406 protein-coding genes, 1 tRNA gene, 3 pseudogenes and 4 riboswitches (1 of these 414 cut by a window edge) are annotated in these 461,373 nt (G+C 70.7%); of the genes and pseudogenes, 208 read left to right on the top strand and 202 right to left on the bottom strand.

Features of this window, described 5'->3' with window-relative positions; genetic code table 11:
- Positions 1-215: 215 nt before the first annotated feature.
- The 3 genes from moaA to G4Z16_RS27440 form a co-directional block, all read right to left on the bottom strand.
- Positions 216-1,205: a GTP 3',8-cyclase MoaA gene (gene moaA, locus G4Z16_RS27450; protein WP_197353302.1), complete on the bottom strand. Its 990-nt coding sequence runs from the start codon at positions 1,203-1,205 to the stop codon at positions 216-218.
- 104 nt (positions 1,206-1,309) lie between these two features.
- A complete protein-coding gene (locus G4Z16_RS27445) occupies positions 1,310-2,959 on the bottom strand; it encodes a solute symporter family protein (RefSeq protein WP_197353301.1) in 1,650 nt (549 codons plus the stop codon).
- A complete protein-coding gene (locus G4Z16_RS27440; protein WP_246531382.1) occupies positions 2,956-3,249 on the bottom strand; it encodes a DUF485 domain-containing protein in 294 nt (97 codons plus the stop codon). Before G4Z16_RS27440 ends, G4Z16_RS27445 begins: the two co-directional genes overlap by 4 nt.
- A 296-nt stretch (positions 3,250-3,545) precedes the next feature.
- Here G4Z16_RS27440 and G4Z16_RS27435 point away from each other — a divergent pair, with 296 nt between their 5' ends.
- Positions 3,546-5,084, top strand: a complete 1,539-nt coding sequence (locus G4Z16_RS27435) for a S8 family peptidase (protein ID WP_425508127.1) — start codon at positions 3,546-3,548, stop codon at positions 5,082-5,084.
- A gap of 57 nt (positions 5,085-5,141) precedes the next feature.
- On the opposite strand, the gene G4Z16_RS27430 is transcribed toward G4Z16_RS27435, so the two are convergent.
- Entirely contained in the window at positions 5,142-6,125 is a 984-nt protein-coding gene (locus tag G4Z16_RS27430; RefSeq protein ID WP_197353299.1) for a sterol desaturase family protein, read from the bottom strand.
- Between the two features lie 329 nt (positions 6,126-6,454).
- On the opposite strand from G4Z16_RS27430, the gene G4Z16_RS27425 reads away from it, so the two are divergent.
- The 3 genes from G4Z16_RS27425 to G4Z16_RS27415 are packed head-to-tail and all read left to right on the top strand — an operon-like array spanning position 6,455 to position 9,262.
- Positions 6,455-7,525 carry a DEDDh family exonuclease gene (locus G4Z16_RS27425; protein WP_197353298.1) on the top strand — a complete coding sequence of 357 codons (1,071 nt, stop codon included), beginning with the start codon at positions 6,455-6,457 and terminating at the stop codon, positions 7,523-7,525.
- Between the two features lie 25 nt (positions 7,526-7,550).
- The gene (locus G4Z16_RS27420; RefSeq protein ID WP_197353297.1) at positions 7,551-8,456 is read left to right on the top strand and encodes an SURF1 family cytochrome oxidase biogenesis protein; all 906 of its coding nucleotides are present in this window, start codon (positions 7,551-7,553) and stop codon (positions 8,454-8,456) included.
- A gap of 44 nt (positions 8,457-8,500) precedes the next feature.
- Positions 8,501-9,262: an SDR family oxidoreductase gene (locus G4Z16_RS27415; protein WP_197353296.1), complete on the top strand. Its 762-nt coding sequence runs from the start codon at positions 8,501-8,503 to the stop codon at positions 9,260-9,262.
- A 70-nt stretch (positions 9,263-9,332) separates the two neighbouring features.
- On the opposite strand, the gene amaP is transcribed toward G4Z16_RS27415, so the two are convergent.
- The 5 genes from amaP to G4Z16_RS27390 are packed head-to-tail and all read right to left on the bottom strand — an operon-like array spanning position 9,333 to position 11,747.
- On the bottom strand, positions 9,333-9,938 hold the full coding sequence (gene amaP, locus G4Z16_RS27410; protein ID WP_197353295.1) for an alkaline shock response membrane anchor protein AmaP: 606 nt from the start codon (positions 9,936-9,938) through the stop codon (positions 9,333-9,335).
- 5 nt (positions 9,939-9,943) lie between these two features.
- Entirely contained in the window at positions 9,944-10,621 is a 678-nt protein-coding gene (locus G4Z16_RS27405; RefSeq protein WP_425508126.1) for a DUF6286 domain-containing protein, read from the bottom strand.
- Positions 10,618-10,989, bottom strand: coding sequence for an Asp23/Gls24 family envelope stress response protein (locus tag G4Z16_RS27400; protein WP_197353294.1), 372 nt, complete (start codon positions 10,987-10,989; stop codon positions 10,618-10,620). Before G4Z16_RS27400 ends, G4Z16_RS27405 begins: the two co-directional genes overlap by 4 nt.
- A gap of 13 nt (positions 10,990-11,002) precedes the next feature.
- Complete coding sequence (locus tag G4Z16_RS27395; RefSeq protein WP_028435533.1) at positions 11,003-11,191, bottom strand: hypothetical protein; 189 nt, start codon at positions 11,189-11,191, stop codon at positions 11,003-11,005.
- A gap of 55 nt (positions 11,192-11,246) precedes the next feature.
- Positions 11,247-11,747 (bottom strand): Asp23/Gls24 family envelope stress response protein, encoded by a 501-nt coding sequence (locus G4Z16_RS27390; RefSeq protein WP_197353293.1) that lies wholly within the window; start codon positions 11,745-11,747, stop codon positions 11,247-11,249.
- 188 nt (positions 11,748-11,935) lie between these two features.
- Between G4Z16_RS27390 and G4Z16_RS27385 the strand changes: the two genes are divergently transcribed.
- The gene (locus G4Z16_RS27385) at positions 11,936-12,799 is read left to right on the top strand and encodes a nucleopolyhedrovirus P10 family protein (RefSeq protein WP_197353292.1); all 864 of its coding nucleotides are present in this window, start codon (positions 11,936-11,938) and stop codon (positions 12,797-12,799) included.
- An 83-nt stretch (positions 12,800-12,882) separates the two neighbouring features.
- On the opposite strand, the gene G4Z16_RS27380 is transcribed toward G4Z16_RS27385, so the two are convergent.
- The 3 genes from G4Z16_RS27380 to G4Z16_RS27370 all read right to left on the bottom strand — a co-directional run bounded on the left by G4Z16_RS27380 (position 12,883) and on the right by G4Z16_RS27370 (position 15,911).
- Positions 12,883-13,662, bottom strand: coding sequence for an enoyl-CoA hydratase/isomerase family protein (locus G4Z16_RS27380; protein WP_197354950.1), 780 nt, complete (start codon positions 13,660-13,662; stop codon positions 12,883-12,885).
- Positions 13,663-13,736: 74 nt separating this feature from the next.
- Positions 13,737-13,958 (bottom strand): helix-turn-helix domain-containing protein, encoded by a 222-nt coding sequence (locus G4Z16_RS27375; RefSeq protein ID WP_028435537.1) that lies wholly within the window; start codon positions 13,956-13,958, stop codon positions 13,737-13,739.
- A 354-nt stretch (positions 13,959-14,312) separates the two neighbouring features.
- Entirely contained in the window at positions 14,313-15,911 is a 1,599-nt protein-coding gene (locus G4Z16_RS27370) for an ABC-F family ATP-binding cassette domain-containing protein (protein ID WP_197353291.1), read from the bottom strand.
- A gap of 218 nt (positions 15,912-16,129) precedes the next feature.
- Here G4Z16_RS27370 and G4Z16_RS27365 point away from each other — a divergent pair, with 218 nt between their 5' ends.
- Positions 16,130-16,531 (top strand): VOC family protein, encoded by a 402-nt coding sequence (locus G4Z16_RS27365; RefSeq protein WP_197353290.1) that lies wholly within the window; start codon positions 16,130-16,132, stop codon positions 16,529-16,531.
- A 33-nt stretch (positions 16,532-16,564) separates the two neighbouring features.
- Here the strand turns inward: G4Z16_RS27365 and G4Z16_RS27360 are convergent, their stop codons facing one another.
- From G4Z16_RS27360 to G4Z16_RS27350, 3 genes are all read right to left on the bottom strand, one after another.
- Positions 16,565-18,010 (bottom strand): hypothetical protein, encoded by a 1,446-nt coding sequence (locus G4Z16_RS27360; RefSeq protein WP_246531096.1) that lies wholly within the window; start codon positions 18,008-18,010, stop codon positions 16,565-16,567.
- Between the two features lie 250 nt (positions 18,011-18,260).
- Positions 18,261-19,517 (bottom strand): alpha/beta hydrolase, encoded by a 1,257-nt coding sequence (locus G4Z16_RS27355; protein ID WP_197353289.1) that lies wholly within the window; start codon positions 19,515-19,517, stop codon positions 18,261-18,263.
- Positions 19,518-19,657: 140 nt separating this feature from the next.
- Positions 19,658-20,317, bottom strand: coding sequence for a class II aldolase/adducin family protein (locus tag G4Z16_RS27350; RefSeq protein WP_425508125.1), 660 nt, complete (start codon positions 20,315-20,317; stop codon positions 19,658-19,660).
- A gap of 220 nt (positions 20,318-20,537) precedes the next feature.
- Here G4Z16_RS27350 and G4Z16_RS27345 point away from each other — a divergent pair, with 220 nt between their 5' ends.
- The 12 genes from G4Z16_RS27345 to cobC all read left to right on the top strand — a co-directional run bounded on the left by G4Z16_RS27345 (position 20,538) and on the right by cobC (position 32,508).
- Positions 20,538-21,842, top strand: a complete 1,305-nt coding sequence (locus G4Z16_RS27345) for an inorganic phosphate transporter (RefSeq protein WP_197353288.1) — start codon at positions 20,538-20,540, stop codon at positions 21,840-21,842.
- Between the two features lie 129 nt (positions 21,843-21,971).
- A complete protein-coding gene (locus G4Z16_RS27340) occupies positions 21,972-22,199 on the top strand; it encodes a hypothetical protein (RefSeq protein WP_197353287.1) in 228 nt (75 codons plus the stop codon).
- Positions 22,200-22,394: 195 nt separating this feature from the next.
- A riboswitch (cobalamin riboswitch) is annotated at positions 22,395-22,525 on the top strand.
- 52 nt (positions 22,526-22,577) lie between these two features.
- Positions 22,578-22,811: a hypothetical protein gene (locus G4Z16_RS27335; RefSeq protein ID WP_197353286.1), complete on the top strand. Its 234-nt coding sequence runs from the start codon at positions 22,578-22,580 to the stop codon at positions 22,809-22,811.
- Between the two features lie 2 nt (positions 22,812-22,813).
- A complete protein-coding gene (locus G4Z16_RS27330) occupies positions 22,814-23,776 on the top strand; it encodes a cobalamin biosynthesis protein (RefSeq protein ID WP_197353285.1) in 963 nt (320 codons plus the stop codon).
- Positions 23,773-25,410 (top strand): cobyric acid synthase, encoded by a 1,638-nt coding sequence (locus tag G4Z16_RS27325; RefSeq protein WP_197353284.1) that lies wholly within the window; start codon positions 23,773-23,775, stop codon positions 25,408-25,410. The genes G4Z16_RS27330 and G4Z16_RS27325 overlap by 4 nt, the downstream gene beginning before the upstream one ends.
- The gene (locus G4Z16_RS27320) at positions 25,407-25,691 is read left to right on the top strand and encodes a hypothetical protein (protein WP_197353283.1); all 285 of its coding nucleotides are present in this window, start codon (positions 25,407-25,409) and stop codon (positions 25,689-25,691) included. The genes G4Z16_RS27325 and G4Z16_RS27320 overlap by 4 nt, the downstream gene beginning before the upstream one ends.
- A complete protein-coding gene (locus G4Z16_RS27315) occupies positions 25,688-27,865 on the top strand; it encodes a putative cobaltochelatase (protein ID WP_197353282.1) in 2,178 nt (725 codons plus the stop codon). The genes G4Z16_RS27320 and G4Z16_RS27315 overlap by 4 nt, the downstream gene beginning before the upstream one ends.
- Positions 27,865-28,464, top strand: coding sequence for a cob(I)yrinic acid a,c-diamide adenosyltransferase (gene cobO / locus G4Z16_RS27310; protein ID WP_197353281.1), 600 nt, complete (start codon positions 27,865-27,867; stop codon positions 28,462-28,464). Before G4Z16_RS27315 ends, cobO begins: the two co-directional genes overlap by 1 nt.
- 4 nt (positions 28,465-28,468) lie before the next feature.
- Positions 28,469-29,860: a cobyrinic acid a,c-diamide synthase CobB gene (locus tag G4Z16_RS27305; RefSeq protein WP_197353280.1), complete on the top strand. Its 1,392-nt coding sequence runs from the start codon at positions 28,469-28,471 to the stop codon at positions 29,858-29,860.
- Positions 29,857-30,486, top strand: a complete 630-nt coding sequence (locus G4Z16_RS33360; protein ID WP_425508124.1) for a cobalamin biosynthesis protein — start codon at positions 29,857-29,859, stop codon at positions 30,484-30,486. Before G4Z16_RS27305 ends, G4Z16_RS33360 begins: the two co-directional genes overlap by 4 nt.
- Positions 30,483-31,385 carry a sirohydrochlorin chelatase gene (locus tag G4Z16_RS27295; protein ID WP_197353279.1) on the top strand — a complete coding sequence of 301 codons (903 nt, stop codon included), beginning with the start codon at positions 30,483-30,485 and terminating at the stop codon, positions 31,383-31,385. Before G4Z16_RS33360 ends, G4Z16_RS27295 begins: the two co-directional genes overlap by 4 nt.
- Positions 31,369-32,508: an Rv2231c family histidinol phosphate aminotransferase CobC gene (gene cobC / locus G4Z16_RS27290; protein ID WP_197353278.1), complete on the top strand. Its 1,140-nt coding sequence runs from the start codon at positions 31,369-31,371 to the stop codon at positions 32,506-32,508. Before G4Z16_RS27295 ends, cobC begins: the two co-directional genes overlap by 17 nt.
- 106 nt (positions 32,509-32,614) lie before the next feature.
- Here the strand turns inward: cobC and G4Z16_RS27285 are convergent, their stop codons facing one another.
- The 3 genes from G4Z16_RS27285 to G4Z16_RS27275 all read right to left on the bottom strand — a co-directional run bounded on the left by G4Z16_RS27285 (position 32,615) and on the right by G4Z16_RS27275 (position 37,124).
- Positions 32,615-34,153: a carboxyl transferase domain-containing protein gene (locus tag G4Z16_RS27285; protein WP_197353277.1), complete on the bottom strand. Its 1,539-nt coding sequence runs from the start codon at positions 34,151-34,153 to the stop codon at positions 32,615-32,617.
- The gene (locus G4Z16_RS27280) at positions 34,146-35,582 is read right to left on the bottom strand and encodes an acyl-CoA synthetase (RefSeq protein ID WP_197353276.1); all 1,437 of its coding nucleotides are present in this window, start codon (positions 35,580-35,582) and stop codon (positions 34,146-34,148) included. The genes G4Z16_RS27285 and G4Z16_RS27280 overlap by 8 nt, the downstream gene beginning before the upstream one ends.
- Before the next feature lie 126 nt (positions 35,583-35,708).
- Positions 35,709-37,124, bottom strand: a complete 1,416-nt coding sequence (locus G4Z16_RS27275; RefSeq protein ID WP_197353275.1) for an SLC13 family permease — start codon at positions 37,122-37,124, stop codon at positions 35,709-35,711.
- A 222-nt stretch (positions 37,125-37,346) separates the two neighbouring features.
- Between G4Z16_RS27275 and G4Z16_RS27270 the strand changes: the two genes are divergently transcribed.
- Positions 37,347-38,078: a FadR/GntR family transcriptional regulator gene (locus tag G4Z16_RS27270; RefSeq protein ID WP_197353274.1), complete on the top strand. Its 732-nt coding sequence runs from the start codon at positions 37,347-37,349 to the stop codon at positions 38,076-38,078.
- Between the two features lie 113 nt (positions 38,079-38,191).
- On the opposite strand, the gene G4Z16_RS27265 is transcribed toward G4Z16_RS27270, so the two are convergent.
- Complete coding sequence (locus tag G4Z16_RS27265; protein WP_197353273.1) at positions 38,192-39,616, bottom strand: amidase; 1,425 nt, start codon at positions 39,614-39,616, stop codon at positions 38,192-38,194.
- 94 nt (positions 39,617-39,710) lie between these two features.
- Positions 39,711-40,802, bottom strand: a complete 1,092-nt coding sequence (locus G4Z16_RS27260) for an amidohydrolase family protein (protein ID WP_197353272.1) — start codon at positions 40,800-40,802, stop codon at positions 39,711-39,713.
- A gap of 436 nt (positions 40,803-41,238) precedes the next feature.
- Here G4Z16_RS27260 and ectA point away from each other — a divergent pair, with 436 nt between their 5' ends.
- The 5 genes from ectA (at position 41,239) to G4Z16_RS27235 (ending at position 45,683) form a co-directional block, all read left to right on the top strand.
- Positions 41,239-41,817, top strand: a complete 579-nt coding sequence (gene ectA, locus G4Z16_RS27255) for a diaminobutyrate acetyltransferase (RefSeq protein ID WP_197353271.1) — start codon at positions 41,239-41,241, stop codon at positions 41,815-41,817.
- Positions 41,818-41,943: 126 nt separating this feature from the next.
- A complete protein-coding gene (gene ectB / locus G4Z16_RS27250) occupies positions 41,944-43,212 on the top strand; it encodes a diaminobutyrate--2-oxoglutarate transaminase (RefSeq protein ID WP_197353270.1) in 1,269 nt (422 codons plus the stop codon).
- Between the two features lie 78 nt (positions 43,213-43,290).
- On the top strand, positions 43,291-43,692 hold the full coding sequence (locus tag G4Z16_RS27245; protein ID WP_197353269.1) for an ectoine synthase: 402 nt from the start codon (positions 43,291-43,293) through the stop codon (positions 43,690-43,692).
- A gap of 106 nt (positions 43,693-43,798) precedes the next feature.
- Positions 43,799-44,698 (top strand): ectoine hydroxylase, encoded by a 900-nt coding sequence (gene thpD, locus G4Z16_RS27240; RefSeq protein ID WP_197353268.1) that lies wholly within the window; start codon positions 43,799-43,801, stop codon positions 44,696-44,698.
- 136 nt (positions 44,699-44,834) lie between these two features.
- On the top strand, positions 44,835-45,683 hold the full coding sequence (locus tag G4Z16_RS27235) for an urea carboxylase-associated family protein (RefSeq protein ID WP_197353267.1): 849 nt from the start codon (positions 44,835-44,837) through the stop codon (positions 45,681-45,683).
- Positions 45,684-45,785: 102 nt separating this feature from the next.
- Here G4Z16_RS27235 and G4Z16_RS27230 read toward each other — a convergent pair whose 3' ends face one another.
- On the bottom strand, positions 45,786-47,318 hold the full coding sequence (locus tag G4Z16_RS27230) for an aldehyde dehydrogenase (NADP(+)) (RefSeq protein WP_197353266.1): 1,533 nt from the start codon (positions 47,316-47,318) through the stop codon (positions 45,786-45,788).
- Between the two features lie 120 nt (positions 47,319-47,438).
- Between G4Z16_RS27230 and G4Z16_RS27225 the strand changes: the two genes are divergently transcribed.
- The 3 genes from G4Z16_RS27225 to G4Z16_RS27215 all read left to right on the top strand — a co-directional run bounded on the left by G4Z16_RS27225 (position 47,439) and on the right by G4Z16_RS27215 (position 49,398).
- The gene (locus tag G4Z16_RS27225; protein WP_028435560.1) at positions 47,439-48,209 is read left to right on the top strand and encodes an IclR family transcriptional regulator; all 771 of its coding nucleotides are present in this window, start codon (positions 47,439-47,441) and stop codon (positions 48,207-48,209) included.
- A gap of 320 nt (positions 48,210-48,529) precedes the next feature.
- A complete protein-coding gene (locus G4Z16_RS27220) occupies positions 48,530-48,889 on the top strand; it encodes a DUF952 domain-containing protein (protein WP_197353265.1) in 360 nt (119 codons plus the stop codon).
- Positions 48,890-48,954: 65 nt separating this feature from the next.
- Positions 48,955-49,398, top strand: coding sequence for an HIT family protein (locus G4Z16_RS27215; protein ID WP_197353264.1), 444 nt, complete (start codon positions 48,955-48,957; stop codon positions 49,396-49,398).
- 183 nt (positions 49,399-49,581) lie between these two features.
- On the opposite strand, the gene G4Z16_RS27210 is transcribed toward G4Z16_RS27215, so the two are convergent.
- The 3 genes from G4Z16_RS27210 to G4Z16_RS27200 all read right to left on the bottom strand — a co-directional run bounded on the left by G4Z16_RS27210 (position 49,582) and on the right by G4Z16_RS27200 (position 52,643).
- Entirely contained in the window at positions 49,582-50,160 is a 579-nt protein-coding gene (locus G4Z16_RS27210) for a carboxymuconolactone decarboxylase family protein (protein WP_197353263.1), read from the bottom strand.
- A gap of 114 nt (positions 50,161-50,274) precedes the next feature.
- Positions 50,275-51,594: a hypothetical protein gene (locus G4Z16_RS27205; RefSeq protein ID WP_197353262.1), complete on the bottom strand. Its 1,320-nt coding sequence runs from the start codon at positions 51,592-51,594 to the stop codon at positions 50,275-50,277.
- The gene (locus G4Z16_RS27200) at positions 51,594-52,643 is read right to left on the bottom strand and encodes a 5-dehydro-4-deoxyglucarate dehydratase (RefSeq protein WP_197353261.1); all 1,050 of its coding nucleotides are present in this window, start codon (positions 52,641-52,643) and stop codon (positions 51,594-51,596) included. The genes G4Z16_RS27205 and G4Z16_RS27200 overlap by 1 nt, the downstream gene beginning before the upstream one ends.
- Before the next feature lie 276 nt (positions 52,644-52,919).
- On the opposite strand from G4Z16_RS27200, the gene G4Z16_RS27195 reads away from it, so the two are divergent.
- The gene (locus G4Z16_RS27195) at positions 52,920-53,729 is read left to right on the top strand and encodes an NAD-dependent epimerase/dehydratase family protein (RefSeq protein WP_197353260.1); all 810 of its coding nucleotides are present in this window, start codon (positions 52,920-52,922) and stop codon (positions 53,727-53,729) included.
- Positions 53,730-53,795: 66 nt separating this feature from the next.
- Complete coding sequence (locus G4Z16_RS27190) at positions 53,796-54,125, top strand: GlsB/YeaQ/YmgE family stress response membrane protein (protein WP_197353259.1); 330 nt, start codon at positions 53,796-53,798, stop codon at positions 54,123-54,125.
- A 66-nt stretch (positions 54,126-54,191) separates the two neighbouring features.
- On the opposite strand, the gene G4Z16_RS27185 is transcribed toward G4Z16_RS27190, so the two are convergent.
- Together G4Z16_RS27185 and G4Z16_RS27180 are read right to left on the bottom strand one after the other, a co-directional pair.
- Entirely contained in the window at positions 54,192-55,073 is an 882-nt protein-coding gene (locus G4Z16_RS27185; RefSeq protein ID WP_197353258.1) for a polysaccharide deacetylase family protein, read from the bottom strand.
- A gap of 100 nt (positions 55,074-55,173) precedes the next feature.
- On the bottom strand, positions 55,174-55,785 hold the full coding sequence (locus G4Z16_RS27180) for a TetR/AcrR family transcriptional regulator (protein WP_197353257.1): 612 nt from the start codon (positions 55,783-55,785) through the stop codon (positions 55,174-55,176).
- Positions 55,786-55,913: 128 nt separating this feature from the next.
- On the opposite strand from G4Z16_RS27180, the gene G4Z16_RS27175 reads away from it, so the two are divergent.
- The 6 genes from G4Z16_RS27175 (at position 55,914) to G4Z16_RS27150 (ending at position 63,215) form a co-directional block, all read left to right on the top strand.
- Positions 55,914-57,179 carry a DMT family transporter gene (locus G4Z16_RS27175; RefSeq protein ID WP_246531095.1) on the top strand — a complete coding sequence of 422 codons (1,266 nt, stop codon included), beginning with the start codon at positions 55,914-55,916 and terminating at the stop codon, positions 57,177-57,179.
- Positions 57,064-58,197, top strand: a complete 1,134-nt coding sequence (locus G4Z16_RS27170; protein ID WP_246531381.1) for a TerD family protein — start codon at positions 57,064-57,066, stop codon at positions 58,195-58,197. Before G4Z16_RS27175 ends, G4Z16_RS27170 begins: the two co-directional genes overlap by 116 nt.
- 194 nt (positions 58,198-58,391) lie before the next feature.
- Positions 58,392-59,789 carry an NADP-dependent succinic semialdehyde dehydrogenase gene (locus G4Z16_RS27165; RefSeq protein WP_197353255.1) on the top strand — a complete coding sequence of 466 codons (1,398 nt, stop codon included), beginning with the start codon at positions 58,392-58,394 and terminating at the stop codon, positions 59,787-59,789.
- Between the two features lie 248 nt (positions 59,790-60,037).
- Positions 60,038-60,802, top strand: coding sequence for a crotonase/enoyl-CoA hydratase family protein (locus G4Z16_RS27160; protein WP_197353254.1), 765 nt, complete (start codon positions 60,038-60,040; stop codon positions 60,800-60,802).
- Positions 60,803-60,948: 146 nt separating this feature from the next.
- Positions 60,949-61,353, top strand: a complete 405-nt coding sequence (locus tag G4Z16_RS27155; RefSeq protein WP_197353253.1) for an effector-associated constant component EACC1 — start codon at positions 60,949-60,951, stop codon at positions 61,351-61,353.
- Entirely contained in the window at positions 61,350-63,215 is a 1,866-nt protein-coding gene (locus G4Z16_RS27150) for a caspase, EACC1-associated type (RefSeq protein WP_197353252.1), read from the top strand. The genes G4Z16_RS27155 and G4Z16_RS27150 overlap by 4 nt, the downstream gene beginning before the upstream one ends.
- 60 nt (positions 63,216-63,275) lie before the next feature.
- On the opposite strand, the gene G4Z16_RS27145 is transcribed toward G4Z16_RS27150, so the two are convergent.
- Positions 63,276-64,847, bottom strand: a complete 1,572-nt coding sequence (locus tag G4Z16_RS27145; RefSeq protein ID WP_197353251.1) for a hypothetical protein — start codon at positions 64,845-64,847, stop codon at positions 63,276-63,278.
- Positions 64,848-65,160: 313 nt separating this feature from the next.
- Between G4Z16_RS27145 and G4Z16_RS27140 the strand changes: the two genes are divergently transcribed.
- Entirely contained in the window at positions 65,161-66,999 is a 1,839-nt protein-coding gene (locus G4Z16_RS27140) for an endonuclease/exonuclease/phosphatase family protein (protein WP_197353250.1), read from the top strand.
- A 99-nt stretch (positions 67,000-67,098) separates the two neighbouring features.
- Here G4Z16_RS27140 and G4Z16_RS27135 read toward each other — a convergent pair whose 3' ends face one another.
- Positions 67,099-67,977 (bottom strand): EI24 domain-containing protein, encoded by an 879-nt coding sequence (locus tag G4Z16_RS27135; protein ID WP_197353249.1) that lies wholly within the window; start codon positions 67,975-67,977, stop codon positions 67,099-67,101.
- 390 nt (positions 67,978-68,367) lie between these two features.
- Here G4Z16_RS27135 and G4Z16_RS27130 point away from each other — a divergent pair, with 390 nt between their 5' ends.
- Entirely contained in the window at positions 68,368-68,952 is a 585-nt protein-coding gene (locus G4Z16_RS27130) for a hypothetical protein (RefSeq protein WP_246531094.1), read from the top strand.
- A 279-nt stretch (positions 68,953-69,231) separates the two neighbouring features.
- The gene (locus G4Z16_RS27125) at positions 69,232-70,413 is read left to right on the top strand and encodes a PP2C family protein-serine/threonine phosphatase (protein ID WP_246531093.1); all 1,182 of its coding nucleotides are present in this window, start codon (positions 69,232-69,234) and stop codon (positions 70,411-70,413) included.
- Between the two features lie 27 nt (positions 70,414-70,440).
- Here the strand turns inward: G4Z16_RS27125 and G4Z16_RS32775 are convergent.
- From G4Z16_RS32775 to G4Z16_RS27065, 13 genes and pseudogenes are all read right to left on the bottom strand, one after another.
- Positions 70,441-70,575 (bottom strand): annotated as a pseudogene (locus tag G4Z16_RS32775) (aminoglycoside phosphotransferase family protein); the annotation flags it as partial.
- 206 nt (positions 70,576-70,781) lie between these two features.
- The gene (gene dapD / locus G4Z16_RS27120) at positions 70,782-71,789 is read right to left on the bottom strand and encodes a 2,3,4,5-tetrahydropyridine-2,6-dicarboxylate N-succinyltransferase (protein WP_197353247.1); all 1,008 of its coding nucleotides are present in this window, start codon (positions 71,787-71,789) and stop codon (positions 70,782-70,784) included.
- Positions 71,790-71,865: 76 nt separating this feature from the next.
- Complete coding sequence (locus G4Z16_RS27115; protein ID WP_197353246.1) at positions 71,866-72,465, bottom strand: TetR/AcrR family transcriptional regulator; 600 nt, start codon at positions 72,463-72,465, stop codon at positions 71,866-71,868.
- Entirely contained in the window at positions 72,465-72,785 is a 321-nt protein-coding gene (locus G4Z16_RS27110) for a DMT family transporter (RefSeq protein ID WP_197353245.1), read from the bottom strand. Before G4Z16_RS27110 ends, G4Z16_RS27115 begins: the two co-directional genes overlap by 1 nt.
- Before the next feature lie 58 nt (positions 72,786-72,843).
- A complete protein-coding gene (locus G4Z16_RS27105) occupies positions 72,844-73,218 on the bottom strand; it encodes a VOC family protein (protein ID WP_197353244.1) in 375 nt (124 codons plus the stop codon).
- 75 nt (positions 73,219-73,293) lie between these two features.
- On the bottom strand, positions 73,294-73,623 hold the full coding sequence (locus G4Z16_RS27100; RefSeq protein WP_028435578.1) for a metal-sulfur cluster assembly factor: 330 nt from the start codon (positions 73,621-73,623) through the stop codon (positions 73,294-73,296).
- Positions 73,620-74,087 (bottom strand): Fe-S cluster assembly sulfur transfer protein SufU, encoded by a 468-nt coding sequence (sufU, locus tag G4Z16_RS27095; RefSeq protein ID WP_028435579.1) that lies wholly within the window; start codon positions 74,085-74,087, stop codon positions 73,620-73,622. Before sufU ends, G4Z16_RS27100 begins: the two co-directional genes overlap by 4 nt.
- 43 nt (positions 74,088-74,130) lie before the next feature.
- The gene (locus G4Z16_RS27090) at positions 74,131-75,384 is read right to left on the bottom strand and encodes a cysteine desulfurase (RefSeq protein ID WP_425508184.1); all 1,254 of its coding nucleotides are present in this window, start codon (positions 75,382-75,384) and stop codon (positions 74,131-74,133) included.
- 5 nt (positions 75,385-75,389) lie between these two features.
- Positions 75,390-76,154 carry a Fe-S cluster assembly ATPase SufC gene (sufC, locus tag G4Z16_RS27085; RefSeq protein WP_197353242.1) on the bottom strand — a complete coding sequence of 255 codons (765 nt, stop codon included), beginning with the start codon at positions 76,152-76,154 and terminating at the stop codon, positions 75,390-75,392.
- Positions 76,155-76,161: 7 nt separating this feature from the next.
- Entirely contained in the window at positions 76,162-76,500 is a 339-nt protein-coding gene (locus G4Z16_RS27080; protein ID WP_028435582.1) for a non-heme iron oxygenase ferredoxin subunit, read from the bottom strand.
- Positions 76,497-77,705: a Fe-S cluster assembly protein SufD gene (gene sufD / locus G4Z16_RS27075; protein ID WP_197353241.1), complete on the bottom strand. Its 1,209-nt coding sequence runs from the start codon at positions 77,703-77,705 to the stop codon at positions 76,497-76,499. Before sufD ends, G4Z16_RS27080 begins: the two co-directional genes overlap by 4 nt.
- 109 nt (positions 77,706-77,814) lie before the next feature.
- Entirely contained in the window at positions 77,815-79,236 is a 1,422-nt protein-coding gene (gene sufB, locus G4Z16_RS27070; RefSeq protein WP_197353240.1) for a Fe-S cluster assembly protein SufB, read from the bottom strand.
- Positions 79,233-80,237, bottom strand: a complete 1,005-nt coding sequence (locus tag G4Z16_RS27065; protein WP_425508123.1) for a helix-turn-helix transcriptional regulator — start codon at positions 80,235-80,237, stop codon at positions 79,233-79,235. The genes sufB and G4Z16_RS27065 overlap by 4 nt, the downstream gene beginning before the upstream one ends.
- Before the next feature lie 188 nt (positions 80,238-80,425).
- On the opposite strand from G4Z16_RS27065, the gene G4Z16_RS27060 reads away from it, so the two are divergent.
- The 3 genes from G4Z16_RS27060 (at position 80,426) to G4Z16_RS27050 (ending at position 83,304) form a co-directional block, all read left to right on the top strand.
- The gene (locus tag G4Z16_RS27060; RefSeq protein ID WP_197353238.1) at positions 80,426-81,352 is read left to right on the top strand and encodes an ABC transporter ATP-binding protein; all 927 of its coding nucleotides are present in this window, start codon (positions 80,426-80,428) and stop codon (positions 81,350-81,352) included.
- A complete protein-coding gene (locus G4Z16_RS27055; protein WP_197353237.1) occupies positions 81,349-82,116 on the top strand; it encodes an ABC transporter permease in 768 nt (255 codons plus the stop codon). The genes G4Z16_RS27060 and G4Z16_RS27055 overlap by 4 nt, the downstream gene beginning before the upstream one ends.
- A gap of 87 nt (positions 82,117-82,203) precedes the next feature.
- Positions 82,204-83,304 carry a COX15/CtaA family protein gene (locus tag G4Z16_RS27050; protein WP_197353236.1) on the top strand — a complete coding sequence of 367 codons (1,101 nt, stop codon included), beginning with the start codon at positions 82,204-82,206 and terminating at the stop codon, positions 83,302-83,304.
- A 131-nt stretch (positions 83,305-83,435) separates the two neighbouring features.
- Here G4Z16_RS27050 and G4Z16_RS27045 read toward each other — a convergent pair whose 3' ends face one another.
- Positions 83,436-83,786: a VOC family protein gene (locus G4Z16_RS27045; protein WP_197353235.1), complete on the bottom strand. Its 351-nt coding sequence runs from the start codon at positions 83,784-83,786 to the stop codon at positions 83,436-83,438.
- 135 nt (positions 83,787-83,921) lie between these two features.
- Here G4Z16_RS27045 and G4Z16_RS27040 point away from each other — a divergent pair, with 135 nt between their 5' ends.
- Positions 83,922-84,248: a hypothetical protein gene (locus G4Z16_RS27040; protein ID WP_197353234.1), complete on the top strand. Its 327-nt coding sequence runs from the start codon at positions 83,922-83,924 to the stop codon at positions 84,246-84,248.
- Between the two features lie 179 nt (positions 84,249-84,427).
- On the opposite strand, the gene G4Z16_RS27035 is transcribed toward G4Z16_RS27040, so the two are convergent.
- Positions 84,428-85,369 (bottom strand): heme o synthase, encoded by a 942-nt coding sequence (locus G4Z16_RS27035; RefSeq protein WP_197353233.1) that lies wholly within the window; start codon positions 85,367-85,369, stop codon positions 84,428-84,430.
- 354 nt (positions 85,370-85,723) lie between these two features.
- On the opposite strand from G4Z16_RS27035, the gene tkt reads away from it, so the two are divergent.
- The 5 genes from tkt to pgl are packed head-to-tail and all read left to right on the top strand — an operon-like array spanning position 85,724 to position 92,396.
- Entirely contained in the window at positions 85,724-87,799 is a 2,076-nt protein-coding gene (gene tkt, locus G4Z16_RS27030) for a transketolase (protein ID WP_197353232.1), read from the top strand.
- 49 nt (positions 87,800-87,848) lie between these two features.
- A complete protein-coding gene (tal, locus tag G4Z16_RS27025; protein WP_197353231.1) occupies positions 87,849-88,991 on the top strand; it encodes a transaldolase in 1,143 nt (380 codons plus the stop codon).
- 5 nt (positions 88,992-88,996) lie between these two features.
- Entirely contained in the window at positions 88,997-90,523 is a 1,527-nt protein-coding gene (zwf, locus tag G4Z16_RS27020; RefSeq protein WP_197353230.1) for a glucose-6-phosphate dehydrogenase, read from the top strand.
- The gene (gene opcA / locus G4Z16_RS27015) at positions 90,520-91,611 is read left to right on the top strand and encodes a glucose-6-phosphate dehydrogenase assembly protein OpcA (protein ID WP_197353229.1); all 1,092 of its coding nucleotides are present in this window, start codon (positions 90,520-90,522) and stop codon (positions 91,609-91,611) included. The genes zwf and opcA overlap by 4 nt, the downstream gene beginning before the upstream one ends.
- Complete coding sequence (pgl, locus tag G4Z16_RS27010; RefSeq protein ID WP_197353228.1) at positions 91,608-92,396, top strand: 6-phosphogluconolactonase; 789 nt, start codon at positions 91,608-91,610, stop codon at positions 92,394-92,396. Before opcA ends, pgl begins: the two co-directional genes overlap by 4 nt.
- A 140-nt stretch (positions 92,397-92,536) precedes the next feature.
- Here the strand turns inward: pgl and G4Z16_RS27005 are convergent, their stop codons facing one another.
- The 13 genes from G4Z16_RS27005 to G4Z16_RS26945 form a co-directional block, all read right to left on the bottom strand.
- Positions 92,537-93,988 carry a Glu/Leu/Phe/Val family dehydrogenase gene (locus G4Z16_RS27005; protein WP_197353227.1) on the bottom strand — a complete coding sequence of 484 codons (1,452 nt, stop codon included), beginning with the start codon at positions 93,986-93,988 and terminating at the stop codon, positions 92,537-92,539.
- A gap of 520 nt (positions 93,989-94,508) precedes the next feature.
- Positions 94,509-96,158 carry a glucose-6-phosphate isomerase gene (gene pgi / locus G4Z16_RS27000; RefSeq protein ID WP_197353226.1) on the bottom strand — a complete coding sequence of 550 codons (1,650 nt, stop codon included), beginning with the start codon at positions 96,156-96,158 and terminating at the stop codon, positions 94,509-94,511.
- A gap of 273 nt (positions 96,159-96,431) precedes the next feature.
- A complete protein-coding gene (locus tag G4Z16_RS26995; RefSeq protein ID WP_246531379.1) occupies positions 96,432-96,719 on the bottom strand; it encodes an RNA polymerase-binding protein RbpA in 288 nt (95 codons plus the stop codon).
- A 317-nt stretch (positions 96,720-97,036) separates the two neighbouring features.
- On the bottom strand, positions 97,037-97,267 hold the full coding sequence (gene secG, locus G4Z16_RS26990) for a preprotein translocase subunit SecG (RefSeq protein ID WP_037975933.1): 231 nt from the start codon (positions 97,265-97,267) through the stop codon (positions 97,037-97,039).
- 158 nt (positions 97,268-97,425) lie between these two features.
- On the bottom strand, positions 97,426-98,202 hold the full coding sequence (gene tpiA / locus G4Z16_RS26985; RefSeq protein WP_197353224.1) for a triose-phosphate isomerase: 777 nt from the start codon (positions 98,200-98,202) through the stop codon (positions 97,426-97,428).
- Between the two features lie 118 nt (positions 98,203-98,320).
- Positions 98,321-99,535 carry a phosphoglycerate kinase gene (locus G4Z16_RS26980; RefSeq protein ID WP_197353223.1) on the bottom strand — a complete coding sequence of 405 codons (1,215 nt, stop codon included), beginning with the start codon at positions 99,533-99,535 and terminating at the stop codon, positions 98,321-98,323.
- Positions 99,536-99,685: 150 nt separating this feature from the next.
- Positions 99,686-100,690 carry a type I glyceraldehyde-3-phosphate dehydrogenase gene (gene gap, locus G4Z16_RS26975; protein WP_197353222.1) on the bottom strand — a complete coding sequence of 335 codons (1,005 nt, stop codon included), beginning with the start codon at positions 100,688-100,690 and terminating at the stop codon, positions 99,686-99,688.
- A 248-nt stretch (positions 100,691-100,938) separates the two neighbouring features.
- On the bottom strand, positions 100,939-101,916 hold the full coding sequence (whiA, locus tag G4Z16_RS26970; RefSeq protein ID WP_045864271.1) for a DNA-binding protein WhiA: 978 nt from the start codon (positions 101,914-101,916) through the stop codon (positions 100,939-100,941).
- Complete coding sequence (locus G4Z16_RS26965; RefSeq protein WP_197353221.1) at positions 101,907-102,959, bottom strand: gluconeogenesis factor YvcK family protein; 1,053 nt, start codon at positions 102,957-102,959, stop codon at positions 101,907-101,909. The genes whiA and G4Z16_RS26965 overlap by 10 nt, the downstream gene beginning before the upstream one ends.
- A 17-nt stretch (positions 102,960-102,976) precedes the next feature.
- A complete protein-coding gene (gene rapZ / locus G4Z16_RS26960; protein WP_197354945.1) occupies positions 102,977-103,870 on the bottom strand; it encodes an RNase adapter RapZ in 894 nt (297 codons plus the stop codon).
- Between the two features lie 160 nt (positions 103,871-104,030).
- Positions 104,031-106,040 carry an excinuclease ABC subunit UvrC gene (gene uvrC, locus G4Z16_RS26955; RefSeq protein ID WP_197353220.1) on the bottom strand — a complete coding sequence of 670 codons (2,010 nt, stop codon included), beginning with the start codon at positions 106,038-106,040 and terminating at the stop codon, positions 104,031-104,033.
- 165 nt (positions 106,041-106,205) lie between these two features.
- Positions 106,206-106,862 carry an MBL fold metallo-hydrolase gene (locus G4Z16_RS26950; protein ID WP_028435609.1) on the bottom strand — a complete coding sequence of 219 codons (657 nt, stop codon included), beginning with the start codon at positions 106,860-106,862 and terminating at the stop codon, positions 106,206-106,208.
- Positions 106,863-107,037: 175 nt separating this feature from the next.
- Positions 107,038-107,766 (bottom strand): maleylpyruvate isomerase family mycothiol-dependent enzyme, encoded by a 729-nt coding sequence (locus tag G4Z16_RS26945; protein ID WP_197353219.1) that lies wholly within the window; start codon positions 107,764-107,766, stop codon positions 107,038-107,040.
- Positions 107,767-107,985: 219 nt separating this feature from the next.
- Between G4Z16_RS26945 and uvrA the strand changes: the two genes are divergently transcribed.
- Entirely contained in the window at positions 107,986-110,913 is a 2,928-nt protein-coding gene (gene uvrA, locus G4Z16_RS26940; RefSeq protein ID WP_246531092.1) for an excinuclease ABC subunit UvrA, read from the top strand.
- Positions 110,914-111,483: 570 nt separating this feature from the next.
- Positions 111,484-114,756: a phosphodiester glycosidase family protein gene (locus tag G4Z16_RS26935; RefSeq protein WP_197354944.1), complete on the top strand. Its 3,273-nt coding sequence runs from the start codon at positions 111,484-111,486 to the stop codon at positions 114,754-114,756.
- 94 nt (positions 114,757-114,850) lie between these two features.
- On the opposite strand, the gene G4Z16_RS26930 is transcribed toward G4Z16_RS26935, so the two are convergent.
- The 4 genes from G4Z16_RS26930 to uvrB form a co-directional block, all read right to left on the bottom strand.
- Positions 114,851-115,807, bottom strand: coding sequence for a TerC family protein (locus tag G4Z16_RS26930; protein WP_197353217.1), 957 nt, complete (start codon positions 115,805-115,807; stop codon positions 114,851-114,853).
- 232 nt (positions 115,808-116,039) lie between these two features.
- The gene (locus G4Z16_RS26925) at positions 116,040-118,001 is read right to left on the bottom strand and encodes a TerD family protein (protein ID WP_197353216.1); all 1,962 of its coding nucleotides are present in this window, start codon (positions 117,999-118,001) and stop codon (positions 116,040-116,042) included.
- Positions 118,002-118,085: 84 nt separating this feature from the next.
- Entirely contained in the window at positions 118,086-118,664 is a 579-nt protein-coding gene (locus tag G4Z16_RS26920) for a TerD family protein (RefSeq protein WP_197353215.1), read from the bottom strand.
- Between the two features lie 184 nt (positions 118,665-118,848).
- Positions 118,849-120,969, bottom strand: a complete 2,121-nt coding sequence (gene uvrB, locus G4Z16_RS26915; RefSeq protein WP_197353214.1) for an excinuclease ABC subunit UvrB — start codon at positions 120,967-120,969, stop codon at positions 118,849-118,851.
- Positions 120,970-121,155: 186 nt separating this feature from the next.
- On the opposite strand from uvrB, the gene G4Z16_RS26910 reads away from it, so the two are divergent.
- From G4Z16_RS26910 to G4Z16_RS26900, 3 genes are all read left to right on the top strand, one after another.
- Positions 121,156-122,046: a glycerophosphodiester phosphodiesterase gene (locus tag G4Z16_RS26910; protein WP_197353213.1), complete on the top strand. Its 891-nt coding sequence runs from the start codon at positions 121,156-121,158 to the stop codon at positions 122,044-122,046.
- A 270-nt stretch (positions 122,047-122,316) separates the two neighbouring features.
- Positions 122,317-122,913: a methylated-DNA--[protein]-cysteine S-methyltransferase gene (locus G4Z16_RS26905; protein WP_197353212.1), complete on the top strand. Its 597-nt coding sequence runs from the start codon at positions 122,317-122,319 to the stop codon at positions 122,911-122,913.
- Positions 122,914-123,142: 229 nt separating this feature from the next.
- The gene (locus tag G4Z16_RS26900; RefSeq protein WP_197354943.1) at positions 123,143-124,462 is read left to right on the top strand and encodes an MFS transporter; all 1,320 of its coding nucleotides are present in this window, start codon (positions 123,143-123,145) and stop codon (positions 124,460-124,462) included.
- On the opposite strand, the gene G4Z16_RS26895 is transcribed toward G4Z16_RS26900, so the two are convergent.
- The 3 genes from G4Z16_RS26895 to G4Z16_RS26885 form a co-directional block, all read right to left on the bottom strand.
- Positions 124,437-125,153: a PIG-L deacetylase family protein gene (locus G4Z16_RS26895; RefSeq protein WP_197354942.1), complete on the bottom strand. Its 717-nt coding sequence runs from the start codon at positions 125,151-125,153 to the stop codon at positions 124,437-124,439. The two genes, G4Z16_RS26900 and G4Z16_RS26895, sit on opposite strands and share 26 nt — an antisense overlap.
- Positions 125,154-125,235: 82 nt before the next feature.
- Entirely contained in the window at positions 125,236-126,051 is an 816-nt protein-coding gene (locus G4Z16_RS26890; protein WP_197353211.1) for an MHYT domain-containing protein, read from the bottom strand.
- A 215-nt stretch (positions 126,052-126,266) separates the two neighbouring features.
- Complete coding sequence (locus G4Z16_RS26885) at positions 126,267-126,740, bottom strand: type II toxin-antitoxin system PemK/MazF family toxin (protein ID WP_197353210.1); 474 nt, start codon at positions 126,738-126,740, stop codon at positions 126,267-126,269.
- 54 nt (positions 126,741-126,794) lie between these two features.
- Between G4Z16_RS26885 and G4Z16_RS26880 the strand changes: the two genes are divergently transcribed.
- Positions 126,795-127,499, top strand: coding sequence for a type 1 glutamine amidotransferase (locus tag G4Z16_RS26880; RefSeq protein WP_197353209.1), 705 nt, complete (start codon positions 126,795-126,797; stop codon positions 127,497-127,499).
- Positions 127,500-127,517: 18 nt separating this feature from the next.
- On the opposite strand, the gene G4Z16_RS26875 is transcribed toward G4Z16_RS26880, so the two are convergent.
- Complete coding sequence (locus G4Z16_RS26875) at positions 127,518-128,186, bottom strand: nucleoside/nucleotide kinase family protein (protein WP_197353208.1); 669 nt, start codon at positions 128,184-128,186, stop codon at positions 127,518-127,520.
- Between the two features lie 201 nt (positions 128,187-128,387).
- On the opposite strand from G4Z16_RS26875, the gene G4Z16_RS26870 reads away from it, so the two are divergent.
- The 6 genes from G4Z16_RS26870 to G4Z16_RS26845 all read left to right on the top strand — a co-directional run bounded on the left by G4Z16_RS26870 (position 128,388) and on the right by G4Z16_RS26845 (position 135,820).
- Positions 128,388-128,867: an excalibur calcium-binding domain-containing protein gene (locus tag G4Z16_RS26870; RefSeq protein WP_197353207.1), complete on the top strand. Its 480-nt coding sequence runs from the start codon at positions 128,388-128,390 to the stop codon at positions 128,865-128,867.
- A gap of 113 nt (positions 128,868-128,980) precedes the next feature.
- Positions 128,981-129,298 carry an acylphosphatase gene (locus tag G4Z16_RS26865; protein ID WP_197353206.1) on the top strand — a complete coding sequence of 106 codons (318 nt, stop codon included), beginning with the start codon at positions 128,981-128,983 and terminating at the stop codon, positions 129,296-129,298.
- On the top strand, positions 129,295-130,134 hold the full coding sequence (locus G4Z16_RS26860) for a Mut7-C ubiquitin/RNAse domain-containing protein (protein ID WP_246531091.1): 840 nt from the start codon (positions 129,295-129,297) through the stop codon (positions 130,132-130,134). Before G4Z16_RS26865 ends, G4Z16_RS26860 begins: the two co-directional genes overlap by 4 nt.
- Positions 130,135-130,362: 228 nt before the next feature.
- Positions 130,363-131,994, top strand: coding sequence for an alpha/beta hydrolase (locus G4Z16_RS26855; RefSeq protein WP_197353205.1), 1,632 nt, complete (start codon positions 130,363-130,365; stop codon positions 131,992-131,994).
- A gap of 156 nt (positions 131,995-132,150) precedes the next feature.
- A complete protein-coding gene (locus G4Z16_RS26850) occupies positions 132,151-135,204 on the top strand; it encodes a DEAD/DEAH box helicase family protein (protein ID WP_197353204.1) in 3,054 nt (1,017 codons plus the stop codon).
- Between the two features lie 88 nt (positions 135,205-135,292).
- Positions 135,293-135,820 (top strand): NUDIX hydrolase, encoded by a 528-nt coding sequence (locus G4Z16_RS26845; protein ID WP_197353203.1) that lies wholly within the window; start codon positions 135,293-135,295, stop codon positions 135,818-135,820.
- Positions 135,821-135,871: 51 nt separating this feature from the next.
- Here the strand turns inward: G4Z16_RS26845 and G4Z16_RS26840 are convergent, their stop codons facing one another.
- The 3 genes from G4Z16_RS26840 to G4Z16_RS26830 all read right to left on the bottom strand — a co-directional run bounded on the left by G4Z16_RS26840 (position 135,872) and on the right by G4Z16_RS26830 (position 140,632).
- Positions 135,872-136,255: a hypothetical protein gene (locus G4Z16_RS26840; protein ID WP_197353202.1), complete on the bottom strand. Its 384-nt coding sequence runs from the start codon at positions 136,253-136,255 to the stop codon at positions 135,872-135,874.
- Positions 136,256-136,340: 85 nt separating this feature from the next.
- Positions 136,341-137,723: an SWIM zinc finger family protein gene (locus G4Z16_RS26835; protein WP_197353201.1), complete on the bottom strand. Its 1,383-nt coding sequence runs from the start codon at positions 137,721-137,723 to the stop codon at positions 136,341-136,343.
- Positions 137,720-140,632: a DEAD/DEAH box helicase gene (locus G4Z16_RS26830; protein ID WP_197353200.1), complete on the bottom strand. Its 2,913-nt coding sequence runs from the start codon at positions 140,630-140,632 to the stop codon at positions 137,720-137,722. Before G4Z16_RS26830 ends, G4Z16_RS26835 begins: the two co-directional genes overlap by 4 nt.
- Before the next feature lie 184 nt (positions 140,633-140,816).
- Here G4Z16_RS26830 and G4Z16_RS26825 point away from each other — a divergent pair, with 184 nt between their 5' ends.
- Together G4Z16_RS26825 and G4Z16_RS26820 are read left to right on the top strand one after the other, a co-directional pair.
- Positions 140,817-141,497 (top strand): maleylpyruvate isomerase N-terminal domain-containing protein, encoded by a 681-nt coding sequence (locus G4Z16_RS26825; protein WP_197353199.1) that lies wholly within the window; start codon positions 140,817-140,819, stop codon positions 141,495-141,497.
- Between the two features lie 41 nt (positions 141,498-141,538).
- On the top strand, positions 141,539-142,090 hold the full coding sequence (locus tag G4Z16_RS26820) for an HAD domain-containing protein (protein WP_197353198.1): 552 nt from the start codon (positions 141,539-141,541) through the stop codon (positions 142,088-142,090).
- A gap of 175 nt (positions 142,091-142,265) precedes the next feature.
- Here the strand turns inward: G4Z16_RS26820 and G4Z16_RS26815 are convergent, their stop codons facing one another.
- The 4 genes from G4Z16_RS26815 to rpsA form a co-directional block, all read right to left on the bottom strand.
- Positions 142,266-142,640 carry a tetratricopeptide repeat protein gene (locus tag G4Z16_RS26815; RefSeq protein ID WP_028435629.1) on the bottom strand — a complete coding sequence of 125 codons (375 nt, stop codon included), beginning with the start codon at positions 142,638-142,640 and terminating at the stop codon, positions 142,266-142,268.
- A gap of 138 nt (positions 142,641-142,778) precedes the next feature.
- A complete protein-coding gene (gene coaE, locus G4Z16_RS26810; RefSeq protein WP_197353196.1) occupies positions 142,779-143,435 on the bottom strand; it encodes a dephospho-CoA kinase in 657 nt (218 codons plus the stop codon).
- Between the two features lie 57 nt (positions 143,436-143,492).
- Entirely contained in the window at positions 143,493-144,482 is a 990-nt protein-coding gene (locus G4Z16_RS26805; RefSeq protein ID WP_197353195.1) for a proteasome assembly chaperone family protein, read from the bottom strand.
- Between the two features lie 200 nt (positions 144,483-144,682).
- Positions 144,683-146,218 carry a 30S ribosomal protein S1 gene (gene rpsA, locus G4Z16_RS26800; protein ID WP_197353194.1) on the bottom strand — a complete coding sequence of 512 codons (1,536 nt, stop codon included), beginning with the start codon at positions 146,216-146,218 and terminating at the stop codon, positions 144,683-144,685.
- A 353-nt stretch (positions 146,219-146,571) separates the two neighbouring features.
- Here rpsA and G4Z16_RS26795 point away from each other — a divergent pair, with 353 nt between their 5' ends.
- The gene (locus tag G4Z16_RS26795; RefSeq protein WP_197353193.1) at positions 146,572-147,432 is read left to right on the top strand and encodes a class I SAM-dependent methyltransferase; all 861 of its coding nucleotides are present in this window, start codon (positions 146,572-146,574) and stop codon (positions 147,430-147,432) included.
- Between the two features lie 57 nt (positions 147,433-147,489).
- Here G4Z16_RS26795 and G4Z16_RS26790 read toward each other — a convergent pair whose 3' ends face one another.
- The 3 genes from G4Z16_RS26790 to polA all read right to left on the bottom strand — a co-directional run bounded on the left by G4Z16_RS26790 (position 147,490) and on the right by polA (position 152,515).
- Positions 147,490-147,882 (bottom strand): TIGR03618 family F420-dependent PPOX class oxidoreductase, encoded by a 393-nt coding sequence (locus tag G4Z16_RS26790; protein WP_197353192.1) that lies wholly within the window; start codon positions 147,880-147,882, stop codon positions 147,490-147,492.
- Positions 147,883-148,137: 255 nt separating this feature from the next.
- Positions 148,138-149,748, bottom strand: a complete 1,611-nt coding sequence (locus tag G4Z16_RS26785; protein ID WP_246531089.1) for a lytic transglycosylase domain-containing protein — start codon at positions 149,746-149,748, stop codon at positions 148,138-148,140.
- Between the two features lie 109 nt (positions 149,749-149,857).
- Positions 149,858-152,515, bottom strand: a complete 2,658-nt coding sequence (gene polA, locus G4Z16_RS26780; RefSeq protein WP_197354939.1) for a DNA polymerase I — start codon at positions 152,513-152,515, stop codon at positions 149,858-149,860.
- A 417-nt stretch (positions 152,516-152,932) separates the two neighbouring features.
- Here polA and G4Z16_RS26775 point away from each other — a divergent pair, with 417 nt between their 5' ends.
- From G4Z16_RS26775 to G4Z16_RS26745, 7 genes are all read left to right on the top strand, one after another.
- The gene (locus G4Z16_RS26775; protein ID WP_197353191.1) at positions 152,933-153,427 is read left to right on the top strand and encodes a PaaI family thioesterase; all 495 of its coding nucleotides are present in this window, start codon (positions 152,933-152,935) and stop codon (positions 153,425-153,427) included.
- A gap of 151 nt (positions 153,428-153,578) precedes the next feature.
- On the top strand, positions 153,579-154,208 hold the full coding sequence (locus G4Z16_RS26770; RefSeq protein ID WP_197353190.1) for a hypothetical protein: 630 nt from the start codon (positions 153,579-153,581) through the stop codon (positions 154,206-154,208).
- Positions 154,209-154,496: 288 nt separating this feature from the next.
- Positions 154,497-155,738 carry a branched-chain amino acid ABC transporter substrate-binding protein gene (locus G4Z16_RS26765; RefSeq protein WP_197353189.1) on the top strand — a complete coding sequence of 414 codons (1,242 nt, stop codon included), beginning with the start codon at positions 154,497-154,499 and terminating at the stop codon, positions 155,736-155,738.
- Between the two features lie 99 nt (positions 155,739-155,837).
- Positions 155,838-156,767, top strand: a complete 930-nt coding sequence (locus G4Z16_RS26760) for a branched-chain amino acid ABC transporter permease (protein WP_197353188.1) — start codon at positions 155,838-155,840, stop codon at positions 156,765-156,767.
- A 5-nt stretch (positions 156,768-156,772) separates the two neighbouring features.
- Complete coding sequence (locus G4Z16_RS26755) at positions 156,773-158,608, top strand: branched-chain amino acid ABC transporter permease (RefSeq protein WP_197353187.1); 1,836 nt, start codon at positions 156,773-156,775, stop codon at positions 158,606-158,608.
- A gap of 2 nt (positions 158,609-158,610) precedes the next feature.
- Positions 158,611-159,546, top strand: coding sequence for an ABC transporter ATP-binding protein (locus tag G4Z16_RS26750; protein WP_197353186.1), 936 nt, complete (start codon positions 158,611-158,613; stop codon positions 159,544-159,546).
- Positions 159,543-160,259 (top strand): ABC transporter ATP-binding protein, encoded by a 717-nt coding sequence (locus tag G4Z16_RS26745; protein WP_197354938.1) that lies wholly within the window; start codon positions 159,543-159,545, stop codon positions 160,257-160,259. Before G4Z16_RS26750 ends, G4Z16_RS26745 begins: the two co-directional genes overlap by 4 nt.
- Positions 160,260-160,403: 144 nt before the next feature.
- Here G4Z16_RS26745 and G4Z16_RS26740 read toward each other — a convergent pair whose 3' ends face one another.
- Positions 160,404-161,078: an ANTAR domain-containing response regulator gene (locus tag G4Z16_RS26740; protein WP_197353185.1), complete on the bottom strand. Its 675-nt coding sequence runs from the start codon at positions 161,076-161,078 to the stop codon at positions 160,404-160,406.
- 87 nt (positions 161,079-161,165) lie between these two features.
- Between G4Z16_RS26740 and G4Z16_RS26735 the strand changes: the two genes are divergently transcribed.
- From G4Z16_RS26735 to pyk, 9 genes are all read left to right on the top strand, one after another.
- A tRNA-Leu gene (locus G4Z16_RS26735) sits at positions 161,166-161,254 on the top strand.
- Positions 161,255-161,325: 71 nt separating this feature from the next.
- On the top strand, positions 161,326-162,105 hold the full coding sequence (locus G4Z16_RS26730) for a helix-turn-helix domain-containing protein (RefSeq protein ID WP_197353184.1): 780 nt from the start codon (positions 161,326-161,328) through the stop codon (positions 162,103-162,105).
- Between the two features lie 59 nt (positions 162,106-162,164).
- Complete coding sequence (gene pepN, locus G4Z16_RS26725) at positions 162,165-164,699, top strand: aminopeptidase N (protein ID WP_197353183.1); 2,535 nt, start codon at positions 162,165-162,167, stop codon at positions 164,697-164,699.
- A 370-nt stretch (positions 164,700-165,069) separates the two neighbouring features.
- The gene (locus G4Z16_RS26720) at positions 165,070-166,917 is read left to right on the top strand and encodes a coagulation factor 5/8 type domain-containing protein (protein WP_246531088.1); all 1,848 of its coding nucleotides are present in this window, start codon (positions 165,070-165,072) and stop codon (positions 166,915-166,917) included.
- A gap of 273 nt (positions 166,918-167,190) precedes the next feature.
- Entirely contained in the window at positions 167,191-168,810 is a 1,620-nt protein-coding gene (locus G4Z16_RS26715; RefSeq protein ID WP_197353182.1) for a pyridoxal phosphate-dependent decarboxylase family protein, read from the top strand.
- Positions 168,807-170,330, top strand: a complete 1,524-nt coding sequence (locus G4Z16_RS26710; RefSeq protein ID WP_197353181.1) for a lysine N(6)-hydroxylase/L-ornithine N(5)-oxygenase family protein — start codon at positions 168,807-168,809, stop codon at positions 170,328-170,330. The genes G4Z16_RS26715 and G4Z16_RS26710 overlap by 4 nt, the downstream gene beginning before the upstream one ends.
- A 109-nt stretch (positions 170,331-170,439) precedes the next feature.
- Positions 170,440-170,814, top strand: a complete 375-nt coding sequence (locus tag G4Z16_RS26705; protein WP_197353180.1) for a VOC family protein — start codon at positions 170,440-170,442, stop codon at positions 170,812-170,814.
- Between the two features lie 47 nt (positions 170,815-170,861).
- Positions 170,862-171,581, top strand: coding sequence for an SIMPL domain-containing protein (locus G4Z16_RS26700; protein ID WP_197353179.1), 720 nt, complete (start codon positions 170,862-170,864; stop codon positions 171,579-171,581).
- A gap of 165 nt (positions 171,582-171,746) precedes the next feature.
- Positions 171,747-173,183, top strand: coding sequence for a pyruvate kinase (gene pyk / locus G4Z16_RS26695; protein ID WP_197353178.1), 1,437 nt, complete (start codon positions 171,747-171,749; stop codon positions 173,181-173,183).
- 72 nt (positions 173,184-173,255) lie between these two features.
- On the opposite strand, the gene G4Z16_RS26690 is transcribed toward pyk, so the two are convergent.
- A complete protein-coding gene (locus G4Z16_RS26690) occupies positions 173,256-173,648 on the bottom strand; it encodes a chorismate mutase (protein WP_246531087.1) in 393 nt (130 codons plus the stop codon).
- 114 nt (positions 173,649-173,762) lie between these two features.
- On the opposite strand from G4Z16_RS26690, the gene G4Z16_RS26685 reads away from it, so the two are divergent.
- The 3 genes from G4Z16_RS26685 (at position 173,763) to G4Z16_RS26675 (ending at position 175,744) form a co-directional block, all read left to right on the top strand.
- Complete coding sequence (locus tag G4Z16_RS26685; protein WP_197353177.1) at positions 173,763-174,689, top strand: hypothetical protein; 927 nt, start codon at positions 173,763-173,765, stop codon at positions 174,687-174,689.
- A 177-nt stretch (positions 174,690-174,866) separates the two neighbouring features.
- Positions 174,867-175,331, top strand: coding sequence for a PPOX class F420-dependent oxidoreductase (locus tag G4Z16_RS26680; protein WP_197353176.1), 465 nt, complete (start codon positions 174,867-174,869; stop codon positions 175,329-175,331).
- A gap of 224 nt (positions 175,332-175,555) precedes the next feature.
- On the top strand, positions 175,556-175,744 hold the full coding sequence (locus G4Z16_RS26675) for a hypothetical protein (protein WP_197353175.1): 189 nt from the start codon (positions 175,556-175,558) through the stop codon (positions 175,742-175,744).
- 276 nt (positions 175,745-176,020) lie between these two features.
- Here G4Z16_RS26675 and G4Z16_RS26670 read toward each other — a convergent pair whose 3' ends face one another.
- Both G4Z16_RS26670 and G4Z16_RS26665 read right to left on the bottom strand, forming a co-directional pair.
- Positions 176,021-176,902 carry a helix-turn-helix domain-containing protein gene (locus tag G4Z16_RS26670; RefSeq protein ID WP_197353174.1) on the bottom strand — a complete coding sequence of 294 codons (882 nt, stop codon included), beginning with the start codon at positions 176,900-176,902 and terminating at the stop codon, positions 176,021-176,023.
- Between the two features lie 247 nt (positions 176,903-177,149).
- Positions 177,150-177,641 (bottom strand): hypothetical protein, encoded by a 492-nt coding sequence (locus tag G4Z16_RS26665; protein ID WP_197353173.1) that lies wholly within the window; start codon positions 177,639-177,641, stop codon positions 177,150-177,152.
- A gap of 366 nt (positions 177,642-178,007) precedes the next feature.
- On the opposite strand from G4Z16_RS26665, the gene G4Z16_RS26660 reads away from it, so the two are divergent.
- On the top strand, positions 178,008-180,020 hold the full coding sequence (locus G4Z16_RS26660) for a tetratricopeptide repeat protein (RefSeq protein ID WP_197353172.1): 2,013 nt from the start codon (positions 178,008-178,010) through the stop codon (positions 180,018-180,020).
- Between the two features lie 144 nt (positions 180,021-180,164).
- Here G4Z16_RS26660 and G4Z16_RS26655 read toward each other — a convergent pair whose 3' ends face one another.
- The 3 genes from G4Z16_RS26655 to G4Z16_RS26645 form a co-directional block, all read right to left on the bottom strand.
- Positions 180,165-181,625 (bottom strand): glutamate synthase subunit beta, encoded by a 1,461-nt coding sequence (locus G4Z16_RS26655; RefSeq protein ID WP_197353171.1) that lies wholly within the window; start codon positions 181,623-181,625, stop codon positions 180,165-180,167.
- The gene (gltB, locus tag G4Z16_RS26650; protein WP_246531086.1) at positions 181,618-186,234 is read right to left on the bottom strand and encodes a glutamate synthase large subunit; all 4,617 of its coding nucleotides are present in this window, start codon (positions 186,232-186,234) and stop codon (positions 181,618-181,620) included. The genes G4Z16_RS26655 and gltB overlap by 8 nt, the downstream gene beginning before the upstream one ends.
- Positions 186,235-186,625: 391 nt before the next feature.
- Positions 186,626-187,351, bottom strand: coding sequence for a VIT1/CCC1 transporter family protein (locus tag G4Z16_RS26645; protein ID WP_197353170.1), 726 nt, complete (start codon positions 187,349-187,351; stop codon positions 186,626-186,628).
- A gap of 308 nt (positions 187,352-187,659) precedes the next feature.
- Between G4Z16_RS26645 and G4Z16_RS26640 the strand changes: the two genes are divergently transcribed.
- The 11 genes from G4Z16_RS26640 (at position 187,660) to G4Z16_RS26590 (ending at position 200,021) form a co-directional block, all read left to right on the top strand.
- Positions 187,660-188,733 carry a LacI family DNA-binding transcriptional regulator gene (locus tag G4Z16_RS26640; protein WP_246531085.1) on the top strand — a complete coding sequence of 358 codons (1,074 nt, stop codon included), beginning with the start codon at positions 187,660-187,662 and terminating at the stop codon, positions 188,731-188,733.
- A complete protein-coding gene (locus G4Z16_RS26635; RefSeq protein ID WP_197353169.1) occupies positions 188,730-189,689 on the top strand; it encodes a carbohydrate ABC transporter permease in 960 nt (319 codons plus the stop codon). The genes G4Z16_RS26640 and G4Z16_RS26635 overlap by 4 nt, the downstream gene beginning before the upstream one ends.
- Positions 189,689-190,525, top strand: a complete 837-nt coding sequence (locus G4Z16_RS26630; RefSeq protein WP_197354935.1) for a carbohydrate ABC transporter permease — start codon at positions 189,689-189,691, stop codon at positions 190,523-190,525. The genes G4Z16_RS26635 and G4Z16_RS26630 overlap by 1 nt, the downstream gene beginning before the upstream one ends.
- Positions 190,525-191,829 (top strand): ABC transporter substrate-binding protein, encoded by a 1,305-nt coding sequence (locus G4Z16_RS26625; protein WP_197353168.1) that lies wholly within the window; start codon positions 190,525-190,527, stop codon positions 191,827-191,829. Before G4Z16_RS26630 ends, G4Z16_RS26625 begins: the two co-directional genes overlap by 1 nt.
- A 176-nt stretch (positions 191,830-192,005) precedes the next feature.
- Positions 192,006-193,004 carry an ADP-ribosylglycohydrolase family protein gene (locus G4Z16_RS26620; protein ID WP_246531377.1) on the top strand — a complete coding sequence of 333 codons (999 nt, stop codon included), beginning with the start codon at positions 192,006-192,008 and terminating at the stop codon, positions 193,002-193,004.
- Positions 193,001-194,266, top strand: coding sequence for an ADP-ribosylglycohydrolase family protein (locus G4Z16_RS26615; protein WP_197353166.1), 1,266 nt, complete (start codon positions 193,001-193,003; stop codon positions 194,264-194,266). The genes G4Z16_RS26620 and G4Z16_RS26615 overlap by 4 nt, the downstream gene beginning before the upstream one ends.
- Entirely contained in the window at positions 194,263-195,489 is a 1,227-nt protein-coding gene (locus G4Z16_RS26610) for an ADP-ribosylglycohydrolase family protein (protein WP_197353165.1), read from the top strand. The genes G4Z16_RS26615 and G4Z16_RS26610 overlap by 4 nt, the downstream gene beginning before the upstream one ends.
- Positions 195,489-196,919: an ADP-ribosylglycohydrolase family protein gene (locus G4Z16_RS26605; protein WP_197353164.1), complete on the top strand. Its 1,431-nt coding sequence runs from the start codon at positions 195,489-195,491 to the stop codon at positions 196,917-196,919. The genes G4Z16_RS26610 and G4Z16_RS26605 overlap by 1 nt, the downstream gene beginning before the upstream one ends.
- Positions 196,920-196,984: 65 nt before the next feature.
- Positions 196,985-197,869 (top strand): ribokinase, encoded by an 885-nt coding sequence (locus G4Z16_RS26600; RefSeq protein WP_197354933.1) that lies wholly within the window; start codon positions 196,985-196,987, stop codon positions 197,867-197,869.
- On the top strand, positions 197,866-199,107 hold the full coding sequence (locus G4Z16_RS26595; RefSeq protein ID WP_197353163.1) for a CaiB/BaiF CoA transferase family protein: 1,242 nt from the start codon (positions 197,866-197,868) through the stop codon (positions 199,105-199,107). Before G4Z16_RS26600 ends, G4Z16_RS26595 begins: the two co-directional genes overlap by 4 nt.
- Positions 199,108-199,118: 11 nt before the next feature.
- The gene (locus tag G4Z16_RS26590; protein ID WP_197354932.1) at positions 199,119-200,021 is read left to right on the top strand and encodes an HpcH/HpaI aldolase/citrate lyase family protein; all 903 of its coding nucleotides are present in this window, start codon (positions 199,119-199,121) and stop codon (positions 200,019-200,021) included.
- Between the two features lie 75 nt (positions 200,022-200,096).
- Here G4Z16_RS26590 and lgt read toward each other — a convergent pair whose 3' ends face one another.
- The 11 genes from lgt to hisI all read right to left on the bottom strand — a co-directional run bounded on the left by lgt (position 200,097) and on the right by hisI (position 209,211).
- Positions 200,097-201,080 (bottom strand): prolipoprotein diacylglyceryl transferase, encoded by a 984-nt coding sequence (gene lgt, locus G4Z16_RS26585; protein WP_197353162.1) that lies wholly within the window; start codon positions 201,078-201,080, stop codon positions 200,097-200,099.
- Positions 201,081-201,282: 202 nt separating this feature from the next.
- Entirely contained in the window at positions 201,283-202,008 is a 726-nt protein-coding gene (locus tag G4Z16_RS26580; RefSeq protein WP_246531084.1) for a DsbA family protein, read from the bottom strand.
- A 126-nt stretch (positions 202,009-202,134) separates the two neighbouring features.
- Positions 202,135-203,004, bottom strand: coding sequence for a tryptophan synthase subunit alpha (gene trpA / locus G4Z16_RS26575; RefSeq protein ID WP_197353161.1), 870 nt, complete (start codon positions 203,002-203,004; stop codon positions 202,135-202,137).
- Complete coding sequence (gene trpB, locus G4Z16_RS26570; RefSeq protein ID WP_197353160.1) at positions 203,001-204,236, bottom strand: tryptophan synthase subunit beta; 1,236 nt, start codon at positions 204,234-204,236, stop codon at positions 203,001-203,003. The genes trpA and trpB overlap by 4 nt, the downstream gene beginning before the upstream one ends.
- Positions 204,237-204,283: 47 nt before the next feature.
- The gene (trpM, locus tag G4Z16_RS32770; protein WP_246531083.1) at positions 204,284-204,523 is read right to left on the bottom strand and encodes a tryptophan biosynthesis modulator TrpM; all 240 of its coding nucleotides are present in this window, start codon (positions 204,521-204,523) and stop codon (positions 204,284-204,286) included.
- 7 nt (positions 204,524-204,530) lie between these two features.
- A complete protein-coding gene (gene trpC, locus G4Z16_RS26565) occupies positions 204,531-205,346 on the bottom strand; it encodes an indole-3-glycerol phosphate synthase TrpC (RefSeq protein WP_028435667.1) in 816 nt (271 codons plus the stop codon).
- A gap of 181 nt (positions 205,347-205,527) precedes the next feature.
- On the bottom strand, positions 205,528-205,965 hold the full coding sequence (locus G4Z16_RS32765; protein ID WP_246531376.1) for a DUF2752 domain-containing protein: 438 nt from the start codon (positions 205,963-205,965) through the stop codon (positions 205,528-205,530).
- Entirely contained in the window at positions 205,962-206,204 is a 243-nt protein-coding gene (locus tag G4Z16_RS32760; RefSeq protein ID WP_246531082.1) for an HGxxPAAW family protein, read from the bottom strand. The genes G4Z16_RS32765 and G4Z16_RS32760 overlap by 4 nt, the downstream gene beginning before the upstream one ends.
- 167 nt (positions 206,205-206,371) lie before the next feature.
- Complete coding sequence (locus tag G4Z16_RS26555; RefSeq protein WP_425508122.1) at positions 206,372-207,220, bottom strand: TIGR02234 family membrane protein; 849 nt, start codon at positions 207,218-207,220, stop codon at positions 206,372-206,374.
- Positions 207,217-208,788, bottom strand: coding sequence for an anthranilate synthase component I (locus G4Z16_RS26550; protein ID WP_197353158.1), 1,572 nt, complete (start codon positions 208,786-208,788; stop codon positions 207,217-207,219). Before G4Z16_RS26550 ends, G4Z16_RS26555 begins: the two co-directional genes overlap by 4 nt.
- A 21-nt stretch (positions 208,789-208,809) precedes the next feature.
- Positions 208,810-209,211 (bottom strand): phosphoribosyl-AMP cyclohydrolase, encoded by a 402-nt coding sequence (gene hisI, locus G4Z16_RS26545; RefSeq protein WP_197353157.1) that lies wholly within the window; start codon positions 209,209-209,211, stop codon positions 208,810-208,812.
- A 222-nt stretch (positions 209,212-209,433) separates the two neighbouring features.
- Here hisI and G4Z16_RS26540 point away from each other — a divergent pair, with 222 nt between their 5' ends.
- From G4Z16_RS26540 to G4Z16_RS26520, 5 genes are all read left to right on the top strand, one after another.
- On the top strand, positions 209,434-210,435 hold the full coding sequence (locus G4Z16_RS26540) for a fatty acid desaturase (RefSeq protein ID WP_197353156.1): 1,002 nt from the start codon (positions 209,434-209,436) through the stop codon (positions 210,433-210,435).
- 264 nt (positions 210,436-210,699) lie between these two features.
- Positions 210,700-212,289 carry a xylulokinase gene (locus G4Z16_RS26535; RefSeq protein WP_197353155.1) on the top strand — a complete coding sequence of 530 codons (1,590 nt, stop codon included), beginning with the start codon at positions 210,700-210,702 and terminating at the stop codon, positions 212,287-212,289.
- 78 nt (positions 212,290-212,367) lie between these two features.
- Positions 212,368-212,694, top strand: coding sequence for a non-heme iron oxygenase ferredoxin subunit (locus G4Z16_RS26530; RefSeq protein WP_197353154.1), 327 nt, complete (start codon positions 212,368-212,370; stop codon positions 212,692-212,694).
- A 14-nt stretch (positions 212,695-212,708) separates the two neighbouring features.
- Positions 212,709-213,740, top strand: a complete 1,032-nt coding sequence (locus G4Z16_RS26525) for a LysR substrate-binding domain-containing protein (protein ID WP_197353153.1) — start codon at positions 212,709-212,711, stop codon at positions 213,738-213,740.
- Positions 213,741-213,804: 64 nt separating this feature from the next.
- On the top strand, positions 213,805-214,437 hold the full coding sequence (locus G4Z16_RS26520) for a TIGR03085 family metal-binding protein (RefSeq protein WP_197353152.1): 633 nt from the start codon (positions 213,805-213,807) through the stop codon (positions 214,435-214,437).
- Positions 214,438-214,513: 76 nt separating this feature from the next.
- Here the strand turns inward: G4Z16_RS26520 and G4Z16_RS26515 are convergent, their stop codons facing one another.
- Genes G4Z16_RS26515 through G4Z16_RS33125 form a run of 3 tightly spaced genes read right to left on the bottom strand, consistent with a single transcriptional unit; the run spans position 214,514 to position 215,656 of the window.
- Positions 214,514-215,104 (bottom strand): nitrile hydratase subunit alpha, encoded by a 591-nt coding sequence (locus G4Z16_RS26515; RefSeq protein ID WP_197353151.1) that lies wholly within the window; start codon positions 215,102-215,104, stop codon positions 214,514-214,516.
- Complete coding sequence (locus G4Z16_RS33130; RefSeq protein ID WP_343070914.1) at positions 215,101-215,400, bottom strand: SH3-like domain-containing protein; 300 nt, start codon at positions 215,398-215,400, stop codon at positions 215,101-215,103. The genes G4Z16_RS26515 and G4Z16_RS33130 overlap by 4 nt, the downstream gene beginning before the upstream one ends.
- Complete coding sequence (locus G4Z16_RS33125; RefSeq protein WP_197353149.1) at positions 215,393-215,656, bottom strand: SH3-like domain-containing protein; 264 nt, start codon at positions 215,654-215,656, stop codon at positions 215,393-215,395. The genes G4Z16_RS33130 and G4Z16_RS33125 overlap by 8 nt, the downstream gene beginning before the upstream one ends.
- A gap of 964 nt (positions 215,657-216,620) precedes the next feature.
- Here G4Z16_RS33125 and G4Z16_RS26500 point away from each other — a divergent pair.
- The 5 genes from G4Z16_RS26500 to G4Z16_RS26480 are packed head-to-tail and all read left to right on the top strand — an operon-like array spanning position 216,621 to position 220,755.
- Positions 216,621-217,970 (top strand): ATP-binding protein, encoded by a 1,350-nt coding sequence (locus tag G4Z16_RS26500; protein ID WP_197353148.1) that lies wholly within the window; start codon positions 216,621-216,623, stop codon positions 217,968-217,970.
- On the top strand, positions 217,967-218,371 hold the full coding sequence (locus G4Z16_RS26495) for a roadblock/LC7 domain-containing protein (RefSeq protein WP_028435678.1): 405 nt from the start codon (positions 217,967-217,969) through the stop codon (positions 218,369-218,371). Before G4Z16_RS26500 ends, G4Z16_RS26495 begins: the two co-directional genes overlap by 4 nt.
- Before the next feature lie 23 nt (positions 218,372-218,394).
- Positions 218,395-218,742, top strand: coding sequence for a DUF742 domain-containing protein (locus tag G4Z16_RS26490; protein ID WP_197353147.1), 348 nt, complete (start codon positions 218,395-218,397; stop codon positions 218,740-218,742).
- Positions 218,723-219,316 carry a GTP-binding protein gene (locus G4Z16_RS26485; protein ID WP_197353146.1) on the top strand — a complete coding sequence of 198 codons (594 nt, stop codon included), beginning with the start codon at positions 218,723-218,725 and terminating at the stop codon, positions 219,314-219,316. Before G4Z16_RS26490 ends, G4Z16_RS26485 begins: the two co-directional genes overlap by 20 nt.
- Positions 219,313-220,755 (top strand): cytochrome P450, encoded by a 1,443-nt coding sequence (locus G4Z16_RS26480; protein WP_197353145.1) that lies wholly within the window; start codon positions 219,313-219,315, stop codon positions 220,753-220,755. Before G4Z16_RS26485 ends, G4Z16_RS26480 begins: the two co-directional genes overlap by 4 nt.
- Before the next feature lie 54 nt (positions 220,756-220,809).
- On the opposite strand, the gene hisF is transcribed toward G4Z16_RS26480, so the two are convergent.
- From hisF to hisD, 8 genes are all read right to left on the bottom strand, one after another.
- A complete protein-coding gene (gene hisF / locus G4Z16_RS26475; protein ID WP_197353144.1) occupies positions 220,810-221,610 on the bottom strand; it encodes an imidazole glycerol phosphate synthase subunit HisF in 801 nt (266 codons plus the stop codon).
- Between the two features lie 75 nt (positions 221,611-221,685).
- Positions 221,686-222,102, bottom strand: a complete 417-nt coding sequence (locus G4Z16_RS26470; protein WP_197353143.1) for a RidA family protein — start codon at positions 222,100-222,102, stop codon at positions 221,686-221,688.
- Positions 222,102-222,842: a bifunctional 1-(5-phosphoribosyl)-5-((5-phosphoribosylamino)methylideneamino)imidazole-4-carboxamide isomerase/phosphoribosylanthranilate isomerase PriA gene (priA, locus tag G4Z16_RS26465; RefSeq protein ID WP_197354929.1), complete on the bottom strand. Its 741-nt coding sequence runs from the start codon at positions 222,840-222,842 to the stop codon at positions 222,102-222,104. Before priA ends, G4Z16_RS26470 begins: the two co-directional genes overlap by 1 nt.
- Before the next feature lie 107 nt (positions 222,843-222,949).
- Positions 222,950-223,657: an imidazole glycerol phosphate synthase subunit HisH gene (hisH, locus tag G4Z16_RS26460; protein WP_197353142.1), complete on the bottom strand. Its 708-nt coding sequence runs from the start codon at positions 223,655-223,657 to the stop codon at positions 222,950-222,952.
- Complete coding sequence (locus G4Z16_RS26455; protein WP_197353141.1) at positions 223,654-223,818, bottom strand: hypothetical protein; 165 nt, start codon at positions 223,816-223,818, stop codon at positions 223,654-223,656. Before G4Z16_RS26455 ends, hisH begins: the two co-directional genes overlap by 4 nt.
- Positions 223,815-224,405 carry an imidazoleglycerol-phosphate dehydratase HisB gene (gene hisB, locus G4Z16_RS26450; protein WP_197354928.1) on the bottom strand — a complete coding sequence of 197 codons (591 nt, stop codon included), beginning with the start codon at positions 224,403-224,405 and terminating at the stop codon, positions 223,815-223,817. Before hisB ends, G4Z16_RS26455 begins: the two co-directional genes overlap by 4 nt.
- 2 nt (positions 224,406-224,407) lie before the next feature.
- Positions 224,408-225,514 (bottom strand): histidinol-phosphate transaminase, encoded by a 1,107-nt coding sequence (locus tag G4Z16_RS26445; RefSeq protein WP_197353140.1) that lies wholly within the window; start codon positions 225,512-225,514, stop codon positions 224,408-224,410.
- Entirely contained in the window at positions 225,511-226,971 is a 1,461-nt protein-coding gene (hisD, locus tag G4Z16_RS26440) for a histidinol dehydrogenase (protein ID WP_197353139.1), read from the bottom strand. The genes G4Z16_RS26445 and hisD overlap by 4 nt, the downstream gene beginning before the upstream one ends.
- A 316-nt stretch (positions 226,972-227,287) precedes the next feature.
- Here hisD and G4Z16_RS26435 point away from each other — a divergent pair, with 316 nt between their 5' ends.
- From G4Z16_RS26435 to ybaK, 3 genes are all read left to right on the top strand, one after another.
- Complete coding sequence (locus tag G4Z16_RS26435; RefSeq protein ID WP_246531374.1) at positions 227,288-228,844, top strand: oxidoreductase; 1,557 nt, start codon at positions 227,288-227,290, stop codon at positions 228,842-228,844.
- A 127-nt stretch (positions 228,845-228,971) separates the two neighbouring features.
- Positions 228,972-229,808: an LON peptidase substrate-binding domain-containing protein gene (locus tag G4Z16_RS26430; RefSeq protein WP_197353137.1), complete on the top strand. Its 837-nt coding sequence runs from the start codon at positions 228,972-228,974 to the stop codon at positions 229,806-229,808.
- Positions 229,809-229,891: 83 nt separating this feature from the next.
- Entirely contained in the window at positions 229,892-230,410 is a 519-nt protein-coding gene (ybaK, locus tag G4Z16_RS26425; RefSeq protein WP_197353136.1) for a Cys-tRNA(Pro) deacylase, read from the top strand.
- Between the two features lie 44 nt (positions 230,411-230,454).
- On the opposite strand, the gene G4Z16_RS26420 is transcribed toward ybaK, so the two are convergent.
- From G4Z16_RS26420 to G4Z16_RS26405, 4 genes are all read right to left on the bottom strand, one after another.
- Positions 230,455-231,021 (bottom strand): hypothetical protein, encoded by a 567-nt coding sequence (locus G4Z16_RS26420; protein ID WP_197354927.1) that lies wholly within the window; start codon positions 231,019-231,021, stop codon positions 230,455-230,457.
- 461 nt (positions 231,022-231,482) lie between these two features.
- Positions 231,483-232,331, bottom strand: coding sequence for an ABC transporter permease (locus tag G4Z16_RS26415; RefSeq protein WP_197354926.1), 849 nt, complete (start codon positions 232,329-232,331; stop codon positions 231,483-231,485).
- A 68-nt stretch (positions 232,332-232,399) separates the two neighbouring features.
- Positions 232,400-233,464: an ABC transporter ATP-binding protein gene (locus tag G4Z16_RS26410; protein ID WP_425508121.1), complete on the bottom strand. Its 1,065-nt coding sequence runs from the start codon at positions 233,462-233,464 to the stop codon at positions 232,400-232,402.
- A 66-nt stretch (positions 233,465-233,530) separates the two neighbouring features.
- The gene (locus tag G4Z16_RS26405; protein WP_197354924.1) at positions 233,531-234,844 is read right to left on the bottom strand and encodes an NYN domain-containing protein; all 1,314 of its coding nucleotides are present in this window, start codon (positions 234,842-234,844) and stop codon (positions 233,531-233,533) included.
- Between the two features lie 245 nt (positions 234,845-235,089).
- Between G4Z16_RS26405 and G4Z16_RS26400 the strand changes: the two genes are divergently transcribed.
- On the top strand, positions 235,090-235,266 hold the full coding sequence (locus tag G4Z16_RS26400) for a hypothetical protein (protein ID WP_197353135.1): 177 nt from the start codon (positions 235,090-235,092) through the stop codon (positions 235,264-235,266).
- 224 nt (positions 235,267-235,490) lie between these two features.
- Here G4Z16_RS26400 and dnaE read toward each other — a convergent pair whose 3' ends face one another.
- Positions 235,491-239,033 carry a DNA polymerase III subunit alpha gene (gene dnaE / locus G4Z16_RS26395; RefSeq protein WP_197353134.1) on the bottom strand — a complete coding sequence of 1,181 codons (3,543 nt, stop codon included), beginning with the start codon at positions 239,031-239,033 and terminating at the stop codon, positions 235,491-235,493.
- Between the two features lie 278 nt (positions 239,034-239,311).
- On the opposite strand from dnaE, the gene G4Z16_RS26390 reads away from it, so the two are divergent.
- From G4Z16_RS26390 to G4Z16_RS26330, 13 genes are all read left to right on the top strand, one after another.
- Positions 239,312-240,658 carry a DUF2252 domain-containing protein gene (locus G4Z16_RS26390; protein WP_197353133.1) on the top strand — a complete coding sequence of 449 codons (1,347 nt, stop codon included), beginning with the start codon at positions 239,312-239,314 and terminating at the stop codon, positions 240,656-240,658.
- A gap of 135 nt (positions 240,659-240,793) precedes the next feature.
- Complete coding sequence (locus tag G4Z16_RS26385; protein ID WP_197353132.1) at positions 240,794-241,519, top strand: hypothetical protein; 726 nt, start codon at positions 240,794-240,796, stop codon at positions 241,517-241,519.
- A 104-nt stretch (positions 241,520-241,623) separates the two neighbouring features.
- Positions 241,624-242,418: a thioredoxin domain-containing protein gene (locus tag G4Z16_RS26380; protein ID WP_197353131.1), complete on the top strand. Its 795-nt coding sequence runs from the start codon at positions 241,624-241,626 to the stop codon at positions 242,416-242,418.
- 195 nt (positions 242,419-242,613) lie between these two features.
- Positions 242,614-244,299, top strand: coding sequence for an alkaline phosphatase D family protein (locus tag G4Z16_RS26375; RefSeq protein ID WP_197353130.1), 1,686 nt, complete (start codon positions 242,614-242,616; stop codon positions 244,297-244,299).
- 283 nt (positions 244,300-244,582) lie between these two features.
- Entirely contained in the window at positions 244,583-245,926 is a 1,344-nt protein-coding gene (locus G4Z16_RS26370) for an MFS transporter (protein ID WP_197353129.1), read from the top strand.
- Positions 245,923-246,813, top strand: coding sequence for an N-acyl homoserine lactonase family protein (locus G4Z16_RS26365; protein ID WP_197353128.1), 891 nt, complete (start codon positions 245,923-245,925; stop codon positions 246,811-246,813). The genes G4Z16_RS26370 and G4Z16_RS26365 overlap by 4 nt, the downstream gene beginning before the upstream one ends.
- Complete coding sequence (locus tag G4Z16_RS26360; protein WP_197353127.1) at positions 246,810-247,640, top strand: SDR family NAD(P)-dependent oxidoreductase; 831 nt, start codon at positions 246,810-246,812, stop codon at positions 247,638-247,640. The genes G4Z16_RS26365 and G4Z16_RS26360 overlap by 4 nt, the downstream gene beginning before the upstream one ends.
- A gap of 106 nt (positions 247,641-247,746) precedes the next feature.
- Positions 247,747-248,667, top strand: coding sequence for an NAD(P)-dependent oxidoreductase (locus G4Z16_RS33355; RefSeq protein ID WP_197353126.1), 921 nt, complete (start codon positions 247,747-247,749; stop codon positions 248,665-248,667).
- 31 nt (positions 248,668-248,698) lie between these two features.
- The gene (locus G4Z16_RS26350) at positions 248,699-249,085 is read left to right on the top strand and encodes a cupin domain-containing protein (RefSeq protein ID WP_197353125.1); all 387 of its coding nucleotides are present in this window, start codon (positions 248,699-248,701) and stop codon (positions 249,083-249,085) included.
- Between the two features lie 69 nt (positions 249,086-249,154).
- Positions 249,155-249,550, top strand: coding sequence for a 4-carboxymuconolactone decarboxylase (gene pcaC / locus G4Z16_RS26345; protein WP_197353124.1), 396 nt, complete (start codon positions 249,155-249,157; stop codon positions 249,548-249,550).
- On the top strand, positions 249,543-250,496 hold the full coding sequence (locus G4Z16_RS26340; protein ID WP_197353123.1) for an NAD(P)-dependent oxidoreductase: 954 nt from the start codon (positions 249,543-249,545) through the stop codon (positions 250,494-250,496). The genes pcaC and G4Z16_RS26340 overlap by 8 nt, the downstream gene beginning before the upstream one ends.
- A gap of 55 nt (positions 250,497-250,551) precedes the next feature.
- Complete coding sequence (locus tag G4Z16_RS26335; protein ID WP_197353122.1) at positions 250,552-251,250, top strand: GntR family transcriptional regulator; 699 nt, start codon at positions 250,552-250,554, stop codon at positions 251,248-251,250.
- A 173-nt stretch (positions 251,251-251,423) separates the two neighbouring features.
- The gene (locus G4Z16_RS26330; RefSeq protein ID WP_197353121.1) at positions 251,424-252,191 is read left to right on the top strand and encodes a carboxymuconolactone decarboxylase family protein; all 768 of its coding nucleotides are present in this window, start codon (positions 251,424-251,426) and stop codon (positions 252,189-252,191) included.
- 18 nt (positions 252,192-252,209) lie between these two features.
- On the opposite strand, the gene G4Z16_RS26325 is transcribed toward G4Z16_RS26330, so the two are convergent.
- The gene (locus G4Z16_RS26325; protein ID WP_246531081.1) at positions 252,210-252,782 is read right to left on the bottom strand and encodes a dienelactone hydrolase family protein; all 573 of its coding nucleotides are present in this window, start codon (positions 252,780-252,782) and stop codon (positions 252,210-252,212) included.
- A 111-nt stretch (positions 252,783-252,893) separates the two neighbouring features.
- Here G4Z16_RS26325 and G4Z16_RS26320 point away from each other — a divergent pair, with 111 nt between their 5' ends.
- Positions 252,894-253,988, top strand: coding sequence for a mechanosensitive ion channel family protein (locus G4Z16_RS26320; RefSeq protein WP_197353119.1), 1,095 nt, complete (start codon positions 252,894-252,896; stop codon positions 253,986-253,988).
- A gap of 52 nt (positions 253,989-254,040) precedes the next feature.
- On the opposite strand, the gene G4Z16_RS26315 is transcribed toward G4Z16_RS26320, so the two are convergent.
- The 4 genes from G4Z16_RS26315 to G4Z16_RS26300 form a co-directional block, all read right to left on the bottom strand.
- Positions 254,041-255,633 carry a Na+/H+ antiporter gene (locus G4Z16_RS26315; RefSeq protein WP_197353118.1) on the bottom strand — a complete coding sequence of 531 codons (1,593 nt, stop codon included), beginning with the start codon at positions 255,631-255,633 and terminating at the stop codon, positions 254,041-254,043.
- A gap of 2 nt (positions 255,634-255,635) precedes the next feature.
- Positions 255,636-256,577 carry an RluA family pseudouridine synthase gene (locus G4Z16_RS26310; protein ID WP_197353117.1) on the bottom strand — a complete coding sequence of 314 codons (942 nt, stop codon included), beginning with the start codon at positions 256,575-256,577 and terminating at the stop codon, positions 255,636-255,638.
- Between the two features lie 94 nt (positions 256,578-256,671).
- Positions 256,672-257,253 (bottom strand): signal peptidase II, encoded by a 582-nt coding sequence (gene lspA, locus G4Z16_RS26305; protein ID WP_246531080.1) that lies wholly within the window; start codon positions 257,251-257,253, stop codon positions 256,672-256,674.
- A 66-nt stretch (positions 257,254-257,319) separates the two neighbouring features.
- On the bottom strand, positions 257,320-258,135 hold the full coding sequence (locus G4Z16_RS26300) for a TraR/DksA family transcriptional regulator (protein ID WP_197353115.1): 816 nt from the start codon (positions 258,133-258,135) through the stop codon (positions 257,320-257,322).
- Positions 258,136-258,584: 449 nt separating this feature from the next.
- Between G4Z16_RS26300 and ileS the strand changes: the two genes are divergently transcribed.
- Positions 258,585-261,737: an isoleucine--tRNA ligase gene (gene ileS, locus G4Z16_RS26295; RefSeq protein ID WP_197353114.1), complete on the top strand. Its 3,153-nt coding sequence runs from the start codon at positions 258,585-258,587 to the stop codon at positions 261,735-261,737.
- Between the two features lie 345 nt (positions 261,738-262,082).
- On the opposite strand, the gene G4Z16_RS26290 is transcribed toward ileS, so the two are convergent.
- The 16 genes from G4Z16_RS26290 to rsmH form a co-directional block, all read right to left on the bottom strand.
- A complete protein-coding gene (locus tag G4Z16_RS26290; RefSeq protein WP_197353113.1) occupies positions 262,083-263,249 on the bottom strand; it encodes a DivIVA domain-containing protein in 1,167 nt (388 codons plus the stop codon).
- 52 nt (positions 263,250-263,301) lie between these two features.
- The gene (locus G4Z16_RS26285) at positions 263,302-263,586 is read right to left on the bottom strand and encodes a YggT family protein (RefSeq protein WP_028435711.1); all 285 of its coding nucleotides are present in this window, start codon (positions 263,584-263,586) and stop codon (positions 263,302-263,304) included.
- A gap of 75 nt (positions 263,587-263,661) precedes the next feature.
- Positions 263,662-264,297, bottom strand: a complete 636-nt coding sequence (locus tag G4Z16_RS26280) for a cell division protein SepF (RefSeq protein WP_197353112.1) — start codon at positions 264,295-264,297, stop codon at positions 263,662-263,664.
- A 154-nt stretch (positions 264,298-264,451) separates the two neighbouring features.
- Entirely contained in the window at positions 264,452-265,180 is a 729-nt protein-coding gene (locus G4Z16_RS26275) for a YggS family pyridoxal phosphate-dependent enzyme (RefSeq protein WP_197353111.1), read from the bottom strand.
- A 3-nt stretch (positions 265,181-265,183) separates the two neighbouring features.
- Positions 265,184-265,915 carry a peptidoglycan editing factor PgeF gene (pgeF, locus tag G4Z16_RS26270; RefSeq protein ID WP_246531079.1) on the bottom strand — a complete coding sequence of 244 codons (732 nt, stop codon included), beginning with the start codon at positions 265,913-265,915 and terminating at the stop codon, positions 265,184-265,186.
- Positions 265,912-267,123, bottom strand: coding sequence for a cell division protein FtsZ (gene ftsZ / locus G4Z16_RS26265; RefSeq protein WP_197353110.1), 1,212 nt, complete (start codon positions 267,121-267,123; stop codon positions 265,912-265,914). Before ftsZ ends, pgeF begins: the two co-directional genes overlap by 4 nt.
- A 237-nt stretch (positions 267,124-267,360) precedes the next feature.
- Positions 267,361-268,203, bottom strand: a complete 843-nt coding sequence (locus G4Z16_RS26260) for a cell division protein FtsQ/DivIB (RefSeq protein WP_197353109.1) — start codon at positions 268,201-268,203, stop codon at positions 267,361-267,363.
- 16 nt (positions 268,204-268,219) lie between these two features.
- On the bottom strand, positions 268,220-269,314 hold the full coding sequence (gene murG / locus G4Z16_RS26255) for an undecaprenyldiphospho-muramoylpentapeptide beta-N-acetylglucosaminyltransferase (RefSeq protein WP_197354922.1): 1,095 nt from the start codon (positions 269,312-269,314) through the stop codon (positions 268,220-268,222).
- A gap of 6 nt (positions 269,315-269,320) precedes the next feature.
- Positions 269,321-270,925 (bottom strand): putative lipid II flippase FtsW, encoded by a 1,605-nt coding sequence (gene ftsW / locus G4Z16_RS26250; protein ID WP_343070913.1) that lies wholly within the window; start codon positions 270,923-270,925, stop codon positions 269,321-269,323.
- A gap of 52 nt (positions 270,926-270,977) precedes the next feature.
- Positions 270,978-272,423 (bottom strand): UDP-N-acetylmuramoyl-L-alanine--D-glutamate ligase, encoded by a 1,446-nt coding sequence (gene murD / locus G4Z16_RS26245; RefSeq protein ID WP_197354920.1) that lies wholly within the window; start codon positions 272,421-272,423, stop codon positions 270,978-270,980.
- A 68-nt stretch (positions 272,424-272,491) separates the two neighbouring features.
- On the bottom strand, positions 272,492-273,556 hold the full coding sequence (gene mraY / locus G4Z16_RS26240) for a phospho-N-acetylmuramoyl-pentapeptide-transferase (RefSeq protein WP_028435720.1): 1,065 nt from the start codon (positions 273,554-273,556) through the stop codon (positions 272,492-272,494).
- On the bottom strand, positions 273,553-275,007 hold the full coding sequence (locus G4Z16_RS26235; protein ID WP_197353108.1) for a UDP-N-acetylmuramoyl-tripeptide--D-alanyl-D-alanine ligase: 1,455 nt from the start codon (positions 275,005-275,007) through the stop codon (positions 273,553-273,555). The genes mraY and G4Z16_RS26235 overlap by 4 nt, the downstream gene beginning before the upstream one ends.
- The gene (locus tag G4Z16_RS26230) at positions 275,004-276,722 is read right to left on the bottom strand and encodes a UDP-N-acetylmuramoyl-L-alanyl-D-glutamate--2,6-diaminopimelate ligase (protein ID WP_197353107.1); all 1,719 of its coding nucleotides are present in this window, start codon (positions 276,720-276,722) and stop codon (positions 275,004-275,006) included. The genes G4Z16_RS26235 and G4Z16_RS26230 overlap by 4 nt, the downstream gene beginning before the upstream one ends.
- Positions 276,723-276,860: 138 nt before the next feature.
- Positions 276,861-279,011 carry a peptidoglycan D,D-transpeptidase FtsI family protein gene (locus G4Z16_RS26225; protein ID WP_246531078.1) on the bottom strand — a complete coding sequence of 717 codons (2,151 nt, stop codon included), beginning with the start codon at positions 279,009-279,011 and terminating at the stop codon, positions 276,861-276,863.
- On the bottom strand, positions 279,008-279,385 hold the full coding sequence (gene ftsL / locus G4Z16_RS26220) for a cell division protein FtsL (RefSeq protein WP_197353106.1): 378 nt from the start codon (positions 279,383-279,385) through the stop codon (positions 279,008-279,010). Before ftsL ends, G4Z16_RS26225 begins: the two co-directional genes overlap by 4 nt.
- Complete coding sequence (gene rsmH / locus G4Z16_RS26215; protein ID WP_197353105.1) at positions 279,382-280,446, bottom strand: 16S rRNA (cytosine(1402)-N(4))-methyltransferase RsmH; 1,065 nt, start codon at positions 280,444-280,446, stop codon at positions 279,382-279,384. Before rsmH ends, ftsL begins: the two co-directional genes overlap by 4 nt.
- 333 nt (positions 280,447-280,779) lie before the next feature.
- Here rsmH and G4Z16_RS26210 point away from each other — a divergent pair, with 333 nt between their 5' ends.
- The 4 genes from G4Z16_RS26210 to G4Z16_RS26195 all read left to right on the top strand — a co-directional run bounded on the left by G4Z16_RS26210 (position 280,780) and on the right by G4Z16_RS26195 (position 286,398).
- A complete protein-coding gene (locus G4Z16_RS26210) occupies positions 280,780-281,355 on the top strand; it encodes a beta-class carbonic anhydrase (protein WP_197353104.1) in 576 nt (191 codons plus the stop codon).
- Positions 281,356-281,441: 86 nt separating this feature from the next.
- Entirely contained in the window at positions 281,442-282,473 is a 1,032-nt protein-coding gene (locus G4Z16_RS26205) for an AAA family ATPase (protein WP_197353103.1), read from the top strand.
- Entirely contained in the window at positions 282,473-283,996 is a 1,524-nt protein-coding gene (locus G4Z16_RS26200; protein WP_197353102.1) for a DUF58 domain-containing protein, read from the top strand. Before G4Z16_RS26205 ends, G4Z16_RS26200 begins: the two co-directional genes overlap by 1 nt.
- The gene (locus tag G4Z16_RS26195) at positions 283,993-286,398 is read left to right on the top strand and encodes a transglutaminase TgpA family protein (protein WP_197353101.1); all 2,406 of its coding nucleotides are present in this window, start codon (positions 283,993-283,995) and stop codon (positions 286,396-286,398) included. The genes G4Z16_RS26200 and G4Z16_RS26195 overlap by 4 nt, the downstream gene beginning before the upstream one ends.
- A gap of 240 nt (positions 286,399-286,638) precedes the next feature.
- Here G4Z16_RS26195 and G4Z16_RS26190 read toward each other — a convergent pair whose 3' ends face one another.
- The 3 genes from G4Z16_RS26190 to G4Z16_RS26180 all read right to left on the bottom strand — a co-directional run bounded on the left by G4Z16_RS26190 (position 286,639) and on the right by G4Z16_RS26180 (position 288,818).
- Positions 286,639-287,070: a DUF3040 domain-containing protein gene (locus tag G4Z16_RS26190; RefSeq protein WP_197353100.1), complete on the bottom strand. Its 432-nt coding sequence runs from the start codon at positions 287,068-287,070 to the stop codon at positions 286,639-286,641.
- Between the two features lie 299 nt (positions 287,071-287,369).
- Positions 287,370-288,131: a methyltransferase gene (locus tag G4Z16_RS26185; protein WP_197353099.1), complete on the bottom strand. Its 762-nt coding sequence runs from the start codon at positions 288,129-288,131 to the stop codon at positions 287,370-287,372.
- A gap of 117 nt (positions 288,132-288,248) precedes the next feature.
- Complete coding sequence (locus tag G4Z16_RS26180; RefSeq protein ID WP_246531077.1) at positions 288,249-288,818, bottom strand: SAV_6107 family HEPN domain-containing protein; 570 nt, start codon at positions 288,816-288,818, stop codon at positions 288,249-288,251.
- Positions 288,819-289,021: 203 nt separating this feature from the next.
- On the opposite strand from G4Z16_RS26180, the gene G4Z16_RS26175 reads away from it, so the two are divergent.
- The 4 genes from G4Z16_RS26175 (at position 289,022) to G4Z16_RS26160 (ending at position 294,452) form a co-directional block, all read left to right on the top strand.
- Positions 289,022-289,966, top strand: a complete 945-nt coding sequence (locus tag G4Z16_RS26175; protein ID WP_197353097.1) for an ATP-binding cassette domain-containing protein — start codon at positions 289,022-289,024, stop codon at positions 289,964-289,966.
- Positions 289,938-292,019 (top strand): YhgE/Pip domain-containing protein, encoded by a 2,082-nt coding sequence (locus G4Z16_RS26170; protein WP_197353096.1) that lies wholly within the window; start codon positions 289,938-289,940, stop codon positions 292,017-292,019. The genes G4Z16_RS26175 and G4Z16_RS26170 overlap by 29 nt, the downstream gene beginning before the upstream one ends.
- Entirely contained in the window at positions 292,016-292,621 is a 606-nt protein-coding gene (locus G4Z16_RS26165; protein ID WP_246531076.1) for a TetR/AcrR family transcriptional regulator, read from the top strand. The genes G4Z16_RS26170 and G4Z16_RS26165 overlap by 4 nt, the downstream gene beginning before the upstream one ends.
- Positions 292,622-292,979: 358 nt before the next feature.
- Positions 292,980-294,452: a phytoene desaturase family protein gene (locus G4Z16_RS26160; RefSeq protein WP_197353094.1), complete on the top strand. Its 1,473-nt coding sequence runs from the start codon at positions 292,980-292,982 to the stop codon at positions 294,450-294,452.
- A 1,136-nt stretch (positions 294,453-295,588) separates the two neighbouring features.
- Here G4Z16_RS26160 and G4Z16_RS33120 read toward each other — a convergent pair.
- The 5 genes and pseudogenes from G4Z16_RS33120 to G4Z16_RS26135 form a co-directional block, all read right to left on the bottom strand.
- A pseudogene (locus tag G4Z16_RS33120) lies at positions 295,589-295,856 on the bottom strand (hypothetical protein); the annotation flags it as partial.
- A gap of 39 nt (positions 295,857-295,895) precedes the next feature.
- Positions 295,896-296,813 (bottom strand): methylenetetrahydrofolate reductase [NAD(P)H], encoded by a 918-nt coding sequence (metF, locus tag G4Z16_RS26150; protein ID WP_197353093.1) that lies wholly within the window; start codon positions 296,811-296,813, stop codon positions 295,896-295,898.
- Positions 296,814-297,021: 208 nt separating this feature from the next.
- A complete protein-coding gene (thiE, locus tag G4Z16_RS26145) occupies positions 297,022-297,702 on the bottom strand; it encodes a thiamine phosphate synthase (RefSeq protein ID WP_197353092.1) in 681 nt (226 codons plus the stop codon).
- Between the two features lie 149 nt (positions 297,703-297,851).
- Positions 297,852-298,217, bottom strand: a complete 366-nt coding sequence (locus G4Z16_RS26140) for an Rv2175c family DNA-binding protein (RefSeq protein ID WP_197353091.1) — start codon at positions 298,215-298,217, stop codon at positions 297,852-297,854.
- 109 nt (positions 298,218-298,326) lie between these two features.
- Positions 298,327-299,511, bottom strand: coding sequence for an NAD(P)/FAD-dependent oxidoreductase (locus G4Z16_RS26135; RefSeq protein ID WP_246531370.1), 1,185 nt, complete (start codon positions 299,509-299,511; stop codon positions 298,327-298,329).
- Between the two features lie 216 nt (positions 299,512-299,727).
- Positions 299,728-299,838, top strand: a riboswitch (TPP riboswitch).
- Between G4Z16_RS26135 and thiO the strand changes: the two genes are divergently transcribed.
- The 7 genes and pseudogenes from thiO (at position 299,835) to G4Z16_RS26100 (ending at position 306,860) form a co-directional block, all read left to right on the top strand.
- The gene (gene thiO, locus G4Z16_RS26130; protein WP_197353089.1) at positions 299,835-301,088 is read left to right on the top strand and encodes a glycine oxidase ThiO; all 1,254 of its coding nucleotides are present in this window, start codon (positions 299,835-299,837) and stop codon (positions 301,086-301,088) included. Its footprint overlaps the riboswitch before it by 4 nt.
- Positions 301,085-301,315: a sulfur carrier protein ThiS gene (gene thiS, locus G4Z16_RS26125; protein WP_197353088.1), complete on the top strand. Its 231-nt coding sequence runs from the start codon at positions 301,085-301,087 to the stop codon at positions 301,313-301,315. Before thiO ends, thiS begins: the two co-directional genes overlap by 4 nt.
- A gap of 50 nt (positions 301,316-301,365) precedes the next feature.
- Positions 301,366-302,190, top strand: coding sequence for a thiazole synthase (locus G4Z16_RS26120; RefSeq protein WP_197354918.1), 825 nt, complete (start codon positions 301,366-301,368; stop codon positions 302,188-302,190).
- A gap of 306 nt (positions 302,191-302,496) precedes the next feature.
- Positions 302,497-304,533 carry a Stk1 family PASTA domain-containing Ser/Thr kinase gene (gene pknB / locus G4Z16_RS26115; RefSeq protein ID WP_197353087.1) on the top strand — a complete coding sequence of 679 codons (2,037 nt, stop codon included), beginning with the start codon at positions 302,497-302,499 and terminating at the stop codon, positions 304,531-304,533.
- A 432-nt stretch (positions 304,534-304,965) separates the two neighbouring features.
- Positions 304,966-305,748 (top strand): lytic transglycosylase domain-containing protein, encoded by a 783-nt coding sequence (locus G4Z16_RS26110; RefSeq protein ID WP_197353086.1) that lies wholly within the window; start codon positions 304,966-304,968, stop codon positions 305,746-305,748.
- Positions 305,749-305,752: 4 nt separating this feature from the next.
- The gene (locus tag G4Z16_RS26105) at positions 305,753-306,628 is read left to right on the top strand and encodes a deoxyribonuclease IV (RefSeq protein ID WP_197353085.1); all 876 of its coding nucleotides are present in this window, start codon (positions 305,753-305,755) and stop codon (positions 306,626-306,628) included.
- Positions 306,625-306,860, top strand: a pseudogene (locus G4Z16_RS26100) (DUF4396 domain-containing protein). The gene G4Z16_RS26105 and the pseudogene G4Z16_RS26100 overlap by 4 nt, the downstream one beginning before the upstream one ends.
- A 15-nt stretch (positions 306,861-306,875) precedes the next feature.
- Here G4Z16_RS26100 and G4Z16_RS26095 read toward each other — a convergent pair.
- A complete protein-coding gene (locus tag G4Z16_RS26095; protein WP_197353084.1) occupies positions 306,876-307,499 on the bottom strand; it encodes a sulfite oxidase-like oxidoreductase in 624 nt (207 codons plus the stop codon).
- A gap of 197 nt (positions 307,500-307,696) precedes the next feature.
- Between G4Z16_RS26095 and bfr the strand changes: the two genes are divergently transcribed.
- The gene (gene bfr / locus G4Z16_RS26090; RefSeq protein ID WP_070011978.1) at positions 307,697-308,185 is read left to right on the top strand and encodes a bacterioferritin; all 489 of its coding nucleotides are present in this window, start codon (positions 307,697-307,699) and stop codon (positions 308,183-308,185) included.
- A 2-nt stretch (positions 308,186-308,187) separates the two neighbouring features.
- Here bfr and G4Z16_RS26085 read toward each other — a convergent pair whose 3' ends face one another.
- Positions 308,188-308,439 (bottom strand): (2Fe-2S)-binding protein, encoded by a 252-nt coding sequence (locus G4Z16_RS26085; protein WP_197353083.1) that lies wholly within the window; start codon positions 308,437-308,439, stop codon positions 308,188-308,190.
- Positions 308,440-308,698: 259 nt separating this feature from the next.
- Positions 308,699-310,048 carry a class II 3-deoxy-7-phosphoheptulonate synthase gene (locus G4Z16_RS26080; protein ID WP_197353082.1) on the bottom strand — a complete coding sequence of 450 codons (1,350 nt, stop codon included), beginning with the start codon at positions 310,046-310,048 and terminating at the stop codon, positions 308,699-308,701.
- Between the two features lie 297 nt (positions 310,049-310,345).
- Between G4Z16_RS26080 and G4Z16_RS26075 the strand changes: the two genes are divergently transcribed.
- Positions 310,346-312,358: an anthranilate synthase family protein gene (locus G4Z16_RS26075; RefSeq protein ID WP_197353081.1), complete on the top strand. Its 2,013-nt coding sequence runs from the start codon at positions 310,346-310,348 to the stop codon at positions 312,356-312,358.
- A 90-nt stretch (positions 312,359-312,448) separates the two neighbouring features.
- On the opposite strand, the gene G4Z16_RS26070 is transcribed toward G4Z16_RS26075, so the two are convergent.
- The 4 genes from G4Z16_RS26070 to G4Z16_RS26055 all read right to left on the bottom strand — a co-directional run bounded on the left by G4Z16_RS26070 (position 312,449) and on the right by G4Z16_RS26055 (position 316,495).
- On the bottom strand, positions 312,449-313,477 hold the full coding sequence (locus tag G4Z16_RS26070) for a 6-phosphofructokinase (protein WP_197353080.1): 1,029 nt from the start codon (positions 313,475-313,477) through the stop codon (positions 312,449-312,451).
- A gap of 144 nt (positions 313,478-313,621) precedes the next feature.
- Positions 313,622-314,269, bottom strand: a complete 648-nt coding sequence (locus G4Z16_RS26065) for a response regulator (RefSeq protein WP_246531369.1) — start codon at positions 314,267-314,269, stop codon at positions 313,622-313,624.
- A gap of 119 nt (positions 314,270-314,388) precedes the next feature.
- On the bottom strand, positions 314,389-315,600 hold the full coding sequence (gene macS, locus G4Z16_RS26060; protein WP_197353078.1) for a MacS family sensor histidine kinase: 1,212 nt from the start codon (positions 315,598-315,600) through the stop codon (positions 314,389-314,391).
- A 49-nt stretch (positions 315,601-315,649) separates the two neighbouring features.
- On the bottom strand, positions 315,650-316,495 hold the full coding sequence (locus G4Z16_RS26055; RefSeq protein WP_197353077.1) for a lysophospholipid acyltransferase family protein: 846 nt from the start codon (positions 316,493-316,495) through the stop codon (positions 315,650-315,652).
- Between the two features lie 216 nt (positions 316,496-316,711).
- Here G4Z16_RS26055 and G4Z16_RS26050 point away from each other — a divergent pair, with 216 nt between their 5' ends.
- Together G4Z16_RS26050 and G4Z16_RS26045 are read left to right on the top strand one after the other, a co-directional pair.
- Positions 316,712-317,488 (top strand): alpha/beta hydrolase, encoded by a 777-nt coding sequence (locus G4Z16_RS26050; protein ID WP_197353076.1) that lies wholly within the window; start codon positions 316,712-316,714, stop codon positions 317,486-317,488.
- Positions 317,478-318,149 (top strand): hypothetical protein, encoded by a 672-nt coding sequence (locus G4Z16_RS26045; RefSeq protein ID WP_246531074.1) that lies wholly within the window; start codon positions 317,478-317,480, stop codon positions 318,147-318,149. Before G4Z16_RS26050 ends, G4Z16_RS26045 begins: the two co-directional genes overlap by 11 nt.
- Before the next feature lie 46 nt (positions 318,150-318,195).
- Here the strand turns inward: G4Z16_RS26045 and G4Z16_RS26040 are convergent, their stop codons facing one another.
- The 6 genes from G4Z16_RS26040 to G4Z16_RS26015 all read right to left on the bottom strand — a co-directional run bounded on the left by G4Z16_RS26040 (position 318,196) and on the right by G4Z16_RS26015 (position 323,612).
- A complete protein-coding gene (locus G4Z16_RS26040; RefSeq protein ID WP_197353075.1) occupies positions 318,196-318,960 on the bottom strand; it encodes an endonuclease/exonuclease/phosphatase family protein in 765 nt (254 codons plus the stop codon).
- A 67-nt stretch (positions 318,961-319,027) separates the two neighbouring features.
- Positions 319,028-319,969 carry an ROK family glucokinase gene (locus G4Z16_RS26035; protein WP_197353074.1) on the bottom strand — a complete coding sequence of 314 codons (942 nt, stop codon included), beginning with the start codon at positions 319,967-319,969 and terminating at the stop codon, positions 319,028-319,030.
- A gap of 95 nt (positions 319,970-320,064) precedes the next feature.
- Positions 320,065-320,664: a DUF5304 family protein gene (locus G4Z16_RS26030; RefSeq protein WP_197353073.1), complete on the bottom strand. Its 600-nt coding sequence runs from the start codon at positions 320,662-320,664 to the stop codon at positions 320,065-320,067.
- Between the two features lie 206 nt (positions 320,665-320,870).
- Positions 320,871-322,136 carry an ArsA family ATPase gene (locus G4Z16_RS26025; RefSeq protein ID WP_281393726.1) on the bottom strand — a complete coding sequence of 422 codons (1,266 nt, stop codon included), beginning with the start codon at positions 322,134-322,136 and terminating at the stop codon, positions 320,871-320,873.
- Positions 322,137-322,257: 121 nt separating this feature from the next.
- Positions 322,258-322,734 (bottom strand): SRPBCC family protein, encoded by a 477-nt coding sequence (locus tag G4Z16_RS26020; protein WP_197353072.1) that lies wholly within the window; start codon positions 322,732-322,734, stop codon positions 322,258-322,260.
- Positions 322,735-322,850: 116 nt separating this feature from the next.
- Positions 322,851-323,612: a metallophosphoesterase family protein gene (locus tag G4Z16_RS26015; RefSeq protein WP_197353071.1), complete on the bottom strand. Its 762-nt coding sequence runs from the start codon at positions 323,610-323,612 to the stop codon at positions 322,851-322,853.
- Positions 323,613-323,897: 285 nt separating this feature from the next.
- On the opposite strand from G4Z16_RS26015, the gene G4Z16_RS26010 reads away from it, so the two are divergent.
- Positions 323,898-325,709: an AMP-dependent synthetase/ligase gene (locus G4Z16_RS26010; RefSeq protein ID WP_197353070.1), complete on the top strand. Its 1,812-nt coding sequence runs from the start codon at positions 323,898-323,900 to the stop codon at positions 325,707-325,709.
- An 83-nt stretch (positions 325,710-325,792) separates the two neighbouring features.
- On the opposite strand, the gene G4Z16_RS26005 is transcribed toward G4Z16_RS26010, so the two are convergent.
- Positions 325,793-326,962 carry a glycosyltransferase family 4 protein gene (locus G4Z16_RS26005; protein WP_197353069.1) on the bottom strand — a complete coding sequence of 390 codons (1,170 nt, stop codon included), beginning with the start codon at positions 326,960-326,962 and terminating at the stop codon, positions 325,793-325,795.
- Between the two features lie 164 nt (positions 326,963-327,126).
- Between G4Z16_RS26005 and G4Z16_RS26000 the strand changes: the two genes are divergently transcribed.
- Positions 327,127-328,482, top strand: a complete 1,356-nt coding sequence (locus G4Z16_RS26000) for a glycosyltransferase family 87 protein (protein WP_197353068.1) — start codon at positions 327,127-327,129, stop codon at positions 328,480-328,482.
- Here G4Z16_RS26000 and G4Z16_RS25995 read toward each other — a convergent pair.
- From G4Z16_RS25995 to G4Z16_RS25975, 5 genes are all read right to left on the bottom strand, one after another.
- Positions 328,439-329,701, bottom strand: coding sequence for a hypothetical protein (locus G4Z16_RS25995; protein WP_246531073.1), 1,263 nt, complete (start codon positions 329,699-329,701; stop codon positions 328,439-328,441). The genes G4Z16_RS26000 and G4Z16_RS25995 overlap by 44 nt on opposite strands.
- 34 nt (positions 329,702-329,735) lie before the next feature.
- Positions 329,736-330,725 (bottom strand): C40 family peptidase, encoded by a 990-nt coding sequence (locus G4Z16_RS25990; RefSeq protein WP_197353067.1) that lies wholly within the window; start codon positions 330,723-330,725, stop codon positions 329,736-329,738.
- Positions 330,726-331,064: 339 nt separating this feature from the next.
- Positions 331,065-332,096, bottom strand: a complete 1,032-nt coding sequence (locus G4Z16_RS25985) for a C40 family peptidase (protein ID WP_197353066.1) — start codon at positions 332,094-332,096, stop codon at positions 331,065-331,067.
- A 610-nt stretch (positions 332,097-332,706) separates the two neighbouring features.
- Positions 332,707-333,996 (bottom strand): NYN domain-containing protein, encoded by a 1,290-nt coding sequence (locus G4Z16_RS25980; protein ID WP_246531367.1) that lies wholly within the window; start codon positions 333,994-333,996, stop codon positions 332,707-332,709.
- A 181-nt stretch (positions 333,997-334,177) separates the two neighbouring features.
- A complete protein-coding gene (locus G4Z16_RS25975) occupies positions 334,178-334,417 on the bottom strand; it encodes a hypothetical protein (protein WP_197353065.1) in 240 nt (79 codons plus the stop codon).
- Between the two features lie 158 nt (positions 334,418-334,575).
- Here G4Z16_RS25975 and G4Z16_RS25970 point away from each other — a divergent pair, with 158 nt between their 5' ends.
- Together G4Z16_RS25970 and G4Z16_RS25965 are read left to right on the top strand one after the other, a co-directional pair.
- A complete protein-coding gene (locus G4Z16_RS25970; RefSeq protein ID WP_197353064.1) occupies positions 334,576-335,286 on the top strand; it encodes a rhomboid family intramembrane serine protease in 711 nt (236 codons plus the stop codon).
- Positions 335,283-335,564 carry an Lrp/AsnC family transcriptional regulator gene (locus G4Z16_RS25965; RefSeq protein WP_028435764.1) on the top strand — a complete coding sequence of 94 codons (282 nt, stop codon included), beginning with the start codon at positions 335,283-335,285 and terminating at the stop codon, positions 335,562-335,564. The genes G4Z16_RS25970 and G4Z16_RS25965 overlap by 4 nt, the downstream gene beginning before the upstream one ends.
- A gap of 59 nt (positions 335,565-335,623) precedes the next feature.
- Here G4Z16_RS25965 and G4Z16_RS25960 read toward each other — a convergent pair whose 3' ends face one another.
- From G4Z16_RS25960 to ctaE, 6 genes are all read right to left on the bottom strand, one after another.
- Complete coding sequence (locus G4Z16_RS25960; RefSeq protein WP_197353063.1) at positions 335,624-337,135, bottom strand: aminotransferase class V-fold PLP-dependent enzyme; 1,512 nt, start codon at positions 337,133-337,135, stop codon at positions 335,624-335,626.
- A gap of 67 nt (positions 337,136-337,202) precedes the next feature.
- Positions 337,203-337,322: riboswitch (SAM riboswitch) on the bottom strand.
- Between the two features lie 119 nt (positions 337,323-337,441).
- Positions 337,442-338,536 (bottom strand): anthranilate phosphoribosyltransferase, encoded by a 1,095-nt coding sequence (trpD, locus tag G4Z16_RS25955; RefSeq protein WP_197353062.1) that lies wholly within the window; start codon positions 338,534-338,536, stop codon positions 337,442-337,444.
- 315 nt (positions 338,537-338,851) lie between these two features.
- A complete protein-coding gene (qcrB, locus tag G4Z16_RS25950) occupies positions 338,852-340,486 on the bottom strand; it encodes a cytochrome bc1 complex cytochrome b subunit (RefSeq protein ID WP_197353061.1) in 1,635 nt (544 codons plus the stop codon).
- Positions 340,483-341,550 carry a cytochrome bc1 complex Rieske iron-sulfur subunit gene (gene qcrA / locus G4Z16_RS25945; protein ID WP_197353060.1) on the bottom strand — a complete coding sequence of 356 codons (1,068 nt, stop codon included), beginning with the start codon at positions 341,548-341,550 and terminating at the stop codon, positions 340,483-340,485. The genes qcrB and qcrA overlap by 4 nt, the downstream gene beginning before the upstream one ends.
- Positions 341,547-342,359 (bottom strand): cytochrome bc1 complex diheme cytochrome c subunit, encoded by an 813-nt coding sequence (gene qcrC / locus G4Z16_RS25940; protein ID WP_197353059.1) that lies wholly within the window; start codon positions 342,357-342,359, stop codon positions 341,547-341,549. Before qcrC ends, qcrA begins: the two co-directional genes overlap by 4 nt.
- 93 nt (positions 342,360-342,452) lie before the next feature.
- Positions 342,453-343,073, bottom strand: a complete 621-nt coding sequence (ctaE, locus tag G4Z16_RS25935) for an aa3-type cytochrome oxidase subunit III (RefSeq protein ID WP_197353058.1) — start codon at positions 343,071-343,073, stop codon at positions 342,453-342,455.
- Positions 343,074-343,264: 191 nt separating this feature from the next.
- Between ctaE and G4Z16_RS25930 the strand changes: the two genes are divergently transcribed.
- A complete protein-coding gene (locus G4Z16_RS25930) occupies positions 343,265-343,681 on the top strand; it encodes a hypothetical protein (RefSeq protein WP_028435770.1) in 417 nt (138 codons plus the stop codon).
- 60 nt (positions 343,682-343,741) lie between these two features.
- Here the strand turns inward: G4Z16_RS25930 and G4Z16_RS25925 are convergent, their stop codons facing one another.
- The 4 genes from G4Z16_RS25925 to ctaC form a co-directional block, all read right to left on the bottom strand.
- Complete coding sequence (locus G4Z16_RS25925) at positions 343,742-344,944, bottom strand: L,D-transpeptidase (protein ID WP_425508120.1); 1,203 nt, start codon at positions 344,942-344,944, stop codon at positions 343,742-343,744.
- Between the two features lie 208 nt (positions 344,945-345,152).
- A complete protein-coding gene (locus G4Z16_RS25920) occupies positions 345,153-345,551 on the bottom strand; it encodes a cytochrome c oxidase subunit 4 (RefSeq protein ID WP_197353056.1) in 399 nt (132 codons plus the stop codon).
- Positions 345,548-347,275 carry an aa3-type cytochrome oxidase subunit I gene (gene ctaD, locus G4Z16_RS25915; protein ID WP_197353055.1) on the bottom strand — a complete coding sequence of 576 codons (1,728 nt, stop codon included), beginning with the start codon at positions 347,273-347,275 and terminating at the stop codon, positions 345,548-345,550. The genes G4Z16_RS25920 and ctaD overlap by 4 nt, the downstream gene beginning before the upstream one ends.
- Entirely contained in the window at positions 347,272-348,264 is a 993-nt protein-coding gene (gene ctaC / locus G4Z16_RS25910; protein WP_425508119.1) for an aa3-type cytochrome oxidase subunit II, read from the bottom strand. Before ctaC ends, ctaD begins: the two co-directional genes overlap by 4 nt.
- Before the next feature lie 233 nt (positions 348,265-348,497).
- Here ctaC and G4Z16_RS25905 point away from each other — a divergent pair, with 233 nt between their 5' ends.
- Positions 348,498-349,976, top strand: coding sequence for a cysteine desulfurase/sulfurtransferase TusA family protein (locus tag G4Z16_RS25905; protein WP_197353054.1), 1,479 nt, complete (start codon positions 348,498-348,500; stop codon positions 349,974-349,976).
- 80 nt (positions 349,977-350,056) lie between these two features.
- Here the strand turns inward: G4Z16_RS25905 and G4Z16_RS25900 are convergent, their stop codons facing one another.
- Positions 350,057-351,031 (bottom strand): carbohydrate kinase family protein, encoded by a 975-nt coding sequence (locus G4Z16_RS25900; RefSeq protein ID WP_028435776.1) that lies wholly within the window; start codon positions 351,029-351,031, stop codon positions 350,057-350,059.
- A 139-nt stretch (positions 351,032-351,170) separates the two neighbouring features.
- Between G4Z16_RS25900 and G4Z16_RS25895 the strand changes: the two genes are divergently transcribed.
- Both G4Z16_RS25895 and G4Z16_RS25890 read left to right on the top strand, forming a co-directional pair.
- Positions 351,171-351,404: a hypothetical protein gene (locus G4Z16_RS25895; protein ID WP_197353053.1), complete on the top strand. Its 234-nt coding sequence runs from the start codon at positions 351,171-351,173 to the stop codon at positions 351,402-351,404.
- Positions 351,405-351,666: 262 nt separating this feature from the next.
- On the top strand, positions 351,667-353,304 hold the full coding sequence (locus tag G4Z16_RS25890) for a hypothetical protein (RefSeq protein ID WP_197353052.1): 1,638 nt from the start codon (positions 351,667-351,669) through the stop codon (positions 353,302-353,304).
- Between the two features lie 148 nt (positions 353,305-353,452).
- On the opposite strand, the gene G4Z16_RS25885 is transcribed toward G4Z16_RS25890, so the two are convergent.
- Positions 353,453-353,806, bottom strand: a complete 354-nt coding sequence (locus G4Z16_RS25885) for a HesB/IscA family protein (protein WP_197353051.1) — start codon at positions 353,804-353,806, stop codon at positions 353,453-353,455.
- Positions 353,807-354,065: 259 nt separating this feature from the next.
- Here G4Z16_RS25885 and nadA point away from each other — a divergent pair, with 259 nt between their 5' ends.
- Both nadA and G4Z16_RS25875 read left to right on the top strand, forming a co-directional pair.
- The gene (nadA, locus tag G4Z16_RS25880; protein WP_197353050.1) at positions 354,066-355,253 is read left to right on the top strand and encodes a quinolinate synthase NadA; all 1,188 of its coding nucleotides are present in this window, start codon (positions 354,066-354,068) and stop codon (positions 355,251-355,253) included.
- Between the two features lie 9 nt (positions 355,254-355,262).
- Positions 355,263-356,210, top strand: coding sequence for a GNAT family N-acetyltransferase (locus G4Z16_RS25875; protein ID WP_197353049.1), 948 nt, complete (start codon positions 355,263-355,265; stop codon positions 356,208-356,210).
- Positions 356,211-356,248: 38 nt separating this feature from the next.
- On the opposite strand, the gene G4Z16_RS25870 is transcribed toward G4Z16_RS25875, so the two are convergent.
- The 4 genes from G4Z16_RS25870 to G4Z16_RS25855 form a co-directional block, all read right to left on the bottom strand.
- Positions 356,249-356,962 (bottom strand): response regulator transcription factor, encoded by a 714-nt coding sequence (locus G4Z16_RS25870; RefSeq protein ID WP_197353048.1) that lies wholly within the window; start codon positions 356,960-356,962, stop codon positions 356,249-356,251.
- On the bottom strand, positions 356,959-358,479 hold the full coding sequence (locus tag G4Z16_RS25865; protein ID WP_197353047.1) for a sensor histidine kinase: 1,521 nt from the start codon (positions 358,477-358,479) through the stop codon (positions 356,959-356,961). Before G4Z16_RS25865 ends, G4Z16_RS25870 begins: the two co-directional genes overlap by 4 nt.
- Before the next feature lie 169 nt (positions 358,480-358,648).
- Positions 358,649-358,927, bottom strand: a complete 279-nt coding sequence (gene pspAA / locus G4Z16_RS25860) for a PspA-associated protein PspAA (protein WP_197353046.1) — start codon at positions 358,925-358,927, stop codon at positions 358,649-358,651.
- A 105-nt stretch (positions 358,928-359,032) separates the two neighbouring features.
- The gene (locus G4Z16_RS25855) at positions 359,033-359,836 is read right to left on the bottom strand and encodes a PspA/IM30 family protein (RefSeq protein WP_197353045.1); all 804 of its coding nucleotides are present in this window, start codon (positions 359,834-359,836) and stop codon (positions 359,033-359,035) included.
- 345 nt (positions 359,837-360,181) lie between these two features.
- Here G4Z16_RS25855 and G4Z16_RS25850 point away from each other — a divergent pair, with 345 nt between their 5' ends.
- Positions 360,182-360,781, top strand: coding sequence for a DUF3043 domain-containing protein (locus tag G4Z16_RS25850; RefSeq protein WP_425508118.1), 600 nt, complete (start codon positions 360,182-360,184; stop codon positions 360,779-360,781).
- A gap of 82 nt (positions 360,782-360,863) precedes the next feature.
- Entirely contained in the window at positions 360,864-361,580 is a 717-nt protein-coding gene (locus tag G4Z16_RS25845) for a class I SAM-dependent methyltransferase (protein ID WP_246531072.1), read from the top strand.
- A gap of 224 nt (positions 361,581-361,804) precedes the next feature.
- Here G4Z16_RS25845 and G4Z16_RS25840 read toward each other — a convergent pair whose 3' ends face one another.
- A complete protein-coding gene (locus G4Z16_RS25840) occupies positions 361,805-362,032 on the bottom strand; it encodes a hypothetical protein (RefSeq protein WP_197353043.1) in 228 nt (75 codons plus the stop codon).
- 83 nt (positions 362,033-362,115) lie between these two features.
- Here G4Z16_RS25840 and G4Z16_RS25835 point away from each other — a divergent pair, with 83 nt between their 5' ends.
- The 9 genes from G4Z16_RS25835 to G4Z16_RS25795 all read left to right on the top strand — a co-directional run bounded on the left by G4Z16_RS25835 (position 362,116) and on the right by G4Z16_RS25795 (position 374,291).
- Positions 362,116-363,333, top strand: coding sequence for a bifunctional adenosylcobinamide kinase/adenosylcobinamide-phosphate guanylyltransferase (locus G4Z16_RS25835; RefSeq protein WP_197353042.1), 1,218 nt, complete (start codon positions 362,116-362,118; stop codon positions 363,331-363,333).
- A 106-nt stretch (positions 363,334-363,439) separates the two neighbouring features.
- A complete protein-coding gene (locus G4Z16_RS25830) occupies positions 363,440-364,558 on the top strand; it encodes a nicotinate-nucleotide--dimethylbenzimidazole phosphoribosyltransferase (protein WP_197353041.1) in 1,119 nt (372 codons plus the stop codon).
- 707 nt (positions 364,559-365,265) lie between these two features.
- Positions 365,266-366,039, top strand: a complete 774-nt coding sequence (locus G4Z16_RS25825; RefSeq protein WP_246531366.1) for an adenosylcobinamide-GDP ribazoletransferase — start codon at positions 365,266-365,268, stop codon at positions 366,037-366,039.
- Between the two features lie 213 nt (positions 366,040-366,252).
- On the top strand, positions 366,253-367,821 hold the full coding sequence (locus G4Z16_RS25820; protein WP_197353040.1) for a leucyl aminopeptidase: 1,569 nt from the start codon (positions 366,253-366,255) through the stop codon (positions 367,819-367,821).
- A 334-nt stretch (positions 367,822-368,155) separates the two neighbouring features.
- The gene (gene lpdA, locus G4Z16_RS25815; protein WP_197353039.1) at positions 368,156-369,544 is read left to right on the top strand and encodes a dihydrolipoyl dehydrogenase; all 1,389 of its coding nucleotides are present in this window, start codon (positions 368,156-368,158) and stop codon (positions 369,542-369,544) included.
- Positions 369,545-369,598: 54 nt separating this feature from the next.
- Complete coding sequence (gene sucB, locus G4Z16_RS25810; protein ID WP_197353038.1) at positions 369,599-371,344, top strand: 2-oxoglutarate dehydrogenase, E2 component, dihydrolipoamide succinyltransferase; 1,746 nt, start codon at positions 369,599-369,601, stop codon at positions 371,342-371,344.
- A gap of 191 nt (positions 371,345-371,535) precedes the next feature.
- Positions 371,536-372,567, top strand: a complete 1,032-nt coding sequence (locus G4Z16_RS25805) for an ArsR/SmtB family transcription factor (protein ID WP_197353037.1) — start codon at positions 371,536-371,538, stop codon at positions 372,565-372,567.
- Positions 372,568-372,967: 400 nt separating this feature from the next.
- The gene (locus G4Z16_RS25800; RefSeq protein ID WP_197353036.1) at positions 372,968-373,501 is read left to right on the top strand and encodes a hypothetical protein; all 534 of its coding nucleotides are present in this window, start codon (positions 372,968-372,970) and stop codon (positions 373,499-373,501) included.
- A 133-nt stretch (positions 373,502-373,634) separates the two neighbouring features.
- Entirely contained in the window at positions 373,635-374,291 is a 657-nt protein-coding gene (locus G4Z16_RS25795) for a GntR family transcriptional regulator (RefSeq protein WP_197353035.1), read from the top strand.
- A gap of 62 nt (positions 374,292-374,353) precedes the next feature.
- On the opposite strand, the gene G4Z16_RS25790 is transcribed toward G4Z16_RS25795, so the two are convergent.
- Positions 374,354-375,211 carry a PaaX family transcriptional regulator gene (locus G4Z16_RS25790; protein WP_246531071.1) on the bottom strand — a complete coding sequence of 286 codons (858 nt, stop codon included), beginning with the start codon at positions 375,209-375,211 and terminating at the stop codon, positions 374,354-374,356.
- A gap of 122 nt (positions 375,212-375,333) precedes the next feature.
- On the opposite strand from G4Z16_RS25790, the gene G4Z16_RS25785 reads away from it, so the two are divergent.
- The 9 genes from G4Z16_RS25785 (at position 375,334) to G4Z16_RS25745 (ending at position 386,381) form a co-directional block, all read left to right on the top strand.
- On the top strand, positions 375,334-376,251 hold the full coding sequence (locus G4Z16_RS25785; RefSeq protein WP_197353034.1) for an SDR family NAD(P)-dependent oxidoreductase: 918 nt from the start codon (positions 375,334-375,336) through the stop codon (positions 376,249-376,251).
- Between the two features lie 32 nt (positions 376,252-376,283).
- Positions 376,284-377,186 (top strand): amidohydrolase family protein, encoded by a 903-nt coding sequence (locus tag G4Z16_RS25780; protein ID WP_281393815.1) that lies wholly within the window; start codon positions 376,284-376,286, stop codon positions 377,184-377,186.
- The gene (locus G4Z16_RS25775; protein WP_197353032.1) at positions 377,183-377,641 is read left to right on the top strand and encodes a MaoC family dehydratase; all 459 of its coding nucleotides are present in this window, start codon (positions 377,183-377,185) and stop codon (positions 377,639-377,641) included. The genes G4Z16_RS25780 and G4Z16_RS25775 overlap by 4 nt, the downstream gene beginning before the upstream one ends.
- Positions 377,642-377,690: 49 nt before the next feature.
- Entirely contained in the window at positions 377,691-379,040 is a 1,350-nt protein-coding gene (locus G4Z16_RS25770) for an MFS transporter (RefSeq protein ID WP_197353031.1), read from the top strand.
- Position 379,041: 1 nt separating this feature from the next.
- Positions 379,042-380,571, top strand: a complete 1,530-nt coding sequence (locus G4Z16_RS25765; protein WP_197353030.1) for an acyl-CoA synthetase — start codon at positions 379,042-379,044, stop codon at positions 380,569-380,571.
- A 9-nt stretch (positions 380,572-380,580) separates the two neighbouring features.
- The gene (locus G4Z16_RS25760; protein WP_197353029.1) at positions 380,581-381,447 is read left to right on the top strand and encodes an amidohydrolase family protein; all 867 of its coding nucleotides are present in this window, start codon (positions 380,581-380,583) and stop codon (positions 381,445-381,447) included.
- A 139-nt stretch (positions 381,448-381,586) separates the two neighbouring features.
- A complete protein-coding gene (locus G4Z16_RS25755) occupies positions 381,587-382,069 on the top strand; it encodes an SRPBCC domain-containing protein (protein ID WP_197353028.1) in 483 nt (160 codons plus the stop codon).
- 405 nt (positions 382,070-382,474) lie between these two features.
- Entirely contained in the window at positions 382,475-385,207 is a 2,733-nt protein-coding gene (gene aceE / locus G4Z16_RS25750) for a pyruvate dehydrogenase (acetyl-transferring), homodimeric type (protein ID WP_197353027.1), read from the top strand.
- Between the two features lie 127 nt (positions 385,208-385,334).
- On the top strand, positions 385,335-386,381 hold the full coding sequence (locus tag G4Z16_RS25745; protein WP_197353026.1) for a helix-turn-helix transcriptional regulator: 1,047 nt from the start codon (positions 385,335-385,337) through the stop codon (positions 386,379-386,381).
- On the opposite strand, the gene G4Z16_RS25740 is transcribed toward G4Z16_RS25745, so the two are convergent.
- Positions 386,372-387,295 (bottom strand): SDR family oxidoreductase, encoded by a 924-nt coding sequence (locus G4Z16_RS25740; RefSeq protein ID WP_197353025.1) that lies wholly within the window; start codon positions 387,293-387,295, stop codon positions 386,372-386,374. The two genes, G4Z16_RS25745 and G4Z16_RS25740, sit on opposite strands and share 10 nt — an antisense overlap.
- Before the next feature lie 230 nt (positions 387,296-387,525).
- Between G4Z16_RS25740 and G4Z16_RS25735 the strand changes: the two genes are divergently transcribed.
- Positions 387,526-388,044: a DUF4240 domain-containing protein gene (locus tag G4Z16_RS25735; protein WP_197354909.1), complete on the top strand. Its 519-nt coding sequence runs from the start codon at positions 387,526-387,528 to the stop codon at positions 388,042-388,044.
- A 36-nt stretch (positions 388,045-388,080) separates the two neighbouring features.
- On the opposite strand, the gene G4Z16_RS25730 is transcribed toward G4Z16_RS25735, so the two are convergent.
- The gene (locus G4Z16_RS25730; RefSeq protein WP_197353024.1) at positions 388,081-388,593 is read right to left on the bottom strand and encodes a GNAT family N-acetyltransferase; all 513 of its coding nucleotides are present in this window, start codon (positions 388,591-388,593) and stop codon (positions 388,081-388,083) included.
- A gap of 123 nt (positions 388,594-388,716) precedes the next feature.
- Here G4Z16_RS25730 and G4Z16_RS25725 point away from each other — a divergent pair, with 123 nt between their 5' ends.
- The 3 genes from G4Z16_RS25725 to G4Z16_RS25715 all read left to right on the top strand — a co-directional run bounded on the left by G4Z16_RS25725 (position 388,717) and on the right by G4Z16_RS25715 (position 392,276).
- Entirely contained in the window at positions 388,717-389,658 is a 942-nt protein-coding gene (locus tag G4Z16_RS25725; RefSeq protein ID WP_197353023.1) for a TIGR01777 family oxidoreductase, read from the top strand.
- A gap of 231 nt (positions 389,659-389,889) precedes the next feature.
- On the top strand, positions 389,890-391,416 hold the full coding sequence (locus G4Z16_RS25720; RefSeq protein ID WP_246531070.1) for an FAD-dependent oxidoreductase: 1,527 nt from the start codon (positions 389,890-389,892) through the stop codon (positions 391,414-391,416).
- A gap of 569 nt (positions 391,417-391,985) precedes the next feature.
- On the top strand, positions 391,986-392,276 hold the full coding sequence (locus G4Z16_RS25715) for a hypothetical protein (protein ID WP_246531069.1): 291 nt from the start codon (positions 391,986-391,988) through the stop codon (positions 392,274-392,276).
- 12 nt (positions 392,277-392,288) lie between these two features.
- Here G4Z16_RS25715 and G4Z16_RS25710 read toward each other — a convergent pair whose 3' ends face one another.
- On the bottom strand, positions 392,289-392,711 hold the full coding sequence (locus tag G4Z16_RS25710) for a DnaJ family domain-containing protein (protein WP_197353022.1): 423 nt from the start codon (positions 392,709-392,711) through the stop codon (positions 392,289-392,291).
- A gap of 286 nt (positions 392,712-392,997) precedes the next feature.
- Here G4Z16_RS25710 and G4Z16_RS25705 point away from each other — a divergent pair, with 286 nt between their 5' ends.
- From G4Z16_RS25705 to G4Z16_RS25685, 5 genes are all read left to right on the top strand, one after another.
- Positions 392,998-393,981 carry an Lrp/AsnC family transcriptional regulator gene (locus G4Z16_RS25705; RefSeq protein WP_197354906.1) on the top strand — a complete coding sequence of 328 codons (984 nt, stop codon included), beginning with the start codon at positions 392,998-393,000 and terminating at the stop codon, positions 393,979-393,981.
- 120 nt (positions 393,982-394,101) lie between these two features.
- On the top strand, positions 394,102-395,097 hold the full coding sequence (locus G4Z16_RS25700; RefSeq protein ID WP_197353021.1) for a polysaccharide deacetylase family protein: 996 nt from the start codon (positions 394,102-394,104) through the stop codon (positions 395,095-395,097).
- Positions 395,097-396,419: an MFS transporter gene (locus tag G4Z16_RS25695; protein ID WP_197353020.1), complete on the top strand. Its 1,323-nt coding sequence runs from the start codon at positions 395,097-395,099 to the stop codon at positions 396,417-396,419. Before G4Z16_RS25700 ends, G4Z16_RS25695 begins: the two co-directional genes overlap by 1 nt.
- Complete coding sequence (locus G4Z16_RS25690; RefSeq protein ID WP_197353019.1) at positions 396,419-397,342, top strand: SDR family NAD(P)-dependent oxidoreductase; 924 nt, start codon at positions 396,419-396,421, stop codon at positions 397,340-397,342. The genes G4Z16_RS25695 and G4Z16_RS25690 overlap by 1 nt, the downstream gene beginning before the upstream one ends.
- Positions 397,339-399,792: a M20/M25/M40 family metallo-hydrolase gene (locus tag G4Z16_RS25685; protein WP_197353018.1), complete on the top strand. Its 2,454-nt coding sequence runs from the start codon at positions 397,339-397,341 to the stop codon at positions 399,790-399,792. Before G4Z16_RS25690 ends, G4Z16_RS25685 begins: the two co-directional genes overlap by 4 nt.
- 34 nt (positions 399,793-399,826) lie before the next feature.
- On the opposite strand, the gene G4Z16_RS33000 is transcribed toward G4Z16_RS25685, so the two are convergent.
- Both G4Z16_RS33000 and G4Z16_RS25680 read right to left on the bottom strand, forming a co-directional pair.
- On the bottom strand, positions 399,827-399,958 hold the full coding sequence (locus tag G4Z16_RS33000) for a hypothetical protein (RefSeq protein WP_281393724.1): 132 nt from the start codon (positions 399,956-399,958) through the stop codon (positions 399,827-399,829).
- A gap of 127 nt (positions 399,959-400,085) precedes the next feature.
- Positions 400,086-400,298, bottom strand: a complete 213-nt coding sequence (locus tag G4Z16_RS25680; RefSeq protein WP_197353017.1) for a hypothetical protein — start codon at positions 400,296-400,298, stop codon at positions 400,086-400,088.
- A 317-nt stretch (positions 400,299-400,615) separates the two neighbouring features.
- Here G4Z16_RS25680 and G4Z16_RS25675 point away from each other — a divergent pair, with 317 nt between their 5' ends.
- From G4Z16_RS25675 to G4Z16_RS25665, 3 genes are all read left to right on the top strand, one after another.
- On the top strand, positions 400,616-401,146 hold the full coding sequence (locus tag G4Z16_RS25675) for a TerD family protein (protein WP_197353016.1): 531 nt from the start codon (positions 400,616-400,618) through the stop codon (positions 401,144-401,146).
- Between the two features lie 92 nt (positions 401,147-401,238).
- Positions 401,239-403,128 (top strand): Na+/H+ antiporter NhaA, encoded by a 1,890-nt coding sequence (gene nhaA, locus G4Z16_RS25670; protein WP_197353015.1) that lies wholly within the window; start codon positions 401,239-401,241, stop codon positions 403,126-403,128.
- Between the two features lie 88 nt (positions 403,129-403,216).
- The gene (locus G4Z16_RS25665; protein WP_197353014.1) at positions 403,217-403,669 is read left to right on the top strand and encodes a VOC family protein; all 453 of its coding nucleotides are present in this window, start codon (positions 403,217-403,219) and stop codon (positions 403,667-403,669) included.
- Here the strand turns inward: G4Z16_RS25665 and G4Z16_RS25660 are convergent.
- The gene (locus G4Z16_RS25660; protein ID WP_197353013.1) at positions 403,666-404,265 is read right to left on the bottom strand and encodes a histidine phosphatase family protein; all 600 of its coding nucleotides are present in this window, start codon (positions 404,263-404,265) and stop codon (positions 403,666-403,668) included. The genes G4Z16_RS25665 and G4Z16_RS25660 overlap by 4 nt on opposite strands.
- Positions 404,266-404,556: 291 nt before the next feature.
- Here G4Z16_RS25660 and G4Z16_RS25655 point away from each other — a divergent pair, with 291 nt between their 5' ends.
- Positions 404,557-404,790, top strand: a complete 234-nt coding sequence (locus tag G4Z16_RS25655; RefSeq protein WP_197353012.1) for a CbtB domain-containing protein — start codon at positions 404,557-404,559, stop codon at positions 404,788-404,790.
- A 13-nt stretch (positions 404,791-404,803) separates the two neighbouring features.
- Positions 404,804-405,568 (top strand): CbtA family protein, encoded by a 765-nt coding sequence (locus tag G4Z16_RS25650; RefSeq protein ID WP_197353011.1) that lies wholly within the window; start codon positions 404,804-404,806, stop codon positions 405,566-405,568.
- Between the two features lie 213 nt (positions 405,569-405,781).
- On the opposite strand, the gene metE is transcribed toward G4Z16_RS25650, so the two are convergent.
- On the bottom strand, positions 405,782-408,121 hold the full coding sequence (gene metE, locus G4Z16_RS25645; protein WP_197353010.1) for a 5-methyltetrahydropteroyltriglutamate--homocysteine S-methyltransferase: 2,340 nt from the start codon (positions 408,119-408,121) through the stop codon (positions 405,782-405,784).
- A 193-nt stretch (positions 408,122-408,314) separates the two neighbouring features.
- A riboswitch (cobalamin riboswitch) is annotated at positions 408,315-408,505 on the bottom strand.
- Positions 408,506-408,917: 412 nt separating this feature from the next.
- Between metE and G4Z16_RS25640 the strand changes: the two genes are divergently transcribed.
- The 3 genes from G4Z16_RS25640 to G4Z16_RS25630 all read left to right on the top strand — a co-directional run bounded on the left by G4Z16_RS25640 (position 408,918) and on the right by G4Z16_RS25630 (position 412,954).
- Positions 408,918-410,345, top strand: a complete 1,428-nt coding sequence (locus G4Z16_RS25640; protein WP_246531068.1) for a cytochrome P450 — start codon at positions 408,918-408,920, stop codon at positions 410,343-410,345.
- Positions 410,346-410,432: 87 nt separating this feature from the next.
- Positions 410,433-411,926 (top strand): APC family permease, encoded by a 1,494-nt coding sequence (locus G4Z16_RS25635; RefSeq protein ID WP_246531067.1) that lies wholly within the window; start codon positions 410,433-410,435, stop codon positions 411,924-411,926.
- Positions 411,923-412,954, top strand: coding sequence for an acetamidase/formamidase family protein (locus G4Z16_RS25630; protein ID WP_197353008.1), 1,032 nt, complete (start codon positions 411,923-411,925; stop codon positions 412,952-412,954). The genes G4Z16_RS25635 and G4Z16_RS25630 overlap by 4 nt, the downstream gene beginning before the upstream one ends.
- A gap of 276 nt (positions 412,955-413,230) precedes the next feature.
- On the opposite strand, the gene G4Z16_RS25625 is transcribed toward G4Z16_RS25630, so the two are convergent.
- Positions 413,231-419,323, bottom strand: a complete 6,093-nt coding sequence (locus G4Z16_RS25625; protein WP_197353007.1) for an Ig-like domain repeat protein — start codon at positions 419,321-419,323, stop codon at positions 413,231-413,233.
- Positions 419,324-420,175: 852 nt separating this feature from the next.
- Between G4Z16_RS25625 and G4Z16_RS25620 the strand changes: the two genes are divergently transcribed.
- The 4 genes from G4Z16_RS25620 (at position 420,176) to G4Z16_RS25605 (ending at position 425,805) form a co-directional block, all read left to right on the top strand.
- A complete protein-coding gene (locus G4Z16_RS25620) occupies positions 420,176-421,537 on the top strand; it encodes an ABC transporter substrate-binding protein (protein ID WP_197353006.1) in 1,362 nt (453 codons plus the stop codon).
- A gap of 493 nt (positions 421,538-422,030) precedes the next feature.
- Positions 422,031-422,900, top strand: coding sequence for a HalD/BesD family halogenase (locus tag G4Z16_RS25615; protein ID WP_197353005.1), 870 nt, complete (start codon positions 422,031-422,033; stop codon positions 422,898-422,900).
- Between the two features lie 119 nt (positions 422,901-423,019).
- A complete protein-coding gene (locus G4Z16_RS25610) occupies positions 423,020-423,964 on the top strand; it encodes a class I SAM-dependent methyltransferase (RefSeq protein WP_246531066.1) in 945 nt (314 codons plus the stop codon).
- A gap of 8 nt (positions 423,965-423,972) precedes the next feature.
- Positions 423,973-425,805, top strand: a complete 1,833-nt coding sequence (locus G4Z16_RS25605; RefSeq protein WP_246531065.1) for a choline/carnitine O-acyltransferase — start codon at positions 423,973-423,975, stop codon at positions 425,803-425,805.
- 74 nt (positions 425,806-425,879) lie between these two features.
- On the opposite strand, the gene G4Z16_RS25600 is transcribed toward G4Z16_RS25605, so the two are convergent.
- Positions 425,880-426,524, bottom strand: a complete 645-nt coding sequence (locus G4Z16_RS25600) for a TetR/AcrR family transcriptional regulator (RefSeq protein ID WP_197353003.1) — start codon at positions 426,522-426,524, stop codon at positions 425,880-425,882.
- 68 nt (positions 426,525-426,592) lie between these two features.
- Between G4Z16_RS25600 and G4Z16_RS25595 the strand changes: the two genes are divergently transcribed.
- The gene (locus G4Z16_RS25595; RefSeq protein WP_197353002.1) at positions 426,593-427,798 is read left to right on the top strand and encodes an acyl-CoA dehydrogenase family protein; all 1,206 of its coding nucleotides are present in this window, start codon (positions 426,593-426,595) and stop codon (positions 427,796-427,798) included.
- A gap of 27 nt (positions 427,799-427,825) precedes the next feature.
- On the opposite strand, the gene G4Z16_RS25590 is transcribed toward G4Z16_RS25595, so the two are convergent.
- From G4Z16_RS25590 to G4Z16_RS25580, 3 genes are all read right to left on the bottom strand, one after another.
- On the bottom strand, positions 427,826-428,542 hold the full coding sequence (locus G4Z16_RS25590) for a class I SAM-dependent methyltransferase (protein WP_197353001.1): 717 nt from the start codon (positions 428,540-428,542) through the stop codon (positions 427,826-427,828).
- A gap of 326 nt (positions 428,543-428,868) precedes the next feature.
- Positions 428,869-431,088, bottom strand: coding sequence for an NADP-dependent isocitrate dehydrogenase (locus G4Z16_RS25585; protein WP_197353000.1), 2,220 nt, complete (start codon positions 431,086-431,088; stop codon positions 428,869-428,871).
- A 133-nt stretch (positions 431,089-431,221) separates the two neighbouring features.
- Positions 431,222-431,788 (bottom strand): peroxiredoxin, encoded by a 567-nt coding sequence (locus G4Z16_RS25580; RefSeq protein ID WP_246531064.1) that lies wholly within the window; start codon positions 431,786-431,788, stop codon positions 431,222-431,224.
- Positions 431,789-432,002: 214 nt separating this feature from the next.
- On the opposite strand from G4Z16_RS25580, the gene G4Z16_RS25575 reads away from it, so the two are divergent.
- The 4 genes from G4Z16_RS25575 to G4Z16_RS25560 all read left to right on the top strand — a co-directional run bounded on the left by G4Z16_RS25575 (position 432,003) and on the right by G4Z16_RS25560 (position 435,103).
- The gene (locus tag G4Z16_RS25575; protein ID WP_197352999.1) at positions 432,003-432,263 is read left to right on the top strand and encodes a type II toxin-antitoxin system Phd/YefM family antitoxin; all 261 of its coding nucleotides are present in this window, start codon (positions 432,003-432,005) and stop codon (positions 432,261-432,263) included.
- Positions 432,260-432,514, top strand: coding sequence for a Txe/YoeB family addiction module toxin (locus tag G4Z16_RS25570; RefSeq protein WP_197352998.1), 255 nt, complete (start codon positions 432,260-432,262; stop codon positions 432,512-432,514). The genes G4Z16_RS25575 and G4Z16_RS25570 overlap by 4 nt, the downstream gene beginning before the upstream one ends.
- Positions 432,515-432,658: 144 nt before the next feature.
- Positions 432,659-433,864 carry a cysteine desulfurase-like protein gene (locus G4Z16_RS25565; protein WP_197352997.1) on the top strand — a complete coding sequence of 402 codons (1,206 nt, stop codon included), beginning with the start codon at positions 432,659-432,661 and terminating at the stop codon, positions 433,862-433,864.
- Between the two features lie 573 nt (positions 433,865-434,437).
- A complete protein-coding gene (locus G4Z16_RS25560; protein ID WP_197352996.1) occupies positions 434,438-435,103 on the top strand; it encodes a hypothetical protein in 666 nt (221 codons plus the stop codon).
- On the opposite strand, the gene G4Z16_RS25555 is transcribed toward G4Z16_RS25560, so the two are convergent.
- Entirely contained in the window at positions 435,100-435,306 is a 207-nt protein-coding gene (locus G4Z16_RS25555; RefSeq protein WP_197352995.1) for a hypothetical protein, read from the bottom strand. The genes G4Z16_RS25560 and G4Z16_RS25555 overlap by 4 nt on opposite strands.
- 75 nt (positions 435,307-435,381) lie before the next feature.
- On the opposite strand from G4Z16_RS25555, the gene G4Z16_RS32995 reads away from it, so the two are divergent.
- A complete protein-coding gene (locus G4Z16_RS32995) occupies positions 435,382-435,486 on the top strand; it encodes an LPFR motif small protein (protein WP_425508183.1) in 105 nt (34 codons plus the stop codon).
- 171 nt (positions 435,487-435,657) lie between these two features.
- A complete protein-coding gene (locus G4Z16_RS33350) occupies positions 435,658-435,768 on the top strand; it encodes a DUF2188 domain-containing protein (RefSeq protein ID WP_425508182.1) in 111 nt (36 codons plus the stop codon).
- 322 nt (positions 435,769-436,090) lie between these two features.
- Here the strand turns inward: G4Z16_RS33350 and G4Z16_RS25545 are convergent, their stop codons facing one another.
- A complete protein-coding gene (locus tag G4Z16_RS25545) occupies positions 436,091-436,459 on the bottom strand; it encodes a VOC family protein (protein WP_197352994.1) in 369 nt (122 codons plus the stop codon).
- 137 nt (positions 436,460-436,596) lie between these two features.
- Between G4Z16_RS25545 and dacB the strand changes: the two genes are divergently transcribed.
- From dacB to G4Z16_RS25530, 3 genes are all read left to right on the top strand, one after another.
- Complete coding sequence (dacB, locus tag G4Z16_RS25540) at positions 436,597-438,270, top strand: D-alanyl-D-alanine carboxypeptidase/D-alanyl-D-alanine endopeptidase (protein WP_197352993.1); 1,674 nt, start codon at positions 436,597-436,599, stop codon at positions 438,268-438,270.
- 218 nt (positions 438,271-438,488) lie between these two features.
- Positions 438,489-438,866, top strand: coding sequence for a DUF2255 family protein (locus tag G4Z16_RS25535; RefSeq protein ID WP_197352992.1), 378 nt, complete (start codon positions 438,489-438,491; stop codon positions 438,864-438,866).
- A 197-nt stretch (positions 438,867-439,063) separates the two neighbouring features.
- A complete protein-coding gene (locus G4Z16_RS25530) occupies positions 439,064-439,729 on the top strand; it encodes an SDR family NAD(P)-dependent oxidoreductase (RefSeq protein WP_197352991.1) in 666 nt (221 codons plus the stop codon).
- Positions 439,730-439,779: 50 nt separating this feature from the next.
- Here G4Z16_RS25530 and G4Z16_RS25525 read toward each other — a convergent pair whose 3' ends face one another.
- Entirely contained in the window at positions 439,780-440,853 is a 1,074-nt protein-coding gene (locus tag G4Z16_RS25525; RefSeq protein WP_197352990.1) for a chitinase, read from the bottom strand.
- Positions 440,854-441,295: 442 nt separating this feature from the next.
- On the opposite strand from G4Z16_RS25525, the gene G4Z16_RS25520 reads away from it, so the two are divergent.
- Complete coding sequence (locus G4Z16_RS25520) at positions 441,296-442,354, top strand: DUF4349 domain-containing protein (protein WP_197352989.1); 1,059 nt, start codon at positions 441,296-441,298, stop codon at positions 442,352-442,354.
- 236 nt (positions 442,355-442,590) lie between these two features.
- Here the strand turns inward: G4Z16_RS25520 and G4Z16_RS25515 are convergent, their stop codons facing one another.
- The 3 genes from G4Z16_RS25515 to G4Z16_RS25505 form a co-directional block, all read right to left on the bottom strand.
- A complete protein-coding gene (locus G4Z16_RS25515; RefSeq protein ID WP_197352988.1) occupies positions 442,591-443,319 on the bottom strand; it encodes a GAF domain-containing protein in 729 nt (242 codons plus the stop codon).
- A 60-nt stretch (positions 443,320-443,379) separates the two neighbouring features.
- Positions 443,380-444,153, bottom strand: coding sequence for an ANTAR domain-containing protein (locus G4Z16_RS25510; protein WP_197352987.1), 774 nt, complete (start codon positions 444,151-444,153; stop codon positions 443,380-443,382).
- A gap of 740 nt (positions 444,154-444,893) precedes the next feature.
- Positions 444,894-445,214, bottom strand: a complete 321-nt coding sequence (locus tag G4Z16_RS25505) for a hypothetical protein (RefSeq protein ID WP_246531063.1) — start codon at positions 445,212-445,214, stop codon at positions 444,894-444,896.
- A 926-nt stretch (positions 445,215-446,140) separates the two neighbouring features.
- On the opposite strand from G4Z16_RS25505, the gene G4Z16_RS25500 reads away from it, so the two are divergent.
- The gene (locus G4Z16_RS25500; RefSeq protein ID WP_197352986.1) at positions 446,141-447,085 is read left to right on the top strand and encodes an NADP-dependent oxidoreductase; all 945 of its coding nucleotides are present in this window, start codon (positions 446,141-446,143) and stop codon (positions 447,083-447,085) included.
- Between the two features lie 5 nt (positions 447,086-447,090).
- The gene (locus G4Z16_RS25495; protein ID WP_197352985.1) at positions 447,091-447,693 is read left to right on the top strand and encodes an HD domain-containing protein; all 603 of its coding nucleotides are present in this window, start codon (positions 447,091-447,093) and stop codon (positions 447,691-447,693) included.
- A 355-nt stretch (positions 447,694-448,048) separates the two neighbouring features.
- Here the strand turns inward: G4Z16_RS25495 and G4Z16_RS25490 are convergent, their stop codons facing one another.
- The 4 genes from G4Z16_RS25490 to G4Z16_RS25475 all read right to left on the bottom strand — a co-directional run bounded on the left by G4Z16_RS25490 (position 448,049) and on the right by G4Z16_RS25475 (position 450,942).
- Positions 448,049-448,504: a GNAT family N-acetyltransferase gene (locus G4Z16_RS25490; protein ID WP_197352984.1), complete on the bottom strand. Its 456-nt coding sequence runs from the start codon at positions 448,502-448,504 to the stop codon at positions 448,049-448,051.
- Positions 448,505-448,577: 73 nt separating this feature from the next.
- Positions 448,578-448,988 carry an ANTAR domain-containing protein gene (locus G4Z16_RS25485; RefSeq protein ID WP_197352983.1) on the bottom strand — a complete coding sequence of 137 codons (411 nt, stop codon included), beginning with the start codon at positions 448,986-448,988 and terminating at the stop codon, positions 448,578-448,580.
- A gap of 327 nt (positions 448,989-449,315) precedes the next feature.
- Complete coding sequence (locus G4Z16_RS33345) at positions 449,316-449,432, bottom strand: chromate resistance protein ChrB domain-containing protein (RefSeq protein WP_197352982.1); 117 nt, start codon at positions 449,430-449,432, stop codon at positions 449,316-449,318.
- Between the two features lie 337 nt (positions 449,433-449,769).
- Complete coding sequence (locus tag G4Z16_RS25475; RefSeq protein ID WP_197352981.1) at positions 449,770-450,942, bottom strand: FAD-dependent monooxygenase; 1,173 nt, start codon at positions 450,940-450,942, stop codon at positions 449,770-449,772.
- 111 nt (positions 450,943-451,053) lie between these two features.
- Between G4Z16_RS25475 and G4Z16_RS25470 the strand changes: the two genes are divergently transcribed.
- Positions 451,054-451,743 (top strand): TetR/AcrR family transcriptional regulator, encoded by a 690-nt coding sequence (locus G4Z16_RS25470; protein ID WP_197352980.1) that lies wholly within the window; start codon positions 451,054-451,056, stop codon positions 451,741-451,743.
- Between the two features lie 361 nt (positions 451,744-452,104).
- Here the strand turns inward: G4Z16_RS25470 and G4Z16_RS25465 are convergent, their stop codons facing one another.
- The 6 genes from G4Z16_RS25465 to G4Z16_RS25440 form a co-directional block, all read right to left on the bottom strand.
- Complete coding sequence (locus G4Z16_RS25465) at positions 452,105-453,199, bottom strand: CaiB/BaiF CoA transferase family protein (protein WP_197352979.1); 1,095 nt, start codon at positions 453,197-453,199, stop codon at positions 452,105-452,107.
- A 37-nt stretch (positions 453,200-453,236) separates the two neighbouring features.
- The gene (locus tag G4Z16_RS25460; protein ID WP_197352978.1) at positions 453,237-453,998 is read right to left on the bottom strand and encodes an SDR family NAD(P)-dependent oxidoreductase; all 762 of its coding nucleotides are present in this window, start codon (positions 453,996-453,998) and stop codon (positions 453,237-453,239) included.
- A 118-nt stretch (positions 453,999-454,116) separates the two neighbouring features.
- Positions 454,117-455,292 carry a thiolase family protein gene (locus G4Z16_RS25455; RefSeq protein ID WP_197352977.1) on the bottom strand — a complete coding sequence of 392 codons (1,176 nt, stop codon included), beginning with the start codon at positions 455,290-455,292 and terminating at the stop codon, positions 454,117-454,119.
- 31 nt (positions 455,293-455,323) lie between these two features.
- Positions 455,324-456,340 carry a TRAP transporter substrate-binding protein gene (locus tag G4Z16_RS25450; protein WP_197352976.1) on the bottom strand — a complete coding sequence of 339 codons (1,017 nt, stop codon included), beginning with the start codon at positions 456,338-456,340 and terminating at the stop codon, positions 455,324-455,326.
- A complete protein-coding gene (locus tag G4Z16_RS25445; RefSeq protein ID WP_197352975.1) occupies positions 456,327-457,961 on the bottom strand; it encodes an AMP-binding protein in 1,635 nt (544 codons plus the stop codon). The genes G4Z16_RS25450 and G4Z16_RS25445 overlap by 14 nt, the downstream gene beginning before the upstream one ends.
- A 40-nt stretch (positions 457,962-458,001) precedes the next feature.
- Complete coding sequence (locus G4Z16_RS25440; RefSeq protein ID WP_197352974.1) at positions 458,002-459,303, bottom strand: MFS transporter; 1,302 nt, start codon at positions 459,301-459,303, stop codon at positions 458,002-458,004.
- Positions 459,304-459,599: 296 nt separating this feature from the next.
- On the opposite strand from G4Z16_RS25440, the gene G4Z16_RS25435 reads away from it, so the two are divergent.
- Complete coding sequence (locus G4Z16_RS25435; RefSeq protein WP_197352973.1) at positions 459,600-460,367, top strand: SDR family NAD(P)-dependent oxidoreductase; 768 nt, start codon at positions 459,600-459,602, stop codon at positions 460,365-460,367.
- A 41-nt stretch (positions 460,368-460,408) separates the two neighbouring features.
- Positions 460,409-461,373 carry the 5' portion of an acyl-CoA dehydrogenase family protein gene (locus G4Z16_RS25430; RefSeq protein WP_197352972.1) on the top strand. It continues 241 nt past the right edge of the window, so the window shows 965 of its 1,206 coding nt (coding positions 1-965); its start codon is at positions 460,409-460,411; its stop codon lies off the right edge, out of view.

The following is a 461,373-nucleotide window of genomic DNA, read 5'->3' as shown; positions in this document are numbered from 1 at the left end:
CTCCCGGGTCGGGCCCTTCAGTGTCGCTCGGGGGTTGGATGCAGACACACTCCCGTCCGACACAAAGAACTGTACTGGCGCGGCGGCCACAGTGGAGCTGGTTCTACGCTCGGGGATCCATCCGTCCCCCTGAACGTGCTGCTCAGGCAGGAGTGACTCCCCGCGCGACGGGACCGCCGCACCGGTTCTCAACAGCGGCCGCCGCCCCCCGGCGCTCAGCCGCCGATGGCTGACATCGGACGGTCGGGCTGCACGAAGGACGGGTCGTCGATGCCGGCGCCCGCCTTCTTGCCCCACATTGCCTGCCGCCAGCGCGCGGCGACCTCCCCGTCCTCCGCGCCGGAGCGCAGCGCGCCGCGCAGATCGGACTCCTCCGTGGCGAACAGGCAGGTGCGCACCTGGCCGTCGGCCGTCAGGCGCGTACGGTCGCAGGCGCGGCAGAAGGGCCGGGTGACCGAGGCGATGACACCGACGCGGTGCGGGCCGCCGTCGACGATCCACCGCTCGGCGGGAGCGGATCCCCGCTCGTCCTGACCTTCGGGGGTGAGGCTGAAGCGGGAGTTGAGCGACTCCAGGATGTCCCCGGCGGTGATCATGCCGTCGCGCTGCCAGCCGTGCTGGGCGTCGAGCGGCATCTGCTCGATGAAGCGGAGCTCGTAGCCGTGTTCCATGGCCCAGGCGAGAAGTTCGGGCGCCTCACCGTCGTTGAGACCAGGCATCAGAACGGAGTTGACCTTCACCGGAGTCAGGCCCGCGTCTCGCGCCGCGGCAAGACCGCGCAGCACATCCGCGTGCCGCTTGCGGCGGGTCATCCGCTGGAAGACCTCCGGATCGAGGGTGTCCAGCGAGACGTTGACCCGGTCGAGGCCGGCGTCGCGCAGCGCGACCGCCGTACGTTCGAGACCGATCCCGTTCGTGGTGAGTGAGAGCTTCGGACGGCGCGGCAGGGCCGCGCAGCGCTCGACGATGCCGGTGAGACCCGGCCGGAGCAGCGGCTCGCCTCCGGTGAACCGGACTTCCTCGACGCCGAGTTCGTCGACGGCGATGCGCACGAGGCGGACGATCTCGTCGTCCGTGAGCAACTCCGGTTTGGCCAGCCACTGCAGGCCTTCCTCGGGCATGCAGTACGTGCAGCGCAGATTGCAACGGTCAGTCAGCGAAACGCGCAAGTCGGTGGCGACCCGGCCGTATGTGTCGAGCAGCATTGCTGGCGGCCCTCCCACGGATTGTGCCGATGCTTCGCAGCGTACGGGACGCCACCGACATTCAACAGATCGTTGAAGTCAGCGGCGTCCCGCATGCGTGGCGCTCAGAGTGCGCCGTGGCCCGTCAGGGAGCGCACCTCCAGTTCCGCGTGCTTCTCCACCGCGCTGTCCTCCTTGGAGATGACCGAGCCGAGCCAGCCCAGCAGGAAGCCGAGCGGGATCGAGATCAACCCCGGGTTGGACAGCGGGAAGTAGGCGAAGTCTGCTTCGGGGAACATCGAGGTCGGCATGCTGGTGACAACGGGCGAGAAGAACACCAGCACGACCGAGGAGATGAGCCCGCCGTAGATCGACCACAGCGCGCCCTGGGTGGTGAACCGCTTCCAGAAGAGGCTGTAGAGGATCGTCGGAAGGTTGGCGGACGCCGCAACCGCGAAGGCGAGGGCGACGAGTCCGGCCACGTTCAGACCGCCGGCGAAGATGCCGAGGCCGATGGCCACGCCTCCGATGATCACCGACGAGATGCGGGCCGCGCTGACCTCCTCCTTCTCGGTCGCCTGCCCCTTCCGGATCACGTTCGCGTACAGGTCGTGCGCGAAGGACGAGGACGACGCGAGCGTGAGTCCCGCGACCACCGCGAGGATCGTCGCGAAGGCGACAGCCGAGATCATCGCGAGAAGGATCGCCCCTCCGGTCGAGTCGGCGCCGCCGCCGATCTCCTGGGCGAGCAGCGGTGCAGCGGTGTTGCCCGCCGGGTCCGATCCGGTGATCGTCTTCTGGGAGAGCAGCGCGGCAGCACCGAAGCCGAGCGCGATGGTCATCAGGTAAAAGACCCCGATGATGCCGATCGCCCAGTTCACGGACTTACGGGCCGCATTGGCCGTCGGGACGGTGTAGAAGCGGATCAGGATGTGCGGCAGCCCGGCGGTGCCCAGGACAAGCGCGAGCCCCAGCGAGATGAAGTCGATCTTCGAGGTGGCGCTCACCCCGTACTTCAGGCCCGGCTCCAGGAACGCGGCGCCCTTGCCGCTGTTCTCGGCGGCGGCGCCCAGCAGGCTGGAGAGGTTGTAGTTGAACTTGTGGAACACCAGCACGGTGACGATGAGCGTGCCCGCGATGAGCAGCACGGCCTTGATCATCTGCACCCAGGTGGTGCCCTTCATGCCTCCGATCGTCACGTAAAGGATCATGACGACACCGACGAGGACCACGATCAGGTTCTTGCCCGCATCACCGGAGATGCCCAGCAGCAGGGCGACGAGCGCGCCAGCGCCGACCATCTGCGCCAGCAGGTAGAAGATCGAGACGATGATCGTGGAGATGCCCGCCGCCGTACGGACGGGGCGCTGCCGCATCCGGAAGGCCAGGACGTCGCCCATCGTGTACCGGCCGGAGTTGCGCAGGGGCTCGGCGACGAGCACCAGAGCGACCAGCCACGCGACCAGGAAGCCGATGGAGTAGAGGAAGCCGTCGTATCCGGACAGCGCGATCGCGCCGGCGATACCGAGGAACGAGGCGGCCGACATGTAGTCGCCGGAGATCGCCAGACCGTTCTGGAAACCGCTGAACTCGCGGCCGCCGGCGTAGAAGTCCGTGGCGTCCTTCGTCTTGCGGCCGGCCCAGACCGTCACACCCAGCGTGAGCAGGACAAAGACGGTGAACAGTGTGACGATCAGAGTGCGGTGCTGGCTTGCGCCCTCGGCCGCGAGCTGCAGCTGCCCCGGTGACGAGGCCAGCGAGTGCGTGAGGCTCATGCTTCACCGTCCAGACGGTTCTTGATGGCCTTGCCCTTCGGGTCGAGCTTGGCCGCGGCGTGACGGGAGTACCACCAGGCGATGAGGAAGGTGGTCAGGAACTGGGCGAGCCCCAGGACGAAGGCGACGTTGATCGTGCCGACGACCTTGGTCGCCATGAACCCGCCGGCGTAGTTCGACAGCAGCACGTACAGCAGGTACCAGGCGACGAAGCCCAGAGTGAGGGGAAACGCGAATGACCGGAAAGCGCTGCGCAGCTCTCCGAACTCCGCGCTCTGCTGCACCTGCATGTAGTCCGTGCCGTCCGGTGGCGCAGACCTCTCGTTCTCTTGTGCTGAGTCCACGGGAACTCCAGTCGATGTGGGTGCTGGGTGAGGAAAATGAGCAGGTCGGGGTGTAGATACCAGCAGTGCAGTGCGGCGCATCGTAGATCTTCACAAGGGCCTGGCAACAGGGGGATGTCGTTGAGACACGGAAGAGTTATCGAAGACAAACCCGGGCCATCTTCGGGATTCCATTGCTGAGCAGCACCGAACGACGCTAAGTTCCCATCTCTGTGGTCAACTTCGGACAACATGGAGATCCCATGGATTCGCAACATTCCAGGCGGTGGCGAAGACTCGCGATGCCGCTGGGACTGGTTCTGACTGCTTCGCTGGGGCTGGCGGGAGCCGCCGTGGCAAGCGGACAGGACGCGCCCGCATCCACGAAGAAGGACGGCGAGAAACTGAGCTACGTCGTCAACACGGAGGCGGACGCCGGCACGGTGAAGCGTGTCAAGAAGGAGATATCGAAGGCGGACGGCAAGGTCGTCACCGCGTACGGGAAGATAGGCGTCATCGTCGCGCACTCGTCGAACGCGAAGTTCGCGGAGACCATGCGCTCGGTGAAGGGCGTGGAGACGGCAGGCGCGACCCGCACTGCTCCTCTCGAGAGCGCCTCCACCACAGACGTGGGGAAGCCGCAGTTTCTGAAGGTGCCGAAGTCGGCGACCGGGTCCGAGGCGAAGGCAAAGGCCCTGGCCGAGGACAAGGAGCCCCTTGAGTCCCTGCAGTGGGACAAGCGGGCCATCAGGGCGGACAAAGCCAGCAAGATCGACCAGGGCAGCAAGAACGTCACCGTCGGTGTGATCGACACCGGTGTGGACGACACGCACCCCGACCTCTCGGCCAACTTCTCGGCCAAGCAGTCGGCCAACTGCGTGGGCGGGAAGGCCGACACCACGAAGGGTGCCTGGCGTCCCTACGACCCGGCGAACGACTACCACGGCACGCACGTGGCGGGCATCGTCGCCGCCCCGCGCAACGGGGTCGGCGTCGCCGGCGCCGCGCCGGGTGTGAAGGTCGCCTCGCTGAAGGTCTCCGAGCCCGAGACCTCGCTCTTCTTCAGCGAAGCAGTGGTCTGCGCGATGGTCTTCGCCGCCGACCACGGCATCGAGATCACCAACAACAGCTATTACACGGACCCCTGGCTCTACAACTGCTCCGACGACCCGGACCAGAAGGCGATCACCGACGCCGTGAGCAGGGCCGTGAAGTACGCGACGAACAAGGGCGTCACCCACGTCTCGTCCGCGGGCAACTCCTCGCACGACCTGGCCGCGACCGAGATCAAGGACGACACCAGCCCTGACGACTCCAAGCCCGTGGAGCGCACGGTCAACCCGGCGGAGTGCCCGGACATCCCGAGCATGCTGCCCGGAGTGACCTCGGTCTCCTCCACCGGTGCCGAGGACGGGAAGTCCTACTTCTCCAACTACGGCCTCAACCAGGTCGATCTCTCAGCGCCCGGTGGCGACCGCCGCTACCAGACGCCTGAGGAGCCGGCCAAGGACGGTGGCGTGCTCTCGACGATGCCCGAGGGCGACTACGCCTACCTGCAGGGCACTTCGATGGCCGGACCGCAGGTCGCCGGTGTCGCTGCGCTCATCAAGAGCAACCACCCCGACGCCAGCCCGAAGGATGTCGCCTGGATGCTGAAGGCGCAGGCCAAGAGCGTGACCTGCCCCGAGTCCTACGACCCCGACGGCAAGGGCACGTACGAGGCCAAGTGCACCGGCCTCAAGGGCAACAACAGCTTCTACGGCCACGGAATCGTGGACGCACTCGCGGCCGTCAAGAAGTAGGAACGACCCATGGCGGGGTGAACGCCGGTGCCCGCGCCGCCTCTTGACCCAACTCGGTCAGGAAGTGACGCGCGGCGCCGGCGAATCCGCCGCCGGCGAGGGGCCGGGCTGCTCGTGCGGCCCGGCCTCTTGCTTGCCGCCGCCTGTACCACCCGTGCCGTTCTCCGTGACGACGGCAGCGGCGCTCGTCGCACCGTCCGCGATTCGCCCCTCGGGGGCCCAGCCGGGCCCGCGGAAGACCCTTCCGGCACGCTCGCTCCAGGTGCGCGCCGAGCGCAGATCACGCCCGATGGAGACGTACTCGTGCGTGGCCACGCGCAACGGGTTGTACGTCGAGATGTTCTTGGTCAGCCCGAAGACGCAGGGCTCGGTCTCCGGCGTGAAGGAACCGAAGAGCCTGTCCCACACGATCAGGATCCCGCCGAAGTTCCGGTCCAGATAGCCGCCTTGGGAGGCGTGGTGGACGCGGTGGTGCGAGGGCGTGTTGAAGACGAACTCGACCGGACGGGGCAGCTTGTCGATCCGCTCCGTGTGGATCCAGAACTGGTAGACGAGGTTCACCGAGGAGCAGAAGGCGAGCGCGGCCGGATGCACGCCGAGCGCGATCATCGGCACGTAGAAGGGCCAGACGGTCCACGTGGTCCAGGGCTGGCGCAGCGCGGTGCTCAGGTTGAACTTCCGGCTGGAGTGGTGCACGACGTGGCAGGCCCACAGGATGCGGATGACGTGGTGGCCGCGGTGGGACCAGTAGTAGAAGAAGTCCTGCGCGAGCAGCATCAGCGGCAGCGTCCACCACAAGATGGGCACGCGCAGCGGCGTCAGCTCGTAGATGCCCACGTAGATGGCCACGATCGGGATCTTCCACAGGGCGTCGAAGACGAGGCTGCCGAGCCCCATGCCGATGCTCGTGGCAGCGTCCTTTGCCTCGTATCCGGCGGCGTCATCGTCCGGATGAAGGCGATAACTCACGATTTCCAGCACCGTGAGCAGAATGAAGGCAGGTATCGACCACAGTACGACGTCAGGCAGCTGAGACGGCATGTCAGCAAGGTAGACGCGGACGGCGCCCCTCGCTAGGGGTTGTTACCGACAAGTATAAAATGAGTGGGCGTCAGCTGTGCCGCGAACGGCACCTCTCCGTTCCCCTCCTCGGGCGCTCTCCGGGCGACTCTCCCGGCCTGCCGTTCGGGCCGCACTCCCCCGCTCACCTGCGGGCGCGCCTCCGCAGGACGTGGACGCCCGTCGTCAATCCCCCGTGCACACAGGGACGTTGACACAGCGTCGGAACCACTCGCGCCGGCCCGGTCCGGGGCCGCGCGCGCGGCAGGCCCCGCGGGAAGTGTCAGTGCCGCCCCGTATTCTCTGTGACCATGCTCGAAGATCAGACGGCATTCCCGGGCGAGCCCGAGGACAGGACGGCGGCAGCCGGCCGGATCCCCGCTCAGTCACCAGCCGTCGGCTCCGCAGCAGGGCCCGCGTGGCCCGACGGATATCCGCGGGGCTACGCGGTGGTGGACGTGGAGACCACCGGGCTCGCCCGTGACGACCGCATCGTCTCCGCCGCCGTCTACAGGCTGGACGCGCGGGGCGAGGTCGAGGACCACTGGTATTCGACCGTCAATCCGCAGCGCGATCCGGGCCCCACCTGGATCCACGGCCTGACCACCGAGGACCTCGCGGACGCCCCGCTGTTCACGGAGATCGCCGACGATCTGGCGACCCGCCTCGACGGCCGCGTCCTGGTCGCACACAACGCCGTCTTCGACTGGTCGATGATCGCGCGGGAGTACGCACGCGCGCAGCGCACACCGCCCGTCCGCCAGCGGCTGTGCACCATCGCCCTCGCCAAGCAGCTGTCACTTCCGCTGCCCAACCACAAGCTGGAGTCGCTGGCGGCGCACTACGGCGTCTCCCAGCAGCGTGCGCACCACGCCCTCGACGATGCGCGTGTGCTGGCCGAGGCGTTCCGGCCGAGCCTCCATCTCGCCGTCCAGCAGGCGGTGCGGCTGCCGCTGCACGCCTGCCGGCCCCTCTCCGAGTGGCCCGAGGGGCCGGGTGCGGAGAGCGGCGGCTTCTTCTCCGGCCGCCGCGGCTGGGGGTCACGCCCGTACGGTCAGGGCTGGCGCCGCTCACGCAGACGGCCCGCGTGCCCGTACCCGAACCCGGGCCGGTACGAGCCGGACGGGCGGCTCGTGCAGGGGATGCGGGTCGCCATTTCCGGCGACACCTCGGTGGACCGCGAGCTGCTGGAGGACAGGGCGATCGAGGCCGGGCTGCACATCTCCTCGCACGTCTCGCGCCTCACGAGCCTGCTGGTCACCAACGACCCCGATTCCCTCACCTCGAAGGTGGTCAAGGCCCAGGCGTACGGCACTCCCGTGCTCGACGAGGCCGCCTTCAGCCATCTCTTGCGTGACGTGGCCCCAGCACCGGCGCGGTGAGCACCGGGGAGTAACGTCGTCAGACGTGTACCGCTTCCTGTTGTCCAGGCAGTGGGTGATCCTCACCCTCCTCGGCCTCGCCCTCATCCCCGCGATGATCGAGCTGGGTTTCTGGCAGCTGCACAGGCACGAGTCGCGGGTGGCGCACAACGAGCTGATCTCCTCCAGCCTCCGCGCCCGGCCCGTCCCCTTCGACCGGCTCAGCAGCCCCGGCCACGGCCCCGCGGAGGACGAGCAGTTCCGTACGGCGAAGGCGACGGGGCGCTACGACACCGGACACGAGGTCGTGGTGAGGCAGCGCACGGGTGCCGACGAGAAGTCCATCGGCTACTTCGTCCTCACACCTCTGATCCAGGACGACGGCAGTGCCGTCCTGGTCAACCGCGGCTGGATCGAGGCGGGCGGCGACCTCACCCGCTTCCCGGACGTGCCTGCACCGCCGCGTGGCAAGGTCACGGTCACCGGACGCGTCATGGCCGACGAGACGAGCGAGGCCAGCGGCATCAAGGACAAGCGGGGGTTGCCGCCCCGTCAGGTGATGCTCATCAACAGCCGCCAGCAGGCCGCGACGCTCGACAGGCCCGTCCTGCGCGGATATCTCCAGCTGACCTCCACTTCCCCGAAACCGGCAGGCGGTCAGCCCGAGCGGATCCCCGAGCCCGACCACAGCAGCATCGGCGCGCACATGGCCTACGCCGTCCAGTGGTGGCTCTTCGCCGCAGGGGTGCCGGTCGGCTGGGTGATCCTCGTGCGCCGTGAACGCCGGGACCGTGCGGAGGCGTCCGGCACGGGCTCTGCCGCAGCGGCGGCGACGGCCAAGGGCGGAGAGACCGGCGTCACCGGCGGCTCGGACGAGGCCGGAAGCGGTGACGACCCGGAGAACGCGGCACCCTCCACGCCCCCCGCCGGAATCCCTTCTTCCGCAGACTGACCCTGCCTCCGCACGCCGGTGAGGGGTGGAGCACACTGTGAGCCATGGATCTCGGGCTGAAGGACCGCGTCTACGTCATCACAGGTGCCACCCGCGGACTCGGGTTCGCGACGGCCGAAGCGCTCGTCGCCGACGGAGCCAAGGTGGTCGTCTCCGGCCGTACGGATGAGGCCGCCACCGAGGCCGCCGCACAGCTCGGTGCGGGGTCGGCCGTCGGGATCGGCGCCGACAACGCCGACCCGGAGACCGCCGAGCGCCTCATCGAGATGGCCAAGACCCGTTTCGGGCGCTTCGACGGCGTGCTGATCAGCGTCGGCGGCCCGCCCGCGGGCGTACCGGCCGACTCGCTCTCCGACGAGCAGTGGCGGTCGGCGTTCGAGACGGTCTTCCTCGGAGCGGTGCGCCTCGCGCGCACGGCGGCCGGTGAGCTGGGTGAGGGCGGCGTCATCGCCTTCGTCCTCTCCGGTTCCGTGCACGAGCCCATTCCGGCGCTCACCCTCTCCAACGGACTGCGCCCCGGACTGGCCGGCTTCGCCAAGACGCTGGCGAACGAGGCGGGACCGCTGGGGATCCGCGTGCTCGGCCTGCTGCCGGGCCGGATCGCCACGGAGCGGCTCCACTACCTCGACTCGCTGTCCGGCGACGGCAACGCGGCGCGCGAACGCAACGAGGCCGCGATTCCGCTGCGCCGCTACGGGACGCCGGAGGAGTTCGGGCGTACGGCGGCCTTCGTGCTCTCACCGGCGGCGTCGTATCTCACGGGCGTCATGCTGCCGATCGACGGCGGTTCCCGCCGCGGCTTCTGAGGCTTACGCGCCCGCGACGAATCGGGGCTCGCTCGGGACCGCACTCCGTGGCCGCGGAGGCGGCGGAGTGTCAGACCACCCTTTCGGGGCGGTGCTTGACGGTGCGCAACCGGACCTCCGCGGGAAGACCGTCCAGCGAAGCCGATGTACGCGCGTGTTCGAGGGCCTCTCCGGTGACGCGGGCCAGCACCGGCCCCGGTTCGGCGTGTGCCGCGAGCAGCAGTTCGACCGAGGCGCGCGGTGCGGTGCGCCGTCCGCTCAGCCGTACCGTCGCCTTGTCGACGCCCGGCAGCGAGGCGGCCTCCGCCTCCAGCACGTTGGACAGCGCCCTTCCGCGCAGCAACGCCCCCTCGCCCTCGCCGCTTTCGACCAGGACCTCGCCGAGCCTGCGCCTGCGCAGCTGCGCGAGCAGCCACCACAGCAGCAGGATGACCAGCACGGCCAGGCCGCCGAGGACCGCCGGCCACCACCAGCTCTCCGCGCGCCATCGGGTGCGGTCGGCGTCGGACAGCAGCACGTCGTCCGGCTCGGTCCACGGCCAACCGGAGGGCAGGCTGAAGTGCCAGTGCCTCGGCAGGTCGAACCCTCCGACGAGCACGGCGAGTCCGAGGGCGAGCAGCAGCACTCCGGCCACTGCCAGCACCACCCGGTTGACGCTCCGCAGGACTCCGTCCATTCAGCTCACCGCTTCTTCGCGCGCTCTACGTGTACGGAAAGCCCGGGCTGACGTGCGATGTGGAGCTGCCTGATGCCGTCCCCGAGGGCGGAGTCGAGGTCGCCGCGTACCTCGTCCAGGTCCCTGAAGTGCGCCTGCGCACGCGCCCGTACCTTGCGCCGCCCCACGGCGACGCGCACCGACTGCACACCGGACACCTTCATGGCGCGGTCCCGCAGCACCAGCGCCGCCGCCGTACGCTCCAACCCGCCACGCACGCCCGCTACTTCGCGGCGCATCGGAAGCAGGCCGCGGCGGCCGGGTGTGACGGCGAGCGTGATCAGCCATACGCCGAGCAGCGTGACGACGCAGGCGGACGCGAGGACCTTGGGGTCGTCGACAGGGGTGACCGCCATCTCGTCGGCGAGGGTGTGCCGCCATGCCATCGCGGAACGTCCCGCCCGTACGGACACGAGGTCGTAGAGCATCAGGCCCGCGGCGCCGAGTGCCAGCAGCGAGACGATGCCCGCGGGGAGCCGGCGGACCGACCAGAACCGCCTTGCGCGGCCTGCCTGTCCGGGGCTGCTGCCGGGGTCGTAGCCGGCTGCGGACGTCGACTGTTCCAGGTCTCCCCCACCGGCCCCCGGGGCTGCCTGTGACTCCTTCTCCAGCGTGGGCAGCCGCTGGGTGCGCTCGTCGCTCACCGGACCCTCCCGGACCTCTCGCCGTCCAACTGCTGGGAGTGCAGCCGTTCCACGCCCACGGCCACGTCCGGCACGTCCATGCCGACCAATTCCTTGACCCGCGAAACGACTTGACGGCGCACCGCAGCACACTGCGCGCCGATGTCGGAAGGGTAGCCCAGCTCGACCAGGATGCGGACCCGGGCGGTCCGGTCCCGCACCCTGGCGGAGGCGCGGGGCCAGTGACCGGGCCCGGGCGGCACCTGGAGGGCGGCCGGGGTGGCGCGGAGTGCTTCCCGCGCGGCCTGCACGGCGACCTTGGCGACGACCCGTTCGACGACGGTGGTCGCGCCCCGTTCCGCTCCGTCCGTCTCCTCAGTTGCGGTCACCGCCCCGGTCCCGTCACCTGCGCCGGCTCTCGCCACGGATCCGGAAGAAATCCTCCGCCCGCAGGTCGCCGTCGAGGAAGCGGCCCACGACGAAGCCGAAACCGCCCAGCGCCGCCACGAGCAGGAAGGCACCGAACCCGCCGAAATATCCGGCGAAGCCCAGCGCCATCCCTGCGATCAAGCCGATCACGGCCATGCTCATCGTGCGCCCCTTCGCTCAGTACCCATCCGCGCCACCCGGGCCGTCCGCAGTGCCGCTACTGCAGCCTGGTACGCCCCGGCTCCTCTCCTTCTTCGTCCTCTTCGTCCGGCAACTTGACGTCGCTCACGGCGATGTTGACCTCGACGACCTCGAGGCCCGTCATCCGCTCGACCGCCGAGATGACGTTCTCCCGTACGGAACGGGCCAGATCGGCGATGGCCACCCCGTACTCGACGACGATCTCCAGATCGAGCGCCGTCTGCACGTCACCCACCTCGGCGCTGACACCTCGCGCGGGCGACCTGCTGCCGCCGCCGGGGACGCGGTCGCGCATGGCGCCGAACGTGCGGGCCATGCCGCTGCCCAGCGCGTGGACACCGGGCACGTCGCGCGCCGCGAGGCCCGCGATCTTCTCGACGACACCGTCGGAGATGGTGGTACGCCCGCGCTCGCCGACCTCGGCCCTGGGACGGCGGGTCTCCCCCGCTCCGTCACGTGAGGCCGTGCGCGATCCCTGTCCAGATTCGAACCGGTTGCCGGTCTTGGCGTCGGCCATGGCCTTCACCCCTTTCCGAAAGGGAACGGTCGAAATTACCGCTCATGTGCCAGATTAGGTGCGCCTGCACCATTTCGCCTCGTACGCCCGCACCTGGGCGGGTGAACGCCTCTCATGGACCGCTCCCGGGCGGACCGCGGGAACAGTGCGTCACACAATGGATTCACACAGGAACGGAGCGTAGCCGCATGGATGCCGAAGGGCTGTCCCATGCCGTACGGCAGCAGCTCGGCCTCGGCCGGCTACTGCCTCTCGGGGACGCCGCGGACGGGGCGTGGCTCGCGGAGAGCACGGCCGAGGCCGCTCTTCGCAGGACCGCCGGGCAGGCCCTGCCGGACGCACGTCTGGGCGGCCTGCGGATCCGTCTGGCGGACCCGCGCGACACGTCCGAGCCGGCCGTACCGGCGCCTCCATCGGCGCTGCCGCCGGGGCCGCTGCACATCGACGCCGACTTCGCGTCGCCTCCGCATGCGCCGCTGACGACGATGGCGGAGCTGCTGCGCGCGGCCCTGCTGACGGCCGCCGACCGGGAGCTCGGGCTGCGCGTCGTCACCGTGGATCTTCGGGTCACCGATCTGCTGGTGAGCGGGAACGGGCACAACGGTGAGGGCACCTTCGACCGTTCCGGCGAAACGCCGGGCGGCGCGGGCGGAGCCGGAGCACAGCGGCAGGGCAAGGACACCGGGGAGCGACGGTCGCACGGCTCGCGCCGACATCCGCCCGCCCCGGCCGACGACCCGCGCGGAGCGGCGACGGCGCAGGCGGTCATCTCCGTGCCGGGTGTCACGCGTCTCGCCCCTGTGCTGGGGTCGACACCCGGCGGTCCGCCCGCCGACGCGGTGAACGTCATGAACGTGACGGACCGGGACGGGCGTGCGGCGGGGAGGCATCTGCGGATCCAGTTCGCGGTCGCCGAGGGCTCCAGGGCGCTGGACGTGGCGAGGGCCGTGAGGCATACCGCGGCGAAGGCTGCCGCCTGGGACGCGGAGGAGCCGGACCTTCCGGTGACCGTGGCCGTCCTGGTGAGCGCTATCGACCCGGCAGGGACGTGACCGGTGAGCCATGGGTACGGCCCGGGACGACGGCGGTTGCCTGCCGCGCGGGTGCCGCACCCGGGCTCACCGGGCCGGTGTGTCTACTCGCCGAGGCCCGCGAGGTCCCGGAGCCGGCGCGTCTGAGCCGCGCGCTCGGCCGCGCACTGCTCCTCGTAGGTGCGCCGGCCGGCGCCCTGGAGCAGGGCCTTGGTCTCGACGACGGCGTCGCGTGGCCCTCCCAGCAGGGCCGCGGACAGATCGGCGACGGCACCGTCGAGTTCGGCGGCGGGCACGACGAGATTGGCCAGCCCGATGCGCTCCGCCTCGGGAGCGTGCACGAAGCGGCCCGTCACGCAGATCTCCAGAGCACGGGAGTACCCGAGCAGGGCGACCAGGGGATGCGTGCCCGTGAGGTCGGGAACCAGACCGAGGCTGGTCTCCTTCATGGCGAACTGCACGTCGTCGGCGCACACCCGCACATCCGCGGCCAGCGCCAGCTGGAAGCCCGCTCCGATGGCGTGCCCCTGCACGGCGGCGACGCTGATCAGATCGGGACGGCGCCACCAGGTGAACGCTTCCTGGAAGGTGGCGATCGTCTCGTCGATCTTGTCCTCGGCAGCGGCCGCGAGATCGAGGAACGACAGCTCGCCGTCGATCCCTTCCGGGGTGAACGCCTGCTTGTCCAGGCCCGCGGAGAAGGACTTGCCTTCGGCGCGCAGTACCACGACCCGGACGTCGCCCGGCAGGGTTCGTCCGGCGTCGGTCAGGGCCCGCCACAGGGCAGGCGACTGGGCGTTGCGCTTGGCCGGATTGGAGAGCGTGACCGTGGCCACGGCGCCGTCCACGGCGAGACGCACGCCGTCCTTGTCCAGCAGGGTCATCGACATCCTCCGGTGGTTACTCAGCGGTCAAGTAACCGAAGAGTAACCACCGGAAGGGATGCCCGGAAGCCCTGTCAGGCCGAGGCGGACTTCTTGCCTCGTGTCGCTCCGCCGCGACCCCGCAGGGCCACGCCGGACTCACTGAGCATTCGATGCACGAAACCGTATGAACGGCCCGTCTCTTCGGCAAGCGCCCGGATGCTCGCACCGCCGTCGTACTTCTTCTTGAGGTCTGCCGCGAGCTTCTCGCGCGCGGTGCCGGTCACCCGGCTGCCCTTCTTCAGAGTCTCGGCCACCCGTGCCTCCTCATGGGAAGTGCGCTTTGTGACTCTCATGATCACCCCTCCCCCTGCTTCTGGCCACCCATTCGGCAAGGTCCGTGGAACAGCCGTGACCGGCGGACTACGGCCTGTTTCCGATGGAACGAGGGATTCCGGTGGCTGGATCTGCCTGGTCCACGGGCGGGCCCCGGTGAAGCTCCAGGTCAGCGAGGGAGATCTTCGTCACGGGGCGGGAGCCCGGGATGCCTGCCACATGTGCGTGAGCCGGCCGGGCGAGCACGCCGGGATACGAGCCGCTCTCACTCATATGAAGGATCAAGCGTCGGCCGAATGATCCAGCGGAGATTGATCAAGGAGCGTCGGGGACGGTCAGGCCAGGGCGACAAGATCGGCGTACTCGTCGTTCCACAGGTCCTCGACGCCGTCCGGGAGCATGATGATCCGCTCCGGCTCCAGCGCCTCGACCGCTCCCTCGTCGTGAGTGACCAGGACGACGGCACCGGTGAAGGTGTGCAGGGCGCCCAGGATCTCCTCGCGGCTGGCCGGGTCGAGGTTGTTGGTGGGCTCGTCCAGAAGCAGCACGTTGGCCGACGAGACGACGAGCGTCGCCAGCGCCAGACGCGTCTTCTCACCGCCGGAGAGCACCGCGGCGGGCTTGTCCACGTCGTCGCCGGAGAAGAGGAACGAGCCGAGCGTCTTGCGGATGTCGACGAGGTCCATGTCCGGGGCCGCGGAGCGCATGTTCTCCAGGACGGTCCGCGCGGGGTCGAGGGTCTCGTGCTCCTGCGCGTAGTAGCCCAGCTTGAGGCCGTGCCCGGCCACGACCTTGCCCGTGTCCGGTTCCTCGATCCCGGAGAGGAGGCGCAGCAGCGTGGTCTTGCCCGCGCCGTTGAGGCCGAGGATCACGACGCGTGAGCCCTTGTCGACCGCGAGGTCGACGCCGGTGAAGATCTCCAGCGAGCCGTAGGACTTGGAGAGGTCCTCCGCCATCAGTGGTGTCCTGCCGCAGGGCGCCGGATCGGGGAAGCGCAGCTTGGCGACCTTGTCGGACTGCCGCTCGTCCTCCAGCCCGGACAGCAGCTTCTCGGCGCGGCGGGCCATGTTCTTGGCGGCGACGGCCTTGGTGGCCTTGGCGCGCATCTTGTCGGCCTGGGAGTTGAGCGCGGCGGCCTTCTTCTCGGCGTTGGCGCGCTCGCGCTTGCGGCGCCTCTCGTCGTCCTCACGCTGGACGACGTACTGCTTCCAGCCCATGTTGTAGATGTCGATCGCCGCGCGGTTGGCGTCCAGATAGAAGACCTTGTTGACGACGGTCTCGATGAGCGCCAGGTCGTGGGAGATGACCACGAGGCCGCCGCGGTAGGTCTTGAGGAAGTCCCGCAGCCACACGACGGAGTCGGCGTCGAGGTGGTTGGTGGGCTCGTCGAGGAGGAGGGTGTCGGCGTCCGAGAAGAGGATGCGGGCCAGCTCGACGCGGCGGCGCTGTCCGCCGGAGAGGGTGTGCAGCGGCTGGTTCATCACCCGGTCGGGCAGGCCGAGGCTCGCGGCGATGGTGGCGGCTTCCGCCTCGGCGGCGTAGCCGCCCTTGGTGAGGAATTCCGTCTCGAGCCTTTCGTACTTCTTCAGCGCACGCTCGCGGGTGGCTCCCTGGCCGTGTGCGATGCGGTCCTCGTTCTCGCGCATCTTGCGCATCACGACGTCGAGGCCGCGCGCGGAGAGGATGCGGTCACGGGCGACGACATCGAGGTCGCCGGTGCGCGGGTCCTGCGGCAGGTAGCCGACCTCGCCGCCCCGGCTGATGGTGCCCGACGCGGGAGAACCCTCGCCCGCGAGGCACTTGGTGAGCGTCGTCTTGCCGGCGCCGTTGCGGCCGACGAGGCCGATGCGGTCACCCCTGGCGATGCGGAAAGTGGCGGACTCGATCAGGATGCGGGCGCCGGCGCGCAGCTCGAGGCCGGTGGCGGTGATCACGGACTACTCCAGGCAGGGTCAGGGCGTACGTACGGACGGGGACGGCGGCGTACGTACGGCGCTAATGCATCGGGTGAGTAGCCATGTCGCCAGTCTAGCGGCGCGGCGCAACTGCTTTCCCCGCGTGGCTTCCCCGCGCCGGTGTCCGTGACCGGTGCCACACTTCGGCTCAGCCGGAGGTGTTCCGGCCTCTGTCCGCCCGAAGGAAGGCGAGTGGCATGTCCGACGCACCCACGCTGTACCCGACGCTGCTCTACAAGGACGCCAAGGCCGCCATCGCGCAGCTGGAGGAGGCGTTCGGCTTCAGACGCGTTGCGGTGTACGAGGCGGACGACGGGAGCGTGATGCACGCCGAGATGTCCTACGGCAACGGTGCCGTGATGGTCGGCACCAAGGGCAGGGAGGGCGTCTTCTCCGAGGCGATGCGCGGAGCGGGCACGGTGGGGATCTACGTCGTGGTCCAGGACGTGGACGCGCACTGCACGCGTGCGCGCGAGGCGGGTGCGGAGATCCTCATGGAGCCCGTCGACCAGGACTACGGCTCGCGGGACTATCTGGCGCGTGACCTCGAGGGCAACGTGTGGAGCTTCGGCACCTACGCGCCCGCGCTGGGCGGTTGAGCATCTGACGGGCCAGCCACACGGCCCGTTCCGTCAGACTCCGCCGGTGTGCACCTGGAAGGCCGCGCGGCGCACCGCCTTGGCGAGAGCGGGGTCGGGGTGTGCCGCCGCGAGGGCGACCAGCACCTGCACGGTGCGCGGATGCCCGACCGCGCGTACCTCCTCCAGCAGCTTCGGCACCGTGCCCTGCACGGCCGTCTCCAAGTGGTCCACGAGCAGCCGCTGTTCGCCGTGGTCGGTGACCGCTGCCGCGGTGTCGACCCACAGCCACGTCGCCTCCTGACGGCTGAGCACGCCCGGGGCGCCTCCGGCGAGGTCCTCGGGGTCGGCCCCGTCGAGCTCGGCGAGCCAGAGCAGTGCGTAGGGGCGCAGGGTCGGCTCCTGCAGTCCTTCCCGTACGGCCTCCTCGGCGGGGGCACCGATGACGCGCAGGGCCTCGAAGGCCAGGCCGCGGATGAGGGCGTCGTCGCCGCGGGCAGCCGCCAGGAGTTCGGTGACGGCTGCGCCGTTGGAGCGGGCGGCGATCCAGGCGCGGTACTCGTCGCGCGCCGGGCCGGGCGTGAGCCGTGCGCAGCCGCGCAGCATGTCCTGGGCGGACTGCTCGATGTTCCCGGCGGGGCTCTGGGCGGCGACACAGATCTGTTCGAGCTTGGTCCACACGGCCCAGTTGCCGAGGGGTGTGAGCACCGCCGAGCCCTGACGTACGCCCGTCTCCCCTTCCGTTCCCTGCGGTTCGGAGGACACCTTGGCATCGGTGCACCGGGTCAGTGCTCCCACGGCGGCGAAACCGTCGAGCGCCCAGTCGAGCAGGGCGGGCAGGAGCACCTGTTCGGCCTGGTCCGTGACGGCGGCGCCACCGGCCTCCGGGGAGGAGGCCTCATCGACGGCGTCACGTTCGGCGCGCAGTTCGGCCACGCGCTGGGCCAGCAGGTCGTGCAGGGCGGGGAAGGTGACGGGCCCGGCGGTCAGATGCATGACCGATAGCAACTGGGGCGCGGCCTCCACCACTTCGGCGACGAGCGCGGGGTCCGCGGGCGTCGGCGCGGGATAGGCCAGTGACCATGCGTCGAAGAGCGCCATCCAGCCACGCAGCACCGCGCTGTCGTCACGCTCCCAGGCGCGCAGCCGCCACCCGGGCCGCGCGGTGCCGCCGTGCAGCTCGATGAGCCCGGCGAGGCGTGCGCGGTCCCAGTGGGTGCGTACGTCCTCGGCGGACATGCGCAGTGCGGCGGCGGCCCGTTCGCGTTCCGGGCCGCTGCCGGGGAGCGCCTCGTTCCGCTCGGCCCAGCGGGCGAGCACGACGGCGTCGGCGAGCGCGGCTCTTGCCTGCCGGGCCAGCTGCTCGCGGGGCGGCAGCCCTTCGGGCGGCGGCGGGGACGGGCGCCGGCGGCGGGCTGTCACGGTGCGCCTGGCGGCGGCGATCGGCCGCGTGGGGACGAGGCGGAGCGGGTTGTCTCGCGGGGTACGGGACGGCGTCACAGGAGCAGTCTTCACGGTCTGCGGCGCAAACCCCAAACGGGGCCCCGGAATGGCCGAATCCGCTTGCCGTCACGGGGCGGATTTCCGTGCAGCGATGCCCATTTGAGGGGCGAAAGCGGGCGGCTCCGCTCCGCTCGTCGCGGCGGTGCGGGTGCGACTGAGCGCCTGCCTCTCCGGCGTCTCCTCCACGGGGGTTCCGCCGGCTCCCGCGCCTCGTCGTCGCGCGGGTCCCGCGCCGCCCTCGGCCGGACTACATCAGCGGCGTCAGGAACTGGCGCAGCCGCTCCTCGTACGCCTCCGGGTCGGCGTTCCACATGGCCGCGTGCGGCGCGTTGGGAACCGTCTGGAGGCGGACCAACTCCCCGCGGGTGTCGGCGAGTTCCTTCGAGCGCTGCCAGGAGGCGACGGTGTCGTCGGGTCCGTGCAGCACCAGCGCAGGGACCTCCAGTGCGGCCGGGTCCACGATCTGCCGCAGGCGTTCCGACTCGACACGTGCTCGTCCTTGAGCGGCCCGCTGGGCCAGCGGCAGCAGCGCCCGCGGGGTGTGCCGGGACGCCGCGAGCGCGCGCACGGTCGCCCACCAGTCCAGTACGGGCGAGTCGAGCACGAGGCCGGCGACCCTGCCGACGGCGTCGGGGTCCACGCCGCCGTCATCCGCGGCACCGCCGCCGTGGCCCGCGTCAGCGGCCGGACCGGAGCGGTGGCCGCTCAACTCGTCCGCCGCGCGCATCGCCATGGAGGCCCCGGCGGACCAGCCGTGCAGGACGACCCGGGTGGCTCCGCTGCGTACCGCGTAGGCGATCGCCGCCTCGGCGTCCCGCCATTCGGTGCCGCCGAGATGGCGTACGCCGTCGGGCGGCGGAGGTGCCCCCTCGTCGCCGCGGTAGGCCAGGCCGAGCACGGGGAGCTTGAGGCCGGCGTAGAAGGGGAGCAGGGGCAGCGCCTGGGCCGGGGTCGCGCCGAGCCCGTGCAGCGTGATGATCCAGGTGTCGCGCTCACCGGGCATGAACCAGGCCGGCAGCGGGCCGAGTTCACCGGGCACCTGGACCGCGGTGCGGGAGAGGGCGCCGTCGATGCCGGAAGCGTCGTCCGGGCCCGCGTCGGAATCGTCCGTGTACAGCTGCGGGGTGAACCACACCTTGGTACCGGGCTTGAGCTCACCGCGGCCGACCCGCTCCAGACGGCGCACGACGGTGTCGGCGGGGGCCTTGGAGGGCTCCCCGTCCATTACGGATCCGACGACCGCGTGACAGTCCCGCCCGACCAGCCCGTAGACGCCCGGAAGCTGCGCGGTCAGGGAGCGGGTGAGGGAGACGCGACCGTCGCCGACCTCGTGCACGGTCAGCGGAGGTCCGCCGAACCCCGCGGGAAGCTGCCCGCCCGCCGCCGCCTTACCGGGACGCGCGGGCCGCAGCGCCGCGTCGGCGGCGTACCGTCCGGCGGCCAGTGCCGCGACACCGGCGACCGTCACTGAGGTGGCGGCAAGGGCCGCGTTGCGCAGACGCATTGCGCCAGTGTCGGTGACGGAGCGGCCACGAGACCAGTCCTGCGGTTGCCGCCCGGGTGAACTCCCCGCCGGGGCCCTCCCCGCGGGCTCCGTCCGCGGGTACCTCCCAGCACGCCGTCCGGGTGCCGCGGACATGCTGTTCACTGCGCGGCGGGCCGCTGCCCGTATCCCCTGAACTTCTCCTCCACACGGGCGAGTTCGTCGTCCGGAATCAGGGAGGGCGTGCGTCCGGGCACCGAGGAGGCAGCCAGCCAGACGCGGCACATCCACTCCAGCTGGGCGGTGCGGTCGTACGCCTGGACGAGGTTCTCGCCGTACGCGACGGTGCCGTGGTTCTGCAGCAGACAGGCGTTGCGGCCGTCGAGCGCGGTGAGCATGTGTGCGGCGAGTTCGTCGCTGCCGAACGTGGCGTACGGCGCGACGCGTACGGGGCCGCCCAGTTCGGCCGTGATGTAGTGAACGGCTGGTACTTCGCGCACGAGGGTGGAGACGGCGGTGGCGTGCACGGCGTGCGTGTGCACCACCGCGCGGGCACCGGTGTGCCGGTAGACGGCCAGGTGCATGGGGAGTTCGCTCGTCGGTGACAGGCTCCCGGCGGTGCGCCGCCCTTCGAGGTCAACGGCGCACCACTCGGCGTCGCCGAGACGTTCATAGGAGAGACCGCTCGGGGTCACGAGTACCGTGTCCCCCACTCGCACGGAGAGGTTGCCGGAGGTTCCCACGACGAGTCCTTCGGCGGTCGTGCGCCGGGCGGTGTGCACCAACTCCCGCCAGGCGCCGAGCAGTTCAGCCGATTCCACGGCTCGTTCCTCCTCTGATGCGGTTCTTCGCGTGCGCCGCCGCCGGGCCGTGCCGCAGCCGTTGAAGAGAGCGAAGGTACCGGCGGGACGGATGTGTGACGCCGCTCACAACAGACCCCGCGGAGTGACACCCTGAAGCCCGCCGCAGTTCACCTTCTGTTCACCCGTTCTCCCTACGTTCATCTGGACATCAACCATCGAGCTGATTGTGCCTGGGTGAATGGAACACATCACGCTTCTCATCGGGATCGTGATCGTCACGGCCTTGGTGTTCGACTTTACGAACGGCTTCCACGACACGGCCAACGCCATGGCCACCACCATCTCCACCGGGGCGCTCAAGCCCAAGACAGCGGTGGCGATGTCGGCGGTCCTCAACCTCGTTGGAGCGTTCCTCTCCATCGAGGTGGCCAAGACCATCTCATCGGGAATCATCGACGAAGGCTCCGGTATCCAGCCTGAAGTGATCTTCGCCGGGCTGGTCGGAGCGATCATCTGGAATCTGCTGACCTGGCTCGCCGGGCTTCCGTCCAGTTCCTCCCACGCGCTGATGGGCGGCCTCCTCGGTGCCACGGTGGCCTCCGTCGGCATCGGTGCCGTCAACGGCGGCACCGTGGTGATGAAGGTGCTCATCCCGGCCATCGCCGCTCCGCTCGTCGCGGGCCTCGCCGCGCTCTTCGCGACGCGGCTGACCTACCGGGCGGCGCGCAAGGCCGACGAGCAGCAGACCGCAAAGGGCTACCGCGCGGGGCAGATCACCTCCGCCGCGCTGGTCTCCCTCGCGCACGGCACCAACGACGCGCAGAAGACCATGGGTGTCATCACCCTCGCGCTGATCACCGGCGGCGTGATCGCCCCGCAGGCGGACCCGCCGACCTGGGTGATCGTCTCGGCCGGGCTGGCCATCGCCCTCGGTACGTATCTGGGCGGCTGGCGGATCATCCGCACCATGGGCAAGGGCATCACCGACATCAAGCCTCCGCAGGGATTCGCGGCGCAGACCTCGGCCGCGGTCACGATCCTCGCCTCCTCCCACATCGGCTTCTCGCTCTCCACGACGCACGTGTGCTCCGGCGCCGTCATGGGCTCGGGAGTCGGCCGCAAGGGCGGCGTCGTGCGCTGGTCGACAGCGGCCCGCATGGTGGCGGGTTGGGGCCTGACGCTTCCGGCGGCGGCACTCGTCGCCGCGGGCGCCGCGGTGCTGGCGCAGCAGGGCGACTGGGGCGTCGGCACGGTCGCGGCGCTCGCGCTCACCATCAGCGGCGGCATCTGGCTGCTCTCGCGCCGCCAGCCCGTCGACCACACGAACGTCAACGACGCGGCCCTGCCCGGGACTTCCGGGCCGGAACCCGCCGGAGTCGTCACGGCGGCGCTGCGTACCGTCGCGCCGCCGCCCGTGGCGTCGGCCCGCAGCAACGCGGACGGCAACGGGGGTCCGGCAAGGACCCCGGAGGGCGTCGGCACGGCGAGTTCGTCTTCGCAGACCGAGACGGAGCGCGGGCGAGCGGCCTCCACTCTCGGCTAGGTTGCCGGGCCGGTGCGGTCACGGTCTCCGCACCGCACCGGCCCGGCAACCGACAAGCAGTCACAACCGGACCACTCACCGGACTCCCGGGATCGCGATCCCGGCCCGGAGGACAGACAGGGAAACGCTATGGACATCGACTGGGCAGCGCTCGGCGAGGTATTCGGCGTGAGCCTCGTGGCCACGGTCGCCCTGGTGGGCGTGTTCACGCTCGGCATCGTGGGTGCGTCCGCCGGCAAGGCCGGCGGCTCGCAGGGCGGTGGCGCGTCCGTGCTCGCGCGCACCGGGTCGTACGCGTGCTTCGCGCTGTGCGCGGCCGCCGTCGCCTACGGCATCTACATCATCACCGCGCCCTGAACGACTGGGCGCCGGCGAGCCGTTGACAGCGGCCGCCGATACCGGAGGGGGTACGGAGCAGCGCTCCGTACCCCTTTTTCCTGTGCCGCGGCGGGGTCCCCGTGTGCCTGCTCACACTCTCCCGTCGCAGGTCAAGGGCGAGTTGACGCCCCTCCTGGTACGTGGTGGACTGCCGATGCCCAACGGCGGCAGGAGAGGAAGCCGGTGCGAATCCGGCGCGGTCCCGCCACTGTCACCGGGGAGCGCACCCCCAACCGAAGGCCACGGCCCATCAGTTCGACGGGCTGGAAGGCCGGGGGACGCAGCGATCCGGGAGCCAGGAGACTCTCGTCGCCGGCACGTCGAACCAGGGCGAGGACCCTGAGTGAGGACTCCGTCATGCGTGGCTACTCTGCCTCTCCCGCACCCGTTTCCGTTCCCGAGTCCGCGACGGCTGCCGCTGCGGCGGACGTCCCCGCCCGCGTCCACGGCGGCTGCGGCGACAGCCTCCAGGACGGCTTCCGCGACGGTTTCCGCGACGGCGTGAACGTCCGCGTCCGCCGCGGTCACGTCCCGCACCGTGGCCGCCCGCGGCCCGGCATGCTCCTCCGAGGCACGACGACGGCACGCTGACGGTGCGGGCTCATCGCGCCTACATACGCGGCGCGGCCCTCGGACAGCTGGGCGACGCGCTGCTGGGCGACCCCCGCCGTGGGCACCCCGTGGCCGCTTTCGGCCGGGCCGCAGCCGCTGCCGAGCGCGCCCTGTGGCGAGACCACCGGGGTGCGGGCGCCCTGCACACGGCGCTGACCGTCGCCGGAGCCGTCACCGCCGTCGCCACGCTCTCGCGCACCGCACGCGCCCTTGCGGGCACCGGCGGCGCCACCCTCGTCGACGCCGCAGTGACCTGGACGGTGCTGGGCGGCACCGGCCTCCGCCGGGAGGCCCTCGCCGTGGCCGCCGCGCTGGAGGCGGGTGATGTCGAGGGCGCGCGGCGGCTGTTGCCGCATCTGTGCGGCCGCGACCCCCAGGCGCTGGACGCGGACGCCATCGCGCGGGCCGTCGTGGAGTCGGTGGCGGAGAACACCTCGGACGCGGTCGTGGGCGCCCTGGTCTGGGGCGCGGCAGCCGGCGCCCCGGGCATGGCGGCATTTCGTGCGGTCAACACCCTGGACGCGATGTTCGGTCACCGCTCGCCGCGTCACCTGCGCTTCGGCTGGGCGGCCGCCCGTCTGGACGACGCGGCGGGATGGCCGGGCGCACGCCTGACGGCCGCGCTCGCCGCGCTCGCCGGGCCGTCTCCGCGCGGGGCCCTGCGTGCCTGGCGCACTGACGCCCGCTCGCATCCCAGCCCCAACGCGGGCCCGGTGGAAGCCTCGTTCGCAGGGGCGCTGGGCGTGCGTCTGGGCGGAACCCTCAGCTACGGCGGACGCACCGAGCACCGGCCGGTCCTCAACTCCCCCGGCCGTGCAGTGCGTACGGACGACATAGCGGCAGCCGTCCAACTCTCGCGCCGCGTCAGCGCGCTGGCGCTGCTGGTGACCTCGGTGGCGGGCGCGTTCGGCAGGAAGCGCCGGGCGGAAAGGGGCGACGGATGACGACGGCCGGTGAGAACGGCGGGCATGCGCGAAGGCCGGGTTCCGGCGGGCAGGGCGGCGGACTTCTCGTCGCGGGCACGACCTCCGACGCCGGAAAGAGCGTCGTCACGGCGGGCATCTGCCGCTGGCTGGCGCGCAAGGGCCTGAAGGTCGCGCCCTTCAAGGCGCAGAACATGTCGCTCAACTCGTACGTGACGCTGGAGGGCGCCGAGATAGGCCGTGCGCAGGCGATGCAGGCTGCCGCTGCCAACACCGAGCCGACGGCGCTGATGAATCCGGTCCTGCTCAAGCCCGGCAGCGACAGCAGCAGCCAGGTCGTGCTGCTCGGCAAGCCGGTCGGCGAGATGAGCGCGGGGGGCTACCACTCAGGCAAGCAGGAGCGGCTGCTGGGCACGGTCGCCGACTGCCTCGCCGAGCTGCGTCGCACGCACGACGCGGTGATCTGCGAGGGCGCCGGCAGCCCCGCGGAGATCAACCTGCGCCGCACCGACATCGTCAACATGGGCCTGGCCAGGGCCGCCGGGCTGCCCGTCGTGGTCGTCGGGGACATCGACCGCGGGGGCGTCTTCGCCTCCTTCTTCGGCACGACGGCGCTGCTGGCGGACCGGGACCAGGAACTGCTCGCGGGGTACGTGGTCAACAAGTTCCGCGGCGACGTGGCGCTGCTGGAGCCGGGCCTGGAGATGCTCCACGGGCTGACGGGGCGGCCCGTGCTGGGCGTGCTGCCCTTCCGCCACGGACTCGGCATCGACGAGGAGGACGGGCTGGGGGTGCCCCCGGACGGAGTCTGGGGGAGGGTCCGCCGCAGCACCGTCCGCGAGTCGGCGTCGGCGTCCCCGCACGGCAGCGACGTGCTGCGGATCGCCGTCGTGCCGGTACCTCTGATGTCGAACTTCACCGACGTCGACGCCCTCGCCGCAGAACCCGGAGTCGTCGTGCGGTTCACGGACCGTCCCGAGGAACTCGCCGACGCCGACCTGGTCGTACTGCCCGGCACCCGCGGCACGGTGCGGGCGCTGGCGTGGCTGCGCCAGCGCGGCCTCGCGGACGCGGTACGGCGCCGCGCGGCCGAAGGGCTGCCGGTCCTCGGCATCTGCGGCGGCTTCCAGATGCTGGGCGAGCGCATCGAGGACGAGGTCGAGTCGCGGGCAGGGACCATCGAAGGGCTGGGGCTGCTGCCGGTCCAGGTGAGGTTCGCGCACGAGAAGACGCTCGCCCGTCCGTCGGGCCGGGCCCTCGGTGAGCACGCCGAGGGCTACGAGATCCACCACGGCGTCGCCGAAGTGCTCGGCGGCGAGGCCGTGTTCAGCGATGCGGACGGGGCGGCCCTGGACGGCTGCCGGTCCGGCGCCGTGTGGGGCACGCACTGGCACGGGTCGCTGGAGAGCGACGGCTTCCGGCGGGCCCTTCTGCGCCGGGTGGCCGCCGACGCGGGACGCACCGGATTCGTACCCGCACCGGACACGAGCTTCGCGGCGCTGCGCGAGGAGCAACTGGAGCGCCTGGGCGATCTCATCGAGGAACACGCCGACACGGACGCGCTGCTGCGCCTGATCGAGGAAGGCCCGCCGCCGGGCCTGCCCTTCGTCGCCCCGGGGGCGCCCGAGGCACAACTCGCGGGAGGGTCCTCATGAACAGGGTTCTGCTTCTGTCCACCACGGGCACCGGCCTGTCCGCGAAGAACCTGGCGGGCAGGCCGCGGGACGCGGGCATCGCGAAGGCCCACCCCGTACGGGAAGACCGTGCGCAGCGGCTCGGCACGCGCGGGCGGCTCGGCACGCGCGGGCGGCCCGGCACGCGGCGACCCCGTGGACGGCGAGTGACCGGCCCGGCGGCGAGTGCCGGCTCCCGCCGCCCGCACGGCGGTTGGCACCGCTCGCACGAAGACCGGCCCCGAGGAGAGAAGAGGGCATGAGCATCCCCTACCCGTTCACCGCGCTCGTCGGAATGCGGGACATGCAGCTCGGACTGCTGCTGAACTCCGTCAATCCCGCGATCGGCGGCGTCCTCATACGGGGTGAGAAGGGCACCGCGAAGAGCACCGCCGTACGGGCGCTGGCCACGCTGCTGCCCCCGCAGCAAGTCGTGCCCGGCTGCCGCTTCTCCTGCGACCCCGCGGCGCCCGACCCCGGCTGCCCCGACGGGCCGCACGAGTTCGGAGGCGAGGGCCTGACGCGCGCGGCGCACCTGGTGGAGCTGCCCGTCGGCGCCTCCGAGGACCGCCTCGTGGGGGCGCTCGACATCGAACGGGCCCTGTCGGAAGGCGTGAAGGCCTTCGAACCGGGCCTGCTGGCCGACGCGCACCGCGGCGTGCTCTACGTCGACGAGGTCAATCTGCTGCACGACCATCTGGTCGACCTGCTGCTGGACGCGGCGGCCATGGGCTCCTCGTACGTCGAACGCGAGGGCGTGTCCGTACGGCACGCGGCGCGCTTCCTGCTCGTCGGCACGATGAACCCCGAAGAGGGCGAACTGCGGCCGCAGTTGCTCGACCGGTTCGGTCTGACCGTGGAGGTGACCGCCTCGCGGGAGACCGACGAGCGCGTCGACGTGGTGCGCCGGCGCCTCGCCTACGACGCCGATCCTGCCGCGTTCGCGGCCCGGTGGTCGGCGGAGGAGGACGCGCTGCGCGAACGCATCGCCGCGGCACGGGAGTTGCTGCCGCAGGTGCAGCTCGGCGACGCGCCGCTGCGTCAGATCGCGGCGACCTGCGCCGCGTTCGAGGTGGACGGCATGCGCGCGGACCTTGTGATGGCGCGCACCGCCACGGCCCTGGCCGCCTGGGCGGGCCGCACCGAGGTGACAGCGGACGACGTACGGCAGGCGGCACTGCTGGCGCTTCCCCACCGGCGCAGGCGGAATCCCTTCGACGCACCGGGACTCGACGAGGACAAGCTCGACGAGACCCTTCAGCAGCACGCCGCGCCCGACGACGGCGACGACGACCCGGAGGGCCCCGACGGACCGGACGGCGGCCCGGACGGCGGAGGCGACCCGCCGCAGCAGCCCGACGGCGGCCCTGGTGACGAGTCCGCCCGGCCCGATCAGCAGGAACCCGCGCCGAACGAACCGCAGGAGCAGCCGGCGCCGCCGGCCCCGTCCGCCCAGGACGGCCCCCGAGCGCAGGACGACGGGGACGACCAGGCGTCCGCTGCTGACGGCAACACCGGCAGCGCGGCGCCGCAGCAGCCCGCCGCACCCGCATCCGAGCCCTTCCGCGCCCGCACCCTGTACGTCCCGGGCCTCGGCGAGGGCGTGGCCGGCAACCGCTCCCGTGCCCGCACCGCGCACGGCCGCACCACGGGCGCGCGGAAACCACGGGGCGCGCTGGGACACCTGCACTTGGCGGCCACGGTGCAGGCGGCGGCGCCGCACCAGCGCGCTCGCGGACGTGACGGCCGGGGGCTGCTGCTGCGCCGGGACGATCTGCGCGAGGTCGTGCGGGAGGGGCGCGAGGGCAATCTCGTCCTGTTCGTCGTGGACGCGTCCGGTTCGATGACGGCGCGGCAGCGGATGAGCGCCGTCAAGGGTGCCGTGCTGTCACTGCTGCTGGACGCCTACCAGCGGCGGGACAAGGTCGGCATGGTCACCTTCCGCCGGTCCGAGGCGGAGGTCGCCCTGCCGCCGACCTCGTCCGTCGAGGCTGCCGCCGCGCGGCTGGAATCGCTGCCCACCGGGGGCCGTACGCCCCTGGCGGAGGGACTGCTGAGGGCTCGCGAGGTGCTCCGTGTGGAGCGCATGCGCGATCCGTCCCGCCGTCCCCTCGTGGTCACCGTCACCGACGGGCGGGCCACCGGCGGTGCCGAGCCGGTGGAGCGCGCGCGGCGCGCGGCGCGCCTGCTGGCGGCCGACGGCACGGCGTCGGTAGTCCTCGACTGCGAAGCCGGGCACGTACGGCTCGGGCTCGCCGGCGCGCTGGCGGCCGATCTCGGCGGCAGCGCCGTGACGTTGGAGGAGCTGCGTGCGGACGCCGTCACCGACCTCGTGCGGCACGCCACGGGCACCCGGGCCGGATCCACGGCGCCGGCCGCGACCACAGCAGCCCCGCATTCCCCGAACACCCAGCCGAAGACTCGGAGGGCCGCATAGTGCCGAAGGGACAGCCGAGCTCCGTACCCGACGACGGACTCACCACACGCCAGCGCCGCAACCGGCCGCTCCTCGCGGTGCACACCGGCCCCGGGAAGGGCAAGTCGACAGCCGCGTTCGGGATGGCGCTGCGCGCCTGGAACCAGGGATGGCCGATCGGGGTGTTCCAGTTCGTGAAGTCGGCCAAGTGGAAGGTCGGCGAGGAGCGGGCCCTGCGGGTACTCGGTGCCAGCGGCGAGGGCGGCACCGTCGACTGGCACAAGATGGGCGAGGGCTGGTCCTGGATCCAGCGGGACGGCGAGATGAGCAACGAGGAGGCGGCGCGCGAGGGTTGGGAGCAGGTCAAGCGCGACCTGGCCGCCGAGACCTACCGCCTGTACGTGCTCGACGAGTTCGCGTACCCGATGCACTGGGGTTGGATCGACACGGACGAGGTGGTGTCCGTGCTGAGCGAGCGTCCGGGCGCCCAGCACGTGGTCATCACGGGGCGCAACGCGCCCGGGAAGCTGATCGACGCGGCCGATCTGGTCACCGAGATGTCCAAGGTGAAACACCCGATGGACGCAGGCCAGAAGGGCCAGCGGGGCATCGAGTGGTGAGTGCATGAGCGAACGCTGCGTGAACCCACCGCGTCTCGTCGTCGCCGCGCCGTCCTCCGGCAGCGGCAAGACGACGGTGGCGACCGGGATGATGGCCGCCTTCACCGAGGCGGGCATGACCGTCTCGCCGCACAAGACCGGGCCGGATTACATCGATCCGGGCTACCACGCCCTGGCCACCGGCCGTCCCGGGCGGAATCTCGACGCGTATCTGTGCGGCCCGGAACGGATCGCGCCGCTGTTCGCGCACGCCGCCGCCGGGACCCAACTCGCCGTCGTCGAGGGCGTGATGGGCCTGTACGACGGTGCGGCGGGATCGGGCGAGCTGGCGTCGACCGCGCAGGTGGCGAAGCTGCTCAAGGCACCCGTGGTGCTGGTGGTGGACGCCTCGTCGCAGTCGCGCTCCGTCGCGGCGCTGGTGCACGGATTCGCCTCGTGGGACCCGGAGTTGCGGGTGGCGGGCGTCGTCCTGAACAAGGTCGCGTCCAGCCGGCACGAGGCCCTGCTGCGGGAGGCGCTGGAGGGATCCGGCGTGCCGGTGATGGGTGCGCTGCGGCGCGACGCCGGCGCGGACACGCCGTCCAGACATCTCGGGCTGGTGCCGGCGGCCGAACGGCAAGCCGAGGCAGTGGAGTCGGTGGCGACGCTCGCCGCCCGCGTGCGTGAGGGCTGCGACATGCAGGCGCTGCTCGCGCTGGCGCGCAGCGCTCCCCCGCTTCCCGTCACACCTTGGGAGGCGGCGGTCGAAGTGAGCGGCCGCAGCGCTCCCGTGGCGGCTCACGGCGAGCGGCCGCGCATAGCCGTCGCCGGGGGCGCCGCCTTCACCTTCTCCTACGCCGAACATGCCGAACTGCTGGAGGCGGCCGGTGCGGAGACCGTCGTCTTCGACCCGTTGCGCGACGAGAGCCTGCCCGAGGGCACGCGCGGGCTCGTCGTCGGGGGCGGCTTCCCCGAGGTGTACGGGCCGCAGCTGTCGGCCAACAAGCCGCTGCGCCAGGCCGTACGCGAATTCGTCGCAGCCGGCGGCCCCGTGGCCGCCGAGTGCGCGGGCATGCTGTACCTGTCCCGTGAATTGGACGGCGAGGAGATGTGCGGAGTGCTGGACGGCGTTGCCCGCATGACGGGGCGACTCACGCTCGGCTACCGCGATGCCGTCGCCGTCGACGACAGCGTCCTGGCACCTGCCGGACTGCGCGTGCGGGGGCACGAGTTCCACCGCACCACGCTCTCTCCCCAGGCCGGCGACGCGCCCGCGTGGGGCCTGGTGCGCCCGGAGCGGCGCAAGGAGGGCTTCGTGGGCGGCCCCACGCGCAACGTCCACGCGTCGTATCTGCATGTGCACTGGGCCTCCGCACCCATGATGGCCCGCCGGTTCGTGGAGAGGTGCGTCGCGTGACGCGGCCGGCCGGAGCGGCCGCGGACCCGGACGAGGCCGAATCGCGCACGCCCTCCCTGGTTGTCGGAGTGGGCACCGGCCGGGGCGTCAGCAGCGACGAAGTGATCGGCCTGATCGAGCGGACGCTGCGAGAGGCGGGGCTGTCCCTGCGCTGTGTAGCCGAGTTGGCGACGGTCGAGGCGAAGGCCGGCGAACCGGGCCTGCTCGCGGCCGCGGACCGGCTCCGCCTGCCGCTGCGCACCTTCACCGCCGCCGTCCTCGCCGCCGTCGAGGTGCCGAATCCCACCGACGCAACGCGGGCCGCCATGGGTACGCCGTCCGTCTCGGAGGCCGCCGCCCTCGCTGCCGCCGGCGAATACGGCATGCTGATCGTGCCCAAGACCAAGTCCGCGTCCCCGGACGGTTCTCCGGCCATGGCGACCGCCGCCGTGGCACGCCGGCGCCGGGCGGGCGCTCTGCCGGCCGCCGGTGGCGTCCCGGAGAAGGACGGTTCGGCGGTGGCCGCTGCCGTGCCCGACGCCACGCCCGGCGCGGGGAGTTCGTCCGGCGCCGTGGCGGACGGGGGCGGCGGTCCGGGCGCCGCGAGCGCGGCCACGCAGAACCAGCACAGCAAGGAGAACCAGTGACGCAGCCTCCCGCCCTGCTCCTCGTCGGCCACGGCACCCGTGACGACGAGGACGCCGAGGACTTCCGGTCGTTCGTCGGCGAGATCGCGTCCCGCAGCCCGGAAATACCCGTCGCCGGCGGCTCGCTGGAGCTGTCGCCGCCGCTGACCGACTCCGTCGCCGAGCTTGTCGGGCGCGGCGTGACGGACTTCGTGGCCGTGCCGCTGATGCTGGTCTCCGACGGACGCGCGCAGGGCGACATCCCCGCGGCCCTGGCCCGGGAGGAGGAACGGCACCCCGGCACCTCATTGCGTTGTGCGCGCCCGCTCGGCCCGCATCCGCAGCTGCTGTCGCTGCTGGAACGCCGTGTCGAGGAAGCGCTGGACGGAGGCACCGGCACCGAAGGCCCCGCTCCCCGCTCCCCCGGCGACCGCGCCGGCACGACCGTGCTGCTCGTCGGACGCGGCTCGACGGACCCCCACGCCAACGCCGAGGTGCACAGGACCGCCCGGCTGCTGTGGGAGGGCCGCGGATACGCGGGCGTGGAGGTCGCGTTCGTCTCGCTCGCCGCGCCCGACGTGGCGTCGGGCCTGGACCGCTGCCGCAAGCTGGGCGCGAAGAAGGTCGTGATCCTGCCCTACGTCCTCTTCGCGGGTGTACTGACGGAGCGCGCAGCCATGCACGCGGAAGGCTGGTCCGCCGCGAACCCCGAGGTCGAAGTCGTGGACGCCAAGGCCATGGGCGCGACCGACGAGCTGGCGGACGTCGTCATGGAGCACTACCGGGAGGCAGCCGGCGTCACGCCGCCGGGGCCCGGGGACGCCACCGGGCATCCGCGGCCGTCGCGCCCCCGGCAGGACGAGGACGGCCACGGGCACGGCCGTTCGCACGACGCCGACAGCGATGCGCACTCCCACTGAGAGCGAGCAGGCATTGGAAGCGGGCCTCCTCCGGCATCACGGCGACGCCGAAGTACGGGACGGCGGGCGGGAGTTGACCGACCTCGCGGTCAACGTACGTGCGGGCACCCCGCCGCGCTGGCTCAAGGACCGCATCGCCGCCTCGCTCGACGATCTGGCCGCCTACCCCGACGGCCGTCCCGCCCGCCGGACAGTGGCCGCCCGGCACGGTCTCGCGGAGGAGCAGGTGCTGCTCACCGCCGGGGCGGCCGAGGCGTTCGTCCTGCTGGCACGCGCGTTCCGCGCGCGTCGGCCGGCCGTGGTCCATCCGCAGTTCACCGAGCCCGAGGCGGCGCTGCGGGATGCCGGGCACGACGTGGAACGCGTGGTGCTGGATCCCGGCAACGGGTTCCGGCTCGACCCCGCGGCGGTGCCCGCAGGCGCGGACCTCGTCGTCGTGGGCAATCCGACCAACCCCACCTCCGTGCTGCATCCCGCCGAGGCACTCGCCGGACTCGCGCGCGAGGGACGGACGTTGGTCGTCGACGAGGCGTTCATCGACGCGGTGCCCGGCGAACGGGAGTCCCTGGCACCGCTGTTGGGCGCCGGGCCGGAGCAAGCACCGCTTCCCGGCCGCGTCGTGGTGCTCCGCAGCCTCACGAAGACGTGGGGCCTGGCGGGTCTGCGCATCGGGTACGTCCTCTCCGATCCCGCCACGGTGTCCGAACTCGCGCGGCACCAGCCTCTGTGGCCGGTGTCGGCTCCGGCGCTGACCGCGGCGGAGGCATGCTGCGAACCGCGGGCGCTCAGCGAGGCCGAGGAGGCGGCACGGCAGGTCGCCCGTGACCGGAACCATCTGCTCGCGCGGCTGGGCGAGTTCGCACCGGAGGGCCTGTCCGTGCACGGGTCACCGCAGGCCCCGTTCGTACTGGTGCGGCACCCGCGTGCCGCTGCTCTCCGCGAGGACCTGCGGTCGCTGGGGCTGGCGGTGCGGCGCGGCGACACCTTCCCGGGGCTGGGCCCGCAGTGGTTCCGTATCGCCGTCCGGGACGAGGAGTGCACGGATCGGCTGGCCTCGGCGCTGCGCGAGCTTCTCGGCGGGGAGACACGAGCGGCAGCCCACCCGGACGCCCGGGACGGCTGAGGAGCAGACACCGGGCGGGGAGGGCACCGGACTCCACGGAGGCGGGCACGGTCTCCCCGCGCCGAGCCCGGCGGAGGCCGTCGAGCTCAGACGCGCCGCGCCCCGTTCAGGCAGCGTCGCTCCGCGAAGCTCCGACCCGTGGGACGACGACCGCCCGGGCGATTCCCAGCCGTACGACGTCCTGCGGGCGCAGCATGAGCTCGTCCGCGGTCGCGGCGGTCTCGTGCTCCGGGCGCTTGAGGATCGCTGCCGCGAGTTCGGGGGCGATCACGGAGAAGTAGCTGTCGGGCGTGACCCAGAGCCTGTCCGGTGCGGCCAGGGCCAGTGCTCCGCCCGAGCCGCCCTCGCCGATCAGCAGTGAGGTCACCGGCACCGCGGCCTCCGCGACGGCGGCGAACACCTCGGCGATCGCCGGTCCGGCCCCGGCGCCTTCCGCCTCGGCGTCGTTGGCGGCCCCCGGGGTGTCGATGAGGGTCAGTACGGGGATCCCCAGCCGGTCGGCGGTACGGATGAGCCGGGCAGCGGTGCGGAAACCGGCGGGGCGTGTGGCTGTGCCGGTCTGGGCCGCGTACGCGACCGTTCGGCCGCCGTGGCGTCCGAAGCCGCACAGCATTCCCTCGTCGACGCCGCCGCAGCGGTCTCCCCGTACCTCTTCGCGCCAGTCGAAGTAGTCGTCCAAGTAGGCGGCGGCACGCGGCCGTTGAGCGGACCGGGCGCGCGCCACCGCCTCCTGCCCGCTCAGGGGGACGGCCTGGGCGTCCCCGCCGACGGAGTCAGGGGGAGAGGCTCCGGCGGGCAGGGCCTGCGGGGACCCCGAGGACCTGTTGTGCGACGGCGGTGCCGAGGACGCGTCCCGGGGCGGCAGTGCCTGCGGTGGAGGTGCGGGGCTGCCGGAGCCGCCGGTCAGCAGCGTGAGCCAGCGCCCCAGCGCCGCACCCAGCAGCTCCTGCTCCACGATCTGGTCGATGTGCCCAGCGGCATGCTGGCCCTCCGCCGTGTAAGCCGCCGGGTCGGCGTCACGGGGCCGTACCCGGGAGCCGGCGAAGGCGACCTGCGCGCCCGGCAGGGCCAGCACCACGTCCGCGCCCGCGCCGAGCGTCGCCCAGCCGCCGCCCGTGGCGGGGTCGCGGAGCACGGCGAGCTGCGGCACGCCGGCGCGGCGCGTGAGCACCGACTCCCGTGCCACACGCTGCAGTTGGCTGAGCGCGACCATCCCCTCCTGCATGCGGCTGCCGCCGGTGGCGATCAGCGACACCAGCGGCAGACGGTGCGCCCGGGCATGCTCGTAGGCGGCGGCGATGCGGTCGCCCGTCTGTGCGCCGAGCGAGCCTCCGAGATATCCGAACTCGAAGGAGATCAGCACCGCTTCGGCTCCGGCGGTGTCGTCGCCACGAGTTCCCGTGCCGCCGCCGATCCGGCCGGTGCCGCACACCACGGACTCGCTCTCGCCCGTCCGCTCACGCGCCCGGTCGCGTGAGGCCCCGTAGCCGCGCCAGCCGAGCGGCCCGTCCGGCCCTCCGCGACCGGCGGGCGCGGCCGGGTCGGCTGACGGGTGCTCGAATTCCGTGAAGCCGCTCGCGACGGCCCGGATGGCGGCGCGCGCCGAGGAACCGGGGTCGCGGACGTCGCGGGGCGTGTCACTCATGGAGCGCACGCTTCATGAGCTTGCCCATGTCGTTGCGCGGCAGCGTCTCGCGGAAGCGCACGACCCGCGGCCGCTTGTGCGGGGAGAGCTGCTTGGCCACATGATCGGCCAGCTCCTGCTCGCCGGGGCGGCGGGCTCCGGGCACGATCCACGCGACGATGCGTTCGCCGAGGTCGTCGTCGCTCTCGCCGGTCACGGCGGCCTCCGTCACGTCGGGGTGCTCCAGCAGCGCGTTCTCGATCTCCCCCGCCCCGATCTTGTACCCGCCGCTCTTGATGATGTCGGTGGCCTTGCGGCCGACGATCCGTACGTACCCGTCGGGGTCACGTGTCGCCATGTCGCCCGTGCGGAACCAGCCTCCGTCGAAGGCCTCGGCCGTGGCGTCCGGCCGGTTGAGGTACTCGGTGAACAGATTGCGTCCGCGGACCTGGATCTCGCCGACCGTCTCACCGTCCATGGCCTCGACGGTCTGCCCTTCCTCGTCGACCAGCCGCAGCTCGACGCCGTCCAGCGGAACGCCCACCGTTCCCGGCCGGCGCTCGCCGTCGGCCCGGACGCTGGTGTTCATCAGCGTCTCCGTCATGCCGTACCGCTCGACGATGCGCTGCCCCGTGGCGGCGGCGATCCGCTCGTGATCGTGCACCGGCAGTGCCGCCGACCCCGACACCAGGAGCCGGGCGCCGGCCAGCGCCCGGGCCAACTCCGCGTCGCCGCCCACCTCTTCGGCGATGCGGTGGTACATCGTCGGCACGCCGAAGAGCATCGTGGCCCCGCCCTCCAGGGCCTGCCGCACGCCGTCGGCGGAGAAGCGGCCGAGGTGCTGGACCGTGCCCGCGCGGCGCAGCGGGCCGAGTATGCCGAGGATGAGTCCGTGCACGTGGAAGAGCGGCAGGCCGTGCACGAGCACGTCCTCCTCCGTCCACTGCCAGGCGTCCCGGAGCGCGTCGAGCGTGGCGGTCAGGGCGCGGCGGGGCAGGACGGTGCCCTTGGGCGGCCCCGTGGTGCCGGAGGTGTAGACGATCACCGCCGGTGCTTCCTCGTCGGGTTCGGCGGGCAGAGCGACCGGGCCGGGCCGGGGCGTGGTGTCGACGGCGGTGCGCGGCAGCGCGTCGAGCGGGGCGGGAAGCGCCGCGTCGCGCTCAGCGAGTACGAGGCCGGGTTCACTGTCGCCGAGGATGTGGGCCAGTTCGCGTTCGCCGATCTTCGGGTTGAGGGGGACGACGGGCGCTCCGGCGAGCAGCGCGGCAAGCACGGCGACGCTCGTCTCCATGGTGGGGGTGGCCCAGACGGCGACCCTCTGCCCAGGGGTGAGCTCGGCGGCGAGCGCCCCCGCCACACCGGCGAGTTCGGAGTAGGTGAGCGACTGCTCGCCGAACCGCAGCGCGGTCTTTTCGGACGGCCGGGTCAGCGCCGGGAAGAGGGTGGACACGGTGGCTCCTCACAGGGTCTTGCTCGCGTTGTGACGTCTGGGGTGTGCGGCCGGGAGTGGCCGCGGCGGCTGTGGGCGCGGACCGGGTGCCGCCGCCTCCTCACGGTCCCGGTGCCCGGGTACCGGCTACCCGAACCCGGGTACGACCATGGCCAGCCAGATCAGTGCCGGTACGGCGGCGGTCACCACACCGCCGTAGATCATCAGCTGCCGGAAGAAACGGTCCCTGTCGACCTCTTCGGCACTCGCCAGTACCAGTGCTCCGTTGGTGGAGAACGGGCTCACGTCGACCACGGTGGCGGACACCGACAGCGCGGCGACCATGCCGACGACTCCGATCTCGCCCTTCTCCAGGAACGGCACGACGAGCGGGATGAGGGCCCCGATGATTCCGACGGAGGATGCGAAGGCCGAGACGAACCCGCCGATGTAGCAGAAGAGCAGCGCGGCGATCAGCGGTACGCCGATGGCGGCGACGCCTTCGCCGGCCCATTCGATCGTGCCCATCTCGTCCAGGACGTTGACGTAGGTGAGCATGCCGCACACCAGGAGGACGGTCGGCCAGGTGATGCCGTTGATGGCCTGCTTGCTGTCGGCGGGCCAGATCACGGCGAGCACCACGGCCAGCGCGATCGCGGTCAGGCCCGCGTCGAGGTCGAAGCCCAGCACCGCGACCACGAGCAGGACGAGGCCGGTGAGCGTGGCGGTACGGGCCGGGGTGAGCCGCTCGGCGCCGGCCGGCAGGCTGCCGTCGCCGCCGGAGCGGTCCCGGCCAGTGCTCTCCCCGGTCTGCGTGGCCACGGCCGTACCGCCACCGCCGCCCGCCGGTGCCCCTGCGGCGGCAGGGGCACCGGAGCCACCGGTCGCACCGCCGGCGCCGATCCCCTCACCGGCGCCCGCGCCGCCGTCCTCGTCCGCGCCGTCCTCGGCCCTGGTGCCGCGCAGGCCCATACCGCCGCAGGCGACGAAGATGACGGCGGCGATGACGAGGTTGACGACGAGGCTGGCCGAGAAGAGCGCCAGCTCGTTCCCGGGCAGGCCCTCCCTGGCGACGATGCCGTTGACCGTCGATCCGTAGATGCTGATCGGCGAGAAGCCGCCCGCCTGAGCGCCGTGCACCACGAGCGCGCCCATGAGCAGCGGGTGGATGCGGTACTTGGCCGCGAAGCCCATCGCGATCGGCGCGATGATGGCGACCGCCGCGGGGCTGACCGCGCCGATCGCCGTCAGCACGCCCGTGACCGCGAACATCACCCACGGGATGAGCACGATGCGGCCGCGCACGACCCTGATCCCGGCATGAACCAGCCAGTCCGTCGTGCCGTTGGCGCGCGCGATGGCGAAGAAGTAGGTCACGCCGACGAGCACGACGAAGAGATCACCGGGGAATCCGGCGAAGACCTTCTCGGCCTCGAATCCGGCGGCCAGCGTGCCGACGCCGAACGCCGCCGCGAAGGCGAGGGCACCGATATTGACGGAGCGGGTCGTGGCGACGACGAAGATCACCGCCAGCACCAGGATCGATATGAGTTCGGCAGACATGGGGCTCCCGTCCTTGGGCGCCGGAGGGCGTGCAGCGGTTCGGATCTGAGGTCGGCCGGATTGGCGCAATGGCCAAGTGGCTGAACCAAAATCCCCGCCCGTCTGTCCGGTGTCAATGCTTGGGGCAGAAATTGGCCCAGCCACTTGACCACCTGGCCGCCGGGCCACTCATCTGCGGTGTTAGGCTCCGGGCCAGGAAATCCAGGGGGCTGAGGGGACCGCATGACCGACGACGCGCTGCGACCGATGACCCGCCCGCGCCTGTACGAGCAGGTTCTGGACCGGTTGCGTGCGTACGCCGTCGATCACGAACTGAGCGCCGGGGACCGCCTCCCGCCCGAGCGCGAACTCGCCCAGCGGCTGGGGGTGAGCCGCTCTTCCGTCAAGCAGGCCGTGGTCGTCCTGGAGGTGCAGGGGCTCGTCGAGACACGTCACGGCGGCGGCACCTACCTAGTGCGCGACACCCTCGACGCCGAGCCCGTCGAACGGCTCGTGGAGCGCCGGCGGCGCCTGCCGGACGTGCTCGAGGCACGCGAGGCACTGGAGACCAAGCTCGCAGAACTGGCCGCGGAGCGCCGCACCGACGAGGACCTCGAAGCGATGCGCACCGCCCTGCGTGCCATGGAGTCGGACATCTCGACGGGAGGCCACGGCGTGGACGGCGACCGCCGGTTCCACGCGGCCGTCACCGCCGCCGGACACAGCACACTGCTCGCGGAGTTCATGGGCTCGATCTCCGAACCGGTCGCCGAGAGCCGCAACGAATCGCTGCGCCAGCCCGGCCGGCCCACACGCTCACTGGAGCAGCACGCGCGCATCCTCGCCGCCATCGAGCGCGGCGACCCGAAGGCCGCGGCGGCGGCGATGCGCCGTCACGTGCGCACGGTCGCCAAGGTCCGCCTTCTGGAGTGGAATCCGGACGAGGCGGGCAAGGGCGAGCCGGACCGGGACTGACGCCGTTCGATTCGCACGAGGCCCGCACGGCACCTCGACGCGCCTCACCTCCGCACGCCTCACGGCACCAACTGCAGCCGCCCGGTGGCACCTTCCGTCGGGCTGCGGATCAATCAGCCCAGCAGCGCCGGCAGCGTCCGCTCCACCCAGCGCGTCTCCCGCTCGTAGGCGTGCGCCAGCCGCAGCAGCCCGAAGTCGCCGCCGTGCCTGCCGATGAGCTGGACGCCCATCGGCAGCCCGTCCGCACCGAACCCGGCGGGCATGGCGATCGCGGGCACCCCGGCGAGCGTCCAGGGCACCACGGTCTCCATCCACCGGTGGTAGGTGTCCATCCGCCGACCGCCGACCCGCTCGGGCCAGTGGACTTCCTTGTCGAACGGGAACACCTGCGCGGCCGGGGCGAGGATGTAGTCGTGGCCCGCGAGGAACTCGGTCAGCGCCGCGAACCACCGGTCCCGCGAGTCGGCCGCGGCGGCGACGTCGAGGACACCGAGCTCCAGCGCGCGTTCGATCTCCCAGACCGCCTCCGGCTTCATGCGCCCGCGGGTCTCCGGGTTCCCGTACAAGCTGTGCCGCTCGAGGTTCGCGAGCCCGCGCCAGGTCAGGAACGCGCGCCAGATCTCCTCCAGCGGGAAGTCGGGCCGAGCCTCGGTGACTTCGCACCCCAGGGCCTCGAAGGCGGCGAAGGACGAGCGGCACACCTCCAGCACGCCGGGCTCCGTCGCCAGCCGGCCGCCCCAGTCGCCGACCCAGGCGATGCGGGCGCCGCGGAAGTCGCCGCCTTCGAGGCTCTCCCGGAACCGTCCGCCTTCCTCGGCGCCGCCCAGGGGGGCGCCCTCGTCGGGCCCCGCCATGACGGACAGCAGCCACGCCAGGTCCGTGGCCGTACGCGCCATGGGCCCGGCGGTGCTCAGCTGCGTGGAGAAGCCGGGCGAGGGCACCAGGCCCCAACTCGGGCGCATGCCCAGCACGTTGTTGAAGGCCGCGGGATTGCGCAGCGACCCCATGTAGTCGCTTCCGTCCGCCACCGGCAGCATCCGCAGCGCGAGCGCCGACGCCGCACCGCCGCTGCTGCCGCCTGCCGTGCGGGAGGGGTCGTAGGCGTTGCCCGTCGTCCCCCAGACGCTGTTGTACGTATGCGAACCCAGCCCGAATTCGGGGGTGTTCGTCTTGCCGATCACCACGGCGCCCGCAGACTTGATGCGCTTCACGAACAGCGCGTCCTGCTGCGCCACGCGGTCCTTGTGCACGGGTGAACCCTCGGTCCAGGGCAGCCCGTCGGCCTCGGTCAGATCCTTCACGGCGTGCGGGAACCCGTGCATCCAGCCCAGGTGCCGGCCCTGCCGCAGCTGCTCGTCGCGCTCACGCGCCTGCCGCAGGGAGATCTCCGGGTCCTGCGTGGCGACGATGGCGTTGACGTGCGGATTGACCGTGCCGATGTGCTCCAGGTACGCCTCCATGACCTCGACGCACGAGACATCGCGGTCCGCGATGGCACGGGACAGCTCGATCGCGTCCCACGAAACGATCTCCTTCACGTGGCTCCCCTCCCTCCTCTTCGCCGTCCCTGCCGGTCCTCCCGGTGCTCACCGAGCGCGGTGCCGCACGCGGCCCGCTCCCCCGCCGCAGCGCCTAACGGATCACCCGCCCCCGCAGCACCACGTGGCGCGGATCGGTCAGCACCCCTACGTCGGCACGCGGGTCCTCGGCGAAGACCAGCAGGTCCGCCGGCGCGCCCTCCTCCAGCCCCGGCCGTCCGAGCCAGCGGCGCGCGCCCCAGGTGGCCGCCGAGATCGCGTCCGCGGGCGGAATCCCGGCCGTGACCAGCTCCGCGACCTCGACGGGGACGAGCCCGTGCGCCAGGGAGCCCCCGGCGTCCGTGCCCGTGTATACGGGGATACCCGCGTCGAAGGCGGCGCGCACCGTCTCGTAGCGGCGCTCGTAGAGCCGCACCATGTGCTCCGACCAGCGCGGATACTTGGTGCCGCCCTCCGCCAGCTGCGGGAACGTCGCGGTGTTGACGAGCGTGGGGACGATCGCGACACCTCGCTCGGCGAACAGCGGGATCGTCTCCTCGGTGAGTCCGGTGGCGTGCTCGATGCAGTCGATGCCGGCCTCGACCAGGTCACGGAGCGAGTTCTCGGCGAAGCAGTGCGCGGTGACGCGGGCCCCCTCCTCGTGTGCGGCGGCGATGGCCTCCTCCAGCGCCCAGCGGGGCCAGCAGGGAGCCAGATCGCCCTCGCCGCGGTCGATCCAGTCGCCCACGAGCTTCACCCAGCCGTCGCCGCGCCGGGCCTCGAGCCGGACGTATGCCGCCAGGTCGCCGGGCTCGATCTCATGGGCGTAGTTGCGGATGTAGCGCTTGGTACGGGCGATGTGGCGCCCGGCGCGGATGATGCGCGGCAGGTCCTCGCGGTCGTCGATCCACCGGGTGTCGGACGGCGAGCCCGCGTCGCGGAGCATCAGGGCCCCGGCTTCGCGCTCGGTCAGGGCCTGCTTCTCGGTGGTGGACTCGTCCACCGGGCCCTGCTGGTCGAGGCCGACGTGGCAGTGCGCGTCGACGAGTCCGGGAAGCACCCAGCCCTCGGCCCTGACGGTGTCGCGGTCGCTGCCGGCGGGGCGCTCGTAGGTGACGTGCCCGTCCACCACCCACAGCTCGTCCCGTATGTCCTCGGGCCCTGCCAGTACGCGTCCCTTGATGTGGAGATTGCCGCGGTCGCTCATGCCCGCACCCTATGAGCCCGCACCGGTGTTCCTGCACCCGCCCGGCACGGGCGCTACGGTGGCAGGCATGCACACGCTGGTCATTCCCGCGAGTCCGGGAAGAAAAGATGCGACATCCGAGCCGTTGCGGGAGAATGCATTTCCGCATCTATAATGAGCGTAGCTTCCCGTATTCTTCTTCCCGCTTTCCGTTTCTTTAAACGCCAGGATTTTTCACAGGGTTATCGAGGCGGAATTCGCCCAGGGTTCAAGGTCGTTACGGCAATGTGACGGACTCCACAGGCGGCCTGGTTGGCCCTGGAAAATGCGGAAATATCAGGGCGAACCCCTACCCCTGACTCACGTGTGCGCCTGCGCGCGATAACACACGACCCCCCTCTTGTGTAACCCCACCCCGCCGTGCGTTTTCGGATTCTGCTGGGTAAATTTAATACCCATGACCGCCGCGCAAGCAGACCGTGCACGTGCCCACAGTGATTTCCGGGAAATGCCGGAGGGGCTGACGTTGGACGCTCCGCAGCTCGAGGACGGAGCGGCGCTCTGGCGCATCGCCCGCGACTCGCGGACGCTCGACCTCAACTCCTCCTACAGCTACCTCCTGTGGTGTCGCGACTTCGCCGCCACCTCCGTGGTGGCCCGTGACGAGGGCGGTGAGCCGGTCGGATTCATCACCGGCTACGTGCGCCCCGCACGCCCGAGGACACTGGTCGTCTGGCAGGTGGCCGTCGACGAGGCGGCGCGCGGCCGGGGACTGGCGGCGGCGATGCTCGACGGGCTGACCGCCCGTACGGCCCGGGAACTGGGGATCGACGGGATCGAGACCACCGTCACCCCCGACAACGCTCCCTCGAACCGCCTCTTCACCTCCTTCGCGGAGCGCCACGGCGCGGCGACGGAGAAGGAGGTGCTCTTCGATGCCGGAGTGTTCCCCGAGAGCGGCCACGAGCCCGAAGTCCTCTACCGGATCGGCCCGGTGGCGTCCCTGAAGGACAGGGCTCCACTGACCGTGCACTGAGACTGCCGCGTTCCGCCGGCGCTTCGTGCCCCACATCTCCGAACCGTCAGCGATCCCCGCAGTCCCGCGATCCGATCCGCATCCCGACCACTTCGACCGCATGTAACTCACTCCCAGGAGCACGCCGTGACCATCATCCAGCCCGACCTCAGTGTCTTCGAGACCGTCGAGTCGGAAGTCCGCAGCTACTGCCGTGGCTGGCCCACGATCTTCGACCGGGCCCAGGGCTCACACATGTACGACGAGGACGGTCATACGTACCTGGACTTCTTCGCCGGAGCCGGCACGCTCAACTACGGCCACAACAACCCCGTGCTCAAACGGGCCCTGCTGGACTACCTGGAGCGTGACGGGGTCGTCCACGGGCTCGACATGAGCACCACGGCCAAGCGTGCCTTCCTGGAGACCTTCAAGGAGAAGATCCTCGAGCCCCGCGGCCTGAACCACAAGGTCATGTTCCCGGGCCCGACGGGCACCAACGCCGTCGAGGCGGCGCTGAAGCTGGCCCGCAAGGTCAAGGAGCGCGAGTCCATCGTCTCTTTCACCAACGCCTTCCACGGCATGTCGCTGGGCTCGCTCGCCGTCACCGGCAACGCCTTCAAGCGCGCCGGTGCGGGCATCCCGCTCGTGCACGGCACGCCGATGCCGTTCGACGACTACCTGGGCGGCACCACGGAGGACTTCGTCTGGTTCGAGCGGCTGCTCGAGGACCAGGGATCCGGCCTCAACAAGCCGGCGGCCGTGATCGTGGAGACCGTGCAGGGCGAGGGCGGCATCAACGTCGCGCGCGCCGAGTGGCTGCGTGACCTCTCCGACCTGTGCGAGCGCCACGACATGCTGCTCATCGTCGACGACATCCAGATGGGCTGCGGCCGCACCGGCGCCTTCTTCTCCTTCGAGGAGGCGGGCATCAAGCCGGACATCATCACGCTGTCCAAGTCCATCGGCGGCTACGGACTGCCGCTGGCTCTCACGCTGTTCAAGCCCGAGCTGGACATCTGGGAGCCGGGCGAGCACAACGGCACCTTCCGCGGCAACAACCCGGCGTTCGTCACGGCCACGGCCGCGTTCGAGACGTACTGGACCGACGACCAGACGGAGAAGCAGACTCTCTCCCGTGGTGAGCAGGTCGAGGCGGTTTTGCGCGCCATCTCCGAGGAACACAGCGAGGATGTCGCAGACTTCCGCGGGCGCGGTCTGGTGTGGGGACTGGAGTTCCACGACAAGGACCGTGCCGACGCCGTCGCCAAGCGGTGCTTCGAGCTCGGGTTGCTCATCGAGACCTCGGGGCCCCAGAGCGAGGTCGTGAAGCTGCTGCCTGCTCTCACGATCACGGCCGAGGAGCTCGACGAAGGGCTCCGCGTGCTGGCCCGAGCGGTGCGCGAGACCGCGTAACTGATCCGCTCACGGCCCGCCCCGGTTGCGTCCGGGGCGGGCCGACCCCGTAATGAATAGAGAAAGGTACGCCACAACGTGATTGTTCGTTCTTTCAAGGACATCGAGGACACCGACCGTCACATCAAATCCGCATCCGGTACCTGGGAAAGCAAGCGGATCGTGCTGGCGAAGGAGCGTGCCGGCTTCTCCCTTCACGAGACCGTGCTGTACGCGGGGACGGAGACATCGATGTGGTACGCAAACCACATCGAAGCCGTACTCTGCGTCGAGGGCGAGTCCGAACTCACCAACGATGAGACCGGCGAGAAGCATCTGATCACTCCCGGCACCATGTATCTGCTCGACGGGCACGAGAAGCACACAATGCGGCCCATTACGGACTTCCGGTGCATTTGTGTCTTCAATCCGCCCGTGACGGGCCGGGAGGATCACGACGAGAACGGCGTCTACCCGCTTCTCACCGAGCCTGACGACTGAGCCGAGAGCTCGGCCTGCACAGGCCAGTACGGCGGCTTCTGCCGTCCGCGGCTACGGCCGCTCGCCCACCGAACAGGGCCGTACGAGAGGAGAGGAAGGCAACACCATGACCACCGCACCCGAGCGCACCGCCGACCTGTACCCGACTCGCGGAGCCACCGAGGTGGCCACCCCACGGATGGACCCCGTCGTGTGGTCGGAGCCGGGTACGCCGGGGCCCATCGAGGCCGCGGTTCTGGCGGAATACGAGCGGGACGGGTTCCTTGCGATCGACCAGCTCATCACCCCTGATGAGGTCGACATGTACAGCAGGGAACTGGAACGGCTCACCACGGATGCGGAGATCCGTGCCGACGAGCGCTCGATCATCGAGCCGCAGTCGGACGAGATCCGGACCGTGTTCGAGGTGCACAAGATCAGCGAGGTCTTCGCCGACCTGGTGCGGGACCCGCGCGTAGTGGGCCGGGCGCGACAGATCCTGGGCTCGGACGTCTACGTCCACCAGTCCAGGATCAACGTCAAGCCGGGCTTCGGTGCCACTGGCTTCTACTGGCACTCCGACTTCGAGACCTGGCACGCGGAGGACGGGCTTCCGGCGATGCGGACCGTCTCGGTCTCGATCGCGCTGACCCGGAACTACGACACCAACGGCGGCCTGATGATCATGCCGGGGTCACACAAGACCTTCCTCGGTTGTGCGGGCGAGACGCCGAAGGACAACTACAAGCAGTCGCTGCAGATGCAGGACGCGGGCACTCCGTCCGACGAATCACTGGCCAAGTTCGCCGACGCGCACGGCATCAAGCTCTTCACGGGCGAGGCCGGCTCGGCGACCTGGTTCGACTGCAACTGCATGCACGGGAGCGGTGACAACATCACTCCGTACCCGCGGAGCAACGTGTTCATCGTCTTCAACAGCGTGGAGAACAAGGCCGTGGAGCCCTTCGCGGCACCGGTCCGCCGTCCCGAATTCATCGGAGCGCGCGACTTCACCCCGGTGAGGTGACGCGTTACGCGGCGCACTGAGCCCGGTGGATGAGGGGGGAGACCGCATGACGGCCTCCCCCCTTTTCCGTCCGGGCGCTTTCTGCTGCGATCTCCCTGCACAGTCCGGGAGTCCGACCGAGGGAGAGTCCGCGCGCATGGCCAGCACCGCCGCCGCCTACCAGTCCGACGAGGGCGGCCCGCTCGACGTCGACCGCGCCTTCTACGACAGGGTCGCCGCCGGCCCCCGGGAACCTGTCGAACGCTTCACCGTGCCCATACGCTCAGGCCGCGCGTGGGAGGTGCCCGCAGGGCATCTGTGCCGCCTGGTGACGGTCGACGGCCCCCAGGTCGCGGACCTGAACGTGTGGAACCGGCACGATCCGCGCGAGCGCCTGTGGGCCTCCCGTACACGGCAGTTGCAGCGCGCACACGTGAGCGTGTACGACCGGCTGTGGTCCACGCTGCCGTTCCTGCGTCCCCTGCTGACCGTCACCGCGGACACGCTGGCCTCCTACGGGCGTGACGCCGAGGGCGGCAGGGTGCACGACCTGCTGGGCACGCGCTGCGACCCGTACGTCAACCGCATGCTGACCGGCGAGGACTTCGACTTCCACTGCCACTCGAACCTGGTGCGGGCCGTACTGCCGTACGGGCTCACCGAGTTCGACGTGCACGACGTGCTGAACGTCTTCCAGTGCACCGGGCTCAACGAGGACGACCAGTACTTCATGAAGGACTGCCCGGCGCGCCCCGGCGACCACTTCGAGTTCTTCGCCGAGATCGACCTGCTGTGCGCGATCTCGACATGTCCGGGCGGCGATCTGTCCGTGCCGATGTGGGGGCCCGGTTCGGACGTGGACCCCGTGGAGTTCTGCCATCCCGTCGGCGTGGAGGTCCACCGCGCCGACCCCGCCCTGCTGACGGACTGGGCACCACCGGAGCCGGCCGCGTACCGCGGCATGCACGGCATGGCCTTCCCCCTGGCCCCCGGGGGGCGCTCCTGAACGCCTGAGCCGCCGCCCCCCCCTGAGTCCGGGCCCTGAACTCCGCTGGTTCTCCTCGGAGTTGAGGGCGCTCCGCCGGACTCAGGGACGCACGGCTGCCGTTCAGTTCTCCCTGCGGCCATCCACCCGGCGCGGCAGACCCAGTGGGTTCGCATCACGCAGCTCGGGCGGCAGCAGCGCCTCGGGCGCGTCCTGGTAAGCGACGGGGCGCAGCCAGCGCTCGATGGCCGTGGCGCCGACGGACGTCGAGGTCGACGTCGTGGCCGGGTACGGCCCGCCGTGGTGCTGCGCGGGGGCGACGGCGACGCCGGTGGGCCAGCCGTTGACGAGAACGCGGCCGGCCAGCGGCGTCAGCGTGGCGAGCAGCCGCGCTCCCTGGCCGCCGTCTCCCGCCGCTTCGGCGGCGCCGAGGTGCAGCGTGGCGGTGAGGTTGCCGGGCAGCCTCGAGAGAGCCGAGACGACCTCGTCGTCGTCCTGGTAGCGCGCCACGACGGTGACGGGGCCGAAGCACTCCTCCAGGAGCAGTTCGTACTGCGGCTGTCCGAGCTTCTCCGCCGGGACCGTGAGGAAGCCGGCGCCGACCGACTGCTCGTCGTCACCCGCACCGGCGAGCACGGGCGCCTCCACTCCTTCCAGCTCCGTGCGTGCCCCGACCCCCGCGAGGAACGCCTCCCGCATCCTGCTGTCCAGCAGCGGTCCCTGCGCGGCCTTGCTCACCGCGACCCGCAGCGCCTCCAGCATGCGGTCGCCTGCCTCGCCCTGGGGTGCGAGCACGAAGCCCGGCTTGGTGCAGAACTGGCCGGTGCCCATCGTCATCGACCCGGCGAGCCCCTCACCGATCTCCTCCGCGCGCTCGGCGGCGGCGGCGCCGGTGACGACGACAGGGTTGAGGGACCCGAGTTCGCCGTGGAAGGGAATGGGCGTGGGCCGGGCGGTGGCGGCGTCGAACAGGGCGCGCCCGCCCCGTACGGAGCCGGTGAAGCCGACGGCCGAGACCAGCGGGTGCTTGACCAGTTCCACGCCGGCGTCGAAGCCGTGCACGACGCTCAACACCTCTTCCGGCAGGCCCACTTCGGCGGCGGCGCGGCGCAGCGCGGCGCCCGTCAGCTCGGACGTCGCCGGGTGGTCCGGGTGCGCCTTGACCACGACGGGGCAGCCCGCCGCGAGTGCGCTCGCGGTGTCGCCGCCGGGCACGGAGAAGGCCAGCGGGAAGTTGGACGCGGCGTAGACGGCCACGACACCGAGCGGAATCTTGTAGCGGCGCAGGTCGGGGCACGGCGGCGTCGCGTCGGCGTCCTTGTGGTTGATGGTGATGCCGAGGTACGCGCCGTCCTCGATCTCGTCGGCGAAGGCGCGCAGTTGGGCCTGGGTTCGGGCCAGCTCGCCGGTCAGCCGCGGGCGTCCCAGGGCGGTCTCGGCGTCCGCGGTGACGATGATCTCCTCGCTCGCCGCGTCGAGCTGTCCGGCGGCTGCCCGGAGCAGGGCGGCGCGCACGGTCCGGTCGGCGAGCGGCTCCCTGGCGGCGTGAGCGGCCCTGACGGCCGCGTCCACCTCACCGGCCGTGGCCTCGGTGCCGACCTGTTCACGCTGCTTTCCGGTCCGGGGATCGACACTCCACACTGGTGCTGCTGCCACAGCGGTTCCTCCTGCCACGTACTTGTCTCCGCAGAGACGGCGTTCGATATGCTGAACACCATCCCTGTCAGTGAACCTGCCGGGGAGCCTATGAGCGCCGCAACAGAGGGGTCAAGGACGATGTCAGCTGGCGAGACGGGTGCATCGCAGGTCAAGTCCGCCGTGCGCACTGTGGAGCTGCTCGAGTACTTCGCGGGTCGGCCCGGGATGCACTCCCTCGCCGATGTCCAAGAGGCGGTGGGGTACCCCAAGTCCAGTCTCTACATGCTGCTTCGCACCCTCGTCGATCTGGGCTGGGTGGAGACGGACTCCACCGGCACACGCTACGGCATCGGCGTTCGCGCCCTCCTGGTCGGCACCTCGTACATCGACGGCGACGAGGCGGTGGCGGCGGCCCGGCCCACCCTCGACCGGCTCTCCGACGACACCACGGAGACCATTCATATGGCGCGGCTGGACGGCACGAACGTCGTCTACCTCGCCACCCGCCAGTCGCAGCACTATCTGCGTCCGTTCACGCGCGTCGGGCGGCGGCTGCCGGCGCACTCGACGTCCCTGGGCAAGGCGCTGCTCGCGACGTACGACGACGAGCAGGTGCGCAAGATGCTGCCGGAGACGCTTCCCTCGCTCACCGGGAACACCCTCACCGACCGCGAGGCGCTGATCGAGGAGCTGGCCCTGGTGCGCGAGCAGGGCTACGCCGTCGACCGCGAGGAGAACACTCTCGGGCTGCGCTGCTTCGGCGTCGCGATCCCCTACCGGACGCCCGCGCGGGACGCCATCAGCTGCTCGGTCCCGGTGGCCAGGCTCACGCCCGCGCACGAGCAGATGATCAAGGACGCGCTCTTCGACGCCCGCGACCGGCTGACGCTCGCCACCCGCAGGCTGTAGAGCCGGGCCGCGGCGCGGGCCCCGGGACGAGGACGCCCGCGCCGCGCGGCGGAGGGCGCTGACGATCGTGGTGGACGCCTCGTCGTCGTGCTCGTTCTCGCCCTCACCCGCCCATGGGGACGGCCGTGATCGCCGCCTACGAGCCGGGCTTCGTCACCCCCGGCGGGCGTTGACCCGGGCAACTCACAGGGCAGGGAGTCTGCTCCGGCTCCGGCTCCGGGATGGCGATGCCGGGGCGGGCGGCGCGTATGTGCAGTGCCTCCGGCCCGGGGGCCTGTCCGCGAACCCCGGTGAGAGCTTGCGACGGCTACCGTTGCCTCATGGCTGAGTTGCTGCACATCACGGAGCGTTCCTCGTGGGAGGCCGCACGCGCGGCCGGCACGTACGAGATGTCCACGCGTGGCCGCACCCTCGAAGAGGTCGGCTTCATCCACTGCTCGCTGCGGCATCAACTGCCGCAGGTCGCAAAGATGTTGTACAGCGACTGCGATCCTGCGGAGCTGGTGGTGCTCGTCATCGACAGCGAGCGCATCACCGCCCCGGTGCGCTACGAGCCGCCCGAGCCGGGAGTTCCCTGTGCGGACGACAAGGACGCCGGAGCAGGCACGGTCGAGGAATTCCCGCACATCTACGGGCCGTTGCCTGTCTCGGCGGTCGTCGCGGAGGAGCCGGCCGGTTGATCGGCTCGCACCCGGCCTTCAGGCTCTGATGTCGTGAGGCAGTTCCCCGTCGCAAGGAGAGAGCCGTGGCCGTCAGCGGATGCGTCTTCTGTGCCATTGTGCGAGGCCAGGCCGAGGCCAGTACCGTCCACGAGGACGACTCGGTGGTCGCCTTCATGGACCTGCGGCCCGTCACCCCTGGTCATCTGCTTGTCGTCCCCAAGGCACACGCGGTGGGCCTGGAAGACCTCGAAGAGGCTCTCGGCGCCCGGCTGTGGACCGTGGCCCAGCGACTGGCTCGCGCGCTACGCCGCTCTCCCCTTCGGTGTGATGGCGTCAACCTCTTCCTGGCCGACGGCGAGGCCGCCTTCCAAGAGGTCTTTCACGTGCACCTGCACGTCGTTCCCCGCTTCGTGGGGGACGGCTTCCGGATCGACGCGAACTGGCAGGTGCGGGAGCGCGGTGAGCTCGACAAGAGCGCGGCCGCCGTCCGCTGCGGCCTCTTGGCACTCACCTCTCGTCAGAGCTGATCGAGATCACGCCGGTCGTTCTCAGCTTCACCGAAGAGCGGATGTCTCAAGGGCGTTCGCAGCATCCGCGGACGAGCGAGCCCGTACGGCCGCGGCGCACCGGCGCCCCTCCACGCCGTGCGGCGGCGCGGCCGTACGGGCCGTGGCCGGCCCGGTGGGGCCGGCCCGTCAGGAGGCCGCGGCTCACGCCGCTCCCGCTGCCCCCTTCTGAACGGGCTGCACCGCACACTGGTCGGAGAATCCCTGGCCGACGAGGCCGAGGGCGGCGTTGATGCGCGAGCGGTGGTTCTCGACCGCGACCATCGCGGTCAGCTCGATGAATGCCCTCTCCCCCAGCTTGCCGATCAGCGCCTCGGTCATGGCGTCGGTCACCGTCGGCTCGGTCTCCGTCATCGCCTCGGCGAACTCCATGACCAGCAGCTCCAGTTCGCTGAAGCGCTCGCGGTGCTCACGCCAGACCGGCACGTACCGGATCTTCTCCATCGGCATGCCCAGGTCGTCGGCCAGCCAGTGCCCGAAGTCCATGCACCAGGAGCAGCCGATGCGGGACGCGGTGACCATCTCGGCGAGGTGCTTGAGCCCCGGGTCGAGGTCGCGCCACTTTGCGACGCGGGATTCGTACAGGGCGACGGCGCCGAGCACCTTCGGGTTGTGTCCGGTGGCCCTGAGCGGGTCCATGATCTTTCCGTACTTGCGGCGCGAGTACCACTCGGCGATGCGCAGCATGGTGCCGCGCGGCGGATCGAGCGAGATGCGTGCCATGGCTGTCGCTCCTTCGTCCCTTGGTTCGCGGTGTCTGTGCCCGGACCGTGGCTCCGGCCCGGCTGACACCTCTACGACGGGACAGGGCGTGCGGATGTGACACGCGCCGGTGGGTCACCCGGGCGGGTGGCCCTCACGGAGTGCGCGCAGCGCCTCCTTCACGACGGCGAGGTCGGAATCCGGAGCCAGGCCGGCGTGGTAGAGCCGCAGCTCGTCGGCCCCCAGGCCGCGGGCGTGCGCGGCGTCGGCGGCGAGACCGTTCGGGGAGCCGCCCATGCCGGACACCACGGTGAAGTTCGCGGCGACCGTGAACGGAGCGGTCCGCCCGCCACGGTTGCCGGGACCGGTGGAGCTGTTGCATGCGGCACCGGCGGCGGCGAACGGCCCGACGGCAGCGGCGCGTTCGGCGGCGGCCGGTTCGGCGGAGCCGCCCGCGCAGGGAACCACCACTCCGTCGACGTCCTCCACGGCGTCCGCCGGGGCCATGCCCGCGTTCGCGCCGAGGCGGTGCGGGGCCGGATCGGCGTGCAGCATCACCCGGAAGTCCGCTCCCGCCCGCGCGCCGGCCTCCGCCTCCTCCCGTACCGCGGCGACGGCCTCCTTGCGCAGCCTCCGCGCGGCTGAGTCGCGCCACGAGGCGCACAGCGCCGCCATGTCCGGCCCGAGCAGCTCGCGCACCCGGTCCCGCTCCCCCTCCCGGTCCTGCTCCGCCCCCGCAGACGCCGCCTCCGGTCCGGCGCCGCTCCAGAGGTGTTCCAGGGCGCCGCGCACACGCGAGCGCAGCTCTTCGGGATCGGCGCCGAGCGCTGCGTATCCGTCCCGGCACACCTCGCAGAAGCACAGCGACATCAGGTACTGGCCGGCGCCGCTCAGCCGGACTCCCCCTGTCTTGTCGTGCGCGTGCAGATGCGCCAGCCCGTACCAGCCGCACGACTCCAGCTCCGTACCCGCGGTGTGGGGCCGCACCGCGGCCTCGGCGGCCAGGGTGACCGCGTATTCGCGCACCTCCGGGCGGGCGATGCAGGGCGCCCACGGGTAGCGGTCGCCGTAGGCGTTGCGGACGGTGATGTCCCGGTGCTCCTCGCCGAGGCGGGAGTTGTGGGCCATCACGACCCAGGAGTGCACCTCCAGCCCTGCCTCGCTCAGCACACGCGCCGCCTCCCCGTACGGGCCGCCCGGGTCGCCGGTGTCCACCCAGCCCTGCTCGTACGGGCGCAGCCGGCGGCCGCTCCAGCGGTCCGGCGCGGGCGGATAGAGCACCGCGGAGTGCCGTGCCGTGACGATCCGGTGGCGCGGATGGCTCGGCGTCAGCGCGCGCACGGAGTGGTAGGCGGAGGCGAGGGTGACCTGGCGGACGCCGAGGCCGGCGAGGCGCCGCGGCGCGTCGGGGTCGCCCACGACGTCCCAGGGGTAGACGAACGCGCCCGCCCGCATCAGCGGCGCCCGTCGCCCTCGCGCGCCGGCGCCCCGCCGCCGGAACCGCCGCCGGAGCTGTCGCCGGACACCAACGCGAGCCCGCGCTCGATCAGTTCGGCCAGCTCGTCGACATGAGCCGCGGATGGTTCCGAAAGCGGCGGGCGCACCTGGCCCACGTCCAGGCCGCGCAGCCTCACGCCTGCCTTCACCAGCGAGACGGCGTAGCCGCGGCCGCGGTCACGCAGCTCGACGAGGGGACGGAAGAAGTCGTCGAGCAGACGGTTCACGCGGGAGTCGTCGCCGGTCGTGAGGGCACGGTGGAAGTCGAGGGCGATCTCGGGGGCGAAGCAGAAGACCGCCGACGAGTAGAGGGTCACCCCGAGGCTCCGGTAGGCGAGGCCCGTCTGCTCGGCGGTGGGCAGTCCGTTGAAGTAGCGGAACCTGCCGGCGACTTCGGCCGGCACCTCGCTGCGGACCGTGCTGATGATGCGCTGCAGCAGGTCCAGGTCGCCATGGCCGTCCTTGAGCCCGATGATGCCGGGGGTGCGCGCGAGCTGCGCGACGGTGGACGGGGTGAACACGGCGTTGTCGCGCTGGTAGACGATGACGTCCAGACCGGTGGCGGATGCCAGCGCCGTGTAGTGCTTCAGCAGGCCCTCCTGCGAGGGAACGACGAGGTAGGGCGGCATCGCCAGCAGACCGTCCGCCCCGGCCTCCTCGGCCAGCGACGCGAACTGGCAGGCGAGCGCCGTGCCGTAGCCCGCGCCGGCGACGACCGGCACCTCGCCGCGCGCCTCTTCGACGGCGACCGCGACGCACTCGCGGAACTCCTGCGGAGTCAGCGCGTGGAACTCGCCGGTGCCGCAGCAGGCGAACACGGCGCCCGCGCCAGCGTCCAGGCCCCCGCGCACGTGCGAGCGGAACGCGTCCAAGTCGAGCGCGCCGTCCCGCCCGTAGGCGGTGACCGGGAAGAAGAGCAGCCCGTCGAGTCGCGCGGCCAGCGAGCCGGGCTCACGCGCGGAGGCTCCCGATGAGGAGGAGGCCGAGGACGAGGAGGGTGTGGTCATTGCGCGCTCCTGCTCAGGGCGGTACGGAGGCCGGACGGGCAGCGTGCTGCCGCAATCCGGCCTCAGTACACGTTTCTGATCTGCGTCTATATCTCTGAACTCAAGAACCGTAGGTCAGCCCGCGCGCCCCGGTCAAGCACGGCGATCACCGGAGACAATGCGAAGCAGCGACATTCGGAGACCACGAGGACCGGCCACCCGATCCTTGACGGCCCCGCCACCCCATCCATAGCTTGTCCCCATATATGAATCACGTCTATGGACGGAGATCTGCCGATGCCCGCCCCCCGCACCGTCCTGCTCACCGGCGCCGCAGGCGGCCTCGGCACCCTGATGCGCGGACTGCTCCCCCGGTACGGATACCGGCTGCGCCTGTTCGATCTGCGTCCCGTCGAGGGTGAGCCCGACGCCGTCACCGCCGACCTCACCGACGCGGCCGCACTGCGCGAAGCCGTGCGCGGTATCGACGCGATCGTGCACCTCGCGGGAATCTCACTGGAGGCGCCGTTCGAGAAGATCCTCCACTCCAACATCGAGGGCACGTACCGGCTCTACGAGGCCGCACGCGAGGAGGGCGTCTCCCGCGTCGTCTTCGCCTCCTCCAACCACGCCGTCGGATTCACCCCGCGTCCGGCCGACGGCGGCCCCCTCATCCCGGTGGACACCCCGCACCGTCCCGACACCTATTACGGGCTCTCCAAGTCCTTCGGGGAGGACCTCGCGCAGCTCTACTGGGACCTGCACTCCATCGAGACCGTCTCCGTGCGCATCGGGTCCTGCTTCCCCGAACCGACCTCCGTGCGGATGCTCTCGCTGTGGCTCAGCCCTGCCGACGGGGCCCGTCTCTTCCATGCCGCGCTGACGGCGAAGGACGTCGGCCACACCGTCGTCTACGGCTCGTCCGCCAACACCCGCCTGTGGTGGGACCTTTCGAGTGCCCGGGCGCTCGGGTACAAGCCGCAGGACGACTCCGAGCCGTACGCGGCCGAACTCATCGCAAAGCAGGGACAACCGGACCGGGAGCACCCCGAACACGCCCGTCTCGGAGGGCACTTCTGCACGCAGCCGCCCATCTGGCCGCACTGACGCGGAAGTCTGAGGGCATGATGGACGCGAACCGATCACGCAAGGTCGCTCACGGGGAGGGCCCACATGAACTTCATCGCAGACACCGATCCCGAATCCGCGCTCTCGGGACTCGTGGACTCGGGGCTGCTCAGCTGGCTGATCCTCGGTCTGATCGCGGGCACCATCGCCAAGGTCATCCTCCCCGGACGTGATCCGGGTGGCCTGCTCGGCACCATCTTCATCGGCATCGCCGGTGCGTTCATCGGCGGCTGGCTCTCCTCCACGTTCCTCGACCGCTCGGTCGACCACGACTTCGTGGATCCGGCGCTGTGGCTCTCGGCCATCGCCGGATCCCTGGTCCTCCTGATCGGGTACCGGATCTTCTTCGGCCACTCCCGGGAACGCCGGCGCTGAGGAACGCGGGGCGCGCCGTGGGATGCCGCCCCGCGTCCGGCTGCCGCCGGGTCACGTGCCTGGCATTCAGACGCCCCAGCCCTTCCCCGTACGGTCCTCGAACACATTCGTCCTGGGGGGCAGTACGGGTATGTAGCCGGAGTCGAGGAGCCGGGGAAGACAGTCGCGCAGCGAGGCGACGGTCTGCGAGCGGTTCCCGCCGCCGTCGTGCAGGAGCACGATCGACCCGGGCCGTACGGACTTCATGACGGTCGAGGTGATCTTCCGCGTGCCTGGTTCCTCCCAGTCGCACGTGTCGACCGACCAGCCGAGCGGGCTCATACCGAGTGAGGCCGATATCCCGAGGGCCCGGCGGTTCCAGGCGCCGAAGGGGGCGCGCGCCAGCGCGGGTGCCGTACCGACCGCCTCGTCGATGACGTCGCAGGTACGGGCGAGTTGTTCGTGTATCTCGGTGGGGCGCATCCGCGTCAGCTGCGGGTGGCTCCAGGAGTGGTTCGCTATCAGGTGGCCGCCGTCGGCTATGGCGTTCAGCAGCCAGGTGCTGGCCGCCGCCTCCCTGCCTATGACACAGAAGGTGGCCTGCACGCCCCAGCGTCGCAGCACCTCCAGCACCTGCGGCGTGTACTCGGGATCGGGGCCGTCGTCGAAGGTGAGGGCTATCTCGCGTTCCTCGGAGTCCAGCCTGTAGGCGACGGAGGTGCTTCCCCGGGCTTGGGGGTGGACCTGCCCCGCCTCCGGCCGCAGCCGGTAGGACTGCGGCTGCGTCACGGCCCGCTGCTGGCGGAGCGGGTGCGGGGCGGCGCCCTTCGCATCGGCGCCGGAGGCCCCGGAGGAACCGGATCCTCCCGCTGCGGCCTGGGCGCGGTTCGCGACACAGGCACCGGCTATGAGCATCCCGCCGAGGAAGACACGTCTGCTCTTCCTTCTCGTGCGTGCTTCAGAAGTCATGCGGGACGTACTGCCACGCCACGGAGTAGTCACACCTATCCGGACAGTGACACCACTCGTATGCCCCACACGGCCTCCACCTGCGGCCCAGCCCCGTCTGCTAATGGGCCGGCGCCGGGGCGCACCCCTCCCGCTTCAGCGCCGCGCGGGCCATCGAGCGGGCGCGGGCCACGGGCTCCGCCACGACGTGCAGCCCGTTCAGGACCGTCGCGCCCTCGTGCAGCAGGATCAGCTCCTCGGCGAGCCGGTCCGGCTTCCGGGCACCGGCCTCCACCGCCAACTCCCGCAGGTAGGCGCACAACCAGCGCTTCTGCTCGCTGATCACCGCGCGGCCCGGGTGCTGCGGATCGGGCAGCTCGGCCGCCGCGTTGACGAAGCCGCAGCCGCGCGGGTTCTCGCGCCGCATCCACTCCTCCAGGGCGTCGAAAGTGACGAGGATCCGCTCGGACGCACTCGCCTCGGCCTTCGCGGCGACCCGCCCGGCGAGCCAGCCCCGCCACCGCTCGTCGCGCTCCCGCAGATACGCCTCGACGAGGGCCTCCTTGGAGCCGAAGCGGTCGTAGAGCGTCTTCTTGGTGACACCGGCCTCCTTGGCGATCAGATCGACCCCGACGGCCGTGATGCCGCGCGAGTAGAACAGCCGCGCCGCCGCCTGAAGGATCTTCCGGGCGCCGGGCGTGAGACCGGTCCGCACCCGCGTCGCCTCCGTCATCGCTCCCGCCTCCTCCTCTTGCGGTAAACCGATCGGTCTAGTTCACTCTATACCCGGAGAGGTAAACAGATCGGTTTACTTCGCTTGATCGTGAAGGCCACGGCACCGAGGGAGCAGGGAGCGAATCCATGCCGACGACCATGCGCACGCACCTCGTCGCGACGGGGCTCGTCGTGATGTGGAGTTCGGGATTCATAGGCGCGGAACTCGGCACGCGGGAGGCACCGGCCGACACCCTGCTGATGTGGCGGTTCCTCGCCGCCGCAGCGCTGCTCGCCATCGCCGCGCCCGTGCTGCGCCGCCGGCGGAGCGGCGGGCAAGGGGCTGAGCGGAACGGATCCGAGGGACCGGACGGAACAGGGGGCGGCGGCCGGCTCCCGCTGCGCGCGCTGGCGGAGCAGTCCTTGATCGGCCTGCTCTCCCAGGGTGTGTACCTCGGCGCGATCGTCTGGGCGGTGGGCCTGGGCGTGCCCGCCGGAACGTCCGCGCTCATCGCCGCCCTCCAGCCGCTCGCCGCCGGGGCACTCGCGGGCCGGCTGCTCGGGGAGACGGTCACCGGCCGCCAGTGGGCGGGGCTCGTGCTCGGCCTCGCGGGGGTCGCCGCCGTCGTACGGGACGATCTCGGCTCGCCCTCCGCCGCGCCGGGCCCCGCCTATCTGCTCCCGTTCGCGGGGATGGCCGGCCTGCTGGCCGCGAGCTTCCTGGAACGCCGCACGCGCCACCCGGTCGGTGCCGCCGACGCGCTTCCGATCCACTGCGCGGTGAGCGCGGCGGTCTTCACGGGGCTCGCCGCTCTCGCCGGCGAGGGGCACCTGGTTCCGCCGCTGACCTCGGCGTTCTGGCTGGCCGTGGCCTGGGTGGTGGTGTTCTCCACGCTCGGCGGCTACGGCTTCTACTGGCTGAGCCTGCGGCACAGCGGCGTCACCCGTACGAGTGCGCTGATCTACCTCACGCCCGCAACGACGGTCGTGTGGGCCTACGCGATGTTCGGCGAGGCACCGGGCGGTTTCGCGGTCGCGGGGATGGCCGTTGCGCTGGCCGGGGTTGTCGTTGCAGTGCGCTCGCCCGCTCCGCGACGGTCCGGCTCCGCGCGGAACACGCTCGGCCGGCCGAGTTCGCGGGAGCCGGCGTCCGCGGCGCCGGAGTCAGAGCGACGTCCGGCAAAGGAACTGCAAAGCACGGCCGCTCGTTACGACCGGCATGACGGCAATGACTCCCGGCTCGAACCTCCCGCTCAGCACGGCCCAGGTGGCGGTGGAGGTGACCGCACCGTCCCGCCTGGACGTCTCAGGACTGCTCCTCGGCGAGAACGGAAAGGTCCGCTCCGACGACGACTTCGTCTTCTACAACCAGCCGACCGCCCCCGGCGTGACACACAGCAGCGGAGCGGCTGACACCATCACCGTCGACACCGCCAAGGTGCCGGCCGATGTGCAGAAGGTCGTGGTCACAGCGAGCCCCGACGCTCCCGGCGCGTCCTTCGCGGGCATGGAGCCGACCGCCACCGTCCGGGACGCCTCCACGCGGGAAGTGATCGCCACGTTCACCCCACCGTCGCTCGGCAACGAGACGGCGCTCGTCGTGGTCGAGGTCTACCGCCGCGGCAACGACTGGAAGGTGCGCGCGGTCGGCCAGGGCTACGCCAACGGGCTGGGCGGCATCGCGACCGACTTCGGTGTCAACGTCGAGGAGCCCGCCGCGCCGGTCGCCACCCCGGCACCCGCGCCCACCCCCCAGGCGCCTCCGCCCCCCGCTGCCCCGCAGGCGGTCCAGGCTCCCCCGCCCACTCCCGCGGCACCCGCCGCCCCGGCGGCCGGCGCGGGCAAGATCAACCTCGACAAGGGCAAGGTCAGCCTCCAGAAGAACCAGACGGTCTCGCTCACCAAGGGCGGCCGTCCCATGCTCAGCAGCGTCCGCATGGGCCTCGGCTGGGAGCCCGTCTTCCGCGCGGGGCGCCGGGCCAAGGAGATCGACCTGGACGCCTCCGTGATCGCCTACGACGCCAACCGCAAGAAGCTCGACGCCTGTTACTTCGGCAAGCTCGCAATCCTCAACGGAGTCGTGCAGCACTCCGGCGACAACCTCACGGGAGAGGGCGGCGGCGACGACGAATCCATCACCGTCCATCTCGGGGATCTGCCGCCGCAGGTCACCGGCCTGGTCTTCACGGTCAACTCCTTCTCGGGGCAGAAGTTCACAGAGGTGGCCAAGGCCTACTGCCGCCTCGTCGACGCCGCCTCCGGCCAGGAGCTGGTCCGCTTCGACCTCAGCAACGCCGAGCCGCGCACCGGCGTGCTGATGTGCAAGCTCGTACGGCAGTTCTCGGGCGAGTGGGACATGACGGCGCTCGGCGAGTACGTCGACTCCCGCACGGTCCGCGGCATGGTCAAGCCGGCTGCCGCCGCGCTCTGAGCCTTACCGGCGCCGATCCGGGGTACCGCGAGAAGAGGGACGCACGAGTGCGCGCTCGCCCCGCGGGATCCCGGTCGGCCGTCCGTGCCCCGCCCCGGCCGGCGCCCGGACACCGGCCCTGACGGGGCTGGGGCCGGACCGCCCTCCGTACGCGCTCGTGCACAGGCACCGAAGCAGCCGAAGGAGGCGCTCACATGGCCATCGCCACGGTGAATCCGGCCACGGGCGAGACCCTGAAGACATTCGAACCGCTCGACGCCGGCGCGATCGAGGAGCGGGTCTCCAGGGCGGACCGCGCCTTCCGCGAATACCGCCTCACACCCTTCGCGGAGCGGGCCGCGCTGATGCACCGGGCGGCAGACCTGCTGGAGGCGGACCAGGACGCCATCGCCCGCACGATGACGACCGAGATGGGCAAGCCGCTCGCCGCCGCCCGGGCCGAGGCGGCCAAGTGCGTCAAGGCGATGCGCTGGTACGCCGAGCACGCCGAGGCGCAGCTCGCCGACGAGCATCCGGCTCCCGCGGACGTGAAGGACTCGGGCGCGGCCCGCGCGTTCGTGCGCTACCGGCCGCTGGGCACGGTCCTCGCGGTCATGCCCTGGAACTTCCCGCTGTGGCAGGTGGTGCGCTTCGCGGCGCCCGCCCTCATGGCCGGCAACACCGGACTTCTGAAGCACGCGTCGAACGTTCCGCAGACCGCCCTGTACATCGAGGAACTCTTCCGCCGCGCCGGATTCCCCGAGGGCGCCTTCCAGACCCTCCTCGTCGGCTCGGGCGCGGTCGCGGGGCTGCTCCGCGACGAGCGGATCGTGGCCGCGACCCTCACGGGAAGCGAACCCGCCGGGCGTTCGGTCGCCTCGATCGCGGGCGACGAGATCAAGAAGACGGTGCTGGAGCTCGGCGGCAGCGACCCCTACGTGGTGCTGCCCTCGGCGGACCTGGACAAGGCCGTACGCACCGCCGTCACGGCCCGCGTGCAGAACGCCGGGCAGTCCTGCATCGCCGCCAAGCGCTTCATCGTGCACACGGACATCTACGAGACCTTCATGGCCCGGTTCGTCGAACGCATGTCGGCGCTGAAGGTCGGTGACCCCCTGGCCGAGGACACCGACATCGGGCCGCTCTCCAGCGCGCAGGGCCGCTCCGATCTGGAGGAGCTCGTCGATGACGCCACGCACCGCGGTGCGACGGCCCTGTGCGGCGGAGGACGTCCGCTGCACCTCCCGGACGGCTGGTTCTACGAGCCGACCGTGCTCACCGGAATCACCGAGGAGATGAGGATCCACCGCGAGGAGGCCTTCGGTCCGGTCGCGACCGTGTACCGCGTGGACGGTCTGGACGAGGCGGTCGAACTCGCCAACGACACGTCGTTCGGGCTCAGTTCCAACGCATGGACGCGGGACTCCGCCGAGCAGGAGCGGCTCACCCGCGACCTGCAGGCGGGCGGCGTCTTCTTCAACGGCATGACGGCCTCGCACCCGGGTCTGCCCTTCGGCGGCGTCAAGCGCTCCGGGTACGGGCGAGAACTCGCCGGGCACGGCATCCGCGAGTTCTGCAACGCGACCACGGTGTGGTTCGGGCCCGAGGAGTGACGCCGGAGGAAACGGGACGGCAGGAGCGACCACCGCCACGTCCCGGTCTGTGAGGAGCAGGCCGGGCCTGCGGCCGACCGGGTCCTGCGGGGACCGGGCGGACGGGCCACACGCGGCGCACACCGCGGCGCGGGCCCGCCCGCCCGGCCTCTGCCGCCGGGCACCTTCCGGCCCCCACGCCGCCGGTAGGGTCGGCACGGCTCCGCCGGAGCCCGCACCTGTCCGTCCCCACCGGAGGTCCAGCCCGCATGGCCGTTCGTACCGAGAGGCAGGGGCCGGTCACCACCGTCGTCCTCTCCCGTCCCGCCGCGCGCAACGCCGTCGACGGTGCCACGGCCTCCCAACTCGCCGACGCCTTCCGCGCCTTCGAGGCCGACCCGGACGCCCTGGTGGCGGTGCTGTGGGGCGAGGGCGGCACGTTCTGCGCCGGTGCCGACCTGAAGGCCATCGGCACCGGCCGCGCCAACCGCGTCGCGCCGGACGGCGACGGCCCGATGGGCCCGACCCGGATGCGGCTGTCCAAGCCGGTCATCGCCGCGGTCAGCGGCCACGCGGTCGCCGGAGGGCTCGAACTCGCCCTGTGGTGCGATCTGCGGGTGGCCGAGGAGGACGCCGTCTTCGGCGTCTTCTGCCGGCGCTGGGGCGTTCCCCTGATCGACGGGGGCACGGTGCGCCTCCCCCGACTGATCGGCACGAGCCGCGCCCTCGACCTCATCCTCACCGGCCGTCCGGTGCCGGCCGCCGAGGCGTACGAGATGGGTCTCGCCAACCGGCTCGTACCGCAAGGGCAGTCGCGAGCGGCGGCCGAGGAACTCGCCGCCCAGCTGGCCCGCTTCCCTCAGACCTGCCTTCGCGGCGACCTCGCCTCCGTGCACGAGCAGGAAGGCCTCCCTGAAGGGGAGGCGATGACCCGCGAACTCCGGTACGGGCAGGCCGCGTTGGCGGAAGCAGCCGAGGGAGCGGCCCGTTTCGCGGCGGGCGCGGGCCGCCACGGCGACTTCGATTCGATCTGACGCTCCTGGCGCCCGGCAGCGCACGCCCCAAACGGCCAGGATGCGGCGGAAGGTACCGCCTCTCGCGATCAACTCCCCGTCAGCGGTGCGGAGTTGCCTCTCAGGCGCATCCCGGGCACTCTGTGCCTCACAGGGGGTTAACAAGGATGGACATTCAGTTCTCGCTGCCCGACGCTCCGGATGGTTCCCGCCACCTCGGGCAGTTGCGCGACTGGCTGCGCCGTGACCGCGACCTGCGGACCACTTCCGAGGTCTCCGTGCTTCCCGCCCCGCCCGACCCGGAGGCGATGGGCGCGGGGTTGGAGGTGTTGCAGCTGATTCTCGATTCGAGCTTGCAGCTGGCGTCCCTCGCGGTCGCGATCGTCTCGTGGCGCAAGGCGAACGGGACCCGCCCGGCGATGACGATCACCCGCGGCGACGTGGAGATCCGGCTCGGCAGCGCCGACCTGGAAGACGTCAGTACCGTGCTGGAGGCACTGGAGCGCCTGCGCGATGCGGACGACGCAGCGGAGACCGGCGACGACGAGGGTGACGGGGATGGGGGCCGGTGAACTCGCTGCCCGAGCCGGAGCGTTCCGCGGCCGTGATCATCGGTGTGGCCGGATACACGGAGCTGAAGCGGCTGCCCGCCGTCGCCAACAACCGCGACAGGCTCAAGGCCACGCTGACCGATCCCGAGATCTTCGGCCTGCCCGAGGAGCGGTGCCTGGTGGTGCCCGATCCCACGTATCCGAAGGCCCTGCGGGATCCGGTGGTCGAGGCGGCACGGCAGGCTCGCGACACGCTGATCGTCTATTACGCCGGGCACGGCTTCATGGACGACAAGGGCGCATTCTTCCTCACGCTCCCCGACAGCAGCGACGGTGACCCGTTCACCGCTGTCCCGTACGACTGGCTGCGCGGGGCGATCCTCAAGCACAGCAGCGCCCAGCGGCGAATCGTGATCCTGGACTGCTGCTACAGCGGGCTGGCGCTGGAGACGATGTCCGATCCCGCCACCGAGCTGCCGGCGGCCGCCAGCATCAACGGCAGCTACCTGCTGACCTCCGTATCCGAGAACGTCCAGGCTCTCTCCCCCAAGGGCGAGGAGTGCACGGCCTTCACCGGTGAGCTCACCAGGGCCTTGAGTGAAGGCGTCCCTGACGGCGGGGAGTTCCTGACTCTCGACACGATCTACGGCCAGGTCCGGCATTCCCTGCGCGCCAAGGGCAGGCCGGAGCCGCAGGAACAGGACCGGGGTCAGATCGGCAGGCTGCCCTTCGTACGGAACAGGGCGAAAGATCCCTCTGCGCTGCCCCCGCCCCCGCCCCGGCCCAGGCGTGGGTGTTTCGTGGCGGCCGCGGTGGGTGTCGTTCTGGCCGCAGTCGCCGTCCCCGTCACCTGGAAATTGGCGGGAGACGATCAGCGCTCCGGCAGGTGCTCGCAGCACGCGTCCCTGATCGGCCACTCCGACCAGCTGGACAAGGTCCGCTACAAGGGACGGCGCCTCGCCGGACTCTCCTCGCTCACGATGGACGGCCCGTCCCGGCTGCTGTCTCTCTCGGACACCGCCACTCCCTCCCTCTACAGGCTTTCACTGAGCTCCCAGGACAAGGCGGAGGTAGAGATCGACGGCAGGACGGACCTTCGCCGCAAGGACGGCTCGGAGTACAGCGGCGAGGACTTCGACGGCGAGGCCGTGGCTCTCGAGAGGGGCGGGCGCACCGTGCTGGTGGCCTCGGAGGCCGGCCCCAGCGTCAGCCGCTTCGACGTCAGGACCGGCAAGCTGCTGACCGGATTCCCGGTGCCGGAGCGGTTCGGCATCGCCCCGCAGGGAGACGGGCAGCACAGCGAGAGCTTCGAAGCGATGGCCCTGAGCCCCGACGGCCAATTCCTCTACGTGGGGCTCGAATCCCCGCTCAGCGGCGACGGCAGCCGGCAGGGCCGGTCACCGGTGCGCATCCTGCGCTACAAGGGCACGCCGGGCGGGGACTACGTCCCCGACCGGCAGTTCGCCTACGAGACGGGTTCCGGGCTGCGCCTCGCGGACCTCGTGGCGACCGGCGAGGACGGCGACCTGCTCGCCCTGGAGCGCGGCTACGCCGAGGGGCAGGGGAACGCCGTGCGGATGCACCGGATCTCGCTGCGCGACCTGCCCGATGTCTCCCGGGAGACCTCTCTGGCGAAGGCCCCCTCGGACGTCTTCGCCGCCAAGAGGCCGCTGTTCGACCTCGCCGACTGCCCCGCATCCGGAGCCGATGCGCCGCAGAAGCAGTCCAACCCGCTGCTGGACAACGTGGAGGGCGCGGCGCTCGGGCCCGTGCTGACGAAGGGGGAACACAAGGGACGGCGGGTGTTGTACCTCGTCTCCGACGACAACGCGAGCCCGAAGCAGGTGACGAGGTTCTACGCGCTCGCCGTCGCCGCGCCCTGAGCCCCCGCACCGACGCACCACCGTCCGGCCGCGCGGGGCCCGGTCGGACGGCGGCCCCGCTCAGCCCAGCCGGCTGCGCGCCTTGAAGGCCGCCTTGCGGGCCTCCTTGGCCGCCTGCTTGTCGGGGTGGACGCGGCCCATGGCCTCCAGGACGTCGGCTGTGGCCGGGTGGTCGACCTTCCACGCTTTGTCGAAGAACCCGGCGTGCTGGTCGACCAACCCCTGTACGAGGCCCTGGAGTTCGGTGGCCTCGCCCGCCGTCGCCAGCTGTGCGGCGATGGTGTCGACGGTCAGCCAGAAGACCATCTCCTCGTCGGGCTGCGGAACGTCCTGCGCCCCGTGCTCGACGAGCCACACCCGCGCCAGCCCGCCCAGCTGCCGGTCCTCCAGCACATCGCGCAGCGCCGGCTCGGCCTCGGTGCCGATGAGGGAAAGGGCCTGCTGGCACGCGAGTCGGCGGGAGGGGGCGTCCTCGTCGGTGCCGCGTGCCGCCGCGAGAAGCTCCCTGGCGGACTCCAGCGGCGTACGGGCGGCGAGCCAGGACTCGATCTCGGCCTGGGCGTTCTCCTCGGTGTACACCGGCAGTGCGCTCAGCAGCTTCTCCGCGCCCGCGCCCGCGAGGTCTCCCACTGCCGGTGCCTCGACGCCCGCTTCCCGCAGGCGCACCCGCACACCGTGTACTCCCAGCGGGGTCAGCCGCACCATGCCGTAGCGGGAGACGTCCTCCTCGTCGAGGTTCTCCGGCAGTTCGGCGTCCTCGTCGCTCTCCTCCGTCAACGCCTCGTCGACGGGCTGGTATTCGACGAGCCCGGCGGGAGCGAGCATCCGGAACTGCTCGTCGAGCTTCATCATCGCCGCCGAGACCTCTTCGAGGACGGCGTCCGTCGGTTCGTCCATGTCGTCCGGGACGATCATCGACGCCGCGAGCACCGGCAGCGGCACCATCGCACCGGCGGAGACGGCCTGGTCGCCGGCGGTCAGGACGTAGAGGTTGCCCAGTGCGCCGTCGAGGAACTCGGCTTCCTTCTCCGGGTTCCAGTCGAGCGAGTCGAGGTCGATGGCCTCCGGATCGATCTGCCCGTCCTCGCCGGTGACGTCCTCGAGACCGCCGACCAAGTCCTCGAAGCTCGGGGTCGCCGCGTCGGCGAGCACGCTCTCCAGGCCGCCCTGCCAGATCTCCAGCACGTCCTCCGGGCTGCCCTCGCCCCGGAGTTGGGCCAGTTCCTCACCGGGACGTGCGGTGCCAACGGGTTCCTCGGTGAGGACGGCGCGTGTGCCGCCGCCTTCCTCCCCGGACGCGTCGCCGTCCTCCTCGACCTCCAGCAGGCCCGTGTCGACGGCGAGTTGCCAGGCCTGAGCCGTGTGCATCTCGCCGTCCTCGTCGTCGGAGAGGCCGAGAAGGGCGACCGCCTCCTTCAACTGGGGCGCGAGCAGCTCCCCTCCGGCGCCGACGGGCACTCCGGGTCCGTCCGCACCCGCCGTGGCGCTGCCCGATTCACCGGCCCATGTCGCGAGCCGTGCGGCCCAGGAGAAGAGCGGTGCGGCCAGTGCGTCCCGCGCGAGTTCGGCTTCGGAGGACAGCCGCACGGGCGGCATGGCGGGACGGTCGCCCCCGGTCGTTTCACCGGACATCAGCGCGTTCATCTCCTACGGGGTGCTGCATGCTGCGGAAAGGATGCGACCCCCAGCGTAGACGGGATGTGTCCCGGGCTGCCCGAATCGCGCGCCCGTCATCCGCGGCGTCTCTGGGTCACACCGCGACGACCCTGTGTGCCATCGGGCGGACGGCGGCGCTGAGTTGTGTGGCGCTGTACTCAATCGTCCTGCATCCGCTTGACAAGTGAGATGAGCACGACAGACTTTTACGCGCGTAGAGATTACCGGCCCGTAATGAACGCCCGGAACCGGACAGTTCGTCGTCCGCCACCCCCCTCCGGAGGCACCGTTGTCGTCCCGTCTCGCCAGAACCTCCGCACTCACCGCCGCTGCGGTCTGCGGTTCCGCACTGCTCGTCGTCACCGCCGTCACCGCGTCCGGCAACACGGCCGAGGAGCCACGCCTCCACGACATCCAGGGCAACACCCGGATCTCGCCCTTTGCCGGCAAGGAGGTCTCGGACGTACCGGGAGTCGTCACGGCGGTGCGCGGCTTCGGCAAGGCACGTGGATTCTGGCTGCAGGACCCGAAGCCGGACGACGATCCCGCCACCAGTGAGGGCATATTCGTCTTCACCGGCGAGGAGACGCCCGACGTGAAGGCCGGGGACTCCATACGGATATCCGGGAAGGTGAGCGAGTTCTACCCGGGCGGTGAGGAAGCAGGCGGCCAGTCCGTCACACAGCTGACGGGCGCGAAGTGGGAGGCCGCCGCCAAGGCGAAGAAGAAGCTGCCCAAGGCCTTCGCCCTGACCGCCCGCAGCGTCCCCGATGCGTACGTGCCCGACGGCAAGGGCGACGACGGGAACGTCGAGTCCCTGAAGCTCCAGCCCCGCAAGTACGCCCTGGATCTCTACGAGTCCCTCGAAGGCATGCGCGCCGGCATCAAGGACGCCCCGGTCACCGGACCCACCACCGAGTTCGGCGAGCTGTGGGTCACGGCCGACCCCGACGAGCACCCGACACCGCGCGGCGGCACGCTCTACGGCGACTACGACCAGCAGAACGGCGCCCGCATGAAGGTCAGTTCGCTGCTGCCGCGCGAGGAGAACCCCTTCCCGAAGGCCAACGTCGGCGACGCTCTGAGCGGTGCCACCGCCGGGCCCGTCGACTACGACAACTTCGGCGGCTACGGCATACGGGCCACGAGCATGGGCGAGTTGAAGGACAACAAGCTCAAGCGGGAGAAGACACGCAAGGCGGGCAAGGACGAACTGTCCGTCGCCACCTACAACGTGGAGAACCTCTCCCCCGAGAGCGAGCCCGCGAAGTTCGACCGCCTCGCCGAGGCGCTGGTCGACAACCTCGCCTCCCCCGACGTCGTCGCACTGGAAGAGGTGCAGGACAACTCGGGCCCGAAGGACGACGGCACGGTCGCCGCCGACAAGACCATGGAGAAGCTGACCGCCGCCATCACGAAGGCAGGCGGCCCCTCCTACGAGTCACGCTCCATCGACCCGGAGAACAACGCCGACGGCGGACAGCCCGGCGGCAACATTCGCGTCGCGTTCCTCTTCAACCCCGACCGTGTCGAGTTCGCCGACCGCAAGGGCGGCGACGCGACCACACCGGTGAAGGTGACGGACGACGGCGGCTCCCCGAAGCTGTCGGCGAACCCTGGCCGCATCGCTCCGGAGGAAGAGGCGTGGAAGGAGAGCCGCAAGCCGCTGGCCGGTGAGTTCACCTTCAAGGGCCGCCAAGTCTTCGTCGTCGCCAACCACTTCAGCTCCAAGGGCGGCGACCAGCCGATGGAGGGCCGCAACCAACCCCCCGTGCGCGAGTCCGAGAAGCAGCGCACCGCGCAGGCGAAGCTGGTCAACTCCTTTGCCGGGAAGGTCGAGTCCATCGACAAGAAGGCGTCGGTCATCGCGCTGGGCGACTTCAACGACTTCCCGTTCTCCCCCAGCCTGGACGCCATGCGCAAGGGCGGCGTCTTCACCAGCCCCATGGACGAACTGCCCGCGGGCGAGCGCTACGGCTACGTCTTCAACGGCAACTCGCAGGTGCTCGACCACGCGGTCACCAGCCCGGGCACGGGACGCGTCAAGTACGACATCGTGCACATCAACGCCGAGTTCCACGACCAGGCCAGCGACCACGACCCGTCCGTGATCCGTATCAAGCCGTAGAACGGTCCCCGGCCGGCACACGCACCGGCCGCACGGCCACCGGCCCGCCGGCGGGCGCCCTTGAGGGTGGGTGCCCGCCGGCTGCTGTGTCTGCCGGGACTACCGGGGGCCTGTCCCGTGGCCCCACGGCTCTGACGGGGCGGAGCCCTTCGGAGCACCGATGCCGGGCCCGAAGTGCGGTGCGCCGCCGGGCCGGAGAGCGTCGTCCCCGTCCCGGCCGTCGCGGTCCGGCTGCTGCTCGTCCCCGCCCATGAGGTCCCGTACGAGAAGCGCCGCGCCCGCGACCGCGCCCGGCATCAGCACGACCGCGACCAGCGGAACCAGGAACGCCAGCACCAGCGGGACGCCGAAGCCCAGCGCCAGGCCCCTGCGGGTACGCAGGATGCGCAGCCGCTCGCGTACGGGGATCCCACGCCGCTGCATGGCCACGGAGACCAGCTCGACGGTGAGGAAGAACCCGGAGACGGCGAATCCGATCGCGGGGATCACGGTCTGTCCGACGACCGGCAGGAAGCCCAGGAAGAAGAGCGGCACGGTGAAGATCAGCATGCGCCACAGCACGTAGAGGCTGTCACGCATCGAGATCCACACCTCCTGCCACAGAGGACGGTCCGGGGTCGCGGGCGCGCCGCCCTCCGACTCCTCGACCTGCTCCGAGAGCTTCTCGTAGAACGGGTCGCCGAGCACGAGGGTGACGGCCGTGAAGGTGAGGACCGAGATCAGCAGCCCTCCGAGCCAGAGCAGCACCGCGAAGAGTCCGCGCAGGGAGTCCCGCCACAGCTCGTCCCAGTCGTCCGCGAACGGCGTGGCCCAGGCGGCGACGTCGTCGGCGAAGTACGCCAGCGCGGTGAGTGCGGCGGCGTAGAGCACCAGAGTCACCAGCGCGGGCAGCAGGCCGAAGCCGAACCACCGTCCGTGGCCGAACACCCAACGCTGCCCACGCCCCAAGTACCGCATCCCCGCGGCGAGATCTCGCATGCCCGTAAGCCTATGGCCTACGGGCGAGGGAGCCGCCCTGCGGGCGGGTATGGAGCGAGGCGGGGGCGAACCCGAGGCGGCCGTCGATCAGTTGCGGCCGTCGATCAGTTGCGGCGCTGCCGTCCCGAAGGCGTGGCAAGTCACGAGCGCGCCCAGTTCGAGGGCGGCCTGGAGACCGCTCGACATCGCTCGTGACGGCGCACGTGGGGACCGGATCCTGGCAGGATCCGGAACATGATCGCGTGGCCACCGTCCACTGAACCGGGCGGTCCCAGGAGCGGTCCCCACTACGGTGGTGGGCAGCAGAAGCGCGGAGCCTGCCGCCGGGCCGACCGCCTGTGGCGCTCCAGCCGAGTCACTGGGGGCATTGTGAGTGCGGACCTCGGTCCATTGCCGATCACTCGACGCAGCGGTGAGGAACCACTCGAGGCGGACGGCGAAGTCCAGGGTGTGCTCCTGGACTTCTGGCGGTGGTCGTGTTCGGACCTCGCCAACAACACGATGCGGGGGGTTCTGGCCGAGTACATCGTCGCGCTGGCGCTGGGAGCCGCCTCTGGTACGCGCATGGAGTGGGATTCGGTCGACATCCGTACCCGGGAAGGCTGGCGCGTCGAGGTGAAGTCCTCCGCCTACCTGCAGTCCTGGGCCCAGTCCAAGAAGTCGAGCATCTCGTTCTCGATAGGTGCGACCTTCGGCTGGAACCAGCAGACGGGCGAGTACTTGGCAGAACGGTCACGCCGGTCGGACGCGTACGTCTTCTGTCTGCTGCAACACCAGCACAAGCAGAGCTTGGATCCGCTGAACATCGACCAGTGGGACTTCTACGTGCTTGCCACTGAGGTCCTCGACAAGGCGTGTCCCGAGCAGAAGACCATCACCTTGACCCGGCTGCTGGGTCTCGAGCCGGAGCGCACGGACTTCGCCGGCCTGCGTCAGGCGGTGGCGAGGTGCCTCACTACGCGGACCGCGCCGTAGCGACGCAACGTCCACGAACAGGGCCGCCCTTCCTGCGAATGGCGTGCTTCTTGCCGCGATCGGCGGTGCGGCCCTGCTGTGGTAAACGAGGCTTCGGCCTTTGCCACAACAGCAGGGAGCGTGCAATGGAAGGGCTCCATGTGCGCGGATGCTCACGCACGCCTTCACCGCTCCGGGCCGACCGCCCCGCCTCCGGCGCGCGTCCCGATCACCGGGCCCGCCGCCCCCTGTACCACCGCTCGACTGGCCGTCCCCCCGGACCCCGGTCACATTGGGAGGGTGGAGGACCAGACCAGGCACGGGGAGCTGCGGCGCGGGGAAGAGCGGCAGACGGACCGGTGGGGTGGGCGGATCACGCGCCGGGATCGCTTCGCAGTCCCGTCGCTGGTGCGCCTCGTCATCTACCCGCTACCCATTGTGATGGTCCTGATCGCCGTCTCTCTGGACCTGGTCACCGCTCCCACGCTGACCGGCTCCGCCCTCTTCTGTGCGGCGCCGCTCGTGGCTGCTCCCTTCTTCACGACCATCGGCACCGCGCTCGTCGGCATGTTCTCGGTCGGGGCCGTCGCACTCATGCGCGTACTCGATGAGATGTCCACCGGAGAGATGGACCTCGCCGAGACGTCTTCGACCGCCGTCGTAGCTCTTCTCGCGGTCGTCATCAGCCGGCTCCTGCGCCGCCGCGGTGCCGCCGCATCCTCCGCGTGGACCATCGCCGAGGCCGCCCAGCTCGCGGTGCTGCCGGTGCCGCCCTCACGGCTCGGCGGTTTCCAGGTCGCTGCGCGCTACCGGGCAGCGCAGGTCGACGCACGCATCGGCGGCGACCTGTATGCCGTGCAGGAGACCCCGTACGGTGTGCGGCTCATCGTCGGGGACGTGCGCGGCGCGGGCATGGACGCGGTCGAGGCGATGGTGGTCATGATCGGCGCCTTCCGGGAAGCCGCGGAGCAGGAGGCGGACCTCGCAGCCGTAGCCGCACGCCTGGAGCACGCCCTGCACCGCGAGGCCCAGCAGAAGCACAGCCGCGAGTACGACGAGGGTTTCACCACGGCCGCGCTCGCCGAGCTTCCGACCGGACGTCCCGAGACGCTGCGCATCGTCAATCGCGGCCACCCTCCGCCACTGCTGCTCGCCGACGGTCGCACCCGCTTCATCGACCCGAGCGAGGCCGCCCTGCCCCTTGGGATGTCCGAGCTGGGCGATGGACCGGAACGCGCCGACGAGGTCCCCTTCCCGTGGGGCACGCAACTGCTCCTCTACACGGACGGCCTGTCCGAGGCGCGGGACAGTGACGGTGAGTTCTTCGAGCCGGACAAGGCACTCGCGGAGCGCGCCTTCGACGACCCGGAGATGCTCCTCGACGCGTTGCTCGTGGACGTACAGGCGCATACGGGCGACGCGGCGGCGGACGACATGGCGCTGATGGCGGTGCAGGTGCAGCGAAGACCGGGAGCGCACTGACGCGTGCACCGACGACGGCGGTTGCGTCTGCACCGTCGCCGTGCCCCACTTCCGGCCCCGGCGCGGGACCCGGGCCAGGTGGTCAGTCCTTCCTCGGTGGGCCCTCTCGACCAGCGCATCGCCCCGCTGCAACCATCCGACGCACGCGTCGGCGAGATCGCCGGCACAGCTTGCACGGGCAGCACCCACGACAACGGCCCCCGACCAACTTCCCTGATCGGGGGCCGAGTTGCCCGCTCGCGCTCCCTGACCCGGCCCTGGGCCCCGGGAGGGCACTCACCCGTGACCCACGCCGACAACTGTCCGTGACTCAACCGCAGGTCACGGCAATGATCGCCAACCGCCCCACGAATGAGGGCCGTTCGCGGTCAATTGTGGCTGTGCAGCGCCTCGTTCAGGCCGCCCCACGATCCGCTGCGCTGGATGACCTCGACCCTTCCGGTCGTCGAGTTGCGGCGGAAGAGCAGGTTGTCGGCGCCGGAGAGCTCCAGCGCCTTCACGATCTTCCCGTCGGGCAGGGACACCCGCGTACCGGCCGTGACGTACAGCCCGGCCTCGACGATGCAGTCGTCACCGAGTGAGATGCCGATACCGGCCTCGGCGCCGAGCAGGCAGCGCTCGCCGATGGAGATCGTCTGCTTGCCGCCGCCCGAGAGCGTGCCCATGATCGAGGCGCCGCCGCCGATGTCGGAGCCGTCGCCGACGACGACGCCGGCGCTGATGCGGCCCTCCACCATGGACGTTCCGAGGGTGCCCGCGTTGAAGTTGATGAAGCCCTCGTGCATGACCGTCGTGCCCTCGGCCAGGTGCGCCCCCAGCCGGGCACGGTCGGCGTCGGCGATGCGCACACCCTTCGGCGCCACGTAGTCCGTCATGCGCGGGAACTTGTCGACGCTGGTGACGCTCAGATGCTTGCCGTCGGCCCGTGCCGCCAGCCGCACCTGCTCCAGCCGGTCGACTGCGACGGGGCCGAGGTTCGTCCAGGCGACGTTGGCGAGCAGCCCGAACTGGCCCTCCAGGTTCAGCCCGTGCGGGCGCACGAGGCGGTGGCTGAGCAGATGCAGCCGCAGATACACGTCGTGGGTGTCGGCCGGCTTGTCGTCGAGCGAACCGATGACCGTACGCACGGCCACGATCTCGACACCGCGCACCGGGTCGGCGCCGAGCGCCTTCGGCGCCGACCCGCCCAGGGCCTCGGCGACGCGCTCAGGGCTCAGGCGCTCGCTACCGGCGGGCCCGTCGGGCTCCTGGACGAGCTCGGGGGCGGGGAACCAGGTGTCGAGGACGGTCTCTTCGCCGTCGCTTCCGCGGGAGATCGTGGCGAGCCCGACGCCGACGGCGCCGGTCGTGCGGGCTGTGCTGGCTGCTTGCGTCATGCCGGGCACGTTATCGGCCCGCGCACGGGCAGGGCCAACCGGTCTCAGCCCACGGAAGACACACCCCGCGGACGCCTCAGGTCTCGCCGGTGACGCGCGCGAGCGCCGACCGGACGGCCTCCCGGTCGAACGGCCTGTCGGTCAGCAGAAGTTGCAGCAGCAGGCCGTCGATCAGGGCGACCAGGGCACGGGCCGTGGCCACCTCGGCGGTGTGCCTGCCGATGACCTCGACCATCTCGTCCAGCCATGCGGCGGCCACGGGCTGGAGAGCCGGGCGCCGCAGCGCCGCGAGATAGAGCTCGTACTCGAGGCGGATACGCCCGCTGGCCCCACGCGCGTACTCCTCCAGCAGTCCCGTGAGCACATCGGCGAGGGCCCGGCCCTTCCCCGGCTCCGCTGTCCCCTCCCTCACGCCGTGACCGACGGACGGCGCCACGGCCGACAGCGCCCCCTCCCAGTCCTTCATGCCGCTGCGAGGCCCGCTGCAGACCTGCTGGAGGGAGGCGACCAGCAGGTCGTCGAGACCGGCGAAGTGGTACGTGGTCGACCCGAGCGGCACACCGGCCTCGGCGGCCACGGTGCGGTGACTGAGCGCCCCGATGCCCTTCATCTCGACGATCCGGATGGCGGCGTCGATGATGCGCTCGCGCCGCTCGGGATCGTACCGGCGTGCCATCAGTGGATCCCCCCGAGGTTGAGCACCACCACTCCCGCGATGACGAGCACGATCCCGATGATCTTCGCCGCCGTGACGGACTCGCCGATGAAGACGATGCCGATCGCGGCGATGGCGGCGGTGCCGGCACCGGCCCAGATCGCGTAGGCGGTGCCGACAGCCATCGACTTCAGCGTCTGTGCGAGGAGCGCGAAGGCCACGAGGTAGCCGAGGGCGGTGAGCACCGAGGGCCACAGCTTGCTGAAGCCGTCGCTGTACTTCATCGCAGTCGTGCCCAGGACCTCGGCCAGGATCGCTCCACCGAGCGTCAGATAGACCATGCGTACGAGCGTACACAACGATGTGTACGCTCGTACACGACAATTCCCCGCGAGTTACTCAGTCCACGAATTCCACCAGGTTCTTGCGCGGCCGCAGCACGCAGAACTCGTTGCCCTCGGGGTCGGCCAGCACCACCCACGACCTCTGATCGCCCTGCCCGACGTCGACGGGGCGGGCGCCGAGCCCGATGAGGCGCTCGACCTCTGCCGCCTGGTCGTCGGGGGCGAGGTCGAGGTGCAGCCGGTTCTTGACGGTCTTCTCCTCCGTCACCGGCATGAAGCAGATGCCCGTGGGCGCCGACGGAGCCGTGCCGATGATGACCTCGCGCTCCTTCTCGGAGAGCACCTGCCAGTCCAGTACGCGGCACCAGAACCGGGCCAGGTTCGGCAGGTCGTGGGCATCGACGATGATGTGGTGCAAAGAAACGGCCATGCCACCAGGATCCTGGCGGCATGGCCGTGACGCACACGAATTGCGTGCCGGTGACGGTGGCGGCGTGAGCCGCGCTCAGACGTTGAAGCCGAGTGCCCGCAGCTGCTCGCGGCCGTCGTCGGTGATCTTGTCCGGGCCCCACGGGGGCATCCAGACCCAGTTGATCTTCAGCTCGTCCACGATGCCTTCGGTCGCGGACTTCGCCTGGTCCTCGATGACGTCCGTGAGCGGACAGGCCGCCGAGGTGAGCGTCATGTCGATCGTGGCGATGTTCGAGTCGTCGATGTGGACCCCGTAGATCAGGCCCAGGTTGACGACGTCGATGCCCAGCTCCGGGTCGACCACGTCGAGCAGAGCCTCACGGACCTCGTCCTCGCTCGCGGGCTTCGCGGTGGTCTCGGTCATGCGGTCTTCTCCTTTACCGAGTCCTCGCCCAGCGCCTGGGCGGTGGCGTCCTTCCATGCCATCCAGCTCAGCAGAGCACACTTGACGCGCGCCGGGTACTTCGAGACCCCGGCGAAAGCGACGGCGTCCTCCAGCACGTCCTCCATGGCGTCGTCAGGCTCGACCTGTCCCCTGGACTGCATCAGCTCCAGAAAGGTCTCCTGGATGGTCCGCGCCTGGCCGAGCTCCTTGCCGACCAGCAGCTCGTTGAGCACGGAGGCGCTGGCCTGGCTGATGGAGCAGCCCTGGCCCTCGTAGCTGACGTCGCGGATCGTCTCCCCGTCGTAGCGCACACGCAGGGTGATCTCGTCACCGCACGTGGGGTTGACGTGGTGCACCTCCGCGTCGCCCTCCCGCAGGCCCTTGCCGTGGGGGTTCTTGTAGTGGTCCAGGATCACTTCCTGGTACATGGAGTCCAGCTTCACGAGTCAGTCCGTCCGTCCAGTCCTCTGCGGCCGCGCCGTCGTCCTAGGCGAAGAAGTTCCGTACGTGTTCCACGCCCTCGGCCAAGGCATCCACCTCGGCCGGCATGGAGTACAGATAGAACGACGCCCGCGTGGTCGCAGGAATTCCGTACCGCAGACAGACGGGCCGTGCGCAGTGGTGTCCGACGCGGACGGCGATGCCCTGCTCGTCGAGGACCTGGCCCACGTCGTGCGGGTGGATGTCCCCGAGGGTGAAGGAGATCGCCGCGCCCCGGTCCTCCGCCGTCGTGGGACCGATGAAGCGCAGATCGGGGATCTGGCTCAGCCTGTCCACGGCGTACGCGGTCAGCGCGTGCTCGTGCTCCTGGATGCGGTCCATGCCGATGGACGAGAGGTAGTCGACCGCGGCGCCGAGACCGACCGCCTGAGCGATCGGAGGCGTCCCCGCCTCGAACTTGTGCGGGGCGGGCGCGTAGGTCGACGAGTGCATCGTGACCGTCTCGATCATCTCGCCGCCGCCGAGGAAGGGAGGCAGGTCGTCCAGCAGCTCCTGCCGTCCCCACAGCACGCCGATGCCCGTCGGACCGCACATCTTGTGCCCGGTGAAGGCGACGAAGTCGGCCTGGATCGCCTGCACGTCCAGCACCATGTGCGGAGCCGCCTGCGAGGCGTCCACGACGACGAGGGCGCCGACCTGCTGGGCACGCCGGACGATGGCCTCGACCGGGTTGATGGTGCCCATGATGTTGGAGACGAGGGTGAAGGAGACGACCTTGGTCTTCTCGGTGATGACCTCGTCGATCGCGGACAGGTCCAGCCGGCCGTCGTCGGTGAGACCGAACCACTTCAGCTTCGCGCCCGTGCGCTGCGAAAGCAGCTGCCAGGGAACGATGTTGGAGTGGTGTTCCATCTCCGTGATGACGATCTCGGTGTCGTGCTCCACCCGGTAGGGCTCGTCCGCCCAGCCCAGCATGTTGGCCACGAGGTTGAGCGACTCCGAGGCGTTCTTGGTGAAGACGACCTCGTCACGGCTGGGCGCGTTGATGAACGCCGCGACCTTGTCGCGCGCACCCTCGTACAGCGCCGTCGCCTCCTCGGCCAGGACGTGGACGCCGCGGTGGACGTTGGCGTTGTGCCGCTCGTTGTAGTCGCTCATCGCGTCCAGCACCTGGCGCGGCTTCTGCGAGGTCGCCGCGTTGTCCAGGTACACGAGCTTCTGCCCGCCGTGGACCGTGCGGTCCAGGATCGGGAAGTCCTTGCGGATCGCCTCGGTGTCGAGCAGACCCGGAAGCGTCAGCTTGCTCACGAAGCGGCGCCCCCCTTCACGTATGCCTCGTAGCCCTCTTCCTCCAGCTTGTCGGCCAGCTCCGGACCGCCGGACTCGGCGATCCGGCCCTTGGCGAAGACGTGCACGTGGTCGGGCTTGATGTAGCGCAGGATGCGCGTGTAGTGGGTGATCAGCATGGTGCCGACCTCGCCGTTCTCACGGACGCGGTTGACGCCTTCGGAGACCACCCGCAGCGCGTCCACGTCGAGGCCGGAGTCGGTCTCGTCGAGGATCGCGATCTTCGGCTTGAGGAGCTCCAGCTGGAGGATCTCGTGCCGCTTCTTCTCACCGCCGGAGAAGCCCTCGTTGACGTTCCTCTCGGCGAAGGACGGGTCGATCTGGAGGCGCTCCATGGCCTCCTTGACCTCCTTCACCCAAAGCCTCAGCTTGGGGGCCTCGCCGCGCAGCGCCGTGGCCGACGTGCGCAGGAAGTTGGAGACGGAGACACCGGGCACCTCGACCGGGTATTGCATGGCGAGGAAGACGCCGGCGCGGGCGCGCTCGTCCGGGGTCATCTCGAGGACGTCCTCGCCGTCCAGCTTCACCGAGCCGCCGGTGATCGCGTACTTGGGGTGACCCGCGAGGGAGTAGGCGAGCGTGGACTTGCCGGAACCGTTCGGCCCCATGATCGCGTGCGTCTCGCCCTGCTTCACAGTCAGGTCGACTCCGCGCAGGATCTCGTTCGGACCGTTCTCGGTGTCGACGGAGACGTGCAGGTCGTTGATCTCAAGCGTTGCCATGGGGACTTCAGGACTCCTGTGTGACGGAGACGAGCACGGCCGCATCGGGGCCGTCGCCTTCGATTCGTACGGGGTATACGGGGATGGGCCGGGTCGCGGGCAGGCCGGAGGGCTTGCCCGTACGCAGGTCGAAACTGGAGCCGTGCAGCCAGCACTCGATCTGGCAGTCCTCGACCTCGCCCTCGGACAGTGAGACGTTCGCGTGCGAGCAGATGTCGTTGACCGCGAACACCTCTCCCTCCGTGTGGACGAGGGCGACCGGCACGCCTTCGAGTTCCACCCTCTTGGGGGTGTCCTCCTCCAGCTCGCCGAGTGCCGCGACGCGCACGAAGCCTTCGCCGCTCATACGGACGCCTCCAGCTCCGCCTCGATCTTCTCGATGAGGCGCTTCTCCACGTCCGGCAGACCGATCTGCTGGACGAGTTCGGCGAAGAAGCCCCGCACGACCAGCCGCCGCGCCTCCTGCTCCGGGATGCCCCGGGCCTGGAGGTAGAACAGCTGCTCGTCGTCGAACCGGCCGGTGGCCGAGGCGTGGCCCGCCCCCACGATCTCACCGGTCTCGATCTCGAGGTTGGGCACCGAGTCGACCCGCGCGCCGTCCGTCAGGACGAGGTTGCGGTTCAGCTCGTAGGTGTCGGTGCCGGTGGCTGCCGCGCGGATCAGCACGTCGCCGATCCACACCGCGTGCGCCTCGGCACCCTGCAGGGCGCCCTTGTAGACCACGTTGCTTCGGCAGTTGGGCCTGTCGTGGTCGACGAAGAGGCGGTGCTCCTGATGCTGGCCGTTGTCCGTGAAGAACAGGCCGTAGAACTCGGCCTCGCCGCCGGGGCCCGCGTAGTTGACGCGGGGGTGGAGGCGGACGACGTCACCGCCGAAGGTGACGACGACCGACTTGAAGGTGGCGTCCCTGCCCACCAGCGCGTTGTGCTGGGAGCAGTGGACCGCCGAATCGTCCCAGTCCTGCACGGAGACGACGGTCAGCTTGGCGCCGTCGCCGACGACGAACTCGACGTTGGCGGCCCGCACCGCGTCGCCGGTGTGGTCGATGACGATGACCGCCTCGGCGAACTCCTTGACCTCGAAGACCGTGTGCCCGTAGCTGACGCCGCCCTCACCGTGCAGGGAGACCCGCACCGGGTCCTTCAGCACGGCCTCCTTGGGCACGGTGACGACCGCGGCCTTCTCGAAGGAGGAGAACGCCTGCGCGGCGACCCGGTCGACCGGCTTCCCCGCCCGGCCGACCCGTGAGTCGTCGCGTCCGACGGTCTCCACCGTCACGCCTTCCGGCGCGTCGACCTCGACCTTGAGCGAGCCCGACGCCTCGGCCGTACCGTCGTGCAGCCCCCTGAGCCGCTCGATCGGTGTGAAGCGCCACTCCTCCTCCCTGCCGTGCGGCACGGGGAAGTCCGCCACGTCGAAGGAGGGCGGTGCACTCATCCGGGTGGCGACGGTGGACTCAGCTGCCACCGCAATGGATCCGGTGGTGTTCGAACCGACCGGCGGGGGTCCCCCCTGGACGACGTCCTTGGGGGAGTTCTGAGCCTCAGCCATGGCGCTCGTGTTGCTCACTCTCTGGGATCGGAAGCCTCGAAGGGACTCTGCGGAAGCTGCCTGGGGTCAAGTCGCTTGCGGTGCGGGCCGCGAGGCACGCGGGCCGGCGTCAGCCGACCGCGCCCTCCATCTGCAGCTCGATGAGCCTGTTGAGCTCCAGCGCGTACTCCATCGGGAGCTCCTTCGCGATGGGCTCGACGAAGCCGCGGACGATCATCGCCATCGCCTCGTCCTCGGACAGACCACGGCTCATCAGGTAGAAGAGCTGGTCGTCGCTGACCTTGGAGACGGTGGCCTCGTGGCCCATCGTCACGTCGTCCTCGCGGACGTCGACGTACGGATAGGTGTCCGACCGGGAGATCGTGTCCACGAGCAGCGCGTCGCACAGCACGTTGGACTTCGACCCCTCGGCGCCCTCGGCGATCTCGATCAGACCGCGGTAGGACGTACGGCCACCGCTGCGGGCCACCGACTTGGAGACGATGTTGGAGGACGTGCGCGGCGCCATGTGGACCATCTTCGCGCCGGCGTCCTGGTGCTGGCCCTCACCCGCGAAGGCGACCGAGAGCGTCTCGCCCTTGGCGTGTTCACCCATCAGGTAGACGGCCGGGTACTTCATGGTGACCTTCGAGCCGAGGTTGCCGTCGACCCACTCCATGGTCGCGCCCTCGTAGGCCACCGCACGCTTGGTGACCAGGTTGTAGACGTTGTTCGACCAGTTCTGGATCGTCGTGTAGCGGCAGCGGCCGCCCTTCTTGACGATGATCTCGACGACGGCGGAGTGCAGCGAGTCCGAGTTGTAGATCGGAGCCGTGCAGCCCTCGACGTAGTGCACGTAGGCGTTCTCGTCGACGATGATCAGCGTCCGCTCGAACTGGCCCATGTTCTCGGTGTTGATGCGGAAGTAGGCCTGGAGCGGGATGTCGACGTGCACGCCCGGCGGCACGTAGATGAACGAACCGCCCGACCACACGGCGGTGTTGAGCGCGGCGAACTTGTTGTCACCGGGCGGGATGACGGTGCCGAAGTGCTCCTGGAAGATCTCCGGGTGCTCGCGCAGCGCCGTGTCGGTGTCCAGGAAGAGGACGCCCTGCTGCTCCAGGTCCTCACGGATCTGGTGGTAGACGACCTCGGACTCGTACTGCGCCGCGACACCGGCGACGAGGCGCTGCTTCTCCGCCTCGGGGATGCCGAGCTTGTCGTAGGTGTTCTTGATGTCCTCGGGCAGGTCGTCCCAGGTCTGGGCCTGCTTCTCCGTGGAACGCACGAAGTACTTGATGTTGTCGAAGTCGATGCCCGACAGGTCCGAGCCCCAGTTCGGCATGGGCTTCTTCTCGAAGAGCCTGTGCCCCTTGAGGCGGAGCTTGAGCATCCACTCCGGCTCGTTCTTCTTGTCCGAGATGTCGCGGACGACCTCGTCGGAGAGGCCACGCTTCGCGGTGGCACCGGCCGTGTCGGAGTCGGCCCAGCCGTACTCGTACTTGCCCAGTCCCTCAAGCTCCGGGTGAGCAGTCTCCGTAGGAGAGGTCATGCGGGGTTCCTCCCGGCGGTGTTCGCAGGTGCGGTGGTGGCGTTGCTCGCCTTGGTCCTGCTGTTGTCGGTCTTGCTTGCGTTCTTGCTCGTCTTGCTCGGGGTCTCACCGGCGGGGCTGCCGGTGGTCGTGCTGCGGGTCTCTGTGACGTTCCTGGGCTGCGACGGGGATCCGCCTCGGTGTCCACCGGCGGAAGACCCACCGGGTCTCCCCGCCGGAGGGAGGGGATGGCTCTGCGGGACGAAGGTCGTGCACACCCCGTCGCCGTGGGCGATCGTCGCCAGCCGCTGGACGTGCGTGCCGAGCAGGCGGGAGAAGACCTCCGTCTCCGCCTCGCACAGCTGCGGGAACTGCTCCGCGGTGTGCGCCACCGGGCAGTGGTGCTGGCAGAGCTGCTCGCCGGCGGCCGTACCCCCGGCGGAGGCGGGCGCACTGCGCGCAGTGGCAGCGTACCCGTCCTTGGTCAGTGCCTCGGCCAGCGCCCGTGTGCGCTCCTCGGGCGGCACCCGCTCCAGTTCGCGTCTGTACTGCTCGGCCTGTGCGGCCACGCGGGCCCGCGCGAAGTCCGCCACAGCGGCGTCGCCACGCTCTCCGCCGCCGGCACTCTGCGCTATCCAGCGCAGGGCGTCAGCGGCCAGATTGTCGTAGTCCTGTTCGAAGGCGTCCCGGCCGCAGTCGGTGAGCGCGAAGACCTTGGCGGGCCGGCCCCTGCCTCGCGAGCCGTAGACCCGCTTCTCGCGCGGTTCGACGACTCCTTCTCCCACGAGCGAGTCGAGGTGGCGGCGGACGGCCGCCTGGGTGAGTTCCAGGCGCAGCGCCAGCTCGGCGGCGGTGGACGGCCCGTGGTCGAGGATCGATCGGGCCACCCTGTTACGCGTACCGTGCTGCTCGTCATGGCCTCCGGGGGCTCCGGACTGGCCGGCCGGACCGGACACGAACGGGCCGTCGGCGGCCGCTCCGGCCGCCGATCGCGTCTCGTGTCCCTCAGCCGTCTTTTTCACAACGTCATTGTTGCGTAATTCTTCGCGAGACGGCAAGCCGCGTCCTGACCTGGCTGGATGGCCTGCGTCACGTAAGGGGACCCTTACTTGTCACGTGCGGCCGGGGCTCCGCCCGCCCCGCCCGGTGTCTGTAATGCATCTCAACCCCCGGCCACGGAAGGCACTTGGGAATCCCTAGACTCCCCCATATGGGAAGCGGTAGGGCCCTCGAGGTCGTGGGCCTGGTGAAGCGGTACGGCAGCAAGACGGCGGTCGACGGTCTCGGCCTGTCCGTCCCGTACGGCACGGTCACGGCACTCCTCGGGCCCAACGGCGCGGGGAAGACCACCACCGTCGAGACGTGTGAGGGCTACCTCAGACCGGACGGCGGCACAGTCCGTGTCCTCGGGCTCGACCCGGTCGCCCAGGCGTCGCGGCTGCGTCCCCGCATCGGCGTGATGCTGCAGAGCGGCGGCGTGTACTCGGGCGCGCGTGCCGAGGAGATGCTGGCCCACATGGCCGGCCTCTACGCCAACCCGCTCAACACCGACGCACTCGTGGACACCCTCGGCCTCGACAGCTGCGGCCGCACGCCCTACCGGCGCCTCTCGGGCGGTCAGCAGCAGCGGCTCTCGCTGGCCATGGCCGTCGTGGGACGCCCCGAACTGGTCTTCCTCGACGAGCCGACCGCCGGACTCGACCCGCAGGCGCGCCGCGCCACATGGGACCTGGTGCGGTCGCTGCGCAACGACGGCGTCACCGTCGTGCTCACGACGCACCACATGGACGAGGCCGAGGAGCTCGCCGACGACGTCGTCATCATCGACGGCGGCCGGATCGTCGCCCAGGGCTCACCCGACGAGCTGTGCCGCGGGGGCGCCGAGAACTCCCTGCGCTTCACGGGACGCCCCGGCCTCGATCTGGCCTCGCTGCTCAAGGCACTCCCCGACAACTCCGCCGCCGCCGAACTCGTCCCCGGCGGCTACCGCGTCACCGGCACCGTCGACCCGCAGCTGCTGGCCACGGTTACCTCTTGGTGCGCGCAGCACGGCGTCATGCCCGACCGCATCTCGGTCGAGCGCCGCACCCTCGAGGACGTCTTCCTCGAACTCACAGGCAAGGAGCTTCGTTCGTGAGCGCCGGCACCTTCACCCCCGCGCCCGCGGCGGCACCTCTGTGGCGCATGATCGGCGCCCAGACCGCCCTCGAGACCCGGATGCTGCTGCGCAACGGCGAACAGCTGCTGCTCACCATCGTGATCCCGTCGCTGCTGCTCGTGGTCTTCAGCTCGGCCGACATCATCGAGCTGGGCGGCGGCGCCCGCATCGACTTCCTCACCCCCGGCATCCTGGCGCTGGCCGTGCTGTCGACCGCCTTCACCGGGCAGGCCATCGCCACCGGGTTCGAACGCCGCTACGGGGTGCTCAAACGGCTCGGGGTCTCGCCGCTGCCCCGGTGGGGACTGATGGCGGCGAAGACCGGCTCGGTGCTGGTCGTCGAGGTGCTGCAGGTGCTGCTGCTGACAGCCGCCGCGCTGGGGCTGGGCTGGTCGCCGCACGGGAGCCTGCCGGCGGTGGCACTGCTGCTGATCCTGGGGACTGCCGCGTTCTCCGGTCTCGGACTGCTGCTCGCGGGGACCGTGCGCGCCGAGGCCACCCTCGCGGCGGCGAATCTGGTCTTCGTCCTGCTGCTCGTGGGCGGCGGCGTCATCGTGCCGCTGGATCGGTTCCCGGAGGCCGCGCAGGGCGTGCTCGGGCTGCTGCCGATCTCCGCGCTGTCGGACGGGCTGCGTGACGTGCTCCAGCACGGGGCCGGCGTTCCCTGGGAGAACCTGGGCGTGCTGGCCGTCTGGGCCGTGGTGGGGACGGGCGCCGCGGCACGCTTCTTCAAGTGGGAGTGAGCGCGCCGACCGGGCATCGCCCCGCCTGAGGCCCGTTCTGAAGCCTCAGGACCCCCTCGTGAATGCGCGCACAAGCTCGCCCGTACGATGTCTGCCGTGCATCTCGTGCCGAACCTGTTCGAACTCGTACGCAACCCGATCGCGTACATCTCCAAGCGCTGGACGCCCGCACCTGCCACGGTCAGGCGCGCCGCTCTCTCGGCGCTCGTGATGAGCGTCGTCATCATCGTGACCGGCGGCGCCGTGCGGCTGACCAGCTCCGGACTGGGCTGCGACACCTGGCCCAAGTGCAGCAGCGACAGCCTGTACGCCACGGCCGAGATGGGCGTGCACGGGGCGATCGAGTTCGGCAACCGCATGCTGACGTACGTGCTGAGCGCCGCCGTCGGCTGGGCCATCGTCGCGACGCGCGCCGCGAAGCCGCGCCGCCGCGGCCTCAGCCGCCTGGCCTGGTCGCAGTTCTGGCTCGTGATGGGCAACGCCGTCATCGGCGGCGTCACCGTGCTGACGGGGCTCAATCCGTACACGGTTGCTGGGCACTTCCTTCTGGCCACCGGGCTCCTCACCGTCGCCACCCTGACCTGGCTGCGCGCCGGTGAAGGTGACACGGATCCGCGGCCGCTCGCGGGCATCACTGTGAGGAAGCTGGTGCGGGCGCTGACCGTCACGGCGGCCCTGCTGGTGGCGGCCGGCACCGTCGTCACGGGCTCGGGGCCGCACGCGGGCGACAGCAGCAAGGTGCCTCGCATGCCCGTCGATCCGGAGACGGCCACACAGGTGCACGCCGCGCTGGCTTGGATCGTGGTCGCACTGACGCTGGCGGTGTGGCTCCTGCTGCGCGCGTTCGACGCCCCGTCGGGCCCGCGGCGACGCACGCGTGAGTTTCTGACCGTCCTGCTCGCGCAGGGGGTCATCGGCTACGTGCAGTACTTCACGGACCTGCCCGAAGTGCTGGTGGGGCTGCACCTGTTGGGTGCGGCGCTGGTGTGGATCGCGGCGTTGCGGCTGCTGCTGTCGCTGCGCGAGCGCGGACTGCCCCCGGGCGTCACCGACGTCGCGCGGGCGACCGACGGCACCGAGAACCGGTCAATCGAGGCCCCGACCCGCGCCGCGGTGGCCCGGATTCCCGGCCCTGCCGCGGCGGACGACGAGCCGGACCGGACCGCCACCGTTACCGAGCCCCGCTGACCGAGTCCCGGTCCGAAGCGGGGCCTCGGTCCCCATGCGGGTCCCAGGTCCGAGGCAGGGCGAGGCCCCAGGCCGGCCCTGGGCCACAGCACGGCGATCGGCCAGTGTCCGGCGGACGGCAGCCAGGAGCCTCAGAGCTCCGTGGGCCGCTCGTGCCTCGGCTCGTACATCCCCACCTCGCCTCCTCCCGGCAGCCGGAACCTCGTGAGGCGCCCCCAGCCGGCGTCGGTGACCGGCTGTGTGAACTCGACGCCCTTGGCCGTGAGTTCGGCCACGGTCGCGTCGACGTCGTCGCACATGAAGTAGAACTCGTGCGCACCGGGGCCGTCGGCGGGATGTACGGCGATCTCCGCGGGAGGCAGCTTGAAGATCAGCCAGCCGCCCCCGGCGTCCACGTGCCGGTATTCCAGGACGTCGCGGAAGAAGGCGCGGTCGGCCTCGGCGTCGCGGCTGTAGATGATGACGTGCCCACCATTGATCATGCGGTGACCCTAGGCGCCGCCACTGACAACGCAGGCGCCGCTGGTGTCCGGGATCACGGCGCGACCCGTGTGGCATGGGTCTCGCACCCGCAGACGCTGTGGTCGCGACCGACTACCCGCCGGTAGCATCGGGGTATGGCAGACAGCAGCAAGCGGGCGGCCAGGCTCGCCAAGGAGATCACCGCGTTCGCGCAGCGGCACGGCGGCAGCGCTGAAGGGCAGATCGCCTACGTGGGACAGGCGGGTGCCCGGATCTCGCTCGTCGGCGCCGACGGGACCTGGGGCGATCTGATGACGCCGTCGATGGAGACCGCTCGGAAGGCCACGGAGCAGGCGGGCATCACCGTGAACGAGTCCTTCGCCGGTGAGATGGCCGACAAGGTGAAGACGGGCCCCTACGAGTGGAGCCGCATGGCGGGCATCCAGCTCGGAGGCCCCTCCGGCAGCACCGCCCGCGCCTGACGGGGCGCACCACACACGTTCCTGCCGGGGAACGGTGAGGGCCCGGACCACCGTCACTGGTCCGGGCCCTCACGCATGTACAAGGTCCCCGGCCCCCGGGCCGGTCGCAGGAGATCCCCGTGCATGCCGCTCCCACGGCAAGGGAGCCGGAGCGGGAATCAGCGCAGGACGCGCGGGAATCAGCGAAGGAACGGATCGATCGCGACCGCTACGAAGAGCAGCGAGACATATGTGATCGACCAGTGGAAGAGGCGCATCTCCTTCAGCTTCGCGCCCGTCGCCCCGGACTTGGCGCGCGCCAGCAGCGCGTGCGCCTCCCAGAGCCACCAGCCGCCGGAGACCAGGGCGACTCCGGTGTAGAACCAGCCGACGTAACCCAGCGGCCACAGCAGCAGCGAGACCGCGACCATCACCCAGCTGTAGAGCACGATCTGGCGGGCGACCACTCTGTTCGTCGCGACGACCGGGAGCATCGGCACGCCGACGCGCGCGTAGTCCTCGCGCACCTTCATCGACAGCGGCCAGTAGTGCGGTGGCGTCCAGAAGAACATGACGAGGAAGAGGATGACGGCTGCCCAGCTGACCTCGTTCGTCACCGAGGACCAGCCGATCAGGACCGGCATGCAGCCCGCGATGCCGCCCCACACGATGTTCTGTGAGGTGCGCCGCTTGAGCACCATCGTGTAGAGGAGCACGTAGAAGAGCAGCGCGCCCAGGGAGAGCGCCGCCGAGAGCCAGTTGACGAGCAGTCCGAACCACAGCGTGGAGACGACCGCCAGGCTCAGCCCGAAGACGAGGCCCTCGCGCGGAGTGAGGACGCCCGTCACGAGGGGGCGGTTCTCGGTGCGGTGCATCAGCGCGTCGATGTCACGGTCGACGTACATGTTCAGCGCGTTGGCGCCGCCGGCGGACAGGTAGCCGCCGACGCACGTGGTCAGCACGAGCAAGAGGTCCGGCACACCCTGGGCGGCGAGGAACATCACCGGAATCGTGGTGATGAGCAGCAGTTCGATGATGCGGGGCTTGGTCAGCGCGACGTACGCCTTGAGCCGGGCAGAGAACGACCGGTCCACGGTGCTGGTCTCGAGCACCCCCGCAGGACGGGATCCGACGGCCGTCACGAACACCCCTGATCAATACATGAAATGCGAGCGGGAACAGTGCACGTTCCGTAAGGCTCGCGCGTACCACGCCACTTTAGACGGCGCCGGTATGCGCCTTGCGCGGGGGGTCTCGCGAAGCTGCCGCCGCGCCCTCCGCGCGCAGTCGCCGCCGCACGGTCCGCTACGCCGCACGAGGAGCGACTCGCCGCCGTGCGCAGGGAATCGCGGCGCAGCGCGTGTTGTTCCCGCAAGTGTCGGTGCGCCGTTGGTGAGCACCCGGAAGAGATGCGTGTAGCACAGGGGTACGCTCGACACCGCCGGTGAGCGCAACGGCACCGGTCACCGACTTGTGGAGAGGAGCCCTGACTCAGGGTGAGCACGAAGCCGACCACCGCAGACCTCGAATGGACCGATCTGGACCAGCGGGCTGTCGACACCGTCCGGGTCCTCGCCATGGATTCAGTGCAGAAGGTCGGCAACGGCCACCCCGGCACGGCCATGGCACTCGCACCGGCGGCCTACCTGGTCTTCCAGAAGCTGATGCGTCACGACCCTTCCGACCCCGACTGGCCGGGCCGTGACCGGTTCGTACTCTCCGTCGGCCACTCCAGCCTGACGCTCTACATCCAGCTCTACCTCGCCGGTTACGGCCTCGAGCTGGACGACCTCAAGAGCTTCCGCACGTGGGAGAGCAAGACGCCCGGCCACCCCGAACACGGGCACACCGTCGGCGTCGAGACGACGACCGGCCCGCTGGGCCAGGGCGTCGCCAACGCCGTGGGCATGGCGATGGCCGCCCGCTACGAGCGCGGCCTCTACGACCCGGAGACGCCCGCCGGCGAATCGCCGTTCGACCACACCATCTGGACGTTCGCCAGCGACGGCGACCTCCAGGAAGGCGTCTCGGGCGAGGCCTCCTCCCTCGCGGGCCACCAGAAGCTGGGCAACCTCGTCGTGATGTGGGACGACAACCACATCTCCATCGAGGGCGACACGGAGACGGCCTTCTCCGAGGACGTGGTGAAGCGGTACGAGGCCTACGGCTGGCACGTGCAGCGCGTCGACCAGCTGCCCAACGGCGACCTCGACCCCAAGGCCCTCTACAAGGCGTTCAAGGCGGCGAAGGCCGAGACTTCGCGTCCGTCCTTCATCGCCGTGCGCTCGATCATCGCCTGGCCCGCGCCCGATGCTCAGAACACCGGTGCGGCTCACGGCGCGGCGCTCGGCGAGGAAGAGGTCGCCAAGACCAAGAAGGTCCTCGGCTTCGACCCCGAGCAGCACTTCCAGGTCGGCAAGGACGTCCTTGAGCACACGCGCAACGCCTGGGACCGCGGCCGCGAGGCGCGCACCGCCTGGGACAAGCAATACGCCGAGTGGCGTTCGGCGAACCCCGAGCGTGCCGCCGAGTTCGACCGCATCCGCGCCGGCGACCTGCCGGACGGCTGGGAGAAGGCAGTGCCCTCCTTCGAGGCGGGCAAGGACATGGCCACGCGGAAGGCCTCGGGCGCCGTACTCAAGGCCCTCGGCCCGAAGATCCCAGAGCTGTGGGGCGGCTCGGCCGACCTGGCGGGCTCCAACAACACCTCGTTCGAGGAGAGTTCCTTCCTTCCGGAGGGCAACCCGCTGCCGGGCGCGGACCGTTACGGCCGCACGGTGCACTTCGGCATCCGCGAGCACTCGATGGGCGCGACCATGAACGGCATCGCGCTGCACGGCAACACCCGCGTCTACGGCGGGACCTTCCTGACCTTCTCGGACTACATGCGTCCGGCGGTGCGTCTCGCGGCGCTGATGCAGGCGCCCGTGACGTACGTGTGGACGCACGACTCGATCGGTCTCGGCGAGGACGGCCCGACGCACCAGCCCGTCGAGCAGCTGCCCGCGCTGCGCGCCATCCCGGGCCTGAACATCGTCCGTCCGGCCGACGCGAACGAGACGGCGATCGCCTGGGCCGAGATCCTGCGCCGCCACGCCGAAAGGCCCGCACCGCACGGCCTGGCGCTCACCCGGCAGAACGTTCCGACCTACGAGCCCAACCACGAGGCCGCTATGGGCGGTTACGTGATGTTCGAGGCCGACGGCGGCGAGCCGCAGGTGATCCTCATCGGCACCGGCTCCGAGGTGCAGCTGGCCGTCGAGGCGCGCGATGTCCTCCAGGCGGAGGGTGTGCGTACGCGGGTCGTGTCCATGCCGTCCGTCGAGTGGTTCGAGGAGCAGGACCAGGCGTACAAGGACACCGTGCTGCTGCCGACCGTGCGGGCGCGGGTGGCGGTCGAAGCGGCCGTCGGTCTGACCTGGCACCGGTACGTCGGTGACGCGGGGCGGATCGTCTCGCTGGAGCACTACGGCGCGTCCGCCGACTACAAGACGCTCTACCGGGAGTTCGGCCTCACTGCCGAGGCGGTCGTCACGGCCGCGCGGGAGTCACTCGAAGCCGCGTCCCGCTGACGCCCCCGACACGTACAGAAAGCTACGACAAGCAGGAGATGCAATTCCCATGACAGACGCTCTCAAGCGCCTCTCCGACGAAGGCGTCGCGATCTGGCTGGATGACCTGTCCCGTCACCGGATCACGTCGGGCAACCTGGGCGAACTCATCGACGAGCAGCACGTGGTGGGCGTCACGACGAACCCGACGATCTTCCAGAAGGCCATCTCTTCCGACGACAAGTACGACCAGCAGGTCTCCGACCTCGCCTCGCGCGGCGTCACGGTCGAGGAGGCGCTGCGCATGATCACCACCGCCGATGTGCGGGACGCCGCGGACGTGCTGCGTCCGGTCTTCGACGCCACCGGCGGCAAGGACGGCCGGGTCTCCATCGAGGTCGACCCGCGCCTGGCGCACAAGACGAAGCCGACCGTCGCCGAGGCGCGTCAGCTGGCCTGGCTGGTGGACCGCCCCAACACCTTCATCAAGATCCCGGCGACAAAGGCCGGCCTGCCCGCCATCACCGAGACCATCGGCAAGGGCATCAGCGTCAACGTCACGCTGATCTTCTCGCTGGAGCGGTACCGCGAGGTCATGGACGCCTTCCAGGCGGGCCTGGAGAAGGCCAAGGCTCTGGGCATGGACCTCTCGACGATCCACTCCGTCGCGTCCTTCTTCGTCTCCCGCGTGGACACGGAGATCGACAAGCGTCTGGACGCCGTCGGCACCGAGGAGGCCAAGGAGCTCAAAGGCAAGGCCGCCATCGCCAACGCCCGCCTCGCCTATCAGGCTTACGAGCAGGTCTTCGGCCCGGCCGACGGCTCCTCCGAACCGCCGGAGCGCTGGAAGGCCCTGGAGCGCGCCGGCGCCAACAGCCAGCGCCCGCTGTGGGCCTCGACGGGCGTGAAGGACCCGACGCTCCCGGACACCCTCTACGTCGCGGAACTCGTCGCCCCGAACACGGTCAACACCATGCCGGAGGCCACCTTGAAGGCCGCCGACGACCACGGCGAGATCACCGGCGACACCGTGCGCACGAGCTACGCGGACGCCCAGGCGGTCCTCGACGCCGTCGCCGCTCAGGGCATCTCCTACGACGACGTCGTGCAGGTCCTGGAGGACGAAGGCCTCGAGAAGTTCGAGGCGTCCTGGAACGAACTGCTGTCTTCCACCGAGGCGGAACTCAAGCGCCTCACGCCGAAGGAGGCGTAAGGAAGTTGACCGACGCAGCCAATCCGCTGCGTGACGCACTGGACCGGCGGCTCCCGCGCATCGCGGGACCGTCCGGGCTGGTCATTTTCGGCGTCACGGGTGATTTGTCACGTAAAAAGCTGATGCCTGCCGTTTACGACCTCGCGAACCGTGGTCTGCTCCCGCCGGGCTTCTCCCTCGTCGGCTTCGCCCGCCGGGACTGGGAGCACGAGGACTTCGCGCAGGTCGTGCACGAGTCCGTCAAGGAGCACGCGCGAACGCCCTTCCGCGAGGAGGTCTGGGAGCAGCTCTCGCAAGGCATGCGCTTCGTGCCGGGCGTCTTCGACGACGACGAGGCGTTCCGCACCCTCAAGTCGACGATCGAGGAGCTGGACAAGTCCCGTGGCACGGGAGGCAACTTCGCCTTCTACCTCTCGGTGCCGCCGAAGTTCTTCCCCACCGTGGTCTCGCAGCTGAAGAAGCACGGGCTCTCGGAGAGCGGCGAGGGCTCGTGGCGTCGCGCCGTCATCGAGAAGCCCTTCGGACGCGATCTGCCCAGCGCCCAGCAGCTGAATGCGATCGTGCACGACGTCTTCCACCCCGAACAGGTCTTCCGCATCGACCACTACCTGGGCAAGGAGACCGTCCAGAACATCCTGGCGCTGCGCTTCGCCAACACGATGTTCGAGCCGCTGTGGAACCGCAGTTACGTCGACCATGTGCAGATCACCATGGCCGAGGACATCGGCATCGGCGGACGCGCCGGCTACTACGACGGCATCGGCTCCGCCCGCGACGTGATCCAGAACCACCTGCTCCAGCTGCTGGCCCTCACGGCCATGGAGGAGCCCGCCTCCTTCGGCGCCAAGGCCCTGCTCACCGAGAAGCTCAAGGTGCTCAACGCGGTGCGGCTGCCGAACGATCTCGGCAAGCACACGGTGCGCGGCCAGTACACGGCCGGCTGGCAGGGCGGCCTGAAGGTGAAGGGCTACCTGGAGGAAGACGGCATCGACCCGAAGTCGAAGACCGACACCTTCGCGGCCATGCGCCTGGAGATCGACAACCGCCGCTGGGCCGGAGTGCCCTTCTATCTGCGTACGGGCAAGCGCCTGGGCCGGCGCGTCACCGAGATCGCGGTCGTCTTCCAGCGCGCGCCGCACTCCCCCTTCGACGCGACCGACACCCAGGAACTCGGCCAGAACGCCCTCGTCATCCGCGTACAGCCGGACGAGGGCATCACCATCCGGTTCGGTTCGAAGGTGCCCGGCACGCAGATGGAGATCCGCGACGTGACGATGGACTTCGCGTACGGCGAGTCCTTCACCGAGTCCAGCCCGGAGGCGTACGAACGCCTGCTGCTCGATGTCCTGCTCGGCGACGCGAATCTCTTCCCCAGGCACCAGGAGGTCGAGCGGTCGTGGGAGATCCTCGACCCCGTCGAGCACTACTGGGAGAAGCACGGCAGGCCCGAGCAGTACGCGGCCGGCACCTGGGGTCCCCAGGGAGCCGACCAGATGCTCGCACGCGACGGACGGAGCTGGCGCCGGCCATGAACATCGACCTCACGGACACCAATTCCAGCCAGATCAACACCACCCTCGTCCAGGCACGGCGCTCGATCGGCTCCCCCGCCGTCGGCATGGTCCTCACGCTGGTGATCGTCACCGACGAGGGCAACCACTACGACGCTCTGAAGGCGGCGAGCGAGGCGTCGAAGGAACACCCCTCGCGCATCCTGGTCGTCATCCGCCGTCCCGGCCGCTCGCCGCGCGACCGCGCGATGGCCAGGCTCGACGCCGAGGTGCGGGTGGGCAGCGACTCCGGCACGGGCGAGACCGTACTGCTGCGTCTGCACGGCGAGTTGGCCTCGCACGCCTACAGCGTCGTGCTGCCGCTGCTGCTGCCGGACGCACCCGTCGTGGTCTGGTGGCCGGACGACGCCCCGGAGCATCCCTCGGACGACAAGCTCGGCACGCTCGGACAGCGCCGCATCACCGACGCGGCCGCCGCGGAGGACCCGGTCGGCGAGCTGAAACTGCGCGGCGAGACGTACGCGCCCGGCGACACCGACCTGTCGTGGACGCGGCTGACGCCCTGGCGCAGCGTGCTCGCGGCGGGCCTGGACCAGCAGTCCCTGAAGGTGCGTTCGGCCGTGGTCGAGGGCGAGGGGCACAACCCCTCGGCGGAGCTGCTCGGGATGTGGCTGGCCGAGCGACTGCGGGTGCCCGTCGAACGCAAGGTCACCGACGGCCCCGGCATCACGGCCGTACGGATGGAAACCGCCGACGGCGCGATCTGCCTGGACCGCGCGGACGGCTCGCTGGCCGAACTGGCCGTACCGGGACAGCCGGACCGGCATGTGGCACTGCACCGGCGGGGCATGTCCGAGCTGATCGCGGAGGAACTGCGCCGCCTGGACCCGGACGAGGCGTACGCGTCGGCCGTGCAGTCCGCCACGAAGGGATCCGGCAAGGGCAAAGGCAGGGGCGCCGGAACGCGGACGGGCGGAAACGGTGGCGGCAGCGGCGGCAGCCGCAAGCAGACGCAGGCACACCCGCAGGCGGAGGAGGAGTCGGCGAAGCAGCCCGCGGCTGCGAAGAAGGCCGCCAAGTCCACCGCGAAGAGGGCGGCGAAGAAGTGAGTCCCGCCGCCCAGGTCTTCGTGCACGGCGACAAGGACGAGATGGCCCGGGCGGCGGCGGAACGGCTCGTCTCCCGGGTGGCCGAAGCACAGTCGGCGCGCGGCAGCGCCTCGGTGGTGCTGACGGGGGGACGGAACGGCAACGGGCTGCTCGCCGCGCTGGCCTCCTCGCCCGCCCGCGACTCCGTCGACTTCTCCCGGCTGGACGTGTGGTGGGGCGACGAGCGGTTCCTCCCCGAGGGCCACCCGGAGCGCAACGTCACTCAGGCGCGTGACGCCCTGCTCGACTCCGTGCCCCTCGACCCCGCCCGCGTCCATCCGATGGCTGCGTCCGACGGTGCGTACGGCAACGACGTGGAGGCCGCGGCGGGGGCGTACGAGTCCGAACTCGCCGCCGCGGCAGGCCCGGAGGACCACGGGCGCGTCCCCTCCTTCGACGTGCTTCTGCTGGGCGTCGGCCCCGACACACATGTGGCCTCGCTCTTCCCGGGGCACCCCGGAGTCCGCGAGGCCGAGCGCATGGCCGTCGGCGTGCACGACTCGCCGAAGCCGCCGCCCGTACGCATCTCGCTCACGCTTCCCGCGATCCGGGCGGCACGTGAGGTGTGGCTCCTGGCGGCGGGCGAGGACAAGTCTCAGGCCGTGGCTCGCGCCCTGTCGGAGACGGACGAGTCACAGGCCCCGGCCGCGGGTGCTCGCGGCCGCGACGGAACGCTCTGGCTCCTCGACGAGGCGGCCGCCGCAAAGCTGCCGAGCGATCTCCTTCCGCCGTCCGCGCGTTCCTGAAGCCGGAGCTCACGCGCCGGCCCCGCCCGTCGCCACCAACCGGAAGAAGCGCAGCCACCCGGTGTCCTCGAGGGACATGACGGTGCCCCGCGGCCGAGAGTTCCGGCCGCGGGGCACCGTCATCTGTGCGCGCTGCGGGCTCAGGCCTGGCCGTCGGCCGCCTCATCGGCAGGTCCCGGCCAGTACGCCGGGAATGCTGCGGCGGGCTGCCTGCCGGTCTCCACCAGGGAGGGGTCGGCCAGGTCGGACGACGCCGGGAAGGCGACACCGTTCGGCGGGTGGATGACGGTCTCGCCGATGTCCGCGACGGTCTCGAGCTCGGCCGCCGGCTCCGCGTCGCTGTCGGCGAGGTACTGCTCCTGCCCCATGTCGGGGAAGAGGTCGCGGAACGCCACCGCCCCGCCGTACTCGTCGATCATCCGCTGCGAGTTCTCCTTCGCGAACAGGATTCCCTCGGTCCGCACCGACAGCGCGGAGCCGTCGGCCCGGTTCATCAGGTCGCGGACCAGCGGACGGATCTGCTCCGACAGCCGGATGCACGCACCGGAGGGGCTGACCACCTCGCCGAGAATGACCCACCAAGCCCCGGCGGCGGCGCCGGTGTTGGCGATGAAGTCGGGGATCACCGTGACCCCGCGCTCCAGCAGAAGCTGCTCGGCCTCGGGAGTCGTCGGCACGTTCGCCGCCTCCACGACGAACTTGCCGCGGATGCGGTCACAGTTGTCCGCGGTGATCGTGTGCCCGACGGCAGCCGGCACCAGCACGTCCACGTCCAGGCCCAGCCACTCGTCGCCGGGCCGCTCCACGTCGTCCTCGCGCAGCACCGAGCGGTCGATGATGCCGCTGGTGGTCCGCGCGGAGAGAAGGAGCTCCACGTCGAGGCCCCGCGACTCGTTGAGGATCATGCCCTGGGCATCCGTGATCCCCACGACCTTCACCCCGGCGTGCTCGAGGTACAGCGCCGTGGATCCGCCCATCGCGCCGAAGCCCTGCACGACCGCGCGGGCAGACCCGGCGGGGATGTCCCGGTGCTCCAGCGCCGCCAGCGCGGCCTCGGCCACGCCGTAGCCGCCGATCAGCTCCGACAGCTTCAGGCCCTCGGTCTCCGCGGTGAATGCCTGGTGGATGCGCTCGCGCACCTCGGCCTCGTCCTCGGAGCGGACCACGGCCGCGTGGAACGAGGTCTCACCGATGCCGACGCGGGAGAAGGCGCGGTTGAGCTGCTCCTGCCCCGTACCCAGGTCGCCTGCCGTGACCCAGAAGCGTTCCAGCAGGGGCCGGACGCCTTCCAGGAACCGCTCCCGCACTTCTTCGGCCTGCGGGTCCGAAGGGTCGAAGTCGATACCGCCCTTGGCGCCGCCGACGTGAATTCCGAACGCGCCCATCTTCAGGGTCATTTCCCGGGCGAGCTCACCGACCTCGTTCAGTGTGCAGCCGGGCCGCATACGCAGACCGCCGGTGGCGATACCGCACACCAGCTCGTCGATCACGACGAAACCCCGGGCGGAGGTCTTGGTGTCGCGCCATGTGACCTGCAGATAGGGCTCATGCTCGAGAACCTGCAGCGGCGTCTCGACAGCTGAATGTGTCACTTGGCACTCACCCTTTCCAGTCACTGATAGGCACTTACTCACACGTACAGGTTTGGAGCCGCCCGGGCATGGAAGGCCAGGGCAGGGCTGATTCCCAGGGAACTCGCGGAATTCTTCCGCTGATTCGAGCGGCTTGGCTCGCTCGCAGGCAATCGACGACCGTACGGGCAGGAAGAATTACGCCGCAGGGCATGCTTGTGGCGAGCCCTCAAACGGCGCTAGAAGGTTAATCGGAATTACGCAGAGAACGCATCTGGTTGCGTTGTGCGTAGCGCCTACTGTGAGGTCACGCTTCGCCCCTTGTCAAGCGGTCTCTTGGGGGACGGTTTTCCGCTGTCGGTTCATCAATTCGAACAGAAAAGAAAGCGCAGCTCAGAGCGGTCGCTAGGTCGGACGGAACCGCCCTGACTCAGGACCTGACCGACTGCCGCAACCCACCTTTTACACCCTGGAAGCAAAGGCCGGCTCCCGCCGGAACCATCCGGCGGGAGCCGGCCCTGCCTCACCGGGAAACGGGCGATCAGCGACCCCGTAGCTCCCTGTACCGCCTGACGAGTGACGAAGTGGAGGCGTCCAGGCCCGGGACGTCCGCGCCGTCTGTCAGGGCCGGCTCGAGCCGCTTCGCGAGGACCTTCCCCAGCTCGACCCCCCACTGGTCGAAGCTGTCGATGTTCCACACCGCGCCCTGCACGAAGACCTTGTGCTCGTAGAGCGCGATGAGCTGGCCCAGGACGGACGGCGTCAGCTCCTCGGCAAGGATCGTGGTCGTCGGACGGTTGCCGGGGAACGTGCGGTGCGGCACCTGCTCGTCGGCGACGCCCTCCGCGCGTACCTCCTCGTCGGTCTTGCCGAAGGCGAGCGCCTGCCCCTGGGCGAACAGGTTCGCCATCAACAGGTCGTGCTGACCTGCGAGTTCACCGAGGCCGGGAGCCGGGCGCGCGATGCCGATGAGGTCGGCGGGGACCATCTTGGTGCCCTGGTGGAGGAGTTGGTAGTAGGCGTGCTGGCCGTTGGTGCCGGGAGTACCCCAGACGATCGGGCCCGTCTGCCAGTTGACGGGGCGGCCCTCGCGGTCGGTGGACTTGCCGTCCGACTCCATGTCCAGCTGCTGAAGATAGGCGGTGAACTGCGAGAAGTAGTGGCTGTAGGGCAGCACAGCGTGGGACTGCGCGTCGAAGAAGTTGTTGTACCAGATGCCCAACAGGCCCATCAGGAAAGGCCCGTTGGCCTCCGGGGGCGCCTCGCGGAAGTGCTCGTCGATGCAGTGGAATCCGGCCAGCATCTCGTTGAAATGGTCCGGCCCGATGGCGACCATGAGGGAGAGCCCGATGGCCGAGTCGAACGAGTAGCGCCCGCCGACCCAGTCCCAGAATTCGAACATGTTCTCCGTGTCGATACCGAACTCGGAGACTTTCCCGGCGTTCGTCGAGACCGCGACGAAATGCTTGGCGACGGCGTCCTCGCCCGCGCCCAGGCCGCTCAGCAACCACCGGCGGGCAGCGGTCGCGTTGGTGATGGTCTCGATGGTGGTGAAGGTCTTCGACGCGACGACGAACAGGGTCTCGGCCGGGTCCAGGTCCCGCACGGCCTCGTGCAGGTCGGCACCGTCCACGTTCGAGACGAAGCGGAAGTCCAACTCGCGCCGCGTGTACGGACGCAGCGCCTCGTAGGCCATCTTCGGCCCCAGGTCGGAGCCGCCGATGCCGATGTTGACGACGGTCCTGATGCGCTTGCCGGTGTGGCCGGTCCAGTGGCCGTCGCGGACCTTGTTGGCGAAGAGCGCCATCTTGGCCAGCACCGCGTGCACCCTCTGCACGACGTCCTCACCGTCGACGCGGACGTGGGCCGCTGCAGGGGTACGCAGCGCGGTGTGGAGCACGGCGCGGTCCTCGGTGACGTTGATCCTCTCGCCGCGGAACATCGCATCGCGCAGCTCCGCCACCCCGGACGCCGCGGCCAGCTCCCGGAGCAGGCGCAGCGTCTCGTCCGTCACCAGATGCTTGGAGTAGTCGAGGTATAGGTCGCCCACCTGCACACCGAACCGTTCGGCACGGCCGGAATCGTCGGCGAAGAGCGTTCGCAGATGTGTGTCGCCGAACTCCTCACGGTGCTTGGCCAGCGCGTGCCACTCGGGCAGCTGATCGAGCCGGGTGCGGCGTGCTGCGTTCATCGGCGGTCGTCACCTTTTCCTCGTCCTGGATACGCCGCGCACCAACCTAATTGACGGGCTACGCGGCGGCGCGCACCGCAGGGGGCGGCCGACGGTGACACCGGAAGGGCCGTAGAAAGGGTGGGAAGCGCCGACGAGGGGACAGTGCGGCCGGAGCACGCGGGCGCCGGATGACGGGGCGCACGAGCGGGTGTCAGGGTGCCCCGCGAAGGGGGGCCAGGTGTCCGTCACAGCCCCCGATGAAGGCCCGGGACGACCCCGGCGTGATCCGCCTCAGATCTCGCCGCGGAGCTTGGCGAGGGCCTCGGCCAGGATCGCCTCGCCGTCCTCGTCGCTGCGCCGCTCACGCACGTATGCGAGGTGGGTCTTGTAGGGCTCGGTGCGCGGCGGGTCCGGCGGGTTCTCCTCGTCCTTGCCGGCCGGGAAGCCGCAGCGGGGACAGTCCCAGGTCTCGGGGATCTGCGCGTCGCTGGCGAAGCTGGGCTGCGTCTCGTGTCCGTTGGAGCACCAGAAGGAGATGCGAAGCCGGGGCGCTGACTCGCCCCGCTCGGCCTCGCCCATCGGCCCCGCCCCGACCCGGCTCCCCCGGATCGCGTTGCCACTTGCCACGGTCCAACTCCCTGCCTCGCGGTGCCGCGGAACATCGACGATGAGTCGTCGCGGGCGCCCTAGTGTACGTAGGGCCCAACGCGCGTCCAGTGACCGGAGTTACTGCGTCGGCTCGGGACGCGAGCCTCATGATAGGCCGGGTTCGGCAACTTGCGGCTGCTCTTGCAAACCCCGGACACCCCTCGGGGCACGGCCGGGCGCCGGACCCCGAGGGCGGCAGGTGAGAGGCGGGGCAGTGGTGAGCGCGCCCCTCGGCTCGGCCCGGTGGGTCAGCTCTGCAGCTTCATCAGCAGACCGAGCACCACGACGATCGCGAACCAGATCAGCCCGACCACCACGGTCAGCCGGTCCAGGTTGCGTTCGGCGACCGACGAACCGCCGACGGACGACTGCATGCCGCCGCCGAACATGTCGGAGAGGCCGCCGCCCTTCCCCTTGTGCATCAGAACCAGCAGCGCCATCAGGAAACTGAAGACGATGAGGGCGATAGAGAACCCCATGATCACGGCTGGACCAACTCTCTCGGACTTCGCGGGAAAGACTTCACATGTACGGGGGCCGGACGCACGCCCGGCCCCCGACAGCCTACGACGGGTCACGGCCCGCCGTCATACGCCTGCCCTTTCGGGCTACGCGCCACCACCTGCGCGGTGACGTGTCACTGGTCGCGGAAGCGCACGATCTTGACGAACTCGTCCGCGTCCAGCGAGGCACCGCCCACCAGCGCACCGTCGATGTCGGGCTGCGCCATGATCTGGGCGACGTTCCCGGACTTCACCGAGCCGCCGTACTGGATACGAACGGCGTCCGCGACCTCCTGCCCGTACAGCTCGGCGACGCGGGCGCGGATGGCACCGCAGACCTCCTGCGCGTCGTCGGCGCCGCAGGTCTTGCCGGTGCCGATGGCCCACACGGGCTCGTACGCGATCACGAGGGTCGACACCTGCTCGGCGGCGACGTCCTTGAGCGCACCGTCGACCTGGGCCAGCGTGTGGGCGACGTGGTCGCCCGCCTCGCGCACCGCGAGCTCCTCGCCGACGCACAGGATCGGCGTCAGGTCGCTCGCGAAGGCGGCCTTCACCTTGGCGTTGACCAGGGGCTCGTCCTCGGCGTGGTACTGGCGGCGCTCGGAGTGGCCGACGGTGACGAACGAGCACTTCAACTTGGCCAGCATCGCGCCGGAGATCTCACCGGTGTACGCGCCGGAGGCGTGCGCGGAGAGGTCCTGCGCCCCGTACTTGATCTTCAGCTTGTCGCCGTCCACCAGGGTCTGGACGGAGCGCAGATCGGTGTAGGGCGGCAGGACCGCGACCTCGACGGCCGCGTGGTCCTTGTCGTTCAGGGCGAAGGCGAGCTTCTGGACGTGTGCGATGGCCTCGAGGTGATTCAGGTTCATCTTCCAGTTGCCCGCCATCAGCGGGGTGCGGGTGGTCAAGAGTCAGTCCTCCATTGTTCGCTTCTCCGGCGGGCTGGGAGTACCGCGCACCGAAGGCAGGGGGAGCAGAGGTGCGGGCAGACTGCGGCGTGCGGCTCGGCGGCCGCACACACGTCGCTCACGAGTCCTTCAGCGCGGCGAGGCCGGGCAGCGTCTTGCCCTCGAGGTACTCGAGGCTCGCACCGCCGCCGGTCGAGATGTGGCCGAATGCGTTCTCGTCGAAGCCGAGCAGGCGGACGGCGGCAGCGCTGTCGCCGCCACCGACGACGTTGAACGAGCCGCTGTCCAGCAGCGCCTGTGCGACGGCCCTGGTGCCCTCGGCGTAGTCGGGGTGCTCGAAGACGCCCATCGGGCCGTTCCAGAAGACGGTCGCCGCGTCGGCGAGCTTCGAGGCGTACAGCTTGCGGGTCTCCGGGCCGATGTCCAGACCCATCAGGCCGGTGGGGATGGTGCTGACGGGGACCGTCTCCGGCGACGCCGGCGCCTTCGTCCTGAGGTCGGGGAAGCTCTCAGCGACCAGCACGTCCACCGGCAGCACGAACTCCACGCCCAGCTTCTCCGCCTGCTCGAGATAGCCCTTGACGGCGGGGATCTGGTCCTCCTGGAGCAGCGAGCCGCCCACTTCGTGGCCTTGTGCCTTCAGGAACGTGTAGGCCATGCCGCCTCCGATGAGGATGCGGTCGGCCTTGTGCAGCAGGTGCTCGATGACGCCCAGCTTGTCGGAGACCTTGGCCCCGCCGAGCACGACCGCGTACGGCCGCTTCACGTCCTCGGTGAGCTTCTTCAGCACGCCGACCTCGGTGGCGATGAGGCCGCCGGCCGCGTGCGGAAGACGTGCCGGCAGGTCGTAGACGGAGGCGTGCTTGCGATGGACGGCACCGAAGCCGTCACCGACGTAGAGGTCGGCGAGCGCGGCGAGTTCACCGGCGAAGGCCGCGCGCTCGGCGTCGTCCTTGCTGGTCTCGCCCGGGTTGAAGCGAAGGTTCTCCAGGAGGGTCACGCTGCCCTCGGTGCTCGCCTCCACCGCTGCCGTGGCGCTCTCGCCGACCGTGTCGGAGGCGAACGTGACGTCCGCGCCCAGGAGTTCACCGAGCCGCTTCGCCACCGGGGCGAGCGAGAACTGCGGGTCGGGTGCCCCCTTGGGCCGGCCCAGATGCGAGGCGGCGACGACGCGGGCGCCCGCGTCGGCCAGCTTGCGGATGGTGGGTACGGCGGCCCTGATGCGGCCGTCGTCGGTGATGGTCTCCCCGTCCAGCGGGACGTTCAGGTCGGCGCGGACGAAGACCCGCTTGCCGGCCACTCCCCCGGCGATGAGTTCGTCGATCGTCTTCATGCTTGCTGCTGTTCTCCTTGGAGTTCAGGCCCTCGGTGTCCCACGTGGCACCTCAATGCAGCAGGGCTCGCAGGGCGCGTCATCGCGCCCTGCGAGCCCTGCTACGGTCTGCCATCTCTCGGCGCTGATCGGCTTCCCCGGGGGGAACGCTCAGAGCTTGTCGCCGACGAAGGTCGTCAGGTCGACGAGACGGTTGGAGTAGCCCCACTCGTTGTCGTACCAGCCGACGATCTTGGCCTGCTTGCCCTGGACCATCGTCAGTGCCGAGTCGAAGGTGCAGGACGCGGGCCAGTTGACGATGTCCGAGGAGACGATCGGGTCCTCGGTGTACTCCAGGACGCCCTTCAGCTGGCCCTCGGCGGCCTTCTGGAAGGCGGCGTTGATCTCGTCCCTGCTCACCTCGCGGTCCAGCTCCAGGACCAGGTCGGTGACGGAGCCCGTGGGCACCGGCACACGCATGGCGATGCCGTCCAGCTTGCCCTTGAGCTGCGGGAGCACGAGAGCGGTGGCCTTGGCGGCGCCGGTCGAGGTCGGAATGATGTTCTCGGCGGCGGCGCGGGCGCGGCGCAGGTCCTTGTGCGGGAAGTCCAGGATGCGCTGGTCGTTGGTGTAGGCGTGGACGGTCGTCATCATGCCCTTGACCAGGCCGAAGTTCTCGTCGATGACCTTCGCCATCGGCGCCACACAGTTGGTGGTGCAGGAGGCGTTGGAGATGACGTGGTGCTTGGCGGGGTCGTAGGAGTCCTCGTTGACGCCCATGACGACGGTGATGTCCTCTTCCTTGGCGGGCGCCGAGATGAGGACCTTCTTCGCGCCGGCGGCCAGGTGCTTGGCCGCGTCCTCGCGCTTGGTGAAGATGCCGGTGGACTCCACGACGATGTCGGCACCCAGCTCGCCCCAGGGCAGCTGGGCCGGGTCCTTCTCCGCCATCGTCCTGAAGGTCTGGTTGCCCACCGTGATCGTGTCGTCGGTGTGGCTGACCTGCTGCTTGAGGCGTCCCAGGATGCTGTCGTACTTCAGCAGATGTACCAGGGTCGCGTTGTCGGTCAGGTCGTTGACACCGACGATCTCGATGTCCGCCCCCTGCTCGAGCAGTGCGCGGAAGTAGTTGCGACCGATGCGGCCGAAGCCGTTGATGCCTACGCGGATCGTCACGAACCGATCTCCTCGTTGGTACGCCGGTACGGACACCGGCAAAGCTGTATGGGATGTCCCCGACCGCTCCCGACCCTACCGCGCTCCACTCTTTACGGTGACATCGGCCACCCGGGGTCCACGGGCCGTGACAGGGCGCCGGGGACGGGGTGCGGACAGAGGGTCGAAGCGGATCGGGCAGTGCAACACCCCGGGATCCCGGCCGGGCCCGGGGTGGGTGCCCCAGGCCCGGAGGGCCGAGGGGGAGGTCAGCCGACCATCTCCTCCGTGAGGCTGGTCTCCGTACCCGGAATCCCCAGGTCCTGGGCCCGCTTGTCGGCCATCGCCAGCAGCCGCCGGATCCGGCCGGCCACGGCGTCCTTCGTCAGCGGCGGGTCGGCCAGCGCGCCCAGCTCCTCCAGTGACGCCTGCTTGTGGTCCATGCGCAGCCGGCCGGCCGCGGCCAGGTGCTCGGGCACGTCGTCGGCGAGGATCTCCAGCGCGCGCTGCACGCGTGCGCCGGCCGCGACCGCCGCACGCGCCGAACGGCGCAGATTGGCGTCGTCGAAGTTGGCGAGCCGGTTCGCGGTGGCGCGGACCTCGCGGCGCATCCGCCGCTCCTCCCACGCCAGCACCGACTCGTGGGCGCCCAGCCGTGTCAGCAGCGCGCCGATGGCGTCACCGTCACGGACGACCACGCGGTCCACGCCGCGCACCTCGCGCGCCTTCGCCGCGATCTGGAGCCTGCGCGCCGCGCCGACCAGGGCCAGCGCCGCCTCGGGACCGGGGCAGGTGACCTCCAGGGAGGAGCTGCGGCCCGGCTCCGTCAGCGATCCGTGTGCGAGGAACGCGCCCCGCCACGCGGCCTCCGCGTCGCAGGTGGCCCCCGAGACCACCTGCGGTGGAAGACCCCGGATCGGACGGCCGCGACTGTCCACGAGCCCCGTCTGGCGGGCCAGCTGGTCACCCCCGGCCACGACACGCACGACGTAGCGGCTGCCGCGCCGCAGACCGCCGGGCGCCATCACCACCAGGTCGGAGCTGTGCCCGAAGATCTCCAGTACGTCCTTGCGCAGGCGACGGGCCGCGATGCCCGTATCGAGTTCCGCCTCGATCACGATCCGCCCGCTCACCAGGTGCAGGCCGCCCGCGAACCGCAGGATCGACGAGACCTCGGACTTCCGGCAGCAGGTCCGGGTGACGGGGAGTCGGGAGATCTCGTCCTTCACCGCAGCCGTCATCGCCATGGGCCGATCCTTCCATGCATCCGAAAAATACGGTCGTACGCGGCGGCCAGCAGCTCCGGGTCGTGCCTGGCTGCGCCTCCCGCGGGGCCTTCGCCCTGGGAGGCGCCTCCGGCCGCCGCGACCGGTGACAGCTGTGCTGTCGCTCCGAGCCGCTCGGCGGCCTGACACAGGGAGTCCCGGTCGGGAACGGCGTCCTCGTCGGCCAGCACCACGTCGAAGGCGAGTTTAGGGGCGTGTCGGGCCAAAACGTCCAAATGACGCTGCGGGGAGAAACCTTCCGTTTCTCCCGGCTGCGGAGCGAGGTTGAGCGAAAGCACCTTGCGGGCCTTGGTCTGCGTCAGCGCGTCGAGCAGTTCCGGAACGAGCAGATGGGGGATGACCGACGAGAACCACGAGCCCGGGCCGAGCACCACCCAGTCCGCGTCCAGCACCGCCTTGACGGCCTCGGAGACGGCGGGCGGATCGTGCGGAACGAGGTGCACCTGCTGCACCTCGCCCGTGGTGAGCGCGACGTTGGCCTGCCCGCGCACGGTCGAGACCTCGTCGGGGCGCTCCGGGTCGTGGCCGCGCACCAGCGCCTGGAGCTCCAGCGGGACGGCGGACATCGGCAGCACCCGCCCGTGCGCCCCGAGCAGCTTGCCCACCAGGTCGAGGGCCTGGACGTGGTCCCCGAGCTGCTCCCAGAGGGCGACGATCAGCAGATTCCCCACCGCGTGGTCGTGCATGTCGCCGCGGCTGACGAAGCGGTGCTGGATGACCTCGGCCCAAGTGCGGCCCCACTCGTCGTCTCCGCACAGCGCCGCGAGCGCCTTGCGCAGATCACCGGGGGGCAGCACACCGAGCTCGTCCCGGAGCCTGCCGCTGGAGCCGCCGTCGTCGGCGACGGTGACGACGGCGGTCAGGTCCCCTGTGATGCGGCGCAGCGCGGTGAGCGAGGCGGACAGGCCAGCCCCGCCGCCGAGTGCCACGACCTTCGGCTGGGTGCCGCGCTGTCCCGACCGCGTGCCGACCGGACGCCGCAGCCGGATGGTCCTACGAGGCATTCGCGCTTCTCACGTCCTCATTCACGTCCCATGTCCCGGTGCACCACGACGGTCTCCACGCCGGCACCGGAGAGCCGGCGGGCCAGCTTCTCCGAGACGGCGACGCTGCGGTGCTTGCCGCCCGTGCAGCCGATCGCGATGGTGACGTAGCGCTTGCCCTCCCTGCGGTACCCCGCGGCGATGAGCTGGAGCAGTTCGGCGTAGCGGTCGAGGAACTCCTTCGCGCCCGGCTGGTCGAACACGTACTCCGAGACCTGGGGGCTGGTGCCGTTGTACGGGCGCAGCTCGGGCACCCAGTGCGGGTTGGGGAGGAAGCGGCAGTCGGCGACGAGATCGGCGTCAACCGGGAGCCCGTACTTGTACCCGAAAGACATCACCGTGGCGCGGAGTTCGGGCTCCTCGTCGCCGGCGAAACGGGCGTCCAGCTTGGCCCTCAGCTCGTGGACGTTGAGGCCGGAGGTGTCGATGACCAGGTCGGCGTCGCCGCGCAGCTCCCGGAGCAGGTCGCGCTCGGCGGCGATGCCGTCGACGATCCTGCCGTCGCCCTGCAGCGGGTGGGGGCGCCGCACCGACTCGAAGCGCCGCACCAGCGCCTCGTCGCTCGCCTCCAGGTAGACGATGCGGCGCTTGACCTGCCGTTGCGCGAGGTCCGCCAGGGACTGCTTCAGGTTGTCGAAGAAGCGCCGCCCCCGTACGTCGACGACGACGGCGATGCGCGCGACGTTGCCCTGCGAGCGTGCGCCGAGGTCGACCATCGTGGGGATCAGCGCGGGCGGCAGGTTGTCGACCACGAACCAGCCGAGATCCTCCAGGCACTTGGCCGCGGTGCTGCGGCCCGCGCCCGACATCCCGGAGATGATCACGAGTTCGGGGATCACCGCCTCGCCCGGCCCGTCCGTGACCGTGTCCATGTCCGTACCCGCGTCCCTGGCCGTGCCCGGTCCCGTACCCGGGTCCGGTCCCGTTCCGGTGGCCGGGCCGGGCTCCGCCGGCTCCGCCTCCGGGCGGGAGTGCTGTTCCCGCTCCTGATCCTGCTGCCTGTTCATGCTGTTCGCCCCCCGACGTCGTGGCTCACTGTTCTTCAACGATCTCACCGGTCGCTGTGTTCACCGCCGGCCCGGAGGACTTCGTGACGAGCGCCGCAGCGACGGCCTCCGCCGTCTTGCGGCCCACACCCGGCACCTCGCAGATCTCGTCCACGGTCGCCGCCCGAAGCCGCTTGAGGGAGCCGAAGTGCTTCAGCAGGGCCTGCTTACGGGATGCCCCCAACCCGGGGACCGCGTCGAGAGGGCTCGCCTTCATCGTCTTCGAGCGCTTGCTGCGCTGATACCTGATCGCAAAGCGGTGCGCCTCGTCGCGGACGCGCTGGAGGAGGTAGAGGCCCTCACTCGTACGTGGCAGCACGAGGGGGTCCTCCTCGCCGGGCAGCCAGACCTCTTCCAGGCGCTTGGCCAGCCCGCAGACGGCGACGTCGTCGATGCCCAGCTCGTCCATCGCGCTGCGTGCGGCGGAGACCTGAGGGCGCCCGCCGTCCACGACGATGAGCTGGGGAGGGTAGGCGAACTTCTTCGGCCTGCCGTCCTCGTCACGCCCCGGGGTCCCGCCGCCTTCTGCCTCAGCGGGCTCCGGACCCTCGCCCTCGCCGGGCTCGTCCCCTTCGCCACCCCACTCGCCGGTGCGGCGCTTCTCCTGGAGGTAGCGGCGGAAGCGGCGGCTGACGACCTCGTGCATCGAGCGGACGTCGTCCTGGCCGGCGACGGACTTGATCTGGAAGCGGCGGTACTCGCTCTTCCGGGCCAGGCCGTCCTCGAAGACGACCATGGACGCGACCACGTCGTCACCCTGGAAGTGGGAGATGTCGAAGCACTCGATGCGCAGCGGAGCCGAGTCGAGGCCGAGGCCCTCGGCGATCTCCTCCAGCGCCCGCGAGCGCGTCGTGAGGTCCGAGGCGCGCTTGGTCTTGTGCAGGGCGAGCGCCTGCTGCGCGTTGCGCGCGACCGTCTCCATCAGGGCGCGCTTGTCGCCGCGCTGCGGCACGCGCAGGCTGACGGCCGAGCCGCGGCGGTCGCCGAGCCACTGGGCGGCCGGCTCCGGCGGGTCGGGCAGCGCCGGCACCAGCACCTCCTTGGGGACGCCCTCGCCGCGCTCCTCCCCGTAGAGCTGCTGGAGCGCGTGCTCGACCAGCTCGGGTGTGCCGATCTCCTCGACCCTGTCGGTGACCCAGCCGCGCTGGCCCCGTACGCGGCCGCCGCGCACGTGGAAGATCTGGACCGCGGCCTCCAGCTCGTCCTCGGCGACGGCGATGAGGTCGGCGTCGGTCGCGTCGGTGAGGACGACGGCGCTCTTCTCCATCGCGCGCTTCAGCGCGTCCATGTCGTCGCGCAGCCGCGCCGCCTTCTCGTACTCCATCTCCTCGGAGGCCTGCGTCATCTCCCGCTCCAGGCGGCGCAGGTACGAACCGGTGTGCCCGGCGACGAAGTCGCAGAATTCCTCGGCGAGTTGGCGGTGCTCCTCCGCGGTGACGCGCCCGACGCAGGGCGCGGCGCACTTGCCGATGTACCCGAGCAGGCAGGGGCGGCCGATCTGGGCGGAGCGCTTGAAGACACCGGCGGAGCAGGTGCGTACGGGAAACGCACGCAGCATCAGGTCGACCGTCTCGCGGATCGCCCAGGCGTGTGCGTACGGACCGAAGTAGCGCACGCCCTTCTTCTTGGGGCCGCGCATCACCTGGACCCGCGGATACTCCTCGTTGAGGGTGACGGCGAGGGACGGATAGCTCTTGTCGTCGCGGTACTTGACGTTGAACCGGGGCGCGAACTCCTTGATCCAGGAGTACTCCAGCTGGAGCGCCTCGACCTCCGTGGAGACCACCGTCCACTCCACCGACGCGGCCGTGGTGACCATCGTGCGGGTACGCACATGGAGACCGGCCAGGTCCTGGAAGTAGTTCGCGAGCCGCTGGCGCAGGCTCTTGGCCTTCCCGACGTAGATCACCCGGCCGTGCTCGTCACGGAACCGGTAGACCCCCGGTGAGTCCGGGATCTCGCCCGGTTCGGGGCGGTAGCTGGAGGGGTCTGCCATGCTGCACAGCCTACGTCCGTGCCCTGACAGACCTTCGCCTTGCCTCCGTCCGGGCCCCCCGCCTGCCCCCACGGCGGAGAGACCGGCGGCGGAGCGCGGAGGCGGGGTCCCGCGCCCGGGATCCGGGCGGAGGGCCCCGCCTGCCGCGGCGTCAGGAAGGGGCCGTCACCAGCCGCGCTTGCGCCACTCGTCCAGGTTGGGGCGCTCGGCGCCGAGCGTCGTGTCACCTCCGTGACCGGGGTAGACCCAGGTCTCGTCGGGGAGTTCGGCGAAGAGCTTGGTCTCGACGTCGTGCAGCAGGCTCGCGAACGCCTCAGGATCGTCATGGGTGTTGCCGACGCCGCCGGGGAAGAGGCAGTCGCCTGTGAACAGATGCGGATGCCCGTGCGGGTCGTCGTAGACGAGGGCGATGGAGCCGGGCGTGTGGCCCACGAGGTGGCGTGCCGTCAGCCCGACCTCGCCGACCTTCACCGTGTCGCCGTCCTCGACGAGCACGTCGGTGCCCACCGGGATTCCCTCGGCGTCGTAGCGGCCCGCGTACGTACGGGCCTGCGTGCCCTCGACGACCGGGGCGAGGGCCTGCCAGTGGTCCCCGTGCCGGTGGGTGGTGACGACGGAGGCGATCCCGTCGGAGCCGATGAGTTCGAGCAGTGTCTCCGGCTCGTTGGCCGCGTCGATCAGCAGCTGTTCGCCCGTCCTTCGGCAACGCAGCAGGTATGCGTTGTTGTTCATGGGGCCGACCGCGACCTTGGAGATCATCAGGTCGGTCAGCTCGTGCACGTCGGCAGGTCCCCCGACCTGCACCTCTCCGGTGTAAGCCATGGGGACACCCTAGGCCGTGCCCCGCGGGCGGGCGCCAGAGCGGAGGCGTGGCGGATATGAGGACATGCCGTGGGCTGCGGCGAGGCGTGGGAATCCGGGGACGGCGCAGGCAGTGGCATGCCCCTGGGCGCGGGCGGCACCCGCGCGCAGCGGCCGAACCGCCCGCCCCGGCCCGTCAGAGAGCCGGCAGATCGGGCAGCGGGTCGCGTGCGGAGAGCCCGGAGCCGGTGCTGCGTCCGGTGAGCCAGGCGACCAGGGCGGTGGGGCTGCCGGCGACGACCGCCGTCTTCGCGGAGCCGTCGGGCGCGCCCGTGTGCCAGGTGACGCCGTCCTCCGTGCGCAGTTCGACGGGCACGGCGAGATCGGGGTGGCCGGAGAACCGCCGCGCCATGTTGGCCAGTTCACGCTCGATGAACGTCGCGGGCAGATCGTCCATGGCGTAGCCGATGCCCAGGTCGACGTGGTGGAGCTCCACCTCGATCCAGCGGCGGAAGGGCAGGGAATACGCGTGGTCCGTCACACCGTTACGGAGTTCCACGGTTCGTTCCCAGTCCTGGTCGCGCTGTGCGCCGAAGGCGCCGTCGAGACGGGCCGCGCTCTCGCGCAGGTCCAGGAGGTGCTCTGCGACACTCCTGTGCGCGTCGCGCTCGATGTCGGCGTCGCGGCTCTCGGCGCTGGCGTACATGGGCCGCGCGGCGAGCGCGTTGAGCAGCGCGTCCGCGTTGCGGGCGACGTGTGCCAGCACATGGCCGCGGGTCCAGCCGCGAAGCAGCGAGGGCTTGGACGCGGTGGCGTCGTCGAGCTGTTCGACGGCCGCTAGCAGCCGGCCGGTGGCGGCGCGTACGGCAGCGGCGTCGGCTGAGGGGTCGGGCACGGGAGCGGCGGGGTTCGCTGGCTGCGTCATGATCCCCAAGCTAGCCCCGCCACTCCTTCGGGTGGAAGACGGCGCGAACCGCGGAACTTCCCGCGAGGGAGACCCAGAATCGAATACACGTACTATAAGCTCTCAAGGCGGTACCGACACTGTCCGGGACACACTCGGGCGGCACCGCCTCTAGTCTTGAGCGGGGGGCTCCTGCGCAGTCGGGGCACCCTGCTTCTCACACGAAAGGTGCCAACCGGCGTGGCCTCTGACCGTCTCCTTGTCCGTGGCGCTCGCGAGCACAATCTCCGGAATGTCTCGGTCGACCTCCCGCGCGACTCGCTCATCGTCTTCACCGGTCTGTCGGGGTCGGGCAAGTCTTCCCTGGCCTTCGACACGATCTTCGCCGAGGGGCAGCGCCGCTACGTCGAGTCGCTGTCCGCGTACGCCCGGCAGTTCCTCGGTCAGATGGACAAGCCGGATGTGGACTTCATCGAGGGCCTCTCCCCCGCCGTCTCCATCGACCAGAAGTCGACCTCGCGCAATCCGCGCTCGACGGTCGGCACGATCACCGAGGTCTACGACTACCTCCGGCTGCTCTTCGCCCGCATCGGCAAGCCCCACTGCCCGGAGTGCGGCCGGCCCATCGCCCGGCAGTCGCCGCAGGCCATCGTGGACAAGGTGCTGGGCCTGGAACCCGGCAGCCGCTTCCAGGTGCTCTCGCCGCTGGTGCGCGAGCGCAAGGGCGAGTTCGTGGACCTCTTCAACGAGCTTCAGACGAAGGGCTACAGCAGGGCACGCGTGGACGGGCAGACGATCCAGCTGTCCGAACCACCGAAGCTGAAGAAGCAGGAGAAGCACACGATCGAGGTCGTCGTCGACCGGCTCACCGTGAAGGAGGGCGCGAAGCGGCGGCTGACGGACTCGGTCGAGACGGCGCTCGGGCTCTCCGGCGGGATGGTCATCCTCGACTTCGTCGACCTGGACGAGGACGACCCCCAGCGCGAGCGGATGTTCTCCGAGCACCTCTACTGCCCGTACGACGACCTGTCGTTCGAGGAGCTGGAGCCGCGCACCTTCTCCTTCAACTCCCCCTTCGGCGCCTGCCCGGACTGCACCGGCATCGGCACGCGCATGGAGGTCGACGCCGAGCTGATCGTCCCGGACGAGGAGAAGTCGCTCGACGAGGGGGCTCTGCACCCCTGGTCGCACGGACACACGCGGGACTACTTCGGCCGCCTCATCGGCGCGCTCGCCGACGCGCTCGGATTCCGTACGGACATCCCGTGGGCCGGACTGCCGCAGCGGGCCAAGAAGGCACTGCTGTACGGGCACAAGACCCAGATCGAGGTGCGCTACCGCAACCGGTACGGCCGGGAGCGGGCCTACACCACGGCCTTCGAGGGCGTCGTGCCGTTCGTCAAGCGGCGGCACCAGGAGGCGGAGACCGACAGCAGCCGGGAGCGCTTCGAGGGCTACATGCGCGAGGTGCCCTGCCCCACCTGTGACGGCACGCGGCTGAAGCCGATCGTGCTCGCGGTGACGATGCAGGGGAAGTCGATCGCGGAGATCTCCGCGATGTCGATCAGCGAATGCGCCGACTTCCTGCGGGAGATGACGCTCAGCGACAGGGACAAGAAGATCGCCGAGCGGGTCCTGAAGGAGGTCAACGAGCGGCTGCGCTTCCTCGTCGACGTCGGCCTCGACTACCTCTCGCTCAACCGCGCCGCCGGGACCCTCTCCGGCGGCGAGGCGCAGCGCATCCGCCTGGCCACGCAGATCGGTTCGGGTCTGGTGGGTGTGCTGTACGTGCTGGACGAGCCGTCGATCGGGCTGCACCAGCGCGACAACCACCGGCTGATCGAGACGCTGGTGCGGCTGAGGGACCTGGGCAACACGCTGATCGTCGTCGAGCATGACGAGGACACCATCAAGGCCTCCGACTGGGTCGTGGACATCGGCCCGGGCGCGGGCGAGCACGGCGGCAAGGTCGTGCACAGCGGCCCGATGAAGGAGCTGCTGGAGACCGCCGAGTCGGTCACCGGTGACTACCTGGCCGGGAGGAAGAGCATCCCGCTGCCTGCTGTGCGCAGGCCCGCCGATCCCGAGCGGCAGCTGATCGTGCGCGGCGCACGCGAGAACAATCTCCGCGACATCGACGCGTCCTTCCCGCTCGGCGTGCTCACGGCGGTGACGGGCGTCTCCGGTTCGGGCAAGTCGACCCTCGTCAACGACATCCTGTACACCCACCTCGCGCGGGAGCTGAACAACGCCAAGTCGGTTCCCGGCCGGCACACCCGCGTGGACGGCGACGACCTGGTGGACAAGGTCGTACACGTCGACCAGTCGCCGATCGGGCGCACCCCGCGCTCCAACCCTGCGACGTACACGGGCGTCTTCGACCACGTGCGGAGGCTCTTCGCGGAGACGACGGAGGCGAAGGTGCGCGGCTACCAGCCGGGGCGCTTCTCCTTCAACGTCAAGGGCGGCCGGTGCGAGAACTGCTCCGGTGACGGCACGATCAAGATCGAGATGAACTTCCTGCCGGACGTGTTCGTGCCGTGCGAGGTCTGCCACGGCGCGCGCTACAACCGGGAGACGCTCGAGGTCCACTACAAGGGCAAGAACATCTCCGAGGTGCTGGAGATGCCGATCGAGCAGGCGACGGAGTTCTTCGAGGCGGTGCCCGCGATCGCCCGTCATCTGCGGACGCTCAACGACGTGGGGCTGGGCTACGTACGGCTCGGGCAGCCGGCACCGACGCTCTCCGGCGGTGAAGCGCAGCGCGTGAAGCTCGCGAGCGAGCTGCAGAAGCGCTCGACCGGGCGCACCGTGTACGTGCTCGACGAGCCCACGACGGGGCTGCACTTCGAGGACATCCGCAAGCTCATCTCGGTGCTCGACGGGCTGGTCGACAAGGGCAACACGGTCATCGTCATCGAGCACAACCTGGACGTCATCAAGACCGCGGACTGGGTGGTCGACATGGGCCCCGAGGGCGGGTACGCGGGTGGTCTGATCGTCGCCGAGGGCTCCCCGGAGCAGGTGGCCGCGATTCCGGCGAGCCACACCGGGAAGTTCCTGCGGGACGTGCTGGGTGACCGGGTGAGCGACGCACCGCCGACGGCGGCGCGCAAGGCCACGTCCGGTGCCGGCGCGCGGAAGCGGGCGTCGAAGGCGAAGCAGTAGAGGTGGCGGTCCGGGGGCGGGCGAGCCCCTCCCCCGTCACGGCACGGGAAGCCACATCTGAATTCCGCTGAGGCGGCGGGAAGTTCGCGGTCGGGTCCGCGAACTCCCCGCCGCCGCTCTCGTTCGCGGGCCGGGTGGTCCGGCGGAATGCCACACCGGAATCCTCCTCCGGCCCTCTCCTCTCCTTGACGTGCTCCTTCGGCGTCGCTCACTGCTCCTTTCTCCAACTGCGCGCCCCGGACGGGCAGTTGGCGTGTTTACAGCCATTGTTCGAATTTCCTCCCGGGATCTGGTGCCGCCCGGTGACCGCTGAGACCCTTTGCGGCGCTGTGCGCAGAAGCGCATGGAACACCCGTGTTCACAGGGGATGTTGTGATACGAGTAAACGTACGCAGAAGAGTCCTCGCGCGGTCGCTGCTCCCCGCAGTGACCGCTTTTTCGTTTCTGACGGCCGTACAGCCCGCTTCGGCCGACACCGCACCGGCCGCACCCCCCACGGCCGCACGGACCGCCGCGGCGCAGGCAGCGGCAACGGCTCCCGCACCGACCGGCATCCCGGACGGCGACGGCATGGAGATCTCCCGCACCAGCCGTCCGGTCGCACCCGGTGCCCGGCTCACGTCCTTCCAGCGGCTGGAGTCCGACAAGTGGCTGCGGGCGGACGCCCTCAGCGTGGATCTCGGAGGCCGAAGAGACGGCGGCACCCGCGCCGACTACCTCTCCAGCGGTGAGGTCTCCACCCGTGCGCCGCTGAGCGAGCAGGCCGAGAACCACGACCCGGGCGAGGGCCGCCGCACGGTGGCGGCCTTCAACTCCGACTTCTTCGACATCGACGAGACCGGGGCGCCGCTCGGTCCCGGCGTGCGGAACGGCAAGGTCACGCACTCGCCCGCCGCCGGCAACAGCGAGTCCCTCGGCTTCGGACCGGACGCTGCGGGCCGGGTCCTGGCGCTCTACTTCGAGGGCACCCTGACCCTCCCCGGCGGCAAGCAGCCGCTGACCGCGTACAACGCCGCCAACGTCCCCGAGAACGGCATCGGCGCCTACAACTCCCGGTGGGGCGAGGCCGACCGGGCCCTCACCACCGACAGCGACCCCGAATCCACGGAGGTGCTGCTGCGGCACGGCCGTGTGAGCCGGATCCTCGACGAGCCCGGCAGCGGCCCGATAGCCGAGGGCACCACGGTTCTCGTCGGCCGGGACACCGGTGCGAAGACGCTCGACGGACTGCAGGTGGGCGACCGGGTCTCGCTCGAGTACCACGTACGTACGGACGACGGCAGCGCCGTTCCGCGCACGGCGGTCGGCGGGCGTGGCCTGCTCGTCGTCGACGGGCAACCGCAGAACTGGGAGGGCAGGCCCAACAACGCGACGGCACCGCGCACGGCCGTGGGCTTCTCCAAGGACGGCTCGACGATGCACGTGATGTCTGTGGACGGCCGCCAGGCGGCGTCCGGCGGTGTGACGCTCACCGAACTCGCCCTGATGATGAAGGACTTGGGCGCATACAACGCGCTCAACCTCGACGGCGGCGGCTCGTCCACCCTCCTCGCACGCGAACCGGGCACCGATGACCTGCAGTTGGAGAACGCGCCGTCCGACGGGGAGGAGCGTGAGGTGCCCAACGGTGTGGCGCTGACCTCCCCGGTGGGCAGCGGCGCGCTCAAGCACTTCTGGGTGGAGACGGCCGCCGATCCGGCCTCCGCGCCCACCGCAGACAACATGCCCGTCGGCCACCCGGACCGCGTCTTCCAGGGCCTGACGCGGAAGTTGACCGCGGCCGGCTACGACGAGTCCTACGGACCGGCCGAGGGCACCCCTCGCTGGTCTTCGGACCGGCCGGGTGTCGGACGGGTCGACGGGGAGGGTGTCTTCCACGCCCGTGGCACGGGTTCGACGAAGGTCACCGCACACCAGGGCGGCGCACGGGGTTCGACGCATCTGTCCGTCGTCGGCGAGCTGGACCGCATTCGCCCCACCCGCGAACGCGTCGGGCTTGAGGACGGCGGGGCAGAGGGCTCCTTCGGCGTCATCGGCTTCGACGCCCAGGGCACCAGCGCTCCCGTGGATCCGGCCGACGCCCGTCTGCGGTACGACCGTTCGCTGTTCTCCATCTCGCCGGACGACGCCCGCGGCGGCTTCACGGTGAAGGCCAGGCCCGGACAGGAGTCGGCGTCCGGGATCGTCACCGTCGACGTCAAGGGCCGCACCACGAAGCTCGCGGTCACGGTCGGCCTCCACGACGAGAGGACAGCCGGCTTCGACGACGCCGCGGACTGGAAGTTCAGCGCCGCGCGTGCCGAGGGCTCCCTCGCGGCCGACCCGGAGGGCAAGGAGGGCACAGGGCTGAGAATGACGTACGACTTCAGCCGTTCGACCGCCACACGCGCCGCGTACGCGACGCCCCCGGCAGAGGTGCCCGTGCCGGGGCAGCCGCAGAGCTTCACCATGTGGATAAGGAGCGACGGCAAGGGCGCCTGGCCCTCGCTGCACCTGAAGGACGCAGGCGGTACCGACCAGGTGCTGCGCGGCGAGCACCTCACCGAGGAGGGCTGGCAGCAGATCACCTTCGAGGTGCCGGAAACCGTCAACTACCCGCTGCGGCTGCACCGTTTCTACCTCGCCGAGACCAGACCCGCCGAGCAGTACACCGGTGAGGTCGTCCTCGACGAGCTGACGGCACGCGTACCGCCCGACGTCGAACTGCCGGAGACCGAGCGCCCGCACGATCCGCTGATCTCGACGGCGGCCGACGTGGCGGGGCGCGACTGGCGCTTCGCGGTGATGTCCGACGCGCAGTTCGTGGCCCGTGATCCGGACAGCGCCGTGGTACGGCAGGCACGCCGCACGCTGAGGGAGATCCGTGCCGCCGGACCGGACTTCGTCGTCATCAACGGCGACCTGGTCGACGAGGGGTCGAAGGAGGATCTCAGTTTTGCACGCCGCGTGCTGGAGGAGGAACTGGGAGACGCCGTCGGCTGGATCTACGTGCCCGGGAATCACGAGGTGATGGGCGGCAGCATCGCGAACTTCACCGCCGAATTCGGCGCGGCGCAACGCACGTTCGACCACAAGGGCACCCGGTTCATCACGCTCGACACCTCGTCGCTGACGGTGCGCGGGGGCGGATACACCCAACTCCAGGAGCTGCGGAGGCAGTTGGACGACGCCGAGAACGATCCTTCCGTCTCGTCCATTGCGGTCGTGCAGCATGTGCCGCCACGGGACCCGACGGGGCAGCAGGCGAGCCAGCTCACGGACCGCATGGAAGCCGACCTGCTGGAGGACTGGCTGGGCGACTTCCGCGCCCGTTCGGGCAAGGGAGCGGCGTTCATCGGGGCACACGTGGGCGTCTTCGACGCGTCGCGGGTCGACGGCGTCCCGTATCTGGTCAACGGCAACTCCGGGAAGTCACCTGCCGCGCCGCCCTCCCGCGGCGGCTTCACGGGCTGGTCGCTGCTCGGCGTCGAGCAGAACGCACAGCGGCACGGCGGGGACTGGCTGGCCGCCCAGACCAGGGCGCACGTGGACGGCCTCACGATGGAGGCACCGGGCGGGATGCGGGTGGGCGAATCTGCCCATGCGGCAGCCACGGTCACCCAGGGAGAGGGCGAGTCGGCGCGGAAGGTGCCGGTGGCCTGGCCTCTGAGCGCGGACTGGTCCGGTTCCGGCAACCTCTGCGTGAGAGGCGGCCGCAGCGCCGCGGACGATACCAAGGTCCGCTGCGCGGCTTCGTACGATCCGCGGACCGGCACACTCACCGCTCACCGGCCGGGAACGGTCACGCTCACGGTCGAGGTGGCCGGTGAGCGGGCGGAGAGGCAGGTGAGTATCACCCGCTGATTCCTGTCCGCCTCGACGGGCGTGCCGGGCTCGGCCCGGTACGCCCGCGAGCCGGGTGTGCGTCGGGCCGGGTGGGCCCCCGAGCCGGTACGGCTCAGACCTCCACGTCCTTCTTGCCGCGCGTGGCAGCGAGGCTCGTGAGGGTCGTGACGACGAGGACCGCGCAGATGACGCCCAGCGACACCGGGATGCTGATCTCCGGCACGGGGACACCGGACTCGTGCAGCGCGTGGAGCACCAGCTTGACGCCGATGAACCCGAGGATGACCGACAGCCCGTACGACAGGTGCACCAGCTTCTTCAGCAGGCCCCCGATGAGGAAGTACAGCTGGCGCAGGCCCATCAGGGCGAAGGCGTTGGCGGTGAAGACGATGTACGGGTCCTGCGTGAGCCCGAAGATCGCGGGGATCGAGTCCAGCGCGAAAAGGACGTCCGTGGAGCCGATGGCCAGCATCACGATGAGCATCGGCGTCATCAGCCGCTTGCCGTTCTCCACGATGAACAGCTTGGTGCCGTGGTACTGGTCGGTGGAGGGGAAGCGCCGCTCGATCAGCTTCATGAAGCGGTTCTCCTCGTACTCCTCCTCGTTGTCCTCACGGGCCTCCTGGATGAGCTTCCAGGCCGTCCAGATCAGGAACGCACCGAAGACGAAGAAGATCCACGAGAAGGCCGAGATCATCGCGGCGCCGGCGGCGATGAAGACGGCCCGGAGCACGAGCGCGATCAGGACGCCCACCATCAGCACGCGCTGCTGATAGATCGCCGGAACGGCGAACTTCGCCATGATGAGCACGAAGACGAAGAGGTTGTCGACGCTCAGCGACTTCTCGGTGAGGAATCCCGCGAAGAACTCACCGGACGCCTTGCCCGTCCCGAAGAGCCAGAGCCCCAGCCCGAAGACGCCGGCGAGGACGATCCAGACGGTCGTCCATACCGCCGCCTCCTTGAGGGAGACCTCGTGCGGCTTGCGGCCGCCGATGAAGAAGTCGGCCGCGATGAGGGCGCAGAGGCCCACGATCGTCAGCGCCCAGACAGTCAGGGAGACATCCATGTACTCATCCTCCGGCTCGCGTGCTCACATCGGCCGGAGGTCTCCTCCACCTGGCTGGCACCGCAAGTGCCGGCCGGCCGGCGCCCCGGGACCGGTCACGTCCGGTCCGTACTGACGGGCACGCCGCTGGGTTCTGGGAGTACTCCCCTCCGCACAAGGAACAGTAAAGCAACACCAAAGAAACGTAAAGAGATGCTGGCCAGAGGTGCGGGCCGTACGAACTGACCCTGGCTCAGCCCTCCGTGCCGTGTGCGCGCCGCGCGGACGCGACCTGGCTCAGCACCTGTGTCAGCACCTGGCTTCCGTGCGGCACGAGCGGAGGCTCATACGTCCAGTGGTGGCCGACCCAGGGATCGGCCAGATGATCGTCCGGTACGGGCGTGATGCGCAGCAGCGCCCGCCACAGCGGCGAGAGCACGGGCCCGTAGGCGCGGGCGTCGTCACGGTCGGCGACCATCATCAGATGCACTCCGACGGACGGGCCTTCGTCGGCCAGGTACCGCAGCTGCGTGACGGCACGGTCGTCGAATCCGTGCGGGAAGTCGTGGACGACGAGGAGCTGTTCGGCGGTGTCGAGGTCCGCGGGGAGTGAGTCGGTGGCGCGGCTGCGGACGGCCATCTGCACCAGGTCGACGCGGCGGGTGAGCTGTTCGAGCACGTTGCTCACTCCGGCGGCGCCCGCGGCCGGCGGCTCCGGCAGCACGCCGCTGTCGATGAGCGGCGCGAGCGCGGCCTGCGCGGAGCCGGCCGGGTCGATCGCGTGGAGCGTGAAGTCGCCCGCGGGATAGACCGCAGCCAGACGTGCGGCAACGGCGGTCGCGGTCTCGGCCGCGAGCCGGCGCAGCTCGTCCTGACCGACGACCGAGGCCGCCGCCGGGCCGGCCGCGGAGGAGCCGGCCTGGCCGCTGCGGCCGCTGTCGATCCACAGACCCCGCTCCAGCGGCAGGCGCACCAGCATCGGGATCCGCAGGCCCGCGCTCTCGGGAAGGCACAGGTCGCCCAGGCGCATGGCCATCGGCGTCTGCGTGGGCGGCTGGTAGCCGTGCCAGACGGGGTTGTCCCACCGGGCGTACGCGGGCGGCAGCGCGGGCTCGACGACCTCGGCCTCCGCGCACAGCTGCCCCAGGTCACGGTCGAGCACCTCACGGGCCTGCTCGACGAGCCGGGCCTGCTTGGAGCGTGCCTCGTCGCGCGCCGAGTCGGCGGCCGGGCCCACGCGGGTCCGCGGATCCGAGAGCACCTTGTCGAGTTCCTGCTCCATCCGCGACTCGGCGAAGTCGACGGCGGAGCGGTAGGCGGCGACCGTGCGGGCCAAGTCCTCGAACATGTCCCAGATCTGGTTGTAGAGCCGCTCGTCCATGCTCCAGCCGGTGGCATCGCCGGCGACCGGCACATACGGACCGCCGCTGCCGCCGGGGGCGGCCGGGGCCGGCGGCGGCGCCGCGGAGGGGGCCGCGGCCGGGTACGGGGGTGAAGTGGGCGGCGGCGCGGACGCGCGACCGGGATGCTGGTAGCTGATGCGCCCGTCGCCCGGGACGCCGATGTCCGCGGCACCCTCGGCGACGCCTCTCGCGCCGCCGACCGTGGCCTCGCGGGAGCGCTCCCCGTCCGTACGGGGCGGGGGCGGAGCGACGGACCGGGCGCGGCCCGCCGCGACCGCCTCATTGATCGTCGTGGCCAACTCCTGTGCGCGGGCGAGCCCTTGGTCGGCGAGCATCGCGGAGAGCCCGCCGGCGTAGCCCTGCCCGACCGAGCGGACCTTCCAGCTGCCCTGGCGCCGGTAGAGCTCCAGGGCCAGGACGGCGGACTCGGCGTCGAGGCCGGTGAGCGTGCAGTTCGCGATCCCGTCACCGTCGAGTTCGGTCACGGTCACGGTCGGGGGCGCGAGCTCACCGAAGCGTGCCGGACCGTCCGCCACCGCGGGCAGAGCCAGCAGCACGTTGACGCGGTGGACTTCGCCGGGAAGGGCGTCGAGATCCACGGCCAGCCGGTGCTCGGCCGCGGCCTGCCGCGACACCTCCAGCCCGGGCAGCTGCGGCCGGGCCGGGTGAGCTATCCACGTCTCTTCCCGCATCCTGCCGTGCTCGTCATTGAGCGTCGCACCGGCGATGACCGGCCGCTCCACGGACACCCGGATCTCCAGACGGGCTCCGGGCAAGGGGTGGTTCTGCCCTCGTACCAGCTCGGCCGTCATCCTCTCCCCCCAAGTCTCACGGTCCGGCCACGACCGCCGCTGCCGCCGCGGCCGCGCCCCCTTGCTGCCTGCCGCTGCCCCGGCTCAGAGGTGGGGCACCATCGCGGGCATCAGGTCCTGGAACGTACGGCCGTTGGTCGGTGCGCCGACGGCCGTCATCTGCCAGCCGTTGCCCTGCCGGTGCACCTTGGCCATGATCTGCGCGGTGTACTCGCCGCCGCCGGTGAGCGTGTACCGCGCCAGCTCCTCGCCGTTGGTCTCGTCGACCAGGCGGCAGAAGGCGTTCTCCACCTCAGCGAAGGTCTGCCCCGTGAAGGAGTTGACCGTGAAGACGATCTGGTCGATGTGGACCGGAACGCGCTGCAGGTCCACCGTGATCGCCTCGTCGTCGCCGCCCTGACCGGCACCGCCGACGAGGTTGTCGCCGGTGTGCCTGACGGAGCCGTCGTCGCTGACCAGGTGCCGGAAGAAGACGACGTCCTTGGGCTCCGTGCCCGCGAAGAGCACCGCCGAGGCGTCGAGGTCGATCTCCTTGCTGCGCTTGCCGAACAGGCCGCGGCGCGGGGCAGCCTTCCAGCCGAGTCCCATGCGCACTGCCGACAGGTCGCCACCGTCGTTCTTCGTCAGACTGATGGCCTGTCCCTTGGACAAGTTCACCGACACGTGCTTACCCCTCTCGACTTTCTGCTGCCATCCCGCTTGCGATGGCGGTCACGCTCCGACCCTACGCATGCACGCGAAGCGCCCGGTCAGGACGTACTCCTTTGTGTCGCTCTTGCAACACTCACGTGCGACGCGACGGACCGGACGTTGCCCGGCCGGCGTCGGGCGGCATCGGCTGCCGCCGCTACTTGAGCCCCGCCTCCCTCATCTGCCGCAGCTCCTTCTTCAGTTCCGACACCTCGTCGCGGAGCCGGGCCGCGATCTCGAACTGGAGCTCCGCCGCGGCGGCGCGCATCCGCTCCGTCATCTCCTCGATCGTCTCGGCCAGTTCGCTCGCGGGGCGGTCGGTGAGGACTTCGGCGCCGCGTTCCTTCCGGCCGGCCGACTTGGCCGGGACGGGCGCCTTGCCCTTGCGGTCGCCTGCCTTGTGCTCCTGGCGGTATCCGGAGCCGAGCAGCTGCTCGGTGTCGATGTCCTCGCGGGCGATGTCGGCGACGATGTCACCGATCTTCTTGCGCAGCGGCTCGGGGTCGAGGCCGCGCTCCTTGTTGTACGCGATCTGCTTCTCGCGGCGGCGGTTGGTCTCCTCGATGGCCTTCTCCATGGCGGGAGTCGCCTTGTCCGCGTACATGTGCACCTGGCCGGAGACGTTGCGCGCGGCGCGGCCGATCGTCTGGATCAGGGACGTGCCGGAGCGCAGGAAGCCCTCCTTGTCCGCGTCGAGGATCGCGACGAGCGACACCTCCGGCAGGTCGAGTCCCTCACGCAGCAGGTTGATGCCGACCAGCACGTCGAACTCCCCGGAGCGCAGCTCCCGCAGCAGCTCGACGCGGCGCAGCGTGTCGACGTCGCTGTGGAGATAGCGGACCTGGATGCCCAACTCCAGGAAGTACTCGGTCAGATCCTCCGCCATCTTCTTGGTGAGGGTGGTGACCAGCACCCTCTCGTCCTTCTCCGCACGGGTGCGGATCTCGTGCACCAGGTCGTCGATCTGGCCCTCGGTCGACTTGACCACGACCTCCGGGTCGACGAGGCCGGTCGGGCGGATCACCTGCTCCACGTAGCCGTCGCCGCGGGAGAGTTCGTACGGGCCCGGGGTCGCCGAGAGATAGACGGTCTGGCCGATGCGCTCCAGGAACTCCTCCCACTTCAGCGGCCGGTTGTCGATCGCGGAGGGCAGCCGGAACCCGTGCTCGACCAGGGTGCGCTTACGGGCGGCGTCGCCCTCGTACATCGCGCCGATCTGGGGAACGGTCTGGTGCGACTCGTCGATGACGAGGAGGAAGTCGTCGGGGAAGAAGTCCAGCAGCGTGTGCGGGGCGGTGCCCGGGTCGCGGCCGTCGATGTGGCGCGAGTAGTTCTCGATGCCCGAGCAGGTGCCGATCTGGCGCATCATCTCGATGTCGTACGTGGTGCGCATCCGCAGCCGCTGCGCCTCCAGCAGCTTCCCCTGCTTCTCGAGCGACTCCAGCTGCTCCCCCAGCTCGGCCTCGATGCCTGTGATGGCCCGCTCCATGCGCTCCGGCCCGGCCACGTAGTGAGAGGCGGGGAACACGTACAGCTGCTCGTCGTCGGAGATGACCTCGCCCGTCACGGGGTGGAGCGTGGAGAGCGCCTCGATCTCGTCGCCGAACATCTCGATGCGGACGGCCAGTTCCTCGTAGACCGGGAAGATCTCGATGGTGTCGCCGCGCACACGGAAGGTGCCGCGCGTGAACGACATGTCGTTGCGCGTGTACTGAACCTCGACGAAGCGGCGCAGCAGATCGTCTCTGTCGGTCTCCTGCCCGACCCTGAGCGGCACCATCCTGTCGACGTACTCCTGGGGGGTGCCCAGACCGTAGATGCAGGAGACGGAGGCGACGACGACCACGTCGCGCCGTGTCAGCAGCGAGTTGGTCGAGCTGTGCCGCAGTCGCTCGACCTCCTCGTTGATGGAGGAGTCCTTCTCGATGTAGGTGTCCGTCTGCGGGACGTACGCCTCCGGCTGGTAGTAGTCGTAGTACGAGACGAAGTACTCCACCGCGTTGTTCGGGAGGAGCTCGCGGAACTCGTTGGCCAGCTGGGCGGCGAGGGTCTTGTTCGGCGCCATCACCAGCGTCGGCCGCTGGAGCCTCTCGATCATCCAGGCGGTGGTGGCCGACTTGCCGGTGCCCGTCGCCCCGAGCAGCACCACGTCCTTCTCGCCACCGCCGACGCGCTGCGCCAGCTCGTCGATGGCGGTGGGCTGGTCACCGCTGGGCTTATAGGGGCTGACGACCTCGAAAGGCGCCACCGTGCGTTCGATCTGGATTTGCGGCCGCATGCAGACAACGGTACGACCCACCTCTGACAACGGCCTCAACCAGCGGGACGCGGCCGATGCCATCACGCAGTGGGACCGAAGCGTCGCATCACGTTCACACCCACGCCACTCCGGTTCTGCTTCCGTGTATCGCACAACGGGAAGTCTCTAGCCGACAGTGTTCGCACGAACGCGAGGAGTTCCCGTATGTCGATGCGCCGTGCACTAGCCGCCGCCACCGGCGTGCTCCTGGGTGTGTCTGCCCTCACCCTCACCGCATCCCCGGCCCACGCGGCCGCGCGGCAGGACAGCATGAGCGACCGGGCGCCCACCACGGTCGCCCACCGCGGAGCTTCCGGTTACGCGCCGGAGAACACGCTCGCGGCGGTCAACAAGGCCGACAAGCTCGGCTTCGACTGGACCGAGACCGATGTACAGCGCACCAAGGACGGCGAACTCGTCCTCATGCACGACACCACGCTCGCCCGTACCACGAACGTGGAGAAGCTCTACCCGACCCGCTCGCCGTGGAACGTCTCCGATTTCACGGCCAAGGAGATCGCCCGTCTGGACGCGGGAAGCTGGTTCAGCGACGACTACAAGGGTGAGAAGGTCCCCACCCTGGAGACGTACCTGAAGCAGATCTCCAAGAACGGCCAGAAGCTGCTACTGGAGCTGAAGTCCCCGGAGATCTACCCCGGCATCGAGTACCAGACCCTGAGAGAGCTGAAGAGTGAAGGCTGGCTCGACAGCTCCCACCTGAAGAGCAAGCTCATCATCCAGAGCTTCAACGCCGACTCGGTCAAGATGACCCACGTCCTCAACAGCCGGGTCAAGACGGGGTTCCTGGGCAACCCGAAGGTCTCGGAGCTGGACTCGTACGCGAAGTTCACCGACCAGATCAACCCGACGCACTCCGCGGCGACGAAGGAATACGTCGAGGCGGTGCACGCGCGGAAGGGTCCGCTCGGGAAGCGGATGCAGGTCCTCACTTGGACGGTGAACGACGCGGCGACCGCCCGCAAGGTCGACGCGGCCGGAGTGGACGGCATCATCAGCAACTTCCCGGACGTCGTGCGGGACGCGACGGGCGGGTGACCCGGAACGCCGGTCCGAGGTCGCGCCGGCGAAGCACCCCCCACAGCGCCCTCACGTCCGTATCCCCCGCCGGACCCTTTCACTTCAGGGTCCTCTTCAGGGCCCTCCCCACGGTCCTCTTCACGCCGTCCCCCACTCCCCTTCCGCTTCTGTCCCCCCGGTCCCCCACATGTCCCCCCGACCGCTGTGAACCCTCAACCCCCCTCAGCACCTCCTGCGGCCGTCCATCGCGAAGCGGTCGCTGTCAGAGGTGACCTCTAGGGTTCCCGCATGACTGAGACAACGGCGAGTACGGCAGCCCGCGCCTGTATCTGGACGGTGCGGGAGACCCCTGTCGGCCCCCTGCTGCTCGCCGCGACCGACGAGGGCCTGGTCGGTGTCGTCTTCCACGCCGACCGGGCCACGGCGGACCGGACCCTCGACCGGCTCACCGGCAGGCTCGGGTCGCCACCGGTCCACGTCCAGGCGCCCGCGGAGGCGGCAGACCCGGAAGGTCCGGCCCGCGGGCACGTCCTCGCTCTCGCCGCGGCGGAGCTGGACTCCTACTTCCGCGGTGAGCTCCGCGAGTTCACGGTCCCCCTCGACTGGTCGCTCTCCGGCGGCTTCAACGAGAAGGTGCTGCGGGAGCTGCTCGCGTCCGTCCCGTACGGGGCCACCGCCGGATATCAGGATCTCGCCGACCGCGTGGGCGAGCCCGGTGCCGCCCGGGCCGTCGGCATGGCCATGGGGTCGAACCCGCTGCCGGTCGTCGTCCCGTGCCACCGGATCGTCGAGAGCGGCGGCGGCCTGGGCGGATTCGGCGGGGGCCTGGAGACCAAACGCACCCTGCTGGCGCTCGAGGGGCTGCTTCCGGAGCCCCTGTTCTGATGCCGGCGTACGAGGTGCCGCATGCCTGCGGCAACCGGTCCGGGCGAGGCTCGAAACCCCGTAGGCCCGTGCGCGGCCGGCTGGCAGACTGCCCGACGTGACCGACACCAACAACGCCGCGGACGCACCTGACAGCTCCGCCGACCCTGCCGGCACCCTCCCGCTGCCGCGGGGCGCCGAGCTGGCGCGTCTGCGCCGCCGCACAGCGGGCGTGCTGGTGGTCAGTCAGATGCTCGGCGGCCTCGGCGTCGCCACCGCCGTGACGCTGGCAGCCGTCCTGGCCCAGGAGATCAGCGGCTCCGAGGCACTGTCCGGGCTCGCCTCGACCTCGTCCGTCATCGGTACGGCGCTGCTGTCGCTGCCGCTGGCGTCCCTGATGGCGGCGCGCGGCCGCCGCGCCGGACTGTGCCTCGCGTATCTGATCGGGGCGGTGGGCGGTGCCGTCGTCGTCACCGGAGCCGTGCTCGGAAACTTCCCGCTCCTGCTGCTGGGCATGACCGCCTTCGGTGCGTCGAGCTCCGCCAATCTCCAGGCCCGGTACGCCGCCGCCGACCTCGCCGAGCCGGATCAGCGTGCCCGCGCCATCTCCCTCGTCGTATGGGCGACCACGGTCGGAGCGGTCCTCGGCCCCAACATCGCCGGGCCCGCGGGGGACAGCGTCACGGGTCTGGGCATCCCGGCGACAGCGGGGGCGTTCGTCTGGGGGTCGGCGGTCTTCCTCGTCACGGCCGTCCTGATCCACGTGCTGCTGCGTCCCGATCCGCTGCTCACGGCCCGCGCCCTCGCCGACGCCGAGACGGACGCCGCGTCACGGGATGCGGCGTCCAGCGAGTCGGCCACCGGCCCCGAAGGGGGCACCGGCGTTCATCCGCCCCCGGCTTGGAAGGGCCGCTCCCGAGGAGCCGACCGCTCGCTGCGCGCCGGACTCGCCGCCGTGGCCGCCTCCGCGCATGCGCGGCTGGCCCTGGTGACGATCGCCGCGGCGCACACGGCGATGGTCTCCATCATGGTGATGACACCCGTCGATCTCGGGCACCACGGTGCGGGGATCGAGATGATCGGCCTCGTCATCAGCGCCCACATCGTCGGCATGTACGCGTTCTCGCCGGTGATGGGCTGGCTCGCCGACCGCTTCGGGCGGCTCACGGTCATCGTGCTCTCCGTCGCGCTGCTCACCTGCGCGGCGGCGCTGGCGGGCACCGCCGACGGCCACCACACCCAGTCGGGCCTGGGCCTGTTCCTGCTCGGTCTGGGCTGGTCGGCGGCGCTCGTCTCCGGCTCGGCGCTGCTGACCGACTCGGTGCCGCAGCCTGCCCGCGCGGCGGTGCAGGGCCTGTCCGATCTGACCATGAACGCGGCCGCCGGCGCCGGCGGCGCCCTGGCGGGGCTCGTCGTCTCGACGGCGGGCTACGGCTGGCTCAGTGCCTTCGCGGCGGCGCTGCTGCTGCCGGTCCTGGTGATGACGCTGGCGGGCCTGGCGCGCCGCGACGCCACAGGGCAAGCCGGCGGCGACGCCGCGGACGTCACCGCGGATACAGCTCGAAAGTGACGCAGCTCCGCCCGCCGAACCGCTCCGCGGCCAGCCCCACGACCCATTCCGTGAAGGAGCGCGCGTAGCTCTCCACCGGTTCGTCGCTGAGTGCCGCGATGTACGCGCGGTGCTCCGACAGCGAAGCCACGGCCCGCTCCACGGCCGCCTCTCCCACCGGCATCGCGTGCGTCGCCTCCGGCGACCCGGCGACGGCCACCCACCGCACCCCGCCCCAGGGACCCTCTCCGCCCGGCTCCAGCTGCTCGGGGAAGATCCACCGGTTGCCGGCGTCGCCGACCGCGTCCAGGACGGCGCGGCCCACGGCACGGTGATCGGGGGTGTTCCAGGCGGTACCGCCCCAGGTCTCGCGGTGGTTGATCGTGACGACGAGTTCGGGACGCCACTTGCGCACGGCGGCTGCGATGTCGCGGCGAAGCGGCACCCCTTCCTCGATCACGCCGTCCTTGTGATCGAGGAACTCGACCGAGACGACGCCCACCTTGCGAGCGCTCGCGTGCTGTTCGGCCTCTCGCACCCGTGCGCTCTCGGCGGGTTCCAGATCGTCGATGCCCGCCTCGCCGCGCGTGACCATGAGATAGGCGACCTGCTTGCCCTGCGCCGTCCACTCGGCGACGGCCGCGGCCGCCCCGTATTCCATGTCGTCGGGATGTGCGACGACCGCGAGGGCCCTCGTCCAGTTGCCGGGCATCTCCGCCAGTTGGTCGCCACTGTTCGGGGCCACGCGTCCACCTTCTCCCTGTCCGGCTGCCCGGGCCCTCCCGGCGCCCGGGTCAGCGGCGTTCGAAGGGGACCCACTCCAGCTTCTCGCCCGTCCCCTCCCCGGGACGTGTTCCCCACTTCCGCCGGCCGTCCCGTTCCATCATCGGATCGAGGCTGACGAACAGCGCGATGAGCAGCAACAGCAGGACAGGTCCGATCAGTACGGGTGTGAGGGCGCCCAGCGAGGAACTGCCCACGGCCCCCGCGTCGCTGTACAGGCTCACCGTCATCCCCGCCATGCCGGTGTAGTGCATCGCGACGAAGCCCAGCCCCATGATGAGTGCCGCCGCGATCGAGGCTCCCATGTGCCGCACCCACCTGGCGCACAGCAGGGCCACCGAGCTCACGACGACGGCGACGGCCGCGGAGATGATCATGACCCGGTCGTCGTAGCGGACAGCACCCGCGACCCGCACCCCCATCATCCCCACGTAGTGCGAGGACGCGACGCCCAGCCCGAGGACCAGCCCTCCGCCCAGCACGGCGAGCCAGGTGTACCGGCGCAGGGAGACGAGGAGGAGCGCCACCGCCGAGACCAGGACGGCGACGAGGAGACTCGCGTACGTCATCAGCATGTCGTAGCCGATGGGCACCTCACCCACGCTGAAGCCGATCATCGCCACGACGTGCATGGTGAAGATGCCGACTCCGATGGCGAGGGATCCAAGGGCCAGCCACCCGGCTCCCCTTCTGCGTCCGAGCAGGGGCGCTCTCAGGGCGCATCTGAGACCGACGGCGCTGCCCACGCAGGCCATGCCGTACGCCAGCAAGGGCGTGACCGGTCCGTAGGTGAGAACGTCCGGCTGCGTAGCAGCAGTACGGAACATCGCCCGTCATCCCCATCAGGAAGCGTGAGTCGGTAGCCACAGGACCGTCACATGGTGAACACATGTACGGGGACCTCATGTTAAGTTCCCGCGCGCCCCCGCGCGGCCCATTCCGGCAAGCCCGTCACGGCGGTCTGCCGGGCGGGGGGTGGGCTCCCGGCACGGTTCCGGATGCGGTTTCCGAGGCTGTTTCCCGGTGCGGAGAAGTCCCCTGCTCACCGCCACCCGTATATCTGCTGCAGACGGTGCACGACACGGTTGAACCGCGCCCGGTCCAGCGCGCACGCCTCGCGCCTCATCCCGTCCGGATGCACGCGCAGCACCCGCTCCGTGCCCACCCACGAGTCGCGTCCGCTGCGGTCCCACGGGCCGCTTCCGAGCGGCAGCCAGCCCCGCTCCCCGTCATGCTCCCGGGAGGTCAACTGGACGCCGAGCAGCGTGCCTTGGGGCTCCCGGGCGACGATCAGAACGGGACGGTCCTTGCCCCTGCCGTCGTCCTCCTCGTACGGCACCCACGTCCAGACGATCTCGCCGGGGTCCGGATCGCCGTCCGGGTCCGGGGCGTAGGCGGTGCGTACGGCCCCGACATCTGTCGGCTCCACCGATTCGGTCGCCGCATGGCCGCTGCTGCCCGGGGCCGCGGGGGTTGCGGATGCACCGTCGCGGACGTCGTTGCTTGAATGGCTCATGCCGGGAACCTATCGCCGTCCCCGGGACCGGGTGACGACTGGAGGCGGTGCGGAATGACACGGGTTCTCGTTGTGCAGAACACCCCGGCCGGAGGGCCGGGACGCATCGGCGACTGGCTCGGCGAAGAGGGCCTCACACTGGACGTCGTGCACGCCTACGACGGCGGCCAGTTGCCGCAGGACCTGTCGGGCCACAAGGGCCTTCTCCTGCTCGGCGGCGGCTTCATGCCCGACGAGGACGACCGCGCACCGTGGCTCGCCACCGTCCGCGAACTGGCCGGGCAGGCACTGAAGAGGGACGTGCCGGTGCTCGGCATCTGCTTCGGCGCGCAGCTCCTGGCGTACGTCGCCGGCGGGACAGTGCGGGCGCGGCACGGTCAGCCGGAGTCGGGAAGCACCGAACTGACGCTGCTGCCCGAGGCGTTGGACGACCAGCTCTTCCACGGGCTGCCACCCCGCGTGAAGTCCGTCGAGCACCGCGTCGACGCGATCACCATGCTGCCCCGGGACGCCCGCTGGCTGGCGAGCAGCGAGCGCTGTCCGGTGCAGGCCTTCCGCGTCGGGACATGCGCGTGGGGCCTGCAGTTCCATCCCGAGTCGACACCGCAGACGATTCGGGGCTGGAACGCGGAGCGGCTTCGCGAACAGGGCTTCGACCGCGAGGAGTTGGTCCGCGCGGCCGAGCGTGACGAGCCGGAGGCCCGCAGGGTGTGGCACGCGCTCGCGTGCCGCTTCGCGGCCGTGGTGCACGGCGGCTGAGCCGATGCGCCCGGAGCGTCAGTCCGTCAGTGAACTGCCGTGCCGCGGCGGGCCGTTCCACGCGGGATGCTCCGGCTTGTCGGCGCGCACGAAGACGTCCGCCGTCTCCCGCGGGGCCACCTCCTCCTCGTAACGGGCGAACGCCGGCAGCTTCCAGCGCTCGTCCGCCGGCGTCTGCCGCTCCAGGGCCCCGCCGGAGAGTCCCAGATGCACCGACAGGTCGAAGGGGAACCATCTCCCGAGAAGGAACGGCCCGTGCAGCAACATCACGCCACCCGGTGGCAGTTGAACGCGAGCGCTGCGCGTGGGCCGGTCGGCCGACGAGGTCCGCAGATCGGGCAGGACGCGGCCGTCGCCGCCCGGGTCCAGGGGACCGAAGACCTCACGCCACAGGGCTCCGGTGTCGTGCCAGAGGTCGTAGTACGCGTCGGGGTCCTGCTTGCCGAACTCGAAGCGCAGGGAGTCCGCCCGCAGGAAGCTGTCGGCGTCCACGACGAGCGTGGGGAGGCCGCGCAGGCGCAGGGCCTCGGACAGCCGGCCGGCGAGGACCCCGGGCCGCGCGGGCGGCGCGCCGTCGACGGCGACGCGGCGCCACTCGCCGCCGTCCCCCGAGCCGGCGGCCCGCTCCTCGACGAGGCCGGCGAGCTGCTCGGTGAGGCGTTCCCAGGTGATCGCTTCGAGTCGCACGCACTCATCCTGACGTGCGCCGCCGAGGGTGTGCATGTGCGCAGGGCGCGGGGGGCCGTCCCCTCTCGTGCCTCCGGACGGGCACGGCCGGCATGGCCGCGGGTCTCAATTCGATTGACATCTCCTCTTTTTCATCACTTCTTCTCCCTAATTCCCCTACATCGGGCCACACTTGCGACCTCACATCACAAGGGGGTCGTCATGCATCCCGGTCAGCCGCAGCCCCAGCCACAGCCGTACCGGCCACACCCCGGCCCACCACCCAGGCCGGGCTGGGCACGCAAGCGCGTCCTGTTACCGGGCCTCTTCCTCACATGGTTCTTCGGCTTCGCCCTGGGCACCTCCGGGGCGTCCGGCTCCGCTCCCGGCGACGGGCCGGCCGGGTCCGCGAGTCCCCGCCCGACGGCGACGACGACCGTCACCGAGACGGCCTCACCCGACGCCGAGCCGGCTCCCACCGTCACCGAGACCAAGGAGGTGAAGGTGAGAACCACGGTGACGGTCACCGCGAAGGCGCCCGCCCCGCAGGACGCGGGCCCGGGGGCAGGCGGCTCCGCCTCCGTCCACTACGGCAACTGCGCCGAGGCACGCAGGGCGGGCGCGGCCCCCGTGCACCGGGGCGAGCCGGGATACGGCCGCCATCTGGACCGGGACGGGGACGGAGTGGGCTGCGACACCTGATGGGCGGTCCGGCAGGCGCCGGGTCTCCGGTGGATCGCCCGCCTGCAATGTCCCTATCCTGGTCGCGTGGTCCACCGGCGTCGACTCGATGACCCACCGGAGGTGTCCGGACGATGTACCGCAAGCGCGTGATCGTCTCAGGCGACGTGCAGGGCGTCTTCTACCGCGACACCTGCCGCGCGACGGCCGAGGCCCAGGGGGTGAACGGCTGGGTCCGCAATCTTCCCGACGGCCGGGTCGAGGCCGTCTTCGAAGGTGAGACGGGGATCGTGGAGCAGCTGGTCGACTGGGCGCACGAGGGCCCGCCGACCGCCCACGTGGAGAAGGTCGAGGACTTCGAGGAGGAGCCGCAGGGGCTCACGGCCTTCGAGGTCCGTCCGACACCACCGGCCGAGCAGGCTCCCGGCGACGCGCCCGACAGCGGCCCGTGACACCGGCGCACATCCGGCTCCGCTTCGACGACAGCCTGCGCTTCTTCCTCGCCGCGCGCCACCGCGGTTCCGGTGCGGCGAGCCTGTCCCACGACGGGACGTCCACGCTCGGCCATGTCATCCAGTCCCTGGGCGTTCCGCTCACGGAGGTGGGCGAGCTGACGGTCCGCGGGCCGGACGATGACGCCGGCCGCCGCGTCGGCCCCTCGTACCGCCCGCGCGACGCGGAGGTCGCCGACGTCGCAACCGCCGCCCGACCGCAGCCCGTTCCCCCGCCGGCTCCGCCGCGCTTCGTCCTCGATGTGCATCTGGGAGCCCTGGCAAGGCGCCTCCGGCTCGTCGGGCTGGACACCTCCTACGGCAACGACAGCTCCGACGACGCGCTGCTCGCTCAGGCCAATGCCGAACGGCGGGTGCTGCTCACGCAGGACCGCGGGCTGCTCCTTCGCAGGGCTCTGTGGCTGGGCGCGTATGTGCGGGGCGCCCGCCCCGACGATCAACTCCTCGACGTCCTCGACCGGTTCGCACCGGCCCTTGAGCCGTGGACACGCTGCATGGCCTGCAACGGAACGCTGGCGCCGGTCGAGAAGTCCGAGATCGCAGCGCTGCTGCGTCCGGGCACACGGCGTACGTACGACACCTTCATGCGCTGCCGCTCGTGCTCCCGCCTCTTCTGGCGCGGCGCGCACAGCGGCAGGCTGGAGTCCTTGGTGACGACGGCACTCGAGGCGACGGGTGGTGACGGGGCGGAGGCGAGGTCGGGCACGCGGCGCGGCTCCGGTGCGCGACGTGGGGCCGACGGCTTTCGCACCGGCCGGGGATCGGAACCGGCATAAGCCGTAAAGCATCCCAACATGCTCCGGGCAGACCTCAACTCGCCTGCGGGGCATGCCGGTTGACCCGGTGGCGAGCCGCCGGCGCCGCGGCCCGCAGAGGGGAGCGGCACGTTCCAGGTCACAGCACCGGACCTATTTTTCTCGGAAGCATCCCGAGTGGCTGCGGAGTGCTGCACGATGCGATATGGCCGCGACAGGTGCGGCCTTGACTCTCCCCCTGGAGCTCGGATGAAAAGACGCGTCATAGCCGTATACGGCGGCGCTGCGGTCGTGCTGGCCGGACTGATCACAGCCATTCCGGTGGCTGCGAATGCCGGATCCACCGACGCCGCGGACACGGCGGGCAGTGCCAACAGCACACTCAAGTGGACTGACTGCGCCACCGAGAACTACCCGGACCTGCAGTGCTCCAAGGTCAGCGTGCCGCTGGACCACGACAAGCCGGACGGCAAGAAGATCACCATCGCGCTCTCGCGCGTGCAGCACACCGCCGACAAGTCCCAGGGTCCGCTGCTGGTGAACCCCGGCGGCCCCGGCGGCAGCGGGCTGACTCTCGCGGGCTTCGTCGCCAAGTCGCTGCCGAAGAAGGTCGCGTCGCAGTACGACGTGATCGGTTTCGACCCTCGCGGAGTCGGCAAGAGTGAGCCCGCACTCAACTGCAAGCCTGGCTACTTCGACCCGGTGCGCCCCGACAGCGTGCCGCGCAGCGCGAAGGGCGAACAGGCCAACATCAAGCGTGCCAAGGGCTTCGCCGAGGCGTGCGGCAAGAAGCACGGCAAGCTGCTGAACCACATCAACACCGTGAACGCGGTGAAGGACATGGACAGCATCCGCACGGCGGTCGGCGCCAAGAAGATCAACTACTTCGGCTACTCGTACGGCACCTACCTCGGCGCCGTCTACTCCAAGCTGTTCCCGGAGAACGTCCGCCGCCTGGTGCTGGACAGCATCGTCGACCCCGACGGCGTCTGGTACGAGGACAACATCGCCCAGGACTACGCCTTCGAGTCCCGCCACAAGGCCTTCGCCGCGTGGGTCGCCAAGCACGACGCGGACTACAAGCTCGGCAAGGACCCGGCCAAGGTCGAGCAGGCCTGGTACAAGATGCGCGACGCGGTGCGCAAGAACCCCGCGGGCGACAAGGTCGGCCCCTCCGAGCTCGAGGACACCTTCATCCCCGGCGGCTACTACAACGGCTACTGGCCCGATCTGGCCGCCGCCTTCGCCGCGTTCGTCAACGACAAGGACACCGCGCCCATCGTCGACGCCTACGAGGCGATGGGAGCCGTCGACGCGGAGGGCGACAACGGCTACTCCATCTACACCTCGGTGCAGTGCCGTGACGCGGCCTGGCCGCGGGACTGGGGCACCTGGCACCGCGACATGACGAAGGTGTACGAGAAGGCGCCCTTCATGACGTGGAACAACGCCTGGTACAACGCTCCTTGCGCGTTCTGGCCGACGAAGTCCCAGAAGCCGCTGGACGTTTCGAACAAGAAGCTTCCGCCGGTGCTGCTCTTCCAGGCCACCGATGACGCGGCCACCCCGTACGAGGGCGGCGTCAACATGCACCGCAAGCTGCGCGGTTCGAGCCTCGTCGTCGAAGACGGCGGCGGCAACCACGGCATCACCCTCGGCGGCAGCGAGTGCCTGGACAAGTTCCTGGCCGACTACCTCGCGACCGGCAAAGTGCCCGAGGGCCAGGGCAGCGGCGAACCGGACGCCACCTGTGAGGCGCTGCCCGACCCGGAGCCGCTGAGCCCGGAGGACGCCAAGTCCGCCGTGCCGGCACCGTACGGCTCCAACAGCACCGCCGACCGCGGCGCCGAGCTGCACCACCTGCTCGGGAACCGCGGCTGACACCGCCCGGCCGGCGGGCAGGCTGCTCGCCGGCCGGGCCGGTTCATCCGGACTGCTCCGTGAGTGCTCCGGCGCGGTTCGGGGCACCTCCCAGCGGTAGCTGGGGGAGCGAGCCCCGCTGCCCGGAGCGCTCGCGGGCCGCCCTACCGTACGTGCGTGAACTCCCTCGCCGAGGCCATGAGCCGCCTGCGCCCGCCGTACGCGCTGCGCAAGCACCAGGAGGACGCGCTGGCGCGCCTCACGCCGGTGACCCGCGGATGCGCGGCAGTTGGCGAGCCCGCCAGGGCCGACGGGGACTCCGGCCAGGCGGCCGGCTCCGGCGGTTCGCCTCAACAGGCGCGTGCCTGGGTCGTGTTGCCGCCCGGCACGGGAAAGACGCTGACGGGACTCGAGGCCGCACGCAGGCTCGGCGCCCCCGTCGTGGTCCTCACACCGAACACCGCGATACAGGGCCAGTGGCTCCGGACGTGGGAGGCGTTCGTTCCCGACGCAGGCACCGGCGACCCGGCGGACGCCGACGCAGGATCCGGCGAAACCACGAGGACCGTGCCCGCCGGCACGGACCGCGGCCTCAACTCCCCCGTCACCGTGCTCACTTACCAGTCGCTCGCCTCCTTCGACCCCGACGCCGAGATCGACGAGGACGGCAGCGAGCGGAGGCAGCGGAACTCGGCGGGCTCAAGCACGGCTGCGGTCCGCCATCTGCACAGACTCCGTCCGCAGGGCCTCGAACTCGTCGAAGCGCTGCGCCGCACGGGGACGTTCACGCTCCTCCTCGATGAGTGTCACCATCTCCTCGACACCTGGGGCGAGTTGCTGGCCGAGCTGCTGCGTGAGCTTCCCGACGCCACGGTCATCGGCCTCACCGCCACACCTCCCGACCGGCTCTCACCCGCACAGGCCGAGCTGGTGGCCGAGCTCTTCGGCCCCGCCGTGCAGGGTCCCTCGATCCCCGCCGCCGTACGGGAGGGGAACCTCGCCCCGTACGCGGAACTGTGCTGGCTGACCGCGCCCACCCCCGTCGAGGCGGACTGGCTCGCCGCCGAGGCCGAACGGTTCACCGAGCTGACGACCGGTCTCCTCGACCCCGGCTTCGCCGACCGGCCCTTCCTCGGCTGGCTGGACGAGCGCTTCGTCATCCGCCGGGGTCCCGACGGAGCACGCGTGCCCTGGTCCCGGCTGGTACGCGAACGTCCCGAACTCACCGCGTCCGCACTGCGGTTCCACCACGCGGGGCTCCTCGCCCTGCCCGAAGGGGCGCGGCCGCACGAGGAGCACCGGCGGCCACCCGGCGCGGACGACTGGGTGCTGCTGCTGGACGACTGGGTGCGGCACTGTCTGCGCCGCAGCGGTTCGCCACGTGACGCCGAGGTTCTGGAGGCGCTGCGGAAGGCACTCCCGTCCGTGGGGCACCAGTTGACGGCACGCGGCATCCGCGGCGGCCGCTCGCCCGTCGACCGGGTGCTGGCCCGCAGCGCGGCCAAACCGCAGGCCGTGAAGGAGATCCTCGCGGCGGAGGACGCGGCTCTCGGCGAGCAGCTGCGCGCTGTCGTCGTCTGCGACCACGAGCGAGCGACGGCGACGCTGCCCGTGCGGCTGACCGGAGTGCTGGAGGCTCAGGCCGGTTCGGCGGTACTGGTGCTGGAGGAACTGGCGGCCGATCCACGCACGGCATCGCTCGATCCGGTGCTGGTGACGGGCCGAACGGTGGCCGCGTCACGGGAGACCGCGGAGCAGCTGATGGCCTACTGCCGTGAGGCCGGCCCTCCCGGGATGGAGCTGGGCATCGAGCCGCTGGACGCGGGCAGCGGATCCGTCGGCGGCGGTACGAGCGGTCATGGCGAGGGTGTTCCGGAAGCCGGGGACCCGTGCGTTGCCGGCGTCGCGGCCGGCCCGGGACCGCTCGTCCGCCTCGCGGGCACATCCGGCTGGAACAGCCGACGCTGGGTCGAGCTCGTGACCCGCTTCTTCGAGCGGGGCGGCACACGCGTGCTCATCGGTACCCGCGGCATGCTCGGCGAGGGCTGGGACGCCCGCCGGGTCAACACGCTGATCGATCTCACCGAGGCGACGACGCCCACCGCGGTCGTCCAGACGCGGGGACGTGCGCTGCGGCTCGACCCGGACGATCCCCGCAAGGTCGCCAACACCTGGTCGGTGGTGTGCGTCGCGGACGCGCATCCGCGCGGCGACCACGACTGGAGCCGCTTCGTCCGCAAGCACGACGGCTATCTCGGGCTGACGGACGCGGGTGAGGTCATGGTCGGCGTTCCGCACGTCCACCCCGAGCTGTCCCCTTACGCCCCGCCTCCCACAACGGAGTTCGACCGTTTCAACGTCACGATGCTCCAGCGCGCCGCCGCCCGCGACGAGGTACGGGAGCGGTGGCGGCTCGGCGAGCCGTACGAGGACGAGTTGATCCACACGGTCCGGGTGACCGTCCCCCGCACGAGGGCCGCCGCCCCCGTGGCACGACCTGGCACGCATCCGGCGGCGGTTCCCGCGCCGCAAGGGGTCCGTCCGGCCCGTCCGTCCTCCGGCTCGGTGCTCTCCCGTGCGGTCGTTCCCGGTGCGGCGTTCGCCGGGGCGCTCGGGACGGTGGCTTCCGCGGCCGCCGCGCTTCCCGGCACGCTCGCCGCCGCGGCCGGCGGCCTCGCGGCGTGCGCCGCGTACACCACGACCCGCACGGCCGTGGTGCGGCGGCATCTGGAGGCAGTGGCGGAGGCACCCGTGCTCGTGCACATCGCCTGGGCCACGGCGGAGGCACTGCACAAGGCCGGTCTGGTACCGCGCGGTTCGGAGGGTGTCTCCTTCGAGCCCGACGAGACCGGGGCCTACCGCGTCGAGCTGGACGGGGTGCCTCTTGAGGCGTCCTCGCTCTTCGCGACCGCCTTCGACGAGGCCGTCTCCCCGCTGACCTCACCCCGCTATGTGATGCCCCGCCATCTCCTGCCGCGTCCCACCGTGGGTGCGGCTTTCCGCACGCTGTGCCGCAGGCCCGCCGCGAACGCGGTCGTCCACCACGCCGTGCCCGGCCCGCTCGCGGAGAACCGCCGCCTCGCGGACCTCTTCGCGGGTGCCTGGAACACGTACGTCAGCACGGGCACACCCCTCTATACGCGCGGGCCGGAGGGAGCGGGCGTCCTCGCCGCCCAGGCGGGTGGCTCACCGCTCGAGGTCACGACGGCGATGCGGATGACGTGGCAGTGAGCGGAGCCTCACAGGAAGCTTGAGAACGGCGCCCTGCACGGGCGCCGCCCTCTGCTTCCGCGCCTCCGAGCTTCCGCTGGAGAGGACCATGGACGAGCACGCCGAAACCGCCGAGGACGGCGTCGGCTTCGACGCGGCCATCAACGGCCAGACGTGGCACATCGCGTGGCATCCGCCTCCTGACCCGCCGCCGGGCACTCCGCACGGCGCCGAGGCGGTGTGTTTCGCGGGCGACCGGATCGTCGTGGTCAGCCGCGACGGCCGGCGCTGGGGTCTGCCAGCAGGCCGCCCCGAGCGGAACGAGCAGTGGGCCGAGACGATGCGCCGCGAGGTACGCGAGGAAGCCTGCTGTGAGGTGACGGGCTGCCGCCTCCTCGGGTACAGCCGCGGCGTGTGCGTCCGAGGCCACCAGAAGGGCCTGGTGCTGGTCCGGTCGATGTGGCGGGCAGAGGTGCAACTGGAGCCGTGGGACCCGCAGTTCGAGATGGCCCACCGCCGTCTGCTGCCGGCACGTGAGGCATTCCGTTCCGTGACCGTCCCCGACGGCCTCGGCCCCTTCCACCGCCGGCTGTTCACCGAGGCCGGCGTTCCCCCGTCCGCCGTCCATGACCGCTGAGGGGCGTCGGGCGACGGACGGAGATGATTCAGGCTCGCCGAAGCGCGCGGTCTAGCCGCCGAAGCTGATCGGCCCCGAGAAGTCGCGGCCCTGGATGACGGGGCCGCTGATACGGGCGTTGCCGGAGACGGTGTTGTGGACGCTGCCCCGCTCGATGCGGACGGTGAACCCGTGCTCCCCGGCCCACCTCTCCAGATCGGCGGCGAAGGCTTCGTCCCTCTCGCTCTCGTCGATCACTCCGGTGGTCAGCTGACGGACCTGATCCTCGTCGCCCGCGTCGTCGGGCAACGCGATCTCGGCGCCCGGCCGCCCCCTCCCGATGCGCCGGCACAGGTCCAGCAGTGACTCCCACGCGTGTCTGCCTGCTTCCGTGCCGGCGGAGGCGGCCGCCGCGCTGACGGCCGCCGCGATCGCTCCCGCTGAAGCAGTGTCCATGCCTCTCCCCCTCCGAAGTCCACGTGCACCCACCGCACTTGATGGTATCGACGGGCAGCTCGGAACGGGTTCGGGCCGCGTCCTCTCAGCCCGCCATCAGCGCTGTCAACGCGGCCGCCGGGTCGGTGTCCGAAGGGCCCTCCGGCCACCACTCCTCGGACCCCGCGCCGCCGGTCCTCTCGCTGCGGTACGGGTACCAGCGGCTGTCGCGGCCGTAGCGGAGCTGGAAGGTGCCGGTGGGGTCGGTGAGGCGGTTGCGCCGGATCGACATCCGAGGCAGATCGGCCGCGGCCAAGGCCCCGCGTGCACGGTCGAAGTCGCCTGCCGGCGGGTCCCAGTCGGACTCCAGCACGGACAGCCCCTCACTCCCCTGCCGCCAGGCCGCGGCTGCCCGCGCGAGGGCGGGCGCCGTATGGCCGCTCTCGCGGGCGAGCCGGGCGAACCGCGCGGAGAGGGTGCCGCGGCCGGTGAGGTCGGGGTGGGTGGCCGCCAGCCGGATCGCGTCGTGGCGCGGCGGGAGCGGTACGAGCCCCGCGTGACCGGTCGTCGTCAGTGCGGTGTGGGCCCGCCTCGCCGCGTCGGTGGCGAGGAAGGTGAGGTCCAACGGCTCAGGTGCGCCCGGTAGTTCGGGCAGCAGGGGCGGTTCGCCGGGCACGGAGGGCGGCTCGAGAGGTGCCGGCAGGGGAGGACGTACGGAGGTGGCCAGCACGTCGCGCGCCGGCACTCCGGAAGTGGCCGCATTCCGGGTGCTCTGCGCGTGGTCGAGGTCATCGTGCCCAGCGTCCACAGGGTGGTTGCCGCGTGCGTCATGGGCGTCGCGCGCGCTCGATTTCGCGTTGCGCCGGGCGAGTTCGTCGAGAAGTTCCTCCTCGTCCCGGCCGCGCAGAAGCAGCAGCACGAACGGATCGGAGTCCAGGAAACGCGCCGTCTGGTAGCACAAGGCGGCCCCGTGCTTGCAGGGACGCCCGTTGTCGGGGCAGGAGCAGGCGGGGTCCAGATCGCCGGGCCCCGGCAAGAGCCGCACCCCTGCGGCGGTGGCCGCGTCAACGAGCTCGTGCGGCATGTCCTTGTCCAACAGGGCGGCGATATGGGCGGGTTGAGCACAGACGGCGTCCAGGAACGCGTCCCATTCCGGGTCCGTCAGCACCTGCGAACGGATCACGGTGCGGTACGGACGGGGACGGCTGCCGCTGACGGGCGCAGCGATCCGGCCGGGCGTGACCGTGATCGTCCCGACGTACCCGCCGCGTGCGTATGTGCGGCCCCGCGAGAGCCGGCCCGCGTCCATCGAGGACTCCTCCAGGGCCCGCACCCATGCGTCGCCCCACCACGAGTCGGCGAAGGGCCCGCGCGCGCCCGGGCGGGGAGGCGCGGGCGGGAGGCTGCGCGTGCGCGCGACGCCGGGGCGGGCGACCCCGTGGCCGCGGCCCGCGGCGAAGCCGCCCGGCGCGGTCCCGGGCCCGGTCATACCGTCCTCCTCAGGGAGACGAGATCGGCCAGCTCCGCATCGCTCAGCTCGGACAGCGCCGCCGCCTCGCCGCCGTCGAGTACCGCGTCGGCCAACTCCCGTTTGGCGTCGAGCAGCTGAGCGATCCGCTCCTCGACCGTCCCCTCGGTGATGATGCGGTGCACCTGTACGGGCTGCGTCTGCCCGATGCGGTAGGCACGGTCGGTGGCCTGCTCCTCCACGGCAGGGTTCCACCAGCGGTCGTAGTGGATGACGTGCGCGGCGCGCGTGAGATTCAGGCCGGTGCCGGCGGCCTTCAACGACAGCAGGAACACCGGGACTTCGCCGCTCTGGAAACCGGCGACCATCTCCTCGCGCCGTGCGACGGGCGTTCCGCCGTGCAGCAACTGCGCTGGCACGCCCCGCTGTTGCAGATGGCGCTCGATGAGCCGTGCCATCTCCACGTACTGCGTGAAGACCAGGACCGCGTCGTCCTCGGCGAGGATGACCTCCAGCAGTTCGTCCAGCAGCTCCAGCTTGCCGGACCGGCCCGCGATCACGGTGCCGCCCTCGCGGCCCGGTGCCACCGCGGCCTGCTTCAGATACTGCGCCGGGTGGTTGCAGATCTGCTTGAGCGCGGTCAGCAGCTTCATCACCAGACCACGGCGAGCCATGCCCTCCGACGCCTCGATCCTGGCCATGGTCTCGCGTACGACGGCCTCGTAGAGCCCGGCCTGTTCGCGTACGAGCCCGACGGGGTGGTCCGTCTCGGTCTTCGGCGGCAGCTCGGGGGCGATGCCCGGATCGGACTTCCTGCGCCGCAGCAGGAACGGCCCGACCAGGCGCGCCAGGCGCCGCGTCGCCTCCTCGTCCTCACCGCTCTCCACGGCGCGGGCGTGCCGTGCGCGGAAGGACTTGAGCGGACCGAGCAGCCCCGGTGTGGTCCAGTCGAGGAGCGCCCACAGTTCGGAGAGGTTGTTCTCGACGGGTGTGCCGGTGAGAGCCACCCGTGCGGGAGCGGGGAGCGTCCGCAGCGCCTTGGCCGTGGCGGAGTGCGGGTTCTTCACGTGCTGCGCCTCGTCGGCGACGACCAACCCCCAGCGCTGCGCGGCCAGTTCGGAGGCGCTGGAGCGCATCGTGCCGTAGGTGGTGAGGACGAAGCCGCCGGCGCCGGAGTCTTCCTGGACCGTCCCCGGGAGGCTGCGCTCGGAGCCGTGGAACCTGCGCACCGGCACCTCCGGCGCGAAGCGTTCGATCTCCCGTTGCCAGTTGCCCAGGAGCGAGGCCGGGCAGACGACGAGGGTGGGCGCCCGCGAACCCGACCGCGCGCGGTGCAGGTGGAGCGCGATGAGCGTGACGGTCTTGCCGAGCCCCATGTCGTCGGCGAGACAGCCGCCCAGGCCGAGGGACGTCATCAGGTCGAGCCAGGCCAGACCCCGCAGTTGGTAGTCGCGGAGGGTGGCATGCAAGCCTTCCGGCTGGGCGAGCGGGGGTGGTTCGGCGCGCAGGCGTGCGCGCAGCTTCGCCAGGGAGCCGACCGGGACGGCCTCGACGCTCTCCCCGTCGACCTCCGCGGAACCGGTGAGCGCGGCGGACAGGGCGTCGGCGGGTTCCAGCAGGCCCAGGTTGCGCTTGCGCGCCTTGCGTACGAGCCCGGGGTCGACCAGCACCCACTGGCCGCGCAGCCGTACGACAGGCCGGTGGGCCTCGGCCAGCGCATCCATCTCGGCCTCGCTGAGCTGCTGGCCGCTGAGCGCCAACTGCCAGCGGAACTGGAGCAGTTCGTCCGCCTCGAAGAAGCCGAATCCGTCCGAGGCCGTGCCGGGGGCGGGACGGATCACGGCGGTCGCGGTCAGTTCACGTGCCACCTCGCGCGGCCAGTGCACCGCGACGCCGGCGGCCGCGAGCCGCGTGGCGGCTCTGCCGAGCAGGTCGCTCACCTCGTCCTCCGACAGCGGCAGCACGTCAGGGACGGGACGCTCCAGCAGCCGTCCGAGCGGCGGCCACACGCGGGAGGCGCGGCGCAGCCCGAGCAGGGTGTCGATGCGGGCGCGCGGGCCGAAGTGGTCGGCTCCCGCCCAGAGTTGGGCCGCGTCCGCGACGAGCACGGGATCGGCAAGGCTGTGCACCTGCACGACGGCCGCCGAACCCCTGCGGACCCGGTCACCGCCGGATTCGCTGCCCGATTCACCGCCCGCGCCTTCCTCGTCCGGGCCCCTGTCGAACAGGTCGTGGGCCGCGAGGTCGAGGCGGAGGGAGATCCGCACGCCCACATCCATGCCTGCCGCGACCTCCGCGGCCCACTCGCGCGCTCCCGGGAGGCGCTGCGGCTCGGACGCGGCAAAGGGAGCGCCCACGGCGTGCGGCGCCGCCGGGGTGCGGGGCAGGGTGTCGGCAACGGCGTCGAGGAAGGACCGCAGCAGGGCCTCCGGTGCGGGCAGACGCAGCGGCCCGCCGCTGCCGGGCACGGGTACCGCGTGCGCTTCGGCCGGCATGGCAGCCGCGATCGCCCGCACATGCTCGACGTCCTGCGCCTCCAGGGGCCCTGCCCGCCATGCGTCGGTGTCCCCGCTGCCGAGGCCGGGCAGCAGACGCCCCCGCGCGACGAGGTGCAGGGCGTGCAGTGCGGCGGCTCCCCAGCAGGCGGCAGCCGGGTGTGCTCCCGGATCCTGGCGTGCGCCCACGAGCATGGGCAGCGCGTCGCCCACACCCACGCTGAGAGCCGCGACCGTACGGGCACGGGCACCCTTTCCATGGCGCCGCGCGACCGTCAGCTCCGCCGGCACCGCGCCCGGGATCCCGCATTCACCGGGCGCCGGCAGCTCCGCACCGTCCGGGTGCCAGAAGGCGACCCTGCCCGTGCGCGACGGCTCCCCCGGCAGAAAGACCGCGGCGCACCGCGCGAGCCCGTCCCTCGGGGGCACTGCCATCCGCGCCACCGCTTCCGCTTCTCGTACTGCAGGGACCGTGCGCTCCCCGGCGACGCACGGTCCCCACTCGAACGCGCACGAGTCTAAGGCCGGCCACTGACAACGCCCTCGTGGTTTTCCGTCCACCGGCCTCCGTCCGGAAATCGGCGCGCGGCGTCACATACCGCGTTGATACGTTCACGCCATGTCGGAAAACGCCGGATCGGACCGGACCATGCTGGTGACAGCGGAGGACGTGCACGAGGCGGTGCGGCTGGCCGTGGCCGCCCTGAGCGCAGGGGCGGAGGCGGACTGGAGCGTCAAGGCCGGGTCCCTGGAGTGGGACTGCTGGGACACCGTCGAGCACCTCAGCGACGACCTGTTCACCTACGCCACTCAACTCACGCCCGACAACCCTCCGTTGACGGACGGCATCCCCTTCTATTTCGCGCCGCGGCAGCCGGGAGGCCCCAGCAACACGATCTTCGCGGACCGGGACGCGGGGACGGCGGGACTGCTGCGGGTCCTGGAGGCCAGCGGCGCACTGCTGGTGGCCATGGTGCGCACTGTGCCGCCGGACCTGCGCGCCTGGCATCCGTACGGCGTCGCCGACGCGGGAGGCTTCGCGGCGATGGGAGTCGTGGAGACCCTGGTCCACGTGTACGACGTCGCCGAGGGCCTCGGCATCGGCTGGGAGCCGCCGCAGGACCTGTGCTGCCGCGTGCTCACCAGGCTCTTTCCCGACGTGCAGGTCGACGCCGACCCCTGGCAGGCACTGCTGTGGGCCACCGGTCGTACCGCTCTCCCGGGCCACCCACGCCGCACATCGTGGCGCTGGTCCGGCAGTCCCGACGCACAGCAGGTCACGGCGCCGGCAGCGGGCTGATCCGGAGACGGATGGTGGCAGGAGGCGGCATCATGGGTGCGATGCCATCAACAGCACCCCTCCTCCTGCTCGATGTCGACGGTCCGCTCAATCCGTTCGCCACCCGGCTGCGCCGGCGGCCGCGCGGCTACACGACGCACCGCTTCAAGCCGGCCGACTGGGTGCGCCGCAACGCCCCTCTTCCCGAGGAGGAGGTCAAGTCGCTGCGCGTGTGGCTCAGGGCCGCGCACGGACCCCAACTGAGTGCGCTGCCCTACGAGTTGGTGTGGGCGACCACGTGGATGCACGACGCCAACACACACATCGCCCCGGTCCTGGGTCTGCCCCGACTACCCGTGATCGAGTGGGCGGAGCTGTTCACACCGGGGCCGGACGGCACGCACTGGAAGGCGCGGCACATTGTCGAGTGGGCGAGGGGACGCCCGTTCGCGTGGGTCGACGACGGCATCACCGACCACGACAAGCGCTATGTCACCGCGCATCACGACGGTCCGGCGCTGCTGCACTGGGTCAGCCCCCGGCGCGGGCTGCGCCCCAAGGACTTCGCGACGCTGCGCACTTGGGCCGAGCGGGAGGCCGGGAACGCCTCGTAGCGCAGGGAAACACAAATCACAACGCCCCTACGGGGGAAGCCAGTTGCAGGGCACGCCCGGCCCCGGAGCCCGGTCCGGGGAGTCTCCGCCTGCACCGGCACTCCCGAAGCTCCACCGGCGGTGCCGTCCGCCCGGCATTCGAGCCGGCGGGCAGTACACCCCTGGCCGGAGAGTGTCAGGAAGAGCGCGGAGGGTCGAAGTCCGCGGCCTCGACGAAGTCCGGCCGCGGATCCAGGGCCGCGGCCAGCCGGAAGTGGCGCCGTGCCTCGTCCTTGCGGTCCGCGCGCTGAAGCGTACGGGCGAGTGCGAAATGCGCGAACGCGTTGTCCGGCTCGCGTTCCAGTACGGTCTGGAACTCCATCTCCGCAGGGCGCAGTTGGGCTCCGAGAAAGAACGCACGGGCGCGCAGCAACCGCGCGGCCGTGTTCTCCGGGTGCGCTGCGATGACCGTGTCGAGCAGCTTCAGGGCGCCACGCGGGTCGCGCGCATTGATCAGCTGCTCGGCAGCGCGGAACTCGATGACCAGGGTCTCAGGAGTGGCCTCGGACACGGTGGCTGCCTCCTCACCGGGGCCGGTGTGAAAGTTACGGTGCACAGGCGCGGAACGCCTCATCCCCTGTAGCTATTCCCAGTCGCAACCACTGGCACTCCGCTCCCACTGGAGCGGGCTACGCCCCGTCGCGCGCCGCTACGCCCGCCGGCGCAGCTCCTCCCACACCTCTCGCACCCGCGTCTCCAGCTCCTCCAGCGAGCCGTCGTTGCGGATCACGATGTCGGCCAGCGCCAGTCGCTCCTCGCGTGTGGCCTGCGCCGCCATTCGGGCGGTGGCCTCTTCCTCGGTCATGCCGCGCTGCCGCACGAGCCGGTCGAGCTGGGTCTCCGGCGAGGCATCGACGACGAGGACCAGGTCGTAGAGCGGGGCGAGCCCGTTCTCGGCGAGGAGCGGCACGTCGTGGACGATCACGCCGCCGCCACCGTCCTCCGGAGAGCCGGCCCCTGCCGGCTCAGGTCGCGCTGTCGCCGCCTTCTCCGCCTCTTCTGCCTGACGCTCCAGCTCGGCGGAGCGCTCTCCCACGAGCGGGTGAATGATCGCGTTGAGCGCCGCCAGCCTGTCCGTGTCGGCGAAGACGACGGACCCGAGCTTGGGCCGGTCGAGGCTGCCGTCGGGCGTGAGGATCTCCTCCCCGAATTCCTCGACGACGGCGGCGAGCCCCGGCGTACCGGGCGCCACGACCTCCCGGGCGATCTTGTCCGCATCGACGATCATCGCCCCGTACCCGTCGAGCAGCCCGGAGACGGCGCTCTTCCCGGCTCCGATGCCACCCGTCAGTCCGACCTTCAGCATGTCGGCCACGCTATACGGTGCGCCTGAACCGGCGGCGTCCAGGCCGGGCCCGCCGGCTCAGGTCGAGCTGTCGCCGCCGCTCCCGTCGGATCCGCCCCCGCCGGCGCGGCCTGGGCCCTTCCCGCCGCCCTCACCTTCGCGCTCGGCGAGGAAGCGCTCGAAGACCGCTCCGAGCTCGTCGGCCGAGGGCAGCTCGCCGGGCTCGGCCACGAGGCTGCCCCGGGTCTCGACCCCGGCGAGTGCGTCGTACTGCTGCTCCAGGCCCCGTACGACAGCCACGAGGTCCTCGTCCCCCTCGGCGAGCTGCCGCTCGATCTCGCTCTGCGTCTTCAGCGCCTCGTTGCGCAGGGCGTGCGCCACGTCCGGTAGCACAAGGCCCGTGGCCGAGGTGATGGCCTCGATGATGACGAGGGAGGCGTCCGGGTAGGGCGACCGCGCCACGTAGTGCGGCACATGCGCGACGACCCCGAGCACGTCGTGCCCGGCCTCCGCGAGCCGCAGCTCGATCAGCCCGGCGGCGCTGCCGGGGACCTCGGCCTCCTCGAAGAGGGCCCGGTGACCCGGCACGAGATCCGTACGCGTGCCGTGCGGCGTGAGCCCCACGGGACGGGTGTGCGGGACGCCCATCGGAATGCCGTGGAAGTTGACCGAGATCCACACGCCCAGGCGTTCGGCGATCTCACCGACCGCCGCGGTGAAGGCCTCCCACTGCACGTCCGGTTCGGGCCCGGACAACAGCAGGAACGGTGCGTCGGTCGCGTCCCGTACGAGCCGCAGGTCCAGCCTTGGCGTCTCGTAGGAGACCCAGCGGTCGCGGCGGAACGTCATGGTGGGGCGGCGCGCGCGGTAGTCGACGAGCCGGTCGGCGTCGAAACGCGCTACGACGGTGCTGGGCTGAGTGTCCTTCAGACGCTCGACGATCTGCTCTCCAGCGTCGCCCGCGTCCATGTAGCCCTCGAAGTGATACAGCATCACCAGTCCGGCGCTGTCGGACTCGGCGAGGACGGCATCGACAGCCTCCAGGCCGCTCTGGTCCCACTTGTACACGCTTTGCCCACTGTGCGGTTCAAGCACTGCTGGCGCCCCTAACTAGTCGCGTTCCCATACGACAACGGTGCGTGGGCGGCGGGCATTCCTGCGGCAGGACGCGGACAGCGAAGTGGGGCCCGCCCCCGAAGGAGCAGGCCCCACTTTTCGTACTGTCAGCCTCTTCCGCCTCTCAGCGGCCGGCCTTCGGCATCAGTGCCTCAGCTCTGGCCGCCTGCGAGCTTCTCGCGGAGAGCCGCCAGCGCCTCGTCCGAGGCGAGAGCACCCGAGTCGTCGTTCGACTCCGAGGAGTACGAACCGCCGGAACCGGCACCCTGGCCACCGCCGCTGTTGCCGCCCGGCTGGGGCTGCGGGCTGCCGCCGCCTGCGCCGGCGCCCTCGGCCGCCGCCTGCTCGTCGGCCTCGCGGGACTTGATGACCTGCGCCTGGTGCTGCTCGAAGCGCTGCTGCGCCTCGGCGTACTGGCGCTCCCACTCCTCGCGCTGCTTCTCGTACCCCTCCAGCCAGTCGTTGGCCTCGGGGTCGAAGCCCTCGGGGTAGATGTAGTTGCCCTGGTCGTCGTACGACGCGGCCATGCCGTACAGCGTCGGGTCGAAGTCGACCGTGGTCGGGTCCGCACCGAAGGACTCGTTGGCCTGCTTCAGCGAGAGGCTGATGCGGCGGCGCTCGAGGTCGATGTCGATGACCTTGACGAAGATCTCGTCGTTGACCTGGACGACCTGCTCCGGAATCTCGACGTGGCGCTCGGCCAGCTCGGAGATGTGGACCAGACCCTCGATGCCCTCGTCCACGCGGACGAACGCACCGAACGGAACCAGCTTCGTGACCTTGCCGGGCACGACCTGGCCGATCTGGTGCGTGCGGGCGAACTGCTGCCACGGGTCTTCCTGCGTCGCCTTGAGCGACAGGGAGACGCGCTCGCGGTCCATGTCGACGTCCAGGACCTCGACCGTGACCTCCTGGCCGACCTCGACGACCTCGGAGGGGTGGTCGATGTGCTTCCAGGAGAGCTCGGAGACGTGGACCAGACCGTCCACACCGCCCAGGTCGACGAACGCACCGAAGTTGACGATGGACGAGACGACGCCGGAGCGCACCTGGCCCTTCTGGAGGGTGGTGAGGAAGGTCTGACGGACCTCGCTCTGCGTCTGCTCCAGCCAGGCACGGCGGGAGAGAACCACGTTGTTCCGGTTCTTGTCGAGCTCGATGATCTTGGCCTCGAGCTCCTTGCCCACATAGGGCTGCAGGTCACGGACACGCCGCATCTCGACCAGGGACGCGGGGAGGAAGCCCCGCAGACCGATGTCGAGGATGAGGCCGCCCTTGACGACCTCGATGACGGTGCCGGTGACGATGCCGTCCTCTTCCTTGATCTTCTCGATGGTGCCCCAGGCACGCTCGTACTGAGCGCGCTTCTTCGAGAGGATCAGACGCCCTTCCTTGTCCTCCTTCTGGAGCACAAGGGCTTCGATCTCGTCACCGACGGCGACAACCTCGTTGGGGTCGACGTCGTGCTTGATCGAGAGTTCGCGGGACGGGATGACGCCTTCGGTCTTGTAACCGATGTCGAGCAGGACCTCGTCCCGGTCGACCTTCACGATGACGCCGTCGACGATGTCGCCGTCGTTGAAGTACTTGATCGTCTCGTCGATCGCGGCGAGGAAGGCTTCCTCGGAACCGATGTCGTTTACCGCAACCTGCGGAGTGGTGGCGGTGGTCTCGGTGCTGCTCGTCATGTGTGAAAGGGTCTCCGGTACGGACATGAAAGTCGTAGGTCCTGCTACGCCGAGAGCCCGTTATCGCACCGCGCATGCAAGCCAGCCGGACACAGCCTTGAGAGCCACAAACCCGAGGGAATACACCACCGATGCGAGCGCGGCCTGCTCCGTCCGAGGCGCGCAGGCCCGCAGCGCAACTTGTAGCATACGGGGGCCGCTGGGCATGGTCAATGCGCGAAAGAGCACAGCTGGGGTGGAACGTCCCATAACCGGCGCGCCCGTCACAGCGTGCACCCCTTGAGGCACTGAGCGATGTCTCCGCGGCCCCCGCGGCGACAAGTCATATCCGTGAGAGTACGACGGCGGGCGCGATGATCCAAGACGACGGCGGCAGGAAAAGCACGGCGACGTACGCCGAGCCGGAGGCCGTACGCAGGCAGGCCGGCGACGCGGAGAGCAGCCGCGCCAACCGCGGATGGTGGAACCGCAACGCCGACGAGTACCAGGACGATCACGGCGCCTTCCTCGGCGACGCCCGTTTCGTGTGGTGCCCGGAGGGCCTGGACGAGGCGAAGGCCCGGCTGCTCGGCCCGTCCGGGGCGCTGCGTGAGCGGCACGTACTGGAGGTGGGTGCGGGCGCTGCGCAGTGTTCCCGGTGGCTCGCCGCGCAGGGAGCCCGTCCCGTCGCGCTCGACCTCTCCCACCGGCAGCTCCAGCACGCGCTGCGCATCGGCTGCGGTGACGGGGATGGTGCCGGCTTTCCGCTCGTGGAGGCGGACGCCCGGGCGCTGCCCTTCGCCGACGCCTCCTTCGACGCGGCCTTCTCCGCCTACGGTGCGCTGCAATTCGTCGCCGACCCCGTGCGCGTGCTGCGGGAGGTGCGGCGGGTGCTGAAGCCCGGCGGGCGGTGGGTGTTCTCCGTGACGCATCCGCTGCGCTGGACGCTGCCGGACGAGCCGGGCCCGGAAGGGCTGACGGTGCTCAGCTCCTACTTCGACCGGACCCCCTACGTCGAGGAGGACGAGAAGGGGCGCGCGGTCTACGTCGAGCACCACCGCACGCTCGGCGACCGGGTGCGCGATCTGGTGGGTGCGGGGTTCCGGCTGCTGGACGTCGTCGAGCCTGAGTGGCCCGACTGGAACACGCAGGAGTGGGGCGGCTGGTCCCCGCTGCGCGGGCGGCTGATCCCCGGGACGGCGATCTTCGTGTGCGAGCGCGACGAGGGGCGCTGACAGGGCCCTGCGGCGGGACGTATGCGCCGGGCCGGCCGGGGCCGGCTGGCCGGGCGCTCATCCCATGCTGGTGATCCTCACGGGTTCGATGACGAAGAGGACGCGCACCTGTTCCCGCCCTCCGTACCAGGGATACGGCGCTCCGAGGTACTTCTGGGCGAGGGATTCGATGTGCTCCCTCGCGCCTTCCGTCGTCGTCCGGACGACCCGGCCGCGCACCTGGAAGTAGCGCGTGGGGTTCTCCGGATGGGCCACCGCGAGCGCCACTCGCGGGTCCCGTTCGATGTTCCGGGTCTTCACGAACCCCTGCACGCTGTTGACGAGGACGTGCTCGCCGTCGGTGTCGACCCAGGTCTGGGTCACTTGCGGCGAACCGTCGGGCATCAGCGTCGTCAGATAGCAGGTACTGGGCCCGCGCAGAAGGGTGAGCAGTTCCTCGTCGAGCTCCATCGCGCCCTCCGGGCGCGGAACGCGGACCGGCGCTCCGCCTCCTGCGTTCCGCTCCACGTCTCTCTCGTGCCTGGACCGTGGACCGGACAGTACGCGGCCGGCGCCGGCCTGATCGCACACGACCGGCCGGGACGGTGCATGGACGCCTGCTCACGCGCCCCTGATCGCACGGCCCGTCAGGCCGCACACAGCAGGCTGCCTTAGAGGGGCGGCAAGCTGGCGACGGTGACCGGCGTCGTCACCGGCAGGCGCCAACTACTTTTCGGTGACCGTGAGTTCGATGTCGGACGTCGAGCCGTCGTCGGTGGTGAGGCGCAGGATGAAGGTGCCGGTGTGGCCGTCGGTGTGGATGGCCGGGAGGTCGAGGACTCCGGCCTTGGCGAGTACGCCCGTCGTCTCGGTGACGGAACGGTCCTCGTTGCCGAAGAGGTCCGTGAAGTAGGGCCCCTTGGTGTTCTCCTTGCCGTTCTTGTCAACCATCGTGGCGGTGACGGGAACACCGCCGGCCGCCTCCTTCTCATGCTTGAGATCGACCTTGAAGTCGGTGAACTCCGAATCCACCGGGGCCTTCAGCGGACCCTCGTGGTCGACGGCGAAGGTGTACTTCGGCTTGACCTCGGCCTTCACCGTGGTGGACGGATCGTTGCCGGCCACCTTGGTGGTGGCGGTGATGGTGAAGTTGCCCGCCTGCTCGCCGGCATCGATGAGAGGAGCGGTGGCGAGGCCGTTCGGCATCGTGGTGGCCGTGGCCTTCCTCGAATCGCCGGGGAAGCGGGCGCCGGTGTCGCCCTTGATCGTGTACTGGACGCGGACGCCCTTGACCGCCTTGCCGGCCTTGCTGACGGCCCTTACGCGCACGCGGTCGTCGAAGTTCTCACCGGTGTAGGCGGACAGTTGGCCCGGGAGGACCGGCTTCAGGGCCGTGGGCGTGACCGGAGCCGGCGAGTCGTTCCCGCCGTCGCCCTTGCCGGGCTTGTCCGACCCGGAGCCGCCTCCGTGCGAACCCTTGCCGTTGCCCTTCCCCTTGCCGGCACTGTCCGCGCCACCGGCGCCCGGTGAGGTGGGCACCGCACCCGAGCCGTCGGGAACCTTGTGGGTGCCCTTGCGGTAGAACTCGTACCAGGCCAGCACCGTACGCAGGTAGTCCTGGGAGTTGTTGTAGCTGAGGATCGAGCGGTGCAGGCCGGCCTTGGAGGTCAAGTCCCGTTCGCCCGCGCAGAGATACCCGGCGGCGGCGAGCGCGGCGTCGTGGACGTTGCCCGGGTCGCGGTTGCCGTCGCCGTTGCCGTCGGTGCCCCAGCGGGACCACGTCGAGGGTATGAACTGCATGGGCCCGACGGCGCGGTCGAAGCGCCGGTCGCCGTCGAGGCGGCCCCGGTCGGTGTCGTGGATGCGGGCGAAGCCCGATCCGTTCAGCACCGGGCCCAGGATCGGCCGGAGGGTCGTGCCGTCCTTGTCGACCGCTCCACCGCGAGCCTGCCCGGACTCGACCTTGCCGATGGCGGCGAGCAGTTCCCAGCGCAACCCGCAGGCGGGGTCGGAGGCGTTGATGGAGCTGACGGCCTTCTTGTAGGCGGCGAGCAGCGACGCCGGGATTCCGGACTCGGAGGGCTTGTCGAGTGCGCTGCGGGGCGGGGCGGGCGATTCGAGGGGCGGCAGCTCCGTGTGGTACGAGTCGTCGCCCGGTGCGCGGTCGGGCTGCTGCGCCTCGTCCGGACGCTCCTTGCCCGGATCCACAAGGTGGTTCACGTCCGAACCCGGCGCCTGCGACGCGGTCAGGGCAGCCATCGTCGCGGCGGCGATGGCCGTACCGGTCACCCCTCGGCGGATCTTCCTGCCGCCGCGAATACCGCCATACAGCGCCATGTGCCGGACTCCCCTGCTCTCCGCTGCGGTCGCCAACAGGGGCGACACTACGGCAACTCCCCTGTTACGTCTGCGGGTCGGGGGCATTGGCCGCGGGGCGGGGAAGGGCTCAGTGGGCGGCCGATTCCCAGTCGTCGCCGACGCCGACCGAGACATCCAGCGGCGCACGCAGCTGGACCGCGTCGGCCATCTCCCGGCACACGAGTTCCTCGACGGCGTCGCGTTCTCCGGGGGCCACTTCGAGCACGATCTCGTCGTGCACCTGGAGCAGCATCCGTGAGCGCAGCTTCTCCTTGTGCAGTGCGGAGTCCACGCGCAGCATCGCCAGCTTGACGATGTCCGCCGCCGTGCCCTGGATCGGTGCGTTGAGCGCCATCCGCTCCGCCATGTCGCGGCGTTGGCGGTTGTCGCTGTTGAGGTCGGGGAGGTAGCGGCGGCGGCCCATGATGGTCTCGGTGTAGCCGGTCGCGCGCGCCTCGGAGACCGCCCGGTGGAGGAAGTCGCGCACTCCGCCGAACCGTTCGAAGTAGTCGTCCATCAACGTGCGGGCCTCGTCGGGCGTGATGCCCAGCTGCTGGGAGAGGCCGAACGCCGAGAGCCCGTAGGCCAGACCGTAGGACATGGCCTTGATCTTGCGGCGCATCTCGGCGTCGACCTGGTTCTCGGTGACGTCGAAGACCTGCGAGGCGACGGTCGTGTGCAGATTCTCCCCGGAGGTGATGGCCTCGATGAGCTTCTCGTCGTCGGACATGTGGGCCATCACGCGCAGTTCGATCTGGCTGTAGTCCGCGGTCATCAGGCTCTCGTAGCCCTCACCGACGCGGAAGGCGCGGCGGATGGCGCGGCCCTCGTCCGTACGGATGGGCACGTTCTGCAAGTTGGGGTCGGTGGAGGAGAGTCGGCCGGTGGCGGCAACGGTCTGGCTGAAGCTGGTGTGGATGCGGCCGTCGGCGGCGATCGTCTTGATCAGGCCCTCGACGGTGGTGCGCAGCTTCTGCTGCTCGCGGTAGCGCAGCATCAGCACCGGCAGCTCGTGCTCCGTCTGCGTCGCGAGCCAGGTCAGCGCGTCGGCGTCCGTCGTCCAGCCCGTCTTCGTCTTCTTCGTCTTGGGCAGGCCCAACTCGCCGAAGAGCACCTCCTGGAGCTGCTTGGGCGAACCGAGGTTGAACTCGTGCCCGACGGCGGCGTGTGCGTCCTTCACGGCCTGCTGGGCGGCGTCCGCGAACTGCTGCTCAAGACCCGTCAGCCACTCACGGTCGGCGCAGATGCCGGCGCGCTCCATTCGTGCCAGCACGGCCGAGGTGGGCAGCTCCAGATCGCGCAGCAGATCGGCGGCCCCGACCTGAGCGAGCCTCTCCTCGAAGACCTCGCCGAGGTCGAGGATCGTGCGCGCCTTGACCATCAGCGCCTGCGCCTCGGCCTGTTCGTCCACGCCGAAGGCCAGCTGCCCGCCGCCGGCGTCGGCGGGGCCGAGCTCGCGGCCGAGGTATTCCACCGACAGCGCGTCCATGTCGAAGGATCGGCGGCCGGGCTTGTCGAGATACGCGGCCAGGGCCGTGTCCTGGGTGACTCCGGCGACGTTCCATCCGTGCTCGGCGAAGACACGCATGATCGCCTTGGCGTCGTGGACGACCTTCGGGTGTGCGGCATCGGCGATCCACGAGGCGAAGGCCCTCTCCTCCGCCTCATCCAGCCGGGCCGGGTCGAACCAGGCCGCGGGCCCGTCCGCGGCGGCGAGAGCGATCTCGCTGACGCTGCCCGTGCCCAGCTTCCACACATCCACGGTGGCCAGGCCGAGGGTGCCGCCCGCGTGCTCGTCAAGCCAGCCCACCAGCTCGCCGGGGGCCAGCACGCTGCCTTCGATCTCCACGCCCTCAACGGACGGGGCGGCCTCTTCCTCCTGCGCGCCCGGATCGACCGCGAACAGCCGCTCGCGGAAGTTGAGATGACGGAACTCCAGGGCGTCCAGCACGACGTTCAGCGTGTCCCGGTCGTAGGCGACACGCTCCAGGTCCTCCGGACGGCAGCTCAGTTCGACGTCGCTCACGAGCTGCGTGAGATGACGGTTGAGCGTGACCGACTCCAGGTGCGCCCGCAGATTCTCCCCGGCCTTGCCCTTCACCTCGTCCGCCCGGCGGGCCAGCTCGGCGAAGGAGCCGAACTGAGTGATCCACTTGGTGGCCGTCTTCTCGCCGACGCCGGGAATGCCGGGGAGGTTGTCGGACGGGTCGCCGCGCAGCGCCGCGAAGTCCGGGTACTGCTCAGGCGTCAGACCGTACTTCTCGAAGACCTTCTCGGGCGTGAAGCGCGTCAGCTCCGAGACGCCCTTCGTCGGGTAGAGGACCGTGACGTCGTCGCTGACGAGCTGAAGGGCGTCCCGGTCGCCGGTGACGATGGAGACCTTGAAGCCCTCGGCCGTCGCCTGTTTGGTCAGCGTCGCGATGACGTCGTCGGCCTCGAAGCCCTCCACGGCGAAGCGGCGCACCCGCATCGCGTCGAGGAGCTCCCCGATCAGCTCGACCTGGCCCTTGAACTCGTCCGGGGCCTTGGAGCGGTTCGCCTTGTACTCCGCGAACTCGGCCGAGCGCCACGTCTTGCGGGAGACGTCGAACGCGACCGCGAAGTGCGTGGGCTCCTCGTCGCGCAGGGTGTTGGACAGCATCGAGGTGAAGCCGTAGATCGCGTTCGTCGTCTGGCCCGTGGAGGTGGAGAAATTCTCCGCGGGCAGTGCGTAGAACGCGCGGTATGCGAGCGAGTGCCCGTCCATCAGGAGCAGGCGCGGTGCGGTCTTCTTCGATGCCTTCTCAGTCACGTCCCCGATCCTCCCACGCCCCACCGACAACCCCGTCCGGACGCACACGGCGCAGCCCTCACCGGGCCGCCGCGTCCCGGGGACCGGCACCCGAGCACCGTGCGAGGACTGCGAGAGAGGACTGAAGAGGGGCCTTCGGGATGGGTCCGGGCGCACCCCGGGACGAACGTCCTGCTGACACCGGACGCCGCCGCCGACACGGGCGGCGCCCGGGGGGCAAGTCACCGGTGATCCGCGTCACTCGGGCCTGAGCGCACGCTCAGCGACCTGATAGGACGGTGCCTGACAACTGACCGCGCAGGCCTGCCGGGACGACCGCCCGGACGGGCACACCGGCAGGCCGGCCCCACAAGGTGATCGGAGCCGCTGCCCATGGGCGAGCACACCAGGACCACGTTCCCGCAGGAGATCCTCGACCGGTGGGCGGGATCCGGCATGGACCTGCCCGCGCTCTTCTCCGCGGGGCACCTCGGTGAGCGCATGGACCTGCGGATCCTCCACGCCTCACCCGAAAAGGTCACCGGCACGCTCCCCGTCGAGGGCAACACCCAGCCCTACGGCCTGCTCCACGGCGGTGCCTCCGCCGTACTGGCCGAGACCCTCGGCTCCGTCGGTGCGATGCTGCACTGCGGCCCGGGCAGAATCGCCGTCGGCGTCGACCTCAACTGCACGCACCACCGCGGCGTCCGCTCCGGACTGATCACGGGCACTGCCACACCCGTCCACCAGGGACGCTCCACCGCGACGTACGAGACCGTCATCACCGACGACGACGGCAAGCGCGTGTGCACCGCCCGGCTCACATGCCTGCTGCGCGACGCCGCACCGGATGCAGCCACTCTGGTCACTCCGCCGGAAGGCCGCTAGCTTCCCGCACATGGCCGGCACCGGACGCAGACGGGGAGGGGCAGCGGACACCCCTCGAAGACCCCCTGCCCCTGCTCGCAGCCGCGGTGTCCCCCCTCCGCGGCCACAGCCCCGGCAGGGGCCTCCGCGTCCACAGCCCCCGCAGGGGGACGTGCTGTACTCGGGGCGCGAGAGCACCGGCATCGCCGAACGCTGGTACGACCTCTCACCGCGGACCCGGCGCACCGCGGCCGGAGCTCTCGGACTCCTCCTGCTCGCAGGCGGTGGCTACGCGATCGCCACCCAGCCGCCCGCGGCGCAGCCGCAGCCGCAGCAGAGACAGGCGGAGCCCCGCCCGGAGCCCGACGATGCGCTGCCCTCGGCCACGTCCCGGCGCATGCCCTACCCCGCGCAGACCGCGCGCATCACCTTCGACCGCCTGGCCGTCTCCGACCGGGCCCGCCGCACCTTCTCCGTCGAGATGCACGCGGCGGCCACCGCGCCGCTGACCGTCCTCGACGTCGACCAGGGATACGAGGCCGTCCATCTGAACCTCGACGAAGGGCAACCGGTTTCCGTCTCACCCGGCCGCCCGCGGACCCTGCTCCTCAAGGCGAGAGTCACCAATTGTGACCGGGTGCCGCTCCGTGCCCGCTCACCGTTCCTCAACGTGACTCTTCGTAATGACCGTGCGCGCCAGGAGCTGAGCGTGATCCCGGGCGAGCGCTACGCGGACGCACTCACGCTCGCATTCCGGACGCTCTGCGAGCAGGACACCTCGAAGAGTGCATCCGAACCCTGAGGCGATCTGCTGATTCGCACTTCCGAAATGTGTCCGCTACACGCACGTCACAGAGCGGATCTTCCCGGACGCTCCCGTACGGACACGCTGTGGTCGGGTCTCAATAACAAGAACGTCACACCTTGCCCTGCCCCTCTGCCCCCCGCGATCCGACGGCCATAGAGTCACCGCCAGTCACCGCGCAGCCGGGTGTGCAGTGAGAACCCTGATCCGTTCCACGTTCAGGGTGCCCGGCGCGCGACACGGCCCTTCATCTCCCGAAGGCCGCGCCAGGGGAAAGGACTGATCGTGCGCCACCGTTCATTGCTCATCATCACCACCGCGGTCGCCGCGGGATCTCTCGTGCTGACCGCTTGCGGCTCGCGCGGCGAGGACAGCGGCGGCAAAAGTGGTGGGGACACCACCGTGACCATCGGTCTCGACGCCCCGCTCACAGGTGATCTCTCCGCGCTCGGCCAGGGCATCAAGAACTCGGCCGACCTCGCCGTCAAGACCGCCAACAAGAAGAAGGAGGTCGACGGCGTCACGTTCAAGCTCCAGGCACTCGACGACGCCGCCCAGCCCTCCGCCGGCCAGCAGAACGCCAACAAGTTCGTCGCGGACGACAAGGTTGTCGGTGCCGTCGGCCCCCTCAACTCCAACGTCGGCCAGTCCATGCAGAAGGTCTTCGACAAGGCCGGCATGGTCGAGGTCTCCCCCGCCAACACCGCGCCCGAGCTGACGCAGGGCACCAACTGGCGTACCGGCAAGAAGGAACGCCCCTTCAAGACGTACTTCCGTACCTCCACGACGGACGCCATCCAGGGCCCGTACGCGGCGCAGTACATGTACAACGAGAAGAAGCTGAAGAAGGTCTTCGTCATCGACGACAAGAAGACCTACGGCAAGGGCCTCGCCGCCACCTTCAAGGGTGAGTTCGAGGACCTCGGCGGCAAGGTCGTGGGCACCGACCACGTCGACCCCAAGGAGAAGGACTTCACCGCGGTGGCCAACAAGGTCGCCAAGGCCAAGCCCGACTTCGTCTACTACGGCGGCGAGTACCCCGCCGGCGCCCCGCTCGCCGACCAGGCCAAGAAGGCCGGTCTCAAGGGCCCCGTCGTCGGTGGTGACGCGCTCTTCAGCGCCGAGTACGTGAAGCTGGCCAAGAAGAACTCCGAGGGCGACATCGCCTCCTCCGTCGGCGCCCCGCTGGAGACCCTCGACAGCGCCAAGGAGTTCACCAAGAACTACGAGGCCGCCGGCTACAAGCTGCCCTACGAGGCCTACGGCGGCTACGCCTACGACGCCACCTGGTCCATCATCCAGGCCGTCAAGGCCGTCGCCGAGAAGAACGACGGCAAGCTGCCCGAGGACATGAACGACACCCGCGAGCAGGTCTCCGAAGCCATGCAGGACGTCAAGTTCGACGGCGTCAGCGGCAAGGTCGGCTTCGACGAGTACGGCGACACCACGAACAAGCAGCTCTCGCTGTACGAGGTCAAGGACGGGGAGCACAAGCCCGTCAAGACGGGCACGTTCGAAGAAGACTGAGCCGGGCGACCGCCCCGTTCAACCACACCACTACGCCGCGCGGGGGCGCCAACAGCGCCCCCGCGCGGTCGTATCCAGACACCACTCGGAGGCCCCGCGGTGAACGACCTGCCGCAGCAACTGGCCAGTGGACTCATCCTCGGCGCGATGTACGGGCTCATCGCGATCGGATACACGATGGTCTACGGCATCGTTCAGCTCATCAACTTCGCCCACGGCGAGATCGTCATGTTCGGGGCCTTCGGCGGCCTCACCGCGTGGCTGATCCTCCCCAAGGGCACAGCCCTCATGCTCGCCCTGCCGGTCATGCTGGTCATGGCCGTCGGAGTGTCCGTGCTCGTCGGCATCGGGGCGGAGCGCTTCGCCTACCGGCCGCTGCGCAACGCGCCCAGGCTCGCGCCCCTCATCACCGCAATCGGCCTGTCGATCATGCTCCAGCAGCTGATCTGGAGCTTCTACCCCGACGCGAAGAAGGCCCGGACCTTCCCGCAGTTCGGCGGTGAGAGCGTCAACATCCTCGGCGCCAACGTCCAGCGCGGCGAGCTGTTCCTGCTCATAGCCGCGCCCGTGTGCATGATCGCCCTCGGCTTCTTCGTCGCCAAGACCCGCACCGGCCGCGCCATGCAGGCCACCTCGCAGGACCCCGACACCGCGAAGCTGATGGGCATCAACACCGACCGCATCATCGTCACCGCGTTCGCCATCGGCGCCGCGTTCGGCGGGGTCGCGGCCATCGCCTACGGCCTCAAGTACGGGCAGATCGACTTCAAGATCGGCTTCATCCTCGGTCTAAAGGCCTTCACCGCGGCCGTGCTCGGCGGCATCGGCAACATCTACGGGGCCATGGTCGGCGGCGTCGTCCTCGGCCTCGCCGAATCGCTGGCCACCGCCTACATCGAGCACATCCCCGGCATGGAACTCTTCGGCGGCGGCGCCTGGAAGAACGTATGGGCATTCGTCCTGCTGATCCTCGTGCTCCTCGTACGACCACAGGGCCTTCTCGGCGAACGCATCGCGGACAGGGCGTGATAGCGATGGCAACCACGAACCCCGAAGCGGGCACTCCCACCTCCGAGGCCACACCGGCCGAACCGCTCGACCCCACCGGCGCGCCCGGCGCCCTGCCGCTGCCCCCCAAGGCAGCCCGGATCCTCACCGCCGCCGGAGCCGTCGGCACCCTCGCGAGCACCATGCTCGCCTGGACCTGGACGGCCGAATTCCCCGGCGACCTCACCTACTACGGCTCACCCGTCGACCTGCAGACCCTCACCCTCGTCGGGTCGGTCCTCACCCTCGCGGTGCTGCTCGCCGGCAGCGGTGTACGCGGGCTGCGCTGGCTCACCCCGGGCGGCAGGACCGCGCCCGTGGTGCTGCTGGCCATCGGAACGCTCGGCGTCGCCTGGTTCACCGCCGGCGCCATCGCCGTCGTACTCGGCGGGCTCGTCAACTTCGAACCGGGCATGTGGGTCGCCGTACTCGCCAGCCTCGTCACCGTCGTCGGCGCCCTCGGCCTCCGGGCCGACGAACCCTTCGACCCCGCCGACCCCGCGCTGCGCAACCCCGGCGCCTGGCAGCGCTTCCGGCACTCCCTCAAGGCCCCCGCGCCCGAGCGCGCGCGGGACCTCCCCGGCTGGGCCGAACTGCTCATCATCGCCGTCACGTTCGGGATCGCGCTGTTCGTCTTCACCTACGGCATCGACACCCCGTACGGCGAACTCTTCATCGGCTTCCTGATCCTCGTCGGCTTCGCCGCCACCGCCCTGGCACGCGCGGGACTCAGCCAGCGGCTGGGCCAGATCACGGGCAAGCACCGCAACGTCACCTTCACGGCGGCATTCGTCGCCGCGGCATGCTTCCCCTTCACCCAGAGCAGCGACCAGTACACCTCCGTCGCCGCCAACATCCTGATCTTCGCCACCGTCGCACTCGGCCTCAACGTCGTCGTCGGCCTCGCCGGCCTCCTCGACCTCGGATACGTGGCCTTCCTCGGTGTCGGCGCCTACGCCGCGGCACTCGTCTCCGGATCGGACACATCCGTCCTGGGCGTCGAGTTCCCCTTCTGGGCCGCCGTCCTCACCGGTGCCGGAGCCTCACTCGTCTTCGGCGTCGTCATCGGCGCCCCGACACTGCGGCTCCACGGCGACTACCTCGCCATCGTCACCCTCGGCTTCGGTGAGATCTTCCGCATCGGCATGGAGAACCTCGACGGCTCCTCCGGACCGTCGGTCACCAACGGCGCCAACGGCATCGCGAACATCCCGGACCTGGTGATCCTCGGCTTCGACCTGGGCGAGGACCACACCATCATGGGTGTCGAACTCGGCCCGTTCGCCAACTACTACCTGCTCATGCTCGTCTTCACGATCATCATCGTGACGATCTTCCGCCGCGCCGACCGCTCCCGCATCGGCCGCGCCTGGGTCGCCGTACGCGAGGACGAGACCGCCGCACGCGCCATGGGCATCAACGGCTTCCGGGTCAAGCTCATCGCCTTCGCACTCGGCGCCACCCTCGCCGGCATGGCCGGCACCGTGCAGGCACACGTCACCTCGTCCGTGACGCCCGAGCAGTACCAGTTCGTCGAAGTCGTGCCGCCCAACTCGGCGTTCCTGCTCGCCGCCGTCATCCTCGGCGGCATGGGAACGGTCAGCGGACCCCTCGTCGGCGCCTCGCTGCTCTACCTGATCCCGGCCAAGCTGCAGTTCATCGGCGACTACCAGCTCCTCCTCTTCGGACTGGCGTTGGTGCTCCTGATGCGCTTCCGCCCCGAAGGCCTCCTCGCGGACCGCCGCAAGAAGCTCGAATTCCACGAGACCGGCCAGCTCGACGTACCGACCGGCGGCCCCGGCCTCAGCAAGACGGAGGCATGACGATGACCACCACAACGACAACCGGCGTGCAGGACGCCGTGCCCGCAGGACGCACCGACGTGCTGCGGGCCTCCGGAGTCACCATGCGCTTCGGCGGCCTCACCGCCGTGCGCAACGTCGACCTCAACGTCGACAGCGGCGAGATCGTCGGTCTCATCGGCCCCAACGGCGCCGGCAAGACCACCTTCTTCAACTGCCTCACCGGCCTGTACATACCGACCGAGGGCCAGGTCTCCTACAAGGGAACCGTGCTGCCGCACCGCTCCCACCTGGTCACCAAGGCCGGCATCGCACGCACCTTCCAGAACATCCGGCTCTTCTCCAACATGACCGTGCTGGAGAACGTCCTCGTCGGCCGCCACACACGCACCAAGGAAGGCCTGCTCTCCGCGCTCCTGCGCGGCCCCGGCTTCCGCAAGGCCGAACGCACCTCCGAGGAAAAGGCCATGGAACTCCTCGAGTTCACCGGCCTCGCCGACAAGCGCGAACACCTCGCCCGCAACCTCCCCTATGGCGAACAGCGCAAGCTCGAGATCGCCCGCGCCCTCGCCAGCGAACCCGGCCTGCTGCTGCTCGACGAGCCCACCGCAGGCATGACCGCAGGCGAGACCAGCGCGACCCGCGACCTCGTCCTCGCCGTACGGGAACAGGGCACAGCCGTACTCGTCATCGAGCACGACATGCGCTTCATCTTCAACCTCTGCGACCGCGTCGCCGTCCTCGTGCAGGGCGAGAAACTCGTCGAAGGCTCACCGGAGACGGTGCAGGCCGACGAACGAGTCGTCGCCGCCTACCTCGGCACACCCTTCGAGGGCGAGCCCGGCGAGGCAGAGGCCGCGGAGGTCCGCGAAGCGGAGAACCGAGGCGGCGACGGACCCGGGGCAGCCGCGGCCGGCCCCGCCGGGAGCGACGAGAACCCGAAGGGAGAGCGGTCCTGATGCCACTCCTCGAAGTCGACGACCTCCGCGTCGCCTACGGCAAGATCGAAGCCGTCAAGGGCATCTCCTTCAGCGTCGAGGCCGGTCAGGTCGTCACCCTCATCGGCACCAACGGCGCCGGCAAGACGACGACCCTGCGCACCCTCTCCGGCCTCCTCAAGCCCCTCGCCGGAAAGATCATCTTCGACGGCGAAGTGATCAACGACATGGGGGCACACAAGATCGTCGCCAAGGGGCTCGCGCACTCCCCCGAAGGCCGCCGCATCTTCCCCCGCCTCACCATCACCGAGAACCTCCAGCTCGGCGCCTTCCTCCGCAAGGACTCGGCAGGCATACAGCGGGACATCGAGCGCGCCTACGAGCTCTTCCCCATCCTCGGGGAGCGCCGCAGCCAGGCCGCCGGCACCCTCTCCGGAGGCGAGCAGCAGATGCTCGCCATGGGCCGCGCCCTGATGTCCCAGCCCAAGCTGCTCATGCTCGACGAGCCCTCCATGGGCCTCTCCCCGATCATGATGCAGAGGATCATGGAGACCATCACAGAGCTCAAGGCACAGGGCACGACGATCCTTCTCGTCGAGCAGAACGCCCAGGCCGCGCTCTCCCTCGCCGACCACGGCCACGTCATGGAGATCGGCACCATCGCCCTCTCCGGCACCGGTCAGGAACTCATGCACGACGAGTCGGTACGCAAGGCGTACCTCGGCGAGGACTGACCCGCGGCGCAGCCCGCACACGGTCACACGCGAGTGGGCCGCCCCCCGGCACCCGGGGGCGGCCCACTCGCGCTCTTGCGGCGGCAGCACCGGCCGGTGATCCAAAGTGCGGGGATCACGCTCCAGCCGGACACCCGCCCGCCGTCACCGCTCCTGCTGCTTGCGCTCCTCGCCGTCCGCGATCACGGCCTCGGCGACCTGCTGCATCGACAGCCGCCGGTCCATCGACGTCTTCTGTATCCAGCGGAACGCCGCCGGCTCCGTCAGCCCGTACTGCGTCTGCAGCACGCTCTTCGCCCGGTCCACCAGCTTCCGCGTCTCCAGACGCTGCGAGAGATCCGCGACCTCCTTCTCCAGAGTCCGCATCTCCGTGAACCGCGACACCGCCATCTCGATCGCCGGCACCACGTCGCTCTTGCTGAACGGCTTCACCAGATACGCCATCGCGCCCGCGTCACGCGCCCGCTCGACCAGCTCCCGCTGGGAGAACGCCGTCAGCATCAGCACCGGCGCGATGCTCTCCTCCGCGACCTGCTCGGCCGCGGAGATCCCGTCCAGCACCGGCATCTTCACATCGAAGATGCACAGATCCGGACGGTGCTCCCGCGCCAGGTCCACCGCGCTCTGGCCGTCACCGGCCTCACCGACGACGGAGTAGCCCTCCTCCTCCAGCATCTCCTTCAGATCCATCCGGATCAGCGCCTCATCCTCCGCGATCACCACTCGCGTGGTCAGCGGCGGCACATGGGCGCTCTGCTCCCCGGCAGCGGAGGCGTCGGCGTCGGAGTTGTCAGGCTCGGGGATGTCCGCGGTGCTCACTGGGCTCCTCGTTTCCGCACAGGTGGGAGGTACGAGGGTACCTAGGGGCGAACGCACACCGGTACGCGGTAGGGTGAGCTGCGCCCCGCCCGGTTGGTGGAACTGGTCAGACACGCGGCGCTCAAACCGCCGTGCCCTTTGCGGGCATGTGGGTTCGAATCCCACACCGGGCACCATCGATCACTCCTTCGAGTGGTCGATCATCTGTTCCGTCTCCCCATGACTGCGAACCGTTCACGCTGCGTGCATGGAACAGCACGCCCCTTCACTCAGAGCCGAAGCTCTCGCCCTCCTCAGGCAGGGTCTTCGCAACTCGATCGTGGCAGAGAGGCTCGGCGTACCGGTCGGGACCGTCGGCTGGTGGCTGCACGAGGATCGTAAAGACCGGGGAATCGTGGTCGAGCGCCAGCACGACTGCCCGCGCTGCCAGAACCTGCCGATCGACGGGCCGGCGTACTCCTACCTACTCGGTCTCTATCTCGGCGACGGTCACATCGTCGCCAAGCACAAGCAGAACCACCTGTCGATCTACTGCTGCGACGGGTGGCCCGGCCTCATCGCCGCGGCAGAGGACGCCATGCGGAAGGTGATCACCGGGGCGGGCACGGGACGCCGCATGAAGATCGGCTGTACGGAAGTGAAGTCCTACACCAAGCACTGGAAATGTCTTTTCCCTCAGCACGGCCCAGGCAGAAAGCATGAGCGCCGCATCGTGCTGACTGACTGGCAGCAGGAAATCGTGAACGAACATCCGTGGAATCTCGTGCGAGGACTGATCCACTCCGACGGTTGCCGCATCACGAACTGGACGACCCGGATGGTCGCCGGAAAGCGCAAGCGCTATGAATACCCGCGGTACTTCTTCACCAACAAGTCCGACGACATCAGGAAGATCTACACGGACACTCTCGACAGAGTCGGTGTGGAGTGGAAGACCAACGCTCGCGGTAGCGACCCGTACCACATCTCCGTCGCACGCCGAGCATCCGTCGCGCTCATGGACGCGCAAGTCGGGCCGAAGTACTGACTCCGTGCCCCGCCTTTACTCCGATGCGGCCGTCACGGAAGGTGCGGCAGCATTGCCCCATGTCATCACTGACGCGCGATGAGGCGCGTACGCGGGCCGGGCTCCTCGAAGTGGAGCGTTATGTCGTCGATCTCGATCTGACGTGCGGCGAGGAGGAGTTCGGGTCGGTGACGACCGTGCGCTTCTCCGTGAAGGAGGGCCGGGGCGGGGCGGACTCGTTCGTGGATGTGCGGCCCGTCGAGCTGCTGCGCGCGGAGCTGGACGGGGTCGCGCTGGACGCGAGCAGTGCGTTCGACGGCCGGCTGTGGCTGCGGGGCCTTGCGGAGGGGGCCCACGAGCTGCGGGTCGAGGCGCGGATGCCTTTTTCGCGGGTCGGTGAGGGGATGCACCGGTTCACGGATCCGGCCGACGGGCGTGTGTATCTGTATACGCAGTGCTTCCTGGACGACGCCCCGCAGGTGTTCGCGTGTTTCGACCAGCCGGATCTGAAGGCGGTCTTCGAGGTGTCGGTGACGGCCCCGGACGACTGGACGGTGCTGGGCAACGGCGTCGCGCGCAAGACGTCCGCGGGCCGCTGGGAGTGTGCGCCGACTCCGCCGCTGAGCACGTATCTGGTGGCGGTCGTGGCGGGGCCGTACCACTCGGTGCGTACGGAGCACGCCGGGTTGCCTTTCGGTCTTCATGTGCGGCGCTCGCTGGCGGAGTTCCTGGACGCGGATGCCGAGGAGCTGCTGGACATCACCCGGCGGTGCTTCGACCGGTATCACGAGGTCTTCGACGAGCCGTATCCGTTCGACTCCTACGACCAGGCGTTCGTGCCGGAGTTCAACGCCGGGGCGATGGAGAATCCGGGGCTGGTGACGCTGAAGGAAGAGTATGTGTTCCGGTCTGCGGTGACGGATCTGGACCGGCGCACGCGTGGTGTGACGGTGGCGCACGAGATGGCGCACATGTGGTTCGGGGATCTGGTGACGCTGCGCTGGTGGGACGACATCTGGCTGAACGAGTCGTTCGCCGAGTACATGGGCTATCAGACGCTGCGTGAGACGACGCGCTTCTCCGGCATGTGGACGGACTTCGCGGTGGCGCGCAAGAGCTGGGGCTATGACGCGGATCAGCGTCCGTCGACGCATCCGGTGGCTCCGGAGCCGGAGTCGGTGCCCGACACCGCTTCGGCGTTGCTGAATTTCGACGGGATCTCGTATGCGAAGGGTGCGTCGGCGCTGCGTCAACTCGTGGTGTGGCTGGGCGAGAAGGACTTCCTGGCGGGCGTCAACAGGCATTTGACGCGGCATCGCTTCGGGAACGCGTCGCTGGCGGATTTCATCGGTTCGCTAGCGGGGGCGTCGAGCCGGGATGTGCCCGGCTGGGCGGAGCTCTGGCTGCGTACGACAGGCGTGGACACGTTCTCGCCGCGCGTCGACGAGGGCAGCGGGCAGTGGTCGGTGGCGCTGCGGCGGGAGGGAAGCCGTCCGCATCAGCTGGAGCTGGGGCTCTACGACGTGGCGCCGGCGGATCCCGGCCGTCTGGTGCTGCGGGAGCGTGTCGAGCGTGAAGTGGCGGCGGACGAGGCGGAGTCGGTACTCGTCGCGGAGGGGCCGCGTCCTGATCTGCTGCTGCTGAACGACGGGGATCTGACGTACGCGAAGGTGCGCCTTGACGATGTCTCGTGGCGGACGGCGCGGGAGACGCTGTCGGGTCTTCCGGAGGCCCTGTCGCGCGGGGTGATCTGGAATGCCGCACGGGACATGGTGAGGGACGCGGAGCTGCCTCCGTGGGAGTTCCTTCAGGCGGTGCGGGACCACGCTCCGTCGGAGCCGGAGGTGGCGGTCCTGCAGGGTGTGCTGTCGTTCGCGCGCGGCACGGTCGCGGACCGGTTCCTGCTGCCCGAACGGCGCGACGCGGCGCTGGAGTTGCTGACGGGGGTGTGCCGGGAGGTGCTGTCGCGTACCGAGAGTGCCTCGGCGGAGGGGGATGTGCCGGGGCTGCGTCTGACCGCGGTGCGTCAGTTCGTCGACTGTGCCGCGGACGCCGGGGAGTTGTACCGCTGGTGGGAGGGCGGTTCGGTGCCCGGCGGTGGTCCGGTGCTGGACGCGGAGTTGCGGTGGCGGCTGCTGCTGCGTCTGTCGGTGCTGGGTGCGGTGGGCACCGCGGAGATCGGCGCGGAGCTGGCCCGCGATCCGAGTGCCACGGGCCAGGAGGGTGCCGCGCGTTGCAGGGCGGCGTTGCCGGACGCGGCGATGAAGGAGGCGGCGTGGGAGGCGATGTTCGTCTCGGACGAGTTGTCGAACTATCTGATGCGGGCGACGGCGCAGGGCTTCTGGCAGCCGGAGCAGGGGGAGTTGCTGGAGGAGGGCGGTTTCGCGGAGCGGTACTTCCCGGATGCGGTGCCGGTTGCCGCTCGGCGTGGTGCCGCCGTGGCCGCGATCGTGGGGCGGATGGCGTTCCCTCGTACGGTCGTCGACGAGGCGGTGCTGCGCCGTGGGGCGGACTTCGTGGACGGTGAGGGTGTGACGCCGACGCTGCGGCGGGAGCTGGTCGATCAACTGGATGATCTGCGGCGCGCGTTGCGCGTTCGCGAGGCGGTCGGCTGACCGTCCGCGGGCCCCGTTTGCGGAGCGGGTGAACGAACCGGGGCTCGGGTTGCTCGGGTTGCTCGGGTTGCTCGGGTGTCAACTGCAGGCACGGAGCGGGGTGTTGGATCCGGGGGCGCGGCGCGATCGTGCGCCCCCGGGTGAGCCTCCATCAGCAGATGCTCTCCGCATGGGTCCCTGCTGGCCGCTCGCCTCAACGTGGCGTCAGCAGCCGGTCCTTGCCGGGCCGGCGTGCCCGTACCGGCCCGGCAAGGGCCGGCCTGTGTGCTTCGCCGCACTTTTCTCAGGTCTTAACTTTAGTATTGACCCGCCATTAGTCCAGACCTACGGTCCTCTCACCATCCTGACACCGTCGAGGAGTTGGACCCGCATGTCCCCCACACCCCACTTGCCCCACGGCACCGAGGAGCCCGGCAAGGCGCCGGGCGCCCAGGACGCCCCCGCTTCACCGTCCAGGCCCGGCCTCCGCCGCCGTACGGTGCTGGCGACACTGGCCGCCGCCGGACTCGGCGGCCTCGGCGTCGCCGCCGCTCCCAGGGCGGCCTCCGCCCTCACCGCCCTCTCCGGCGCCTCCGCCGCAGAGCCCGACTTCGGTCCGAACGTCTCCGTCTTCGGCCCGGACACCTCCGCCGAGGACATCCAGGCGAAGGTCGACTCGGTCTTCAAGGAGCAGGAGACCGCCCAGTTCGGCAAGGGGCGCCACGCCTTCCTCTTCAAGCCGGGCTCGTACGACGTCGACGTGAACGTCGGATTCTTCACCCAGGTCGCAGGGCTCGGACTGACCCCTGACGACGTGAAGGTCTCCGGCGCGGTCCACGCCGAGGCCGACTGGTTCGACGGCAACGCCACCCAGAACTTCTGGCGTTCCGCCGAGGGCATCTCGGTGACCCCGTCGGGCGGCAAGGACCGCTGGGCGGTCTCCCAGGCCGCCCCGTACCGCCGCATGCATGTGAAGGGCGACCTGGAGCTGGACGACGGCGGCTGGTCCAGCGGCGGCCTGATGGCCGACACCGTGGTGGACGGGCAGGTGCGCTCCGGTTCGCAGCAGCAGTGGCTCTCGCGCAACACCGAGTGGGGCAGCTGGTCGGGGTCGAACTGGAACATGGTCTTCGTGGGCGCGAAGAACGCCCCGGGCGGCGACGGCTTCCCCTCCCCCCCGTACACCACCGTCGAGGCGACGCCGAAGGTGCGTGAGAAGCCCTTCCTCCACGTCGGCAAGGACGGCGGATACGAGGTGTTCGTGCCGGCGCTGCGCGAGGACTCCACCGGCGCGAGCTGGTCCGGCGGCGCCCCGGAGGGCGAGTCGCTGCCGCTGGGTGACTTCCACATCGCGAAGGCGGGCGACTCGGCCTCCGCCCTCAACTCGGCGCTGGCGGACGGGAAGCATCTGCTGCTCACGCCGGGCGTCTACGAGCTGGACGAGCCGCTGGCGGTGACGAAGAAGAACACGGTGGTGCTGGGGCTGGGGCTGGCGACGCTCATGCCGTCGAGCGGCAAGGCGGTGCTGACGGTCGCGGATGTGGACGGGGTCAAGCTCGCCGGGTTCCTCGTGGACGCGGGGAAGGAGAACTCTCCGACGCTGATCGAGATCGGCCCGGAGGGCGCCGGCGCGGACCACTCCGCCAACCCGACGTCGCTGCACGACGTGTTCATCCGCATCGGCGGCATCGGCGCCGCGAAGTCGGAGACGAGCCTCGTGGTCAACAGTTCGCACGTGATAGCCGACCATCTGTGGCTGTGGCGCGCCGACCACGGCGACGGAGTCGGCTGGGACACCAACCCCGCCGACACGGGCCTGATCGTCAACGGCGACGACGTGACCGCGTACGGGCTGTTCGCCGAGCACTACAAGAAGTACCAGGTCATCTGGAACGGTGAGCGAGGCCGCACCTACTTCTTCCAGAACGAGATGCCCTACGACCCGCCGGACCAGGATTCCTGGATGAACGGTGACACGCGGGGCTTCGCGGCCTACAAGGTCGACGGCTCCGTCACCGACCACCAGGCGTTCGGGCTGGGGAGTTACTGCTTCTTCAACGTCAACAAGTCTGTGGTCGCGGACCGCTCCTTCGAGGTGCCGCAGGCGGAGGGCGTGAAGCTGCTTCACATGACGTCGGTGTCGCTCGGCGGCACGGGCACGATCGAGCACGTCGTCAACAACACGGGCGGCCCTGCGAACGCGGACAGCAACGTGGCCACGGTCACCGCGTATCCGTGACGCGGGTGCCGTGACGCAGGCGCCCTGGCGAAGGCAGTTCGAGGCGCGGCAGCCGCCTGACGAAGCGTGAGGCTCCCCGTGGCGAGAGACCCCGGGGAGCCTCACGCCATGAAGATCACCCCTTCGGGCGAACCAGGCCCGATACGAGATCAACAGGCGCCGTCCGCACGTAGGTTAGGGCTACCTCACCACTCCTTCCCGGTCCGGCGGGCACCGCTCGTGTGCTCGCCGGACCGGGGGTTGTGGGACCGCGACGGCGAAGGATTCCCGCTCATGCCGCTCCCGACCTCCTCCGCGCCCACCGACGGTGCCCGTGCCCCGCTGCTCGCGGGCGGCGCCGAAGGAGCCGCCGCGCTGCGTCCGTTGACCGGTGTGGTGATCGACGCCCTTCAGGAGGGGGCGGTGCGGCGCTGCGGTCCCCTGCCGGGCGGCGGGCCGCGGCGGGTGGCCGCCGACGTCGCCGAGGTGCTGCGCGGAGGTGTGATCCCCGAGCAGGGCAGCGGCGCGCGGGAAGCACTGGGTTCGCTGGTGCGCATGCTGGCCGAGGGCGCGGCCGACCCCGCGGATCCGCTCTGCGCGGCGCATCTGCACTGCCCTCCGCTCGCGGTGGCGGCCGCGGCGGAACTCGGGGCGAGCGCGCTGAATCCGTCGATGGATTCATGGGATCAGGCGCCTGCCGCTTCGGAGTTGGAGGCTCGGACGTGCAGGGCGCTGGCCCGGCTCGTGTACGACGGCGGGGCCGGGGGTGACGGCGGGCCCGGCGGCGAGGGGGCCGTACGGGGCAGGAAGGCGGTCCCCGACGCCCTGGTGACCACGGGCGGCACGGAGTCGAATCAGCTGGGTGTGCTGCTGGCCCGTGAGCGGCTCGGCCCGGATGTCCGCGTCGTCTGCGGCGCGAACGCACACCACAGCGTGCACCGCGCCGCATGGCTGCTGGGCCTGCCCGAGCCGGTGCGTGTCCCGGCTCCCGGCGGGGTGCTCGCCCCCGACCCGCTGCGTGCGGCTCTCGCCGGGCAGGGGCAGGGCGCTCCGGTCCTCGTGGTCGCGACCGCCGGCACGACCGATGCGGGCGTGATCGACCCACTCGGTGAACTGGCCGATGTGGCCGCGGAGTTCGGCGCGAGGCTGCATGTGGATGCGGCGTACGGCGGCATGCTGCTCTTCAGCCGGCGTCTGCGCGGGCTTCTCGCGGGTCTGGAGCGGGCCGACAGCGTCACCCTGGATCTGCACAAGCTGGGGTGGCAGCCGGTGGCAGCGGGGATGTTCGTGGTGCCGGACGAGCGGGATCTGTCGCCGCTCGACCACCGCGCCGACTACCTCAACGCGGATGACGACTGCGACGCCGGGCTTCCGGATCTGCTGGGGCGTTCGCTGCGTACGACGCGCCGTCCCGACGTGCTGAAGGTGGCCGTCACGCTGCGCGCCCTCGGCCGCAGCGGGCTGGCCGGGCTGGTGGAGCGGACCTGCGCGGTGGCGCATTCGCTGGCGGAACTTGTCGCGGCGGACCGGGAGTTGGAGCTGTTCGCCAGGCCGGAGCTGTCGACGGTGCTGTTCCGTCCGGTGGGCGCGGACGGTGCGGCGGTGGCCTCTGTCAGGCGCCGCCTGATGGCGGACGGCAGCGCGGTGCTGGGCCGGGCCGACATCGGTGCGTGCGCGGCCGGGTCCGGAAGCGGCGAGCAAGAGGACCTGTGGCTGAAGGCGACGCTGCTCAACCCGTACGCCCGCCGAAGCGACCTGGAGTCGTTGCTCAAGCTCGTGCGCGATGCCCTCCCGGATGCGGGGGCGGCTTCGTCGGCTCCGGCGGCGGCCGACCCGTCATCGCTCTCGCCGCCGCCTCCTCGGCCCGCGCTCGTCGACAGCATCACCAGCACCGCAAGGAGGCACCGCCCATGACGACAGCCGACGAATCGCGCACGGCCCGGCCCCCAGCCGCGGCGAAGCTGACGTCCGCGGTGCCGGGGCAGCGACGGCCCGAGGCGGACGGATCCGGCGGAGGTGCCGAATCTCCGCCGCTGGATGTCGTGGGCATCGGCGTCGGCCCGTTCAATCTCTCCCTCGCCGCTCTCGCACACGGCATCCCGGGTCTGCGTACCGCGTTCTACGAGCAGAGGCAGGGCTTCCACTGGCACCCCGGCATGCTCATCGAGGGCGCCACGCTCCAAGTCCCCTTCCTGGCCGACCTGGTCACCCTCGCCGACCCGGCCAGCCCGTGGTCCTTCCTCAGCTTCCTGAAGGCGCAGGACCGGCTCTTCCCGTTCTACTTCGCGGAGCGCTTCCACATCGAGCGCACGGAGTACGACGCGTACTGCCGCTGGGTCTGCGAAGGGCTGGACAGCCTCCACTTCGGCCACCGTGTGGACGCCGTGCGGTGGGATCCCCAAGCGGCGCTGTTCGAGGTCGACTTCACCCGGCAGGACGCCGACGGCCCCTCGGCGCAGGGCCGTTCGTACGCCCGCAACCTGGTTGTCGGCGTCGGCACGGCGCCGCATGTGCCCGAGCCGCTGCGCTCTCTGGCCTCGTCGGTGGGCGCCGGTGCGCCCGTCATCCACTCCTCGGACTACCTCGATCACCGTCAGCGTCTTCTTGAGGCCGGGCACGTGACCGTCGTCGGCTCGGGCCAGTCGGGTGCGGAGGTGTTCCTCGATCTGCTGCGGCGGCGCCCCGCGGGCCGGGAGGGGCTGCACTGGATCACGCGCAGCGCGGCGTTCGCGCCCATGGAGTACAGCAAGCTGGGGCTGGAGCACTTCACCCCGGACTACACGAGCTACTTCCACGGTCTGCCCGAGCCGGTGCGGGACCGTCTCGTCCCTCGGCAGTGGCAGCTGCACAAGGCGGTCGACCACGACACTCTCGCCGCGGTCCACGACGAGCTGTACCACCGCACGCTGGGCGGCGGCTGGCCGGACGCGGTGCTCACGCCGGGGGTGGCGGTCCGCACGGCGGGGCGCATCGGTGCGACGCGGGTGGAGCTGCATCTGGAGCACACCGAGCAGGACGTGCGCACGCGGCTGGCGACGGATGCGGTGGTTCTCGCGACGGGGTACCGGGAGCGACCGCTGGGAGGCGTGCTGGCTTCGCTGGAGCCGTGGCTGCGGCGGGACGCGTCGGAGCGTATCCGGGTCGACGAGCACTACCGGCTGGTGACGGACCGGTCCGTGTCCGGCTCCGTCTACGTGCAGAACGCCGAGCGGCACACGCACGGTGTGGGCGCACCCGATCTGGGTCTGGCGGCGCACCGCAGCGCGGTGATCCTCAACTCGCTGACGGGTGAGGAGCGTTACCGGCTCCCGCGGCGCACGGCGTTCACGACGTTCGGGCTGCGCCCGGAGGGTGCGCTGGCCAACGGCTCCCCCGGCGTGGCCGAGCAGGCGGACCGGCAGCACGCGGATTTCCGTCCGCTGCGCATGACATAGGGCATGGCGCAGGAGCCCTCCCGGGGGCTGGCGCTCGGCGGAATCAGAACCGCGGCACCGAATCCTGCGAGCCGCTGACAGGGCGCCGCCGGGGTGGAAGACTACCGGGATGTTCGATCACATTTCGATTCAGACCCAGGACCCTTCGGCCTCGGCCGCCTTCTATGACGCCGTGCTCGCGCCCCTGGGTGCCGGCCGCGTCCTCGACTTCGGGGAGGTCATCGGCTACGGCAGCGCCGGTCCTGCCTTCTGGCTGGGCCCGGCGACCGGGGGCGAGGCCCGCGAGGTGCACATCGCGTTCGCGGCGCCGGACCGTGCCACCGTCGACGCCTTCCACCAGGCAGCGGTCAAGGCCGGTGCGCAGGTGCTGCACGCGCCGCGGCTGTGGCCCGAGTACCACGAGTCGTACTACGGCGCGTTCGTGCGCGACCCGGACGGCAACAACGTGGAGGCCGTCTGCCACCGTCCCGACGGGCCTGAATGATCCATGATCCCCGGCGCAGGCCGGCGCGGTTCTGCGAGAGTGACCGCATGACGAACTCACCCGGTCACTCCGCAGGTTCCGGCCCCCTCCCGTACGGCACCCCCGAGGAGCCGCGGGTCGCCGTGCGCGGCGAGGCGACCCTCGAGTTCGACCCCGAGGTCGCCCGCATCACGGTGACGGTCAGCGCCCGCGGCACCGACCGGCGGGAGGCCCTGTCGTCGCTCACGCGCCGGAACTCCGAGGTGCTGGAGCTGGTCAAGGGGTACGGGGAGGCCGTGGAGAAGCTCGCCACGGGCACCTTCTCGGTCACGCCGGAGCTGACCGAGAAGGGCCGCCGGGAGAAGGTGCGCACCTACAACGGCCGCGTGCAGATCACGGCCACCGTCGGCGATTTCACGGCGCTGGGCGAGATGACCACGCGCCTCGCCGACCTGGAGATGACGCGGGTGGAGGGGCCGTGGTGGTCGTTGCGTGAGGACTCCCCCGCGCACCGGGAGGCCCGTCAGCAGGCGGTGCGGGAGGCGGTGACCCGGGCACGGGAGTACGCGGCGGCGCTGGACGCGGAGCTGGTGGCACTGCTGGAGCTGGCCGATCTCGGCGCGGAGAACAGTGGTGCGCCCTCACCTCCGCCGCTCGGGGCGCGCGCCGCGGGCTACCGTGGCGCGCCGTCGGCGGAGGCAGCTCCGGCGCTGGACCTGGAGCCGCAGCGGCAGCGGGTGCAGGCTCAGGTCAACGCCCGGTTCTCGATGAGCAGGCCCACCCTGTGAGCTTCTGAGCAACGGGCGGCCGCGGTCCCGGTGAAGATCTGAAAGCCGCTCATCGGAGCGGCCGCCCCCTCACTTTAGAAGTTGTCAATGGCCGCTTCGGTCAAGGACGTTGACGAATCCGCCGCGAGCAGGTCTCTACCTGTGGGTAAGTCGTAGGCTCGTGGCATGCGCCGCGCAAGGATCGTCTGCACACTTGGCCCCGCCAGCAACTCGTACGAGCAGATCAAGACGCTCGTCGACGCCGGAATGGATGTGGCCAGGTTCAACATGAGCCATGGCTCGCACGCCGAGCACGAAGGGCGTTACCACCGGGTGCGCAAGGCCGCCGAGGAGGCCGGCCGCGCCGTGGGAGTCCTCGCCGATCTTCAAGGCCCGAAGATCCGTCTCGGGTGCTTCCGCGAGGGGCCGGTACTGCTTGAACGCGGCGACGAATTCTCCATCACCGTCGAGGAGGTCGAGGGCGACCGCTCCCGCTGCGGCACCACCTACTCCGGCCTGGCCGCGGACGTCTCCAGCGGTGAGCGCATCCTCGTGGACGACGGCCGGGTCACGCTGGAGGTGACCGGCGTCGAAGGCTCCGTCGTGCGGACCGTCGTCGTCGAGGGCGGCATGGTCTCCGACCACAAGGGCCTCAACCTCCCGGGTGTCGCCGTATCCGTGCCTGCCCTGTCCGAGAAGGACGTGGAGGATCTGCGCTGGGCGCTGCGCACCGGCGCCGACGTCATCGCTCTCTCCTTCGTACGCAGCGGCGACGACGTGAAGGAGGTCCACCGGATCATGGCGGAGGAGGGCCGGTACCTCCCCGTGATCGCGAAGCTGGAGAAGCCGCAGGGCGTGACGAACCTGGAGTCGGTCGTCGACGCCTTCGACGGGGTGATGGTGGCCCGCGGCGACCTCGGCGTCGAGATGCCGCTGGAGTCAGTGCCTCTGGTGCAGAAGCGCGCGATCAAGCTGTGCCGGCGGAACGCGAAGCCCGTCATCGTGGCCACGCAGATGCTGGATTCGATGATCGACGCCTCGCGGCCGACGCGCGCCGAGGTCTCCGACGTCGCGAACGCCGTCATGGACGGGACGGACGCCGTGATGCTCTCCGGTGAGACGAGCGTCGGCAAGCACGCTCCCGAGACGGTCAGGACGATGGGACGCATCGTCGAGGCGGCCGAGGAGGAGGAGCTGGCCAAGGGGCTGCCGCCGCTGACGCAGCACAGCAAGCCGCGCACGCAGGGCGGAGCCGTCGCGCGGGCCGCCGCCGAGATGGGCGACTTCCTCGGCGCGAAGTATCTGGTGGCCTTCACGCAGTCCGGGGACACCGTGCGCCGCCTCTCCCGCTACCGCTCGCCGGTCCCCGTGCTGGCCTTCACGCCGGACCCCTCCACGGCGGCGCAGCTCAGCCTGACGTGGGGCGTCGAGGCGTTCACCGGCCCGACGGTGCAGACCACGGACGAGATGGTCGACCAGGTCGACGAGCTGCTGCTGAAGCTGGGCCGCTGCGAGGAGGGCGACCTCGTCGTCATCACCGCGGGATCGCCGCCCGGAGTTCCCGGTTCCACGAACCTCGTCCGCGTCCACCACATCGGCGAGGACGACACTCCCAGGCGCTGAGCGCCGGCGCTGACGGGCTCGGGGCCTTGGGTGCGCGGACGGACGCCCGCGGCGCCCGTCCGCGTCCCCGGTTCAGGCGCGGGCGATCGTCTCGTGGTGGCGGATCACCTCGGCGATGACGAAGTTGAGCAGCTTCTCCGCGAACGCCGGGTCGAGCTTCGCCGAGACGGCAAGCTCCCTCAGCCGCGCGATCTGCCTGGCCTCGCGGGCGGGATCGGCGGGGGGCAGATCGTGGTCGGCCTTGAGGCGGCCGACGCGCTGTGTGCATTTGAAGCGCTCCGCGAGCATGTGCACCACCGCCGCGTCGATGTTGTCGATGCTGTCGCGCAGCTCGATCAGCTCGGCGCGCACCGACTCGTCGACGCCTGCCGTTGTGTCCTCGCCGGAGCCGGTTGTTGAGCCCGTGCCGCTTCCGGGGCTCCCGCCGGTGCCGGTGCTGCTGGTCTCGCCGTGGATCTTCGCCATGCCTGCCGTTCCAGGTCGCGGGGATGGTGGCCTGCTACGACCCTATGCCGACCTCGCGGACGGGCCCGCGCCCGTACAGTGACAGTGACCGAGAAAACTCCGGGGGTGTTGTCGATGACGGCACAGGGCGCGCCGACAGGGCCTCCCGCGGACCCTGTCGAGCGGGGGTTCCCGCATCTGTCGACCGTGCGCGCCTCGATCACCGCGCTGTACAAGCGCCTCTCGTGGGACACCGTGCGGATCTTCGACACGAGCGTGCCCCCGAGCGACGTGGCCTTCTCCGACTCCGAGGACCTCTACGCCGGCGTGCAGCGCGTGGCCCGCGTCATGGTGCAGCAGTTCCGGCTGCCGGACGCTCGCATGATCGTCAGCTTCCGCGAGATGGAGCACGCCGCGCACGTCGAACTGGCAGCGGGCCCCGAGTACTTCATCGAGCTGAACGCCCGCTTCAAGCAGCACCGCCGCGACATCGGGGCCGCCCTCGCCCACGAGGTGATGCATGTGTATCTGCACCGCCTCGGGCTCGCCTTCCACGGCACGCGGGACAACGAGATCCTCACCGACACCGCCACCACCTATCTCGGCGCGGGCTGGCTGCTTCTGGACGCCTTCCGGCAGGACCAGCTCTCCTCACAGAAGCTGGGCTATCTCACGCCGGAGGAGTTCGGCTACGTCCTGGCGAAGAGGGCCGCCGTCTTCGGCGAGGGCCCCGAGGTGTGGTTCACGAGCCCGCAGGCGTACGAGGCGTATCTCAGCGGCAGCGGCCTGGCCCGGTCCGACGAGACGCGGCCGCCGCTGGCGGCCTCCGGCTGGGCGGGGCGGCGCCGCTACACACGGGACCGGCGCTACGCGCTGGGCCACCCGCGGAGCACTCCGTACCCGCCGGACGCGGACGCCTACTCGTACACCTTCGAGAGCCGTTCGCCGCTGCGGGTCTCCTTTCCCTGCCCGACGTGTCAGCAGCGCATCCGCGTGCCCGTACGCGGGAAGATGCGGGCGCGGTGCGGGCTGTGCCGCTCGGTTCTCGACTGCGACACCTGAGGGCTCGCGCCGTCTCTCCTGACGCGGCCGCCGTACTGTGGCAGCGCTCGGACTGCCGCCTGCGAAGGGGCAGTTGAGGCCCTGGTGCGCCTGCCGGCGCCGTGCGGGAGCCGAGCGGGGCAACCGCTTGCCGCACGCCCGGCGCGCAGGCGCGGTCCCATGACGTACGTTCGCGGTATGAGCCCTTCGATCGCCACCAACACCCGTGTCGAGCTGGACGGACTGCTCGACTTCGTACGCCCGCGCCACCGCGCCCTCCTCATCACCCGCCGCGCCGACGGCGCACCCCAGGCGTCACCGCTGACGTGCGGCGTGGACGACTCGGGCCGGATCGTCGTCTCGACCTATCCCGAGCGTGCGAAGACCGTCAACGCGCGCCGCGATCCACGCGTGAGCGTCCTCGTGCTCTCCGACGAGTGGAACGGCCCATGGGTGCAGATCGACGGGGACGCCGAGGTCATCGACGCCCCGGACTCCGTGGAGCCGCTCGTCGAGTACTTCCGCAACATCTCGGGCGAACACCCCGACTGGGACGAGTACCGTGCCGCGATGCTCAAGCAGGGCAAGTCCCTGATCCGCGTCACGCCGCGGCACTGGGGGCCGATTGCGACGGGCGGCTTCCCGGCTCGGCTGGCGGACTGAGCGGTCTTCCCGGCGTCCTGCCAGGGCGTATGCGGAGGGTGACCGTGCGTCCTTGCGCCCGGCGTGCTTCGGCACCCCGTGCCGGTCTGTTCCGTCGGGCTGCGAGGTGCGCTCACGCAGGTCATCATCGAATGTGCGGGGGCCTCACGGGAGGCGGTTGCATCCCGGGGCCGACTGTGCCCGATGCCGCTGCGCCCGAGTCTTACAGGGGAGTTGACGCAGAGATGACCACGACAGTGCCCATGGCCACAGCTACGCCGTCACGGACGCTGAGTGATCGCACGATGACAGGCGGGAGCGAGCTGCCACTGCCGACGGGAGTGGGGTTCGAGGCACCACTGTGGCTGCTGGCGGGTGTCGAGGACGAGGAAGAGACCAGTTTCGAGCCGAACATCTGGCGGGGCATCGACTGAGGACGCCGTCACGGGGCCGGGCATCGCCGCCCGGCCCTGGGTGAGGACCGGGCCGCCGGAGCCCGTCAGGGCCTGCTTCCCGCGCCCGCGTGGATCAAGGCCCACGCGGCGGTGATCCGGAGGCCCCGCCGGGCCGCCGGCGGCGCGCGTCGGTGCCGGACCGGGCGTGATCATCTCCGGCCCGTCCAGGACGATCCGGATCCGTCCGGGAGACCTCGGTCTCCGACGGCAGCAGGCTGCCGTCCGCACACCGGCCGGGCATCTCGAAGGAACCGGTCAGCGCTTGAAGTCCTTGCGCAGCTGGTCCAGATACGTCCGGGGGTCCGGCAGCAGTTCGGAGGCGAGGCGGGAGATGCGGGTGTAGGCCTCCAGGTGGGCCACGACGTCCGGCCGCTGGTCCAGGTACACGGCGCTCGTCAGACCCACCTCCGTATAGACGATGTCCTGCAACTCCCGTTCCTGGAAACGGAAGTAGGTGATGTGACCGCTCGCACCGGAGTGTGCTCCCGCGGCCAGCGGGAGGATGCGCAGGGTGATGCGGGGATCCTCGACCGCCTGCATCACACGGTCGATCTGCGCACGCATCACCTCGGGTCCGCCGACCTCACGCCGCAGCGCCGCCTCCTCCAGGACGACCCACAGCGTGGGCGCGTCCTCCCTCTCCAGCAGCGCCTGCCTGCGCAGACGAAGGTCCACGCGGTGCTCCAGCGCCTCGGCCGGCTCGTACGGGAAGCCGGCGCGTATGACGGCCCGCGCGTAGTCGCGGGTCTGCAACAGGCCCGTCATGTAGTGCGGTTCGTAGACGCGGATGACCTCGGCGGCCGTCTCCAGCGAGACGTAGGCCCGGAACCAGTCGGGCAGCGCGGTCTTGTAGTTGTGCCACCAGCCGGGCTCGTTCGCCCGCTCCGCCATGTCCGTGAAGTCGCGGGCCTCCTCGTCGGAGACCTCGTAGAACCGCAGCAGCTCCCTCACGTAGGGGAGTTTCAGGCTGACTTGGGCGTTCTCGATACGGCGGATGGTCAGGTGGCTGACGCCGAGAGCCTTGCCCGCGTCCTCGAGTTGGGCGTTCCTGCTCTCCCGCAGCTCCTTCAGTCGCTTACCGAGGACGATACGCAGCACCGTGGGCGCACTCTGGCCGCTCGGCAGTGCCTCGCTCACGCACAGGCTCCTGTCCACGACGGGCCGCGGATGAACACGAGCCTCAAGTTCCGCTGACCGCCGCGTAGTTGTGATGGTGATGGAAGAAAAGGACGAGGTCGAACGAAGCTATCAGAGCCGTCCGCGCACACGGCAGGCCCCGCACCACCGGGAGGTGGAGCGGGGCCTGCCTGCCGGGAGCCACCGGCGTCCGGTCGTCAGGATCCGCGCGACGCGTTCCGCTTGCCGCGGCCTCCTGACCGATGTGTCAGCCCGTCATGAGCATCTTCCCCGTCGCCGCGTCGACGACGGCGCGCTTGCCCAGCGCGCTCTTCAGCTCGACCTTCGTCTTGTCGGTCACGATCTGCTTGGTGCAGAAGTCGGCCTTCTTGTCCTTCTTCGACCAGCCGGAGACGATCACGAGCTTCTTGGTCTCGTGCACGCGCGCGCCGTACTTCGTCTCGCATCCACCGTGACCCACGGTCACGGTCAGGGAGTCGTTCTTGCCCTTGACCGGCGGCTGAGCGGCCTCGATCGGCAGCATGTCCAGGTGCCTGCCCTTGGTCTTCTCCACCTTCGGCCAGCTCTGCTCGATCTCAGTCGCGCGCTTCTCGAAGCGGGTCTGCTTCTCCGGTGCCTCGCTGCTGACGGTCTGCTCGCTGCCGCCGCACGCGGTCGCCGTGAGGGCCACGGCGACCATCGCCGGGGCCAGGACGAGCGCGGCCTTGCGTCGGGTGGTGCCTGTCGTGCTGTGTCGCATCTTCGATCTACCTCCTGCTTCACCGCTCTGACGGATCAGGTCCGCGAGAGGTTCCAGCCCTGCCTCGATCAACCGCTCCCACCGGGATCAGGCAGGTCACGGGGTTCTCGGGGGCGGTCACCGGCTCCACCCCAACCGGCAATGGACAGGAGCGGCCCCGTCGGCGCCTCCGCCCCGGCCGGGAAGCGCGGGGCGCAGTGGACAGATGACCGACGGCTCGGTAGACACGGCACATGAACCTCCCGGCGAAGCACCGGAGTTGGCCGCACCTCCCACCGGGAGCCTCCCTCCCCGCACCAGGCAGGCCCGTCCCCTGCCTCGGCCCGCTGGTGCCCTCGTACCGGCCGGGCGCGTAGAAGGGCCCGCGTGAGCCAGTCGTCGAACGAATTGAGCGGCAGAGTCACCGGGCCGGTCGTCCAGGCGGGGCACGTCGGGAGCGTGCACCTGGGGTCCAGGCCGCCGACCGCGATGTCGGGGCTGTCGCCGGCGCCACCGGAGTTCAGCGGCAGGGACGACGCCCTGCGGACGCTGGCTCACGCGCTGCGGCCGCAGACCGGCGATTCCCCGGCACCGGTCTCGACGCTCACCGGCACGGCCGGCGTGGGGAAGACGGCACTCGCCCTCAAGGCGGCCCACGACGCCGTGGCCGCCGGCTGGTTCCCGGGAGGCGTCCTCTTCGTCGACTTCCAGGGCTACGACGAGGACCGGCTGGTGCCGACCGAAGCCGTCGTCGCGAGCTTCCTGAGCGCGCTCGGCGTGCCGGACGAGCACTTCCCCCCGGCGTTCGACGGACGGCTCGCCCTCTACCGCTCGATGCTCGCCGACCTCGCGGACCGGCAGCGCGGCGTCCTGATCGTCCTCGACAACGCGTCCTCGTCCGGGCAGGTACGGCCGCTCCTGCCGGGACATGCCCCGCACCGCGTCCTGGTCACCAGCCGCCACACGCTCGGTGATCTGCCGGGCTCGCGCATCGTGGACGTCGACGTGCTGACGCCCGAGGAAGCCGACGCCCTGGTGGTCCGCACGCTGCGCATGCGCCGCCCCGGCGACACGCGCGCGGCGGAGGATCCCGGCGGGGTACGGGACCTGGCGGCGCTGTGCGGGCATCTCCCGCTGGCGCTGACCGTCGCGTTGTCGCTGCTGGCCGGCGACCCGGAGCTGTCGCTCGGTGAACTGAACGGCACCCTCCTCGACGACGCCCGTCGTCTCGAGGAGTTGTCGTACGGGACCGGCGCCACCGTCACCGCCGCCTTCGAGCTCTCCTACGCACGGCTCGGCGCCGAAGCGGCCCGGATGTTCCGGCTGCTGTCCCTCAACATCGGTCAGCAGGTCAGCGTCGGAGCCGCCGCGTCCCTCGCCGATCTGTCCCTGCCGAGGACGCGGAGGCTGCTGGCGGAGCTGCGCGAAGCGCACATGATCGAGCCCGGAAGGCCGCGCGGCTGGGTCCGGCTCCACGACCTGCTGCGCCTGTTCGCGGCGCGCCGCTTGAAGGAGGAGGACGAGGAGGAGCTCGTCGAGGCCGCCGTCGAACGGCTGCTGGCTCACTACCGCGATTCGGCCGGGGAATCCGTGGAGCGGATCGTGGCCGCCGCACGGATGCGGGAGCGCGCGGAGGACGTGGAGAACTGGCTGAACGTGGAGCTTCCGAACCTCCAGCGGGCCCTGTATCTCGCCCTCGGCCGCGGCCACTACGGTGTGGCGCTGCCCCTGGCACACCACGTCACCTGGTTCCTCAGACGGCGCCAGGACTGGCAGGCGGGACTCGAAGCGTGCGAGATGGCCATCGGTTTCGCCCAGGGCACGGCGGACGACGAGCAGTACGCGCAGGCCCTCTACAACAAGGGCGACCTGCTCAAGCACATGCAGAACCACGAATTCGCGCACTACACGTTCCTGGAGGCGCTGGCTCTGTACCGCCGGCTCGGCATACGCGAGGGCGAGGCGCGCACGCTGCACAGCCTGGGCACGGTCACCCGGCGGGACGGGCACCACCGGGCGGCCGAGGAGTACTACGCGGCCGCCCTCGCCCTCTTCGAAGAGCTCGGCGACCGGGCGTCCGTGGCGCACACCCTGCACAACCACGGCGACACGGCGCACCGGCTGGGCAACTTGCAGACTGCGGCGTCCCGATACGAGCGGGCTCTGGAGATGTACGAAGAGCTGGGCAATGCGGCGGGCCAGGCGCGTACGCAGCACCACCTCGGCAGAGTGGCCGTGGCGATGGGCCGGCCGGAGAAGGCCGGTGCGTTCTGGGAGGCGGCACGCGTCGCGTACGAGCGAGCGGACATGCCGCAGTACGCCGATGAAGTCACCGAACTCCTGGAGGAGTTGGGCACGGAGCGGGGCACGGACCTCGACGCCGCCGCCTCCGGGGAGTGAGCCGCGTGCCTCCCGCGACCGGCCGCGGTCACGCCCACCGCAGCGCCTTGGTACCCGCACACCGCGGTGCCCGCCCCGGTCGGGAGGAGCGGGCGCCGCGGCCGCATGGGTGCTGTTGCGTCTCGGGCGGCTTCGGGCCGGGCGTCAGACCGCCATGGCGCGGTCGTTGGGCCCGATGGGCGAGGGAAGCGCGCTCGCGCCCATGAGGAAGCGGTCGACGCCCTTCGCCGCCGAGCGGCCCTCGGCGATCGCCCAGACGATGAGGGACTGGCCGCGGCCCGCGTCGCCCGCGACGAAGACACCGTCGACGCTGGTGGCGTAGTTGCCGTCGCGCGCGACGTTGCCGCGCTCGTCCAGCTCGACGCCGAACTGCTCCACCAGGCCGTTCTCCCGGTCCACGCCGGTGAAGCCCATGGCGAGGGTGACCAGTTGGGCCGGGATCTTCTGCTCGGTGCCGGCCTTCTGCTCCAGCTTGCCGTCCTTCATCTCCACCTCGACCATGTGCAGCCACTGGACGTTGCCGTCCTCGTCGCCCTCGAAGTGGGTGGTGCTGACGGAGTAGACCCGCTCGCCGCCCTCCTCGTGCGCGGAGCTGACCTTGTAGAGCATCGGGAAGGTCGGCCACGGCTGGTTCGGGGGCCGCTCCTCACCCGGCTTGGGCATGATCTCCAGCTGCGTGACGGAGGCCGCACCCTGCCGGTGTGCCGTACCGACGCAGTCGGCACCGGTGTCGCCGCCGCCGATGACGACGACGTGCTTGCCCTCGGCGCTGATCGGGGAGACCGTCAGGTCGCCCTCCTGCACCTTGTTGGACAGCGGCAGGTACTCCATTGCCTGGTGGATGCCGTTCAGTTCGCGTCCGGGCACCGGAAGGTCGCGGGCGGTGGTGGCTCCCGCCGCGATGACGACCGCGTCGTGCCGCTTGCGCAGCTTCTTCGCGTCGAGGTCGCGGCCGATCTCCACCTCCGTGCGGAACTTGGTGCCCTCCGCGCGCATCTGCTCGACGCGGCGGTTGATGTGCCGCTTCTCCATCTTGAACTCGGGGATGCCGTAGCGCAGCAGCCCGCCGAGCCGGTCGGCACGCTCGTAGACGACGACGGTGTGGCCGGCACGCGTCAGCTGCTGCGCCGCCGCGAGCCCCGCGGGACCGGAGCCGATGACGGCGACGGTCTTGCCCGAGAGCCGCTCAGGCGGCTGCGGCGTGACGTACCCGTTGTCCCACGCCTTGTCGATGATGGTGACCTCGACGTTCTTGATGGTCACCGGCGGCTGGTTGATGCCCAGCACGCACGCCGACTCGCACGGAGCGGGACACAGCCGCCCCGTGAACTCGGGGAAGTTGTTCGTCGCGTGGAGCCGCTCGATGGCCGCGCTCCAGTCCTCGCGGTAGGCGTAGTCGTTCCATTCCGGGATCAGGTTGCCCAGCGGGCAGCCCTGGTGGCAGAAGGGGATGCCGCAGTCCATGCAGCGCCCCGCCTGCTTGCTGACGATGGGCAGCAGCGATCCCGGAACATAAACCTCGTTCCAGTCCTTGACCCGCTCCTCGACGGGACGTGACTGCGCGACCTCACGGTCGGTGTGCAGGAAGCCCTTGGGGTCAGCCATTGGTCGCCGCCTCCATCATCTTCTCGTAGGTCTCGGACTCGCTGAGTCCGGCTCGCTCGGCGGCGTCCTTGGCGGCGAGCACTGCCTGGTACGTGGCGGGGATGACCTTGCCGAAGCGGGTGATCGCCGTGTCCCAGTCGGCCAGCAGGGCCTCGGCGACGGTCGATCCGGTCTCCTCGTGGTGGCGGCGCACGGCGTCGTGCAGCCACTGCCTGTCGACGTCGTCGAGGTCCTCGTGCCCGAACACGGCGTCCCGCAGGCCCGCGTTGACGTTGTCCGGGTCGAGGTCGATGACGTAGGCGATGCCACCCGACATGCCGGCGCCGAAGTTGCGTCCCGTCTCCCCCAGCACGACGGCCGCGCCGCCCGTCATGTACTCGCAGCCGTGGTCGCCCACGCCCTCGGAGACGACGAGCGCACCGGAGTTGCGGACGCAGAAGCGCTCGCCCACGCGCCCGCGCAGGAACATCTCGCCGCCCGTCGCCCCGTAGGCGAGGGTGTTGCCGGCGATCGTGGAGAACTCGGCGAGGTGGTCGGCGCCGCGTTCCGGCCGCACGACGATCCGGCCTCCCGAAAGCCCCTTGCCGACATAGTCGTTGGCGTCGCCCTCCAGGCGCAGCGTGATGCCGCGCGGCAGGAACGCGCCGAACGACTGGCCGGCGGACCCGGTGAAGGTGAGGTCGATGGTGTCGTCGGGCAGCCCGGCGCCGCCGAACTTCTTCGTCACCTCGTGGCCGAGCATCGTGCCGACGGTCCGGTTGATGTTGCGGATCGCGATGCGGCCGCGCACGGGCTGCGCCTCCTGCGCGGAGTCGGCGGACAGCGCGTCCGCGGACAGCTTGATCAGCTCCACGTCGAGTGCCTTGGCCAGGCCGTGGTCCTGCTCGACGACCTGGTGGCGCACCGCGCCGTCGGGCAGGTCGGGGATGTGCAGCAGCGGCTCGAGGTCGAGGCCCTGGGCCTTCCAGTGGTCCACGGCGCGGGAGACGTCCAGCAGTTCGGCGTGCCCGATGGCCTCGTCGAGGGTTCGGAAGCCCAGCTCGGCGAGGAGCTCGCGGACCTCCTCGGCGATGAACTGGAAGTAGTTCACGACGAATTCGGCCTTGCCGTTGTAGCGCTCGCGCAGCACGGGGTTCTGTGTGGCGATGCCCACCGGGCAGGTGTCCAGGTGGCACACCCGCATCATCACGCAGCCGGAGACGACCAGCGGCGCGGTGGCGAAGCCGAACTCCTCGGCGCCGAGCAGCGCGGCGACGACCACGTCACGGCCGGTCTTCAGCTGTCCGTCGGTCTGCACGACGATGCGGTCGCGAAGCCCGTTGAGCAGCAGCGTCTGCTGCGTCTCGGCCAGACCCAGCTCCCAGGGACCGCCCGCGTGCTTGAGGGACGTGAGCGGTGAGGCGCCCGTACCGCCGTCGTGCCCGGAGATGAGCACCACGTCGGCGTGCGCCTTGGAGACACCCGCGGCGACCGTGCCGACGCCGACCTCGGAGACGAGCTTCACGTGGATACGGGCCTGGGGGTTGGCGTTCTTCAGGTCGTGGATGAGCTGTGCGAGGTCCTCGATGGAGTAGATGTCGTGGTGCGGCGGCGGCGAGATGAGGCCGACACCCGGCGTGGAGTGCCGCGTCTTGGCGATCCACGGGTAGACCTTCGGCCCGGGCAGCTGGCCGCCCTCGCCGGGCTTGGCGCCCTGAGCCATCTTGATCTGGATGTCGTCGGAGTTGACGAGGTACTCGCTGGTGACGCCGAACCGGCCCGAGGCGACCTGCTTGATCGCCGAGCGGCGCGCAGGGTCGTACAGACGTACCGCGTCCTCGCCGCCCTCACCGGTGTTGGACTTGCCGCCCAGCTGGTTCATGGCGATGGCGAGGGTCTCGTGCGCCTCCTGCGAGATGGAGCCGTAGGACATGGCTCCCGTGGAGAAGCGCTTGACGATCTCGCTGACGGGCTCGACCTCCTCGATGGGGATCGAGGGGCGCTCGTCCTTGAGCTGGAAGAGCCCGCGCAGGGTCATCAGGCGCTCCGACTGCTCGTCGACGCGCTGCGTGTACTGCTTGAAGATGTCGTAGCGGCGTGCCCTCGTGGAGTGCTGGAGACGGAAGACCGTGTCCGGATCGAACAGGTGCGGCTCGCCCTCGCGGCGCCACTGGTACTCGCCGCCGATGTCCAGCGCCCGGTGCGCGGGCGCGATGCCGGTGGCCGGGTATGCCTTGGCGTGCCGTGCGGCGACCTCCTTGGCGACGACGTCCAGGTCGGCGCCGCCGATCTTCGTCGTGGTGCCGTGGAAGTAGGTGTCGACGAACGACTCGTCGAGGCCGACGGCCTCGAAGACCTGGGCGCCGCGGTAGGACGCGACGGTGGAGATGCCCATCTTGGACATCACCTTCAGCACTCCCTTGCCGAGCGCCTTGATCAGGTTGCGGATGGCCTCCTCGGCGTCCATGTCGCCGGGCAGGAACGTACCGGCCCGCACCAGGTCCTCGACGGACTCCATCGCCAGGTACGGGTTGACCGCGGCCGCGCCGTAGCCGATGAGCAGCGCGACGTGGTGCACCTCGCGCACGTCGCCGGCCTCGACGAGCAGGCCGACCTGGGTGCGCTGCTTGGTGCGGATCAGGTGGTGGTGCACCGCGGAGGTCAGCAGCAGCGACGGAATGGGCGCGTGCTCGGCATCGGAGTGCCGGTCGGAGAGGACGATCAGGCGGGCACCGGCCTCGATGGCGGCGTCCGCCTCGTCGCAGATCTCCCCGAGGCGCTCGGCCAGGCCCCTGCCGCCCGCGTGCACGCGGTAGAGACCGGAGAGCGTGGTGGCCTTGAAGCCGGGCAGGTCGCCGTCGGCGTTGATGTGTATGAGCTTGGCCAGCTCGTCGTTGTCGATGACCGGGAAGGGCAGGGTCACGCTGCGGCAGGACGCGGCGTTGGGCTCCAGCAGGTTGCCCTGCGGCCCGAGCGAGGAGTTCAGGGACGTGACCAGTTCCTCGCGGATGGCGTCCAGCGGCGGGTTGGTGACCTGCGCGAACAGCTGCGTGAAGTAGTCGAAGATCAGCCGCGGACGGTCGGAGAGCGCGGCGATCGGCGAGTCCGTGCCCATCGAGCCGATCGGCTCCGCCGCGGTCTTGGCCATCGGCGCGAGCAGGACCCGCAGTTCCTCCTCGGTGTAGCCGAAGGTCTGCTGGCGGCGGGTGACGGAGGCGTGCGTGTGCACGATGTGCTCACGCTCGGGCAGGTCCGCCAGCTCGATGAGCCCGGCCTCCAGCCACTCCTCGTACGGCTGCTCGGAGGCGAGCTGCTCCTTGATCTCGTCGTCCTCGATGATGCGGTGCTCGGCCGTGTCGACGAGGAACATGCGGCCGGGCTGGAGCCGGCCCTTGCGCACGACGCGGGACGGGTCGATGTCGAGGACGCCGACCTCGGAGCCGAGGACGACGAGCCCGTCGTCGGTGACCCAGTAGCGGCCGGGGCGCAGACCGTTGCGGTCGAGGACGGCGCCGACCTGGGTGCCGTCGGTGAACGTGACGCAGGCGGGGCCGTCCCAGGGCTCCATCATCGTGGAGTGGTACTGGTAGAAGGCCCTGCGAGCGGGGCTCATCGAGTCGTGGTTCTCCCACGCCTCCGGCACCATCATCAGCACCGAGTGCGGCAGCGACCGTCCGCCCAGGTGCAGCAGTTCGAGCACCTCGTCGAACGTGGCGGAGTCGGAGGCGCCGGGGGTGTTGACGGGGAAGATCCGCTCCAGCGCCCGTACCTGCTCGCCCTCCTCTGCTCCGCGTCCGAACAGCTCCGAGGACAGCTGGGACTCGCGGGCACGCATCCAGTTCCGGTTGCCCTGGACCGTGTTGATCTCGCCGTTGTGCGCGACGAAGCGGTACGGGTGCGCCAGCGGCCAGCTCGGGAAGGTGTTGGTGGAGAAGCGGGAGTGCACGAGCGCGATGGCGCTAGCGAAGCGGCGGTCGGACAGGTCGGGGAAGAACGGCTCCAGCTGCCCGGTGGTGAGCATCCCCTTGTAGACGATCGTGCGGGCGGAGAGCGAGGGGAAGTAGACCCCGGCCTCACGCTCGGCGCGCTTGCGCAGCACGAAGGCGAGCCGGTCCAGCACGATGCCCGAACGGGGCGCGCCGGTGTCCTTGTCGGCCGTGGCGTCCTTCACGAACAGCTGGCGGAAGGACGGCATGCTCTCGCGGGCGCCCGGGCCCAGCAGTTCGGGCGCCACCGGAACGTCGCGCCAGCCGAGTACGGACAGTCCCTCCTCGGACGCCAGCGTCTCGATCTGCGAGACGGCCTCGGCGGCCTCGCCCTCTTCGGCGGGCAGGAAGGCGATGCCGACGGCGTAACTGCCGGCCTCCGGCAGGGCGAACTCGACCGTCTCACGGAGGAAGGCGTCGGGGACCTGGAGCAGCAGGCCGGCGCCGTCGCCGGTCTCCGGGTCCGCGCCGGTCGCGCCGCGGTGCTCCAGGTTGCGCAGTACGGTCAGCCCCTGCTGCACGAGATGGTGGCTGGGTTCACCGCTCAGGGTCGCCACAAAGCCGACCCCGCAGGCGTCATGCTCGTACCGGGGGTCGTACATGCCCTGCTTGGCAGGGTGGGCCGCCTGAAACGATGCACGCATCGGCTCTCCCGTCGTCGTCGTGGCCGGGCTCCCCCGGCGTAGGCGCCTGGGGGGCTGCAGGTCCCCCCGGAGGACCGGAGGGAGTGCCGAGGGACGACGTTGGCCCTCTGCAGAACAAATTTCCGTGAAGGTTACATGGTGGACCAGACCTCGGAAAAAAGATGTGTCGTCTCGGATCGTGGGCGCGACGACCACATGGCGATACCGGGAGGTTCGGCCCCCAGGACCTGCGCCGGGGGTACGGATGGCCCCTGCGCAGCAGCACGGTGTGCGGCCCCCTTGCGAGCTTCATTGCCCGCGGGCCTTCGGGCTCTTGCCCCGGGTCAGAGGGCCTGAAACCGCGTGGTAACAAGAAGATCGTACCGAGGATGCCGCCGATCGGGCCATGTGCTCACCCCAGAGCCACGCCGAAGGCGGCGCCCAGCGCGTACGTCACCGCCGCCGCACCGGCACCCAGCGCCAGCTGCCGCAGCCCGCTGAACCACCACTGCCGGGCCGTGACACGAGCCACCATCGCACCGCAGGCGAAGAGCCCGGCCAGGGCCAGCACGACCGCGTACCAGAGCGAGGTCGCGCCCAGCAGGTACGGGAGGACCGGCAGGACCGCGCCGACGGAGAAGGACAGGAACGAGGAGACCGCCGCGGTCGTCGGCGAGGGCAGGTCGCCCGGGTCGACGCCCAGCTCCTCGCGGGCGTGCGTCTCCAGGGCCTTCTCAGGATCCTCGTGGAGCTGCCGCGCGACTTCCATGGCGAGCCCGGGCTCCACGCCGCGCGACTCGTAGACGTCGGCGAGTTCCTTCAGCTCGTCCTCGGGGTGGCGCCGCAGCTCACGGCGCTCGACCTCCAGCTCCGCCTGGACCAGTTCGCGCTGCGAGGCGACGGAGGTGTACTCGCCCGCGGCCATCGAGAAGGCGCCGGCCACCAGGCCCGCGAGACCGGAGATGACGATGACCCGGTTCGAGGCGGAGCTGCCGGCGACGCCCGCCACGAGGCCGAGGTTGGACACGAGCCCGTCCATGGCACCGAAGACGGCGGGACGCAGCCAGCCGCCGTTGATGTCCCTGTGAGTGTGGGTGCCGTCCGCACCGCGCGCTGTGTCCCGCTCCATGACCGCCATGTCTTGTCCGCTTCCTCTGCCGCGGTGGAGCCGTCCGGCGGCGCCACCTTCCCGCGCTTCGAAGGTATGCGCGATGTGACCGGGGCCGCCAGCAAGGAAGGCCGAACTTACCTGGTGAGAAGGGTGCTCCCGAGAGAACGGCGTCCGCGGGGTTGACGCCCGCAGTCCGTGGCCGCAGGATTCCTGTCCGTGGCTGTAAACGTTTCCAGTTCTGGGGGTTCCCCCAGGCCCGCCAGGGCCGAGGGGGACCGTCGCCCGTTCACGGCCGCTCCTACGGCGTCAGGTCCGAGCCGAAGGAGCGGAGAGGCGTGGTGACGACAGGCGGACCCCCCACCGTCGAGACGATCGCCGAGCGCGCAGGCGTCTCCATCGCATCGGTCTCCCGCGTGCTCAACGGGCACGGGGCGCGGCCCGAGACCGTGCGCCGCGTCGAGCGCGCCGCCGCCGAGGTCGGATACGTGGCCAACGCCGTGGCCCGCTCCCTCAAGGGCGGCCGCACGAAGCAGCTGACCTTCGCCATGCAGGACATCGGCAACCCCGTGTACGTCGAGATGGTCCGGCAGATCCAGACGATCACCAAGGCCCAGGGCTACCGGCTGCTGCTGCACTCGACGGACGCGGTCGCCGAGGACGAGCTCGCAGTCGTCCGCAGCCTGGCCGACCGTACGAGTGACGGCCTGATCCTCTGCCCCATCCGCATCACGCCGGAGCACATCGAGGCGCTGCGGACCGCCGCGCAGCCGGTCGTCGTCATCGGCTCGCTGCCCGACGACGCCCCTGTCGACAGCGTGCGCGCCGACTCCGTCACCGGTGCCGAACTGGCCGTGCGCCACCTCGCCGGGACGGGCCGCCGCCGCATCGCCTTCATCAACGGGCCGGCCGACACGGTCCCGGGCCGCAACCGCCGCCTCGGCTACCGCAGGGCGCTCGACGCGTGCGGCCTGCCCGCCGATCCCCTGCTCACCGTGACCACGGAGTTCACCATCGAGGCGGGAGCCCGCTCGGTGGAAGCGCTGCTGGAGCGGGACGCTGCCCCCGGGGACGGCCTCGACGCCGTCTTCTGCGCCAACGACCAGCTCGCCCTCGGCGCCTCCCAGGCCCTCCACTCCCGGGGGCTGCGCATCCCCGAGGACGTGGCGGTCGCCGGGATGGACGACACGGTGCTGGTGCGGGCCTGCTGGCCGCCGCTGACCAGCGTCGACCTCGGCTCCGCGGAGCGCGGCAGGATCGCCGCCGAGATGCTGCTGGAGCGGATAGCCGGGCAGGGGCCGCCCGTGCCACCGCGGGTGCGGACCGTCACGCCCCGCCTGGTCGTACGCGCCTCCTCGGCTCCCGGCGCGTCCGCGCCCGGCGGCGCGGCCGACGGGGAGGTGACCTCATGAGCGTCACCGCCCCCGGTGCCTCCGCCCGCCCGAAGGGCGCAGGCACCCCGCCGCCCCGGTCCGCACCGGAGCGCAGAAGGGCACTCGGGCTGGACCGGGACGCATGGTTCCTGCTGCTGCCCGCCCTGCTGCCGATCCTGCTGCTGAGTGCGGGACCCCTGCTGTACGGGATCTCGCTCGCCTTCACCGACGCGCAGTCCGGCCGTACGGCGGTCACGAAGTTCACCGGCGTCGCCAACTTCGCGGACCTGCGGCTGGACTCCCTCTTCTGGGACTCCTTCAAGATCGGCCTCGTATGGGCCGTGTCCGTGACGGCGCTGCAGTTCCTGCTGGCGCTGGGCCTTGCCGTACTGCTCAACCAGAACCTCCGCTTCCGCTGGCTGGCCCGTACGCTCGCGCTCGTCCCGTGGGCGATGCCCGAGGTCGTCGTCGGCGTGATGTGGCGGCTGGTCTACAACCAGGACGCCGGCATCCTGAACGCCACGCTGCGCGACCTGCATCTGATCTCGGAGAACGTCGACTGGCTCGCCGGTGTCTCGCTCGCCCTCCCCGCCGTGATCGTGGTCGGCGTGTGGGCGGGGATGCCGCAGACGACCGTCGTCCTGCTGGCCGGACTGCAGAACGTACCGCTGGAGCTGCACGAGGCGGCGGCCCTCGACGGCGCGAGCGTGTGGCGCCGCTTCAGGGCGGTCACGTGGCCCGCGCTGAAGCCGGTCGTGCTCGCGATCACCGCGCTCAACTTCATCTGGAACTTCAACTCCTTCGGACTGGTCTATGTCCTGACCGGCGGAGGCCCCGGTGGTCAGACCCGGCTGCCGATGCTCTTCGCCTACGAAGAGGCCTTCCGCTACGGGCAGTTCGGCTACGCGGCAGCCATGGGCCTGGTGATGGTCGCGGTCATCGCGGTGCTGCTCGCGGTCTTCCTGCGCAACCGGCTGAAGGAGGACGAGCAGTGATCACCACCCGATCGGGCACCGCGCGCGCCGGGCAGTACCTGGCACTGGTCTGCTATCTGGTCTTTCTCGCCTTCCCGCTCCTCTGGCTGGTCTCCACGGCGTTCAAGTCCCCGCAGGAACTGGGCTCCGTGGACGCGTCGTGGCTTCCGCACGACCCCTCGCTGGACAGCTTCACCGCCGCGTTCGGGCAGCAGCCACTGGCGCGTTCGGCGCTCAACAGCCTGATCGTGGCGTCCTGCGCGGCGGCGATATCGGTGGCGATCGCGGTGCCTGCCGCGTACGTGATGGTCAGGTACCGCTCGGCGGTCGGCAAGGCCGCGACGGGCTGGATCCTGGTCAGCCAGATGTTCCCGTTCGTGCTGGTCATCATCCCGCTGTTCCTGGTGCTGAAGAGCCTCCACCTCATCAACTCCCTGACGGGCCTGGTCCTTGTGTACGTGGTGTGGAACCTGCCGTTCGCGCTGTGGATGCTCCAGGGCTACGTACGTGCCGTGCCCGCCTCGCTGGAGGAGGCCGCCGCGATCGACGGATGCGGGCGCCTGCGCACCCTGCTCAGCGTGGTCCTTCCGCTGCTCACACCGGGGCTGGTCGCGACGGTGATGTTCTCCTTCGTCACCGCCTGGAACGAGTTCTTCTTCGCCCTGGTCCTGCTCAAGTCACCGGAGAAGCAGACGATGTCCGTGATCCTCACCCACTTCATCGGCGCGGAGGGCGCGGCCGACCTGGGGCCCCTCGCGGCGGCCGCGCTCATGGCCACCCTCCCGAGCCTCCTGTTCTTCGCGCTGCTCCAGCGACGTCTGGTCAGCGGCATCATGAGCGGGGCGGTGAAGGGCTGATGCGGCGCCGCGACTTCCTCGCCACGACCGCGGCGGCGGCCTCCGCTCCCGCCCTGATCGGCGGCTGCGCGGGATCCCCCGGCGATTCCGGACCGCTGGAGTATCTGAGCCTCGCCTGGCAGAAGGAGTCCATCGAGGTCAACAAGGCGCTGGTGGCCGAGTGGAACGAGCGCAACCCGTCGGTGAAGGTCCGCTATGTGCAGGGCGCCTGGGAAAGCGTCCACGACCAGCTGCTGACGTCCTTCGAGGGCGGCGAGGCACCCGACATCATCCACGACGAGGCCAACGACCTCACCGACTTCGCACACGGCGGCTACCTCGCCGATCTGCGGCCACTGCTGCCCGAAGACCTCAAGAGCCAGATATCCCGGGCCAATTGGGAGACGGCCACGATCGCCGGCGGCATCTATGGCGTACCGTTCCTGCACGATCCGCGGGTGCTGATCGCCAACCGGAAGCTGCTGGAGGAGTCCGGTGTGCGGATGCCGACGGTCGGGCGGCCGTGGAGCTGGGGCGAGTTCGAGGACGTCGCGAAGGAACTCACCCGTTCCCGGGGAAACAGCCGCACGTACGGCGTCGCCTGGTCCATGAAGGAGCCCGTCAACCAGTCGGTGAACCTCACGATGAGCACCGGCGGCGCCGTCTTCCACCGCGAGCGCGGCAAGGACGTCATCCGCTTCGACGAGGCCGACTACGGGGTCCCCGAGCTGATACACCGGCAGGTCAATGAGGACCGCACGGCGTCCAGGAGCACCCTCGGCATGGCCGGCTCCGACACCCTTCCCGGGTTCTTCGCCGGGCGCTACGCGATCGTGCCGCTCAACTTCTCCTTCCGGCAGCAGGTCCAGCAGCAGGCGCCCGACGGCTTCGAATGGGTGACGCTGCCGATGCCCGCCGGGCGCGGCGCCCCGGGCGGGGGACAGTTCCAGGGTGTGAGCCCGCAGACCCTGTCCGTCTCGCAGGACACCTCGCGGAAGAAGGCAGCCATGGCGTTCATCGCGTTCATGACCCGGCCGGACCATATGGCGCGCCTCGCCGAGGGCGACTGGCTGGTGCCCACGGGACGCGAGGCGCTGCGCGATCCCGCTCTCAACACCGACGAGCACGGCTGGAGCACCGGGCTCCGCATCGCTTCCGACCTGCGGGCCTCCCCCGTGCTCGGGGTGCGCGGCTATCCCGAGTGGAAGGACAAGGTCGCCACTCCGGCCTTCCAGGAGTACTACGCGGGCAGCATCGGCCTGCGCGCCCTCCGCGACAAGCTCGTGGACGACGGCAACCGCATCCTCGCCAGATACCAGCGCTGAGCCGCCCCTCGCACACCCACGGCCACGGCACACACGAGTCACAGCACAGAACGGCAATCCGCACCATGAGCGCAGCCCCCGCCTCCTCCTTCCTCTCCCCCGCCCCGGATCCTCCGCCCGGCGCACCGACGGCGGCACCGCCCGCCGCGGCCCTGCGCGAGAGGGCCCGCGGCGGGATGCTCGGGCTCGCGGTGGGTGACGCGCTCGGGGCCCCGGCGGAGAACATGAAGCCCTCGCAGATCAGGGAGCGGTGGGGCCGCGTCGAGGGCTTCGTCGAGGAGGAGCCGTCGGGCACCGACGACACGGAGTACGCCATCTTCTCGGGCCTGATGCTCGCCGAGCACGGCTCCGACCTGACCCTCGCGCACGTCGAGGCCGCGTGGCACCGCTGGATCGCCAACCTCGACGAAGGACCCTTCCGCGGCGCCGGGTTCAGCGAGCGCGGCACGCTGGAGAACCTGCGCCGGGGCCTGGCCGCTCCGATCTCCGCGCAGCACCGGCACGCCTGGAGCGACGGACTGGCCATGCGTGCCGCGCCGTTCGGCATCTTCGCCGCCGGGCGCCCCGCCGAGGCCGCGCGTCTCGTCGCGCTCGACGGCACCGTCAGCCACGACGGGGAGGGCATCTACGGAGGGCAGGCCGTCGCCGCCGGTGTGGCCGCCGCGATGGTCGGGCGCAGCACCGATGCGGTGATCGCGGCAGCGCTGTCCGTCGTCCCCGAGGACTCGTGGACTGCGCGCTCGCTGCGGCGCGCCGTCGCGACGGCACAGCGCGTCCGCCACGACCGGGACGCCACCCGCCTGGGGCGCGAGCGCGCCGTGCGCTCCGCCGTCGTGATCGGCGGCTACCCGTGGATGGACCTGGCCCCCGAGGCGGTCGGGCTCGCATTCGGCGCCTTCGCCGTAGCCCGGGGCGACTTCAGGGACTCGGTGCTCACGGCCGTCAACATGGGCCGTGACGCCGATACGACGGCCGCCGTCGCGGGCGCGCTCGCGGGGGCTCTGGGCGGGGCCGGCGCCGTACCCGAGGAGTGGGCGGCAGCGATCGGGCCTGCGCGGGGAAGCTGCCTGCCGTCGATGGCGGGCTATCACGTCCTGGACATCGCGGAGTTGCTCACTCCGTCGCCACCGGGGCCGGCGCCTCGCCACAGCGGCGGCGACAGGCCGAAGCGATGAGCGCCGCGAGCGACGGCAGAGTCGTCAGGGCACGCGCGAGGCGGCCCGGCGCCGAGGGCCCCGCGGACACCGGCACGCACGGCGAGCGGGCCCCGGCCGGCCCCCGCCGCATCGAGGGCCTGCTCCTCGGGATCGCCGCGGGCGACGCGGCGGGCTGGCCGGCCGCCCGGCACCGCGCCTCCCGGATGCCGGAGTGGACGCGGCGGCTGACCCGCGAACTGGACACCTTCGCCGAACTCAACGCGACGACCACCCTCCCGGTGCCGATCGCCCTCAACCAGCCGCCGGAACCGCTGCGGCTGGGCCCGTCCGACGACGCCGAATGGGCCGCGTTCACGGCCGAGTCGGTGCTCACCGCCGCCGGAGCGCTGCTGAGCGATCTGGGACGGGACCGCCGGATGCGGGCCGCCGTCGACCTGGCCTGGAACGAACTGGCGGGCGAGGTCGCCGCCGCGGCGGGCCGCGCCCCGGAGGTGGAGTCCGCGGTGCTGCCGCTGCGTGCCCGCATCTCCGTACGGGCCGGCCTGGGGAACCTCGCGACGGGGCTGCGGCCCCCCGCGACAGGGCACGACAACCCCCACTTCTTCGACGACGCCGCCTGCGTGCGCGCGGCCGTACTGGCAACGGTGCACCCGGGGAACCCTTCCGCCGCGGCGGACCTCGCCGAGTGCGACGCCCGCTACACGCAGGACGGCGACGGCGTGCACGGCGCTCGCGCCATGGCCGCGGCTGTGGCCGAGGCGCTCGGCGGTGCGGACGTCGAAGCATGCGTGGCGGCGGCGCTGGATCAGATGCCCTCCGGTACGGAGCTCCTCCGCAACGCGCGGCACGCCGTACGGCTCGCGCAGGAGGAGGCCGCCGACCGGCCCGGCACGGCGGGCAACGCATTCGCTCTGGTGCCGGTGCTCGAGCACGAGATCGTCGACCACATCTACAGCTACGGCATCGCCGCGGCCGAGACCGTGCCCGTCGCGCTCGCCCTCTCCCTCGCCGGAGGCGGCTCGGTGGCGGAGGCGGTGCCGGCCGCGGCATGCCTGTCACGGGTGGCGGACTCCGCTCCCGCGCTGGCGGGGGCCCTGACCGGGGCGATCGGCGGCGCGGCGGACATCCCCCGCAGCTGGCGGGAGGCCTGCCGCACGCTGTCCGGCTGCGCGCTGCCGCGGCTGGCCGGGAGGGACCTGGTCGAGCTCGCCGAACTGCTGGCGCGTACCGAACTGACCGCGCCCGAGGGGGCTTCTGTGGAAGGAATGAACTGCGCATGACGCCCACGCACACACCGACGCTGGAGGACCGCATCACCGGCTGCCTGGTGGGGGCGGCGGTCGGCGACGCGCTCGGCGGACCGGTCGAGGGGTGGAGCCCCGAGCAGATCGTGGAGCGGCACGGCGGAAGGGTGCAGGGCATCGTCGGCCCCTTCTACGAGGACTGGCGCAACGCCCGGCCGATCGCCCCGTACCACAAGGGCGACGGGCACGTCACCGACGACACCCTGATGACGCACGCCCTGGTGCGGGTCTACGCGAAGGTGCGCGACCACCTGGACGCCTACGACGTCGCCGAGCGTCTCGTGCCCGATCTGATGGGGAATCCGCGCTGGATTCCCGAACTCGAGGCCGAGGCACTGCCGTTGCAGCGCATCTTCCTCGCGGAGAAATGGATCGTCGCACGGCTCCACTACGGCCACATCGATCCGAGGGAGGCGGGCGTCGGCAACATCGTCAACTGCGGTGCCGCGATGTACATGGCGCCCGTGGGCCTGGTCAACGCCGGTAATCCGGCGGCTGCTTACGCTGAGGCGCTGGACGTCTCCGGTGCTCACCAGTCCTCTTACGGCAGGGAGGCGGCAGGGGTGTTCGCCGCGGCAGTCGCCTCGGCCTGCAAACCCGGCTCGACGCCGCGGTCCGTCGTCGAGGACGCACTGGCTCTGGCGAAGGACGGCACCCGGGAGGCGATCGCCGCGGTTTGCGAAGTGGCCGCGCGGCACGGCGACTTCGAGGGTGCGTTGAAGCCGCTGCGGGAGGCGGTCGCCCCGTACGACACCGTCGGCCCGGAATATCGCAGCCCCTCGCTCGGCGCGCGCCGCCCCTCCCGGCTGCACTCCATCGAGGAACTCCCCGTCGCTCTGGGCATGTTGCTCGTCGGGGACGGCGACTTCCGCCGCACGGTGCTCGGTTCGGTCAACTACGGCCGTGACTGCGATTCCATCGCGACGATGAGCGGTGCGGTCGTCGGTGCCATGCGGGGCGCGGCTGCCGTGCCGGAGGAGTGGAGCACGGAGGTCGCCGGCGCCAGCAGGCTCGATCTGCACGCACCGGCGGTGGCGCTCGCCGAGGTCGCCCGTGAGGTCTTCCGCCGCGACTTGGAGCGCCGCCGCGCACACGAGCGCGCGTTCACGGCCATCGCGGCGGACGCGGCGAGCGCCGACGCGGCCGACGCAGATGCGGCCGACGCGGAGGCGGCCGGCTCGGCGAACGCGGGCTCGTGATGCGCCTGACGTGGATCCAGCCCGAGGACCTGGTGGGCCACGAGCTGCGGCAGGCCGCCGAGGACGGCCGCGACGCCTCGGCGATCAAGCGCGTGTGGCGCGACGCGGGCGGGACCGCCGCACCCGAGCGCGCCGGTGCGTCCACCGCTCCGGCCGGCGGACGGCTTCGGGAGACGGCCCTGCGGCTCCTCGACGAACTGGCCCTGCTTCCCTCGCCGTCGGCAGCGGACGAGCCCACGGACCTCGCCGCGATCAGGGCGGCGTGCCCGCACTGGCCCGGAGTGCGACAGCCGTGGCAGCCCGGGGACGCCCACGCCGTCACCGGCCTGCGGGAGCGTCTCGAGGCGGCGTGGCTGGGCCGGGCCGCGGGCTGCCTGCTGGGCAAGCCCGTCGAGAAGATGCCGCTCTCCGGGATCCGCGAGATCGCCCGCGCCACCGGCAACTGGCCGCTGGACGGCTGGTTCACGCAGACCGGTCTCCCCGTGGAGACGGCGCGGCGCCTGCCCTGGAACCGGCGCAGCGCCTCCACCTCCCTGGCGGAGAACATCGACGGCATGCCGGAGGACGACGACCTCAACTACCCGTTGCTGGGGCTGCTGTTGCTCAAGCGTCACGGTCATGGTTTCGGCACCGCCGATGTCGCCTCGCTCTGGCTGGACGAGCTGCCCGCGGGCCGTACGTTCACCGCGGAGCGCATCGCGTACCGCAATCTGCTCAACGGCCTGGTGCCCCCGGACACCGCCCGCCGCCACAACCCGTTCCGTGAGTGGATCGGCGCGCAGATCCGCGCCGACATCTTCGGCTGGACATCTCCCGGCGACCCCGCGACCGCCGCCGAACTGGCCTGGCGCGACGCCACGTTGAGCCACACGGCCAACGGCGTGTACGGGGAGATGTTCGCCGCCGCCGTCATCGCCGAGGCGGCCTCCGACACCGCGCCGGACGTCCTGGCGTGTCTTCGTACGGGACTGCGGGTCGTGCCGGCGCGCTCCCGTCTCGCCCGGGCCGTCACCTTCGGGATCGAGACGGCGCTCGCCGAGCCGGCAGGCACCGCGGCCGGTTTCGAGTGGGTCGTGGACCGTCTCCACGAGGAGTACGGACACCACCACTGGGTTCACGTCCTGCCGAACGCCGCCCTGTTGGCCGCCGCGCTCACCCACGCACGGGGCGACTTCACCGGCTCCATCTGCCGTGCCGTCTCCGGCGGTTGGGACACCGACTCCAACGGCGCGACCGCGGGATCCGTCGCGGGACTGCTCGCCGGATCGCCCGGTGCGCTTCCCTCCCGCTGGACCGCCCCCCTGAAGAACCGCCTGGCCACGAGCGTGAGCGGCTTCGACGGCACCGGCTTCGACACCCTCGCCCGCCTCACCTGCGACCTCGCCCTCCCCCGCCCGTCCCCGGACCGACAGGAGACTCCCGTACCGTGACTCGCACGACGCCACCCGCAAAGTCCTCGTCCTCCCCGGCAATCGCGGTGCTGGGCAGCACCAACATGGACCTCGTCGCCTACGTCGCGACCGCGCCGCGCCGCGGTGAGACCGTCACCGGCCGCGCCTTCCGCACCGTCCCCGGCGGCAAGGGCGCCAACCAGGCCGTCGCGGCGGCCCGTTCGGGCGGATCGGTCACGATGATCGGCGCCGTCGGGGACGACGACTTCGGCGTGCGCCTGCGGGCGTCGCTCGCCGGTGACGGCGTCGACACCGGCGGCCTGCGCACCGTCGAGGGCGAGAGCGGCACCGCACACATCGTGGTGGACGACGACGGAGGCAACGCCATCGTCGTCGTACCCGGCGCGAACGGTACCGTCGACGGCCTCGCCGACGGCGACGAGCGGCGCATCGCAGCGGCCGACGCGCTGCTCCTCCAGCTGGAGATCCCCCTCGGCGGCGTCCTGGCGGGTGCGCGCGCGGCACACGAACACGGCGTGCGCGTCGTTCTGACCCCGGCCCCCGCACAACCGCTGCCCCCCGAACTCCTCGCCGTCACCGACCTGTTGGTCCCCAACGAGCACGAAGCCGCCGTCCTCACCGGCAAATCCGACCCCTGCGACGCGGCATCCGCGCTGCTCGCCCTCGTGCCCGAGGTCGTCGTCACCCTCGGCGAGAAGGGTTCGCTGTACGCCGTACGGGACGCGGAACCGGTGCACGTACCCGCCCCCCGCGTGAAGGCCGAGGACACCACGGCCGCCGGGGACACCTTCGTGGGGGCACTGGCCGTCGCCGGCGGCGAGGGCCGGACGATGCCCGACGCCCTGGCGTGGGCATCGGCGGCCTCCGCGCTGTCCGTTCAGCGCCCGGGCGCGTCCGCGTCCATGCCGCACCGCACCGAGACCGACGCATTCGCCGCCACGCTCCACGGAAGCCGGACACCGTCATGAACGACGTGCACGACCCGACCGGGCCGGCCGCCCTCGCCGAGCGGGACCCGGCCCCCGCCCCGCTCGAAGGACTCCGCGTCCTCGACCTCGCCACCCTGTTCGCGGGCCCCCTCGCGGCCACCATGCTCGGCGACTTCGGCGCCGACGTGATCAAGATCGAGCATCCGCGCAGGCCCGACCCGTCGCGCGGCCACGGACCCGGCAAGGACGGCGTCGGCCTGTGGTGGAAGCTGCTGGGCCGCAACAAGCGCAACATCACTCTCGATCTGTCCACGCCCGGCGGCCGTGATGTGCTGCTGCGCCTCGCGGAGCAGTCCGACGTCGTCATCGAGAACTTCCGCCCCGGCACCCTCGAGAAGTGGAATCTCGGCTGGGACGAGCTCTCGGCCGTCAATCCGGGACTGGTGCTGGCACGCGTCACCGGCTTCGGGCAGTTCGGCCCGTACGCCCGCCGCCCCGGCTTCGGCACGCTCGCCGAGGCCATGAGCGGCTTCGCTGCGATCACCGGCGAACCGGACGGGCCGCCGACGCTCCCTCCGTTCGGCCTCGCCGACTCCATCGCCGCGCTGTCCACCTCGTACGCCGTGATGGCGGCCCTGCGCGGCAGGGAGAGAACCGGGCGCGGACAGGTCATCGACATGGCGATCATCGAACCGATGCTGATGGTGCTCGGCCCGCAGCCCATCTGGTACGACCAGCTCGGCTACGTGCAGCCCCGCACCGGCAACAGGTCCGCGAACAACGCCCCCCGCAACACCTACCGCACCGCGGACGGCGCGTGGCTGGCGGTCTCGACCTCCGCGCAGTCCGTCGCCGAGCGGGTGCTGCGCCTCGTCGGGCACCCCGAGTTCCTCGACGAGCCCTGGTTCGCCTCGGGCGCCGGCCGCGCCGCGCACGCGGACGAGCTCGACGCGGTGGTCGGCGGCTGGATCGCGCGGCACGACCGCGCCGAGGTCGTCGCCGCGTTCGAGCAGGCCGAGGCGGCAGTCGCGACCGTCAACGACATCCGCGGCGTGATGGAGGACGAGCAGTACGAGGCTCTCGGCTCCATCACCTCCGTCGAGGACGAGGAGCTGGGCACCGTCCGAATGCAGAACGTGCTCTTCCGGCTCTCCGGGACACCCGGCGCCATCAAGTGGGCGGGCAGGCCGCACGGTGCAGACACCGACACGGTCCTCGCCCAGGCCGGCCTGAGCGAGCAGGAGATCACCGCGCTGCGGGACGGCGGCGCGCTGTGAACGGCGGACGGCTGCGGGACGCCGCACACGGTACGTCCGGCACCGGACCGGAAGATCTGCCGCTGACCTGGCTCTACGCGCCCGGGGACCGCCCGGACGTCGTACGCAAGGCCCTCTCCTCGGGCGCGGATGTGGTGATCGTCGACCTGGAGGACGCCGTCGCGCCCGAGCGCAAGCCCTACGCGCTGCGCGCCACGGCCGAGCTGCTCGCCGAACCGCGTCCCGGGCCGGTGCCCGTCCATGTCCGGGTCAACGCCCTGGACGGGTCGCTCGCCGAGGCGGAGGTGCGCACCCTCGCGACCCTGCCGGGGCTCGCCGGGCTGCGGCTGCCGAAGGTCGACGCCCCCGGGGACCTCCTGCGCGTCGCCCAGTGGGCGCCGGCGGCGCGGGAGGGAGCGTCACCCGACGACGGGACGGCCGGTCCTCCGCCCCTGTACGCCCTGCTCGAATCCGCTCTCGGCATCGAGAACGCCTTCGTCATCGCCACGGCGCACCCGGCGGTGCGCGGCATCGCCCTGGGCGAGGCGGACCTGCGCGCGGTGCTCGGCGTGACCGGGGAGGCAGGGCTCGCCTGGCCGCGGAGCCGGGCCGTGGTCGCCGCCCGCGCTGCCGGGCTGGCTCCGCCGCCGCAGTCCGTCTATCCGGACGTCGCCGACGCGGAAGGGCTCGCCCGGTCCTGTGCCGAGGGCCGCAGCCTGGGCTTCCTGGGGCGTACCGCGATCCATCCGTGCCAGCTGGAGACCATCGAGCGGGCGTATCTGCCCACCGGTCAGGAGATCGAGGCCGCCGAGGAGGTCATGAAGGCCGCGGCCACGGACGGCGGCGCGCTGGCGCTGGCGGACGGGCGGTTCGTCGACGCGGCGGTGGTGGCCGGAGCGCGGCGGACGCTGGCCCTCGCGAGGCGCCGCAGCTGAGGAGTCCGGCTGGCGGCGCAGGCGCACGTCATGCGCCGGGCGCCGCCATCGCCGTGCCCCGCGAGTGTGTGAGCGTCAGGGCGCTCCGCTGGAACTCTCCGGAGTGGACACGGCGGACGTCGACCCGCCGCTCCCTGCGACGTCGTCCCCCGGCCCATTCGGTGAAGCCGGCCCGGCGGGCGCGGCGACCTTGGCGCTCTTGCCGCCGGACGAGGAGCCGCCGGTACCGGAGTCCTCCGGCTCGACGATCTCCTCCCTGCCGGGGCGCGTGCGCGCGGAGATCACGATGCCGACCACGGCGGCGATGAAGACGAGGATCGAGGTCCAGTCGTTCAGCCGCAGTCCGGCGATGTGGTGGGCGTCGTCGACACGCAGGTACTCGATCCAGAACCGGCCGACCGTGTACGACGCGATGTACAGGCCCAGGGCACGGCCGTGCCCGAGCTTGAAGCGGCGGTCCGCCCAGATCACCAGGAACGCGACGCCGACGCACCACAGGGACTCGTAAAGGAATGTCGGGTGGTAGGTCGTCAGGCTCGGAGTGTCGACCGGCCTGTGCTGCGGGTCGATCTCGACGGCCCAGGGGAGATCCGTGGCCCGGCCGTACAGCTCCTGGTTGAACCAGTTGCCCCAGCGGCCGATGGCCTGCGCGAGCGCGACGCCCGGAGCCACCGCGTCCGCGTACGCCGGGAGCGGGATGCCCCGCCTGCGGCAGCCGATCCACGCGCCGAGGGCACCGAGTGCGACGGCGCCCCAGATGCCGAGCCCACCGTCCCAGATCTTGAAGGCGTCGACCCAGTTGCGGCCCTCGCCGAAGTAGAGCTGGTAGTCGGTGATGACGTGGTAGAGCCGCCCGCCGACCAGGCCGAACGGCACGGCCCACACGGCGATGTCCGCGACCGTGCCGACACGGCCGCCGCGCGCGACCCAGCGGCGTCCGCCGAGCCACACTGCGACGAAGACGCCGATGATGATGCAGAACGCATAGCCGCGCAGCGGAACCGGGCCGAGATGAATCTCGCCGGCCGAGGGGCTGGGGATGAATGCAAGGATCTCCATGGCGTTGCCGACGCTACCCTGCCGTGCCTCGCCATCGGCAATGCACCCTGTGCAACAGCTCCATAACGGCCGATCGGCGCACGCCGCGGATCCGCCGTACCGTCAGATTCCACGGACCGGAACGGGGGCCCCGCCCGGGTATTCACCCGGACGAGACCTTCGTCACATCAGAGGTCCGGCCACGCTCGGGGAGGCCGGACGCTCAGCTCTTCGCCAGGACCTTCTGCTTCAGCGACGCCGGAGTCAGGGGCTCGCTGCTGCTGTAGATGTTCTCTCCGTCGAGCAGCACCGTCGGTGTCGACTGGTGGCCCGACTTCTTGAAGGCGTCGCCGGTCTTCTTCACCCAGCCGTCGTGCGTGCCGCCGGTGACGCAGTCGCGGAAGCCCGAACCCTTCACACCGGCCTTCCCCGCCAGCTCGATGAGCCGCTGACGGCTGCTGAAGGCGTCGTTCTGCTCGGGAGGCTGGTTGCGGTACAGCACGTCGTGGAAGCGGCGGAAGGTGCCCTCGTCGCGCGCACAGGCCGCCGCGTTCGCCGCACGGTGCGAGCCCTTGCCGCCCACGTTGTCGTCGATGATCGTGACGAGGTGGTACTCGGTCCGCAGCTTGCCCTTCTTCTCCAGGGCCCGGATCGTGGGGCTGAACTGCTTCTCGAACTGCCCGCAGGCCGGGCAGCGGAAGTCCTCGTAGACGGTGAGCTTCGCGGGTGCGCCCGGCTTGCCCACGGCGATCGGCTTGGCGTCGGCGGACCCGTTCCCGGAGGTCTGCTGGGCGACCAGGGCACCTACTCCGGCACCGACGGCCAGCACCGCGACGACCACGCCCGCGACCTTGAACTGCCTGCCCCGTTTCTCCGTGGTCCGCCGGCGCAGTTGCTCGGCCCGCATGCGCTCCGTGGCGGTGCGCTTCCCCTCGTGTCCTTCGTTCATGTTCTGGCTCTTCACACCGTGAGCCAACGAACGGAAGCCCGTACCGCCTGCGCGACCGCCCCGCGTTTCGCCCGAAAGAGCGAGGCGCGGGGCGGCTGACTGCGCGGGGCGGGGCCCGGGCGCTCGTTACCGTGCGGGCCGGCGCCGCACGCCCGCGGCGAGCTCGGCCGCCAGCGCCCGTACGTCCTCCAGCCCGGACTTGAGGTCGTCCGGGTGGGCCAGCAGCTTCTTGACGAAGGCCGAGCCGACGATGACGCCGTCCGCGAAGGCGGCGACCTCCTCGGCCTGTGTGGCGTTGGAGACGCCGAGCCCGACGCAGACGGGCAGCTGCGTGGTTGCCCGCGTGCGCTCGACGAGCTGCTGCGCCTCACGCCCCACGGACTCCCGGGTGCCGGTGACGCCCATCAGGGAGGCCGCGTAGACGAAGCCGCTGCCCGCCGCCGTGATCTTCGCGAGGCGCTCGTCCTTGCTGCTGGGAGCGACGACGAACACCGTTGCGAGGCCGTGCTGTTCGGCGGCCTTGCGCCAGCCCTCGGACTCCTCCACCGGCAGGTCGGGCAGGATGCAGCCGGCGCCTCCGGCAGCGGCCAGTTCGGCGGCGAAGCGGTCCACGCCGTAGCGGTCCACGGGATTCCAGTACGTCATGCACAGGACCGGCTTGCCGGTGGCGGCGTGCGCGTCGCGCACGGTGCGTACGACGTCGGCGATGCGGACACCGCCGCGCAGAGCGATGTCGTCGGCGGTCTGGATGACGGGGCCGTCGAGCACGGGGTCGCTGTGCGGAAGCCCGACCTCGACGATGTCGCAGCCGCTCTCCAGCAGCGCGACGCACGCCTCGATCCCGCCGTCGACGGTCGGGAACCCGGCGGGGAGATAGCCGACGAGGGCGGCGCGGTTCTCCGCCCGCGCCCCCGCCAGGACGCTGTCCAACAGCTCGATGCGGCCGGTCGCCGCGGTGCCCGCGCCGCTCTTCGCTCCGGTTGCCTCAGCGCTCACTGGTCCGCCCCCTCGTCGTACAGGCCGAAGTAGCGGGCGGCGGTGTCCATGTCCTTGTCGCCGCGCCCGGAGAGATTCACCAGGATCAGCCCGTCGGGGCCGAGTTCCCTGCCCAACTCCAGCGCACCGGCGAGCGCGTGCGCGCTCTCGATCGCCGGGATGATGCCCTCCGTCTCGGACAGCAGCCGCAGGGCACGCATCGCCTCGTCGTCGGTCACGGGCCGGTAGTCCCCGCGTCCCGACTGCTTCAGATAGGCGTGCTCCGGGCCGATTCCCGGGTAGTCCAGGCCCGCCGAGATCGAGTACGGCTCGGTGATCTGCCCCTCGTCGTCCTGCAGTACGAAGCTGCGCGAGCCGTGCAGGATGCCGGGCTCGCCGACCGACAGCGTCGCGGCGTGCTCCCCGGACTCCACGCCGTGCCCCGCCGCTTCGAGGCCGACCAGCCGGACGTCCTCGTCGTTCAGGAACGCGTGGAAGAGGCCGATGGCGTTGGAACCGCCGCCGACGCATGCGGCGACGGCGTCCGGCAGCCGCCCGGCCCGCTCCAGGATCTGACGGCGCGCCTCCACGCCGATGACCCGGTGGAAGTCCCGCACGAGCTGCGGGAAGGGGTGGGGGCCCGCGACCGTGCCGAAGAGGTAGTGGGTGCGGTCGACGTTGGCGACCCAGTCGCGGAACGCCTCGTTGATGGCGTCCTTGAGGGTGCGGCTCCCGGAGGCGACGGGCACGACCTCGGCGCCCAGCATCCGCATCCGGGCCACGTTCAGCGCCTGGCGCTGCGTGTCGATCTCGCCCATGTAGACGGTGCATTCGAGACCGAAGAGCGCGCAGGCGGTGGCCGTGGCAACGCCGTGCTGCCCGGCGCCGGTCTCGGCGATGACGCGGCTCTTGCCCATGCGCTTGGTCAGCAGGGCCTGGCCCAGCACATTGTTGATCTTGTGTGAGCCGGTGTGGTTGAGGTCTTCCCGCTTGAGGAAGACCCGGGCGCCGCCCGCCTGTTCGGCGAATCGCGACACCTCGGTCAGCGGGCTGGGACGGCCGGTGTAGTTGACCATCAAGTCTTCGAGTTCGGCGATGAAAGCCGGGTCGGCCTTCGCCTTCTCGTACTCGACGGCGACCTCGTCGACGGCGGCGACGAGTGCCTCGGGAATGAACTTGCCGCCGAAGGCGCCGAAGTAGCCTCCGGGATCGGGGACCCGGCCCTCGGGGTCGGGGACAAAGTAGTCGGACATCCGACGTGCTCCTCGTGAAAGTGCAGATCTGCGGAAGTACGGGTGAGTCACCGGTGTGCGGGCGCTGCCGCACCCGCACGCCATCGGCGGCCGTTGATCTGGCCCGGCTCACAGCCGATGTGGTAACGCACCCGCCGTCCGTGCACGCGTCGCGCGGGCGCCCGGCATCCGCGCGGCCGGCAGCCGCGCGCCAGCGCCGCGTACGGGCCGCGCGCCTGGCGGCGCCGTTCACAAGGTTCGGGTCTCCCCAGCCCGGAGGGCGAGGGGACGGTCGTGCTGGGAGTCATGCGGAGGTCAGCCCCTCCCGTGCCCGTGCCGCAGCGCGGGGTGGGCTCCGGCGGCGACGAGGTCGGCCACGGCCGTCTTCGGGTCCTTGCCGGTCACCAAAGATTCGCCGACGAGCACCGCGTCGGCGCCGTCGTTGGCGTATGCGATGAGGTCGTGGGGCCCGCGCACACCGGACTCTGCGACCTTGACGATGTGCCCGGGGATCTCGGGGGCGATACGGGCGAAGTTGCCCCGGTCGACCTCGAGCGTCTTGAGATTACGCGCATTGATCCCGATGATCCGCGCCCCGGCGTCCAGGGCGCGCTGGGCCTCGTCCTCGTCGTGCGCCTCGACCAGCGGAGTCAGCCCGATCGACTCGGCACGCTCGACGAGGGAGACGAGCGCCTCCTGCTCCAGTGCCGCGACGATCAGCAGGACCACGTCGGCGCCGTGCGCCCGCGCCTCCCACAGCTGGTACGAGGAGAAGATGAAGTCCTTGCGCAGCACAGGGATGTCGACCTTGGCCCGTACGGCCTCGAGGTCCGCGAGCGAACCGCCGAAGCGCCGCTTCTCGGTGAGGACGGAGATCAGCGAGGCGCCGCCCGTCTCGTAGTCGACCGCCAGTGCCGCCGGGTCCGCGATCGCGGCCAGCGCGCCCTTGGACGGGCTGGAGCGCTTGACCTCGCAGATGACCCTGACGCCCTCGCCCTTCAGGGCCGCGACACCGTCCTTGGCGGGAGGGCCCGCGGCGGCACGCTCCTTGAGCTCGTCGAGGCTGACGCGCGCCTGCCGCTCGGCAAGGTCCTCACGCACGCCTTCGATGATCTCGTCGAGCACACTCACCGAGCGGCCTCCTTCGGGTCGGGTACGGGCCTCCGCGAGACGGGCCGGGTACTGGTCAGATCGGGCACTGCGATGCTATCGGGCGGGAGCCGGAGGACTCGCATCCGCCTGGCTCGAATTCCATATTCCGGACAAAGCGGCCCTCAAGTGCCGCAGCACGGCCCGCGTCTGCGAGGCGGACTCACGGGGCGAGCGCTGCTCCCAACGGCAGGTTCCGTACGACGGTGAAGGCCAGCGCGAGAGCGCCCAGTGCCCACCAGTGCGAGGTGCGCAGCGGCACCGTCACCGGCCGGGAGCGCAGCACCCGCACCACCCAGAAGACCATGAAGACCGCGAAGGCGGCGAACCCGGCCACAGCGAGGGCGTTCATCCCGAGCGCGGTGGCGAGGTCGCCGTGCGCGACGGCGTGCGCGCTGCGCAGACCGCCGCAGCCGGGGCAGTAGATGCCGGTGAAGTGCAGCAGCGGACAGACCGGGTAGTGCCCGGGCTCGCCCGGGTCCACCGCCCCCACGTACGCGAAGGCCGCGCCGACGGCAACGAGAGTGCCGGACGGCGCGGCGAGGCGGGACAGCGGCACGGCCGGCCGTCGTCCCGCGGGTACGGGCTCGTGCCCGCTCAGGACGACTGCTCCTGGGGCCGCGCCGGGGCTCCGGAGCGGGCGGCCTCCTTGGGCTGCCCGAGGCCGGCGGCCTTCATCAGCAGGCCGACGACGCCCCCGGCGGCGACCACCACAAGGCCGGCCACGAATCCGACCGGCTGGGCCAGCACCGTGAAGATGCCGGAGATGCAGAAGCCGATGGTGCTGATCGTCACGCCCGTCCAGGCGGCCAGGGTGTGGCCGTGGCTGTTGCCCGCCATGTGTGTGCTCTCCTCGTAGTTCCAACCGACTGGGCCACCCGGCCCGCTCGCCGCCCATTCTTCCCCCTGCCTCGCGGAGGCGGCGAGCCAGGGGTGCACCGAGGGCCGTGGGACTGCGGGGGCCCGCCGCCGGGAAGGGTCCGACCCCCGTACAAGGCGCGGGGGGCTCAGGCGCCGGCGCCCTCCGCGCCGTCGGCGCGAGCAGGGCTCGTTCCCTTCGGGGGCGCTGCTTCCCGCGGCGCCGGGGAGGCGGTGCCGCCCGTGGGGTCCTCGCCGCGGTCGAGTGCCTTCCACAGGTCCTCGGGACGGTCGGGGTCCACCGGTTCCGGAGCCGTACCGCGAGGGCGGCGGGGGGTGCGCCCGGTCCGTTCGTAGCGGGCGCTTCCCGACATGGAGGGCCACGCCGGTCCGTACCGCAGCGCGAACACGCCCGCCACCACCAGCAGCACGCCGCCCGCGGCGGACACGTACGGCCAGGCGCTGACGTGCACCGTCTCGATCCCGGCGTGGGCGAGCCCGCTCGCCCTGGCCGCCTTCTCCTCCAGGGCGCCGCTGTCGGCGGCGCCGAGGAGTGCGGCGGCGCCAGTACCCGCGCCGCACAGCGTCAGCAGTGCGGCGACGAGGATGCGGGCGGCGCGCCTGACCGCGAACACCGCGACGAGAGCGGCGAGTCCGACGAGGGCGAGGGCGCTGGGAAGACCGGTGACGTCGCCGCCCTTGGCCTTCACGGGCAGCTCGCCCTGCGCGAAGGACGCCGTGGCGTGACTCCACACCTGTCCACTGGCGAGGAGCGCGAGAGCGGCACCTGCCGCCCCGCACAGCAGCGCCAGCGCGAGGGCACGGCGTGCGAAGTCCGAGTGGGCCACGGCGGCGGGGAAGGCGGAGATGGAGGAGGAGACGGAAGGGGAGGCGGCGGCCGGTTCGGCGCTGCCGGACGCTGTCGGTGCTGCGTGTTCCGCGCGGCTTTCATGGCCCGGTGCGCCGTCCGAGGAGCGGGGGTGCGGTACGGAAGTCACCCGTCCACGCTACCGCCGAGCCTCTCGGCCGAGGCCACCGCCCTGAGGACCGCGGCCGCCTTGTTCCGGCACTCGGTGTCCTCGGCAACGGGATCGGAGTCGGCGACGACACCCGCGCCGGCCTGCACGTATGCGGTTCCGTCCCGCAGCAGCGCGGTGCGGATCGCGATGGCCATGTCGGCGTCCCCGGCGAAGTCGAGATAGCCGACGCAGCCGCCGTAGACACCGCGGCGGGTCGGCTCCAGCTCCTCGATGATCTGCAGCGCACGGGGCTTGGGCGCCCCGGAGAGCGTCCCGGCGGGGAAGCAGGCGGTGAGCGCGTCGAAGGCGGCGCGGTCCTGGGCGAGCCGGCCGGTCACGGTGGAGACGATGTGCATGACGTGGCTGTAGCGCTCGATGGACATGAAGTCGACGACCTCGACGCTGCCCGGCTCGCACACCTTCCCCAGGTCGTTGCGGCCGAGGTCGACGAGCATGAGGTGCTCGGCGCGCTCCTTGGGGTCCTCCAGCAGTTCCTCCGCGAGGGCGGTGTCCTCCTGCGGGGTGTGGCCGCGGGGACGCGTGCCGGCGATGGGGTGCATCATCGCCCGCCCGTCCTCGACCTTCACGAGCGCTTCGGGGCTCGACCCCACCACGTCGAAGCCGCCGCTCCCGCCTGCGGCCGTGTCCGCGAAGCGGAACAGGTACATGTACGGGCTGGGGTTGGTCGCGCGCAGCACCCGGTAGACGTCGAGGGCGCTCGCGGTGCAGCCGGTCTCGAACCGCTGCGACGGGACGACCTGGAAGGCCTCGCCCGCGCGGATACGTTCCTTGATGTCCTCGACCCACGCCTGGTACGTCTCGCCGCCCGACCGTGCGGTGAACTCCGGGAGCCGTGAGGGCGGCAGGACCACGGGGGCCGCGGGTGCCGGCTGCGCCAGGTCCGCGGCCATCGTCTCCAGCCGGGAGACCGCGTCCTCGTACGCCTCGTCGACGCCGGTGTCCAGGTCGTTGTGGTTGATGGCGTTGGCGATCAGCATCACGGTGCCGTCTCGGTGGTCGAGTACGGCCAGGTCCGAGGCGAGCAGCATGGTCAGCTCGGGCAGGGCCAGATCGTCGGCCGTGCTCTCGCTGTCGCCGACCTTCTCCAGCCGCCGCACGATGTCGTATCCGAGGTAGCCGACCATGCCGCCGGTGAACGGCGGCAGATCCGAGTCCTCGTGGAGGTCGCGGGGGGTGTGCAGGGCCTCGACCGTCTCGCGCAGGGCCCGCAGCGGGTCGCCGCTGTCGGGCAGCCCGACGGGCGGCGTGCCCAGCCAGTGCGCCGATCCGTCACGCACCGTGAGGGTCGCGGCGCTGCGTACGCCGATGAAGGAGTAACGGGACCAAGTTGGGCCTCCCCCTACGCCTCCGGCGTGGGAGGTACCCCCAGGGGCCGACTCCAGCAGGAACGTGCCGGGCCGCTCGCCGGTGAGCTTGCGGTAGAGCGCGATGGGGGTGTCGCCGTCGACGAGCAGGCGACGCGTCACCGGGATGACACGGCGGTCCTTGGCGAGCGTGCGGAATGTCTCGAGGTCCGGAGTCGTCATGATCGCTGACCTTACTGGCCGTCACCCTTCATGGGTGTGCGGGCCGTCCGTGGGCGCTCCGCCCGCCTTCTGCAGGAGCCCCGCGTCGAAACAGGTGCGGTCGCCCGTGTGGCAGGCGCCGCCGACCTGGTCGACCTTTACCAGCACGGTGTCGCCGTCGCAGTCCAGGGCCACGGAACGCACATGCTGGACGTGGCCCGAGGTGTCGCCCTTGACCCAGTACTCCTGGCGGCTGCGGCTGAAGTACGTGGCGCGGCCGGTGGTGAGGGTGCGGTGCAGGGCTTCGTCGTCCATCCATCCGAGCATCAGCACCTCCCCCGTGTCGTGCTGCTGGGCGACGGCGGGGAACAGGCCGTCCGCGTTGCGCTTGAGACGTGCGGCGATCTCGGGGTCGAGCGAGGTCTCGGAGGATCGTGCGGGCATGAGGACCATTCTCGCGCATGCCGGGCCCTGGCGTGCACGCGCGTTCGGATCCGTATGTGCGGAGGATTCCCGCTGTGCATGCATAGAGGGAATCTATGGCGATTCTTTGTTTTTTCTATTCGACACCGCGAGCTCCTTTCACTCATTGTGTGAGGAGTGTCCGGCGACAGAAATGGGGGTCCCCCCACGCCGGAGGTGCAGGGGGAGGGAGGACCGCGGCTGATGACTCCGATGCTGACGCCTGGCGAAGTGGATCCCTGGGCCAAGCCCGCGAAGGCACCGCTGCCCCGCAAGGAACTCAAGGGTCTGCAGCGGCGGCGCAACGGCCCGGCGCTGCGCCACATGGCCGGGCATCTGGCCGTCGGCGGGGCCACCACGGGCCTCATCGCGTGGAGTTGGGGGACCTGGTGGATGCTCCCGGCCATGTTCGCGCAGGGGATCGTCCTGGTGTTCCTGTTCGCGCCGATGCACGAGTGCACGCACGGCACCGCGTTCCGTACGCGCCGGCTGAACAGCACGGTGGCGACATTCTGCGGTGTACTGATGATGAGGCCCGCACTTTATTTCCGATACCGTCACGCCGCACACCATTCCTACACACAGGATCCGGAACGCGACCCGGACCAGGTGCCCATGCCCGACGGCATTTCCGGATATCTGGGCGAGGTATTCGGAATGGAATTCTGGCCCAAAGTGGTCGGCACGCTGTACCGGGGCTGCACCGGGCGCTTCAACGACCGTGAGCGGTTCTTCCTCCCCGAGTCGGAGCGCGCACGCGTGATCTGGGAGGCGCGGCTGATGGTGGGCCTGTACGTGGCCGCGGGTGCCGTGTGCGTCCTGACCGGCACCTGGGCGGGCCTGCTCGCCTTCTGGCTCCTCCCCCGCGTGGTCGCGGAGCCCACGCTCCGTCTGGTGCGCATGGCGGAGCACACCGGCATGGCCGAGGGCGCGGACCCGCTGACCAATACGCGGACCACGCTGACCAATCCGCTGATCCGCTTCCTGTACTGGAACATGCCCTACCACGCGGAGCACCACTTGGCTCCTTCCGTCCCGTTCCACAACCTGGCGCGGCTTCACCGTGCGCTGCCCGGCGCACCTGCGAGGCGGCAGTACGTGGTGAGCAAGGGATATGTGCGTGCCCACCGCGACATCGTCGGCAGCCTCGGGCAGGGGTCCGGGTCGACGGTGCCGACCAGCACGTCCGTGGCGGTGACCGGCTGAATCTCCTGCGCCCTCTCGGCGCGGGTGGGGGTCCCCACGGCATACCGGGGGGGCGTGGGGACCCCGAGTCGGTCCGCGCGGGCGCTCCACGCGGCGCGGCGGCCAGGCCTCGCCGCCGCGCCGCTTCCCCTCCCGTCCGTCCTCCATCCGTCTTCTCCGGCCCCGTCCTGTGCCCCTCTCCCCTTTCTCTGCTTCCCCCGCCTCCTCCCCCTCCTCCCGCTTCCCCCCCCCGCCCTCCGTCTCCGTGATGCAAAGGAGCATCCGTTGTCCGGACACCTCACGCTCGGCATCGACATCGGCACGACCAACGTCAAGGCGTGCATCCTCGACACCGCGGAGGGCAAGGTCGTCGCCTCCGCCGCGGCGGAGCACCCTCTGCACCACCCGCACCCGGGATGGGCCGAGCAGGATCCCGACGACTACTGGCGTGCGGTCTCGTCCTGCATAGCCCGCTGCGTGAACCAGTACGCCGGGCCGGCCTCGGATGTGGCGGGGGTGTCGATCTCGGGTCTGGTCGGAGTCACCCTGCCCGTCGACCGCGACGGGCGGCCACTGCGGCGGGCCATGATCTGGATGGACAGCCGCTCGCACCGCGAGTGCGAGGAGATACGCGAACAGGTCGGCGAGAACCGGATCAAGGCCGTGAACGGCAACCGCGTCGCGTCCTGGTTCATCGAGCCGAAGGCCATGTGGCTGCGGCGCCACGAGCCGGAGGTCTTCGCCGCGATCCACAAACTGCTCTCCCCCGCCGGATACTGCACGATGCGGCTGACCGGCGAATACTCCATGAATCACGGAGACGCGGGGCTCTTCTACCCGTACGAGCACCGCCACGCCCGCTGGGACCACTCCCTCACGGAGGCACTCGGCCTCTCCCCCGGCATCTATCCGGACATCCACAGCTCGGACACGGTCATCGGCACCGTCACCGCGCAGGCCGCCCGCGAGACGGGCCTGCAGGAGGGCACCGCCGTGGTGGCCGGCGGCACCGACATCGGCGCGGCCGCGCTGGGCGCGGGAGCCATCGAGGCCGGGCAGGCCTACTACTCGATGGGCACGGGCTCCAACCTCGGAGTTCTCGTGCCGCGTGACGAACTGCCCGATGAGTACCGCATCCTCAAGTGGCCGCACGTGCTGGACGGGATGACGCTGTTCGACGCGCCGATGGCCTTCACCGGGGCGTCCCTGAAGTGGTTCCGCGACAAGTTCGCCGACCCCGAGAGCGCACTCGCCGAACGCATGGGCCGCAACGTCTTCGACCTCGTCACCGCGCAGGCGGAACGCATCACGCCCGGCGCGGACGGACTGATGTACCTGCCGTACCTCGGCAACTCCCTCTCGCCGCGCTGGGACGGGCAGGCGTGCGGCGTCTTCTTCGGGATCCAGCCGTTCACCGGCCGGGCCCACGTCATCAGGGCGCTGATCGAAGGCGTCGCCTTCGACCTCTACTCCAACGTGCGCATCGCGGAGGACGGCGGCGCCGACTTCCCCGAACTCGTGCTCAACGGAGGCCCGACGAAGAGCCCGCTGTGGAACCAGATCACCGCCAACGTCACCAACCGCCGGCTGCTGATCCCCGACGTGGACGAGGCGGCACCCCTCGGCGATGCCGTGATCGCCGCCTCGGGCGTCGGGCTGTACAAGGACATGCGGGAGCCCATGAAGGACCTCGCCCCCGTGCGCGGCGTCGTCGAGCCCGATCCCGAACTGCACGCCATGTACGTCGACTTCTTCGAGTTGTGGGCGCAGCTGTACGACGACCTCAAGTCGAGCATGAGCCGCCACAACGCACTGGTGAACCGCTACAGCGACCCGGAGCCCAGCGCCATCAGCGGTGCGGGCGGCAGCAGTTGAACGGGGCCCGACGCACAACCGGCCGCCCCTGCAGGCGAATCGGAGGGGCGGCAGCCGAGCATGCGAGGAGCGAGTGAGATGAGCGAGCCCGACGGGGGCTGGTGCGCCCTGACCGACGCCTCCGAGGTCGAGGAGGACGACGTCGTCTGCGTCAACGTGCGCGGGCACGCGTACGCGGTCTTCAACCTCGGCGGCGACTACTACGTCACCGACGACCGCTGCACCCACCAGGAGGCGTCGCTGTCCGAGGGTTACGTGCAGGACGACACCGTCGAATGCCCCCGCCACCAAGGCGTGTTCCACGTACCGACGGGCAAGGCCATGTGCCCCCCGCTGACGAGGCCCTTGCGCGTCTATCCGGCGCGGGTCGACGATGGCCGGGTCTGGATCCGCCTCTCGGGATAGGGGTGACGGAGCTGATGTCCGAGGCGCTGTCCGACGCCGTGGCCGCCGCAGCCCGTTCGGACAGGCCGAAGACCTCGCTCCGCAAGACCGGTGGAACCGCTCCGGGTGACGCGAAGGGCGCCGAGGCCGCGTCCGGAGCAACAACCGCTCAGCCGAACGCCCTGCCGTACGTGAGCTTCAACCAGCTCCGCTCCTTCCACGCCGTGGCCGTCGCCGGAAGCATCACGGCGGCGGCCTCGCTGCTGCACGTCAGCCAGCCGACGGTGACCGTCCAGCTGCGGCAGCTCGAGTCCCACTACGGCGTCGAACTCGTGCGCCGCACCCCGCGGAACGTGCGGCTCACCGAGCTCGGCGAGTCGCTGTTCACCATCACCCAGCAGCTCTTCGCCCTGGAAGGCGAGGCGGTGGAACTGCTCAACTCCGCGGGGAGCACGCTGCGCGGCAGGCTCCGGGTGGGCGGCGTGGCGCCGTACTTCGTGATGCGGCTGCTGTCCACGTTCAGCCGTGCCCACCCCGGCGTTGCCCTCTCGCTGCAACTGGACAACTCCGCCACGGTCATCCGCAGACTCATCGACCAGGAGATCGACGTCGGCATCGTCGGCCAGACCACCCTGGACAGCCGGCTGCACGCGCTGCCGTACAGCAGGCAGGACGTCGTGCTCTTCTGCCGCGACGACCATCCGTGGGCGGGACGGGACGGAGTGCGGCTCCACGAACTCGCCGACATGGCACTGGTGTTGCGGGAGAAGGGCTCGACCTGCCGCCTCACTCTGGAGCAGGTGCTCCAGGAACGCGGCATCGTGCCGCGCGTCACCCTGGAGGTCTGCCGCGAAGGGGTGCGCGAGGCCGTCGTGGCGGGGTTCGGCGTGGGCATCACCACCGACATCGAGTACGTCCCCGAGCGCCGCACCCGCATGCTGCGCATCCTCGACGCCGACATCTACACCGAGGCGTTCGCCGTGTGCCTGCGCGAGCGCCGCACGGTGTCGGTGACCCGGGCCTTCATGGCGACGGCCGAGGAGTTCTTCGACCGCGCCCGCGAGTAGGCGCCCCGCCGGGCGCGGCCCGAAATCAGCTCTCCCGCGCGTGGCCGGCCGTACCCTTGGCGGCATGTCGACCCATGCCAAGCGTGAACGTCTCATCCTGGCGGATCTGTTGGAGAGCAGCGGACCCGAGGCCCCGACCCTGTGCGACGGCTGGAAGGCCCGCGACCTCGCCGCGCACGTGGTGGTGCGCGAACGCCGCGCGGACGCCGCGGGCGGACTGCTGCTCAAGTCGCTCGCCCCCCGACTCGACCGCGTGCAGGGCGAGTTCACCGCCAAGCCGTACGAGGAGCTCATCCAGCTCATCCGCACGGGGCCGCCACGGATGTCCCCGTACGCGCTCAAGCAGGTCGACGAGGTGGCGAACACCGTCGAGTTCTACATCCACGCCGAGGACCTGCGCCGTGCCGTACCGGACTGGACGCCGCGCGAGCTGGACAGCGTCTTCCAGGACGCGCTGTGGAAGCGCTTGGAGAAGATGGCACGGGTCTTCGGCCGCAAGTCGCCGGTCGGCCTGGTCCTGCGCCGTCCCGACGGCCAGACCGCCGTCGCCCGCAAGGGCACCCCGGTGGTGACCGTGACCGGTGAACCCAACGAGCTGGTGCTGTACGTCTCGGGGCGGCAGCGCGTCGCGCGCGTGGAGGAGGAGGGCCAGAAGGAGGCCGTGGCGCGGGCACACGACGCGGAGCTGGGGCTCTGAGCGCGCTTCGCCGCCCGGCCCTGCCCGGCACGGCGGCCCGGTCCTCGCACGTCGTGCGTCGGACCGCCGCCGTGCGTCAGAGGGCCGCCGTGCCGATGAGCCCCTCGCGGGTCACCAGCTCCGCGAGCCGGTCCTCCGTCAACTCCTCGGTGCCCGGCGGGCGTTGCGGCAGGACCATGTAGCGGCTCTCCGCGCTGGAGTCCCAGACGGTGATCTCGCGCCCGTCCGGGATGTCGAGCCCGAACTCCGCGAGCACGGCACGCGGTTCGCGCACGACGCGAGAGCGGTAGGCCTCGCTCTTGTACCAGGACGGCGACGGGCCGAGCAGCGCCACCGGGTAGCAGGAACACAGCGTGCAGACCAGCACGTTGTGACGTTCCGGGGTGTTGGCGACGACCTTCAGACGCTGCTCCTGCAGCCCGCCCGCCATCGACAGGCCGACCTCGGGCAGGGCGGCATTGGCGTCGGCGAGCAGCCGCTCGCGGAAACCGGCGTCGCTCCAGGCCCGGGCGACGATACGGGCGCCGTTCAGCGGGGACGCGCCGTCCAGTACCGAGGTGAGGACGGCGTCCAGCTCCGCATCGGTGACCTGGCCGGCCGCGACGAGGCGCTCCTCCAGGCGGCGCACCCGTGCCGCGACAGGGTTGCCTGTGTGCGTTCCGCTCATGACAGGTGCTCCTCGGCCGGTTCCAGATACGACTGCCACAGGTCCAGCGTCACCTCGTGGTCGCCCTCGCCCCACAGGTCGCGGGCGGCGAACGCCACGGTGTAGACGGGCTCGACGCGTGGCCGTTCGTGGCGCCGGGCCACGTCGTCGGCGACCGGCCAGCTCCCGGTGACCTCGACGATCCGTCCCGTTCGTCCGCGTGCGTAGGCGGGAAGCCGCGTGTGCCAGTCGGGGTCGAAGGCACGGGTGCGCACCGGGTCGCCGGCGGCGAACCGTGCGGCCGCCGGGTCACTCATCGCCGCCGCCCCGGGCGGTGAGCACATCGATCGCGTGGAGCCAGCGCTCGTAGTACGAAGCGGCCAAGTACTCCTGCGGAGGCATGCGTTCGATGGCGTCGCGGAACTCGTCCAGGGTGTAGGCGCCGCGCCGCACCAGCGCGATGTTCAGCGCATATACCCGCGCCTCCCAGTCCGCGTGGAAGGCCGGCTCGTTCTCCTCGGTGACGATGGGCCCGAACCCCGTCTGCCCGCCGACGTCGTTCACCCTGCTCATGCGCGGCAGCCTATGCGCAGGGGCCGCCTGCGGGAACCGTCCGGGATCTCCCGGCGTGGCCGGCTTTGCGCCGCTGTTCCACCGGATGCGAGATACGGAACGCGTGCGCCGCGAGTTGCCGGACTTCAGGGGTGGGGCGATGAGGCGCGGGAAAAGAGCGGCGCCAAGACGGACATGAACGACATCAACCGCCGCAGAGGCTCGATGACAGCGGGACCCGAAGTCGGGCGGACATCCAGAAGGCGCATCGGAGGATATTCAGCACGAGTTGAGCCACCGATGCCCGATACGGTCGCCCGGCTCGTTTCCGCATCGCGCAGGCCGCAAGTCGCAGCCATGTCCCGCGCCGTGTTCCAAGTCCCCCCGAATCAACGGGGATCCCGTTCCCGCACTCCGGCCGGCACGCCGCTGAGCCCGGCTTTCCGGCACATTGCGCGGTTCCCCGGGGGAGGCGCACGGGACTATCCGAATGGGACGAATTCGCTTTTGTCCGCGTAGTCGAGAACCTATTGCCGCGCAGGCCGGGACCGATGCGCACCGAGGAGTCCCTTTGTCCTTCTCAGACCCTGTCACGAGGCGAGCGGTGCAGCGCAGACCTGTCTCAAGTTCTCCTGTCAACTGTCTTGAATTCAAAGACGGCTGACGTATCTTGACGTATCACCGGAGTCGCCGAGCCTCGACTGCGCCAAGTGCACCGACGATGGGCACAGGTTCGACCTGTCCGTCTCGAACGGAGCCCTGATGATTCTGACCATTCGTGACTTGGTTGCAGGTCCACCGCGCGGTTCTCACCTGCCGGCGCGGACCGGTTCGTACCGTCCGTACCTCTCGCACGCGGTCGCTGCCTCGTCCCCCCGATCCACCGCGGGCCGCGGGGCCCCTCGCGCAGGACCGCCTCGTGAACCGCTCGTTCACCTTCTCTCGACCGGCGAACTCGCTCCTGCTTGAGGTTCTGATGATGCGTATGACGGACGTAGCGTTCTGGCTCGTGCCGCTCCTTGCGGTCGCTGCGATCGCGGCCGGAATCACGGCACTGCGGTTCCGGAGGATGGCTGTCCGGAACGCCGAGCGCAGTCATGTCCTGGAGCGGCAGGTCCGCATGCGGGACGAGGAGACGCAGCACCTCGTCGAACAGCGCCTCCAGGCACTCGCGGACGCCCAGTGGCAGGGGCGGCGCCGGCAGATACCGGACCTGCGCCATCAGGCCCTCGCCGGCTCGGACTTCGCCGACGCCCACGACTCGGTGCTGGAGATGTTCAGCTTCGCGAGCGAGACCGCCGAACAGGCCGCCGAAGGTCTGCTGCTGGCCGTGGCCCGCAAGCTGCAGGGACTCGCCAACGGGCAGCAGCTGAAGATCAACGAGATGACCGAGCGCCACGACGACTCGGCCTTCCTCGAGGACCTGATGCAGCTCGACCACACCAACGCCCAGATCCTCCGCCGCGCGGTCGGCATGGCCGTCGTCTGCCGCGCGTGGCCGGGCCGCCAGCACAACGCGACGTCGCTCCACGACATCGTCCGCGGCGCCATCGGACGGATCCTGGACTACAAGCGCGTCCAGATCGTACGGATCGAGGACACCCGTGCCGTGACGGGCCGGGTCGTGGAACCCCTGGTCATGACGATCGCCGAATTGCTCGAGAACGCCACCCGCTCGTCGCACCCGCAGACCCCCGTCCAGGTGCACGTCCAACTCACCCACACCGGGCTGGCGTTCGTGATCGAGGACGCCGGTGTCGGGCTGAACGCCGCCGAGCAGGAGAAGGCCGTGCGCCTGCTCAAGGACGAGTCCCTCGGGCTCGCGAAACTGGGAGACCCCCCGCGGTTCGGGCTCGCCGCGTGCGGTGCGCTGGCCCGTCGCTACGGCTTCACGATCTCGATCGATACCGCCTCGGCATTCGGCGGCGTCCGCGCCGTGGTGAACCTCCCCCGCACACTTCTCACCGACCCGGTGAAGCCCACCTCCGCGCCCACCTCTGCGCCCGCCGCCGTGCCGCCGCCGCGCGCAGAGCCCGCCGCATCGGAGCCCGCCGAGTCCGAGCCGGCCGGTTCCGGAGCGGACGACGGCGAAGCGGCCGAGGGCGAGCGCGAGGCGGTACCGGCGCGCCCGACCACCGCGAACGGGCTGCCGAAACGGACCCGGAAACAGCCTGCCCCGAGCGCCGACCACTCCGAGCAGCCACCCCCTGCCACCAAGTCCGCCGCACCTCGCTCACCCGGTGAGGCGGCGGCATCGATCGGTGCGTTCCAGCGAGCAGGCAAGGCGGCGGCCGACCGCCTCCGTCCGTCCACCGAAGGGACTCCCGAGTCATGACCCAGAACCCGGACGCCTGGATGCTCAACCAGGTGCTGGACCAGCCCGAGGTCCACGACGCCATCCTCATCACCGCTGACGGGCTGGTGAAGGCCTTCTCCCAGGGCCTCGACCAGGACCAGGCGGACAGCATCGCGGCGGCCCTCGCGGGCGTGCAGTCCACCAGCAGCGCCACCGCGATGTTCTGCCGAGCCCCGGCCGACTCGTGGAGGCAGAGCATGGTCGAGTTCGACGGCGGATTCGTGGTCACCATCCGTGCGCACGACTCGACGTTCCTGTCCGTGGCGACCTCCGGTGCCGCCGACGTGGGACAGGTGGCCTACCGGATGCACGAGGTCGTGGCCCAGCTCGGACGGGAGATGGGCGCCGAGCTCCGCGAGGACGTGGGCAGCGGGACATGACGCACCGTCACAGGCATGACCTGGTGAGAACGTTCGTGCTGACCGGTGGGCGCGCCCAGCCCACCGGGACCGCCGACGAACTCGACGTGCTCACGATGGTGACCGCCGTCCCGGGGAAGCCGCGGACCGGCCTGCAGCCCGAGGATCTGCGGGTGATCGACCTGTGCCGCGGCGGCTACCTGTCCGTCATCGAGGTCGCCGGGCACCTCGGGCAGCCGCTCACCATCACCCGCATCCTGCTCGGAGACCTCATCGACTCCGGCCTCCTGGAGGTCAAGGCGAGCCAGAAGGAGGCCGGAACGCCGGCGACCCCCGACCCCGACCGCCTGCGAACCCTGGAGAGGATGCTGCATGGCCTCCAGGCTCTCTGACGGTGTCTACGTCCGTGACACCGTGCAGATCACGGCGAAGCTGATGGTGGTGGGCCCCTTCGGGGTCGGCAAGACGACCTTGATCGGAGCCGTCAGCGAGATCGAGCCGCTGCGTACCGAGGAACTCATGACGCAGACCAGCGCCGCCGTGGACGATCTGACCGGGGTGCCGGGCAAGAGATCCACCACCGTCGCCCTCGACTTCGGACGGCTCACCCTCGCCGAGGACCTCGCGCTGTACCTGTTCGGCACGCCCGGCCAGCAGCGCTTCACACAGATCTGGGAGGACCTCTCGCGCGGCGCCTACGGGGCCCTCGTGCTGGCCGACTCCCGATTCCTCGACCAGTCCTTCGAGGCCCTGAGTCTGGTCGAGAAGAGCTCGCTCCCGTACATCGTCGCGCTCAACACCTTCCCCGACACCCCGGATTACCCCGAGGACGAGCTGCGCGAAGCGCTCGACCTCGATCCCGCCACACCGCTGCTCACCTGTGACGCGCGGGACCGCAAGTCCGCCAAGACCGCACTGATCACGCTCGTCAAGCACCTGTACGCCGGCCACCAGGAGTCGTCGTGACCTCCTCGCCCCTCTCCGAACCCCACGCGGCGCCGCCGGGCTGCCCCGCACACCGGCCGTCCGCAGGGACCGGCAGCGATCTGCCGAAGCTGTACGACGACGCCTTCGCCGCGGACCCCAACGCCCTCTACGACCGGCTGCGTTCACAGGGCGGCCCCGCGCAGTGGGTGGAGCTGGCGCCCGGAGTCGAGTCGATCCTCGTGACCGGATACCAGGCGGCCCTGGAAGTGCTCCGCAGCCCCTACTTCAGCAAGGACGCCCACCGCTGGAAGGCCCTGGCCGACGGCCGCGTCCCCCGCGACAGCCCGATCCTGCCGATCATGGGCCCGCGCAAGAGCCTGTGGTTCGCCGACGGCCAGGAACATCTGCGCCTGCGGACGCCCGTCGACCGCGCCCTGGGCGGCATCGACCCCCGCCAGTTGCGAGCCGTCGTCCAGCGCAGCGCCACACAGCTGATCGACGAATTCGCCGAGGACGGCAGGGCGGATCTCGTCTCGCAGTACGCGGCGCGCATCCCGGTCATGGTCCTCACCCAGCTCTTCGGCTGCCCCGACCATCTCAACCCCCGCATCTCCAGGGCCTTCCTCCAGATGGTCAACGCCGTCGAACCCGACGCCGCCACACAGGGCGTCCAGGACCTGGTGGCGTGCCTGAACGAGCTGATCGAGCTCAAGTACCGGACTCCCGGCGACGACGTGACCACGCGGCTGCTGCGGCACTCCGCCAACGTGACCCGGGAAGAGCTCATCGACCAGCTCGTGGTCATCACCGGTGCCGGCCAGGTGCCCGGCACCGCCTGGATCTCCACGGCCACGATGATGCTGCTCTCCGACGACCGCTTCGCGGGCGACCTGACCGGCGGCAGCCTCACGGTCACCGACGCGCTGAACGAGGTGCTGTGGCTGCACGCACCGCACTCGAACTACTCGTTCGTGTACGCCATCGAGGACTACGTCCTGCGCGATCAGGACACCGGCGAGGAGACCCTCATCCCCACCGGCGTGCCGGTGACCATCAGCCACGCCGCCGCCAACCTAGACCCGACGCTGCCGACGAACCAGGCGGAGCGGGCCGCGAACACGTCCCATCTCGCGTTCAGCGCCGGGCCGCACGCCTGCCCCGCGCAGGACACCGCGAGCATCATCGCCGAGGTCGCCATCGACACCGTCCTCGACCTGCTCCCCGAGATGGAGCTCGCGGTGCCCGCCGAGGAACTCTCATGGCGCCCGGGGCCGTTCATCCGCGCCCTGACCGAACTGCCCGTCCGCTTCACCGCCACACCGGCCACGCATGCGGCGGAGGCAGCAGCGTCCACGCCGTCCACGCCGTCCGAACCGTCCGGCTCTTCCTCCGACGCCGCAGCAGGCCGCCCCGCCCCGGCCGCGTCCCCCGGCTCTCGGCGGCGCCGTTGGAGCCTGGCGGGTCGACGCGGCAAGTGACCGTCACGGCAGGTGACCCGTCACGGCGCGGCCCCGGGCGGGGCGCGCCGCGGTTCACCGTACGGGCGTCCCGGCCTCGCGGAGCGTGTCCTTGACCTGGCCGATCCGCAGATCGCCGAAGTGGAAGACGGAGGCTGCCAGTACGGCATCCGCTCCGGCCTCGACCGCGGCCGGGAAGTGCTCCAGCCGGCCCGCGCCGCCGGAGGCGACGACGGGCACCGAGACGTGCGCACCCACGGCCCGGATCATCTCCGTGTCGTAGCCGTCCTTCGTGCCGTCCGCGTCCATCGAGTTCAGCAGGATCTCCCCGGCGCCCAACTCCGCGGCCCGCCGCGCCCATTCGACGGCGTCGATGCCGGTGCCGCGGCGTCCGCCGTGCGTGGTGACCTCGAATCCGGAGGGTGTTGAGGCCCCGGCGCCCTCCGCGTCCCCGGATGCCCCCGGCGGCACGCAGCGCCGCGCGTCCACGGACAGCACCAGCACCTGGCTGCCGAAGCGTTCGGCGATCTCCCGGATCAGCTCGGGACGGGCGATCGCCGCGGTGTTCACGCCGACCTTGTCGGCACCCGCGCGCAGCAGCCTGTTCACGTCGTCGCCGCTGCGGACGCCGCCGCCGACCGTCAGCGGGATGAAGACCTGCTCGGCGGTGCGGCGCACCACGTCGTACGTCGTCTCGCGGTCGGAGGAGGAGGCGGTGATGTCGAGGAAGGTCAGCTCGTCGGCGCCTTCCTCGTCGTAGATCTTCGCCATCTCGACGGGGTCGCCCGCGTCCCGCAGGTTCTTGAAGTTCACGCCCTTGACGACCCGTCCGGCGTCCACGTCCAGGCAGGGAATGACTCGTACGGCCACGGACATCGCTGTGCTGACTCCTTGCAGGTGGTGCGTCGATCGATGAGGGACGGACCGCACTGGCCCATCGGGAAGGCGGCGTTACGTCCGGCCGCCGCGGAAGGCCTCCATCTCCACCTCCACCAGGACCCGGGAGTCCACGAAACCGGAGACCACCACCACCGTGGCGGCTGGGGCGATGTCGCCGAAGATCTCCTTGTGGGCGCGCGCCACGTCGTCCACGTCCCGCGCATGCGTGAGATACATCCGCGTGCGGATCACGGACGAGGCGTCGAGGCCGAAGGGCTCGAGTGCCTCCAGCGCCTTCCCGAAGGCCGCCCTGGTCTGCTCGTACGGTGAGCCCTCCCCCAGGAGCTTGCCGTCCGAGAGAGGCATCGTCCCCGCCACGAGTACCCGGTCGCCCGCCGCGACGGCGCGTGCGAAACCGATCGTCTTCTCCCAGGTGCTTCCGGAGCGGTCACGTTCCACGTCGGGGTCACGCCGTTCGGACGGGGTCATCAGGAGACGGCCTCCAAAGCCTCTTCAAGTGTGAACGCCTCGGCGTAGAGGGCCTTCCCCACAATGGCGCCCTCGACGCCCTCGGGTACAAGCGTGGCGATGGCCCGCAGATCGTCAAGGGAGGAGACGCCGCCGGACGCGACGACGGGCCGGTCCGTCACGGCACAGACGTTGCGCAGCAGTTCGAGGTTGGGGCCCTTGAGCGTGCCGTCCTTGTTGATGTCGGTGACGACGTAGCGGGCGCAGCCCTCGGAGTCGAGCCGGGCCAGCGTCTCGTAGAGGTCGCCGCCGTCCCTGGTCCAGCCGCGGCCGCGCAGCGTCGTGCCCCGTACGTCCAGACCGACGGCGATCCTGTCGCCGTGCTCGGCGATGACCTTGGCGACCCATTCCGGCGTCTCGAGCGCGGCGGTGCCCAGGTTGACGCGGCGGCAGCCGGTGGCGAGGGCCGCGGCGAGGCTCTGGTCGTCGCGGATGCCGCCGGACAGCTCGACGTCGATGTCCATGGCACCGGCCACCTCGGCGATGCGGGCGCGGTTGTCGCCCGTGCCGAAGGCGGCGTCGAGGTCGACCAGGTGCAGCCACCGGGCACCGGCGCGCTGCCAGGTGAGGGCTGCCTGCAGCGGGTCGCCGTAGGCGGTCTCGGAACCGGACTCGCCGTGCACGAGGCGCACGGCCTGTCCGTCACGTACGTCGACGGCGGGCAGCAGTTCCAGCTTGGGCGCGGACGAAGGCGTGGACACAGGCACTCTCGGCTTCTGTAGTGGAGCGGAACGGTGTTGTCGGAAGAAGAAGCGGAAGCGATGGGCGGGGAGGCGAGGAGGCGTCAGTGATCTCAGGTCGGGTGCTCTCAGATGAACGCGACCCAGTTGGAGAGCAGCCGGGCACCGGCGTCGCCGGACTTCTCGGGGTGGAACTGGGTCGCCCACAGCGGACCGTTCTCCACGGCGGCGACGAACGGCGCACCGTGCTCGGCCCAGCTGACCCTGGGCGGGGTCATCGCCGGATTCGTGACGGTCAGTTCCCAGTCGTGGACGGCGTAGGAGTGGACGAAGTAGTAGCGCTCGCTCTCGGAGAGCCCCTCGAAGAGACGCGAACCCTCGGCCGGAGTGACCGTGTTCCAGCCCATGTGGGGCACCGAGTGATCGGCGTCCGCCTTCAACGGCCCCACGGTGCCCGGCCATTCACCCAGGCCTTCGGCCTCGACGCCGTGCTCGATGCCGCGGGCGAAGAGGACCTGCATGCCGACGCATATGCCCAGCACGGGGCGCCCTCCCGCGAGGCGCCGCTCCATGATCCAGTCGCCGCGTGCCGCCCGCAGCCCGTCCATGCAGGCGGCGAAGGCGCCGACGCCCGGCACCAGCAGACCGTCCGCCTCCATGGCCGCGCCGTAGTCGCGGGTGATCTCCACGTCCGCGCCGGCGCGGGCAAGAGCGCGCTCGGCCGAACGCACGTTGCCGAAGCCGTAGTCGAAGACGACGACCTTCTTGCGCTGCTCGTTCCCGCCCGCGGCGCTCCTGCCCTCCGCGGCCGTGCCGTCCGTGTTGCCGGTGCTCACGCCCACACCTCCAGCCGCAGGATCCCGGCGAGCAGGGCCAGCGCCGCCCCCGCGCCGAGCACGGCGATGATCCCCTTGGGCAGCTTCTGCTTCCAGAAGGAGATCGCCCCGCCGAGCAGGAACAGGCCGACGAAGATGAGAACAGCCGACAGGCCCGTCACAGCGCGCCCTTCGTCGAGGGGATGCCGCTCTGGCGCGGGTCGATCTCGCTGGCGTAACGCAGCGCGCGGGCAAGGGCCTTGAACTGGCACTCGACGATGTGATGCGCATTGCGCCCGTACGGCACGTGCACGTGCAGCGCGACCTGCGCCTGCGCCACGAAGGACTCCAGGATGTGCCGCGTCATCGTCGTGTCGTACTCGCCGATCATCGGCGCCATGCCCTCGGGTTCGCTGTGCACGAGGTACGGACGGCCCGAGAGGTCGACCGTGACCTGGGCCAGCGACTCGTCCAGCGGCACGGAGGCATTGGCGAAGCGGACGATCCCGCTCTTGTCGCCGAGTGCCTGCTTGAAGGCGGCGCCGAGCGCGAGCGAGGTGTCCTCGATCGTGTGGTGGCTGTCGATGTGCAGATCGCCCTCGGTCTTGACCGACAGGTCGAAGAGGCCGTGGCGGCCGAGCTGGTCGAGCATGTGGTCGTAGAAGCCGACGCCCGTGGAGATGTCGGCCTTGCCGGTGCCGTCGAGATTGATCTCGACGAGGACCGACGTCTCCTTCGTGCTGCGCTCCACGCGGCCCACGCGAGCCAGAGTCATCGGGGGGTCTCCTTCGTCACTGCACGTACCGCGTCGAGGAACGCGTCGTTCTCTTCGGGCGTGCCCGCGGTGACCCGCAGCCGGCCCGGTACACCGTTGTCCCGCACGAGCACGCCCTGCTCCAGCAGGGCCTGCCATGTGAGGTGAGCGTCGTCGAACCGTCCGAACTGGACGAAGTTGGCGTCGGACTCGGTCACTTCGAGCCCGAGAGCACGCAGCTCCCGCACCAGCCGGTCACGCTCTTCCTTGAGCCGCTCGACGTATCCGAGCAGCGTATCGGTGTGCTCCAGGGCGGCCAGCGCCGTGGCCTGCGTGACCGCCGAAAGGTGGTAGGGCAGCCGCACCAGCTGCACCGCGTCGACGACGGCGGGGTCGGCCGCGAGATAGCCCAGACGCAGCCCCGCCGCACCGAAGGCCTTCGACATCGTCCGGCTGACGACGAGGTTCGGACGGCCCTCGATCAGCGGCAGCAGCGAGGGCCGGTGCGAGAACTCGCCGTACGCCTCGTCCACGATCACCATCGACGGCCCGGCGGCCTGCGCCGCCTCGTACAGCGCCACGACCGTCTCGCGCTCGACCGCCGTGCCCGTCGGGTTGTTGGGCGAGCAGACGAAGACGACCGAGGGGCGCTGCTCAGCGATGGCGCGCACCGCGGCGTCCGTGTCGACCGTGAAGTCCTCACGGCGCGGCCCGGACAGCCAGCCGGTGCCCGTGCCGCGGGAGATGAGGCCGTGCATCGAGTACGACGGCTCGAAGCCGATGGCGGTGCGGCCGGGCCCGCCGAAGGTCTGCAGCAGCTGCTGGATGACCTCGTTGGAACCGTTGGCCGCCCAGATCTGGTTCCCGGAGACCTCGAAGCCCGTCGTACGGGTCAGATACGAGGCGAGCGCGGTGCGCAGCTCGACCGCGTCACGGTCCGGGTAGCGGTTCAGCGTGCGGGCGGCCTCGGTGACGCGCTCCGCGATGCGCCGGACCAGTTCCTCGGGCAGCGGATACGGGTTCTCGTTCGTGTTCAGCCGTACGGGCACGTCCAGTTGCGGGGCGCCGTACGGGGTCTTGCCTCGCAACTCGTCCCGGATGGGGAGCTGTTCGATGCCGGTCACTTGCTCTGCGGCACCTTTCCCTCGCTCGTGTCTTCTTGTTCGCCTCCGGCGCCCGTGTCTTCTTGTTCGCCTCCGGCGCCCGTGTCTTCTTGTTCGCCTCCGGCGCTCGTGCCTTCTTGTTCGCCTCCGGCGCTCGTGCCTTCTTGTTCGCCTCCGGCAAACCTTGCCTTGAGTGCCGTCCCGTGCGCAGGCAGGTCCTCGGCCTCCGCGAGCGTGACGACGTGGTGGGTGACCTCCGCGAGGGCGTCCCGCGAGTAGTCCACGACGTGGATGCCGCGGAGGAAGGACTGAACGGAGAGCCCCGAGGAGTGGCAGGCACAACCGCCCGTCGGCAGCACGTGGTTGGAGCCGGCGCAGTAGTCGCCGAGGGAGACGGGCGAGTACGGGCCGACGAAGACGGCGCCCGCGTTGCGCACGCGTGCCGCCCAGCCCGCCGAGTCCTCGGTCTGGATCTCCAGGTGCTCGGCCGCGTAGGCGTTGACGACCGCGAGCCCGTCCTCCAGGGAGTCGATGAGTACGATGCCCGACTGCCGCCCGGACAGCGCCTCGGTGATCCGCTCGCGGTGCCGGGCGACGGCGACCTGCTCCTTCAGCTCGCCCTCGACGGCCCCGGCCAGCTCGACGGACGGCGTGACGAGCACCGCGGCGGCGACCGTGTCGTGCTCGGCCTGGCTGACGAGGTCGGCGGCGACGTGCGCCGCGTCGGCCGTGTCGTCGGCGAGGATCGCGATCTCGGTGGGGCCGGCCTCGGAGTCGATGCCGATGCGGCCCTTGAGCAGCCGCTTGGCTGCCGCGACGTAGATGTTGCCGGGGCCCGTCACCAGCTGCGCGGACGGGCACTCGTCGGTGCCGTAGGCGAACATCGCGATCGCCTGGGCACCGCCGGCCGCGTACACCTCGTACACGCCGAGCAGCGCGCACGCGGCGAGGACGGTCGGGTGCGGCAGCCCCCCGAACTCGGGCTGCGGCGGCGAGGTGACCGCGAGGGAACCCACGCCCGCCTCCTGCGCGGGCACGACGTTCATCACGACCGACGACGGATACACGGCCCGCCCGCCGGGCACGTACAGCCCGACCCGCTCGACCGGCACCCACCGCTCGGTGACCGTGCCGCCGGGCACGACCGTGACGGCCGAATCACTGCGCCGCTGGTCGCGGTGGACGATACGGGCGCGGCGCACCGACTCCTCCAGGGCCGCCCGCACGTCCGGGTCCAGCTCGGCCAGCGCCTCGTCCAGAGCCTCACGCGGGACGCGGACACGCTCCAGCGTCACACCGTCGAACCGCTGCGCGTAGTCGATGAGCGCCGCCGTGCCACGATGCCGGACGTCGTCACAGATCGGCCGCACCTTCTCCAGGGCGGCCTCGACGTCCAGCTCGGCACGTGGCAGCAGATCACGGTCGAAGCCGCCGTCTGCGGAGACGGCGGAACCGCGCAGGTCGATTCGGGAGATCACGGCTCCAGTCTCTCAGACGGCGTCCGCCCGCCAGCCGCGCGTATCAGTGAGTGATACGCGTCCCGGGAGACGAACGTGGCCTCCGGCGTTCATACGCTCACCCAGCGGGAAAGAAGCGGACGGACACCGGGCGCGGACACCCGGTGACGGGACCGGACGGACCAGACCGGGACCGGAGACGACGTGCCGGACAGCCCCGGGCAGCAGCAGACCACCGAGGGCGTCCCGGCACCCGAGCAGAGGGGGAAGCCGACCGGTGAGCGAGGGGCTGGAGTCCAGAGAGCCGCCGTCCTGGCTGACAAGGGCCGAGTGGGGCATGTGGCAGGCGTTCGTCAACGGCAGCGAGTACGACCTGCGCAGCGGCGAAGAGGAACTCGACGACCCCAACGGCGACCACGAATGGGGGCCGGACCGCACCGTGCGCGCCCGCGTCATCGCGCATCTGCTGCTGCACGGGCCGCCACCGCTGCTGGGACGCGTCTCCTCGCTGCACGTCTCGGGCGCCCGGATCACCGACGTGCTCGACCTCTCCGGCGGCATCATCGAGCCGTACTTCGAGATGCGGCAGTGCCGCTTCGAACGTGAGGTGCGGATGGCGGAGGCCCGCATGCACACGGGGCGGCTCGTCGACTGCTACATACCGCGCCTGGAGGCCGCCCGGCTCAACACCGACGGCGACCTGCACCTGCCGCGCTGCTCGATACCCGAGGGCATCAAGCTCACCGACGCCACCATCGGCACCGACCTGATGCTCAACGAGGCGACGGTCGGCAGCGGCCGCCGCATACGCGCCATCGCCGCTGACGGCATCACCGTCTCCCAGGAACTCCAGGCGAGCCTGCTGGTGACCGACGGCGAGGTGAGCCTGCGCGGCGCGACGGTCGGCAGCTCTCTGCACATGTTCGGCACGGTGCTGCGCAACACCAAGGGCCGCTACGCCTTGTACGCCCCGCAGATGACGGTCGAGCACGTCGCCAGCTTCGCCGACGCCAACCGGGGCCGCTCCTCGCAGCTGCGGGACAGCACGACGCCCGCGTCCGGCACTCCCGTTCCCTTCACCACGGAGACCGGCAGCCGCTGGCGCACGAAGCACTTCGAGTGCACGGGCGGAGTGGTACTGGACGACGGGCGGTTCGGCTCGTCGCTCGTCATCGAGAACGCGCGCTTCGAACTGGGCCGGGACCAGGAACTCTCGCTCCGCCGCATCCAGACACCGGAGCTGAACTTCACACCGCGGGCGCCTGAGCGGGGTCTGATCGTGCTCTCCGGCGCCACCGTGGAGAAGCTGCTCGACAGGGTGGGCAGCTGGCCCAGGGACCAGCGCCTGTGGATGGCGGGCTTCACCTACCAGCAGGCCATCCCCAAGGAAGGCCACTTCAACGTCCGCGAGCGGCTGCGGTGGCTCGCGGCGGCCACACCCGAGTATTCGCCGCTGCCGTACGAGCAGTTGGCGCTGATGTACCGCAACAGCGGTGAGGACACCAATGCCCGCGCGGTGCTCCTGGCCAAGCAGCGGCGCCGCCGCGAGACGCTTCCGCTGGTGGGCAAGGTCTGGGGCTACTTGCAGGACTGGACGGTCGCCTACGGATACCGCCCGGCGCAGGCGGCGCTGTGGATGGCGTTGCTGTGGGCGGCGAGCGCCATGTACTTCGGGGCGCATCCGCCGGACCCTCTCAAGGGCGACGAGTCGCCGCACTGGAACGCGGCGCTGTACGCGCTCGACCTGCTGCTGCCCGTCATCACCATCGGGCAGGACAACGCCTGGGACCCGAAGGGGGGCCCGCAGTGGGTGGCGGCCGGCCTGATCCTCCTCGGCTGGATCCTCGCCACCACCGTCGCCACGGGGGCGACGCGCCTGCTCCGCCGCCAATGATCCGCGGCCGGTGGCAAGCCGTGAGTGATTCGCCGTCAGTGAACTGCCGTGCCGTGCCCTGCCTGCGTTGCACTCGTGATCGATCGGGAGCACCGGGCAGGCCCCGAAGGCTTTAGGCTTACTCGTTGTGACAACCGCGCTTCCGCTCTTCCCGCTCAACTCGGTGCTGTTCCCGGGCCTGGTGCTGCCGTTGAACATCTTCGAGCAGCGATACCGCGCGCTGATGCGGGACCTGCTGAAGATCCCCGAGGACACACCCCGCCGCTTCGGCGTGGTCGCCATCCGCGACGGCCGGGAGACCGCTCAGACCTCCAAGGGCCTGCCGGAGAGCGCGCCGCCCGCGGGCACCGAGCCGATGGCCGGTTTCGGATCCGATCCGATGGCGTCGTTCTACTCGGTCGGATGCATCGCCGACGCCTCGACGATCCGCGAGCGCGCCGGCGCGGCGGGCGGCCCCGCCGCGTCGGGTGCGTCCGGCGCCACGGGAGGGGACGCCGACGACGCGTCCCTCGAGGAGGAGGACGAGGCCGTGTCCGACGGTCCGGGCTACGAGGTCCTGGCCACCGGCACCACCCGTTTCCGGCTGCACTCCGTGGACTCCAGCGGCCCGTATCTCATGGGCGAGATCGAGGAGTTGCCGGAGGACGAGGGCGACGGAGCGGGTGCGCTGGCCTCAGGTGTGCTGCGTGCATTCCGCGGCTACCAGAAGCGGCTCGCGAGCGCACGGGAGCGGACCTTGGCCGCCGGGCAGGAACTGCCTGACGATCCGTCCGTCGTCTCGTACCTGGTGGCCGCCGCGACCATCCTCGACACTCCCACCAAGCAGCGCCTGCTCCAGGCCCCGGACACCGCGACGCGGCTGGCGGACGAGCTGAAGATCCTCCGCCGGGAGACAGCAGTGATCGGCAAGCTGCCCTCGCTCCCGGCGGCGGAACTCACACGCGACCCGACCAGCCCCAACTGAGCGGGCACCGGGACGGCTTCGGACACACGCAGAAACGGCACACAGGCAGGACGGCACGCGCGCCGGGCCGCGGAGGGGCAGCGATGGCGAAGAAGAACCGGCGGCAGAAGCAGCAGCAGGCGGCTACTCCGGCGACGCTCGCCGCCGCCCGCGCGGACGTGGAGTTCACCACGCACTCCTACGAGCACGACCCGTCCGCCGCCTCGTACGGTGCCGAGGCCGCCGAGGCCCTGGGGGTCGCGCCCGAGCGGGTCTTCAAGACCCTCGTCGCCGAGGTCGACGGCGCGCTGACCGTCGCGATCGTTCCGGTCTCCGCCTCGCTGGACCTGAAGGCCCTTGCGTCGGCGGCCGGCGGCAAACGGGCGGCGATGGCCGACCCTGCGGCCGTCGAGCGCAGTACGGGCTATGTGCTGGGCGGTGTCTCACCCCTCGGGCAGCGCAGGCCGCTGCCCACTGTCCTCGACGAGTCCGCCCTGGCGCACGCCACCATCTGCGTCTCCGCGGGACGCCGGGGTCTGGAGATCGAACTCGCCCCCGCCGACCTCGCGGAACTGACGGGCGCGGCCAAAGCGGCCATCGCCCGCACGAGTGACGCGTCCTGAGCCTCCGGGGCCTCAGGGGCCTCAGGGGCCTCAGGGCCCGCCGCTCACCAATGCTGTGCGGAACCGCCGTCCTTGGGTGGCAGCGATCCGGCGGGCTCCGGATCGCGGTGCCCGAAGACGCCCATGAGCACCAGATGCGTCGCCAGCGCGATGAACGGCCATACCAGCAGAGCACCCTTGGCCTGCAGTTTCAGCGGCCCGTCGAAGGTCTTGTTCTCACCGGCGGCCTTCGCCGCCGCCGCGAGATCGCCGCTCGGGCCCAGCCAGATCCCGAGCTGCCAGGCCAGCACCGACCCCAGCAGCGCACCCACGGCCAGCCCGACGACGATGCCGATGCCGCCCCTGCGGCTGCGCAGGAACGCCAGCAGGCCCGTCACCACACCGAAGGCGACCGCCAGCAGGACGAACGTGCCGTCCGCGCCGATCGCCTCCTCGCCCTCCGGGTCCTTCAGGAACACGCCTCCGTCGACGCTGACGAGCGGGACGCGCGGCGCGAGCCACAGCCACAGCAGTCCGAGCCCCACTCCGAGCACGAGCACGATCAGGGCGCACAGCGCACCCGCGCGCACCTCCGCCCGCACATCGGTGCGCTCCTCGTCGTATTCGTCCAGGAGTTCCGGGGCGTAGGCCCCGTGGCCCGCCTCCTCGCCGGAGTGGCCGTGCGCGCCGGGGTGACCGTAGGCGCCGGGGTGACCGTAGGCGCCCGGGTGACCGTACGCGCCGGAGGGACCGTACGGCCCGGACTGATCGCCTCCGGGACCCGCAGGACCTGAGGCCCCCGAGGATCCCGAGTCGCCGTACGGAGGAGCGGGGTGATCGCCGCCCGTGGGGTCGCCGCGCCGGTGCGAACCCGGCTGTCCGCCGCCGTGCCGGCCGCCATGGCCGTGGTACGGGCGGGAGCGACGCGAGCGGTCGGGGTCGGGTGAGGAAGGCGTTGGAGCGGTCACGACGCCATCGTGCCAGTCCCGGGCACCAGTTCGGGCGGCGGGCGGCAGATGGCTCTGCGGCAGAATGGCGGCGAATACACCCATTCCGGCTCAGTCGGCGTCCGGGCCCGGCTCCGGTCCGCTTCTCAGCGGACTGCCGCGCGCCGGTACGCCCATGTCGCCAGCGCCAGGGACGCCACACCCACCGCGGCGCAGACGGCGAGATCCAGGGCGGCAAGGCCCCAGTCGGGCCGCACCTCGAAGGCACGGGCGAGCGCCTCGACTCCGTACGTCGAGGGCAGCAGGTCCCGCAGCAGGCCCACGGGCTGCGGCAGACGCCCGCCCGGGAGGACGCCCAGCAGCAGCGCGGCCGACATGCCCAGCTGCCCGCAGAGAGTCGCGATCTCGGGCTTGGGGGCGAGCAGGCCCAGCGCCGCACCGAGCCCGGCCAGAGCGGCACCCGCGAGCGGCACGACGGCCACGAGCACCCACAGACCGCTCAGCGGCAGCTGGTAGAGGACGCCGCCGGCGACGGCGGTGACGAGGACCCCGGGCACCGTGAACGACGCATACGCCCCGGCGGCACCGAGCACGACCGCCGCCGCGGGCACCGGCAGCGTGGCGTAGTGGTCGAGACCCCCGCCCGCGCGCAGCTGCCCGAAGTACTGGGCCAGCAGATTGAGCGCCACGAACGCCACCACCAGGACGGCGGACCCGGCGACCACGGCCCTCGATTCGGCACCGCCGTCGACCACGCCCCTCATCAGCACCATGATCCCCAGCGACTGGAACGTCGCCACGAACAGCAGCGGGATGCGGGCGACCCGTGCGCGGGAGAGCTGCGCCCGGTACACGGCGGCCAGCGAGGGCCACAGACGGGCCCGGGGCGCGAGAGCAGCGGGCGCCTCACCGGCCGTGCCGGAAGCCCCTGCCGACGCACCGGCAGACGCCGCGCCCGCGACGCCGGCGTCCTCCCCGGCCTCGCGGGGAGCCAGAACGCGGGCGCCGGTCTCGCCGGACCGCGCCCGCGCGCGCGCCTGTGCCTGCGCCGAAGCGGCCGTACTCACACCTTCACCAGACCTTCCCCGCAGCCGCCCAGAGCGAGATACACGTCCTCGAGGCTGGGCGTGGCCAACGAGAAGTCGTCGAGTGCCGCGAAGGCCCGCCCTGTGGTGACGACGTCGACCGCGGCGCGGGCCGCCTCGGGCGGCATGCGCAGCGTCCAGCGGCGTCCCGAGACCGTGGCCTTACCGGCAAGGTCGGCGACCTGTGGCACGTCGAGCGGCGCGCGGTCGCGCCAGACCAGTTCGAGCCGTACGTCCCCGCCGACGGTGGCCTTCAGCCCTCCGGGGGTGTCGCAGGCGATGACGCGGCCGCGGTCCAGCACCGCCACGCGGTCGAGGACGGTCTCGGCCTCCATGACGTTGTGCGTCACCAGCACCACCGTCGCGGCGCGCTCGGTGCGCCTGCGCTCCACGGCCGCCCACACCGCGCGCCTGGCGACCGGGTCCATGCCGGTCGTCGGCTCGTCCAGTACGAGCAGGGGCCGCTCCCCCACGAGCGCCGAGGCGACGCAGGCCAGCCGCCGCTGACCGCCCGAGAGCTTTCTGAGCGGACGGCCCGCGAGGGCGTTCAGGCCCAGCTCGTCCAGGACCTCGTCCCGCTCGCGCCGGGCGGACGCGGCGTCCAGGCCACGAAGGCGTCCCGTGGTCTCCGCCGCCAGGGCGACGGTCAGTTCGTCGAGCGCGCCGGACTCCTGGCCGAGGTAGGCGAGGATCCGCGCGGCACGCTCCGGGTGCCGCACCAGGTCGTGCCCGAGCACCTCGACCGTGCCGGAGTCGGGACGCATCAGGCCGGCCAGCTGTCTGACGACGGTGGACTTGCCGGCTCCGTTCGGGCCGAGCAGGCCGAAGATCTCGCCCTGCCGCACTTCGAGGGTGACTCCGTCGCAGGCCCGCACGCCCGCGATACCGGGTGCGTCCCGGGTGCTGCGCAGCAGGTTCAGGGGGAGCGCGCCGGCCCGGCGGCGGCTCATGGGATACGTCTTGACCAGGCTCGTCATGCGCACAGCGGTCCGCGTCGGCGTCTGCACGCTCTGCGCCGTCTGCTGCGTTGTGCCGGTTCCCACGAGCGACGAGCCTACGCTCCGGTGGCGGCGGGGTATCCGGAAGGGTCGTTCCGGGACGGATCCGGGCTACTGCTCGGCGACGGAGGCGTCCTCGTCGGGGACGGTCTGCCCGGTCACGGGGGCGTCGATCTCACGCCAGAACCCCGCCCGGATCGCGTACCGGTCGTGCTCGTCGATCTGGTCGTCCTTGTGCGCGAGCAGCCCGAAGCGGGCCGCGTAGCGGAGCAGCTCCCCGTCGATGCGGTGCGGGATGCGCGGATACTCACGGGCCAGCGACTGCACGTGGGCGGGGGCGGAGAGCCGCTCCAGCCAGCGCCGGGCGAAGACCTGGCCGACCTCGAAGGGGTCGCCGCTGACCGCCGTGATGTCCTCCTCACGGTCCGCCCAGCGCTGCTCGGCCGTCGTCAGCTGGGCGAGCATAGGCAGCGCGGCAGCCTCCTGGGACTCCCCTGATGTGCTGCGCTCGACGCAGCCCCGCTCGGAGGACCATCTGAGTGTCGCGCCGGGAGGGGCGCCGTGGCCGGGGTGCGGCGCGGGACGGCCGAGCCCGGCGAGGTCCTTGGGAGTGGGAACGGTGGGAACGCCGCTGGTGCCCTTGTCCGGGGCGGCCGCCTCGTCGTCCTCGCTGTCCGTCGCCTGAGTGTCAGCGGCGCCGTCCGCGGCCGCGCCGGCGGGTGGCGGCGGGGGTGTCGCCGAGGGCGGCGCGGACGCCGCGTGATGCACGGGCGCGACGGGTGCGCTTCCGTTCTTGGCCGATTCGGGCAGCGGCGCGGAGAGGATCGCCGCGATCTCGGGTCTGGATGCGGACTGCGGGTGGTACGCACCGGACGGTTCCGTGGCGCGCACGGCCTCCGTGATCCAGCTGCGGTCCAGGACCCGGCGCTCGTCGGCCTCGGCCACGAGATCCTCGGACTGGTTGTAGTCGCCGTCCGCCGCCTGCACTGCCCACAGGTGCACGGCGACGCCGTGTTCCTTGGCCGACATCAGCCCCGGGAGCAGATCACCGTCGCCCGTGACGAGGACGATGTCGGAGCAGGCCCGATTCCGGGCCAGTTCGGTGAGCTCCGCGTGCATCGCCGCGTCGACGCCCTTCTGGGCCCAGCGGCCGTCGCTTCTGGTCAGTGCTCCGAGACGTACGGTGACGCGCGACATCACCCGGAGCTTGCGGTGCTCGGGCTGCGGCACCCGGTCGGGTGCGCCGTCGAACCAGTAGATCCGCAGCAGATCACAGCCGGTGTCGGCCTCGGCACGTTCGCGTAGCCCGCGGATCAGGGCGGCGTGATCCACGCTGATCTGGGAGCGCATGGGCTCCCCCGCCAGCAGACTCGCGGCGGCGCCCAACAGATATCCGGCATCCACCAGAACGACGCAGCGGTCCACGATCCACCCACTCTCGGTCACCGACGGCGGCCCAGTGGCCGGAGTCGTGTGTTTCGCCTTCGAGTCTGCCCGACCGTACAGGGGTTATTGGCGGCGCACGATCACCGGCGTGGCGGCACAGATGTGGAGGAGGCGCAACAGCGCGAAGAACCGCCTCACTCACGGTGATTGTCCGACATGCGCGCTTCATACCCCCGTGCCAGGCTGAATTCGGCCCAAAGTTCAACGGTCCCCAGGAGGCGATCATGGCCAAGGGCAGGAATCAGGAACGCAGTCAGAAGAAAGCCGGTGACAGCGAGCGCGACCAGAGCAGGACCGAGAGCGGTTCCGCCGAAGGTCAGCCGTCGCGCCCGTCGTCGGGCAGAAACGTCAGCCCGGCCGACGTGGCCCGCAAGCACCAGCGGCGCTTCGGACACAACTGACCCTGCCTGGTGCAGAGGTCGGCAACACTCCGTTTGATTCACCTGTGCCCTTGGGCACCGCACGTCGGCGCTTGACAAGAAGAGGGCGGCCCCAGCCCCGGGGCCGCCCTCTTCGTGCGCCGGGCCATGCGGACGCGCCGCACGGGCCCCGCGCCGGAGGGGCGTTGGCGGTGTCGGCAGTCGCTCGCCCGGGCGCCGGGCGCCGGCTGCCTCGCCGTTCGGGCTCAGCCCGCCATGCAGGACGGGCCCAGCAGCTCCTTCAGGTCGCCGAAGAGAGCCGGCGCGGGCGTGACCCGGTGCCTGTCCAGCCGCAGGACCGTGGTCTTGCGGGCGCCCTGGAGCCGCACGCGTACCTCGCTCGAACCGCGGTGGTGGGTGAGGACTTCGCCGAGCTTCTCCACCAGCGGCGGCGTGATCTTCACGGTGGGGATCGTGATCGTCACGGGCGCGCTGGCGGATGCCTCGCTCAGGTCGGGAATCATCAGCTCCATCGCGACCAGACGCGGCACGTCCTCACGCTTGTCCAGCCGGCCCTTGACGAAGACGACGGCGTCCTCGACGAGTTGGGTGGAGACGAGCTGGTAGGTCGCCGGGAAGAACATGCAGTCGATGGAGCCCGCCAGGTCCTCCACGGTCGCGATCGCCCACGCGTTGCCCTGCTTGGTCATCTTGCGCTGCAGCCCGGAGATGATCCCGCCGATGGTGACGATCGCGCCGTCCGAGTGCTCGCCGCCGGTGAGCTGGGCGATGGCCGCGTCCGCCTTGTCGTTGAGCACGTGTTCCAGCCCGAACAGAGGGTGGTCGGAGACATAGAGGCCGAGCATCTCCCGCTCCTGGGCGAGGAGATACGTCTTCTCCCACTCCTCCTCGGAGAAGGTGACGTCGAGGCCGAAGCCGGGGGCGTCCTCCCCGTCCTCCCCGCCGAGGTCGCCGAAGAGGTCGAACTGGCCCTCGGCCTCCTTGCGTTTGACCTGCACCACGTTGTCGATCATCGGCTCGAACTGCGCCGTCAGGCCCTTGCGCGTGTGACCCATCTCGTCGAACGCGCCCGCCTTGATGAGGGATTCGATGGTGCGCTTGTTGCAGACGACGGATTCGACCTTGTCGAGGAAGTCGGGGAAGGAGGTGTACCTCCCCTTCGCCTTGCGGCACTTGACGATCGAGTCCACGACGTTCTGCCCGACGTTCCGCACCGCGGTCAGGCCGAAGACGATGGTCGAGTCGTCCCGCGAGGTGAAGTTCGCCTCCGACTCGTTGACGTCCGGGGGGAGGACCTTGATGCCCATCTTCCGGCACTCGTTCAGGTACACGGCCGACTTGTCCTTGTCGTCGCGCACCGAGGTGAGCAGCGCCGACATGTACTCGGCCGGGTAGTTGGCCTTGAGGTAGGCCGTCCAGTACGTGACCAGTCCGTACGCCGAGGAGTGCGCCTTGTTGAAGGCGTAGCCGGCGAAGGGCACCAGCACGTCCCAGACGGCCTGGATTGCCTCGTCGGAGTAGTTCCGCTCGCGCATACCCTTCTGGAAGTTCACGAACTCCTTGTCGAGAACCTCCTTCTTCTTCTTGCCCATCGCCCGGCGCAGCAGGTCCGCCTGACCCAGCGAGTAGCCCGCGAGCACCTGCGCGGCCTTCTGCACCTGCTCCTGATACACGATCAGGCCGTGCGTGATGTCGAGGACCTCCTTCAGGGGCTCCTCGAGCTCGGGGTGGATGGGGGTGATCTCCTGCTGGCCGTTCTTCCGCAGGGCGTAGTTGATGTGGCTGTTCATGCCCATCGGGCCCGGCCGGTACAGCGCCGAGACGGCGGAGATGTCCTCGAAGTTGTCGGGCTTCATCATGCGCAGCAGCGAGCGCATGGGGCCGCCGTCGAATTGGAAGACGCCCAGGGTGTCTCCGCGGCACAGCAGCTCGAACGTCTTGGGGTCGTCCAGCGGCAGGTCGAGCAGCTTGAGATCGACGTCCTTGTTCTTGCGGATCATCTTGACCGCGTCGTCCATGATCGTCAGGTTGCGCAGCCCGAGGAAGTCCATCTTCAGCAGGCCGAGGGCCTCGCAGCTGGGGTAGTCCCACTGCGTGACGACCACGCCGTCGTTCTTGGGCGAGAAGACGGGCACGTGGTCGATCAGCTTCTCGCTGGACATGATCACGCCGGCGGCGTGCACGCCCATCTGCCGCACCAGGCCCTCGATGCCACGTGCCGCGTCGATCACCTTGGTGACGTCCGGCTCGTTCTCGTACATCGCCCGGATCTCGCCCGCCTCGCTGTAGCGCGGGTGGTCCTTGTCGGTGATGCCGGACAGCGGGATGCCCTTGCCGAGGACGTCGGCGGGCATCGCCTTGGTGATCCGGTCGCCCATCGCGTACGGGTAACCCAGCACGCGGGCCGAGTCCTTGATCGCGTTCTTCGCCTTGATCGTGCCGTAGGTGCCGATCATGGCGACCTTGTCCGCGCCGTACTTCTCCGTGACGTAGCGGATGACGTCGCCGCGCCTGCGCTCGTCGAAGTCGATGTCGACGTCGGGCATGGTGACGCGCTCGGGATTGAGGAACCGCTCGAAGATCAGGCCGTGGGTGACGGGGTCGAGGTCGGTGATGCCCATCGCGTAGGAGACGATCGAGCCGGCCGCGGAGCCACGGCCCGGGCCCACCGCGATGCCGTTGTTCTTCGCCCAGTTGATGAAGTCGGCAACGACGAGGAAGTAACCGGGGAAGCCCATCGAGATGATGACGTCCATCTCGTACTCGACCAGCTCCTGCCGGTCCTGGGGAACGCCGCCCGGGTAGCGGACGGCCATTCCCCGCTTGACCTCCTCCTTGAACCAGGACACCTCGTCGTACCCCTCGGGCACGTCGAAACGGGGCATCAGGTTCTTGGTGTCGAACATCCCCGCGGTGTCGACGCGTTCGGCGATCAGCAGCTGCGTGTTGCGGCAGCCCTGCTGCCACTCGTCCGAGGAGTCGATGGCATACATCTCCTCGGCCGACTTGATGTAGTAGCCCGCGCCGTCGAAGCTGAAGCGGTCCGGGTCGGAGAGATTGCTGCCGGTCTGGATGCACAGCAGGGTGTCGTGCGCCGCGGACTCACGTTCGTAGGTGTAGTGCGAGTCGTTGGTGACGACGAACGGGGCGTCGATCTTCCTGGCGACCTCTTCCAGGCCCGCCCGCGCCCGCTTGTCGATGTCGATGCCGTGATCCATCAGCTCGACGAAGAAGTTCTCCTTGCCGAAGATGTCCTGGAACTCTCCGGCGGCCTTGACGGCCTCCTCCTGCTGCCCGAGACGGATCTTCGTGCTCACCTCGCCGGAGGGGCAGCCGGTGGTGGCCATCATCCCCTTCGCGTACTCGGCGAGGAGCTCGCGGTCCATGCGCGGCTTGCGGAAGAAGCCCTCGAGCCCGGCCCGGGACTGGGCGCGGTAGAGGTTGTGCAGCCCCTCCTTGTCGCGCGCCCACATCGTCATGTGCGTGTACGCACCGTTACCGGACACGTCGTCGCGCTTCTGGTGCGGGGTGCCCCACTTGACCGGGCGCATGTTCCGCCGGTGGTCCGGCGCGACGTACGCCTCGATGCCCATGATCGGCGTGATCCCGGCGTCCGTGGCCTGGTGGAAGAAGTCGTAGGCACCGTGGAGATTGCCGTGGTCCGTCATCGCGATGTGCGACATGCCCATGTCCTGGCATGCCTTGAACATGTCCTTCAGCCGCGCGGCGCCGTCCAGAAGCGAATACTGAGTGTGCACGTGCAGATGTGTGAACGGCTGGTCGGTCACGGCGCGGGCCACCTCCGGGCACGGATGTTGCTGGATCGGTTCCGGAGTCTACGACCCGGCACCGACAACCGCGGGCGGCGGCCGCCTGACCCCAACTCGCGGGCGGCGCCGAGGCGTAGGGACTCTCGCGGCAGGCCCGGGCGGGCAGTCGCGCGGTCACCCCGCCTGCGCAGGGGACGGTCCACCCCGCCTGCGCAGGTGACGGTCCGTGCGAGAAGATCCCGGTGCACTCCCGTCAGCATCGTGCACCGTCGAGCCACCCCGGAAGGGCGGTATTCATGGCAACGCAGCAGACCGGCGCGGAATCGCGCGCCGAGCGGATCCTCGAGGTCTTCGACAGCGCCTTCGGCGAGCTGCTGGCCGCCGACCCGGCCGCCTTCCAGGTCAAGTTCCGGAAGATGGCCGCGTCCGCCTTCGCCTTCTACCGGGGGACGGCCTGCCTCTTCTACGCGGACGCCACCGAGGACGACAAGGAAGAAGCGCCCGGACGCACCGGCCCGTTCCTCGACGAGCGCACCGGCAGGGTCTGGATCCACGGCGATCTGCACGCCGAGAACTTCGGCACGTACATGGACGCCAACGGCCGCCTCACCTTCAACGTCAACGACTTCGACGAGGCTTTCGTAGGACCGTTCACCTGGGACCTGAAGCGCTTCGCCGCCTCCGTGGCGCTGCTCGGCTACAGCAAGGCCCTCAGCGACGAGCAGATCACCGCCCTCGTGCGCGCCTACGCCGACGCCTACCGCGAGCGCATCCACCTCCTGGCCGCGGGCACCGAGCCCGCCGCCGCGGCGCCCTCTCTCTCCCTCGACACCGCGCGGGGACCGGTGCTGATGGCGCTGCGCGCGGCCCGCGCCAACACCCGGTTCGGGCTGCTGGACAGCATGACCGAGATCCGCGACTGGGAGCGCCGGTTCAGCCCCGGCGGCGGAACCGTGGAGCTGGACACGGCGACCCGCTCCGAGGTGCTGGAAGCCTTCGACGCGTACGTCGCGACGCTGCCGGGCGCGACGCGTTTTCGTTCGGACGCCTACCGCGTCAAGGACGTCGTCGGGCGCCGCGGCATCGGCATCGGAAGCGCGGGACTCCCCTCGTACAACGTCCTGCTCGAGGGACACAGCGACGCCCTCGAGAACGATCTGGTGATCTACATGAAGCAGGCGCAGACCCCCGCCGTCGCCCGCCACATCACCGACCCGGCGATCCACGGCTACTTCCGGCACGAGGGGCACCGCACCGTCATCTCGCAGCGCGCCCTGCAGGCGCACGCCGACCCGTGGCTGGGCTGGACCGAGCTGCGGGGCAGGGGCCAGCTGGTCGCCGAGGTCTCGCCGTACGCCGTCGACCTCGACTGGTCGGATCTGGACGACCCGGCCGAGATCTCGCAGGTCGTCGGCGACCTCGGACGGGCGACGGCCACCATGCACGCCGCGGCGGACGACGAGAGCGGCCACTCCCTCGTGCCGTTCTCCACGGAGCGGGCCATCGACACCGCGATCGCCGAGGACGAGGAGGGCTTCCGGCAGATGCTGGCCGACTTCGCCCACGACTACGGTTCGAAGACCCGGCGCGATCACCAGATCTTCGTCGACCTCTTCCGTAACGGCCGTATCCCCGGCCTGTAGGCGGCGGGTACGCGGGGCTCGGCACCCGGGCCCCGTACCGGGGGCGGTGGAAAGCGGCCCGGAGCGGCGGGAGCGTGGCAATTCACGGTCCGCATTTAGAGACCCCTTACGCCTCCGCATGGCACACTTCCGGCGATGGACATGGATGCGGCAGGCATACGGACGCTGCGCGCGGTGGTCTTCACCGTGCTGTGCGTCACGCTGTCCGCCGGGTCCCACGTTCTGCTCTCGGGGGTGCCGCTCCCCCTCGGTCCGCTGCTGGCCGTCACCGGCGTGATCTTCCTGCTGGCCTTCGCACTCGCCGACCGCGAGCGCGGTTACGGCCGCATCGCCGCCGTGCTGATCCCGCTGGAGCTGCTCGCCGACACCGTCTTCACCACCGGTCAGCATGCCTGTTACGGGCAGACCGGAGGTCCCGTCACGGGGCCGCTGCGCAGCGTCGGCGTCGACCTGCTGTGCGGCGGCAGCGGCGTCGGAGCCCCGCTGGCCCACATCGCCTCGCAGGGCGGTCCCGGCGGGGCCGAGGGCCTGGCCCATGGCGCCCTCGGGCAGCTGGGCCCGCTGAACACCGGCCCGTCGACGACGCCGTTCGTACTGCTCGCCGCGCACATCGCGGTCGGCCTCCTGGCCGCCGCCTGGCTCCGGCGAGGCGAGGCGGCACTTGCCGGGCTGCTGCGCGCGGCCTCGGTGACCGCGTTCCGGCCGCTGCGGACGGCCTTCGCCGCCGGCTCCCTTACGTACGAGTGCGGCGAGCCCGCACCCGCACCGCGGTCGCAGCCCGTTCTGGGCCCGCGCGCGCTGCCGCTGCTCACCCACTCCGTGCACCGACGAGGACCGCCGCCGTTCGCGCTCGCAGCCTGATCAGGGCCGAAGCCTGAGGAACAGGCACGCGAGCCGACCCGGTACGAGACAGTCCACCGTCGTCCCCCACGCACACCGCGTACATCACCACGGAGAAGAAACCCATGAGCAAGCGCAACAGCCAGGAAGCCAAGCGCGCCGCCCGCGATCGGCTGCGCGCGGAACGTGAACGGCAGGCCAAGAAGGACAAGATGCGCCGGCAGGCACTCGTCGGCGTCGCGGTTCTCGCCGTACTCGCCGTGGCCGGCGGCATCTTCTTCGCCGTCACCAAGCTGACCGCACCCAGCGGCTGGGAGGCGGCCAAGGAGCAGAAGCTGGTCAAGCCCGCGAACTCCTCGGGCAAGGACGGCCAGAACATCGTCATCGGCAACGGCAAGAAGACCGTCGACGTCTACGAGGACCTGCGCTGCCCGGCCTGCGCCCAGTTCGAGCAGGGAGCGGGCAAGCTCCTCGCGAAGGGCGCCGAGGACAACAAGTACAAGCTCCAGGTGCACCTCGGCGACCTGATCGACGGCAACCTCGGCGGCGACGGTTCCAAGAACGCCATCAGCGCCCTGGGTGCCGCGCTCAACGTGAGCAAGGACGCCTACCGCGACTACCACGACAAGCTGTACTCGCCTCAGTTCCACCCCGAGGAGAGGCAGGACAAGTTCGCCGAGGACGACTACCTCCTCAAGGTCGCGGACACGATCCCCGCGCTGAAGAGCAACGCCGGCTTCAAGAAGGCGGTGGAGGAAGGCACTTACGACCGGTGGGCGCTCGCCATGGTCGCGGACTTCAAGAAGGCCAAGATCCAGGGCACGCCCACGATCCGCATCGACGGCAAGGACATCGACCAGCAGCAGCTGCCGAGCGAGCTGCAGAAGCTGGGCGTCAAGCTCACGGCTCCGAAGCAGTAACGGCCGGCCGGGTGGCGGCGGGGCCCGCCGCCACCCCCGAACGCCGTTGCCGCGTACGGCGGTTCGTACGGACCGACCCGCTCCGCCGTTCCGTCGCACCGCGTCCCGCGCCGTGGACGAACTCGCCCCGACGGGCAGTTGAACTCTTGCGAGTGACCTGCCCGTCGGGGCTACTTGTGCGTAACATCTAAGTCCGTGACAAACACACATGGCGAATCCCCCACTTCAGCCCCGGCAGAGAGACCCTCCTCCGGGCACCCCAGGCGCCGCACCGTCGTTGCGGCCACCGCCGCCTCCGCGGCCCTCCTCCCCCTCGTCGGCGCGACTCCCAGCGCGCACGCCGCCGAAGGCCCCTCGTTCCTCCACGGCGTCGCCTCGGGCGACCCGTTGCCCGACGGCATCCTGCTGTGGACACGGGTCACTCCCACCGCGGACGCCGTCCCCGGATCGGGCAAGGGCGAGCCCGTCACGGTCACTTGGGAGGTCGCGGAGGACGAGGGCTTCGGCAAGGTCGTCGCTCACGGCACCGTCAAGGCCGAAGCCGCCACCGACCACACCGTCAAGGCGGACGTACGCGGACTGGCCGCCGACACCGCCTACTGGTTCCGGTTCGGCGCCGGTGGCGTGAACTCCCCCGCCGCCCGGACCCGTACGGCCCCCGCCGAGGAGGCCGACACCGCCAACCTGCGCTTCGGCGTGGTGTCCTGTGCGAGCTACGAGGCCGGCTACTTCGCCTCGTACCGGCATCTGGCCGCCCGCGAGGATCTCCACGCCGTGCTGCACCTGGGCGACTACATCTACGAGTACGGGCACGAGGAGTACCCCCTGCAGGGGAAGGCCCTCCGTACCGTCCAGCCCGAGCACGAGACGATCACCCTCGCCGACTACCGCGCACGGCACGCCCACCACAAGCTCGATCCCGACCTGCGGGCGATGCACGCGGCCCACCCGCTCATCGCCATGTGGGACGACCACGAGATCGCCAACGACACCTGGTCCGGCGGCGCGGAGAACCACACCCCCGGCGGAGAGGGTGAGTGGGCCGAACGCCAACGGGCCGCGAAACAGGCCTACTTCGAGTGGATGCCGGTCCGGCCCTCCACGGAGGGCACCACGTACCGGCGCCTGCGCTTCGGACGCCTCGCCGATCTGCATCTGCTCGACCTGCGCTCGTTCCGCGACCAGCAGGCGTCCATCGGCGACGGCGACGTGATCGACGACCCCGAGCGCACCATCACCGGACGCAGGCAACTCGACTGGCTCAAGTCCGGGCTGTCCTCCTCGACCGCGCGCTGGCGCATGGTCGGCACCTCGGTGATGATCGCGCCGCTGGCCTTCGGCGCCGTACCGGCCCATCTGCTGGGCCCGCTCGCAGAGTTGATCGGCATCCCGAAGGAGGGTCTGGCCCTCAACGTCGACCAGTGGGACGGCTACACGGACGACCGACGCGAACTGCTCGCGCACCTGCGCGACCAGCGCATCGGCAACACCGTCTTCCTCACGGGCGACATCCACATGGCCTTCGCGAACGACGTCCCCGTCAAGGCCGCGACGTACCCCGGCGACGCGCCGGTGGCCACGGAGTTCGTCGTCACGTCCGTCACGTCCGACAACCTCGACGACATCATCAATGCCGCTCCCGACACGGTCTCGTCGGTCGCGGAGGCCGCCATCAAGGCAACCAACCGGCACGTGCGCTGGCTCGACATGGACTCGCACGGCTACGGCGTCCTCGACATCGACGCCGAGCGGGCGCACATGGACTACTTCGTCCTCTCCGACAAGACCGACCAGGGCGCCACGAGCGAGGTCCGCCGCTCCTACCGCACCCTCTCCGGCTCCCAGCGCCTCGAAGAGGCGGACGGTCCGCTCGGCACGTAACCGCCCGCCGAATCCCGTCAGTTCGGGCCCCGTCGCATCCGCGGCGGGGCCCGTGGCGTTGCCGTGGCGAACCGCGACCGGGCGGCCCCCGCTTCCCCGGGGCGCATCTCGCGGCTCTCGCGGGCGGACCCGGCCCCGCAATCCGCATCCGGAACAACCGTTGACGCGTTCTGTATGACGGTCATACGATCCAGCGACACTTTTCAGCCAGTGCCGCCGATCCTCGGCCGGTAGGCCGGAACGGCACTCTGCGCGGCCCGTCCGTCCGTCGAAGGAGCCAATCGTGATCACTGAAGATCCGGCCGTCACTTCGCGGCTGAGGAGAAGGGCCGCCACCGCCACCGGAATCGGCAACTTCATGGAGTGGTTCGACTTCGCGGTCTACGGCTTCTTCGCCACCACGTTCGGCGAGCTGTTCTTCCCGAGCGAGGACCCGGCCGTCTCGCTGCTCTCCTCGCTGGCGGTCTTCGGAGTGGCGTTCTTCATGCGGCCCGTCGGCGGCTTCGTGATCGGTTCCGTCGGCGACCGCAAGGGCCGGCGCGCCGCGCTCATGCTGACGGTCGTGCTGATGGGCGCCAGCACGGCCCTGATCGGCGTGCTGCCCACGTACGAGCAGACCGGACTGCTCGCGCCGGCCCTGCTGCTGGTGCTGCGCTGCTGCCAGGGCTTCTCCGCGGGCGGCGAGTGGACCGGCTCGTCCGCGTTCCTGCTGGAGCACGCTCCACGGGGGCGCCGCGGCTACTTCGGCAGCGTCATCTCGGCCACGGCGGCAATCGCGACCGTCGCGGGAAGTCTCGTGGCCCTGGCCCTCAACTCCTGGCTCTCCCCCGAGGCGTTGAACACGTGGGGCTGGCGCCTGCCGTTCCTCGCCGCCGCACCGCTCGCACTGATCGGCCTCTACATCAGGCTCCGTCTCCCGGAGACCCCGGTCTTCGTCGATCTGCGGCAGCAGCAGCGCGTGGAGGGCAAGCCGCTCATCACCGGCACGCGGAAGAACGCCAAGTCGATCGCCCTGTGCTTCTTCTTCGCCAGCGTCCAGGGCCTCGGCTTCTACTACCTGGCCACGTTCGTGGTGAACTACCTGTCCGAGTCCGTGGGGATGCCCCGCACCACCTCACTCGCGCTGAGCGGTGCCGGACTGCTCATCTACGCCCTGCTCTGCCCGCTCGCCGGGATCCTCTCCGACCGCTTCGGCCGCCGGCCCGTCAACGTGATCGGCAGCGCGGGCCATGCGCTGCTGTGCTTCCCGGCGTTCATGCTCATGAGTTCCGGCAGCGGCCCGCTGGTGCTTCTCGGCATCGTGGTCTTCTCCGTCAGCCAGGCGCTGGTCAGCGTCACCACGGTCGTCCTGCTCACGGAGCTGTTCCCGGCCGCCACCCGCGGCAGCGGCAGCGCCATCGGCTTCAACCTGGGCCTTGCCGTCATCGGCGGCCCCGGTCCGTTCGTCGCCGCGGCCATCGCGGGAGCCAGCGGATATCTGCCGATGCCCGCCATCTACATGACGGCCGTCGCGGCAGCGGGATTCTTCGTGGTGCTGCTCTGGCTGCCCGAAACGGCAGGGCGGGACCTGCGGGCGGACGACGACGTACCGCTCGGCCGACGCGAACGCGCCGGAGCCGCCCTGTGACCGACCCGCCCGCCGACCCCGCGGGAGCCCCTGGAACCGCCGGCTCCGCCGAGTACGAGGTGCTGGCGGTCCGCTACGGCACGCGCATGGGCGCCCGTTCGGAGATCTATCTCAATCACAACATCTACGGCGACGTCGACTCCCCGCTGCGGATGGACTACTACCTCTGGGTCGTCCGCGGAGGGGGCCGCACGATCGTCGTCGACACGGGGTTCGGTCCGGAGGGCGGTGCGCGGCGCGCCAGGACCACGCTCGTGGAGCCAGTCGAGGCGCTGTCCGCGCTGGGCGTCGACGCGGCGTCGGTGCAACAGGTGGTGGTGACACACGCCCACTACGACCACATCGGCAATCTCGCCGCGTTCCGCAATGCCGAAGTCGTCATGGCCCGCAGGGAGTACGAGTTCTGGACGGGGCCCTGCGCGACGCGGAAGCAGTTCGCCTGGTCGGTCGAGCAGTCCGAACTGGCGCATCTGCCGCGGGTACGGGAGGAGGGGCGCCTCACACTCCTCGACGGAGCCCGCACCGTCGCTCCCGGCGTCGAGGTCGTCCCCGTCGGGGGCCACACGCCAGGTCAGGTCGTCGTGCTGGCCGCCACCCCGGGCGGGGGCACGGCCGTCCTGGCGTCCGATTCGGCGCACTACTACGAGGAGTTGGAGCTGGACCGGCCGTTCGCCTACGTGGCGGACCTGGAGGCGATGTACCTCGGCTTCGACCTGCTCAACGACATGGCGCGGACACCGGGACACGTGCTGGTGCCGGGCCACGACCCCGAAGTGATGCGGCGCTTCCCCGCCTTCGAGGGGCTGGAGCCCGGTCTCGCCGTACGGATCGGCGGACCCGTGAGCAAGGGAAGCGTGGGCCGAGAAGGGGACGGGGAGCGCACATGAGGTCCCAGGAGAACGCCGGAGCGTTCACGGGGAAGGTCGCCGTCGTCACGGGCGCCGGCAGCGGTATCGGTGCGGCGAGCGCCCGGCGGCTGTCCGGGGACGGGGCCCGGGTGGTCGCCGTGGACAGCGACGGGGCGGCCGTCGAGGAGGTCGTACGGACCCTTCCCGGGGAAGCGGTCGCGGTACGGGCCGACATCTCACGGGAGGAGGACGTCGAGCACTACATCGGCGCGGCCCGTGAGGCCTTCGGCCGGACGGATCTGCATCACCTCAACGCGGGCGTCTTCGGCACCTTCGACCGCCTGCCCGATGTGACGGCGGACGACTTCGACCGGGTCCTGGCGGTCAATCTGAGGGGGACCTTCCTCGGTCTGCGTGCCGCGTTCCGCCGCTACGAGGAACAGGACTCGGGCGGTGCCGTCGTCGTGACGGCGTCCATCGCGAGCCTGCGCGGCAGCGACGACCTGATCGCCTACCAGGCGTCCAAGCACGGAGCGCTGGGTCTCGTCCACGGGGCGGCGCTCTACGGCGGGCCTCGCGGTGTGCGGGTCAATGCCGTGGCGCCCGGCCTCGTCCACACGCGTCTGTTCTCCTCCGGAGGTGGCGCCGCGGGTGGCGGCGGTGACATGGAGCAGCGCGGCACGACCACGCCGATGCGCCGTGTGGGCACGGCGGAGGAGATCGCCGGTGTGACGGCCTTCCTGCTGAGCGACGACGCCGCCTATGTGACCGGAGAGGTGGTCTCGGCGGACGGCGGAGCCTCCGTGGTCAACACCGTGCGGCCCTCGGGCGGCGCCGGTGCCTGGACCCCGGGCGGGACCGGATGACGCGGCGCGCCCGAATGCGGCAGGCGGACGGACCGGCCGGACGGGCAGAGCCGGACAGTACGGGCAGGCCTGACAGGCCGAGCAGCCGGAAGGGAACGGTGACGTCGTGAGCGGACAGCGCATCGCTGTGGTCGGCCTCGGCAACATGGGCGGCCGGATCGCGCGGAGAATCACGGAGCAAGGTCACGCCGTCCTCGGGCACGACCTGGACCCGTCCAGGGCCGCGGCGACGGGCGCCACGCACGCGCCCTCGCTCGGCGAGGCGGCCGCGGGCAGCGACGTCGTCCTGCTGTCCCTGCCGGACAGCCCGGCCGTCGAAGCCGTCGTCCTCGGCGAGGGCGGCCTGCTGGAGCAGTGCCGCCCCGGGCAGATCGTCGTGGACCTGAGCACCGCCTCCCCCGAATCCACCGTGCGGCTGGGAGCAGCACTCGCCGAGCGCGGCATCGTCCTCCTCGACGCCGGGGTCTCCGGCGGTGCCGCCGCCGCCGAGAGCGGCACCCTCACCGTCATGGTCGGCGGGCCCCGCGACGCCTTGGACCAACTGGACTGGCTGTTCGGCCTGTTCGCCGCGAAGGTCTTCCCGATGGGGGCCGTAGGCAGCGGCCACACCACGAAGCTGCTCAACAACTTCCTCAACGCCGTGTCGCTGGCGGCGACCTCCGAGGTCATGGTCGCCGGGCGCAAGGCCGGGCTGGACCCGGCCGCGCTCCTCGACGTCATCAACGCCGGCAGCGGCGTCAACTTCGCGACCCTCAAGCGCTTCCCGCACATCATCCAGGGCGACTACCTGGAGGGCGGTCTGACGGGCGCGCTGATGATGAAGGACGTCCTGCTGTACGTGAACCGGCTGCGGGAGCTGGGCGTGCCGAGCCTGAACGCCGCGGGCCCCCTCGCCAGCTTCGGACTGGCCAACAGCACCGGCTACGCGAACCGGATCAGCAACCGCGTCGTGGACGCCATCGGCGATCTGTCCGGCGGGGTGCGCGTCCACGACAGGACGGACGACGAGACCGAGAGGCGCCCTTGAGGGGCGCCCGCACAGAAGGGCAGGAAGCCGCATGCGAATCGTCCACGGACGGGCGCGGGACGGGCTCTCCGAGCAGCGCTCCGCCACATTCACCGGCTCCGTTTGGGCCGATCCGGTGCTCCCGGCGACCGACGGCGTCGTCATCAACGACGTGTTCTTCACCCCCGGCGCCCACACGCACTGGCACAGCCACGAGCACGGCCAGATCCTCCAAGTCACCGCGGGCAGCGGCCTGGTGTGCACCCAGGGCGAGGCGGCTCAGCCACTCGGCGCCGGCGACACGGTGTGGGTGCCGGCCGGAGAGGTCCACTGGCACGGCGCGGCGCCCGGCAGCTATCTCCTCCACACCGCCGTCTCGCTCGGGACCACGACGTGGCTCGAACCGGTCGGCGAGGACGCGTACCCCGGCACCGGCTGACGCCGCGGCCGCCGGGCGGAGCATCCGCGGGCAGCGCGGAGCAAGAGGAGCGACGAGCAAGGAGCAAGCATGACAACCAGGCAGGACGACGGCCGGTTCGAGGAAGGCCTCCAGGTGAGGCGCGAGGTACTCGGGGCGGAGCACGTCGACCGTTCGCTCGCGAACGTCACCGACTTCAGCCGGCCCGTGCAGGAACTGGTCACCGAGTACTGCTGGGGCGCCGTGTGGAACCGCCCGGGCCTGGACCGCAGAACCCGAAGCCTGCTCAACCTCACGATGCTCACGGCCCTCAACCGCATGCACGAACTGGCGGTTCACGTGCGGGGAGCCGTGACCAACGGCTGCACGGAGGAGGAGATCCAGGAGGCGCTGCTGCAGACGGCCGTCTACGTCGGCGTCCCCGCGGCCCTCGAGTCGTTCCGGGTAGCGGAGAAGGTGCTGCAGGAGGTGCGCTCCGATGGCTGAGCCGCCGGACGCGGAGCACGGGGCCGGCCCGTCGGTGCTGGGTCCCGGTTCACTGGTGGGCTTCGTGGGCCTGGGCAACATGGGCGGCCCCATGGCGCAGCGCCTGGCCGGTGCCGGTTTCCGGCTGAGCCTGTACGACACCCGGCCCGAAGTGACGGACGAGACCGCCGCACTCACCGGCGGGACCCGTGCGGGTTCCGCGGCCGAAGCGGCGCTCGGGGCCGATGCCGTCGTGCTGATGCTCCCCGACTCCGGCGCCGTCGGCAGAGTCGTCGAGGACCAGGGCCTGCTGGACGCCATGCGACGCGGCTCGGTCCTGGTCGACATGGGCTCGTCCGAACCCGTGCGCACCCGCGCGCTCGCGGAGACCGCACGCCCGCTCGGCGTCGCCGTGGTCGACGCACCGGTCTCCGGCGGCACGGGCGGAGCGGCGGCGGGCACCCTCACCATCATGGCCGGTGGCGCCGAGGCGGCCGTGGAGTCCGTACGGCCGGTGCTGGAGAACCTCGGCTCCAAGGTGCTGCACGTCGGACCGGAGGGTGCCGGGCACGCGCTCAAGGCGCTCAACAACCTGCTCTCCGCGACACATCTGCTGGCGACGTGCGAAGCGGTCCTCGCCGGGCAGGCGTTCGGCCTCGAACCCCAGGTGATGATCGAGGCGATCAACGGGGCGAGCGGACGCAGCGGTTCGACGGAGAACAAGTGGCCGCGCTTCATCCTCGGCCGCAGCTTCGACTCCCGCTTCGCTCTCCGGCTCATGCTCAAGGACATGCGGATCGCCGTGGGACTCGGTGAGAGCACCGGCACCCCGGGGCGTCTCGGCGCCGCCGCCACGGAGCTGTGGGGCGAGGCCGCGGGAGAACTGCCCTCCGGCGCGGACCACACCGAGATCGTCCGCTGGCTGGAACAGGCCGGGACCTCTGACCGGGAAGGGAGCGAACTTTAAATGCATGACGAGCAGGCCGTACGATCACGTGAAATCGAGCGAAGAGGACAGGACGATGAACGGGCTCCGTGGCGTCAGTCTCGGCAGGCAGGCGGCTCCCCTGCGCGAACAGGTCCTCGAAGTGCTCCGCAACGCCATCCTCGACTTCGACCTGAAGCCGGGTCAGCGGCTCGTCGAGCGGGAGTTGATCGAGTCCCTCGGGGTCTCCAGGACGACGGTCCGCGAGGTCCTGCGGGAGCTTACGGCCGAAGGGCTCGTGACTGTCATCCCGCAGAAGGGCGCCGTCGTCTACGCTCCCACCCCCTCCGAGGCCGCCGATCTGTATGCGGTCCGCGCCTCGCTGGAAGGGCTGGCCGTGCAGCGCTTCATCGAGCGTGCCTCGGCACGTCATCTCGACCGGCTCCGTGACGCGTTGGCCGAGTTCGAGAAGGTCTGCGCCACCAGCGACGACATGCGTGAACTGCTGCGGGCCAAGGACGGCATCTACGACGCCCTGCTCGCCGGCGCCGACAGCCCGACGGTCCAGCGGATCCTGGCCGGTGTGCAGGCGAGGGTCCAGCTCCTGCGGGCCACGTCCATGTCCCAGCCGGGCCGGCCGCGCAAGGCCGTGGAGGAGATGCGCGCCCTGGTCGAGGCCATCGCCGACGGCGATGTCACCGAGGCCCTGCGGCTGAGCCGTACGCATCTCGACAACGCCTCGTCGACCGTCGCCACGGTGCTCGACGACGAGGACGGCGCCACCGGCGAGGCCTGACCTCCCCTCCCCCCACGTCCTTCACCGTCGGCCGGCCCGCGCACCTGCGACGAGCCGCACGGTTCGACTCCCCCTCCCCCAACCCTTCGTCATCCCGGCACGGCACGCCGCCGTTCCCCGCGACGCGGGAGAACGCCCTGTGCCGCCCGCAGGACATCTCAGGAGGCACCCGCATGTCCCTCACCGAGCGCCAGCAGCAGCTCAAGGACCGCTTCACGCGAGAGCGCGGCACTTGGGGCGACGCCTGGGAGAGCATCCTCGTGCTCGACCCCGACTACCTGGAGGCATACCTCGAGTTCAGCACCGTCCCGTGGCGCAAGAACCATCTGCCCGCCAAGGTCAAGGAGTTCGTCTACATCGCGGTCGACGCCGCCGCCACGCACCTCTACACGCCCGGCGTGCGGCAGCACATACGGGCGGCGCTGGCGCACGGAGCCACCAGTGACGAGATCATGGAAGTGCTCGAACTCACCAGCACACTCGGCATCCACGCATGCAACATCGGCGTCCCGCTCCTCCTCGAAGTGCTCGACGAGGAAGGCGTACGCCAGGGCCCGGCTCCTCTCGACGAGACCCGCGAGGCGCTCAAGGAGGAGTTCACCGAAAGCCGCGGCTACTGGCACGAGTTCTGGGACGGGCTGCTGGAGCTCGACCCCGAACTGTTCAAGGCCTACCTGGACCTCTCGGCGCTGCCCTGGAAGAAGGGTGTGCTGGAGCCGAAGGTCAAGGAGCTCGTGTACTGCGCCTTCGACGCGGCAGCCACCCATCTCTACGCTCCGGGGCTCAAGTTGCACATGCGCAACGCCCTGCGCCACGGCGCGACGCCCGAGGAGATCATGGAGGTGCTGGAGATCGTCAGCGTCATCGGCGTCCACACGGCGACGGTCTCGGCGCCCATCCTGGCCGAGGAGCTGAACACCGCGCGCGACGCCGACGGCTGATCCTCGGGGGCCGCTCGCCTACACGCTGTCGAGGAACCCCAGCGCCGTGCGCCAGGTGCGCTCGGCCGCCTCCGCGTCGTGGTCGTCCAGGTCCTCGTCCGTGAAGAGGTGTCCCGCCCCCGCGTACCGGAAGACCTCGACGTCCGCTCCGGCCCGCCTCATCTGCAGATACCAGGCGTTCAGCCAGTCGTGCGGCTCGAACGGGTCGGGGTCGGCTACGTGCAGCTGTACGGGGAGGTCGTCCACGGCGGCGTCCTCCGGGAGGTCCGACGTGCCGTGCAGAAGCAGCAGCGCCCGCGCACGCTCGTCGGCGAGGGCGAGGTTCTGCGCGATCGAGCCGCCCAGGGAGAAGCCCGCGTAGACGAGCCCGCGTTCGGACAGCGGCGCCGTGACGGTGACGGCGCGCATCAGCAGCTCGTCCCGGCCGATCTCGTCCTTCAGCTCCGCGCCCTCCTCGACGGTGCCGGCCGTGCGCCCGTCGAACAGGTCCGGCGTGTGCACCTCGTGGCCGGCGGCCCGCAGCCGGTCCGCCGCCTTGTGCACGGCGGGTCGCAGCCCGTAGACGGAGTGGAACAGAACGACGGTGGCCAAAATGTCACTTCCCTCACATGTCACCCGCGGAGGTGTTCCGGGCCGGGTCACCGCACATGGTGGCAGGTACGGTCGGCAGTGCCCGTTCGATCCCCAAGGAGTCATCCCGTCATGGAGAACGTGCTACGCCCGCTCATCGTGTTCGGCGGCGCGATCGTGCTCGCGTTCGCCGTCGCCTGGGGCGTGGACCGTCTGCTGCGCCGCATAGACGCCCGTCACCCCGAGACACCGATGTGGGGGCTGCTCCGGCGCGGGCGGGTGCCTCTGCAGGCCGTGATCTTCGTCGCCCTCCTCAACGGCTTCTACGATCAGGCGGAGATCACACGCAGCTACCGCCCGACGGTCAATCTGTGGCTGCACATCATCCTCATCGCGGCGACGGCATGGCTGGTCCTGCGGATCCTCGCCGCCGTGGTCGAGACGACCACCGTCCGGTACGCGGGTGTGGCGCACGACCCGGCGCGCGCACGGCGCGTGAAGACCCAGCTCACCCTCATCCAGCGGCTCGTCACCACCGTTGTCGTCGTCATCGCGGCGTCCGCGATCCTGCTGCAATTCCCGGCGATGAAGACGCTCGGCACCTCGATGCTCGCGTCGGCGGGTGTGCTGGGAATCGTCGCCGGTATCGCCGCCCAGGCCACGCTGGGGAACCTCTTCGCCGGCCTGTCCATCGCGTTCGGCGACATGGTGCGCATCGGGGACGAGGTCGTCGTCGACGGCGAGTTCGGGACGGTGGACGAGATCACCGTCTCCTATCTGGTGCTGCGCACCTGGGACGAGCGGCGCGTGACGATGCCTGTCTCGTACTTCACCAGCAAGCCGTTCGAGAACTGGTCGCGCGGCGGCCCGCAGAAGACCGGCACGGTCTACCTCCAGCTCGACCACTCGGCCCCGATCGCCGAGCTGCGCAAGCGGACCGAGGAACTGGTACGCGACAACGACTACTGGGACGGCCGCAGCTGGAGCCTCGTCGTCACCGACACCACCCCCACCACCATCGAGGTACGTGCCGTCGTCACGGCCCGTACGTCCGACGACGTGTGGACGCTCCGCTGCGACCTGCGGGAACAGCTGATCGACTGGCTCCAGCGTGAACACCCGTACGCGCTGCCCGGCATCCGGCTCTCCTCCGCGAGCGATCACCCGGAGACGTACTCCAACGGGCATCTGGAGAGCCGCAACCACCGCGGCAGCAGGATCTCCTGACGCTGATCCCGGCCCGGTCTTCCGGGCCGGCCGCTCGGCGGTACCGGCAAGGTCAGATGCGGAAGCTGCGCAGATCGAGCTGGTGCAGGACGCGGTCGCACACCTCGGGGTCGACGCCGGGCTCGCCGCGCGCCGCGAGGATCTCGTGCCGGGCCGCGGAGAGCAGCTCCGCGTTGAGCCTGTGCATCTTCTTCATCCGGGCGACGCGCCTGGTATGCGCCTCGCGCCGCTCGCTCTCCACGATGTCCGGTGAGATGCGCGCGCCCACGTCGTGGGCACGCCGCAGCAGCGCCTCGGAGACCTCCTCCGGAAGGTCCTCGACCGCCTCGACCTCCCGTACGCGCCGCCGTGCCGCCTTCGCGCACCTCAGCGCCAGCTGCCGCTCCAGCTCACGCTCGGCGGCGCTGTCCACCCGTACGTGAAGCCGCCTGACCAGCCACGGAAGGGTCAGCCCCTGGAGCACGAGGGTGGCGAGAACGACCGCGAAGGCGATGAAGAGGATGGCGTCCCGCTCAGGGAAGCTGCCGCCGCCCTCGACGGTCAGCGGCACGGCGAGCGCCAGCGCCACCGAGGCCACGCCACGCATTCCGGCCCACCACACGACGGTCGTCTCGCGCCAGTTGAGCGGGATGTCCTCGTCCAGGTCCTTGCGCCGGTGCAGCCGCTTGGCGAGCCACGCCGCCGGCAGGAGCCACACCAGCCGGAGCACGACAACCGTCGCGATCACCGCGAGCGCCGCCGGAAGCAGCTCGCCCCAACGTCCGCTCACGGGCCCGACGACGACGGCCAGTTCGAGCCCGATCAGGCCGAAGGCGACACCGGTGACGAGCGTGTCGACGATCGACCAGAAGCTCTGCCCGACCAGCCGCCCCTGCACATCGTCCGCGTCCACCGCCCGCCCGGATGAGAGATACAGCGCGGTCATCAGCACCGCCAGGACGCCGGAGCCCTTCAGCTCCTCGGCCAGGACGTAGGACGCGAACGGCACCAGCAGGGTGAGCCCCGTCTGCAGCGTCGCGTCCCCCAGGTATCCCGCGAGCTTGTTCGCGGCCCACCCGAGCGCGAGCCCGACCACGATCGCGACGACCCCGGAGAGGACCAGCTCCCCGACCGCGCCGCCGACCGAGAAGGTCCCGGTGACGGCTGCGGCGACGGCGACGTGGTACAGGGTGATCGCCGTGACGTCGTTGAAGAGGCCCTCGCCCTCCAGGATCGACACCAGCCGCCGCGGCAGCCCCAGCCGCCCGGCGACCGACGTCGCCGCGACGGGATCGGGCGGGGCGACGAGTGCACCCAGGGCCACGGCACCCGCCAAGCCGAGCCCCGGAACCAGCGTGTGCGCGACGGCCGCCACGGCAGCGGTCGTCACGAAGACCAGCGCCACCGCCAGCAGGAATATCGGCCGCTTGTTCGCCGCGAACTGACGCCAGGAGGTGCGGTGCACGGCCGCGTACAGCAGCGGCGGCAGGACGAGCGGAAGGATGAACTCGGGCGGCACCTCGACGTTCGGAACGACCGGCAGCAGCGCGAGGACACCGCCCAGCAGCGTCATCAGCACGGGAGCGGGCACGCCTATTCGGTCGCCCACCGGAACGGTCAGGACAGCACCGAGCAGCAGGGCGAAGAGCAGAGCGAGCTGGTCCACGCCTAGGCGCTCTCCGCCCGGACGATGTCCAGGGCCTTCTGGAGATCCTCCGGGTAGTCGCTCTCGTACTCCACCCGGCGCCCGTCCGACGGGTGCTCGAATCCGAGCCGGACCGCGTGCAGCCACTGCCGCTCCAGCCGCAGCCGCTTGGCGAGCTTCGGGTCGGCGCCGTAGGTGAGGTCACCGACGCACGGGTGCCGGTGCGCGGACATGTGCACGCGGATCTGATGCGTACGGCCTGTCTCCAGCTTGATGTCGAGCAGGCTGGCGGCGCGGAACGCCTCGATCAGGTCGTAGTGCGTGACGGACGGCTTGCCGTCCGCGGTGACCGCCCACTTGTAGTCGTGCTGCGGGTGCCGTCCGACAGGCGCGTCGATCGTGCCGCTGAGCGGGTCCGGGTGCCCTTGTACGAGGGCGTGGTACCGCTTGTCGACGGTCCGCTCCCGGAACTGCTGCTTCAGCAGGGTGTACGCACGCTCGGACTTGGCGACGACCATCAGCCCGGACGTACCCACGTCCAGGCGGTGCACGATGCCCTGCCGCTCGGCCGCCCCCGAGGTGGAGACGGAGTACCCGGCCGCGGCCAGCCCGCCGATCACCGTCGGGCCGCTCCAGCCCGGGCTCGGATGGGCGGCGACGCCCACGGGCTTGTCGACCACCACGAGGTCGCTGTCGTCGTGGACGACGGCCATGCCCTCGACGGGTTCGGCCACGATACGTACGGGCTCGGGCGGAGGCGGCAGCTCCACCTCCAGCCACGCTCCCCCGTGGACCCGGTCGGACTTGCCGGCCTCGGCGCCGTCCAGCAACACCTTGCCGTCGGCGGCCAGTTCGGCGGCCTTGGTACGAGAAAAGCCGAACATCCGGGCGATGGCGGCGTCGACGCGCTCGCCCTCGAGGCCGTCCGGTACGGGCAGGGTGCGGGTTTCGGGGATCGTGCTCACCCGATCGAGTATGCCGGACGACTGCGTGCTCTCCGTCATCGCGGCCGGACACCGTGCATCGGCGGCCGACGGCTCGACGCGTTCCGTTTGCCGGTCAGTCCCGGTGGACGGTCCCGTCGGGGTCGAGGCCGCGGAAGGAGAGGATCACGATCAGAATGCCCCCGCACACGATCGCCGAGTCCGCGAGATTGAAGACCGCGAAGTGCGTGGGGGCGATGAAGTCCACGACGGCGCCCTGGAAGACGCCCGGCGAGCGGAAGACGCGGTCGGTGAGATTGCCGAACGCCCCGCCCAGCAGCAGCCCCAGGGCGATCGCCCAGGGAGCGCTGTAGAGCCGTCTCGCGATCCGCGCGATCACGACGATCACCACGGCCGCGATCGCCGTCAGCACGATGGTGAGAGCCTCACCGATGCCGAAGGCCGCCCCCCGGTTCCGCACCACGTCCAGCTGGAGCACCGTGCCGATCACCCGGATCGGGGCGTGCTGCTCCAGACTCTCCACCACGATCAGCTTGCTGATCAGGTCGAGCGCGTAGGCGAGAGCGGCCACCGAGATGAGAACCCCGACCCGGCGCCTGCCGCGGGAGGCGGTCTGTGCGTCGTCGCCGCCGGAACCGTCGGCGGGCTCTTCCTTGGCCTCGTCAGGAGTACCGATAGTCCGCTCCACCTCTGTCACCCGACGAGGGTACGACATATGAGGACGGCCGCGGCCCCCTTCACCCCCCAACTGCCCCTCGGGCACCTAGCGCCGCTCCTGCTGCTGCTTGCACTCCACGCACAGCGTCGCCCTCGGGAAGGCCTGCATCCGGGCCTTGCCGATCGGATTTCCGCAGTTCTCGCACAGTCCGTACGTACCGGCGTCGAGCCGCTCGATGGCGCGCTCGGTCTGGTAGAGCATCTCGCGGGCGTTCGCCGCCAGGGCCATCTCGTGCTCGCGCGTGATGTTCTTGGTGCCGGTGTCGGCGTCGTCGTCACCGGCGCCGTCACCGGAGTCGCGCATCAGTCCGTCGAGCGCTTCGCCGGAGGCCACCAGTTCGTCGCGCAGCCGCTGGGCCTCGCTCTGCAGTTCGCTGCGGGCCTCCTCGACCTCTTCCGGCGTCCACGGCTCTTCACCGGCCCGTACGGCGAGTTCGCCGGGTTGCGCGGCGACCGCGCGTGCCGTGGGAACCTTGTCGGCCTTCGCCACCGGAGTCTTCTTCGCAGCCACCTTCTCGGCTCCCGTCGTCTGCTTCTTCGCCGTGGTCTTCTTCGCGGCGCGCTTCGGCGCCGCGGCCTTCTTCGCCGCCGTCTTCCTGGGCGCGGCCTTCTTCGCCGGCGCCTTCTTCGCCGATGCCTTCTTGGAGGCGGTCTTCTTCGCGGAGGTCTTCTTCGCCGGCGCCTCCCCCTTCGCCGCGGCCCTCCCCTGCTTCTTCTGTGCGGCCTTCTTCGCCGTCGTCTTCTTCGCCGTCTTCTTCGCGGCCGTCTTGCCGGCCGCAGAGCTCTTCTTCGTGGCCGCGGCCTTCTTCGTGGACTTGTCAGCAGCTGCCGGAGTACTCGCGGCAGATCCCTTCGCCACCATGGCCGTGGCCCCTTCACATATTGTGATCTTGCTCGCGAAACGTGACCGGAACGATAAATCGACTCCGAACGCTCGACAACGGGGGCACGCCGGTCTCCAATCCGTTGTGCCCCGCCCGGCCCTGCGAAAACCGGCCCGCCACAGCCTGCCGGGCCCCGTACACTGGGCTGAGCGAAAGGCGATGAAGGGGACGAGTAGCGTCCGTACGCAGCCGCGAGCGACCTGGGGACGGTGTGAGCCCAGGGGCCTGCACGGCGTGAAGATCACCCCGGAGCCGCCGGAAGAAAGGGCCGGGCCGACCGGCGCGAGTAGAACCGGCAGCGCACCCCAATGAGGGGGCAGTGGGCGCGCCCGCTGCCAAGGAGGGTGGTACCGCGGGGCCGCCGCCGTTCAGGCAGGCGCTCTCGTCCCTCCGACGGAAGCAGAGATGTCCGCCGGAGGAAGTTCCGATGCCGCAGTACCGCCAGGTGCCAGCCCAGGTCGACCTGCCCGCCCTCGAGCACGCCGTGCTCGACTTCTGGCGGGAGAACAAGGTCTTCGCCCGCACTCTCGAGCAGTCCGAGGGGCGGCCCGAGTGGGTCTTCTACGAGGGCCCGCCCACCGCCAACGGCATGCCCGGCGCCCACCACATCGAGGCACGCGTCTTCAAGGACGTCTTCCCGCGCTTCCGTACGATGCGCGGATACCACGTGGCCCGCAAGGCCGGCTGGGACTGCCACGGGCTGCCGGTCGAGCTGGCCGTGGAGCGGGAGTTGGGCTTCAACGGCAAGCAGGACATCGAGAACTACGGCATCGCGGAGTTCAACTCCCGCTGCCGCGAGTCCGTCACGCGGCACACCGACGCGTTCGCCGAGCTGACGACGCGCATGGGCTACTGGGTCGACATGGACGACGCCTACCGGACCATGGATCCGGAGTACGTCCAGTCCGTCTGGTGGTCGCTGAAGCAGATCTTCGAGAAGGGTCTGCTGGTCCAGGACCACCGCGTCGCCCCCTGGTGCCCGCGGTGCGGCACCGGCCTGTCGGACCACGAACTCGCCCAGGGGTACGAGACGGTCGTCGACCCGTCGGTCTATGTGCGCTTCCCGCTGACCTCGGGGCCGCTCGCCGGTGAGGCATCTCTCCTGGTCTGGACGACCACGCCCTGGACGCTGGTCTCCAACACCGCGGTCGCGGCCCACCCCGACGTCACATACGTCGTCGCGACGAACGGGCTGGAGAAGCTCGTCGTCGCCGAGCCCCTGCTGGAAAAGGCGCTGGGCGAGGACTTCGAGGCGACCGGGCAGCGCTTCACGGGCGCCGAGATGGAGCGCTGGAAGTACGAACGCCCGTTCAACATCGTGGAGATGGAGGGCGCCCACTTCGTCGTCAACGCCGATTACGTCACCACCGAGGACGGCACGGGCCTGGTCCACCAGTCCCCCGCCTTCGGCGAGGACGACATGCGCACCTGCCGCGCCTACGGCCTCCCCGTGGTCAATCCGGTCCGCCCCGACGGCACCTTCGAGGCCGGACTGCACCTGGTGGAGGGGCAGTTCTTCAAGAAGGCCGACGAGGCACTCGTCGCGGACCTGGCCGCCCGGAACCTGCTGCTGCGTCACGTCCCGTACGAGCACAGCTATCCGCACTGCTGGCGCTGCCACACCGCGCTGCTCTACTACGCGCAGCCGTCCTGGTACATCCGCACCACCCAGATCAAGGACGCGCTGCTCGAGCAGAACGAACGCACCAACTGGTACCCGGAGTCGGTCAAGCACGGGCGCTACGGCGACTGGCTGGACAACAACATCGACTGGGCGCTGAGCCGCAACCGCTACTGGGGCACGCCGCTGCCCATCTGGCGCTGCGAGGAAGGCCACTTGACGTGCGTCGGCTCGCTGGCGGAGCTGACGAAGCTGACGGGCACCGACCAGTCGGCGCTCGACCCGCACCGCCCGTACATCGACGAGATCACCTTCGGCTGCCCGGCCGAGAGCTGCTCGCTGACGGCGACGCGCGTCCCCGAAGTCATCGACGCCTGGTACGACTCGGGCTCGATGCCCTTCGCGCAGTGGGGCTACCCGTACAAGAACAAGGAGCTCTTCGAGAAGCGCTACCCGGCGCAGTTCATCTCCGAGGCCATCGACCAGACCCGTGGCTGGTTCTACACCCTGATGGCGGTCGGCACGCTCGTCTTCGAGAAGTCCTCGTACGAGAACGTCGTCTGCCTGGGCCACATCCTCGCCGAGGACGGCCGGAAGATGTCCAAGCACCTGGGCAACATCCTCGAACCGATCCCGCTGATGGACCAGCACGGCGCGGACGCGGTGCGCTGGTTCATGGCGGCCGGCGGTTCGCCGTGGGCGGCCCGGCGCGTGGGGCACGGCGCGATCCAGGAGGTCGTCCGCAAGACGCTGCTGACGTTCTGGAACACGGTGGCCTTCCAGGCGCTGTATGCCCGTACGTCCGGCTGGTCGCCCTCCGGCTCGGATCCGGCGCCCGAGAGCCGGCCGCTGCTGGACCGCTGGCTGCTGAGCGAACTGCACGCGCTGGTCGACCAGGTGACGGTGGCCATGGAGGGCTACGACACCCAGCGCGCCGGCAAACTGCTCTCGACCTTCGTCGACGACCTGTCCAACTGGTACGTGCGACGCTCGCGGCGCCGCTTCTGGCAGGGCGACCCGGCAGCGATGCGCACGCTGCACGACACGCTGGAGACGATCACGCGTCTGATGGCCCCCATCGTGCCGTTCGTCAGCGAGCGCGTGTGGCAGGACCTGATCGTCCCCGTCACGCCCGGGGCGCCTGACTCGGTGCACCTTGCCGACTGGCCCGAGGCGGACCTGGGCAAGGTGGACCCGGAACTGTCCCAGGACATGCTTCTGGTGCGCCGCCTGGTGGAGTTGGGGCGTGCGACGCGCGCCGAGTCCGGCGTCAAGACGCGTCAGCCGCTCTCCCGCGCCCTCGTCGCCGCGCACGGCTTCGAGACGCTCTCCCCCGACCTGCGCAACCAGATCACCGAGGAGCTCAACGTCACCGCGCTCGCCTCCCTTTCGGAGGTCGGGGGCTCGCTGGTGGACACCACGGCAAAGGCCAACTTCCGTGCCCTGGGCCGCCGTTTCGGCAAGGGCACCCAGGCCGTCGCCAAGGCGATCGCCGACACCGACGCCGCAGCCCTCTCGGCCGCGCTCCGCGAGGGCACGGCCGCCGTCGAGGTGGACGGGGAGCAAGTGCCGCTCTCGCCCGAGGAAGTGATCATCACCGAGACGCCGCGCGAGGGCTGGTCCGTCGCCTCCGACTCGGGAGCGACGGTCGCCCTCGACCTGGAGATCACTCCCGAGCTGCGCCGCGCGGGCCTCGCCAGGGACGCGATCCGCCTCATCCAGGAGGCCCGCAAGAACTCGGGCCTCGACGTCGCCGACCGCATCGCCCTGCGCTGGTCCACGACGGACGAGGAGGTCGGACAGGCTCTCGTGGACCACACCGGTCTGATCTCCGACGAGGTCCTCGCGGAGGACTTCGCACAGGAGACCGCGGACGCCGGCGGCACCGAGGAGTCCGCATTCGGCGCCCCGTTCCAGGACGAGTCGCTCTCGCTCACCTTCCGGCTCCGCAAGGTCTGACGAAGCGCCCCGCGGAGGGGCAGAAACGGGCCGTGGGGGGCCGTCCGCACGCCGGGCGGCCCCCCACGGGCATGCGCGCCCGCCTCGCTGCAGCAGGACGCCCGTCACGGCGCCCGCCACAGAAACCTCTGAGCGTCCGGCTGACGGAGTGAGAGCCCGCCCATGGAGCTCGACGTCGGAGAAGGCGGCGTAAGGCGTCTGAGAGCGCCGTGTGACCGCGACGCGCGCCACCCGCCACGGCTCCTCCGCGCAACGGGCCCCCGCACAGGCAAGGGCCGGGCCCGGAAGCCTCTCGCTTCCGGGCCCGGCCCTTGCCTTATGCCGGCGGAGTCCGCCGTCAGCCGATCAGTTGTCGTCCTCGTCGATCAGGAAGCCCCGCATCGGTGACGGAGCCTGCTGCGGCGCGGGGCCGCCCTGCGGACGTACGGGCGCCATGGGCTGCGTCATGGCCGGGGACATCTGCTGCTGGCCCCCGCCGTAGCTCGGACCACCGTGGCCGCCCGGGCCGCCCATTCCGTTGCCGCCCATTGACTGGTGGCCTCCCATGGTGCCCATCCCCCCACCGGCGGGTGCGCCCGCGGGGGCCATCGACGGGGACGGCGGGAGGGAAGGCGCGGCGGGAGTACGCGGCGGCGCCAGCGAGTCGTCCGCCTGGTTCTCCAGCTGACGCAGCTGGCTCTCCAGGTAGGACTTCAGACGCGTCCGGTACTCACGCTCGAAGCCACGCAGGTCCTCGACCTTGCGCTCCAGCGTCGCCCTGGCGGACTCGAGGGAGCCCATCGCGACGCGGTGCTTCTCCTGGGCGTCCCGCTCAAGGGCGTCGGCCTTGGCGCGGGCGTCCCGCTCGAGACCCTCGGCACGGCTGCGCGCCTCGCCGACGATCTTGTTCGCCTCGGAACGGGCCTCCGCAATGGCCTGGTCGGCGGTCTGCTGGGCAAGCGACAGCACGCGAGCGGCGCTGTCGTTGTTCTGCCCGCCGCCACCCGGCATCTGCAGGCCGCCACCGGGACCCATGGGGCCGCCGGGGCCGCCCTGAGGACCACCGGGACCCATGGGGCCGCCGGGACCGCCCTGAGGACCGCCGGGACCGGCAGGAAGCTGCGGCTGACCGCCGGGAAGCTGAGGGGGGCCGCCCATGCCCTGCTGCGGGCCGTGCTGGCCCGGGTGCTGCCCGGGGTGCTGGCCAGGATGCTGGCCGGGGTGCTGACCTGGGTGCTGCCCCGGACCGCCGTGCTGACCGGGCGGCACAGGACCTGATATGGCGGCGGGCACCGGCCCGCCCTGCCTGTCCTGCGGCTCCGGCTTGCGCATTCCGCCCTGCTGCTGGTTCTGCGCGGCGGCACGGGTCGCTGCCGCGAGCTTCGCGCGCAGGTCCTCGTTCTCGCGCAGCAGGCGCGTCAGCTCGGCTTCGACCTCATCTAGGAAGGCATCGACTTCGTCCTCGTCGTAACCTTCTCGGAGGCGGACGGTCGTGAACTGCTTGTTCCGCACGTCCTCGGGGGTCAGTGGCATCTCTTCACCTCAACGTAACTCGTCGGCATGTCGGCAAGACCATTTCGATCGTTCACAGCCTGGCCACGACGTTGATCAGGATGTAGACGATGATCATCAGTACGAAGAAGGACAGGTCGAGCGCCACGCCCCCGAAGCGCAACGGCGGGATGAACCGCCGCAGCAGCTTGAGTGGCGGATCAGTGACAGTGTAGGTCGCTTCTAGAACGACCACCATCGCCTTGCCGGGCTGCCATGAGCGGGCGAACTGGAAGACGTAGTCCATCACCAGTCGGAAGATCAACACGAGCAGGAAGCAGTACAGCGCGACTTGGACCACCTCGAGTGCGGTACTCACTGCGCTTCCCTCTCCCCTCGCCACGTTGGGCGCTCTCGCGTGACCTTACGGCCCGTTCCGTTGATCCTTGCGTCTTCAGCTCTGGTTGAAGAACCCGCCCTCTGCGATGCGGGCCTTGTCCTCCGCCGTGACATCGACGTTAGCAGGAGACAGCAGGAACACCTTCTGCGTCACTCTTTCAATACTCCCGTGCAAACCGAAGACCAGACCGGCCGCGAAGTCGACAAGTCTCTTCGCGTCCGTATCATCCATCTCCGTCAAGTTCATGATCACGGGCGTACCCTCGCGGAAGTGTTCCCCGATGGTACGGGCCTCGTTGTACGTCCGGGGGTGCAACGTCGTGATCCGGTACGGCTCCCGCTCGGACACGACTTTGGGCATGATCACCGGGGCACTCTTCTCCAGACTCTGGCGTTCAGGTGTGATGGATGACACGGGGGCAATTCTCCCGGATCGTCCATTTTCGATGACCGCAGGGGGAGACGACTGCTCCCTCTCCCGCTGCACGGGAGGGTGCATCACGCGTACCGGCTCGGCCGGTTCGTCCTTCTGCAGGGGGTCGTGCGACTGCAACGGCTCGTTCCGCCGGCGGTCCCTCTCGGGCTCCGGCTCGGGCTCGAACTCGTCGTCGGGGTCGAAACCCGGGCCGTCGTACCCATCGTCCTCCACGAGGCCGAGGTAGACCGCCATCTTGCGCATAGCGCCGGCCATTCTCTGCGTCCTCCGCTCTGTGGTGGGTTCCCCTGCCTTCGGCGGGGTGGCCCCATGGCTCCGTCACCGGTGGTTGGACCCGGGCCTGTCCCGCTGCCTGTTCTCCAACGGAAATGACCATATTTTGTGCCGTGGTCCGACTTGCTTGGCGACGTTACCCGAGCCTGGGTCGCTCTCCGAGTACCGCACTGCCGACGCGCACATGTGTCGCACCGGCGGCTACGGCCTCTTCGAGATCCGAGCTCATCCCTGCTGACACCATGGTTGCAGCAGGATGCCTTGTACACAGGCCGGTTGAGATTTCCCGCAGCCGCTCGAAGGCTTCGCCCGGCCGCCCCGCGTACGGTCCCGTGAGCGGAGCGACCGTCATCACCCCTGCCAGGCGCAGTCCTTGGGCGGCCTCCACCTCATCACCCAGCGCGAGAACCGACCCCGGAGCAGCACCACCGCGTCCTGCGGCGGTTTCTGACTCCGCGTCGAGCGCGATCTGGATCAGGCAGTCCAGTTGACGCTCCTGGGCCACCGCCGCGCTGCTCAGCGAGTTGACGAGCCGGGATCGGTCCACGGAGTGGACCACGTCCGCGTAACCCGCGACGGAACGGGCCTTGTTGGTCTGGAGCTGGCCCACGAAATGCCACGTCACAGGGGTGTCCGCGCACTCCGCGGCCTTCTGCGCCGCCTCCTGGTCCCGGTTCTCCGCGACGTGCCGCACGCCCAGTTCGGACAACAGCCGTACGTCACGGGCGGGATAGGTCTTCGTGACGACGATGAGCGTCACTTCGTCACGGCTGCGCCCCGCGGCGGCACAAGCGCCCTCGATGCGCTCCTCCACCCGTGCGAGGTTCTCGGCGAGTTCGGCCTGACGGGCCGTGAGGTCCGTCACGGTTCAGTTCGCCTCCAACCAGACATAGCTCGCGAGACGACCGGTCGTTTTTTCGCGCCGATACGAAAAGTGATCAGATGACTCCATGGTGCACACAGTGGACTGTTCCAGACTTGTGACACCACGGGCTTCGAGCTGCGCCCGCACACCGGCCGCGACGTCGACCGACGGTGTGCCCCAACTCGTGGTGGCGTAAGCCTCCGGCACCTCGGCCGCGACGGCCTCGCGCATCTCCTCGGGCACCTCGTAGCAACGGCCGCACACGGCCGGGCCGGTACGCGCGATGATCCGTTCCGGCACCGCCCCGCGGTCCCGCATCGCTTCGACGAGCGCGGGCACCACGCCCGCGACCAGACCGGGCCGCCCGGCATGCGCCGCACCCGCGACGCCCGCGACGGGATCAGCCAGCAGCACAGGGGTGCAGTCCGCGGTGAGAACGGCGAGGGCGAGCGAGGGGCGCTGGGTGACGATTCCGTCGACCGGCGTGGTGTCGTCCCCGAACGGCCCGTCGACGAGCGCGACATCACGCCCGTGCACCTGGTGCATCCAGACCACGTCGGCCGGGTCGAACCCGAGCGACGCTGCGGCACGGGAACGGTTCTCGCGTACGTGCGCGGCGTCGTCGCCGACCCGGCCGCCGAGATTGAGCGACTCATACGGAGCGGCGCTCACCCCGCCCCACCTGTCGGTGAATGCGAAGTGCGCGCCGCTCGCGGAGTCGTGCGTGCCTATCACTTCAGGAAGTCCGGCACATCCAGTTCCTCGGCCTGGCTGTCCTGGTACGGGCGGGCCGGCGGGACCGTCGGAGGAAGTGAGTCGCGGCCGCCGCCGGACGATTCACCCATCGGTTCCGGCTCGCTCTCGCGCGGGGTCACGCTGCCCAGACCACCGAACGACGGGCGGTCGCTGTCCGAGTCGGTTCCGAAGGAGGACGAGGGGTCCTCCTTGGAGGCGTGCGAACCGAGTGCCTTCTCGCCGCGGTTCCTGGACGGCGGCTGCCCGCCGTCGAAGCCCGCGGCGATGACGGTGACCCGTACCTCGTCGCCGAGAGCGTCGTCGATGACGGCCCCGAAGATGATGTTGGCCTCGGGATGCGCTGCTTCGCTGACCAGCTGCGCGGCTTCGTTGATCTCGAACAGGCCGAGGTCCGAACCGCCGGAGATCGAGAGCAGCACGCCTCTGGCACCGTCGATCGACGCCTCCAGCAGCGGTGAGGAGATCGCCATCTCCGCGGCGGCCACGGCCCTGTCGTCCCCGCGAGCGGAGCCGATGCCCATCAGCGCCGAACCGGCCTCCGACATCACGGACTTGACGTCCGCGAAGTCGAGGTTGATCAGCCCCGGCGTGGTGATGAGGTCGGTGATGCCCTGGACACCCGACAGCAGCACCTGGTCCGCCGACTTGAACGCGTCGAGCACGCTCACCTGACGGTCCGAGATGGACAGCAGGCGGTCGTTGGGGATGACGATGAGGGTGTCGACCTCGTCGCGGAGACCCGCGATGCCGTCCTCCGCCTGGTTGGCGCGGCGGCGGCCCTCGAAGGTGAAGGGCCGGGTGACGACGCCGATCGTCAGGGCGCCCAGCGAGCGGGCGATGCTGGCGACGACGGGGGCACCGCCGGTGCCGGTGCCGCCTCCTTCGCCGGCTGTGACGAAGACCATGTCGGCCCCCTTGAGGACCTCCTCGATCTCCTCACGGTGGTCCTCCGCGGCCTTGCGGCCCACATCGGGGTTGGCGCCGGCTCCCAGACCGCGTGTCAGTTCACGGCCCACATCGAGCTTGACATCGGCATCGCTCATCAACAGGGCCTGCGCGTCAGTGTTGATCGCGATGAACTCGACGCCCTTGAGACCGACCTCGATCATCCGGTTGATGGCGTTCACGCCACCGCCGCCAATGCCGACGACCTTGATGACTGCGAGGTAGTTCTGCGGTGCTGCCACGTCGAAGGCCTCTCGCCTCGAGTTACGTATCCCTGTCGGGCGGTCCACGTCGACCCGAACCCTAAGTGTGAAGTTTAGGGTTACCGGTGTCTGTCTTCCCTGGAGTCTTGGGAACGGACACTAAGTCGACAAGTGGTGGGTGTTCAACGAACACGCCGAACCTCCCGTTTTTCTTTTCACCCTATGTGATCAGGCCCAGAGGTGCTTATCCAGGGTGCTGGCCTGCACTGACGCGCGTCAACTCCCTGACGAGGCAGGGGCGCTGGGAACACTCACATCGAAGTGCCGTGCGTCCTTCGAGGCTTTCATCAGCGCGGTGACTGACTCCGCCTTGGCGCTCCCCTGTTCACCACTGCCCCACAGCACAGTCCGGCCTCCCGTCAACTCCAGTGTGATGGAGTCGTAGGAACGCACCCGGACCGTACGTGTGTCCCTGCTGACGGAATCGGGAAGCGAGGTGGCGACTCGGACGGCTTCGCGCCGGAGCCGTTCCTTGCCGAAGTGACGGAGACCGGCCGAGCGCTCAACTTCCATCACAAGAAGCGGAACGCCCTTCGGTTGCTCCGGAACCACGTCGAAACGCACACCTTCAACGTCCACTTCGGCGAATTTCCCTGCATGCTTCATGACCAGTTCCGGCTTCCGTTCTGTCACCTCGATACCGATTCCGTGGGGGAAGGCCCGCACGACGCGAACCTCGTCCAGGCGGGGCAGCGAGGTCTCGAGACGGCGTTCGGCCGCGGCCCTGTCGACGGACAGGAGCGGAGTGCCAACCGGAATACGGGCGGCGTCGCGTACCTGTTTCTCCGTCAGCACGTCGTTGCCGCTGACGGAGACACGTTCCACGAGCACCCAGTTGGATCCGTACAGGGCCCATGCCCCGAAACCGGTGAGCCCGAGAGCCAGTGCCAGGACGACGAGCAGGGCGCGCAGCCGATGAATTCGCGCCCCTGTCCGCACCCGCGCGCCGCGCGAACGGGACGGGGAGCGGCCGGAGTCGGCCTCCGCCGACGGACGGGCTTCCGAGTCACTTCCGCGCCGCTTCTCGGCGCTCTTCGTCGGTCCCGTGGATCCGGCCACGCTGCCCTGCCTTCTCTCACGCCCCTCGGCGTGCCGCGATCGCCTCGTACACCATGCCGACCAGAAGCTGGTCCGCGTCCGGCCGGCCGAACTCCGCCGCGGCACGCGCCATGTCGTGCAGCCTGTGCGGATCGCTGAGGACCGGAAGCACGTTGCCCAGGATCCACTCCGGCGTCAGCTCGGCGTCGTCGACGAGCAGTCCGCCGCCCGCCTTGACCACGGGCTGCGCGTTCAGCCGCTGTTCGCCGTTGCCGATCGGCAGCGGGACGTAGGCGGCCGGCAGTCCGACGGCCGACAGCTCCGCGACGGTCATCGCGCCCGCCCGGCTGAGCATCATGTCGGCCGCTGCGTACGCGAGATCCATCCGGTCCACATACGGTACCGGCACATACGGCGGCATACCGGGCATGTTGTCCGGCTGCGGCAGTTCGTTCTTGGGACCGACCGCGTGCAGAACCTGGACTCCCGCCCGCTGCAGGTGCGGTACGGCGTGCTGCACGACCTCGTTGAGCCGGCGTGCTCCCTGCGAGCCGCCCGTGACGAACAGGGTCGGCAGGTTGGCGTCCAGACCGAACGCCGCGCGTGCCGGCGGCCTGGCGGCGGCACGGTCCAGCGTCGCGATGGAGCGGCGCAGCGGGATGCCGATGTAACGGGCGTTGCGCAGCTTGCTGTCGGGCGTGGAGACCGCTACGTACTGCGTGTAGCGCGAGCCGATCTTGTTGGCCAGACCGGGCCGCGCGTTGGCCTCGTGGATGACGATGGGGACGCCGAGGCGCTTGGCCGCGAGATAGGCGGGGAGCGCTACGTACCCGCCGAATCCGGCGACGCAGTCGGCCTTGGTGCTCTCCAGGATCTGTTCGGCGGCCTTGATGGTGCCCCGCAGCCGCCCGGGAACGGTGATCAGTTCGGGTGTGGGCTTGCGCGGCAGCGGTACGGCCGGGATGAGTTCGAGCTGATAGCCGCGCTCGGGCACCAGCCGGGTCTCGAGGCCGCGTTCGGTTCCGAGCGCGGTGATGCCCACCGTCGGATCCTGCCTGCGCAGAGCATCCGCGAGGGCGAGCGCGGGCTCGATATGGCCGGCGGTGCCACCGCCGGCGAGTACGACGTGCACTCTCATTCACCGCTCTCCGGACGGCCGCCGATCTGCGCGCCGTCTCATCGTGTTCGTTCTCACCCCTGCCAGCCTTCTCTGCAGGCGCTGCCGCAGAGCAGGCTGCCGCATGGCCAGAGCCGCTCTGGCCGCGGGGTCGCTTCTCGCGAACGCGATGAGCAACCCGATAGCGAACATCGTCGGCAGCAGGGCGGAACCACCGTAGGAGAACAGCGGCAGCGGGACACCGGCGATCGGCAGCAGACCGAGCACCGCACCGATGTTGACCACGGCCTGCGCCGTGATCCAGGTGGTCACGCCTCCCGCGGCATACCTCACGAAGGGCTCCTCCGTGCGTCCGGCCACGCGGATACCCGCATAGCCTAGAGCCGCGAAGAGGGCGAGCACCGACAGCGTCCCCGCTAGACCGAGTTCCTCCCCGGTCACGGCGAAGATGAAGTCGGTGTGCGGTTCCGGTAGTTGACCCCATTTTTCCACACTGGCACCCAGCCCCGAACCGAACCATCCGCCCGATGCCAGCGCGTAGATTCCGTGAACCGCCTGCCAGCACTGGTCGTTGGCGCCGGGGTCGGTGGCACCGATGCAGGCCAGCCGGGCCATCCTGTTCGGGCTGGTCATGATGAGGAGCGCGCCGATGACGGCGGCCACCGCCATGACGCCGGCGAAGAGGCGGGTTGGCGCGCCCGCGAGCCAGAGCAGTCCGAAGAGGATCGCCGTGAGAATGATCGCGGTCCCCATGTCGCCGCCGAGCATGATGAGCCCGAGCAGCAGCAGTCCGACGGGCACGAGCGGCACGAGCATGTGCTTCCACTGGTTCAGCAGCCGCCTGGAGCGCTTGCGGGCCAGCAGGTCCGCGCCCCACAGCACCAGTGCCAGCTTGGCGAACTCGCTGGGCTGGAGCTGGAACGGGCCGCCGAGATAGATCCAGTTGCGGTTGCCGTTCACCGCGTGCCCCATGCCCGGCACCTGTACCAGGCACATCAGGACGACGGACACGGCCAGCAGCGGGTACGCCAGCGCCCTGTGCAGTCTGATCGGCATACGAGCGGCAACCAGCAGCAAGCCGGCGCCCACGATCGCCGCGATGAGCTGCTTGCGGAAGAAGTACGTGGAGGACAGGCCCGATTGGAGGGCCTCGATCTGCGACGCCGAGAAGACCATCACCAGCCCGAGCACGGTGAGCAGAAGGCTGCCGCCGAGGATCAGGTAGTACGCCGTCAGCGGCCGGTCCCAGGCCCGCCTGGCCTTCACGAGGAACGAAGGCGTGCCCTTGCCGCGGCCCGGACGGGACGGCTGCCGTGAGGGACGCCGCGGCCGAAGCGGTCGCCCGGGGGCGCCGGAAGCACCCTTCCCCGGGCGGGTCTTGGCCGCGCGGGAGCGCTGCGCCTCGCGCGGCAGGAGGAGGGCTCCTGCCGCGTGCGGCAACTGGAGGGCCGCCGGCGCCGGGACGGGGCTGCGCAGCGGCGTCAGAGGCGTTGTCAGCGCCCGCCGCAGCGCGGCGCGCCAGTTGTGGCGGGTGTGGCGAGCGCGGGAGCCGGTGGCGGCGGTGTGCTCGCGCGAGTTCGACGCTCCCGGGAGAGAGTCGGCCGCAGCGCCGCTGTCGGGCGTCATCTGTCGCTTCCCCTCCGTCTGTTCCCGCGACGCGGTCCGCGGGACCGGCGGGTTACTCCACCTCGTGCGCGCCGGCCGCTGCCAGCGCACGCACCGCGTCGGTGAAGGCGTCACCGCGCGCGTTGTAGTTGACGAACATGTCCATCGAGGCGCAGGCCGGTGCCATCAGCACCGTATCCCCGTGACGGGCGAGCCGCGCCGCTTCATGGACTGCCGCAGCCATCGCCCCAGTGTCGGTCTGCTCCAGGTCCACCACCGGGACATCCGGGGCGTGTCGCGTGAGGGCTTCGTGGATGAGGTGACGGTCGGCGCCGATCAGCACGGCGCCGCGCAGGCGGGGCGCGGACTCACGTACGAGTTCGTCGAAGGTGGCGCCCTTCGCGAGGCCGCCCGCGATCCACACGATGGAGTCGTACGCGGCCAGCGAAGCCTGCGTGGCATGGGTGTTGGTCGCCTTGGAGTCGTCGATGTACGCGACGCCGTCGATGTCGGCGACGTGTGCGATGCGGTGTGCGTCGGGACGGAAGGCGCGCAGCCCGTCCCGCACGGCCGCGGGCGGCACGCCGTAGGCGCGGGCGAGGGCCGCCGCGGCAAGGGCGTTGGCGATGTTGTGCGGGGCCGCGGGCGTGATGTCCGAGATCTCGGCCAGCTCCTGCGCCTGCTCGCGGCGGTTCTCGACGAAGGCGCGGTCGACCAGGATGCCGTCCACAACTCCCAGTTCGGACGGGCCGGGCGTGCCGAGCGTGAAGCCGATGGCCCGGCAGCCCTCCTCCACGTCCGCCCGGCGCACGAGCTCTTCGGTGGCCGGATCGGCGCAGTTGTAGACGCAGGCGACCTGATTGCCCTCGTAGATACGGCCCTTGTCGGCGGCGTACGCCTCCATCGAGCCGTGCCAGTCCAGGTGGTCGGGCGCGAGATTGAGCACGGCGGCGGAGTGCGCACGCAGACTCGGCGCCCAGTGCAGCTGGTAGCTGGAGAGTTCCACCGCGAGTACGTCGGGGGGGTCCTCGGCGAGGACGACGTCGATCAGCGGGGTGCCGATGTTGCCCACCGCCGGGGCACGGAGGCCTGCGGCTTCGAGGATGGAGGCGAGCATCTGCACCGTGGTGGTCTTGCCGTTGGTGCCGGTGACGGCGAGCCAGGGCGCGGGTGTGCGGCCCCCGTCGACCGCCTCCCCCGGCGCCGCTCCGCGCAGCCGCCACGCCAACTCCACGTCGCCCCATACCGGTACGCCCGCGGCGTCGGCGGCGGCGAAGAGCGGGCTCTGCGGCTTCCAGCCCGGTGATGTGACGATCAGATCAGTACCGGACGGCAAGGTCTCCGCGTCCGCGAGCCGCACGGTCACGTCCTCGGCGCCGAGTTCGGCCGCACGGGCCCGGTGCGTATCGCTGTCACCGCCGTCGACGACGGTGACAGCGGCGCCCAGGCGCTTGAGGGCACGCGCCGCGCTGACTCCGCTCACGCCGAGCCCGGCCACGGTGACATGCCTGCCCCGCAGGCTCCTCGCATCCGCGAAGTCCCCTGCGTGAGCGGGGGCTTCGGAGCCCTGGGGGTCGTGCCGGTCGTTCACTTGCTGGCCGCCCACCCTGCGTAGAAGATCCCGACGCCGAGGATGGCGCACATGCCCTGGATGATCCAGAAGCGGACGACCACCAGGACCTCGGACCAGCCCTTCAGTTCGAAGTGGTGCTGCAACGGCGCCATCTTGAACACGCGCTTGCCGGTCATCCGGAAGGAACCGACCTGGATGACGACGGACATGGTGATGAGGACGAAGAGTCCGCCGAGGATCGCCAGCAGCAGCTCCGTGCGGGAGCAGATGGCGAGACCGGCGAGGGCACCGCCCAGCGCGAGCGAACCGGTGTCGCCCATGAAGATCTTGGCGGGCGAGGTGTTCCACCACAGGAAGCCGAAGCAGGCACCCATCAACGCGGCGGCGACGACGGCCAGATCGAGAGGGTCCCGCACCTCGTAACAACCAGGTCCCGCCGTGAAGGGGTTGGCACAGGACTCCTGGTACTCCCACACGCAGATGAAGACGTAGGCGCCGAAGACCATCACGGAGGCGCCGGTGGCGAGGCCGTCCAGACCGTCCGTCAGATTCACGCCGTTGGACATCGCGAGGATCATGAACAGCGCCCAGATCACGAAGATGACCGGGCCGAGCGACCAGCCGAAGTCCTGGGTGAAAGACAGCTTCGTCGAAGCGGGCGTCAGCAGGCGGAGGTTGGGGAAGTTCAGCGAGAGGACCGCGAACGCGGTGCCGACGATGAGCTGTCCGGCCATCTTCGCCTTGGCCCGCAGGCCGAGGCTGCGCTGCTTGACGATCTTGATGTAGTCGTCGAGGAAGCCGACCAGGCCCATGCCGGCGAAGAGGAAGAGCACGAGCACGCCGGAGAAGCTCGGCTGGCTGCCGGTCAGCAGCTTGGTGAGCGCGTACGCGGCGACCGTGGCGAGGATGAAGGCGATGCCGCCCATCGTCGGGGTGCCGCGCTTGCTGTGGTGGTTCTGGGGCCCGTCGTCACGGATGAACTGCCCGTAACCTCTGCTCGCGAGCAGCTTGATCAGCAGAGGCGTCCCGATCAGGGACAGGAAGAGTCCGATGACTCCCGAGAAGAGGATCTGGCTCATACCCATCGGGCGGCGACCTCACCCTCGTTGGTCCCGGGCTCCATGAGCGCGTCCGCGACGCGTTCCAGACCCACCGAACGGGAAGCCTTCACCAGTACGACATCCCCCGGGCGCAGTTCGCTCCGCAAGAGCTCGACCGCCGCCTCAGCGTCGGACACGTGCACCGACTCCTCACCCCACGAACCCTCGTTCTTCGCGCCCATGTCCAGCCAGACGGCCTCCTGGCCACCCACCGCCACGAGCTTGCTGACGTTGAGCCGGACGGCGAGCCGTCCGACCGCGTCGTGCTCGGCAAGCGACTCGTCGCCGAGCTCGGCCATCTCACCGAGCACCGCCCAGGTCCGCCGGCCCCGCCCCATCGCGGCCAGCGCGCGGAGCGCGGCCCGTGTCGACTCGGGGTTGGCGTTGTAGGCGTCATTGACGACCGTGACTCCATCGGCGCGCTCGGTGACCTCCATCCGCCAACGAGAGAGCGAGCCCGCGGCGGAGAGCGCGGTGGCGATGTCCCCGGCGGGCATGCCCAGTTCGTGGGCGACGGCCGCCGCGGCGAGCGCGTTCGACACGTGGTGCTCACCGTACAGGCGCATGGTCACGTCACCGCACCCGGTCGGTGTTTGTAGCGTGAAAGACGGCTGACCCCTGTCGGTGAGCCGGACATTCTCGGCACGAACGTGAGCGTCCTCGGCCTCGCCGAACAGCAGGACACGGGCATGAGTGCGCTCGCTCATGGCCCGGACGAACGGGTCGTCGGCATTGAGCACGGCGACGCCGCCCTCGCCTCCCCCGGCCTCGCCGTCGCCTTCGGGACCAGCCGGCGGCAGGGCCTCCACCAACTCGCCCTTCGCGAGGGCGATCTGCTCCCGGCCGCCGAACTCGCCGATGTGCGCGGTCCCGACGTTGAGCACGACGCCGATGCGCGGCGGGGTGAGCTGCGCGAGGTAGCGGATGTGCCCGACGCCGCGTGCGCCCATCTCCAGTACGAGATGACGGGTGCCGGCCTCGGCGCGCAGGGCGGTCAGCGGCAGCCCGATCTCGTTGTTGAGGGAGCCCGGCGTCCACACCGTCGGGCCGAGGCGTTCCAGCAGCTGTGCGATGAGGTCCTTGGTGCTGGTCTTTCCGGCGGAGCCCGTCAGCGCGACGACCTTGGTGCCGAGCCGTTCGACCGCGTGCCTGGCGAGGGCGCCCAGGGCGCGGGTGACGTCGTCGACGACGACGGCCGGAACACCGACGGGCCGTGTGGCCAGAACGGCCACGGCCCCGGCTTCGACCGCGCTGCGGGCGAAGTCGTGTCCGTCGGCCCGTTCACCGGCGAAGGCCGCGAAGAGGCTGCCGTGCGCCACTTTCCGTGAATCGATGACGACGGGTCCTGTGACCAGGGCGTCCGGGTCCGGTATGTCGCTCTGCTGTCCGTCGACGACAGCGGCGATATCGGCGAGAGATAGGGGGATCATCGGTCTTCGGCGTCTGTCCCTTGAATCGGGGTGCTGTTCGCGGCCGCGGCGGCCGGCGCGGTCGCCGCGGGAGCTGCGGCGGCCTCTTCCTGCTTGAACCGGATGGCTTCGCGCAGCACGAAGGTGTCGTCGAACGGTCTTACGACTCCCGCGATGTCCTGTCCCTGCTCGTGTCCCTTGCCGAGCACGATCACGGTGTCCCCGGGCTCGGCACGGTCGACCGCGAGACGGATCGCGGCGGCTCTGTCCTCCTCCAGCAGGACGGTTCCTCGGTCGTACGCGGGCACCTCGGCGGCGCCCGCAAGCATGGTGGCGAGGATCGCGAGCGGGTCCTCGGTGCGGGGGTTGTCCGAGGTCAGCACGGCCGTGTCCGACAGGCGCGCCAGCGCGGAGCCCATGGCGGTGCGCTTGTGCGGGTCCCGGTCGCCACCGCAGCCGAGCACGGCGTGCACCCGGCCCTCGGTGACCTTCCGGATCGCGAACAGGACGGACTCGACGGCGTCGGGCTTGTGCGCGTAGTCGACGATCGCCAGGTAGTCCTGACCGGCGTCGACGCGCTCCAGCCGCCCCGGCACACCCGGAACGGCCGCGATGCCGTCGGCGGCCGTCTGCGGGTCGATGCCGGCCGCGACAAGGGCCGTCAGGGCGGCGAGCGCGTTGGCGACGTTGAAGGCCCCGGCGATCGGCGCGGTGGCCCGTACGGACTCCTCCTTCGGCCCCACGGCGACGAAGGTCGAGCCGAGGGGGCCCACTTCGACGTCCTGAGCCCGCCAGTCGGCGTCGGGGTGCCCCTCCGCGGAGAAGGTCGTGACGGGCACCTCGGACTCGGTGACCAGCCGCTGCCCGTACTCGTCGTCGATGTTGACCACGGCCGCGCGCGAGCGCGCGCGCGTGAACAGCTGCCGCTTCGCCCGGAAGTAGTCCTCCATGTCCGGGTGGAAGTCCAGGTGTTCGGGGCTGAGGTTGTTGAAGACGGCGACGTCGAAGACGCAGCCGTCCACGCGGCCGAGCACCAGCGCGTGACTGGAGACCTCCATGGCCACGGCCGTCACACCGCGCTCGCGCATCACCGCGAAGAGCGCCTGGAGATCGGTGGCCTCGGGGGTGGTGCGCTCGGACTTCAGCCGCTCGTCCCCGATGCGGGACTCGACGGTGCCGATGAGCCCCGTCAGCTCGCCCGCCTTGGCGGCGGCCTCGCGGAGCCCGCCGTCCACCAGGTACGCGGTCGTGGTCTTGCCGGAGGTGCCGGTGATGCCGATCTGGAGGAGGTCCCTGCCCGGCTCGCCGTAGATCGCCGCGGCAAGCGCACCCATACGGCCGCGGGGGTCCGGCACGGTCAAGACCGGGAGCCCGGTGTCCGCGGAGCGTTCGGTGCCCGCCGGGTCGGTGAGCACAGCCACGGCGCCCAGGCTCGCGGCCTGCGAGGCGAAGTCGGCCCCGTGGAAGCGCGCGCCGGGCAGCGCCGCGTAGACGTCGCCGGGCCGCACGGCACGTGAGTCGTGCGTGATGCCGGTCGCCGAGGCGTCCTCCGCGCCCTGTGGGGCGGCGGTGTTCAGCCGGCGTGCCAGCTCCGCGAGGGGAACGGGCCGTACGTGTGCGGGCCGCGGTGCCCCCGAGGTGACGTTCGTGGTCGTCCCGGGAGCCGCCTCCGCAGAAGACGGGACTGGGGGGCCCTCCGCCGAGGGCGAGAGGGAGTTCTGATCAGCTTGTGGCACGGCGGTGAGCGTACCGGGAGGGAGGGCTGTGCCGCGAAGCGAGGGGCTCCACGGAGGGGCGTCGCCGGGCGGCTCGGACCGGCCCCCCGCGCGTCCGACGGGGCCCCGTGCCCGGGGCCGGCACGCTGCGCTCCCGGCTCATCCGTCCTTCTTCTTCGAGCGGTCCTTGCCGGCGCTGACTGGCAGCGGATCGGCCTTTGCGCCGGTCGGGGGGATCTGCAGGGACTTCAGGGCGAATTTCATGACCTTCTTGTAGACAGGCCCGCAGACGTCGCTCCCGAAGTAGCTGCCCTTCTTCGGGTTCTGAACGGCGCAGTAGACCGTCACCCGCGGCTTGTCGGCAGGGGCGAAGCCCGCGAAGGACGAGGTGTAACCGTGGTACCGGCCGGTGTCGGGATCTACCCGGTTGGCCGTACCGGTCTTGCCCGCGACCCGGTAGCCGGGGATCTTCGCCGTCGTACCCGTGCCCTCCATGTCGCTGACCACCGACTCCAGCATCCGGGAGAGGGTCTTCGCGGTCTTCTCGCTCACCACGCGGCGCTGGCCCGGCTCGGGTGCCGCCGTGAAGCCGCCGTCGGGGCCCGTCGTTCCCCGTACGAGCGAAGGCACGTTGCGCACACCGCCGTTGGCGATCGTGGAGTAGATCGACGCGGCCTGTACGGCGTTCAGCGAGAGGCCCTGGCCGAAGGGGATCGTGTACTGCTGCGATGCGCTCCACTTCCCGGGCCGCTCCAGGATGCCGGAGGTCGCGCCGGGCAGCCCCAGGCCCGTCGGCCTGCCGATTCCGAACCGGCTCAGATACCGGTGGAGGACGCGGTTGGCCTCCTTCTGGTCCTTCCCCAGCTGCTCGGTGGCGAGGATCGTGCCGATGTTGCTGGACTTGGCGAGGACGCCGTTGAGCGTCAGATGCCAGGTCTCGTGGTCGATGTCGTCCGCGAAGGCCCGGTCGGCGCGCTTGAGCCGGTTGGGAACGGTCACTTCCGTGAGGGGCGTGGCCTTGCCCTCCTCGAGGACGGCGGCCATCGACATCACCTTGCTGGTGGAGCCGGGCTCGTAGACGTCCTGGGCGGCCGCGTTGCCGAGGGCCTGCGGGTCGGCCCGGGAGATGTCGTTGGGGTCGAAGTCCGGAGCGCTCGCCATGGAGAGGAGTTCACCGGTGCGGGTGTCCTGCACGACCACGTAGCCGCTGTCCGCGTCGGAATCCTCGACCTGTTCGCGGATGGCCTGCTGAGCGGCCCACTGGATGTCCCGGTCCAGGGTGAGCTGCACGTCTGCGCCGGCCCGGGCCGGGTGCTCGCGCACGCCCGCGGTGGGGACCTGGCGGCCGCCGGACTGGGCGTAGGTGATCTTGCCGTCCTTGCCCGCCAGCTTCTTGTCCAGCAGGGCCTCGACGCCCGCGCCGCCCTTGCCCTCCGAATTGACGAAGCCGAGCACGGACGAGGCCAGCTCACGGTTGGGGTAGACGCGCTTGGGGTGCTTCTCGCGGTAGACGCCGGCCAGCACATCGGCTGCTTCTCCCGCGCCGCCGGCCGCCGGCTTCTCCGACTCCGCGGCGGTGCTCGCCGAGCCCGCCGGCCTCCCCGCCTCGGCCGCCTCGGCGGCGACCTCCTTCTTCAGTTTCTTGATCTTCGCCCACGTGCGCGGCGTCTCCTGGCGTGCCAGGAGCACGTACCGGGTGTTCTTCTTGGCCAGCTTCCGGGTCAGCTGCTGCTCGTCCTCGTGGAGGACGGGTGCGAGCAGGGCCGCGGCGCGCTCGGGGGCGTCCGGGACACCCGTCTGCTTGCGGGTGAAGAGGTACGGGTCCGCCGTCACGTCGTAGGCGTCGACGGTCGTGGCCAGCGCCGCGCCGTCGCGCGAGGAGATCGTGCCGCGCTCGGCGGCGAGCGGCACGGTGATGTAGCGGTTGACGGCCGCCTTGTCGGCGAACGCGCTGGCGTCGACGGCCTGCACCTGGAGCAGCCTGGCGGTGAAGGCGAGCATGATCGCCGTGAGCCCGAAGGCGATCAGCCGCAGCCTCGGCCTGGCGCGGGCGAGGCGCAGATGGCTGCCCTGTGCGGGCACGGGAGGCCGGGCACCGCCGGATGCCTTGACGGTCCTGCCGGCCTTGGCCGCCTGCGCGGACCTGACCGTCCTGGCGGACTCCGAAGGCCCGGCCCGCTTGGCGGACTTGGAGGGCGAAGACTTGGCAGACCTCGCGGAGCCCACGGGCTTGGGACGGCCCGTGGAGGGCTTGCCCTCGCCCTTTCCGCTGCCACCGTCGCGTCGCGGCCCACGGGGACGTTCGCTCACCGCTCCTCCTGCTCGGGGTCGCCGGTGGCGGGCTGCGGCTTGCCCTTGACGGTGCCGTCGGGGGCCAGGAACGCGGGGGTGCCGCCGGGGACGAGGCCCAGTTCGCGGGCGCGCTTCTCCAGCGAGCCGGGGGCGGAGTAGGAGTCGACCTCCTGCTGGAGCGACTGCTGTTCGTCCGTCAGCTCGTCGGTCTGCTTCTCGAGCTTGCTCAACCGGAAGGAGCCCTGGTTGACCGCGGCGTTGAGCAGCAGCAGACCCAGCAGCCCTGCGCCCAGTATCAGCACGACGAGCAGCACGAACGGGGTACGGGCCGCCGAGGAGGAGCCGGCCGGTACGAGGCGGGCGAGCCGGAAGAGCCGCTGCTGTGCACTCATGAGGTGTGCGCCTCCCTGATGCGCTCCGCGCCGCGCAGCCGGGCCGGTGCGGCTCGGCGGTTCTCGGCGATCTCGTCCTCGGTGGGGAGTTCGGCACCGCGCGTCAGCAGCTTGAGCCGCGGCTGGTACTGCTCGGGGACCACCGGCAGCCCGGGCGGCGCGGTGCTTCCCGCACCGGCGGTCAGCACCCGCTTGACGAGCCGGTCCTCGAGCGAGTGGTACGAGAGCACGGCGATGCGCCCGCCGACGGCCAGCGCGTCGACGGCGGCCGGCACGGCACGCTCCAGCACCTCGAGTTCGCCGTTGACCTCGATGCGCAGGGCCTGGAAGGTGCGCTTGGCGGGGTTGCCGCCCGTGCGCTTGGCCGCCTGCGGCAGGGCGTCCCGGATCAGCTCCACGAGCCTCGCGCTGTGGCTGAACGGCTCCTTCTCCCGCTCCCGTACGACCGCTTCGACGATGCGCCGGGCCTGCTTCTCCTCGCCGTACGCACGCAGCACACGCACCAGTTCGCCGGGCGGATAGGTGTTGAGGACGTCGGCGGCGCTCGGGCCGTGCGTCTGGTCCATGCGCATGTCGAGCGGCGCATCCTGCGCGTAGGCGAACCCGCGCTCCGCCTCGTCCAGCTGCATGGAGGAGACGCCGAGGTCGAACAGCACGCCCTGCACACGCGGGACGCCGAGGCGGCCGAGCACGTCGGGCAGTTCGTCGTAGACGGCGTGCACGAGGGTGGCGCGGTCGGCGTACGGGGCGAGGCGCTGCCCGGCCAGCCGCAGTGCCTCGCGGTCACGGTCGAGCGCGATCAGCCGGGCCGCGGGGAAGGTCGAGAGCAGGGCCTCGCTGTGGCCGCCGAGGCCGAGGGTGCAGTCGACGACGGTGGCGCCGGGCTCGGCGAGGGCCGGGGCCAGCAGATCGAGGCAGCGCCGCAGCATGACGGGGCGGTGGCGCTCGTCGGGCGATCCCTGGGAGTCACTGAAGGAGCCGCCGTCGGCGGAGTCCTGACCCACGGCCACCTCCCGGGTGCCGACGGGCTCTTCGCGGGCGGGCTGCTCTTCGGTCGTCATGCGTTCTTTCCTGCCCACGTGCTGCTTGGTCCCCGCCCGCTCGAAGGGGAAGCGGCCGGACGGAGCCGGGGAAGAGGGCACCGTACGGCCATGAGCGGGAGGAGGCCGAGCCACACGTACGCACCGCGCACTCGGGGAAATCCCGATCCCTGGAAGCGTCTCGCCTCCCACTTCGCGCCACTTTAGTCCACTCGTCCCTTCGGTCAACCAGCGCCGAGGCGCGTTGACCCGGGGGTACGGCCGGCTGTGGAGCAGCTCACAGAAACGGCGGAAAGCCCGATTGGTCCGCCCCGGAGGGGAGCCTGGCGCGCCTCGGCGGTCTAACGTCGTCACATGTCGACGCACCAGCGGAATGCTCAGCCGCTCTCCCAGTCCCCCGCCGACGACCAGCACCGTCCCGGCTCCGTCACCGACCGCCTCGTCGAAGCGAACGAACGCTACGCGGCGCAATTCACCGACCCGGGAATGGACGCCCGCCCCGTCCTCAACGTCGCCGTGGTCGCCTGCATGGACGCACGGATCGACCTGCACAAGGCCCTGGGTCTCGAACTCGGCGACTGCCACACGATACGGAACGCCGGCGGTGTGGTCACCGACGACGTCATCCGCTCACTGACCATCAGCCAGCGCGCCCTGGGGACCCGTTCCGTCGTGCTCATCCACCACACCGGCTGCGGTCTGCTCAACCTCACCGAGAACTTCCGGCACGAACTGGAACTGGAGGTGGGGCAACGGCCGTCATGGGCAGTCGAGGCGTTCCCGGATCTGGACCAGGACGTGCGCCAGTCCATGGAACGTGTGCGTACTTCGCCTTTCCTCCTCCACACGGACGACGTGCGTGGTTTCGTCTTCGACGTGAAAACGGGGCTGCTCCGCGAGATCGACCCGGAGAACCCCTCGGAATCCTGACGCCGAGACGCGTGGGCGTGAAGAATGCGTGTACGAGCAGCAGATGAGTACAGCGGGACACGGGGCGACGGGCCGAGGAGGGCCGGGTGACGACCTTTGACGAGCGAGCGGATCTCAGCGATCTGAGCAGCACGGCGGATCGCGTGCGCCGCTCGATGGAGTCGGTGATCGAGGGGAAGCCCGAGGTCGTACGGCTGTCACTGACGGTTCTCCTCGCCGAGGGGCACCTCCTGATCGAGGACGTGCCGGGCGTGGGCAAGACCATGCTGGCCAAGGCTCTCGCCAGATCCGTCGACTGCTCCGTGCGGCGCATCCAGTTCACGCCGGACCTGCTCCCCTCGGACATCACCGGGGTGAGCATCTACGACCAGCAAAGACAGGACTTCGAGTTCAAGCCGGGCGCCGTCTTCGCGCAGATCGTCATCGGCGACGAGATCAACCGTGCCTCCCCCAAGACCCAGTCGGCACTGCTGGAGTCGATGGAGGAACGCCATGTGACGATCGACGGCCAGACCTACGACCTGCCTTCGCCGTTCATGGTCGTCGCGACGCAGAACCCGATCGAGATGGAGGGCACCTACCCGCTGCCCGAGGCGCAGCGGGACCGCTTCATGGTGCGGGTGTCCATCGGTTATCCCAGCCCGGCGGCGGAGCTGGAGATGATCGACGTGCACAGTGGTGCGTCACCGCTGGAGGACCTGCAGCCGGTGGCGCACGCGCACGAGATCGGCAAACTCATCGACGCCGTGCGCGGCGTCCATGTGGCCGACCAGGTGCGGCGCTACGCGGTGGAGCTGGTCGCCGCGACGCGCTCGCACCCGGAGCTGCGGCTGGGCGCCTCGCCCCGCGCGACGCTGCACCTGCTGCGTGCGTCGCGTGCTGCCGCCGCGCTGGCGGGCCGTGACTTCGTGCTCCCGGACGACGTGCAGTCGCTGGCCGTGCCCGTACTCGCGCACCGCCTTCTGCCCACGTCCCAGGCGCAGTTGAGCAGACGTACCGCGGAACAGGTGGTCACGGAGATCCTCCAGCGCGTGCCGGTACCGACGGCGGCTCCCGGTGCCGCGGGCGTTCCGCACCGCCCCGACGGTTACGGACAGCAGCCGCCGCGAGGCTACTGATGTCGGGGAGTCCCGGGCCGGGCGCGGGGCCCGCCGAACAGGCAGTCGGCAAGGCCGCCAGGGGCGGCGGCCGGGCGGACTCCCGCGAGGAGGAGGACGGCGGGGCGTGCCGCGAGAAGCAGCGCGGCACGCTGCGTACCGCGCTCGGAGGCCTCACGACCCGCGGCAGATCGTTCCTGGCGGCCGGCATGGCCGCGGCGGTCTGCGCGTACGTACTCGGACAGGCCGACCTGCTGCGGGTGGGGATGCTGCTGGCGGCGCTGCCGCTGGTGTGCGTGCTGGTGCTGTACCGGACGCGCTACCGGGTCGCGGGCTCGCGCAGGCTCTCCCCCGCGCGGGTCACGGTCCGCTCGGAGGCCCGGGTGCACCTGCGGATGGACAACGTCTCGCGGCTCCCGACGGGACTGCTGATGCTGGAGGACCGGGTGCCGTACGTGCTCGGGCCACGCCCCCGCTTCGTGCTGGACCGGGTCGAGCCGGGCGGCCAGCGCGAGGTCTCGTACCGGGTGCGCTCCGAGATGCGCGGCAGCTATCCGCTGGGGCCGCTGCAGCTGCGCCTGACCGACCCGTTCGGGATGTGCGAACTGACGCGCTCCTTCAGCACGTACGACACCCTCATGGTGGTGCCGCGGACCGTGCCGTTGCCTCCGGTCCGGCTCACGGGCGACGCCACCGGCTACGGGGACGGGCGGCACCGCTCGCTCGCGCTCGCCGGAGAGGACGACGTGATCCCGCGCGGCTACCGGCACGGCGACGACCTGCGCCGCGTCCACTGGCGCTCGACTGCCCGCTACGGCGAGCTGATGGTGCGCCGCGAGGAGCAGCCGCAGAAGGCGCGGTGCACGGTGCTGCTGGACACCCGCCGCGGCGCCTACGCCGGTTCGGGACCGGACTCGCAGTTCGAGTGGGCCGTCTCGGGCGCCGCCTCGGTCTGTCTGCATCTGCTGGAGCGCGGCTACGCCGTCCGGCTGCTGACGGACACGGGAACGATGGTCCCGGGCCCCGAGGGAGTCGGCTTCGCCGGGGACTCCTCGGACACTGCCGGGCTGCTCCTGGACACCCTCGCCCTCCTCGAACAGTCCGACCAGGAGGGGATGTCGTACGCCTACGACATGCTGCGCGGAGCGGCGGGCGGGCAGGAGGGACTGCTGGTCGCCTTCCTGGGTGAGCTCGACGAGGAACAGGCGGTCACGGTGGCGCGGATGCGTCAGCGCACGAACAAGGCTGTGGCCTTCTGCTCCGCCGGAACCGCAGACGTCGAGGGCGAGGACCAAGTACCGGAGTACGAGGGCGAGTCGGCGGCGTGGGGCAACTCCGCCCCGCACGGGCCCGGCCCCGGGGACGAGGGCGTGCCGGCCGCCGCGACCGCCACCGTCCCGCCGCCCGGCGCGGTCGAGGACGACGAGCCTCTGCAGGTGCTGCGTGAGGCGGGGTGGACGGCGCTGCGCGGCGGCCCGGACCTGGCCATGCCCGACCTGTGGCAGGAAGCGGACGACGCGACCCTAGGGGGAATGCGGCCATGAGCGGACGGGGACGGCTCGCTCTGTGCGCCGCGCTGGCCACTCTCGCGGCGGCCTTCGCGCTGCTGCCGCTGGTGGAACCGGCCACGTGGCTCCTGCAGGCGGCGCTGCTGCTCGGGGCACAGACGGTGGTGGGCGCGCTGACCCGCCGCGTGCCGCTGGCGCGCCCGCTGACACCGATGGTGCAGGCGGTGGTCTCCCTCCTGCTGCTGACGTTCTTCTTCGTACGGGACGAGGCGTTCGCCGGGCTGCTGCCGGGGCCCGCCGCCTTCGCGGAGTTCGGGCAGCTGCTCGCCCAAGGCGGTCACGACGTGGGCCGGTACGCCATACCGGCACCGGTGACCGACGGCATAAGGCTCATGCTGGTGGGCGGCGTCCTCGTGATCGGTCTGCTGGTCGACGCGCTGGCGGTGACGTTCCGCAGCGCGGCACCCGCCGGGCTCCCCCTGCTGGCGCTCTACTCCGTGGCGGCCGGGCTGGCGCGGGACGGTGCCGGCTGGCCCTGGTTCCTGTGCGCTGCCGGCGGCTACCTGCTGCTTCTGCTCGCCGAGGGCCGAGAACGGCTCTCGCAGTGGGGCCGCGTCTTCACCGACCGGGGACGCCCCGGGTCCTCCTCCTACCAGCCCGGCGGCGTCGAGGGGCCCGCGACCGCACCCGTACGCACGGGGCGGCGGATCGGCGCCCTGACGCTCGGCCTCGCCCTGATCGTGCCGGCACTGATGCCGTCGCTGGGCAGCGGCCTGCTGGACGCGGCACGCAACGGCAGAGGCGGCCTGGGCCAGAACGGCGGCACCGTCTCGGCGGTCAACCCGCTGGTGGCGCTGCAGGACAGCCTCAACCAGGCCGAGGACCGTACCGCCCTGAGCTACACGACCAGCACGCGGAGCACCCAGGAGATGTATCTGCGGATCGTCGCCCTGGACCGCTTCGACGGCTCCTCGTGGAAGCCCTCGGAGCGGCGCATAGATGCCGTACCGGACCCGCTGCCCGCGCCGCCGGGGCTCTCACCGGACGTACGGACGGAGAAGGTCCGCAGCAACGTCGTCGCAGCCGACTGGTACTCGCAGAACTGGCTCCCGATGCCGTATCCGGCCAACCGCGTGCGCCTGGACGGGCGCTGGCGCTTCGAGCCGGAGGGGCGCACCCTGGTCGGCGACCGCGGACAGACCACAAGAGGCCAGCGCTACCAGGTGGAGAGCCTGCTCGTGGAGCCGACGGCGCGTCAGCTGCGCCAGGCACCGGATCCGGCGCGTGCGGTCACCGAGGAGTACACGAAGGTGCCGGAGTCGCTGCCGCCGGTGGTGAAGCGGACCGCTCAGCAGGTCACGCGCAACGCACCGGACGACTACGAGCGGGCGGTGCGCCTCCAGGACTGGTTCGCCTCGGACGGTGGCTTCGCCTACGACACCCGGGTGCGGGCCGGCAGCGGCTCCGCGGCCATCGCCAACTTCCTTGAGCAGAAGGAGGGTTTCTGCGTCCACTTCGCCTTCACGATGGCGGCCATGGCGCGCACGCTGGGCATCCCGGCGCGGGTCGCTGTCGGCTTCACCCCAGGCACCGCGGACGCGGAGGGGCGCATGAACGTGGGCCTCAAGGACGCGCACGCCTGGCCGGAGCTGTACTTCGAGGGCGTCGGCTGGACGAGGTTCGAGCCGACGCCGACGCGGGGCACCCCGCCCCCGTATGCGCAGCCGGACACACCCGATCCCCGTGAGAACCCCGCGGAGCAGCTTCCCGACCGGGGGCAGAGCGCCGAACCGTCACCCGTGCCCTCCGAGTCCGAGAGCTGCGACGCGGACGCGAAGCGGCTGGATCCGGAATGCGGACAGGCGGCACCGTCCCCAGACAGCGGGAGCGGCGACGGCGGCTTCCCGGTCGGCACTGTCGCGGGCGTCGCGGCGGCGTCGCTGCTGGGCCTGGGGCTGCTGATGCTGCCGATGCTGTGGCGCGTACGTACGAGAGCGAGACGGCTCGGCGGGCGGGACGGGCCGCCGGTGCCCGGCCGCGACGCGGACGGCGTCGTGGTGCTCGATGCCTGGCGCGAGCTGGTCGACAGCGGCTGGGACCACGGCGTGGTGCCCGACGAGTCGGCCACGCCGCGGAAAGCCGCGGAACGCATCGTCCGGATCGGAGATCTGGGGCCCGATGCGGCGGAGGCGGCGTTCCGCGTGGCCCTGGAGGTGGAGCAGGTCCTGTACGCGCCGCGACCGCGTCCCGGGGCAGGTGTGCGGGCGGACGTGCTGCTGGTCAGAGCCGCCCTGCGGGAGGCGGCGCCGCGCAGTCTGCGGATCCGTGCACTGCTGCTGCCGCCCTCATCCATCCGGGTGATGTGGACGGTGACGGGGGCCGTGACGGCAGTCCGTGACAGGTGGCTGGGGGCTCTGCGGGTCCGGTTCGCCAAGTAGCGGCCGGCGGCGACGCGAGGCGGGAAGCCGGCGCCACGGCGGCGACGGGGCGGTCGCCAGGCCGGGCGCAGGAATGGCGGGCCGATGCCGGACTGGGGCCCGCCCTGGGCCCCGCACGAACCAGGCACGGCACGAACCGGGCACGGCACAGCTGTGGGGCTGCTCCTCCGGACTCCGGAGGGAGACAGCCCCACGGTCATGTATCGGTGGGAGGACGCCGCACAGGCGCTTGTGCTCGGGCTACTGGCCCTCGTCGCGGCGGCGCTGCCACCGCTCCTCGATGCGGTTCATCATCGACCGGCGGGAGCGTGGCTGGCGGCGCGTGGACGCAGAGCCGCCGCCTCCGCTGCCGCCGCTCTGCTGCGCGCTTCCCTGCCCCTGTTGCTGTTGCTCGCCGCTCTTGGGGGCCTTGCGCCAGCCGGTGACCGCCAGGACGGCACACCCGAGCATGACGAGGAAGCCCACGACGCTGATCCAGATCTGCTGCGCGACCATTCCGGCCATGAGCAGGGCGATGCCCACCAGAAAGCCTGCGACCGCCTGGTAGACCCGCTTGCGGGTGTACCTGCGCAGCTCACTTCCCTCGAGCGCTGTCGCGAACTTGGGATCTTCGGCGTACAGCGCTCGCTCCATCTGCTCGAGCATGCGCTGCTCGTGCTCAGAGAGCGGCACGGAGTCCTCCTACTCGTCGGTCGCGGGGGCGACCGGGTGCGACCATCCAAGGATAGGCAGGGAATCGCCCCCGTGAAACCCGCCCCTCTGCGCCATTACCTCCCACCAGGACCGAGATGACGGGCGTCGGCGCGGGACCGTTCAATCCGTGCATTCCCGCACCGCCTTTCCGCCATGCCGAACGGTGTGCCCCGATCATACGGCGGTCAACAGCTGATCGGGTGAGGTAACGACCACCGCGGTACTGATCGGTCAGTTCCGCCGGGTCGCCCCCACGCCGGACCCGGCACGCCACCGGGTCACCGTTCGTGGTACCGCGCCTCGGCCAGGACATGCAGCTGACTCGCAACCGCCTGGAACGCGGGCAGTTCGGAGGCGGCGCTCTCGAGCCTCACCAGGGCCGCTTCGGCGTCCGGTTCCGTGTCGACGAGCGCGCCGGGCACCAGGTCGGCGAAGACGCGGACGCCGTGCAGGGCCGTGACGGCCAGGCCCGTGTCGTCCACGAGCGCGGTCAGCTGCTCGGGGGTGAACCGGCGGGGCATCGGGTCGCCCTCGCCCCAGCGTCCGTCCGGACCCGTCAACGCGTGCCGTGCCTCGGTGAAGTGACCGGCGAGGGCGCGGCCCATCACGGCGCCTCCCAGTCCGGCTGCGAGCAGGCTGAGAGTGCCGCCCTCGGGGCGCAGCGCCGCGACGACGTTGCCCAGTCCCTCGGCCGGATCGTCGACGTACTCCAGGACGCCGTGGCAGAGGACCACGTCGTACCCGCCGCGCTCCACGACGTCGAAGAGGCCGTGTGCGTCGCCCTGCACGCCGCTGACCCTGCCCTCAACTCCGGCCTCAGCGGCGCGGCGTTCGAGCCCGAACAGGGCGTTGGGGCTCGGGTCCACGACCGTGACCCGGTGGCCGAGTTCGGCGACCGGCACCGCGAAGTTGCCCGTACCGCCTCCGGTGTCGAGGACTTCGAGGGTCTCCTTGCCGCTTGCCTTGACCCGCTGGTCGAGGGCTCCTCGCAGTACCTCCCAGACCACGGCGGTACGGCGGGATGCGCTGGGGCGGGACATGGCGTGCTCCTCGGCGGCTCAGGGGCGTGCAGCCACCACCCTATTGCCTTCGCAGCCAGGCCGTTTCCCCCGATGGACCCGGGCCCTGCCAGGCGTTCTGCCTGCCGCACCGCCGCGTCACCCCGCGCGGGGGTGCCGCTGGTCCTCCTCGGTGCCCTGCGAACGTAACCGGGCGGCGACGAGGCCCTCGTCGGACGGGGCGATCCGCGGCTGCGGCAGCGCCGGCTGAGACACCAGCATCCGCTCGACCAGCCGCAGGAAGACCCCGGTGTCACGCACGAGGTCGTCGGCCTCACGCCAGCTCGCCGCGCCCTGTATGCCGGCTTCGGCACGGGCACGCTTCGGCGCGCCGGAGGCGAACAGGACGCTCCACTCGGCGAGTTCGGGGGCGGCCTCGGGCAGCACCTCCCAGGCGCTGCGTATGGCCCGCCTGCGCCGCTCGCTGCTCTCCGGGCGCCCGCGCACCGCGAGCACGGCGGCAGCCGTGCGCAGCGCCGCCAGATGAGCCGTGGCGAACCGCTCGTTGGCCGTCTCCATGGCCACGGCCTCGTCCAGCCCGTGCTGCGCCTGGGCGAGCAGGTCGAGAGCGGCGGGCGGTGCGGCCGCCCTCCGCAGGACGGGGTGGACGTCGTTTGCCGGCGGGGAGTTCGGGGGCGCTCCCCGAGAGGGTCGCTGCACGGGAACCAACCTCCTGTCGTCGTCCGACTTCCGAATGGACCGGCGTATGCACACATCGTGAGGCACACCACTGACAATCCGTCCTGACCTGCACAGATGCCGCTTCCGCTTGTGACGGCGCCATGGACGCGCGGGGCCGGTCGAGGTCCCCTCCCGACCGTGAGGTAACTTTGAACTGACCAGTCAGTGCAAAAATTCGAAGGGGTGGATCCGTGGGCGAGACGGCACACGAATCCCACGGCAGCGGGGAGCCGGACAGGGTCAAGGGCTCCGGCCCCAGGGCGAACGGCCCGAAGGCCGACAACGCCGACGAGAGCACCGCCACGGAAGCGAGCCCGGACACAAGGGCCCCGGAAAGGGAGTCAACTGCGAGCGCCGGCAAGGGCGTTGGCCTACGCGCCGAGGATCTCGCGCTCGACGGCCCGCGCGGCCGGGTCTTCTCCGGTGTCCGCTTCGAGGCGGCCCCCGGCTCGCTCGTGGCGCTGGAGGGCCCGTCGGGCTCCGGCAGGACCTGTCTGCTGCTGGCCCTCTCGGGACGCATGAAGGCGACCGGGGGGCACGCCGTGGTGGGAGGCCGGCGGCTGCCCGAACAGCTCGCCGCCGTACGCCGGTTCAGTGCCTTGGCCGCCGTGCCGGGCGTCACCGACCTGGAACCGTCCCTGTCCGTCGCCGAGCACCTGCGCGAACGCGTGCTGCTGCAACGGCGGTTCGGCGGTTCGCTGCGTGCCCTCCTGAGGCCCCGCAGGGAGCGGACCGCGGCGTCGCGCGCCCGCGTCGACTCCGCGCTGGCCATGGCCGGGCTCGACCCGGAAGCGCTGCCCAAGGGACCGCGGACCCGCGTGCGGGACCTGGAGCGGCTGGAGGTCCTGAGGTTGTCCGTCGCGCTGGCCCTGCTGGGCGGGCCCCGGCTGCTCGCGGTCGACGACGTCGACTTCAAGCTCTCGGAGCCCGAACGCGACGAGGCGTGGTCCCTGCTGCGTTCCGTCGCGTCGTCCGGCGTGACGGTCCTGGCGGTGTGCAGCGAGGCACCCCCCGGTGCGGTCGTCGTCCGTACGGACACCGGGCGCGAGCGGCAACAGCCCGCGGAGACGCGGAAGTCCGACGGTACGAGCAAGAAGGAGGCGGCGGATGCGCTCGCCGAGCCTGGCCGCGCTTGAGCTCAAGCGTTTCGGGAGGGGCCGGCTGCCGCGGGCGGCGATGGTGGCCATGCTGCTGCTGCCGCTGCTCTACGGCGCCCTGTACCTGTGGTCCTTCTGGAACCCGTACGAGCGTCTCGACAAGGTCCCCGTCGCCCTCGTCAACGAGGACAAAGGGGCGCAGGCGGACGGAAAGCAGGTCACCGCCGGCGACTCGGTCACCGAAGGACTGCACGAGAGCGGCACCTTCGACTGGCGCGAGACCGACGCGGAGGACGCCCGCAAGGGGGTCGAGGACGGGCGCTACTACCTTTCGCTGACGGTCCCTTCCGACTTCAGCAAGCGCATCGCCTCCAGCTCCGGCGACGACCCGCGCACCGGCGCGCTGAAGGTGCGTACGAACGACGCCAACAACTACGTCGTCGGGCAGATGTCGCGCACCGTCTTCTCCGAAGTGCGTGCGGCCGCCTCCAGCAAGGCGTCCCGCGGCTTCTACGACCGGATCTTCGTCTCGTTCTCCACACTCCACGACAGGACGGCGAAGGCTGCGGACGGAGCCGACAAGCTCGGCGACGGCATCGGCCGCGCCAAGAAGGGGACCGGCGAGCTGAAGAAGGGCCTGGGCAGGGCCGAGGACGGCAGCGGCAAGCTGAAGGACGGCACTTCTCAACTGCACGCAGGTGCGGGCAGGTTGGAGAAGGGTTCGAAGCAGGTGGCGGACGGCACGCAGCAGTTGACCGACAAGGTCGACAAGGCCGCCGGCAAGCTGCGCCCGTTCGTGAACGGGCACGAGGACGAGATCGGCACCGCGGCCCGCGACGTGGCCCGTGCGAGCAAGACGCTCAAGGACAACCTCGGAGAACTGCCCGAGGCGGCACACAGGGCGAAGGCCGACTCCCGCAAGGCTGCCGACACCCTTGCGACTCTCTACCAGGTGCGATGCGAGGGTCCCGTCGAACTGGACACCTCCTGCACGCAGTTGAAGAAGGCGAGGGACGCCGCCGACACGGCGGCCGATGTGGCCGCGGACGTCGATGACGTCGTCAAGAAGCAGGGCAACCTCACCCGTCTCGGTGAGAGTCTCGACAAGTTGCGCAGCCACGCGAACGCGCTCGCCGACCGCGCGCCGCACCTCGGCGAGGACCTCGACAAGGCCGTCGCACAGATACACGCGCTCAACAAGGGCGCGCACAAGGTCCACGACGGGGCGGGCCGCCTCAAGGGCGGACTGGCGGGCGCCGAGAGCGGCGCCGCCGACCTCGACGCCGGCGTCGGCAGGCTCAGCAAGGGCGCGGGCATGCTCGACGGCGGGATGTACAAGCTCGCCGACGGCTCGTCCCAGCTCTCCGGCGGGCTGCACGACGGGGTGAAGAAGATCCCCGACTACGGCAAGCAGGAACGCGAGGACCGTACGGGCGTGATGGCCGACCCCGTCGGGCTCTCCTCCGCCAACGCGCACTCCGCGCCCAACTACGGCACGGGGTTCGCCCCGTACTTCATCCCGCTCGCGCTCTGGGTCGGTGCGATGATCGCCTACATGCTGCTGCAGCCGCTCAACAGACGCGCACTGGCGGCGGGTGCGCCCGCCGCACGCATCACACTCGCGGGATGGCTGCCCGTGGCGGCGATAGGGGCACTGCAGGCCGGGGCGCTGCTGGGCGTGCTGCACTGGGGGCTCGGGCTCCAACTCGCCCGGGGCGCGGGCACGGTGGGCTTCCTGCTGCTGGTGACGCTCTGCTTCACGGCGATCGTGCAGTTCCTGGGCGCCCGGTTCGGCCCTGCGGGCCGCGTCCTCGTGCTGGCCATGCTGATGCTCCAGCTGACGTCGGCGGGCGGCACATATCCGATACAGACCAGCCCCGGGTTCTTCAACGCCATCCACCCGTTCCTGCCGATGAGTTACGTCGTGGACGGCCTGCGGCACCTCATCACCGGCGGTGAAGCCTGGCCGGTGTGGCGGGCCTGCCTGGTGCTGCTCGCTTTCACGGCGGGTGCTCTCGCTCTGACGGCCCTCACGGCGCGCCGCAAGCAGGTGTGGACCGTGGACCGCCTGCACCCGGAGATCGCGCTGTGAGCCGCGCCCCCACCCGCGAGAAGCTGTTTCAGGCGGCCGTGACGCTCATCGCCGAGCAGGGCTTCTCCGCGACCACGGTGGACGAGATCGCCGAGGCGGCGGGCGTCGCGAAAGGGACCGTCTACTACAACTTCGCCAGCAAGAGCGAGCTGTTCGAGGAACTGCTGCGGCACGGCGTTGAGTTGCTGACGAACGATCTGCGCGAGGCGTCGTCGTCGACGGCGTCGGCGGGCGGCGGTCACGTCGACGCGCTCGACGCGATGGTCCGTGCGGGCCTCGTCTTCATCGACCGCTATCCGGCGTTCACGCGGCTGTACGTCGCAGAGCTGTGGCGCACCAACAGGACGTGGAACTCGACACTGCTGGTGGTACGCAGGCAGGCCGTGGCCGTCGTGGAGGAGGAGCTGCGCGCCGGTGTGGCGGAGGGCGAGCTGAGCGGCGACATCGACGTCACGCTGACCGCGGCGGCGCTGGTCGGCATGGTGCTGGTGGCGGCCCTGGACTGGAAGGCGTTCCAGCCGGAGCGCTCCCTCGACGAGGTGCACGGCGCGCTCTCGCTGCTGCTGCAGGGACGTGTCGGGGGGTGTGCGCAGCCCCGGTAGCCGGCCGACCGGCGACCACCTGTTCCCCAGGGCTGCGCACGCCTTCCCCCGTATCCCCCGACCCCCGTTACGGACGCGGGGCCCCGTGCCCCCGCGTCCCCCTTGCAAGGGGACCGTCTCCGTTCCGCCGCCCCGTGTCGGCGGTGCCGGAGCCGGTGCTCCCTTGCCACGGACATCACTCTGCCCTCGGACGGGGCTTCGTCCCATCCGCTGTACTACTCAACCGGCGGGCTAGGTAGGCGTACTCAGCCCTGGGTGCCAACGCCCGGGCGGAGCCGCTCAGGCCGGGTTCCCGCGCCCCCCGGGCGGCGCCGCCCGCCGCGAAGTGCCGCCCGCCGCCCGGCTAAAGTCCCTCGTCATGGCACGCATTGCGGTGATCGGCGCCGGGCTGGGCGCGATGGCGGCCTCCGCGCGGCTGGCGACGGCGGGGCACCGGGTGACGGTTTTCGAGCGCTCGGCGACCTACGGCGGGGGCGTACGGTCCTGGGAGCGGGACGGCTTCCGCTTCGACACCGGGCCGGGAGTTCTGCACCTGCCCGCGGTCTACCGGGACCTGTTCGTCAAGACCGGACGTGAAGCGCTGGAGGACCGCGTCGGCCTCGTGCGGCTCGATCCCGCGGTCCGGCACGTCTTCCCAGACGGTACGGCGGTCTCGCTGCCCTCCGGGTCCCGCGCGGGGGTCGTCAAGGCGCTCGACGCGACCCTCGGCGCCGGCTCGGGCGAGCGCTGGACGGACATGCTGGCCCGTGCCCGTACCGTCTGGGACGCCATCAGACGGCCGCTGCTGGAGGAGCCGCTGACAGCGGACGGCGTCGAGAGGTTGCGTGAGGGCCTCGCCCGCGATCCGTACCCCGCGCTTCACGGCAAGGGGCTGCTGCGGCGCCGCACACCCACGCTGGCCGAGGCCGCCGAGGACGAACTCCGCGATCCCCGGCTGGTGTTGATGCTGAACGCATGCGCGAACTCCTACGGCCTGGAACCGGAAACCGCGCCCGCCGGTGCGGCGGTTCTCGCATACATGGAGCACACTTTCGGCACCTGGTACGTGCGCGGCGGGATGCGGGCGCTCGCGGATGCCCTGTACACGCGCTGTACCGAGCGCAAGGTGGACTTCCGCTTCGGCTGCGAGGTGGCCGGCGTGCTGGAGGAGGACGGGACAGCGGTCGGCGTGAAGCCTGCCGAAGGGCCGGACGTCCCGGCCGACGCGGTGGTGGTCGGCACCTCCCGGATGCCGGGCACGGCCCCCGCGGAGGGTGCGCCGCCGTATGTGCCGGCGCTGTCGCGTCTCACCGTGCTGCTCGCGCTGCGCGGCGCGCGGCCGACAGGCACTGCGCACCGCACCGTGGTGCACCGGGCCGACTCCCCCGGGCAGCCGCTGACCGTGCTGCGTCCGGACGACCCCGCGCTGCGCCCGGACGACGGCCACGAGACCGCGGTGCTCTCGGTCGGCGTCGCACCGGGCGAAGTGGACGGTGAAGACGACGCCTCACGGTTCGCGGACCGGCTGACGAGCGCGGCCGACGCCGCCGGGCTGGACCTCGGGGCGCGCGTGCTGTGGCGCGAGGTGCGCACGCCCTGGCATATCGAGGAGGAGACGGGGGCTCCGCACGGCCTGGTGCCCGCGCCGGCGCTTCCGGGGCCGTTCGCCCGCGGGGGCCGGACCCGGCGGGACGCGGTGGATGTGCGGCCGCCCAACAGGACGGCCACGAACGGGCTTTACCGCGCGGGCGGCTGGGCGCACCCGGGCGGGGGTGCCGCACACGCGGGGATGTCCGGCGCCCTGGTGGCCGGACTGATCGTGGAGGGCGACGACTGGCGCGGATCCTACTGAGCCGGCGCGGATCCCACTGAGCTCGCACCACTGCCCGTCAGCGGCAGTCGGTCGCGTTCGGGCCGGTCAGTAGTAATAGCCGTTGCCCGCACCGTAACCGTTGCCCTGCGTGCCGTATCCGTACGGGTCGCCGTTCTGGTACGGGTACTGCTGCACCTGCTCGTTCGGGTCGCGCTGCTGCGGGACCCACGCGCCGGCGCCTCCGGTGGGGGCCTGGGGAAAGTAGGGCTGCCCGTCGGCGTAGGACTCGCCGTTGCCGTACATGGACCCGTAGGCGTCCGCACCGGCACCGCCCGCTCCGAGGCCGCCGCCACCGCCGAAGGTGTCGGAGACTCCGTACGGGGACTGCTGGGGGCCGTACCCGCCCGGCTGGTCGCCAAGTCCGCCGCCGAGGCCACCGTAGGGGTCGCCGCCGCCGTAGGAGGGGTCGGCGCCGTAGGCGTCGTAACCGCCGTAGCCGCCGTACGAGGGGGCGCCGGCGCCGTTGCTGTCGAAGGCTGCGTACGGGTCGGAGAACGAGCCGTACTGCTGCTGGCCGTCCTGGTATATGCCGGCCTGCGGCGACGCGGCGGGGTAGCCGAAGCTGTCGTAGCCGCCGAAGGTGAACTCGCCGGTCTCGTCCGGCAGCGGGCCGGGCTGGTAGACGGGGACCTGCTCCTGGCCCATCGACTGCGGTCCGTAACCGTTCTGTCCCTGGAACCCGTTGGACTGGTAGCCCTCGGTCTCCGGGCTGAACGGGCTGAATGCCTGCGTGGAGTCGAAGCCGCTGGGGACGGAAGAGCCGAGGCCTCCGGGCGCCGCGAAGGCGGCCGTGTCGTAGCCGTTCCCGTTGCCGTTCGGGCTGTCGTAGCCGTTGCCGTTCGGAGCGAATCCGTTCGGGGGGCCCATCGGGTCGACGACGGGGAAGCCGCCCGTCTCGTAGCGGTTCCCGCCACCGAAGCCGCTGGGAGCGCTCATCGAGTCGACGGTGGCGAAGGCAGCGGTGTCGTAGCCGTTCGCCTCGAAGCCGTTCTGCTGGAACCCGTCCGAGCCGCCGAAGCCGCCCGACGCCGCGAGGGCGGGGACGGGCTCGGGCGCGGGCTCGAACTGGGGCACCTGCTCGAACTCCGGCTCCGGCTCCGGCTCGTCGCGGCGGCGGTTGACACCGGGCACTCCGGTGAGTGCCCAGCCCGCCACGAAGCCCCTGCGGTAGGAGAGCGTCACGAAGGTCTGCCCGGTGGCGAAGGCGGCGATCCCGATGCCGATCACGACGACCGACGGGATCAGCGCCCCCGCCACGACGCACAGGAAGCCGGTGAAGGCCAGTACGCGCCAGCGCAGCCGCGCCTTGTACTGCAGGAGTACCTCGCCCAACAGCCACAGCGCGACGATGCCGAACGCGATGTAGAGGACTGTCCAGCCCATGTGCGCCCCCTTCTCACTGCCTCGGCCGGCTACTTCGGCTCAGGGTCGATTGTGGAGTCCAAGATTCTGATGGATTTCCAGCGTTGCCGTGGAGTTGTTGAGCGTAATGAAGTGGAGTCCGGGGACATCCTCAGCCATCAGCCTCGCACACATCTCCGTCGCGTACTCGATTCCGGCCGAGCGTACCGCCGCGGGATCGTCTTCGACCTCCCGGAGTCGCTCTGCCAGTTCGTCCGGGATCGTCGCATTGCTGAGCTGTGCGAACGTCTCGATCTGCTTCACGTTGGTGACCGGGATGATCTCCGGGATGATCGGCGTCTCGCAACCCGCGGCCGTCACGCTGTCCCGCAGCCGGAGGTAGTCCTCGACGCGGAAGAACATCTGGGTGATCGCGTAGTCGGCCCCGGCACGGCACTTGTCGACGAAGTGGCGTACGTCGGTGTCCCAGTCGTCGGAGCGGGGGTGCATCTCGGGGAAGGCGGCTACGCCCACGCAGAAGTCGCCGGACTCCTTGACCAGTTCGACCAGTTCACAGGCGTAGGTGAGGCCCTCTGGGTGCCTGACCCACTCGCCCATCGGATCACCGGGCGGGTCGCCCCGGATCGCGAGGACGTTGCGGATGCCCGCGTCCGCGTACTGGCCGATGACGTTGCGCAGCTCCGCCCGGGAGTGGTTCACGGCGGTCAGGTGCGCGACCGGCGTGAGCGTGGTCTCCGTGGCGATCCGCTCGGTGTTGCGTACGGTCCCCTCTCGCGAGGAGCCTCCCGCCCCGTAGGTCACGGAGACGAACGTGGGTGAGACGGCTTCGATCCGCCGCAGGGCGTTCCACAGCGAGCGCTCGCCCTTCTCGGTCTTCGGGGCGAAGAATTCGAACGAGTACGAGCGCTGCCCCGTCGCGAGGAGGTCACGCACTGTCGTCGTGCTGTCTGTCCTGGTAGCTGAGATACCGATGGCCATGGTTGAAGGCTATCGGCCTTGGCTAGAGGGCGACCGGGCGTGAAGAGCGCTTACGTCCGTTCCGTCGCCCTTGTCGCCGCGGTTCCTCCCCCGGCGGGCACACCGGTCACGCAGCGGAAACACCTCTGCGGTGCCCCGTTCGAAAGCGATTTCCTGAAGGGGTCCGCCGCAGGGGTCGACGCCTCGCCCGGGCCCCCGCTGGCACCGGTCAGCGCGGCCCGCCGGCCTCGTCCCGGGCGGCGCGCTCCCGCAGCCGCCGGGCCAGCCCCGCAGCGGCGGCCTCCGGATCGTCGGCGCCGGTGAGGACGCGGACGACCACGACGCGCCTCGCACCGGCGTCCAGCACCTCGTCCAGGTTGGACGCGTCGATTCCGCCGATGGCGAACCACGGACGCGCGGTGCCCAGCGAGGCCGTGTACCTCACCAGGTCGAGGCCCGGCGCGTGGCGGCCCGGCTTGGTGGGGGTCGGCCAGCATGGACCGGTGCAGAAGTAGTCCACGCCCGGCTCGGCCGCCGCGGCGGCGGCCTCCGCCTCTGCATGCGTGGACCGGCCAATGAGGACGTCGTCACCGAGGACCGCACGAGCAGCGGGAACGGGCAGATCGCCCTGGCCGAGGTGGAGCACCTCGGAACCGGAGGCGTGGGCGACGTCCGCGCGGTCGTTGACCGCGAGCAGCTTTCCGTGGCGCTTGCAGGCGTCCGCGAAGACCGAGAGATGCTCCAGCTCCTCGGCGGCCTCCATGGTCTTGTCCCGCAGCTGCACGATGTCGACGCCTCCGCGCAGGACCGCGTCGAGGAACTCCGGCAGGTCGCCCTGTTCCTTGCGCGCGTCGGTGCACAGATAGAGCCGTGCGCTGGCGAGCAGACGGCGGGCGTTCGTGGCGCTCATGAGGGACGTCCCCCCGGGACAAGGGCGTGCGGACCGGACGCAGCGGCGCGCGCTGCGCCGGGCCCGCACGCCGGCGGATGTGTGCGTTGTGACCGTGTGTCTGGGCGGTGGTGCGATGCGGTGTGCCGCGGCAGGCGCTGTGCGGGAAATCACACGGCGAGTGCCTGGGCGCGCCGCTTCACCTCTGTCCCCCGGTTCTCACGGAGGGCCTGCGCCGGGGTGCCGGGGAGGCTCTCGTCCTCGGTGAAGAGCCACTCCAGCATTTCCTCGTCGCTGAAGCCGTCGTCCTTGAGGAGCGTGATCGTGCCGACGAGGCCCTTCACGATGCGGCCCGAGCCGATGAAGTCCGCGGGGACCTGCAAGGTCCGCTCCTCCCCTCTGCGGACCGCGATCAGCTGGCCCTCCTTGACCAGCTGACGGGCCCGGGTCACCGGGATGTCCAGCTTTTCGGCGACGTCGGGCAGGGTGAGCCAGGCAGGGACGAGAGCATCGGTCTTTGCATCAATCTCTGTCACGCCACCAGCCTGCCATCCCGCTGTGACAGTCACTACTGTGCGGCGGCCACCAGTCCGCCGGAGCCGCCCCTCCGGGCCCGGGCCGGGCCGGACCCACGGCGCCGCCGGGCTAGCGGACGGCCTTCTTGAGCGGCACCGCCGCGTCGGCCACACGCTCCGCGTCCACCGGCGCGCCGCTCCCGATGAGCCTTCTGCCCTGCGCCAGGTCGCGGGGGCGCCCGACGGCGAGCAGCGCGTTCAGCCTGCCCTCCCGCAGCCAGCAGACGGACCACGCGGCTTCGCCCGGGCTGCCGCGCCAGACCAGCTCGTCATCGGCGGTGTGGTGTCCGGCGTACTGGATGAAGCGTCCGAACTGCTCGGACCAGAAGTAGGGCACCGGATCGTAGACGGCGGCCTCCGCCTCACCGTCCGGGAGCGTCCCGGCGACGATGTTGGCCGCCACGACGCGGGGCCCCTGCAGCGCGTTGTCCCAGTGGTGCACGAGGAGGCGCTCGCCGTACCGGGCCGAGGGGAACGAGGCGCAGTCGCCCACCGCGTACACGTGCGGGGCGGAGGTGCGCAGCCCCTCGTCCGCGAACACGCCGCCGTCCCCGCCGAGTTCGATGCCCGAACCCGCCAGCCAGCCTGTCGCGGGACGCGAGCCGATGCCCACCACGACGGCGTCGGCCCGCAGGCGCGTGCCGTCCGCGAGCACCGCCCCGCCGCGCTCCACCGAGCGCACGGCGACGCCGGTGCGCAGATGCGCACCGCTCTCTCCGTACCAGGCGCGCATGTGCGACGTGACCTCCGCGGGCAGCGCTCCCGGAAGCGGTTCACCCGCGGCCTCCACGACGGTGACGGCACAGCCGGCCTCACGTGCCGCGGTGGTGAACTCGGCACCGATCCAGCCCGCTCCGACCACGACGATCTCGCCCCGCCCCGCCAGCACGGGGCGCAGCCGTGCCGCGTCGTCGAGGGTTCGCAGCAGGTGAACGCCGGGGACTCCGTCGCTGCCCGGCAGTGCGACCGGCTCGGCGCCCGTGGCGATGACGAGATGGTCGTACGCGACGGTGCCCGCCCCCGTCTCCAGCAGGCGCTCGCCGGGACGCAGCGCGGTCACGTCCCTGCCCAGTTCCAGGTCGACGCCGAGGGAGCCGAAGTCGACGTCCAGGGCGGCGTCGTCGGTCTTGCCGAGCAGGACCGCCTTGGACAACGGGGGCCGGTCGTACGGCTGGTGGGGCTCGCTGCCGATCAGCCGGATCCCGCCGGGCCAACCCTGCTCGCGCAGTTGCACGGCCGTCTGCACTCCGGCCATGCCCGCACCAACGACGACGACCCGCTGCTCGCTCCGGCTCTCACCCACACGATCATCCTAGGGCGGTGACGCGGTCCCGAGAGGCGGCTGCCACGGTGCCCGGCGGTCACACCACGGCAGCGGCGCAGTACGCTGGTTGAACGGTACAAAGCCAAGACGGCCCGATGAAGAGCCGCCAGGCGGCACCGGCAGCAGCCGGCGCGTACCGCAATCGACGACATCGCACGCGGGAGTCCGGCGCACCGGGCTGAGAGGGAGGCTGCGGCCTCCGACCGTACGAACCTGATCCGGGTCATTCCGGCGAAGGGAGAAGCAGCTTCCTCATGCGACGCACCAGCACACCCCGGACCGCCCTCGCCGGCCAGGAGTCGGGCGCAGCACCGGCACATCCGGACGTGGCCGTCGTCGGCGGCGGCGTCATCGGACTCGTCACCGCCTGGCGGGCAGCCCAGCGCGGTCTTTCCACCACGGTCCTCGACCCCGAACCGGGCGGCGGCGCCGCCCGGGTGGCGGCCGGGATGCTCGCCGCCGTCACCGAGCTGCACTACGGCGAGGAGGCGCTGCTCGGGCTCAACCTCGCCTCGTCCGCCCGCTATCCGGACTTCGCGGCGGAGCTGGAGGAGGCGAGCGGACAGGAGATCGGCTACCGCTCCTGCGGCACGCTCGCCGTAGCGCTCGACGCCGACGACAGGGCGCATCTGCGTCAACTGCACGCGCTTCAGCGGCGTTGCGGGCTCGATTCGCAGTGGCTCACGGGCCGCGAGTGCCGCCGCCTCGAACCGATGCTCGCCCCTTCCGTTCGCGGCGGGCTGCGGGTCGACGGCGACCACCAGGCGGACCCGCGCCGGCTCGCCACGGCCCTGCTGCTGGCCTGTGAACGTTCGGGCGTGACGTTCCGGCGCGCGGCCGCCGCGGCGCTCACGGTCAAGGACGGGCGGGCCTCAGGCGTGACGCTGGACGACGGCACCCGGGTGGAGGCCGGGCAGACGGTGCTGGCGACGGGTTCGTGGGCCTCACGTCTCGAAGGAGTGCCGCACGAGCTGCTGCCGCCGGTGCGCCCGGTCAAGGGCCAGGTGCTGCGGCTGCGGATGCCGTCCTCGTCCGCGTACGGGCCCTTCCTCTCCCGTACCGTCCGGGCGATCGTGCGCGGCGGGCACATCTATCTGGTGCCGCGCGCCAACGGCGAGCTGGTCATCGGCGCGACGAGCGAGGAGCTGGGCTGGGACACGACGGTCACCGCCGGCGGCGTCTACGAACTGCTGCGGGACGCGCACGAACTCACGCCTGGCCTCACCGAACTGCCCCTCATAGAGACCTCGGCGGGGCTGCGTCCTGCCTCGCCCGACAACGCGCCGCTGCTGGGACCGACTGCGCTGCCGGGCCTCCATCTGGCCACCGGCCACTACCGCAACGGCGTGCTGCTCACTCCCGTCACCGGCGACGCCATGGGCGAACTGCTGGCGACCGGCGAACTCCCCGAGCAGGCCCGCCCCTTCACTCCGGCGAGGTTCGGTGACCCCGGCACCGAAGCTGCGGGGGTTGTCTTCGCAAGCGAGCCACAGGAGCGTTCAGCATGACGACCGTCCCCTCACATGCCGCCACCGTCACTGTCTCCGTGAACGGCGCCTCGCGCGAGGTCCCCTCGGAGTCCACCCTCGACCAGCTCGTGGCGGGTCTCACAGCTGCGCCCTCGGGTGTCGCCGCGGCCGTCAACGAGACCGTCGTGCCCCGTGGCGAGTGGCCGCGCGTGCGGCTGGCCGAGGGGGACCGCGTCGAGGTACTGACCGCAGTCCAAGGAGGCTGATCCGTATGACAGGCACCGCGGTCCACACCACTCCGCGCCCCGAACCGCACATGTCCCCGTCCGCCGGCTCCCCGGTGGCGGAACCGGACCCGTTCGTCATCGGCGACCGCACCTTCGGCTCCCGCTTGATCATGGGTACGGGCGGAGCGCCCAGCCTGGACGTCATGGAGCGCTCGCTGGTGGCCTCGGGCACCGAGCTGACGACGGTCGCCATGCGCCGCCTCGATCCGACGGTCCAGGGCTCGGTGCTGTCCGTGCTGGAGAAGCACGGCATCGGCGTGCTGCCGAACACGGCGGGCTGCTACACGGCCGGCGAGGCGGTGCTCACCGCACGGCTCGCGCGTGAGGCACTGGGCACCGGCTGGGTGAAGCTGGAGGTCATCGCCGACGAGCGCACGCTGCTGCCCGATCCTGTCGAACTCCTCGACGCGGCCGAGACGTTGGTCGACGACGGCTTCACCGTGCTGCCGTACACCAACGACGATCCCGTCCTCGCGCGGAAGCTTGAGGAGGCGGGCTGTGCGGCCGTCATGCCGCTGGGCTCCCCCATCGGCTCCGGGCTCGGCATCCGCAACCCGCACAACTTCCAGCTGATCGCCGAGCGCGCCGGAGTGCCCGTGATCCTCGACGCGGGCGCCGGGACGGCCTCCGACGTGGCCTTCGCCATGGAACTGGGGTGCGAGGCCGTGATGCTCGCCTCGGCCGTGACGAGGGCGCAGGAGCCGGTGCTGATGGCCGAGGCGATGCGGCAGGCGGTCAGCGCGGGCCGCCTGGCGCATCGCGCGGGCCGGATCCCGCGCCGCCACTTCGCGGAGGCGTCCTCCCCGACGGAGGGTGTGGCCGCGCTCGACCCTGAGCGCCCCGCGTTCGGCTGAGCGGGACGAAGGTCCCTGGGCCGGGCTGAGTGACACAAGTCCCGGGAAGCGCCCAGGGACACAGGTCCCGCATGAGAAATTCCGGTCCGCGGAGAAAGAGGGAAGGAAGAAGGCACCGGGAAGAGGGCGGAATCAGCGCCGCCGCGTGCTGGAATTCCGAGCTCCCGGGAGCCTGCCGGCGCCCTTTCGGACCAAAGTCCCAAAAGGGGCAAAATCTACGATTCTTCCTCGTTGGCCTGTCGTCTCACCCGCTGCATGGCGCATCACGGATTTCGGTCGCCGGGATGACTCGTAGACTCTTCGTCGATGGATACGAGCCTTCAGGACTCCTCCTCCGGCCCCGCCGGGGAGACCCCGCCGGTCGGCCAGGTGCTGGACGGCCGGTACCGCGTCGAATCACGTATTGCCGTCGGCGGCATGGCGACGGTCTACCGCGCCGTCGACACCCGCCTCGACCGCGTTCTGGCCCTGAAGGTCATGCACCCCTCGCTCGCCATGGACGGCGCCTTCGTCGACCGCTTCATCCGCGAGGCCAAGTCCGTCGCCCGGCTCGCGCACCCCAACGTGGTCGGCGTGTACGACCAGGGCACCGACGGCACCTACGTCTACCTGGCGATGGAGTACGTCTCCGGGTGCACCCTGCGGGACGTGCTGCGGGAGCGCGGCGCTCTCCGCCCCCGCGTCGCCCTGGACATCCTGGAGCCGATGCTCGCCGCTCTGGGCGCCGCGCACCACGCCGGCATGGTGCACCGCGACATGAAGCCGGAGAACGTGCTGATCGGCGACGACGGGCGGGTCAAGGTCGCCGACTTCGGCCTCGTACGGGCGGTGGACAGCCAGACGTCCGTGGGATCCGACAGCATTCTCGGCACCGTCTCCTACCTCGCCCCGGAGCAGATCGAGCACGGCACGGCGGACACACGCACCGACCTCTACGCGTGCGGCGTGATGCTCTACGAGATGCTCACCGGCAGCAAGCCCCGCACTGGCGGCACGCCGGCGCAGGTGCTCTACCAGCACCTCCACGAGGACATGCCGGCTCCGTCGACCTCCGTCCCCGGCCTCGCCCCGGAGCTGGACATGCTGGTCGCACGGGCCACGGCGCGTGCGGCGGACGGCCGCCCCCAGGACGCGGGCGCGATGCTCTCGGAGACCCGCGGAGTCCGGGCCCGTCTCACCCCGGACCAGCTGGACGCCGTCCCGCCTCAGGCGCACGACCCGGCGGCAGGGCTCGCCGAGGTCCTCGCGGCCGGAGCCGCCCTCGGCGAGGGCCGCATGCGCTCGGCGGCCGGCCCCGGCGACGGGATGGAGGAGCGCACGAGCCTGCTCCCGCGCGACGTCGCGGCAGCGCACGAATACGGGCACGGGCCCGGCCCCGGAGGCGGCTGGGGCGACGACATCGACCGCACCGCCCGCTACACCGCCCCGCCGCGTGACGGCGGCGGCACGCGGCGCCGCCGCGGCGGCCGTGCCGGTGGCCGGGGCTTCCTCGTGACGCTGGGAGTGATGCTGTTGCTGCTGGTGGGCACCGGTGTCTGGTACATCAACTCCGGCCAGTTCACTCAGACCCCGGCCGTGCTGGACAAGACGGAGCCCCAGGCCAGGAAGATCCTCAGCGACTCGGGACTCGACGTGAACGTCACCCGCGACTACAGCGAGCGCGTCGAGCGCGGCCACGTCATCGACACCAACCCGGACCCGGGCGACCGCATCCGCAGGACGGGCACCGTCACCATGGTCGTCTCCAACGGCCCGGAGATAGTGAAGGTCCCCGAGCTGAGCGGTACGCCGCTCGCCGACGCCCGGCGCAAGCTCAAGGACGCCGGCCTGGAGGCCGGTGTGGTCAAGCAGCAGTTCAGCGAGGACACGGCGCGGGGCTCCGTGATCGCCAGCGACCCGGACGCGGGCAGCAAGCGCCGCCCGGGCTCCCCCGTCGCGCTGACCGTCTCCAAGGGCTCGCCGGTCGATGTGCCGGACGTCGTCGGTGACGACGAGGACTCCGCCCGCGAGGACCTGGCCGAGGAGGGCCTGAAGGTCCGTATCGCTCAGGGGCGCGTCTTCTCGGACGAGGACGAGGGCAAGGTGGCCCGGCAGTCGCCCGCCGAGGGCAGCACGGCCGGTGAGGGCGACACCGTCACCCTCACCATCTCCAAGGGCCAGGACCTGGTGGACGTCCCGGACGTGGAGGGCCTGGGCAAGAAGCAGGCGCGCAAGAAGCTGGAGGACGCGGGCTTCGAGGTCACCACACGCCGGATCTTCGTCGGCAACAAGGTCTTCGCCCAGTCACCGGGCGGGGACGACGAGGCTCCGCGCGGCTCCGAGGTGACGATCTGGCTGCGCTGAGCAGGCGCTGAGCAGGTCGACCACGGTCACCGCCACGGCGGCCGCACCCCTCCGGAACGCCCCCGGAACACCTCCCTGGAAGCCCGCTCCGGACGTACCGGAGAGCGCTTACACCCCGCATGCGCGTCCTCACCCACAGGGATCCGGGCCGCCTTGCGTGTGATACCGGACATAGGACCCATGTCACTTACGACTGCCTCTAGTGGACCGGTAGCTGCCTCCGCCCGCCGCCCGGGGCACGGGCCGTCCGGCGTTCCCCGTGCGGCCCACTCCCCCGATAAACGAAACGGGATAGTACGTCACACTTTTGGGCTGTGTTTTCGGAGCCTTTAACAATTGCCGTCGGTCGCATGCGCCGGGGTTCGGAACTCGGCGTACACCGCCTTTTCGGCCTCTGCGACGACGCACGCAATGTTGAAAGGTTCGCTCACAATGCCCAACATTCTCGGCTACGTCCGCAACCCCAAGTTCGCGCGTATCTCCGCCGCAGGTATATCGGCCGCGGGCGCGGCAGCCATCGCACTGACCGTCATTCCCGGCAGCGCCGACGCAGGCGACCAGAGCCAGTCGAGCGCCAAGAAGGTCAGCGCCTCTACGGCCGCCGCGGAGAGTACGAAGAAGTCCGATACGCACAAGGTGGAGCTCGGCGCCGCCAACCAGGGCACCCTGGACGCCGACGTCAAGCGCACCAAGGAGGCCGTGGCCAAGCAGAAGGACGCCGTGGCCCAGCAGAAGGCCGTCGCCGCCGACCGCGCGGAGGCAGCCAAGGTCAAGGCCGCCAAGGCGAAGGCCGCGAAGGCGGCAGCCGCGAAGAAGGCCGCTGCGGAGCGCAAGGCCGAGGCCGCGGCCAAGGCGTCGCGAGCCGCCGAGCGCGCCAAGGCAGCCAAGACCTACCCGGACAACCTCGACGGCTGGATCCGCGAGGCCCGCGACGTCATGGCGAAGCACGACATCCCCGGGTCCTACGACGGCATCAAGCGGAACATCATCCGCGAGTCCGGCGGGAACCCGAACGCCGTGAACAACTGGGACATCAACGCCCAGAACGGCACCCCGTCCAAGGGCCTGCTCCAGACCATCCAGCCGACCTTCGACGCGTACCACGTCAAGGGAACGCCCCACAACATCACCGACCCGGTCGCCAACATCGTGGCCGCGTGCAACTACGCGGCGGACAAGTACGGTTCGATGGACAACGTGAACTCGGCATACTGATGGTGTGACGACCAAGCGACACCGCAATCCCATTGGCGGCCACGTCCCCGTAGCAGGGGGACTGGCCGCCACTGGCATTTCCTACGCCGATGACATCGGCGCGGAAGCCCTTCAGGTCTTCGTCGCCAATCCCCGCGGCTGGGCGACGAACTCCGGATCCCCGGAACAGGACGAGGAATTCCGTGCGGCGTGCGCGGAGAGGGAACTCCCCGTATTCGTGCATGCCCCTTACCTCATCAATCTCGGCTCCCACACCGAGGCCACGGCCCGCAACTCCGTCTCCTCGCTGCGCCATTCGCTCCGCAGGGGGCGCGAGATCGGCGCGTCCGGCGTCGTGGTCCACACGGGTTCGGCAACCGGCGGCCGCACGAGCGCCACCGCCCTGGCACAGGTGGGCCGGCTGCTCCTGCCGTTGCTGGAGGAGCTGACGCACGAGGACGACCCGTGGCTGCTGCTGGAGCCCACGGCCGGCCAGGGGTTCTCGCTCTGCTCCCGGATGCAGGACCTCGGGCCGTACTTCGAGATCCTCCGCCACCACCCGAGGCTCGGCGTCTGCCTCGACACCTGCCACGTCTTCGCCGCCGGGCACGACCTGGCGGCGCCGGGAGGGGTGAAGCACACGCTGGACGAGCTGGAGTCGGCGGCCGGCCCGGGCCGTCTCAAGCTGATCCACGCCAACGACTCCAAGGACGTCGCCGGGGCCCACAAGGACCGCCATGCCAACATCGGCTCCGGCCACATCGGCTCCGGTCCGTTCGCCGACCTCATGACCCATCCCTCGACCGAGGGCGTACCGCTCGTCATAGAGACCCCCGGCCGCAAGGAGGGGCACGCGGCGGACGTGGCACGGCTGAAGGAACTACGCCAAGGCGAAGGCTGAGCGCGCGGCAGGACGGCGGGGCGCCCTGGCCGACGGCGGCGGGCGCCACGCTGCCCTGCCTCACGGGCTGCGCCTTCGGCGAGGTCCTCGGCCTGGTCATCGGCACGGCCTTCGCCTGGCACGACGTCCGACGATGGTGACGGCCATCGCGCTCTTCGTCGTCCCGACGCCGGTGAACCGGTGGATGATCGGCCGGGGCAAGGGTCACGCGGTGCTGCACGCCTACCACTGAGGGCGAGCGGCGGGCCTACAGCTCCGGCCCCTCACCGGGCTCCTCCTGGTAGGAGTAGCGCTGTTCCTTATGGGGGTCGCCGATGTTGTGGTAACCGCGTTCCTCCCAGAAGCCGCGGCGGTCCGTGGTCATGTACTCCACGCCGCGCACCCACTTCGGGCCCTTCCACGCGTACAGATGCGGCACCACCAGCCGCACCGGGAAACCGTGTTCGGCCGTGAGCAGCTCGCCCGCGCGGTGCGTGGCGAACAGCGTCGTACCGGCGGCGAAGTCCGACAGCCGCAGGTTGGAGCTGAATCCGTATTCGGCCCAGACCATGACGTGCGTGACGCCGGCCGCGGGAGGAGCGAGTTCCAGCACGGTACGGGCGGGCACGCCACCCCATTCGGCCCCGACCATGCTGAACTTGGTGACGCAGTGGAAGTCGGCGACGACGGTCTCGTACGGCAGCGCCGAGAACTCCTCGTGGTCCCAGGAGTGCTTCTCGCCGTCGGCGGTCGCTCCGAAAACCCGGAAATCCCAGCGGTCGGGCTTGAACTTCGGCACCGGCCCGTAATGCGTGACCGGCCAGCCGCGCTGGAGCCGCTGTCCTGGCGGAAGCGATTGCTGCTCCCCCTCAGCACTCTGCGACTGGCCCATCTCCCCATGGTGACAGACCCTCCCGAAGCCGCTTACCGGCACCCCGTTCGTGGGGTGTTCGAGGGCATTCCGCTCGCCAATTCGGGCGATTTCGGTAAGCCTTCGCTTACTGGACCGGGTGACGACACGGTGCGAGGATGCGCGGGCGCGCGCACACGCACCTGGCACTTTTCCTTTCCTGGAAGGAGTCCGCAGCCATGCAGGGCGATCCCGAGGTCATCGAATTCCTCAACGAGCAGTTGACGGCCGAGCTGACAGCTATCAATCAGTACTTCCTGCACGCGAAGATGCAGGAGCACTTCGGCTGGCCCAAGCTCGCCCGCTACACCCGTGCGGAGTCCTTCGACGAGATGCGTCACGCCGAACGGCTCACCGACCGCATTCTGTTTCTCGAGGGGCTTCCCAACTACCAGAGGCTCTTCCACGTCAACGTCGGTCAGACACTGACCGAGATGTTCACGGCGGACCGGCAGATCGAAGTAGAGGCGATCGACCGTCTGCGGCGCGGGGTGGAGGTCATGCGCGCCAAGGGCGACATCACCTCGGCGAACATCTTCGAGGACATCCTCGCCGACGAGGAGCACCACATCGACTACCTGGACACCCAGCTCGAACTGGTCGAGAAGCTCGGCGAACCGCTCTACATCGCGCAGCTCGTGGAGCAGGAGGCCCCGTCGGAGAACTGACGTCAGGCGGCTTCGGCAACCGACGTGGAGGACGGCACGGGCACGGGTGCGTGCGCGGGCTCCTGAGCGGCGGTCTCCAGCTGACGCCCCGGGCACGCGCCGCGTCCGAGGAGCCCCTGGATGCGGCGTACGCATGAGCCGCAGTCCGTCCCGGCCTTGCTCACCGATGCGATCTGGCGCGGCGTGCAGGCCCCGGCCTCCTGGTGCTCACGGACCTGCCGGTCCGTAACGCCGAAGCAGGAGCATACGTACACGCGGTCCTCCAGTCGGGGCTCGTCCGTCGGGCGGCGTTCCGGCTGTACTCGAACCCGGGGGCTCGAACCATGGACTCGAACCGGAAACGCTCTGGCTTGATGAGGCTAACCTAACCATGGTTAACCTAACCTTAGCTGCCGCCCGGTGTCCACAACAGAGCTGTGGGGCCCGCATCACTGTGATGCGGGCCCCACTTCCGTGTTGCTTCCGTCGGCCACCGCGGCCGCGGCGGCGCTCAGAGGCGCCGCCTGCGCCGGCTCACTGGTCCCGGTACATCTCCGCGACCAGGAAGGCGAGATCGAGCGACTGGCTGCGGTTCAACCGCGGGTCGCACGCCGTCTCGTAGCGCTGGTGCAGGTCGCCGACGAAGATCTCGTCGCCGCCGCCCACGCACTCCGTCACGTCGTCACCGGTCAACTCGACGTGGATGCCGCCCGGATGCGTGCCCGCGCCCTTGTGCACCTCGAAGAAGCCCTTGACCTCGTCGAGCACGTCGTCGAAACGGCGGGTCTTGTGACCGCTTGCCGCCTCGAAGGTGTTGCCGTGCATCGGGTCGCAGACCCAGACCACTTGGGCACCCGAGGCGCTGACCTTCTCCACCAGGGTGGGCAGCCTGTCCCGTACGGTGTCGGCGCCCATGCGCGTGATGAAGGTGAGCCTGCCCGGCTCCCGGTCCGGGTCGAGCTTGTCGATCAGCGTGAGGGCCTCCTCGGGCGTCGTCGTCGGGCCCAGCTTCACACCGATCGGGTTGCGCACCTGCGAGGCGAACTCGATGTGGGCGCCGTCGAGTTGGCGAGTGCGCTCGCCGATCCAGACCATGTGACCGGAGACGTCGTACAGCTTGCCGCTGCGCGAATCCGTACGGGTCATGGCCGACTCGTAGTCCAGCAGCAGCGCCTCGTGCGACGAGAAGAACTCGACGGTCTTGAGCTCCTCCGGGTCCGTGCCGCACGCGTGCATGAACTTCAGCGCCTGGTCGATCTCGCGTGCCAGCGCCTCGTAACGCTGCCCGGAGGGCGAGCGCTTCACGAAGTCCTGGTTCCAGGCGTGCACCTGGCGCAGGTCCGCGTAGCCGCCGGTGGTGAAGGCGCGGACGAGGTTCAGCGTGGAGGCGGACGCCTGGTACATCCGCTTCAGCCGCTCCGGGTCGGGCGTGCGGGCGGCCTCGGTGAACTCGAAGCCGTTGACCGAGTCGCCGCGGTACGACGGCAGCGTCACACCGTCCCTGGTCTCGGTGGGCTTGGAACGCGGCTTGCTGTACTGACCCGCGATCCGGCCGACCTTGACCACCGGCACGGACCCCGCGTACGTCAGCACGGCGCCCATCTGCAGCAGCGTCTTGAGCTTGTTCCGGATGTGCTCGGCGCTGACCTGGTCGAACGCTTCCGCGCAGTCCCCGCCCTGGAGCAGGAACGCCTCACCCCGCGCGACCGCGCCCAGACGCGAACGCAGCTGGTCGCACTCGCCGGCGAAGACGAGGGGCGGATAGGACTCGAGCTCGGCGACTGCCGTGCGCAGGGCGTCCCGGTCCGGCCACTCGGGCTGCTGCGCGGCGGGAAGGTCTCGCCAGGTTCGGGCACCGGCGTCGGGGTTGGCGTTCACACTCACGCGCCCCAGGTTACGGGGTCGTGCCCGGCGCTCCTCGCCGTGCCCGGGTGCTGAGACGGAAACCACCCGCGCGCCGGTCGCTGAGGTAGGCTCGCGCCATGTTCGCGCAGCTCATCCTCCTGCCTCCGGCAGGGGTTTCCCCGTCCGACTGGTGGTGGACCGCTCATCCGGCGGCCCACTGACTGCGCGCGCACCACGAGACAGCGACAGACGCGAAGGCCGCCCGAGGGGCGGCCTTCGGTGTGTGCACGGCCGTTCCTCACCGCGTGACCCCGCGCATCCCAGGAAGGAACGCCGATGCCCCCTCGCCGCACCGATGCGACCCCGGCCGCCTCACACGCCACTCCCCCGAGCGCGCCTCCGCCCGCGCCGCCGTCCACACCTCCGTCCGCGTCCGAGCTCCTCCGCCGGCTGACGCGCGAGGACGCCCCGCCCTTCGCGCTGCTGCGCAGACGCACCCCGGGCCACCCGCACGACACCGTCGAGATCCTGACGGGGCCGGTCCACGAGGCCGCACGGCTGGCCGACATCCCGGACGGTGATCACGGCGCCCTCGCGCTCGTGCCCTTCCGGCAGATCCGCGAGCGGGGGTTCCGCGTGCACGACGACGGGACGCCGCTGGCCGTACTCGTCCCGCAGGAGGTGCACGAGCTGCCGCTGGATGACGTCACAGCGGCGCTGCCCGCACACCGGGTCCAGGTGGAGGACGGTTCCTTCGACGTCGGCGACGAGGAGTACGCACGGACGGTGCGCCGCGTCGTCGATGACGAGATCGGCACGGGCGAGGGCGCCAACTTCGTGGTGCGGCGCACCTTCGAGGGCCGGATCCCGGGCTTCCGCCGCTCCGACGCGCTCGCGCTCTTCCGGCGGCTGCTCAGCGGGGAGCGGGGCGCGTACTGGACGTTCGTCGTGCACACCGGCGAGCGGGTCCTGGCCGGGGCGAGCCCCGAGGTGCACGTGCGGATGTCCGGCGGCACCGTCGTGATGAACCCCATCAGCGGCACGTACCGCTATCCGCCGGGCGGACCCTCCACCGAGGGTCTGCTGGACTTCCTCGCCGACCGCAAGGAGAGCGAGGAGCTGTCCATGGTCGTCGACGAAGAGCTGAAGATGATGTGCACCGTCGGGGACATGGGCGGGGTCGTGGTGGGCCCGCGGCTGAAGGAGATGGCGCACCTCGCGCACACCGAGTACGAACTGCGCGGGCGCAGCACCCTCGATGTGCGGGACGTACTGCGCGAGACGATGTTCGCCGCGACGGTCACCGGCTCGCCCGTGGAGAACGCCTGCCGCGTCATCGAGCGCCACGAGCGCGGCGGGCGGGGCTACTACGCCGGTGCGCTGGCCCTGATCGGCCGCGACGCGGGAGGCGCCCAGACCCTCGACTCACCGATCCTCATCAGGACCGCGGACGTGGACACGGCGACCGGCCGGCTCCGTGTGCCGGTGGGTGCCACGCTGGTCAGGGCCTCCCAGGCGGCGAGTGAGGTGGCCGAGACCCATGCGAAGGCTGCGGGCGTCCTCACGGCGCTGGGCGTGCGCGAGGCATCCACGGGCGGGACCCGGGCCGGGCAGGAGCCGCCCCGCCTGTCGGACGACCCCCGCGTACGTGCGGCGCTCGCGGCCAGGCGCTCCGGCCTGGCGCCCTTCTGGCTGCGGATGCAGACCACCGGCGAGCGGGGCCCGGATCTGCCGCATGCAAAGGTCCTGGTCGTGGACGGGGAGGACACCTTCACCTCGATGCTCGCCCATCTGCTGCGGACCACGGGCGCCGGGGTGAAGGTGCGGCGCTTCGACGAGCCGGGGCTGCGGGACGCGGCGCTCGCGCACGACGGCCCGGTCGTGCTCGGCCCCGGCCCCGGGGATCCGCGGGACGGGACCGATCCGAAGATCCGTCTGCTGCGTGGCCTCACGGCGGAGCTGCTGCGGGAGCACCGGCACGGGCTTCTCGGGGTCTGCCTGGGGCACGAACTGCTCGCCGTGGAGCTGGGGATGGAGATCGTCCGCAAGGCGCGGCCGTATCAGGGCGCTCAGGAGACGGTCTCGGTCTTCGGACGGGACGAGACCGTCGGCTTCTACAACTCCTACGCCGTGCGCTGCGGCGAGCAGGAGGCCCAGCGGTGGGTGCGCGCGACGGGGCCGCACCGGGTCGAGATCGGCCGGGACCCCGCGACGGGTGAGGTGCACGCCCTGCGCGGCGCGAGCTTCGCGAGCGTGCAGTTCCACCCGGAGTCGGTGCTGACGCTGGACGGGCCGGGGATCGTGACCGGGCTGCTCGAAGCCGTGGCGGTCGACGGCACCCGCCGCTGACACGCGTGAGCCCGGGCCTCCGCGGGGCCCGGGCTCATGTGCGTCCTGCGCCGAGGCCCCGGACAGGCGGCCCGGGGCTTCGGCGTGCGCTCACCCGAAGAAGACCGAGGCCTCCTCGTACATCTCCGGGTCGACCGTCTTCAGCTTCGCGGTGGCCTCCGCGATGGGCACCCGGACGATCTTCGTGCCCTGGAGGGCGACCATCTTCCCCCAGTCCTCGTCCCGTACGGCGTCGATCGCGTGCAGCCCGAAGCGGGTGGCCAGCCACCGGTCGAAGGGCGTGGGGGTGCCGCCCCGCTGGATGTGCCCGAGGACCGTCGTACGGGCCTCCTTGCCGGTGCGCCTCTCGATCTCCTTCGACAGCCACTCACCGACGCCCGAGAGCCGCACATGCCCGAAGGAGTCGTACGAGTCGTCCTTGAGCACCATGTCGCCGTCCTTGGGCATGGCGCCCTCGGCGATGACGACGATCGGGGCGTAGCTCGCCTTGAAGCGGGACTCGACGTATCCGCACACCTCGTCGACGTCGAAGCGCCGCTCGGGGATGAGGATGCAGTTGGCGCCGCCCGCGAGGCCGGAGTGCAGGGCGATCCAGCCCGCGTGCCGCCCCATCACCTCGACCACGAGTACGCGCATGTGGGATTCGGCGGTCGTGTGGAGCCGGTCGATGGCGTCGGTGGCGACGTTGACGGCCGTGTCGAACCCGAAGGTGTAGTCGGTGGCGGACAGGTCGTTGTCGATCGTCTTGGGCACACCGATGCACTTGACGCCGAACTCGTCGGTGAGCCTGGCGGCGACGCCGAGCGTGTCCTCGCCGCCGATGGCGATGAGAGCACCGACGTCGTGCTTGACAAGGTTGTCCTGGATGCGGCGTACGCCGTTCTCCTCCTTGAACGGATTCGTACGCGACGAGCCCAGGATCGTCCCTCCGCGTGGCAGCGTGCCGCGCACTGCGGGGATGTCGAGCTGAATGGTGTCGCCCTCCAGCGGCCCACGCCAGCCGTCCCTGAACCCGACGAAGTCGTAGTCGTACCGCTGGACCCCCTTACGGACGACGGCCCTCATCACCGCGTTGAGTCCGGGGCAGTCGCCGCCACCGGTCAGCACTCCGACCCGCATGGGATCTCCCTTCTCATCGCCGCGCGCGTGCACTGCGCGGCCTGTAGCAACTGCGGCCACGCTAGCGGTGATCCACTTCACCAGGCACAGGGCGCGGAGAGGTTTTCCGATCAGTTACCGACCGAGGGGACCCCCGGGGTGGCTTCACTCCTCGTCGAGGCCTCGCTGGATGGCGTATCGCACCAGTTCGACCCGGTTGTGGAGCTGAAGCTTGCCCAGGGTGTTCTGCACATGGTTCTGGACGGTGCGGTGGGAGATGACCAGCCGTTCGGCGATCTGCCGGTAGCTCAGCCCCTTCGCGACGAGCCGCAGCACCTCGGTCTCCCGCTCGGTGAGCCGCGGCGCCGCGGGCTCGTCGGAACCGGCCGCGGGCACGGGGTCCGCCGCCAGCCTGCGGTACTCGCCGAGGACGAGGCCCGCCAGGCCCGGCGTGAAGACCGGGTCGCCCACGGCCGTGCGGCGCACCGCGTCCTGCAGCTCCTCCATGCTCGCCGACTTCACGAGGTAGCCGGTCGCTCCCGACTTCACGGCCTCCAGCACATCGGCGTGCTCGCCGCTGGCGGAGAGCACCAGCACCCGGAGCCCGGATCCGGCGCCGACCAGCCGGCGGCACACCTCGGCACCGGGCAGACCCGGCAGGTTCAGGTCCAGGACGAGCACATCGGGTGCGGCGGCACGCGCGCGGCGCACGGCCTGCGGGCCGTCGCCCGCCGTCGCGACCACGTCGAAGCCGGCCTCGCCCAGGTCGCGTGCGACCGCGTCCCGCCACATCGGGTGATCGTCGACGACCATCACCTTCACCGGGCTCTGCGACCCGTCCTCGCCGCCCGCGCTGTCCTCGGTGCTGTTCGGGATGTCCGCGCTGTTCGCGCTGTTCGCGTTCGTCATGGCCCCCGCCGTCGTTCCGTTCGTCATTTCGCCCGGCTGCGGGCCTGCTTCGGTACCCGCAGCTCCACCTCCGTGCCCTGGCCCGGCACCGAGATCAGCTCGGCGCTGCCGCCCAGGTCACGCAGCCGCCCCCGTATCGAGAGGGCGACCCCCATCCTGCCCTCGGCCTCCGCGTCCGCGAGCCGTCCGTCGTCCAGTCCCGGGCCGTCGTCCCGCACCGTGACCAGCACACCGTCCGGCTCGTCCTCCAGCAGGATCCACGCCTGCGCCGGTTCGCCGTCCGGGCCGCCCGCGTGCTGCCGCACATTGTCCAGGGCGGCACTGACGGCGGCGGCGAGCTCCTGTGCTGTCGCGGCCGGCAGCGGCACCGGCGTTCCCGGCTCGACGAAGGTGACGCGGGCGCCCGAGTACGGCGAGAGCAGGGCGCGCAGGTCGCACTCGGCGGTGCCCGCGGACTCGTCACCGCGGCCGGTTCGTCCGGTGGATCTTCGGGCGCCGCGTGGGACTCCCCCCGCGTCCGGTGGGGACGGGACCGGCACCGGCACGGTCTCACGCGAGACGAGACCGCGCAGCGCCACCTCCTGCTCGCCCGCCATCCTTCCCAGCTCGGCGGCCTCGCCCCCGATCTCGGTGCCCCGGCGCTGCACCATGGCGAGCACCTGGAGCACGCTGTCGTGGATGTCGCGGGCCAGGCGCTCGCGTTCTCGGGTGGCCGCCTCGATCTGGAGGGCGTGGGCGAGGGTGCGCTCACTCGCCCTGGCCACCTCGATGACGTAGCCGATGCCGATGCTCGCCACGCACACAAGCAGCACGTTGTGCAGGGTCGGCCGCGTCACCGCGCCCTGTTCGACGATGTTGGCGATGCCGACGACCGTCGCCGCGACCGCGCCCCAGCGCCAGCCGCCCTTGATGGCGAAGGCCAGCACGGGCCCCGCGACCCAGATGGACGGGAGCGTGGGCCCGATGCTGCCGTGTGCGTCGACGTAGACGGAGCCGAGGATCCCCGCGACGGCGAGCGTGATGTCGACGGCGAGGAAGGCGTTCGTGCAGCGCTTCGCGGAGAGGACCCTCGGGATGGTGGCCAGCGTCCAGAGCGTCAGCAGTCCCAGATAGAGGGCTCCCGCGAGTGGATGGGCGAGGCGGTCGTACGCCCACGCGAAGACGGCCAGCGCATAGCCGAGGCCGAGCAGCCGGTAGCCGGTCAGAGCCCGCCACAGCGGCTGCTCCACGGACATTCTCAGGACCATCTGCTCCGGCCCGCCCCCCTGCTTGTGCTGTGCCTGTCTACGCGGCCCGGTCGCGCTCGTGCCGCCTGCGCCGTGCCGCCGCGAGCATGGCCCCCGGGCCCGCCGGGCCGGGCCTGGAGGAGTGCGTGCGCCCGGAGTCGTCCTCCCCCGCTTCCTTCTCCGCCTCGCGCTCCGCGTCCTTCGCGGCCTTCTCCGCCTCCGCGTTCCGCTTGGCCTCCTCGGCGAGTTGGCGCTTGGCGGCGGTGGCGTACATGTCGACGTACTCCTGGCCGGACAGCCTCATGATCTCGTACATGACCTCGTCGGTGAGGGCACGTTGGATGAAGCGGTCGTTCTCCATGCCCTGGTAGCGGCTGAAGTCCATGGGCTTGCCGATCCTGATGCCCGGACGCATCAGCCGGGGCACCACCTGCCCGGGCGGCTGGATCTTCTCGGTGTCGACCATCGCCACGGGCAGTACGGGCGCTCCTGAGCGGAGCGCGACCCGCGCCAGCCCGCCCGGCTTGCCGCGGTAGAGCCGCCCGTCGGGCGAGCGGGTTCCCTCCGGGTAGATGCCGAACAGCTCGCCCTGCGCCAGTACTTCGAGACCGCTGCGGATCGCGGCCTCCCCCGCGCCGCGGGCGCCCGAGCGGTCCACGGGGAGCTGCCCGACTCCCTTGAAGAAGGCGGCGGTGAGCTTCCCCTTCACGCCGGGCGAGGTGAAGTACTCGGCCTTGGCGATGAAGATGACCTTGCGGTCGAGCACCGCCGGCAGGAAGAAGGAGTCCGAGAAGGACAGATGGTTGCTGGCGAGAATCGCCGGACCCTCTTCGGGCACGTGCTCAAGTCCCTCGACCCAGGGCCGGAAGGCAAGCTTGAGCCCGTTGCCGACCGACAGTTTCATCGCTCCGTAGAACAACCCGAGGACCTCCTGTTTCCGACACGGTGACTTTATCTCGCCGCCGCGGAAGCAGCGCTCCTGCGTCGGACAGTGCTGAACTACCCGGTCCCCACGCCCCACGCGTAGGCTGGCAGTCGCCCGCCCCCGAGCGGGCGCCGCGGAAGCAAGCACCACCTTCACAGCGCCGACCGATTCGATAGCGACCGGCTGGAGGCCGACGTGTCCATCCTTCCCGGGGCCGAGCCCATGCGTCATGACGGATCGGAGACGGGCGTCCTGGTGTGCCACGGGTTCACCGGCTCCCCTCAGTCCGTGCGGCCGTGGGCCGATCACCTGGCCGCGAAGGGGCTGACGGTCTCCCTTCCGCTGCTGCCGGGCCACGGCACGCGCTGGGAGGACCTGGCCGTGACGGGATGGCAGGACTGGTACGCGACGGTGGACCGTGAACTGCGCAGGCTGAGCAGCCGATGCGAGCAGGTCTTCGTGTTCGGTCTGTCGATGGGCGGCGCCCTCGCGCTGCGCCTGGCCGCGCACCACGGGGACGCGGTGAGCGGCGTGGCCGTGGTCAATCCCGCGATGACGTTCCCTCGGTGGCAGGGGTACGCGCTGCCGCTGGGCCGCTTCGTCCTCCGCTCGGCGAAGGGCATCACGAGCGACATCGCCAAACCCGGTTCATCGGAGGTCGGTTACGAGCGGGTGCCGACGCAGGCCGCCTACTCGCTCCGCAACTTCTTCCGCCTCGTGCAGGGCGAACTCCCGCAGGTGACACAGCCGCTGCTGGTCATGCACAGCAGGACCGACCACGTGGTGCCGCCGGGCGACTCCGCGGTGGTGCTCAGCAAGGTCTCGTCGAGCGACGTGACCGAGACGGTTCTCGAGGACAGCTTCCACGTGGCCACACTGGACCACGACGCGGAGCGCATCTTCGCGGACTCCCACGGATTCATCACCCGGCTCGCAGCGAGGAACACGGAGACGGCAGGCGATGGAGCGTAACCCCGGCGCGGAGGACGACGACCACCGCGAGGACGACCCGCGGCGCCCGGAACACGGCCGCGAGGAGCACGGCCGTGACGGGATCGGCAACGAGCGCGACGACGACGTGACTCCGGTGCCTTTCGACGAGAACGCCGCATGGGAGCAGATCGTCGCCTCGTACGGTGACCACCCGAAGGCCGAGGACATGGCACCGGCGGCGGACTCCGGCGGTGACGCCCGCACCGGTACGGGCACGGCCGCCCGTCCCGCACCCGGGCCCCGTCCCGACGGTGAGAGCGAGGGCGACGACGGCGGCACGTCGGTGCGCAGCTTCACGGTCTACTCCGCCGGCTCCGGTCCCCGCGACTGGAGCCTGCCGGCGTCCGAAGACGAGCCCGGCACCGGCGGCGAGGAGGAGGACGACGAGGGCCACTTCGTGCCGCCCGAGCCGCCGCCGCTGCCCCAGTCCGACACGACCGGGAAGTTCGCGTGGCTCGCGGTGCTCGGCGGGCCGCTGCTGCTGATCTTCACCGTCCTCTTCCAGCAGGAGCTGACCTGGTGGATCGCGACGCTCGGGATCGGCGGCTTCCTCGGCGGCTTCGCCACCCTCGTCGCCCGGATGCGGGACGGGCGCGACGAGGACGACTGGGACGACCCGGGCCGCGGCGCCGTGGTCTGAGCGGTCACGGCCCTCCCGCGACGGTCACTCGCCGGGCGGCTCTCCCTCAGGAAGCAGGACGGGGAGGCACGCGCAGCGCCGCCAGCACCGGCAGATGGTCCGTGGCCGCACGCAGATCCGCCGGTGAGACGCCCTCCAGTCCGTGCGGCACGCCGCAGCCGAGCACCTCCACCCCATCGGAGGCCAGGACGGCGTCGATGCGCTGGTGCGGACGCTGCGGCGTGGAGGTGTACTCGCCGCCCCACGGCGCCACGGCCCAGCCGTCCTGCAGCCGCGCGGCGAGCTGCCGGAACGTGCGGCCCCTGGGACGTTCGTTGAGGTCCCCCGCGGCCACCGAGTGAGCCGCGCCCATGGCCGCGAGGCGGTCGAGGAGCATGCGCCCCTGTGCCTGCCGTTCATCGGTCTGCAGGCTCAGATGGCAGCTGAGCACGCCCAGCTCCGCGGCCGGGCCGAACTCCAGTACCGCCGTGGCGAAGCCCCGCCTGTGCAGGCCGGGCGTGAGCGGGAGCAGCACGTCCTCGCTGCGCAGGACCGTGGCCCGCAGCGTCGCGAGGATCATCGGCCCCGTGGCCGTCGCTCCGCCCGTCACATAGACCAGGCCGCACTCACGGGCCAGCCACGCGGCGTGCTTGCGCCAGCGGAAGAAGCGCGGGGCCTCCTGCACGCACACGACGTCGGGGGCGCACGCCCGGATGACCCGGGCGAGCGCTCTCCGGTCGTCCCGCATGGAGCGGATGTTGTAGCTGAGCAGGCGGACGATCGCCGAACCGTCCGGCTCGGTACGTCCTGCGGGCAGATCCGCGAGCGTCATCGGCGCGGCTCACACTCACATTCGTCGGTCGTTCCGCTTCGTCCGCCCCCGGGCCCAGCGTCGGCGGTCAGCCCTGCCGGGCGAGGTCCGCGACGCCCACCATGCCCGCCTTGCCGCCGAGTTGGGCGGCGAGCACCTCGGCGTGCGGGCGCCAGCGGCTGCCGACGAGCCAGCGCCGGTACGACTTGCGGATGGGGTCGAGCACCAGATCGCCCTCGTCCGAGACGCCGCCGCCGACGATGAACGCCCCCGGGTCGAAGAGCGAGGCCAGGTCGGCCAGCCCCGCACCCGCCCAGCGCGCCAGCTCGCGGAAGGAGTCGACGGCGACGGGGCAGCCGAGGCGTGCGGCCTCGCTGATGTGCTTGCCCTCGACGCCCTCCGGGGTTCCGTCGCCGAGCCCGAGCAGGATCGTGGCGTTCTCCGGCGTGGCCGTCGCGCGCTGCCGCGCGTATCGCACGAGCGCGCTGCCCGACGCGTACTGCTCCCAGCAGCCCTGGTTGCCGCAGCCGCACAGCAGCCCGTCCGGCACCATCCGGATGTGCCCGAACTCGGCGGCGACACCGAAGCGGCCGCGGTGCAGCCTGCCGCCGATGATCACGCCGCCGCCGAGGCCCGTGCCGATGGTGATGCAGACGACGTCCTCGTGGCCGGTGCCGACGCCGAACTTGTACTCGCCCCAGGCGGCGGCGTTGGCGTCGTTCTCGATCACGACGGGAAGGTCGATGCGCTGCTCGACCTTGTCCTTGAGCGCCTCGTGCCGCCAGGTCAGATTCGGGGTGAAGAGAACGGTGGCCCGCTTGTCGTCGACGTAGCCGGGGGCACCGATGCCGACGGCGTCCACCTCGTGCTCGGCGCTGGCGTCCCGCACCGCGTCCGCGATGGCGTCGATCACGCCGTCCGCAGTGGGCGGGGTGGGCACGGTGCTGGTCTCCAGAATGGTTCCGTGCTCATCGACCACGCCGGCCGCGATCTTGGTGCCGCCGATGTCGACGCCGATAGTGAGTCCCATGTGTCCCTCGGTCTTCCGGTCCTACCCCGCTGCGGAACACCGTACCGGAGGGGCTGTGCGGCCCGATCGTGCGCGTTGGCACGGGGCTTGGCGCCTCAGGGCGTGCTCTGCCCGCCGTTTCCCGCGCCGGGGCCGTCCGGTCCGTCGTCCTCCGACGGGCCGGGCTTGCGGGCCTCCCCCGTCTCCCTCGGATCCTTGTCCAGGTCGATCCGCTCGACACCTGCCGGCGGGCCGGACGGGCGCGAGGTTCCGGGGGTGATGCTCCCGGGCCGGCCGGCGAGGTCATCGGTGCCGGGCGCACCCGGGGCTCCGGACGTCCAGCGGCCCTCTGCTTCCTGTACGGCGGCCCGGTAGGCGGCGAGCAGCTCTCCTCCGGCCGCGGCAAGGTGGTCGAAGACCTGGGGATTGCGCTCGACGACGGGCTCGATCGCGGCCTTCGCCTGTGCGATCAGCTGCTGCGCAACGCCCTGGGCGGCGGCGGAGGCCACCGTGCCGCCGAAGGGCCTGCCCAGCTCGGCCACCTTCTCGGACACGGCGTCCGCGAGGCGCCTCAGCTCGTCGGCGGCGCTGCCGTGGGTCTGCCCGTACTCGGCACGCCGGCGGGCCTTCTCCGCGGCGAGGTCTTCCTCGCAGGCGGTGGCCCAGGCGTCGGCGTCCGCGGTGTCCGGCTTCTCGGGCTCGGCGGCATCGCTCATGGCGGCGCTCCTACGGCGAAAGGGAGGACGGACGGGACGTGTCCGACGTTACCCGAACAGCCGGGAAGCGGAGACGGCCAGGAGCGGGCGGGAGGGGCCGCGAGCGGCGAACTGCCGGGGCGGTCGCCGGGTGATGCGCGCTCCACCCGAGGCCGGCGGGCATCAGCTCGGACGGATACCGGGGATCGACAGGGGCGGACGCGGTCTCAGCGGACCGTGCCCTCCGGCCACAGCGCCGGGTCGGGTGCGCAGCGCACCCGCAGCTCGCCCCCGTCCAGGGAGGCGCCCACGACCCGGCACCTGCGCAGCGCGGAGGGAAGCGGGAGCACCCGCCGGTAGGGCCCGACGCCGAGGATCAGCTCGTCCCCCCGCCGCACGAGTTCCAGCTCGTCCTTGCGGACCGAGGGCAGGGCCAGCCTCCACACGAGAATGCCGTCCTGGGCCAGGCGGTCCTCGACGGCACCGTCCGTCCCGGCGGCATCCGGGGCGGGCACACCCGTCGCGGCGGTCTCCGCGCCGAGGCGCAGCAGGTCGTCGGCGCCGCGCGGTTCCCGCCCCAGATGGGGCAGTTCGCGCAGTGCCACGCCAGCCCGCTCGTACTCCTCGCGCCACGCCTTGAGCACCGTCTGCTGCTGCCCGGAGAGCGAGGCGGTCCAGGGCTCCGAACTGCCGGACGGCACAACCCTGTTGGCGACGACCGCCTGCAACGGCAGCCCGTACAGGCCCAGTCCGGCACGGCCGAGGCGGAGCGTCCCGGCCGCCAGGGGCCCGGGTTCCGCGACGAGGCACGCGGTGGTGCCGGGAGACTCCAGCAGGCCCTGTACGTCGGCGAGTTCGGCGTCCCAGCGGGCCGCCGTGGCGTAGAGCGCCTCGGTCGGCATCGGTACGCCGGCGAGCTGTGCGAGCGCCGGACGCAATGCCCGCGCGGCCTGGCGCTCGGCGGGCAGGAGCCGGCGCAGATAGCGGCGGAGCTGGGCGGGCAGCGCGAGCACGCGCAGCGCGGCAGGCGTGTGCGGCAGGTCGACGACGAGGGTGTCCCACTCCCCCGCGGCGTGCGCGGCCCGCACGGCGCTCAGCACCGCGAAGGCACCGGCGCCGGGGAGTTCGGTGACCTCGTCCTCGTCCAGCGGATCCGAACCCAGCAGGTCCAGGAGCTTGCGGCCGCGCTCCTGCAGTGCGACGGCGGCGTCGCGGAAGAGCTCCGCGGAGTCGGTGCGGGCGGCGTACAGCAGCCCGTCCGTGCCGGGCACGGCCGCGCCGGCGGCGCCAAGCGGGCCGATGGGGCCGCCCGTCACGCCGAGCACGGCCTCCAGCGTCGCCGACGTCTCGCCGCTCAGCAGCAGTGTCCGCCGGCCGCCGCGGGCCACGGCGACGGCCATCGCGGCAGCCACGGTCGTACGCCCGGCTCCGCCCGCCCCGGTGACCAGCAGCGTCCGCGCTCCCGGCCCGGCGGCGCCGCGGGCCTCCGGCACCTGCCGTTCCCCGGGTACGTCCCGGTCCTCCGGAGCGGTCCGCTGTCCCGGTACGTGCCGGCCTCCCCCACAGACTGCGTCGTGCGTGGGACCCCCATCCTCGGGCTTGGGCACCCGCGCGTCAGCCTTTGCCGGATTCCGCGCCCTTGCCGGCGCCACCGCCCGACTCGACCCGCTTCTTCAGACCGGACAGCGCGCGGTCGATGATGACCTTCTCGGCCTTGCGCTTGATCATCCCGAGCATCGGGATCTTGACGTCGACGGTCAACTGGTAGGTGACCTCGGTGCGTTCACCGCCCCCTACAGGGGTCAGACGGTAGACGCCGTCCAGTTCGCGCAGCATCTGGGACTTCACCAGCGACCAGCGGACCTCGTTCTCGCCGATCCACTCGTAGGCCAGGGTGTGTTCGTCCTTGATGGCGCCGGCGTCCAGGAGCAGCCGCACCTGCTCGGCGCGGCCCTGCGCGTCCTGGGAGAGGACCTCGGCCTCCTTCACCTCGCCCGTCCACTCCGGGTACCGGGCGAAATCGGCGATCACTCCCATCACGGCTGCGGGCGTTGCGTCGATCGTGATGTTCGAGCTCGTGTGTTCCGCCATCGCCGTGGCTCCTCCATATGCTGCGCGCGGCCCCCGATTGCCCCTGGCAGGCTACCCCGCGTGTCCGGTACGTGGCCTACCGGCCTTCTCCTCGGGAGGCGGGGCCGCGGGCCGCCTCACCACTCCAGCACCCAGGGCGTGCCGGTGGCGTTGAAGTGCCCCACGTTCACGCACTCCGTCGCCCCGATCCGCATCCTCTGCACCAGCGGCTGGTGCACGTGCCCGAAGAGGTGGAAGCGCGGCCGTACGGTGCGGACCGCCCGCAGCAGCGCCTCGCTTCCGCGCTCGAAGCGACGGGCGACGGTGTCGTAGCACAACTCCGGTACGTCGGGCGGGATGTGGGAGCACAGCACGTCGACCTCGCCGAGCGCCTCGACCTTCGCCGCGTAGGCGTCGTCGTCGATCTCGTACGGGGTGCGCATGGGCGTGCGGAGCCCGCCGCCCACGAAGCCGAAGCGCAGACCGCCGATGTCGGCCGTCTCACCGTCCAGCACGGTGACGCCCTCTCCCGCGTACTCGGGCCACAGGGGCGGCACGTCGACGTTGCCGTACGTCGCGTACGTCGGTGCGGGCAGTGCGGCGAACAGTTCCGCGTACTGCTTGCGTACGGCTCGCTCGGTCGCCTCTGCCCTGTCGACTCCCGCCCAGAGCTTCGCGGAGAACTCGCGTGCCTCGGCGAAGCGGCGTGCGGTGCGCAACTCCACGATGTGATGCGCGTTTTCGACCCCGAACAGCTCCGGGAAGATGCCGCGGGAATGGTCGGCGTAGTCGAGGAAGAGGATGAGGTCTCCCAGGCAGACGAGCGCGTCGGCGCCGTCGCCGGCCGTCGCGAGGTCGCGGCTGTTCCCGTGCACGTCGCTGACCACGTGGAGTCGCATGACCACACCCTAGAGCGGGGACACCCTCCCGCGGCACCCCTGCCCCAGCCCCTTCCCACCTGCGGTTACTTCCCTCTCACCGCGTACGTGGATTACGCTTTCGCCGACGCACCCGGGGCGTGTGACCCATCAGACATCTCAGGTTCACCCCCTACCCCACCCACCCTACTGATGGGTAACGTCCAGGCCGTCATGCATCCAGGGTCTTCCCACGACTCCGGATCCGAGCCCTCGGAGGCCGCCCCCCACGGCCGCCGTCCTCCGTCGCGACGAGGAGCAGCAGTCTTGCGCGAGTTCAGCCTTCCGGCCCTTTACGAGGTGCCGGCCGACGGCAATCTGACGGATCTCATCCGCCGCAACGCGGCCCAGCATCCGGATGTCGCCGTCGTCGCACGCAAGGAGGGAGGCGAGTGGGCCGACGTCACCGCCGCCGACTTCCTGACCGAAGTGCGGGCTGCCGCGAAGGGTTTGATCGCCTCCGGTATCCAGCCGGGTGACCGCGTGGCCCTCATGTCCCGCACGCGCTACGAGTGGACGCTGCTCGACTTCGCGATCTGGAGCGCCGGCGCCGTCACCGTCCCCGTGTACGAGACGAGTTCACCGGAGCAGATCGCCTGGATCCTCGGCGACTCGGGCTCCGTCGCGTGTCTCGTCGAGACCGTCGACCACACACGCGCGGTCGACTCCGTACGGGACCGGCTCCCCGCCCTGAACCATGTGTGGCAGATCGAGCCGCAGCCGGCCGCCGCCGGTTCGGGTGCGGTCGAGCAACTCACCGCGGCCGGCGCGGACGTGGACGACGCGACCGTCGAGGCCCGCTCCTCCAGCGCGAACGCCGACTCCCCCGCCACGATCGTCTACACCTCCGGCACCACGGGCCGCCCGAAGGGCTGCGTGCTCACCCACCGCAGCTTCTTCGCCGAGTGCGGCAACGTCGTGGAGCGACTGCGGCCCATGTTCCGTACGGGCGAGTCGTCGGTCCTGCTCTTCCTCCCCGTCGCGCATGTCTTCGGACGCCTCGTGCAGGTGGCGGCCGTCATGGCGCCGATCAAGCTCGGCCATGTCTCCGACGTGAAGACGCTGACGGACGAACTGGCCGCGTTCCGGCCGACGATGGTCCTCGGCGTGCCCCGTGTCTTCGAGAAGGTCTTCAACTCCGCGCGGGCGCAGGCCCAGGCAAGCGGCAAGGGCAAGATCTTCGACAAGGCCGCCGAGACGGCGATGGACTACAGCCGCGCCCTCGACGACCCTTCGGGCCCCTCGCTGCAACTGAAGCTGCGGCACAAGCTGTTCGACATCCTCGTCTACAGCAAGCTGCGCGCGGTGCTCGGCGGGCTGGCCACTCACGCGATCTCCGGCGGCGCGCCCCTGGGCGAGCGGCTGGGGCACTTCTACCGTGGCATCGGCTTCACCGTGCTGGAGGGCTACGGCCTCACGGAGTCCTGCGCCGCGACGGCCTTCAACCCGTACGACCGCCAGAAGATCGGCACGGTCGGCCAGCCGCTGCCGGGCTCCGTCGTACGCATCGCGGACGACGGAGAGGTGATGCTGCACGGCGAGCACCTCTTCGCTGGCTACTGGAACAACGAACAGTCCACCCAGGAGGCCCTGTCCGACGGCTGGTTCCACACCGGCGACCTGGGCACCCTCGACGCGGACGGCTATCTCGCCATCACCGGGCGGAAGAAGGAGATCCTGGTGACCGCGGGCGGCAAGAACATCGCCCCGTCGGTCATCGAGGACGGCATCCGCGGGCACGCGCTCGTCGCCGAGTGCATGGTCGTCGGTGACGGGCGGCCCTTCGTCGGCGCGCTCCTCACCGTCGACGAGGAGTTCCTTCCGCGGTGGGCCGAGGAGCGGGGCAAGTCCGGGCTCTCGCACGAGCAGTTGCTCCGCGACGAGGAGCTGCTGGCCGAGCTCCAGCGAGCCGTGGACGGCGGCAACGCCCTGGTCTCGCGTGCCGAGTCCGTGCGCAAGTTCCATGTGCTGGACACCCAGTTCACGGAGGAGTCGGGGCACATCACTCCCTCGCTGAAACTCAAGCGGGGCGTGGTGGCGAAGGACTTCGCCCACGAAATCGACTCGCTGTACGTCTGAGTGCCCGGGGGCGAGCCGCGGCCCGGCAGGGGCGTCGGCGCGGGCCCGGGCGTCGACCCAGGCCCGCGGCCTCGCAGCAGGCGTTACAGCAGCTTCTTGAGCCGTTCCGCGAGCAGGTCCCAGCGCCAGCGTTCGAGGACCCACTCCCTGCCCTTCTCCCCCATGCGCGCGCGCAGGTCCGGGTCGTCCAGCAGGGCGATGACGCGTTCTGCCGTCTCCTCGGACGCTCCCCCTGGGCCTCGCGGCCCGTTGGTGCCCCCGGAGACGACCCAGCCGGTCTTCCCCTCGAGGACGGCGTCCGGCGCACCGCCCGAGTCGCCCGCGACGACCGGCAGTCCGGTGGCCGAGGCCTCCAGATAGACGATGCCGAGGCCTTCCACGTCCAGGCCGCCCCGGCGGGTACGGCACGGCATCGCGAAGACGTCCCCTGCGCCGTAGTGCGCGGGAAGCTCCTCCCACGGGACGGCACCGGTGAAGCGCACGGAGCGCTCCACACCTGTGGCCGCCACCAGCTTCTCCAATTCACGACGGTAGGGGCCGCCGCCGACCACCAGCAGTACGGCGTCCGGATGTGCGGCGAGGATCCGCGGCATGGCCCGGATCAGCGTGTCCTGGCCCTTGCGAGGCACCAGCCGCGAGACGCACACCACCACCGGACGGCCGCTCAGGCCGAGCCGCTCGCGCACCGTGTCGCCGCCGGAGCCGGGGTGGAAGGTCTTCTCGTCGACTCCGGGCGGCAGTTGCACCATCCGGGCGGCCGCCTGAGGGGTGAGGGCACGCGCGATCCTCGACCTCGTGTACTCGCCGAGATGGGTGAGGGTGTCCGTGCCCTCGCCGATCCGGCGCAACAGCTGCCGGGACACGGGCAGTTGGGCCCACGCGGCCTCGTGCCCGTGCGTCGTCGCCACCAGCCGCCGCGCCCCCGCACGCCGCAGTGCCGGTGCCATCAGACCCAGGGGTGCCGCTGCGCCGAACCAGACCGATTCGCAGCCGTGTTCGCGCAGCAGCTCCACCGCGCGCCGCCTCACGCGGGGCGTGGGCAGCAGCATCGTGCTGCGGTCGCGTACGACGGTGAAGGGCTGTTGCGCGTCGAACCTGGCGGTCTCCTCCATGCCCTCACGGGTGTGTTTGAAGGTGGAGGCATAGACGACGACGCGGGAAGGCTCCAGACGCAGCGCCATGCTGTGCAGGAACGCCTGGATGCCCCCGGGCCGCGGCGGGAAGTCATTGGTGACGATCAAGGTCTTGTGCATCGCGGCCGACAGTACCGTCCGGGTGACCGGCACCGCCCTGTCACCGGCCCGTCATCACGCTGTTCGACGCCAACGGGCATGATGTCGCGGGCGACCGAGCGAGCGGGGGGACATCCAACGGGGAGCCGGGCGGGACCCGGCACGCAGGAGACGGCAAGGTGGGTATGACGGACAGCACAGCGGCGCCGGCACCTCGCGAGGCAGAGGCCGGAGCGCCGCGGGACGAGAGCGACAAGGGAAGCGGGAGGCACGGCAGCCACAGGCGCCGCGGCTCCGGCTCCCGTTCCCTCCTCCGGGCCGCCGCGCCCCTCGCCGTGTGGGCCGTCACCCGTGCCGCGCTGCTGCTGTGCGCCTTCAAGGTCGTCACGCTGCCCGGCCCGGACTTCACCAACGACGTGAACGTCATCTACCAAGGCTGGTACGGGGTCCTGAAGTCCGGCGTGTTCCCGTGGAACGACGTCACGTGGCAGTACCCGCCGGCGGCGGCCGTGGCGATTCTCTCCCCGGCACTGCTGCCATTCCTCGACTACGCCTCGGCCTTCTACCTGCTGGCGTGCGCCGTCGACGCCGTCGTCCTCGGTCTGCTGCTGCGTACCTCGAGACGGCCGGGCAGACGCCGCGCGGGCGTGTGGTGCTGGGTCGCGGGCGTGGCGCTGCTGGGCCCCACCGCGTACGCCCGCTACGACCTGATGGTCACCGCCCTTGCCGTCGGTGCGCTCCTCGCCGGGGTCCGGCATCCGCGTGCGGCCGGTGTGCTGGCCGCGTTCGGCGCCCTGGTGAAGATCTGGCCCGGGCTGCTCCTCCTCGGCACGCCCCGTGGCCGGGTGACGCGCATCGCGTGGACGGCCGCGCTGCTCACGGGAGTTGTCGTCATGGGCCTCTTCGCCGCGACGATGCCGGGGGCGTTCGCGTTCCTGGAGTTCCAGCAGAGCAGGGGCACCGAGGTGGAGTCGCTGGGCGCCCTGGTCTTCCACGTGGCACGTCAGTTCGACTGGGAGGGCCAGGTACTGCTCAACTACGGCTCGATGGAGTTCGTCGGCCCGTACGTCCATATCGTCAGCGACGCCGCGCTGGTGCTGACGCTCATCGCCTTCGCATGGCTGCTGACGTGGCGGCTGCGCGCAGTTGAGTGGACGGCCTCGACCCCGGCGGACACCGCGCTCACCGCGGTGCTCCTCTTCGTCACGACCAGCCGCGTCATCAGCCCGCAGTACATGATCTGGCTGGTGGGTCTGGCGGCCGTCTGCCTCACGCTGCGTGCCAGCTGTCAGGCGCTGCCCTCGGTGCTCGTGCTGGGAGCGACGGCGGTGACGCTGCTGGAGTTCCCGCTCGGCTTCGCCCATGTCGTCGCCAGTGACTGGCAGGGGCTCGTGCTGATGACCGTGCGGAACGGCCTTCTCGTGGCCGCGTCGCTGCTGGCGTGCCTGCGGCTGTGGCGCTCGACGAGGCCGACGGGTGACGGGACGTCCGAGGACGTCACGACACCTCCTTCCGGACGTACGAGCGCCACCTCTCCGTGAATTCCTGAGGGCTGAGCCCCAACTCGCTCTCCATGGCCTCGTCGACGGCCGCGTCCTGGCTCTTCTGGGCCGAGCCGAGCCGCAGATAGAGACCCAGCAGCTTGTCCTTGCCCCACTCGTCCGCGATGAGGCGGCACGCGAGCCAGCCGCTCTCGTAGGCACGTCCCAGTTCTTCCGGGTCCCTGCCGAACCGGAAGTCGCGGTCCGTGGGGAGTTCGCGGGGCAGCTTCCCCGCGTCGGCGGCCCGTACGAGCTCCGCGGCGGCCTCCTTGGGCGTGCGGTCGGTGGCACCGTAGCCGATCCAGTCGGCCAGCCCCTCCGACAGCCACAGCGGCGTCGCCCCGCTCGTGTGGGTGCGGCTGGCGACGTGAACCGTCTCGTGGGTGAGGACGACTTGCTGCCCCTCGCCGCTCAGATCCCCGTACGCCTCGGGGTTGACCACGATCCGGTCCGCGGACGCGTTCGTGTGCTCCCCTGCCTCGCCCGTGGTGACGGCTGCGATGCCCTCGTACGAGGTGGAGGGGGCGTCCAGCAGCCTAGCCATGTCCCGCAGCGAGGACGGGGATTCGACCACGACCCGGTGCGGCCAGCTGCGCGGCCACTCCTCGTCGACCTGGGCGACCGCCGTGTCCGCCTTGCGTGCGAGGTCGTCGAGCTCCTCGCGGCTGCGGTCCGCGCCCAGCACCAGGCTCTTCTTCCCGCGCACCACGGTGATCTCGCCCTGTTCCCACAGCTGCCGGTCGCTGCCGGGGAGTTCGTCGCTGACGTACCACTTGCCGCCGCGCTCGGTGAAGGCGAGCCGCTCGGTGACGGAGACGGGAGCGTGGTCGTCGTCGCGCAGCTTGTAACGCAGACGCACATCGGCCTGGACGCCGCCCCCGTCGCCCGCTGCGGCGGGGCGCACGTCCCCGACCCGGTAGGACCACTGAGTCAGCGGCAGGCGACGGAGATTCCCGAACACCTGCCGCTGCTCCTCGCGGTAGCTTTCCGCCCGCGGGTCGACGGCCGCCAGATACTGGCTCTCCTTGCCGTCGCGCACGGCATCGGCCTGCCGCTCCAGCACGCGCTGCACAGCGGCGCGTTCACGGCTCTCACGGCTCGGCTCCGCGCCCGCGCCGCAGCCGCTCACCCCCGCCAGCACCACGCCCGCCAGGGCCGCACTCAGCGCGCGGCTGCCCGCGACTCTCCTCGCCTCACACCACTTCCAAGGTCCAACCACGCGAACGATCGTACGGGCGTGCCCGAACGAGCACTCAAGGACGGGTCACTGAGGAGACCGGCATCATGTCCACCGGGTCGTAGCGCACGGGCGCTCCCGGGTGCGGGGCGTGCACCACCTGGCCGTTGCCGGCGTACATGCCCACGTGGCTGGCGTCGTCACGGTAGACGACGAGATCGCCGGGGCGCGCCTGACTCATCGGCACCTGACGGCCGGCCGAGCGCTGCGCCTGCGAGGTACGGGGAAGGGACACCCCGGCCTTCCCGTAGGCCCACTGCGTGAGCCCCGAGCAGTCGAAGGAGCCGGGCCCCGCGGCTCCCCATACATACGGCTTGCCCACAGCGGAGCGTGCGGCCGCCAGCGCCGCTTCCGCGCGCTGCGAGGACGCCTTCGCGCCGCTGCCCGGTACGGCGGACCCGCCGCGCCCACCGGCGCGCGAGGCACGCTCCCGCTCGGCCCTCTCGGCCGCGGAGAGTACGTGCATCAGCTTGCGCGCGGCGTCGAGCTTCTTCAGCACGGCCTGCTTCTGCCGCTTCCTCTCCGCCCGTTCCCGCTCCAGCAGGCCCAGTTTCGTGCCCGCCTCGGCACTTTGCTGCTTCAGGGAGCGCTGGGCGCTCTTGAACCGCAGCAGCTTCTCGTGCTGGCGGCTGCCGATGCGGTCGAGGGTGGCGGCCTTGTCCAGATAGCCGTCGGGGTCCTCGGTGAGCATCAGGGCGATGGACGGGTCGATGCCGCCGGAGCGGTACTGCGCGCCGGCGAACGAAGCCAGCGCGGAGCGGAGCCGGTTGACCCGCTCCTGCTTCCTGGCGGCGCTCTCCTGGGCGTACTCGACCTGGTGCTCCAGTTCGCGGGAGCGCTCGGAGGCGGCGTTGTACCTCTCGGTGGCTGCCTCGGCCTGCTCGTAGAGCTTGTCGATGCGGGCGCCGACCGCGCGGTCCTCCGCGGTTCCCGGGTCGGCCGGACGGGCGCCCGCGGGGGCGGCCGGCGACAGGGCGGCAGCGGCACCCGCCACCGCTGTCAGCACGACGAGACGGCTGGGCCAACTTCGGCCACGCTGGGCGGGTTTTCGATGACTCCGGTGCGAGACCACTGGGGACGTGCTCCTTCCGTTACGGCGCGGCGAATCTAGCCGTACCGCCAGGAAGGTTCCACGCACCGCGCGCGGCGCGACAGCCCGGACATTTGCGCGGACCCCGCCGATCGACGCAGGTCAACGGCGGGGTCAGGGGTCATTCCGGCGTGTTCGCTTTCACCCGGACGAACGACTGTGTCCTGTAGGCGAGATGACGCGCGTGTTGCCGGAGTGGCCCATGGTGCTGCGGAGTCCGCACGACTCCGGAAGCAGTGGTCAGGAAGCGGGAGCTCAGCCGATCCGCACGCCGAACTGGAACGGCATGTTGTTGATCGACTCGTAGCGCACACCGGCACCCGGCTTGGGGGCGTGCAGGATCTGCCCGTTGCCCGCGTAGAAGCCGATGTGGTGCTGGTCGCCGTAGAAGATGACCAGGTCGCCGGGGGCGAGTGCGCCGCGGCCGATCTGGGTTCCGGCGCCGGCCTGGGCCTGGGAGGTGCGCGGCAGCGAGACGCCGGCCTGCTTGTACGCCCAGGAGGTGAGGCCGGAGCAGTCGAAGGAGCTGGGACCGGTCGCCCCCCACACGTACGGCGAACCTATCTTGCTCTTGGCGGCGGAGAGCGCGGCCGCGGCCCGCTGCGAGGCGGAGGCGTCGCTGCCGAGATCCACGCGCGAGGCGGAGGCGCGGTCGGCTCTCGCCTGCTCCGCGGCGAGACGCGCGCGGTCGCCCGCGGTCAGCTTGTTGAGGAGACCGCGAGCCTTGGAGAGCTTCGCCTGGATGCCCTTCTTCTTCTCGCCGAGCTCCTTGCGGGTGTCGGCCAGGTCCTTGAGCTTGTCCGCGGCCTCCTGGCGCTGCTGCGCCAGGTTGCGCTGCTTCGTCTGGATCTTCTTCAGCGCCTCGGCCTGCTTGCTGCTCAACTGGTCGAGCGTGGAGGCCTTGTCGAGGTAGCTGTCCGGGTCCGAGGAGAGGAAGAGCTGCACGGACGGGTCCACACCGCCGGTGCGGTACTGCGCCGTGGCCATCGAACCGAGGCCGTTGCGCATGTCGTTGAGGTCGTCCTGCCCACGCGCCACGCTGTCCTGGAGGTTCGCGACCTCCTTCTCCAGCTTGTTCTGCTTCTCCTTGGCGCCGTTGTACTTCTCCGTCGCGCCTTCGGCCTCTTCGTAGAGCTTGTCGACCTTCTCCTTGACCTCCTTCTTGGAGGCCTTGGGTTCGGCTTGCGCGCCCTGCGTGGTGAGGGCCACTGCCGCGGCGGCGGTTGCCGTGAGCACGGTGACGCGGCGGGTACGGCTGGGCTGCTTGGGTCGACGGTGGGACGCCACTGGGGCGAGCTCCTTCTTCCTCAGCCGCCTGCCGGACTGACACTCCGGCTCCACTTCGCCATGGGCGAGGCTCCGCGGAACGAGGCGGTCCTCCGCCGCCGCCCCGGATGGACGGCCAAACGTGCGGAGGTTCGGGGCCAGACATTAGCCACGGGTAATCGTCGGATCAAATCACTCTCAGAAAAAACCCGTCACAGGAGCAGATTCTTTACTCACATCGCACAGGGAGCGATGACGGGGTCACGCAGCGGTGCGAACGCGGGCCCGAGAGGCCCCGATTGGAGCCTGCCGCCGGCGACGTGCCCTGCGCATGCCCGTCGTTGGACGCCGCTGTGACGGCGGCGTGAGGAACGTGAAGCCGGAACCGTCCCTCGGTGGACCACGACGCCGGGTTCGTGCAGGTCGTCCCTTCGCGGCGCCAGTTGGGCACATACGTCGGCCGGGCACATCCTCGTCCGGCGGCGGCAGTCCCGACCCCGCTCCCGGCCGGGATCACCATGTGCCGGGCAAGAGGCCGCCGTTCGGCCCGACGGCTCCTGGGCTCAGAGGTGTGCCGCAGGGATGCGCAAGGCTGCCGTGTCGGACGGCGTGGGAAGTGGGCCCGGTGGTTCTAGGTGCGTCCGAGACGGCGCAGAAGGAGGGCCGAGGCGACCGGGCGGGCTCCGGCCGCCGCGCAGCCGTCCGCCACCTCACGGTCCGAGGAGACGACCACCACGGCACGTCCCGGAGGCTCCGCCCGCACGAGTCGCCGGATGAGCTCGTCGGCGGTCTCCCCCGGCTTGCTGAAGAGGACGCGCACGCCCCGCGGGGGCGCCAGCAGCACGGGCGCGGCGAGTTCGGCCCCGTCGAAGACGCATGTGACCTCGGCACCGGACTGGGCGGCGAGGCCCGCCAGCCCCCCGAGCAGCCTCAGCCTCTGCTTGTCCAGGGGCATCGTGGGATAGCCGGTCTTGGTGACGTTGTAGCCGTCGACGACCAGATGCGACTGCGGTAGCGCGAGGAGCTGGTCGAGAAGTTCCGGATCGGTCTCGGACAGGGCACGCGCAGCGATGTCGCGCGGGGTCATGCGCCCGGGTTCGACGGCGTCGACGGTGTCGGCGGGCCGGCTCGTCGTGGGAGGAAGCGCCAGCTCGCGACGGAGGCCCTGTGCGGCGTCCAGCACGCTGTCCAGCAGCAGCCGCACCCGCATGTCCTGCACGCTGCGCCCCTCGCGGGCGGCACGGCGTCCGGCCTCCAGCGCGGACTCCGCTTCCGAGAGCCGGGTGCGCAGCCGGCGGCTCTCGCTCTCGGCCGCCGACTTCTCCGCGGCCGCCGAGGAGCGCAGCTCCTCGAGCTCGGCCCGCGTCTTGCGCACCTCCGCCTCGCCGCGCTTCACATCGCTCTGGGCGCTGCGCAGCTTCCGCTGGGTCACCTCCAGCTCCTTGCGCACCGACTCCAGTTCGCCGCGACCACGTTCGGCCTCCGTACGCGCCGCGGTGCGCGCCTCGGCCAGTTCGCCGCGGAGCCTGGCCAGTTCGCGCTGGGCCTCCTCACCGGCGCGTTCGGCCTGCGCGCGCTGGGCCTCCTCGCCTGCCGCGGCGACGAGCTTGGGCCAGTCCACAGGACGCAGCACGTACGCCACGGCCGCCACGTCCACGGGATCGGCGGCGGGCGGGGGCGTGCCCGAAGTCAGCGCCTCGGTGAGCTCGGGGAAGCGCTCGCGCAGCTGCTCGGCGATCCGCTCGCGGAACGCGGGTTCGCTCTCGAGTGCCGCCGCCATCGCGTTGGCGCCGAATTTGATGCGGCGCTGCGGGGTGAAACGTGCGTACTGGCGCAACGGGGCGGGCAGTTCGGCGATGGTCAGGCCGCCCAGCGCGTCGCCCGTGAGGGACACCACCCTGCGGCGGACCTTCTCGGGCAGCGGCCTGTCGAAGGGTTCGGCCTCCTCGGAGCGCGGCGGACCGGCGGGCCTGGGCTCATCTTCGCCCTCACCGGCGACGGGACCTGCGTCCGTCTCCGGTGGAGGCTCGGCACCCGGCACCGGCGGCTCGCGCTCCGAGCCGTCGGCACTCCCATCCACCACCGTTCACACCTGCCGTTTCTCAGACCTGGGCGCCCGGCCGGTCCACGAGCTCGACCTGGTCGGCGGCGTCGCACCACCGGCAGCGCACGGATTCGATGCTCTCACTGAGCACCTCCTGCTCCTCGACCCGCGGCTCACCGGCCAGGTCCAGGTGGACGTACTCGACGACCCTGCTGGAGCGCGTCACGTCGAAGCGCGTCAGATTGCCGCAGAGTGTGCAACGCCACCGGGTTCCGGCCGTGGGCTTGGGGACCGACATGGATTCGACCTCATTCCTTCGAGCGTTCGCGGGCTTCGCTGCGGTGCGACCACGTGCGCGTGCGGTAACCCGACGAAAGCGCAGCATCGCCTGACGTAACCCTATGACCCTGCCGCACAGCGTGTGTCCCGAGGAGCCTGCCCAGTGGCCGAATCATCATGAACCGCACCGTGCCGAAGATTCCCGTCGTGACCTGTGCGCTCATCATCCTGTGCACCGTGATCTTCCTCACCGGCCCGGCCTCGGGTTTTCTGCCCGGCCACGGCAGCGGCACGTCCCTGCACCGGGCGCAAGCCGCGTACTTCAACCACTGGGGCGTCGTCCCTCGCACTCTGTGGAGCGGTGCCCTGCGGCCGTTCGTCACGCCTCTGACCGCGCTCTTCCTGCACGCGAGCTGGCTGCACCTGCTGGGGAATCTGCTCTTTCTCCATGTCTTCGGCGGCCCGGTGGAGATGCTCATGGGCCGCCTGCGCTTCGCCGTCTGCTATGTGAGCGTCGGCTACATCGCCATGCTCTGCTACGCGGCGGCGCACAGCCAGTCGGGGGAGACCCTGGTCGGGGCGTCCGGCGCGGTCTCGGGCGTGCTGGGGGCGTTCCTCTACCTCCATCCGAGGGCACGGGTCACCAGCCTCTTCCCGTTCCTCTACTTCCTGCCGCTGCGATTCCCCGCCTGGGTGGTGCTCGTCTTCTGGCTCGCCCTGCAGTGGATCGCGGCCCGCGGGGACACCGACGGACCGGGCGTGGCCTACCTCGCCCATGTGGTCGGATTCACCCTCGGCTTCCTCTACGCATGGGCGCGTTTCCGCCGTTTCCGTACGGCTACAGTGGGCACGCCCGCTCCGGCGACCCAGGGAGAGTCCACACCGTGATCACCTCGATCGTGCTCCTCAAGACCAGCCCCGAACGCATCCCCGAGATCGCCGAGCAGATCGCGGCGCTCGAGGGCGTCAGCGAGGTCTACTCGGTCACCGGTGCTCACGATCTGATCGCGATGGTGCGTGTGGCCAGGCACGACGACCTGGCGGACGTCATTCCCGGCCGGATCAGCAAGGTGCCGGGCGTGCTCTCCACGGAGACCCACATCGCCTTCCGCACCTACTCGCAGCACGACCTGGAGTCGGCCTTCGCCATCGGCCTGGACGCCTGAGGGCGCGGCCCCGCTTGCGGCGCGCGCCCCGGGGCCGCACCGGACGGCCCTGACGGCACTCAGGCGCTGAGCACACCCCGGGCGGCGGTCTCCGGGAGGGTGCCCGTCTCCGGGAGGGTGCCGGTCTCCGGAACGCAGCGCCCGTCCTCCGTGCGGTAGCGCAGACGGGCGCCGTCACGTACGAGTTCGCGCACGGCCCGTACGAACCTCTCCACGTGCTCCTCCGGTGTCCCCGCGCCGATGCTCACCCGTACGGCGTTCAGCGAGCGTCCCTCGGGCGCACCGCACTCGCCGGGGTCCTCGCTCCGGGCGCCCAGCAGCGCGCGCACCAGCGGATGCGCGCAGAAGAGGCCGTCGCGTACACCGATGCCGTACTCGGCGGAGAGGGCGGCGGCGACGTGCGCGCTGCTCCAGCCCTCGATGACGAAGGAGACGACGCCGACCCTGCGCTCCGCCTCTGCCCTGGCATCGGACGGCGCGCTCTCGTCGTCCACGCCGAAGAGCGAGAGCACCTTCACTCCGGGCAGCTCCGACAGGCCCGCCAGCAGCTTCGTGGTCAACTCCCCCTCGCGCGCGGCCAGTTCCGGGAACCCCGCACCGGTGAGCGCCTCGCAGGCGGAGGCAATGGAGTACGCGCCGATCACATTCGGCGACCCGGCCTCGTGACGGGCCGGTCCGTTCTGCCACTCCACCTCGACGCCGCCGTCCGCGTCCCGCGCGACCTTGCGGCTGGCCCCGCCGCCGGCCAGGTAGGGCTCGGCGGCGTCCAGCCAGTCGGAACGGCCCGCCAGCACCCCGGCCCCGAACGGCGCGTACAGCTTGTGCCCGGAGAACGCCACCCAGTCGACGTCCAGTTCGCCGATGTGCACGGGGCGGTGCGGTACGAGTTGCGCCGCGTCCAGCACGATCCGGGCTCCGTACCGGTGCGCCGCGGCGGCCAGCCGGCGTACGGGCCAGATCTCGCCCGTGACGTTGGACGCACCCGTCACGCAGACCAGCTTCGGGCCTTCGGGCGCCGCTGCCAGCGCACGCTCCAGCGTCCCGACGGCCTGTCCGGCCGAGCGCGGTGCGTCCAGGAGGACTGTCCGCGCACCGGCCGCCTGCCACGGGAGGAGCGACGCGTGGTGCTCCGTCTCGAAGACGAATACACGCGTGCCCTCAGGCAGCGCCGACGCCAGCAGGTTGAGCGAATCCGTGGTGGAGCGGGTGAAGACGACCTGGTCCGTGCTGCGGCAGCCGAGGAAGCGCGCCACGGTGGCGCGGCTCCGCTCGAAGACGGCGGTGGAGTGCTGGGAGAGGTAGCCGGCGCCACGGTGCACGCTGCCGTAGTACGGGGCGTACGCGGCGACGTCCTCCCACACGCTGCGCAGCACGGGCGCGCTCGCGGCGTAGTCCAGTGCGGCGTAAGGGAGTTCACCGCCCGTCGCGAGCGGCGCGCGCACATCCAGGCCCAGCACCGGCAGGGGCGCGGAGGCGGGGGCAGGGGCGGGGGCGGTGACGGACGTGGGCTCCGGAACGGCCTCGCGGGCCGGCGCGGGACGGTCGGTGGCGGACGCGATGAGCAGGCTCATGCGAAGTCTCCCTCGAATGCCGGGGACCCCTGGGCATACGCCTCCCCGCCGAAGGCAGGGGAAGAGGGATCCGTGCTTGCCGCACGACCCTGCTGTCGTACGGCCCGGTCATCACCCGGGGCACCCCACCACGGAAGGAGGGTTGCCGGACAGCGGGCCGGGGCCTTGATCGCTGTCGCTCGTGACCTGGCGGGAAGTATGGCACACCGTGCCGCGGGCTCCGCCACCTAGTCCGTATCCCGGACGGACGTGCGGGCGCCCCCTGGACCGGGGCCCAGGGGGCGGAGACTCAGCGGCACTCCGGTGTCACATATGGCTGGCAGTCACCCAGCGGTCCAGCGCGGCACGCGCGGCGCCGCTGTCGACCGACTCGGCCGCCCTGCCCATCGCCACGCGGATCTGCTCCGTCAGCGGGGCGTCTCCCGGTTCGAGAGCGACGAGTGCCGCGGCGGAGTTGAGCAGCACGGCGTCCCGCACGGGGCCGTGCTCGCCGTCCAGCAGAGCGCGGGCCACATCGGCGTTGTAGGCGGCGTCGGCGCCGCGCAGCGCTTCGACGGGCACGATGTCGAGGCCGACGTCACGCGGGTCGAAGGACTCCTCGCGCACCGCCCCGTCCCGTACGACCCACACCGTGGACGTGGCGGTGGTCGTCAGCTCGTCCAGCCCGTCGTCGCCGCGGAAGACAAGGGCGGACGAGCCGCGTTCGGCCAGCACGCCGGCCATGATGGGCGCCATGCGGGGATTGGCGACCCCCGTCGCCTGAGCCCGTACACGTGCGGGGTTCGTCAGCGGGCCGAGGAAGTTGAACGAGGTGGGGATGCCCAACTCGCCCCGCGCGTTGGCCACATGGCGCAACGACGGGTGGAACTTCACGGCGAAGCAGAATGTGATCCCCGCCTCCGAGGCCACCTCGGCCACGCGCTGCGGGCTCAACTCCAGATTGACGCCCAGCTTTTCCAGCACGTCCGTGGCACCGCTCGCGCTGGAGGCGGCACGGTTGCCGTGCTTGACGACCTTGGCACCGCACCCGGCGACGACGATCGCGGACATCGTGGAGATGTTGACCGTACGGGCCCTGTCGCCGCCCGTACCGACGATGTCGACGGTCGGGCCCGGCACCTCGATCACGTTCGCGTGCGCGTACATCGCCCGTACGAGACCCGAGATCTCCCCCACCGTCTCGCCCTTGGCCCGCAGCGCCACCGCGAAACCGGCGATCTGCGCGTCGGTGGCCTCGCCGCGCATGATGTTGTCCATCGCCCACGCGGTGGCGTCGGCGCTGAGATCCTCACCGGCGAGCAGCGATGTCAGTACGTCCGGCCAGGTTTTCGGACCTCCTGAGGTACCTCCCAGGCCAGAGGCTCCGGGGGCGGGAGAGCCGGAAGATGGAACGGCACTCATGATCCCTCCTGAGGTCATCGATTCGGCTGGGGCCCACGCACCCGTGGCCCGGCCCGGATCACCGGGTGCACCGGCGGCCGGCATGCGGGAGTACGGCGTGGGGGACGGCCCGGCATCAGGGCCCGGCCAGTCCCCACCCTAGCGGCACCCGTCCCCGGCCAGGACCTCCGTTCGGCGCGCGCGGGTCGGGGCCGGCGTTGCGGCACCGGTCGTCGAGCCGGACGCGGACGTGCGCGAGGGGCCGGGCTCCCCCTCGGGAAGCCCGGCCCCTCGTCCGTGGCTGCGCGGCCCGCACCCGGCGGCGCCGCTGGAGGCTCAGTGGTGGCCGTGGCCGCTCGTGAGCTCCTGGTACTCCTCGGCGGTCGGCTTGGGGATCTGCGCCTGCTCGCCGTAGTAGCCCTTGGAGAGCCGGGCGCGCAGCTTCTGCCCGCGGCCGACCTTCCGCTGGACGCCGTTCTCGTCCGTCTCCGGGCCGACCTCGTACGGCTTGTGCTGCTCGTGCGAGGTGAGCGTGTGCAGCTGCTCCTGGGAGAGCTGCTCGTGCACCTCGATGAACTCGCCGTGCGGGAGCCGCTTGATGATGCCGGACTCGCGACCGTGCAGCACCTTCTCCTTGTCGCGGCGCTGGAGCCCGAGACACGCGCGCCGGGTGATGAAGAAGACGACCACCGGCACCACGAAGAAGGCGATCCGCACGAACCATGTGATCGAGTTGATCGACAGGTCGAAGTGCGTTGCCACCAGGTCGTTGCCGCCGCCGATCAGCATCACCGTGTACCAGGCGATCCAGGCCGCGCCGAAGGCCGTACGTGTCGGGGCGTTGCGGGGCCGGTCGGCGATGTGATGCTCGCGTTTGTCGCCCGTCACCCACGACTCGATGAACGGATAGACGGCGATCGCCGCCAGCACCAGCGGGAAGACCATCAGCGGGATGAAGACGCCCATCACAAGCGTGTGGCCCCACAGATGGATCTCCCAGCCGGGCATGATGCGGATCAGCCCCTCGGAGAAGCCCATGTACCAGTCGGGCTGCGCATTGGTCGACACCTGATCCGGCCTGTACGGGCCGAGCACCCAGATCGGGTTGACGGTGAAGGCCGCGGAGATGGCGGAGATGACGCCGAAGACGAGGAAGAAGAAGCCTCCTGCCTTGGCCATGTAGACCGGCAGCAGCGGCATTCCGACCACGTTCTTGTTCGTACGGCCGGGACCGGCGAACTGCGTGTGCTTGTGATAGAAGACCAGGATCAGATGCGCCACGAGCAGGCCCAGCATGATCCCCGGCAGCAGCAGCACGTGGACCGAGAAGAACCGCGCGACGAAATCGTGCCCGGGGAACTCTCCGCCGAAGAGGAACATCGACATGTAGGTGCCGACGATCGGCATGGAGAGGATCGCGCCCTCCATGAACCTCACGCCGGTGCCCGAGAGCAGGTCGTCCGGCAGGGAGTAGCCGGTGAAGCCGGTGAACATGCCCAGCACGAACAGCAGGAAGCCGAACAGCCAGTTGATCTCGCGCGGCTTGCGGAACGCGCCGGTGAAGAAGACGCGCATCATGTGCACGAACATCGCGCCGAGGAAGATCAGCGCCGCCCAGTGGTGGATCTGCCGGACGAGCAGACCGCCGCGGACGTCGAAGCTGATGTCCAGCGTGGAGGCGAACGCCTCCGACATCCGTACGCCCTGCATCGGCACGTAACTGCCGTGATACTCCACCTCGTTCATCGACGGGTGGAAGAACAGCGTCAGATACACGCCGGTCAGGATGATGATGATGAAGCTGTAGAGCGCGACCTCACCCAGCATGAAGGACCAGTGGTCCGGGAAGATCTTGCGCATGTTGGCCTTGGCCAGGGAGTAGATCCCCAGGCGGCCGTCGGCCCAGTCCGCGACCCGCTCGCCGGCGGGTGCCTTGCGCTTCGGGGCGGTGGTCTCGGTTGCTGTACTCATGCTCGACGCTCCCAGTAGGCCGGGCCCACGGGTTCTTCGAAGTCGCCCTGCGCTTCGAGGAATCCGTCGTTGTTTACGCTGATCTTCAGCTGCGGCAGCGCGTGGCCCGCCGGGCCGAAGATCACTCGTGCACCGTCCGACAGGTCGAAGGTCGACTGGTGGCACGGGCAGAGCACGTGGTGCGTCTGCTGCTCGTAGAGGCTGACAGGACAGCCGACGTGGGTGCAGATCTTGGAGTAGGCGACGATCCCCTCGTGGGACCAGTCCAACTCCCGCTTGTCCTTGATGTCGTCGGGCTCGAGCCGGACGAGCATCAGGGCCGCCTTGGCGATCTGCTGCTGAAAGTCCTCGTCCTCCTCCTCCAGGCCCTCGGGCATGGCGAAGGTGAGCGAGCCGACGGTGATGTCCTCGGGGCGCAGGGGCTCCTGGGTGTTCTCGTTCACCAGGAGCTTGCCCTTGGACCACAGCGTGTGCTCCAGCTTGTCCTCCGGCAGCGGCCCGAGGTCACGCAGGAGTACGACACCGGAGAGCGGCACCAGGGTCAGTGCGCCGAACATGGTCTTGCGGATGAGCGAACGGCGCCCGAGGCCGGACTCCTTGGCGCCCTGCGCGAAGTCCTCCATGACCTTCGCGCGGGTCTCCGGCTCGGCGGAGACGGCGTGCCGCTCGTCGACCAGTTCGTGGTCCGACATCAGGGTGCGCGCCCAGTGGACCGCGCCCGCGCCGATGCAGAAGAGAGCGACGCCGAGCGTCATTCCCAGCGCGAAGTTCAGCGCACCGATGCGCCCGGCCGGCCAGACGTAGATGAACTTGTCGACCGGGATGAGCACGAAGCTCGCGATGAAGCCGAGCGTGGCCAGCATCGAGGCCGTGAAGAGCATGGCCACGACGCGCTCGGAGCGCTTGGCGGCGCGCTCGTCCATGTCCTGGATCCGCGGCTCGTGCGGCGGCAGGCCCGGGTCGGCGAACGGATCGTCCGCGACGGCCACGGCACCGTGACCGTTCTGCTGCTCGGTCGGCAGGTTCTTCTCAGACACGTTCTCGTGTGATCCAGTCTCGCTCATGACTTCTTGGCCTTTGCGGTCCGAGCTGCGACCCAGATGGCGACGAGGATGAGGACGCCGAGGCCGAAGATCCAGGCGAACAGGCCCTCGATGACGGGACCCAGGCCGCCCAGCTTGTAACCACCGGGGTTTTCGGACTCCTTGCTGTTCACCGTCTTCAGGTATGCGGCGATGTCCCGCTTCTCCTGCTGGGGCAACACCTTGTCCGGGAAGGAAGGCATGTTCTGCGGGCCGGTCTGCATGGCCTCGTAGACATGCTTGGGGTCGACATCGCTGAGACCCGGCGCGTACTTGCCGTGCGTGAGTGCCCCGCCCTCACCGGTGAAATTGTGACACTGGGCGCAGTTCGTACGGAAGAGCTGACCACCGTTGGCGATGTCGGCGCCGCTCGGGTCGTACTGGCTCTTGGTGGGCTTGATCGGACCGGAGCCCAACGAGGCGACGTAGGCGGCGAGCTGGTCCGTCTCGTGCTCGCTGTAGATCCTCTTCTTCTTCGGCACCTGGGCGCCCGGCTGCTGCGCGGGCATCCGGCCGGTCCCGACCTGGAAGTCCACGGCGGCGGAGCCGACGCCCACCAGGCTGGGGCCGTCGCTGGTGCCCTGGCCGCCGGTTCCGTGGCAGCTGGAACAGCCCACGTCGTAGAGCCTCTTGCCCTCCTCGATGGCGAGGGACTGGCTCGACGACTGTTCGGCCTTCGCTTCACCTGCGGGAGCGAACGCGGCGTACAGCCCCCCGGTGGCCGCCAGCGCGAAGATGAGAACGACGAGCGCCGCCAGCGGATGGCGCCGTCGTGCGGAGAGCTTTTTCACGGATTACCCCGGTGTCAGGATCTTCTGCGTCGATGCTTGTGCTTGTGTCTGTCACTGCCCGGCGCACGCTCGCGCGCACCGGCGCCCGATCAGCTACTTGATCAGGTAGATCGTGGCGAAGAGGCCGATCCAGACGACATCGACGAAGTGCCAGTAGTAGGACACGACGATGGCTGCAGTGGCCTGCTGATGCGTGAAGCGCCTGGCCGCGTACGTCCTGCCGAGCAGGAGCAGGAACGCGATCAGACCACCCGTGACGTGCATCCCGTGGAAGCCGGTGGTCAGGTAGAACACCGAGCCGTAGGGATCCGAGGAGAGCGAGATGCCGTCCTTCTCCACCAGCTCCGTGTACTCGAAGATCTGGCCGCCGATGAAGATCGCACCCATGACGAAGGTGATGATGAACCAGCCCCGCAGCTTCTTCACGTCACCGCGCTCGGCGGCGAAGACACCGAGCTGACAGGTGAGCGAAGAGAGCACCAGGATCGTGGTGTTCACCGCCGAGAAGGGCACGTTCAGCGCGTCGGCATGTTCCTTCCAGAAGTCCGCACCCGTCACGGACCGCAGGGTGAAGTACATCGCGAAGAGGGCCGCGAAGAACATCAACTCGGAACTCAGCCAGATGATCGTTCCGACGCTGGTGAGGTTCGGCCTGTTGACCGACGGGTGCGCGTGCCCGGTTTCTACTGCTGTTGCTGTCGCCACGACCGACATTATGTCGGTCGCTCATAGGGCCCTTACTCCCGGGGTGCCGTTCGGTGTGTCCAGGCAGTGTGTCCAGCTCAAACAAGCCTCTCCCCGGGGCACACGAAGCGGTGTTGAGGAGCGTGGCGAGGGAGTAACATCCGCGCTGCGGCTCCTTGCCGTCACGTGATCACGAGCGAGATACGTCCAGCGGAGGAACGATGCAGCCGACCGCCACGGTGCTGGTCTACAGCGACAACACCGACACCCGCGAGCAGGTGCGGCTCGCCGCCGGCCGCCGTCCCGCCGCGGACGTGCCGCCCGTGGAGTACGTGGAGTGCGCGACGCTCCCCGCGGTCCTCTCCACGCTGGAGAAGCACCGTATCGACGTGTGCGTGCTCGACGGGGAGACGGCACCGGCGGGCGGCATGGGCGTGTGCCGGCAGATCAAGGACGAGATCTTCGACTGCCCCCCTGTGCTGCTGCTCATCGGACGCCCGCAGGACGCCTGGCTGGCCTCCTGGAGCCGCGCGGAGGCCGCCGTCTCGCATCCGATCGACCCTGTCGCCCTCGCGGGCGCCCTGGCGGGGCTTCTCCGTGAGAGCGACGGGGCGTCTGCGCAGGTACAGCCTCTCTGATCCCCCCGGCCTGATCCCCCCTGCTGGTCGTCGTCCGGGCCCATGACGGCCCGGACGCGGTCAGACCTGCGGGCGCAGCCTGTTCACTCCGGTCGCGGAAGCGGAGTCCTGGCCGTGGGAGCCGCGCAGCACTGCGCTGCCCTTCTTCCACTTCGCCCAGGACATGTTCCAGTCGCCGAAGCCGTTGCCGAAGGCCGGCATGTTCTCCCCGTCGGAGTTGACGTACTTGACGGGGACGCCGTTCCGCACGTTCTCGAAGAACCACTGAGCGTTCTCCGTGCTCATGCCGGTGCAGCCGTGGCTGCTGTTGGATACGCCGTGCGAGCCGGAGGACCACGGGGCGGCGTGCACGTACTCGCCGCTCCAGGTGAGCCGCGAGGCCCAGTGGACGCCCAGGTCGTAGGACTCGCCGCCGCCGATGCCGACGCTGCCGCTCCGCATCCGTACGAACGACTCCCGGCCCAGGATCACCTTCGTGCCGTTGCGGGTCTCGAACCCGGCCTTGCCGGTGGTGATCGGGATCTCCTTGATGACCTTGCCGTTCTTGCTGAACTTCATGGACAGACCCGACGCGTCCGCCAGGGCTTCCACCCGGTCGCCGGTCTTCAGCTTGACGGGCTTGGCCGTGTCCCCGTAGAGGCCCTCGCGCACCTTCAGGCCCTTCAGGCGGGAGCGGACACTGATGGTGGAGTGCGCGGGCCAGTACTCCTTCGGGCGGTAGTGGAGCTCCTTGCTGTCCACCCAGTGCCAGGCCCCCTCGACGTGCGGGGAGGACTTCACTGTGAGCGCGCCTTCGACGAGCTTGCGCTGCTTGGCGCCCTTGACCTTGTGGCTCAGCTCGGCGGTGATGGGCTGGCCCACGCCGTAGGTGCCGCTGTCGGGCCCGAAGGTCACGCCGAGCCGCTTCGCGTGCGCGGGCTTGGTCTGGAAGTTCAGCGTCCGGCGCCCCTGCTCACCGGAGCCGTTCTCGGTGCTGATGCGGACGGTGTAGCGGACACCCGCGGCGAGGCCGGTCGTGCTCCGCCAGCGCTTGCCGTCATCGGAGAGCTTGCCGCTGAGGAAGCGTCCCGCGGTGTCCACGGCGGTGACGTCGGCTATCCGTCCTTCGTCGCCCGTGGCGGTCACCTCGAGGGGCTGGGAGGGGTCCACGACCGCCCCCTCCTCGCCCGCGCTGACGGAAATCTGGTTGCTGGCGTCGTACGGGGCACCTGCGAGGGGGTTCCCGTCGCTGCCGACACTGCACGAGGTCAGTCCGACAGCCATCGGTATGAGGGTGAGGGCACAGCCGGCTGAGAGCCGGCGCTTCGTCCTGTTCGAAGAGTGATTCATAGGCCCAAGGTAGGAACTGTCACAATTCAGGGCCTCTTGGGCGCATGCAAATGGGTCGGCCCCCGGTGATCACCGGGGGCCGACCCATTTGCGGAATGCTTCAGCCGCGAGCCTCACCGAGTGCGAGGCCCGGCCTGGAGCCTCACTGAGTGCGATTCTCGCCGTGGTAGTACTCGAAGACCCAGCCGAAGAGGCCGACGAAGAGCAGCGGCGCCGAGACGAACACCAGCCACCATCCGAAGGCCACGCCCAGGAACCCGAAGGCCGCACCGAGCCCGAGGGCGAGCGGCTGCCAGCTGTGCGGGCTGAAGAACCCGACCTCGCCGGCGTCGTCCGCGACCTCGGCCTCCTTGTTGTCCTGCGCGCCGACGTCCACGCGGCGGGCGGTGAAGGCGAGGTAGTAGCCGATCATGACCGCCAGACCGAAGGCGAGGAACAGCCCGGTCGTGCCGACCGGCTCCTTCGACCAGGCGCCGTAGACGATCGCCGTGGCGAGCAGGAAGACGGCCAGGCCGAGGAACATCTTGCCCTGGATCTTCACTTCGAGTCCTCCTTACGGCCGACCAGCGTCCGGTCGGCTGCCTGCTGCTCGCCGAGCTGGTCGAGAGCCGCGACCTCGGGGTAGTGCAGATCGAACGCCGGCGACTCGGAACGGATGCGCGGCAGCTGGAGGAAGTTGTGCCGCGGGGGCGGGCAGCTCGTCGCCCATTCCAGGGAGCGGCCGTAGCCCCACGGGTCGTCGGTCTCGACCTTCTTGCCGTACTTGGCCGTCTTCCAGACGTTGTAGAGGAACGGCAGGACCGACAGCCCCAGCACGAAGGAGCTGATCGTCGAGACGGTGTTCAGGGCGGTGAAACCGTCCGCGGCCAGGTAGTCGGCGTAGCGGCGCGGCATGCCCTCGGCGCCCAGCCAGTGCTGGACGAGGAAGGTGCCGTGGAAGCCGACGAACAGCGTCCAGAAGGTGATCTTGCCGAGCCGCTCGTCGAGGATCTTCCCGGTGAACTTCGGCCACCAGAAGTGGAATCCGGCGAACATCGCGAAGACGACCGTTCCGAAGACGACGTAGTGGAAGTGCGCCACCACGAAGTACGAGTCGGAGACGTGGAAGTCCATCGGCGGCGCGGCCAGGATGACGCCGGTCAGACCGCCGAAGAGGAACGTGACGAGGAAGCCGATCGACCAGAGCATCGGCGTCTCGAAGGACAGTGAGCCCTTCCACATCGTGCCGATCCAGTTGAAGAACTTCACGCCCGTCGGCACCGCGATCAGGAACGTCATGAAGGCGAAGAAGGGCAGCAACACCCCGCCCGTGACGTACATGTGGTGCGCCCAGACCGTCGCCGAGAGGCCCGCGATGGCGATCGTGGCACCGATGAGGCTGATGTACCCGAACATCGGCTTGCGACTGAAGACCGGGATGACCTCGGAGATGATGCCGAAGAACGGCAACGCGATGATGTACACCTCGGGATGGCCGAAGAACCAGAACAGGTGTTGCCACAGCAACGCCCCGCCGTTGGCCGAGTCGAAGATGTGCGCCCCGAACTCGCGGTCCGCCTCCAGCGCGAGCAGCGCCGCGGCGAGCACCGGGAACGCCAGCAGCACCAGAACACCTGTGAGCAGCACGTTCCACGTGAAGATCGGCATCCGGAACATCGTCATGCCGGGTGCGCGCATGCAGATGATCGTGGTGATGAAGTTGACGGAACCGAGGATGGTGCCGAAGCCGGAGAGCGCGAGGCCCATGATCCACAGATCGGCGCCCATGCCCGGCGAACGGACCGCGTCCGAGAGCGGCGAGTAGGCGAACCAGCCGAAGTCCGCGGCGCCGGACGGCGTGAGGAAACCGCCGACCGCGATGAGCGAACCGAAGAGGTACAGCCAGTACGCCAGCATGTTCAGCCGCGGGAAGGCCACATCGGGCGAGCCGATCTGCAGCGGCATGATCCAGTTCGCGAAACCGGCGAACAGCGGAGTGGCGAACATCAGCAGCATGATCGTGCCGTGCATGGTGAACGCCTGGTTGAACTGCTCGCTCGACATGACCTGGATGCCGGGCCGGGCGAGTTCGGCGCGCATGAACAGCGCCATCACGCCGCCGAAGAGGAAGAAGGCGAAGGACGTGACGAAGTACAGCGTCCCGATCTTCTTGTGGTCGGTCGTGGTGGCCCAGTCGACCAGCATGGCGCCGGGCGTCTTCTGCCGTACGGGCGGTGCTGCCTCGGCCGTCGCGGCGGCACCCTTGGGTTCGTTGAGGATGCTCACGGGTTATTCGTCTCCGCATTCCTGGCGTCGCCGGTGGTGGCGGTGCCCGACGGGATGTAGCCGGTCTGGCCCTTCTTGGCCAGGTCCTTCAGATGCTTCTGGAAACGCTCCGGTGAAACGACCTTCACGTTGAAGAGCATCCGGGAGTGGTCGACGCCGCACAGTTCGGCGCACTTGCCAACGTAGGTGCCCTCCTTGCTGGGAGTCACCTCGAAGCGGTTGACGTGACCGGGGAGCACGTCCTGCTTCATGAGGAAGGGCACCGGCCAGAAGGAGTGGATGACGTCGCGGGAGGTGAGGATGAACTGCACCGTCTCGCCCTTGGGCAGCCAGAGCGTGGGACCCGGGTTGTTGGTCTGGGGGTTGCGCTCGGCGGGCGTCCCGACGGTGTAGACGCCGTCGGCCCCCTTGGGGAAGGCCGTCCTCATCCGGTCCGGGATGGCGGAGAGTTCCTTGTCGCCGGTGTTCGAGGTGGAGGGCTTGCCGTCCACGTCCTCGATGTAGTTGAAGCCCCAGCTCCACTGGAAGCCCACCACGTTGACGACGTGGTCGGGCTTCTTCGTCGTCGCGAGGAGCTTGGTCTCGTCCCGCGCGGTGAAGTAGAAGAGCACCGCCACGATGATGATGGGGACCACCGTGTACAGGGCCTCGATCGGCATGTTGTACCGGGTCTGCGGAGGGACCTCGACCTTGGTCCTCGAGCGCCGGTGGAAGAGGACGCTCCACAGGATGAGCCCCCAGACCAGAACGCCCACGGCGAGCGCTGCCGCCCAGGATCCCTGCCACAGGGAGAGGATCCGCGGAGCCTCATCCGTGACGGGGGTGGGCATACCTAGGCGGGGGAAGTCCTTGTATGTGCAACCGGTAGCGGTAGCCAGGACCAGGCCCGCGGCAAACGCCTGCTGCAGCTTCCGCCGCATCGGGCGCCGCATGGGGGTACCGCCCACGCCCGGCGGGCGGTGGGGGAGGTCGGAGCCGTTGGGACTCACGTAGCGCCTTCCCGAGAGTCTCGCCCGCCCATGCCGGCTCGGCCGTTGCTGGTCGGGCGCGGCCCCTGGCGCGGGCAGGGGTTTGATGTTTATGCGGGGCAAACCTTACTGGACCGTTCTCGGGGCCTCGCGGGGAGGGTCCCCAACGCGCCGCAGGCCCCTCAACAGGCGCCCTGTGGCGCCTCGTCGGGCGCCGCACGCCCGGTGAGGCGCCGCCGCGTTAGCGTTCCCATGTGCCCTATTTCGATGCCGCGTCCTCCGTACCCCTGCACCCCGTCGCCCGTGAGGCGCTGATCGCCTCGCTGGACGAGGGATGGGCGGACCCCGCTCGGCTGCACCGCGAGGGACGGCGGGCGCGGGTGCTGCTGGACGCCGCGCGCGAGACGGCCGCAGAGGCGGTCGGATGCCGTCCGGACGAGCTGGTTTTCACCCCATCGGGTGCCCGTGCCCTGCACACCGGCATCGCGGGCGCGCTCGCGGGGCGCCGCCGTGCGGGACGGCGGCTGGTCGTCTCCGCCGTGGAGCACTCCGCTGTGCTGCACGCGGCCGCCGCGCACGAGGCCGCGGGCGGGGCCGTGACCGAGGTGCCCGTCGGCCGTACGGGACGGGTGGCCGCGGCGGACTTCGCGGCAGCGCTCGGGGAGGACACCGCGCTGGCCTGTCTGCAGTCCGCCAACCACGAGGTGGGCACCGAGCAGCCGGTGACCGAGGTGGCCGGGCTGTGCTCGGGCGCCGGGGTCCCGCTCCTCGTCGACGCGGCGCAGTCGCTGGCATGGGGCCGGGCCGGCGAGGGCTGGTCACTGCTGGCGGGCAGCGCGCACAAGTGGGGCGGGCCGGCCGGTGTGGGGCTGCTGGCCGTCCGCAAGGGCGTGCGCTTCGTGGCGCCGCCGCCCACGGACGAGCGGGAGTCGGCTCGCTCCCCCGGGTTCGAGAACATCCCGGCGATCGTGGCCGCGGCGGCGTCGCTGCGTGCCGTGCGCGCCGAGGCGGACGCGGCGGCGGAACGACTGCGCGTGCTGGTCGACAGGGTGCGTGCGCGGGTGCCCGAACTGGTCCCGGACGTCGAGGTGGTCGGCGATCCCGTGCGGCGCCTGCCGAATCTGGTGACCTTCTCCTGCCTCTACGTGGACGGCGAGGCCCTGCTGCACGCCCTCGACCGGCTGGGCTTCTCGGTCTCCTCGGGCTCGTCCTGCACGTCGAGCACGCTGACGCCCAGTCATGTGCTGCGTGCGATGGGGGTGCTCTCGGAGGGCAACATCCGCCTGTCGCTGCCGCCCGTGCCGGGGCCCTCGGCCGAGGAGGACGTCGAGCGCTTCCTGGAGGTGCTTCCGGAGGCGGTACGTGAGGTGCGCGGACAACTGGGCGCGCCGGCAGGGCCGTTGGGGAAGCCGGAGGAGGCCGCGGCCTCGGAGGCGTACGCGGCACCGGAGGAGCCGGACGAGCGGGGCGAGCCGCGCCAAGAGGCGGCCGGAGAGGAGCGGACCGCATCCGCCGAGCCCTCCCACGTGACGGTGGACGCGCTCGGTTCGCTGTGCCCGCTGCCGGTGATCGAACTCGCGAAGGCGATCGGCGACGTGCCGGTGGGCGGTGTGATCACGGTCCTCGCGGACGACGAGGCGGCCCGGGTCGACATCCCCGCCTGGTGCGAGATGCGGGGCCAGGAGTATCTGGGCGCCGACGGCACCGAGTTCAGGGTGCGCCGGCTCGACTGACCGCGTGCGGGCGGCACTTGACGCGAAAGGCGGGGCGGCCCCCGCCGCCCCGCCTTCGCATGACGAATGCCGTCAGTGGGTCACTTCAGATGCGCGGCGACCTCGGCGGCGGCCTCCTCGCCGTACTGCGTCGTGAAGCGCTCCATGAAGTGCGCCCGCTTCAGCTCGTACTCCTGCGTGCCCACCGTCTCGATGACGAGAGTGGCCACCATGCAGCCGATCTGGGCGGCGCGCTCCAGGCTCACGCCCCAGGCGAGGCCGGAGAGGAAGCCGGCGCGGAAGGCGTCGCCGACGCCGGTGGGGTCGGCCTTGGCCTCCTCCTTGGGCACACCGACCACGATCGGCTCCTCGCCCTCGCGCTCGATGCGGACGCCCTTGGCGCCGAGCGTGACGACCCGGGTGCCGACCTTGGCGAGTATTTCCTTGTCGCTCCAGCCGGTCTTGGTCTCGATGAGCTCCTTCTCGTACTCGTTCGAGAAGAGGTACGTCGCGCCCTCCATGAGGGCGCGGATGTCCTCGCCCCCCATGCGCGCGATCTGCTGGGAGAAGTCCGCAGCGAAGGGGATGCCCCGCTTGCGGCACTCCTCGGTGTGCCGGGTCATGGCCTCGGGGTCGTCGGCGCTGATGCAGACGAGGTCGAGGCCGCCGACGCGCTCGGCGACGGTCTGCAGCTCGATCTGGCGGGCCTCGCTCATGGCCCCGGTGTAGAAGGAGCCGATCTGGTTGTGCGCCTCGTCGGTGGTGCAGACGAAGCGGGCTGTGTGCCGCAGCTCGGAGATGTGGACGGATTCCGTGTCCACGCCGTGCCTGTCGAGCCAGGCTCGGTACTCCTCGAAATCCTCGCCCGCGGCGCCGACCAGGATCGGGTTCGCTCCGAGCTGCCCCATGCCGAAGGCGATGTTGGCGCCCACGCCGCCACGCCGGATCTCGAGCGAGTCGACGAGGAAGGAGAGCGAGACGGTGTGCAACTGGTCGGCGACGAACTGGTCGGCGAACCGCCCAGGGAACGTCATCAGGTGGTCATTCGCGATGGAGCCGGTGACTGCGATACGCACGGCGAAATCTGCTCCTGTCGGAGGACGCTGTCGGATGGCACCATCACGCTACCTGCTCCCTCCGCTCAACCGAACAGGACGGAACTACCAGATAGTAGGGCCTTCCAGGCGCCCTCACCTGCTGCGTAGCGTCGGACCCATGCGGAACCTCACGCGGCGCACGGCCGCAGACCCCGAGTCGATGGACGAACTGCTGGGTGACTGCGCCCGCATGGCGCCGCACTGGACGGAGCCCGCATGGGCCCTGCACATTCCCGCTGATCCGGGCGCCGCGGCCGTGGCACCGGCCTCCCACGAAGCGCTGCACGGGGTCCGGGTTCCGGCGGCCTCCGCCCGCGTGCTGGAAGGCATGTCCGAGTACGGCGTCTGGTGAGTGCAGGGGCCCGCGGGGCGGCAGGGGCCCGTCCTCCCCGGCCCCCGCGACGGCCCTCCGCCGCTCCCCCATGGACCTTTTTGCGCCAGGTGCTCATGCACCGACTGCCGCGCCGGCCGAGATACGCGACGTACCGGCCGGCGGGCATCGCTGAGATTCCGGGAACCTCCGGGGCTCCGGCTCCGTCCCAGGTGTGCCATCGCGGTCCACTCGTCGGCAGGGGCGGGCGGGGACGCGGTGAGCGGAACGAAGGAGCGATGCCGTGAGCACCGAAACGTCTCCCACGCCCGGTGGGGAGACCTCCGCCGGCGGAACGGGCGTCCCGGCCCGCAGGCACCGGCTGCCCGTGATCGCGGTGGCGGCCGCAGTACTGGTGGCCGGCGGCGGGGGCGCCTGGTGGGCCTCGACCGCGGGCCCGGCCGGAGGCCCAGGGGGGTCAGCGGGCGCGGGCGACGAGTCCGAGCCGCCCCCTCTCGCCCTGGACGGTCTCGCACCAGCCGGTCAGAGCGGCGAAGGGGACCGCGAGCGGCCGGGCATCGCGCCTGGCGAACCGCATCCGCAGGTCTACCGCGCCAACGGCGAGCTGCCGAAGGGCCCGGGCACCGCATCCGTCTACCGCAATCCGGCGCACGTCGGGAGTGCCTCGGTATCCGCGCTCGCCGACGCTCTCGGTGTGAAGGGGAAACCGGAACGCAAGGACGGCCGGTGGATCGTGGGCGAGGACGCCGAGTCCCCCCGCGGAACCGCCCTCATCGTGAACGACGGCCGCATGGCCGGAAATTGGACGTACCGGTCCGCGGACCGGCCGGTGCACTGTGCCAGGCCGCTGCCGACCGTGCCGCACCTCGACATCATCCCGCCCGACGACGGCGACGCCCCGGACTCGTGCTCGTCGGTGCCGGGGTCCGGCAAGGGTGATCCGGTCTCGGAGAAGAAGGCCGAGGACGCCGTACGGCCGCTGCTGAAGACGCTGAAGCTCGACAAGGCCCGGCTCGACGCGGGCGTGACCACGGGCCCGCTGCGCATGGTGACGGCCACTCCCGAGGTGGGCGGCATGCCCGCCAAGGACTGGAACAGCACCTTCACGGTGAACGAGGACGGCAAGGTCGTGCTCGGGCACGGCAATCTCGGCGAGCTGAGGAAGGGCGCCTCCTACCCGGTGATGTCGGCGGAGGAGACCCTGAAGCACCTCAACAAGCAGGGGGCCATGGCCTCCGGCGCGGGGACGGGCACGATCCGCGAGCCGTGGGCCGCCGAAGACCAGGCGGAGCCCCGAAGGGCCGACCCCGGGAAGCCGGAGCCCGGAAAGGCCGAGCCGGCGCCGCCCCGCAGCGCCGATCCCGGAAAGGTGAGGCCGCGCAAGGCGCTGAAGGTGACCGGCGCGGAGTTCGGGCTGGTCACGCGCTACACGGTCGGCAAGCCCGTGCTCGTACCGTCCTGGATCTACGAGGTGAAGTTCGGCGGTGACCACACCGCGAGCGTCGCCCACCCCGCAATCGAACCCGAGTACCTCAAGCCGGCGAAGCCCGCGCAGCCGGGCCCGGGCTCCGGTTCCGGTTCCGATGCCGACACCGGCTCGGACCCGGGTTCAAAGCCGGGCTCCGGCTCGGATCAGGCCGAGGAGCCCGGATCGGCCCCCGCTCAGGCCCTCACTTCCTACGCCGCGGACGGCCGCAGCGTGAAGCTGACCTTCTGGGGCGGCGTGTGCGACGGCTACAAGGCGAGCGCCGAGGAGTCGGGGAGCACGGTGAAGGTGACCGTGCGCCCGAAGAATGCGGACCCGAAAAAGGTGTGCGTGAAGATGGCCAAGCGGCAGACCGTCGAGGTAGAGCTGAAGAAGCCACTCGGCGATCGCAAGGTGGTGGACGCCACTGACGGAGAGGGCCTCCCGCGGAAGTGAACCGGCGATCGGCGGGTAGGCATAGCGGAAGCGGAACGCGAACGCCCGACAGGACCTGAGAGCACGGGGGCGGGAACGACGAAGGCGGCGGACCCCTGGTGGGGGGAGTCCGCCGCCTTCGTCTTGTTCAGCCTGCCGGTCAGCCCGGTCAGTTGAAGGAATCGCCGCAGGCGCAGGAACCCGTCGCGTTCGGGTTGTCGATCGTGAAGCCCTGCTTCTCGATGGTGTCGACGAAGTCGATGGAGGCGCCGCCCAGGTACGGGGCGCTCATCCGGTCGGTGACGACCTTCACACCGTCGAAGTCCTTCACTACGTCGCCGTCGAGGGAGCGCTCGTCGAAGAAGAGCTGGTACCGAAGGCCGGAACAGCCACCGGGCTGGACGGCGACCCGAAGTGCCAGGTCGTCACGGCCCTCCTGCTCGAGCAGGCCTTTGACCTTCGCCGCGGCGGCGTCGGACAGGATGATGCCGTCGCTCACAGCGGTCTCGTCCGATACGGACATCTGCTTCTCTCCCGGGTTGTTCGGACTGCTCTGCCGCCGACTGCAACCGTCGGCGTCCCGGATTCATTCCAGGGGACACGTCATTTTCGGTCTTTTCAGTTCCGTCTCCTCCCTCATGCTCGCACACGCCCGGAGCGACTGGGAATGCGTCACATCGACGCGAACGCCATCGTCAAACTGACGTGAAGCGGTTATGATAAATAGCGTCAGTTAGACGAAAAGCCGCTTGCGGCGATGGAGAAGAGGAAGGGTGGGTGCCGTGACCGCCCCACTGGACGTACAGCCGACTCCGCTGGCGCTGCTGCTCCTCGGCCGCGAGTCGGACCCGAAGAGCGAACGCGGGGTCGATTGCCCCGGGGACCTTCCCGCCCCTTCGGATCCCGGCCTCGTCGAGCGTGCCCGCGCGGCGAAGGCGAAGCTCGGCGAGCGTGTCTTCGTACTGGGCCACCACTACCAGCGTGACGAGGTCATCGAATTCGCCGACGTCACCGGCGACTCCTTCAAGCTGGCGCGGGACGCGGCGGCCAGGCCCGACGCGGAGTACATCGTCTTCTGCGGCGTGCACTTCATGGCCGAGTCGGCCGACATCCTCACCTCCGCCCGGCAGAAGGTCGTGCTGCCCGACCTGGCGGCGGGCTGCTCCATGGCCGACATGGCCACGGCCGAGCAGGTCGCCGAGTGCTGGGACGTGCTCACCGAGGCCGGGGTCGCGGATGTGACGGTGCCCGTCTCGTACATGAACTCCTCTGCCGACATCAAGGCGTTCACGGGCAGGCACGGCGGCACGATCTGCACGTCGTCCAACGCGCGCCGGGCCCTGGAGTGGGCCTTCGGGACACAGAACGGCCGGGAGGGCGGCGGCAAGGTGCTCTTCCTGCCCGACCAGCACCTCGGACGCAACACCGCCGTGCGGGAGTTGGGGATGTCCCTGGAGGACTGCGTCGTCTACAACCCGCACAAGCCTGACGGCGGCCTCACGGCGCAGCAGCTGCGGGACGCGAAGATGATCCTCTGGCGAGGCCACTGCTCGGTGCACGGGCGTTTCTCGCTCGACTCGGTGCGGGATGTGCGCGAGCGGATCCCGGACGTCAATGTGCTCGTGCACCCGGAGTGCAAGCACGAGGTCGTGGAGGCGGCCGACCACGTCGGCTCGACGGAACACATCATCAAGACCCTGGAGGCAGCGCCCTCGGGGTCGAAGTGGGCCATCGGTACCGAACTCAACCTGGTGCGGCGGCTGGCGGCCCGCTACTCCCCCGACAAGGAGGTCGTCTTCCTCGACCGCACCGTCTGCTTCTGCTCGACGATGAACCGGATCGATCTGCCCCATCTGGTCTGGGCGTTGGAGTCGCTGGTGAACGGTGACGTCGTGAACAGGATCGAAGTCGACGCGGAGACGGAGAAGTTCGCGAAGCTCGCCCTGGAACGCATGCTGGCCCTGCCGTAATCTGCGGCGATGCTGCTGCAACCGGTGCGGGACACCGAGGAGGACGCCGAGGCCGTACGGCAGCTGGCCGAGGCGTCCTTCGCCGCGTCGCACGGAGCCGACAGCGGGACCGCGGGCGCCGGTGCGCCGCACGGCCAGAAGCCCTCGCCCGCTCCCCTCGTGCCCGTCCGGACGGCTCACGGTGCCGGCCCCGACCCCGGGCAGCCCGCACGCAGCCGTGAGCGGATCCGGCATCTGGCACGGACCGATCCCGGCGGCAGCTGGGTCGCGGCGGACGCGGACGGGCGTCCCGTCGGTGCCGCCCAGTCGCTCATCCGGGAGGGCACCTGGGCGCTGGCGCTCCTGGCCGTACTGCCCGAGGCGCAGGGCAAGGGCGTGGGCACGGCGCTCCTGGAGCGGACGATGCGGTACGGCCGGGCGTGTCTGCGGGGCATCATCAGCTGCTCCCGCCACCCCGTCGCGGCCCGCACCTACCGCAAGGCGGGCTTCGAGCTGCATCCGGCGATGCGGCTGCACGGGACCGTCGACGGCGCCCGGCTCGCGGCCCCCGACGGCCCGGTCATCGTGGGCTCTCCGGCACAGCGGGACCTGATGGACTCCGTCGACCGGCGGCTGCGCGGCGGCGCGCACGGGGTCGACCACGAGTTCCTGCTGCGCCACCACCGCGTCTTCGTCTCCGACGATCTCGCCGGCAGCGGCTACTGCTATCTGCGTGAGAACGGGCGGGTCGAACTCCTCGCCGCCACTTCGCGAAGGCACGCCACCCGGCTGCTGACCACCGCGTTGCTGAGTCTCCCGGAAGGCACCCGCGCATCGGTACACGATCTGACGGCGGACCAGCAGTGGGCCGTGGACGTCGGACTGGCCGCGGGGCTGGAGCTGACCACCGCCGGCTACCTCTGCCTCCGGGGGATGCGGCCGCCCTCGCCGTACATCCCTTCCGGCGGCTTCCTGTAGGGAATCCGGGACCGGCACGGGCGGGAAGGAGAAAGCCGTCAGTGCGAGCCGGGTCGTACGAGCCCGTTCTCGTAGGCGGCGACGACGAGTTGGGCCCGGTCACGCGCACCCAGCTTCGACATGGTGCGGTTGACGTGCGTCTTGACGGTGAGCGGGCTGACCGACAGCCGCTGCGCGATCTCCTCGTTGTTGAGGCCGCCGCCGATCAGCGTCAGCACCTCACGCTCCCGGCCGGTCAGCACGTCGAGCGGGCCCTCCTCGTTCCCGCGCTCGTCGCCGTTGCCCTCCCCGCCGTCCGTCTCCACGGTGCCGTAGGCGCCCCCTTGCGCCAGGAAGGAGGCGATCAGTCCCTTGGTGGCCGCCGGTGAGAGCAGGGCCTCGCCCTTGGCGGCCGTACGGATCGCGGCCAGCAGCTCCTCGGGCTCCGCGCCCTTGCCGAGGAAGCCGGAGGCGCCCGCACGCAGGGCCTGCACGACGTAGTCGTCCACCTCGAACGTGGTGAGGATGACGATCCGGACCCCGGCGAGCGACGGATCGGCGGTGATGGCTCGCGTGGCGACGAGGCCGTCGGTGCCCGGCATCCGGATGTCCATGAGCACCACGTCGGCGCCCGTAGCGCGTACGGCGTCGACGGCTTCGGCGCCGTCGGACGCCTCGGCGACGACCTCCATGTCCGGTTCGGAGTCCACGAGCACCCGGAAGGCGCTGCGCAGCAGCGTCTGGTCGTCCGCCAGCACCACGCGGATCGTCATGCCGACGCGCCTTCCTCGGCCCGGGGCCCCGCCCAGCCGCCTCCGTCGCCGCGGCGGGCGTCCGCGCGGTCGCGGGGCTGGAGCGGCAGCCGTACGTGCACCCGGAATCCGCCCTCCGGCAGCGGACCCGTCTCACACACGCCGTGCAGTGCGGCGGCGCGCTCCCGCATCCCCATCAGGCCGTGCCCGCCGCCGCCCGTGTCGGTTGCGGCCGCCGCGGGCGGGGCGGGCACGGCAGCCGGTTGCGCCGCCTCCTGCTCCTCCGCCGCGCCTGCCGCCGCTGCCGCCCCCGGCGCCGCGCCCGCCGTCCTGTCCGCGCTGTCCGCCCTGTCCGCCCCACGGGCCGTGTGCGCGTTCTCCGAGGTCTCCTCCGGGGCCGCGCCGTCGCCCTCGCCGTCGTCGGTCACGGTGATCTCCAGCTCGCCGGGCAGGGTGACGATCCGCACCTCGGCGTGCGCCCCCGTCCCGACGTGCTTCTGCACGTTCGTCAGCGCCTCCTGCACGACCCGGTAGGCAGTGAGATCCACGGCGGACGGCAGGGCCCGTGGCGCTTCCGCCGCCTCCCCCACGGAAGCGGCCTCCCGCTCCGGCGCGACGTCCACCGAGACCGAGAGCCCGGCCCTGGTGAAGCCCTCGACCAACTCGTCCAGGACGCCGAGCCCCGGTGCCGGTTCGGTCGGCGCCGTGCTCTCCCCGGACTGGCGCAGCAGACCGACCGTGGCCTGCAGCTCGTTCAGCGCGTGCCGGCTCGCTTCCCGTACGTGCGCCAGCGCCTCCTTCGCCTGGTCGGGCCGCTGATCCATGACGTGCGAGGCGACCCCGGCCTGGACGTTGACCAGCGCGATGTGGTGGGCGACGACGTCGTGCAGCTCGCGGGCGATGCGCATGCGCTCCTCGGCCACGCGGCGCCTGGCCTCCTCCTCCCGGGTGCGCTCGGCCCGGTCGGCACGCTCCCGTATGGCGTCGACGAACGCCCGGCGGCTGCGTACCGCTTCTCCGGCGGCAGCGGCCAGGCCCGTCCACGCGAAGGTGGCGAGGTTGTCCTGCGCGTACCAGGGGCGGCTGCCCAGCAGCATGCCCGCCGCCGTGAGCACGCCCACGGTCACGACGCCGACGCGGACGCTCGTGACGCGGTCCGTGCGGTTCGAGACCGTGTACAGCGCGATGATCGCGGCGATGACGACGGGCGCGCGGTGGCCCGCGGAGGGATCGCCCGCACGAGGGTCGACGACCAGGCCGACGACGGTCACCAGTCCGGTGATGCACAGCACCGGCATCGGCGCGCGGCGGCGCAGCACCAGCACCGCGCAGGCCAGCGCCGCCAGCAGAGCCGTCTGCGGGGGGATCTCGCGGCGGCCGAATCTGGGGCTGATCTCCTGTCCGGAGGCTCGCGCGGCGGCACCCAGCAGGATCGCCACGAAGGCGCCCAGGGCGATGAGTGCGTCGACGGCGTACGGATGCGCGTGCATCCACCGCCGCACATCGCTCAAGGTGCCTGCTGCGGGCTTCGCCGTCATCGGGGGCTCGTCTGCTGCGTCAGGCCGGTCGGACGCTTCGGGAGTGTCGGGCACGTCGGCTCGATGAGTGACCGGACCGGACTGCCCGGCCGGACGGCGTCGGGCGGGGCCGGGTCGCTCCGGCTCCCCGCGTGCTCCGATCGCCCTCCGGACCGGCCGGTCCGGAGGCTCAGTTGGGAATGAGGCCGTCGTCGGTGAGCATCTCCCGTACCTCTTCGAGGGATGCTTCCGGTGCGGGCAGGATCAGCTCCGACGGCTCCAGGGCGTCGTCGGGCAGAGTGGTGCCCATCGTGCGTACCGCGTTGAGGAGCGCCGTCAGCGTCCGGCGGAAGCCCTCCTCGTCACCCTTCTCCATCTCGGAGAGCAGCTCGTCGTCCAGCTTGTTCAGCTCGGCGAAGTGGCTGTCGTCCAGCTTCACCTGGCCTTCCCCCATGATCCGTACGATCATGTCGCTCTCCTTCTGGCGCGGGCCCTCAGCTGATTCTCGGTGTCACTGCTCCGGAGTCGGGGAGCCCGCGCCGCACGCGGCGCTCCCCGTGCTGCTTGCCGGCCGCTACTTCTCGAACTTCGGGGTGTCCTGCGACTGCTGCTGCTCCTGGGCCTGCCCGGTGCCGCTGCCGCCCTCGATGGCCTGCTGCCCGCCGCTGTCCGTGCCGCCGGCCAGCTCGGCCTTCATCCGCTGGAGCTCCAGCTCGACGTCCGTACCGCCGGAGAGCCTGTCCAGCTCGGCGGTGATGTCGTCCTTCGCCATGCCGGAGGGGTCGTCGAGGGCGCCGGAGGCGAGCAGCTCGTCGATCGCACCGGAGCGGGCCTGCAGCTGCGCCGTCTTGTCCTCGGCACGCTGGATCGCCATGCCGACGTCGCCCATCTCCTCGGAGATGCCGGAGAACGCCTCGCCGATGCGGGTCTGTGCCTGCGCCGCCGTGTAGGTGGCCTTGATGGTCTCCTTCTTCGTGCGGAAGGCGTCCACCTTCGCCTGCAGGCGCTGGGAGGCGAGCGTCAGCTTCTCCTCCTCGCCCTGCAGCGTCTGGTGCTGCGTCTCCAGGTCTGTGACCTGCTGCTGGAGCGCGGCACGGCGGGAGAGCGCCTCGCGGGCCAGATCCTCGCGGCCCAGCGCGAGGGCCTTCTTGCCCTGCTCCTCCAGCTTGGTGGACTGGCCCTGCAGCTGGCTCATCTGCAGCTCCAGGCGCTTGCGGGACGTGGCCACGTCGGCGACCCCGCGACGCACCTTCTGCAGCAGCTCCAGCTGCTTCTGGTACGAGTAGTCCAGCGTCTCGCGCGGGTCCTCGGCCCGGTCCAGGGCCTTGTTGGCCTTCGCGCGGAAGATCATCCCCATACGCTTCATGACACCGCTCATGGGCCTCGCGCGCCCCCTTCGTAACGGACTGAGCCTCAGCAGCACACCTTCAAGACCCAAGACTACGGGCCCTGGTTCCATTACCGCACTGTTCGACGGCGGATGGGCTCCTCCTGAAGGACGATCGCGACGTGCGGCCTCCGGCGCAGGGAGTACATGCGGGCCCGCGTTCAGGCGCCGGAGAACGACGTTTCGGCCGGTAGCGATGGGTACGGACGTGCACGGACGGTGTCCGGACGGATGCGGCACCGGCAGGAGCCTGCCGGATCGGCACGGCCCGGTGTTGCGAGATCGTTCCCGGCAGAGCTCTGGGGGACCTCCGCGCCGCATCGTAGGCTTGGGAGCGTGTTCCGAAGCCGTTCGAAGGACGGGCAGGCCGCTCCCACCACGAAGGTGACCGCCGCCGAGCCCCAGCAGACCCGTGATCCGCAGGCTCCGAAGGGCCGGCCGACGCCCAAGCGCAGCGACGCGCAGTCGCAGCGGCGCACCCTCGCCAAGGCACCGGCCAACCGCAGGGAGGCCGCGAAGAGGCAGCGCGAGGCACGCCGCAGCGACATGGCGCGGCAGCGTCAGGCGCTGGCGAGCGGCGACGAGCGCTACCTGCCCGCGCGTGACAAGGGTCCCGTGCGGCGCTACGCCCGCGACTACGTGGACTCCCGCTGGTCCGTCGCGGAGTTCTTCCTGCCGATCGCGGTGATCATCCTGGTGCTGAGCATGATGCCCTCGCTCCAGTTGAAGAACATCTCGCTGCTGCTCTGGCTGCTCGTGATCGTGATGATCGTGCTCGACTCGATCGGGCTCGGCTTCCGGCTCAAGAGGGACCTCGGGGCGCGCTTCCCGGACGAGTCCAGGCGCGGTGCCGTCGCCTACGCGCTGATGCGCACGCTCCAGCTGCGCAAGATGCGTCTGCCCAAGCCGCAGGTCGCACGCGGCGAGAAGCCCTGAACGGGCGGCAGGGGAGGCCGGGGCGCACCGTCCGCACGGCCTCGGACCTCGCGGACCGTCGTCGAAGCGCCGTGGGTGCGCCGTGGACCTGAGTGATCCCGGGCAGCTCGGGCAGCGGCTCCTCGCCCGTCAGCTCGATGAGCAGATATCGGCGGCATTCGACGCCGACCAGCGGCTGCGCGTGCTCGACGTCGGGCTCGGGCGCGGGGTGCAGGCCCTGCGGCTGGCGCGTGCGGGCCACGCGGTGACCGGGCTGCAGTCCGATCCCGACCTGCGTGAACTCTTCGAGAAGGACCTCGCCGAAGAACCCGAGGAGACACGCGGGCGTGTACGGCTCGTGGCGGGCGGGAGCGAGGACACGGGTGCGCACTTCCTGCCCGGCGCCTTCGACGTGGTGCTGTGCCACGGCGGGCTGCTCCAGGCGCGTGACCCCGGCACCACGCTGGCCGGTCTCGCCCGCGTGCTGGACGCCGGCGGGCTGCTGTCCCTGCTGATACGCAACGACATGGCCCTGGCCATGCATCCGGGCCGCGCGGGCGACTGGGACGCGGCCCTGGCCGCGCTCGACTTCCCGGAGCGGACCGGGAGCGCCCTGCGCCTGGAGACGCTGACCAGGGGCCTCGCCGGGATCGGCACGCCGCTGCGGCAGTGGTACGGGGTCGGGATCTTCGGCCGCCAATGCCCCGCCGAGGAGGAGAAGGCGGAGCGGATGCTCACGGTGGAGGAGCACGCCGGGCGCCTGGATCCGTACCGTTCGGTGGCGGCGATGCTGCACATCTGCGGGGTTCGGGGCGGCTGAGACGGCGGCCACCAGCCTCCGGCTCTCCTTTCGCGGACGCCGGCGGGCGGTGCACGTCGAACCACGCCCGGTGGCTGCTCCGCTCGGGTGGCGGCTCACGGCCCCCTTGCCATGGGGAACGCCGAGCGGGACGCGTCCCGGCGGATTCCACCCGGACGCGTCCCGCTCCGTCTTCACCGGTTGCGCCGGTTCACGGCAGGCGGACCCTCCGCCATCGCCCGTTCCTAGACGTTCTCGCCCTCGTAGCCTTCCTGGGCGTGCAGGCTCATCGGGCCGTAGATCTTGCTGCCGTCGTCGAACAGCGTCACCTGGTCGGTGCCGCCCTGCAGCAGGTCCCTCCAGACCTCGCCGATCCAGGACTCGGCATCGCCCTGGGTGGGGAACTCCTCGGGCGCTACGGCAGGTTCGGTCTCCGACCCGTCGGCCTTCTCGAACCGCCACGTCCACGCCATGAATGCCTCCAGAGATCGACTGTTGCTGCCCGCAGACTAATCCTGAGTGAGCGGGCGAAGACCGCGCACGAGACGATCGGGGGGTGGAACTCACACTGCTCGGCACCGGAGCTCCTTCCGGACTCCCGCGACCCGACTGCCCGTGCTCCGTGTGCGCCGCCTGCGCCAGGGGCCGTACGAACACGCGCGCGGCCACGGCCGTACTCGTCGACAGCACCGTGCTGCTCGACCTCACCCCCGGTCCCGCCTTCGCGGCCGCCCGTGCGGGACGGTCGCTGCACGGCGTGCGGCAGGTGCTGCTCTCGCACCCGCACGAGGGTCCCGCGACGGAGTTCCCGGCGGGGCTTCCCGCACCTCTGCGCGTCGCCGAGCGGCAGGATCTCGCGCTCATCAGCGGCCACCGCATACGTGCCGTCGCCCTGGACTCGCCCGGCACCGGCTACCAGGTGACGGGGCCCGACGGGGAACGTCTCCTCTACCTGCCGCCGAGGGCCGCGCCCGCGGGCCTCGAAGAGGGACGCGAACCGGTCTCGTCGCCCTACGACATGGTGCTTCTCGACGTGATCGGCCGCCCCGAGGCGCTCGCCCGGCTGCGCGAGGCCGGGGCGGTCGGCCCGGCGACCGACGTCGTCGCCGTCCACATCGACCACGACGTACCGCCGGGCCCCGAGCTGCACCGGCGCCTCGCCGCGGCGGGAGCGCACGCCGAACCGGACGGCACGACCCTCGTCGTCGGTGAGTATCCGGACGTCCCCGAGATCCCTCGCCGCACGCTCGTACTCGGCGGAGCCCGGTCCGGGAAGTCGGTCGAGGCGGAACAGCGGCTGGCCTCCTTCCCCGGTGTCGTCTACGTGGCGACGGGCGGCACCCGCGAAGGCGATGCGGAGTGGGCGGCCCGGATCACCGCGCACAAGGAACGCCGCCCGGCCTCGTGGCGCACCACCGAGACCTGCGATCTCGTGCCGCTGCTGGAGGAGCCGGGCCCGCCGCTGCTCATCGACTGCCTCGCCCTGTGGCTGACGGACGCGATGGACACCGTGGGCGCCTGGGACGACCAGCGCTGGGCGACCGTCGGTTCACGGATGCTCCGCGAACGGGTCTCCGAGCTCGTCTCGGCGCTGCGGGAGACCCGGCGGACCGTGGTGGCGGTGAGCAACGAGGTCGGGTCGGGCATCGTCCCCGAGACATCGTCGGGGCGGCGCTTCCGCGACGAACTGGGCCGTCTGAACACGGAGTTCGCCGGGGAGTGCGAGCACGTGCTGCTGGTCACCGCGGGGATCGCGCAGCAGCTGCGCGGCTGACGGCAGGGCCTCGTCCGAAGGCGCCGCGGAACCCCGGGCACGACCCCTGTGTGCGTGGGCACCGCACCGCCGTACGCACCGGGTCCGTACCGTACGCTTCGCCTACATGACTGACCGCACCCTGGACCTGGACGACTTCTCCGATCTCATCGAGCGCCCGCACGGCGGACTGCGCCGGGACGCCGAGGAGCGGAGGGCGCGGACGGGCCTGCCGCCCGAGTCGCTGGGCAGGCTCGACGAACTGGGCGAGTGGCTGACGGCGGCTCAGGGACGTCTGCCCGTCGAGCCGCTGCGTCAGCCACGGCTCGTCGTCTTCGCCGGGGATCACGGTGTCGCCTCGCTGGACGTCTCGTCCCACCGGGCCGGTACGGCGCACACGCTGGTGCGGGAGACGCTGGAGGGCACGACGCCCGCCGCGATCCTCGCCAGGAAGTTCGAAGTCCCGGTCAGGATCGTGGACATGGCGCTCGACTGCGAACCGTCGGAGCTCCCGGAAGAGGTGACGCGGCACCGGGTGCGCCGCTCCTCCGGCCGTCTCGACATCGAGGACACGCTGACCGGACCGGAGGCGGAGGCCGCCTTCCGCGCGGGGATGGCCGTCGCCGACGAGGAGGCGGACGCGGGCACGGATCTCGTCGTTCTCGGCGATCTGTCGGTCGGCGGCACGACGGCCGCGGGGACGCTGATCGCGGCGCTCTGCGGCACCGACGCGTCGGTCGTCACGGGCAGGGGCGGCGGGGTGATCGACGATCTGACGTGGATGCGCAAGTGCGCGGCCATCAGGGACGGGTTGCGCCGCGCGCGGCCCGTGCTGGGAGATCAGCTGGAGCTGCTGGCCGCGGTCGCGGGCGCCGACCTGACGGCGATGACCGGTTTCCTGCTCCAGTCCGCGGTACGGCGCACGCCCGTCGTGCTCGACGGCGTCGTCACCGCGGCGTGCGCGCTCGTGGCTCAGCGGGTCGCCTTCAGGGCCCCGGACTGGTGGGTCGCGGGCCACGCGACCAGTGAGCCCGCACAGGAGAAGGCGCTCGACCGCATGGCGCTCGACCCGCTGATCGAGCAGCGCGTGGAGGTCGGCGGCGGCACGGGGGCACTGCTGGCCCTGCCGCTGGTGCAGGCGGCGGCGGAACTCGCGGCGCAGCTTCCCGTACGGGACGACGCCGTCGACGAGAAGGACGGCGAGGGCGACGGCGCGGCGGACTCCCCCGCGCTGGACGCGACTTGAGCACTCGCGGGAGCGCTCGCGGCCTGAGCTCTCACCGGGTCCGGCCGGAACCGCGCCCCGCCTTCGGCGAAGTCTCATTCTGATCAACTGGGCACGCCTGTCCCCGTGCAGGACGGTCAGGGCCGCCAACTCCCCCGCTCCGGCAGCGACTTGGCATACGTCCTGACCTGGCATGCCGTCCGGGCCCGGTCGCGGCACCGAACCGATCGGCCCGTCTCACTGACGGGACCAGCTGACGGCGGCGCCCGCGACGCGGCATGCGAAGCGCCCTGGACGGGTCGCGCGCGAGCGGTGCCGCTGCGGACCGTGAAGCGCTAGCCTGCGCTTCGATGGCTACCACTCCCCCGGACGGGCCCGGACAGGCCGGCGGGCCCGGCAAGTCCGGCCCGGACGGCCCCTTCGGCGAGCCTCGCAAGGACCGGGACGGCCAGGCCCAGGACGGCGAGGACCAGGACCGCGAGGACCAGGACCGCGAGGACCAGGACCGCGAGGACCCGGACCGCGAGGACCCGGACCGCGAGGACCCGGACCGCGAGGACCGGGACCGCGAACCTCATGAGCCCGCCGAGGAGAAGACCCGGGTGGAGAAGCCCGGTGAGGAGAAGTCCCGCGAGGGGGACGACCGCGGGGCCACCGGACCGGCCGAGGGCAAGGACCGCAAGGGCCCCGGCAAGGCCGCGGAGGCGGCCGCCTCCGCCGAGGACGGCATCCGCTTCGCGCTCGGCACGCTCACCGTTCTCCCGGTGAACGTCCCACGCTGGGACCGCCGGTCCGCGCGCCGCGGAATGGAATGGGCCCCGCTGGCAGGTCTGCTCGTCGGGCTCACGGCCGCCGCCGCAAGCCTGCTGGCGCTCCTGCTCGGTACGTCCTCGCTGCTCGCCGCCATCGTCTCCGTCGCCGTGCCCGCCGTCCTCACGCGGGCCCTGCACCTCGACGGTCTCGCCGACGTCGCCGACGGTCTGGGCAGCGCGAAGCCCGCCGAGGGCGCGCTGCGGATCATGAAGCAGTCGGACATCGGGCCGTTCGGGGTGATCACCCTCGTCCTCGCCCTGCTGGCGCAGGTCGCGGTCATCAACGAGCTCTACGGTCAAGGGGGTTGGGCGCACGGAGCGCTCGCCGTCATCGTCTCGGCCGTCACCGCGCGCACGGCGCTCACGCTCGCAGCCCGTTCGGGTGTTCCTGCCGCACGTCCGGAGGGCCTCGGCTCCGTCGTCGCGGGCACGGTTCCCGCACGTACGGCGGTGATCGTCGCCGCGGGCGTCGCCGTGGTGAGCGCCGCCGCGGGCGCGATCGTGAACCTGTGGTGGAACCCTCTCTTCGGTGCCGTCTCGTACCTCTTCGCCGTGGCCATCGGACTGGCCGCCGCCGAGCTGCTGTTGCGCCACTGCCGCCGCCGTCTCGGCGGCGTCACCGGCGACGTCTTCGGAGCGCTGGCGGAGTGCGCGGCAACCGTGACGCTCGTCGTGCTCGCCTTCGGCTGACCCTCCGGCCGGGCCGGCCCGCCTGCGCCGGCCGGCCGCGCAAGGGCCTCAGTCCCCGCCCAGGGGACCGGTGTTGACCTCCGTGGTGGGCGTAAGGTCTCAGGCACAACACGTGTTGCGCGGGCATACGATGCCCGATGTGCCGGAAGCCGTTCACCCGTATCCGGCGATCCGCCGCTCCGGCGTCCGAATAGGAAGAAGGTCCCTCTCACCGTGTCTGCTCTGACTCTCAGCACCTCGTCCGCCACGACTCAGCGCGCGGACGTCGTCGTGATCGGCGTCGCCAAGGGCGCCAAGGGCCCGGTCGTCGCTCTGGGCGGCGAGGCCGTGGACAAGGCGTACGGCGGGAAGCTCGCCGCGACCCTTGACGCGCTCGGCGCGGTCGGCAGCGAGGGCGAGACCACGAAGCTCCCGGCGCCGTCCGCCGGGCTCAAGGCGCCGGTGGTGCTGGCCGTCGGTCTGGGCGAGGCGCCCGGCAAGAACGAGTCCTACGACCTGGAGACGCTGCGCCGCGCCGCCGGCACGGCCGCCCGTGCCCTGGCCGGCACGAAGAAGGCCGCGTTCGCCCTGCCCGTCGACGACGCGGCGGCCGTGGGCGCCGTGACCGAGGGCGCGCTGCTCGGTGCTTACTCCTTCACCTCCTACCGCAGCTCCGACAGCGGCGGAAAGAGCGGCAGGAAGGGCGGCGGCAGCCGCGGTGAGAAGGACCGGGACGGCGCGAGCGTCCCGCTCGCCGAGATCACCGTCGTCGGCGCCAAGCCGCGGGACAAGGCGCACAAGGCCGCTGCCGAGCGCGCGGAGGTGCTCGCGACCGAGGTGGGGCGCGCCCGCGACCTGATCAACACCCCCTCCAACGACCTCACTCCGGCCGCCTTCGCCGACCGCGCGAAGGCGGCCGCCAAGGAGCACAGCCTGGACATCGAGGTGCTCGACGAGGGCGCACTCACCAAGGGCGGCTACGGCGGCATCCTCGGGGTCGGCAAGGGATCGGCGAACCCGCCGCGCCTGGTGAGGATCTCCCACACGCACCCCAAGGCGAAGAAGACCGTCGCCCTCGTGGGCAAGGGCATCACCTACGACTCGGGCGGCATCTCCCTCAAGCCCGTGGGCCACAACGAGACGATGAAGTGCGACATGAGCGGCGCCGCCGCAGTGTTCGCTGCCGTGGTCTCGGCCGCCCGCCTCGGCCTGCGCGTCAATGTGACCGGCTGGCTGGCGCTCGCCGAGAACATGCCGTCCGGCTCGGCCACTCGTCCGGGTGACGTGCTGAAGATGTACAGCGGCAAGACCGTCGAGGTCCTCAACACCGACGCCGAGGGACGGCTGGTACTGGCGGACGCCCTGACCCGCGCGTGCGAGGAGTCGCCGGACGCGCTCGTCGACGTGGCCACCCTCACCGGGGCGATGATGCTGGCTCTCGGCAGCCGCACCTTCGGTGTTCTCAGCAACAACGACGACTTCCGCACCACGGTCCACGAACTGTCAGAGGAAGCGGGCGAGGCGTCCTGGCCGATGCCGATGCCGACGCATCTGCGCAAGGGCATGGAGTCCCCGGTCGCCGACATCTCCAACATCGGCGAGCGGCTGGGCGGCGGCCTCGTGGCGGGCCTGTTCCTCAACGAGTTCGTCGACGAGAACGTCCTGTGGGCGCATCTCGACATCGCGGGGCCCGCGTTCAACGACTCCGGCCCCTTCGGCTACACCCCCAAGGGCGGCACCGGCTCCGGAGTGCGCACCCTGGTGCGTGTCGCCGAGCGTGCGGCGGCCGGCGAGCTCCCCTGATACACCGCGGCGTTCGCCCGTTCCTCCCCCTCTCCGCGGATGCGTGCGGAGCTACGTGAGGAGCGTCACACTTTCCGCCGCTTTTCAGGGGTACGTCAGGCAGTCACCCCGCGGTACGGCCCGGTTCGCCTTCAGCGATCACGGCCGTACCGCTGGGTACACGGCCCCGCGTCCCGCAGCCCGCCGACAAGTGCGAAGATGGGTCCCCGGCAGGACAGGGCCCCAGCGCGGCTTCACCAAGCCGAGTCCAGGGCCGAGCAGTACAGCGGCCGCAATACAGCCGCCCGGTCTGAAGGAGACCGGCTCCGGCGTACCCATGCATGGAGGACGTGACGTGGCGAACGACGCCAGCACCGTTTTCGACCTAGTGATCCTCGGAGGCGGTAGCGGCGGCTATGCCGCTGCCTTGCGCGGGGCGCAGCTGGGTCTCGACGTCGCCCTGATCGAGAAGGACAAGCTGGGCGGCACCTGTCTGCACCGGGGCTGCATCCCCACCAAGGCGCTGCTGCACGCCGGCGAGCTGGCCGACCAGGCCCGCGAGGGAACGAAGTTCGGCGTGAAGAGCTCCTTCGAGGGCATCGACATGGCCGGGGTGCACAAGTACAAGGACGGCGTGGTCTCCGGGCTGTACAAGGGCCTGCAGGGGCTCGTCGCCTCCCGCAAGATCACCTACGTCGAGGGCGAGGGACGGCTCTCCTCCCCGACCTCCGTCGACGTCAACGGCCAGCGCTACGAGGGCCGTCACATCCTCCTCGCGACCGGCTCGGTCCCCAAGTCGCTGCCCGGCCTGGAGATCGACGGCAACCGCATCATCTCCTCCGACCACGGGCTGCTCCTGGACCGGGTCCCGGAGTCCGCCGTCATCCTGGGCGGCGGCGTCATCGGCGTCGAATTCGCCTCCGCCTGGAAGTCGTTCGGCACGGACGTGACGATCGTCGAGGGACTTCCCCACCTCGTTCCGGCCGAGGACGAGAGCAGCTCCAAGCTGCTGGAGCGCGCGTTCCGCAAGCGCGGCATCTCCTTCTCGCTCGGCTCCTTCTTCGAGAAGGCCGAGTACACCGACAACGGCGTGAAGGTCAGCCTCGCCAACGGCAAGGAGTACGAGGCCGAGGTCCTGCTCGTCGCGATCGGCCGCGGCCCGGTCTCGCAGGGCCTGGGCTACGAGGAGGCCGGGGTCGCCATGGACCGCGGGTTCGTCCTCGCCGACGAGTACTGCCGCACGAACGTGCCGACCATCTCTGCCGTGGGCGACCTCATCCCGACGCTGCAGCTCGCGCACGTCGGCTTCGCCGAGGGCATCCTCGTCGCGGAGCGGCTGGCCGGGCTGAACCCGGTGCCGGTCGACTACGACGGCGTTCCGCGGGTGACGTACTGCCACCCGGAGGTCGCCTCCGTCGGCGTCACCGAGGAGAAGGCCAAGGAGATCTACGGGGCCGACAAGGTCGTCACCCTCAAGTACAACCTCGCCGGCAACGGCAGGAGCAAGATCCTCAACACCACGGGCGAGATCAAGCTGGTTCAGGTCCGCGATGGTGCCGTGGTCGGCGTCCACATGGTCGGTGACCGGATGGGCGAGCAGGTGGGCGAGGCCCAGCTCATCTACAACTGGGAAGCACTGCCGGCCGAGGTCGCGCAGCTGATCCACGCACACCCGACGCAGAGCGAGGCGCTCGGCGAGGCCCACCTGGCCCTCGCGGGCAAGCCGCTGCACTCCCACGACTGACCAAGTCCGGGCGCTACCAGCATCCGCACCATTCCGTTAGGAGCAACAGAAACCATGGCGGTTTCCGTAACCCTGCCGGCGCTCGGCGAGAGCGTCACCGAGGGCACCGTCACCCGCTGGCTGAAAGCCGAGGGTGAGCAAGTGGAGGCCGACGAGCCGTTGCTCGAGGTCTCCACCGACAAGGTCGACACCGAGATCCCGGCCCCCGCGGCCGGCACGCTCTCCTCCATCAAGGTGGCCGAGGACGAGACGGTCGAGGTCGGCGCAGAACTGGCCGTGATCGACGACGGCGGTTCAGCACCGGCGGCCGAGGCACCGGCCGCCGAGCCGCAGCCGGCAGCCGAGCCCGAGCCTGCCCAGGCGCAGCCCGAGGCACAGCCGGAGCCCGCCGCGGCGGCGCCCGCCGGCGGTGGCGGTGGCGGTTCGGCCGAGGGTACGGACGTGGTCCTTCCCGCGCTCGGCGAGAGCGTCACCGAGGGCACCGTCACGCGCTGGCTGAAGCAGGTCGGCGAGGAGGTGCAGGCGGACGAGCCGCTGCTGGAGGTCTCCACCGACAAGGTCGACACCGAGATCCCGGCGCCCGCCGCCGGCACGCTGCTGGAGATCGTCGTCGGTGAGGACGAGACCGCCGAGGTCGGCGCGAAGCTGGCCGTGATCGGTGCCGCGGGTGCCGCTCCGGCGGCCGAGGCCGCACCCGCGCCCGCCCAGCCCGAGGCTCAGCCTGCTCCCGCGCAGGCGCAGCCCGAGCCGCAGCCGGCACCGGCCGAGCCCGCCCCCGCGCCGAAGGCGCAGCCGGCTCCGGCCGCGCCCAAGCCCGCACCGGCTCCCGCGCCGGCGGCGCCCGCCTCTCCCGCCGTGAGCGAGTCCGACGGCGCGTACGTCACCCCGCTCGTCCGCAAGCTCGCCAACGAGCAGGGCGTCGACCTGAGCACCGTCAAGGGCACGGGGGTCGGCGGTCGTATCCGCAAGCAGGACGTCACCGCTGCGGCGGAGGCCGCCAAGGCGGCGGCACCTGCCCCGGCCGCCGCTGCCGCGGGTGCGTCGACGGCTCCCAAGTCGCCGAAGCTGGAGCCCTCTCCGCTGCGCGGCCAGACGGTGAAGATGCCGCGTATCCGCAAGGTGATCGCGGAGAACATGATGAAGGCGCTGCACAACCAGGCGCAGCTGTCCACGGTGGTCGAGGTCGACGTCACGCGCGTGATGCGGCTCCGGGCCCGCGCCAAGGACTCCTTCGCGGCGCGTGAGGGCGTCAAGCTGTCCCCGATGCCCTTCTTCGTGCAGGCCGCGGCGGAAGCACTCAAGGCGCACCCGTCCGTCAACTCGCGGCTCAACGACGACGGCACGATCACCTACCACGACGTCGAGAACATCGGCATCGCGGTGGACTCCGAGAAGGGCCTGATGGTCCCGGTCATCAAGGAGGCCGGGAACCTCAACCTCGCGGGCATCGCGCGCAAGACGGCGGAGCTGGCGAAGAAGGTCCGCGAGGGCGGGCTGGGCCCGGACGACATGTCCGGCGGCACGTTCACGATCAGCAACACCGGTTCGCGCGGTGCGCTGTTCGACACCGTGATCGTGAACTACCCGCAGGTCGCGGAGCTCGGCATCGGCGCGACCGTCCGCCGTCCGATGGTCATCGACCACCCGGAGCTGGGCGAGACCGTCGCCATCCGCGACATGGTCTACCTGACCCTGTCCTACGACCACCAGCTGGTCGACGGCGCGGACGCCGCGCGCTACCTCGGCGACGTCAAGGCCCGCCTGGAAGCAGGCGAGTTCGAGGGCGAACTGGGTCTGTGACCCACCGCTGAAGGGTCACACGACGGCCCCGCACGGACAGCTCCGGCTGTTCCGCGCGGGGCCGTCGTCGTATGTCGGGCCGCTCGCCTGCACGCCCGCGTACGGAACGGGCTCCGGTGGCGAAACGGGCCCGGTGGGGATGCGTCCGCGCGTACGATCGGGCCCCGGCACAAAACACCGGAGAACGCCCCATGCTGCGCATCCACTTCACGGGTACCGACCTCGCGCGGACGCATGTCGCCGAGAGCCCCGACCCGCTCTGGGAGACGGTCTTCAGCCTGCACATGCTGCGCGCCCGCTACGGCCGGCTGCCGTTCGCGGACTGGCGCCGCCGGGTCCGGGCCGATCTGCGCAAGCACGGACGCACCGAGGACGTACGGCAGCTGATGCCGCTCCTGCCCGACGCCAGCTACTTCCCCGACTTCCTCACCCCGCCCGAGGGACTGCTGGGCCTGGAGGCGGGCATCGAGGCGATCATCGCCACGCCGCGCCGGCGCATCTCGCACGAGCTGGGCATCCTGCACGAGCGGGTCGGCGCCCCGAGCTGGGCGCAGGACCTGACGGACCGCTCCCCGCACGCCCGCAGGCACCTGGGGGAAATGATCTCCGGCTATCACGCCCGCGCACTCACCCCGTACTGGCCGACGATCCGCCGTCGCGCGGCTGCCGACCGCGCCGTGCGCATCCGCGCGCTGCAAACCGGTGGAGTGGACGGCGCCCAGGGCCTGCTGGCGAGCTTCCGCCCCGCGATGCGCTGGCGGCCACCCGTGCTGGAGATACCCACGCATCCGGTGGACCGCGATCTGCATCTGGAGGGCCGCGGACTGCTGCTGGTGCCCTCCCAGTTCCTCTGGAACCGCCCTGTGCCGCTGGCCGATCCCGAACTGCCGCCCACGGTCCTGTTTCCGCTCGACCGGGACGCGCGGTGGATGTCCATCGTTCCGCACGGCGCGGGTGAGCTCTCGCAGTGCGTCGACCCCCTTGCGCGGCTGCTGGGCAGGACGCGCGCGGAAGTGCTGCGTGCCGCGGCCACCGTCCCGAACACGACCGAACTCGCCCGCCACGTCGGCATCTCGCCCTCGGCCGCGAGCCAGCACACTGCGGTACTGCGGGACGCGGGACTCATCATCAGTCACCGGCACGCCAACAGCGTGTTCCATCAGCTCAGTTCGGCAGGGGGCGCACTGCTGCGGCAGCAGTCGGAGGACGCGGACCGTACGTAAGGCCGGTAGCGTACGCGGGCACTTCGCGCGGGGGCGCGCACTGGCATCCGGTACAGCAAGCCCCCCGCCTGCGGTTGCGAGCAGGCGGGGGCGCCCTCGGGCGGCCGTGGCCGGAGTTGCTTGCCGTTCCCGGCCGACGACCGCCCCGACAGAGGCAGACCCGGGGCGCCGCCCGGGGCCTTCCTTGCTGTCCCCCCTCTGCCCAGGGCGGTGTACGCCCTGCACGCCAAGGACTGTGACTCAGAAACGGCGTTGCGGCCACATTGTTGAAGCCACAGACACAACACACAGGTCATAGGGGTGAGTTGGCCGCAAGCGGCGGCAAGTCACCCGTCGGGGGGCGAGTCGGGAAGCACCGCACCGGTCGCAACGGAGCGCCGCGTGCGGGCATGCTGCCGGGATGGGCAACGCCGAAGTGCTCGTCATCGGAGGGCGCGCCGGGGTGGGCAAGTCGACCGTGGGGTGGGAGGTTTCCGCCTGGCTCCGCGCCGCCGGAGTCGCGCACGCCGTCATCGAGGGCGACTTCATGGGCCAGGTCCATCCCGCCCCGGCGGGGGACCCGGACCGCACGGGGATCGTCGAGCGCAATCTGACGGCGGTGTGGGCCAACTACGCGGAACTCGGGTACCGGCGTCTGATCTACACCAACACCCTCAGCGTCATGCCCGGGATGGGGGACGTGTTCCGGCGCGCGACGGGAGAGGACGTACGCCTGGTCCGCGTCCTCTTGACCGCCTGCGACCGGACGGCGCGGGAACGGCTGACGGAGCGCGAGCGCGGCTCCGAACTGGACGACGGGTTGCGCAGCAGCTTCACCAAGGCACGGCTGCTCGACGAGGAAGCGCCCCCGGACACGGTGCGGGTGGTGACCGACGGACGGACCGTCACTGAGATCACCCGCGACGTGGTCGCGGCCACCGGCTGGGTCTCGTGACGAACCCCTCACGGATCGTGGCCCCCACCCGGCGCGCCCGTAACCTGCGGGGTCGTATCGTCGAGGCACCGTCCCCGCCGAGCCCACCCGGAACCACCGGCCTCCCGGACCGCCCCAGGAAGGACCCGCTCCCGTGACCTCGACCCCGTCCCCGTCCCGGCCGCTGGCGCACTCGCTGCGCGAGCAGATCCGCGAGCACATCGTGGACGGCATCGTCAGTGGCCGGTGGAAGCCCGGCGAGCGGATCGTGGAGCGGCGGATCGCCGTGGAGCTGGAGGTCAGCCAGACGCCGGTGCGGGAGGCGCTGCGCGAGCTGGAGACGCTGCGGCTGATCGAGTCGGCGACGAACAAGGGCGTGCGCGTCCGGGAGTTGTCGGCGGCCGACCTGGAGGAGATCTACCCGGTGCGCGCCGGGCTGGAGCAGATCGCCGCGGAGCTGGCCGCTCCGCACCTCGCGGGGGACGCGTCCGCGCTGCAGCCGCATGTCGCGGCCCTGTACGAGGCGGACCGCGCCGGTGACGGCGAGGCGCAGGTCCGGCACACCGTGGCCTTCCACAGGGAGATGGTGCGGGCCGCGGGCAACAGCGTGCTGCTGCACACCTGGGAGTCGCTGGGCATCGAGGTGTGGACGGCTCTGTCGATCCGCTGGCTCGGGACGGTGCAGCAGTCGTACGCGGAGGAGCACGAGGCGGTCATGGAGGCGTTCCGCCGCCGCGATCCGCGCATCGCGGAACTCGTCAAGGCGCATGTGCTGGGTTGCGCGCCGGCACCGCGGGACGGCGGCGCCTGAGCGGGGGCTCGGCGGCGGGGATGCCGCTCAGTGGACGTAGCGCTTGAGCGCGCCGTGCGCGTTCAGACGACCGGGATGACGTCGAGCACGTCGTCCGCGAGGCGTGCCGCTGTCGGCTCGTACGCACGGGCCAGCGCGCGGAAGCAGTTCTCCGCCCGGATCGCGGGCCAGTCCTGAGGCAGGTGTTCCGCGGGCAGGTGCGGGTCCTGGCGGACCAGCCGCAGCCAGTCGGTGTGCAGCATCAGCTGACGTGCCAGGTCGTCGGGCGCGGAGGGCAGCGGAGGGCGGCGCCCGGTGTCCCAGCGCCCGAGGAACGCCCGGTAGCCGTCGGCGATCGAGGCGGCGTCGAAGGCCTTGCGTACGAGGTCCGCGGCCTCGGTCGGCTTGAACGCCTGGGCGCGGAGCACGGTGACGTGCTCGTCGAGGCCCGTCGGCGCGAGGATCGCGGCGGCGTCCTTCTCTCCGGGGGCGATCCACAGCCCGTTCTGCAGCGGCCCGAAACCCTCCCATATCAGCCGTGAACGCAGATCGTGCCGTTCGCGGCGGCGGCTGTCGGGCAGGGAGAAGCCCACGAGCGTCCATGTGCCGTCCCAGTCCCGGTTGACGGCTCCGGTCTCCCAGATGCGGCGGTGCCCGTCCTGGAGCACCTCCTCGGCGTGCGGCGTGAGCCCGAAGTAGACCTTGCGGCCCTGACGGTGGCGCACCAGCAGGTTCCGTTTGGCCATGCGGGCGAGCGTGGAGCGCACGGCTTCCTCACCGACGCCGGCGCGGGCGAAGACGTCGATGACGCTGCCGGAGTAGACGCCGGTGCCGCGCCCCAGCACATGGATGCCGAAGAAGCTGAACATGAGGGACTGCGGGCGGACGGCGGGGCCGGGCCCCCGGTCCGGTTCTTCTGTCTCTGCGCTGCTGGGCGTCACGTCGAAAAGCGTAGCCGCCGGAGACCGATGTTGTGCACATTATTGACGGTCGTCTCAGAACAGCCGTACGTTCCTTGGCGTACGGACGCGAGCGCCGCAGTGGCCGAAAGAGGTACGTGCCCATGGATCTGTCCGGGAAAGCAGCCATCGTCACCGGCAGCGGCCGGGGGCTGGGCCTCGCCTACGCGGAGGCCCTTGCCGTCGCCGGAGCGTCCGTCGTGGTCAACGACGTCGACGCGACCGCCGCCGCGGCTGCCGTCGAGAAGATCACTGCCGGCGGAGGCCGAGCCGTGTCCGTGGTCGCTCCCGTCGGTGAGACCTCGACCGCGGACGCCCTGGTGGACGCTGCCGTCGAGAACTTCGGGCGGCTGGACGTCATGGTCACCAACGCGGGCGTCCTGCGCGACAAGGTGCTGTGGAAGATGTCCGACGAGGACTTCGACACCGTCGTCGACGTGCATCTGCGCGGCACGTTCACCTGCGCCCGCGCCGCGGCGGTACGGATGCGGGAACAGGGCACCGGCGGGCGGCTGATCCTGGTCTCCTCCCCCGCCGGACAGCGCGGCAACTTCGGGCAGACCAACTACGCGGCCGCCAAGGCCGGCATCGTCGCCATGGCCCGCACGTGGGCGATGGAGCTGGCACGCGCGGGCATCACGGCGAACGCGATCGTGCCCGTGGCGGCCACCGAGATGACGAGGACGATCCCCGCCTTCGCGCCCCTCATCGAGGAGGCCGAGAGGACCGGCGGCCCGCTGCCCGAATGGCTGCGCAGGGACGAGGGGTTCGGGACGGCGGAGGACGCCGCGCCGCTCGTCGTCTTCCTCGCCTCCGATGCGTCGTCCGACGTGACGGGCCAGGCGATCGGCATCGGCGGCGACAAGCTCGCCCTGTGGTCGCACCCGCAGGAGAAGGCGGCGGCGTACGCCGGCGGAGGCTGGGACGCGGATTCCATCGCCGCCTCCTGGAGTACCGGGCCGGGCGCACAGCCGGAGACGTACGGCATACCCGCGCCGCGCACCCCGGAGGCGCCGCGATGACCCGGGCGGGCGGCACACCGCGCGAACCGGCGATCAACCCCGACGAGTTGACGGCCATCGACGTGCACACCCACGCCGAGGTGTCGGCCGACGGGCACGGCTCGCTCAGCCCCGAACTCTTCGGCGCCTCCGCCGAGTACTTCAAGACGCACACCGAACGGCAGCCCACCATCGGGCAGATGGCGGCGTACTACCGCGAACGCAACATGGCCGCCGTCGTCTTCACCGTCGACGCCGAGCATGCGACGGGTCATCCCCGCATCTCCAACGAGGAGGTCGCCGAGAGCTGCGCGCAGCACTCCGACGTCCTGATCCCCTTCGGCAGCGTCGACCCTTGGAAGGGCAGGGCGGCCGTGCGGGAGGCGCGCAGGCTCGTCACCGAACACGGCGTGCGCGGCTTCAAGTTCCACCCGAGCATCCAGGCGTTCTCGCCCGACGACCGGATGGCCTACCCGCTCTACGAGGCGATCGAGGAACTGGGCGTCCCCGCTCTCTTCCACACGGGCCAGACCGGCATCGGCGCCGGGGTGCCCGGCGGTGGCGGAATCCGGCTGAAGTACAGCAACCCGATGCTCGTCGACGATGTCGCCGTGGACTTCCCCGAGTTGCGCATCATCCTCGCCCACCCGTCGTTCCCCTGGCAGGACGAGGCGCTGGCCGTCGCGACGCACAAGCCGTACGTGCACATCGACCTCTCGGGCTGGTCCCCGAAGTACTTCCCGCCACAACTCGTGCGCTACGCCAACAGCTTGCTCAAGGACAAGGTCCTCTTCGGCTCGGACTACCCGGTCATCACGCCCGACCGCTGGCTCTCCGACTTCGACAAGCTCGAGATCAAACCCGAGGTACGTCCCAAGATCCTCAAGGAGAATGCGGCGCGGCTGCTCGGCCTCACGAAGCCGGAGGCCGGCCCGGCGGAGGGAGAGAGCCCATGACAACCACGGTTCACGGTGTGGAGGAGCTGAAGGTCCTGGCCGGCCAGGACCTCGGCAGCAGCGACTGGCTGGAGATCACACAGGAGCGGGTCGGCACGTTCGCCGACGCCACCGACGACCACCAGTGGATCCACGTCGACGAGGAGGCGGCCGCTTCCGGTCCCTTCGGCGTCACCATCGCCCACGGTTACCTCACGCTCTCGCTCGTCATCCCGCTCTTCCAGCAGCTGCTGCAGATCAGCGGCGTCTCGATGAGCGTCAACTACGGGCTGGGAAAGGTGCGTTTCCCGGCCCCCGTACCCGTCGGCAGCAGGATCCGTCTGACGGGCAAGGTCGGCTCCGTGGTGGAGGTGTCCGGGGGCGGGGTCCAGATGGAGCTCGACTTCACCGTGGAGATCGACGGTTCGGACAAGCCCGCGTGCGTGGGCCAGGCCCTCTACCGGCACTACAGCTGAGCCCCGGGCTCACGCTCGTCCCGCAACTCACCGACACGGGAGGCCAGTCATGGCCGGCACCGCACCATCAGGCACCCATTCCCCCGGCGCCGCAGGGAACGTCCAGCTCCGCCGGGCGGTCACCTCCAGCTTCCTCGGCAGCGTGATCGAGTACTACGACTTCCTTCTCTACGCCACGGCCTCGGCCGTCGTCTTCAGCAAGGTCTTCTTCACCGACCTGGACCCGCTGGCGGGCACCGTGGCCAGCTTCGGCACGTTCGCCGCCGGATATCTGGCCCGTCCCCTCGGCGGCGTCGTCTTCGGGCACTTCGGCGACAGGCTCGGCCGCAAGCGCATGCTCGTGATGACGATGACCCTGATGGGCACCGTCAGCTTCCTCATCGGCGTGCTCCCGACGTACGAGCAGATCGGCAGCTGGGCGGCGGTCATGCTGGTGCTGCTGCGGGTCCTGCAGGGCGTCGCGGTCGGCGGCGAGTGGGGCGGCGCCGTGCTGATGTCCGCCGAGCACGCGACGTCGCGGCGCGGCCTGTGGGCGAGTTTCACCAACGCCGGGGCGCCTTTCGGGATGGTGCTCTCCACGGCGGCGCTCACCGCGACCGGTGCCGTCGTCGGCGAGCAGGCCCTCCTCGAATGGGGCTGGCGCATCCCGTTCCTGCTCAGCATCGTGCTGCTGGCCGTGGGGCTGTTCGTGCGGCTGCGGGTGGAGGAGACGCCCGTCTTTGAGGCCGCACGCTCCGGGAGCGACAGCAGGCCGCCCCTTCTCGAGCTGCTGCGGCGCCACCCGCGCAGCCTGCTGCTCGCGGTGGCGGTCGGGCTCGCGGCGTTCATCGCACAGGGCACGCTGACGACGTTCCTCATCGCCCACGGAGTCCAGACCGGGCACGAACGGCAGACGGTGCTGAACGCGCTCACGCTCTCCTCCGCGCTGGCCGTGCCGGGCATCATCGGCTGGTCCGCGCTCTCGGACCGGGTCGGCCGGCGTCCCGTCGTCCTCGCCGGTGCGGTCGCCATGGGCATCTTCGCCTTCGCCCTCTTCCCGATGGTCGACGCCGGAAGCGCACTGCTGCTGACGGTGGCGCTGGTGCTGGGCCAGTCCGTCATCCACCCGATGATGTACGGGCCGCTGGCGGCGCTGTACGCCGAACTGTTCAGCACCCGCAGCCGCTACACCGGCGCCTCCCTCGGCTACCAGCTCGCCGGGACGGGCGCGGGTCTGGCTCCGCTGCTCTTCGCCGAGGTCCAGCGTGCGGCCGGCGGTGGCGGGACGCTCACCGTGTCCCTGGTCGTCGCGGGGTTCTGCGCGCTGACCGTGGTGAGCATCCTGCTGCTGGGCGAGACCCGTGGCCGGGACCTGTCCGAGAAGCCCGGGGCCGGCTCCCGTCCCCTGAGCAGGAGTTGAGATGCACAACCAGGGCATCGGATCGTGGCCGGCGCGGAGGGCCCAACTCTCGCCGGGACGCACCGCGTTGGTCCACGAGGGCAAGGCCGTCACCTACGCGCAGGTCCACGAGCGCAGCACCCGCCTGGCCTCACGGCTGAGGGCGGAGGGTGTGGGGCCAGGCGACCGCGTGGCGTATCTGGGCACGAACCATCCGGCGTTCGCCGAGACGATGTTCGCCACGCACATGATCGGCGCTGTCTTCGTGCCGCTCAACTTCCGCCTCACGGCGCCCGAACTCGACTACGTGCTCGGCCACTCGGGAGCATCCCTGCTGGTGTACGGCCACGGGTGCGCGGAGACCGCGGCCGCCCTCACCGCCCGCGACGGTCTGCGTGGCGTCGTGGCCCTGAGCGATCCCTCCCCCGGCGAGCGGGACTACGAGCCGTGGCTCGCCTCGGGTGATCCCTCGCCCCTCGACGTACCGGTCTCGCGCGACGACCCCGCCTTCATCCTCTACACCTCCGGAACCACGGGCAGGCCCAAGGGCGCGGTCCTCACGCACGCCAACATCATCTGGAACACGCTCAATCTGATGGTGGGCCTCGACATCGCCTCGGACGAGGTGACGCTGATCAGCGCCCCGCTCTTCCACGTCGCGGCGCTGAACCAGATGCTGCTCCCCACGTTCCTCAAGGGCGGATGCAGCGTGATCATGCCGGCGTGGGACGTCGACGCCTGCTACGACCTGATCGCCGAGCACCGCATCACCTGGATGTTCGGCGTGACGACGATGTTCGCCGCTTTCGCCCAGTCCCCGCGGTGGGCCGGTGCCGACCTCTCCTCGCTGCGCCATCTCATGTCAGGCGGCGCGCCGATCCCGGAAACGCTGATCCGCACGTACCAGGAGCGGGGCCTCGTCTTCTGCCAGGGCTACGGGCTCACCGAGACCTCACCCGGCGCGACGTGGCTCGAAGCGGCGGAGAGCGTCGAGCGGGCGGGCTCGGCGGGCGTGCCGGTGTTCTTCGCCGATGTGCGCCTCGTACGGCCCGACCTGACGGAAGCCGTGCCGGGTGAGCGGGGCGAGGTCCTCATCCAGGGCCCCAACGTCACGCCGGGCTACTGGAACGACCCCGAAGCAACCGCAGCCGCCTTCTCCGAGGGCGGATGGTTCCACTCCGGGGACATCGCGACGCGTGACGAGGACGGCTTCGTCACCATCGTCGACCGGGTCAAGGACATGTACATCTCGGGCGGCGAGAACGTCTATCCGGCCGAGACCGAGGCCGTCCTCTTCGAGCACCCCTCGGTCGCGGGGTGCGCGGTGATCGGCGTGCCGGACGAGAAGTGGGGACAGACGGGCCGGGCGTTCTTCACGCTGCGCCCCGGCACGCACGCCACCGCCGACGAGTTGCGCTCGTTCCTCGCCGCGCGCCTCGCCAAGTACAAGATCCCCGCGCACTTCGACGAGGTCGACTCGCTGCCCCGCACGGGCTCGGGCAAGGTTCAGAAGCAGAAGCTCCGCGAACTGCCCCTTCCGCCCGGAAGTTAGTGTGTGGCCATGTCGGACGAGGTCGCGGCGTTCCGCCGCTCGCTGGGTCTGGACTCGCTGATCGACGTCCACACCCACTTCATGCCGCAGCGCGTGCTGGAGAAGGTATGGGCGTACTTCGACGCGGGCGGGCCGCTCGTGGGGCGGCCCTGGCCGATCGAGTACCGGCACGAGGAGGAGGAACGCCTGCGGCTGCTGCGGAAGTTCGGCGTCGAGGCGTTCACCTCGATGCTCTATCCGCACAAGCCGGGCATGGCACGGTGGCTCAACGACTGGGCCGCCGATTTCGCCGCCCGCACACCGGACTGCCTGCACACGGCGACGTTCTACGCCGAGCCGAGCGCGGGCGACGACGTACGGCGCGCGCTGGAGCAGGGCGCGAGGGTCTTCAAGAGCCACCTCCAGGTCGGGGCCTACGACCCGAACGACCCGACACTCAAGGACGTTTGGGGACTGCTCGCCGAGGCCGGCGTCCCCGTCGTCACGCACTGCGGCTCCGGCCCCAGGCCAGGACCCTTCACCGGGCCCGGACCGATCGCCACGCTGCTCGACCGCAACCCCCGACTGCCGCTGATCGTGGCGCACTTGGGGATGCCGGAGTACGAGGACTTCCTCGACATGGCGGAGCGGCACGAGAAGGTCATGCTCGACACGACCATGGCGTTCACGCCGTTCGTCGAGGCCGAGGCGCCGTTCCCACGCCGGGCGCTGCCGCGCCTGGAGGCCCTCCAGGACCGCGTCCTGCTCGGCTCGGACTTCCCCAACATCCCGTACACCTACGCCGATGCGCTCCGGTGCCTGGAGGAGACGGGCCTGGGCGCCGACTGGCTCCGCGCGGTCTGCCACGACAACGCGGCACGGCTCTTCGGCCTCTGAGGCGTGGCCGCCACCGGCCTGAGCCTTGGGTTCCGGCCACACGACCGATGAGTTCCGCGTCGCGTCGTCGTCTGCACGTCGAGACCCCCTTGCACATGCGAGGGAGCCCCGGGACCGGACGACGAGGAGCGTGCACACCGTGGCCCAGGACAGCGTGAGCGCCACCCTGACTGTCGCCCTGCCCGCCGCGAGGGTCTTCGCGGTGCTGGCGGACCCGACGACCCATTCCGCGATCGACGGCACCGGCTGGGTCCAGCAGTCAGCCGACCGGGCGACACTGACCGAGGTCGGTCAGATCTTCCGGATGGACATGTATCACCCCAACCATCCGAACGGTGACTACCAGGTGGCCAACAAGGTCCAGGTGCTCGACCCGCCCCGCGCCATCGGCTGGCTCCCGGGGTACCGCACGGACGAAGGCCGACTGGACTTCGGCGGCTGGACCTGGCGTTACGACCTGACGCCGCTCGGACCGTCCGACACCGAGGTCACGCTCACCTACGACTGGTCGGCCGTACCGCAGTCCATCCGGGAGTACATCGACTTCCCACCGTTCGGCCCCGAGCACCTCACCAACTCGCTGCACCACCTGGCCGAACTCGCCGGATCCCACTCGCGCTGAACACAGCGACGGGTCCGCGTTCGCGCGTGGGGCGTGGGCCCCTCGGGGCGGGGCCCGGCGGAGAGGGCCCGCCCCGGGGGGCCACGCACCGGCACCGGAAAGCCACCCCAGGCAACCGGAGCCGCGCCTGCGAGCCCGGCACCGCGTGCCGACTTTCGCGGCACGGAATGCCAATTTCGCGGGAAGCTTTGATCGATCATCGATCGCAGGCGTACAGTCCAGTTGCTGGGCCGATCCTGTCCTGCCATTCAGGAAGACCCGCACCCGCGGAGGCCCCGCGCCCGGCGGAACCTCCGCACCGCGCGGAACCTCCGCACCCAGCGGGACCCCGCACCCCTGCGGGGTCCCCGCCGAGAGCCCCCCTCCCCGTCCCATCCCGTCCGTCCCGTCCGGAAGGTGGCCACCATGCCCCGCCCCGTACGCAACCGTCCGAGCGAGCTCGACCAGCTCCTGGACCGCGACCCGCAGGAGACCGCCGAGTGGCGGGAATCGCTGGACGCCGTCATCGCCCATGCCGGCCCCGAGCGCGCCACGTACCTCATGCGCCGCGCTCTGGGCCACGCCCAGGACAGCGGACTGGCGGTGCCGCATCTGCTGGAGACGGACTACGTCAACACCATCCCGACCGCTGCCGAGCCGCAGTTCCCGGGCGATGTGGAGATGGAATCCCGCATCACCGCCTGGAACCGCTGGAACGCCGCCGCGATGGTCACGCGCGGCAGCCGCTACGGCCTCGGCGGTCACATAGCGACCTTCGCCAGCGCCGCCTGGCTGTACGAGACGGGCTTCCAGCACTTCTTCCGCGGCAAGGAGGACCCCGCGTCCGGCGGTTCGGGCGACCAGCTCTACATCCAGGGGCACGCCTCCCCCGGCATCTACGCCCGCGCCTTTCTCGACGGCCGCCTCACCGAGGCCGACCTCGACCGCTTCCGCCAGGAGACCTGGCACGCGGGCGAGGGCCGCGGCCTGCCCTCCTACCCGCACCCCCGCCGGCTGCCCTGGCTGTGGGAGTTCCCCACCGTCTCCATGGGCATCGGCCCGATCAACGCCGTCTACCAGGCGCGCTTCAACCGCTATCTGACCAATCGCGGGATCAAGGACACCTCCGCCTCCCACGTGTGGGCCTTCCTCGGCGACGGCGAGATGGACGAGCCGGAGTCGACGGCCGCCCTCGCCCTCGCGGGCCGCGAGCAGCTCGACAACCTCACGTTCGTCGTCAACTGCAACCTCCAGCGCCTCGACGGCCCCGTCCGAGCCAACTTCAAGATCGTGCAGGAGCTGGAGGCCCAGTTCCGCGCGGCCGGCTGGAACGTGGTCAAGTCGCTGTGGGGCACGGCCTGGGACGAGCTGTTCCAGCTCGACACCACCGGCGCGCTCGTCCGCCGCCTCCGTGAGGTGCCGGACGCCCAGTTCCAGACGTACGCGACGCGCGACGCCGCCTACATCCGCGAGCAGTTCTTCGGCGCCGACCCGGCTCTCGTGGAGATGGCGAAACTGCTCTCCGACGAGAAGATCGCCGCCTGCTTCCACACCTCCCGTGCCGGCCACGAGCCGCGCAAGGTGTACGCCGCCTACCGTGCGGCCCTCGAGAACAAGGGCGCGCCGACGGTGATCCTGGCGCAGACGGTGAAGGGCTGGACCCTGGGCCCCGGCTTCGAGTCCCGCAACGCCAACCACCAGATGAAGAAGCTGACCGGCAAGGAGTTCCGCGCGATGCGCGACCTCCTCGAACTGCCCATCCCGGACAGCAAGTTGGACGACGAGCTCGTGCCGTACGTGCACCCGGGCGAGGACTCCCCGGAGGTGCGCTACCTCCAGGAGCGCCGCGCCGCGCTCGGCGGGCCCGCACCCGCACGCAAGGTGCACCCCGTGGCACTGCCCGAGCCGTCCGCGAAGCCCTTCGAGACGCTGAAGAAGGGCTCCGGCAGCCAGGAGATCGCCACCACCATGGCATTCGTGCGGCTGGTGAAGGACCTGATGCGGGAGAAGGAGACCGGCCGGCGGTGGGTGCCCGTGGTGCCCGACGAGGCGCGCACCTTCGGCATGGAGTCGCTCTTCCCCTCGGCAGGCATCTACTCGCCGCTCGGGCAGAACTACGACCCGGTCGACCGCGACCAACTCCTGTACTACAAGGAGGCGTCGGACGGTCAGATCCTCAACGAGGGCATCACGGAAGCCGGTTCGCTGGCGGACTTCACCGCTGCGGCCACGTCGTACGCGACGCACGGCGAGCCGATGATCCCGTTCTACATCTTCTACTCGATGTTCGGCTTCCAGCGCACCGGCGACCAGTTCTGGTCCCTGGCCGACCAGTTGGGCCGCGGCTTCGTCATCGGTGCCACCGCGGGCCGTACGACGATGACGGGCGAGGGCCTCCAGCACGCGGACGGCCACTCGCCGCTGCTGGCTTCCACCAACCCGGCGGTCGTCACCTACGACCCGGCGTTCGCCTACGAGGTGGGCGCGATCGTCAAGGACGGGCTGCGCCGCATGTACGGCCCGGACCCGTCCCTCAACGAGGACGTCTTCTACTACCTCACGGTCTACAACGAGCCGAAGGTTCAGCCGCCGCAGCCCGCAGGCGACGGCGTCGAGGAGGGCATCCTCAAGGGCCTCTACCGCTTCAGCGAGGGTCCCGGGGGAAACGCCCTGGCCGAAGGACCGGGCGAGTCGGACCGGCCCAGGATCCAGCTTCTGGCGAGCGGCACGGCCATCCACTGGGCGCTCGACGCGCAGCGGCTGCTGGCCGAGGAGTGGGGCGTGACCGCGGACGTCTGGTCGGCGACGTCGTGGAGCGAGCTGAGGCGAGACGCGCTGGAGTGCGACGCCGCGCAGCTGCGGGGCGAGGACCGCACCCCGTACGTGACGCGCGTGCTGGAGGACGCCCCGGGCCCGGTGCTCGCGGTCAGCGACTGGATGCGGGCCGTCCCGGACCAGATCAGCCAGTGGGTGCCGCAGGACTGGACGTCGCTCGGCACGGACGGCTTCGGGCTCTCCGGCACCCGTGAGGCGGTCCGCCGCCACTTCGGCGTCGACGCCGAGTCGGTCGTCGTCGCGGCGCTGGCACAGCTCGCCCGCCGCGGCGAGGTCAAGCACGAGACGGTACGGCGGGCGGCGGAGGGCTACGGCCTGGCCTGACCGCCGGCCGCGGCAGCCGGGCGTCCGGAGCCGCGCGGTCCCTCGGCCGCGGGCCCCGGGCCCCGGGCGCCCGGCACCCGGCGCTTCGGAGGTTCACCGCCCAGGGGCGCGGCGGCAGAATGCTGCCATGCGCGCGGCCCGGCTGATCAAGATGGTGCTTCTGCTCCAGACACGACGTGCCATGACCGGTGCCGAACTCGCCGCCGAACTCGAGGTCTCCGAACGTACGGTCTCGCGCGACGTGCTCGCCCTGTCGGAGGCCGGCGTGCCCGTCTACGCGGACCGGGGACGCAGCGGCGGCTATCGGCTCGTCGGCGGATACCGCACAGGGCTCACCGGTATCGGGCGCGGCGAGGCCGAGGCCCTGTTCCTGTCCGGAGTGCCGAGCGCGCTGCGGGACATGGGGCTCGCGGACGCCGCCTCGGCGGCCCGGCTGAAGGTCTCGGCGGCCCTCGTCCCCGAACTGAGCGACGCGCACCGCTCGGCGGCGCAGCGCTTCCACCTCGACGCACCGGGGTGGTGGCAGCCCCCGAACGACCCGCCGGAGCAGCTGCCCGCGGTGGCGGACGCGGTGTGGGACGACCGCACGGTGCGGCTGCGCTACCGGCGCCGGGGAACCGAGGTCGAGCGGGAGCTGGAGCCTTACGGGCTCGTACTCAAGGCGGGCGTCTGGTACTTGGCGGCCCGCGTGACGGACGGCGGCGACCGGAGGGTTTACCGGGTCGACCGGGTCACCGGCGTCGAGGAGACGGGCGAACGCTTCGTGCGGGACGAGGAGTTCGACCTTCCGGCGTTCTGGGATGAGCGCTCAGTGGCGTTCGCCCGGTCGATCCTCCGGGACGAGGTGAAGCTGCGGCTGACGGCGACGGGGAGACGGAGGCTGCGCCATGTCACCGACCAGCGGGCCGCCGAGGAGGCCCTGGAGAGGGCCGAGCCCGTACCGGGCGCGGTCGCGGGACAGGACGTCGCCGGAGAGGACGACGAGGGGCCGGCCGTCGTCGTCCTCCCGGTGGAGTCCCTGAACGTCGCCTACACCCAGCTGCTCGCCCTGGGCGCGGAATGCGAGGTGCTCGAACCGCCGTCGCTGCGGGCCCGGTTCAGGGAGACGGGCATGCGCATGGCCGCTCTCCACGACGACGTGGGCGGTCCGCCCGCTCCGGACGGTCAGCGGTAGCCGGTGACGTCGGCGGGTTTGCCCTCCTGCTCGACCTCCGTGATGTAGCGCCATGCGTCGGGCGCCGATCCGTCCACGTCCGTGAAGCCGTACTCCTGCGCGAGACCGCCGCTGGAGAGCGAACTCCCGTTGAAGCGGGCCACGTCCGGATCGCAGGCCAGCGCCGCCAGGGCGCGTCCGACGTAGGTGGGCGTCTCGGAGATGGCGAAGTGCGGGTTCTGTGCGGTGCCTTCGAGCCAGTTCTCCTCCGTCACCTTGAAGGCGGTGTCGAGCATGAACTCGGAGCGCAGCCAGCCCGGCGTGAGGCACACCGCCGTCGCACCGAACTCCGGCAGTTCCTCGGACAGTCCGAGGGTCATCCGGATCGGCGCGCTCTTGGCGAGGTCGTAGTAGAACGGCTTGCGGTAGCGGGTGTTGAACTCCGCGGTGCCGTCGGTGACTTCGACGACGAGACCGCCCGGCCGGCGGATGAGCAGCGGGATCGCGTAACGGCTGGTGACGATGTGGGACTCCATGCCGAGCCGCAGGATCCGCAGGCCGGCCTCCAGGTCGTGCTCCCACATCTTCTTGTCCCACTGGACGAAGCAGTCGCCGCCCCAGAGGTCGTTGACGAGGAGGTCGAGGCGGCCCTGCTCGCGGTCGATCCGCTCCACCAGCTCCCGTACCTGATCCGGTTCCAAGTGGTCGGTGGGCACTGCGATGCCCGTACCTCCGGCTTCCCCGACCAGTTCGGCGGTGCCCTCGATGGTCTCGCTCGTGCGGCCGATCTCACTCACCCGCTCGCGGGTGGTGCGGCCCGTGGCGTAGACCGTCGCCCCCGCTCTGCCCAGTTCGACGGCCATCGCCCGCCCGGCGCCGCGCGTGGCTCCCGCGACCAGCGCGACCTTGCCCGTCAGTGCCCCTCTTGTGCTCACCCAGGTGTCCTCTCGGTGCGTGTGACCCGACTACGGACAGCACGCTCGCACGGAAACCGGACACCTTCTGTCGGGCTTCCCGGTCTTTCCCGGAGGAGACACCACGAGTGATACATGGGATGGTCACAACAGCCGCACATTGAGACCTTGACGCGCCCCGGTAACGACAAGGCGGCATCCGAGGGAGTCCGCGTGCGTCTGGCGGGTACAAGGCGGATGCTGTGTTCGTGATGGACGAGACCGAGTTCTGGGCGCTGATCGATTCGACCCGCGTGGACGCCGAGGGCGACCCCGAGGAGCAGGCAGACCTGCTCATCGACAAGCTGACGCGGCTCGATCCGGATGCCGTGACGTTCTTCGCCCGGCACTTCGAGTCCCGCTACAACCGCGCCAACCAGTGGGACCTGTGGGCGGCGGCATGGATTCTGCTGGACGGGGTCAGCGACGACGCCTTCGACGCCTTCCGCTGCTGGCTCATCAGCCAGGGCCGTGAGGTCTTCGAGACCGCGGCGCACGACGCCGACTCCCTCGCCGACGTCCTTGAGGGCTTCGACGAGGAGCTGGACGGCGACGCGGAGGACCTCGGCTACGCCGCCGACGAGGCGTACGAGCAGCTCACCGGCACTGTCATGCCCGATCTTGGCCTGCCCGAGCCGCCGGAGGACCCGGTCGGCGTCTCCCTCAACCTGGAGGACGACGCCGTTCTGGCCGAGCGCCTCCCCAAGCTCTGGGACCGCTTCCGCGGCTGACCCGGGTGGGGCCCGTCGCCACGCCCGCCCGGCCCTTCACCGCCCGCCCAGCGAGCGCCCCATCAATATGTCGTCCACGTACCGCCCGTTGAGCCGGAACTCCCCGGGCAGGACGCCCTCCACGGCGAAGCCCGCCGCCTCGTAGAGCGCCCGGGCGGGCTCGTTGTGCGCCAGCACCCGGAGCGTCATCCTCAGGGCGCCCTCCTGCCGTGCCCGGTCGCACGCCGCCTCCAGCAGCGCCCGCGCGACACCGCGGCCGCGTGCCCTTTCGTCCACGACCAGTCCCCGTATCTGCCGCACGTGCGCGTTGCTCGGCAACTCCGTGGGCGGCACCGCCCGTATGTAGCCCACGACGCCGAAGCCCTCCAGCTCCCCGACGAGGACGTGTCCGGGCAGGTGGCTCCCGTCGAAGAACGGGGCGTACGGGGGCTGTGCGGGCGGAACCACGGCGTGCAGGGGCGACCAGTTGTCCCTGTCGAGCTCGCCGAGCACGGTCCCGTCGGCGAAGGCCGCGGCCCGGATGGTCACCTCGGTCCCCTTGTCCCGCATGGGGTCCACCCTGCCTCGCGGCACATCGGCCGGTCCACCGCACTCCGCTTGCGCGGACCGCCCCAACAAGGCCGGGGTGCGCGGCGCTTCAGCTGGTGCGGGCCCAGACGGCAGGATGGCCCCATGCGTATCGCGGTCTCCGGTTCCACCGGCCTCATCGGCACGGCTCTCTCCCGTTCGCTCCGTGCGGACGGGCACGACATCGTCCGCCTCGTCAGGCGCGCCCCCCAGGAAGCGCGGCGCTACGAGAGCGCGGGCCGCGCACCGGCGGCGGGCGGGCGGCCCCCGTCCGAGGTGAGGTGGGACCCCAAGGGCCAGTACGTCGACGCCGCCGGGCTCGTCGGATGCGACGCCGTCGTCCACCTCGCCGGCGCCGGCATCGGGGACCGGCGCTGGACCCCCGCGTACAAGAAGGAGCTCCGCGACAGCCGCGTGCTCGGCACCGCGGCGATCGCCGACGCGCTCGCCTCGCTCGACGAGCCGCCCCGCACCCTGATCGTCGGCACCGCCGTCGGCTACTACGGCGACACCGGCTCGCGTCCCGTCGACGAGAGCGCCCCGCCCGGCGACGACTTCCTCGCCAACCTCTGCCAGGAGTGGGAGGAGGCCGCCGTCTCCGCCGAGGAGGCCGGGATCCGCACGGTCTTCGCCCGCAGCGGACTCGTCGTCGCCCGCGAGGGCGGAGCGTGGGGGCCGCTGTTCCGGATCTTCAAGGCGGGGGCGGGCGGCCGACTGGGCAGCGGCAACCAGTACTGGAGCCACATCGCTCTGCACGATCACATCGCTGCGCTGCGTCACCTGCTGGAGCGGGACGATCTGTCGGGCCCGTTCAACCTCACCGCGCCCGAGCCCGTCACCAACAAGGAGGCCACCGCCGCGATGGGCCGCGTACTCCACCGGCCCACGATCTTCCCCGTGCCGGCGCCGGTGCTGCGGGCGGCGCTGGGCGAGTTCTCCAAGGACGTACTGGGCAGCCAGCGCGTGATTCCGAGGCGGCTTCTCGAATCGGGCTTCACCTTCGCGTTTCCCGGCATCGAAGACGCGGTACGCGCCGCATTGCGCTGACGGTACGGCCTGGCCGGGCAGGGGTGACCGCTACCCGGTGACTGCTCGCGTGGCCGCGCCGCGGCCTGATCGAAGCGGTGTGCGACCGCTGTGCGCCCGTGCTCTGCCCGTGTGCCACTGACCGCGACCGGACGGCTGCGTAGAGTCCGGATCCTTACGGTTCACCAGCGCCGGGCCGGGCAGTACGGATGCAGAACGGCCCCCACCGCGCGCCGACCCCCCGGAGGCATCGTGCGCTCCAGCGAGATATCACGCCCCGGCCGTACGGAAACCCCTGACACCGATGTCGTCGTCATCGGCGCTGGCCTCGCCGGCCTCGCGGCGGCGCACCACCTCACCGATGCCGGACTGCAGGTCACGCTGCTGGAGACCACCTCGGAGGTGGGCGGCCGCATGGCCACGGAGAACGTCGACGGGTACCTGCTGGACCGCTCCGGGCGGCTGCTGTGTCCCGACTGGCCGGAGTTCCGGCGGCTCCCCGCTCTCGCCGCTTTGGAGATGCGCCCCTTCTCCCCCGGTGCCCTGCTGCGCGCCGACGGCCGCACACTCCGCATAGGCGACCTGCGCCGCACCGTCGGGCGTCTGCCTCTGGGCATCGGGAGCCGTGCGGTACCGCCGGGCGCACCGGCGCCCGCATACGCGGAGGCCGCGGCGACCGACGGCCGCACCGAACGTGCCGACCGGCGCACGAGGGGCGCACCCACCACCGCACGCGCTGCCGCCGGCTCCCGCGGCCGGGCCTCCTGGGGCATCTCCCGCCGCAGACAGGGCTGGGGCATCTCCCGCCAAGGCCAGGGCAGCACCGGCGCCCTCGACCTCGCCCGGCTCCGCGGCGCGCTGAGCCGCTTCGCGACGGTGCCCTCCGACCGGTTGCTCGCCCGTACCGAACTCCCCGCCGCGCAGGCCCTGTCGGCGCGCGGACTGCCCTCCCGCACCGTGGGCTCGCTCGTGCGGCCGCTGCTCTCCGCGCTGCTCTCCGATCCTGCGCTGACGACTTCCAGCCGCGTCGCCGACCTGACGCTGCGCGGGTTCGTACGCGGCGGCTGCTGCCTGCCGGCGGGCGGCATGTCGGCGGTCCCGGAACTGCTCGCCGCGGCGCTGCCCGAGGGCACCGTGCGCACGAACGTCACCGCCGTGGCCGTCACGACGAACTCGGTCACCACCCGCGATCACGGCACGCTCACCTGCCGCGCCGTCGTCGTGGCGACGGGCGCTGCCGACGCGGGCACGCTGCTTCCCGGGCTTCGGGTGCCGGACTTCCACCCCATGACCGTCCTGCACCACGCCGTCGACGACGTGCCGCCGCTCTCGCCCTCGCTCGTGATCGACGGGGACGGGAGCCGGCAGGGGCCGGTGTCGCACTCGTGGGCCGCCTCCGCGGTCGATCCCGCACGGGCACGCCCGGGACGCGCCGGCCTCGTCACCTCGGTGGTGCTCGGCGCCGCGGCGGCAGAGCCGCTCGCCGTGCTGGAGGAGGGCTCCCGTACCCAGCTGGCGACGCTTCACGGGGTGCCCGCCGGGCGCTGGAGCCTCCTGGCCGCACACCACGACGCGCAGGCGGTCCCGGCCATGCCGGCCCCGCACGACATGCGGCGCCCGGTGCGTGTGCTCTCCGGCCTCTACGTGTGCGGCGAGCACCGCGACACCAGTACGGCCCAGGGCGCGCTCGTCTCCGGGCGCCGGGCCGCGCACGAGGTGCTGCGCGACTTCAAGCTGCCGCTGCCCGTGAGCGACGGACCGCTGACGACGGCGGCCTGAGCGAACCGGCGGACACGGTCCCGCACCGCGGGTGAAGCCCGCGCCCCCCGAGCTGCGTGCGCGGCGTCGACCGTCCCGCCGGGCGGTCGACGAGCCGGGCCGGGCCGGCAGGGACGGTCCGGGGCCGGTGACGGCGGGCGGGTGCGACGCTGGCGCCAGGGGTGCCTGCGTCGTCCGCCCCGCGCTCGGTACCCGACACGACTCGATACGGCGGCAGTTCGGACCCCAGGCGCGCGAACTGCCCGTGCGGACAGGCCGATCCCGTTCTCCTCGCCGGCCTCCCCGACCTCCTCGCCCTCGTCCGCGGAACAGCTTCGGCAAGAGCGCTTCGAAGGACGCGGAACGCCACGCACGGAACACGTCGGTCAGCGGTCTGGTACGGCCCCGGAGAAGGCGTCCAACATCCTTTGTGACCTGGGAAGTTGACGGCTTCCAGAACCCCTTCGTTGTCAGTGCCCGGCGGTATTCTGGGAACCAGAGAACGACGCGGAATCCAGGCCGGTTCACCACGTCAGCACACCAGTCGCGTCAGTACGTCACCCACGTCACGACGTTCACGGAGGTCGCCGATGACCGCAGCCACAGCCAGCACCCTGACGCCCCCTCTGCCGCTCGCCTTTCCCGCCACGCACGACGCCTCACTCCCGAAGAAGCGGCTGCCGGCGGGCCGGCCGCGGGAGTGGTACGTCTCGCACAACCGCCAGCTGAAGGCGATGCGCATAGCCATCGCCCTGCTCGACTCCGGTGTCTACACGCCGGGTCAGGCCCGCGACCACACGATCCGCCGCACGGCGGCCCGCATCGGCGTGCACCCGCCGTCCAACACCACGTGCAGGCTGGTGCGTTCGCTGCTGCCGTAGCCGCGGGCCGCGTCAGGCGCCGGGGCCGCTCTCCTCGCGGTCCCGGCCCTCGCGCCATTCCGCGACGACCCGATCCACGTCGTACGGCGTCAGATTGAGCGGCGGACCGGAGGGCGGCCGACGGATGGCTTCCAGGATCTTGTCGTTGATCCCGTTCACGATCCGCCGCACTTCCTTCTCCGACCGTGCGCGCGAAGCCGCCTTCAGCGCGTCCTCGGCCTCCTTGCGCAGCGCCAGGGTCGGCGGCAGATGCGACAGGCCCTCGTCGCGCATCTTCTGCTTCAGCCACCAGTTCTCGTCGTACGGTGCGTCCGCGTCCCGCAGCGGCTTGCCCGCGCCGGGAAGGTCAACGAAGGCGCCGCGCTCCTCGGCCTCGCGGATCTGCTTGTCGACCCAGGACTCGAAGGCGATGCCGGGCGGCTTCCGTTCGGTCATGTGGTCATTGTCCCGCACCCCGGCGGGCACCGGCAGCCCGCGTCCGGCCGTCGCCCGTGTCGCCGTGAGCCGCCTGCGGGGCCGGTTTTCCGGAATTCCTTCTGCCGGAATCCCCCACGCCGTAACCGACGTCACACGGACGCGAAGACTGGTGATTCCCAGCCTCAACAGCTCCGGTCGCGGCCGATCACCGGCTGCGAGCGGCTTCTGATGAGGGATTCCGGCATTGACGCCCCGGGGCCGCTTCCCTAACGTCCGGCCCATGACCCCGCGAGCGAGCGCCGACATGATCGATGCGCTGGATCGCCGCATCATCGCGGCGCTCCAGCTCAACGGTCGCGCTCCCTGGGCCGGAATAGCCCGCTGGGCGGGGACGAGTGAATCCACCGCCCAGCGCCGCTTCAACGCACTTCGCGAGCGCAGGCTCCTTCATGTCGTCGGTGCGGTCGAACTGGACCGCACCGGCGGCGGCTCCTCGATGCTGGTGCGTGTTCAGGCGCGTCCCGGCAAGGGGCTGGAACTCGCGGAGTTGCTGGCCGAGTGCCCGGAAGCCCGGTTCCTCGCCCTCGTCACGGGCACCGCCGACCTGATCGTCGATTTCGTCGCCCGCGACAACGAAGAGCTGCTGCGGCTGCTCTACACCGACCTGCCCGGGGCCCATCTCATCGCGGGCACCGAGCACGTCGCGGTCATCCGCACCTTCTCCTCCGCGGCGTTGTGGGACACCGGGCTGCTGCCGGAACAGGCCGTGGCCGAGCTGCGTCCCGCCCAGCCGCCCCCGTACGAGCGCGTCGACTGGGACAAGGCGCCGCAGCCGCTCACCGAACTCGAGCGTGAGGTCGTCGGTGAGCTCGCCACGGACGGACGGCTTCCGGTGACGACCATCGCCCGGAACCTCGGGCGCAGCGAGTCCAGCGTCGCCCGGGCACTCGACCGGATGGTCGCCCGCGGCTGCCTGCACTTCCGCACTCTCGCCGAGCCGGCGCTGCTCGGCTACGAGGCCGAGTTCATGCTCTGGCTCTCCATCGACCCCGGACGTCTTGAGGCCGCCGGCCGGCAGCTCGCCAAGCATCCGGGGACGAAGTTCCTCGCGGCAGCCACCGGCCGGTTCAACCTGGTCGGCCACATGGTGCTGCCGCGCCGCACCGACCTCTTCCGCTACACCGACGAGGTCATCGGCGCACTGCCCGGCCTCAACGGCTCCGACGTCACGCTCCACCTCGTCACGCTCAAAGGCGCGTGGACCCGCATGGACCAGTTCGACGCCTGACCGGCGACCCCGGTCCCGCGCCCGAGGCTCCATCGCACCGCCCGCCCCATCCCTTGGACGGGCTCCCGGCCCGCTCCCCCGCCCGATCACCGCTCCTCCCCGATCCCCCTGCGAGGCACCATGTCCCACGACGATCCCGCGGCCAACGCCGCCGGAGCCGGCCCCTCCCGTTCCCCGGCGCCGGACCCGCATGCGGCCACGCCCTCCTGGCAGTGGCCGGAGCCGGTATGGCGCGGCCATGTCGAGGCCGTCCGCGCCGGGCGCGGACTGCTGCCGCCCCGCTGGCCGGACGGCGCGCGGGTCGCGGTGGCTCTCTCCTTCGACTCCGACCACGAGACGATCCCGCTGCGCGACGGCGAGACCAGCCCCGGCCTCCTCGCGCAGGGCGAGTACGGGGCACGCAAGGGCGCCGGCCGTGTGCTGGAGCTCCTGGAGCGCTACAGCGCACCGGCCACGTTCTTCATGCCCGCCGTCTCCGCACTCCTCCACCCCGACGAGGCCCGCCGCTACGTGCGGGAAGGTCACGAGGTCGGCGTGCACGGCTGGATCCACGAGCGGAACACCCTGCTCGCCGCCGAGGACGAGAAGACGCTCATCCGGCGCGCGCTGGAGACCCTCACCGACATCACGGGCCGGACGCCGACCGGAATCCGCACCCCCTCCTGGGACTTCAGCGACTCCACGCTGGAGACGGTCCTCGACCTGGGCTTCCTCTACGACTCGTCCCTCATGGCGGACGACGAGCCGTACGAGGTGGTGGCACACGGCCGCCCGACCGGCCTGGTGGAGATCCCCGTCGACTGGATCCGCGACGACGCCCCGTACTTCACGATGGACCGCTTCACCGCGCTGCGCCCCTACACCCGCCCCCGCGACGTCCTGGAGATATGGCGGGACGAGTTCGACGCGGCCTACCGCGACGGCGGCGTCTTCCAGCTGACCATGCACCCCCACGTCATCGGGCACCGCTCGCGCCTGGTGATCCTGCGCGAGCTGCTCGACCACGTCAGCGGCCACCGCGGCGTGTGGTTCGCCACCCACGACCAGCTGGCGGGCACCGCCCGCGACCAGCTCGGCCGGCCCACCGCATCGAACTCCCCGACGGAGCAGCCCTGATGAGCACCGGAACCTCACCCGCGTCCACCGGACCCGGCGGCAGCCCTGCGACCGACGGCCGCCTCACCCGGGCACAGCGCAAGGCGATCCTGGCCGGGACCATCGGCAACACCGTCGAGTGGGTCGACTGGGCGCTCTACTCGATCTTCGTGAAGGTCATCTCGGAGGTGTTCTTCCCGAAGGCCGAGGGCGCCGTCGCCTTGCTGTCCACGCTCGCCGTCTTCGCCGTCGGATTCGTCGTACGGCCTGTGGGCGCCGCCGTACTCGGCGCGTACGCGGACAAGTTCGGGCGCAAGAAGGGCCTCACACTCACGGTCGGGCTGATGGCGGGGGCCTCGTTCATCATCGCCCTGACCCCGGGCTACGAGTCGATCGGCGTCGCGGCGCCCGCGGTGCTGCTGGCCGCGCGGCTCGTGCAGGGCTTCTCGGCAGGCGGCGAGTTCGGCTCCTCCTCGGCCTTCCTCGTGGAGTCCGCGGCGGCCGGGCGGCGCGGGTTCGCCGGGTCCTGGCAGCAGGTCTCCGTCGGCGCGGGCACGCTCATCGCTTCGCTGCTGGGCACCGTGCTGACGTCCGCGCTGAGCGACGACGCGCTGCACTCGTGGGGCTGGCGGCTCGCCTTCGTCATCGGCGGGCTGCTCGGCCTGATCGGCTTGTGGCTGCGCGTCTCCGTCGAGGACACCGCCTCCTTCAACGAGACCGCGCGGAGCGGACGTTCGCGGCGCAATCCGCTCGCCGCGATGTTCCGCGAGCACCCGGGTGCCGCCCTGCGCGTCGTCGGCATCACCGTCGCGGGCACCCTCACCTACTACGTGTGGATCACGTATCTGCCGACGTACGCGAACCTCGCGACCGGCATACCGATGGACAAGGCGCTGCTGTCGCAGACCATCTGCCTGGTGATCTTCATCTCGCTGCTGCCGTTCGTGGGGAAGCTGTCGGACCGCATCGGGCGCAAGCCCACGATGGCCGGCTTCGCCGGAGGCTTCGTCGTGCTGTCCTGGCCGCTGCTGCACATGCTGAGCAACAGCTTCGCCAGCCTCTTCTTCGTGCAGCTGACGGGCATGCTCCTGATCCTCGGCTACTCGGCGAACTGCGCGGTGATCATGGCGGAGCAGTTCCCGCCGGAGGTGCGGGCCACTGGCATCGCCCTTCCCTACGCGCTGGCCGTGGCCCTCTTCGGCGGGACGGCGCCCTACGTCACGACGTGGCTCAACGACGCCGGGCACGGCGGACTGGTGTGGCTGTACGTCTCGGGCGCGGCGCTCATCTCACTCGTCGTCTATCTGACGATGCCGGAGACGAAGAACAAGGAGTTCGACTGATGGCGGGGGCACGGCCGGAAGGACGTGCCCCGGTCCACGTCGTGGTGACGGGCGCGGCCGGAGGCATCGGCCGGGCCGTCGCGGAGACGTTCGCCTCGGAAGGTGGCTGCGGCGTGGACGCCGCGCTGACCCTGGTGGACGTCGACGGTGACGGACTCGCGGCCGCCGCCGCGGCACTGGACGCCGGGCAGATCCGCGTGGACCTGGCGTCGCCCGGCGGCCCCGGCGAGGCGGTGGACCGCGCATGGCAGGCGCGAGGCGGCGTCGACGTGCTCGTGAACGCGGCAGGCATCTACCCCTCGCTCGACATGATCGACGTGCACTGCGGAGAGGACGGCGCCGCGGAGGCCGGGACACAGCTGTGGGACCGGATCTTCGCCCTCAACTCACGGGCGCCCGCACTCGCGACGGCGGCGCTGGCCCGCCGTGCCGTCGCGGCGTCCCGCCCTGCCTCGGTGGTCAACATCTCGTCAGGGGCGGCGCTGCGGGCCCGTCCCGGCGGGGGCCCGTACGCGGCCTCGAAGGCGGCGCTGGAGATGGCAACGCGGGCGGCGGCACTCGAACTCGGCCCGCACGGCATCCGCGTCAACGCCGTCAGTCCCGGCTTCGTACCGGTCGCCAGCGACTGCAACCCGGTCGCGCCGGAGTATGCGGCGGCAGTGTCCGCGAATCCGCTCGGGCGGCCCGGAACCCCGGAGGACGTCGCCCGCGCCGTGCGATGGATCGCGGGTGACGAGGCCGCGTGGATCACCGGGGAGATCCTGCGCGTCGACGGAGGCTCCGGTACGGGCGCGGGCCACCTGCCCCGGCTGTGGCCGCCCGGGCCCGCGAACGGGGCCGCGAACGGGCCCGCGCCTGACGCCCCCGGGTCCGAACAGGCAGGAAACCGGGGCGGGAACGAGACGGAAGGAAGCACCGTATGAGCGGCGACGCGTACACGGTCGTGGGCGCGGGCGCGATCGGCGGCACCATCGCGCACAGCCTCGCCCGTGCCGGGCACCCCGTCACCGTCGTCGACTCCGACGCCGAGCACGTGGCCGCGATCAGGGCGCACGGTCTGACGGTGGATCACGGGGGCGGCCGCTTCGCCGCCGTGCGCGTATCCGCCTTCACCCCCGGGGAGTTCGACGCCGGGGACCCTGAGAGCGGCGGCGACGGTGACAGCCACCGGGGCCTGGTGGCGCCGCGCCGGTTGTCGCGTGTGCTGCTGGCCGTCAAGGCGCAGGCCACCGGGGACGCCATGCGGTGGATCGCACCCAGGCTCGGGCCCGACGGCTACGTCGTCTCCGTCCAGAACGGCTTCAACGAGGCGCTCATCGCGGAGCACGTGGGCCCGGAGCGCACCGTGGCCGCGTTCGTGAACATCTTCGCCGACGTCACCGGGCCCGGGGTCGTCCGCGACGGCGGCCCCGGCGCCTTCGTCGTCGGCGAGCCCGGCGGAGCGCCGGTCTCACCGCGCGTCCGGAGCCTGGTCGAGGACCTCCAGGCCTGGGGGCCCGCCCTCGCCACCGACAACGTCGAGGGCTATCTGTGGGCCAAGGCCGGCTTCGGCGCGATGCTCGCCGCGACATCCCTCGCGGACGCCGCGATGGCCGACCTGATCGACCGTCACCGCGAGGCCATGTACGCGGCGGTGCACGAGGTCTTCGCCGTCGCCGAGGCCAAGGGCGTACGGCTGGAGCCCTTCGACGCCTTCGAGGCACAGGCGTTCCGCAAGGGCACTCCCCCGGGTGTGCGCGAGTCCGCCACCGACCGCCTCACCGCTTGGCTGCGGACCCAGTCGAAGGACCGGAGCGGCATCTGGCGCGACATCGCCGTGCGCCGCCGTCCCGTGGAGGTCACCACCCACTACGCCACGGTGTTCGAGGAGGCGGAGCGCGCCGGTATCGCGACCCCCGTGCTGCGTGCGGTCATCGGCGGACTGCGGGAGCTCGAACGGGACCCCGGCGGGATGTCGGAGGCCCGCCTGAACGAGCTGGACCGGCTCGCCTCAAGTCCCAACCCGCCGCACGCCGCGGGGACTTCGGCCGCGCCCGGCTCCGGGGCGGGCACCGGGGCGGAAGGCGAGGCCGGAGCGGGAGGTGAAGCCGGGACCTCGGCGACGTCAGGCCGCGACGCCGACGTGCCGGACGCCGCCCCGGGAGGTCTGCCCACCGCACCGCGGCTCGGCGGCCCCGAGGCCCGCGCCGTACAGAAGTGGCTGGAGGAGCACCGCGAGGAGATGGTCAGCGACCTCGCCGCGTACACGGCGCAGGGCAGCTCCAGCGACGACCCCGCCGAGCTGCACACCTGCCTGGAGTGGCTGCGCGGCTGGCTGGACGAGTCGCTCGGCGCGCCCGGTAGCGCGGGGATCACCGAGGAGCGGCTGCCGCGCGCGGACGCCGGTGACATCGTCGTCCGCCGCTACCCGGCATCGGGCCCGGAACCATCGGCCGGCAGCGGCGGCGCCTCCGGCAGCACGGCGCTGCCCGTGCTGCTGCTGGCGCACTACGACACGGTGTGGCCCACCGGCACGCTGCTGGAGTGGCCGTTCCGGCGCGAGGACGAGACGATCTCCGGGCCGGGTGTCTTCGACATGAAGGCAGGGCTGGTGCAGGCCGTTTGGGCGCTGCGGGCGCTCGACGCGCTCGGGCTGCCGCGTCCCGCGTGCACCCTCATGCTGAACGGGGACGAGGAGACCGGCAGCCTCGCCTCGAGCGACGCGATCGTCGCCGAGGCGGCCCGCTCGCGTGCGGCACTCGTCTTCGAGGCCGCGGCCGACGGCGCGGTCAAGACGGCCCGCAAGGGCGTCGGCCTCTTCCGCCTGACCGTCGACGGCGTCGAGGCGCACGCGGGGCTCGACCCGACGGCGGGCGCCAGCGCGATTCAGGAAGCCGCCCACCAGGTGCTGCGGCTGGGCTCCTTGAGCGATCATGCCGCCGGAACGACCGTCAACGTCGGCGTCCTGCACGGCGGTACGCGCAGCAACGTCACGGCCGGGCAGGCCGTCGCCGACTTCGACATACGGGTCGCCTCCACCGCGGAGCAGAAGCGCATCGAGACGGCGCTCTCGGCCGTCTCACCGGTGGATCCGCGCACGAACGTCACGGTCACGGGCGAGTGGAACCGGCCCGTCTTCGAACGCACCCCCGAGGTGGCCCTTCTGTACGGGCTGGCCCGAGCGTGTGCCGAGCCGCTCGGTCTCGACCTGCGGGAGACGTCCGTGGGCGGCGCGAGCGACGGCAACTTCGTGCTGGCGGCGGGCGTGCCGGTACTCGACGGTCTCGGCGCGGTCGGTGCGGGCGCACACTCCCGCACGGAGCACACGACGGTCAGCGGCATGACGGAGCGCGCCGCGCTGACGGCAGGAGTGCTGGCGGCGTTCACGGGCTGATCTCCACGCGGGCCGGACCGGTGGGGCGGCGGGCTCAGCGGGGGCCGTCGACCCAGGGCCGCACGCGGCCGACGACGGCGGGGATGCTCATGGGTCCCCGCCCGTCGCCGTCCGGGGCCGCGGCCGCAACTCCCGTGTCCGCGGCGGCGGTCGAGGCAGAACTCACGACCGCGAGCACCCGTCGCAGATCTCCTCGTGGGTGAGCCGGCGCGTGCCCCGGGGCCGTCGGCGAAGCCGAGCACCACCTGCCGGTACGTGCGGGAGGCGACCCCCGCGAAGGGAGCAGGCGTTCCCTACCGGGCGACCCGGGAGGGGTCGGCGGCGGAGCTGCCCAGGACGTCCAGCACCACGGCCCCATCGGCGAGCACGCCCTCAACGGCTTCGTGCGCAGACGGCCGGTGCGGTGAATGGACCCACAGGACGGCCGGCGACACCACGGCCCGGTCACCTGCCACCGAGCGCAGCGCCTCCCGGAGCGCTCCGGGCACCGCATGGTCGGCAGCCACCGGGACCACCCGGCCGGGTCGCACGTCGTGCCGGCGACGCGCCGCACCCGCGCGAGGTCCCGTGCCACCACGGCCGTACGGTGCCCGGCCTCCACCAGTGCGCGCACCAGTCCGGCGAGCATGCCCGTACCCCCCCCACGAGGGCGAGCGGTGCGGCGGACCCTTCCACGGCTTCCTCGTCGACGGCCGTCCGGGCGGGCACCTGTCCCGCTCTGCGGGCGATTCCCCCACGACGTTTCAACGTCCTTCCCCGGCAGTACAGTTGATCCTGTGTGCGGCCGGTTCCACGCTGCATCCCGGACCAGGAGGGGAAGTCTGTGAGCAGTCTCAACAAGGGTCTCGAAAAGGTCGATGTGACGCTGAAGTGGGACCCGAGTCCCATGGGTGCGCCAGTGCACGATCTCGATCTCGTCGCCGCCACGTACACCGCCGAGGACCCGTACGGCGACCCGGACTATCTCGTGCACTTCGACAGCCGTGCACCCGACGGCACGATCACGCTCACCCGGGACAGCCGCACCGGGCAGGGTTTCGGGCCCGACGAGGCCATGACGCTCGAGCTGGAGCGGCTGGCGCCCTCCTACGTGCGGGTCGTGGTGGGCGTGGCCATCCAGCAGGGCTCGGGGCGGACGACGTTCGGCGACGTGGACAACACCTTCATGCGGGTCGCCGAGGGCTACGACACGCTGGCGGAGAACGACTTCGCGGGGGTGGCGGGCTCCACGGCGGCGACCGTCGCGGAGTTCGTGCGCACGGAGGACGGGGCGTGGGAGCTCCGCGACGGGGTCACCGGATTCGACACGGAGCCCGAGTCCTTCGCGAGGGAGATGGGCCGCGGGCCCGCCTGATCTCACCGCGTCTGCCGGCCCCGGGCCCATGACGGACGACGCACACCTGCCGGTGCTGTGCCAAGCCGCGCCCACTGGGACAGACTTGTGGGATGAGCGACTCCCGGGGATCTTCCCGCAGTGAGCTGGCCGGGCGGACCCCCTGGGCGAGCCTCCACCGCCCGGTCCGGCAGTTCCTGCGCACCGAGACCGGCAGCGCCGCGGTGCTGCTGACCGCGACGCTCGCCGCGCTGGTCTGGGCGAACATCGACTTCGCCTCGTACGAGGAACTGTGGTCGACGAAGCTGTACATCGGCGTCTCCGACGACCGGATCTCGCTGGACCTGCACGACTGGGTCAACAGCGGGCTCATGACGATCTTCTTCTTCGTCGTCGGCCTGGAGGCGCGCCGCGAGTTCGACATGGGCGACCTGCGCGAGCGCCGCAGGGTCGCCCTGCCCGCCCTCGCCGGGATCGGCGGGATGCTGGTGCCGGTCGCGCTCTATCTCTCGCTGAACGCGGGCCACCCCTCGGCGCAGGGCTGGGGAGCGGCGATGTCGACCGACACGGCCTTCGCGCTGGGCATCCTGGCCCTGGTGGGGCCGCGCTTCCCACGCCGGCTGCGTTCCTTCATGCTCACCTTCACCGTCGTCGACGACGTCATCGCGCTGGCCGTCATCGCCCTGGTCTACAGCGAAAACGTCGCTCCCGCGCCGCTGTTGACGGCGTGCGGACTTCTCCTGGTCGTGCTGGTGCTCCGGTACGCGGCCGTCTCCTCCTCGTTCGTCTACGGCGCGCTGGGCGTCGGCATGTGGATCGCGATGCTCAGGTCCGGTGTCGATCCCGTCGTGACGGGCCTGGTGCTGGGCCTGCTGACGTACGCGTATCCGGCTGCCCGCGGCGATCTGGAGCGCGCCAGCGGCCTCTTCCGGCTCTTCCGTGAGCAGCCGACCGGAAAGCTCGCGCGCACGGCACGCGTCGGGCTGGCCGCGGCCATCTCGCCCAACGACCGTCTCCAGGACCTCTTCCACCCCTGGGCGAGCTACGTGATCGTCCCCCTCTTCGCGCTCGCCAACACGGGCGTGCCGCTCACGGAGGAGCTGCTCGCACGCGCCTTCAGCTCGCCCGTGACGCTCGGCATCCTCATCGGCTTCGTCGTGGGCAAGCCGATCGGCATCGTCGGCGTCTCCTGGCTCGTGACGCGCCTCAGCGGCGGCAGGCTGCGGCCCCCTGTGGGCTGGGCGGCGGTGATGGGCGGCGGGACGATCGCCGGCATCGGCTTCACGGTCTCGCTCCTCATCACCGGACTGGCCTTCCACGGGGACGAGTTGGAGGAGGCGAAGATCGGCGTGCTCAGCGCGGCGCTGTGCGCGTCCCTGCTGACGTGGGCGGTCTCGCGGGCGACGGGCATGCTTCCGCACCGCATCAAGGGGCGCGCCCTGCTCGGCACCTCCGAGCCGCTGCGGGACCTGGCCACCGACGTCGACGACGAACGCGACCACGTGCGCGGGCCGGCCGACGCCACCGTCACCCTCGTCGAGTACGGCGACCACGAATGCCCCTACTGCGCCGCGGCGGAGCCCGTCATCCGCTCCCTGCTCGGCGGACGCGACGACGTGCGCCACGTGTGGCGGCACCTGCCGCTGACCGACGTCCACCCGAACGCGCAGCTGAGGGCCGAGGCGGCCGAAGCGGCGGGCGCGCAGGGCGCGTTCTGGGAGATGCACGACTTCCTCCTGGCCAACCAGGAGGAGACGAGTGTCGCCATGCTGGTCCGTCAGGCGAAGGTGCTCGGCCTCGACACCGACCGGTTCCGCGAGGACCTGCGCGAACGCGTCGGGGCCGACCGGGTCGCCGAGGACATCGAGTCCGCCGACGAGAGCGGGGTCTCGGGCACGCCCACGTTCTTCGTCAACGGCCGCCGCCACCAGGGTTCGTACGACAGCGCCAGCCTGCACGCGGCGGTACGGGCCGCGCGGGTGAGGGCCGACATCGGCGGCTAGGCGACCAGCGCGTGTTAGTGCGCGAACGGCGGCGAAGGCGTCCATACCCTGCGAGGACATCGGCTCGACCAGGGAGAAACCGAAGATCATGCGACGCGAAGACCTGCCCGCCCCGGAGACGGGCATCCTCCTCACCCACTTCCTGACCGTGCGGGACGTACCGCGGTCCCGCGCGTTCTACTCGGACGTCCTCGGAGGCACGGTGGTGCTGGAGGAGAACCCGTGCATCATCAGGCTCGCCAACGGCTGGATCATCATGAACCCGGGCGGCGGGCCCACCCCCGACAAGCCGGACGTGACACTCCGGCCGCCCGAGGACCCCGGCACCACCTCCAGCTTCCTCAACATCCGCGTGGCCGACATCCAGGAGTGCTACCGCGAATGGAGCGCCAAGGGCGCCGAGTTCCTCACCCCTCCCATCGACCGCAAGGCCGAGCTGCGCTGCTACGTCCGCGATCCCGACGGCTATCTCATCGAGGTGGGACAGGCGACCGGGATGGTGGAGGGGATCCTCGCCGACCCGCCGGCCGGGACGGGCTAACCGGCGGGGCCGGTCAGTGCGGTGCCGGCGCGGAGGTTCCAGCGGCCCGAGCGGCCGCTGAGCTCCGTCGTCGTCAGCGGTGCGACGTCCACCCTCCACAGGCCGTGCGGCGGTGCGTCCAGGGCGGACACCACGGCGGCACGCACGACGTCCGGCTCGACGACGGCCACGACGCGGCCGGGCATTCCCGCCAGCCCGGCCAGCCACTCCCGCGTCCTGGCGCACAGCGCGGCGACCGATTCACCTCCGTGCGGGGCGCTTCCGGCATCCGAGAGCCACAGCGCGACGGCCTCCGGTTCGGCGGCGCTCACCTCCTCGATGGTCCTGCCGCGCCAGCGGCCCGTCGCGCAGCCGGAGAGCCGCTCGTCGACGAAGCCCGGGGCCCCGGCGAGACCCAGCTCCTCGGCCGTCCGCAGGCAGCGCGGCGAGGGCGAGACGCTCAGGCGATCGGCCGCGGACAGCAACTCCGCGGCGGCGCCCCGCGCCCGGCGCGCGTCCCGCAGCCCGGCGACGCTCAGGGCGCTCCCGTCATCGAAGCGGAACTCCTCGGACGCCTCGCTGCGGGCCGGCGAGATCAAAGTCACTCGCGTGGTCATCGGGGCCTCTCCTCGCCCGTGAACGGCGGCTTTGCACAAGGGAGTTGATCATGCGTCGTCCCGGTGTCCGGGATCTGCGGCCTTGGCCGGGCAGGTGGAATCGGGGTACCTTCCGCTGGTATCGATCGACGACGGCAGGGCGGAAACCGGTGAGATTCCGGTGCGGTCGCGCCACTGTATGCCCCCTCCGGTCCGCTGCCGTGCGCAGCGTACGGGCAGAGGCGAGCCAGACCCGCAGGCCGTCACGAGCTCCACCGACAGGGACGCGAGTTCCCACCAGGAGGTCCTGCCATGGCACAGTCCATCGCCCCGCCCAGTTCCGCAACTCCCGCCTCCGGCGTCTCCGTTCCGGCGACACTCCCGGTCAAGGCGATCCTTCCGTGGGCATTCTTCTTCGGTCTGCTGATGCTCGTCCTGCTGTACTTCGTCGGGGCGGAGCAGGGCGCCACGTCCCTCTTCTCCGGCACGGACGTGCACGAGTGGGTCCACGACGGACGCCACCTTCTCGGCTTCCCCTGCCACTGAGCGGGGGAGCACCATGAACTCCGCCACTGTGAGGACCCTCCTTGTGCGGGGCATGCTGGCAGGTCTCGTGGCCGGCCTGTTCGCCCTGGTGACGGCCTCGTTCCTGGGCGAACCGCACGTGGATGCCGCGATCGCCTTCGAGGAGGCGCATTCGCACGAGCACGGCGGCGAGGAGATCGTCAGCCGCGGCATGCAGTCCACCGCGGGCCTCGCCACGGCCGTCCTCGTCTACGGCGTCGCCATCGGCGGCATCGCCTCGCTGGCCTTCAGCTTCGCGCTTGGTCGCGTGGGCCGCTTCGGTCCCCGTGCGACGGCTCTGCTGCTGTCGGGTGCCGCGTTCCTGTGCGTGTACCTGGTGCCGTTCCTGAAGTACCCGGCCAACCCGCCGTCCGTGGGTGACCCGGCGAGCCTCGACAAACGAACGGCTCTGTACTTCCTGATGGTGCTGCTGAGCCTGCTGCTCGCCGTCGGGGCCACGATCCTCGGCAAGCGGCTCGCCCCGCGTCTGGGCAACTGGAACGCGACGGTGACGGCGGTGCTCGGCTTCGTCTTCGTCATCGGCCTCGCCTATGCGTTCCTGCCGTCCCTCAGCGAGCTGCCCGAGCACTTCCCCGCGCTGCTGCTGTGGCGCTTCCGGGTCTCGACGCTCGCCGTACAGCTGGTGCTGTGGGCCGCCTTCGGGCTGACGTTCGGTCATCTCGCCGAGCGTGCCCTGGGGACCGCCGCACGCGGCGAGAAGGAGACGGCGTCGGCTGCGGCGGCCCCCGCCGCCAACTGAAGCGAACAACGCCCGGCACGTAACGGGCCGTGAGCCGCTGCCGGGCACCCGCATCGGGTGCCCGGCAGCGGCTTTCTCACGGCGCGGTGCGGATCGGCTCGGGCCGGTTCACGGGTGCCGGTGCCGGTGCCGGTGCCGGTGCCGGTGCCGCACGAGGGAGCGGGACAGGGGCCGGGCGCGAGTCCCGGCCCCCTGTCGGCGGACGAGGCGGGCTCAGCTGCGGCCCGCGGCCTCCGCCCGCACGGTCCGCGCCGCCTCGACCATGTGCTCCAGCGCCTCACGCACCTCGGGCCAGCCGCGGGTCTTCAGGCCGCAGTCCGGGTTGACCCACAGCCTCTCCGCCGGGATCGCGGCGAGCCCCTTGCGCAGCAGCGACGCCACCTCGTCCACGTCGGGGACCCGCGGTGAGTGGATGTCGTACACGCCGGGCCCGACCTCGTTCGGGTAGCCGGCCGTGGCGAGTTCGTCCGCGACCTGCATGTGGGAACGGGCAGCCTCCAGACTGATGACGTCCGCGTCGAGATCCACGATCGCCGAGACGATGTCGCCGAACTCCGCGTAGCACATGTGCGTGTGGATCTGAGTGTCCGCGCGCACGGCACCGGTGGCCAGGCGGAAGGACTCCGTCGCCCACGCCAGGTACTCCGGCCGGCTCTCCGTCCGCAGCGGAAGCGTCTCGCGAAGTGCCGGCTCGTCGACCTGGATGACGGCGGTGCCCGCGGACTCCAGGTCCGCGACCTCGTCCCGCAGCGCCAGTGCCACCTGGCGTGCGGTCTCGGCCTGCGGCTGGTCGTCCCGTACGAAGGACCACGCGAGCATCGTGACGGGTCCGGTCAGCATGCCCTTGACGGGCCGTCCGGTCTGCGACTGCGCGTAGCGCGTCCACTCCACCGTCATCGGCCCGGGCCGGGAGACGTCACCCGCGAGGATCGGAGGCCGCACGTAGCGGGTGCCGTAGGACTGGACCCAGCCGTGCTGCGTCGCGATGTAGCCGTCCAGCCGCTCCGCGAAGTACTGCACCATGTCGTTGCGTTCGGGCTCGCCGTGCACGAGCACGTCCAGTCCGGCCTCTTCCTGGAAGGCGAGGACGTCCCGGATCTCGGCGGCGATCCGCTTGTCGTAGCCCTCCGCGTCGAGCCGTCCGGCCCTCAAGTCGGCGCGCGCCGCACGCAGTTCGCCGGTCTGCGGGAACGAGCCGATGGTGGTCGTCGGCAGCAGCGGCAGCTTCAGCCGCGCGCGCTGTGCCGCGGCCCGCTCCTGATAGGGCGTGGTGCGGCGCCCGTCGGCGTCGGTGACCGCTTCGGTGCGCGCCCGCACGGCCGGGTCGCGGGTGAGCGCCGCGGACGAACGCGCCGCGAGCGCCGATGAGTTGGCGTGCAGCAGTCCGGCGATGACGTCGGTGCCCTCGCCGAGTCCCGTCGCCAGCGCGACGACCTCCTCCGCCTTCTGCCTGGCGAAGGCGAGCCAGCGTGCGACCTGCGGATCCACGTCGCGCTCGAGGGCCGCGTCGAGCGGTACGTGCAGCAGCGAGCAGGACGGGGCGACGTCGACACGGTCGGCGAAGCCGAGCAGCGAGGCCAGCGTGGACAGCGACTTCTTCAGGTCGTTGATCCACACGTTCCGTCCGTCCACGACTCCCGCGACGAGCCGCTTGCCGGGCAGTCCGCCCGCACGCGCCAGGTCCTCCAGGTTCGCGACGGCAGGGCCGGTGAAGTCCATCGCCAGGCCCTCGACGGGCGCCTTGGCGAGTACCGGCAGCGCGTCGCCGAGTCGGTCGAAGTAGGAAGCCACCAGCAGTTCGGGCCGGTCGGTGAGCCCGCCCAGTTCCCGGTATGCGCGTGCGGCGGCGTTCAGTTCGGCCGGCGTGCGGTCCGCCGCCAGCGCGGGCTCGTCGAGCTGCACCCATCCCGCCCCGGCCGCGCGGAGGTCGGCGAGCACCTCCGCGTAGACGGGGAGCAGCCGGTCCAGCAGCGTCAGCGGTTCGAAGTCCGGGGCGACTCCGGGCGCGGGCTTGGCGAGCAGCAGGTACGTGACGGGCCCGACGAGGACGGGCCGGGCGTCGTGGCCCTGCGCGACGGCCTCGGACAGCTCACCGGTCTGCTTCGCGGAGTTCGCCGCGAAGACGGTGTCGGGCCCCAACTCCGATACCAGGTAGTGGTAGTTGGTGTCGAACCACTTCGTCATCTCCAGCGGCGCGACGTCCTGCGTACCGCGCGCCATGGCGAAGTAGCCGTCGAGCGCGTCCGCCTCGACGGCGGCACGGTGACGTTCGGGAACGGCACCGACCATGACGGTGGTGTCCAGCACATGGTCGTAGAGGGAGAAGTCTCCGGTGGGCACTTCGCGCACACCGGCGTTCCTGAGCTGCTGCCAGTTGTCCCGGCGCAGCCCGGCTGCGGTCTCCCGCAGGGCGTCGGCGGTGACGCGGCCCCTCCAGTAGCCCTCGACGGCCTTCTTCAGCTCACGGCCGCTTCCCTGCCGTGGATATCCGTGGACGGTGGCGCGGGGCCTCGTTGCCGGCTTCGACGCCGCGGCTGCGGACTTGGGTGTCACTCAACTCTCCTTCGCGAGTCTCGCCGGTGACCCGAGAGGTACGGGGCGAGGAGGAGAGGCGACGCGGCGGCGCACACGCGCACCGCGTGCTGCTCACCTGTACCGCCGACCCGCCCTCGAGGTCACCGAGATCGATCCGCCGACGCATCCTCCCCCTGGGCCTTGCGGCCCGGGGGTGCCCCCGGCGGGCAGTGGCAGGTCTTCGGACTCGTGGGCCCGCCGTGTCCGTGATCCACGGACCGGCTCCTACCGGCCGTCGCTTCCCGGGTCCGCTCGGACCCAGTGCGTATGACGGCTTTCGTTCCCACTCACCGCTGCGGGGCAGTTCCGGAGTCTCACCGGATTCCCTCTTGCGACGTGCCTGTCTGGCGGACAGGCCGAACCGACTGCCTCTCCAGCGTACGGGCCCGCGAGCCGCGGCGACAAAGGGCAGGAGTGAGGGCTTCTTCATGCGCCGTGATGGTTTACGGGGGCGAAGCACGGTCTGCCGTGGCCCCTCGCCGGACCGGCACGGCCCGCGCGGGCACCGGAACCGGGCCCGCGTCGAGCCGGTGTCCGGGTCCGCGTCGGGCCCGTATCGGACCGGCGCCGGCGGGTGGACCGCGCAGGCCGTGGCAGGCCACCGCCGACAGGGATCCGGGGTGCCGTCGTGGCCCTCCCGCACAGGGCCGTCCGGGTCGCGGCGGTGTGGCGCACGCCGTGGAGCGGCCCGCCGGTCCCAAGCTGCTGCCGGAGACTCACGCCCCGCCGGTGCGCAGGCCGGGCGGGGCGATCCGTTCCACGACGACTGGAGAAGATGACCATGCCACCCCACACCGCGTCCGCATCCTCGGCAGGGCCCGAAGCCGCGGCCGCACCGCAAGCCCCTTCCTCCGCGGCGGCCGCGGCGGGAGCCGCCGCCTCGGAGGCGGCCGAGGCCTTCGAGGCGGCGGGCCTGCCGCCGGACACGAACCCCGCCGACCCGCGGTTCTGGCAACTGCCGCACGACCAGCGGCACCAGGTGTTCGCCGTGCTGCGCCAGCGGGAGGCGCCCACGTACTTCGCACAGCCGCAGCACACCCTGCGCAAGCGGCAGCAGCCGGGGTTCTACGCTCTCGTCAGGCACGAGCACGTGCAGGAAGCCAGCCGCAACGCCGCCGTGTTCGGGAGCGCGCCCGGTGTCACCACGCCGCATCCCGCGCCATGGGTGAAGGCCCTCTTCGGGGAGTCCATGGTCAACGTCGACGGCAGCGACCACGCCAAGCTGCGGAAGATCATTTCGCGGGCGTTCAGTCCCAGGCTGCTGGCGGGCGCCGAGAAGGACATCGAGCAGGTCGTCGCGACCGTCGTCGGGAACGCGGTGCGGCAGCCCTCCCGCGAGTTCGTGACGGCCGTGGCCTCGCTGGTGCCCTGCGAGGTCGTGTGCAACATGATGGGCATCCCCCAGCGGCACCGGCCCCGCATCCTCGCCCAGCTCAACGACGCCTCCGAGAACATCGGCGTACGGCGCGGAGCGGGCGCGAAGTTCCGCATCCCCGGCAAGGGCCTGCGGGCGCTGGCCCGTATGCACATCATGATCGCGATGCTCGCCAGGGAGCGCCGGCGCCACCCGACCGACGACCTCATCTCCGCGCTGGTCACCGCGGATGTCGACGGTCAGTGCCTGGGGAACCGCCAACTCGGCGCGTTCTTCACGTTGTTGATGGTCGCCGGGGTGGAGACGACCCGCAATGCGATCTCGCACGGCCTGGCCCTGCTCAGTGCCGATCCCGAGCAGCGGGAGCTGTGGGAGAGCGACTTCGAGAAGTACGCGGACACCGCCGTGGACGAGATCGTCCGGTGCTCGACCCCCATCATCCAGTTCCGCCGCACGCTGCGCACCGACCACGTCATGGGCGGCCGCACGCTGCGCAAGGGCGAGACGGTGGCGATGTACTACGCCTCCGCCAACCGCGACGAGGCGGTCTTCACCGACCCCGGCACCTTCGACATCACCCGCGACCCCAACCCCCACCTCGGCTACGGCGGAGGCGGCCCGCACTACTGCCTCGGCGCGCACCTCGCCCGCCAGGAACTCAAGGCGCTCTTCAGGCAGTTGCTCACCGACTCCGTCGCGATGCGAGCCGTGGGCCTGCCGGACCTGGTGCCCTCCAGCTTCGACAACCGCATCCGTTCGCTGCAGTTCGACATCGCCCCGCAGGACGGCAGCGGCGGCCCGGCGAAGGGCCCCGTGACCAGCGCCTGACGCACCCTTACGCCGCCGGGCCCGCCGCCCCTACCCTCGTCCCCGGGACTCCCTCGACGCGGGGCCCCGGGGGAGGGAGTGGGGCGGGTGGCCGGTTCTTCGTCCGCGGGACGCGCCAGGGGCAGCGGCGGAGGCAGCGAAAGCGGCGTCGAGCAGTTCGGCTACGAGCAGCAGCTCCACCGCTCGCTCAGCTTCTGGGATCTGCTCGTCTACGGGCTGGTCTTCATGGTGCCGATCGCCCCCTTCGGCATTTTCGGCAGCGTCTTCCAGGGCTCCGGCGGCATGGTCGTGCTCGCCTACGCGGTCGGCATGGTCGCCATGATGTTCACGGCCCTGTCGTACGCGCAGATGTCGCGCGCCTTCCCGATGGCGGGTTCCGTCTACTCCTACGCCGGACGCGGCATCGCAGCCCCGGTCGGCTTCATCTCGGGCTGGATGATCCTTCTCGACTACGTCCTCGTGCCCGGCCTGCTCTACCTGATCTCCGGCGTCGCGATGAACACCCTGGTGCCCGCGGTGCCCGTGTGGGTGTGGCTGACGGGCTTCGTGGTGCTCAACACGGTCGTCAACTACATGGGCATCGAGATGACCGCCAAGGTGAACAAGGTCATGCTCGTCGGCGAACTCGCCGTCCTGGTCGTCTTCCTGGCCGTCGGGATCACCGCCCTCGCGCAGGGCAAAGGGCACGGCTTCTCCTTCACGCCCCTGTACGACGCGGGGAGCTTCTCCTGGCCCCTGGTCTTCGGCGCGGTGTCGGTCGCGGTGCTCAGCTTCCTCGGCTTCGACGGGATCTCCATGCTGGCCGAGGAGAACAAGGAGTCGGCGCGGGCCATCGGACGCGCCATGGTCGCCGCACTGGTGCTCGCCGCGGCCCTCTTCATCGCCCAGACCTGGGTCGCCTCCTTGCTGGTCGAGGACCCGGGCAAGCTCGTCGCCGAGGGCGACCCCGGCGGGACCGCCTTCTACGACGCCGCACGCAACGCGGCCGGCGGCTGGCTCGCGGGCCTCACCGCGGCGTCCACCGCCATCGCGTGGGGCTTCGCCAACTCCCTTGTCGCGCAGGCCGCCACGTCGCGGCTGCTGTACGCCATGGCCCGCGACCGCCAACTGCCGCCCTTCCTGGCCAAGGTGCACCGCAGGCACGGTGTCCCGGTCAACGCCACGCTGCTGGTTGCCGCGGGCTCGCTGGTGCTCGGTATCGCCATGGCGGCACGCAGCGACGGCATCACGCTGCTGAGCACCCTGGTCAACTTCGGTGCGCTGAGCGGGTTCCTCGTCCTTCACGTGTCCGTCGTCACGCACTACGTCGTACGGGGCCGGAGCCGGAGGTACTGGGCGCACCTGGCCGCGCCCGTCATCGGCTTCGCGATCCTGGCCTACGTCGTCGTCAACGCCCAAGTCGCCGCCCAGCGGCTCGGGTTCGTGTGGCTGGCGGCCGGCCTGGCGGTGCTCGCGGGCCTCATCGTGATCGGGCGAAGGCCGGCCCTGTCCGCCATGGAGCAGGTCGCTGCTTCGCCGAAGGACGGTTCGCCGAGGGACGGTTCGCCCGCCTCGCCACCCGAAGGAGACAAGGACGCATGACCTCCGACGACGGCTTCCGGGGTGCCGTATCCCTGAGGCCCACTCCGGAACAGCTCGCCTACAGCTTCGGCGGACACGAGCCGCTGCTGACCGTCGAGCCGGGCACGGTCGTGGAGTTGAGCACAGAGGACTGCTTCGGTGGCGCCGTGCGGGCCCATGAGGATCTGCCCAGCAGGGTGTGCACGTTCCCGTACCTCAATCCGGTGACCGGCCCGGTCGCCGTCACGGGCGCCGAACCGGGAGACACCCTCGCGGTGCACTTCGCCGACATCTCCCCGGCACGGGACTGGGGCGTCTCCAGCACCTTCCCGCACTTCGGCGCACTCACGGCGACACACGCGACGGCCATGCTTCACGAGCCGCTGGAGGAGCGTGTGTGGGTGTACGAGATCGACTCCGCGGCCGGAACATGCCGCTTCCGCGCCCGCCGCAGCGGCCTCGAACTCGACCTCCCCCTGGACCCGATGCACGGAACGGTCGGCGTCGCGCCCGCGGCCGGCGAGACGCTCATGAGCATCACGCCGGCCGCGCACGGCGGCAACATGGACACTCCGGAGATGCGGGCCGGCACGACCGCGTACTTCCCGGTCAACGTTCCCGGGGCGCTGCTCTCCGTCGGCGACGGCCACGCACGCCAGGGCGAGGGCGAGGTCTGCGGCACGGCGGTCGAGACGGCGATGAACACGGTGCTGATCGTGGATCTGATCAAGGGGCGGACTCCGGCCGCGCCCCGGCTCGAGAACGACGGCTTCCTCATCACCACGGGCCATGCCCGCCCGCTCGAGGATGCGTTCCGCATCAGCCAGCACGACCTGGTCGGCTGGACCGCCTCACTCCTCGGTCTCGACCAGCTCGACGCCTATCAGCTCGTCAGCCAGGCCGGACTGGCCCCGGCCGCCAACGTGTGCGACACCAACTACACGATGGTCGCGAAGCTTCCGAAGGCCGTGCTGGGGAGTGCCAAGGCGTACGACGGAATGCACGAGCGGCTCCGGGACGCCGCGGCGCGGTATCTCGCGGCGCGCTGACGCCCTGCCGCTGCGTCCTGGGTCTCGTTCGGGACCTGAGTCCCTGCGGGAGTCGGCTCAGGAACACAGCGCGCGAAGCGAGGCCCCTGGCCGCCTGCGCCGGCATTGATCGCCGGCACCGGCGTGAGCCAGGAGCCTCGCCATTTCGGGGACTTGCGCACCGAGCCAGTGCCCAGACCGTATGGGAGTCGCGGCGGCAAGTCCCGGCAAGAGACTTGCCGCCGCGCCCCAGGGACGGCAACTCACCGGCGGATCAAGGCCGATGAGAGCCCGACATCACAGCAGCACGGTGTGACTGCCCGTCCCCACGGAGGTGGTGAAACTGCCGCTGCCGCCGTACGTGGCCGTCAGCGAGAACGGCGAACCCACCGTTGTGGTGTAGGTGTGCGTGGTGGCCGCGACACCGAGGACCAGCGGCACCGCAACCGTCGGACTGCCGTCACCGAAGTCGAACGTGACCGTCCCCGTGGGGATGCCCACGCCGGGAGGCACCGCCGACACCGTCGCAGTGAACGCCACGGGCACACCCACCACCGACGGGTCCGGCAGATCCGTCAGCACCGTGGCCGTATTCGCCGCGTTGACCGTGTGGCCGCCCGCACCGGAGGACCCGGTGAAGTTGCTGTCACCTCCATACGTGACGGTGACCGTGAAGGGGGATCCGGTCGCCGTGGTGTACGTGTGCGTGGTGGTGGCGACACCACCGACCAGCGCCACCGGCACCGTCGGAGAACCGTCACCGAAGTCGAAGGTGACCGTCCCCGTCGGCGTACCCGCACCCGGAGCGACCGGCGTGACGTGGGCGGTGAAGGTCACCGGCTCACCCACCACCGACGGATCCGGCAGATCGTCGAAGACGCTGGTCGTCGTCGCCGCCACATTGACCGTGTGGGTCAGGCCCGGAGACGTGGTCGAGGTCGTGAAGTTGGCGTCACCGCTGTAGATGGCGCTGATCGTGAACGGGGAGCCGACCGTTGTCGGATACGGGTAGCTGGTCGTAGCGACACCACTGACCAACGGCACCGGAGCCGACGTGTTGCCGTCACCGAAGTCGAAGATCACCGTGCCCGTCGGCGTACCCGCACCGGGAGCGACCGGAGAGACCGTCGCCGTGAACGTCACCGGCTCACCCACCAGCGACGGATCCGGTAGATCGGTCAACGCCGTCGTCGTCTCCGCCGGATCGACCGCATGGCTGCCCAACCCCACAGACGCGTTGAAGTTGCTGTCACCGCTGTATGAGGCCGTGAGGGCGAGCGGCGAGCCCGCCGTGGCGGTGTAGATGTGACTCGTGGTCGCCACGCCGCTGACCAACGGCACCGGAGCAGACATGTTGCCGTCACCGAAGTCGAAGATCACCGTCCCCGTCGGCGTACCCGCACCAGGAGCAGAGGCCGAGACCGTCGCCGTGAAGCTCACCGACTGCCCCACCACCGACGGATCCGGCGTGTCGGCCAAAGCCGTCGTCGTCTCCGCCGGATCGACCGTGTGACTGCCCGTCCCCACGGAGCCCGTGAAGCTGGCGTCGCCGCTGTACGTGGCACTGAGGGCGAACGGCGAACCCGTCGTGGTCGCGTACGCGTGACTCGTGGTGGCCACACCGGCAACCAGTGCCACCGGAGCAGACATGTTGCCGTCACCGAAGTCGAACACCACCGTACCCGTCGGCGTACCCGCACCCGGAGCAGAGGCCGAGACCGTCGCCGTGAACGTCACCGGCTCACCCACCACCGACGGATCCGGAACATCCGCCAACGCCGTCGTCGTCGCCGCCTGGTTCACCGCATGGCTGCCCAACCCGACCGACCCGGTGAAGTTGGAGTCACCGCCGTAGGTAGCAGTGAGGGCGAACGGCGAGCCGGCAGTGGTCGCATACGCGTGACTCGTGGTGGCCACACCGGCAACCAACGGCACCACAACCGCGGGACTGCCGTCACCGAAGTTGAACGTGACGCTTCCGGTAGGAGTCCCGGCACCCGGAGCAGAGGCCGAGACAGTCGCGGTGAACGTCACCAGCTCACCCACCACCGACGGATCCGGCACATCCGTCAACACCGTCGTCGTCGCCGCCTGATTCACCGCATGGCTGCCCAACCCGACCGAACCGGTGAAGTTGGAGTCACCGCTGTACGTGGCAGTGAGCGCGAACGGCGAACCCGTCGTCGTGGCATACGCATGCGAGGTCGTCGCCACGCCGGCAACCAGTGCCACCGGAGCAGACATGTTGCCGTCACCGAAGTCGAACACCACCGTCCCCGTCGGCGTACCCGCACCCGGAGCAGAGGCCGAGACAGTCGCGGTGAACGTCACCGGCTCACCCACCACCGAAGGATCCGGCACATCAGTCAACACCGTCGTCGTCGCCGCCTGGTTCACCGCATGGCTGCCCAACCCCGCGGAACCCGTGAAGTTGGAGTCACCGCCGTAGGTAGCGGTCAGAGCGAACGGCGAACCCGTGGTCGTCGTGTACGCGTGGCTGGTCGTCGCCACGCCACCGACCAGCGGCACAGGGACAGTTGGACTGCCGTCACCGAAGTCGAAGACCACCGTCCCCGTCGGCGTACCCGCACCCGGAACGACCGGTGCAACGGTGGCGGTGAACGTCACCGGCTCACCCACCACGGATGGGTCCGGCACGTCCGTCAACACCGTTGTCGTCGCCGCCACATTGACCGTGTGCGTCAGACCCGGACCCGTCGCCGAGCCCGTGAAGTTGGCGTCACCGCCATAGCTCGCACTGATCGTGAACGGCGAACCCGTCGTCGTGGCATACGCATGCGAGGTCGTCGCCACACCGGCAACCAACGGCACCACAACCGCGGGACTGCCGTCACCGAAGTTGAACGTGACGCTTCCGGTGGGAGTCCCGGCACCCGGAGCGACAGGCGAGACGGTGGCGGTGAACGTCACCGGCTCACCCACCACGGACGGGTCCGGCAGATCGGTCAACGCTGTCGTCGTCGCCGCCTGGTTCACCGCATGGCTGCCCAGCCCGACCGACCCGGTGAAGTTGCTGTCACCGCTGTATGAGGCCGTGAGGGCGAAGGGGGAGCCGACTGTGGTGGCGTACGCGTGGCTGGTGGTGGCCACACCACCGACCAACGGCACCGGGGCGGAGGTGTTGCCGTCACCGAAGTCGAACGTGACGGTTCCGGTAGGACTGCCTGCGCCCGGAGCGAGGGGCGAGACGGTGGCGGTGAACGTCACCGGCTCACCCACCACCGACGGGTCCGGCAGATCGGTCAACGCCGTCGTTGTCGCCGCCTGGTTGACCGCATGGGTGCCCAACCCGGCCGACCCGGTGAAGTTGGAGTCACCGCCGTAGGTAGCAGTGAGGGCGAACGGCGAACCCGTCGTCGTGGTGTACGCGTGGCTGGTCGTCGCCACGCCACCGACCAGCGGCACAGGGACAGTTGGACTGCCGTCACCGAAGTCGAAGACCACCGTCCCCGTCGGCGTACCCGCACCAGGAGCAGAGGCCGAGACCGTCGCCGTGAACGACACCGACTGCCCCACCACCGACGGATCCGGCACATCAGTCAACACCGTTGTCGTCGCCGCCTGGTTGACCGTGTGCGTCAGACCCGGACCCGTCGCCGAGGCCGTGAAGTTGGCACTACCGCCATAGCTCGCACTGATCGGGAACGGCGAACCCGTCGTCGTCGCATACGCATGCGAAGTCGTCGCCACACCACCGACCAACGGCACCACAACCACCGGACTGCCATCACCGAAGTTGAACGTGACCATCCCCGTCGGCGTACCCGCACCCGGAGCGACAGGCGAAACCGTCGCCGTGAACGACACCGACTGCCCCACCACCGACGGATCCGGCACATCAGTCAACACCGTTGTCGTCGCCGCCTGGTTGACCGTGTGCGTCAGACCCGGACCCGTCGCCGAGGCCGTGAAGTTGGCACTACCGCCATAGCTCGCACTGATCGGGAACGGCGAACCCGTCGTCGTCGCATACGCATGCGAAGTCGTCGCCACACCACCGACCAACGGCACCACAACCGCCGGACTGCCGTCACCGAAGTTGAACGTGACCATCCCCGTCGGCGTACCCGCACCCGGAGCGACAGGCGAAACCGTCGCCGTGAACGACACCGACTGCCCCACCACCGACGGATCCGGCACATCAGTCAGCGCCGTCGTCGTCGCCGCTGCATTCACCGAGTGACTGCCCAACCCCACAGAGCCAGTGAAGTTGGCACTACCGCCATAGGCAGCGGAGGCGGTGAACGGTGAGCCGACTGTGGTGGCGTACGCATGGCTGGTGGTGGCAACGCCACCGACCAGCGGCACAGGGACAGTTGGACTGCCGTCACCGAAGTCGAAGACCACCGTCCCCGTCGGCGTACCCGCACCAGGAGCAACGGGCGAGACCGTCGCCGTGAACGTCACCGGCTCACCCACCAGCGACGGATCCGGCACATCCGTCAACGCCGTCGTCGTCGCCGCCTGGTTGACCGCATGGGTGCCCAGCCCCACCGACCCGGTGAAGTTGGAGTCGCCGCCGTACGTGGCAGTGAGCGTGAACGGGGAGCCGGCAGTGGTGGTGTAGGTGTGGCTGGTGGTGGCAACGCCACCGACCAACGGCACCGGAGCCGACGTGTTGCCGTCACCGAAATCGAAAATGACACTTCCGGTAGGAGTCCCCGCACCCGGAGCAGCCGGCGAGACGGTCGCCGTGAAGTTCACCGACTGCCCCACCACCGACGGGTCGGGCACATCGGTCAACGCCGTTGTGGTCGCCGCCTGGTTGACCGTGTGCGTCAGACCCGGAGCCGTCGCCGAGGCCGTGAAGTTGGCACTACCGCCATAGCTCGCACTGATCGGGAACGGCGAACCCGTCGTCGTCGCATACGCATGCGAGGTCGTCGCCACACCACCGGACAACGGCACCGCAACCGCGGGACTGCCGTCACCGAAGTTGAACGTGACGGTTCCGGTAGGAGTCCCCGCGCCCGGAGCGACAGGCGAGACGGTCGCCGTGAAGTTCACCGACTGCCCCACCGCCGACGGGTCGGGCACATCGGTCAACGCCGTTGTCGTCGCAGCCGCATTCACCGCATGGCTGCCCAACCCCGCAGAGCCAGAGAAGCTGGCGCTACCCCCGTAGGAGGCGCTGATCGTGAACGGCGAACCCGTCGTGGTCGCATACGCATGCGAGGTCGTCGCCACACCAGCGACCAACGGCGCGACAACCGCCGGACTGCCGTCACCGAAGTTGAACGTGACCGTCCCGGTGGGAGTGCCCGCACCAGGAGCGACAGGCGAGACCGTCGCCGTGAACGACACCGACTGCCCCACCACCGACGGATCCGGCACATCAGTCAGCGCCGTCGTCGTCGCCGCCGCATTGACGGTGTGGCTGGCGGCACCGGATGAGCCGGTGAAGTTGACGTCACCGCTGTAGGTGGCGCTGGCACTGAAGGGAGAGCCTGCGGTCGTGGTGTAGGCATGCGAGGTCGTCGCCACACCACCGACCAACGGCGCGACAACCGCCGGACTGCCGTCACCGAAGTTGAACGTGACCGTCCCGGTGGGAGTGCCCATGTTGGGAGGGACGGGCGCGACCGTCGCCGTGAACGTCACCGGCTCACCCACCACCGACGGATCCGGCGCGTCGATCAGCGTCGTCGTCGACGACGGCACGCCGACGTAGTCGTAGGCGAAGCCGCCGCCCGGCCCGGCGGCGGTCACGACCGTGACCAGCACCGTACCGGGGTTTCCGGGAGGCACGACGACGTTGTTGATCACCGTGGAGGCGACCACGTTGTAGCTGGTGGCGTTGATGTTTCCGAACTTCACGGCAGTCACACCGGTGAAACCGGAGCCGACGAGCGTGACCACGTTGCCGCCGGCAGTAGGTCCGGTGGCCGCCGGGCTGATGGCCGTGATTCTCGCGCCGGGCGTCCCGGTGTAGGTGAACGCCTCGCCGTTGCTGGTGCCGCTGGGGTTGACCACGGTGATCAGGAGCGTGCCGCTTCCCGCGGGAACGGTGGCGTTGATCCTTACATCGTTGACCACCGTGAAGGTGGCATTGGTGTTGCCGAACTTCACGGCAGTGGCACCTGTGAAGTTGGAGCCCGTGAGTTGGACGGTCTGGCCGGCAGAAGCCCTTGTTGGTTGAACGACACTGATCGTTGGTGCGGGCATGACGCAGCTCCTCCGCAGATGATTCCAGGGCGGAGGCCTCACTCGCACGGGACGCGGCATCGTCAACTCCCCGCCCGCGCTTGGGAGCACGGCAGGGGAGGGCCGACCGGACAGTTGACGGAGTGAAGCCCATTGCCTCTTGCCAGCAATGAAAGCGAACCGGATACATACCCCGAAAGGAGTGAAATCTGGCAGATGATGCATACGGAGTGAATAGGACAATCCCATGAAGGCATCAGCTGCGCCGGTACGCGCCGGAGTACGCCCCTGTCGCGGAGCCGCACCTGACTCGGAAGATCACGACCGCGAAGGCGTCCAACCGCGAGGCGGCACAGGCGCCTCCCCTGTCACCACGGCCCCCGTCACCGCCACCGCCCCGTCACGTCACGACCGCCGCCGCCACCGCCGGCAGCTGCCGCACTCCACCCCGGCTCCCGCCGCACCCGCCCTCGGCCCTCCTCAGCGGCCATTCGCAAGCACTCGCGGCGGCAATCCGGGAAAAATCCACGCCGACCGCTTCACGTGGTCCGGCGTGGCCGTGTTCACTGACGTATGTCCTTCATCAGATCCATGTCCTTCATGTCTTCATCGTGTTCTTCGTATACGAGTTGCCGGTTCCCGTTGTCACTTTTCGTGCTGAAGGTGGTAAGCGGTCGCTCGCCGATGACGACTCGCGAGTAGATTTTTACGTCGCATTGCGGCACAACCGTTTTCCAGGGCTACTGACTGCACTACGTTGTCAGGCGCGTACACCCCGCGAACCGGTCGGGTCAGACCAGCCCGTCTGACGGTTCTCCCGTTACGGGTCAGATCTGCGCCGTGAGCGATGCCCGTACGGCGGCAGTCTGCGCTCACTGGGGAAGCCCGCCCGAAAGCTCCACCTCGCGTGGCGACGGACAGTTGAACAGCGAGCTCGAGCACCGCCCCGGACCAGGCGCCCCTGCTTCACCGCTCCTGAGCCGCCGGCGACTGCTCCGCGACAGCACTTCCGGCTCCACTGCGAATTGGTGGATCGGCGACTTCAGCACCCGCGTAAGCTGCCTTGAAAGAGAAATCATGAAAAGACCTCGCATTGCGGTATCGCGCCTTGCGGCCGCCGCAGCCGCTCTCACCATTACGGCGACTGCGTGCAGCGGCCTGAACAGCGCGTCCGGTGAACAGGAGTTCAGCGGCCAGACCCTCACGGTCGCCGGCACCTGGGCCGACGCCGAAGGGCAGAACTTCAGAAAGGTGCTCGACGGCTTCACGAAGAAGACGGGCGCCAAGGTGAAGTTCGCCTCGAGCCGCGAGCAAGGGCAGGACGATTTCGCCCTTTTCATCCGTGACCTGCTCAAGAGCGGCAAGGTTCCGGACGTGGCGATGGTGCCGCAGGTGGGTGTGCTGCAGCAGTTCGCGCAGAAGGGGTGGCTCGAGCCGCTTCCGCCGAGGGTCGAGCTGGAGGCCGCCCGCAACTTCGCCCTCGTCTGGCAGAACTACGGCAGCGTCCGGCGGATCTTCTACGGCCTCTACTACAAGGCGTCGCACAAGTCGACGGTCTGGTACGACCCGAAGGCGTTCGAGAAGGCCGACGTGGTCCCGCCGAAGACCTACGCGGAGATGATCGACAGCGGCGGAAAGCTGGCCAGGGCCGGCACCCCCGCCTTCTCCGTGGCCGGGAAGGACGCCTGGCCGCTCACCGACTGGTTCGAGAACATCTACCTCGCGCAGGCAGGGCCCGCCAACTACGCCAAGCTGGCCACGAACGAGATCGGCTGGACGGACCCCACCGTCATCAAGGCCCTGAAGACCTTCGGCAAGCTGTTCAAGGACAACAAGCTCGTGGCCGGCGGCGGGAACGAGGCCCTGCGCACCGACCTCAACGAGTCCGTCGGCGCCGTCTACGGCAAGAAGCCCAAGGCCGCGATGGTCTACGAGGGCGACTTCGTGGCAGGGATCATATCCGGGGCGTTCAAGAGGAAGGTCGACGACGACGCCGACTTCTTCTCCTTCCCGCCGGTGGGCAAGGACAAGCAGGCGCCCGTGATCAGCGGCGGCGACGCCGCCGTCGCCATGAAGTCCGGCAAGAACAAGGACCTGGCGATGTCCTTCATCGAGTACCTGGCCAGCCCGAAGGCAGCCGAGATCTGGGCCAAGCAGGGCGGATTCCTCTCGCCCAACATCAACCTGAACCTCAACGCCTATCCGGACGAGACCACCCGCAAGGTCGCCAAGTCCCTCGTGGACGCGGGCGAGGCCGTGCAGTTCGACATGTCCGACCAGGCACCGGGCGACTTCGGCGGCAAGCCCGGAGCGGGCGAATGGCAGCTGCTGCAGGAGTTCATCCGCGACCCGTCGGACCCGGAGAAGACGGCCCAGAAGCTCGACCAGGCAGCCTCCAAGGCGTACTTGGACGCGTCGGCCACCGGCACCACGGGCTGAGTCCCGCGCACCGACAGCTCAGCGCGACGCCCGGTTCGACCGACCGGGAACGGACCTTCCGCACGCGACACAGGGGGACGACCACCGCCCCTGGGTGAGGCAGCGGGTCCGTTCCCGGCTGCGCCGCGCAGCTCCCCTCTCCCCGGAGCCCCCCAATCGTCTCTCGAAGTCGCCTCCCCTCCCCCGGTGTTGCTCGCCTCACCGCCCCCGGACCACGCTGATCCGTACTCGTTCGCCGCGTGCGATGTGACGACCGTGTGACGTGTCACAGACACGCAGGCGCGGATGTGGGAGCTTCAACTCCGTTACTCATCAGTAGAGTTGCTGCGATCCGAGTGTGAGGTCCCGTCAGGTGGCGGGCCGCGCCGGCTGCCGTCGACCCGTGCGCGGGCGTGTGCCGGGTGGCTCCCCCAAGCTTCGCCGGCAGGTGCCCGGCGAACCCTGCCTGGACGTCCGGCTCGGACGGCCGGCCCCGCAGGCGGGAGAGGATCGGATGAGCACTTCGGAAGCCACCACACTGGAGGAACTGGTCGACACGGACCGGTATCCCCTCACGGACCTCGACAGCGCCGGGGCGCGCGCCGTCCTCTCCCGGGCCAGGGAGGATCTGCTGGCCGACGGCTGCACCGTACTGCCGGACTTCATCCGCCCCTCCCTGCAGGAGACGCTGCAGCAGGAGTGCGCGGACATGGCGCCCCGGGCGCACTTCGACGTCGCCACGGTCAACGTCTACAACATGGCCGTCGGCCCGGACCTGCCCGAGGACCATCCGGGACGCATGGCCTTCGAGCGCGGCAACGCCTTCGTCCCCCGCGACAGGATTCCCGCCGGGTCCCTCATCAGCCGTCTCTACTCCGACGAGACGTTCAAGCGCTTCATCGCGGGCTGCTTCGAACTCGGCGAGCTGCACGAGCTGGCCGACCCGCTGTCCGGACTGGTGCTCAACGTCGTCGAGCCCGGGATGGAACACCCCTGGCACTTCGACACCAACGAGTTCACCGTCAGCATGCTCACCCAAGAGGCCCAGGTGGGCGGGGTGTTCGAGTACTGCCCCAACATCCGGACCGCTCAGGAGGAGAACTTCGACGGAGTGCGTGACGTACTCCAGGGCAGGGGCGAGGAGTTGACGCGCCGCCTGCTTCTGCGTCCCGGGGATCTGCAGCTGTTCAAGGGCCGCTTCTCCCTGCACCGCGTCAGCCCCGTGCGGGGCGGCTTCGCCCGACACTCGGCGATCTTCGCCTACAGCGAGCGCCCGGGCGTCGTCGGAAGCGTCTCCCGCACCCGGCAGCTCTTCGGGCGTGTGCTGCCGGAGCATCTGGAGGCCGAGGGCCGCGCCGTGCGCGGCGACCGGCTGCTCGACTAGCGACCGGCCGGGCGGCCGGCTGCCGAGGGCCGCCACTGCCGGACGGCCTCACCGGTTCCCATGCCGCGCCGCACCACCAGTACACCCCTGCGACCCTGCCACCCCCACAGGAGCAATCCGTGCGCTTCGACGCCACCGGGAAAGTCACGCTCGACCACATCTACAACAGGCCCGATCCGCGTGCCTACTTCAGGGAGCTGCGCGAGCTCGACTACTGCGTTCCTCAGCAGGCCAAGCCCTACTTCGCCAAGCTCATGGAGGAGTACCGCGACGCGCGGCAGGTGGCGGTGCCCAAGGTGCTGGACATCGGCTGCTCGTACGGCATCAACGCCGCACTGCTCAAGTACGACGTGACGATGGACGCGCTCTACGCCCGCTACTGCGACGAGCACCTCGGCGGCGAGTCCGGCGCCGGTGGCCGTGCCCGCGCCGAGGAGACCTCCGAGGCGCTGCTGGCCCGCGACCGCAAGCTGGCACGGTCGCACAGACCGGCGCGTCCGGTCCGCTTCGTGGGTCTGGACACCTCCGGCAGTGCGCTCGCGTACGCCCTCGAAGCGGGGTTCCTCGACGACGCCGTCCACGCGAACCTGGAGCATGACGAGCCGTCGCCGCGGCAGCGCGCGCAGTTCGCCGGCACGGATCTGGTCATCTCCACGGGCTGCATCGGATATGTCACCGAGCGCACTCTTACGCGTATCGTCCGCTCCACGGGCGGCCAACTGCCCTGGATGGCGCACTTCGTGCTGCGCATGTTCCCGTTCGACCCCGTCGAGCGGGCGCTGGAGGAGCTGGGATACAGCACTGTCCGCGTCGACGACGTCTTCCGGCAGCGCCGGTTCGCCTCGCCGCAGGAGCAGACGCAGGTACTGGAGACGATGAAGGAAGCCGGAGTCGACGCGGACGGACTGGAGGCCGACGGCTGGCTGTACGCGCGGCTGTATCTTTCCCGTCCGTCCGGCACCGCAGGATGGCCCTGGTCCCCGGAACGGCTCGCGCGGGAGAGCGCGGCCACGCCCGGGACACCGGCCTCCCCCGCCACACCACCCACCGACGAACCGGAGTGAAAGCGCAAGTGAACACCAGTCAGGGAAGCGCGCCTCAGGGAAGCGCCACGACCACCCCCACCTTCGCGCAGGAGGACGCGCTGCCGCGCGTGCCGCTGCCCACGCTCGAGGCGAGCTGCGAGAGGCTCCTCGCCTGGTGCGCGCCGCTGCTCTCCCCGGGTGAACTCGCCGCGTCCGAGGCTGAGGTGGCGGCCTTCCTCGACCCCGACGGCCCGGGGCAGGTTCTGCAGGCGGCGCTGGAGGAGTACAACTCCTCGGAGGGCGTGCACAGTTGGCTCGACACGTTCTGGCCGTACCGCTATCTGGGGCGACGCGACCGGATCGCTCTGAACGCCAACTTCTTCTTCCTCTTCAGGGATTCGGACGAGTCGCAGGTGGAGAGGGCGGCGGGGCTCATCGCCGGCGCGCTCGACTTCAAGCGGCAGATCGACGAGGAACTGATCCCGCCCGTGGTTCAGCGGGGGCAGCCTCAGTCGATGGAGCAGCTGAAGTACCTCTTCTCCAGCACGCGCATCCCGGGCGTGGAGCAGGACACCTCCCGCACTCCCTACTCGGCGGAGCGGCCCGGCCCGTCGCGGGAGCGGCACATCCTGGTGTTCTTCCGCGGCAACACCTTCCGGATGGACGTCATCGGTGAGGGCGGTGCTCCGCACAGCCTCGAGGATCTGGAGGCGGGGCTGCGAGAGGTGATGAAGGCGGGCGCCGAGCCGGCGGGCGCGGGCGCCTCCGTCGGTCACCTCACCACCATGGCCCGCGCGGACTGGGCGAGGGCGCGGGCGTCGCTGCTGGACCTCGACCCGGGCAACGCCGAGTCCCTCCGCACCGTCGAGGACGCGTTGTTCTGCGTGTGCCTGGAGGACTTCGCCCCGTCCGGCGTCCAGGAGGCGTGCGACGAGCTGCTGTACGGGGACCGCGGCAACCGCTGGTTCGACAAGGCCGTCTCGTTCGTCGTCTTCGAGGACGGCCGTGCCGGGCTGAACGTCGAGCACTGCCAGTTGGACGGCACCACGATCCTGAGCTTCGTCGACGCGCTGCTGCCCGTTCCGGGGGCGGTGCACTCCGAGCAGTCCGGTGCGCGTGCCCAGGGGTCACCGGCGGTCCGGCCCGTGGAGTTCCGTCTCGACGAGACCCTTCGGGCGCAAGTGCGTTCGGCCGCCGAGGCGTTCGCGGAGTACGGACGGAGCACCGCGACGCGCACCGTCTCCTTCGACGACTTCGGCAGCAACCAGGCCAAGGCGCTCGGAGTCTCACCCGACGCCTTCGTGCAGGTCGCCTACCAGCTCGCCCACCAGCGCGCCAAGGGCCATCTGGGCGCCACGTACGAGTCGATCGCCACGCGGCAGTACAAGCACGGCCGCACGGAGGCAATGCGAGTCGTGACCCCGGAGATGTGCGCGTTCGTGGACGCGATGGATGACCCGGAGGCGGACACGGAGACGCGGCGCACCGCCTTCCGTGCGGCCGCGACCGCGCACGTGACGCGCGCCAAGGAGTGCCAGGCCGTCGAGGCTCCCGAACAGCACCTGTGGGAGCTGGAGTTGATCCAGCGCCGCCGCGGCGCGGAGCTCGGTGTGAACGAGCAGCCCTCGCTGTTCCGCAGCGCGGGCTGGCTGAAGATGCGGGAGGACTATCTGAGCACCAGCTCCGCGCCGTCCACCAACATCCAGTTCTTCGGGTTCGGTTCGACGAGCAGCCGCTGCATCGGCGTCGCCTACGTGCTGCTTCCGGAACGCTTCAACCTCTACCTGAGCACTCCGCTCACGGTGGCGGACCAGATGCACACGTTCGCGGAGAAGCTCCGTGACGCCGTGGGTGAACTGCGGGAGCTGCTGGCCGAGTAGCACCGGGCCGAGAGCGAAGAGGGGCCGGGCGGGCCGTCGCGGGGACGGTCCGCCCGCCCTCGTGTGCGGGCGGGTCACTCCCCCGCGGGCCGTGCGGACGTCAGCGAGGCGTGCAGCGGTTCGAGCCCCACGAGCAGGCTGTCCAGGGCGAGTTCGAAGCTGTCGCTGTCGATCTCCTCGGCGTGTGCCGGGATCAGATGTGCCTGCACGAGGTTGGGATAGCGCTCGAAGTAGACACGCGTGTCGTCGGCGAAGCCGCTCGCGAAGGGTGTGGTGGCTGCTCCGATGACGAGGTACTTCACGGAGGCGGCGATCATCGTGGCCCAGCGCGGGGGCCAGCCGTCCCCGACGAGCCCTCCGTGCACGGCATCGGCCATGGCGAGGAAGTCCTCGCGCCTGCCGGTGCCGGCGGCCACGACCGGGGCGGCGTTGGGGTGTCTGCTGAGTGCCGCGTGGTACGACCTGCCCCATGTCTCCAGGCCCTCGCGCCAGCCGCGCTCGAAGGCGGAGGTGTCCACCTGGCGGGTGAGCAGGTTGGCCACTGCGTCCAGCACGGCGTCCTTGTTGGGGTAGTGGCTGTAGAGCGAGGCGGCCTTCACATCGAGCCTCAGGGCGAGGTTCCGCATGGAGAGCGCGCCGATGCCCTCGGAGTCGATCAGCTCCAGCGCGGTGTCACGGATCCGCTCCCGGCTGAGCAGCGGCGACTTCGGGCGTGGCATCGGGGCTCCTTGTGAAAACTAACGCCGTAAGGTTAACGTGCGCGCAGGCAGAAACCTAACGCCGTTCGATGGACGAGGAGACCTCCGTGCCGCCCGTGACACCCCAGACCCCGCTCGGCCTCTTCGGCACCGAAGCCCTGATCGGCGAGGAGGACCGCGCGATCCGGGACACGGTGCGGCAGTACGTCGAGGAGAAGGTGAAGCCCCAACTCGCCGACTGGTACGAGACCGGGTCGCTCCCCGTGCGCGAACTGGCGAAGGAACTGGGCTCGTTGGGCGTCCTCGGCATGCACCTGGACGGCTACGGCTGCGCGGGCACCACCGCAACCGCCTACGGGCTGGCGTGCATGGAGCTGGAGGCGGGCGACTCGGGGCTGCGGTCCCTGGTGTCTGTGCAGGGCTCCCTCGCCATGTTCGCGATCTGGAAGTACGGCAGCGAGGAGCAGAAGCAGCAGTGGCTGCCGTCGATGGCGGCCGGTGACGCGATCGGCTGCTTCGGCCTGACCGAGCCGGACTTCGGCTCCAACCCGGCCGGCATGCGCACCCGCGCGGTGCGCGACGGTTCCGACTGGGTGCTGGACGGCACCAAGATGTGGATCACCAACGGGTCCGTCGCCGACGTGGCCGTGGTGTGGGCGAGGACGGACGACCCGGGAAACAAGGTCCGCGGCTTCGTCGTCCCGGCGGGCACCCCCGGATTCTCGGCGCCCGAGATCAAGAAGAAGATGTCGCTGCGCGCCTCGGTCACGTCCGAACTCGTCCTGGACGGCGTCCGGTTGCCCGAATCGGCGGTGCTCCCCGACGCCGTCGGCCTCTCCGGCCCGCTCTCCTGCCTCAACGAGGCGCGCTACGGCATCGTCTTCGGCGCGCTCGGCGCCGCACGCGACTGCCTGGAGACCACCCTCGAATACGCCCGGCAGCGGGAGATCTTCGACAAGCCGCTGGCCGCCTACCAGCTCTCGCAGGCCAAACTCGCCGACATGTCACTGGAGTTGGGCAAGGGGATGCTGCTGGCGCTGCATCTCGGAAGCCTCAAGGACGCCGGCTCGCTCCGTCCGGAGCAGGTCAGCCTCGGCAAGCTCAACAGCGTCCGCGAGGCGATCGCCATCGCCCGTGAGTGCCGCACCATGCTCGGCGCCGCCGGGATCACCCTGGAGTATCCGGTCATGCGGCACGCCAACAACCTTGAGTCCGTGCTCACTTACGAGGGCACCTCAGAGGTGCACCAGCTGGTGATCGGCCAGGCACTCACCGGCGAGGCCGCGTTCCGCTGATTCACGCGCCGCCGGAGCGCCGCGGCCTCACGGGGCGGGCGCTCGGCGGGCGACGACCTGGACGCTGCGTGCGGTGTGCCCGTGGAGTGTGGCGGCCGCCCCCGTTCGCTCCTCCTCGACGACGAAGCCGTTGCCGTGCAGCAGTGCCCGGAGCTGCTCGGGCCGGTGGTGCCGGAAGAGCCCTCCATCGGGCGTGGAGAAGGTGCCGTAGGCGCGGTACGGGGCCGAGGCCACGGCCTCCTCGTAGCGGCGTAAGTGGCGCTCGTCGTCCTGAAGGGGAACATCGCTGAGGTAGAGCACGCCTCCGGGTCTGATCAGCCGGGCGAGTTCCGCGACGAGCGCGTTCTGGTCCGCGTCGCCCGGGACGACGCCCAGCACGACGAACAGCAGCGCCGCGTCGAAGGAGTCCTCGGCCAAAGGCAGGGGCAGCGCCGTCTGCCGGGTCAGCTTGAGCCCCGGATGTTCGCGCAATCCGCGCTCGATCATCGCCGCGGAAGGGTCCACGCCCTGCACGTCGCCGTAGCCGAGTTCCTCCAGCCGCGCCGTCAGCCGTCCGTAGCCGCACCCGTAGTCGAGAATCCGGGCGTCGCGGGGCACGTACCGCTCCAGCAGCCCTTGGTCGAGGGGATGCGTGAAGGTCATCGTCGCGCCGGCGGTCTCCCAGTACGTGTGCACCACCGGGCGGGCGGATCCGGCAGAACCGGCGGAACTGGCGGAACTGGCGGGACCGGCAGAAGGAGCCATACGTGAAGCGTAACGACGGTGCACCCGGGGCTGCTGCGATGAATCCGGACTTCCGCACCGGACGGAACGCGCGTGGACGAGGTCACCGGCCAACCGGCCATGTCATTCGGCGTTTTCGTATCCGGGCCCCGGGATGGGGCGAGAGCGGGCGGTGGGGCTCCGAACCGCCGTTTCACGCACCGGTGTTCGTCCTCACCCACCACCCGCGTGACCGCTGCCGATGGAGGGCAGCACTTGCCGCACCCGTGAACGGCACGTGGGCCGTGCCCTCCGCTGCGGGAGGGCACGGCCCACGTGTTCACGCGTCCGCGAGGACCGGTCCGGCCTCAGCCGAGCGCCGCGAGCGCCTCGTTGAAGATCTTCGAGGGACGCATCACGGCCGACGCCTTCGCCGCGTCCGGCCAGTAGTAGCCGCCGATGTCCGCGGGCGAACCCTGCACCGCGATCAGCTCGTCGACGATGGCCTGCTCCTGCTCGCCCAGCGTGCGGGCAAGGTCGGCGAATGCCGCGGCGAGCTGCGTGTCCTCGGTCTGCGCCGCCAGCTCCTGCGCCCAGTACAGGGCCAGGTAGAAGTGGCTGCCGCGGTTGTCGAGGCCGCCGAGCCTGCGCGTCGGGGACTTGTTCTCGTGCAGGAAGGTCGCCGTCGCACGGTCCAGGGTGTCGGCGAGGATCTGGGCGCGCGCGTTGTCCGTCTTCTGCGCGAGGTGCTCGAAGCTGACCGCGAGCGCCAGGAACTCACCGAGGCTGTCCCAGCGCAGGTAGTTCTCCTTGACGAGCTGCTGCACGTGCTTGGGCGCCGAGCCGCCCGCGCCGGTCTCGAAGAGCCCGCCGCCGTTGATGAGCGGTACGACGGAGAGCATCTTGGCGCTGGTGCCCAGTTCCAGGATGGGGAACAGGTCGGTCAGGTAGTCGCGCAGCACGTTGCCCGTGACGGAGATCGTGTTCTCGCCGCGGCGGATGCGCTCCAGGGAGAACGCGATCGCGTCGACGGGCGCCATGATCTCGATGCGCAGGCCCTCCGTGTCGTGCTGCGGCAGGTACTGCTCGACCTTCGCGATGAGGTTCGCGTCGTGCGCGCGGCCCTGGTCGAGCCAGAACACCGCGGGGTCGCCGGTCGCGCGGGCGCGGCTGACTGCGAGCTTGACCCAGTCCTGGACGGGGATGTCCTTGGTCTGGCACATGCGGAAGATGTCGCCCGTGCTGACGGCCTGCTCCAGTACGGCGTTCCCGTCGCCGTCGAGGACCCGCACGGTGCCGGTAGCGGGGATCTCGAAGGTCTTGTCGTGGCTGCCGTACTCCTCGGCCTTCTGCGCCATCAGGCCGACGTTGGGCACGGAACCCATCGTCGACGGGTCGTACTGGCCGTTGGCGCGGCAGTCCTCGATCACGGCCTGGTAGATCCCGGCGTAGCTGCTGTCCGGGATGACGGCGAGGGTGTCCTGCTCCTGGTCGTCCTTGTTCCACATGTGGCCCGATGTACGGATCATGGCCGGCATGGAGGCGTCGACGATGACGTCGCTCGGCACGTGCAGGTTGCTGATGCCGCGGTGGGAGTCGACCATCGCGAGGTCCGGACCCTCGGCGAGCTCCGCCTCGAAGGACTCCTTGATCTTCGCGCCCTCGGGCAGGGATTCCAGGCCCTTGAAGATGCCGCCCAGGCCGTCGTTCGGGGTCAGGCCCGCCTCGGCGAGGGTCTTGCCGTACTCCGCGAACGTCTTCGGGAAGAAGGCGCGGACCACGTGGCCGAAGATGATCGGGTCCGAGACCTTCATCATCGTGGCCTTCAGATGCACCGAGAACAGCACGCCCTCGGCCTTGGCGCGTGCGACCTGCGCCGTCAGGAACTCACGGAGCGCCGCGACGCGCATCACCGATGCGTCGACGATCTCGCCGGCGAGCACGGGAACCGACTCGCGCAGAACGGTGGTGCTGCCGTCGTCGGCGGCCAGCTCGATGCGCAGTGAGCCGTCGGTGGGGACGATCACGGACTTCTCGGTGGACCGGAAGTCGTCGCCGTCCATGTGCGCGACGTTCGTCTTCGACTCGGCCGACCAGGCGCCCATGCGGTGCGGGTTGGACCGGGCGTAGTTCTTCACCGACGCCGGCGCGCGGCGGTCGGAGTTGCCCTCGCGGAGCACCGGGTTCACGGCGCTGCCCTTGACCTTGTCGTAGCGGGCGCGGATGTCGCGCTCCTCGTCGGTCTTCGGCTCGTCCGGGTAGTCCGGCAGCGCGAAGCCCTTCTCCTGAAGCTCGGCGACCGCCGCCTTCAGCTGCGGGATGGACGCCGAGATGTTCGGCAGCTTGATGATGTTCGCCTCGGGCGTCCTGGCCAGCTCACCGAGATTGCCGAGGGCGTCCTCCACGCGCTGCCCGGGCTCCAGACGCTCGGGGAACTGGGCGAGGATCCTCCCGGCCAGGGAGATGTCGCGGCTCTCGACACCGACCCCCGCCGTCGAGGCGTACGCCCTGACCACAGGCAGGAACGAATACGTCGCCAGGGCCGGGGCCTCGTCGGTGTCCGTATAGATGATGGTCGAGTCAGTCACCGGTACTCCGCTCCACGTGCTCCACGTCTACGTCGTCTCGATATCAAGATATCTGGTCCTGGCGCCTCCCCGGACACCCGCCCCCGGATCCGGCCCGCGGGCGGCCGTCGGGCGGCCGGGGTCGGCCGGTCGCTCACACCGCGTGGTCTCGCAGCCAGGCCAGGACCTGCGCCGCGTGCTCGTCGGGCGGGAAGACCGGGTAGAAGGCGTGCTCCACAGCGCCATCACGGATGACGAGCGTGAGCCGCTTGTACAGCCGCATCCCGCCGGCTTCGAACGTGGGGAGGCCGAGCGGTGCCGCGGCCAGGCGACGGTCCGGGTCGGAGAGCATCGCGAACGGCAGGTGCAGCCGCTCCACTGCCTCACGCTGGTAGTCGCTGTCCTGGCTGGAGAGACCGAACACGGCTTCCGCGCCCGCCTCGAGCAGCTCCCCGTGGTGATCGCGGAATCCGCACGACTCGGGAGTGCAGCCACGGGCGCCCGGGATGTCGTCCCAGCCTTCGGGCAGGTCCCTGCCAGGTCGGCCGGTGAGCGGGTAGACGTAGAGGACCGTACGGCCGGGGCCGAGCCCGTCGAGGCGGACCGACTCCCCCGCCGTGCTGAGCAGTTCGACGTCCGGCAACGCCGTGCCGGGCAGGTGCCGGGCGGCACCGTCGTCCTCGGGCACTGGCAGATCGGCGGGCAGGTTCAAGAAGTTCACGGCTGCATCTCCTTCCGCCGTGAGCCTCTCATCCGACGGACCGCGCACGTCAGCCCCCGGTGGTCCGGTGCCGACCGGCAACCATGCCCCGCGAAGCCGCCACCGGCGCAGACCCGCAGGTGTTCGGGCACAGGTCCGCCGGGTCGGATCAGCGTGACTGGCAGGCCGAACTCGCCACTGGTACTACTTCTCGTACTCCGGAAGGGAGTGACCCGTGTCCATCACCGCCAGCGAGGCTCGCAAGAACCTGTTCCCGTTGATCGAGCAGGTCAACAACGACCGCGCTCCCGTGCACATCACTTCCCGTAACGGCAACGCCGTGCTGCTGTCGGAGGAAGATTATTCCTCCTGGCAGGAGACGATCTACCTGCTGCGCTCGCCCGCGAACGCCAGGCGACTGTCCGAGTCGATCGCCGAGGCCGAGGCGGGCAGGACCGAACCGCGCGAACTGATCGAGGTCGACGACAGCGAGTGAAGACCGTATTCACCGAGCACGGGTGGACGGACTATGTCCACTGGCCGGAGACGGACCGTCGCATGACCAAGCGCATCAACCGGCTCATCGAGGAACGCAAGCGTGATCCGTTCGCGGGGATCGGCAAACCGGAGCCGCTCAAGGGTGACCTGAGCGGCTACTGGTCCCGGAGGATCGACGACGAGCGCCGGCTGGTGTACCGAGCCAGAGGCGACGAACTCATCGTGGCCCAGGCCCGGTATCACTACTGACCGGCGGGGGCGTCGTGAAGTCGCGGGCGGGATCGTGATGCGTATCGGGCGATACGACGAGAGCCCTGGAAGCTCTGGCCAAACCGGCCGCCACGCTTGATCATGGCTGCCGTCGCCCGAAGTCCACTCGCTGCCGGAGCCCGCATGCCGTTCGACATCGACCTCTTCCGCGCCCAGTTCCCCGCCCTCGCGACCGGGACGGCGTTCTTCGACGGGCCCGGCGGTACTCAGACACCGCGTGCGGTCATCGAAGCGGTCGCGGAAGCGCTCGCCGGTCCGCTCTCCAACCGCGGCGACGGCAACCCCGCGGAGCGCAACGCGGAGACGCTCGTCGCCGAGGCCCGGAAGGCGCTGGGCGACCTGCTCGGCGCGGACCCGCGCGGCGTCGTCTTCGGCCGCAGCGCCACGCAACTCGCTTACGACTTCTCCCGCACGCTCGCGAAGTCCTGGTCGCCGGGTGACGAGGTGGTGGTCACGCGCCTGGACCACGACTCCAACGTGCGCCCGTGGATACAGGCCGCGGAGCAGGCCGGCGCCACCGTGCGGTGGGCCGAATTCGACCCCGAGGACGGCGAGTTGACGGTCGAAGCCGTCGGCGAAGTCCTCTCCGGACGCACCCGCCTCGTCGCGCTCACCGGCGCCTCGAACCTGATCGGCACGCGCCCGCCCGTCACGGAGATCTCCCGGGTGGTCCACGACGCGGGCGCCCTGCTCTACGTCGACGGCGTCCACCTCACCGCGCACTCCCTCATCGACCTGGAGACGCTGGGCGCGGACTTCTTCGCCTGCTCCCCCTACAAGTTCCTCGGCCCGCACATGGGAGTGCTCGCCGCCCGCCCCGAGCTCCTGGAGACGCTGGCTCCGGACAAGCTGCTGCCGTCCACCGACGTCGTTCCCGAGCGCTTCGAGTTCGGCACTCTGCCCTACGAACTCCTCGCCGGGGCACGCGCCGCCGTCGATGTCCTCGCAGCGCCGGGAGTACACCCGGAGCGCGACCGCAGGGAGCAACTCGTCGCCGCCTACTCGATGCTGGAGAAGCACGAGGACGCGCTGCTGCAGCGGATCGAGGGCGGCCTTGCCGGGCTCCCCGCCGTCCGTCAGCACTCGCGTGCCGCCGTACGCACGCCCACGCTGCTGCTCACCTTCGACGACGGCCACAACACCGGGGACGCTTCCCGCCACTTGGCGGAGCGCGGCATCAACGCCCCGTCCGGATCCTTCTACGCGATCGAGGCCTCCCGCCGTCTCGGGCTCGGCGACGGCGGCGGGCTGCGCGTGGGCCTGGCCCCGTACAACAGCGCGGAGGACGTGGACCGGCTGCTGGAGGGTCTGGCGGACTTCCTGCGCTGAGCGGGTCGGACAACGCCCGGTGTGAACGCCGGGACAAAATGGGCGAGTTCGTACCAGCCGGGCCAAGGCGATGGCCCGGCGGTCAGGTCTGTCCGGAATCATCGCTGGGCACAGCGGTATTCAGTTGAAACTGCGCCGCTCGGAAGTTGACAACTAACGCATGGATGACTCACTTCCTGGCTACATTTGACGGTGACCTGCCAACCGTGTGCCCTGCCAGCTTGCGGTAGGCAAAAACGAGGGAACGCGTCGTAACGGATTCCATCGAGGGGGCCGGCGATGGCAGCACTGAGATGCTCCAAGTGCGGAGCACGAATTCAGTTGGACGGCACGTCGTCATGTTCGTGCGCGCCCGAGACCGCCGGCCGTAACGACGTGTCGGCGTTCCAGGCCTTCCGACCACGCCTGAAGAAGGCAGCCGCATCCCGGCGGCTCGAAGCGCGCCCGGCCGCATCCCGGCAGCCCGAACCGCGCCCGGCCGCATCCCGGCAGCCCGAAGCGGACCCGGCCGCATCCCGGCAACTCGAAGCCGACCCGGCCGCACCGGTGAGCCACAGGGGCGGCCGTCGGCCCATGGACCGGCGCAGCACGGGTGTCGCCGTCGGCGTCGCCGCGGCCGTCGCGCTCGGGACCGTGGCCTTCAGCGTGGACGCGATGAATTCGGGCTCGACGGTCCAGGGGGGCGGCAGGCCGGCGGTTTCGGTCTCGCCCGACCCGGACATCGCCGCGCGAGAGGCGGCGGAGCGCTCCGAGGCGAACACGCCCGACCAACCCGAGAACGGCAATCCCCCGCCGGCCGCGGACGACGACGGCATGCGGCCCGCGGGCGACGGAGACGAAGACCGCCCCGGCTCGCAACCCCCCGCGTCGGATGACGGGGCGCCCTCCCCCGCACCGTCCGGGGACGAGGCGGGCGGCGCCGATCAGGGCGGCTCCACCGGCAACCCGGGCGACGGCGAAGGCGACGATGACGGCGGCGGCGGCGAGGAGTCGGACGCCGGAGGTTCGCAGGGCGGCGGCGACAACGGCGGCGGCGACCAGGACGACGACAACGGTGGCCTGCTGGGCGGCCTCCTGGGCCTCCTGTTCGGCGGCGGCGGCGATGACCGCGACGACGACGGCCAGGACCGCAGCGGAGGCGACTACCACGAGAGCGGTCAGGACCGCGGTGGCGACCACGGGGGCGGCGGCGGTTACCAGGGAGGCGGCAGCCACCACGGCGGGGGCGGCCACGACTAACTGGCGGGTGCCGTCCGGTACTTCCGCGAGGCGCCTGAGGACTTCCTCTCCGCAGAGAGCGCCCGCGAGACCGGCGGCGTACGCGTTCCCGCCGGGAGCCCCAGTCGCTCCGCCAACTCGTAGTCGAGTTGCTCCGCCAACTCGTACTCGCGGCCGAGGTCGGCCCCCGTCAACACCTCGGCGGATCCGGCCGGTTCGCCCATGCATGGGTCCATGCGCGTCGGGCACCCGGGCGCGGAACCCGATCTGTGCATTGGAGGCAAACCGTGCTCGCCGCCATCTTCGGCGCGATCCGGACCGTGTTCTCAGCGATCCTCACGGTCGTCACGCTGCCCTTCCGACTCGTCGCCCGGCTGCTGGGTGGCGCGACAAGACGCGCCTAAGGCACGACAACCGGCAGAACCAGGCGAAAGAACGAAGGGACAGGAGGCCCGACATGGGTGACCGGCACGTAATGCCCGACGGCGACCAGTGGAAGATCACCAACCCCGACGGCGTGAAGGCGGACGACCCATACCGGCACACAGGAAGAGGCCGTCCAGCGCGCCCGCGAGATCATCCAGAACGACGGTGGCGGCGAACTCGTCGTCCACGGCACGGACGGTCGGATCCGGGACAAGCGCACCCTCACCGCGGGAGCTGCCCCCAACTCCCCTCGCGGCTGAGTTCCGCACGGTGAAGACACCGCGGAACACGGCGAATTCGGGAGGCCCGCACACTGCGGGCCTCCTTTTCGTGTCAGATGCGGCGGTCACCCATCCCGTCGCCCCGGGACCGGACGATGAAGCCGGACGCGGACTGCTCCTCGTCGACATCCTGGCCGCCCGCTGGGGCACTTCACCCCGTAGCCCGGTCGGGAAGACGGTCCGGGCCGAGGTCGAGAGAGATCCGTGGACGTGGTGAACGCTGACCGTTGCCCTGACGGCACCGCCCAAGGACGCCCAACTGCCTTACCGCGCAAGGCACAACGGAGGCCGCGACGCCCCGTCAGTGACCGCCCGTGTCGATGACGCAGAAGCGGTTGCCGTCGGGGTCGGCGAGCACGACGAAGTCGGCGTCGGCCGGATACAGGTCCCAGTCGACGCGCCGCGCTCCCAGGGAGACCAGCCGTTCGACCTCAGCGGCCTGGTCCGCCGCGTCCCCCGCGTACAGGTCCAGATGGATCCGCGGGTACTTCTGCACGGGCGTCTCGCTCAGGCCGAGGGACAGCTGCGCACCCGGCCCGTGCTCGGCCACCAGAACCGCCCAGGTGTCCTCCACCTCGTCACGCGGCACGTAACCGAGGGCCTCCGTCCAGAAGGCGACCGCACGCCGCACGTCCGAGACACCCAGGACGACGGAACCGATTCTCAGCATGGCCCGATCCTGGCACGTGGCGGTTCCGACGCCGAGGGGTCCGGGACCACCCGTCGTCCGCCGGGCCACACCGGGACGTGCTGGTTCGTCGTCCCGGAACCCTCGCGGGTCCTCCCGAGGCCTGGCAGGCTCACGCCATGACGCGACTCACATCTCCCGGGGGCGCCCGCTCCCCCCACCTGCCACCCGGCACGTACAGACCGTCGCGGCCGGTCTCCTGGTCCCGCACGCGTACGAAAGTCGTCGCCGTGACCGCCGGGATCGCCCTCGCGCTCGGTACGGGCGGCTCCGCCGGGGCGCGTACCGCCGCGCCCGCACCCGCACCCTCGTGGCAGAAGGCCGTCGACCGCATCCTCGCCGACAAGCGGCTGGACGGAGCGGCGACGAGCATCGTGATCAGCGACGCGGAAAGCGGCCGGGTGCTGTACGACCGCAACCCCGGCAAGCGGCTGATGCCCGCGTCCAACACCAAGCTGCTGACCTCCGCCGCCGCGATGGACCTCCTGGGCCCCGGCTACCGCTACCGCACCGACGTACTCGCGGACGGCGACCGGAGCGGCGACCGCCTCGACGGCGACCTGTACGTGCGCGGCACCGGCGACCCGACGCTGCTCGCCAAGGACTACGACGCGATGGCGGCCGACGTCGCCGCCGCCGGGATCAAGACGGTGACCGGCAAGCTCGTCGCCGACGACACCCGGTTCGACACGCAGCGGCTGGGACGCTCGTGGGCGGCGGACGACGAATCGGCGTACTACTCCTCGCAGATCTCCGCGCTGAGCCTCGCGCCCGACACCGACTACGACACCGGCAACGTCTATCTGGAGATCGTCCCCGGCTCCACGGCGGGTGAGAAGCCCAAGGTCAAGGTCACGCCGTCCAACGACTACGCCGACGTGGACGTCACCGCCACCACCGTCGCCGGGAACGGGGAGAACACGATCTCCGTCGACCGCGAGCACGGCGGCAACACCATCACCGTGAGCGGCGGGATCCCGGTCGGCGCCGATCCGGAGGAGTCGTGGACGAGCGTGTGGGAACCCACCGGCTACGCGGCCTCCGTCTTCGCCGACGCGCTGGAGCGGCACGGCGTGGAGGTCGCCGGGAAGACCGAGCTGGGCAAGGCCACACCGGACGGTGCCGAGCGCGTCGCGCGTCATTCGTCGATGCCGCTGAAGAAGATCACCGTTCCGTTCATGAAGCTGTCCAACAACAACCACGCCGAGGTCCTCACCAAGACCATGGGCGACGAGAGCGCGGGCAAGGGCACCTGGAGCGCGGGGCTGAAGGCGATCGAGGGCTTCCTGAAGAAGGAGGGCGTGGACACCGGCACCCTGCGGCAGGTCGACGGCTCGGGACTGTCCCGCATGGACAACGTCTCCGCACGCCACATCTCCACGCTTCTCCACTCGGTGCGGAAGAAGCCCTGGTTCAAGCAGTGGTACGACGCGCTGCCCATCGCCTGCGCAGGGGACCGCATGACGGGCGGCACGCTGCGCTCACGGATGTGCGACACACCGGCCGAGGGCAATGCGCACGCCAAGACGGGCTCGCTGACGGGCGCTTCGGCTCTGTCCGGCTACGTCACCGACGCGGACGGCCGCAAGCTCACCTTCAGCATCATCCTCAACAACTACCTCGCGGATTCGGTGAAGGGCATCGAGGACTCGATCGTGGTGGCCCTCGCCTCCGACGGCCGCGAGACCGGGAGCGGGAAGAAGCCCGGGACGAAGGGCAAGGGCGAGGACCGGCGCCCGTCGGGGCCCCTGGTGGGCCCGGAGTGCTCCTGGAAGAAGCCCGCGCGCTGCTGACCTCCGGCTGACGGACCGCCGGGTGCCGCTGCCGATGCGGTGTCCGGGCCCGGCGGGCCTGCCGGGCCGGCGGACGGGTCGCCCAGCAGCGCGGACCTGAACGGAATCGCCTTCGGACGCGGCGTGGCCTGCTTCGGGCCCGCACGGAAACCGTCGTTGACTGACGGCAGACCCTGCAGACCCGGCAGCCCAAGCGCCGGCAGACGAAGGAGACCCCCATGACAGCCTGGACGAGCGACGAACTCGACAAGATCGCAGCAGCCGACGAGCTGGAGATCGCGCCCCGGCAGAACGACGGCTCCCTGCGCAACCCCGTGACGATCTGGGTCGTGCGCCACGGCGACGACCTGTACGTCCGCTCCTACAGAGGAAGGGACGGCGCGTGGTTCCAGGCAGCCAAGGCAGGTCGCGAGGGGCGCATCCAGGCCGACGGAGTCGCCAAGGAGGTCAGCTTCACGGAAGAGACCGACCCGGGCCTCAACGAGCACATCGACGCCGCCTACCGCAGCAAGTACCAGCGCCACAGCGCCCAGTACGTGGACCCCATGGTCGCCTCCGGGGCCCGGTCCGCGACGCTGAAACTGATGCCGCGCTGATCCCTGCCCTTCTCGGCGCCGCCCCCGGCACTCGCCCGGGGCCGGTACACATCGGGCGTGGGTACGCGCCGGGGTAGGTACGCACCCCGGGTCTGTGCGCGCCCTCCGGGCCGGGCACTCGCCCGGGGCCGCCGACCGGGGCACCCGGACGCGTCGGCCCGAACATCCGAGTGCAGCCGTCACACCACAGGAGAAGCATGACCACCATCGCCATCATCGGAGCGGGACGCGGGCTGGGAGCCGCCGCGGCCCGGCAGTTCGGACGCGAGGGATTCGACGTCGCTCTGGTCTCCCGCAGCCAGGAGCGAGTCGACGCGCTGGCCGACGGGCTCGTCGACGAGGGTGTGACCGCCCGCGGCTTCGCCGCCGACGTACGTGACACGGGCGCCCTCACGGCCGCGCTGGAGGCCGCCGCCGAGGCTCTCGGTCCCATCGAGGTCCTTCAGTACAGCCCCGCGCCGCACAGGGACTTCATGCGGCCCGTGCTGGAGGCCACTCCGGCCGACCTGTCCGGCCCGGTCGAGTTCTCCCTCTACGCACCTGTGGCCGCCGTGCAGCACGTACTGCCGGGCATGCGCCGCCTCGGACGCGGCACCGTCCTCTTCGTCAACGGAGGCACCGCCGTCCGGCCACGGCCGGACTTCGCCGGCACATCGGTCGCCTTCGCCGCCGAGAGCGCCTACGCCCGGATGCTGCACGCGGCGCTCGCCGACGAGAACATCCACGTCGCCCAGCTCGTCATCCCCGGTGCCATCACGCCCGGACACCCGCGCAAGGACCCCGCGGTGCTCGCGGAGACCCTGAAGGACATGCACCGCGACCGGGGCGACTTCCGGGTCTTCGCCGAGGAGCTCGACGCCTGACCCCGGGCCGGGTGAACGTGCCCGGGTTCAGGCGAACTTGCCCGGGTCAGTCAGCCCTTGAACGCCTTCGCGAACTCGTCCGCCTTCTTCCCGATGCCCGAACAGGCCGCCTGCGCCTTGGACTTCGGGCCTCCGGGGCAGGGCTTGTCGCGGGTGGCGGACCACATGGACAGGCCGCCGAGCTCCTTCTTGTCCGCGAACTCCCGCAGTTCCGCGGCGTCTTCGGGACGGAAGACCTCGCCCTTGACGTCGTTCACGCCGATCATCGGCGTCACCGAGAGCGTGTCCCAGGCCTCCTCCGGATCCTTGATCCCCAGCGCGGGCCGGATCTGCTTGTGCGCGGCGGTGGCCGCCTGGACGGCGTACTTGCCCATGTCTCCGTCGTAGGACGTGCCGTAGTCCATCGCCATGATGTTCACGCGGTTCACGCCGGCCCCGTTCTTCTGCGCGTTCTCCAGCACCGCGCGGGCGTCCCGGTTCAGGCCCGAGGGCATCACGGGGAGGGTGAAGGAGACGTTGAGGTTCGGACGCTGCCGCTGGAGCCGCACGATCGCCTGACTGCGAAGCTCGTTCGCCTTCGAGTCCGTCAGCGCGGGGCCTTCGAGATCGAAGTCGAGCTTCGTCAGGCCGTAGGTGTCGATGACCTTCGTGTAGGCGCTCGTCAGCTTGTCCACCGAGCCGCAGACCCGGGCGAGTTCGTTGCCGCTCTGACCGCCGAAGGAGACCCGGACGTCGCCGCCCTCGTCTCGCAGCTTCTCCGCCTGCGCCGCCACCGGATTGTCTTCCAGCTGCTGCCTGCCGCCCCACTTGGGCACGCAGCCGCCTCCCGGGGAGACGAACGCGAGGTTGTACTCCTTCACCCCGGTCTTCTCGGCCCTCTCGAGAAGGTCGTAGGAGGGCTTGAGGGACGTGTCCACGTACGGCGCGAAGTCCCCGGTTTCCGGCAGCGGGTCCTCGGTCTGCGAGGGCGTCGCCGGAGGCGGGCCGGTGGGCCCGGGATCCGTCTCCCCGCTCGAACAGCCGGCCAGCAACGACGCCACAACTGCCGCCGCGGCCAGTGCGGTTACGGCACGCTTCCCTGCGCGGATCCTCGGGGCAGCCTGCGCTTCCGCGTGGTTCGCCATCGTCGGGCTGTCTCCTTCTGACGTGGGGGGCCGGTCTTCCTGCATCAGCAAGCTAACGACAACGGCACGGGAGTATCAGCGGGTTGGGGACGTGGACGAGGGGACTTAGCCCACACTTGAGCCGGGTTTAAGGGAGGCGCGGCCGGAGGGAGGTCCGGCCCGGAACGGCGCTCCCGTCCACGTCCCGCCGAGGCGACCAGGGAAGAGCTCGGAGCACTCGGAGGCGGGCCGGTGCCCGATACCGCTCATGCCCCCACCGCTCGGCGCCGGTTCCGCGGCGCCGCGACCCGCCCCGGATCTCGAAGGTTGTACGGCCCGTCCGACCGGTTCCTGATCGATTCCCGACCGAGACGGCATCGCTACCGGTGTCCCGCAACCCGCCCGACGGCACCCCCGTCCAACCTGCGACAACGAACCCGCGCACAGCCGGAGGGGACCCCTCATGAACGATCCGACACCGCCCGCGACAGGGAACCGTCGCAGTCCCGGCCGGCGTCCGCGCCGGTCGCTCGCACTCCTCGCGGTGGGAGTGCTCGCCTCGGCGCTGGCCGTCGCGGGTTGCAGCACCAACTCCGCCACGGACTCCGGGAGTTCGGCGAGCGAGCGGCAGTACGCGAGCGACGCACCCGGGAAGCGCGAGGCAGGCGCGGGAGCGGCGGCCGACAGCGGGGCGCGCGCCAACCCCGACGACGCGACAGGCCAGCAGGAAGGCCCGGCCAGTAAGAAGCCACCGAAGATCGAACCGGACCACGTCATCCGTAAGGCCAGGCTCACGGTCCAGGTCAAGGACGTACCGTCCGCACTGGACGACACCCGTACCACGGTGGAGAGCGCGGGCGGTTACGTCGGCGACGAGACAACCGACCGCGACGGCCAGAGCCACGAGCGGTCGCGTCTGGTGCTCCGGGTACCGCAGGAGGAGTACGCGGACGTCCTGGAGGAGCTCTCGGGCAGCGGCAAGCTCATCGAGCGGAAGGTGTCGGCCGACGACGTCACCGACAAGGTGGTGGACGTCGAGAGCCGCGTCGCCTCGCAGAAGGCAAGCGTCGAACGCGTACGGAAGCTGATGGACAAGGCCACTGAGCTCTCCGACATCGTCACTCTGGAAGGCCAGTTGAGCACCCGCCAGGCGGAACTGGAAGCGCTCCAGGCGCAGCAGGCGTCGCTGAAGGACCGGACGTCGCTGGCCACGATCACGCTCGTGCTCTCCGAGACCGAGGTGGAGAAGAAGGACGACGGGACCGGGTTCACGGACGCGCTGGGGGGCGGCTGGGATGCCTTCATCACGACGATGCGCTGGGTCGCGGTGGTGATCGGTGCGGCGCTGCCGTTCCTGGCCGCGCTGGCGGTGCTGCTGGTGGTCTGGCGGCTGGCACGGGGCCGGCTGCCGCAGAGCGTGCGCCGCCGCTCGCCGGGGTCCGCGGTCCCTGCGGCCGCGAACGACGGCGGCAACTCACCGTTTCCGGCAAAGGCTGCGGCGAAGCCACCGGAGAGCGACTGAGCGACCGAGGACCGAGCGACCGACCAGTGATACGGCTGGCTCCATGGGCCTTCGGAGTCCACCGTCTCCGCGCTGAGAGCAGGCAGCGCGGCTACGGTCCGGGGAGGTCGGCCCGGGCAGCTCCCGTACGCAGCGTGGGCCGCGCCTCCCTGCGAGGGAAGCGCGGCCCACGGCCTCGTTGCGCGGCCCGGGAGAGCGAACGGACGCTCCCGCGTGAACGGGAAGCCAGGTTTTTCCTACGGCGATGTGCTGTTGCCCGAGCCGGCGGCGACAGCGGCCGGTGCGAGTTCGCTGTTCACGAGGCCGTGAACAGCGTCGATCAACCTGACGCCCTGCTCTGTCGCATAGTCCCGCAGCATGCGCGCAGCGGTGCTGAACGAGACATCCGCGTACTCGACGATCATTCCCTTGGCTATCTCCAGGGCGCTCTTCGCGGCGATGACACTTTGCAGCCGCATCACGATCTCTCCCCGCGGATGCTTTTCCGCCGACCACTGCATCAGGGCCAGCATCGTGGCATCGGCCAGAGCCTGAGCAAGATGCTGATCCTCCGCGGCGAGCGGTCCGCGTCCGGTGCGGAGAAGATTGACTGCACCGACGACGTGTTCGTGCAGTCGCAGCGGCACCGTATGGACCGACGCGAAGCCGGCGGCCAGTGCGGCATCTGCCACCTCCGGCCAGCGTTCCCGCTCGGCGGAGAGGTCCGGGACGCTGATCTGACGCTGTTCGTGGTAGGAGTCCACGCAAGGACCCGAGTTCTTCTGCAGTTGCAGCACCTCGAGGAAATCCGCCTCCTCGCTGGAGGCGGCCGTTGTCCGCAGACGGCCAAGGGCGTCGATCATCATCACGCCCACCGCCTCAACATCCAGCAGTCCGGCACAGTGATCGACTAGACGCTGGAAGAGAGACAGGGGGTCGAAGTCCTCGACGAGGGTGTCCGCCAAGGTGAGGAAAGCCTCGCTCACCTCTCGCTCACGGCTCACGCTCCATGCCTCCTGTCACGTACACCGACAAGGCCGCCGGGCTCAATCTCCAGCACGGAAATCATCCCTGCGGCCGGTGACGTCCTTCGCCAATTCGGTGACGGTCTTGTCCAGCAAGAATGCGCGTGCCCGCAGCCTTGCCATCGCTTCCTCGGCGTCCACACCGAATCTCACCATCAGCATCCCGATGGCGCGGTGCACTTCTTCGTGGTTGGCCTCAGCCTCTATCCACCAGGCTACTCTCGGCTGCTCGTCCTCCGACGGCTGAGCCTCGTGGAGACCCGCGAGTGCCAGGCCGACGGCATCGGCCGCCCGCATGCCGAGCCGGATATCAGGCTCCTCCAGGGTGCTGGGGGTGGTGTTGTACAGGTCGACCGTGCCGAGTACATGGCTGCCGTGGCTCATCGGGAACGAGAAGGCCGAGCCGGCTCCCGCCCCGGCGGCGTGACGGGCGAAGAGCGGCCACCGCCGCGTGTCCGGCCCGGCGGTCAGATCGACCGCGGAGACAGGTGCGCTCATCTCGGTGGCAGAGTGGCAGGGGCCCTCACCCAGCGTGTACTGGATCTCTGCCAGTCGCGCGGCGATGTCGTCGCTCGCGCACAGGGTCATCAGTGATCGTTTCCCTCCCCCGGTCAACGAGAGGGAACCGCCGGTCACTGGGAGCAGCCGCACACATGCGGCGCAGAGCTGCGCCGGCATCCCGTTCACCGTGTCGCTCGGCAGCGGAGCGGCCGCCTCAGCCATGAAACCGCGCCACCGGGTGTCGTTGTCCTCGTCCGGCACCCCTAGCCGGTCCTCAGCCTCGTCGGGATCCATGCCGTCTGGGTCCCCGCCCGTTCGCACCTCATTCACCTCCCGCCCCTGGCCGTCAGCTTCGATGGTCCCTCACGACGCGGCGAGCGGCCTCGTCGGTGGACACGGACAGCAAATGTCTCTCCCGCCCGCACAGACGGGCACACAGCGACCGTACCGCCCACCGCGCAACCACCGGGCCCCGGAGCCGGCCCGGTGCGGAGCCGCCGCGGTTGTGCACGCGGCTGTGCCGGCGGCTGCCGTACCCCAGCGCCACGTGGTGCGGCGGCCATGGGCCGGCCCCGGCGCTGGCCCCAATGGAGTCCGGAAGGGCGGAAGTTCAGGTGCATGGTGCAACGCGCCCCGCGCTGCGCGGTCATGGCCGTTCCGCGGTGAAGCGTCCCGATCTCGAAGGCGACCACGGTCCCGGCGGGTCCGGCCGCGGACACCTGCGCTCCGTACAGCTGAGGGCTTCCGCTGCCGTCGTGGAAGCGGCTGCCGCTGTCGAAGCCAGGACGAAGAACCTGTCGGGCACTGCCGGAGATCCGACCGTGTGCTTCCGGAGACCAGGTGCGCCGGGCCGAACTCCTCGGGCACGTCCGCCAGGTACACGAAGTGCATTCCCGACGGGTCGACGCTGCTTCGGCCAGGAAGCGGTTCGGACCGGCGCCGCGTCGCAGGACCAGCGAGACACATCGAGGCCCGATCGGGCCGGTGAGCGGCAAGTCGTCGGTCTACGGCTGGAGTTGTCAGGAGCCGAAGACTCAGCCTCGCTCACGTCCCGGTAGCGCAGCCCCGCCCAGGAACGCCTCGTAGGCGTCGCGGGCATCGTCGTCGATCTCCGGCGCGGCGCGGCTGAACCGGCCGTCGAACCGGTCGCGTTTCGGGCCGGAGAGCCAGAACTGCTCCTCGGTGTCCACGTCGTAGAAGTTGGCGTCCTGCATGGCCGGCCGACGACGCAGCGTGCGACCGCGGAAGTACGCGGTCTGCCAGGTCTTGGAGAATCGGACCCAGGCGATCCACGACGGGCCCGCGTCGGTGTCGTGACCCGACTTGAGCTGCACGTACATGATTCTCCGAGGCATGGGCCAATTGTATTGAACTGCCCCGGAATTGGCTTCTGAGTTTCTGAGGTGCCGCCCGGCACAGGGCACTTGACCAGGTCTCGGTGCGCCGAAGGCTTGCACGGCCCTCGCTGCACCCGGCCACAGGCGGTCGCTACCGCGGTGAGTGCCAGCCCAGATACACCCACGGCCAATGATCAAAGCCACTGCCGGGGTCGGGTCTGACGGCGATCACGGATTCCGCGGCCACGTACAGCCGGCCCTCGTGAACGGTGCGGTCGCCTTTCAAGTAGGCCCTGTCAGGGTCCCAGGCCGGGTAGGTCTCCGGAGGGTTCTCGGGTGCCGTCGCGGGCTTGCGGGTCGCGGGCTTGCGGGTCGCGGGCAATGTCAGCACTCCTCACCGGGAATTCAGGCTGCCGCCGTCACGTCTGTCATCGGCGGTTGAGATGGAGGTGGCGAAAGTCGAGCAGCGTCGGACCAGGGGCTGCCGGGGTCGCGCTCGGCCTATCGACCGCGGCAATCAGCTGGCCGCCCTGCGGCCCTGGGCAAGGCCCTGGACAACGGACCCCTGAGCGGTGCCGTCGCTGCCGACCGGGCGGCGTTCCGTTCGGTGAACGGCTGCGCGGAGAGCGCAAGTTGGTGCACGGCTTCCCCCCCTCCCTCGGGGGCCGGCCTCTGCTCCTGGGTCGCTCGGCCCCGAACACACTCAATATACAGGAACTGTAGTACGTGTTATCAGGTGCGTGAATATTGGGTCGCCAGAATCGAAACGTGCATGGAGTGCCCGAACCTCGCACCGGACGGACGTTCCTGACCAACGACGCACGAGTGCCGGTCCACGCGGACGGACCGGCTGGAGCATACGGTCGAGATCACGAAGCATCGCGCGGCCCGGGCGGGCGTCAGTGTGCTTGCCCGGCGCTGCTCAACCCCCCAGAGGAAATCCCATGCAAGCCATCACCGTCCGCGACCGTGACGCCGGCGTCGGCGGACTCACCCTGTCGGAACTGCCCTATCCCCACGCTGCCGAGAACGACGTCATCGTGCGCGTGCACGCCGCGGGGTTCACGCCAGGGGAGCTCGCCTGGCCCGGAACATGGACCGACCGCGCCGGCCGCGAGCGGACGCCGAGTGTGCCCGGGCACGAGCTGTCGGGGGTGGTCGCCGAGCTCGGGTACGGCACCACCGGTCTCACCGTCGGACAGCGGGTTTTCGGCCTGGCCGACTGGTCCCGTAACGGATCGCTCGCCGAGTACACCGCCGTGGAGGCCCGCAACTTGGCACCGCTTCCCGCGGACGTCGACCACAGCATGGCCGCCACTCTGTCGATCTCGGGACTGACCGCGTGGCAGGGTCTGTTCGACCACGGGCAGCTCAGGGCGGGGCAGACGGTTCTGATCCACGGCGCCGCCGGCGGCGTCGGCTCGATCGCGGTCCAACTCGCACGCGAGGCGGGCGCGCGGGTCATCGCCACCGGCCGGTCCGCCGACCGGGACACCGCTCTCGGCCTGGGCGCCGACGCATTCATGGACCTGCAGGCGGACCGGCTGGAGGACGCCGGAGAGGTCGACGTCGTGTTCGACGTGATCGGCGGCACGATCCTCGACCGCTCAGCCGCGCTGGTGCGCGCAGGGGGGACGCTCGTCACCATCGCCGCCCCGCCCGCGGTCAAACCCGAGGGCGGGCGGGCCGTCTTCTTCATCGTCGAAGCCGACCGCGCCCGGCTCGCCGACCTCGCGCAGCGGCTGCGGGACGGACGGCTCAAGCCGATCGTGGGGGACGTGCGCCCGCTCGACGAAGCGCCCGCGGCGTTCGCGCCAGGCCGCCGCAGACACGGCAGGACGATCATCCGCATCGTCTCGGACAGCCCCACAGAAGCAGGCTCACAGTGACCCGTATGTCGCTCGACGCTCTTCCGGTGCCGGGCAGTGTGACGTCAGCCGCCGCGCTGGACGTGGCCACCGCCCACCACTCCCCCGCGCTGCTCAACCATTCCTTGCGTGCCTACGTGTGGGCGGCCGCCCGCGGTGCGGCAGGCGGCATCACCTTCGACCCGGAACTCCTCTATGTTGCCGCGCTGTTCCACGACATCGGGCTGGTGCCGGCATTCGACAGCCACACCGTCGCATTCGAGGAGGCAGGCGGCCACGTCGCCCAGGTCTTCGCGGCCGGCGCCGGGTGGCCGGCGGAGCGCCGCCAGCGCCTGTCCGACGTGATCGCCCGTCATATGCGGCCGCGGGTAGATGTGTTCACGGACCCCGAGGGACACCTGCTGGCCCGCGCCACCGCCACCGAGATCACCGGCAAGGACGCGGACGACTACCCGGCCGGCTTCCGGGCCGAGGTGCTGGAACGCTACCCCCGGCTGGACCTCAACGAGCAATTCCTGGCGTGCCTCCAGGCTCAGGCCGCACGCAAGCCCGGCAGTTCCGCGGCGGGTGCGGTGCGATCGGGCCTCGTGGACAGAATGACCTCCAATCCGCTGGACTCCCGCGCTTAGTCCAGGGCACCTCTGGTCCTCGGACCTCCTGGACTCGGGTGAGGGCGTCAAGGCTCTCGCCGGGTACCGGGGGCGGGACATGGAGACATCGGCTTCACGCTGAGGACGACGTGCACGCGCCTGATGCCGAACAGCCAGGCACGCGCACGCGAGCCGGGTGAGTTCTTGGTTCTCCGGACCGCGTCGCCTCCGCCGAGCGGGGCCCCGACCGCCCGCAGCCCCAAGTCCCGCTTCCTGCCCGTTGCGTTGAGGCACGGTTGTGGCACGAATGGGTCGAGTTGCGCTTGGACGCGGGACCATCGGTCCCAGATTCATGTTCGATTGCCGTCGGCGGAGCCGGCGTTCCCTCGGGCCTCTACGGAAGCGGCCTGGCAGACATCCGGATCTTGATGTTGTTCTCACCGTGCGGCGCGACTTGGTGCAGGCCGAGTCGCAAGTAGAGGGCGCGTGCTCGCTGATTGATCGCGAGCACGTCCAGGGTGAGGTCCTTGCCCTCTCGGCGGGCCTGGTCCAGAAGAGTACGGATGAGCCGGCTGCCGATGCCACGTCCCTGGTGGTCGGGGTGGAGTTCGATCCGCGAGAGGTAAATCTCCGCAGGACGGTGCTCGACGTGGAGCATGCCGGCGTCCTGGCCGTCACAGGTGACGATTTGCCACCGGTCGGGGCTGAACGCATGCGCGTGGAAGGCCCGTTGGGCTTCTTGGTCCCAGCCCCAGATCTGCTCGACGTAGGGGCGCATGGCAGCCTCGTGCAATTCGAAGCAGCGCTCTTCGTCGGCGGTCGTGACCAGCCGCAGACCGATGGCCGTCATGCCGTACGTTCCCGGCGTCCACGCGGCTCTCCGGAAGTGCGCCCCGGAACGGCGGTGTCCGAGGTCGTGCCGGTCACCCGGGTTCGTGGACTTCGGTCAACTCGCTCCGGACCTCGATGAGTCGTCGGTCGCCGTTCGCTGCCGACTGCCGGCGTTCTCGCCTGTTGCTGCCGGAGGTTGATGTCAGAGCAGAAGGGCCCTGCTCACGAGCCTGCTTGCCACGCGCGCGCAACTGCTCATGCAGCGAGGCGTGGATCGCCGTTGCCATGGGTTCGCCCTGCGTGCTGGCGATGATCTGCTCAGCCAAGGTACGGAGCTTTGTGTCGGTGTGGTGCGACACGACGCGCAGAGTCACCCACGCTGCCTCCGCGGTGCAACCGAACATCTCCATCAGTACGCCCCGCGCCAGGTCGATGACGGACCACGTTTCCATCGCCCGGCGCAACTCATGCAATTCAGTCCGAAGCTCTTCCGCTTGATCCACGGCCGGCAGGCCCCCTTGGCTGAAATGGGCGGAGCGTCCGAGTCCGCCACGAGTACTGAACCTACCCACTTTCAGACGTATTTCGTCCCTCAACTACTTGGTAGAGGAAATCAGGAAACAACACCTCAGCATGTGCTATAAGGGCCCCGCACGGTCTGCCCCTGCCTGGCGCAACGATCGCCCACGGCGCAAGAACCGGCCCAGGGTGGTGGTTTCTACTGCCACTCTCGCCTGAAGAGTCGAACAACAAACCAGCCGTGGGCCGTGCCTTCCGACAGCGCAAAACGCGGCCCACGGCCCATGTACGGCCCAGATCAGCGAAATCGGCTACTTGGGCGAGATCGGTGACGAAGACGAACTCGGCGTCCTGGTCGAGTGCCGGCGGATCAGCCAGGCACAGGCTGCCCGGTCGATGTGGATCCGAGTCCGGGTTGCCCACTTCATGCCTGCTCCTTCTCGGGACATCCCGCCCTGGCGGCGGTCGCGCCGGGCGGGGTGATCTCATCGGTCAGGGTCCGCACGGCCGCATGTGCGCGCTCGCGCTCTGGGGGTGGGAAGGAGTCGCGCCGCCCGATGCGCCGCAACTCCGCCCGCAGCCTGCGCACCAACCCCGCCGCGGTGGCCTCACGGCCGCCTCGATGACCGCCCGGTACTCGTGGGGGGGGGCGCCCGCCATGGACTGCGCGAGTCCGATCACCACGAGGCTTTCAGTACGGACGAGGCTTCCAGTACGTCCGCCACCGGAAACGAACGAACTGAAGCGCGATGAGGCTGAACTCTCTCAGCCCGAAGGGGGGTTCCAGGCGAAGGCGGCCCCGGTCGCCCCCATCAGCAAGGGGGTGGGAATGACGGAGGCGATGGAGTCGCGCACGGCGGCTGCGGTGCGGTTGCGGGTCTGCAGGATGCGGCCGAGCCGACCGGACGCACGGGCCATCCGCTGGGTGCGGGGGCGGCGGACGGCGTCGTAGACGCTCAAGCCATCGTCGACTCCTGACCGTTCGACGGCGGCCGCAAGGGTCACGGCGTCCTCGATCGCGAGGCAGGCTCCTTGGCCGATGTCGGGTGTGACCGCGTGGGCGGCGTCGCCGAGCAGGGCCACGCGGCCGTGGACGAAGGTGGGCAGTCTGGCGTGCAGGTAGTACACGTCGTGACGCAGCAGGCTCTCTTCCGGGGTGGCGGCGAGCAGTTCGGGGATGGGGGCATGCCAGTCCCGGAAGCGGCCGGCCACCTTGCCCAAGTCGTGTTCAAGGGTGGCGTGCTCGGGGACGCTTTCGCCGGCGAACCAGTAGACCTGACCGTCGTTGATCACGGCGACGCCGAAGCGGGCGCCGCGTCCCCACGTCTCCGTGAGGATCGGCGCGATACCCAGAGATGCGGCTCTCCGGGCGGGGACGATCCCGCGCCAGACCGTGTAACCGGCATAGTCAGCCCCTTCATGGCCGGGCAGCAGTGCCGCGCGAAGCGCGCTTCCCACGCCGTCCGCGGCCACGACCAGATCGGCCGTCTCCGTGACCGGGCCTTGTGCCGTGTCGAAGGTGACCGAGGGCGAATCGGTGGCAGTGGTGAGGCTCGCGGCACGATGACCGGTGTGCAGGTCCGAGGCGTCGATACCCGCCATGAGCAGTCGGTGCATCTCGGCACGATGCAGCGCGTAGAAGGGCGCACCGTAGCGACGCTCGATACCGGCAGCTGGAATCCGTGCCACTCGCCTGCCCGCTCGCAGTCGGATCTCCAGCCCGTCCTGGCGCAGACCGCGATCACGCAGAGCCGCTCCGAGGCCGAGATGATCCAGCGCCTTGACGGCATTCGGCGCGATGCCCAGACCCGCACCGACCGGCCCGATGAGTGGTGCCTGCTCATAGAGCGCCACGTGCCACCCGATGCGCTGCAACGCCTGGGCCGCCGTCAGGCCGCCGACTCCCGCGCCGACGACAAGCGCCTTGCTCGGGCTCATAGTTGCCGCCTCTCCTGAACTCGATCAGTCGAACTCTATCAGTCGTTTCAAACGATCGCTTTAATCGAGTGTTATAGCATGTGCCCCTGACCGGCGACACAGGGAGGTGCGGTGGCCGGCTCCGACCAGGTGCCCGCCGTGCGACAGCGGGCGTCCACGCGAGAGCGGCTGATCGACGCGGCGGTTCAGATGTGCGGTGAGCGCGGGATCGAGGCGACCTCGCTACGGGCACTGACCGAAGCGGCCGGAAGCAATATCGCCGCGGTCAACTACCACTTCGGGTCCAAGGAAGGGCTCCTGCGCGCGGTCATCGACCAGGCGATGCGAGCCGTCAACGAGGAGCGCCGCGTCCGGCTGGAACAGCTCGAAGCAGCACCTCAGCCGCCGTCCGTAGCCGCCCTGGTGCGTGCCTTCGTCACACCGGGCGTCGGCCTGGCGGAGACCCACGGCAGTCGTGGACCCGACATCGCGCGCTTCATCGGACGGGTGATGGGCGAGCCGAACGCCCGGGTCCGGGAGATCTTCGCGCAACAGGTCGAGCCGGTCGAAGGGCGCTACCTGACGGCGCTGCGCCACGCCCTTCCCGAACTCGACGAGCGTGGTGTCCAGTTCGCGTACGCGGGCATGGTGGGACTGCTCGGCGTCTACCAGTCCGGGACGTTCGCCACATTGGGCTGGGCACCGGAGACGGACGACGGCACGTCGGCGAGCGGGTCCGGGGCCGCCGACTGCGAGCGGCTCGTCGCATTCATCACGGGCGGGATTCTCGCCACCCTTCCGACCAAGGCCACCGACGGGTGAGCGGAAGCCGGCGGATGTGACGGGTGCGCATCGGACGTCGCCGCCGGCGTCATGTCAGCGCGACGACGAGAACAGTGAAACCGCAGAGAACTGACAGCCGGTCAGCCAGGTCTGCGCCGGCGGTCGACCGCGTCTTCTCCAAGTGGAAGACACGGCCGACGGCCCACAGACGGCCCAGGCAAGCGGAGACCCGTTCTGACCTGCGGTGATCCTGGATGTCGAAGTACAACCGCCAAATCATGCCGACCTGCGTGGACATGGCGTGCGCAGTGGGCGGGTGCACAGTGGGTGCACGCACGCCACCGCGCACCGGTCGCTCACCTCGGTGTCGAGAATCCTCGCCGCGTCGGTCGTCCGCAGATCACGGCTCACGGTTCAGCACCTCGTCGGTGTCGGCTCCCGGCGAGCGGGGAGGCGTCGGTACGTCCGGCACGGTCCGCGAGAAGCGCGGCGCCGGAGCCGCCTGTGTCACCCCGCCCTCGGTGATGTGCGTCGCGCGGGCGGTCATGTGCGGGTCGCTCGCCGCTTCGTCGAAGGAGAGCACCGGGGTGACGCACGCGTCGCCGGTGCCGAATACGGCTGCCCACTCCTCGCGGGTGCGGGTGGCGAAGGCGGCAGAGAACGCCTCACGCAGTGCGGGCCACCCGGAACGTTCGTACTGTGGCGGCAGTTCGTCCGCGTCCAGGCCGAGTCCGGTCAGAAGGAGCGCGTAGAACTGCGGCTCCAGGGCACCGACCGCCACGTAACGGCCGTCGGCGCAGCGGTAGGTGTCATAGAAGGGTGCGCCGCCGTCGAGGAGGTTACGGGCAGGGCGATCGGTCCAGGCGCCTTGCGCCCGGAACGACCAGATGGCCTGTGAGAGCGAGGTGACACCGTCCACGACGGCCGCGTCGATCACCTGCCCCTGGCCCGAGTGCTGCCGCTCCCACAGCGCCGCGAGGACACCCATCACGAGATAGAGGGATCCTCCGCCGAAGTCGCCGATGAGGTTGAGCGGTACGGACGGACGGCCTTGAGGATCGGTGATCGCATGGAGAACGCCGCTGAGGGACAGGTAGTTGATGTCGTGACCGGCCGAGTGCGCACGTGGGCCCGTCTGTCCCCAGCCCGTCATCCGGGCGTAGACGAGACCGGGATTGCTCCTGAGACACACCTCGGGTCCGACGCCCAGTCGTTCGGCCACTCCGGGACGGAAACCCTCGATGACGACATCCGCGGCCTCGATGAGATCCAGTGCCGACCGGAGTCCGTCCGCAGTCTTCAAGTCCGCGTGCACCGACCGGCGTCCGCGCTGAAGCCAGTCGGGCGTGTCGGGCGGAAGGACCTGGTAGCCGCCGCTGGGACGCTCCACCCGGACGACGTCGGCACCGAGGTCGGCCAGGAGCATGGCCGCGTGCGGAGCGGGGCCGATGCCGCCGAATTCGATGACGTTCAGGGCGCGAAGAGGTCCGGCCATGGCTTCCTCTCTGGGTGCGGGCGCGTGTCGGGCGGTGTCACCTGGGCGTCAGCCGGATGGCACCGTCGAGGCGGATGGTTTCGCCGTTGAGCATGGGGTTCTCCGCGATGTGCTCGACGAGTGCGGCGTACTCGTCGGGGCGTCCGAGCCTGCTGGGGTGGGGGGCCTGCGCGCCGAGGGACTGCTTGGCCTCCTCGGGCAGCGCGGCCAGCATGGGCGTCTCGAACAGACCGGGCGCTATGGAGACGACCCGGATCAGACTGTCGGCCAGGTCGCGTGCGAGCGGCAGCGTCAGACTCGCGACACCGCCTTTCGAGGCGGCGTACGCGGCCTGGCCGATCTGCCCCTCGAAGGCGGCGACGGAAGCCGTGTTGACGATCACGCCGCGTTCGCCGTCGACAGGTGGTGCCGCTGCCATACGGGCCGATGCCAGCCGGGTGGTGTTGAAGGTGCCGAGCAGGTTGACCTGGACGACCCGGGAGAAGGCCTCCAGCGCGAGAGGGCCGTGCCTTCCCAGAACGCGGCCCGGTGTGGCGACACCGGCGCAGTTCACGGCGAGACGCAAGGGCCCCTGTTCCTCGGCGGTCTCGACGGCCGCAGCGACATCCCGTTCGCTGGTGACGTCGGCCGGCGCGAAATGAGCACCCTCGCCCAGCTCTTCGGCGGCTTCCCGGCCACCGGAGGTGGGCAGGTCGACGAGCGTCACCAGGGCGCCCGCCTGCACCAGCCGCCTGGCTGTGGCCAGTCCCAGCCCCGAGGCCGCGCCGGTGACCAGGCAGGCGGCACCTTGAAGCTTCATCGCGTACTCCTCAACTGCTCGGTCCGGTAAGAGAGATGGATGAACAAGGCTCGTTTCGGCGCATCGCACGGGCGTCGGAGGTCGCGTCGGCCGGTACGGCGCCGTGCCTTGTTCCGGCTCACGGCAGGCGCTCCAGCACGGTCGCGTTCGCCATCCCGCCCGCCTCGCACATCGTCTGCAGGCCGTACCGGGCGCCCTGATCCTCAAGCGTCTGCACGAGAGTTGAAGCGATGCGCAGTCCGGACGCGCCGAGGGGATGCCCGAGCGCGATGGCGCCTCCGTTCACGTTCAGCTTCTCCCCGGGCACGCCGAACTCCCGTTGCCAGGCGAGCGGTACGGCCGCGAACGCCTCGTTGACCTCGAAGAAGCCGATGTCCTGCGGCGAGAGTCCGGCGCGCTTCAGGACCCGTTCGGTCGCCGGGAGGACACCCATCAGCATCAGCACCGGATCGTCCCCGGCGACCGCCGTGGTGTGCACCCGGGCTCTGCCGCGCAGTCCCAGCGCCGCCGCCTTCTCCCCGCTCATCACCAGGGCGGCCGAAGCCCCGTCGGTGAGCGGTGAGGAATTGCCCGCGGTCACGGACCAGTTGATCTCCGGGAAGCGATCGGCCATCGCCTCGTCCCTGAACGACGGTGCGAGTCGTGCGAGGCCCTCCACCGTGGTGTCCCCGCGCAGCGTCTCGTCCGTCGTGAGTGCACAGCCCTCGGCCGTCACCAGGTCAGGGGCGAACAGCCCGGATGCGCCGGCCTCCGCGGCACGGGCATGGGAGGCGCAGGCGTAGGCGTCGAGTTCCGCCCTGGTCAACTTCCACCGCGCCGCCACGAGTTCGGCGGAGATGCCCTGCGGCACCAGTCGCGGCGGGAAGCGTTCGGCGACACCGGCACCGTGAGGGTCGGCCTCGCCCACGTTCGACCACAGCGGCGCCCGGCTCATCGACTCCACTCCGCATGCGACGACGACGTCCGCGCCTCCCGCGATGACCGTGTGCGCCGCGAAGTGCAGTGCCTGCTGGCTCGAACCACACTGACGGTCGACCGTGGTCGCAGGCACCGTCACGGGAAATCCCGCCGCCAGAACGGCACTTCGAGTGATGTTGGAGGACTGAACACCCGTCTGCGTCACACATCCACCCACCACGTCCTCGATGACGGAGGGCTCGATCCCGCTGCGTTCGACCAGCTCACGCAGCACCGTGGCCAGCAGATCCGCCGGATGCAGATGCGAGAGCGCCCCGCCGGGTTTCCCCTTGCCGCTGACCGTGCGCACCATGTCGACGATCACCGCGTCACGCATCACCGGGCACCTCCCGGGCGGCGGTTCACTGTCATGACAGTTCCACCCCCTTCTTGCGCAACGCCTCGTCCACCGCGGGACGTTCGTCGAAGAAGTCCTCCCGGATCGCCGCGACTCGCTTCTGCCACCGAGCCACTTCTCCCTCGGGCGCGATGGTGTACGTGGCACCGGCGGCGATGTTCGTCCTGATGACCTTCTGGTCGTCCTGCCGCATCCGCCGCCAGCCGCCGGTCAGTCGAGCTCCCGCCGCCACGAGCGCTGCGCGTTGCCGGTCCGGCAGTCCGGCAAGCCACCGGCCGTCGGCTACGAGTGCGTAGGTGATGAACATCAGCCCGGGTACGTGCAGCGCGTGCGGGGCGTGGCGGCGGACTTCCGTCGACCAGCCGCCGGGGGAGGTGAAGACGCCGTCGACCTTTCCGCCTCGCATCGCGTCGCGGAGACGGGGGATGGGAATGGCGACGGGTTCGGCTCCGAGCCTGCGCATGATCTGTTCGTAGATGCCGTCACCGGCCACGCGTATCTTCTTGCCCTTCAGATCCTCCAGCCGCCTCACGTCCTTCTCGGGGAACGCGAAGAGCTGGTCGGCTCCACGCATGAGGCCGAGCAGAACGAGGCCGTGCGGCCGCACCTGTTCGCCCAGGACTGCGGCCACCGCCTTCCGCCTTCCGGCCTCGCCCATGACCGAGTCGTCCAGGCCGAAGGGGAGGTTCATGAAGCCGGCCTGCGGCTCCATGGCCTCCAGATGCGCCATGTTGACGGCTGCCAGATCAGCACGTCCGGCTTTGACGGCGTCGAGCGATTCCCGGCCGGCGAGGATGGTGCGCTGAGGGTTGATCCGTACCGTGACGGCATCGTCCGAGCGCGTCTTGACCGACTCGGCGAAGTCCTCGAAGTACGGGATCCGCGGGTGACCTGGCGGTATGTCGTGCACGAGTGCGGCCCGGCGGGTGCCCTGGGACGGTTTCTCAACGCCGGCGCCGGCGCTGCAGGAGACCGTGCCGAAAAGGAGCCCGGTGAGGGAGTAAGCGACGCTTCTACGGCTGAGCATGAGGGTCCTCCGTCTGTGAACGCAGGGCCGACCGCAGCAACTTGCCTACGGAATTGCGGGGCAGCGCGTCCATGTAGTCGAACAGGCGTGGAGCGGCATGAGCGCCGACCCGCCGGGAAACGGCAGAGCGCAGCTCTGCTTCCAACTCCTCTGCGGGAGCAGTGGGTTCGGCACGTACGACCACGGCGCGGACCACCGTGCCGCCGCGCCGCCCGGTGCCGGCGACGGCTGCCGCCTCGGCCACCCCGGGGTGCTCGGTCAGGACACGTTCCACCTCGACAGGGCTCACGTTGTAGCCGGAGGTGACGATCATGTCGTCCTCGCGGCCCAGGAACTGCCAGCGACCGCCGGACAGTACGCGGGCACGGTCGTCGGTGACGAACAGATCTCCCCGCCACTTGGCGTCCCAGTCGTCCGGCCGGTTCTCGTAGCCGCTGCTGAGCTGGTACTTGGGGCGTTCGACAGCGATCAGTCCGCTCTCGCCGTCGGCTACGGGTTCGCCGTCGTGATGCACGAGACGAACGGTGAAACCGGGCACCGGTCCGCCGAGTGTGCCCGGCTGCGGCGGGCTGTCCCCGGCCAAGTCGGCCAGCACCATGCCGATTTCACTCAGCCCGTAGCCGTCCCGGATCGGTGGTGCGCCCGCATCGGCCCAGGAGGCCGCGGTATCGGCGTCGAGCGGCTCTCCCGCTGCCGCCGCTGCCGTGAGTTCGCCGGGAGCACCCTGGCGGCGCAGGACGGACAGCAGCTTCCGGTACGCGCTGGGCGCCGCAGCGATGCTGCTGACACCTTCCTCACGCAGCACCCTCACCCAGGCGGCCGGGTCGAAGTCCCCGCTGTAGAGCACCCGGGGCACGCCCATCGCCATCGGGGCCGCCCCGGTGGAGTAGAGACCGTACGCCCAGCCCGGGTCCGCCGCGGTGAAGAGGAGGTCGCGGGAGGAGACACCGAGCGAGAACCGCGCGAAGGGAAGCACGGAGAGCAGCGCCGAGTGCGGCATGACACACGACTTGGGGTCGCCCGTGGTGCCGCTGGTGAACAGCAGCGTCGCCGGGTCCCCGGCCGCGGTCGCCGCCAGGGGGCCGTCCGCGGCGCTGCGGTCCCACTCCGCCCAGAAGCTTTCATCGCCCCGTACCAGACCCGAGCCGCGAGGGCCGGTGACCGTGAAGACCCTCAACTCCTCGTCCAGGGCGGACAGGGCGGCCTCCAGCGTGTCCCTCCACTGGTGACCGGCGACCACCAGTCGCGCGTTCGAGGAACGCAGCCGGTAGGCCAGCGCGTCCGTGCCGAAGCCGCAGAAGAGGGGGACGTAGACCAGGCCGCTGCGCCAGGCGGCCAGCGCCACGATCCAGCTTTCGACCTGCCGGGACAGAAGGCCGGCGACACGGTCACCGCGGCGCAGGCCCGCCCTTGCGAACATCCGGCCCGCCTTGGCGGCCGCACGGTCCAGCTCACGGTAGGTCCACCGCTCGGACGTACCGTCCGCGTGCCGGACGATCAGCGCCAGCCTGCCAGGCTCATCGGCATACCGGCTGCACGCTTCCTGCGCGGAGTTGAACCCCTCGGCGGGGTCGCGGGACAGCGCCGCCTCGATCTGCGTCCATGTCTCCCCGGTGCTCACGGCAGACCCCGGATCGAATCCGTCCGGGTCCTCACGGTCCTCATGAAATCCTCCGCTGTTCTTCAGTGTGGTGCGAGGGGACCGCGAGCAGAGCGAGGAATGTGACCACGCAGGCACCCGCGATGTATGCGGATATCACCCAGGATTCACCCGCACCGGCGAAGAGGGCTGCCGCGACGAACGGCGCGGGACCACTCGTTACCATCCCGCCGATCTGATAGGCCGTCGAAGCGCCGGTGTAGCGGTATTCGGCCTGGAAGAGCCCGGCGAGGAATCCCGCGATCGCGCTGTAGGTCACTGCGTGCCCGACGGTCACCACGAGGATCATCGCCACGAGGATCAGGGGTGTGGACCCGGAATCGAAGAGCCAGAAGAACGGGAAGGCGATCGCAGCCATGTACACCGATCCCGCCAGCAGTGAATTCCGCTTCCCGAACCTGTCGGAGAGCATGGCCACGTACGGGATCGTGAAGATGTCCAGCACGCACGCCAGAATGAGGCACGAGAGGACGACCCCCCGGGAGACGCCGAGTTCCTGTGGCCCGTAGGAGAGCACGAACACCGTGACCACGTAGAAGGGCACGTTGGCGGCGGCCTGGGTGAACATGCCTACCAGCAAGGGCTTCTTGGCGTGGCGCAGCAGGTCCCCGAGCGGGAACGAGGAAACAGACCGGGCTTCCTGCACCTGCACGAAGTCCGGTGATTCGATCACCTGAAGGCGTATGTAGAGCCCCAGCGCGACCAGGACGACCGACGCGAGGAACGGCAGACGCCACCCCCAGTCGGCGACGGACTCCGCCGGGAGCAGTTCCACGGCGAAGAACGCACTCGACGACAGCACCAGACCGGCAGGCACGCCCGCCTGCGGCCAGCTTCCGTAGAAGGCTTTCCGTTCCGGCGGCGCATGTTCGACGGCCAGGAGCACCGCACCGCCCCATTCCCCGCCGACCGCGAATCCCTGGATGAAGCGGACGACGACGAGAAGTGCGGGCGCGGCGATACCGATCTGGTCGTAGGTGGGCAGCAGTCCGATGGCGACCGTGCCCACACCCATCAGCAGCAGCGAGAAGACGAGCATCTTCTTGCGTCCGGCGCGGTCGCCGAAGTGACCGAAGACGAGGCCGCCGAGCGGCCGCGCGGCGAAGGCGACACCGAAGGTCGCGAATGATGCGAGAGTTCCGGCGGCCGGGCTGAGGGTCGGGAAGAACTGCTCGTTGAAGACCAGCGTCGCCGCCGCCCCGAACAGGAAGAAGTCGTACCACTCGATCGCGGTTCCTATGAAGCTCGCGAACGCGACCTTCGCCGGGTTGCTCTGTGTTCTGGTCAGCTCCTGTGCGGTCACGAGCGGCTCCCTGCGTTCCGTGGACGGGCTGAGCTGTGCGATGACATGGCTAACACGCATCAGAAGTCAGCGCAATACCTCTTGGAACGATCGGTACAAGGATCTTGCCTGGATCGATGCCAGCCCTGGGCCTTGATCGAGACCGGCGAATTTGACCACGGTCCAACCCTCTGACCTGCACATATATGAGCAAACTCGCTACGAGGTCGTCAATGCGAGAGGTCGTCGAGTGCATCGAAATTTCGATTGGCTAAGGCCACTGGCGCATTGAATGTATCGATCGGTACACTCGCTCCATGAGCACACCAGCAGCCCTCCAGGACGCCCCCTCCGCCCGTTCGGGCACCCGCACCGTGCTCGTGACTGGCGGATCGCGAGGAATCGGGGCGGGCGTCACCAAGGAACTCGTGGCCCGCGGGCGCAACGTCGCGGTCGGCTACCGCAGCGGCCGCGAGGAAGCCGAGAGGCTCCGCGCCCGCACCCCCGAGCAGGTCATGCCGGTGCAGTACGACCTCGGTGACGAACGGACAGCCGCTTCCGCCGTCGCCACCGTGCTGGAGCGCTGGGGACGCCTGGACGCGCTGATCCTCAACGCCGGGCAGTGGCGGGGCGGCCGTCTGTCCGAGATGGATGCACAGGAGTGGTGGCGCATCATCGAGCTCAACCTCGGCGGAGTCGCATCGCTGACGCGTACCGCGCTTCCCGCGCTGCTGCGTTCCGACGACCCCAGCATCGTGGTCGTCTCCTCAGTCGTCGGAGTCATCGGTCACGCAGGAGACACCGCGTATGCCAGCGCGAAGGCCGCCATGATCGGCTTCGCCCGGTCGCTGGCGAAGGAAACAGGCCGGGACGGGGTCCGGGTCAACGTGCTGGCGCCCGGCTTCGTCGACACGGACATGACCGCTCAGGTGCCGGCCTCCGCCCGGGCGGGCATCGCCCGCTCCACGCTGTTGCGTCGTTTGGGAGCGGTCGAGGAGATCGCTCGCGCCGCGGCGTTCCTGAGCGAAGACGCGACCTACTGCACGGGCACGGTGCTCTCAGCGGACGGCGGCTGGTCGATCTGACCGCCGCTGGAAGCCAACTCATCTCCTACGAAAGGTCAATCGTGTACGACGGACTGAGCGATACGGAATACGAGCGGCTGGCGGAGAACGTCCGCACCGCGATCTGGGAGGAGCTCGCTCCCCTGGAGTCCCGAATCGAGGACGAGGAGCAGATCCCTTACGACATCGTGCTGCCGGTGTTGCGCGAGTGCGGAGCCTTCGGCCTGCTCGTACCGCGTGAATACGGCGGCAGCGGTCTTTCGATCCGGCAATACCTGCCCATCATCGCCGAGTTCGCCAAGATTCAGGGCGGCATCCGTGTCGTCGTCCATGTGCACAACTCCTTCGCCCACGCCCTGTCCGAGGTCGGCGACGACACCCAGCGGAAGGCGATCCTTCCCGGGGCCGCCACCGGCGCCAAGTCGGTGGCATTCGCGTTGACGGAACCCGAGCACGGAACCGGAGCCGATCTCGGTACGACCGCGCGTCCCAGCGGCTCCGGATTCGTTCTGACCGGTCAGAAATGGCTCATCACGAACTCCGACCTGGCCAGTCACTTCTTCGTGTTCGCCAAGACCGGGCCCGAAGAGGTCTCGGCTTTCCTCGTGGAGCGGGACGCTCCGGGGCTGAGCATCGAGCCGCTGCCCGAGACCATGGGCTGCAAGGGCGGTGAGCACGGCCTGGTCACTCTCGACGAGGTGACCGTCGACTCCTCCGCACTCGTCGGCAAGCCGGGAGAAGGCCAGCAGCACCTCGAGCGTGCGCTGGAGATCAGCCGCGTCTTCATAGCTGCCAGCTCGCTGGGCACATCGGAACGGGCCCTCGAACTGTCGCTGGCACACGCACAGTCGAGGGTGACCTTCGGCAAGGCCATCGGGCAGCGGCAGGCCATCCAGCGCTACCTCGCCGAAATGGCCACGGACGTGTACGCCCTGCGCGGCATGCTCGCCGACTCGGCGGCCAAGTGGGATGCGGGGACACGGATTCCGGCCGAGTCCTCGATGGTCAAACAGTTCGGCCTGGAGGC

The organism is Streptomyces bathyalis, from assembly GCF_015910445.1.
Taxonomy (GTDB): Bacteria; Actinomycetota; Actinomycetes; order Streptomycetales; family Streptomycetaceae; genus Streptomyces; species Streptomyces bathyalis.
The sequence above is the reverse complement of the archived record's forward strand: the minus strand, read 5'-3'. Positions and strand labels throughout refer to the sequence as shown.

Coding starts and splice junctions, on each gene's coding strand:
- moaA (WP_197353302.1), bottom strand. CDS start 1,205: ATGCTGCTCGACACATACGGCCGGGTCGCCACCGACTTGCGCGTTTCG.
- G4Z16_RS27445 (WP_197353301.1), bottom strand. CDS start 2,959: ATGAGCCTCACGCACTCGCTGGCCTCGTCACCGGGGCAGCTGCAGCTC.
- G4Z16_RS27440 (WP_246531382.1), bottom strand. CDS start 3,249: ATGCAGGTGCAGCAGAGCGCGGAGTTCGGAGAGCTGCGCAGCGCTTTC.
- G4Z16_RS27435 (WP_425508127.1), top strand. CDS start 3,546: ATGGATTCGCAACATTCCAGGCGGTGGCGAAGACTCGCGATGCCGCTG.
- G4Z16_RS27430 (WP_197353299.1), bottom strand. CDS start 6,125: ATGCCGTCTCAGCTGCCTGACGTCGTACTGTGGTCGATACCTGCCTTC.
- G4Z16_RS27425 (WP_197353298.1), top strand. CDS start 6,455: ATGCTCGAAGATCAGACGGCATTCCCGGGCGAGCCCGAGGACAGGACG.
- G4Z16_RS27415 (WP_197353296.1), top strand. CDS start 8,501: ATGGATCTCGGGCTGAAGGACCGCGTCTACGTCATCACAGGTGCCACC.
- amaP (WP_197353295.1), bottom strand. CDS start 9,938: ATGGACGGAGTCCTGCGGAGCGTCAACCGGGTGGTGCTGGCAGTGGCC.
- G4Z16_RS27395 (WP_028435533.1), bottom strand. CDS start 11,191: ATGAGCATGGCCGTGATCGGCTTGATCGCAGGGATGGCGCTGGGCTTC.
- G4Z16_RS27390 (WP_197353293.1), bottom strand. CDS start 11,747: ATGGCCGACGCCAAGACCGGCAACCGGTTCGAATCTGGACAGGGATCG.
- G4Z16_RS27385 (WP_197353292.1), top strand. CDS start 11,936: ATGGATGCCGAAGGGCTGTCCCATGCCGTACGGCAGCAGCTCGGCCTC.
- G4Z16_RS27380 (WP_197354950.1), bottom strand. CDS start 13,662: ATGACCCTGCTGGACAAGGACGGCGTGCGTCTCGCCGTGGACGGCGCC.
- G4Z16_RS27365 (WP_197353290.1), top strand. CDS start 16,130: ATGTCCGACGCACCCACGCTGTACCCGACGCTGCTCTACAAGGACGCC.
- G4Z16_RS27355 (WP_197353289.1), bottom strand. CDS start 19,517: ATGCGTCTGCGCAACGCGGCCCTTGCCGCCACCTCAGTGACGGTCGCC.
- G4Z16_RS27345 (WP_197353288.1), top strand. CDS start 20,538: ATGGAACACATCACGCTTCTCATCGGGATCGTGATCGTCACGGCCTTG.
- G4Z16_RS27340 (WP_197353287.1), top strand. CDS start 21,972: ATGGACATCGACTGGGCAGCGCTCGGCGAGGTATTCGGCGTGAGCCTC.
- G4Z16_RS27335 (WP_197353286.1), top strand. CDS start 22,578: ATGCGTGGCTACTCTGCCTCTCCCGCACCCGTTTCCGTTCCCGAGTCC.
- G4Z16_RS27325 (WP_197353284.1), top strand. CDS start 23,773: ATGACGACGGCCGGTGAGAACGGCGGGCATGCGCGAAGGCCGGGTTCC.
- G4Z16_RS27320 (WP_197353283.1), top strand. CDS start 25,407: ATGAACAGGGTTCTGCTTCTGTCCACCACGGGCACCGGCCTGTCCGCG.
- G4Z16_RS27315 (WP_197353282.1), top strand. CDS start 25,688: ATGAGCATCCCCTACCCGTTCACCGCGCTCGTCGGAATGCGGGACATG.
- G4Z16_RS27305 (WP_197353280.1), top strand. CDS start 28,469: ATGAGCGAACGCTGCGTGAACCCACCGCGTCTCGTCGTCGCCGCGCCG.
- cobC (WP_197353278.1), top strand. CDS start 31,369: ATGCGCACTCCCACTGAGAGCGAGCAGGCATTGGAAGCGGGCCTCCTC.
- G4Z16_RS27285 (WP_197353277.1), bottom strand. CDS start 34,153: ATGAGTGACACGCCCCGCGACGTCCGCGACCCCGGTTCCTCGGCGCGC.
- G4Z16_RS27275 (WP_197353275.1), bottom strand. CDS start 37,124: ATGTCTGCCGAACTCATATCGATCCTGGTGCTGGCGGTGATCTTCGTC.
- G4Z16_RS27270 (WP_197353274.1), top strand. CDS start 37,347: ATGACCGACGACGCGCTGCGACCGATGACCCGCCCGCGCCTGTACGAG.
- G4Z16_RS27260 (WP_197353272.1), bottom strand. CDS start 40,802: ATGAGCGACCGCGGCAATCTCCACATCAAGGGACGCGTACTGGCAGGG.
- ectA (WP_197353271.1), top strand. CDS start 41,239: ATGACCGCCGCGCAAGCAGACCGTGCACGTGCCCACAGTGATTTCCGG.
- thpD (WP_197353268.1), top strand. CDS start 43,799: ATGACCACCGCACCCGAGCGCACCGCCGACCTGTACCCGACTCGCGGA.
- G4Z16_RS27235 (WP_197353267.1), top strand. CDS start 44,835: ATGGCCAGCACCGCCGCCGCCTACCAGTCCGACGAGGGCGGCCCGCTC.
- G4Z16_RS27225 (WP_028435560.1), top strand. CDS start 47,439: ATGTCAGCTGGCGAGACGGGTGCATCGCAGGTCAAGTCCGCCGTGCGC.
- G4Z16_RS27220 (WP_197353265.1), top strand. CDS start 48,530: ATGGCTGAGTTGCTGCACATCACGGAGCGTTCCTCGTGGGAGGCCGCA.
- G4Z16_RS27210 (WP_197353263.1), bottom strand. CDS start 50,160: ATGGCACGCATCTCGCTCGATCCGCCGCGCGGCACCATGCTGCGCATC.
- G4Z16_RS27205 (WP_197353262.1), bottom strand. CDS start 51,594: ATGCGGGCGGGCGCGTTCGTCTACCCCTGGGACGTCGTGGGCGACCCC.
- G4Z16_RS27200 (WP_197353261.1), bottom strand. CDS start 52,643: ATGACCACACCCTCCTCGTCCTCGGCCTCCTCCTCATCGGGAGCCTCC.
- G4Z16_RS27195 (WP_197353260.1), top strand. CDS start 52,920: ATGCCCGCCCCCCGCACCGTCCTGCTCACCGGCGCCGCAGGCGGCCTC.
- G4Z16_RS27190 (WP_197353259.1), top strand. CDS start 53,796: ATGAACTTCATCGCAGACACCGATCCCGAATCCGCGCTCTCGGGACTC.
- G4Z16_RS27185 (WP_197353258.1), bottom strand. CDS start 55,073: ATGACTTCTGAAGCACGCACGAGAAGGAAGAGCAGACGTGTCTTCCTC.
- G4Z16_RS27180 (WP_197353257.1), bottom strand. CDS start 55,785: ATGACGGAGGCGACGCGGGTGCGGACCGGTCTCACGCCCGGCGCCCGG.
- G4Z16_RS27175 (WP_246531095.1), top strand. CDS start 55,914: ATGCCGACGACCATGCGCACGCACCTCGTCGCGACGGGGCTCGTCGTG.
- G4Z16_RS27165 (WP_197353255.1), top strand. CDS start 58,392: ATGGCCATCGCCACGGTGAATCCGGCCACGGGCGAGACCCTGAAGACA.
- G4Z16_RS27160 (WP_197353254.1), top strand. CDS start 60,038: ATGGCCGTTCGTACCGAGAGGCAGGGGCCGGTCACCACCGTCGTCCTC.
- G4Z16_RS27155 (WP_197353253.1), top strand. CDS start 60,949: ATGGACATTCAGTTCTCGCTGCCCGACGCTCCGGATGGTTCCCGCCAC.
- G4Z16_RS27145 (WP_197353251.1), bottom strand. CDS start 64,847: ATGTCCGGTGAAACGACCGGGGGCGACCGTCCCGCCATGCCGCCCGTG.
- G4Z16_RS27135 (WP_197353249.1), bottom strand. CDS start 67,977: ATGCGAGATCTCGCCGCGGGGATGCGGTACTTGGGGCGTGGGCAGCGT.
- dapD (WP_197353247.1), bottom strand. CDS start 71,789: ATGACGCAAGCAGCCAGCACAGCCCGCACGACCGGCGCCGTCGGCGTC.
- G4Z16_RS27115 (WP_197353246.1), bottom strand. CDS start 72,465: ATGGCACGCCGGTACGATCCCGAGCGGCGCGAGCGCATCATCGACGCC.
- G4Z16_RS27110 (WP_197353245.1), bottom strand. CDS start 72,785: ATGGTCTATCTGACGCTCGGTGGAGCGATCCTGGCCGAGGTCCTGGGC.
- G4Z16_RS27105 (WP_197353244.1), bottom strand. CDS start 73,218: ATGGCCGTTTCTTTGCACCACATCATCGTCGATGCCCACGACCTGCCG.
- G4Z16_RS27100 (WP_028435578.1), bottom strand. CDS start 73,623: ATGACCGAGACCACCGCGAAGCCCGCGAGCGAGGACGAGGTCCGTGAG.
- sufC (WP_197353242.1), bottom strand. CDS start 76,154: ATGGCAACGCTTGAGATCAACGACCTGCACGTCTCCGTCGACACCGAG.
- G4Z16_RS27080 (WP_028435582.1), bottom strand. CDS start 76,500: ATGAGCGGCGAAGGCTTCGTGCGCGTCGCGGCACTCGGCGAGCTGGAG.
- sufD (WP_197353241.1), bottom strand. CDS start 77,705: ATGGCTGAGGCTCAGAACTCCCCCAAGGACGTCGTCCAGGGGGGACCC.
- sufB (WP_197353240.1), bottom strand. CDS start 79,236: ATGACCTCTCCTACGGAGACTGCTCACCCGGAGCTTGAGGGACTGGGC.
- G4Z16_RS27060 (WP_197353238.1), top strand. CDS start 80,426: ATGGGAAGCGGTAGGGCCCTCGAGGTCGTGGGCCTGGTGAAGCGGTAC.
- G4Z16_RS27050 (WP_197353236.1), top strand. CDS start 82,204: ATGTCTGCCGTGCATCTCGTGCCGAACCTGTTCGAACTCGTACGCAAC.
- G4Z16_RS27045 (WP_197353235.1), bottom strand. CDS start 83,786: ATGATCAATGGTGGGCACGTCATCATCTACAGCCGCGACGCCGAGGCC.
- G4Z16_RS27040 (WP_197353234.1), top strand. CDS start 83,922: ATGGCAGACAGCAGCAAGCGGGCGGCCAGGCTCGCCAAGGAGATCACC.
- tal (WP_197353231.1), top strand. CDS start 87,849: ATGACAGACGCTCTCAAGCGCCTCTCCGACGAAGGCGTCGCGATCTGG.
- opcA (WP_197353229.1), top strand. CDS start 90,520: ATGAACATCGACCTCACGGACACCAATTCCAGCCAGATCAACACCACC.
- pgi (WP_197353226.1), bottom strand. CDS start 96,158: ATGAACGCAGCACGCCGCACCCGGCTCGATCAGCTGCCCGAGTGGCAC.
- G4Z16_RS26995 (WP_246531379.1), bottom strand. CDS start 96,719: ATGGGCGAGGCCGAGCGGGGCGAGTCAGCGCCCCGGCTTCGCATCTCC.
- secG (WP_037975933.1), bottom strand. CDS start 97,267: ATGGGGTTCTCTATCGCCCTCATCGTCTTCAGTTTCCTGATGGCGCTG.
- G4Z16_RS26980 (WP_197353223.1), bottom strand. CDS start 99,535: ATGAAGACGATCGACGAACTCATCGCCGGGGGAGTGGCCGGCAAGCGG.
- whiA (WP_045864271.1), bottom strand. CDS start 101,916: ATGGCGATGACGGCTGCGGTGAAGGACGAGATCTCCCGACTCCCCGTC.
- G4Z16_RS26965 (WP_197353221.1), bottom strand. CDS start 102,959: ATGCCTCGTAGGACCATCCGGCTGCGGCGTCCGGTCGGCACGCGGTCG.
- rapZ (WP_197354945.1), bottom strand. CDS start 103,870: ATGGACACGGTCACGGACGGGCCGGGCGAGGCGGTGATCCCCGAACTC.
- uvrC (WP_197353220.1), bottom strand. CDS start 106,040: ATGGCAGACCCCTCCAGCTACCGCCCCGAACCGGGCGAGATCCCGGAC.
- G4Z16_RS26950 (WP_028435609.1), bottom strand. CDS start 106,862: ATGGCTTACACCGGAGAGGTGCAGGTCGGGGGACCTGCCGACGTGCAC.
- G4Z16_RS26945 (WP_197353219.1), bottom strand. CDS start 107,766: ATGACGCAGCCAGCGAACCCCGCCGCTCCCGTGCCCGACCCCTCAGCC.
- G4Z16_RS26935 (WP_197354944.1), top strand. CDS start 111,484: ATGGAGATCTCCCGCACCAGCCGTCCGGTCGCACCCGGTGCCCGGCTC.
- G4Z16_RS26930 (WP_197353217.1), bottom strand. CDS start 115,807: ATGGATGTCTCCCTGACTGTCTGGGCGCTGACGATCGTGGGCCTCTGC.
- G4Z16_RS26925 (WP_197353216.1), bottom strand. CDS start 118,001: ATGACGGCCGAGCTGGTACGAGGGCAGAACCACCCCTTGCCCGGAGCC.
- uvrB (WP_197353214.1), bottom strand. CDS start 120,969: ATGCGGCCGCAAATCCAGATCGAACGCACGGTGGCGCCTTTCGAGGTC.
- G4Z16_RS26910 (WP_197353213.1), top strand. CDS start 121,156: ATGTCGATGCGCCGTGCACTAGCCGCCGCCACCGGCGTGCTCCTGGGT.
- G4Z16_RS26905 (WP_197353212.1), top strand. CDS start 122,317: ATGACTGAGACAACGGCGAGTACGGCAGCCCGCGCCTGTATCTGGACG.
- G4Z16_RS26900 (WP_197354943.1), top strand. CDS start 123,143: ATGCTCGGCGGCCTCGGCGTCGCCACCGCCGTGACGCTGGCAGCCGTC.
- G4Z16_RS26895 (WP_197354942.1), bottom strand. CDS start 125,153: ATGCCCGGCAACTGGACGAGGGCCCTCGCGGTCGTCGCACATCCCGAC.
- G4Z16_RS26890 (WP_197353211.1), bottom strand. CDS start 126,051: ATGTTCCGTACTGCTGCTACGCAGCCGGACGTTCTCACCTACGGACCG.
- G4Z16_RS26885 (WP_197353210.1), bottom strand. CDS start 126,740: ATGAGCCATTCAAGCAACGACGTCCGCGACGGTGCATCCGCAACCCCC.
- G4Z16_RS26880 (WP_197353209.1), top strand. CDS start 126,795: ATGACACGGGTTCTCGTTGTGCAGAACACCCCGGCCGGAGGGCCGGGA.
- G4Z16_RS26870 (WP_197353207.1), top strand. CDS start 128,388: ATGCATCCCGGTCAGCCGCAGCCCCAGCCACAGCCGTACCGGCCACAC.
- G4Z16_RS26865 (WP_197353206.1), top strand. CDS start 128,981: ATGTACCGCAAGCGCGTGATCGTCTCAGGCGACGTGCAGGGCGTCTTC.
- G4Z16_RS26855 (WP_197353205.1), top strand. CDS start 130,363: ATGAAAAGACGCGTCATAGCCGTATACGGCGGCGCTGCGGTCGTGCTG.
- G4Z16_RS26845 (WP_197353203.1), top strand. CDS start 135,293: ATGGACGAGCACGCCGAAACCGCCGAGGACGGCGTCGGCTTCGACGCG.
- G4Z16_RS26840 (WP_197353202.1), bottom strand. CDS start 136,255: ATGGACACTGCTTCAGCGGGAGCGATCGCGGCGGCCGTCAGCGCGGCG.
- G4Z16_RS26835 (WP_197353201.1), bottom strand. CDS start 137,723: ATGACCGGGCCCGGGACCGCGCCGGGCGGCTTCGCCGCGGGCCGCGGC.
- G4Z16_RS26830 (WP_197353200.1), bottom strand. CDS start 140,632: ATGGCAGTGCCCCCGAGGGACGGGCTCGCGCGGTGCGCCGCGGTCTTT.
- G4Z16_RS26825 (WP_197353199.1), top strand. CDS start 140,817: ATGTCGGAAAACGCCGGATCGGACCGGACCATGCTGGTGACAGCGGAG.
- G4Z16_RS26820 (WP_197353198.1), top strand. CDS start 141,539: ATGCCATCAACAGCACCCCTCCTCCTGCTCGATGTCGACGGTCCGCTC.
- coaE (WP_197353196.1), bottom strand. CDS start 143,435: ATGCTGAAGGTCGGACTGACGGGTGGCATCGGAGCCGGGAAGAGCGCC.
- rpsA (WP_197353194.1), bottom strand. CDS start 146,218: ATGACGAGCAGCACCGAGACCACCGCCACCACTCCGCAGGTTGCGGTA.
- G4Z16_RS26795 (WP_197353193.1), top strand. CDS start 146,572: ATGATCCAAGACGACGGCGGCAGGAAAAGCACGGCGACGTACGCCGAG.
- G4Z16_RS26790 (WP_197353192.1), bottom strand. CDS start 147,882: ATGGAGCTCGACGAGGAACTGCTCACCCTTCTGCGCGGGCCCAGTACC.
- G4Z16_RS26785 (WP_246531089.1), bottom strand. CDS start 149,748: ATGGCGCTGTATGGCGGTATTCGCGGCGGCAGGAAGATCCGCCGAGGG.
- polA (WP_197354939.1), bottom strand. CDS start 152,515: ATGGACGGGCACTCGCTCGCATACCGCGCGTTCTACGCACTGCCCGCG.
- G4Z16_RS26775 (WP_197353191.1), top strand. CDS start 152,933: ATGGGCGAGCACACCAGGACCACGTTCCCGCAGGAGATCCTCGACCGG.
- G4Z16_RS26755 (WP_197353187.1), top strand. CDS start 156,773: ATGGCAACCACGAACCCCGAAGCGGGCACTCCCACCTCCGAGGCCACA.
- G4Z16_RS26750 (WP_197353186.1), top strand. CDS start 158,611: ATGACCACCACAACGACAACCGGCGTGCAGGACGCCGTGCCCGCAGGA.
- G4Z16_RS26730 (WP_197353184.1), top strand. CDS start 161,326: ATGGAACAGCACGCCCCTTCACTCAGAGCCGAAGCTCTCGCCCTCCTC.
- pepN (WP_197353183.1), top strand. CDS start 162,165: ATGTCATCACTGACGCGCGATGAGGCGCGTACGCGGGCCGGGCTCCTC.
- G4Z16_RS26720 (WP_246531088.1), top strand. CDS start 165,070: ATGTCCCCCACACCCCACTTGCCCCACGGCACCGAGGAGCCCGGCAAG.
- G4Z16_RS26715 (WP_197353182.1), top strand. CDS start 167,191: ATGCCGCTCCCGACCTCCTCCGCGCCCACCGACGGTGCCCGTGCCCCG.
- G4Z16_RS26710 (WP_197353181.1), top strand. CDS start 168,807: ATGACGACAGCCGACGAATCGCGCACGGCCCGGCCCCCAGCCGCGGCG.
- G4Z16_RS26705 (WP_197353180.1), top strand. CDS start 170,440: ATGTTCGATCACATTTCGATTCAGACCCAGGACCCTTCGGCCTCGGCC.
- G4Z16_RS26700 (WP_197353179.1), top strand. CDS start 170,862: ATGACGAACTCACCCGGTCACTCCGCAGGTTCCGGCCCCCTCCCGTAC.
- pyk (WP_197353178.1), top strand. CDS start 171,747: ATGCGCCGCGCAAGGATCGTCTGCACACTTGGCCCCGCCAGCAACTCG.
- G4Z16_RS26690 (WP_246531087.1), bottom strand. CDS start 173,648: ATGGCGAAGATCCACGGCGAGACCAGCAGCACCGGCACCGGCGGGAGC.
- G4Z16_RS26685 (WP_197353177.1), top strand. CDS start 173,763: ATGACGGCACAGGGCGCGCCGACAGGGCCTCCCGCGGACCCTGTCGAG.
- G4Z16_RS26680 (WP_197353176.1), top strand. CDS start 174,867: ATGAGCCCTTCGATCGCCACCAACACCCGTGTCGAGCTGGACGGACTG.
- G4Z16_RS26675 (WP_197353175.1), top strand. CDS start 175,556: ATGACCACGACAGTGCCCATGGCCACAGCTACGCCGTCACGGACGCTG.
- G4Z16_RS26665 (WP_197353173.1), bottom strand. CDS start 177,641: ATGCGACACAGCACGACAGGCACCACCCGACGCAAGGCCGCGCTCGTC.
- G4Z16_RS26655 (WP_197353171.1), bottom strand. CDS start 181,625: ATGGCTGACCCCAAGGGCTTCCTGCACACCGACCGTGAGGTCGCGCAG.
- gltB (WP_246531086.1), bottom strand. CDS start 186,234: ATGCGTGCATCGTTTCAGGCGGCCCACCCTGCCAAGCAGGGCATGTAC.
- G4Z16_RS26645 (WP_197353170.1), bottom strand. CDS start 187,351: ATGGCGGTCATGGAGCGGGACACAGCGCGCGGTGCGGACGGCACCCAC.
- G4Z16_RS26635 (WP_197353169.1), top strand. CDS start 188,730: ATGAGCGTCACCGCCCCCGGTGCCTCCGCCCGCCCGAAGGGCGCAGGC.
- G4Z16_RS26625 (WP_197353168.1), top strand. CDS start 190,525: ATGCGGCGCCGCGACTTCCTCGCCACGACCGCGGCGGCGGCCTCCGCT.
- G4Z16_RS26620 (WP_246531377.1), top strand. CDS start 192,006: ATGCTCGGGCTCGCGGTGGGTGACGCGCTCGGGGCCCCGGCGGAGAAC.
- G4Z16_RS26615 (WP_197353166.1), top strand. CDS start 193,001: ATGAGCGCCGCGAGCGACGGCAGAGTCGTCAGGGCACGCGCGAGGCGG.
- G4Z16_RS26610 (WP_197353165.1), top strand. CDS start 194,263: ATGACGCCCACGCACACACCGACGCTGGAGGACCGCATCACCGGCTGC.
- G4Z16_RS26605 (WP_197353164.1), top strand. CDS start 195,489: ATGCGCCTGACGTGGATCCAGCCCGAGGACCTGGTGGGCCACGAGCTG.
- G4Z16_RS26600 (WP_197354933.1), top strand. CDS start 196,985: ATGGACCTCGTCGCCTACGTCGCGACCGCGCCGCGCCGCGGTGAGACC.
- G4Z16_RS26595 (WP_197353163.1), top strand. CDS start 197,866: ATGAACGACGTGCACGACCCGACCGGGCCGGCCGCCCTCGCCGAGCGG.
- lgt (WP_197353162.1), bottom strand. CDS start 201,080: ATGGAGATCCTTGCATTCATCCCCAGCCCCTCGGCCGGCGAGATTCAT.
- G4Z16_RS26580 (WP_246531084.1), bottom strand. CDS start 202,008: ATGAACGAAGGACACGAGGGGAAGCGCACCGCCACGGAGCGCATGCGG.
- trpB (WP_197353160.1), bottom strand. CDS start 204,236: ATGTCCGACTACTTTGTCCCCGACCCCGAGGGCCGGGTCCCCGATCCC.
- trpM (WP_246531083.1), bottom strand. CDS start 204,523: ATGACTCCCAGCACGACCGTCCCCTCGCCCTCCGGGCTGGGGAGACCC.
- G4Z16_RS32760 (WP_246531082.1), bottom strand. CDS start 206,204: ATGGCGGGCAACAGCCACGGCCACACCCTGGCCGCCTGGACGGGCGTG.
- G4Z16_RS26550 (WP_197353158.1), bottom strand. CDS start 208,788: ATGACGACTCCGGACCTCGAGACATTCCGCACGCTCGCCAAGGACCGC.
- hisI (WP_197353157.1), bottom strand. CDS start 209,211: ATGCCCGCACGATCCTCCGAGACCTCGCTCGACCCCGAGATCGCCGCA.
- G4Z16_RS26540 (WP_197353156.1), top strand. CDS start 209,434: ATGACTCCGATGCTGACGCCTGGCGAAGTGGATCCCTGGGCCAAGCCC.
- G4Z16_RS26530 (WP_197353154.1), top strand. CDS start 212,368: ATGAGCGAGCCCGACGGGGGCTGGTGCGCCCTGACCGACGCCTCCGAG.
- G4Z16_RS26525 (WP_197353153.1), top strand. CDS start 212,709: ATGTCCGAGGCGCTGTCCGACGCCGTGGCCGCCGCAGCCCGTTCGGAC.
- G4Z16_RS26520 (WP_197353152.1), top strand. CDS start 213,805: ATGTCGACCCATGCCAAGCGTGAACGTCTCATCCTGGCGGATCTGTTG.
- G4Z16_RS26515 (WP_197353151.1), bottom strand. CDS start 215,104: ATGAGCGGAACGCACACAGGCAACCCTGTCGCGGCACGGGTGCGCCGC.
- G4Z16_RS33130 (WP_343070914.1), bottom strand. CDS start 215,400: ATGAGTGACCCGGCGGCCGCACGGTTCGCCGCCGGCGACCCGGTGCGC.
- G4Z16_RS33125 (WP_197353149.1), bottom strand. CDS start 215,656: ATGAGCAGGGTGAACGACGTCGGCGGGCAGACGGGGTTCGGGCCCATC.
- G4Z16_RS26500 (WP_197353148.1), top strand. CDS start 216,621: ATGACGGACGTAGCGTTCTGGCTCGTGCCGCTCCTTGCGGTCGCTGCG.
- G4Z16_RS26495 (WP_028435678.1), top strand. CDS start 217,967: ATGACCCAGAACCCGGACGCCTGGATGCTCAACCAGGTGCTGGACCAG.
- G4Z16_RS26485 (WP_197353146.1), top strand. CDS start 218,723: ATGGCCTCCAGGCTCTCTGACGGTGTCTACGTCCGTGACACCGTGCAG.
- hisF (WP_197353144.1), bottom strand. CDS start 221,610: ATGTCCGTGGCCGTACGAGTCATTCCCTGCCTGGACGTGGACGCCGGA.
- G4Z16_RS26470 (WP_197353143.1), bottom strand. CDS start 222,102: ATGACCCCGTCCGAACGGCGTGACCCCGACGTGGAACGTGACCGCTCC.
- G4Z16_RS26435 (WP_246531374.1), top strand. CDS start 227,288: ATGTGGCAGGCGTTCGTCAACGGCAGCGAGTACGACCTGCGCAGCGGC.
- ybaK (WP_197353136.1), top strand. CDS start 229,892: ATGGCGAAGAAGAACCGGCGGCAGAAGCAGCAGCAGGCGGCTACTCCG.
- G4Z16_RS26400 (WP_197353135.1), top strand. CDS start 235,090: ATGGCCAAGGGCAGGAATCAGGAACGCAGTCAGAAGAAAGCCGGTGAC.
- G4Z16_RS26390 (WP_197353133.1), top strand. CDS start 239,312: ATGGCAACGCAGCAGACCGGCGCGGAATCGCGCGCCGAGCGGATCCTC.
- G4Z16_RS26385 (WP_197353132.1), top strand. CDS start 240,794: ATGGACATGGATGCGGCAGGCATACGGACGCTGCGCGCGGTGGTCTTC.
- G4Z16_RS26380 (WP_197353131.1), top strand. CDS start 241,624: ATGAGCAAGCGCAACAGCCAGGAAGCCAAGCGCGCCGCCCGCGATCGG.
- G4Z16_RS26360 (WP_197353127.1), top strand. CDS start 246,810: ATGAGGTCCCAGGAGAACGCCGGAGCGTTCACGGGGAAGGTCGCCGTC.
- G4Z16_RS26350 (WP_197353125.1), top strand. CDS start 248,699: ATGCGAATCGTCCACGGACGGGCGCGGGACGGGCTCTCCGAGCAGCGC.
- pcaC (WP_197353124.1), top strand. CDS start 249,155: ATGACAACCAGGCAGGACGACGGCCGGTTCGAGGAAGGCCTCCAGGTG.
- G4Z16_RS26340 (WP_197353123.1), top strand. CDS start 249,543: ATGGCTGAGCCGCCGGACGCGGAGCACGGGGCCGGCCCGTCGGTGCTG.
- G4Z16_RS26335 (WP_197353122.1), top strand. CDS start 250,552: ATGAACGGGCTCCGTGGCGTCAGTCTCGGCAGGCAGGCGGCTCCCCTG.
- G4Z16_RS26330 (WP_197353121.1), top strand. CDS start 251,424: ATGTCCCTCACCGAGCGCCAGCAGCAGCTCAAGGACCGCTTCACGCGA.
- G4Z16_RS26320 (WP_197353119.1), top strand. CDS start 252,894: ATGGAGAACGTGCTACGCCCGCTCATCGTGTTCGGCGGCGCGATCGTG.
- G4Z16_RS26300 (WP_197353115.1), bottom strand. CDS start 258,135: ATGGTGGCGAAGGGATCTGCCGCGAGTACTCCGGCAGCTGCTGACAAG.
- ileS (WP_197353114.1), top strand. CDS start 258,585: ATGCCGCAGTACCGCCAGGTGCCAGCCCAGGTCGACCTGCCCGCCCTC.
- G4Z16_RS26290 (WP_197353113.1), bottom strand. CDS start 263,249: ATGCCACTGACCCCCGAGGACGTGCGGAACAAGCAGTTCACGACCGTC.
- G4Z16_RS26280 (WP_197353112.1), bottom strand. CDS start 264,297: ATGGCCGGCGCTATGCGCAAGATGGCGGTCTACCTCGGCCTCGTGGAG.
- ftsW (WP_343070913.1), bottom strand. CDS start 270,925: ATGACGCCCGACAGCGGCGCTGCGGCCGACTCTCTCCCGGGAGCGTCG.
- mraY (WP_028435720.1), bottom strand. CDS start 273,556: ATGAGCCAGATCCTCTTCTCGGGAGTCATCGGACTCTTCCTGTCCCTG.
- G4Z16_RS26235 (WP_197353108.1), bottom strand. CDS start 275,007: ATGATCCCCCTATCTCTCGCCGATATCGCCGCTGTCGTCGACGGACAG.
- ftsL (WP_197353106.1), bottom strand. CDS start 279,385: ATGAGTGCACAGCAGCGGCTCTTCCGGCTCGCCCGCCTCGTACCGGCC.
- rsmH (WP_197353105.1), bottom strand. CDS start 280,446: ATGACGACCGAAGAGCAGCCCGCCCGCGAAGAGCCCGTCGGCACCCGG.
- G4Z16_RS26210 (WP_197353104.1), top strand. CDS start 280,780: ATGTCGACGCACCAGCGGAATGCTCAGCCGCTCTCCCAGTCCCCCGCC.
- G4Z16_RS26200 (WP_197353102.1), top strand. CDS start 282,473: ATGTCGGGGAGTCCCGGGCCGGGCGCGGGGCCCGCCGAACAGGCAGTC.
- G4Z16_RS26195 (WP_197353101.1), top strand. CDS start 283,993: ATGAGCGGACGGGGACGGCTCGCTCTGTGCGCCGCGCTGGCCACTCTC.
- G4Z16_RS26185 (WP_197353099.1), bottom strand. CDS start 288,131: ATGTCCCGCCCCAGCGCATCCCGCCGTACCGCCGTGGTCTGGGAGGTA.
- G4Z16_RS26170 (WP_197353096.1), top strand. CDS start 289,938: ATGCGCTCGCCGAGCCTGGCCGCGCTTGAGCTCAAGCGTTTCGGGAGG.
- G4Z16_RS26160 (WP_197353094.1), top strand. CDS start 292,980: ATGGCACGCATTGCGGTGATCGGCGCCGGGCTGGGCGCGATGGCGGCC.
- metF (WP_197353093.1), bottom strand. CDS start 296,813: ATGGCCATCGGTATCTCAGCTACCAGGACAGACAGCACGACGACAGTG.
- thiE (WP_197353092.1), bottom strand. CDS start 297,702: ATGAGCGCCACGAACGCCCGCCGTCTGCTCGCCAGCGCACGGCTCTAT.
- G4Z16_RS26135 (WP_246531370.1), bottom strand. CDS start 299,511: ATGGCCGGAGTGCAGACGGCCGTGCAACTGCGCGAGCAGGGTTGGCCC.
- thiO (WP_197353089.1), top strand. CDS start 299,835: ATGCGACGCACCAGCACACCCCGGACCGCCCTCGCCGGCCAGGAGTCG.
- thiS (WP_197353088.1), top strand. CDS start 301,085: ATGACGACCGTCCCCTCACATGCCGCCACCGTCACTGTCTCCGTGAAC.
- G4Z16_RS26120 (WP_197354918.1), top strand. CDS start 301,366: ATGTCCCCGTCCGCCGGCTCCCCGGTGGCGGAACCGGACCCGTTCGTC.
- pknB (WP_197353087.1), top strand. CDS start 302,497: ATGGATACGAGCCTTCAGGACTCCTCCTCCGGCCCCGCCGGGGAGACC.
- G4Z16_RS26110 (WP_197353086.1), top strand. CDS start 304,966: ATGCCCAACATTCTCGGCTACGTCCGCAACCCCAAGTTCGCGCGTATC.
- G4Z16_RS26095 (WP_197353084.1), bottom strand. CDS start 307,499: ATGGGCCAGTCGCAGAGTGCTGAGGGGGAGCAGCAATCGCTTCCGCCA.
- bfr (WP_070011978.1), top strand. CDS start 307,697: ATGCAGGGCGATCCCGAGGTCATCGAATTCCTCAACGAGCAGTTGACG.
- G4Z16_RS26075 (WP_197353081.1), top strand. CDS start 310,346: ATGCCCCCTCGCCGCACCGATGCGACCCCGGCCGCCTCACACGCCACT.
- G4Z16_RS26070 (WP_197353080.1), bottom strand. CDS start 313,477: ATGCGGGTCGGAGTGCTGACCGGTGGCGGCGACTGCCCCGGACTCAAC.
- G4Z16_RS26065 (WP_246531369.1), bottom strand. CDS start 314,269: ATGGTCGTCGACGATCACCCGATGTGGCGGGACGCGGTCGCACGCGAC.
- macS (WP_197353078.1), bottom strand. CDS start 315,600: ATGTCCGTGGAGCAGCCGCTGTGGCGGGCTCTGACCGGCTACCGGCTG.
- G4Z16_RS26055 (WP_197353077.1), bottom strand. CDS start 316,495: ATGAAACTGTCGGTCGGCAACGGGCTCAAGCTTGCCTTCCGGCCCTGG.
- G4Z16_RS26045 (WP_246531074.1), top strand. CDS start 317,478: ATGGAGCGTAACCCCGGCGCGGAGGACGACGACCACCGCGAGGACGAC.
- G4Z16_RS26040 (WP_197353075.1), bottom strand. CDS start 318,960: ATGACGCTCGCGGATCTGCCCGCAGGACGTACCGAGCCGGACGGTTCG.
- G4Z16_RS26035 (WP_197353074.1), bottom strand. CDS start 319,969: ATGGGACTCACTATCGGCGTCGACATCGGCGGCACCAAGATCGCGGCC.
- G4Z16_RS26030 (WP_197353073.1), bottom strand. CDS start 320,664: ATGAGCGATGCCGCCGAGCCCGAGAAGCCGGACACCGCGGACGCCGAC.
- G4Z16_RS26020 (WP_197353072.1), bottom strand. CDS start 322,734: ATGGCGGAACACACGAGCTCGAACATCACGATCGACGCAACGCCCGCA.
- G4Z16_RS26015 (WP_197353071.1), bottom strand. CDS start 323,612: ATGCGACTCCACGTGGTCAGCGACGTGCACGGGAACAGCCGCGACCTC.
- G4Z16_RS26005 (WP_197353069.1), bottom strand. CDS start 326,962: ATGCACAAGACCTTGATCGTCACCAATGACTTCCCGCCGCGGCCCGGG.
- G4Z16_RS26000 (WP_197353068.1), top strand. CDS start 327,127: ATGACGGACAGCACAGCGGCGCCGGCACCTCGCGAGGCAGAGGCCGGA.
- G4Z16_RS25975 (WP_197353065.1), bottom strand. CDS start 334,417: ATGTCGGTCCCCAAGCCCACGGCCGGAACCCGGTGGCGTTGCACACTC.
- G4Z16_RS25970 (WP_197353064.1), top strand. CDS start 334,576: ATGAACCGCACCGTGCCGAAGATTCCCGTCGTGACCTGTGCGCTCATC.
- G4Z16_RS25960 (WP_197353063.1), bottom strand. CDS start 337,135: ATGAGCCTGCTCATCGCGTCCGCCACCGACCGTCCCGCGCCGGCCCGC.
- trpD (WP_197353062.1), bottom strand. CDS start 338,536: ATGAGTGCCGTTCCATCTTCCGGCTCTCCCGCCCCCGGAGCCTCTGGC.
- qcrB (WP_197353061.1), bottom strand. CDS start 340,486: ATGAGTACAGCAACCGAGACCACCGCCCCGAAGCGCAAGGCACCCGCC.
- qcrA (WP_197353060.1), bottom strand. CDS start 341,550: ATGAGCGAGACTGGATCACACGAGAACGTGTCTGAGAAGAACCTGCCG.
- ctaE (WP_197353058.1), bottom strand. CDS start 343,073: ATGTCGGTCGTGGCGACAGCAACAGCAGTAGAAACCGGGCACGCGCAC.
- G4Z16_RS25930 (WP_028435770.1), top strand. CDS start 343,265: ATGCAGCCGACCGCCACGGTGCTGGTCTACAGCGACAACACCGACACC.
- G4Z16_RS25925 (WP_425508120.1), bottom strand. CDS start 344,944: ATGGCTGTCGGACTGACCTCGTGCAGTGTCGGCAGCGACGGGAACCCC.
- G4Z16_RS25895 (WP_197353053.1), top strand. CDS start 351,171: ATGCGGAACCTCACGCGGCGCACGGCCGCAGACCCCGAGTCGATGGAC.
- G4Z16_RS25885 (WP_197353051.1), bottom strand. CDS start 353,806: ATGTCCGTATCGGACGAGACCGCTGTGAGCGACGGCATCATCCTGTCC.
- G4Z16_RS25875 (WP_197353049.1), top strand. CDS start 355,263: ATGCTGCTGCAACCGGTGCGGGACACCGAGGAGGACGCCGAGGCCGTA.
- G4Z16_RS25870 (WP_197353048.1), bottom strand. CDS start 356,962: ATGACGATCCGCGTGGTGCTGGCGGACGACCAGACGCTGCTGCGCAGC.
- G4Z16_RS25865 (WP_197353047.1), bottom strand. CDS start 358,479: ATGACGGCGAAGCCCGCAGCAGGCACCTTGAGCGATGTGCGGCGGTGG.
- pspAA (WP_197353046.1), bottom strand. CDS start 358,927: ATGATCGTACGGATCATGGGGGAAGGCCAGGTGAAGCTGGACGACAGC.
- G4Z16_RS25855 (WP_197353045.1), bottom strand. CDS start 359,836: ATGAGCGGTGTCATGAAGCGTATGGGGATGATCTTCCGCGCGAAGGCC.
- G4Z16_RS25840 (WP_197353043.1), bottom strand. CDS start 362,032: ATGGCGTGGACGTGGCGGTTCGAGAAGGCCGACGGGTCGGAGACCGAA.
- G4Z16_RS25830 (WP_197353041.1), top strand. CDS start 363,440: ATGACTGACCGCACCCTGGACCTGGACGACTTCTCCGATCTCATCGAG.
- sucB (WP_197353038.1), top strand. CDS start 369,599: ATGGCGGTTTCCGTAACCCTGCCGGCGCTCGGCGAGAGCGTCACCGAG.
- G4Z16_RS25805 (WP_197353037.1), top strand. CDS start 371,536: ATGCTGCGCATCCACTTCACGGGTACCGACCTCGCGCGGACGCATGTC.
- G4Z16_RS25800 (WP_197353036.1), top strand. CDS start 372,968: ATGGGCAACGCCGAAGTGCTCGTCATCGGAGGGCGCGCCGGGGTGGGC.
- G4Z16_RS25785 (WP_197353034.1), top strand. CDS start 375,334: ATGGATCTGTCCGGGAAAGCAGCCATCGTCACCGGCAGCGGCCGGGGG.
- G4Z16_RS25775 (WP_197353032.1), top strand. CDS start 377,183: ATGACAACCACGGTTCACGGTGTGGAGGAGCTGAAGGTCCTGGCCGGC.
- G4Z16_RS25770 (WP_197353031.1), top strand. CDS start 377,691: ATGGCCGGCACCGCACCATCAGGCACCCATTCCCCCGGCGCCGCAGGG.
- G4Z16_RS25765 (WP_197353030.1), top strand. CDS start 379,042: ATGCACAACCAGGGCATCGGATCGTGGCCGGCGCGGAGGGCCCAACTC.
- G4Z16_RS25760 (WP_197353029.1), top strand. CDS start 380,581: ATGTCGGACGAGGTCGCGGCGTTCCGCCGCTCGCTGGGTCTGGACTCG.
- aceE (WP_197353027.1), top strand. CDS start 382,475: ATGCCCCGCCCCGTACGCAACCGTCCGAGCGAGCTCGACCAGCTCCTG.
- G4Z16_RS25745 (WP_197353026.1), top strand. CDS start 385,335: ATGCGCGCGGCCCGGCTGATCAAGATGGTGCTTCTGCTCCAGACACGA.
- G4Z16_RS25735 (WP_197354909.1), top strand. CDS start 387,526: ATGGACGAGACCGAGTTCTGGGCGCTGATCGATTCGACCCGCGTGGAC.
- G4Z16_RS25730 (WP_197353024.1), bottom strand. CDS start 388,593: ATGCGGGACAAGGGGACCGAGGTGACCATCCGGGCCGCGGCCTTCGCC.
- G4Z16_RS25725 (WP_197353023.1), top strand. CDS start 388,717: ATGCGTATCGCGGTCTCCGGTTCCACCGGCCTCATCGGCACGGCTCTC.
- G4Z16_RS25715 (WP_246531069.1), top strand. CDS start 391,986: ATGACCGCAGCCACAGCCAGCACCCTGACGCCCCCTCTGCCGCTCGCC.
- G4Z16_RS25710 (WP_197353022.1), bottom strand. CDS start 392,711: ATGACCGAACGGAAGCCGCCCGGCATCGCCTTCGAGTCCTGGGTCGAC.
- G4Z16_RS25705 (WP_197354906.1), top strand. CDS start 392,998: ATGATCGATGCGCTGGATCGCCGCATCATCGCGGCGCTCCAGCTCAAC.
- G4Z16_RS25700 (WP_197353021.1), top strand. CDS start 394,102: ATGTCCCACGACGATCCCGCGGCCAACGCCGCCGGAGCCGGCCCCTCC.
- G4Z16_RS25695 (WP_197353020.1), top strand. CDS start 395,097: ATGAGCACCGGAACCTCACCCGCGTCCACCGGACCCGGCGGCAGCCCT.
- G4Z16_RS25690 (WP_197353019.1), top strand. CDS start 396,419: ATGGCGGGGGCACGGCCGGAAGGACGTGCCCCGGTCCACGTCGTGGTG.
- G4Z16_RS25685 (WP_197353018.1), top strand. CDS start 397,339: ATGAGCGGCGACGCGTACACGGTCGTGGGCGCGGGCGCGATCGGCGGC.
- nhaA (WP_197353015.1), top strand. CDS start 401,239: ATGAGCGACTCCCGGGGATCTTCCCGCAGTGAGCTGGCCGGGCGGACC.
- G4Z16_RS25665 (WP_197353014.1), top strand. CDS start 403,217: ATGCGACGCGAAGACCTGCCCGCCCCGGAGACGGGCATCCTCCTCACC.
- G4Z16_RS25660 (WP_197353013.1), bottom strand. CDS start 404,265: ATGACCACGCGAGTGACTTTGATCTCGCCGGCCCGCAGCGAGGCGTCC.
- G4Z16_RS25655 (WP_197353012.1), top strand. CDS start 404,557: ATGGCACAGTCCATCGCCCCGCCCAGTTCCGCAACTCCCGCCTCCGGC.
- G4Z16_RS25650 (WP_197353011.1), top strand. CDS start 404,804: ATGAACTCCGCCACTGTGAGGACCCTCCTTGTGCGGGGCATGCTGGCA.
- G4Z16_RS25640 (WP_246531068.1), top strand. CDS start 408,918: ATGACCATGCCACCCCACACCGCGTCCGCATCCTCGGCAGGGCCCGAA.
- G4Z16_RS25630 (WP_197353008.1), top strand. CDS start 411,923: ATGACCTCCGACGACGGCTTCCGGGGTGCCGTATCCCTGAGGCCCACT.
- G4Z16_RS25625 (WP_197353007.1), bottom strand. CDS start 419,323: ATGCATCATCTGCCAGATTTCACTCCTTTCGGGGTATGTATCCGGTTC.
- G4Z16_RS25620 (WP_197353006.1), top strand. CDS start 420,176: ATGAAAAGACCTCGCATTGCGGTATCGCGCCTTGCGGCCGCCGCAGCC.
- G4Z16_RS25615 (WP_197353005.1), top strand. CDS start 422,031: ATGAGCACTTCGGAAGCCACCACACTGGAGGAACTGGTCGACACGGAC.
- G4Z16_RS25600 (WP_197353003.1), bottom strand. CDS start 426,524: ATGCCACGCCCGAAGTCGCCGCTGCTCAGCCGGGAGCGGATCCGTGAC.
- G4Z16_RS25595 (WP_197353002.1), top strand. CDS start 426,593: ATGGACGAGGAGACCTCCGTGCCGCCCGTGACACCCCAGACCCCGCTC.
- G4Z16_RS25590 (WP_197353001.1), bottom strand. CDS start 428,542: ATGGCTCCTTCTGCCGGTCCCGCCAGTTCCGCCAGTTCCGCCGGTTCT.
- G4Z16_RS25565 (WP_197352997.1), top strand. CDS start 432,659: ATGCCGTTCGACATCGACCTCTTCCGCGCCCAGTTCCCCGCCCTCGCG.
- G4Z16_RS25560 (WP_197352996.1), top strand. CDS start 434,438: ATGGACCGGCGCAGCACGGGTGTCGCCGTCGGCGTCGCCGCGGCCGTC.
- G4Z16_RS25555 (WP_197352995.1), bottom strand. CDS start 435,306: ATGGGCGAACCGGCCGGATCCGCCGAGGTGTTGACGGGGGCCGACCTC.
- G4Z16_RS25545 (WP_197352994.1), bottom strand. CDS start 436,459: ATGCTGAGAATCGGTTCCGTCGTCCTGGGTGTCTCGGACGTGCGGCGT.
- dacB (WP_197352993.1), top strand. CDS start 436,597: ATGACGCGACTCACATCTCCCGGGGGCGCCCGCTCCCCCCACCTGCCA.
- G4Z16_RS25535 (WP_197352992.1), top strand. CDS start 438,489: ATGACAGCCTGGACGAGCGACGAACTCGACAAGATCGCAGCAGCCGAC.
- G4Z16_RS25530 (WP_197352991.1), top strand. CDS start 439,064: ATGACCACCATCGCCATCATCGGAGCGGGACGCGGGCTGGGAGCCGCC.
- G4Z16_RS25525 (WP_197352990.1), bottom strand. CDS start 440,853: ATGGCGAACCACGCGGAAGCGCAGGCTGCCCCGAGGATCCGCGCAGGG.
- G4Z16_RS25520 (WP_197352989.1), top strand. CDS start 441,296: ATGAACGATCCGACACCGCCCGCGACAGGGAACCGTCGCAGTCCCGGC.
- G4Z16_RS25510 (WP_197352987.1), bottom strand. CDS start 444,153: ATGGATCCCGACGAGGCTGAGGACCGGCTAGGGGTGCCGGACGAGGAC.
- G4Z16_RS25505 (WP_246531063.1), bottom strand. CDS start 445,214: ATGCCTCGGAGAATCATGTACGTGCAGCTCAAGTCGGGTCACGACACC.
- G4Z16_RS25500 (WP_197352986.1), top strand. CDS start 446,141: ATGCAAGCCATCACCGTCCGCGACCGTGACGCCGGCGTCGGCGGACTC.
- G4Z16_RS25495 (WP_197352985.1), top strand. CDS start 447,091: ATGTCGCTCGACGCTCTTCCGGTGCCGGGCAGTGTGACGTCAGCCGCC.
- G4Z16_RS25490 (WP_197352984.1), bottom strand. CDS start 448,504: ATGACGGCCATCGGTCTGCGGCTGGTCACGACCGCCGACGAAGAGCGC.
- G4Z16_RS33345 (WP_197352982.1), bottom strand. CDS start 449,432: ATGAAGTGGGCAACCCGGACTCGGATCCACATCGACCGGGCAGCCTGT.
- G4Z16_RS25475 (WP_197352981.1), bottom strand. CDS start 450,942: ATGAGCCCGAGCAAGGCGCTTGTCGTCGGCGCGGGAGTCGGCGGCCTG.
- G4Z16_RS25465 (WP_197352979.1), bottom strand. CDS start 453,199: ATGGCCGGACCTCTTCGCGCCCTGAACGTCATCGAATTCGGCGGCATC.
- G4Z16_RS25460 (WP_197352978.1), bottom strand. CDS start 453,998: ATGAAGCTTCAAGGTGCCGCCTGCCTGGTCACCGGCGCGGCCTCGGGG.
- G4Z16_RS25455 (WP_197352977.1), bottom strand. CDS start 455,292: ATGCGTGACGCGGTGATCGTCGACATGGTGCGCACGGTCAGCGGCAAG.
- G4Z16_RS25450 (WP_197352976.1), bottom strand. CDS start 456,340: ATGCTCAGCCGTAGAAGCGTCGCTTACTCCCTCACCGGGCTCCTTTTC.
- G4Z16_RS25435 (WP_197352973.1), top strand. CDS start 459,600: ATGAGCACACCAGCAGCCCTCCAGGACGCCCCCTCCGCCCGTTCGGGC.